A 461,373-nucleotide genomic window follows, 5' to 3' on the forward strand; every position below is an offset into this window, starting at 1 on the left:
AGTTCTTAAAAACGTTATCTAATCCTCCTAAGATCATTGTTACAACAGCATATAAAGAGTTTGCTATCGAAGGTTACGAACTAGATATCACAGATTACTTATTAAAACCTTTTCCTTTTGAACGATTTGTAAAAGCTATCAATAAGACTATTAATACGGCTGTAAAAAATAATACAACCACAGCACAACTATCTCCTGTTGTAAAACAAACTCGTTTCTTTATAAAAGGAGATAAAAAATATCATCAAATAGCTACAGAAACAATTTTGTTTATTGAAGCTTACGGAAATTACACCAAACTCTATCTTAATGAAGGGATGATCGTTAGTCATGAAAAAATATCATCTCTAGAAGAGGTTTTGTCAAAAGATAACTTTATACGAGTTCATAAATCTTTTATTGTTGCTATCGATAAAATAGAAACTATTGAGGGTAATAGAATTTTGATCGATACTCACAAAATCCCTATAGGTCAAACATATAAGAGTAGCATTTATAAGCTATATAGTTCTAATGGGTAGAAGTGTATTAATTTTAAGGAGAAAGAAAATATAATTTATCTTAGAAATAAAGTTAGGTTGTAATTGGTGTAGATCTGTACTGCACTAAAAAAATTAATGGTATTTAGTTTTTGCAATTATAAATAAATGCTGGTGGAATATTTTTAATACAAAGCGTTGTGCTTGTATCTGCAAAGTTGTTTTTTAAGAACTCTAAGTCTTTTTTAGAATATTGATACTGAATCAGACTTCCGTTATCTTTGAGTATAAATTTCACATCTTCGATTAGTTGTTTTTTAAAAGTATGTTCAATATTCGCTAAAGGCAAACAAGACACTACAAAATCTACTTTGTTTTCAGAAAAAATAGTGGCCAAATTAGATACACATGTATTATGTATCGTTAAACGTTCATCATTTATATTTTCCAATATAGGTACAAATGAAAGGTTTATTTCAAAGGAATGTAAATAAGAATTCCCTCCTATTTTGCTTAAAATTTGCTTCGTAATAATTCCATCACCAGCACCTAACTCAATTACTACCAAATCTTTATTATTATCCAAAGGTTCAACAAGTTTATTTGCTAATGTTCTAGAACTTCGAAATAAGCTTCCTGTTTGTTTTAGGTTTTTTAAAGCAGTAATTGTGAAAAAGTTTGACATGATTTTTTGATTATGATTGTTTTCTAATTGATGATGAATGCGCTACCAAAGATATAAATTGAACATAAAACCAATTCTCCTAATAAAATAGAAGTTATAAATACAGGGATTTTGATTTTAATAGCACCGGATAGGTAGCAAATTAAATCCGTAGGTACTATCGGAATAAAAGACCAGAGGATAATATATAAATAACCATTTTTACCCAATAGTCTATTTTCTATAAGATTAAATTTAGTATTATCTCTTTTAAATACCTTTGAAAAACCCAGTGTATTCGAAAAAAAATAGATTAATAATGATGATGCAAGAATCCCTATTAAAGAGATAATTAGCACCCAAACTAAATCATTGGGGAACAATAATACGCCAGCAAAAATTAAAGGTGTACTGGGTAATAAAATGAAACCTCTTATAATATGTATTAAAAAATAAGCCATCCAAGCATATTTATGAAACTGTCCTACAAAAGAAGCGATTTTTTCTTTTGTAAACAGGTCTGGATAAATAAAATATATCAACAAACATATAGCAACAAGGCCTATCCAGGTGTACTTTATTATGTATTGAAGCTTTGATGACATTTTGGTCGTTTAAAATATGACGAATATGTTCAAAAATAGTTACACATTAAACCACTTCATTATAAAAAAATCCTTGTTACGTACCACTTTATAAATATCTCGTTTGATTCATAAAAAAAGAAGCCACACAATGTGGCTTCTTTTTTTATTAAAATAGGTAAGTTCAGGGGTTACTGATTAATTCTTAATCACCTGCTAATAGTACATAAGAACTGGTTACAGGAGATATATTGTATTCTTTTACGTTTTTTATATTTTTTAAATGCTTCTCCGCTTCTTCAAAAGCAGTTTGTAATGCACTTAGACGTGAATTTTTACTTACAACAATCGTCTTCGATATCGTATTACCATTAACATATTCAATCGTCATTTTCCATTTTTTAAGAGAGTGAACATTTTTGTTTAACGATGTTTTCTTTTCAACTTCTTTCTTACGTTCTGTTTTCTTTTTTTTATCAGTATAAGGTTCTGTTTTAGAAGGAGTTGCATTTCCTATAGACATGCAAAATAGTACTGTTGCAAATAAAAGTTTCATAGTTCGATGATTTGAATTTGTATGCTACGAATATACAAACATTTTTTTAATATTCAAATATTTCTTTAATAAAAATTTATTTGATTAATCAAATGTTATATGTATATTTGTTTTTATGATTAATAAGAAATTAAAAAGGCTCCTTAAAAAAAGTAAAGGAGCTAAAACGGTATACGGTATATCTAAAGCTTTAGGAGTTAGTCCACAGGCAGGAGATTATGTGGTTAAGCGAAAAGATCTGGTAAAAGATTTTGAACGGCTAAAGAAAATTGCCGATTATATGGGAGTAGAAATAAGAGATATTATTGATCATAAAGAGAAATAATTTTACTTCTTCTCTTCTATTTGGACCAATCCATAGTTAGATTTAATTATTGGATACAAGGTTTGGTATAGGTATAAAACAAAACGTCAGGTTAATTCTATAAAAATTAGAATTAACCTGACGTTTTGTTTTGTGATTTTAATAGTACACCTAATAATCACATATGTATTACTTTATCTAACTATTGTGACTTAATCCTTTTTAGCATTCCTCTTGCATTTTCTCCTACTCCACCTTTGGGATCCATTTTAATTGCTTTCTCATAATATTCAATTGCTTTTTCTTTATTTTCTAATCCCAAATGACTTTCGGCAAGACTATCCCAGGCGTTTGCAGAATCGGGAAATAACTGAGTATTAGATTCAAAAATCATTAAAGCTGTTTGTGGTTTATTATTTTGAAGATAATAATACCCCATTGCATTAATTTCACTTTCATTTATCATACCTGTTTTGGTCAATAAAATAAGTTGCTTGTATATATCAGTTTTAGATTCTTGGTTCGTTGTTTTACTTTTTTCTATAGTTGCAAGAGTTTTTTCTAAAGGCTCAAAAAAAGAATCTCTATAGGTCACAGCTTTTACTGATGCCAATTCTTTTGCTTTTTCTAAAGCCTTATTTGCAGACATTTTTATATCTGGTTGTACTCCAACACCTTCCCAATTGGTTTTGGTGACCGGGTTTATTGTTCTTGCAAAAGGTATAGCAATCCTAAATCCATTTGGTAAAGAAAAGCCTCTCGTTGGGTGTGCTCCTCCTCCTGTAACTTCCCCTATTATAGTAGCTCTACCTCTACTTTGCATAGTATATGAAAAATCTTCTGCACCAGAAAATGTATAATCGCTTGTTAGAATATAAACAGGTACTTTAGATCTTTTAACACCTTTTACATCTGCAACCCATAATTCTTCGGTGTGATCAGTAGCCCGCGAATAAATAGTGTTTAATAGTAACTTCTCATTAAAGAAGTAACTCGACAAATAATTTACTGTAGTTGGGCTTCCTCCTCCATTTCTTCTCATATCTATAATTATAGCATCTGCTATAAGCATATCATTCATAACCTGATCTATTTTTGCCAAATGCTCCTCAGAACCACCAAAATAAGCAAGGTCGATATAACCGATATTTGCTTTCATAAGTTTAAACCCTCTTAACATAGGAGGTCTATATCTAGATAGGTTTTGTACAAAAGACGCTTTTGTATCTTCCTGGGATTGTTCTGGTGGTCTTGGAGATAAAAAGCGTAGATGCTTATCTTTTGTGATTTTTCGTAACTCCTTGGTAAGTGCTTTAGCAAAATCTACTGGTGACTTATCATCAAAAAAACCTTTTTTCATCAATGCATCCAAATGAGCATTGGTTTCTTTTGCTTTATCTAAGAAGATATAATTTTCTTCTAATAGCTTTTGCGCTTCTTTAATGATGTCATTATTAGATTGAGCAAAAAGAAATGTTGTGATGAAAAGAAATGCGATTACCATTTTACTTTTCTGTAATACTGTTTGTTTCATGAAAGTTGAAATTATTAATTATTGGCAAATGATCTTTTTGCCATATGTAAATTAACAAATAAAAAATCGTGAAAAATAGGATGAAATTAACCTCGGGAACACACTCCTCTATATTCTTCTAAATTCATTCGGTTTAAACCCGGTACAGAGTTTAAAAGTTTTAGAAAAATGACTTTGATCAGAAAAACCACATAGAAATGTAATTTCGGTAAGAGGCTTATTAGTGTGTTTCAAAAACAAAATTGCTTTTTCAATTTTAATCCTGCGCATATACTCTCCTAGTGTACAATTAAAATATTTTGAAAAGTATCTGGAAATTGTAACTGGGTGTATCTGTAGTTTTTGTGATAACTCTGTTAGTGTAATAAATTCGTCCCATCGATCACATAACAGTTCTCGAATAGTATCAACCCAAAGAGGTTTATAATCAATGACCTTGGTATACCCCGAAAACAATGTAAGTAATGATGAGTGAATAGAATCTGAAGAAGATATATCATCTACTTTTAATTCCTTATATATTTTTAGTAGTTGAAATTGAACAGCAGTATTTTTAAGAATAGAAATCCTAAAATCAGAGGTTGACAGCTCATTTTTTACAAAAAAAGAATCATCAATTTCTATATTTAAATTCTCAGACGGAAATGCGGTATGCCTATTGCGATGTACTTCTAACTTATCATACAGTATGATACTTCCAGGAAGGACTTGAATATCTTTTCTTTTTCGTGATTCTAGATTACCTCCTTGCAAGACCAACGAAAGGTGATATTTTTCATGAGAATGCCAATCTTCTGAAACCGGTTTGTGATATTTTACCATAGAAATATCATAACTTCCAAAAGAAAACTGCTCTGTCGTTTTTCCTAAAAATTCTTTAGTTTTTAATGCAATCATAATATATATCACAAAAAAATAAATCTTTCTTTCTAAAAGATCAAATTCATGAATTGTATAGAAACAAATATAATGCCATTAAAATAGTTTGAAAAATTAGAATTCATATTGGCAATTCTTTAACTGTGGGCGTAGCTCTTTTTTCCTACATTTAAGAACTTTGATCATTCTATAAATCAAACATTATGAAAACATTAATAACGTTCGTTCTTTTATTGATCCTTTCTTTTTTAGAAAACCCTATTCTGGCAAATTCTTCTTTAAAAGCAAATTTTAAAACTGGTGACCCCGGTATTACTTCTATCAATTCGATGACCTTTGGACCAGAAGGTATTTTGTTTATTGGTGATAGCAAATCTGCACAAATTGTCGCAATAGATCTAAGTACTCATCCAAAAGTTGATAATAGTACGGTGAAGATTAATTTTCTTGATATATTAATTGCTGATATGTTGGGCACTCCTATCGATCAGATACAAATCACAGATATGGTAGTAAATCCAGAAAATAATAATATTTACCTCTCTGTTCATCATAGTTCGGGTAATGCTCTATTGTTTCGCGTTGAGAATAATAAGTTAAAAAAAGTTTCCCTCGATAATATATCTCATAGCAAAACTTCATTAATAGATCCAGTTCATAAAGAAGCGAAGGATAAACGAGGTCGGAAACTTCGTAAATGGGCAGTTGCAGATATCAAATATACTTCTGGTAAAGTAATGCTTTCTGGCTTAAGTAATAAAGAATTTGCTTCTACTTTTAGATCGGTCGATTTTCCTTTCACTGATAAACAAGATTATGGTTCTTTAGAGATTTATCATGCTGCGCATGGTCAATATGAGACTCATGCTCCTATAAAAGCATTTATACCAACTACGATAAAAGGTAGTTCTCATATCATTGCTGGCTATACCTGTACTCCTCTTGTTATTTTTCCTATGGATAACATTAAACCTGGGGAGCATAATAAAGGTAGAACTATTGCAGAATTAGGAAGTGGTAACAGCCCGGTAGATATGGTAGAAATCAAAAATGGTGGTCAACGATACTTACTTATTGCCAATAGTAACAGACCATTAATGAAAATGGAGTTTACCGATCTGGAATCCTATAACGGCTCTCTTACTTCTCCGGTTATTAAAAAAGGTGCAGCTGAAGGAGTTGATTATGTAAACCTGCCTTATGTTAATGTACAGCAATTAGATAAATTTGGAGAGGCTGGTTTTCTTATCGTTCAAAGAGAATCCAGTGGAAATCTTGCTCTAAAAAAAGGAAATAGTTGGTGGCTTGAGAAATAGCAACTTTAAATAAAGAAGTATCATTTATTAGTAATGTGAAAAACCTTATACTTTTCGTTATAATAGTATTCTTTTCTATTCTGGAGATGTATGCTCAAAAATCTCCAGAATTCACCTTTAATAAAAAGTTTATTACTATAAAAAACGACACGAAAACTTCGGGGAATCTCTATATCTATAGAGGTGAAATTCCTAAAGAAGAGCTTTCTAATGTAAATCCAATATTAGGTAAGTTGATTCAGGAAAAAACGGTACTACGTTTTATTCCGTTAATACCATTTGGATGGAATCAAAAATACACATTAGTATATCGTGATACAGTAGAATATTTCGAACTTGATACTCCAGAAGAATACAAACACCTTTCTGTAAAATCAATTTATCCTTCGGCAAAAATTCTTCCTTCTAATCTCTTAAAATGGTACATTCAATTCTCTCATCCAATCAGTGAAACCTATGTTTATGACCACATACGGTTTATAAATGCTGTGGGAGATACATTATCCAATGCTACTTTATCCTTAGAAAATGCTCTCATTAGTGATAATGGGAAGCTTTTAACCATTTGGGTAGAACCTGGACGTCAAAAACGTGATTTAATACCTAATACGTTATTAGGTCCGGTTTTTGAAAATGAAAAGACATATAAACTTGTTGTTTTAAAAAAATTGAAGGATGCAAATGGTATATCTATGCAGCAAGATTTTATACACTCATTTAGAATCACTATTGCCGATCGTGTAAAACCAGATATAAATTCATGGAAAATACAGTTCCCTATAGTGAATTCTAAATCACGTTTATTGATTTCATGCTATGAGTCTCTAGATTATGGTAGTACACTAAATAGTGTTGCTATTATAAATGCAAAAGAAGAAAAAATTGATGGAAACTGGCAATATACCGATCACGAATCAACTTTATCCTTTACACCATTAAATCCTTGGAAAAAAGGGGATTACAAAATCTTGTTTGACACTTACATTGAAGATTTAGCTGGAAATAATTTAGATAGATTATTTGATAGTGAAATTACTGATGTCAAAAACACTAACCACCTGTCTAAAGAGCATAAACTAAAGTTTAGTATCAAGTAAATAACCTACATCCCGTCTATTTTATCTAAAACCAGTTTTCGATAGGATTTCCCAATAGGTAAAGTAGTAGTATTATTAAGTATTAACTGGTTACCTTCTATTAGTTTTAATTCATTAAAATTAATAACAAATGATTTATGAATTCTTATAAAATCTTCTTTAGGCAATTTATCAAAAAAATCTGATAACGTATTGGGAGTTAAAATCATAGTATCGGTAAAAATCTTAATATAATTACCATAAGCTTCTATGTATTGAATATCTTTAAAAGGGACTTTAATCAATTTCTTATCACTTTTTACAAAAACTGAAGTGGTTATTTCTTCCTTTTCTGAAAGGTGTACTACAGTAGTATCAGTTACATTTTTTTTCTGAATTTTTATAACTGCCTGGATAAAACGTTCTAGTGAAAAAGGTTTTAATAAATAATCAGTTACCGACAATTCAAATCCTTCTATAGCATACTCTGGATATGCGGTTGTAATAATAACATCTGGCCGTTTCTGCATTGTTTTCAATAAACTTAATCCTGATAATTTTGGCATATTTATATCCAAAAAAAGAACATCTACAGATTGATTTTGAAGAATTTTCATAACTTCAAAAGCATCTTTACAAGATGCTAATACTTCTAAATTAGGGATTTGCTCAATATAATTTTCTAATATCTGACGAGCAATCGGCTCATCATCTGCAATAATGCATTTTAAAATCTCCATTTATAGTTTTAAGGTTAATTGAACTTCAAACTCTTCTTCTTTTTTACTGATACTCAGGTTGTGTCTGTCTGGATATATCAGAGTCAACCGTTTTTTTGCATTTTCTAAACCGATACCACTTTTCCCCTTTTCCAGATCAGATTCATCACCTCCTCTATAATCAGCGGTATTTACACAAGTAAACAATAATTCGCCTTCGACTATCTGAATAGTAATCGCTACTCTACTTTCTCCTTTTTTAGATACTCCCAAATGTTTAAATGCATTTTCTACAAACACAATCAAAAGCATTGGAGCTATATCTAAAGTAATCATTTCACCAGAAGTATTTAGCTCTATCTCTGTTTTATCTTCTAAACGTATACGTTCTAAAGACACATAATTTTGTAAGTATTGAATTTCTTTTTGTAAAGGAACTAATTGCTCTTTGGTATCATATAAGCTATATCGTAGTAAATCTGAAAGCTTTAACATTAAATCTGGTAATTTATCAGAATTTACAACAGATAAGCCGTATAAATTATTTAACGTATTAAACAGAAAATGTGGATTCAACTGTGCTTTCAATAGTTTTAGTTCGGCATCTTTTATTTCTTGTCTACGAGTAAAACTATCTTTTGCAATCTTTATCGCTGAACTAAACAATAATGCCAAAACCATTACAGAGAAAAGATTGTATAGCATTGCCCATTCGAATTTTTGAAACTGTTTACTCATAAAAAAAACTGCAATACAACTAAACAAAAAAGCATTTAGGCAGAAAAGTCCAATTCCTAAAAGCTTATTTTTCCTGTTAAATAGCGGTAGTACTTTTAGGTTGTTTATATACACAGGAACAATAAGATATAACGTTACCCATACAGCAGTAAGAAGCCTGTTTTCTGACTGAATTGACATTGTGAGAATTAATGTGGTAAAAAGCCATACTACAATATTCTGCACAAAACGATTATCTATCCATTGATCTAATTTGGACATACTTTTTCTTTAAATGTTCTCAAAAATACTAGAAAATGCTTCTAAAACACAGATATTAATGATCAAAGGAGTTCTTTTGACTGTAAACGTCTTTAATATACTGATGTAGGGAACAAACTCATCTTTAGCACTATTGATCACTAAATCTAGTACATTGATCATTCTTTCTTTTTAGTGTACTGGTTTACCCTCACTTTTGAAGTGTTAATTCAAAAATCAATCAACGTGGAATCAATCGTAAACTTATGCCTTCTTATTGTACTATTTATTATTAGCATGATAAAAACTTTTGTCGTAATCTAAAAAGGTAAATCATAAAAAATATATCAAAACCACTAAAACAATAATCAAATGAAACTAGATATACAAAATGTATCCAAAAAATACAACAGCAATAAATATGGTCTAAAAGAATATACCTTAAATATCGAGAATGGTATTTTGGGATTACTTGGTCCTAATGGTGCAGGAAAATCTACACTATTAAAAATGATCGCTACAATTAGTAAACCGTCAAATGGAAGTATTTTATTAAACAAAAACAATGTTGTAAAAGATCCAAATTATATGCGGAAACAACTAGGATATCTACCACAAGATTTTGGAGTATATCCTAACTTGAATGCTTACGAATTTTTAGAATACATGGCTGCGCTAAAAGGTATCGGAGGAACACAATTAAAACAAAGAATTGCATTTCTCCTTGAAGGATTAAACTTAACCGAAGTAGCCAAAAAACCTATAGGAAACTATTCTGGAGGAATGAAACAACGTATTGGGATCGCTCAGGCATTACTTAATCACCCAAAAATTTTATTATTTGATGAACCAACTGTTGGTTTGGATCCTGAAGAACGTGTACGTTTTAGAAATCTAATTTCAGAATTAGCAAATGATTGTATTGTTATTTTGTCTTCACATATCGTTTCTGATATTGATACGATAGCAGATCAGGTAGCTATAATGAAAGAAGGTCAACTATTATGCCAGGGAAATCAGAAAACTATTATCGATACAGTAAAAAACAAAGTGTTTGAAATGACTATGAATAAAGAAGATGTGCCCAATTTTATAAACCATCATATTACTCTTAATACCATTCGGAAAAAAGAGGCCGTTACTGTACGATATATCTCTGAAGCACATATAGAATCAGCAATACCATGTAAAGCAACCTTAGAGGATGCTTATCTGTATACTACTAAAAAATAATACAACAACTTATGAAAAATTTTATAACTATAATAAAATCGGATTATTTACAACGTACTCGTAGCTATGCTTTTTTGATCACCTTATGTATTAGTCTTGCTGTGGCATATTCATTTATCCCTGCCCCTGGTGCAAGTTATTCTACCATTCGGATCGGAGATTATCTAGGTTTTTATAATTCCTCGTGGATAGGTTATGTAACAGCACTTATGACTAGTATTTTTCTTTCTTTAGTTGGTTTTTATCTAGTTAATGGTACGATCAAAAATGATATAAGCAGTAAAATAGGTCAAATCATAGCCACGACAAGGGTTTCAAATTTTGGATATCTCATATCAAAAACGATTAGTAACTTTTTGTTATTGTGTACCATAGCATTTATCGTTTTTATAATGAGCATCATACTATTCTTCTTATATAATGACGGGTTTTCTTTTGAAATACTTCAATTTATTATCCCATACAGTGTCATTGCTATTCCTTCTTTGTTTTTCATTTCGGTACTAGCGGTATTGTTTGAAGTCTTTTTGGGTCAAAAATCTATACTTCAGAATATTCTTTTTTTCTTTCTTTTCTCGATAATGGCTTTATATAAACCTGGTGATACGTCAAAGAATTTTTATCTAGATGCATTTGGCACTAAGATTATTACATTTCAAATGGAAGAAACAGTAAGAAATATAGTGGGGCATAAAGATTTAGGTGGAATAAACATTGGGTTTGTATTAGGAAATGTATCTGAAGCTAATTATTTTGTTTTTGATGGAGTAGATTTTCCTATAGGCTATATTTTAAGTCGTTTGGGATGGATTATCTTTGGAATTCTTTTACTAGGTCTTGCTTCCCTGTTTTTTCATAGGTTTAGGGTTAAAGAACGTTTTCAATTAAAAAATAAGAAAACACTCTTAAAAACTAAAAATGATAATGATATCGATATTTCTAAACTTCCAAAAGTCTCTCTCTCATTCAAAATATTACCTCTTATAAAAACTGAATTTATATTACTCATACGAAGTGGGCATAAATGGTTATGGATACTAAATATTGCAGGTATGTTGGCGTTATGTTTTGCTCCTCTATCTATTGCTCATCAAATGATATTGCCTATAGTATGGTTCTTACAAGTAGGCAGATGGTCTTCATTAGTGACCAAAGAGAGAATATTTAGCACACATTTCTTCACTTTTGCCTCGTATCAACCACTCAAAAGACTCTTGTTATCTCAAGTACTATCCGGAATTCTATTGGCTCTTTTGCTTGCTTTACCATTAGTATTAAGATATATGATACAGCTTGATTTCATGCATGTTATTTCGATTATACTTGGCGGTTTTTTTATTGTTTCACTTGCTGTTCTAACTGGGATTTTGACTAAAGGAAAGAAATTATTCGAAATCTTATTCTTCATGATCACCTATGCCAATATTAATGCAGTACCATTTACCGATTATTTTGGCGGATTACACCATCAATATAGCTACCTCATCAGTACTGCTATTTTGGTAATACTATCACTAACCATTAGCTATAGTATTAGAAATATAGAATTAAAAAGAATATAAATTCAATCAGTACTTCAATCTAAAAACCGAACAGGTTAATCAAAAAAGCTTCCGGAAGATAAATTTTCCGGAAGCTTTTATTATATATAAATTACTTAGTTATAATAAACTTTTTGGTAATAGTTTTATTGCCTGTATTAACCTCTAAAAAATACATCCCATTAGATAAACGTGCTACGTTGATTTTATCTTCTGATAATTGGTTTTGCATTACCGTTTGCCCCATATAATTGACAATTCTATAGGATACATTTTTTTGATTCATATTTTTTATAAATAACACTCCGTCTTTTATTGGATTTGGATACAGTACCAAATCATTTACCAAAGAAGGTTCATTTCTTTTAGAAAGTAAAGCTGTGCTAATATTTACAGTATAATCTTCTACTTCTCCGTAGGTAAAAGTATCACATGGTCCAGATGCTGTACTGTATTTCATAGACACACGCATTCTTGTATTACCTGCTACAGCTGTAGTAGGGACATCAAAATTAAAGGATTGATTAGCACTACTATTGGATAAGTTTGATACAATCTGCTCAGCACTATCAAAGGTACCATTCTGATTATAATCAATCCAAATACTCCAATATTCTCTGTATGCTGTATTTGCAAAACCAGCACTTACTACAATTGTATTTGTTCCTGTTCCGATATTCGCAATTAAATTGGTAAAATCTCCATACCCAGCATTTGCAGCTGTCGTATTTGCAATACCACCTAACCCCACATAATCGATATATTCATAACTTACATTACTCCCTTTAGAATCACAATATGTAGTTGAAGTATCCGACGTTGTTTCACTAGCTGTATTACTAGATGAAGAAGTATTTCCTGCGGCATCTTTAGCTTTTACAGAAAATGTATAGGTAGTATTAGGAGTCAATCCAGTAACGGTATAACTAGTACTTGTTGCTGTAGTAACCAAAGTAGCTCCTTGATATATTTCATATCCCGACACTCCTATATTATCTGTCGAGGCATTCCAGGATAACCCAATAGTGCTCGAAGTAACCGATGATGTTGTAAGTCCAGTTGGTACAGAAGGCGCTTCTGTATCAGGAGCAGAAGATTTTATGCTAATATTATCTATTGCCATATCACTTCTAAAACTTGTTCCTGTAGTGCCTTTAAATTGTAGTTTTATAACCGATCCCGCATATGCAGTAAGATCAATTGTAGCTTGGTTCCAGCTATTTCCAAGATCTCCACTTTTTGTCCATAATGATGTAAAATTAGCTCCGTCATTTGTACTGACTAAAACTTCCATAGCTCCCATATTGGATCCATACATATGATATCCAAATTCTAAAGAAATACCAGAAAGAGTTGCTAAATCAATACAAGGGCTATTAAGAAGTGCTGTTTTATTTGGACTTCCTGGTGGTGTAACATTTGTAGATGCCTCGGTATATAAGTAAAAAGTCCCATCTTGAGCCGATGAAGGTCCTGTTGAAGATGAAGAAGTTCCTCCAGAATCTCGTGTCCAATTAATATCATCTCCGGTAGCATTAATCCAAAGCCCTAAACCAGTCTCAAAGCTTTCTGTATAAGGAAAACTATTTATCCCTGTACAAGCTTGAGTATCTGTAGTTGTAAAGTTTATTAAAGTACCATAAGGAGAACTTGCTCCTCCTGCACAATTACTTCTTACCTGAGCTTCATATTGAGTTGTAGCGGTTAGCCCGGTTATGTTAATCGTATTTGTATTTGAAGCTAAGGTTGTCCAATTCGAACTTCCTGTCACACGATATCTTACATCATATGTAGCTCCAGAATTAGCATTCCAGCTCAATGTTGCCGTTGTAGGCTGTATATTTGATGCTGTTAATCCTGTTGGCGCTACTCCTCCTATAGGAGTTAATTGAACATTTTTAACCACTGCAGCATAGTCTGCTACCGTTACCCCGGTTAAAGTAAGTGATTCATAACATTCTGCTTCATATAAAATATTGTAAGTTCCTGCTTTTATTGGTCTGTAATAATCTCCTTCTGGTAATTCTGTGGGTGTCCAGGAGTCATAACTCTCACGACCTACAACGGTTACTTTAGCTTGTATCGGTTGGTTGGTTGCTGCATCAGTTACTACTCCGCGGATACCATAATTTATTTGTTTCAAAAATGCCAGAAGGGCTTCTCTATTATAGTTCCAATAATTTACTAATTGATTAGCAGCGGGTGTTTTATTATTAGAGAGTTCAACGGTTACTTCTCTTCCTTTTTGATTGTATATCTGGTAATCTTGTCTCCCTCCTTGTACCTCATACCAGGCATACCCGTTTGTAATACCATTATTTTGTCCGGTAAAATATCCTGAAGGACTATTGGCCTGACAGTGATCTCTGTATTCTTTAGATACATAAATAAAGTAATCCTCATCGGGATGTGCTCCTGCATATGTATCCCATGGGTAATTGATTAATTCTATTCCTCCATGAAAATTAGCAGACAATACAAAATGTTTAGTATCAGCAAAATTCATAAAAGCGACGGTCTCTGTTTGATAAGTATTTCCATCAGGGTGAGCCCCATCATCAGGATCGGGATAATTTCTGTTTAAATCTACATTATTAGCATTTCCTCGGGTAGCATTAGCAACAGATGTGTTATTAGCACTATTGCGATATGTACCATCAGGATTTGCCAGTGGATTAATCCAAACCTCATTATTATCCAAAAGATTTTTAATCTCGGCATGTTTTGGATGACTTGTATTACTATAAGCTCCTAGTAAATAGTCAATAAGATTAAGCATCATAGGATATCCTGCGATCTCATCACCATGCATAGAAGAAGTATACATTACTCGAGGTTCTTGCTCGTTTTGGTTTACATTATCTGATAATTTCACAAACAGTAATGATTTATCTCCTTCACCCGTAGCTCCGATATTTTCTACCTTACATAAAGACGGATTATTAGTAGCAAAATCATTCATCATTGTTACATAATCAGCATATGTTGGATATGCAGTAAGTGGAAATGTAGCAGCTTTTATAGCTAAATCAGAAGTCATAGTTCTATATCCAATGATATTATCTTCTGAAGTGAGAGTAAAAGGAACATTCTTTTGTAAGAAAGAAGAAAACTGGCTTTTATTCGCCATTACTTTAACACTATTGGTATTTTCATCAAAATGAACAATAGCTAATTCTTTGGTAATAGTACTTAATTCTGCTTTGTTGTTGATTGTGAAGCTAAAAATTACTTCACCTTTTAGGTTCAGGTATTCATTGGCGAGCTCTTTATTACTTTTTTGCGCAAAAAGAGAAATGCTCATGGTGCAATACACCAACAGCATTAACATGATGTTGTTTTTCATTGGTTTTAAGAGTAGTTTAAATTGAGTTAATATTTAGGTTTTAATGATATTGTGTAATAAATATCAAACCTAAAGGTACTAAATTCGTAAGAATTAATTAGAAACGTTTTTTCTTTGTTTTTAGAGAGAGCTTCACCTAATCTTTTATTATAGAAAATGTTACGAAAAAGCAACACAAAATAATTACTACAAAAGTACTATATAACCATCCAGTTCGTTGTTGAAGCCTCGGGAGTAATTTCGACTTCATAATCTCCCAAATCTCCTATTTTTTCTGGTAGTTTTCCTTGAGAAAGGGCGTTAAACATTGGTGTAGGATCAGCATCAAAAGTAACTACTCTAAGAGTTTCATCCATTAGAGTATCGAGTACAGCAACTTCATAATTAAGTAATTTATCTAACCAAGGAAGTTTATAGTCCTTATGTATTAGATAAGTTGCAAAATTTTTAGCTTCTTTATAACTTAGTTGTTCTGGTGGATAATGTTTCCAAAAATCATTAAGAATGACAGCAAATACTTCCATCCCTAATACCAACATCATATATCGTGTTGTGAGTTTAAATATTCGAGCTACCATAGAAGCTCTAAATTCTTTTATTAGCTTTTGATATATTTTAATTCTTTCTTCATTCTTCAATATATCATGTTCGTCTACTCGGCCAATAACATGATTACCTAATATATTTTCCCATGCTATGGGGTCAAACTCCTGGTTAAGTTTTTGAATATTGCATACCGTTTTTGGGAGTTTTTCTTCCTTAGGAATGCGATATTGCTCTTTTCTATTTTCCCAAAGTTCTCTTACTTTTTCCATTTCAGAAATAATAAGAGCATCACCAACTACAGGAATATAAGAATCGAATATTTCATAAGTAACAGCTTTCAAATTAGTAAGATCTGGTAAAATTTCTTTTGTTATAGCAAGTAACCTTTTATCTATAGGTCCAGAATGAGAATCCATCCATAAATTATTCAATTCTGTTCCTCCTGCGATATGCATTTCTACCACATGTACTAACGGTATTTCTTTTAAGAAATCTGTAATGCTTTGACGACCATTTAATTGATTAGCAAAAATATTATGGATATCTAGTAATATTCCACAACCCGTTTCCTTACATAATTCTGCCACAAAACTTCCATCGTTCATCTCATGACTATTGGGTTTTAGATAATTCACTCCAGTCTCAATAGCAATAGGTTTTCCTATTTTATCTTGAAGATACTTTATATTTCGTATGGCTAACTCCAATCCTTTTTTTGTCTGGCAAGGCGGAAGAAAGAAACCAGTATTAAATTCGGTAGTGGCATTAAAACTAAGGTGCTCTGTTACCCAGGGACTATCAAAAAGAGTCGTAGTATACTTAATTAATTCTAACTGATCATTTTTTGGTAGTAAACTCCCTCCTACAGGTGCTCCTATACTATGCACCAATTTATGATATGGTAATTTATTTATTTCTTCAAAAACTTCTGTTGGCACCTTCAAATTGTCATTTTCATCTCTGATGCATAATGTTTGAGGTTCTACTTCGAACGTATCAATTAACCCATTAGGAAAATTGATATTGGCCACTGTAGGCGAGTAAATAATGCCTACCCCTAATTGCGGTAGGCATTCTAACTCTAGCGTTTTTTCAATTACACCCATGATTTGTTTTAAAAATTAAAATCAAACTGGTTTTGGAAAAATATGTCATTCCCCGAACAGCATGCCAGGCATCCTATTTCTTCAAAAATGCTTTTTATAGCATTATCAATCTTACCAATATCATAAGATACAGCAGGAGATACACCAACATTTAGAGTCTTTGTTGCTATTAGTTTACTAGGTTGTGGTGAAGGATCTCTAAAAGCCAGTGATCGTGAAACTACATTTTCTCTCGGGTCTAAAACATAATCTCTAATCGTTTGAAAATAGCAGTCTACACCAGAGAAACATTTTGGACATCCCAATTCATCTAATAGCTCATAAATACTATTTTGAAAAGCTTTTGCATCATATGCTACTTTTGCAGGGATCGATAATCTTACTGCCCCTCTTCCCATTTTTTGATTAATTTTCATCTTATTTTGTGTTTTAATTATTAATTACATAAAAATACTCACTCAAGCATTTGTAAAACAGAGTTTTACCACTATAAAACACAAGGTAAACACCCCCTAAATATATGGGTGTTATACTCCTCAAAAATCTAAGTAATAATTAACAATGTTCACTAAAAAAATATGATCAAAATGCCGTATATTTAAGGATAGATCCCTTCTTGTCAATACATTACACATGTAGACAATAAAACACACATTTTATTACTTAAAAACCTTTAAATCTAAAATTATGAGTATCTCACAAGCATCTCCTAAAAGTAAAATGGAAAGACCAAGCTTTAAGGACCAATATGATAATTATATTGGAGGAAAATGGACCTCACCTGTAAAAGGCCTGTATTTTGAAAACATCTCTCCGGTTGATGGAGTTAGTTTTACCAAAGTAGCTCGTTCTACAAGTGAGGATATAGAACTTGCAATTGACGCTGCATGGGCAGCTGCACCAGAGTGGAACAATTCTTCTGCCACATATCGTAGTAACTGTTTATTGAAAATCGCAACAGTACTAGAAGAAAACCTCGAAGTATTAGCACGAGCGGAAACCTGGGATAATGGAAAAGCATTACGCGAAACTCTTGCTGCAGATCTCCCTCTGGCGATTGATCATTTTAGATACTTTGCTGGCGTAATTCGTGCAGAAGAAGGATCTGTTAGTGAACTAGACGCCAATACAGTATCTCTAAATATACTAGAACCTCTGGGGGTTGTTGGGCAAATTATCCCATGGAATTTTCCATTATTAATGGCTACCTGGAAAATTGCCCCGGCACTGGCTGCGGGAAACTGTGTTGTTTTAAAACCAGCAGAACAAACCCCTGTAGGGATTATGATTTTAATGGAACTTATCGAAGGTATACTTCCTGCTGGCGTTCTAAATGTAGTAAATGGTTTTGGAGTTGAAGCAGGTAAACCATTAGCATCAAGCCCACGTATTAATAAAGTAGCTTTTACCGGAGAAACTACTACAGGACAACTCATCATGCAATACGCTTCAAAAAATATAACTCCGGTAACTCTGGAACTTGGAGGAAAATCGCCAAATATCTTTTTTGAAAGCATTATGGAAGCCGATGATGAGTTTTTTGATAAGTCTTTAGAAGGAGCAGTAATGTTCGCACTCAATCAGGGAGAGGTATGTACTTGCCCATCTAGAATTCTGATTCAGGAAAGCATTTATGATCAATTTATTGAACGTGTTATCGAGCGCACAGAGGCTATTAAATTAGGACATCCTTTAGATCCCGAAACTATGATGGGTGCTCAAGCTTCTAATGATCAGTATGAAAAAATCTTAAATTATCTTTCTATAGGAAAAGAAGAAGGGTGCGAAGTATTAACAGGAGGAGAATCTGCATATATCGAAGGCCTCGAAAATGGGTATTATATAAAACCAACACTTCTAAAAGGAAATAACAAAATGCGTGTATTTCAGGAAGAAATCTTTGGTCCTGTAGCATGCGTTACTACTTTCAAAGACCAGTCAGAAGCTATTGAGATAGCAAACGATACCCTTTATGGCTTAGGTGCCGGAGTATGGACTCGTGATACTCACCAGGCTTATCAGGTTTCAAGAGCGGTACAGGCAGGTCGTGTTTGGGTAAATTGCTATCATACCTACCCTGCACATGCTCCTTTTGGAGGGTATAAAAAATCTGGTATTGGTAGAGAAACGCATAAAATGATGCTTAATCACTATCGCCAGACTAAAAATATGCTCATATCATATGATAAAAAAGCAATGGGTTTTTTCTAAAAAATAAATAAAATGATATCACGTATTAAGATAACCGATGCAGCAAAAACTGTAATCGATACCCTTACTGCAAAACACGGGGAGTTGATGTTTCATCAAAGCGGAGGATGCTGCGATGGCTCCTCCCCGATGTGTTTTCCAAAAGGAGAATTAATGATTAACGAAACAGACATCTGGCTGGGTAATATCCATGGGTGTAACTTTTATATGTCTGGGGACCAATTTGAATATTGGAAACATACACAATTAACCATAGATGTTGTACAAGGCAGAGGGTCTAGTTTTTCACTTGAAATCCCTATGGGAATTCGTTTTGTAATCAAATCACGAATATATACCGAACAAGAAATGGGAGAATTAAGTTCTATTCATATTGGTGAAGTATGAATTTACAACTGATAGAAAGATTACAAGCATTATAAATCCATAATGAATGTTTTAGATAAATATGAACGTCTCCTAGCACAAGGATCAAAAACATAACTGATAAAATTAGCTATTTTTGGTTCCTACCAGAATCCAAATCGTTTTATCAGTTTCATTCTTCCATTTTCCAAAATCCTTAATTTCTTTAGAGATCGAAAATCCCGCTTTTTGTAATTCTTTCTTTACATATTTTAAAGACAATGTATGCGCTTCGGTTTGCTCTGCTCTTGATGTATTAAGCATATGTTTTTTAAATTTCTCAATGATTACAACCCTTCCTCCTGGTTTAAGAGCGTTTTTTATATGATCAAGAATTTTCATATAATCATTCATTTCATGATATGTATCCATTACTACAACTACATCAAGTATTTCATTTGGTAATTTAGGATTATCATAGTCTCCAACTATAGTTTTTATATTTTGAAGCTTACGATCTTTAATATATTCATCTAATTTCTCAAGTCTATCTTCTCTTACATCTACAGCATACACTTTTCCTGATTCTCCAACTTTTTGAGCCAGATGCATAGTAAGATACCCCTCATGACAACCAACATCAGCAACTGCATTACCTTTCTCTATTTCTGCAAGTTTAAAGATTTTAGGTACATTCATCCATGTATCTCTTTCCTCCCAATCCGTTTTTTTATATTGGGCATAACCGATCTCTACAATCAAAACTAATAAAACCAAAAACTGACCTCGTTGTCGCATATCAAATATTTTTTACAACTGCTTTAGTTTTCAAAATACTTTTTAATTGAATACAGTAGGGTTATTTTATGAAAATTTTGTGTTTTAACCGTACTTAGCATTACTCTATAAACACTCGATCTTCTCCTTTAAATTCGGGAGTTTGAATAGAAATTACTTTCAACGGAATTTTTGATAAGACTTTTACTGCATGTATAGTTTGTTCTGGTATAGTAACCCAGTCTCCTTTTTGTACTATAATTTCTTTATCATTTAATTGAACACTGGCTTTACCCTCCAACACTAATACCTGTTCGGTGTGTTTTATATGCTTATGCGGTTTTACATCTTTTTTAATCCATATTACAAAAGTTGAAGTATGTGTATCGGTATATACTTTCTTAACTAATATATTGTCATAGTCCTGATCAGGTTTAAAATCCGGAATAGTACTTTTAGTTTGTGCCCAAAGCCCAGTTGAAACGATAACATAACAAATAAAGGATATAATTTTCATGAGTTTATATTTTAGCAAATTAAACTAAGATTTTTCGGATTCAAACTTTGCTCCTGTTGGTGCACGATATCCTGAAAAAGGAAGCTTTAATAATTTACTCACATTTGCATTTGAATCTACATCTGGATATGTATCAACTCCATATATCAAATCTTTATTTTCTATCTTGGAAAAAGTACCAAAAATCCTATCCCAGATAGAAAAAATATTACCATAATTTGTATCTGTATATGGCAACACATAATGGTGATGTACTTTATGCATATCTGGAGAAACTATAATCCAACTTATCATATCATCTACTCTTTTTGGTAAAGAGATGTTGGCATGATTAAATTGAGATAATACCACAGATAGAGATTGATACAACATGATTATACCTATAGGTGCTCCTACAATAAATACAGCAAGAGTCGTAAACAAAAATCGGATAATACTCTCTCCTGGATGATGTCTATTTGCTGTTGTGGTATCTACGTGATTATCGGTATGATGAATAAGATGAAACATCCATAATGGTTTTATGATATGTTGAACATAATGTGCCAACCATGCTCCTATAAGGTCCAGTAATGCAATACCAAGTATTATTGTAGCCCATAGAGGTAATGCCAACCATTGCAATACGCCAAATTGATTAACTACCGTCCAATCACTAGTTTTTAGCAAAATAAATGCTAATACAAAATTAATAACTATCGTTGTTAGCGTAAAAAATATGTTGGGCCATGCATGCCTAAACTTTTTATAATCAAATTTAAACAAGGGCACCGCATATTCTATAAGCCAGAAAAAAGTAATCCCTCCTACCAAAATTAGACTACGATGAGATGATGGTATCGTTTCAAAATAATTAATTATACTTTCCATACACACAAAATATTCTATTTTTAATAATTAGACAATTGTTTTTCTATAAATGTGAGTGATACAACAGAGGATTTTACTTTTAAGCAACCAAAAAGTTGCGTATTAAATATATATACGTATATTTGCAACCATATAGTTGCGTATTAATAATAAAAACATAATAAATATGAAAGATGTAATAATCAAAGAGAAGATACTTAATCACCCAATTGATAAAGTATGGAACGCGATAACAGATTCTAAGGAGATTTCTACCTGGTTTTTGGATGCTGATTTTAAAGCCGAAAAAGGGTATCAATACATATTTAATTCTTCTGGAGAAAACTGCTCTCCTATAAAAGGTGAAGTAAAACAAGCAAATCCGTATACTTTAGTATATTCGTGGATTGTAACAGAAACTCCAATAGAAACAACTGTTAAATGGGTATTAGAAGAAACCGAAGAAGGAACTAAATTATATCTAGAACACTCTGGTATTTCTAGTTACAAAGGAAAAACTGCTGTTGAAATGTTTAATAGTTTTAATGGCGGATGGGATAATTGTATTTCGGGATTAACCGATTACCTTAAACAAATGGTTCATGCAGGATAGAATCACCACAATATTAAAAGCTGTTGCAGATCCCACAAGGCGTGAAATTTTTCACGCTTTGGTGGTAGCAACTACTGCCCTACCTATAACTCAGATATCAAATCAATTTGATATTAGCCGTCAGGGCATTACTAAACATCTAAAAACTCTAGAGGGAGCTGGTTTGATCCATATAGATACCAAAGGAAGGGAGCGTTTTTGCCATGCCAATGCTAATCCATTAAAAGAAGTAAATCAATGGTTAAAGTTTTACGAACAATTCTGGGATGGAGCTCTAGGTGATTTAAGTGATTATTTAGATAATATGTCTTAATATTTTACTGTAATTAAATACTTGAGTCTTTTTTTATTTCCTCTCTAAAAACCTATCAATTCTATATACTTCAACCTACAAAACCAAGTAAACCACCTATACTAAAAGCACTAATTATTATCTATATTTTAATGGTTATAAGAATTATATCATTTTATGTTTCATTAACAATTATGCAAGTATTTAATCCATGTATAATATTAGAAAAATAGCGCTCATAAAACTCCTAGATTTGTATTTTGTTGAGTTTCTAACTACATTGTTACAGCAAAACAACTTAATATCAATAGATTATGGAAACAACAACAAAAACACCCTTATGGTTTTGGATTATTAGTGTCTTAGCACTTTTATGGAATATCATGGGTGTAATGGCTTATATTGGTCAAGCTTTTATGACAGATGAAGTAATAGCAACTTTACCAGAAGGAGAACAAAACTTTTATAATAATACACCGGCTTGGGTAACTGCTGCTTTTGCTATTGCTGTATTTGCAGGAACTATAGGTTGTATAGCATTACTCCTTAGAAAAAAATGGGCTTCTCCTCTACTTCTTCTTTCACTCATTGCTGTTCTTGCACAAGCTACATATAATTTCTTTTTACAGGATTTTGTAGAATTATCAGGTAACCGAGTTATAATGCCAATCATAGTTATAATCGTTGCTATCTTTTTAGTTTGGTTTTCAAGAAACTCTAAGGCAAAAGGATTGATTTCATAATAAGAAATCTTCATTTTACAATATTATATTATAACCTGAATCAATAATCTTGATTCGGGTTTTTTATGGATTTATTTTATATAAAAGTAAAATCATATCATATCGATTTCATTAAACATTTGAGTGGCATCCCCTATTTTAAGAAAGTTTAACGGTTTTTTTAACTTCATCTTAAAGACTAATTCGATATGTCACCAGTTTAAACAATGTGCACAGATTAAACTAAAATCGTAAACTCAAAAATTAAACTTAATGAAAACGAAAACCGTATTAAACCGATTTAAAATCGGAGCCCTGGCAGTTGCATTATCTTTTGCATCTTGTCAAAAAAATGAAGATTTTGATCAAAATCCAGATTCTATTGAAGGACAAGATCAATTTATCGAAAAGTATTTCTTAGGGGATCGCGTCCTTGTAAAAAAAGAAGATGATGGAACCTATAGTCTACAAGGAACTGATGCCAGGTTATTTGAAGATCAGTTAACTGATACAAAAGTTGCTCTTTCTGATAAACTAGAGCCAGATACTGGAATAAATGCAAAGTTAGGACTTGGTGGAGGTGTTCGTAAATGGACAAATAACACTATAGTTTATGTAATTAATGGGCTGAGTCAATCTGTGAGAAGTGAACTTCAAAAATCGATGGATGAATGGACTAGTAAAACTAATGTTCGTTTTAAAGAACGTACCAATGAATCAAATTATGTTACCATTAGTAGCAATGGAGATAACTGTAATTGTGGAGTTGCAACTCTAGGGATGAATGGGTCGAGAGGATTTATTCGTTTAGGTACCCGTACAACGGCTGTTGTGATTATTCATGAAATCGGACATACTTTAGGATATATTCACGAGCAAAATCGTTCGGATAGAGATAATCATATTATCATCAATTTTGACAATATCCAGAATGGAGCTGCTAGTCAGTTTTACAAAAGTAATTCTGCTACTTTGGTAACCAGAGATTTTGATATTAAATCTACAATGATGTATGGTAGCTATACATTTAGTAAAAATGGACAACCAACCATCACAGATCTTAATGGGAATGTTTTACCAAGAAGACAAGCTGCAATTTCTGCTCTTGATATTGAAGGGACTAATAAAGCATATCCTAAAGATGGTGATAATCCTCCGGTAGGAACAAACCCATGTGATGGTGTTGCAGAATGGGTAAGCGGTCAAAGCTATTCTGTTGGAGATAAAGTAACATACCGTGGATTCTTATACGAAAGAGATTTTACAAGATGGAATCGAATCGCAGAATGTAAAGACTCAACTCCAAGTGCGGATATTTGCGAAGGAGTTAACGAATATAACAGAAATAATAGTTATACAGCTGGAGATAAAGTAACCTATAACGGATTTTTATACACCTTAGGTACCAATGGAAGATGGAGTAATGGCGGACGTTGTGGTTCGTAAACATTTTTTGCCTTAAATTATTTGCCTTAAATTAAAAGTGAAAAAGGGTTGTCTAACGACAACCCTTTTTATATTAATAACACTTCTATACGGACTTTTTTATGATACATCAACATCTTCAAGATCCTTAAATAATGCCTCTGCAGAATTTATGTTATTATTATAACATCTACCCACCCAACGCACAAAAACAATAAAAAATATGATTGCAACCGGTATAGCAATTGCAAATGGCCAAAGAGATTTGGTTTCAGAAAATAAATCTTTGTTATTAAGGATCTTTGATGTAACAGGCATAATAACAAACATTAAAATAAATCCTAGGTAAAACCCCATTTTGGTAACAGTTTGAAAGCGTTTCTTACCTTTACTATATTCAAGTAATGTTTCCTTATAATTATTTGCTGCAATATTTACTTTTTTCATTTGATAAATCGATTTTAACGATAAAACCGGTAAAACTAGTAGTATAATTATTGATATTATTCCTGATGATAAGGTATACCAATTATCAAGCTTATTAAGATTGATTAATATCAATAGCACAACACCATAGCATATGATTGCCCCTATCATCTCTGGGTATGCTATTTTGTTTAATTTTTTCCTGTATTGTTCTTGTGTCATCATAATAATCATTTTATCAGTTAGCTTCTTTTGTTTCTCTATCTGGTCACTCATCTGAGACCAAACTGTTTGCATTTCTTCCAATTCCATCTTCTCTTATTTTTTTACAATTTGTGTTTTCAATTTTTGTTTAATCCTAGAAATTCTGGTTCCAACATTACTTGGAGACAGACCAGTTATCAAAGCTATTTCTTCATATTTCTTACCTTCCAAAAGCAGTAAAATCAATCCTTTATCTAATTCATTAAGGTCATGTATATGTGCATATAGTTTTTTCAATCGTTCTTCAAATTCTGTGTCATATTGTTCGGTTTGACGCATTATCACATCATACATTTCTATTTGATTCCCTCTTCGTTTTTCTTTTTTTAACCTTGTAATAGCAGTATTAAGGCCTACACGATACATCCAGGTACTAATTTTAGAATCTCCTTTGAAACTATCGTATGATTTCCATAACTGGTAAACAATTTCCTGATAGAGATCTTTTTGATCCTCGTAATTATTGGTATAAATGGTGGTTATTTTAAAAATAACTCCTTCATTCTCTTTAATAATTCGAGTAAACTCGTATTCTTTACTCATATAGGCCTACTTTTTCCTAATTAGTATAGGGTACATTAAAAAAATCACAAAATATTCTATAAATATTTTATGAAATACTGATTATACTTTTAAAATTTACTAAAAATAAGCTATCATAAATACAATGAGTAGCTCTTAAAAAGGTAAGTACTTTAATCTTTTACTACTATCAATGTAGCTTTAACGCCAGTGGTAAGATTCCATTCACTACTTGTAAGTAAGTTGCCCTTATCATCATAAAGATGAAACTCTGCGGTATTAGGGCCTGATTCTCCTTGATTTAGGGCTTGTATATCTATTTTATTAAATCCCTTAGCAAGATCAACCGAGATTCCTTTAAAATCTCCGGAGAGGAATATTTTTGAGACAATAACAGCATCATTAAGGTAGATCCTTACCACATCGCCATCTACAAACTGATGATCTCTATACATCAATCTTACAAATTCTCCATTGCTCTTAAAATCACCTAGATACTGATCACTTTTATACTCTTCTTTGATTTCATTATCTTTTTTAAACCACTTTGGAACAGCGTCTGTTTTGGGTTTAAAAAAACCATCATTACCAGTCATATCAAAAGTTGGCTTACTACGAGCATACTCAGTTAGTGCATCTGGAGTTTTATATAAAGACGAATCACTATTAAAATTAGGATCTAAACCCTTAGAGAGGCTATACTTATTTGTACTAAGATCACTTTTAGCATCAATTCGCAAAGAAGTAGAATTTTCTATTTGAGCATGCATTACCATTCCCATACATAACAAAAAAACTATAAAAAAATTAGCTTTCATTTCTTTTATGCTGCTCATTAATTTTAAGTAAAGATAAATATTATAGCCCTTTAAGACTGTTAATTCATTATAAAATCTTACATTTTATCAATCGATAACATTAATAAAGACGTTAACAATCTGTAATAATTACAAGTGTTTACACTATTAGTTCTGTCTGTTAACAATCAATTGATCTTATTTGAGATGTTTTTGTATCAATTTTCAAGAACCAAACATTTTAAAATACTATACAATTTAACTAGTAAACAATTGAATTTAAGCTTCTCACTCCAATAATTTTACGGTAAACCATAAATTATTGGAAATATGTAAAAAAATACACCAACAAACTTGTAAGATAAACCTTATATTTATTATTTTGTTGTTAAAAATAGGTATGATCTATTATGTTATTGGGGGAGTACTTCTGACCATGCTCCTTTTTTTGTATCTACAATACAGAAAAGTTTCCAAAAAACTTGATGAAAAGAATATAGAATTAAAGTCTTTAAACAAGAAAACAGTAAAACAGTTTCAATTGCAACAAAATCTTATTTCTATTCTTAGTCAGGAACTCAGAACACCCTTGTATGGAATAATGGGATTGACTAATCTTCTTGAAGAAGAACACCCTGATCTCAAAAATGATAAAAACCTGAAATCATTAAAATTTTCTGGAGATTATCTTTTTACCCTTATCAATAATGTATTACATGTTAATTTTTTGGATTCTGAAGAGATAACTGTACAAAATATATTATTTGATATAAAAGAAGTTACTCAAAACCTTATACACTCATTTAGTTATGCTACAGAGAATAGCGATAACGTATTACACTTTGAGTTTGATTCTGAAATAGATCATAAGATTTATGGAGATCCTGCCATTCTTTCTCAAATACTTATGAATTTGGTAAGTAATGCATTACGTTTTACTAAAAACGGTAATGTATATTTCTCTGTAATTTTAATTAAGAAAAAAGAAAACATATCTACTATTTCTTTTAAAATTAATCATGATGGGGATGAACTTTCAAAAGAAGACAAAAAATCTATCTACCAAGAGTTTATTAATGTAGGAAATGCGAAAAAAACATACTTGGGAACAGGAATTAATTCAAAAATAATAAACAGACTTGCTCTGGCATTAAATGCCGAAATTATTATCCAAAATGATTCTCATTTAGGATCTGAGTATGCATTGGTTATTGACTTTAAATCACAAGTTAGTAAAGAGACCATAAATCATAATAGCGCTTCTCTTAATAATCCCATAGCTTCAAAATTTAGAGTATTAATTGTAGATGATAATAAATTAAATCTCCTGGTTGCAGATAAAATATTATCAAAAGAAAACTTTGATTGCACCACTATAGATAATGGTTTTGACGCTATAGAATTGGTTAGAAAAAATGAATATGATGTAATTCTTATGGACATTAATATGCCAAAGTTAAATGGAATTGGCACAACAAAAAGAATACGCGAGTTTGATACAAAAACACCAATTATTGCTCTAACAGCAGTAGATGTTACCCAATTAAACAAACAGATTATACAAGCTGGACTAAATGATTATATATTAAAACCGTATAACAAAAATCATTTATTAGAAATGATTCACAGGCATATAGACAACCCAATACATACTCACTAATTAATTGATAATTATTTGCTGTCCAATCTTTAGCACCGAGTTATATTTTAGCGAATTGGTTTTACATATTTCAGAAACTGCCAATCCATGTTTATTGGCTATTCGATGAAGAGTATCTCCTTTACGTACCGTATAAATCTTTTTTTGCTCTTCTTTAATCTGCGCGATATCCTCCATAGTTTTATGAATAACTATTTTACTCATACGAGTAGATCTATGATATCTGGGTGTCATCCATTTCTTAGTCACAAAAAGAGTATCTGACCTAATTTTTGTATCACTAGCAAATTCGAATAAATACTCTGGATTAATACTTTTACCATGATATCGTACTTCTAAATGTAAATGACTACCTCTTGCATTCCCTGTTACACCACCTGTACCTATTGTTTGCCCTTTTTTAACCTCTTCGTTCTCTTTGATCAGCGATTTTGAAAGATGAGCATACACTGTCTCTAATCCATTATGATGCCTAACCACTACAGTATTCCCGTGTCCACCGTGATATCCGACATATCTAATTTTACCGTCTAATATTGACCTTACACTATCTCCAACCTGAAGATCAATATCTATACCTTGATGTGGTCGCCCTCTTCTCCATCCATAACGAGAGGTAACTACCATTTTACGGTCAACCGGAGGTGAAAAATCTTCATCCTGAAATGCTAACTGAAAAGGAAATGTAAGATCCTCATTCCAATATGGATTAAACTGTTGATTGTCCCATTTTGTAGTATATGCTACCAGATTTTCTTGTAAAATATCTTCTTCAGGAAGATAGCTACTATTCTTTTTGGGATAAATTGGTAAGCAGATGATCTCACCTTGTACGACTAACTTTTTATGATCAACTGGAATATTTTCTGTTTGCACAAAATTTTCCTGTGCAACTAACATTAGGAATGGTGAAAATATCAGGAAGTAAAATACAAGTCTCTTTTTAATTAAAAACATCAATTATCGTTATACTTTTTTAGTAATTAAAGTAGACCTGGGTGTTAGGATTTATTTTCTACAATATAACTGTAAAAATAATACGTTATTACAATAAGTTAATAATTTATTTTTTAACAAATACTGTTTTTTTTTCGACAATCGCTATAGAATTTTGATAATCAACCTGTTATTGAATATATGTTATACAGGGTTTCCGTACGTATTTTACGGGATACAATTTATTCTAAAAACCATTAACACTTTTTAAGAAATTGATATGAAAACATTAATAATTATTAAAACAATAAATGGTCGTAGTAGTAGTTAGAATAACACTAATTATTAATTAAATAACCATGAAAAGATCGTTCACATTTATTGCTTTATCAGGGGCATTAATCATGACATCGTGTGTGTCAAAGAAGAAGTATGTTGCATTAGAGCAAGAATTACAAGACACTCGTAGTACATTACAAAAAACAGCAGTTGAAAAAGATGAATTGGAAGGCAAGTTTGCTAAAATCGAATCCCGAGTAGCAGATTATAATGCTAAGATCAATTCTCTAAAAGATTCTAATGATGAAAAAATGGTAATGGTAGAAGATGTTGCAGCAATATCTAACAACACCAAAGAGAAGATGAAAGAAACATTAGCCAAAGTTGATCAACAAAAACTTCAGGGAGCTACGTCTCTAAAAGATTCAATGAATTTAGCGGTTTCACATAACTTAAAAAATTCTTTATCCGATGATTTAAAACAAGATGAAGACATCTCTATAGATATTGATAATACTGTAGTAATGATATCTATTTCTGATAAAATGTTATTCAATAGCGGTAGTTATAGAATAAGTAATAAAGCTGATGATATATTAAAAAAATTAGCTGATGTAATTAATTCTGAGCCAAGCATAGAAGTAATGGTAGAAGGTCATACTGATCCAAGAACGATTAGCAATGCAGTTGTGCAAGACAACTGGGACTTAAGTGTAAAAAGAGCAACATCTATTATTAGAAAACTACAATCTAGCTATAATGTTGATCCGGCAAAATTAATTGCTTCTGGGAGAAGTAGCTATAAGCCTCTTGTAGAGAATGATACTGAAGAAAATATGGCAATCAACAGACGTACAAGAATCGTATTACTACCAAATATGGATAAGTTTTTTGCGATGCTGTCTTCTAACTAATTATAATATTTAAATAACAGCCATGTTATTTATTAAAAACGAGATGGATCAACGTATTCATCTCGTTTTTTATTTTTATCTTATAAAGAATATAGATTAAACCTTTTTATTGTTAGAGTGTCTTAGTAACAAATCAAAACATTTTGAAACTATGAAAAATATAACACTACAAAAAATTCCTGCTTCTTTATTCTTATTAATAACTCTGCTAGTAACTAGTAGTTTTACCTCTAATGTATATAATTGGGAACACCTTGGTTCTAGAACAGTAAATTACAGATTAGATAAAGATGTTATTAAGGTAACTGCAAGAGAAGGAGGGTTTAAAAAACTTAAAATTAAGGTTACAGGAGGCTCTTTAAACATGCACAAAATGGTTGTTCAATATGGTAATGGAAAAAAAGATGTAATCCAATTAAGACATAATTTTTCTCGTAAAAGCGAAACCAGAATAATAGATCTTAAAGGTGGAAAACGTATAATTAGAGATATCACCTTTTTTTATGATACTAAAAACTTATCTCGAAAAAAAGCAAAGGTTCACGTCTTTGGAAAGCATTAAAGAAAAATAGTACCAGGTTTGTTTTACAAAACAAACCTGGTACTATTTTTAATCAAGTCTATAATATCCACATTTAAGATATGCTCCTTCAGGAAAGGAAATGGGATGATCAATATCATGATCAGTTTTTTCTAATAAACTAAAGTTTCTTCCCGATTTAAGAATACTCTCTTCAGAAATTTTAAAAAAGTCCTCGGCCAAAACCCTTGAAGAGCAAGAAGCCAAAATCAAAATTCCATTAGAAGATACCAAATGTGATCCTAGTTCTGCTAATCGAGCATAACTAATCATAGCTTTATGAATTTCACTTGCTCTTTTTGCAAATGATGGAGGGTCTATAACTACAATATCAAATACAGTTTTATGATCTATTAATTTCTGTAATCCCTCAAATGCATCTGCTACTATAACACTATGTTTTCCCTGGTGCATATTTAAGGCAACATTCTCTTTGGCCATACCTAAAGCTTGTTTACTAATATCTAAACTTATTACTTCCTTTGCGCCACCGTTTAATGCATGAACCGAAAATCCACCTGCATAAGAAAACACATCCAAAACGGTCTTATCGTAAGCTAGCTCCCCTACTCTTTTTCTATTATGGCGGTGATCAAGAAAATATCCAGTTTTATGACCTTTAATTACATTTGCAGAAAACAGGACTCCATGCTCTCTAAAAACAACAACTTCATTTTCTAGGACCCCATAGATTACCTGACCATCCTTAAGGTCATACACTTCCCCTTTGGACTGCAACAATCTGCTTAACCTAAGTACAACGCAGTTACATCCTGATATAGCAACCAAATGCTCTACTATCCAGTTTAAATAAGGAAACCAAATATGTGAGTATAGCTTAATAACAAGAACCTGATCATATACATCTGCAATACACCCAGGAAGATGATCATTCTCTCCAAATAACAATCTATAGCTATTTGTATCTGTCTCTAATAAAGGTGTTCGTTTTTTGTAAGCCTCAGAAATTTTTTCGATAAACCACTCTTCATTAATCTGAGCAGTTTTCCTAAATTGAATCAATTTAATGCGTATTGGAGAATATGGGTCATATAAACCACAAGCCAAAAAAACATTCTTTCTGGTATCATAAACGATCACCAGATCGCCTGCTTCTCCTTCTGTATTTTGCTTTATAATGCTATCTTCAAAAACCCAGGGGTGCCCTTGTTTTATTACCTTTTCTGCAGCTGGTTTTACCTTAACAGCAAGTCTTTTTGTTTTTATTTCAGGAACAATATTCATCGTATGCAAGGATAGTGATTATTTTGTTTCCCTAAAATGATTACATTAAATGAATTAAGGTTTTGTTAAATAAAAACCATGAAAATATTGATATGTCTAAATTGTGGTAATAAAAACTAATCAATATGAAACGCATACTCACACTTATCACAATTGCAATGTATCTTTCTTGTTTTGTAGCATCGGCTCAGGATAAAGATCCATTAATCGAAAAAATTATTAAAGAAGCAACAGAAAGTTCTCAATTAAAAGAATTGGCACATGAACTAATGGATGGTATTGGCCCTAGATTAGTCGGTACACCACAAATGCAACAAGCTCATGACTGGGCTGTTGCCAAATATAAAACCTGGGGAATTGATGCCAGAAATGAAAAATGGGGAGAATGGCGTGGATGGGAACGAGGAATCACTCACATAGATATGGTATCCCCTTGGATAAAATCTCTTGAAGCCACACAATTAGCTTGGAGTCCCGGTACTGCTAGTACTGGTGTTGTTGCCGAGTTAATTGTTATTCCTGAGGTAAAAGATTCGATTGCTTTTCAGAAATGGTTACCTAATGTAAAAGGTAAAATTGTAATGACATCTATGAATCAACCCACAGGAAGACCTGATTATAATTGGGAAGAATTTGCTACAGAAGAGTCGTTCAAAAAAATGAAAGAACAAAGAAATCAGCAAACAAAAGCATGGAGAGAAAACATTAAAAAAACTGGATACAATCGTCGAACTCTTGCCCCAGCTTTAGAACAAGCCGGCGCTGTAGGAATAGCACAAAGTAATTGGTCCAGAGGGTTTGGAGTTAACAAAATATTTAGTGCCCGAACAAAAAAAATACCCACAGTAGATCTATCATTGGAAGATTACGGAATGTTATATCGCCTCGTAGAACATGGTTCTAAACCAAAAATAAAGATCGTATCAGAATCCAAAGAACTAGGAATGATGCCTACATTCAATACGATTGCAGAAATAAAAGGAACCGAAAAACCTGATGAGTATATTATTCTTTCTGCACATTTCGATTCATGGGATGGAGGTACTGGAGCTACAGATAATGGAACAGGAACCATAACCATGATGGAAACTGCACGTATCCTTAAAAAAATATATCCAAACCCTAAACGTACCATACTTATAGGGCTTTGGGGAAGTGAAGAACAAGGTTTGAACGGGTCACGAGCTTTTGTTGAAGATCATCCAAAAATTGTTTCAGGTGTGCAAGCCTTATTTAACCAGGATAACGGTACAGGGCGTGTAGTTCGCTTATCGGGACAAGGATTCCTGCATTCTTATGATTATTTAGGAAAATGGCTAGAAGCAGTTCCCGAAAACATTACTAAGCATATAGAAACTACTTTCCCAGGAACTCCTGGTGGTGGAGGTTCTGATTACGCTTCTTTTGTATCAGCCGGAGCTCCTGCGTTTTCATTAAGTTCACTTAATTGGTCGTACTGGAATTATACTTGGCATACAAATCGTGATACATACGATAAAATTATATTTGATGATGTACTTAATAATGTAATTCTAACTGCAATTCTGGCGTATAAAGCCAGTGAAGATCCTAAAAAAACTTCGAGAGAAAAAAGTATATTACCTACAAATAAACGTACCCAAAAACAACGTACCTGGCCAGAATTAAGAAGTCCAAACAGAAAAGGAGGGCAAAACTAATTAGTATCAAATTAGGAATGTTCAATTACAATTAATACAAAAAAAACGAGACTGTATAATTACAGTCTCGTTTTTAAAATTGTTTCTTGAGTAATGATCAATACCAAAGGCAGCCTCCAGATCCGCCAATACCAATACAGATACCAGCTTCACAGAATGGACCTCCAGGAGCATGTTCACAGCACATTCTACCTCTTTGTGTACATGCGTAACGTCTTGCACCAGAGATTTTGCTTTGCTCCTCTTTACTTAGAGCTTTTACGCCATCCAGATTTAAGATAATTTTCATTTGTGTAAATATTTGTGGTTAATGAGTTTCAATATTAATTGATTAATTTACAGAATATTAATCTTAGTAAAAGTAACACAATTACGCAATATCCGGATACAGAAAAAACTCAAAAAAAGTACTGTTTAATATCAGAATGGTCATAAAAAAAGCATCCATCCCAAGATGTATCAGGATAAACGCTCTTATTTATATTGTTTGAATCAAGAGTTCTTTTTAAATATAAAAAACTCAATTATATGATTGGTTTAAAGCAAATAAAACCTTTTTTTAAAGCACCTATCTCAAGAAATATCAAGATATGCGCCCTATAGGTATCGTTAAAACTAATTTGCTTGTCTTCAAGAAATTATCCATTTCTTTACTGCCTACACTTACTAGACGAACATTGCTTTGTTTTGTTACACAATAAAATTGCATTGTTTCTCAAAATACTGATTATCAAATATATAAATAATAAAAAAATGACTGTTTAATATAAAACGGTCTATAAAATAGATTCACAACATATTTATAAAATTAAATATGTATATTTGTTGTATGAATAATGAAAGAATACTTGAAATAAATAAAGCCTTATCTAATGCCACTCGTTTAGATATATTAAAATGGTTAAAAGATCCGGAGGCCAATTTCCCTCCTCATAAAGATCTTGGACATTTTAATGATGGTGTATGTGGTCAGCATATTAAAGATAAATCGGGTTTGTCACAACCTACTATATCTCATTATTTAACCGGTATGTATAAAGCTGGTCTATTGATTACCACAAGACATGGAAAATGGACATATTTTAAAAGGAATGAACTTGTAATCAAAGAATTTTTAGAAGCCATAAACAAAGAGTTATAAAAAATTTAGATATACATATTTATAAAATTAAATATATAATAATATAAAAATGAAAATAGAAAAAATAAACATCGACGACAAATTATCTCTCTTTTCTGATCATTGGAATCCTCGAATTGTTGGGGAACTTAATGGACAACATGTAAAATTAGTGAAGTTTAAAGGTGAGTTTGTATGGCATAAACATGATAACGAAGATGAAATGTTTTATGTTATAAATGGTGAATTCAAAATGGAATTTCGTGATCGAACGGTACATTTAAAACCTAATGAATTTTTGATCATTCCAAAAGGAACAGAACACAGACCTGTAGCAGATAAAGAAGTTTCTGTAATGCTCTTCGAGCCAAATACCACAATCAATACAGGTAATACTCCTGGAAAGTTAACACAAGATAAATTAGAAACTATTTAAAAGGAAAGCTTATGAAAATCTTAGTTATTGGTGCTACCGGAACAATAGGTAGTGCGATTTATAACACTCTCAAAAATGAGTATAGTGATGTATTTGGTGCTCATCGAAATAGCAAGTCCTACCCTATTGATATTACAGATAAAACATCTATAAAAACGCTATTTGAAAAACTACCAAAAATAGATGCAGTAATTAATGCTGCGGGTACAGCTTCGTGGAAACCATTATCAGAATTAACAGAAGATGATTATTATATCGGGATACATAGTAAATTAATGGGACAAGTTAACCTTGTACATGTAGCAAAAGATTATATAAATGACAATGCTTCAATAACTTTAACAACTGGCATTCTGGCAGAACATTATGAACCCAATGCTGTAGGATTATCACTAGTAAATGGTGCTTTGCATAGTTTTGTTAATGCCGCATCAAAAGAATTAGATCGTGGAATTCGGTTAAATGTTGTTGCTCCTGGTGCTATCGCAGGAGATTTTCCAGAAGATCAAAAATTTGCAGGATACTATCCGGTTCATATTAAAGATGTAGTGGATAGCTACAAACAAATATTTAATAACAATAACACAGGTACTATTTATAAAAAATATTAAAAATAAAACATTTAGGCTCATGAAAATTTCAATGTACCAAATCGATGCTTTTACCAAAACCTTATTTGGGGGTAATCCAGCTGCAATATGTCATTTATCACATTGGCTAGACGATAAAACTCTACAGAATATTGCAGTAGAAAACAATTTAGCAGAAACAGGATATTTTGTAAAAAAGGACAACATCTATGAAATAAGATGGTTTATGCCTCATGCCGAAATTGACTTATGTGGCCATGCTACACTTGCATCGGCATATGTAATCTTTAACTATATTGATTCTTCTATCGACGAAATTACATTTTCTTCAAAAAGCGGGATTCTAAAAGCCAAAAAAGAAGACAATGGAGCAATTACATTAGATTTTCCTTCCAGACCACCTGAACCTATTGAAATTCCTTCTGAAATACACCAGGCTCTTAATGCAAAACCTATTGCTACTTTTGCTGCTCGTGATTTGGTAATCACACTTTCATCTGAAGAAGAAGTATTAAATGAAAATCCTAAACTCGATTTACTAAAGGACCTCCCCTATTTATGTATCATTATCACTGCCGAAGGAAAACATGCTGATTTTGTTTCTCGTGTATTTGATGCAAATGGTATTATTCAGCCCGAAGATCCTGTTACAGGTTCTGCTCATGCTTCTCTGGTACCGTTTTGGGCTAAAAAACTAGGAAAAAACAAGCTTAAAGCTCAACAATTATCTGCTCGTAGAGGAGAATTAGATTGCAAACTAGATGGAAACCGTGTTTTCCTTAGTGGGCACTCGGTTCCCTACTTGATCGGAGAAATTGAAATATAATCCAAGAATTGTTATTGAAATAAAATATGGGAAAACTAATTGTGAAAGTATAATTACCATTAATCATCCATAAATAGCTGATTAATTTTAGATCTCAATTTTCGTTTATAGTCTTCCTCTAACCAATCTCTATAGTTTTTGGTACTTTTACTAATACAATAAGAATATCTACGTACCCGAAATTCTATATCTTGATCTAAAAGTTTACTTAAAATTCGTGCATCAAAAACATCTTCGCTATTTTGTACACACATTATAGCATGTTGTTCTATAGATTTTTCGAGAACTGTTAAGCTTCTATGTCCGTAGCGTTTTGTTTTTGCATATTCTTCTTCGATATCAAACTCAACATTTTCAGATTTTAGAAATTCTTTTCTTAATTCCTCTGGCAATACATATTTAAAATTGCGTTCTATCTCCTCATCCCCTACCAGATTATCATAATAGAAATCTGGTGATCTAAAAATAGATTGCCAATCAATATCAGAATTCCACAACCCAAATCTTGCAGTATTATTTCCTAAATCGATTATTGAAAATTCTGGTTTAACAGGTAGTATACGAGATCCCCTACCGATCATCTGAAAATATAAAGTAAGTGATTTTGTTGCTCTGTTAAGAATAATACTTTCTACCGTAGGTTCATCAAATCCCGTAGTAAGAATACTAACAGAAGTAAGTATAGCATCATTTGTTTTTTTAAACCATGCTAATATATCTTCTCTTTCTTGCTTACTATTTGTATTATCGAGGTGACGAATCGGGTGTCCTGCCTTTTTAAAAGCCTCATATACATAAATAGAGGTATTAATCCCATTGTTAAAAATCAATGTCTTTTTACCTTTTGATCTTTCTTCATAAGCATGCAATAACTTATCCTGCATTAACATATTGGTATACAGGTCTTCTGAAGATTTTACAGTATAGTCACCATTCATTCCTATTTTTAGAGATCCTAATCCAACATCATAGGTATAAATTACAGGCTTAGCCAGGAATCCGCTATTAATTAATGAACTGATTGTATCGCCTACAATTAATTCATTATAATTATCCTTCATCGGGAGTTTCATATTTGAACTAAGCGGTGTAGCCGTTACTCCAAGGATAAAACAATTTTTAAAAAATCTAAAAAGCTTCCTAAATGAATTATAATGAGCTTCATCAATAATCACCATTCCTATATTGTGCAGTTCTAAATGATCATCATTAAGCCTGTTGTTAAGGGTCTCCACCATCGCAACAAAACACATATATTCATTTTGGTCATCGAGTTCCTTAACAGAGCTGTTTATGATTTTATTCTTTACTCCAAACTCGGTTAGCATTTTCGAAGTTTGGCCACAGAGTTCAATTCGATGCGTAAGGACAACCACTTTTTTTCTAGTGGATTCTATATACCTCCTTACAATTTCAGAAAAAATAACCGTCTTTCCTCCTCCGGTAGGAAGTTGATACAACAGATTATATTTTTGGGAAAACTCTTTTAGACGACTAAATATCTTATCTATATCCCGCTTCTGATAATCGTAAAGTACTTTTTGTTCTTTTTTATCTACCCCTTTGGGTTGTAATCCCATGTATCTCCTATTAAAAAAATAAACTACAAAATTAAACACTTTTAAAGGTTATATGAAAGAATTAAGGAGATATATTTGATCTATTTATATTTTATTCTTTACTATCTTATTAGAATTCACATAAGTTCTATACATATATAAAAAGTAAACATTTTTTGTTTCTTTACATTTTTCAAAAAATGTTAATTTATCATAATTATATATTTCAAGAACAGTTGTTATTTTAATTTTACCCTTTCAATTAAATATTTATTTAATGGCTAAAGCAGACAAAGACCTAATTCCTGTACAGGCACTTTTAATTCCCAAATCTATAGTATACACTGCAAAAATACTGAATTGGATATCTCCTTTTCTTGCATCTAGATTTGCTGCCAGAATATTTTTAACGCCCTTCGGTTATAAAATGCCAGATAGAGAAAAGGTGATGTATGAGAAAAGCAAAAAAGAAAGAATTCTAATAAAAAAAATTAATAGAGAGGTTATCATTTACAATTATGGAAATTCTAATAAAAAAATTCTTCTGGCTCATGGTTGGTCTGGAAGCGGTACACAGCTTTCAAAAATTGCAGATCAATTATTAGAAAACGGATATAGCACTGTAAGCTTTGATGCTCCGGCACATGGTCATGCTCCTGGAAAAAGAAGTATGTTACCCTTTTTTATCGAAACAATAAACCAATTAGAAAAAACTCATGGCCCATTTGAAGCTGCAATAGGACATTCATTAGGAGGAATGTCATTATTAAGGACTACCCGATTTGGATTACAAATCAAATCTCTGGTTATCATTGGCACGGCCAACAGCATCACAGCAATCACTAAAAATTTTGCAAAAAACCTACAATTAGATCAAAAGGTGGGGCGTTTATTAAAAACATACTTTGATAAAAGGTATGGAGAAGATCTTGATAACTACTCTGGAGCGACTTCTGCCGCAGGAGTTAAAATACCTACTCTAGTAGTACATGATAAAAATGATGTTGATGTACATTACAGTGCAGCACATGAAATCGTTAATAATTTAGAGAATGGACAACTACTAATAACAGAACAACTAGGTCATCGAAAAATTTTAGGCGACCAAGAAGTAATATCCAAAATTATAGAATTTATTTTGGAATAGTTATTGATTAGTTATTGTTAGCCAGTTTATACGACTACTTAGGTATAACTTTAATTAAAAATTAGAAAAAACTATGAAACGTTTTATTTTATTATGTATTAGTGTTCTGGCTATAAGTTGTACAGGTACAGCACAAAAAGAAGGTAAAAAGGAAGGTAAAGTTTATGCAGTCTCTAAAACCAATGCAGAATGGAAAAAGGTTTTGACCTCAGAACAATACTATATTCTTAGGCAAGCAGGAACAGAAAGACCATTCTCTAGCCCTCTAAACAAATTGTATACTCATGGCACATTTCATTGTGCTGCATGTAATACACCGTTATACGAAAGTAAATACAAATTTGATAGCGGAACAGGTTGGCCAAGTTTTGATCGTGCAATAGAAGGAAGTATCGATAACGATATAGATCATAAATTAGGATATGCTAGATCCGAACTACTGTGTGGAACATGTGGTGGACACTTGGGCCATGTATTTAGTGACGGCCCCAGAGAAACAACAGGAATGAGACATTGCATTAATGGTGATGCTCTAGTGTTTAAATCTAATGAATCAAAAAATGAGTAAATATCCAATAGAAAAATCTGAAGCCGAATGGAAAGAGAAGCTTACAGAAGAGCAATATAAAATATTAAGGCAAAAAGGAACCGAAAGGCCATTTACCGGAGAATATAACATGCATTTTGAAGATGGAGCATATACCTGCATGGCTTGTGATGTACCTCTATTTAAAAGTGTTTCTAAATTTGATTCGGGATGTGGCTGGCCAAGTTTTGATGAATCAATAGAAGGAAGTGTAGAATATATAAAAGATACATCCCACGGTATGATACGCACAGAAATATTATGTGCTAATTGCGGTAGTCATTTAGGCCATGTATTTAATGATGGTCCAACAACTACAGGTCAACGCTATTGTGTAAACTCTATTAGTATAGACTTTAATAAAAAATAAATCGATAATAAATAAAATTTAGAATTCATGAGAAAAATTTTCGCACTACTATGTCTAGCCACATTTATATTTACATCTTGTTCTAGCGATGATGATACAGATTTTGATACTATTGCAAATACCTTTGAAGTAACAGGAACGTTTAATACTGCTAATAATTTTCGGATTGAAGCTGTAGTACCTGATAATGTTAATGTATTAGACTCAGATGTTGCGTTAGTTTATATATTAGATCCTGAACAATCTACAGCTCAAGTTGATGTATGGGAACCATTACCAAGGACTTTTTTCTTTGCTCCTGGGGAATTTGCTCAGTTTCAATTCAATTTTATTTTTAACGAAGCACAAAATATTGCAAGTATTGATATATTTATAGAAAGTGATGATTTAAATGCATTGGCTGCTGATATTACAGATAATCAATCTTTCAGGATTGTAGTTATACCTTCAACTTTTGCAAAAAATTCAAAAATAGATTTTTCTGATTTTAATACGGTAAAAAAAGCACTTAAACTGAAATTTTAAAGAAGTACATAATTCAATTATATTTCATATTAAGTACTGATTATAATAAAAAACATTAAAAATTAACACCACGCTTATATAACGTGGTGTTTTTTTGTCCCTTTTAATGAAAATCTTATTCTTAGGGAATACTTAAATCCTTTTTTGGTTAGCCGAATTATCCTTAAATTCGTGACTTCAAAAAATCGACATTTATGAACACATATGATATCATCGTTTTAGGAAGTGGTCCTGGAGGTTATGTAACTGCAATTAGAGCCTCGCAATTAGGGTTTAAAACCGCAGTAATTGAAAAAGAAAGTTTAGGCGGAGTATGCTTAAACTGGGGATGTATTCCTACAAAAGCACTTTTAAAAAGTGCTCAGGTATTCGAATACTTAAAACATGCTTCTGATTATGGACTTACTGTAGATAAATTTGACAAAGATTTTGATGCAGTTGTAAAACGTAGTCGTGGTGTAGCAGAAGGAATGAGCAAAGGAGTTCAGTTTCTTATGAAGAAAAATAAAATCGATGTTCTTGAAGGTTTTGGGAAATTAAAAGCCAGTAATAAAATAACAGTAACAGATGCTGATGGAAAAGCTACTGATTATGAGGCAAAACATATCATTGTTGCTACAGGAGCAAGGTCTAGAGAATTACCTAATTTGCCGCAAGATGGTAAAAAAGTAATTGGGTATAGAAAAGCAATGACATTAGAATCTCAACCAAAGAAGATGATTGTGGTTGGATCAGGAGCAATTGGGGTTGAGTTTGCACATTTCTATAATGCAATGGGTACAGAAGTTACTATCGTAGAATTTTTACCTAACCTTGTCCCTCTCGAGGATGTAGAAGTATCAAAGCAGTTTGAACGTAACTTCAAAAAAGCAGGAATTAAAGTAATGACTAATTCTTCTGTTGAAAGTGTAGATACAAGTGGTGATGGAGTAAAAGCAACAGTAAAAACTAAAAAAGGAGAAGAAATTCTCGAAGCAGATATTGTGTTATCTGCTGTTGGTATTAAAACCAATATAGAAAATATAGGCTTAGAAGAATTAGGTATAGCTACAGATAGAGATAAAATTGTAGTAAATGATTGGTACCAAACCAATATCCCTGGAGTTTATGCAATTGGTGATGTTGTTCCTGGTCCTGCCCTAGCCCATGTTGCTTCTGCAGAAGGAATTACATGTGTAGAAAAAATTGCAGGAATGAATGTAGAACCTATCGATTATGGAAATATCCCAGGATGTACATATGCATCTCCAGAAATTGCTAGTGTCGGAATGACAGAAAAGCAAGCCAAAGAAGCTGGTTACGAATTAAAAGTTGGAAAATTCCCTTTTTCTGCCTCAGGAAAAGCCAGTGCAGCAGGAACTAAAGATGGTTTTGTAAAAGTGATTTTTGATGCAAAATACGGTGAGTGGTTAGGCTGTCATATGATTGGAGCCGGAGTTACCGATATGATTGCAGAAGCTGTATTAGGTAGAAAATTAGAAACTACTGGTCACGAAGTATTAAAAGCAATCCACCCTCACCCAACAATGAGTGAGGCTGTAATGGAAGCTGTAGCAGATGCATATGATGAAGTAATTCATTTATAAGACAACAATACATATATATTAAAAATGCCTTACTATCTTAATAGTAAGGCGTTTTTATATCAACAATTTTAGTTAAAATTGATAGTATGTATTTGTCTTATTTTGTAGAAAAGCTTTGTATTGCCAATATATAACTTTGTAAACCAAAGCCCAGAATAACACCAGCTGCATTAGGTGATATATAAGATTGATGCCTAAACTCTTCCCTACCAAAAGTATTTGATATATGAACTTCTACAACAGGAATTGATATTGCCTTTATAGCATCTCCAATACCAATAGAAGTGTGAGTATAAGCTCCCGCGTTAAGGATAACTCCATCGCATTGATCATCTGCTTCCTGTAGTTTAGTAATCAATTCGCCTTCTATATTAGATTGATAATAAGACAACTCTAGTGTAGAAAAATCAGATTGTAATTGAGCAAAGAACTCATCAAAAGTTTGATTTCCATACACATCTGGTTCTCTTTTTCCAAGGAGGTTTAGATTGGGACCATTTATGATTAGTAATTTCACACGTTTATTTTTTTTAGTAATTAACTTATAATAAATCAATTATATATTATATTCTTATTACTCAATATTAGGTTCCTGTCTTCTGTTATTCTTAGTCTTGAACAAATATCCGACGGATAATTGCGCTACAGAATGCTTAAAATCTATATCCAATGTATCAATATCATTAATATTAGTTAACCCCAGATTATATCGTAATTGAAAAAATAAACCAGTCTCTGTCTTATATCCAGCTCCGAATCCCCAGCTAAAATCAAAATTATTAAAAGAATCAAAGAACTCATCAGGAGTATCTTCTGCAGATTCTGTTGCATTTGCTAATATAGCAAGTTGCGGCCCTGTCTCTAAGCTAAATTTATTTGTAAAATAAAACTTAGCAATAATAGGCAGTGTCAAATAATTTAAACTAATCTTATTTTCTTCTCCCCCATTATCAACTTTATACCCTTGTGCTGTATACAACACTTCTGCCTGTACAAAAAACCGTTGAGATATAGGAAACTCTACGACAGCCCCCAAATGCATTCGCACTCTTGCATCTGTGTTTTTTATATCTCCTGTTATATTCGCATAATTAGCTCCAAATTTAAATCCTGCACGAGTATACAATTCTTCACTCTCTTGTTGAGCATATAAAGACGTGATCATCATCATTAGAACCGAAACAGTAAGAAAAAACTTATTCATCATATATAAATACTATTACTATTCAAAAGTAGTTTTATTTTTTAAAAAACCTGAATCTGTAAACAAAAAAAGCATTATAACATTTCTAAATACCCCTAAGCAATATTATCTATAAGGCTATAAAACTCATGTTCTATTAAAAATCGATGTATTTTATTCTCTAATTATAATCAAAAATACGCTCAAAAAATATTAAGAACTAATTAACTTTTTGTTCTGGTAAATTAAATAGTTTAGCGGCAAACTTTAAACCAACAGTGATTATGAAAAAAATTGCATTAACTACTTTAGCAGTAGTAAGTTTTGTCTTTGCAAGTGCTCAAAACAATGATCAAACTACTAAAGGAAAATGGTTAATCGAAGCTAATACTAATTTCGGCGCAGCAAGTGCTTCTAATACGAGTATTCAATTTACAAGTTTTTCTGATGATGGAGGATCAGTAATTAATATTGGTGCAGAAGTAGGCTATTTTATGATGGATGATTTAGCTCTAAAAATTGGTTTGGGATATGGATCAATAGACAAGGGTGGTGATTCAGAATCTTTAGATTCCTTTTCTTATAAAATAGGGGCCAAATATTATATTATTGGGAGGATTCCTGTGCAGATCGATTATAATGGTGCAAGTACAGATCAAAACCAAGATCCATCCTATTTTGGTGTTCAGGGAGGTTATGCTTTTTTTCTAGGAGATAAAGTAAGTATTGAACCTGGATTGCGATACAATTTTAGCTTGGATGATCGGTTTTATGCCGATGCCTTCCAATTAAACATAGGGTTTGTATTACATCTATAAAAATATCTATTTATTATTTTAAAACCATCCCAAAGTAAATTGGGATGGTTTTCTTTTATATCATATCTTAGTATTAATGAAATGGGATCACGCTATAAAAGACTACAAACATTATTTAAAAATCGAAAGAGGGTTATCTGAAAATTCAATTGTTAATTATACTCTTGATATTCAGAGGTTATTAAAATTTCTAGAACATCAAGATATAACAACTACTCCCCTTTCTATTGAAAAAGATATACTTCAGCAATTTATTTTTGAAACAGCAAAATTGGTTAATCCCCGTTCACAATCAAGAATTATTTCTGGATTAAAAAGTTTCTTTAATTACCTTGTATTTGAAGACTATAGAGAAACCAACCCTATGGAACTCATAGAATCACCAAAAATAGGAAGAAAACTACCCGATACGTTATCTGTAGAAGAAATAGATCTCATTATTGCTCAAATCGATCTTGGCAAACCAGAAGGAGAACGTAATCGGGCAATTATTGAAACTCTCTATGGATGCGGTTTAAGGGTAAGTGAACTTATAACCTTAAAAAAATCCAGTCTTTTTTTTGATGAAGGGTATATTAGTGTTACCGGGAAAGGTGATAAACAACGTTTTGTACCTATAGGAGAAACTACTCAAAAATATATTGATATTTATACCACCGAAATTCGTAATCATATTGATATCAAAAAAGGACATGAAGATACCTTGTTTTTAAACAGAAGAGGGAGACAACTTACCCGAGCAATGATTTTTACTATCATAAAGCGACTGGTAGAAAAAGCAGGAATCCACAAACAGGTTAGTCCTCACACTTTCAGGCATTCTTTTGCTACTCATCTTTTAGAGAATGGTGCCGATTTAAGAGCTATTCAATTAATGCTAGGTCATGAAAGTATTACAACTACAGAAATATATATGCATATAGATCGAAGCCACTTAAGCGAGGTTATACATAGTTTTCATCCAAGGAGATAATATATACAACTCGTTTAGATTCATAACCAAAAAAAGCTGCTGATAAATTTATCAGACAGCTTTTTATAATACCATATCTATTTAAAAATACTAATTCGGTCTCTTCACAATTCCTGAAGGAACAACAGTATTGGACAACATCGTTACAGGGTTTCCAGATCCAGTTGTAATTCCTGCATTTGCGCTAAGTGGTGATATAAAAAATGGTTTAGGATCACCATCTGCTATAGGCTCAACCGTAATAAACACTCTCTTGCTTGTTACAGCAGCAGGAAGTGTAATTCCTGTAATAGGAACTTGGGTAGGTAAAACCAGAAAATCTTCTCCAGGAAATGCAGGAACAGTTCCTCCTGAACCTTTAAAGAAATTTCCGTCATCAACACCACTAACATCAGAAAAAGTACCTGTAGATAAAATTTGAGTACCAAAATCTACCCAACCTTCATATTTCCATCCTGCAGATAAAGCAGGAAGAGATAAACCAGGAGCAGTATCACCATTCATAAACCATACACCAAATTCATCATTACCGTTATCCACGCCTCCAACATTGTCTGTAGGAGTTGCTAAAAAAAACTGACCTGATGTACTAGAAAGATCAGCAACTACTGGCGGAAAAGTAAGTTGTGCAGAATTACCATTAAAATTACCTGTCAAAATTTTTGTATCAGAAGGTCCATTATCGATATCTCCCACTGGCTCTACAGTCACTATAAACTGAGTTGCACTTGCAAGATCAGATGCAAATACGTCTAAGCGAACCACTCCTTCAGGGTTAGTAAATTTTACAGTACTAACAGGTTGTCCATTAACAATAATCCATCCTTGATAAGCAGTTCCTCCTGTAAGAGGCTTTAATCCGATCGTCTCTAATTCTATTGTGGCAACTGCTGGACCGTCATCATCATTAGAGCACGAATTGAATAGCGCTCCAAAAAATAGAACCGCTATAAATAATTTTGTTTTTGTCATCACTTTGCTTTTTAATTATCTTTCAAATGTAATTAGATTACAATAAAATTAACTCCAAAATGCTTACAAAATTGTATGTAAAAACATATTCCTCCTATGTTAAAATGTATTCGTTATTTCCCTTGTTGCCCTTCAACATTAGGTGTTTTAAATAATTCTATAAAAGCTGGACCTATATGAGATATGATTTCACCCGCAATCAATCCTTCAAAACCTGTTTTTTGAACGGCTATATCTCCAGAACTTCCATGTAAATAGACTCCAAAAACTGCAGCATGCAGAGGATCATAACTTTGAGATAGCAAACCGGTAATCATCCCTGTAAGCACATCACCGCTTCCTGCTGTGGCCATTCCCGGATTTCCTGTATTATTTACATATAATTGATCTTCATATACAGTGATAGAGTTTGCTCCTTTAATAATTACAATACAATCATATTGTTTTGAAAATGCTTTGGTTTTTTTAATTTTATCAAAATCACCTTTCCATTTACCCACTAATCGTTCTAACTCCTTTGGGTGAGGCGTCAAAATAGTTTTCTTTGGTAATTTCTCAAGAAGCTCAGGGTTTTTTGCCAAAATATTGATCCCATCAGCGTCTATCACAAGAGGAGATTCATTTTCCTTTAAAAACTCTCTAAATGCATTAACTGTTTTTTCGTCGGTGCCAAGACCAATCCCAATTCCTATGGCTGCAGGCTTAAAATCCAAAGCGATTTCTTCTAATTCGTCATCACTATCCGCAATAACCATTGCTTCTGGAACAGCCGTTTGCAGTACTTCATATCCGCATTCGGGAATATATGCAGTAACTAAGCCTGCTCCTGTCTTTAAGGTAGCTTTAGTTGCCAAGACCATACTTCCCATCTTACCATAACTCCCTCCTATCATTACACAATGCCCATAAGTACCTTTGTGACTAAACTTATGCCTTGGTCGATATAATGGTAATACTTCATTTTTATTAATCAAGACTCCGATACCCGGGTTTTGCATTAAAAAACTTCGATCCAATCCAATATCAATCACCTGCAGGTCTTGTGTATACATACCCGTTTCTGGTAAAAAGAAAACAAGCTTTGGTAATTGAAATGTAACTGTAACGTTAGCAAAAATCACTCCTTCAGGATTATCTGGTGATTTATCAGAATATAAACCCGAAGGAATATCTATAGAAAGAGTAAAGCATCTCGAAGTATTAAGGTGTTTGATTAAAGAAACCACCCAAGGCACTAATGGTCTGTTAAGCCCAATACCAAAAATGGCATCGATAACTATATCCTCTCGTTTAAGTTGAGGAAAATCCTCTTCGCATTTAAGCTGGATAGGCCAATCTTTAGCAATTTCTTTTAATCGATCATAGTTAGATAGAAATTCCTTAGATCTATTATCACTAAAATTTACGATGTAAGTTTTTACATTATACCCATGTTCTAACAATAACCTCGAAACTACTAGTCCGTCTCCTCCATTATTCCCAATACCACAAAAAACATGGATCATAATTGGAGATCCTTGTAATCGACTATGAATCAAATTAAAAATCTGTGTTGCAGCACGCTCCATCAATTCTAATGATGTAATCTTAGCAGTTACCATTGTAGCTTCATCTGCCATACGCATTTGTTGCGCAGAAAATATTTTCATCTATCTATATGTATTAATATTTATTCATGTTTTTATTCTAGAAGTTCCATTAAGAACTTTTAATAAATTAGGTAATCCTTCTTCAAAGACACTAAATATAATTTTAATCATGCCAGTTTCATATATTTTCTAAGAATTACATAATGAAACAAGTTATTAATTATTGAATTAGTAAAAATTTAAGGATGCAGTTAATTTAATTTTCTTTAAAAGTAAAAAATTATACATTTGAACACGCAAAGTAAAGCAAACAAATGTTTAGTACCATTTTCTTATTGGCTTTATTATTTACCTTAGGAACGATTATCGTATCTGAGGCTTCTTCTATTACAACAGGCACTATTACTACTATTATTACTATTATTACCCTTAGGGGTTAGTTCATTTATATATTACCACCGCACCACATACGTAATTCACAAAAAAAGAATTACCAGCAAAGCTTTTATTAATAATTTCAACTTAAAAAATACAATATATCATGAACGTTCTAAAATTTGGAGGTTCTTCTGTCGCCAATGCATCGGCCATAGAAAGTGTAATAGAAATCATAAAACAACAATCTCAAAAGCAATCTTTATATGTAGTAGTTTCTGCAATGGGCGGAATTACCGACTTACTGTTACAAGCAGGAGAAGAAGCTTCTGCTAACAATGAAGACTATAAAAACACACTGGCAGAAATTGAGAAAAGGCATTTTGAAGCTGTAAAAACTCTTATCCCTGTAGTATCCCAAAGTGCAATAATAAGTAAGGTGAAAGCCGAACTTAACACTTTGGAATCATTGTGTGAAGGCGTGTACTTATTAAGTGAATTATCTCTTAAGACAGCTGCCGTAATTGCAGGTTTTGGAGAGATGCTCTCTTCTTATATTATCACCGAAGCTGCCAAAATAAAAGGCTTAGACATCGTTTTAAAAGATTCTAGAGAGCTAATCGTTAGAACAATTAACTCTAAAGTCGTAATTGATTATAAAGAAACCAATACCAGAATCAAAGAATTTACAAATAGTAGTACACATAAAGTAAGTCTTTTTCCCGGTTTTGTTGCAAGAACACAAGATGGCGAACCTACCACACTAGGAAGAGGAGGATCTGATTTTACAGCAGCTATTCTGGCAGCAGCTATTGATGCAAATGAATTGCAAATCTGGACAGATGTAAGTGGTCTATATACTGCTAACCCAAAATTAGTAAAACAAGCTAAACCTGTACATCATATTTCATATCAGGAAGCTATGGAACTTTCTCATTTTGGAGCTAAAGTAATCTACCCTCCTACCATACATCCTGTATTAGAAAAGAATATTCCGATAGTTATTAAAAATACTTTTAAACCCAAAGATCAAGGAACTCTTATTACTCGAAAGGTAGATGAAAGAAAAAAACCAGTAACCGGGATCAGTCATATTGATAGTATCGCGATCATTTCTCTGGAAGGTAGTGGCATGGTTGGCATTCCTGGATTTTCTAAACGCCTATTCGAAGCGTTATTTCTAGAAAATATAAATGTTATCCTTATTACACAAGCTTCCTCTGAGCATTCTATATGTCTTGCCGTTGAAGCTTCTGAAGCAGAGAAAGCCAAAACCATTTTGGATACTACATTCGAATTCGAGATCTCTAAGTACAAACTAGATCCTGTAAAAATAGAAAATGATGTAGCTATCGTTGCATTGGTTGGTGATAACATGTATCACCATCAGGGATTAAGTGGCAAAATGTTTAGTACACTGGGTAAAAACAATGTAAATATTAGAGCTATCGCCCAAGGGGCTTCAGAAAAGAATATTTCTGTAGTCATAGCTAAAAAAGATATTAAAAAAGCTCTTAATATATTACATGAACGATTTTTTGAAGTAAAAACTAAACAGTTAAATCTATTTATAACTGGTGTAGGAAATGTAGGTAGTAAACTAATCGAACAACTTCAACAGCAAAATAAATACCTTAAAGATAAACTACGCCTTAAAATTCGAGTAGTTGGTATGTCAAATTCCAGAAACATGATCTTTAATGAAGGGGGAATTGACCTTGACTCCTGGCAAGAAATACTTCCAAAAGGAGAAAAGGCTAATGCAGAATCATTTTTCGCCAAGGCAAAAGAAATGAATCTACGTAATTCTATCTTTGTAGACAATACTGCAAATCCCAATATTGCTAAGATTTATAAACATTACCTGGCAGAAAGTATGGCTGTAGTAACTTGTAATAAAATTGCATGTGCTGATGAATATTCGAATTATGAAGAATTACAAGATCTCTCCAGAAAATTTAATGCTCCGTTTTTATATGAAACCAATGTTGGAGCAGGTTTACCTATAATCGATACTCTTAATAATTTAATTGCCTCTGGAGATAATATTCATAAAATACAAGCTGTATTATCAGGCAGTCTTAATTTTGTATTTAATAATTATACAGAAGAAGCTACTTTTCATGATATCGTAAAACAGGCTCAGCAAGAAGGATACACAGAACCAGATCCAAAGATTGATTTAAGTGGTGTTGATGTGGCTCGAAAAATCCTGATCCTCGCTCGTGAAAGTGAAAAAATTATGGAGCTGGAAAATATAGAGAATGAAGCATTTCTTCCTCAGGAAAGCTTAGAAACCAAAAGTGTAGATGAATTTTTTAATTCACTAGCTCGAAATGAGGAACATTTTAAGGAAATTCTGGCAGAGGCTAACAAAAAAGAATGTCGATTAAAATATGTCGCGCAATACGAAGCAGAAAATGCCAAAGTAGGATTGCAGTATATACCAGCTGATCATCCTTTTTATAATCTAGAAGGAAGTGATAATATTGTACTTTTTTATACAGATCGATATCCAAAACAACCTTTGATTGTTAAAGGAGCTGGAGCTGGAGCCGAAGTCACTGCTTCTGGTATCTTTGCAGATATCATAAGAATCGGCAAAAGTAAATAATATGAAATCAGTCTGACAATTAAAACGTACTAAAAAAAGAACAGATGAAAAGTGTTAAAATATTTGCTCCCGCAACGGTTGCTAATCTTTCTTGTGGATTTGATGTATTAGGATGTTGCTTGGATAATGTTGGCGATGAAATGATAATTTCGATCACGGCAGATCCTGGTGTAAAAATAACAAAAATTGAAGGAGCGAATCTTCCTATGGAAACTCACAAAAATGTTGCTGGTGTTGCTGTTGAAGCATTTCTTGAAGCATATGGAAAAAACATAGGAGTGGCTATAGAAATTTATAAAAAGATAAAAGCAGGTAGCGGAATTGGAAGTAGTGCTGCCAGTAGCTCTGGTGCTGTTTGGGCGGTAAATTATTTATTGGGCAACCCATTTACCACGCACGAATTGGTAAAATTTGCGATGGAAGGTGAAAAATTAGCTAGCGGTAATGCACATGCAGATAATGTTGCTCCTGCCCTTCTTGGTGGATTTACTTTGGTACGTAGCTATGCCCCATTGGATATCATAAAATTACATTCTCCAAAAGACCTGGTGATGACAGTTATTCATCCACAAATTGAAGTAAAAACATCAGATTCCAGATCTGTAATCAAACATAAGGTAACTTTAAAAAAAGCAATTCATCAATGGGGAAATGTTGGTGGATTTGTTGCCGGATTGTTTACAGAAGACTATGATTTAATTGGTAGAAGTTTAGACGATGTGATTATCGAGCCGTTGCGATCCATTTTAATTCCTGAATTTAACAATGTTAAAAATGCAGCTATTGCAAAGGGTGCTTTGGGTTCGGGAATATCTGGTTCAGGGCCTTCTATTTTTGCGTTGAGTAAAGGTATGAAGGTTGCAAACGACGTAGCAGATGTAATAAAAGATATTTATAACAAAACAGGAATTGATTTTGATATACACATCTCAAAAATTAATAGCAAAGGAATTAAGATAATAGAAGAAACTGAATACAGAAAATAAAAAACAATGCAATACTATAGTTTAAATAATAATGCTCCTAAAGTATCTTTTTCTGAAGCTGTCATAAAAGGTTTAGCTCCAGATCGAGGATTATACTTTCCAGAAAACATAACACCATTACCTAGTTCGTTTTTTGAAAACATCGAACATCTGGATAACATTGAAATTGCCTATCAGGCTATACATCAATTTGTTGGGGATGAAATACCAGAGCCAGAGTTACGAGACATTCTGGCAGATGTTTTGAGTTTTGATTTTCCAGTAATAGAAGTTGAAAATAATATAGGAACATTAGAACTATTTCATGGTCCTACAATGGCTTTTAAAGATGTAGGAGCTCGTTTTATGGCGCGATGCTTAGGGTATTTTAATAGAAATAACGAAAATCAGGTTACTGTTTTGGTTGCTACTTCTGGGGATACTGGTGGTGCAGTTGCAAATGGTTTTTTAGGAGTAAAAGGTGTAAATGTGGTTATTCTCTATCCAAGTGGAAAAGTAAGTGAAATACAAGAAAAGCAACTAACCACACTTGGGCAAAACATAACAGCATTAGAAATCGACGGAGTTTTTGATGACTGCCAGGAAATGGTAAAAACTGCATTTCTAGATGCGAGCATTACTGATCATAAACAATTAACCTCAGCAAATTCTATCAATGTGGCTCGGTGGCTCCCACAATTATTTTATTTCTTGTTTGCCTACAAACAGGTTAAACATAAGAAAAAAGATATCGTGTTTTCTGTCCCAAGTGGTAATTTTGGTAATATTTGCGCAGGAATTGTTGCTCATAAATTAGGGCTTCCTGTTAAACAATTTGTGGCTTCGACCAATATAAATGATACCGTTGTTAGGTATTTAGAAACTTCAGAATACCAACCAAAACCATCAAAAGCTACTATTTCTAATGCAATGGATGTAGGTAATCCAAGTAATTTTATCAGAATACAACAGCTTTTTAATCATAATTTTGCTGACCTTAAGAATAACTTCTCTGCTTATAGTTTTAATGATAATCAAACCAGAGAGGCTATGAAGATGATATATAACCAAACAGGGTATATTTCTGATCCGCATGGTGCTGTTGGGTATTTAGGCCTTAAAAAACAAGAACTTACTAATAATGAATATGGTATATTTCTAGAAACTGCACACCCTGTGAAATTTCTAAATATAGTCGAGGAAACTTTGGACACAACTATAGAAATCCCTAGTCAAATCCAAAAAGTAATGCATAAGGAAAAACATAGTATAACAGTAAATAGTTATGAAAAACTAAAAGAGTTCTTACTTAAGTAAGAACTCTTTTAAAAATATAGTTTTTATTTTTTAATCTGTAGCTAAAGATTTCATCACTCCATGAACGATATCAGTAGTAGATGCCAGGTATTTAAAATTTACCGTTGTATACTTATCTTCACTCTGACGTACAAACGGTGAATTATCTGCATTTTTTAATTCTGCAGTAAGTGTCACAGTTTCGAAACCAAAATTGGCAAAAAATCTACTTTCTGGTGTAGCCACTTCTCTCTTATATATAGGCACGGGAGATTCAAGACGATATAATGACTCTAGGCTAAGGCTAGATGCTAGCATTTCTATAGCTCTATCTTCATCATTATCCCACCCCATATAATCAGATCGGTGCATGGAATGAATATTATATTCTTCATCTTTCAATTTTTTGGTAAACATTCTTGTACCTACCATATTACTTTTCCAGTGGTCAAAAAATACAACCATGAAATTTATTTTGCGTTCCTCTAATTTTGCTAATTTCATTGCAACATAATATGCAATCGCAACACCTGTAGCATTATGAACCGCACCAGGGCTGTCCTTAACAGTGTCATAATGTGCTGCTATCACAACATATTCATCACTACCATTGGTAGCCGGAATCTCTGCAAAGATATTTGCGCCATTAAATAAATTTCCTTTCTTATCCTTTACATTATAAGTATGTCTTTCAGGTTTAAGTCCTATATCTTTTAAAGAACTAAACAAAAAATCGGCAGTAGTTTTCCTCTCGGAGGAGGTTGATCTACTTTTTAATTTTTTTCTTCCTCTAATAGGTTCATGGCCAGTGAGCTTGGCAACAATTCCTTTTTGGACATTAATAATCTCTGCTTCTTTTCGATCTTGTTCAGTCTGAGCTGGGGCCATCTGAATTGCGAAAATAAATAATAGTAAAAATTCTCTATAATAATTCATTTTGTAGGTTTTGTATTCTTTTTCCCTTTAACACAAATTTATGAAAAATCTGTAATTAAACAATTTTGTATTTTTATTGCATAAAATAACACTTTAATATGTCTTTTGCAAAAACCATACCTTTTATTATAATAACGTTATTATTTGTTCAATGTGGCAATGATTCCAATACTAAAAATTTATTAAGTGCTTCTGAAAATTGGAGGGGCGAAGTTATTGAATTTCCTTTAGAATTTGCTACTTCCTTACAATATTCGGGTATTGAACATGTGCGTTTTGCTCCAGGATGGGGAAAAGAAGGCGCTTCTGACTATTTTTCATATGCATTTTTGTGGGATTTAAGTGAAAACCCACAGTTGTCTGCTAAAAAACTTGAGTCTGAAATGGAAACATATTTTGATGGCTTAATGCGTTTGGTATCCAAAATGGATTCAGAGCAAAAGAATAAAATACCTAAGTCTAAGGCTTTTTTTGAAAAAGTAAATGGTTCTGTATATGTAGGAAAAATACTTACTTATGATGCTTTTACTACAAAAAAAGAAGTGAATCTAAATATCACAGTGAAGTATAGTATGTGTGAGTTACAAGATAAGCACCTAGTATTATTTAATATATCTCCGCAATCCCTCGAACATCAAATCTGGAAGAAATTAAAAAAAGTGACCGTTACTATGAATTGCAAATAACAAGTTCTTTTTTAATTCATAAAGATTCTTTTTGTTTTACTGCCTATTATTAAGCAGTCATTTCGTATACGATATAAGTATCCTGAAAATAGTTTAAAGCCAGGTTGTTTTAAACCACTGGAGTGCTATAATGGTTTTTGCATCACATATTCTTCCTGATTCTAATAGATCATCAATTTCTGAAATATGGTGCTTACATAGCTCAATATCTTCATCCTCTTCCTGTAATCCTCCCCCAACATATATTTTATCTTTTTCAGAAACTTCTCCATAATATAGATACATACGCTCAGAAGAGCCCCCTGGAGTAGCATAAAATGTAGTTATATGCTCTAAACTATCAACTAGATATCCTGTTTCTTCTTTAGCTTCACGAATTGCACATGTAACAGGATCTTCATTTTCTTCTAAACCTCCGGCAGGAATCTCTAAAAGCCAGCCATTACCATTTTTTGTAGTAGGATAACGAAATTGGTTAATCAATATCAGGTGATCAGTATTTTTTTCATACAATAAAATTGCGACAGAATCTCCCCGATCTACCATTTCTCGAGAATACGTTATGGGAGTATCTTTATGAAAACGATCGTGAGTAACTACTGCCTTTTTTACTTTTAAAAAACCATCGTAGACCAGGTTCTCATTAAGAATTTTATAATCCATCCAGTTATAATTAGGCGCACAAAACATCGTGTTTTACTGCTAACAAGATATGGATTTAAATGGAAATATAATATCAGTCACTGGTCAGAGTTTGATTAATAAAAATGGGCTCGACTAATTTTAATATCAATCGAACCCATTATCAATAACTAACTCAAATCCCTTTACTTTTTTCTATAAAATTCCTTTTATCGATATAGAATCTAAAATAATCATTTCTGTACCTGCACCATTTCTAAATGTTACTACTAATTTCCCTGTAGCTAATTTGTTATCTGGTATTGGTATTCTCAATTCTTGCCATGTTCCTTCTACAGCTTCAACATCATCATCAAAAATAGAAAGAATGGGGTCTCCTAAACCATCTGCTGTTTCAAAGTAAACTACTACTCCATCTTCTGTTTCCCACGAAGTGGTTCTAAAAAACAATTTTATATCTAGCACGGCATTAGTCACATCTGGATTTAAGCCCGTAATTTCATCAAAGGTTAGTGTTACAAAGCCATCGAGATCGGATGTTACATATCCTTGGTTTCCATCAATAGAATTAGTTTCGAAACTATCAGGGTTTGCAGAAGTAACCGTAGTATTATAGACTCCCATTATTTCCTGTTCAATCGCACTAACGCTAGCAGCCAAAAAGGACGCTGTAAAACCCAGCTCATCACCTGTACTTACATAACTTACATATGGTACTTCTGATGCCGGGTCTGTATCCTGAATATTTGGTAACGGATCTTGTGTTGCAGCTGGACGCGGATATCTGGTTAAGGTTCCAAAAGTTGGTACTTCTTCAAAACTGGTATATCCAAATTCAAAAAGATCATCTTCTCCAATATTCACCGTTACACTTTTATTTTCTCTTTTGTCTGGTTCCCCTAAGATATAGCCTTGTATAGATTGAAGATTAAATGTCACTGCTCTTGATCCTTTAGAAAGATCATCATTAACCAAAGATTCTAGTAGTATCACATCTACTGTTGATTGCCCGGCAGGTAAGATAAAGCTTCCCGAACTTGCTGGAAGCATAAAATCAATTCCTTCTTGAGCAGCATCCTCATCTGGAAATGCCACGGTATAGTTCACCGTTAGGTCTTCAGAAAGAAGTTCACCCGAATATGTAAAAGTAGTAGTAACAGCTCCCATATCAGATTCAAGAACATTAATTTCATTAGTTTTAAAAGAAATATAATTAAATTCAGAGGGTAATAGTACGTCGTTTTCAGTATCACAACCTAGGATACTTACTAAACCTATGAGGTATATAAATTTTATACTTTTCATGTTTGTTTCGTTTTTAATATCCTGGATTTTGTTGATTAGCGATATTTGGATTTACATTGATTTCATCAATAGGTACAGGTAAGATTGTTCTATTGGCTGGGGCATTAATCTCGATTGGATCCCCATCTTGTCTGTATTTATTAAAAGTGATACCATGTCTGGTAAGATCAAAGAGCCTAAATCCTTCAAAAGCTAATTCTTTTCTTCTTTCTAGTAAAATTTTATCCTGTAGTGCTTGTCCTGTTTCTGTTGATACTGGTAATGTATCTGGAGGAACAGGTATTTCTAATGCACGATGGATAATTACATCTAAAGCTTGCTGAGCATCAGTATCTTCATTTAATTGCGCATGTGCTTCTGCTTTTATCAAATACATCTCTGAAAGTCGTAAAACATGTACATTATCATCCTGAGTATCGTTGCGAGGAAATTTTTGTATTAGATTTACTGCCCCATCTGCTGGGTACAACTCTTTTCTAATATCTGTATCAGATAAATTACTCTTAAAATTATCAGTTGCAAATGCATCTTTATAATTAAGGTAAAAATGACTAATTGAATTTGAACCCGAATTATCAGTTTCATTATTAGCTACAACAAATAAACTTTCTGAGTTAAAGTCCTCTGCCCAACCTGCAATATAATTATCCCTTGTTAGCAAACTTTTACCGCTAGTATTAATAACATCGGTAGCCATATCTCTGGCTCCAGCCCAATTCTCTTGATGTAAGTACACTCTTGCCAATAGTCCTTTGGCAGCATTGATATCCAATCTTGTAGGTCTGGATTCTGTACGCATCAGATTAATAGCTTCCATCAAATCACTAATTATTTGCTGATAAACGACAGCTGTTGTACTCCGCGGAGGTTCTTGAATATCTGCTCCATCACCTAATAGTTCAAAATCTGGTATTGGAACACCTAAATGAGAAGCATCTATAGTAAAATTATAAGGTTGAGCAAATAACAGCTGAAAATTATGAAAAGCCAACGCTCTCAACGCATACATTTCTCCTATATACTGATCTGCATCTTCTTGTACTGTTTCGGGAAAAGATAATTTCTTACCTTCACGTATTACAATTGAAGTAGTAGCGATTATTCGAGATATAATATTCCATGCCTCGTTAGTTCTAGCATCATTTGATGTAACTATATAATCGTCAAATTCTAAATACCTTCCTGTATTATCAAAAGCATCTATAAATGCATTATCCGACATAATCTCTGGCAATAGCGTAAAAGTTCTGTTGTATACCGCTGGATTTGCAAGGAAACTATATGCTCCACTAGTAGCGAGTTTCAAAGAGTTGATATCTGTAATTGCATCTTCTACTTCAACAGCATCAGAAAAACGTTGCTCTAAAGTATCCTCACACGATGATAATGTGAGTAGTATGGTAATAAATATATAAGTGTATTTTTTCATGATAATTCGTTTAAAATGTGATGTCTAAACCTAAAAACAATGTACTTGAAATAGGTATTTCCTGATTCAATCTACCGTCTGATCCTGCTTCGGGATCTCTTTCTAATCGATCATCTTTTATAAAAGTGTATAGATTAGTTCCTTTAACATACACTCGGGCATTAGAAAGCCCTATTCTTTCTATTGAAGCTAATGGAAGATCATAAGAAAGTGTTACTTCTCTTAATCTCACATAGCTTCCATCATACACAAATCTACTTGACCGTAGCGCAGAACTACCTGATTGCCCATTTCCATATACAAAGGCTGGAATATCTGTAACATCTCCTGGCTTTTGCCATCTTCTGTTATAAGTACCACGACTCACATTTCCGGTAGAAGATAAACGTCGAGAACCATCACTATTAGTAAACCTGTTCCATGTATCATATACCAAACCTCCCCAGGCAGTATATATTTGAAAATCCAGAGTAATTCCTTTGTATGAAAAAGAATTTCTTAGACCTGCATAAAAATCGGGAGTTGCATTTCCTATAATTACCTGGTCTGCATTATTATAATTTGAAGTTACTTCTGTTCTGGTATCATCAACATACCAAAGAGCATTACCATTTGCGGGATCTACTCCTGCATATCGTGGTAAATAAAAAGTTTCTATGTCCTCTCCAATTGCCACAATACTAGTACCGCCTATTATTGGGTCGCCTCCCCTACTTAATTTAGTAACTTCATTTTTATTTGCTGTAAAATTGAAATTTGTAGTCCATGTAAATCCTTCGGTATTCGAAACAATATTACGAGAAGTAATATCGAATTCTACCCCGGTGTTTTCCATTGATCCAATATTTTCTGCGATATTATTTCCTTCACTACCATCCTCTCCTCCATCTCCATTAGCAGCAGAAATAGGTCTTTGTCTTAGTAGATCAGTTGTTTCTCTGGTGTACCAATCAACACTACCTTGTATTCTATTATTTAAAAAAGAATAGTCTAATCCTACATTAAAAGCTTTGTTTAACTCCCATTTAATATCAGGATTTCCCACAGATGTAAAAATCAAACCAGGGTTACCATCACTATCATTAACTCTAAATAGGTTAAATATTCCCGTCTCTGGGTCATTACCATTTACACCGTAACTCGATCTTAGTTTCAGATCATTTACAAAACCTACAGAGTTCATAAATGATTCATTAGCTATATTCCATCCCAGTCCAACAGACCAAAATATTGCAAATTGATTATTTTCGCCAAAACTTGAAGATCCATCACGTCGTACAGAGCCACTTATCAAATATTTATCATTTTGTGAATATTCTGCATTAAGAAATACAGAGTTTAAACCACTTTGCGCTTTATTCGTAGAAGCCAAGGTTGGAGTACTACCATTATTCAGATCTTCAAACCCATCTGGAATATTTTCTACAGTAAGATCACTGAATTTATTTCTGGTTTTTTGTAATTCGTACCCTCCAAACGCAGTTAAACTATTGTTTTTCCAATTCAGGTTATAACGTAGTAAATTTCTAAACAGCCAGGAAAATAAGAAGTTAGAATCCTGTTCTCCCCTACCTAAAGGTCTTCCATCTCCATAACCCGCAGGGAGTCTTACAAACTCATCCTGAAATGTTTGATTCATATTAATTAAAGACTCAAAAGAGAGGCTTTTTACAATTTCATATGATAATCCTGCTCCGGCTAATATTCTATGATCAATATCTTTTCGTATCTCATCTTGCGCTTGGGCAATTGGATTATGAGTACTATTAAACCCAAAATTAAATGTTCCATCCTCATTATAAGGAGATATATCTGGTCGAATTCTGTATATCGAACGAACTGGATTGGCAAACTGTCCTCCTCTTGGTCTTTCTTTAGAAATTGATTTGTTATAAGAGATATTAACGTCCAGTTTTAAACGATCTGTAAATTTATGATCGACTTTTAACCTCGTATTCATCCGTTCTAATTGAGAATTTAGAATAATTCCTTCTTGATTAAAATACCCTCCAGAAAGATAAAATTTTGTGTTTTCTGCTCCTCCTCTTACAGAGAGATTATGCTGTTGATATAATCCATCTCTAGTAAGTTCATCATACCAATCTGTATTCACATCTGGATTAAATCCATTATCAGTCAAAAAAGTTAATGCATCAGCATCGTTATCGCGTATTCCTGCATTTTGAACTCCTTCTACCAATAATTCTTGCAATTCTGAAGTATTTAATGGTTTAAACCGTTCTGCAACAGTTGCTGATGACAAACCAGATTGAACGCTATATGAAACCTGAGTTTTACCTGATACACCTGATTTGGTTTTTATAACGATTACCCCATTAGCTCCTCTTACTCCATAAATAGAAGTAGCAGCAGCATCTTTTAGAATAGAAATTGCTTCAATATCATTTGGGTTAAGTGATGTTACCACTGCAGAATTTGTGGTTTGAAAACCATCAATAACATATAGAGGAAATGCAGATTCAAATGATCCAACTCCCCGTATTCTTACATTGGGAGACGCTCCTGGTTGCCCACTACTTGCAGTTACTTGTACACCTGCAATATTACCTTGAATACTCTCCTGTAAGGCTGCTCTTGGGGTAGCAGTAATTGATTTTACATCTACATTTAGTGCCGAGCCTGTAAGTCTGGATTTTCGTTGAACACCATACCCGGTTACAATAACTTCTTCTAGATTACTAATATCTTCTTTTAGGGCTACATCAATAGTATTCTTATTTACTATAACCTCCTGGGTTTCAAAACCTACATAAGAAAATACCAGAGCATCACCTTGATTTGCTTCTAATTTATAATTCCCATCAAAGTCGGTTAATGTCCCTTTATTTGTACCCTTAATAACCACATTTACCCCAGGTAAAGGGTAACCTTCTTCACTTAGTACATTACCGCTTACAAAATTTTGCTGTGTTTTAGTTTTATCGCTAATGGTACTTTTATTGGTTTGCTCTATCGATTTTTCTTCCATGTAATCTAATAGATTCTTAAGCGCTAAATCTGATGTTTTTACATTTCTTGGAAATAAAACTATTTGATTTTTATAAATCTTAAAATTTATATTAGTATCATCAAATAGTCCGTACAATACTTTTTTTACCCGCTCATTAGTGGCTGTAAGAGATACTTTTCTTGAAATATCAACCAAATTGTTATTATAAAAGAAGCGGAATTCACTTTTTTGTTCAATCTCTTCAATGGCCATCTGCAATGTAACTTCCTCCAGGGAGATCGATATATTTTGAGAATATGTATTAAATGAAAATAGCTTTGAAATAGTAATACAAATAAGTAAAGAATAAATTTTCATAATTCTTATAAGATGTTTTCTGGATAAGAAAACTCCGGAAAGGTTTTTTTTCATAATTTTGTGTGATTTTAATTATTCTAATTCTGAGTCTAATTAAATGATTAATAGAGGAGGATGTTGCCGCATCCTCTTCTCTATTTATTATTCTGAATTTAGCATGACTTTGTTGTTTACATTTTTATAATTAATAGGTGAAGACATTTTAAGGAGTTCTAAAACCTCTTTTAGGGTAAGGTTATCAAACTCTCCTGTATACTTATACTGTAGAAGTGAATCAGATTTAATTACAAACTCTACATTATATTTTCTGTTTAGATCTAATACAACTTGTTTTAATGGGGTTTTATCAAAAATTAATTTACCTTCTTGCCAGGCAACTATATTTTTAGAATCTACTCTATCCACTTTGATATTACTTTTTTCTTTATCAAAAACTGCCCTCTGGGACGGTTCTAAAACGATGGGTTTTTCTATTTGTTGTTGAAAAACTTCAACTTTTCCTGTCACCAATGTAGTTTCAATTTTTTCGTCTTTTGGATAGGATTTTACATTAAATGATGTACCCAAAACTCTAATATTGATATGGTCGGTAGTAACTATAAAAGGTTTGGTAACATCTCTCTTTATATCAAAAAATGCTTCTCCTATTAAAGTAACTTTTCTTATACTATCTGTAAATGTATTAGGATAAGTAAGACTACTATTTGCATTTAATACAATAGTAGAACCATCAGGTAAGACTACTGTTTTGTACCCACCATGGCTTGTAGTTACATGCTTGGTGGTGGTGCTAAAAATTTCTGTAGTATCAACAATCAAATCGTTATCAGGAAAAGATGTGAACATATACCACGACATAAAAGGGACTATTATCGATGCTGCAATAGCTGCATAGTAATATCTTCTTTTCTTAGATTTCTTTGAAGAAAAGCGTTGGTATTGAACATTAACGTCCATATCACTTAACGAATCCAAAGTAGAAGCAACATATTCTGCTTTTAATAAATTGAATTGTTTTTGATGCTCGTTATCTTTCTTGATCCATTCAATTACTAATTTCTTTTCATCAGGACTGGTATCTCCCTTTATATACTTTATAAGGTCTTTTTCTTGCATTAATTACAGTCTTATATTTATACAGACGTACAAATACGTATTACCCCCCCAATTATTTTTGGTTTTTTTTTAAAAAAAAGATAAAAATTCGCGTAGATGTAGCCTCATATGCTTTATAGCTTTAGACATATGATTCTCTACAGTTTTAATTGAAATATCTAATTCATCAGATATTTCTCTATTCTTTAAACCTTCAATCCGGCTTTTTACAAAAACTTTTTTGCATTTTTTGGGAAGTAATTCAATACCCGTCTGTATTCTTTGTTCTAATTCTTTCTCTAGTATAGAAGAAGCATCTTTATCTGCAAGTGCACTATGATTTATAAATGCTTCAAGTTGCACTATATTATTCGAGCGATTAAGCTTATATTTTTTGGATCGTAAATAATCCAGGCAGGAATTTTTAGTGCTCCTAAATAGGTATCCATTAATATTAGTGGTAATATTCTTCTTGTTTTTCCAGATTTTCACAAATACGTCCTGTACTATCTCTTCTGCTTCTTCTTTATTAGAAACATAGCTTTGAGCTACATATAATAACTTACTATAATAAAGTTCAAAAAGAATTTTGAAGGCTTCTTCATTTCCTTCATTTATATTCTTAATGAAAAAGCTTTGTGATATTTGCGATTCCTTTTTCACTAGTACAATAATTCATGATAAAGGTAAATATTTTTTTTTAACGATACTACAACAAATAATTAACATTAAAAATTTCATTTTCACAAAACCATCAACTTTCTTCTGACATATACATATATATGCAGGGTTTTTATTGATTTTTTGTTTTTTTCTAAAGGCATTAAAAAGAAGTATAACAAGAAAGTTTTATTCCATTAATTTCTATCCTTGATTCTGTATACAAATTTTAATCCACTCCAATCTTCATCTATTGCTGCCACTTTTACATCAACTAACCCTATACTAATTAGGTAATTTCTTATAGGATCTCTTTTAAGGTCTGTAGGGATGGATGAGCTTCCTTTAGGCCAACTAACCCATAGCATTCCCTTCTTTTTTAAAGCAATTTTATAAATAACCGCTACTTCCTGTAATTCCTTAAAAGTGGTACAAAAAATATGAATAAAATCTACACTTTCATTTTTAGGCTGTTTCACCTCTTCAATCCCTTTTGGTAAATCTGAAAAAAGAGTGTAATAATGATTTGGTTGTTTATATAGCATTAGTATATTATCCTCTTTAATTCCTAGTTTTTTTGCTAGAGGTGTACCCGAATATCCTGTTGACATAATTAAAATGCATTTACAATAAATTAATAACACTCTTTAAAGTTACTAAATGCTGTGAAATAGAAGAGCTCTTAAAATTATTTTGTACCTTTTATATAATTAAATTTTTAACCATCAATATGATGTCAAACCGATGATTTATTAGGATTATACCAAAAAAGCATTGGATACCTACACAAAGTTTTTTACATTCGGCGTCAATTTGATAACACTAAATCATCTTATTATGCAAAATACTGCTTTGACAGAAATTCATACTGCTTTGGGAGCTAAAATGGTTCCTTTTGCTGGTTATAATATGCCCGTATCTTACGAAGGTGTAAATATAGAACACGAGACAGTACGTAAAAGTGTTGGGGTTTTTGATGTATCTCATATGGGAGAGTTTCTTATTACCGGTCCTAACGCATTAGATCTTATCCAGAAAGTAACTTCTAATGATGCTTCTAAGTTAGTAGACGGAAAAGCACAATACAGTTATTTACCAAATGATAAAGGTGGGGTTGTTGATGATTTAATTGTATATAGAATTGCTGATCAAAAATATCTTATGGTTGTCAATGCATCTAATATCAAAAAAGATTGGGATTGGATAAGCAGCCACAATACAATGAACGCTGATATGCGTGATCTATCTGATGAATATTCTTTATTAGCTATACAAGGGCCAAAAGCTGCAGCTGCTATGCAATCTTTAACCTCTGTTGATCTTGAAGCAATGAAGTTTTACACTTTTGAAGTATCTGATTTTGCAGGCATAGAACATGTTATTATTTCTGCTACAGGATATACCGGTAGTGGTGGTTTTGAAATCTATTGCAAAAATTCTGAAGTAGAACAAATCTGGAGTAAGGTATTAGAAGCTGGAGCGGATTATGATATTAAGCCAATTGGTCTTGCTGCCAGAGATACATTGAGATTAGAAATGGGGTATTGTCTTTATGGCAATGATATTAATGACACTACCTCTCCTATTGAAGCTGGATTAGGGTGGGTTACTAAATTCTCAAAAGATTTTATTAATGCAGAAGCCTTAGCCAAAGAAAAAGAGCATGGTGCAGAGCGTAAATTAATTGGTTTTGAGCTGGACGAACGCGGTATTCCTCGTCATGATTATGATATTGTAGACGGAAACGGAAACAGTATTGGAATAGTAACTTCTGGTACTATGTCGCCTTCTTTAGGAAAAGGAATCGGTCTTGGGTACGTTCCATCGGTTTTTGCTAAACCGGGAAGCAAAATAAATATTCAGGTACGTAAAAACGCAATTCCTGCAACAGTGGTAAAATTGCCTTTCTATAAAGGATAGTTTTACAATAAAAATAGTATAGTTAAGTTTCAAAGTTACAGTAGTAATATTTGGAACTTAATTTTTTTTACACAATTAACATTGAAAAGAATTTTAATCATAGGAGCCAGTGGTTTTATAGGAAATGCGCTATATAAAGAGCTTAATTCTTATTTTGATACCTATGGTACATATCATACGGATAATACTTTTTTTGAAAAAAATCAAAAGTTCTTTCAGTATGATATGGAAATGGAAGATATCTCTATTTTACTGGATAATCTTAAGCCTACCATTATTATTACTACCCTTAGAGGTAACTTTAATTCACAATTGGATGCACACCAACGTATAATACAATGGATTCAAAAACATAAATGCCGACTTGTTTTTATATCCAGTGCTAATGTATTTGACTCTTTTAGTAACTATCCATCATACGAATATGACAAAACGCTTAGTGATAGCGTTTTTGGAAGATTTAAGATCAAAATTGAAAATGCACTATTACGATTGCCTGCTCATAAATACGTAATAGCTCGTGTACCTATGATTTTTGGCTCTACAACTCCAAGAGTACAAGAGCTTAAAACTCTTCACGACCTTAGAGCACCAATAGAAGTTTTTCCTAATGTAATTATTAATGCAACTTCTATATCAAAATTAACACTGCAAATACATTATATCATTAATCGCAATAAGAAAGGAATCTTTCATCTTGGGAGTACTGATCTTATTTATCATCTAGATCTAGTTAAAGAAATTTGTGATGCCTTACAATTAGATGATCCTGTTTTCAAGCAGGTTTATGATTCAAATAATGATCGTTATCTTGCTGTTTTACCAAAAGACAATAAACTTCCTAAAAACCTTCAGATTACTACACAACAAGTTATTAATTCTGTAATTGCGAAATGACTCTTAATGTATTGATAATTGATTATTAATAATATATATTCTCATTATCTTTGTAGTATGGTTGAAGATGGAAAAAAAATTATATTATTTGATGGTGTTTGTAACTTATGCAACACTGCTGTCTTATTTACTATTAAACGAGATAAAAATGATGTATTTCGCTATGCTCCATTACAAAGCAAAATTGGAAAAAGATTAATTGCAGAGAGAAATATTGATCCTACAAAACTAGATTCTATACTATTAATTGATCCAAATATTGCTTACTATTATAAATCAACAGCTGCTTTACATATTGCAAGACAGCTGTCTGGTATATATCCCTTACTTTCGGTTTTTCTTATTTTACCGAGATTCCTTAGAGATTGGATCTATGACATTATTGCCAAAAACAGATATAAATGGTTTGGCAAAAAAGAAAGTTGTATGATTCCAACCCCAGAGCTCAATGCTCTTTTTATAGATCAATAGTAATTGAATCATTATCTACATTCCTTCATTTAGTCTCCGGTGTAATAACCGAAGAACCATTCGTTCTATGCTTTACCGTATGTTCAGTTTGATATTTTTTTCTGAGCTCATTTGATTGAGCATCTAACTTATTAATATTATCAATATGCACAATACTGAGACATATTACTGCAAAGGTAATAAGCACTATGGGTAGTAAAAGCCGTTTCATCTTTATGAGTGTTTATGTGATACTTCAAATGTATAGATAAGAACGATACAGCGTAAGGGGATTTTAACTAAGAATGCTCAGGGGGTTTTTCCCCTGCTAAAAACACAAACGAACAACTTTAAAAAGAAGCGTTACCTAAATCAAAAGGGTAATTCACTCAATTCTGGTTTTTATAAGAAAGACAAGACTATACATTCGCCTTGTAATTAAAACCATACTACTATGAAAACCTATACATTACTATTTTTGTTTTTTTCATTTATAATAGCATCCGGTGCTGAAAAAAAAGCCGAAACTACAATAGAAGAGGTAACCGTGTATCTTGAAGGAGCACAAATAAAACGAATAGCCTCTGTGAATCTAACTTCAGGTACGAATGAGATTATATTATCAGACTTATCTCCCAATATCGATGAAAACAGTATTCAAATATCTGGATTAAAGAATACATCTATTCTTGCCATAAATTTCGCAATTAATTATCTCGAAAAGAAAAAAGATTCTGAAGAGTTAGCATCTTTTAAAAAACAACTAAAGTCAATATTACAGCAAAAAAATAATTTTAATAATAATGTATCGGGTCTTCAACAAGAACAAAAACTTTTAAATAACAATCAACGTATTGGAAGTGATGCTACTCCTATTTCCTTAGAAAAAGTAAAAGAAATTTCTGCTTATTATCGAGAAAGATCAACAGCAATAGAAAACGAAATATACACGCTCAATCAAAAGGTAAATGATCTAAATAATCAAATTCAAGATCTTAAAAATGAGATCAATAAACTTGAAGACCATACCAAAGAAGAACGAGGTGAGATCAAATTAAAACTAGACTCCCCTATTGCCTCTAATTTAATCTTAGAAATACGATATAACGTTGCTAATGCTGGATGGTTTCCTCTATATGATATTAAATCAAATAGCACAGAGTCGCCACTTAACATAACCTATAAAGCAAATGTATATCAACAAACGGGTACAGATTGGAAAAATGCAAATATCATTTTATCTACAGGAGACCCTAATACTAATAATTTGAAACCCGATCTAAGTCCAAAATATTTAAATTTTACATATCGAGGATATAGAAAAGCTAATACAGTTAATAAATATTCCTATAAATACAATCCAACCATAAGAAGAGTATCTGGGATCATTACAGATGAACAGGGAATGCCTCTACCCGGGGTCAATATCATAGAAAAAGGAACAACTAATGGCACACAAACAGATTTTGATGGTAGATACACCATTAATATACAGGGTGGTCGAGAACTTTCTTTTTCCTCTCTCGGGTTTACCAACAAAACAATTCCTATCCACTCGTCATCAATAAATATAGCTCTAGAAATGGATTCTAATCAATTAGATGAAGTAGTTGTTACTTCTAAATTACGAGGAAAAGTTCTAGGTCTTTCTTCTACCAAAAGAAAGGAAGAAAAAAAAGAGTACAACCAAATCGTCGAAACCAAAGAGTCGGGAATAACCAGTACCCGATTTAAGATCAAAAAGAAATACACTATTAATTCTAATGCCGATATTACCGTAATTGCTATTGATGAATTTGATATGAATGCTGATTATCAATACTATACTGCACCAGAACTCAATGAAAACGTATTTCTTACCGCAAAATTAGGGAATTGGGAACAATTTAATCTCTTAGCAGGAGAAGCAAATATCTATTTTGAAGGTAGTTTTGCCGGTAAAACAAATATTGATCCTCTGGCCACAACAGATAGTTTAACCATTTCTCTAGGTGTCGACCCTAATATTGTCGTAAAAAGAGAACTACTCGATAATTTTAAAAGCAAATCCTTTATAGGAAATAATAAAATCATAAATCGTGGATACAAAATAAGCATCAAGAATAACAAACAAAACAAAATCTTTATTACTCTAGAAGATCGCATGCCTGTTTCACAAAATAAAGAAATCAAATTGGATAATATAAATTCTGGTAATGCTAAGTATGATACCAAAACCGGTATTATGATCTGGAAACTAAATATTTCTTCTAACCAAAAAGCAGAAAAACAATTCTCTTACCAGATTAAATACCCAAAAAACAAGCAGATTAATCTTTAACGTTGAAATGTATACCGAAAACCATCTTTAAACTGCTCGTCAATGATAAACTCATCAGTCGTAATCTCAAAATTGCCTAAGTTTCTGTCATTGACGATCAGTTCTTTATTACCATCTATAGTAACAATCGAAAAAGTATAGGTTCCCGTTGGAAATAAATCTTCGATAGAAGAACTAGCAGCATTATTATTTGTTACTTCAACTCTTTTTTTAGTATCATCAAAATCCCAAACAATAATTCCTTTTTCAAAATTCTCATTTACACCTGCAAACCCTCCTGTAATGTTTACTAAATTCCAAATTCCTGTCAAACCAGATGGATTAGGAGCCGGATCAACCGGGTTACCATCATCATCTCCACTACAACCTATCATTGCAAATAAGAACACTATATAAATAAAATGTTTCATCTCAACTATTTTTGGTTACTATCTATATAACAGTAGATGAATTACATTTAGTATCCGTTGCGTTAACAAATGTTAAATATCAAAATATATAACCATATCATTTTATCAGAATCTAACTAAATCAAAGTTTCTGCAATGTGCTCTATTTCGTCTAAAAGAGCTACCAGGTCATCTTTCTGGGTCAATGGATTCATAATTGTAGTTCTTAAATAACGATGCTCTCCTATTGTTGTTTGAACAATATAAAATTTACCAGATTTCACTAACATTTGACGAATAGCATTGTTAAGGGTATTAAGATCTTTATTATCGGTTTTGATATATCTGAAATTAATAATATTTGCTTCTGGCTCTAGTGCTAACTCGAAAGAAGGTCGCTCACTTACCATTTTTGCAAAGATCGAACCCAGGTCATAAAGTCTATCAATATTCTTCTCGAATATTTCTTCTCCATAAGTTTTAAGGATTGTATACACCTTAATAGACATCATTAATTTTGTGCATTCAAAAGTTCGTTTCCCCGAATTGTACCATTCTCTGGTATGCTGAGAATCCCAAAGATATTGAGCTTTTTGAGCAAATGTTTGATATGCATTTTCTCCTTTCTTAAAAATTAACGCTGTGTTTAAAGCTGGAGTCATTAACATTTTATGAAAATCTATAACTACAGAATCGGCACGAGATATTCCATTGGTCAGATGTTGATATTTTTTTGAGAATACCACTCCTCCTCCATGTGCTCCATCTATATGAAACCACAAGTTATTTAGTTCGGCAAAATCAGCTAATGCTTCCAAATCATCATATGATCCGGTAGCAGTAGAAGAAGCACAACCAATTAGTGCAATCACATGAAACCCATCACATTTAGCTTTATCCAGATACTTATTTAATACACTTGTATCTATTTTAAAATCTTTATCCACTGGTACTTTGATAATCCCTTCGCTTCCTAAACCAAGAATTCTAGCCGCTCTATCAATGCAATAATGCGCTTCTTCAGAAACCAGAATTGCCAACTTTTCCTGATGCCCTCGTTCCCAAACGGCAGATGGGGCTTTGGCTTTACGCGCAGCCAATAATGCAGTGAGATTAGCCAAAGTGCCTCCCGAAGTAAGAAAACCAGAAGTTTCTGCAGTGTATCCAATTTTTTTTGCTACAAAATCAGTAACAATTTTTTCAATAGCATTAGCCGCCATTCCCATTTCATATACACCAGTACCATTACTTAATAAATCGGACATCAGTCCAGCCAAAGTTGAAACCAATGCAGGGACTGCTACTTGATGACCAATATATCTTGGATGATGTACCTGTATTGAGTGATCTAAAATGTTTTTAAATACATCTAGTGTTCCCGAATCTGATGCAAAATCTTGTTTCCAATAGGATAATTCTTCATCTGGATTACGAAAAGGTAGTACAGGATGTCCTCGATCAGTCTGGACTTTCTCTAAATGATCAGCTAGTAAATCAATAACTTGATGCCCCATCTTTCTAAAATCTGAAGGATCATAAGCTTTCTCTAATATATCTGTTTTTGGTATTGTATTCTGCATATTGTGTATTAGAATTATATCTTATGGATTAAACAAACATTTAAACATTTCAAAATTAGCTATCTACATTTATAATAAAAAATACTTAATTTTGATAGATTAATAACAAAAAGTTATAAATGACTCTTCAGCAAATAAAAAGTGTAGTTATATTATCAGAAAAGCTAAATTTTACAAGAGCGGCAGAAGAACTAAACATTGTTCAACCAGCCTTAAGTAGGCAAATTAAGCAGCTAGAAGAACAGATTGGGGCTATTCTATTTACAAGAGACAAACGTAACGTAAAACTTACTCCTGCCGGGCAATATTTTGTAAAAGAAGTAAAAAAACAACTTGCTCAATTAGAAAGGATAAAAAAACAAACTGTGAATATTCACAATGGGCATGCCGGAGAGATTAACATAGGCTTTACTCATTCTATAATGCAAACGATTTTGCCCGAAATTTTAAAAACAATTAATTATCAAATACCTGGTATAAAAGCGGTTTTAAAAGAAATGAATAACCGTGATCAATATTTGGCATTACAACAAAACGAATTAGATATTGGCTTTGCTACAAACCCAATGGTTCCTTTTAACTTAAAAAGTAAAGTACTTCGTATTGATAATTTTTTAATATTACTACCAGAAAATCATCCTATCGATAAACATAATTATACAGATTTCTCTGTCTTTTCTAATGAGGAGTTCATATTTCCATCGGTAGCAGATGGCCCTAATTATGTTCATATCCTGGAGTCTATCTGTATTGACGCTGGTTTTGCACCAAAAATTGTTCACGAAACTGATTCTGCAAGTACCAGTTTCAGGCTTGTCGAAGCTGGATTAGGAATCTCCTTCGAACCAGTATCTTCACTACAGGGACATGAGTTTCCTATAAAAATAATTGAATTAAAAAATATAAAACAAAAGGCACAACTGACTATGATGTGGAATCCCGAAAGAGAAACGGAATATCCATTATTATTTGAATTACTTAAAAACTGGGCCGTTAGCTAAATAGAAATAATTTTTTAATTCAAACCTATCCCTGATAATCATCATCCCATTCTTTTACATGGGGTTCACCCAATTTTCCAACTGATTTTGCTACAATCATAGATACAGTAGCATCTCCAGTAACATTAACTGTCGTTCTTAACATATCTAATGGTCTGTCTACTGCAAAGATTAGTGCCAAACCAATTGGTAATTTATCCGACGGGAAACCAATTGCTTCCAATACAATAACCAGCATTACCATCCCTGCTCCGGGAACAGCTGCTGATCCTATTGAAGCCAATAAAGCGGTTAATACAATAGTAATTTGATTGCTAAACGTTAATCCTTCTGGCCAAAGCACTTGCATAATAAATACAGAAGCTACTGCCTGATACAAACTGGTGCCATCCATATTGATAGTCGCACCAACGGGTAATACAAAACTAGATACTTCTTTATCTACACCAATATGCTCTTCTACTCTTTCCATAGTAACAGGAAGTGTAGCTGCGCTAGAACTAGTTGAAAACGCTAATAATTGTGCCGGACTGATTTCTTTTAAAAACCATAATGGTGATTTTTTGGTAATAACAGCTACCAGCATACAATAAAATACAATCATTAAACCTAATCCAAATACGACAACACCGGCATATTTTAATAATGCCAACAATATATCAGGATCATCAGAAGTAACTACTACATTGGCTAATAATGCAAAAACAGCATATGGTGCCGTAAGCATAATTAAATCAACCATTTTTAATACTACATCATTAAGACTATCAAAGAATTTTTTGAGAGGTTCTGATTGTGAAGGCTTTATTAATAACATACTGATACCAAGAAAAATCGCAAAGAATATCACTTGCAACATCATCTTATTATTGCTCATTGCTTTAAAAGCATTTTCAGGTACCATATCAACAATAAATTGTAAAGGACCGCTTTGTTTTTGCTTACCTGCCTCAGCTATACGCTCAGATATTTTAGCGTTACCAGCATATTCTGTAGTTAGTTTTTCTATTGTTTCAGTAGTAATCCCATTTCCTGGTTTAAAAGTATTTACCAATAGTAAACCAATGGTTATTGCAATTACTGTAGTTAAGATATAAATAACGATAGTTCTTCCTCCTATCAGTTTAAATTTTGAAATATCTTTTAGATCAGAGATTCCTTTGATCAAAGAAGCCAAAATTAATGGAACTGCAATTAGCTTTAATAGATTTACAAATATGGTTCCTAAAGGTGCAATCCAATCTCCTGTAAATCCCTTTCCCCATGAAAGTGTTGTCATTAAAAATCCGAATAAGATACCAAGTATCATTCCGATCATAATTTTCCAATGCAGTGCGATTTTTTTCATGTGAAGAATTTATTTTTTAAGCCAAAACAGCGTCCAAGATATAAATTTAAAATAATAAAAAGGGATAGAAATTACGAAATACGAAATAAAAGGTCTGTTTTTTTAGTATATCAGTGTTTTACAGACCTGTAATTTTAATTTATCATCTTGTATTAAAACCAGATTACCTGGTATTAATTTATTTCTTAATTGTTCTATTCATTAACCAATAATCAACAAGTACCAGGGCAGCCATAGCTTCAACAATAGGCACAGCTCTAGGCACAACACAAGGGTCATGTCGTCCTTTTCCCTGCATAGTAACGATATTACCATCTTTATCAATAGTCTCCTGATCCTGCATAATTGTAGCTACTGGTTTAAAGGCTACATTAAAATAGATATCCATCCCATTAGAAATTCCTCCTTGTATACCACCAGATAGATTAGTTTGTGTAGTTCCATCGGTATTAAAAAGATCATTATGCTGACTTCCTTTTAGCTCTGATCCAGCAAAACCACTTCCATACTCAAACCCTTTAACTGCATTAATTGATAACATTGCCTTCCCTAATTCGGCATGTAACTTATCAAAAGCCGGTTCTCCTAATCCCACAGGTGCACCAGAAATAACACAGCTTACAATTCCGCCAACGGTATCTCCTTCTTTTCTAATTTCCTTGATGTAGTGTTCCATTTCCGAAGCCAACTCAGGATCCGGGCATCTTACAATATTACTTTCTGTTAATGACAAATCAAGTTCGGTATGGCTTTTCTCTAATTTAATAGCACCAACACCACTTACATAAGCATTAAATTTTATATCAGACAATACTTGTTTAGCGATTGCTCCTGCTACTACTCTACTTGCTGTTTCACGAGCAGAAGAACGTCCTCCTCCTCTATAATCTCTAATACCATATTTCTGATCATAGGTATAATCTGCATGAGACGGGCGGTAAGAATCTTTAATATGAGAATAATCTTTAGATTTTTGATTTGCATTTTTAATCGCAAAACCAATTGGAGTTCCTGTCGTAACGCCTTCAAAAATGCCAGAATAAAACTCCACACTATCGGGTTCTTTACGTTGTGTAACAATAGCCGACTGGCCAGGTTTACGACGATCCAGTTCTTGTTGGATAGCTTCTAAGTCAAGTGTTACACCAGCGGGGCAACCATCAATGACTCCGCCAATTGCTACTCCGTGTGATTCTCCAAAAGTAGTTACCTTAAATAGGTTACCAAATGTATTTCCTGCCATGCATACAATTTTTAGCAAATGTAATTTTTAATCTTCAAAAATACAGTAGTATTATGATATAAAAAATCGGGTTTCATTTACAAAAATTGAATCAAAATTCATTTTTTACTAAAAGTTAAAAATTGCATCAATTTATACCCTTACTGAAAACAGGATATTTCCATCTAAGAAAACCCTATCAATTGTCGTTCTGATTTATAATATTTGCTGATTTACTGATCAAAGACGATGGTAGAAATTCTGTCATGGTCTTATTCATAATAAATTAATTAGGTGTTTGAATATTACGACTAAAATATATACCACAATAACAAGGACATCACTAAGCCTGTGCACGCAATCAAAGTGGTCATTACTGTCCATGAGTGAAATGTTTGTTTTTCGGTTAAACCGAGGTATTGTCCTACTAACCAAAACCCACTATCATTAACATGTGATAAAATAGTCGCTCCAGAAGCTATTGATATAACAAATAGTGCAATTTGAGCAGCACTAAAATCACCAGCTAAAATAATTGGAGATGCTATTCCAGCAGCAGCAATCATTGCTGTTGTGGCTGATCCTTGAAGTATACGTATCAAAGCCGCTACTATAAAAGCAAATAGTAAAGGGTGTATAAACGATCCTTGTAGCGAAGAAGCTAATATCTCCCCTGCTTTAGTGTCTACCAAGATTTGCTTAAAAGCTCCTCCTGCCCCAGTAAGCAATATTATAGCTCCCGCGGGTTGAAAAGATTTCATAGACAATTTTAATAATTCGTCTCTTCCTGTTCCTCTTTTAATTCCTAAAATATACCATGCAAGGAGGTTTGCTATAATTAAAGCAGTAAATGGATGCCCCAGTAATGCAATACTATATGTTACTGATTCTGGCAAAAAATTCTCACCCATCCAATCTCCAAGAAAAACAGTTTTTAAAACGATTAAAAGAATTGGTAATGCTATAATTGCTATAATAGTGATTGGACTAGGATATTCTTTATCTTCTAGGATATTTACGCCTTGTTTTGGTATCGAAACGCTTATTTTCTTAGAAATATATTTTGCAAAAACGGGTCCACTAATTATCGCGGCAGGGATACCAGTAATAAACCCTAAGATAATTACCCAGCCTAAATTAGCCCCAAGAATATCTGCAACCGCAACTGGCCCGGGAGTTGGTGGAATAAAACTATGTGTAATAGCTAACCCTGCTAGTAAAGGAATCGCATATAATAATACCGATTTTTTGGTATTTCTCGCAATAGCATACACTACAGGAACTAAAATGATAAATGCCACATCAAAGAATACCGGAATAGCGATAATAAAACCAGTAATCATCATCGCCCAGGATGCATTTTTTTCACCTGCGAGTTTTAATATATATCTTGCTAAGCCTTGAGCTCCGCCAGAATGTTCTAATAATCCTCCAAATAAGGCTCCTAACCCAACTACTGTAGCCACAAAACCTAGAGTTCCTCCCATTCCATTTTTTATACTATCCAGAATCATTTCTGGTGACAACCCAGCAATGATACCGACAAGTATACATACAATAAGAAGCGCAATAAAAGCCTGTATTTTTAATTTTAGAATCATGAAAAGTAGAGCAAAAATACCTACTCCTACTGCAATTAGTAATTGATACTCCATATATATTAGCTTTTCCAGTTTGTGTGAAAGTATTCGGTTATTGGAGCATCAACTCGTTGGTATGTATGTGCTCCAAAATAATCTCGTTGTGCCTGTATCATATTTGCAGAAGATTGCGCTGATGTATAGGTCAAAAAATAGTTTGTAGCAGCAGACATTACTGGCAAAGGATACCCAGCTTTCATCGCAATAGCGACCGTATCTGTCAATTTGGTGATATTAATTTTCATCACCTCTACAATTTCTGGAAACAAAAGCAATGAAATTGGATTAGTATCTTTAAATAAGGTAGATATTTTCTCCATTACATCACTACGAATAATACATCCATTGGTCCATATTCTTGCTATCTCTGATAAATTAAGATTCCATTGGTATTCTTGAGATGCCTGTGATATAAGGTCAAATCCTATTGCATGATTGATAATACTTGTAGCGTAAAAAGCTTTTTCTAAAGTAGCTAATAATTCTTCATTATTAAAGCCTGTAGAAGGCTCCAATTTATAAATTTCTGAGGCATGAACACGTTCTGATTTCATTCCTGAAAGATTTCTTGCCATTACGGCTTCTGAAATGGTTGATATTGGCATTCCTATTTCTAAGGCTGATACTGCTGACCATCCTCCAGTTCCTTTTTGTCCCGCTTTATCTAGAATTTTATCAATCAAAAACTCTTCTCCTTCCATTTTTCTTAGAATATCTACTGTAATTTCTAAAAGGAAACTATCTTTTTTATTCATTCTCCATGATTCAAAAACATCACTAATCTGCTTAGGTGTTTTATTTTCATAAAATCTCAAAAAATGATATATTTCTGATAATAACTGCATTTCTGCATATTCTATCCCATTGTGAATCATTTTCACATAGTGCCCTGATCCCTCAGGACCAATATAAGTACAACATGGATTATTATTTTTATCTCTAGCTGCAATAGCCTCTAAGAATTTTCCCGAACGCATATATGCTTCTTTCGACCCTCCTGGCATAATAGATGGTCCTTTTAATGCTCCTTCTGCACCACCAGAAACTCCAGTTCCAAGAAAATGTATTCCAGATTTGGATACTAATCGTTCTCTTTCTAAAGTTTTTTTATAATGAGAATTCCCTCCATCAATCAAACAATCTTCTCTTGATAACAATGGTAATATTGATTCTATTACCATGTCTATAGGTTTTCCTGCATTGACCATGATCATGATTGTGCGAGGTTGTTCTAATGAATTCACAAAAGATGATAGGTTATCAAATCCAAGAACATTTGTATCATTTGATTGCTCATTCACAAAGTGTTTGGCGATATCAACTTCTCTATTGTCAACCTGTCGATTATAGACCGACAAACTAAAGCCTCGGGATAGCATATTTTTAGCAAGGCTTTTCCCCATAACGCCAAGCCCTATAAGTCCTAATTGTGATTTTGAAATATTCAATTCTAATTTTATTTGAGTAATACTATTTATAATACTTTGTTCTGCATCTATAAAAATTCCATGTTCGGGTTTTTCTAAAGTTTCAAATTGGGATACTAATAATTCTTTTTTAAAAAAATGTCCCTGCCTTGCTTCTAAACGATTTAAAATCAATTCGTATGAGGCTTCTAAAAAAATCCAGTTTATATAACTATGACCAACAGGTTGTAATGCATCTCTATATTTTTGTTTTAACGCAGAACAAGCTAATACAGCTCCTTTGTCATTACTCCAATCTACAATATGATCTGCCAAGATTTGTAACCACGGAGCTCTATCATTATCATTTAGAGGAATACCATCAGACATTTTTTTTATGTTTTCTTCTGGATGAAAATCATCTGCATCATAAAAAGGAATTCCTAATGTTGTTGCTAGCTCTTTACCTAAGGTTGTTTTTCCACATCCTGAAACCCCAAAAACGATGTATATATTTTTTAAACCCACTTCAATAATTATTCTATAACAAATTCTAACTCATGTGTTCGATCTAAAGCGTGTTTGGCAACCCATAATTTGAATTTCCCCGGTTCTACAACCCACTTTTTATCTAGTCCATAAAACGAAATATCATCCTTACTAAATACAAAATCAACGATTTTTGAGGCTCCAGGTTCGAGTTCTATTTTCTTAAAACGTAGTAATTCTTTTACAGGCCTAGTAATACTACCAACCATATCTCTAAAGTATAATTGTACTACTTCTTCAGCTGTTGCATTTCCTGTATTTGTGATTTTTGCACTTACTATAATTGGAACATTTTCTTTAATCTTATTTGATAAAATTTTAACGTCAGAGTATTCAAAATTACTATATGTAAGACCGTACCCAAAAGGGTATTGCGGTAAATATCCCAGATCTAAATAATGTGATGTATTTCCTAGAGAACTTTGCCATGCTCCTATAGGTATAGAGTCAATTTGAACAAATTCTTCAGGAATTGTAGGGCGGCCTGTATTTTTATGATTATAATATATTGGTATTTGACCTACTTCTTTGGGCCATGTAATTGGTAATCGCCCTGACGGTGAAGCTTTACCTGTAAGTATATCTAATATTGCAGGGCCTCCCATCGTTCCTGGATGCCATGCAAATAATACCGCATCTACTTTATCAATAATATTACCTAATGTAATAGGCCTACCTGCCATTAGCACTAACACTATTGGTTTTTCAGTTTTATGAAGTTCATTAATAAGATGCTCTTGTTTACCGGGAAGGTTTAGGTTTGCTCTACTATGAGCTTCCCCAGACAAAATAGCCTCTTCACCTCCAAAGAATACGATGATATCAGAGTTTTTAGCTATTTTGATCGCATCATTGAACCCTTTATTAGATTTATCTCTACTGTATGATAAACCTTCACTATATAAAATAGGGTGTTCATCGTCCTCCCTAAAAGATGCTAATGGGGTAATCGTATGTGCTTTTTCTCCATCAAAAGTCCACGTGCCTAATTGATCATGTGGTGCGTCTGCTAAAGGACCAATTATAGCTAAGCTTTTTTTAGCACTTAGAGGTAATATTTGATTTTCATTTTTAAGTAATACCATACTTTTTTTTGCAGCTTCTTGGGCTGTTTCCAGATGTTCTTTGGCATACAGTACATCAAGTTCTGATTCGAAGTATGGATTATCAAATAATCCTAATTTAAATTTGATTCTAAGAATATTCCTAACCATTTCATCCAATTGATTTTCAGAAAATTTTCCTTCTTCTATTAAATTCTTCAAATTATTCTGATATGAAATACTTGTCATTTCCATATCCAACATTGCATTTGCTGCTTTTTCTGCTGCAGCCGCTTCATCTTCTGCAAATCCGTGAGGAATCATTTCAATAATAGAGTTCCAATCACTTACCACAAACCCATCAAAACCCCACTGATTACGCAATACTTCTTTTAAAAGATATTCATTTCCTGAAACCGGAACTCCATTAAGATCATTAAAGCCAGTCATCAAGGTTGCAACGTTAGCTTCCACTGCTTTTTTAAACGGTTTGAGGTATGTATTGTGTAAAGAAAATTCATTGATGTTTGCTGTGTTATAATCTCTTCCTCCTTCAGCCGCTCCATAGCCTACAAAATGTTTTGCACAAGCAGCTATACTTGTAGAAGATGACAGATCATCTCCTTGAAAACCTTTAATATAAGCTTCTCCCATAATACTTGTTAGATATGGATCTTCTCCTGCAGATTCTGCAATACGTCCCCATCTGGGATCCCTGGATATATCCAGCATTGGTGCAAATGTCCAACGTATACCATATGTAGAAGCTTCGATTGCAGATATTCTGGCTCCTTTTTGCACCAGACTTGGGTCAAATGAAGCAGCTTGACCTAATGGAATTGGAAAAATAGTTTTAAAACCATGAATAACATCTCTTGCAAATATTAATGGTATTTTATTAGGGCTCTCCTCCATTGCGATACGCTGCAATTCTTTGGCTTCATCCTTATTCATAATGTTAAGAAAAGAACCGATTTCTCCTTTTTTTACAGCCTCCTTGAGTTCTACAGGTAACTCTTTTACCCTACTTGATTTTCCACGTTGGGCAGTTTGACCTATCTTTTCTTCTAATGTCATTTTTGATAGGATGCTATCAATCTTAGATTCAATGGTATCCTCTTTTGACACCAAAGCATTAGTCATTGATTCTTTAGGAGTACAATTTGATAATAAACAACAAACAATAAGGGCCAATACTAGATAATTTCTCATATATAAATTTGATTCTATAATTAATACATCTACATATATCATCGGTCATACACAACCAATACTATTCTGTTTAATAGAGTGTGTTAAGTAGGATATATAGACTAAATTCTTAGAGAAATTATGACAACTCTGGAGTTTTACTATCAATTCTTATCAAAACTTGTAAGCAATAATCAAATTTTAATGTTTTGATAACAAATCATTAAAATGATTAAATTCAGATAACAATAAACTCATCATAAGATAATTATCTTTGAAAACAGATTCATTTAATTTGTGATATTATCATATTTTATATGAAAAAACGTATTGTAGAGCTTGTTGTGATTTCGGATATCCATCTTGGTACTTATGGATGTCAGGCAAAAGAGCTTCTCAACTATCTAAATAGTATCAAACCAAAAACTCTTATTCTTAACGGTGATATTATAGATATCTGGCAATTTAGAAAACGATATTTTCCAAAATCTCATCTTAAGGTTATTAAAAAGATCATTTCGTTTGCATCAAAAGGAACAGAGGTTATCTATATCACAGGTAATCACGACGAGATGCTTCGCAAATTTAGTGATGCCCAAATGGGAAATTTTAAATTAGTTGATAAACTCGTTTTGGAATTAGATGGTAAAAAAGCATGGTTTTTTCATGGAGATGTTTTTGATGCTTCAATTCAAAACGCAAAATGGTTAGCTAAATTAGGTAGTTGGGGATATGATATGCTAATTCTTTTTAATCAAGCTATTAATTGGTTTTTGCTACGTATAGGAAAAGAAAAATTTTCGCTTTCTAAAAAAATCAAAAATAGCGTAAAAAAAGCAGTGAAATATATTAATAATTTTGAAGATGTTGCTGCAGAGTTAGCTGTTAAAAACAAGTACAGCTATGTAGTATGTGGTCATATTCATCAACCCCAAATGCGAAATTATGAGGATAAAAACGGGTCCTGTCTTTATTTAAATTCTGGAGACTGGATAGAAAATCTAACCTCATTAGAATACCATGATGCAACATGGAAATTAGTTCACTATGAAAATGAATCGATGAAAGTTTATGAAGAATCAAATGAAGAGGCAGAAAGCTTAGAAATTGATCCCGAGACCCTGCAAGCCTCTTTTATGGTAAATGAGGTAATTACATCTCTCAAGAAATCATAATTTCTTTTTACTCATACTTTGTTCTTACTCCTTTTTAGTTAATACCCGCAATTGATATGTGAACATAAATATTTTGGAAAATGGTATATTAATAAGTTGTTAGAATCATTGAAATAAAAATCGCAAAACGTATCTTTGACAATATTATTTATCTCTTAAAACAGAACAAATATGCTTGGTTTAAAACTAGCTACAGATCCACGTTGGGCAGCTCTCGCTGAAACAAATATCGAAGAAATCTTAACAGACCACGCATGGTGCGAGCAAAAAGCAGCCACAAATGCCATTACCATCATTACGTTAAATTCTGAACATACCGATTTGGTTACCGATTTATTAACCTTAGCACAAGAAGAATTACAGCATTTTGAAATGGTTCATGAGATTATTAAAAAGCGTGGTTATAAATTAGGTCGAGAACGAAAGGATAGTTATGTAAACGAATTGTTTAAATTTGGTATTACAGGTGGTAGCCGTAAGCAAAGCCTAGTTAATCGGTTGTTATTTTCAGCAATGATCGAAGCCAGAAGTTGCGAACGATTTAAGCTTCTTTCAAAAAAAATAAAAGATCCTGAGTTATCAAAATTCTATCACGATTTAATGATTAGTGAAGCTGGTCATTACACCACATTTATTGGTTTTGCACGTAAATACGGAAAAGGTATTGATGTAGATAAACAATGGGAAGATTTATTAAAATTTGAAGGAGAACTTATTCAAAACTACGGTACTTCTGAAACCATACATGGATAATATTTTAGTATAATTTCGAACCCTACATTTATTTGAAACTTCTAATTTTAAAATCGTATTTATAATAAAGCATTTTTTAAAATACTAATGGGATGTAACGCTTCTCGCTGTGTACCATCTTTTATTTGATGTCTGCAGCTAGTACCTACTGCAACAATAATAGTATCTTCGGGTGTTTTTCTAACCGACGGAAATAAGGTCTGCTCTCCTATTTGCATACTAATATCATAATGCTCTTTCTCATACCCAAAAGACCCTGCCATACCGCAACATCCAGATGGAATTATAGTAACATTAAAGTTTTTGGGTAAATTTAGAATCGAAAATGTATCATGTATACCAGATAAAGCCTTTTGATGGCAGTGCCCATGCATTTTGATTGTTTTGGTATCTGCAGTAAACAAATCAGCGGTTATATTTCCTTTTTCTATCTCTGTATGCAAGAATTCATCAATCAAGAACGTATGTGCTGCAACTGATGTTGCTTTTTCTTTATCATCGGCTAATCGTAAATATTCATCTCTGAAGGTAAGTATCGCAGAGGGTTCTAATCCGACCAAAGGAATTTCTTCAGTAATATGATTGCTAAACGTTTCAATATTAAGATTTGCGAGAATTTTAGCTTGTTTCAACAATCCTTTTGATATAAAAGTCCGCCCGCTTTCTTTATGGTCAATTATCTTTACCTCATAATTTAATTTAACGAGTAGCTCGATAGCATCTATCCCAATTTCGGCATCCAGATGATTTGTAAATTCATCTATAAAAAAGCACACCGTTTTTATAGGTCTCTCTGGTTGTATTTTTGTTATATTTTGCCTGCACCAATCTCTTAAAGATTGTTTGCTTAACAAAGGTAAATTTCGTTGTTTGGCAATACCCAAAGTAGATTTTAAAATACTAGATGTGAATGTATTGGAAAAGAAAAAATTTGTTAAACCAGGAGCGATTCTCCCTATATCATTTAATCTGTTACTATAAGCAAAAAGCTTTGTACGTAACGATACTCCATTTTCTTTTTGATATTGATATTCGAATTCTGCTTTCAGCGCAGCTACATCAACATTAGAAGGACATTCACTAGCACATCCTTTACAACTTAGACAGAGGTCAAAAACTTCTTTTAATTCTCTATTATCAAATTTATTAACCTTTTCACTATTGGTTAAAAACTCTCTCAGTGTATTTGCTCTACCTCTAGTAGTATCTTTTTCGTTTTTTGTAGCCCGATAACTGGGGCACATGGTCCCTCCTGCTTCTACAGATTTACGGCAATCACCGCTACCATTACATTTTTCTGCAGCTCTTAGAATTCCCATCGAGTCGGTAAAGTCAAAAATGGTATCTATTTCTGGTTCTTTTCGATCTATTTCATATCGTAGTTTTTGATCCATGGGATAGGCATCTATAATCTTGCCTGGGTTAAAAATAGAATCAGGATCAAATGTATTTTTAATACGTTCTAATATTTTATAGTTGCCCTCACCAATCATAAAGGGTATATATCCAGCCCTTACAATACCATCACCATGTTCTCCACTCATAGAACCTTGGTATTTCTTTACCAAAGATGCTACGTCATCTGTTATTTTTTTAAATAGAACTACATCATTACTCTTTTTTAAGTCCAGAATAGGCCGAAGATGAATTTCTCCTGCTCCTGCATGTGCATAATACACAGCTTCTTGATCATAAGACTTCATTAAATCTGTAAATTCTGATATGTAATCTGCTAAATCAGGAATAGCAACCGCCGTATCTTCTATACAAGCAACTGCTTTTTTATCGCCAACAATATTACCTAGTAATCCTAATCCCGCCTTTCTTAGTTCTAAAGCCTTATCTATTTCTTCTTTACGCAAAATTGGATTGGCATAGCTTAGCTTTGAATCATCAAGAGTTTTTAATAGGCTATCCTTTTGCTGTTCTAAATGATCAGCATCGTCTGCTCTAAGCTCCAGCATGAGGATTGCTTCTGGGTCATCAACAATAAAAAAACGATTCTTTAATTGCTCGATATTATTTTTTGTACAATCCAAAATGGTTTTATCCATCATTTCGCAAGTGAATAACGAATGTTGCATTACGGGCTCTACCGCTCTCATACAATCATCGATAGTTCTAAAATGTGCAGCAATCATCAACGTTTCTTCTGGCGGAAGTTCATCTAACTGTAATGTTATTTGTGTAGTAAAAGCCAATGTACCTTCACTTCCAGCAAGAAGTTTACACATATTAAAATGTGTATTCGTGGTAGAAAAAACCTCAGAATCAATCAACTCATCAATAGCAAAACCCGTATTGCGACGATGAATTTCTCGTTTTGGAAAATGAGCAGCAATTTGTTGTTGAATTTCTTTAGAAGAAAGTTCGGTATAAATCTGGTTGTAGATTTCTCCTTCAAGAGTATCTAAATTTCGTTTTTCTTCAAAGTCATTTGATGATATTTCAGAAAAAATGACTTCACTACCATCAGACAATATCGTTTGTAATTCTAATACTTTATCTCTTGTAACACCATATTGAATAGATGTAGTACCACTACTATTATTACCTACCATTCCTCCAATCATACAACGATTGGATGTTGATGTATTGGGCCCAAAAAATAATCCATGTGGTTTCAAAAAACGATTAAGATCATCTCGTATTACTCCTGGTTGAACGGTTACCGTTTTTCTTATTTTATCTATTGCGATTATTTTAGTAAAATATTTAGAAACATCTACCACAATACCGTCTCCTACACATTGCCCTGCAAGTGATGTTCCTGCTGTTCTGGGAATAATACCAACACCATACTGAGATGCAAAAGCAACTATTTTTTTTACATCTTGTATTGATTTTGGAAATGCTACTGCCAAAGGAATTCTACGATATACTGAAGCATCTGTAGCATATAAAGAAGTAATTAGAGTATCAAATTGTAATTGACCGTCTAGTTGATTTTGTAAAGATGTCAATATACTTTTATCAATCATATGAAATATTCTTTCCTAAAGAATTTAAAGAAACCTGTCTCCTGAAATTGGTATCAAAACAAATAAAACTATCCGTTCCCGCGACTCCATCGATCTGATGTACTTTTTCATACAGAATCTTACGTAAATGATGATTATCAAATGCAAAAATAAGAATGAAAATAGCATAATGTCCTGAAACATAATTACATTCTAATATTTCTGGAATTTCTTTTAAACCATCAACTACTTCTTTTGCATATCTAGCCTCTCTTAAACGAATACCAACATAAGATTTCGTTTTATAACCAATCTGTTTTTCATCTACTACAAACTCGGCTTTCTTTATTACACCACGTTGCTTAAGTTTTTTAATTCTCTGATGTACTAAAGAATTAGAAATTTTTAAATTCTCTGCTATTTGAGAAAAAGGCTTCCTTGCATCTTCGCGTATCTGTAATAATATCTGCTGATCTATATAATCAAAATGATTCATACCAATAAAAAATTTAAAACATACACAGTCAAAATTGATAATAAAAACAAAACATTACCTTTAATTTGACACAAAATCTATATAATTGAAACTAAAACTAATATATATACACGCAATAATAGTCAAAAATAATAATTTTGTATCAAATAAAAACATAATTAAAATGAATTTGACTCATTTTTTTGAAGAACTTTGGAAACAATACACTGCAAAAACTCCTTCTGCGCAAAAAATTAAATCTTTGTTTGAAGCAGAAGATAATACTGTTTTCAATGATCATATTGCAATACGCACTTTTAATGATCCGAGAGTAAATATCGATGTTCTGGCAAAACCCTTTATCGCAATGGGTTATGAACCCAAAGGAGAATATCATTTTAAGACCAAAAAATTATACGCCAAACATTTTGAGCACAAGAGTGATCTTAACGCTCCAAAAATCTTTATTAGTGAATTACTTCTCGAAGAGTTTTCTGTAGAATTAAATAGCATAATCCAAAACACCATAAATCAAACAGATCATACGGTTTTACAACAAGAAGATCTTATTCTAAAAGGCAGGATTTGGGCCAAACCATCCTTTGAGATATATAAAAGACTCCTTTCTACATCAGAATATGCAGCCTGGGTATATGTTAATGGCTTTTGCTCTAATCACTTCACAGTAGATGTTAATAAGCTTCAATCGTTTAAAGATTTATCTCAAGTTAATGAATTTTTAAAAGAGAATGGTTTCAAAATGAATACTTCTGGAGGTGAAATAAAAGGCTCTCCATCCCAATTACTAGAGCAATCCAGTATTTTGGCTGATGTGGTCAAGGTAGAATTCGAAGAAAACGTTAAAGAAATCACATCATGCTATTATGAATTCTCATACCGTTACAAAAATAATCAAGATGTTATTTTTAATGGATTTATAGCTGATTCTGCAGATAAGATTTTTGAGAGCACCGACATGCAGTTACAAAGTAGTTAGTTTAATCTTAACAAAGATTTAAGATTTATCCTTACAGAATAGAAGATTTATGACGTTATAGTCGGGAATAGGAAATTACTATTTACGATTATGACGAAGTATATATTTTTTATAATTCCCTTTCTATTTCTTTGTATTTATAATATACAATCTCAGGAAATTTCTAAACATACTATTGGTTTACGTATTAGTGAAGGAGACGGTTTTTGGGCCGAAGCTTCATATCAAAATGCTTTAAGTTCTAAAACACGAATAGAATTAGGACTTGGAGCGCAAGGCAAAAGAAACTACAATGCTCTAAAGCTAACCGGGATATACCAATGGGTTTTTAATATAGACGGTGGTCTAAATTGGTATGTTGGTCCAGGGATTGGAGGCGGATTAGTTGATTTTGACTCTAATATAGTGCGTGACGATGATTTAACCATCTTTGGTTTTGTAACAGGAGATGTAGGTATTGAATATAATTTTGATTTCCCACTATTAATCTCACTAGACTTCAGACCAGAGATATACTTCGATAGTTATACTAATGATGATATCATTTTTAATTTTGGCTTAAGCGCCAGATACAAATTTGATTAACACTCTTAATACACTAGTTTTGCAAAGAAGACTTTAAAACACGCTAACCATTTCTATTATAATAATCAATTAAAAATTTTAAAAATTAAAATCATGAAAAAACTTTTTTTTGTACTATCAATCATTATTTCGGCTTCACAACTGCAGGCACAAGATATTCCTGAAAATGCTATAGGAATTCGGTTATCAGAAGGAGTTGTTGGAGATGAAGGGTTTGGTCCCGAAATTACATATCAACGACAAATAATAAGTGAACACAACAGAATTGACGCCAATTTAGGTTTTAAAACAAATTCTTTCATCTCTACTTATCGTGGTGGAGTATTTTTTCATTGGACATATAATATCTGGGATAAATTAAATTGGTTTGCTGGTCCAGGTTTAGGTGCAGGGTATATAGATTTTAAAACCCGATACCTTGGTGTAATTATTGGTGATGTAGATAGAGATGCTGAATTTTTTCCTTACATAGGAGCAGATTTTGGAGTTGATTATCGTTTTGATTTTCCACTTCAAGTAGCATTTAGTATTCGTCCAACATTTGATATTCATGATATAGATCAATCAAATGGATTTAGAGATGTAGACAATACTGGAGTCAATGTTGGTATTTCTGCCAGATATACATTTTAGACATACCATTATAATAAAGTAATAACTAAAACACCGTTGTCATGTACATGACAACGGTGTTTTTAATTTTATAAATAAATGATATTATACTGCTGCCAAAGCACTCTCATACATTTTTATATATAGAGGAATAATACTACTAATATCAAATTTCATTGCTTCTTTATACGCATTTTCTTTAAAAACTTCTAATCTGCTATCATTTTCCAGAATTCTAATCGAATTTTCTGACATCCCTTTTACATCTCCTACGTCACTCATATATCCTGAAACACCATGACTATTAACTTCTGGGATTCCTCCTGCATTACTTGATATTACAGGAACCTTATTTACCATCGCTTCTAATGCAGCTAAACCAAAACTTTCTCGTTCTGATGGAAGTAAAAACAGATCAGAAAAACACAATATCTTATCTATTTCATTACTATTACCGAAGAACACAACTTTATCTTTTATACCAAGTTCTTTACATCTTTGTTCGGCTGGTTTACGTTCTGGCCCTTCTCCTACCATCAATAACTTTGCTGGCATTTTTTTCTGAATATTATAAAAAATATCTACAACATCTGTAATACGTTTTACAGCTCTAAAATTACTAATATGAGTAACAATACGCTCTTCTGGAGTTGCCATAAGTTCTCGTTGACAATCTGTAAAACTGGTTTTTCTTTGACTTGCATCAATAAAATTAGGAACTACCTCAATATCGTTTTTGATATCAAATAAACGTAATGTGTCGTCTTTAAGACTTTGAGATACAGAAGTAACAATATCACTTTTATTGATACTAAATGTTACTGCTGGTTTATAAAAAGGATGATTTCCTACTAAGGTAATATCTGTACCATGTAATGTAGTCACCATAGGTATATAAATTCCTTCTTCTTCAAGCATTTTTTTTGCCATATATCCAGCATATGCATGCGGAATAGCATAATGAACATGAAGTACGTCAATTTTATACTTTTTAATCGTATCAACTAATTTACTAGACAATGCTAATTCGTATGGTTGATAATGAAAAAGAGGATATGTAGGTACGTTTACCTCATGAAAATGAATATTCGGATTCAATAGATTAAGCCTAACAGGTTGTTTGTAGGTAATAAAATGTACTTCGTGGTTTAGTTTTGCCAAAGCAATTCCTAATTCTGTGGCCACCACCCCACTACCTCCAAAGGTAGGATAACAGACTATAGCAATTTTCATTCAAATAATTTTTCTTGTGGTACAAGGTACAAGAAAATTGATATTGGGTATTGTTAAAAGAGTTGTAAAAAAAAGCAGATCATAAGCCGGATTCTGTTTCCCGATACATCAGGATCCTTATCATTTATCTAGACTGATAATTACTTACCAGTTCAAACCGCCTACCCTCCAACATTGGGCGCACAACCCTCAAAAGCTGGTTTACATGGCGTTGCACCGTATAGAGTTTACCTGGTTTCACTACAGCATTACCTGTACATACTTTCTGCTGCACTTGTCCTCGCCTTACGACGGACGGGCGTTACCCGCTATACTGTGCTATGGTGTCCGGACTTTCCTCTCCCGAATAATCAGGAGCGATAAGGTGATCTGCTTTGTGCAAAAGTATTATAATTCTGAACTTAGAATTCAGAATTCAGAATTATTTTTTGGGTGTTAATAACTAAAGATAAAAACCGATAGCTATAATTTATTTTTTGTAAGCAATTTTTAACTTTGTAACGATGGAGCATTTTATAGTATCAGCACGTAAATACAGACCCCAGACATTTAAAGATGTTGTAGGGCAACAAGCAATTACAAATACACTGCTTAATGCTATAGAAAACAATCATCTTGCACAAGCATTATTATTTACCGGACCAAGAGGAGTAGGAAAAACTTCATGTGCCAGGATTCTGGCAAAAACAATTAATCAGGATGGAAATGAGCATCCAGATGAAGATTTTGCCTTTAATATTTTTGAACTCGATGCTGCTTCAAACAACTCTGTAGATGATATTAGAAGCCTTATCGATCAGGTACGGATTCCACCACAAGTAGGAAAATATAAAGTATATATTATTGATGAGGTACATATGCTTTCTCAAGCAGCTTTTAATGCCTTTTTAAAGACATTGGAGGAGCCTCCTAAACATGCTATTTTTATTCTGGCAACAACAGAAAAGCATAAAATTATACCAACAATCTTATCACGTTGTCAAATATTTGATTTTAAACGCATTACAGTAACCGATGCTAAAAATCATTTAATGCAGGTAGCTGTACAGGAAGGGATTACTGCAGATGAAGATGCTTTGCAGATTATCGCTCAAAAGGCAGATGGCGCAATGCGAGATGCTTTATCAATCTTTGATAGAGTTGTTAGTTTCAGTGGAAAAAATTTAACCAGACAGGCGGTAACCGAAAACCTAAATGTGTTAGATTATGAAACTTATTTTAAAACTACCGATTTAATACTTGAGAATAATATTCCACAACTCCTTATAGAATATAATGAAATTCTTGCCCAAGGTTTTGATGGACATCATTTTATATCCGGCCTTGCGTCGCACTTTAGAGATTTATTGGTCTGTAAAAATCAAGCTACTATCAATCTTCTAGAAGTAGGTCAACAAACAAAAGCTAAATATTTAGAGCAATCACAAAAAGCTCCGCATGGTTTTCTTATTAAAGGCATTGAGCTTGCAAATGATTGTGATCTAAAATACAAAACCAGTCGCAATCAAAGACTGCTGGTTGAGTTATGCCTAATGCAGCTTGCCTCTATCCTTGTGGATGGAGAAAAAAAAAATGACAAACCCTACATAATTCCTCCTTCTTATTTTAAGGAAAAAGGAATTAAGCCAGTTAAAATTTCATCTGAAATAAAAGAAAAGGCTTTAGAAAAAACTGAAACCGAAAAACAAAATAGTACACCTCCTCAAGCAGAAGAAAAACCAGAACCTTCAACTACTCCAGTTTCTGAGGTTTCACTAGACAAAGATACAGAACCTCATATTCAAGAAGATAATTCTGAGGATACAATTACCGCTGAAGCTCCTGTAATAGAGAAAAAACCAGTTTTAATAAATAAGAAACGCAAAACTTCTGGATTATCGCTAAGTAGTATTAAGAGGAAGAAAGAACATGAAGAAAGTAAAGAAGAACAGGTAATTGACCCTGAAAATTTACCAAAAGAAGAATTTACAGAATCACAAATGCAGGAAGGATGGATAGAATATGGTAAAATGCAAGATAAAAAAGGAGAACGTATTATCGGATCTATGTTTGCTATGAATATTCCCACCCTTGATAAAGGTTATATTTCATTAGAATTACCTAACCAATCGATGAAGATTGATATGGAAGCTGCTCAATCTGGATTATTGCAGTTTTTATTCAAAAAATTAAAAAATTACAGTATTGAAATGAAGATTACTGTAAACGAAGAAGCTTCTAAAAAATATGCCTTCACCCCCCAGGATAAGTATGAAAAATTAAAAGAAAAAAACCCTCTTATTGATAAGTTACGTTCCTCTTTTGATTTAGATATCTAGTTTTATCTTGTCTTTAAAATTATTTGACTTTTTTAATATTCATAAAGTATTTGATCATCTGAGTTCTTTATATTGAGCAGCACCTTATTACCATTTACTTTTAACCCAAGAATATTAAACGATATTTCTTTAGTAATAAATGCATTACATAATTCTTCATTTTTTAGAGACAACCTCAAATTTCTTTGTGGCGGGTTGGTTTCCAAAATTTCTTCAGAATCAATAAGTTTTAACTCCCAACTATCCCCACTGCATCCACTAGAACCAAAATTGATTTTCAAACAATTTTCATTTATTTTCATGCTGTTTATCGTCAAATCATGATTTGGTTCATCAATATATTGTTTTGAACTAATTACGGTTAATTGATCGCAACTACTTGGATTATTATTGTCATCATCACTACTACAAGCTAAGAATCCCAATACTACAATTAGAGCAACCAGACTACTTTTATTCATAATATGTATTTTTTAATAAGATGAATAAAAATCTTTAAGGTTGCTTCAAACAAATAAAAATGAAAAAATTAATATTTTCTTTCGAATCTTAGTTCAATCAATGAGTTACTTCATAAATTTGTAATTATTATAAAAAACTACCAGAACCATGTTAGGCTTAAAACTTCCCACAGACCCAAGATGGGTAAATATTGTAGAAAAAAATATTGAAGAGATTCTTACAGATCATGCATACTGCGAACAAAAAGCTACTTCTACAGCAATATCGCTTATTGTGAGTTTTCCAGAATACACAGAATTAGTGCAAGAGATGATAAAACTGGTAAAAGAAGAAATGAGTCATTTTAAAATGGTTCATGATAAAATTCTTGAACGGGGCTGGATTCTCGGTAGAGATCGAAAGGATGACTATGTGATTCAATTGATTACTTTTTTCCCAAAAGGAGGAAGTAGAACAACCCAACTTGTACATCGTTTATTGTATGCAGCTTTGATCGAAGCCAGAAGTTGTGAGCGTTTTAAATTACTATCCGAAGAACTAGAAGATCAAGAACTAGCTGAATTTTATAGAAGCCTAATGGTAAGTGAAGCTAATCATTATACTATGTTTTTAAATTTTGCACGCCAATATGGAAATCGTGAAGAAGTTGACAAAAAATGGCAAGAATTACTAATTTTTGAAGCAGAAATAATGAAATCTCTGGGAAATAAAGAGACAATTCACGGATAAATAAGATTAGTTAATTTAGTTACATCTAAATGATTGATAATCGTATTGACTATACAAACGGGATAATTCTTGAGAAGTAAATCATCATAACTTGGAAGCAAAAAACTAGATTGGCATTGACGTTAAGTCTTGAAAACAACTTTATGGCTTATATAGCCTAAGGATAAAAACCATACTCAAATAATAAAAAAGAGACTGCCTTTTTAAACAGTCTCTTTATAAATGAGGTCGAACTTTATTATTATTTAAAAATTTATTTTACAAAAAACTTTTGAGTAAGAGTTGTACCACTATTGGTAACTTTTACAAAATAGATACCAGTAGATAACTTACTAATATCTACTGTTTTTCTTACTACATTTCCTCCCGGAGGTGTTTTAAGATCTATGATCTCTAATGTTCTTCCATTCATATCTTTGATACTGATTTGAGAAGAAGATTTTGCATTACTAATTTCCAGGTTTAAAAGATCTTTTGCTGGATTAGGGAATGCTTTAAATTGTAATCCTCCTGTTGGCCCATCCCCACCAAAAGCAGAGAATGCTCCTCCACAAGGTCCTAGGTTAGTCCATCCGTTAGAAGTTAGTTCATATAAAGAACCATTATAAGTTACTCTATCTCCTACATTATAAATCGTACCTTGAGAATATGGTGCTACTCCAGAACAAGGATCAGTTGTTGTAGTACATGGTCCTAAATTGGTCCATCCGTTAAAAGTTAGTTCGTATAAAGAACCATTATAGGTTACCCTATCTCCTACATTATAAACTGTACCTGAAGAATATGGTGCTACACCATCACAGTTACCGCCACCACTACTACAATTTCCTGAAGAGTTATAGGTTGTTTGGCCACAAGCAATAGTAAAATTATCTACAGTATCTCCCGAAGCTTTTTTGGCTTGCCATGCGCTTCCTATAGTAGTATTTGCATTATATGAGCCTCCTGCATTGGCAGATCCCTGTAAAGAATTGTTCTGGAAATACTCTAAAGTACAATCTGTATTATTGCTAAATGTTACAGATATAGCATCTCCTGTATTACACCCTCCACCGTCACAAGTCTGTATACAATTTGATCTCGAAATGTGATTACGGATCACATTAGCAGGTTGAGAGCCGAACCCTAGGCTAAAATCCACCCCAACACTAGTTTGCGGACAATAGCTCATAATGGTTCCTCCTCCTGCAGGATTCCCTGGTAATCTACAGTTTCCTTCTACACGGCCAGCACAACCATCTATAGCTGTATTATTACCGTTCCACACACATGCATGTGTATGACGTGATCCTACATTATGTCCTGTTTCATGAGAAATTAAGAATACATCGAAAGAATAAGTAGGTACATTACTAAAACTACCTTTAATACCAGAAACTGCATAATTCTTAGAACCACACAAACCTCCAATAGAAGCAGCTAATCCTCCATTAAATGAATAATTAACCAGATGTGCTAAATCTGCTCCATTAAGACCATTATTTCTCCTATATCTACCATAGCTATCAAGATTAGAATTCTGAAATGGTTCATTAGAACTCCAAGCTTTGGTACCAGATAATTTAAGAGTTATCTGATCATTGGCATACAGGGCAGCAACCTGATTAAATAAAGTTTCCATATAATTAGTAGCCTGTTGTTCTCCTCCTTTATCCCTAACAATATCTGCGGCTATATCGAAGAACATTTTTACACACTTTGCTGCTGATTTACTCTGTGGATTATAAGACAATTCTTCGAGAGTGTATCCTTTTTCCATGTTGTCTTCTACATGGCAAGAAAAATCATTTATATGACTAAGTTCCTTGTCCTTATAGATAATATGGTTCTTGCTATTACTTAAAGCACCCAATACTATACTTCCTTGACCATTCGGACTAATAAAACCAGATACATTATCTTTATAAAAACTGATAGCTACCAGAGAATTAGACTGTCCGCTTACCACACCTCTATAATGTGCTATACCAGAAGAAGGCAATACTTTATCCAAAGTACCTTTAGCCAAAAAATCATCTGTTTTAATATTCACTTTTACAAGATCAACCGACATTGCTGATTTCTGCCCAGGAATACTCAAATTCATAGTATTTGGGTAACTCCCTTGCAAAGATTTCATCTTATTTTGATCTAATGAGAATAACACATAATCATGAAGTCCTTTAGGAAGTTTTAGGTTATTTTTTTGTTTATTTATTATTTTGAAAAGTTGAATTTTTTCAAAAGCCGAACCAGAATTTTTTTGTTGAGATACTAGATCTCTAGCCTTTTGTGGTTGAGTTTGCGCAAAGCTCATTACTGTAAAAAGAGCAATTGCGATTGTTAATATACGTTTCATTTTTTTGATTTTAAGATTTGAATATTTAATTAATAATGGCTGACCCCCAAACCATTAACTCTAAAAATTTCATATTAATTAGTTCTAAATAAAACTATAAAGTTGACATACCACATTAATGTGTTAAATTCTAAAATAACACACTAATTATGTAACATAAGTAGAGTTTATCTAAATAGAAAATGATGCTACACATTAAAACTTTAAGAGTTTTAATAGTAATTTGTATTAGTTAAAAAATTTAGTTTAAATGCAAAAGAAGTGATCGTAGAATTATTGAAGAATAATTTACGAGACCATTTATATCTCACTGTTAGAAAAATCATACCCAATAATAGTAATTGAATGAATGAGCTCACAGATTGAGGTAACTTTGCACCGATTATTGGGAAATAACTAAATCGCAGTTATTCTAACAGTGAATACTGCCAAAAGCCTTGTGGATTGTAATAGTAACATTTTAGTCAAATTTGTGTTAATTAAAGTTACTGCTAAATTGATAAAAAAAATAAATATAATCAATTAACACATGTCCCAAAACATGTAATAAGACATCTTAATTCATGTTTTAAGTCAACGCAAATAACTTAAAATCATAGCACTAACCTTTTTTACATCATTCAAACCAAAGACTTCGTAAAACCTGTTTTGGAGCTCTCTTTGGTTTGATTCTTTCTACTAATTTGCTACTTCGCTTACCTTTACTATATCCAAAATATTTGTCTCTAAATTTTAATATTTTGAAACATATCGCTTATTATACTATGGTTTTAAATTTTGCACGCCAATATGGAAATCGTGAAGAAGTTGACAAAAAGTGGCAGGAATTGCTAATTTTTGAAGCAGAAATAATGAAATCTTGGGGGAATAAAGAGGCAATTCACGGATAAGCAAAATGGATGAAAATAGAATAAAGCTACCTTTCGATAGCTTTATTCATTACATCACAAGTAAAGATAATATAACAATCTGAACTGTGAAAACGGACTTTTAGCCCTTACCGCATAGATTGGTATACGGATTAACACTTATCTCCTTAAAATGGTATAAAAGCAGATACTTTATAAAACTCGTCCGATGCACCTACATCTGTAACCAGGTTAGCTCCCGCAGAAAATCTAAATGCCATACCGTTATCAAGTTTTAGTTTTACAGAACCTCCCAAATAACGATATATCTGTATATTCTTATTAACATCGTCATTTTCTAGGTTCATAAAGGCTAATTCTTCAAAAAAACCACCTAACACTAAACGATCGCTTACATTAATTCCGGGTGCAGCCCAAAAAAGAAGTAGATCTTTGGTCGAGATATCTTCTCTATCTCTTAATGATTTATAATAAGCTAAATACGCTTCGATATCAAAAATGGAGTTATGAAACGCCACAAAAGTATTAGGGATTACAGCCTCTCCTATCTTAGTCCCTGCAACATCCGAAAAGAATTTACCATGGGCAAACCCAACTCCTGGATTAAGAAATAATTTTCCGTCCATTAGTTTAAATCCTAATCCAATACCTGTTTCTAATAATTGATCACTACCAGATTCTGGAGTTCCGAAGGAAGGATTTGTCCAGAACATACTATAAAAAGTAATATCAAAATTTTTATTAGTTTCAAAACCTCCTAAAAATAGGGTTGAAAACCCTGCAACACTGTTTTGAATCACTTTTACCGCTAATGTTGCTTTTTTCTTTTTCTCTTCTTGTCCTTGTATCGTTGAATACTGAAAACTTATTGCAATTAATAATATTATGAATTTTTTCATGATTTAGTTTCTTTAAAATGTGTTTAATGATTAGTGAGCTTGAATGGTCTGTTTTTTATTAGGTATAGAAAAATCAGCTTTTCTTTTTTCTACAAAAGCCTGCATACCTTCTTTTTGATGTTCTGTGGCGAATAGTGCATGAAAGGCTCTTCTTTCATAAAGTACCCCTTCGCGAAGACTTAACTCCATAGCTCTATCTATAGTTTCTCTGGCAACCATAGCTGTTGTCTTACTATAAGAAGCAATAATTGCTGCTGCTTCTACAGATTCTTCTAGTAAGGTTTCTACTGGTATTATGCGAGACACCAGACCTGATCGTTCTGCTTCTTCTGCATTCATTAAACGTCCGGTAAGAATCAAATCCATAGCTTTTGTTTTTCCTACCATTTTTGTTAAGCGTTGGGTCCCACCAATCCCTGGAATCACTCCCAGTTTTATTTCTGGTTGACCAAATTTTGCTGTATTAGATGCATAGATAATATCACACATCATAGCTAATTCACATCCCCCACCTAAGGCATACCCAGATACGGCTGCGATTTTAGGGGTTCTAATTGCTGTAAAAGCTTCCCAGGCGGCAAAATAATCTTCATGAAACATATCCATATAGGATTTATTTTCCATTTCTTTTATATCTGCTCCTGCTGCAAACGCTTTTTTAGATCCTGTGATTACAAAACAACCTACACTTGGATCTTTATCTAATTTCTGCATAACAGAAACCATTTCCAGCATCAATGCACTATTTAGTGCATTTAGTGCTTTTGGGCGATTTAAGGTTATAATCACTACCCGTTTTCTTTGTTCGATTTTTATATTCATAGTTTTAATTTTTACATAGCATCCCCTATAGACTGTCTACTGTTTTTTAAGACGTCTGTATTAAAATTGTTAGTTTCCGCTATATGTTGTTGTATAAAAAAGTTGAGTTTGTGTTAGTACGTATTTAAGTTTAAGAATCCCAAATTGCGCCATACGCAGGTATTCCCCTACTTTCCATTCCGTAAACTACTTTCCAGGTAAGTTTTTTATTAGAAATACATATTACTGCTTCTGCATCAAAATCTTTATATGCTTTGTATGCGAGTTTCACCATATCGGGTTTTCCATGGGCATCTGTATCCCATATGATAGCTTCTGGTTGTGATTCGAGAATCTCTTCTACCAATTCATCTCCATATGTTTTTCTTGGATTTCGTGTTGCCCATATTAAACGAGCGGGAGTTTCTTGAGAAAAAAGGTGAGGTAAACAGGGGCCAATACCACTACCTGTTGCTACCCAAATGACTTTTTTAAATAGCTTATCAACATTTCCTACTCCTGCAGTAGTGATTCCTTTAACCCACAAGTGTTTTGGCATATCATCAATAAGATCACCTGTCCAATCCCCAGCTCTGGAGATAGTTAATCGAAATCCATCTCTACCAGGCTCTGGTACATTTGCAAAAGAATGCCACTCCATTAAAGGATCTCTACTAATTGCTGTAGAGGAACCGGCAAAAGGAGTTTCTCCATAATTGAATCTTGCGAGAATAACATGATTTGATGGTCTTGTAATATCGACTTCTACTTTTTTTAATCTTAGCCATGGTAATACAATACTAATCGTTATTAATGTTAATGCCCAAAAATTAAAAGAATTGAATAAATTGCTTAAAAAGGGTTGTTCTGAACCATTATCACTTAATATAAGCATCGTTTGTATCCAAAATAGTACTAGTGCTGTCCATCCACCAAATCGATGAGTTTTTTCAAAACTATTATGAAATTTTGCTCTTAATTTTGGTAGAGCCATTATAATCATAAAAACTAAAATCCCTGTAAGCATAGTAGTTACCCATAACAACATAATATCCTTAGAAGTTTCGTTTTGGGGATTAAAGAAATCATAGTACAAGGATCCCATAAATACTATAAACCAAAGGGTTCCGCTTATAGTTCCTCCTATATGAATTCCTCCAAAATGATATATTTTCCCCGCCCTTCTTCTTATTGACAAAGGCCAACTGGTAGGGATACTGGTAGCTACCCAAAACAGAAAATTAATAATATATTGTTGCCTGATAAGGATTCCTATTGTGAAATTAATTAGTGTAATTTTAGCTATTATGTCTAAGCGCATTTCTTGCTGAGACCACCAATTTCCTTCTGTTACCCCATAGATCATAACTCCAATATTTGCTATTAAAAGCAATGCAAATAAGCGATAATAGTGCATTAGCTTTTCTCCTTTCCATATCCTGCTAAATGATTTTTTCTGAGGAGGTAGCTGTACCACTTCTAAATTGGGAATTTCTTCATTCCCTGTAGGTTTTTGATCTATTTTTATGTTTGTTGCTTTTTTTTCTTGTTCTTCTTTCAGAGGGATCAAATTCATTAATTTTTTTTTATCGATTTTACCACGATCTGTCATTGGAAGTTCTGGCATAGCGACCACTATTGCCGGAACACAGTAATATGGTAGTACTTCTTCTACTTGTTTTTTAACCTTTTCCTGATCAATATCCTCTGGACTTACAAAGGATATTAATGTTCTATTATCTATTTTTAAGGTTGCTGCTCTTTTACTATCTGGCATTTTTTCTATAATAGAGGATACAGAATCTAATTCTACTCTAAAGCCACATATTTTTACCTGATCATCGGTTCTTCCTAAATGTTCTAATTCACCGTCTAAAGTCCATCTCCCTAAGTCTCGTGTTCTGAACATTTTTTTACCTTGACCAAGAAATGGGTCATCCACATATCTTTCATTTGTTAATTCTGGGTTATTGATATATCCATGAGTTACACAAAGACCTCCAGCCCACATTTCTCCTGCTTCACCTATGCCACAAGGTTTTAGGTTTTCATCTAAAACATATACTGTATTATTGGGTGTAGGTTTTCCTATGGTAAGTAATTCATCTGTTGGGAAAAACCGCTTTACGGTATTGATAATTGTAATTTCGGTAGGTCCACAAGAATTATGAAAGGCACAAAATGAAGACCAGTTTTCTGCCAAAACCCTTGGACAAGGTTCTCCTGCAACTATAGCCACACGAACATTCTGACAACGTGTAACATCCAATGAACTAAGAATCGTTGGTGTAGAAATCACTACATCTACCTCACTTACCGTTTCTTGAATATTTTTTCCCCGTATAACTAAAGTAGCTCCATTTGCGAGGCTCCCCAAAATTTCCCATACAGACATATCAAAAGCAATACTTAAAATTTGTCCTACTTTTAACCCGGGTCTCATCCCCAAATTACCAGGTGATGTGAGGAGTATATTACATGTATTTCCATGGCTAACCTGTACTCCGTTGGGTTCTCCGGTTGTACCTGATGTAAAAATTATATAGCAAATATCATTTTCAGTAACAGGTATACGTGGTAATGTTATTTCCTCACTGCTATTTGCATTTGATTTCAAAAAATCGTCTATTACGATAAGTTTACTATCATCTACTACTGGTACTAAATCTTCAAATTCTGATAAAGTGAGTATTAAATTTATACTTGCCGATTTGATAACATACCTTAGCTGTTCATCTTTGGCTAATCCAATATGTTGAGGAACATAAGCTCCTCCTGCTTTTAAGATGGCTAATATCCCTACTAACATTGGTATTGATCGTTGAACGAACAATCCAACATTATCGCCTTTTTGAACTCCATTTTTTATAAGTTCTAAAGCCAGTAAATTTGCTTGATAGTTTAATTCTTTATACGTGATTATTTTATCTAAATGACTAGCAGCAATGGTATTAGGGCTTACCTTAGCATGGGCTTCAAATGCATGATGTATGCATCTATATGGAACTCTGGTTATTGGCCCCTGACCAAATCTTTGAAAAAGATATTGATCTGGTAATGATAAGTTTGCTATTGTAGATTTTATAAAAGTATCGCCTGGTACTATGGGTATATACCCAAAAGTGTCACGTACTTCTGCTTCAGAAGTAGCATGAGAAACTGTAGTTTCCATAACAAAAATACCTTTCTAGTTTAATCTACTAAATGAAATTATCTGATATAGTCTTCTGGGAATACTATTTTTATAGAGATGATGTATACCTCTACACGTTGAGTTTGTGCGCTTCATAAGTTTGTGCAAATTAAGAGTTAATATTTGTTGCATCGAAATTAGAAACGTTTAAAAATTATGGGTATAAAAATTCTAACACTAAATCATTTTTATTTTAGTTATGATTAGTATAATATTACATTTTTAACGTAAAAAAAATATGTGTAAATCACATGAAAAAACCTAACAATATGTTAATAATGTAATTTTTTAACATTTATTTTACGAAAATCATTAAGTAATTCAATTTCTAAAAATACCCCTATGTACTTTGAATTATTAAAGATTCTAGTAGAAAACAATCAATATAAGTGTAATATTTATTATCAAAATGAGATTATAAAAAGTACAGGAACATGCTCAAAGAAGATCTATCTTATTAAGAATGGTGTAATGAAAATTGGTTGTTTTACTAACCATGGAGAAGAAGAAGTTCTTATTATATTGACAAAAAATCAAGTTTTTGGTGCAAGTACGATTTTTATAGACTTTTGCTCATATTGTATTTATGAATCTCTTAGTGAAGAAACAAAAGTGTATGAATTTGATAAAAACATCATACAAAAGGCTATAAAAAAAAATCCAGATCTATATAAAGATTTTTTATCAATACTTGGAAAGGAATATCAAGAATATGAAAATAGAATAAAAACACTTCAAATTCAATCCGCAGAATTGCGGCTAATAAAAGTGCTTTTTGAATTTAAAGAGAAATTTGGATGTCCTTACAATTCGGAAAAAATTATTATACATTCTCCTCTTAATCAAAATGAGCTGTCCAACTATATTAGAGTTTCTAGAGTGACAATCAATAAAATCATTAATAAACTGAACAGTAATCTTGTGTTAGAATACAGCAATAAAAGTATTATTATAAAGAAGTCCTTCTTTGATAATTATAAGCAATATAATACATAGTGTATTTTTTACACTATATATTATAATTTGTAACCAAAAGAAAGTTGAATATTCCTATTACTTCCCTTTGCTCCTCCAGGAATATCTTCATCATCTATAACATTAGACACACCAAAACCATATCGTAAATCCGCAAAGAAATTCTCTGTAATACGTACACCAATGCCTGCAACAGCAGATAGGTTAAATGTATTAAAATTTGTTTCGACTGTTGAGTTATCTTCCCATTCCCATATCTTAAGTCCTACCTGAGGGCCGATATGAACATTAAACAATTCTGTAAAATTATATTTAAGTAATATTGGTAATTGAAGATAGTCTATTCTTAGAGATTCATCATCATTACCCAAAGAGGAGTACTGAAATTCTGGCTGTATACTCCATTTTTGGTTAATAGGAACTTCTGCTAAGAAACCTGCTACTATACCAAATCTGCTATCTTTAAGATCTTCAGGAATATCATCAGAACTAATAGAACTTAGATTAGCTCCAAGTCTTACTCCATATGTAATCTCCTGGGATTGAGACTTTAAAGCAACAAATATTAATAAAATCACAGTGAATAGTACTGTTTTTCTCATAGTACAAGATATTAGGTTACGGTTCAATTTAACACAAAATAATGGATTTTTATTGACTTTTCAGGGCTCAATGAAGATTATTACTCTTTAAAAATCGATAAAATGTACTACTTATGAATTTCAACGATTATTTAGTTTTTCATTATACAATGATTTTATAATCCCGTCAGATAGACCAATTTTTGGAACAAAGATTTCTCTAGAACCACTCCATTTCATTGCCGAAAGATATATTCGAGTTGCCGGAGTAATCACATCTGCTCTATCTTGATTTAAATTAAGTTGCCATATCCTTTCTTCATAAGTTAAAGAATTAAGCAATTTATAATAAGAACTTAGGTATAAAAAAGATAGTGGTTTCCCCATTCTTTTGCCACTATTTTTAAAAATATTATTAATGTTTCCTCCAGATCCAATTAATGAGACTTTACCATAGCCTCTAGTACTTTCTTTAATCCAATCTTCTACATCTTTCCAAACTTTATCAGAAACCAAATTGTTAAGAAGTCTTACAGTTCCTAATTTAAAAGATCGGGATATAATAGTATTTCCATTATGGTATAATGTAAACTCTGTACTACCTCCTCCTACATCTACGTATAAGTATGTTGCATCTGTATTTATCAATTCGTGTAGATCAGTCATGGCAATTATAGCAGCTTCATCTTTACCATCTATAATATCTATTTGAATACCTGTTTTCTCTTTTATAAGGCGTGCTACTTCTTCTCCATTCTCAGCTTCACGCATAGCAGATGTTGCACAGGCTTTATACCTAATCACTTTATGCGTTTTCATCAATAATTGATATGCTTGCATGGCATCTATCATTCTAGTAATATTTTCCTGAGAAACCCGCCCTGACTTAAAAACATCTTCTCCTAATCGGATTGGTACCCTAACAAGGCTTGTTTTTTTAAATCTAGTAGTTTTTCCTTTCTCTTCGTGAATACTACTTATTAATAATCGTACCGCATTGGAACCAATATCAATGGCTCCATATTTTTCTATAGTTAACAAAATATCTAATTTCCTAGTTTTTTTAAATAATAGTCGTATGTTGCTTTTTGTGATCTTACTTTCTCATTATCGTTTTTAATGTACACATTATCTTGCTCTTTAGAAAGTCTTCTGGCTTTAACATTATCTTTCCAGCAAATATCAAAAGTATCCATTAATTCTAATTTGATATCTTCATCATAGATAGGGCAAGAAACCTCTACTCTTCTATCTAAATTACGCGTCATCCAATCTGCTGACGATATGTACACTTTGGGATCTCCCCCATTTTGAAATATGTATAATCGAGTGTGTTCTAAAAATTTATCTATTACACTTATTGCTCTTATATTTTCACTCATTCCTGGGATACCAGGGATTAAACAACAAATACCTCTAATAATTAGATCTATTTTCACTCCTGCTCTACTGGCTTCATATAGCCTATCTATCATATCATAATCACTCAAGCTATTCAATTTCAGTTTAATTCCTGCTGGCTTACCTTCTTTTACATTTCTAATCTCTTTTTCTATTAATTTCACCAGAGATGATCTTGTGTAATGTGGAGAAACTAACAAGTGCTTGTAGCGGTTTATTTTATAATTTATTTCAAAGAATTTAAAAACTCTATTTGTTTCTTTTAAAATAGATTCATTGGTGGTAAATAAAGTATAATCGGTATATATTTTTGCTGTAGATTCATTAAAATTACCTGTACTTATAAAGCCATACCTTTTAAGTTTTCCTTTTTCCTCACGCTCAATTATACATGCTTTACAGTGTACTTTAAGTCCGGTAACCCCAAAAATCAGATGGATGCCTTCTCTTTGCATTTGCTCGGCATAACGAATATTTGCGGCTTCATCAAAACGAGCTTGTAACTCTATTTGTACAGTAACATTTTTACCATTTTTGGCTGCGTTTATAAGAGAACTGGCAATGTGAGATATATTTGCCAATCTATATATCGTAATTTTAATACTTTTTACTTTTGGATCAATTGCAGATTCTCGTAAAAATTTTACCGTATATGAAAAAGTATGGTAAGGTGTGTATTGCAGAAAATCTTTTTTAGCAATCTTATTTAATAAGCTTCCTTGTAAAACAAGGCCTGGTATTGCTAAGGGTTTAATTGGTTGATATACCAAATCGGTAGCACCCAGGTCTGGAAAATTCATATAATCTCTTCGATTATGGTACCTTCCGCCAGGAATAATACTATCAGTATTATCAACTCCCATTTTTTCCATTAAAAAATCAAGGGTATCTCTTTCTATCGTTTTGTCATAGACAAATCGAACTGGTTCTCCGTCACGACGAGACCTCACACTACTTGATATTTTTTGAATAAAACTTTTACTTAGATCATTATCAAAATCCAACTGTGCATCACGTGTAATTTTAATCATATGGGCCGATGCCTGTACATAATCAAAAATACTAAAATTAATATGCATGCAATATCGGATCAAATCATCTAGAATTATAATAAATTGTTTTCCGTCTTTTTCGGGAAGTACAACAAATCGATCTGTATTTTTTGGTATCTCGATCAGTGCATATATTTTTTCTTTGGTAGTTTGTTGTAATATTTTGGAGATTCGTCCTTCTTTAGGAATTTTATCCTTTAGAACAAGTTTTACTGCTAAATAAGCTACACTATCTTTTAAATGTGGAAATTTTTCTAGGTCATTCAGTATATAAGTAACTAAAGCAGGGCTAACTTTACTTACAAAATAATTACGAATAAAAGCATCTTGATCTGGTGTAACCTGATTTTCATCGATAATAAAGATATTATGATTTTCAAGTTCATATTTAATGTTATCAATAGTTTTAAGGCTTTCTGCCTGTTGCTTGATAACTATATTTGTAATCTTTTCTAATAGTTCGTTTGCTGTGGTGCCTTTAAGTACATTCTTTCCATCTTTTCCTGCTTGGTCAATTCGTTTAATGGTAGCATATCTTACTTTAAAAAACTCATCCAGATTATTAGAAAATATCCCTATAAAACGTAACCTTTCTAACAATGGAACTGTATCATCTGCTGCTTCTTGTAATACTCTTGCATTAAATTGAAGCCAACTTAATTCCCTATTAACATATTGATTTTTAATGTTTTCTGTCATTATCTCAAAGATTTAGGAAAAATCATTAATAAGTTTTTTCCTACAGAAATATTTTTCCATTCATCTACTTCAAATTCTATAGCAACTACTCCTGCTGTCGGTAAGTTATCTATATGTTGATCTCCATAAAGATTAGCGATTGAAGTAAAAGCATGGTTATGTCCAAATATCATTAAAGTATTAATATCGTCCTGGCAATTTTTTATCACATCAATAACTTGACTTCCTTCAAAATCATAAAGATTTGGTTCTAAAGAAAATATGCTTTCAGAAACATCTAAATGACTTACGATGATTTCTGCAGTACTATACGCTCTTTTGGCTGGGCTACATAAAATTTTATCAATCGGCCCTACCAGTGTTTTCAGATGTTCACCCACCAATCCTGCATCTCTTATACCTCTACTATTAAGAGGTCTTTTATCGTCTGACACATCAAACTCCCAAGAAGATTTTGCGTGTCTTATTATATATAAAGTTTTCATGAATCTGATACTATTTTAGCAAAAATGAAGTTATTTAATACAAGTTTAAGGATTCGTTTTTACAAATCTTAATATAAGAATATAAAAAATCAATTTTTATATAATTATAGGCAAGATCAATTTTCTTATTTATGTCACTTATACGTATCAAATAATTAATGTAAAAATAATAAGCAAAACGGCTAAAATAATGAAAATGAACATAATAAACACTTGATTTTAATCGATAAAAATGGTATTTACATCGAAAACATGTTTTTTTTCGTATAAAATTAAATGTTAAAATATAAATTTACATACGGTTTTCCCTTAAATCAGAGTGTTTCCCCCAAACATTATGAGCACAAATTTATCATAATATCAGTAGGGTAATAAAAAACAAGAAAGGTGGAAAAAGTGATTACTATAAAAAGAGATCTTAAATGGTTTCAGAATATGTACCTGCTTATATTCATATGTTGTATTGGTTCTACAATTACATATGGACAGGTAGAGGTACCCCTTAAGAAGCGTACAGAATTAACTCTTAAAGGGGATTTCAAGTTTGTATCCAATACTGTTCTGGGAAAAGTTAGTAATGATGACGGCTCTGGTGTATTTGACCCTAATAAAAGCTATAACGATGGTGGATTAAACAATCTATTTAAGATGGGCTTTATCGATATTGATAATGATCCAACTACTTTTAATTCCAGTAGCGCAGATTTAGATATTGATTCTAACTGTAATGCTATTAAACATGTTGGCTTATATTGGACAGCTGCTTATGCAGATGAAAATAGACAACATGATATTACTTCTATAAAAATAAAATACCCCGGGCAAAAGTTGTATTCGACTATTAATGGTGGTCAAATAATCCATGATTATTATAATGACAGCGAATCTTTATTCAAACAATACTCTTGCTATAAAGATATTACAACGGATATTTTAAAGTTAGAAAATCCCTTGGGGACATATACTGTTGCAAATATCCCCGCTACTACTACTGCAGTAAATGATGATGAGATTTTAGGTAATGGCCTTGCCGGTGGGTGGACAATGGTTGTTATTTATGAAGATGACACCAAACCTAGAAAAAGATTTTATGTATATGATGGTTTTGTAAATATTGATTCTAAAGCAAAACCTGTAGCCTTTTCTTTTAACAATTTCCAAACTATTCCTAATGGTGCAGTTCACGGAAAAATTGGCGTAATTGCTTATGAAGGAGATAAAGGAATTATTGGAGATCGTTTTCAGGCAATGTCTAATGAGACTAATAAATATAAAAGTCTTGCAGATGGGATTAACCCTATGAATAACTTCTTCAATGCCAATATTACCGAAAATGGTAAAAATGTAAAATCCAGAGTACCTGCAAGTCAAAACACACTAGGATATGATGCTGATTTATTTGATATAAAAAACGTAAGAAATAGAATCATAGGTAATAATCAAACGGAAGCCAAATTTAGATTATCAACTAATAATGATGGATATTCTGTTATGGCAGTTGCGTTTAGTGTAGAAATATATGAACCTGCAATCCACATTGTAAAAAGATCAAAATATACAGCTAACGATCAATATATTCATCCAAATGATGTTTTAGCTCCAAAACAAGAAATAACGTATCATCTTACGGTATATAATGATGGTAATGATGATGCGAAGAATACTATAATTAAAGATGTTCTGCCAAAAAACGTAATATTTTCTGAAAAGACTATGATTTTACCTACCAAAAGAATAAAGGTAAAATACGATAAAGCTTCTCGAACATTAAATTTCATTGTACCAAATAAAATGGTAAAAACAGATAGTGAGCCATTTAAAATTAGCTATAATGTGATTGTAGATACCGAATGTGAATCAATTAATACAATTGATGATATTCTTGTAGTGGATCAACCGGTTATGGCCGAGTTTAATGGAACGCTAAACGAAACTATAAAATACTCTAAAGGGTACAACCATATTAACTCTTGCGAATTACCAGATTATTATCAATTTAAATTAGCTATAGACATTAGTGAATTAAATTGTCCTAATGCGAGTCGTCTTGTTTCTATTCCTAAAAAGAAAATGAATAGCCAATTTACTGCGGTAATACCAGGAGAGATGGACGAAGTAACCAAATCTAATAATACAAAAAGCGGAGGTCTTGCCTCGGGAGATATCGTACAATCTAGTGGTACACCAGAATCACCTTTACAATCAGAAATGAAATTGACTAAAACAATCAATGATCTGATAAATCTAAATGAAATTTATTTTGATTTTGATAAATGGGATATCACCGAAAAGGCAGAAATTGAGCTTGATAAAGTGGTAGAAATTATGAATAATGATTATCCTAATATGGTAATCAAAATAGAAACACATTCTGACAGTCGTGGTGGAGAAAATTACAATCTAACTCTTTCACAAAAAAGAGCAGAATCCATTTATAATTACTTGTTAAGTAAAAATATTTCTAAAAACAGAATCCTCTCCTATGTTGGATTTGGGGAAACCAGACCTGTTAATAATTGTAAAGATGGAGAAGACTGTTCTGAAGATCAATACCAAAAGAATAGACGTTCTAGTTTTGTAATTATGTAATCTTTTTTTATGGAGATAACCTTTCTATCTTCCAATTCTTTTTTTGATTAGAAAAACGAATGCGGTCATGTAACCTATTAGCTCTACCTTGCCAAAACTCAAACTCGATTGGCATTATACAATACCCTCCCCAAGATTTAGGCTTAGGTATTTCTTTATCTTTATATTCTTTTTCTAAAGATTGTAATCGGTTTTCTAATGTTTCTCTTGATTTGATTACTTCGCTTTGATCCGATGCCAAAGCCCCTAATTGACTCCCTCTTGGGCGAGATAAAAAATAACGAGTACTCTCTTCTTCTTCTACCTTTTGTGCAATGCCTTTAACAATAACTTGTCGCTCCAAATTAGGCCAAAAAAAAGAAATACACACTTTATTATTAGTAGTTATAGCTTTTCCCTTTTCTGAAGAATAATTAGTATAAAACACAAAACCATTTTCATCAAAATGTTTTAACAATACTATTCTTGCTTTTGGAAACCCGTCTAGACCTGTAGTCGTAATTGTCATCGCATTAGTCTCATCAACTCCCCCTACCTCTTCTACTTCTGCAAACCAATCAGAAAAAAGTTTAAATGGAGAATCCGGAAGATTCTCTTCTTCTAAAAAACTTTTTTCATATGACTTTCTATATGCTGTAAGATCTCTATTCATTATCTCAAATTATTATGCAATTTACCTATTTTTAAAATACAGAAAACAATAATAAACAGATAATTTTTATCACATCAATACTCAAACACTTTACCATCATCAGCTATTTCTACATCATCAAAAACAGTCTGCGCTTCTTCTCTAAAAAGCTCAATATTTTCATACCTGGTAGAATAATGTCCCAGAATCAAGGATCCAACATTTGCTTTTTTTGCAATAGTAGCCGCTTCAATAGCCGAACTATGCCCTGTTTTTGCACACAAATGTTTATGACTTTCTAAAAAGGTAGATTCATGGTATAATACAGTAACATCCTTAATTAAAGGAATTTTCTCCTCGTTATACTTAGTATCACTACAAAATGCATAACTCTTAACAGGTTTAGGAGGGTCGGTAAGCTCTTCATTAGAAATCACAGTACCATTATCCAAAACAACATCTTTTCCTTTTTTTATCGCACGATAATACGCTTTATCAATATTGTAATCAGATACCTTATTGACCAATAACGTTCGATCTCCTGGTTTTTCCTGAAATAAAAACCCATTACAATATACCCTATGCTGTAAGGGTATTGTACGCACTATTACTTTTTCATCTTCAAAAACAATTTCTGATTCTGTATTGGTAAGTTCATGAAAGTGCAAAGGATAATCTGTCCACGAATTAGAAAGTTTTAATTGTAATGTGATAGCCTCTTTTATTCCCTTTGGGCCATGGATGTGTAATGGTATATCCCTGCTAAGCAATCTAAACGTAGATACTAGTCCAATCAATCCAAAAAAATGATCTCCATGAAGATGTGAAATAAAAATATGTTTTATTCTTGAAAACTTGATTTTATTTCGTCGTAATTCTACCTGGGTTCCTTCTCCACAATCAATCAAAAAAATATGATTGTTCATTTCTAAGACCTGAGAAGTTGGATTTGTAAATGTTCGGGGAGTTGCAGAATAGCAACCTAAAATCGTAAGTTTCAAAATTATTTTTCCTATTTATTAAACAGGCTGTGAATATAATCTAATCTTATTTATAAATCAATCTAACGACCAAAAGAATCAAACGATGTTAATAATGATATATATCCTTTTGCATCAAGATTTCTTCTATAACCTGTTACTCCTAATACGTTTCCCTCTTTATCCAGAACTAAAATAACAGGAAAAACCCATTTTCTGTTATATTTTTGGGCAAGCTCTTTATTTTTTTTTTGCTGAACCAAAGAAAGTTTATTTTTTTTACGTTTAGGAAAATCAGCTTTTACCCATACAAATTTTTGATCAGCAAATTCCATAAATTCTTCATTAGAGAAAACTTTTCTTTCTAATCTAATACAAGGAGGACACCAATCTGATCCGGTAAAAAATAATACAATATTTTGGTCTTTTTCTTTTGCTAATAATTTTGCTTCATCAAAATCATATTTCCAGTCCTGACCTATAACGTCATGACCAAAAAACATAAAAAAAAGTATACTTACAAATGGGGCGAATCTGTTCATAGCATATCAGACGAAAAGCAAAACAAATAATTACAAAAAAGTTGAATTTTCTAAAAACCCAGATCTCTCTCTATTTCTTCCATTTCAACCAAATCATATGCTTCCTGTAATGTAGGAACAATTGTAATTTCGTTTAAGACCTCATCATAGGATATCTTGTTTGTAACAATCACGAATGAATGCTTTGCAGCCTTATGCTGATTAGAAATCCTTAAAAACTCATTGATATCATCTACTGAGATTTGTTCTAGTGAAAACAAGTTAACAATTATATTCTCATTTTCAAGAGAAGTATACTTGTCTTCAAGGCCTTTAACAAATTCTATAATTGTAGTTTTTTCCTGTGTAATTATAGTTGTAGAACCTTCTTTATTAAAAATCATAAATCATCGTTTAATTTTTGAAGCTAAAAGATATATCACAGCCATTCGCACTGCAACTCCATTCTGTACCTGATCCAATATTATGGCTTGGTTAGAATCAGCAACATCACTCGTGATTTCTACTCCACGATTGATTGGTCCTGGGTGCATGATTACAATTTCCTTATTCAGACTATCCAATAACTTTTTATTTACTCCAAATTGTTGAGTATATTCTCGTGTTGATGGAAAATAACTAATCTCCATTCTTTCATTCTGCACACGCAACATATTGGCGACATCGCACCATTCTAGTGCTTTTTTTAGATCTGTTTCTACCTGAACTCCTAATTTCTCAATATATTTAGGAATTAGAGTTTTAGGGCCACAAACTTTTACTTCTGCTCCTTGTAGTTTTAAGGCAAAGATATTAGACAATGCAACTCTAGAGTGCAAAATATCCCCTACAATTACAACCTTTTTCCCTCCTACTTCTCCTAATCGTTCGCGTATAGAATACGAATCTAACAAAGCTTGTGTAGGATGTTCATGGGCTCCATCTCCTGCATTAACAATACTTGCATCGACATGTTTAGAAAGAAAAACTCCCGCCCCGGGGTTAGGGTGCCTCATGACTACCATATCTACTTTCATAGAAAGGATATTATTTACGGTATCAATAAGGGTTTCTCCTTTCTTTACAGAAGAAGATGCTGCAGAAAAATTAATTACATCTGCAGAGAGTCGTTTTTCTGCTAATTCAAAAGATAATCTTGTTCTTGTACTATTCTCAAAAAAAAGATTAGCTATCGTTATGTCTCTAAGCGAAGGAACTTTCTTAATTGGTCTATTAATAACTTCTTTAAAGTGATCAGCAGTCTCAAAGATTAAATTAATATCTTCTTTATTTAGATATTTTATTCCCAATAAGTGATGTACACTTAATTCGCTCATTCGTCTTAATTTATAATTTTAAATAAAACAATCTTATTCAGAGATCTTAATTTCCTATCAAATACACGGCATCTTTACCATCATTTTCTTCCCAATCTACTTTCACCTTTTCTTGATTTATAGCATCTACCTGGCGACCTCTATAATTAGGTTGTATCGGTAAATGTCTACTAAAACGTCTGTCAATTAGTGTTAGTAGTTCAATTTCTTGTGGTCTTCCAAAGGACTGTACAGCTGTCAAAGCTGCCCTAATACTTCGCCCTGTATATAATACATCATCAATAAATACAATTCGCTTATCTTCTACTACAAAATCAATATGGGTTTTATTAGCCTCAAGAATTTTTTCTCCTCTCCTAAAATCATCTCTATAAAATGTAATATCAAGGTAACCTAATTTGATATCTGTTACCATATAATGATCTACCAAAATTTTCTTGATACGATCAGCTAAAAAGGCTCCTCTGGGTTGAATCCCAATTAAAACAGTATCTCTAAAATGCGTGTGATTTTCAATTAATTGACAAGCCAAACGGTGCAGAATTATATCAATCTCTTTCGCACTAAGTAGTAATTTTTGACTCATAATCTCCAAATGGATATCTGGAATACAAAAGTAGTGAAATTTTGGAACTATACAATTCAATTTCTAAATAACATACTATAGAAAATCTACTTTACAGAAAACATATTACCGTAAATTAATAGTTCTAAATTTATAGTATATAAAAAAGAGATCTCTTCTACATTATAAGCTACAAAAAAAGACGTAATTATTAAATTACGCCTTTTTAAAATAATTATTTACGTTACATTCCCCCAGCTAATAGTACAAACGAGTTTTTAGACACTGGAGATACTTCATAATTCTTAATATCTTCAATAGTCTTTACATATTTTTCAGCTTCCAAGAATGCCGTTTCCAAAGCACTCAAATTAGAGTTTTCTTTTACAACAATAGTTTTAGACATAATACCGCCATCTGTATACTCTATCGTTATTTTCCATTTTTTGATAGAGTGAAAACTTTTATTCTTAGCTGTTTTTTTATTTTTTTTATTTTTTGGCTCTGTATCTAAATTCTTTTCTACAGATGTTATAATTGGTTTATCATTTACTACAACTGCCAGTCTATTTGTTTCTTTGGCATTTGCGTGAATGATTATTAAGAAATTTAATACAAATATGATTGCCCTGTTTATATTTTTCATTTTAAAAAACGTTTATGATTTTGTACAATGCAAATATCAGGAAGCTTCACTCTGTATACTATACTACTATTAGTGAAAATAGCCTCCCATTTTTCAGGGATGTAAAACTTTACAATTCAGTCAAGCCAACACATTATCACATAGTTATATCATTGTATTATGATTACAAATCAAGTCATTTTTCATCAGAGAACATGTCAAAAAACCCAGTTATAATCATGGTCACGAGGTATGCTAATAAAATAGAGTTCTAATTTTGAGCAGAATAAACTCAAAGTAGGGGAAAGTAAAAACAACACTGTATCCAGTGTATTTATAAAAACAAAAGGCCGTTCATAAGAACGGCCTTTGCTATATTAAAAAATGTTGAGAAACTAGTTCCCTCCTTTTTCCATTTTAGCTTTAAGATCTGCTAAAGCATCGATATCACCAAGCGTTGTTTTTTCTGCTGAACCTGTAGCAGCTTTCTTCGCAGCTTGTTTAACGATCTTAGCTTCTTCTTCTTTGAATAAAGCTGTATGAGAAGCAACCACTCTCTTGAATTCTTTATTGAACTCAATAATTTGGAATTCTGCTTCATCACCTTTCTTAAGTTTGCTTCCATCTTCTTTTTCAAGATGACGAGATGGTACAAAAGCAACTACATCTTCATTGAAATCTATAGTAGCACCTTTGTCTACGATTTCACCGATTGTTGCAGTATGCTTAGTTCCTAAAGCAAATTCACCTTCATATTTATCCCAAGGATTATCTTCTGTTTGCTTATGACCAAGACTTAACTTACGTCCTTCTACATCTAGTTCAAGAACAATCACATCAAGTTTATCACTTACATTAGTAAAGTCTGATGGGTGTTTGATTTTCTTAGTCCATGAAAGATCTGAGATATAAATTAAACCATCAATACCTTCTTCTAATTCTACGAATACACCAAAATTAGTGAAGTTACGAACAATACCATTATGCTTAGATCCAACAGGATATTTAGTTGTAATATCAGTCCATGGATCTGGAGTCAATTGCTTGATACCAAGAGACATCTTACGTTCTTCTCTATCCAAGGTAAGAATTACTGCTTCTACCTGATCACCTACTTTTACGAAATCTTGTGCAGAACGTAAATGTGTAGACCAAGACATTTCAGATACGTGAATTAATCCTTCTACTCCTTCTTCAACTTCAATAAAAGCACCGTAATCAGCAATTACAACAACTTTACCTTTAACTTTATCACCTACTTTAAGTTCTTTATCAAGAGCTTCCCATGGGTGTGGTTTTAATTGCTTAAGACCTAATTGAATACGAGTCTTAGCCTCATCAAAGTCTAAGATAACTACATTCAACTTCTGATCAAGTTCAACGATCTCATTTGGATGGTTGATTCTAGACCAAGAAAGATCTGTAATATGAACTAATCCATCAACTCCTCCAAGATCAACAAATACACCATAAGAAGTAACATTCTTAACAGTACCTTCTAATACTTGACCTTTTTCTAATTGACCAATAATTTCTTTTTTCTGCTCTTCGATATCTGCTTCGATAAGCGCTTTATGAGATACAACAACGTTTTTGAATTCGTGGTTTATTTTCACCACTTTAAATTCCATTGTTTTTCCTACATACGCATCATAATCACGAATTGGTTTCACATCGATTTGAGAACCTGGTAAGAAAGCTTCAATACCAAATACATCTACGATCATACCTCCTTTGGTTCTACATTTCACAAAACCATTTACGATTTCACCTGTATCATGAGCACTATTTACTCTATCCCATGCTTTAATCACACGAGCTTTACGGTGAGATAAGATTAATTGACCTGTTGCATCTTCACGCACATCAATTAAAACCTCTACCTTGTCTCCTACTTTAAGATCTGGGTTATAACGAAATTCATTTAGTGAGATAACACCTTCACTTTTGGCATTGATATCAATAATAGCATCACGATCAGTGATGTTAATTACTGTTCCGTCTACTACCTCATCGTTTAGGGTATCCACAAAATTCTCGGCAACTAACTTTTCAAACTCTTCAAGTTTTGAATCAGCGATAGGATCTATCCCTTCTTCGTAGTTATGCCAGTTAAAATCTTTTAGGAATTGTTCAGGGTTTGCTTGTTGTGGAGTTTCAGCTACTGCTTTCTTCTCTACTTCCTGAACGTCTGTGTTTTTTGTTTCTTCAGACATTGAAGATAAAATTTGTATCCTGTATATTATTGAGAATCAAGACGAAAATTATACAGAAGTATTAATTAAATTAAACTATGTCCTTTTTAATCCTCTTATTCGCTAAAAAGGAGTGCAAAAGTACAATTTAATTTATTAGAAAACAAAAGATTATAATACGTTTCAATAAATTATTAATACTTAATAATTTCGAATTCACTCCTCCTATTGGTTTGATGATCTTCTTCTGTACATACTTTACTATCACAGTCAATTAGAGGTTGTGATTCACCAAATCCAACAAACTGCATTCTCCTTGCATTAACATACCCTACCAAAGCGAGGTAATTACGTGTAGATTCAGCTCTTTTTGCTGATAAAACCTGATTATATGATTCTGTACCCCTACTATCTGTATGGGAACTTATATTAATATAAACCGTCTTATATCGTTCTAATTTTGCGGCAAGTTTATCCAGCACTTTTTTAGAATCAGCTCTAATATTCCATTTATCATAATCAAAATAAATTGGCGGCATATCAAAATAGAGTTTTCCATTCTTTTCTATAACCGGCGGACCATCTTTATCGGCTAGAAGGATTTCTCTTAGTCTTGTTTTGGTTATTTCTTCTTTTTTACGCTCTGTATTAGATTCACTAGTTCTAGTACGCTCATTGATATTAGTACTGTCACTGGATTGTATTCTGTTTTCATCATCTGTTACTGCAATATCCTTTTCTCTATCCAAATAAATAACGTAGGTTTCTTCATCTCTCTCCTTAACCATCAATGGTTGGGTTCTGGTTTTATACTTATTTGCAGAAGCTTTAAAGTTATATCTCCCAGGAAATACCTTTAGATCAAAAGCTGCAATAGAATCTAATTGACTCTCATACACCTTTACGTTATCGTTATTATACAAAACAACATCTGAATTGGCAATATAATTATCGGTTGCAAAATCCCGGACTTCAAAACGTGTTCTATATTCGCGCGGAAAAATATCTCCAATCTGAGAAAAGGTATAAATATCATCTCCTGCTTTTTTTCGGTTTGATGCAAAAAAACCATCTGTCTCGTTATAATAAGTTATAGAAAAATCATCGTAGCTAGAGTTAATTGGTGCTCCTAGATTAACGGGTCTGATTAGTTTTTCTCTTCGTAGTTCTGAAACAAATATATCCATCATACCCAACCCTAAATGTCCATTTGAAGAAAAAAACAAATGACCCTTTTCTGAAATAAATGGAAACTGCTCTCGATTTTCGGTGTTAATCGTTGGTCCCAAATTAGTTGGTTTCCCATATGTACCATCTTGATTTACAGCAACAAAATAAATATCAAAATCTCCATATCCTCCAGGCATATTTGAACTAAAATATAACATATCTCCATTTGCATTTAATGATGGATGCTCAACAGAGTAGTTTACATCATTAAATTCTAATTTCTCAGGTTTACCCCACTTACCATCAATCTTAATGGCCTTATATAAATGAATAGCGTTATTATTAATACTATCAAATTTCTTTTTTCCTTTTTCAGAATTACTTTTAGACAAGTAGATTGTATTGCCGTCGGCAGTAAAACAAAAATTCCCTTCATGAAGTTTTGAATTAATTTCTTTTGAAATAGTTTCAATTTCAGAAACAGGTTTATTATTCTGATCCACTTTTACTTTATAAATATCCAAAAACGGGCGATGTGTCCATCTATAGTTTTTATCCAAAGGACTATAAGGGCGTCTATCCGTAGTGAAATAAAGAATACTATCTCTTTTAATAGCTCCAAACTCAGAAGCTTCTGAGTTAAAATCAGCACTTGCTATAGCATAATCATCATCTTTTAATTTAAAATCCTCTATTGTAGAAATCGCATCAGAGGCACTAAAATCTCTCACGGTATTGTTTGACTTGTATATAGAAAGGTATTCTACAGATTTTTCATATTCTCCTAATGCAGAAAGCACCTGATACATCATAAAATTATACTGATTGTGATACGTTTTATCTTTATCATAAAATTTACCCGAAGTTAATATCTTTAGATATCGATAAGCTTTTCTAAATTGAAAAGTATTATAGTATGATGTGGTAATATTTTTAAGGATATGTTTTGTATATCCTTCCTGATTTAACTCTTCTTCATATTGCAGTGCAGCATTTATATAATCTCCTTTTTCAAAAAAACGATCTGCTCTGTTTTTTTGTTGTGAAAAGGCAAACTGAGCAATCAGTACAGTTATTATCAATAATATCTTAGCTTTTATCATCTAGAAAAATCTTGGAGAGGAATATTTATTACTAAACTTAAGAAGATCAAAATTGAATAGTATTACAATTTCATGACTTCCATTATTATAACCACTTAAATCACTAACACTAAAATCATAGGAATATCCAACTTTTAGGTTTTTTGTAATATTAAACCCCGCCAAAGCAATAAAAGAGTCCGTATATCGATAAGATACCCCTAATTCGAATTTATCATAAATCAATGAGTTTAGAGAAAGGTCAAAGGTTAAAGGAGAATCTACAACCTGTTTGATAACCATTGAAGGTTTTAATTTTACTTCATCTATAAAATCAAAAACATAACCTGCTATACCATATATATGCGTTTTTGTTTGTGCAACACCTATACCATCAATATCTATATCGCTAGGAAGTAAATTTGGCGAAGATATACCTGCGTAAAAATTATTAGTAAATAAATACAAGCCTGCTCCAATATTTAATTGTGTAGTAGATGTATTATCTGCAAACGCAGGATCATTAGCTACATCAGAACCAGAAGGGTCAATTTTAAAATTATTGATACCTGCTTTTAGTCCGTATGACAATCGGGTCTGATCAGAAATTCTTGTGATATACGCAAAATCAACATTTATATAATCATTATTAACCGGGATAGCATCTCCTATCCTATCGTTTACATAATTTACACTAAGCTCAATTTTTTCACTCATAGGGATATTAGCAAATATATTGGCTGTTTGTGGGGCTCCTTCAATACCTGTCCATTGTCTCCTGTATAACAACCCGGTCGAAATTAATCCATTTTGACCTGTAGCATATGCGGGATTAACCGTACTCATATTATACATATATTGAGAATATTGTGGTTCCTGCTGAGCATAGATCATCGAGCAGAAAATTATTGACATTACAAAAACTAACTTCAATTTCATTGGTTTATCTGCTTAGGTAAAAACTTCCTTGTATAGGTAAATTATTTTCAAAGTTTGGAACAAAAACAAAAAAGTATGTTCCCGAAGGAAGATCATCTCCTAGCTGTACTGACACATTGCTTTCTCCTCTAAATTCTTCTGTATTAATATTTCCTTCATAGACAAGGCTACCGTATCTATTGTATATTTTTAAATCAAAATCCGGAAATGCTTCTGGGATATTATATACCTCTTCTATCAACAAATCAAAAGTATCATTCTGACTATCACCGTTTGGTGATACTCCATCCTGAAAATCAAGAGTACATAATTCTCCATTTGCAAACCTCTCCCCGGTATTTAATATATTTATCAAAACTTCAAGACGTTCGGATTCACAATTATTTGCATCAATCGCAGCAATATAATATACCTGGTTATCAAAAAGTAAAGGATTATCAATAATAGGAATTTCACTTTCTAATGTGGCATACCAGTTATAGTTTAGAACATCAACTTCAATATCTTCTAATCTGGAGGCATCAAGAATACAAAATTCCTGAGGGGGTACGTTAGGAATTGGTAAATCTATGATTTGTATTGCTACATTTAAAGAAGATTGATCACAGGGTAACGTATTTGCTATTACATATCTAAAATTATAAATATTGTTTGTTAATGTCTCGAACTCTACTACTCCATCTGCACTTAACGCACCCGTATTATCGGTATCTTCAAAAACTCCAGTACGTGGGGTATCTCTGTCTAAAAGTGAATACAAACTTACCCTACCATCTATTTTACAGAACGTTTCACTTCGATCATTACCAATTTCTACCGGTTCGACAATGGTAATAGTTACTGTAGATTGATCTGGTGTAGAACACCCTGGATTACCAGGTACCACATATATATAATCTCCTGCTCCCAAAACCGGCAGCAAAACATTACTAGAATCAAAAACACCTAAATGATCTGGTGAAGTATATCCAAAAGGCCCCGCCCAAGTTCCCGTTGTAGCTGGGTTTCCTCCTAAAAGATCAAAAAGTGTGATCGTTAAATCGTCTGAGCAGAGTGTTCTACTTGCATCCTCTCCTGCATTAGGTAATTTGTTAACTGTAAATGTTAAATCTGCACTATCAACACATCCATTTATAGTATTTGTTGTGTATGTAAATGCAAATGTTTGTGAGCTATTACTATTTGGAAAAACAAATGTGTTATCAATTACATCTCCAGCTGTATTTGTCCAAACGCCTGTAGTTACGACTGTATTACCGTTAGTTCTTAATAAGCTTCTAAGATTTACTTGCCTTTGAGATTCACACAAACTAATATCTTTTGTATCTTCTCCGGCATAGTCAAATCCAAATATTTGAATTTCTACTCTGGCAGTCATAACATCACAAGGGTGTTCACAATAAAAGCTGGCTAATGGATTAGTCTCATAGGGATCACAAATAGAATCAGGATCACTATTAATATTTGGGCTCACTGCATATTCAAAAATATAAGTCCCAGGTTCTGCTCCAAAAGTACTTACAGTTCCTCTATGTGTATAAGGGTTTGCTGGGTTTGTAGGTGATAAAACAGCTAGCCCTAAATCGGAGGAGCCTGAAACCAAACGCCAATTTGTATTTTTATCACTAGGATATTCGAATGGTATACCATTTTCTGTAGTGAATTCTAGCAAATTATATAAATCTATTTCTCCTGGAATATTATTACATATTTGAAAAGGAGGATTACGTTGGTTAAATGGCCTAAGTTGTTCATAAAACGCAAAAGTAACTTTCGTAGTTTTATCACTACACACCGCAGAACGTTGCTCTACACTATAAACGAAATCAAACTTTTCTACTCCAAAACGTAAATTATTACCATTATCAATAAGGTTATCATAAATCGCTCTCAAATTAACCATCGAATCCTGCGAATTACTAATTTGTCCAGTAGGTTCTGGCAACCATATTCCTTCAATATCTTCATCAGATAAATATAGATCATTTGTTAAATCTATATCGGCATCATATACTCCTGCTAACAAATCATCTTCGCAAATATTTATTCGATCCGAGGATCCCGAATCCACCTGTCTTACCATTGCTACTCGAACGGTAGTTTGCTGTGGTGGAGAACATCCTGCAATACCAGAAACAGTATATGTCAATTCGAAAACTTCCTGATCCACTAAAGGCACTCCAGCCTGGTAAGGTATTTCAACCATAAGAAAACCATCATTATTAACACTTATAAAACTACTACTGGAACCATTGTAAGTCCATTCCCCATTCAAATGTGGAGATGGTGTATTCTTATCTAATGCAAACGCACTAAATAAATCAAAACCAATAAGATCACAACCTTGAGCATTTACATTAAGTGGTCCTGATGGAGGAAGTGCTACGCCAGAATATGGACCCAAAACTAATTTTGCTGTCCTAACAGGAACATCTCCGCAAGTTCCATTCTTCAATTCGAAAAAATAATCATCTTGTGTAACTATTGTGGTCGCTCTTTTTAATTCCCACATAAATAAATTACCCGTTGCAGCATCGAATGCTGAAACAAATTTTGGATCTATAGTCCATGTTCCATCTGCAGGAGTTGTGCCTGTCTCTGTATATATATTGATAATCCCATCAGGTCCATCAACTCCATCGAAGTCTATATTTTCCATATCGCACTTTTCAATGGTGATTAGACCTAGATCACATTGCGAATGTATTCTCTGCGTAATTAGGGATATGGTAAATAATAGAAATAGTAACTTGCTAGTATATTTCAAAATTGGTTTTTATTTAATAAATATTCAACATATAAAATATTTTACTAAAAATATTGATGTAAATCATACAACAAAAAATGCAGATTTCACGAGGGTAGGAAAAATTTAGTTGCAAATATATATATAATTTTTTTGCTTTAAAATCACAATATAAAATAGTTTTGCTACTTCAATTATCTTAAAAATTAAGATCTTGATTTTAAAACTCCTACAATATCTTTTAACTCATACCCTTTTGCCTGTAACAGTATCAAATAGTGAAATAACAGGTCTGCACTTTCGTTTAAAAACAATTCTTCATTATCATCTTTTGCCTCTATAACTACTTCAACAGCTTCTTCCCCTACTTTTTGTGCTACTTTATTAATTCCTTTCCTAAATAACGATGACACATATGATTTCTCATCCTCCTGATTTTCTTTTCGAGTTCTAATTACATCTTCAAGATCAGACAAAAAACCATACGATTGTTTATTATCTTCGTTCCAACAGGTATCTGATCCTTTATGACAAGTTGGACCTATAGGATTCACTGTAATCAAAAGGGTATCATTATCGCAATCATTCTTTATGTCTACAACATTCAAAATGTTACCACTTTCTTCTCCTTTTGTCCATAATCTATTTTTGGTGCGACTAAAAAAAGTGGCTTTTTTTGTTTCTACTGTTGCATTATATGCTTCTTGATTCATATATCCGAGCATTAATACATTCTTAGTCATTGCATCCTGAATGATAGCCGGAATAAGTCCGTTGCTATTTTTATTGAAGTTTATTTCCATAATCTAAAACACTTCGATGAGTTTAACACGATATTAAAATTTTGATATCGTTAGTTTTGATCTATCAAAGATTCTTTTTTTATAACCTTACAGGGATATTATTATCCTGTAATTTCTTTTTTAAATTTTTGATTTCTATTTCCTTAAAATGAAAAACACTTGCTGCTAATGCTGCATCTGCTCTACCCTCTTTAAATGTATCCACAAAATGTTGAACGTTTCCTGCTCCACCAGAAGCAATTATAGGAATATTTAACTCTTTTGATAGTATAGATAATGCTTCATTTGCAAATCCATCTTTGGTGCCATCATTATCCATAGATGTAAATAGTATCTCTCCTGCTCCTCGTTTTTCTACTTCTTTTGCCCAATCAAACAAATCCAATTCTGTTGGCACTTTACCTCCTACTAAGTGTACTATCCATTTACCATCGATTTGTTTTGCATCTATAGCCACAGTAATGCATTGTGATCCGAATTTTCCCGCCAGATCGTTAATCAATTGTGGATTCTTTACCGCAGATGAATTTATAGATACTTTATCGGCTCCATTTTGCAATAAAACATTTACATCTTCGACAGATGAAATCCCTCCCCCTACGGTAAAAGGAATATTTACTTTTTCTGCTACTTTAAGTACTAATTCTGCTAATGTTTTACGACGTTCTTCTGTTGCAGAGATGTCCAAAAACACTAATTCATCGGCACCTGCTTTTGAATATGCATCAGCAAGTTCTACAGGATCACCCGCATCTCGCAGATCTACAAAATTGACTCCTTTTACGGTTCGGCCGTTTTTGATATCTAAACATGGTATAATTCTCTTTGTTAACATAATCATTCTTTTTTTACTCAAATACGAGTTCTGTACGCTACTATCCCTTATTTACTATAGACTTTAATTTTTCAAAAAGTTGCTTTTAAGTACGCTCTTTAGCCATCTCTTGATTCATTTTTTTATGCTTTTGATAAGATGTATTCTTCTAATTGTTTCAGACTAATTCTGTTTTCATAAATCGCTTTTCCAATGATAGTTCCTTCACAACCAAGTTCTGCCAGTTTTGGTAATTCATCAAAGGTAGATATTCCTCCTGATGCTATTAATTTAAGGTTATCTGCTTGAGATAGAATCCTATGATACAGCTCAAATGAAGGCCCTTGGAGCATTCCGTCTTTACTAATATCAGTACAAATCACATAGGTTATCCCTTCTTTCTGATACTCCTGGATAAATGGAATCAACTCTTTATCACTTTCTTCCTGCCACCCACTTACTGCTATCTTTTCATTATTTGCATCTGCTCCTAAAATAATCTTATCTGTTCCGAATTTTTGTAACCAGGATGTAAAAATGCTGGGGTCCTTTACTGCAATACTTCCTCCTGTAATTTGATTTGCTCCACTCTCAAAAGCAATTCTAAGATCATCATCGGTCTTAAGGCCACCTCCAAAATCAATTTTCAAGCTTGTTCTTGAGGCTATTTGTTCTAAAACTTTATGATTGACTATATGTTTAGATTTTGCTCCATCAAGGTCAACTAAGTGTAAGTATTCGATTCCATGAGCTTCAAACTCCTTAGCTACTTCTAATGGGTTTTCATTATATATTTTTTTTGTGTTATAATCTCCCTTAGAAAGACGAACACATTTTCCTTCGATAATATCTATTGCTGGTATTATTCTCATAGTTTTTGTTATCATAAGTAATGCTACTTTACTTTTTTTTACAAGGTTCCTTGTTAGTTACAGTTTCAGAAAATTCTCTAATATCTTCTCTCCTACAACACTACTTTTCTCTGGGTGAAACTGAGTTGCATAAAAGTTATCTTTCTGCAGAGCTGTACTATACGTTACCCCATAATGAGTTTGTGCAACTGTATCTTCTGTAACTGGTGCATAATAACTGTGTACTAAATAGATATATTCTTTTTCTAAGATCCCTTCAAACAAAGGTGAATCGAGAGATTCTATCTGGTTCCAACCTATCTGAGGTACTTTTACTTCATTGTTGAATCGTACGACATCGACATCAAAAATCTGTAATCCTCTAGTATTTCCTTCTTCTGTATAATTACACATTAATTGCATCCCCAGACAAATTCCTAAAACCGGTTGTTCTAGTTCTGGAATCAAGCCATCTAATCCAGAATCTCTAAGTTTTTGCATTGCACTACTAGCTTCTCCTACTCCAGGGAAGATAATTTTATCTGCTGCTTTGATTTCTTCAGGATCATTACTTAATATCGCTTCATACCCTAATCGTTGTATTGCGAACTTTATAGATTGGATATTCCCTGCTCCGTAATTGATAATTACAATTTTCACTTTATATTTTAGATTTATGATTTCAGATGTACAATTTTAAATTGATAATTCTTCAATCTTAATTCGCAATTAACTATAACACTCCTTTAGTACTAGGTAAGACCATTTTATCAGGATCACGTTTTACTGCAACTTTAATAGCTTTGGCAAAAGCTTTAAAAATAGCTTCAATTTTATGATGCTCATTAGTACCTTCTGCTTTTACATTGAGATTTGCTTTAGCTCCATCGGTAAACGATTTAAAAAAGTGAAAAAACATTTCTGTTGGCATTTTACCTATCATTTCACGGTTAAATTCTGCTTCCCATACCAGCCAATTACGACCTCCAAAATCAATAGCTACTTGCGCCAAACAATCATCCATTGGTAAACAAAAGCCATAACGTTCGATTCCCAATTTGTTATCCAGAGCTTTACTAAATACTTCTCCTAATGCTATCGCTGTATCCTCGATAGTATGGTGTTCATCAACTTCTAAGTCTCCTTTTACTTTTATATCCAAATCCATTTGACCATGGCGAGCAATTTGGTCCAACATATGATCAAAAAAATCTAATCCTGTACTAATATTGCTTTTACCGGTACCATCAAGATTTAATTTGATGTAAATATCGGTTTCATTGGTTTTTCGGGAAATTTCGGCAACTCGATCTTTTAGTTTAAGAAATTCATATATTTTTTGCCAGTCATTGCTCTCCAGAGCAATATGAGTATCTAACTCCTCTCTTTTTATTGTAATCTCTCCTGTTCCCAGGTTGGTATTATCATTAATAAAAACTCCTTTCGCTCCCAGATTTTTAGCCAATTCCATATCAGTTAGACGATCTCCAATTACAAACGAATTTATCAGATCATATTCATCAGAAAAATATTCGGTTAATAAGCCTGTTCCTGGTTTTCTGGTATCAGCATTTTCATGAGGAAAGGTTCTATCAAGAAATACTTTATCGAATACAACCCCTTCATTTTCAAAAGATTTCATAATAAAATTATGCACAGGCCAAAATGTATCTTCAGGAAAGACATCGGTACCCAAACCATCTTGATTGGTAATCATTACCAATTCATAGTTTAACTCCTGAGCAATTTTACCTAAGTACGTAAATGCTTTTGGGTAGAATATCATTTTCTCGAATGCGTCTATCTGCTCATCTGCAGTTTCTTTAATAATCGTACCATCACGATCTATAAATAATACTTTCTTTTTCATAATGTATTAGTGTCTCTAAGTTTAGTTTAGAGTATTTTATTTAATTACTAATATGTTATTTGACTACTTTAATTTTACTTTTATTTAAAAATTTCTGAAATGAGTTCACGATTTCGAAATTGACATAAGTACCTGTATTAGTTTTTCATTTTCTTCTTTGGTACCAACTGTAAACCGGAGTGTATTTTCGCACAAAGGTTGTGTACTTCTATTGCGAACCACAATACCTTCCTTAATTAACTGATCGTATCGTTTATTGGCATCATCTACTCTTACCAAAATAAAATTAGCGTCACTTTTAAATATTTTCTCTACAAAATTTATGGTAGATAAAGCTTCTTCTAATTGAATGCGCCCCTTTATTATAGCAGACACTTCATCTTTAATTTGATCTTCTTCAATAACCCTTTGCAGTGCTCGCTGTTGTGTTAGTTCGTTCACATTATAAGGAGGTTTTATTTTGTTTAAAACATCTATTATTTCTTCCGAAGCATAACAAATCCCTAATCGTATACCTGCCAAGCCGTAAGCTTTGGATAGAGTCTGTGTCACTATAAGGTTTGGGTATCTGAGTATCCCATCCACCCAACTTTTTCTATCGGTAAAATCGATATAAGCTTCATCAATAATTACCAATCCACTAAAACGATCAAGAAGTTCCTCTATTCGTTTTTGTTCAATTAAATTTCCCGAAGGATTATTAGGAGAACAAATAAAAAGTAATTTAGAATCACTATTCTCAGCTGCGAGTATCGCTTCAACATCAGGTTGAAAATTTTCTCCTAACCATACTTGCTGTTCTTCTACATTATTGATATTTGCCAATACTTTATACATCCCATATGTAGGGGGCATTGTAATAATATTGTCGATACCTGGTTCGCAAAATGCTCTAAATATTAGATCTAATACTTCATCGCTACCATTACCCAGAAGTATATTAGTTTCTGAAACTTTTCTTTGGCTTGCTATTATCTTTTTTAAACTTTTCTGTTGTGGATCAGGATATCTATTAACTCCGTTTTCATAAGGATTTTCATTGGCGTCCAAAAAAACCATATCCTGATCAAAATCTGTAAACTCATCTCTTGCCGAACTATACGGTTTTAGATGTAGTATATTCTTGCGAACTAATTGCTTTATATTAAATTGTGTTTTCTTCATTTTTAGTTTATTGTTGTTGGTTAAAGCATCATTGATGATTTCTGACTACTGGTAGCGACCAACTATTTTAAACTCTCTAGTCGTAATGTTACTGCATTTTTATGTGCGTGTAAGCCTTCTGCTTCAGCCATAAGTTCAATTGCTTTGCCTATGTTCTGGATACCTTGTTTTGATATTTTCTGAAATGTCATTGATTTCATAAAGCTGTCCAGATTTACACCACTATATTGTTTTGCATACCCGTTGGTAGGTAATGTATGATTTGTTCCCGAAGCATAATCACCTGCACTTTCTGGTGTATAATTACCAATAAACACAGAACCTGCATTAGTTATATTATCAATATAAAATTCTTCATTTTTCACACATACTATAAAATGTTCTGGGCCATACTCATTGATTAATTCTATAGCTTCCTGATCATCTTCGACACAAATTAATTTAGAATTGGATATTGCTCCTTCTGCAATTTCTTTTCTAGGTAAAATTGCTAATTGTTTGATAACCTCTTCTTCTACTTTATCCATTATTTCTTTGGAAGTAGACACCAAAATTACCTGGCTGTCTTTGCCATGTTCTGCCTGGCTTAACAAATCAGAAGCAACAAACGATGCATTAGCAGTATTATCTGCAACCACGAGTAATTCACTTGGTCCAGCCGGCATATCTATAGCGACATCAAACTTCGTTGCCAGTTGTTTTGCTACTGTTACAAATTGATTACCCGGGCCGAATATTTTATATACAGATGGAATAGTTTCTGTACCAAAAGTCATTCCTGCAATAGCTTGAATTCCTCCTACTTTACATATTTTCGTTACTCCGCAAAGATCGGCTGCATACAAAATAGCTGGATGTATTTTCCCTTCCTTATTTGGAGGTGAGCACAATACTATTTCTTTGCATCCCGCAAGATTAGCGGGAACAGTTAGCATTAAAATCGTAGAAAACAAAGGAGCTGTTCCTCCTGGAATATATAGTCCTACTTTTTGGATTGGTCTTTTCTCTTGCCAGCATTTAACTCCGCTTGTTGTTTCTATAGAAACTTTATCCGTTTTCTGTGCCGCATGAAACTTTTCTATATTAGATTTAGCTAATCGAATTGCATCTTTTAAATCCCGATTTACTTGCCTTTTTGCTTCTTTTATCTCTTCAGAATCCACAAGGATAGTATCAATATCTACCTTATCAAATTTCTTAGTATATCGTTGTATCGCCTGATCACCCTCTGCTTTGACTTCTTTAAAAACAGTAATTACTTTTTCTTCAATATCAGCCACAGTTTGCGTTGGTCTTTTCAATATTTCTGGCCAATTATTTTTATTTGGATTGTATATTTTTTGCATCTCTTCTTAATTTCTGTCTTTACAGAAACACATTAAGTTATTTATAAAACCATTTTTTCAATTGGGCAAACCAAAATTCCTTCTGCTCCTTCTGCTTTTAACTCATCAAGAATATCCCAAAATTTATTTTTCTCTACAACGGTATGAATAGAACTCCATCCTTTTTCTGCCAATGGTAATACTGTAGGACTTCGCATACCAGGTAGTATCTTAACGATATCTTTAATTTTGTGGTTGGGAGCATTAAGTAAGACATATTTAGAATTCCTGGCTTTTAAAACAGCTTTGATTCTAAATTGTAATTTCTCAAGAAGTCTTTTATTATCGTTTGAAATTTTTGGAGACACTGCCAGTACAGCTTCAGAAGTGAGCATTACTTCTACTTCCTTAAGATTATTTTTAAATAATGTACTACCGCTGGATACAATATCACAAATTGCATCTGCCAAACCAATATTCGGTGCGATCTCTACAGATCCCGATATTTGGTGTAATTCTGCAGAAATCCCTTGTTTATCCAAATATTCGCTAACTGTATTTGGGTATGATGTAGCAATTCTTTTTCCATCAAGATCTTTAATGGAATTATATTCAAAATCTTTTGGAACCGCCAGAGAAACTTTACATTTAGAAAAATTGAGTCGTTCTGTAATCGAAATATCTTTTCCTTTTTCTATAAGTACATTCTCTCCTATAATAGCAATATCAACAATACCATCTCTAAGGTATTGAGGTATATCTCCATTTCGTAAAAACATAACTTCCATAGGAAAATTACGAGTTTGAGCTTTTAGTTGATCTTTACCATTATCAATAGAGATACCACAGTCTTTCAGTATTTTTACTGAATCTTCGTTAAGACGCCCACTTTTTTGAATTGCAATTTTAATTTTTGACATTTTTTTGTTGTTGTGCTTGAGCCATTCAAAAACGAGTTTTGCAGAAACAAAAAACCCGTTTGAATTACTCAAACGGGTTTTCATATTATTGTGTTATACACATATCATACCTACCACGCCTGAGCGAAAATGTAAGAATGATGATGATGTACAAATATATTATTCATTGTTTTTTTCTAAATACTCTGCGAATTTATAAAAAATATTTTTACTCAAACGCATTTCAACTTATTTTTTTGCGATTCATCTTTTTTCTATGATTAAATCCATAGAATTTAAAGTCTGCAATAGGTTGATTATAAACATTTTTATAACTTTAAGAAACCAATACTAATCAACAACACATGAAAAATCTTTCCTCTTTTCTTATTTTTCTACTTTTTGCCTGGCTGGCAATATGGTGGTATTACTCTTGTGATTGGTGTACAAAAAGCACTAATAAAAGTATACCTGTGGTAGAACAAAAACCTGATCCAGAATCAGAAGCATTAGCTAAAAAAGCATATGAAGATAGCATTGCAGCAGCAAATAGAACTGTTGGATTATTTGCCAAAGGCCCTCATGGGCAAGATGTATTTAGATATGTTGAAAATTTAAAAATTAATAATACTAACGGAGATGTATTTATTCCTGATCCTCTAAAAGGGTTTAGTCAACAAGTAGCTGATTATTTGGGACAACATCAAGATCAGGAACTCATCGTTTATGGTTATGAGAATTCTTCTGAAAATAGTGATAGTACGCAATTGGGTATCTCTAGAGCTAACTTTATTAAAGATATTTTGGTTAAGACTGGAATTAATACAGATCGTATTGTTACCAAAACGCAATTGAATAATTACACTTATTCTGATGATGGTAACTATACAGGTGGAATACTATTGAATTTTATGACATTAAATGAAGCCAGATTGGCTGAAGTAGAAAAAAGTATAGCCACCAGAACATTACATTCTAATTTTGCTCAAAAAACATTTCAACCAGATGCTACTTTATCTAATTATGCACTAGAGCTCAAAAATTACATCAATAAATATCCCGACAAGTCAGTTGTAATTACCGGACATACAGATAATGTTGGTGAGGAAGAAGCAAACCTCTGGTTTGGACAACAAAGGGCAGATAATGTAAGGGAATATCTTATTTCGCAAGGTATAGCCAAAGATAAAATCATAGCCATATCCAAAGGAGAATCAAGTCCTATCGTTCCAAATGATAGCGAGGAAAACAGAGCAAAAAACAGAAGAATAGAAATAACCGTAAACTAAAAATATTACAACTATGTTAGATTTTTTAAACGAAGCAAATTGGTGGTGCTTATTATTGCTATTGTTCCTGGCATTTTTACTAGGAAGGTTTTTAGCAAAAAGAGCGCTCAAAAAAAAATATAAAAAAGCATTGGATGAGTGTGAAAGAGAAAATGCCATGCTTAAAAATGCAACTAACGAAAAGGCAAATTCGACATTTTCTAATCCCGAAAATGGGATTAAAGCAGTTAAGACACGGGATCATGGAGGAGTAGCTGTTACAAATGGCGGAGAAATGCCTACATTAAATTTTGAAAGTTTTGGTAAAGCAGATGCCTCTCAAAAGGATGATTTAAAGCTAATTAGCGGTGTCGGTCCTTTTATTGAAGAAAAATTAAACAGTATTGGTATCTATACTTTTGATCAAATTAGTAAATTTACCGCAGAAGATATAGATACAGTAACAGCACTTATTCAATTCTTTCCTGGTAGGATTGAAAGAGATAAATGGACAAAACAAGCTGAAAAACTTAAAAATAAGTAGTAACCACTAACCATTTTACTATTTACGTAAGGCCTTCATAATGTATATTATGGAGGCTTTTTTTTACATATAAAATTAAAGTCAAGATATACAACTTATTCAAAAAAAGGAGACTGCCTTTTCAGACAGCCTCCTAAACAAATCACTGTTATAAAAATTATTATTTTTTTATAAATTGTTTGATCGTCTTATTTTTTTCTGACTTTAACTCCAGAATATATACTCCTTTGGTTAAGTTCTGTAGATCAATACTATTATTTTGAATAACTCCCTGATTAACAATTTGACCAGTGATATTCATTATTCTATAATTGACTAAAGATGTCGTCTTAGTTGCATTAATATACATAATACCTTCTACCGGATTAGGATAAAAACTTACATCAAAAACTTTACTCTCCTGGTTATTAAGTGTCAAATCAGTTAAGCCTCCTGTCGATCTATCAGCAACAGCTCCTGCGTTTGAGGTAGTTAATGAGATATTATCTACTGCCATATCTCCTTGCCAAGAATTTCCTGAGGTACCCACAAAACGTATTTTTATTGATCTTCCAACATAAGTATTTAAATCAACATTAGCATTATTCCATACATTACCTTGAGCACCTGTTTTACTCCAAATCGATGCCCAGTTTGCTCCGTCATCATCACTTATTTCTAATTTAAGTTCTCCTACTGCATTTCCTAGCATATGATATCTAAATGCAAAACTTGGTGAATTTACTCCATTCAAGTTAAAACATGGAGAGTTAAGGATTGTTGTTTTATTAGGACTGTTTGGAACAGAAGTTTCAACATACACATACTGACTACCTTCTTGTGCTCCAGATGGTCCTGTATCTCTAGAACGTGTTCCTCCTGATTGACGAGTCCAATCAAAATCATCCCCAGCACCTTGAGTCCAACCTCCTAAACTTGCTTCAAATCCTTCGTTATAAGGAAAAGCACTAATACCGTTTGCACAACCAGGGTCTACAACATTACAAGGTGCGCAATCTCCTCCACAATCTACTCCGGTTTCATTTCCGTTTTGAATACCATCATTACAAGTTGGTACTCCCTGAACTGTAGAAGTATATCTAGCTGCCCATCCAGTTGCAGTAACTGATCCATCGGATGTAAATCGAACAAACATTGCATTACCTGTAGAAACTATTTGATTTGGTACTGCTGCTCCAGAGAATCTACCTAATTGCGTTGCGTTAGCATTTTCTCCATCATATACGGTAACAAAATCATAATTAGATTCTGTATTGTAACTATCAAAGTTTAGTGTTACTGTACCTCCATTTCCTGGTTTTATTAACCATGTACAATTTCGGTTATTCGCATAATTTTGTGCACCACTACCATCTTCAAAATTGCCTGAATTTGCTGTTAATGTTGCTCCTCCATTACAAGGATCGGCCGCAGCAGCACTTGTTGTAGTATTAATTATATTACTATCGGCAGATACATTGCCTGCAGCATCTTTAGCTCTTACTTTAAACGCATAAGAAGTATTTGCTGTTAAACCGGTGACTGTTCTATTTGTAGCATTTATAGTTGCTATAACAACTCCATCCTGATATACATCATATTCTGTAACTCCAACATTATCATTAGATGCTGTCCATCCCAAATCTATAGTTGTCTGTGTAATATTTGAGGCAACAAGGTTTGTTGGTGCAGTTGGTGCTTCGTTATCCTGTGCTCCATTTGCTGTGAATGAACCTGTAAACACTCCTCGTCCATAGGTAGAAGCTATAATTTTATTATTATTTTGATCTCCATTTACTTCCCAATAATCAAAAGAAGTTACACTAGCATCACTCATTCCGTTTTGTGATCGAATCCAATTTGGATTTGCTGCATCAAAATTAGTAGTAACCCATACTCCAAGTTGTGTTCCTACAATAACTTCTGTTCTATCTAATGGGTTTTGTAAAATATCTCTAACGGGGATATCAGGAAGATCTCCTTCTTTACTTGACCAATTCACTCCAGCATCAGACGAGTACCATATACTTGTAACTCCATAATTATGAATAGTTACCATGATATCATTTGCTGTTGCTCCTAATCTAACAGAGGAAACAGATCCAACAAAAGGTGTATTTATTTCTGCCCAATTAGCTGCTCCTAAACCAACATTTGTTAATCTTAATAAGCCTCCAGAAGCTGTACCTACATACCATGTATTGTTAGCAAAAGAAGAAGCTATAAAAGCAGTAGGTTTACTAGTCAATAATGCATTTGTAATATCTGCATTTCTATCTCTTGCAACATCTATTGTTTTTATAGAGTAAACTGTATTATTATTAACTCTATGTGTGTTATTTGACAAAAGGAAATTTGCATCACTATCATATCCCATTTGATTTACAAAATCTCCTGAAGAATCATCATCTACAAGAGTAGTTGCTCCTCCTTGGATTCTACTACGTCCATCCCACGGTAAATTAAATCTATAAATAACATTACGAACATAGGTGGCTATCATATATTGACCATCCTTATCAACAAAAGTATAAAATCCATCTCCACCTGTTAATGGTTCGGATCCATTTATCCCTGGCGCTACATTTCTAAATGCCTGAGATCCATTATCCTGAGCTCCAGCAGAGAAAATTCCATTAATATCACCTACTCCATTCGGACCTATACCAGCTTTTACGTATTGTGTTACATTATAATTATTATTTCTTGCTCCAAACACATTATTATTAGCTGCAGTAGATAAACTATTTGCATAGAATATCCCTCCATCATTACCAAAAATTGCTTGGTTTGAATTTCCTGGTCTGAATGCCATTGCATGTTGATCTGCATGCACAATAGAAGCTCCTAATCCAGCTAAATTATTATTGTTAGACCATTTAGAAATCTGGCTCCATGCATTACCACTATTTGTAGATCGAAAAAGATCAATTCCTCCGACGTATACGATATCATCGTTATTAGGATCTGATTCTATCATTAAATCATAAAAAGCCTGTCCTCTGGTAAAATCTTTTGCAGGAATGCCATTATCTACATCATTAGGTAATGCAGTAGCAGTTGGAGCTGTTGCAAAACCATCCAAACTACGATAAACATGAACAGGGTCTATAACTTTATCATTTGCATCTCTTGCAACTCCCTGTGTTAATGCATATATTTTATTTGCATTGGTTTCTGATGCTTCTAACTCTACTCTATTAGAATCATTAAGAGGTGAAGCTGCAGCTTCTGTCCATGTCGCACCATCATCAGAACTATATACTCGTCCTCCTCCATTTCCTAATGGAGAGTTGATTGTACCAACCCATAATCTGTTGTTTGCTCCAACTTCAAAATCATTAGGGACATAGTAATAATTTACATTATTTCTTTGATACTGCATATTAGCAGATTCTACTCTATTCCAGTTAGCTCCACCGTCTATTGATCGGTAAATTCCCGCAGACTGGATTCCTAACCAATTTGCCGGTCCAGAAGAATCCCCATATACATGTGCTCCTACTCCAACAAATAATTCAGTACGATTCTGTGCTGTATTATTCCAGGCTACAATATCATTCACATAATAAATTCCTGAAAGGAAAAGATTTGATGCATTAAAATTAATATTACCTCCTCCAGCTGGTGGAATATTTACCGCCTGCCAGGTGGTTCCTCCATCTGTTGATTGGTATACACCGCTACCCACAACATCTCCTGCTGTATATTGCTCTCCTGTACCTACATACCATGTGTTTGAGTTTCTAGGATCTACAGTTATTGAAGTTACCGAAAGGTTTCCCGGAACATTCTGTACTCGACTCCATTGTGAAGCGGCAGATGTGATATCATTATTAACCCATAGTCCACCACTAACTCCACCAGCATAAACTCTTCTATTGTTTGCATCATTAGGATCAAACAAAATAGCTCGTGTACGTCCTCCAATATCATTGGGACCTCTCTCTACCCAAGGATTATTCTGAGCATCTCCCGGAGCTCTTTTTGATGTATTTGCTAATTGTTTTTGAACTGCGTAGATTTTCTCAGGTTCTGTTTTACCTGTTGCAGGGTTTATAGTTAACTCCCACATTTGTTCAAAATATTTATTTGGTGGAAGTCCTTTGGCTTTTCTCTCAGACTTTGTTAATTTTAAAGTCTCTTTATAGGGGCTGTTTTTTAAATACGAAGCATGTTGTTTTCGTAAATTGGTAATTTCAGTCTCATTTGTACTTTGTTCTAAATTGTCTTTCTTTACAGAGTTTACGACAAGTACTGATAGGGTGACTAATCCTAGGCCCAGTAGAACCGGGCGGATCATTCTTTTTTTCATGTTAGCATTAGTTGAGTTTGAGGAATAAAAGTAGTATAATTATGGTTTTTTACCTAATTTAACATAAAGAAAAGTTAAATTTAACATTTATCATATCACTTTCTTATCCTTAATAAACTCAATACTAATTACATCCTATTTTTCATCACTCCAAGCAACAGAAGACATTTTCCAATTAAGACCTACTTTGATAAATTGAATCGTTTTCATTCCCCTAGATTCAAAATATGAACCGTTTAATTTTCCTGATTTTTTGTAGAGGCAAAATCGTTGTGCAATATTTCCATATATTTCTGTTTTATGTAAAATTTCACTTTCACTAAAATCTGTAAGTGTTCCATCACTCAACATTTTTTTTCTTGGAGTTATAAACTCATTAATATTATAGATTTCTGGAACACCATGGGTATTACTTATTATAATACCATTAGAAATAAATATGTCTTCTATATCTTCAACATTAGGAATCTTCCCTCCTACATTAGTAAACAGACTAAAAAACCTCGTTGTAAGTTTACTTATTTCGGTTTCTTCTTTAGTGTCTGTAGGGGTAGAAAAAAATAAAACCGTATCCTTTTCTGATAATTCTATGGTTTTCTCAAAACGTAATCCTATTTTATTTAACAATTTAATTGAAGCTATATTATTTGGGTTTGTTATTCCAACAATTTTGTCGAGATCTAAGGTGTTTTTAGCATAGCTCATTGTTGCATTGCTTATTTCGTAGCCATAACCCATCCCTAAATATTCTGGAAGCATTGCAAATCCGATATCGATATCTTCTAGTGTTTCTCTATTTACTAATCCACACATCCCTATAGAAACATCAGTTTCTTTTAATGCAACTACCCATAAACCAAAACCATTTTCTTTATAACTTTTTATTAAGTTGTTTTTTAAATATTCCTTTGCATCAGCATCTGTCCTAACATTTCTGTCTCCAATAAATTCTATAAACTTTGGAGAATTCATTAATTTTAAAACAAAGTCAGAATCTTCTAAATTAAATTCGCGCAGAGACAATCTTTCGGTTTCTAGTATTTTTCTCATTTACATCTTAATTTTCTATGTTCTATTAATTATTCCTCACTTATAATTCTATTAAACATATCTATATCTGTTGCACCTTCGGTACTTATAAAAAGAATATTAGTGGTTTCATTTATATTTAGTTCTTCTTTTATAGGTTTACATTCTTGCTCTGTCATGATTGCAACAAAACCTGCTAAACCGCTAGCACCGGATTCTCCAGAAATTATTTTCGCATCTGATCCATTAGAAAAATAAAGTTCCCGAATTGCTTCTCTTGAATATTTATCATCAATTTTGATGGATACATCACTTCCATTTTTTAGTAAGTCCCAGGCTCCTAATGAAGGCGTTCCGCAATTAAGCCCCGCCATTATTGTTTTACTATTCCCTAGTGAAGTAGTAATTTTTCCTTTTTTAAACGAAGCTAGAATAGCATCTGCTTCTGTTGGTTCTACAATAATAATCTTAGGACGGTTTATACCGTATCTTTCTAAGTAATACCTAATTCCTGTTCCTGCAAAACTCCCAACACCAGCCTGTAGAAAAACAAGATCTATTTTTGGATTTGGTATAAGATGAAGACTATCTTCCATTTCCTGAAAAAGCGTTAAATATCCACCCATAATATAGGCTGGTATTTCTTCATAATTCTCCCAGGCAGTATCCTGTACTAGCTCCCATCCATTTTTTTCACTTACTTCTTTGGCATAAACGCAGGTTTTATCATAATTACCATCTACTTGTTCAACTATTGCTCCTTCTTTCTCAATAGCTTTTATGCGTTGATTTGTCGTGCCTTTTGGGACAAAAACTACTGCTTTTTTATTAAAAAACTTCGCAGACCATGCTACAGCTCTTCCATGATTACCATCTGTAGCAGTACAGAAAGTTTCTATCTGTGATTTCTTTTTAAGAATCTGATATATAGCGTATGAAGCTCCTAACCCTTTAAATGCATTTAAACCAAACCGAAATGATTCATCTTTGATATAAATATTACCAACATTATACTTTTTGGAAAGGTTAGGTAAATGAACTAAAGGCGTTGGTTTATATCCTGGTAAAGAAGAATGAAATGCCTTTGTATCATCACATTTATCCAGAATAGAAGTAGTTGTATTATCTACAAACGTATTATCTGGATTATTGATGTAAAACGAAGAATCCTTCTTATTTTTTATCTTCATTTAAATATTTTTTATGTTTACCAAAAATGTTTTAAACGTATTTCAACTCATAAAAAGAACAGGCACCCTAGAGTGCCTGTATATATAATCATGTGATCCAGTTTTTTTACTGATTACCAAGAATTATTGGCATTCCGTTTTTTCCTGATCCAACAACTACAACCTTAGCATTAGGTGATTTTGCCAATTGTAATGTTGCTTCAATTCCTTTTTCTGTAAGAATTTTATCTGTTAATGAAGCACTCAAAATCTGGTTAGCTACTGCTTTACCTTCTGCGTCAATTTTTTGTCTTTCAGCTTCTTTTTTGGCTTTTTCTAATCTAAACTCATATTCCAGAGCTTCTTGCTCTTGCTTTAGTTTACGTTCGATTGCTTCTTTGATTGTAGGTGGCAATGTTACATCACGTACCAATACTTCATTAAGCTGAATGTATTGATTTCCTACTATTTTTTTTGTCTCTTCAAAAATTTCTTTTTGAATTGCATCTCGTTTACTAGAATACAATTGTTCTGGAGTATATCTTCCTACTACACTACGAGCTGCAGATCGTATTGTTGGCAACAAAACTCGTGCAACATAGTTTTCTCCTTTTTGCTGGTGTAATAGCCCTAATTTATCATAATCTGGTTGAAACCATGCAGAAGCATCTAATTTAATTTCTAATCCGTTAGAAGAAAGTACTTGCATTTTTTCAAAAACTTCTTGCTGTCGTACTTCATAAACGATTACTTTATTCCAGGGAGCAACTAGATGAAAACCTTCTCCCAGAGGTGGACCATCTGTAACCACACCTCCTCCAAATGTTTTATAAAGCACACCGGCTTCTCCAGAACCAATAGTTTCTGTTGATTTTGAAATAAAGACGATTGCTAATACTAATAGAATTAGAATAGGCAATCCTATTTTTGGTAATTTTTCCATAATAATTTTGAGTTTTTAATTTTAAATAAGTCCGTTATATTTTCGTGCAAACCACTCTATAGTAAGTAACAAAATAACTATTGCCAAAAGATATTTCCAGTCTATTAAAGATACTACATTTTCCTTATTTTTCTGTATGGTTTGATATCTTTGATCTTCTAGCAGTTCTTTTATAAGCGTGTCTTTTTGGTTTAAATAATATGACTTCCCATTAGTATTAGTAGCTACTTGCTTTAGTTTTGTTACATCTGCATTAAGAAATTGTTGTTCTACATCATATTCTAGAATTGCAAAACTTCCAGAACGTGCTATATTCTCACCTAATACTGTTACTGTATATTCATAATTTCCTGCTTCAAGATTACTCAAATCTACTTCATATGAATTATTTTTCAATAACATAGGAATAGTCTGGGTAGCTTCTGTTTCTTTATTTTTAATCGAAATCCTTAAATTTCCTCTCCTGTCAAATTCATAATTCTTTGTAAAATACTCTGCTTTAATAACAACACTGGCATTACCATAATAAAATGACTCTGAGATGGTATTTAATCTACTCTTTCTTTTATTAGAAGCCAGATACTGGATTAGTTTACCAAAAAACTCGTCAAAATCTTCAAATTTTTGAGTATCTAAATAATTTTGAGCTCTCCATCTCCATATTCCTTCTCCAAACAAAACTGCTTCTCTTATCCCTCCCCGTTCTATAGTAGCAAGTAATATTTCTTCAGTATCAATATTACTTACCGTTCTGTATAATAAAGGGTCGTGATTGGAATTCATTCTAATTTCGCCAAAAGTTCCTATTAAAGGAGGGTAACTTTGAAAACCAATATCTTCTTGAAGAAATGCTCCATAATTATTATTATATCTGGGAACATAATATTCATTTTGCCGTGTAATTTCCTGGGTATACTTATTTTGGATCCTATTAAGAAAAACCCAATCTGTTTTTGGGCCGGTAATCGTAAAATAATTTTTTTTCAGAGTATTTAATTTTTCATAAACTCCTCTATATCTGGTGTTGGGTTGATATAGTATAACTAACTGATAATCGTTTAAATCCCTCTTCTCATTAGGTTTACTAATCGTAATACTTCGTCTTTCATTGCTTTCAACACTTTTCTTTATAGCTCCAAGATCTGGGTGTACTATATCACTTATCAATAAGACATTGGTTTTTTGATCAATTACCTCTACTGCAAAAGTTTTTGAATTATTTATTGTATTTTTTTCTATATCCAAAGGTGTCAATACGGCAACATATTGATTTACACCTACTCTATTAGCCGGAAGCGTAAAATTAACCACTGTAGAGTTATTTGCTCCTGAGAAAGAAACAGGTTGAGAAAAAATTGTATTACTTCCTGATTTTACTTGAAATATAGTTGTAATCTCCTCATTACCAGAATATGTAAGAATTACCTCTACGGGAAATTTATTTTTTAAATATGCATAACGATTAACATTAAGTTGTTGAATTTTTGTATCCAATACCTTAATTGTATCTCCAGAAATAATTGGATACACAGCTTGCTTATACCCTAAACTACTAAACTGATAATCTTTACCATAAGTTTGATTTCCATCTGTGATCACAATTGTGGGTGCAATTGTATTTTTATGAATTTGCTCAAGTTCTTCTAACGCTTTTGAAATATTGGTCTGTTTTTGATCAAAAGAAAAACGTAAAGAATCATTTAATTTATCAGAAAACGAATAATAAGTAATGTCAAACCTTTCATTGAGTTCTTCATGCTCTGTAATTTGATTTGCAAACTGAGTAACATCCTGATCTTGCTTAAGATATTTTATTGAAGAAGAATTATCCACTGCAACCACCAAAACCGGTTTCTCTATATAGTATGTATTCTTCTTGAAGGTAGGATTAATTAACAACAATAATAGCGCAAAAACGCTAAGGAAACGTAAAAAAGCAAAAAACAGGATATTTTTTTTCCTGTTTTTTGTCTTATACCAATATTGAAACAATGCAACAATTAGTGCTGTTATAAAAGCGGCTATGATCAATAAGATTGTTTGTGTTTGCATTCTATAAATTACAATATACGATGGTCGAGTTACGAATTACGGTTCGTCTTAGAGCGTTAAGTGCAACTCTTTTCATACAAGTTGAAATTTAATAACTTTAGAATCAAAAAATATTAAAATATTCAAAAAAAAATGATTCTGAAACCGCTCATCGTAATTCTAAAATCAGGTAAGCATTCCTCCATCCACATTAAGTACTTGTCCTGTAATATATGCACTTAAATCACTTGCCAGAAACAAACATGTATTTGCAATATCTTCTGGACTACCACCTCGTTTTAGCGGAATAGCATTACGCCATCCTTCGACAACTTTTTCGTCAAGTTTTTCTGTCATTTCAGTTTCAATAAAACCGGGTGCAACTACATTACTTCTAATATTTCTAGATCCAAGCTCTAACGCAACAGATTTTGAAAAGCCAATAATTCCTGCTTTTGAAGCTGCATAATTAGCTTGACCTGCATTACCTTTTACTCCAACAACAGAACTCATGTTTATTATACTTCCTTTACGTTGTTTAAGCATAGTTCTTTGAACAGCCTTAGTCATATTAAATACGCTTTTCAGGTTTACTTCGATAACTTTATCAAAATCTTCCTCACTCATACGCATTAAAAGGTTATCCTTTGTAATACCTGCATTATTCACTAAAACATCAATACTACCAAATGTTTCTAAGACATCTGCAGCTAATTCCTGTGCCTGATCGTAACTTGCAGCATTACTTTGATACCCTTTAGCTTTTATTCCTAATCCATTTAATTCTTTTTCTAATGTCTTAGCTGCTTCAACAGAAGAACTATAAGTGAAAGCAATATTAGCTCCTTGCTGTGCAAAAATTTCTGCTATTCCTTTGCCAATACCACGAGTAGCTCCAGTGATAATAGCTGTTTTACCTTGTAAAAGATTCATTCGTTATGTTTATAATTTTTGTGGTATCTAAACCCGTTATAATTTGCAATGTGAATTCAAATATAAGAATTACAAACAGGTCAACAGCAATAAACCCTGTGATTTCTCACAGGGTTTATAAATTAATAATCGTTTATCTGATTTTACAGTTTTATATCTTCATTTTTCTTCTCGTAATTAAAAAGATAATCAACATCCATTTCTTTAACTACACCTAATTTAGATAACGCATCCATATTTACATCTTTTTTATTACCAACTACAAGTACGTTATAGGTTTCTCCTTTTATATTTTCATTAAAGAAAGACTTAAGATCTTCCAGAGTCATATCTTTAATGGTATTATACATTTCTTCTCGGTTATCATTATCGATTCCTCTTTTCTTCAATCCTTCATAAGTCCAGAAAATTTTAGATTTAGTTATACGCTGAGCAGCAATTTTCTTTAATGTTGCTTCTTTTGCAGCGTTAAACTGTTCTTCTGCTTCTGGCATATTAGTCATTAAATCCATCATTGCATCTACTGCCTGAGGCATTTTATTTGCCTGGGTACCTATATATGCATATACATAATTAGAATCTCCTTTTTCTGATGCTGTTGAATATGCAGAAAATGCAGAGTATGCTAATGATTTTGACTCTCTAATTTCTTGAAACACTATAGACGATAATCCACTACCAAAGTATGTATTAAACAATCTTGAAGCTGCCATTTTACCAGAATCAAACTCTGATCCTTTTGCCAAAAATATCATTTCACTCTGTACCATATCATAATCAACAAAGTACACATTACCTCCGGTTTCTTTTTGGACGTATTTAACTTCTTCTGGATAGTCTAACAATTCACCCTGAACCTTATGATTTTTGTTTATAGAAGCTATTGCTGCATCTACATCTTTACCATAATAAAATATACGTTGTTTAAAATTACGAAGCTCTTTAATTTTATCTACTAATTCCTGTGGATTAACAGCCTGCAACTCTCCTATTGTATAGATATTACGTAAAGGAGAATTATCACCATACATACCATAGCTCATCAACCCATTCCATAAAATATTTCCTTTTTGCGTTTTTGAATCCTGACGTCCTTTTGCTATCTGATCTACATATTTTGCATATGTTTCCTGGTTAGGAACTGCATTAGTCCATAAATGCTCTAATAAAGCCAAGCCTGCATCAAGGTTTTCTTTTAATCCAGAAATACCGACATAAGTTTTATCAGAACCTGCATTTACAAAATAATCAATCCCTAGTTTATAGAATTCCTTTTTCAGTTCTTCTGGAGAGTATTTATCTGTACCTAAATAATCTAAATATCCTGTTGCCAGAGAAACTTTACGATCATTATCTCTTCCCATATCAAAAATGATACTCAGACTAAATAAGTCATTATTAGGATTATCAATATAAGATACTTTTAATTCACTAGTTGTCTTAGTTTCTTTAATTGCTGATTTATAATCAATATACTTAGGTGTTAAAGCAGGAGTTTCTTGCTGAGCAAATGCCTTGATAAATTCTGATTGTTTATCTCTGTTTAACTCTACAGGAGTAATACCGGGATTTTCTACTTTAGTAATATTTTTATCTTCTCCTTTACGCTTGTATATCACCACATAATTATCCTTATAAAAAGAATTTGCAAAATCTACTAATTCTTGTTTTGAAACTTTCTTAAGCTCATTTAAAAATTCGACTTTATCTTTCCAATCTTCTCTATGAATAAATGCATTGTAATATGCCGAAGCTAATGCAGTATTATTTTCATATTCTCTTGTTTGGCTAAGTTTTAGGTCATTAACCACTGCAGAAATCATCCACTCGTCAAACTCTCCTTTTTTTAACTTATCGATTTGAGAGAGCAATAAATCTTTCACTTCATCCAGAGTCTGATCTGCTTTTGGTGATCCATAAAATTGATGGTACCCATAATCATTTAAAAATGTAGGTGAACAACCTGCATTTTGAACTACTTGCTTTTGATTTAAGTTCAAATCAATTAGACCAGCATTACCATTAGCCAATAACATATCTGCTAGTGTTAGCAATTTTTCTTCTTTTGTACCAATAGCACCAGAACGAAATGCTACAGAGACAGATTCTGCAGTAGGTCCAAATACTTCTTTAATAACCGGACTGGTTATTGGGTCTTCTTTTGGTAATACGGGGTGAACAACTTCTTTCTTCTCAAAACTACCAAAAGCTTTGTTTACTTTCTGTATAGTTTGATCAAAATCAATATCTCCAACCAATACCATAGCCATATTATTAGGAACATAATACTTGTCAAAATAATTATGTATCGCTACCATTGAAGGATTCTTAAGATGCTCAGAGGTTCCTATTGTTTTTTGTTGCCCATATGGGTGATTGGGGAACAACCCTTCTAGCATTGCAGCGTATGATTTCCATCCATCGCTATCCTGTCCTCTATTAAATTCTTCATAAACAGCTTCTAACTCTGTATGAAACAAACGCAATACCAGTTGGCTAAATCGCTCACTTTCTACATTAAGCCATTTATCTAGTTCATTAGCCGGGATTTTGTTTTTATATACAGTCTCTTCAAACCACGTATGTGCATTGGTTCCTTCTGCTCCTAAAGAACTAATCATTTTATCATATTCATTAGATATAGATATTTTTGAGGCTTCGAAAGAAACTTCATCAATCTTCTTATATATCTCCTTCTTTTTATCTGCATCTGTTTCTGCTTTATGTTGTTCATATAAATCAGAAATCTGTTGTAGTAATACTTTTTCTTTTTCAAAATCCTGAGTACCTATCTCATCAGTACCTTTAAAAACCATATGCTCTAAATAATGAGCAAGCCCCGTAGCTTCTTTAGGGTCATAATTTGAACCAGCTCGTACGGCTATAAAAGTTTGAATTTTTGGTTCTTCTTCATTTTTAGCTAAATATACTTTTAAGCCATTCTCCAAGGTATATAGTCTTAACCCTGTTGGATCGTTAGTAACAGTTTCATAGTTGAAACCTGCTGTGTCGGTATGTTGTTCGACTTTAATTTCTTGCGAAACACTCGTTTCTGATGATGATTTTTTACAATTGCTAAGACAAATGACTGACAGCAATAACAAAACCGTTTTAATTAATTTCATATGTTATTTTAATTATTTTATGGTGCCTTGTAACACACCAGAGTTGATTATATGAGTTAGTTTATAATTAATGTACTATAATACGTGTAGTAATTATCAATGTTACAAATATTAAGGTTTTTTTAACAGTATTTGCCGTAATTGAAAGAAAAGAAGTAATGCATATTATATCAAGGGCAACGGTATCCCTTTAAAAAAATAGCCATCTCCCTATAAAGTTTAAAAAGGAAGATGGCTAACTATTAAAGATTTGTTACCATTAGAAATTTTCTAATGATTATGGAGTATAAAATACGACCGTAGGTGTACCTCCTCCGTCATAACAGTGCTGAGTCATATTAAGTCCTGCAGGGCCTGTAGAAGAAGCATTTCCTTCCCAACCTGGACCTTCTGGAAAATCACATGTTACCTGTACATGCGTACCTATATTCCTTCGACCTCCTTTGATGTTTTTTAACTCGCTTTTATTTAGAGTTAACCCTAAACTTGAAATGTTTTTTAACATATGTTTCATTTTTTTAATTTTAATTATTGTGAATCGTTTATTCTTTCTTTTGATGGTTGATATACACTTCAATCTTGAATAACAGTCAACCATTTGCGCATTCATTTTGACAACAAGCTCCATAGCTGGTATAGAACCTAATTAATTAATCAGTGTATATTATTCTACTTCCTTTCCAGGTGTTTCCTTTTCTTGAAGCTCCTACAAAATCCATTTTTACATCATCATAGTCATATAAGTGAGGTATTATAATGTTACCTAAGGCATCTCCAACATTAGAAATATCTGTAGAATAATTTCCTTGAGCATCAACATTGACATTAAACTTAAAACCTAATCCAAAATTATAATCTAAGCGATTAACAATTTTCTTCGTATTTGCTACTCTTTTTTCTAAATCTACATAGTTCATATAAACAACCGTAGGAGTATAAATAATATGTGTTACATTTTTTGGTTGTCTATTCTTATATGATTGAACTATACTTTTTGCTCCCTGCCATACGCCTTGATAAAATAACTCTCTCATTTTATTTACAGACAAATCATAACCTGGAGTATCTGAAAGAAATTCTGTAACAACAACTTCGCTTATAAACGGAATATCTGGGAATGGTGGTTTTTGATATTGATTTTGGTAGTTAATAATTTGTGATTGACTATCGAAAACTTTGTCCTCAAAGAAATATAATTTTTGAGGAGCATACGATTGAGGGAAATTAGGAATATCTATCGTGTATTTAAAAGAAGCCTGACTAATAGACAAGGCTACTTCATCCGTTTTTTTAGCATGCCATCCCCATCCTTTTTTTTGATGCTTAACTTTTACACCTATAGAATTCCAAATTAAATAATTTTCTTTCCAATATTTTGTTTTGGTTCTATACTTTGAATCAAAATTAGCAAAACATTTTTTAGTCACACCAAACAAACCAAAACCATTATTAAGAAATCCATTTAATGTATCACAACCACCTAAATTATCTATCAAGTTTACTAAATTTTGTGTGTGATCAACTGGTGGAGTATAACCTCCGCCACCTCCGCCTCCATAGTCGCAGTCATCATTAAAGAATTCTTCCATACCAGAATTAAAAAAACCACATACTTCTTCCTGTGGATACATTAACTTATGGGTCGTTGGTAAGGATTTTGTTATTTGAGAAGTTAGTTTAATATTACCTCTCCTTAGAGATTTAGGCTCAGGTGTCAAGTATTCAATATCATTAACTCGAATATAATTGTCTAAAAGTTGTTTTTCATTTTTATGAACAGAAAACAGACCACTATATGTGTATTTGTACAACGTGTCGTTTACAATTATCTCTCTTTCATCATTAAGAATAGAGGCAAATTCGTCATCTGCAATCAATTCATCATCAAACTCTATAACCAACTCTCCTTCTTTATCAATCTCTATTGGAATAATAAGTGTAGCACGTGGATTGATAGAAAGTAACTTCTGTATTTTAGCCTTTTTCTTTTCTGAAAACTCCATAATTCTTTTCTGGTCGTTTTCTTTAAAGTGTGGGTATAAAGGTTTAAAGCCTTTTTGATAGAATAAGTCTAATTTAACTTCTTTATCTTCATCACTTAATTCTTTCAAATCTTTGATTGTACTTTCTAATACGTCTTTATTAGAAAAAGATAGAATTCCATTTTGAACTTCGATTTTACCTCCAATTTTACTTTCAATTGATTGGTTGTCTATCAATTCGATAGTATCATCTTTTTGACAAGAAACTAATAATAGAATACTAACTATTAATAAATATTTGATTTTTTTCATTTCATTATTTTTAAAAAATTTGTTTAGGATTTAACATTTTTATTTGATTTGTATCCGGAAAGGAACTTACAGTATATTATTCTGATTGTTTAATCATCAAGGCATATCTATTTCAGTAGAAAAATATGAGCTTTAAACGATGTACTGTTTGTTTACCTAATCCTCTAGTTTGATTTTTAGATTATAGACAATGACGACCTGCCGGGTATCTACCAGTTTGTTTTTCAAACGTGGCACATACTCCACTACTACAATCAGAATTCTTACTACAAGTATCAGGAGCAGCTATGTAAAGACCTCCAAAAATTGTTTTTTGCTCTTTTTTTGGTAAAACTTTACCTAAATTATTTAAGTTCTTCATAAAATTAAAAATTTGATAATCATACTTAATGTGAACATTTCCAGACACTCACAGTATATGTCTATTCTTCGCGAAAGAATTTTTATGATATAATTAGAAAAGAAAAAAAAGATTCTCTTTTAATAATTATGCTGTCCTGTGACCATAATCAGTATTTTGTTACCCAAAAAAATTATCTTTTTTTGACAAAAAACAGTAAAACACTGATTATCAATACTAAAGAAAGAAATAAAACAACTCCATAGAAGAGATTATTGAATGGAAATAATTTGGTTTCTGAATCACCGATTAACACAAATGTTGCCCAATAATGTGGAGAAGCGTCTGATAAAGAAGTGGAGTTTATATATTTAATTTTTGCATTATGCAAAGCTTTAGATTTAGTTTGCCCCTTATCTAAATTACTATAAAAGCTTTCCATTATTTGAGCTGTAGATTTATCATTAGCATTCCATAGAGATGAAATCACCGTATTAGTCCCTGCATAGAAAAATCCTCTAGCCAAACTCATAACACCCTCACCTTTAGCCATTTTTCCTAAAGACGTATTACAAGCACTTAATACCACTAATTCTGCTTGATTTCTGGACGTGTATAACTCGTGATATTCTAAACTAGTATCATTAAATGCTATTTGAAGGTTATCCGAAAAATTAGCATGTGTAGCCAGATGGATTATTTTATGGTTCTCTATTTTGGATAAAAAGTTTTGCTTAGATGCTTCCTTTTCTATGTAACTATTTAAGGATATATAATCATCTATAGCACTAATTTCATTGATACTGTTGGTAATATCATCTAAATCACTATGTGCAAAAGTTACTGGAGCAAAGGCTACTAAATCCATAGATGGTTTTCTCTTTACTGTAGCATTATGCTGTAAAAAAGACATAGAATATGCATAACTTATTTCATTGTCTTCTATAAGATATCGATTTGTATTCTTATCAACTACTAAAGATTCAAAAGGAATATATTGTAGCGTACCATCAGGAATTATAATGAGGTGTTTTTGATTTAAAGACATTGAGATTTTGCCTTTTGGAATCAATAAAGTATATAATTCGGAAGCTATTTCCTGAAATCTTAATCTATCTTCTTCTGTCTCAAAAGGTTTCGATAATTGATTTCTGTATGTTCTGATCAGTTTTTCTACAGCTTTTAATTCGCTTATTCTTATTATTTCTGTTTTGGTATTAGAAACCAAAACAGCATACAATTCACTAAAAGAATCATCATCAACATCCATATTACTAACATAAGATATGATAACACTGTCTTTATCTAAAGTTTCTTGAATTTTCTTTAAATCAATTATGCTAGTCGTTTCTTTTTCTTTGTAATAATCTGGAAATACTATTTGTAAGGAGTCTTCTTGTTTCTGATATTGTTGTTTTAATTCAAAACGTTTATATTCTAACCTCTTAATACTGTCTCTATTTTTCTGAGAAGAAATTAAATTTTCTAAACCTAGAATCTGTTTTTTAAGCTCATTTTCTCGTTCTAATACTTCATCTGGTAATTGCCATTTATCAGTATTCTTAAGGATGTCCTCTGTTAAAAGTAATGCTTTCTTTTTTTCTGAAAAGTAAAAGGCTTTTTCTTCTTTATCTAGAATTTCACAAACCAGTATTCCCTTTAGATAAATTTCTGAAGCTTTTTTTCGCCAGTTTAATCTTGATTCTTCTTCCTTGCTAACATCGAGTAAAATATCAACTAATTTATCTGCTGATAATAAATTAGAAAGCGCAAGTTCAATATGCTTAGTATTATTTTCTTTCTCATATAATTTTATAAGAATAGTTGCTTTCTGAATCAAGGCTAATAAAACATAGTACTGATTATCCGAAATTATTAAATCATTCTGCCTGGGTAAAGCCGAAATATTCTGATCCAGACGAGTACTCTCAATTAGAGATTTTTGAATATTAACAAGTGCATCTTGATACTCATTCTTTTCTAAATAATAATTACTCAATTGATGGTATACAATAGACTTCTCTTCTCTTCTTCGAGAATATTTCAATCCATTATTCAAAAAAAAGAGAACGCTGTCTTTTTGTGCTTCATCTTTAGCATCTATATACAATCTTCCAAGGTTGGTATAAGATGTACACATAAAAGTAGAATCATTATCCTGTATGGCTTTATTTAGATTTCGATAACTATAATATCTAGCTTTATGAAAATCTAATCTTTCTTCTGTAGTATAATAATTTGCATAGTCATTATTCAAAGTACGATAATCGTTTAATGAATAATCTTGAACAAGAAGAAAAAGCTGATTAGTTTTATTCATCACTTCAAACATTTGGTCTAGACTTGTTTTAGTATCTATACCAAATAAAACATGATAATAATCTATATATTTTTTTATTAAAAGTTTCTTTTTATCAAATTTTTCTAAACCAGTAATCCCACGAGAATAGTAATCCTTTGATCTAAAAAAATCCCCTCTTTTATAATAATACTTTCCTAATTCACAAAATGCCTTGGCGGTACTATATTCATCGGTATTAATATCAACTACTTCTTGATAACAAGTTATAGATTTTTCAAAATTCTTTACAAGGGAATAAAAAAGCCCTAAATTATATAGAGCTTTTGCATACATATCATTTCTTAAATTTAACTTTCGATATACTGATATTTCGTATTCTACATAGTTAATTCCCTTTGTATATAAATCTTCTCGATAGAGTTTTCTAGAAAATTCATGAGCGATTTTAATACTATGTAAATACTGTTCTTTTTTCTCATAAAGATCTATAATACTATCAACTTCTTTTTCAATACTAGAAATAGTGATATCCTTACGATCCCATAAAGATTCGTAATATTCATACAGATCCTGAGCATTTCCATTTATTGTTATGCACAAGAAGCCTATCCATAGAAATTTATACGATTTCAATATTAATCTTAATTATAGTCTTTACAGTTAGCATTCAACGTCACTTTATCCATATCTTCTTTGTCAGGATTGGTAAGTGGTGCAGGATCTTTTGCATAATAAATTTCTGCATTTATTACCCAAACTTCAACATCGTCATTATCCTTAATTTCACATTCTTCCCAACTTAACAACAGACCGGTGCGGATGTAATTGCCTCTAACTTTTTCTTTATTATATTCCGAAGTTCCTTTTCTATATTCAATTAAAACTTCCATAGTTCTAACTGCACGTGTCTGCTTAACATCTGTTTCTTTAGTAACATCATAAGATATATCAGTATCATAAGTACAACTTACCACAGACAAAAATGCACATATAATCAATACTATATTTAAAAAAAAACTTCTTTTCATCACTATAATTTTATAAATTAATTTACTTTCACCTTATCAGTTACCAAAACATCAATTTTGTTACCCAAACGAAGATAAAAAAATTATTTTCGCATATTAGATTCACTATTTTTTGATGACGGAAAAAACACAACACCTTACCAGCTTACTTAATAATGACTCTAAAGGAATCATGAACATCTATAATCTGGTATTTCCTAGAGTTAGAAAATTTATTCTACAAAATAAAGGACAACAACAGGATGCCGAAGATATTTTTCAAAAGGCTTTGTTACAGATTACCGTTCGATACCGTAAAGAAAGATTCGAAATCAAAAGTAGTTTTGAAGCCTATTTATTTACCTCTTGTAAAAATTTATGGCGTAGAGAATTAAAAATTTCAAAAAACAGGGTAACAAATAGTGAGATTATTGAACTAGTACCTGCTAAGCATAATCTAGCATTATCAATTCTAGAACAAAAAAGATGGGAATTGTTTACAGAAAAATTGAGTTTAATCTCAGATAATTGTAAAAAAATATTAACCCTATTTTTTAATAATACTTCTTATGAAGATATTGTAAAAACAATGGGGTATAATTCTGAAACCGTTGCCAGACAGCGTGTTTTTAAATGTAAAGCAAAATTATCTGAAGTAATCAAAAACGATGAGCGTTATAATTCTCTAAAAAAACTATGAGTATAGATGAACATATATTAATTCAGGATTTTCTAAATAACAAACTCACAGAAAAAGAAAGAGATTTGGTTTTGTCAAGAATGGAAAGTGATAAAGATTTTCTTGAAAAAGTTAATTTTGAGAAACAACTCATTCTTAATTTAAATGATTCTGAATGGAGTATTAGTAGTAATACTCACCACCCTGAAATTGATGAGTATGAGAAAATACTTAGAAGTGAATCAACTCAAACACTAAAAGACACATTGTATGCTGTAAATTCCAAATATCAGCTAAAACAAAAGAAAAAAAGCCAGTCTTGGCTTCTATATACTGGTATCGCAGTTATTTTGGTTATCATTGGTCTTAGCCTTTTTTCACCTTTTAAAACTTCTCCTAATGAACTATATGCATATTATTTAGATTTATCAGAACTACCTTCTTTAGTAGATCGAGGGAATAGTGAACAAAAATTATTAATCAAAGCGCAAAAATTATTTGAAGCTAAAGAATATGAGCAATCATTGGGTATTTTAGAGAAGGAGCTTTCTACTGCTCAAGAGAATAGAGCAACCATATATCTTTATACAGGAATTTCTCAAATGGAACTAGGGCAATTCGATAAAGCAGAAACCAGTTTTAATACATTAATTGAAAACAAATTTATAGACAGTCCTAAAGGAAAATGGTATAAAGCTTTATTATTTCTCAAAAAGAATGACTTGTCAAAAGCAAAAAACATATTACTTCAAATCACAGAATCTTCAAGTAATTACAAATTTAAAGAAGCATCAGAACTTCTAAGTAAGTTATAAAAAAAACTTATAATGAAAATTCATTATAAGTTTTTTTATAAGCAATAAACTAATCTCATTTTTTGAGATTAATCGTATAATTTCTAACCGAGTACTTCGGCTACTTTCTTACCTATTTCTGCAGGAGAGTTTACTACATGAATTCCGCATTCTCTCATAATTTCTTTTTTTGCTGCTGCAGTATCTTCACTACCTCCAACAATAGCTCCGGCGTGTCCCATGGTACGTCCAGCAGGGGCAGTTTCACCAGCAATAAAACCTACGACAGGCTTAGAGGTTCCACTTTCTTTTATCCATTTTGCAGCATCTGCTTCTAATTGACCTCCTATTTCACCGATCATAACCACACAGTCTGTTTCTGGATCATTGATCAGTAATTCAACTGCTTCTTTTGTAGTGGTACCAATAATTGGATCACCACCTATTCCTATTGCAGTAGTTATCCCAAGTCCTTGTTTTACTACTTGATCTGCTGCTTCATATGTTAGTGTACCTGATTTTGATACAATACCGACATTACCCTTTTTAAATACAAACCCTGGCATAATACCAACTTTTGCTTCTCCCGGTGTAATTACTCCTGGGCAATTTGGGCCAATAAGTCTACATCCTTTATCACTAATATAGTTTGATGCTGTAATCATATCCGCAACGGGAATACCTTCTGTAATTGTAATAATTACTTTTATTCCTGCATCTGCAGCTTCCATAATTGCATCTGCGGCGAAAGCTGGTGGTACAAAAATAATTGTAGTATCTGCATCTACTTCTCTAACTGCATCTTCAACGGTATTAAAAACTGGTCTATCCAAATGAGTTTGCCCTCCTTTTCCGGGAGTCACTCCTCCTACAACATTTGTTCCATACTCGATCATTTGACCAGCATGAAAAGTACCTTCACTACCTGTAAATCCTTGTACAATAATTTTTGAATCTTTATTAACTAAAACACTCATTGCGTTATGATTTTTTATTTTTTTTAGAGCTCCAAAAGTAAGCTTTTGAAAATTATGGTTGAAATGAAAAACTAATTATTTTGAAATAAATGACATTATACTTTCTGGAGCATTATCTACTTGTTGACTTATTTGATATCCTTTATATAATTTATCATTCTTAAGTTCCCAAATTGTAATAAAATGAGCTATCGGATCTTCTTTATCTGGTGCTTCGATAGTTTGAACATAATATGTATATCGTATAGTCACTGTATTCTCTTCGGCTATAAGGTGACTAATTTCGCATCTCAAAGTTTCAAAAGACAGGGCCATTTCATTAAACATGGCTTTAATATCATTAAAATCTTTCTTGTTGAACCCAAAACTACTATTCCAATATAATTCAATTTCGGGATGTAAATACTCAGAAAAGGCTTCAGTATTATGAATAAGATCTGTTTCATAAAAAGACCGTACTATATCCTTAACTGTTTTACTCATTTTTTTTCAATTTATCTATTAAATCAGGGATTTGTCGTATTGCAGCAATCTCCTTATATTTTTTTCTAAAATCATCTGCAGGAGTACCAAAATAACTCTTATTGGCTTCTAAAGATTTACTCACTCCTGATTGCGCAGAAATAATAGCTTTACTACCAATAGTAATAGCACTGGTAATACCAACTTGCCCCCAGATCGTTACTTCATCTTCAATAACAACACAACCTGAAATGCCTACTTGAGAAGCAATTAAACATTTTTTTCCTATTACAGTATCGTGGCCAACATGTACTTGGTTATCTATTTTGGTTCCTTCTTTTATAATAGTATCTCCGGTAACTCCTTTATCTATAGTACATGACGATCCCAAATCTACATTATCCTCTATGATCACACGACCCCCAGAAATTAATTTATCAAATCCATGAGGTCTTTTCTGATAATAAAAAGCATCTGTCCCTAAAACAGTGCCTGCATGTATCGTAACATTATTACCAATAATAGTGTTATCATAAATGCTTACATTGGCATGAATAAGGCAATTATCACCAATTTTTACATTATTCCCAACAAAACTACCGGGTTGTATAATTGTGTTTTCACCAATTTTGGCTGTTTCTGAAATCAAAGAATCAGCTTTTTTGAAGGGTTTAAAATATGTTGTAAGTATATTAAAATCTCTAAAAGGATCATCAGAGATTAGGAGTGCCTTGCCTTCTGGGCATTCTACTTCTTTATTAATCAAAATTACTGTTGCTGCACTTTGCAATGCTTTATCGTAATATTTGGGGTGATCAACAAAAACTATATCTCCTGGAGAAACTACATGTATTTCATTCATCCCTAAAATCGGGAAATTAGAGTCCCCTACATACTCTGACGATATAATAGTGGCTATTTGTTGTAAGGTATGCGCTTGCGGAAATTTCATTCTAAAAATTCGAAATATAAAATGTTATTCTTTTATTCTTTCTTTATATGTTCCTTTTTCTGTTTCAACCCTAATTTTATCTCCTTCATTAATAAAAAGAGGTACCATTACTTCTGCTCCCGTTTCTACAGTAGCTGGTTTGGTAGCATTGGTTGCTGTATTTCCTTTAACACCTGGCTCTGTACCTGTTATTTCAAGAATAACACTAGCAGGCATTTCTACAGAAAGAGGCATTTGATCTTCAGAATTGATAATAACAGTTACCACTTCTCCTTCTTTTAATAACCCAGGAGCATCCAAAGTAGATTTCTCTAATGTAATTTGGTTATAATCCTCGGTATTCATGAAATGAAAAGTATCTCCCTCTGCATATAAGTACTGAAACTTGTGTGTCTCTACTCGTACATCATCTATCTTATGTCCTGCAGAAAATGTATTATCAATTACCTTTCCTGTAGTAACGCTTTTTAGTTTTGTACGTACAAATGCTGGTCCTTTACCAGGTTTCACATGTAAAAATTCAATAACTTTATAGATGTCGTGATTGTATTTGATACACAATCCATTTCTGATATCACTAGTACTTGCCATTATTCCTTAATTTCTTATGATTATTATCTAGTATCGAATTATTTAATTAGAGAAATATCCTTTCATAATTCCTCTCTGAGAATTTTTAATAAACTCTAAAACCTCATCTCGTTCTGGAGTTGCTTCCATTTCGGCTTCAATAATCGCTACTGCTTGAGTATTATTATAATTCTGTTGGTATAATATTCGATAAATATTCTGTACTTCTCTTATTTTCTCTGTTGTAAATCCTCTTCGGCGTAGACCTATAGAATTAATACCTACATATGATAAAGGTTCTCTGGCAGCCTTAACAAATGGAGGGACATCTTTACGAACCAATGATCCTCCTGTTACAAATGCATGATTACCAATACTACAAAACTGCTGTACTGCAGCCATACCAGCCAAAACAACATAATCACCAACATTGATATGACCTGCTAATGTGCTGTTATTAGAAAATATACAGTTGTCACCAACAATACAATCGTGGGCTATATGGCAATATGCCATAATCCAGCAATTTTTTCCTATTTTGGTTTTCATTCTATCGGTCGTCCCTCTATTGATGGTAACACACTCTCGAATCGTAGTATTATCTCCAATTTCGGTTATGGTATCTTCATCATTAAATTTTTTATCCTGAGGAGTAGCAGAAATAACAGCTCCTGGAAAAATACTACAGTTTTTTCCTATGCGTGCTCCTTCCATAATAGTAACATTAGAACCTATCCAGGTTCCTTCTCCTATCACCACATTATTATGTATGGTTGTAAAAGGTTCTATTACAACATTTTTTGCAATTTTTGCTCCTGGATGAACGTATGCTAATGGTTGATTCATCTATTTTATTGATTATTTTGATTTTACAATTTGCGCCATAAGTTCTGCTTCGGTAACTAATTTGCCATTAGCATAGGCAAAAGCCTGCATATGACAAATACCACGACGAATGGGTGTGATAAGTTCTAATTTAAATATCAAGGTATCGCCTGGTAATACTTGCTGTTTGAATTTCACTTTATCTATTTTCATAAAATAGGTAAGGTAATTTTCTGGATCAGGTACAGTACTCAATGCTAAAATACCACCTGTCTGAGCCATCGCTTCAATCTGAAGTACTCCTGGCATTACTGGTGCACCCGGAAAATGTCCTACAAAAAAAGGCTCATTCATAGTTACATTTTTAAGGCCAACCACATGTTTATCAGACATTTCTAAAATCCTATCTATTAACAAGAAAGGAGGTCTATGCGGAAGCATACCCATTATCTTATTAATATCCATTAAAGGTTCTTTGGAAAGATCAAATTGAGGAACTTTATTACGTTTTTCAATTTTTATAATCTTCGAAAGCTTTTTAGCAAACTGAGTATTCACATAATGCCCAGGCTTATTAGCAATGATTTTTCCTCTAATCCTTGTTCCTATTAATGCTATATCTCCTATAACATCCAATAGTTTATGGCGTGCAGCTTCATTTGGGTAATGTAATGTTAAATTATCCAAAATACCATTAGGCTTTATAGCAATAGATTCTTTTCCAAATGCTACTTTAAGTTTTTCCATAGTACTTGGACTTAATTCTTTATCCACATACACGATAGCATTATTTAAATCTCCTCCTTTAATCAAACCATGTTCTAGTAGCATTTCTAACTCATGTAGAAAACTAAAGGTTCTAGCATCTGCAATTTCTTTTTTAAAATCCGACAGACGCTTTAAAGAAGCATTTTGAGTCCCTAAAACTTTGGTCCCAAAATCAACCATTGTAGTCACCTGATATTCATCAGATGGCATTACAATAATCTCACTTCCAGACTCTTCGTCAATATAAGATATTACATCTTTTACGATATATTCTTCTCTTTCTGATTCTTGCTCTACAATACCAGCTTGCTCCAGGGCCTCAATAAAAAACTTACTAGAACCATCCATAATTGGAGGTTCTGATGCGTCTAATTCTATCAAAAGATTATCAATCTCTAATCCTACACAAGCTGCAAGTACGTGTTCTGATGTCTGAATACTGACTCCGTTTTTCTCTAAATTCGTCCCTCGTTGTGTATTTACAACATAATTAGCATCAGCTTCAATAATAGGATTGCCTTCAAGATCGATTCTGCAAAATGCATAACCATGATTCTCGGGTGCCGGTTTAAAAGTTAAATTCACTTCTTTTCCGGTATGTAGGCCTACACCTGTAAGCTTTATCTCCTTTTTAATGGTTCTTTGTTTTCCTACGACAATATCACTCATTATTGTTTATCTTTTTCTCTAGTTTGTATATTCTATCCTCTATTTTGGGAAGATTTTTAAAATGTACATAAGATTTATTAAAGTCAGAATATCCTAAAGCAGGGGAACCCTGAATAGCTTCTCCGTCTTTTATATTTCTTCCTATACCTGATTGCGCCTGAATTTTCACATTATTACCAATAACAAGGTGTCCCGCAATACCTACTTGTCCACCAATCAAGCAATGCTTGCCTATTTTGGTAGATCCTGCAATTCCTGTCTGAGCAGCAATTGCTGTATGTTCTCCTATTTCTACATTATGAGCAATTTGTATTTGATTGTCTAGTTTTACTCCTGTATGTATGATTGTAGATCCAAGAGTAGCTCTATCAATTGTTGTACCCGCTCCTACATCAACATTATTTTCTATTACAACATTACCAGTTTGGGGTACTTTACTATATTCTCCTTTTTCATTAGGTGTAAATCCAAAACCATCAGCTCCTACTATAGCTCCACTATGAATTACACAATCATTTCCGATTATAGTCTCTGAATATATTTTTGCTCCGGCAAAAACAATTACATTATCACCTATAGTTACATTGTCTCCTATATATACATTAGGAAAAATCTTAGCGTTTTCGCCAATTTTAACATTGTCTCCTATATATGAAAATGCTCCAAAATAAATATTTTCTCCAAAAGATGCTGTTTCAGAAATAAAACTCGGTTGTTCTATTCCTGCTTTATTCATCTTTACCATATTATAGTACTCCAGCAGTTGAGAAAAAGCTTTATATGCATCATCTACCCTAATAAGAGTTGTTTTAATTTCGGACTCTGCCTCAAAGTTTTTATCTACAATAGTTATTGACGCATCAGTAGAATAGATATATTGGGTATATTTAGGATTTGACAAAAAGGTTAATGAACCTTTAGTTCCTTCTTCAATTTTAGCTAGTTTAGATACTTCAACAGTTTCATCTCCTTCAATTTCCCCGTTTAAAATACCCGCAATTTGTGTGGCTGTAAAAATCATTCTAGCAAAAGTATAAAAAATGTGTTAATGTTTGTGCTTTGGATAGCACATAAAATATTTGGTTACCGGTTTTGATAGGGCTTCAAGATTAAACTCATCTGTAGCTTTAACTACATCTACAATTTTTCTTGACTTATATAAAATATTTATATTCTGCTTGTTAAGGTGGTAAGCCTGGTTAGAAATAGTCCCTTCAAAAATAAAATAACGAGCTTCTTCATCAGAAATTTTATATTGTTTCTTAAATTTTTCGATATGATTTTCTTTTTTATGATTCCGAAAAGGCTTCTTTTTAATTTTTATTTTCAAAAGATCTCTATCAATAATCATCGAAGACAACATACTTAAAACAAAATCTTCTGAACGTGACCATTCTTTCATTGCCGAAATAATATCATAATCATCTAATCTAGAAAATGTTTCCAAAACTTCAGAAGTGAAGTTTTCTGCTGTTATCTTGTTTTTGAGAAAAAACGTTAGTGCTTCACTTGCTTTTAGTGTCACCCCAGTATCTACCAATTCTTTGGCTCTTTTTAGTACTCTAATCAATAAATTCTCTGCTACTAAGCTTGTTTTATGAAGATATACCTGCCAATACATCAAACGCCTGGCTAGTAAAAACTTCTCAACAGAATAAATCCCCTTTTCCTCTACTACCAATTCATCATTAACAACAGTAAGCATGGTAATCAAACGCTCACTATTAATATTTCCTTCGGCTACACCGGTATAAAAACTATCTCGTTTCAGATAGTCTAGACGATCCATGTCTAATTGGCTCGAAATTAACTGGTGTAAAAAGTTACGATGGTATTCTCCCTTAAAAATCTGAATTGCCAGCGTTAAACTACCGTTAAATTCTTCATTAATCTTCTCCATAAACATGAGAGAAATGGATTCATGATTCACCTCATTTACAATGCTATGTTCCATCGCATGAGAAAAAGGACCATGACCAATATCATGTAATAAGATCGCTGCACAAAGGGCTTCCTCCTCTTCTTCAGAAATGGTAACTCCCTTAAAACTAAGAACTCTCACAGCTTTTTGCATAAGATGCATACATCCTAAAGCATGGTGAAATCTAGTATGATGTGCTCCCGGATATACCAAATATGAGAGCCCCATCTGGGATATACGACGTAACCTCTGAAAATACTTATGTTCGATCAGATCAAAAATTAGTTCATTCGGTATCGTAATAAAACCGTAAATTGGGTCGTTTAATATTTTAAGCTTATTTCTTTTTTTCAAGTTCATCTTGCATTTACGGGAGCAAATATACATATATGCTAGGCATATAAAACATTTCAAAATGAAATTAAATTATTAAAGTTTTCTTAGTAAAGCGAATAAATAGGCTATATATTAAGTTTATAAACAAAAAAATAAAATTTGATGAGTAAAATAAAGATACTTTGGGTAGATGATGAGATTGATTTGCTTAAACCACATATATTATTTTTGGAACAGAAAAACTATGACGTAACCAAGTGTCAAAGTGGTACTGAAGCATTAGATATAATAGACGATAATAATTTTGACATCATTTTTCTGGATGAAAACATGCCTGGCCTTTCTGGGATAGAAACATTATCAGAAATTAAAGAAAAAGAAGATAGTATTCCTGTAGTAATGATTACTAAAAGTGAAGAGGAATATATCATGGAAGAAGCAATTGGTAGTAAGATTGCTGATTATCTAATTAAGCCCGTTAATCCTAATCAAATACTTTTAAGTTTAAAGAAAAACCTGGATAACTCTCGTTTAGTTTCAGAAAAAACTACAGCCAACTATCAACAAGAGTTTAGAAAGATAGCTATGGATATGGCTATGGTAAATTCATATGAAGAGTGGTCTGATTTATATCAAAGACTAATTTACTGGGAACTACAACTGGAGAATATTGAAGATACCGGGATGTTCGAAATTTTAGAATCACAAAAAGTAGAGGCTAATTCTCAATTCTGCAAATTTATCGATAAAAATTATCCCGATTGGTTTGATAAAAAAAATGAGGCACCAATAATGTCTCACACTTTATTTAGAGAAAAAGTAGTACCCGAAATTAGTAAAAATCAACCTACTCTTTTGGTAGTGATTGATAATCTACGATATGACCAATGGAAAGCTTTTGAACCTACGATAAATAATTATTATAAAAAGGAGCAGGAAATTTCATATTGTAGTATTTTACCAACAGCAACTCAATATGCCAGAAATTCAATTTTTTCTGGTCTTATGCCCTCTGAAATGAAAAAAATGCATCCTGATCTCTGGTTAGATGATACAGATGAAGGAGGAAAAAATATGCATGAGAATGATTTTCTAACTGCACAATTAAAACGATTGGGCATGGATATCAAACATGAATATTATAAAATCACTAATGAAAGATCGGGAAAAACTTTGGCCGCAAATTTCAAAGGATTAAAAGACAACGATTTAACAGTAGTAGTATACAATTTTGTGGATATGCTTTCTCATAGCAAGACAGAAATGGAGGTAATTAAAGAACTCGCTTCAAACGACAAATCGTATAGATCTTTGACTCAAAGTTGGTTTAGAAATTCTCCTTTACTGGAAATGATCCAACAAGCACAGCAACTAGGATTCAAATTATTGATAACCACAGATCATGGTACAATAAATGTAAAAAACCCTTCTAAGGTAATAGGTGATAAAAACACAAGCCTTAACCTACGATACAAGACAGGAAAAAGCCTTACCTATGAAAGAAAGGAAGTTTTGGAAGCTACAAACCCAAAAGAAGTACATTTGCCATCAATAAATATGAGTAGTTCTTTTATTTTTGCAAAAGGAGATTATTTCTTTGCATATCCCAATAACTATAATCATTATGTTAGTTATTATAGGAATACATATCAACATGGTGGAGTATCTTTAGAAGAAATGATCATTCCTTTTATAGTATTAAATCCTAGATAATTTCAAGATTTTTGTAGTATTCTGGATTTAGAATATCGAATTATTAAAATGACAATAGAATATACCTTGCAGGATCTTCCTGATGTGGCAGAAAAAATAATCTCAAATGCAGCGAGTAAAATAATTCTCTTTGATGGTGAGATGGGGGTTGGTAAAACTACTTTAATAAAAGAAATATGTAAACATCTGGAGATAAAAGACATTATCTCCAGTCCTACCTACTCTTTGGTCAATGAATATGAAAGTAATAAGGGTTTAGTATATCATTTCGATTTTTATAGAATAAAAGAAGAAGAAGAAGCCTATCAAATAGGATTTGAAGAATATTTGGATTCTGATGCATGGATATTTATAGAATGGCCACAAAAAGTTTCTAGGTTATTGCCAGAAAACTGTGTTACTATTACTATCCATTTACTTGATGATAAAAAGCGTATTCTTTCGTTTTAGACGTATTGATTATTATGTTTATACTATCAAATAAACGATCCTATTTGTTTTCTTGGCATTTTTATTCGTAATTTGAGTTACAGAATTTCACACAAATGAGTACACCAAAATCTCCTTTTACCAAAGAGCAGCTGCTACCGCAGGAAGAAATGATCGAAGTAGCCCGCAAAAAAGGAAAACTTTTTATTGGAATCCCAAAAGAAACCCATTATCAAGAAAAACGAGTATGTCTTACACCAGATGCTGTGGCTGCACTAACAGCACATGGTCATCGGGTTTTATTAGAAACCAATGCTGGTATTGGAGCTAGTTTTACCGATAGAGATTATAGTGAAGCTGGTGCAGAAATCACTAATGATAAAAGAAAAGTCTTTGGATGTCCGATTATTCTGAAAGTAGAGCCGCCTTCTATAGAGGAACTTGAATTTATAAACCCACAAACTGTATTAATTTCTGCTCTACAGCTTAAAACACAATCCAAAGAATATTTTCAGGGACTTGCTAAAAAAAGAATTACAGCGCTTGGTTTTGAGTTTATTCGAGATATCGATGGTGCCTATCCCGCTGTAAGAGCACTTAGCGAGATTGCCGGAACAGCAGCAGTTCTCATTGCTTCAGAATTAATGAGTAGTGTTACAACTCTGGGGTCAGGATTAATGATGGGTAATATTAGCGGTGTACCTCCTGTAGAAGTCGTTATTCTTGGTGCAGGCACTGTTGGTGAGTTTGCCGCACGTTCTGCTATTGGATTAGGTGCAAATGTGAAGATCTTTGACAACTCTATTACCAAACTTCGTTGCATACAAACTAATGTAGGCAGGCCATTATACACATCTACTATTCAACCAAAAAACCTATTAAAAGCTCTACGCCGTTGTGATGTGGTAATTGGAGCTATAAGAGGAAAAAACCGCGCTCCGATTATAGTTACAGAAACTATGGTAGAAGCTATGAAACCAGGAGCAGTAATCATTGATGTAAGCATAGATATGGGCGGATGTTTTGAAACAAGTGAAGTAACTTCTCACGACCACCCTACTTTTGAAAAACATGGGGTTATACATTATTGTGTACCCAATATCCCTTCTCGATATGCCAGAACATCTTCATTATCGATAAGCAATATCTTTACACCTTATTTATTACAAATTGGTGATGAAGGAGGAATAGAAAATGCCGTACGCTTTGATCGAGGACTTAAGAATGGATTATATTTTTATCATGGAATTTTGACCAGCAAACCTATTGCTGATTGGTTTGACCTTTCTTATAGAGATATAAACCTATTAATTTTATAGCATTTATGTTTTACTTTTTTTACAGTAAACTTTGCAACTCATAAGAGTATGATTCTTTAAAACTTTACTTACTTTTGGCGTCATAATATTGCATTCTGTTTTATGAAATTAGCACAACGATTATTTTATTACTTAGGTGGATTTGCCATCGGTCTTATTCTTTTATTTTTCTTTTTGGGTGGAAAAAAAGCTTCTTGTGATTATGGTCCTTCGGCCAGGGTTCTTAAAAACATCAGAATAAAGAAAAAAACTTTTTCTGAACAAGCATCAGACAACATGCTGAAATATCAAATAGACACTGCAGATATTGCTTTATTATTAAAAAATGGAGATGTAAGTTTTTCTAAAAGTAATACCAAACTAGATTCTTGCAAAATCTATTTCATTGAAGGTTCTGTTAAAGAAAAAAATGTTAACATGCTTATTGAAAATTGTGATTCTATTGCCAGAGTTAATCTTCTAAATATTATACCCTAAATTTATTTTTACATCATTTCATTCAACTAATTTGAGAGTTGTATTTTATACATATAAAGGCATATCAATATAAAAAAGGCCATTATACTTACTATATAATGACCATATTTTTTATTATTTTGGAGTATTTCAACAACTACCTACTTCCGACTATTACCAACTTCGATGCATCTTCTTCTTCTTCTGAACATGTATCTTCCGTTCCAGAACCTCCATGTATTTTAAGCAATAATTTTCTATTTAATGAGTTCTTCTTATTTTCTTTTTCAAAAGTACAGATATCTATTTTTTTTGTCATCTTAATATTATTAAATTTCTTTATCTTAATTATAAATTATTAGCAAAATTGTATCATAAACTTAATAATTTTCTGACAAATTATTATAGTTATACAATAATATTTTTTCTAATTCTTTTTTGAATAAAATCATAAAAATATAGAAAGTAAAAAATGCAAAAAATAAGTTATCTAGAATAAAGAAAAACTTACAAGTCCTCAATACTTTTGTGCCCTTAGGTTGGCTGCATAGTTTTATCTTTAATTCCCGTATTTTTATATTTAATTAAGCAATTAGGGGTAACCTCATAGTATACACCCAATATTTTTTTCCTAATCGTTCAATTTCTTTTATTCTTTTAAATCCTTTTTTCTCATACATGATCCGAGCAGCATTCATAAACTCTGATGTATGCAGCGCAATGATTTTTTCTTCACTCTTTTTTGCATACCTTATACAGAAATCAACTAGTTCTTTTCCTATTCCAAGGCCTCGATATTTTGGATCAACACCCAAGAATCGTATATAACACCAATCAGATTCATACAACTCTGTAGGGTTTCCATTTGGAATGAAATAAATCATCCCAGCTATATCTGAATCTATTTCACAAATAAAAATTTTACTAATTTCTATCAGATTTAATACATTTTCTTCGCTTTCTAAAATAGCACTCAACGTGTTCCAATTCTCTGTGCTTAATATATTTGAAAACTCTGCATATGAAATTTTCCCTAATTGTCGTAATCCTTCCAGGTCATTTATATCAGCTACTCTATACTTCAAATCTTTACTCATTTAGAACTATTTGAGCTTAGTTTTCATTGCCCAAAACTCAAAAGTTTCGTCGCCAATAGTAAAGTTATGTTCTCCCGTAATTTGGTAGCCTTTCTTTTTATAAAAAGCAACAGCTTGTTTTTTAAGTTTCAGATTAGATAACCATAGGTAATTGTGTTTACTATCAACAGCAGCTTGCACAATATACTGATGTAACTTCCCTCCTATACCTCTTGCCTCATATCCTTGTAATAAATATATACGCTGAAGCTTACAAATATTCTTTTCATCAATAAATTCTGAAGGGGAGTCTAATTTTAATTTGGCATAGCCAATTGGTAATGAGTTATAAGTAACCAACCAATATAGGTTTTCGGGTTTCATCAAACTATTCTTGATTTTATCAATAGAAAAGGCCCAATCCAAATAACTTATCAGGTTATTCTTATCATTAAAAAATTCTCCATAGGATTCGTCAAAAGTTTTTCTTCCTAAAGATGAAATCTTTTCTGCATCTTCTATAGTTGCTCTTCTTATATCAACCATTATATTATTTATCTTTTTCTCGGTTCTATATTGGCAAATTCTTTCAAAATCTCTTTAAAAGCATTTTCATCAATTGGTTTGTATACTATTCTTGAACCTACAGGGTGTTTTTCAACGCAATTACCCGTTAGGCAATTTACTGGTCGAGTTGGTCTTTTTTCAAAACCACCTCCGCAATTAGGACATACATTATGTAGAATAGTATCTACACAGTTAGTACAAAAAGTACATTCATAAGAACAAATCATTGCCTCATCACTATCATTAGGTAAAGCTTTATTACAATGCTCACAATTAGATCTTATTTCTAACATATCCTTTGTTTTTTTATGGTTTGTATTGCTTTAATGCACTTTGTATTTGCTGCTCTTCAGTAGTTTCTGGATACAAAATATATTTTGGTGCTAGTATTCGCTTTACATCTTTAACAACAATATTTGTAATAGTCGCAAATGGAAACTTACCACCTGTTATCTGTAACAAAGGAGCTTGGATAGCAGCATAATCAGTATCATCCTTTCCTACAATATTAGCCACTCCTTTTAACTGAAATCCTTTTTGAATAAAGACATCTATAAAACTAACACATACATTATTATTTTCTCTAATATTTTTCACGGTTTGTGGAGAAGCAATATTGGCAACAATAATATTAGTATTATCATAATACGTAAAAACTTCTTTGGGTGATACATTAGGAATATTATCTAATGAAGATGTAGCTAGCCAGCATAAAACACTTTTATCAACATATTCTTTTATTTCGGCAGTAAGCATTTCTATTATTATTTTTTATTGTTCGTCACATAGTTTAATACTGCTTTTGGCACTTCTATATCTTTTGGTAGATCATTATCAGAAATCGCATCAAAAGCTACTTGTTTTACAGGAACTACTCCCGCCCATATTGGTAAATCAAGATCACTAGGTTCGTCATTTACCCCTTCTGCTCTTACTTTTGCTGAAGCCGTTTCTATACTAACTTCCAAAACTAAAGTTCCCTTAAATTCTTTTTCGTTTGGTTGCCTCACATTATCCCAATGACCAGGAACCATATGATTAAGTATGTACTCCAGAGCATCCATTTTTTCTTGTGGATCTTCTACCTTTTTCACTTTACCAAATACATTCACCGATCTATAATTTGCAGAATGATGAAAAGCAGACCTTGCTAATACCAACCCATCAAGATGAGTTACTGATATACTAGCTTCTCCTGCATCCAACAAACTCAACATCATGCGGTTCTTTAGTGATCCATGCAAATAGATCTTATCATCCTTTCTTGCATATGCCATAGGAATCACAATAGCTTGATTTTTAAAAACATACCCCACATGGCATAAAAATGCATCATCCAATATGGTATTAATAGTATCTACATCGTAATCCGCTCTTTTTGGTCCGCGAACTACTTTATTAAGTTCTGAAATTGAATATTCTGCCATAATTTGTTTTATTTCTTATTCAAAAATAATAGTTTTATGGTACGTTAAAGCAATCCAGTTTATAAATAATTAGTAGTCCAGTTTTGTTTCCATTTAAAAATAACATAGTTCTTGTCAGAAATAGTAATCGCAATCTATACCTTCAATTATGCGATCAGATTATTGGATTCATAAAATCTGGAAAGCTACCGCCTTCTACAAAATTACCAGGATCACGAAAACTAGCTAACGATCTTAACATTCATCGCAAAACAGTAATTTCGGCATATGAAGAACTTATCTCCCAAGGATGGGTTGAAACTATTCCAACAAAAGGTACCTTTGTTACCAGCTCTCTACCTATAGTTAATCCTAAAAATTTTGTCCAACCAGCCTCAAAAAACAACAGAAAAGAGAAAAGCGGTTTCTCATTCCTGACTCGACCCCATTTAATACGTAAATCTAAGAATAAAATCAATCAAAAAACGCTGGTTGTTGATGACGGGTGTCCTGATCATAGATTAGCCCCTATAGAGGAAATTGCAAAAATATATCGAAATATCACTAAAAAAAGTTACCATGAAAATTTACTTACCTATGGTTCTACATATGGGAATTTAGAACTTAGAAAAACTTTGGTTACTTATCTTAATCAAACCAGAGGATTGCATATTACTATTGATAATATTTTAATTACTCGTGGAAGCCAGATGGGAATCTATTTAAATGGCCAATTACTACTTTCTGCAAAAAATAAGATTATTGTTGTTGGCAATACTAATTATATGACTGCTGATAATACATTTAGAGAAGCAGGTGCACATATAGAACAAGTACCTGTAGACAAACAAGGATTGGACACTAATGCTATCGAAAAGCTTTGTAAAACCAAACAAATTAGTGCTGTTTATGCTACTTCTCACCACCATCACCCAACTACCGTAACGCTTTCTGCAGAACGACGCATGCATTTATTACAATTAGCTCAATATCATGATTTTGCAATTATCGAAGATGATTATGATTATGATTTTCATTATAGCAATGCTCCAATTTTACCCTTAGCCAGTAATGATGACCACGGAAATGTAATCTACATTGGAGGGTTCACCAAGATCATTGCTCCCTCTATTCGGATTGGATATTTAGTTGCTCCAAAAGATTTTGTTGACGAAGCTGCCAGGTTAAGACGGATTATCGATCGGCAAGGTGATGCTCTGCTAGAACAGACCCTTGCACAAATGATTAGCACTGGAGATGTACAAAGACATTGTAACAAGGTCCTTAAAATTTATAAAACGCGAAGAGATCTGTTTTGTTCTTTATTGAAAGAAAAGTTAGGTGATTATTTTGATTTTGAAATTCCTAAAGGCGGAATGGCGATATGGGTAAAACTAAACAAAGCATACCATTGGGATGCAATATGTACCGAAGCCGAAAAACTAGACATGGAGCTTAATCCGGATTGGCGTCGTTATGATAATGATAACTCAAGACATAATGGAATTAGAATGGGGTTTGCTTCATTAAATGAAGAAGAGATTCGTGAAGTTATTGAGCGATTGGTGACAATTTTTACATCAATTAATGTCACACCCAATCCTAATTGATATAATAATCATCTATATATTCTTTTGGATATCGTTCATAAACAATTTTAAGATATTGATTTTCAACTTCTTTACCTTTAAAATCTTAAAAAATCACCCAATATCCAAATCATATTTTGTTAACAACCCTATAAGTCCTGATGCACTAAATCTGGCTTTCTTTAACTTGTTGATTTCTGGATCAATTGTAAAGTTTTTGGCAGTTCTAAAATCGGCTTTCTCTGCAATAGTTCTTTCAAAAATTGCTCCTGATAAATTACAATTAGACAATATTGAACCAGTAAGGTTGGTATCTGTAAAATCTGCTTCTTTTAAGCTACAATCGTTAAACATAGTATTTTTCATAGAAAAGCCATAAAAAGATACATAATCGAGGTTGCAGTGATCAAATTTCACTTCAAATAGAAAATCATTACATTTACTAAAGTCTAATCCCAGCATTTTACAAGCCTCGAAAGCAACTTCCTGAAAAGAAGTCTCTTTCATCATTACAGTATTAAAATTACAGGTATCAAATCTACATTCTAAAAAAGTAACCACAGACATGTCTGTCTTAGAAAAATTACAATTTATAAATATGCAATTATCATATTCTCTTGATGGTAATTTTTGATTAGAAAAATCCTGATTTTCAAAGGTTTGATCAATGATTGGATGACTCATAAAAATAGATATCAATACGTTAGTTTATTCTCCAGGGTGGATTTTTTCTATTATCCCCAGCAAAATACAAAATGATTAGGTTACCATCAGGATCTTTAAGTCTTGCTTCTCGCCATAACCATCGTTGATCTGTTGGCAGTAGGTCGAATTGCAGTCCTTCGCTGGTAAGGCGTTCTACTTCTTTATCTAATTTTTCAGTTTCAAAATATATATGTACTCCATCATTTTCGGGCAATGCATCAACTAGGTGGATAGAAAAAGTAGCATCACCTTCTACACATTCAAAACGCGCATACTGCGGTAATGATTCAACAATAAGATGTAAACCTAGTTTCTTATAAAAAGAAATAGATATTTCAACATCGAGGGATGGGATGGTAACTTGGTTTAGGTTCATTTTTATATTCTTTTAACCTATAAAAACAGTACTATATACCTCATTCTATCCCATATACATCTTTTAAAATCTGTAAATACGAGAAATTCTGAAGTTTCGTTTTCAAAATTTCTAAGGTATACCTATAGTCTTCTTCTTTTCTTCTCTTGAGAAAGTAAATTTAATTCTCTACTGGTTTGTCCAGCAACTGAAGTATTTTCTTCTGCTCTTCGAATTAGATATGGCATTACATCGCGTACAGGGCCGAAAGGCAGGTATTTTGCCACATTATACCCTTTTGCTGCCTGATTAAAACTAATATGATCACTCATACCATATAATTGACCAAACCAAACTCTAAAGTCATCTTTAGCAATATTAAGTTCTGTCATTAATTTCATTGCCAAGTAACTACTATCTTCATTATGCGTTCCTATAAAAACAGAGATATCCTCTATGTTTTTAAGAATATATTTCATTGTAGTATCAAAGTTCTGATCTGTATGTTCTTTATCTTTACAAATAGGTGTAGGATATCCTTTTTCTTTAGCGCGTTCGTTTTCTTTTTCCATATACGCACCACGTACAATCTTTACACCGATCTTAAAATCATATACTCTTGCTTCTTCATGTAGTCTTTGTAAATACTCCAGGCGATCATGTCTATAAAGTTGCAATGTATTATATACAATAGCTTTTTCTTTATTATACTTTCTCATCATTTTGCCCACCAATTCATCTGCAGCACCCTGCATCCAGCTTTCTTCTCCATCGATTAGTAAAGCTACATCGCAATCATGGGCTTTTTTACACACCATATCAAAACGTTCTTCGATACGCTCCCACTCTTTTTCTTCTTCTGCATTTAAAGGAGTTCCTTCGGTTTTCTTTTGCCAAATTAAAAAACGACCAAATCCTGTAGGTTTAAATACCCCAAAAGGCATTGCATCTTTTTGATCTGCAAACTCCAGAAGTGTTATCGTTTTTTCTAATACGGCATCAAATTGTGCCTCCTCTTCTTTTCCTTCTACCGAATAATCTAATACAGAACACACCTTTTTGCCATACATGTTATCTACTACCGATAAACAATCTTCTTCACTAACTCCTCCACAGAAATGATCAAAAACAGTTGCTCTTATCAACCCTTGAACTGGTAAATGTGCTTTTATGGCAAAATTTGTAACCGCAGTTCCTATTCTAACCAAGGGTTCATTAGAAATCATTTTAAACAGAAAGTACGCTCTTTCTAGCTCTGAGTCGCTTTTTAAGGTAAATGCAGTCTCAGTATTATCAAACAAATTGTTTTGGTTCATCAAAAGTTAATTTTAAAAATATGCACGTAGAAATATGATTATTTCTATGCATACATTGCATTTATTTTAAGATATCTGCAAATATAGAACTTGCGAGTTTATTTTATTATAAATTCTGCTTAATTTCGCTCCTCATAATTTAATACTATATGAAGCCCATAGTTTCAAAAGATTCAATCGTTTATTTTGGTCAGGAATGCTATACTGCATTAAACACTTACCTTTCAACAGCCAACCATTCAAAAATATGTATCCTGGTGGATGATAACACCCATGAACATTGTTTGTCTTTATTGATGAGTAAGATTGAAAAAGAATATGATATCGAGGTTATTGAAATAGAGAATGGTGAAATTCATAAGAATATTGAAACGTGCAGTGGTATCTGGAATGCTCTTTCTGAATTAGGTATGGATCGAAAAAGTTTAATGATCAATCTGGGTGGCGGTGTTATTACAGATCTAGGTGGTTTTATAGCTTGTACTTACAAAAGAGGAATTAGTTATATCAATATCCCAACTTCACTACTAGCAATGGTAGATGCTTCTGTAGGAGGAAAAACAGGTGTCGATCTGGGTAACTTAAAAAATATGGTAGGTGTAATTAGTGAATCCGAAATGGTTCTTGTTGATACAGAATACTTGGGAACCCTACCAGTAAATCAAATGTGTAGCGGGTTTGCAGAAATGCTAAAACACGGCCTCATTCAAGATCGAAGTTATTGGGAAAAGATAAGTGATCTTTCTCAACTTAATTTTGAAGATCTGGATCAAATGATTTATGATTCTGTGGTGATTAAAAACAAAATTGTTTCTGAAGACCCAACTGAGCAAAATGTTCGTAAGTATCTTAACTTTGGTCATACACTAGGTCATGCTATCGAATCTTTCTATCTAACTCATCCAGAAAAACCTACACTACTACATGGTGAGGCAATTGCTATAGGAATGATCATGGAAGCTTATATATCTACAGAATTACTATCCTTAACAAAAGAAGATTTACAATATATTGGATCGGTAATTTTGGCTACGTTTCCAAAAATAGATATTGACGCAGGAGATTATAAAAGTATTATGGAACTTCTTATTCATGATAAAAAGAATGAAAAAGGAAATATTTATTTTGTTTTATTAAATACAATTGGTGAAGCAAAATATAACTGTATCGTATCTGATGAATTGATTCTTAAATCCTTTGAGTATTATGCTTCTTCATAATATGAAAGATAACAGTGTGCTTATTTCATGATTAACTAGTGCTACGGTATAGGTTTCACCATCACATTCATTTTCTTTAAGCAGGGATATCGATTTCTATAATGGTACCTCTATCAATCATAGTATCTATATGCATGTTACCGCTTAACGCCTTAGTACGAGACAATATATTATTCAGCCCTATTCCTTTTGAAATGCTTTCTGTATCAAATCCTACTCCATTATCTTCGATAATAAACTTAATTCGTTTATCTAGTATAGTAAACTGTAAATTCACCTGATCTGCATGGGCGTGTTTAATAATGTTATTCATTAATTCCTGAGTAATTCTATATAGCTCAATTTTTATCTTATCTGTTAGCAGTTGATTAAACCTTGATGATGGATAAAAATCATTATTTATAATGAATGAGCAGGTTTTGGATAGATTGCTCAAATAATCTTTTATTAATTTCTCGAATGAACTTTTTAGGATTTTTGGCGGTATTAAATCATGAGAAAGTGCACGGACCTCATTATACGTTCCATCAACATTTTGAATTACTTTTTGAAGCTCATGATTAGAATTATTTGACAACTTAGACAAATCAAGTTTTATTGCAGCAAGATTACCTCCGATACCATCATGTAATTCTTTTGCTATTCTTTCTCTTTCTTTTTCTCGACCATCATAACTTGCATTTATTGCTTCTATCTCCTTTTTCAATAAAATCTTTTGTGTTTTTAACCTTTGACGATAATATGCAAGTATAAAAAAAGAAACCACCAGAGCAAGAATACCTCCTCCTATTGCTATATTTCTAAGTAATAATTCTCGAGCTAACTGAGATTTCTGAATATCTAATTGATTACTCTTAATTTCTTTTTCCGCTATCTGTAAGCTATTCTCCATATTCAATTGATCAATTTTGCTTTTCCTTCTAGCAGCTTCTAATTGAATAATATCTCGTTCTTTTCGTTCTGTTTCTAAGTCCTTTTCCAAACTTACCCTATACAACTCTTCTTTTTGACTATTAAACAAAACAGCTTGGTACTTCTTTTCCTTATGGAGTAATAATATCTCTTTTTCTTTCTTATCAGTATCGTACTTTATTTGTATGTCGGCTATTTGTTTAACCTTATTAATATTAAAAATACTATCATTAATTATTGCATACTTTTTATAATATACCAGCCCTTTATTATATTCATTTAATTCTTCATAGCATTTTGATAACCAAAAGTAGTTATTCTTAATTTCCATACGTGACTGCATCTTAATAGATGGCTCCAAACTTTTCTGAAAAAAGATTACTGCCTTTTCATACTCTTCCAACTTAAAATAGATTGTACCCAATCTCGTATATGATTCTATAGCTATTTTTTGAAATTTTTCTAACTCATTTTCTTTTTTCATTACCTTATTCATCCAGTCAACAGCTTCTTCAAACTTCTCTTGACTTTGCATGCACTCAGCCATAGCATTATAATACTGTATCATCTCTCGAGAAAGACCCAATTTATCAAAACCATCATGAGCTTGATTTAAATAAGACACAGCTTGATGATATTTTTTTTCTTTAATCAAAATTCTTCCAAGATTCAAATATGATACTGCAATCCCTTTTTGTAACTTCAGATCTTTAAAAATTTTCAAAGCTTTCTTATAACTTTCTTCTGATTTTTTAAGATCGTTTAATAGATAAAAGGCTTCTCCCATATTATTATAAATCCCTGACAATGAAGATTTATCTTTTATACCTTCATAAAAATTAAGGCTCTTATACAAAAATTCAATACTTTTTTGATAATCACCTTGTTCTATATATACAATTCCAAGATATTCATTGATTCTAGCTTCTCGTTCTTTATTATTTGTTCTATTTGCAACTTTCAGGGCTTTATTAAAATAATTTAAAGCCAATTTATAATTACCTCTCATAAGGGATGTTATCCCAAAATTGCTATATATCAATATAATTCTATAATGATACCCTTGCTCTTCGCATATCTTCAAAGCTTCTAAGTAATACTTTTTGGCTTCTTTATATTTTTCTTTTTGACTTAGAAATACAGCTTTCTGTATATTAATACCACTAATAGCTCTTAGATTGTTAATGCTTTCGGCTATTTCAAGAGCTTTATCATAATGTAAATTTATTTTATCAACGCTGCCATTCTCATAAATTATCAAATCTGCAACTTTTACATGTAGATTAATCTGTAAATTATTATCATTAAGTAATTCTGCAAATTGCAAGGCTTCAAAAGCCAAGTTTTTAGCTTTTTCTATTTCTCCTTTCATAGAATAAGCGGCAATAAGGTTATTCATCGCCCAGGTAATTGCCTTATCATCCTTTATTTTCTTGCTTAGATGTAATCCTTTAAGATAATATTTTTCTGCTTTATCATACCTATTTGTTTTTAGATACAACTCCCCCATATACCCATATAGTCTAACTTCATCTTTTTTGCTTTTAACTACAGAAAATATATCATAAGCCATTTCAAGATGCTCTGCAGATTTATCAAATATTCCTGAGATACTATAAGCATCTCCAAGCAAAATATGTGCTCTTCCTTCATTTAACAAATCACCAACTTTCTTGCTTATTGACAATGATTCACTAGCATATTTTATTGTTTTTTTTTGATCTCTATTTTGATGAGATTTTGCTAACTCTAGTAGCGTAGAAATACGTTTTTTTTCTTTAGAATTAACTAGTGGAATAGTGAGATTATCTACAACATCATTTTTTTGCGCGTGAATTTCAAGAAACGATAAAACAAATACAAGAAAAAATTTAACGAAGAACTTTGATTTTAGAATATTTTTCAAAATACAAGGGGCATTTTTTGGTGATTAAGCTAAAATAAATAATTTTTACTAATTAAATCCTATAAAATTAACTTCACATACATTATAGTTACTTAATTGACCAGAAGTAGTTTGTGCCCCTTCTATAACTTAATATTGAAAAGTTATATTCTTAGTATTTTATTACATTCGTAAAAGACAAAACACACTAAAATCATAACCTCTTGAGAAAAAAACTTATAAAGCTTCTTAAAATACTATTGCTAAGCATACTTACATTGGTGATTATTACCGTTACAACTTTGTATTTTTCTTTACATGAAAAACTTCCTGAAGGGAAATCTGGCCCAGAAGCTGATGAATTTGCATTAAAAATACTAGATGCCGTTAAGCATGATAACTACCTGAATACTGGTTATTTGCAATGGACTTTTAGAAGTAAAAACCACTATCTATGGGATAAAAAGTCAAATACGGTAACTGTAAAAAAAGAGGATAACGCAGTACTTCTACATTTGGATTCTCCAGAAAAAAACCGGGTACTAAGTACAATGTATTTTAATGATCAGGAAAAGAAAAAAATGATAGAAAAAGCATTGATAAATTTTAACAATGACTCTTTTTGGTTGATTGCTCCTCATAAACTTTTTGACAAAGGAGCTATTCGTAAATTAGTAACCTTAGAAAATAATACTAAAGGATTATTAGTTACTTATCAGTCAGGAGGAACTACCCCCGGAGATTCTTATCTCTGGAAAGTAGATGCAAACTACAGGCCAACAAGTTACAAAATGTGGGTATCTATCATCCCAATTGGAGGTCTCGAAGCTTCTTGGGAAAACTGGATAACTACAAAAACAGGAGTCCACCTTTCTCAACAGCATAGATTACTTGGTTTCGGAATCCCTATAAGTAATCTTAAAACCTGGAATGACTAAAACATAAAAAAAAGGGTGAAACATATAGTTTCACCCTAATAGCCCAAATGTTACATTATACTTATTTTATAGACACTTTCTGGGTAACTGTCTTTTTAGAATCTGTTACCTGAATAAAGTACATTCCCGGAGAGAGCGTACTAACATCTATTGTATGACGATCTTTTCCTCCTGGAGGAGTATCTAAACCAACAACTTTTAGCACTCTACCATTAATATCTTTAATAGATAATGTAGAAGAAGTATTTAATACATTACTAACTTCAATAGTAAGAACTTCATCAGCAGGATTAGGATACGCTTTGATACTTAACTCTCCCGAAATCTCACCTCTTTGCAGAGAAACTCGAGTAGCAGAGCCACAAGATCCAAGATTTTTCCATCCAGTAGATGTTCTTTCATATAAACTTCCTTGATATGTCACCTTATCTCCTACAGAATATGTTGTACCACTAGAATAGGGTTGAACTCCTGCACATGGATCATTTGGATTAGTTGGGCACACTCCCAAGTTTTTCCAACCTGTAGATGTTCTTTCATACAAACTTCCTTGATATGTTACTCGATCTCCTACAGAGTATGTTGTACCACTAGAATATGGCTGCACTCCCTCGCAGTTGATTCCTCCACCATCATTACAGTTACCGGTAGAAGCATAACTATCTTGACTACATTGAATCGTAAAAGAATCCACAGTAGCATTAGACGAATTTTTAGCCTCCCAACTTGCCCCTCTAGTAGTTGAAACCTGTCTGGTTTGACCAGAATTAACTGAAAACTGAGAACTATTGTTTGTAAAATACTCTAAAGTACAATCTGTATTATTGTTAAACGTTACAGTTGCAGAATCACCAGTATTACACCCAGTAGTACCACATGTCTGAAGACAACTTGAAGAACTGATCTTGTTACGAATTACATTACCCGGTTGTGGGCCAAATCCTTTGGTGAAGTTAATTCCTGCACTAGTAAGGTGACAGTAACTCATAATAGTCCCTCCATCTGATGGGATTGCTGGTTTAGAACAACTACCTTCTACATTATAACAACCATCAATCGCAGTATTATTACCATTCCAAACACAAGCCTGAGTATGATTTGAACCTAAGTTATGTCCCATCTCATGTGCAATTACCATTACAGAAAATGAGTATGTAGGTACGTTATTAAAAGTTTTATTAATACCAGAAACTGCAAATCTGTAATTAGATTGACAAACACCACTTAAATATGCCACTCCACCAGAGAAATCATAAGTTACAAAATGCCCCAGATCTGCTCCATTAAGACCATTTTGCCTTCTATAACTTGAATAATCAGATAATCCGCTAAAAGGGTTTTGAGACGTCCACGCATTTATTTGTGATATTTTTACAGTCACATTGTCATTAGAATACAATATAGCAACCTGATTAAATATAGATTGTAAATAATCAGAAGCCTGCTGGCTTCCTCCCTTATCTCTTACAACATCATTTCCTATATCAAAGTATACTTTAACACATTTTTCTGCTGCTTTACTGGTAGAAGGATTGTCTGAAAGTTCTTCTTCTGTATAGCCTTCATAATTCGCTTCGGTATTACAAGTAAAGTCTTGTAAATGAAGTAAATTATTATCCTCATACATAATGTGTTCTGAACTGTTTTCTAACCGTCCCATGACAAGGTTCCCGTTACCACCATCAATACTAATAATACCCGAAACTTCGCCATCTAATAAACTAACGGCCGCAATAGAGTTTGTTTTACCCCTTACTACTCCTCTGTAATGAGAAACAGCTTTGGCCGATTTAATAACTTTACCAGAGGGCATTTCTACAACTTTAAAATCATCTGTAGCGATATCTACTTTAACTAATTCTAGTACCATCGAAGATTTTTGCCCTGGGATTTCCAAATTCATAGTTTTGGGAGCATTAGACTTGATAGATACTAGTTTTTTAGTGTCTAAAGAAAATAAAGTATAATCTTTAACTTCTTTTGGTAATTGAACATTTGCTTTTTGTTTAGCAGTCATTAAACTAAACAAATTAACCTCTTGAAAATCGGAACCCTGTGTTTTTTGTTGTTTTACCAACTCATCAGGTGTATGCTGCCGCTGTTGAGCGTGCATAAAATTTATTACCATAAAAAAGGTAATTGCAATTTTGAACATGTTTTTCATCGTGATTAGTTTTAATTTTGAAGAATTACTCTATTGACTTTATTGGGCTATTTATACTATCAATAGTAAAAACTTCAAAGAGTTTGTGAATAATTAAGTTACTAATTCTACATACCGTTTAAAAAAAGTTCATGGGTAGTTTATAAAAATAGAAATCATTCAATATTTTAGTTAAAAAACTAAAGTATTCTCACTACATGAATCATTTGAATAAAAAAAAATCTCAAAAAAGAACATAGTATTAGATATATATACTTCCAAAATTTGATCATAAAATCAAATAAATATCAAATAATTGACAATAAAAAAATTTGAGAATACAGTCATTCAAAATTTTACAAAACTTCTTACTTGTTAAAAAAAAATTCTTACATGCACTTTATAATGAAAGAAAAATAATACGTTCAAATTATGTTTTTTCCATATATAAGATATTGTTTTTCAGTTGTTTGAAATATTTTTTAAAAAACAAATAACTAATATATCTAATAAAAATGTTGATTTAACATAACTGAAACTTATCCAATTTCACAAAACGCTGCCAAATAACTACATTTGCAATCTTGGTTTAAAATTTATGGTAGCATCAGAAGAAAATATTGAGGTTTTAGGAGCACGGGTTCACAACTTGAAAAACATAGACGTTACCATACCTCGTGAAAAGTTAGTAGTGATTACAGGTTTATCAGGATCCGGTAAATCCTCCTTAGCCTTTGATACCATCTATGCAGAAGGACAACGACGTTATATAGAAACTTTTTCTGCCTATGCCAGGCAATTTTTGGGAGGATTAGAACGACCAGATGTGGATAAAATTGATGGTCTTTCTCCCGTTATTGCAATCGAGCAAAAAACAACCAGCAAAAGCCCACGTAGTACTGTTGGAACCATCACAGAAATCTATGACTTTCTTAGGTTATTATTTTCTAGAGGAAGTGATGCCTATAGCTATAATACCGGGGAAAAAATGGTAAGCTATAGTGATGAGCAGATCAAGAATCTAATTTTAAAAGATTTTTCTGAAAAAAAAATCAGCATCCTGGCTCCTATTATTCGTTCTAGAAAAGGACATTATAGAGAGTTATTTGAACAAATTGCAAAACAAGGTTTTGTAAAAGTGCGTACCAATGGTGAGATCAAAGATATCACCAAAGGCATGAAACTTGATCGCTATAAAACTCACGATATTGAAATCGTTATAGATCGATTAATGGTTACCAAAGATCAGGAGAATTCAAAACGCCTGATGGAAACAATCAATACTGCGATGTACCACGGTAATGACGTATTGATGGTAATCGAACAAGAATCTCAAGAAGTACGTTTCTTCAGTCGAAATTTAATGTGCCCATCTAGTGGTATTTCATATCCTAACCCAGAACCCAATAATTTTTCATTTAACTCTCCAAAAGGAGCTTGCCCTAAATGTAATGGTATTGGTAACTTATACGAAGTAAACTTAAAAAAGATCATCCCAGATGATTCTATATCTATAAAAAATGGAGGGTTAGCTCCACAAGGACCTCAAAAAAACAATTGGATTTTTAAGCAATTAGAATTAATTGCACAACGCTATGATTTTAAGTTAAGTGATCCTATAAAAAAAATTCCCAAAGAAGCCATGCAAATTATCCTTCATGGTGGAAAAGAAAAGTTTACTGTAAACAGTAAATCTCTTGGGGTTACCAGGGACTATAAAATTGATTTTGAAGGGGTAGCTTCGTTTATTGATACTACATATAGAAATAATGACTCGACTTCATTACGAAGATGGGCCAAAGATTTTATGGATAATATTCAATGCCCGTCTTGTGAAGGATCAAGATTGCGTAAAGAGTCCTTATATTTCAAAGTAAATACAAAGAATATAGCAGAATTATCTGCAATGGATATTAATGAACTTTCTGATTGGTTTAAATCTCTTCCCGAGCATTTAAGCGAGAAGCAAAACAAGATTTCGGGAGAAATATTAAAAGAAATTAACGTCAGACTTCAATTTTTGGTAGATGTAGGGCTCACCTATTTATCTTTAAACCGAAGTAGTAAATCACTCTCTGGTGGTGAAGCACAACGTATACGACTAGCAACTCAAATTGGATCGCAACTCGTAGGAGTTTTATATATTCTGGATGAACCCAGTATTGGTTTACACCAGAGAGATAATCAGAAACTAATTAACTCACTAATTCAGTTACGGGATATTGGTAATTCTGTTATCGTTGTAGAGCATGATAAAGATATGATTGAGCGTGCTGATCATGTTATCGATATAGGTCCTTTGGCAGGAAAACACGGCGGAGAAATTATTAGCGAAGGTACTCCCGAAGAATTACAAAAACACAATACACTTACAGCAGATTATTTAAGTGGCAAAAAGCAAATCGAAACCCCTACTAAACGTAGAAAAGGAAATGGAAAGACCATTTCTCTAAAAGGAGCTACAGGAAATAATTTAAAGAATGTATCTATCGATATTCCTTTAGGCAAAATGGTTGCCGTTACAGGAGTTTCGGGTAGCGGAAAATCTACACTCATTAACGAGACACTCTACCCTATCTTAAATGCGTATTATTTTAATGGTGTAAAAAAACCAATGCCATATAAAAGTATCAAAGGTCTCGAGCACTCTGATAAAGTAATTGACATTAATCAATCTCCTATAGGTCGCACACCAAGATCTAATCCTGCAACATATACAGGTGTTTTTTCTGAAATAAGAAGCTTATTTGCCAAAACTCCCGAAGCCATGATTCGCGGATATAAACCAGGACGTTTTAGCTTTAATGTTCAAGGAGGAAGATGTGAAACCTGTAAAGGTGGTGGGTTAAGAGTGATAGAAATGAACTTCTTACCCGATGTATATGTAGAATGTGAAACCTGCCAGGGAAAACGATTTAATAGAGAAACTTTAGAGATTAGATATAAAGGAAAATCCATTTCTGATGTCTTAGAAATGACCATTAATGAATCCTGCTTATTCTTTGAACATATCCCTAAGATTTCAAGAAAATTGAAAACCATCCAAAATGTTGGTTTAGGATATATTACCCTAGGACAACAATCAACTACATTATCTGGTGGTGAAGCACAGCGTATCAAACTAGCAACAGAATTATCAAAAAGAGATACCGGTAACACTTTTTATATTCTTGATGAACCAACAACGGGTCTTCATTTTGAAGATATTCGTGTTTTGATGGACGTGTTAAATGAATTAGTAAATAAAGGAAATACAGTTTTAATTATTGAACACAATCTGGATGTAATCAAAATGGCTGATTATATTGTTGATATCGGATACGAAGGAGGAAGAAATGGAGGGAAAATCGTAGCTAAAGGAACGCCAGAAGAAATTATAAAAGATAAAAAAAGTTATACTGCGCAGTTTTTAAAGAAAGAACTGTAAGTAACAATATAAAAAAATAAATTTATGAGAAAAGAGCAACACCATAAAGGCTGGAATGAAATAAAAACAAATGATTCATGGGCAATCTTCAAGATTATGGGAGAATTTGTTAATGGATTTGAAAAAATGAGTAAAATAGGACCTTGTGTATCTATTTTTGGATCTGCTCGTACAAAAACAGATGATAAATACTATCAATTAGCTGTAGATGTCGCCAAAGAAATTGTAGATCAAGGCTATGGAGTTATTACTGGTGGTGGTCCCGGTATAATGGAAGCGGGAAATAAAGGAGCACATTTAGGAGGAGGAACTTCTGTTGGGCTCAATATAGATTTACCTTTTGAGCAACATGACAATCCATATATCGATAGCGATAAAAGCTTAGATTTTGACTATTTTTTTGTACGTAAAGTGATGTTTGTAAAATATTCTCAAGGATTTGTAGTTATGCCAGGAGGGTTTGGAACTTTGGATGAATTATTCGAAGCAATAACATTAATACAAACCAAAAAAATTGGGAAATTCCCTATTATATTGGTAAGTACCGAATTTTGGGGAGGACTCATCGATTGGGTAAAAAGCACATTGCTACAAAAATTCGGGAATATAAGCCCAGGAGATTTAGATTTAATACACATTGTAGATACCCCAGGTGAAGTATTAGGAATTTTAGATGATTTTTATGGGGAGTATAATTTAAGTCCGAATTTCTAATTCATTTTATTATCAATCAATCATTAATATAAAATCGATTTTGAAGAGTATCATAGTAAGGCATTGCTATACGTAATAAAGTTTTGATAAATAAATCCAGATGGGTAACATTATTTCTTTTTAATTTATATCATAAAAATGCCTTTAATTAAATATAAAAATTGAATATTTTAAAAGTATATAGTTTTATAATTATCTTTTTTGCGCTAACCACAGGGTTTGCTCAGCATAATATCATTATAAATGCTAATCTGGATACCCAAAAAAAGGTAGTAACTATAGAACAAGAAGTTACATACACCAATTTATCAAAAGATACACTTACACAAATATTCTTTCATGATTGGGCCAATAGCTTCTCTGATAAGACCACTCCTCTTGGTAAAAGGTTTGCTGAAGATTTTATAAAACGTTTTTACTTTGCCAAAGATGAAGAACGAGGGGGAACTATAATCCAACATGTTAGCAATAAAGAATCACAACCCTTGCAATGGGGTCGACACAATGGAATCCAGGATATTATATGGATAAAATCTAATAGGCCTATTTATCCAGGAGAAAATCAAACTTTTCTATTAAAATATCAAATCAAAATTCCCAGTAACAAATTTACCAGATATGGATATCACGCAAACGGGAATTTTAGTTTAAAATACTGGTATATCCTTCCTGCTGTATACGATACAAAATGGAATATTTATAGTCATAAAAATTTGAATGACTTATATGCACCTATAGCAGATTACCGACTTAACTTTACTTTACCATCCGCATATGAAATCGTTAGTGATCTAAAACAAAAAAATACTGTTTTATCAGAGGACGAAACAACCAAAACTATACAATTTGAAGGTAACAAAAGAAATGAAGTAAACTTATACATAGAAAAGGTATCATCTTTCTACAGCTTCCCATCTGATGGTGTTCAGTTTATAAGTAATATAGATGACAATGATTTAATGCCAGAAATGAAATCGGTAGCGACCGATAGGATTATTGGTTTTTTACAAAAAAAATTAGGCCCATATCCTTTTGATAAAATTGTTATTTCTGAAAATGATTACAAAAGCAATCCTGTATATGGACTAAATCAACTACCAGATATATTAAGACCTTTTCCCGATGGTTTTCAATTTGAAATCAAACAACTTAAGACAATTACCGAAAATTATCTGGAAAGAACTCTTATCATAAATCCCAGATACGATGCCTGGATAAAAGATGCAATACACATCTATTTAATGATGGCGTATACAGAGCAATATTATCCCGAAATGAAAATTATCGGTAAACTTAGTAAAGTGATTGGTCTACGATGGTTTCATGCTGCAGACCTGGATTTTAACGACCAATACTTTTTAGCTTATAAAAATATGGCTCGATTGTTTTTAGATCAGCCTTTACTGCAGCCACAAGATGAGTTGGTAAAGTTTAATAAAAATATAGCAAATGCATATAAAGCAGGAGTTGGATTTAAATATCTTGAAGATTACTTAGGTGATGATAATATTGTCGATCAGAGTATTAAAAAATTTTATACTCAAAATGTATTAAAATATACAAATTCTGGAAAATACAAAAAGGTACTTATCGATATAGCTCCCAAGGACATAGAATGGTTTTTTGAGGATTATGTACAAACCAATGAAAAACTTGATTTTAAAATAAAGTCTGTAAAAAAAGAAAAAGATTCGATTGAAGTTACAATCAAAAATAATGGCAATAACACAATGCCAATTTCTTTATCTGGATTTAGAAAAAAGGATATGGTTTCTAAAACCTGGGTTACAGGTATCACCGGTACCAAAAAAGTAAAAATTGCTAATGAAAATATTAGTAAACTGGTATTGGATTATGATCAGAACATCCCAGAAGTAAATAGGCGTAATAATTATAGAAACCTAAAATGGATATTTAACAAACCTATACAGTTTAGGTTTTTACAGGATATAGAAGATCCAAGGTATACTCAAGTATTTTTTATTCCCGAAGTAGAGTTTAATGTATACGATGGTTTTTTGTTAGCTTCAAAATTTTATAACAAGACTTTCATAAAAAGAAATTTTCAGTACAACCTATCCCCTGCTTATGGTTTCAAATCCAATAAATTGTTGGGATCAGCATCTATCTCCTATAGACAACAACTGTCTGATTATGGATTATATAAAGTACAATATGGGGTAAATGGTAGTATGTTTAGTTATGCTCCCGATTTATTATTTAAACGATTTTCATCATCTATAAGTTTTTATTTTAGGCCCGAAGATCTTAGATCCAATAAAAAACAGAGGCTTCTCCTTAGAAATATTAATGTTTTTAGAGATCGAGATAAAGAAAATCCTGTTGTTACTCCTGATTATAATGTTTTTAATATAAGATATCGATATTCTGATTTTAACCTTATCGATTTTCTAGGATATACTATTGATTATCAGATATCAAAAAACTTTAGTAAGCTATCAGCTACTGTAAATTACAGGAAACTGTTTCTTAATAATCGACAATTAAATTTGCGTCTATTTGCAGGGTCTTTTCTTTTTAATGATACAGAAAAAGATGGTGATTTCTTTAGCTTTGCTCTAGACAGACCCACAGATTATTTATTTGATTATAATTATCTGGGACGTAGTGAAGATACCGGTTTGGTAAGCCAGCAAATTATTTTGGCAGAAGGAGGGTTTAAATCTCAACTCGAATACCCTTTTGCTAATCAATGGATTACCACCTTTAATGCTAATACCAATATATGGAACTGGATTTATGCATATGGAGACGTAGGGTTGGTGAAAAATAAAAATATCTCTCCAAAATTTGTCTATGACGCAGGAGTACGACTCAGTTTAGTAGCCGATTACTTCGAAGTTTTTTTCCCTGTAGTATCTAACAAAGGATGGGAAATATCACAACCAAATTACGAACAGCAAATTCGATTTATCATAACATTAAGTCCAGAAACATTAATCGGTCTTTTTACCAGAGAGTGGTATTAATTTCTTTCTGAAAAATCATATCAAAAAATAAATGTGAAAATTTTGAACATTTGTTAACCAATCCTTAAAATACTGTCCAAAAACTATAATTTATCAATAAAAACACAGTTTTAATGAATTATACTCAAAAAAATTAAGAGTTTCAGCCTTGCAAATGGTCAGGATTTTAGCTAAATTTGCAAAACATTAAAACACCGTTCACATGCAGCCTGAAACCATTACTTCATCTAATATTTCATTCGAAGAATATAGAGATCAAATACTTAGAGACTACAAAATAGCATTAATTAGTAGAGAATGTAGTTTATTAGGAAGACGAGAAGTATTGACAGGTAAATCTAAGTTTGGAATTTTTGGAGGAGGAAAAGAGTTACCGCAACTTGCGATGGCTAGAGTTTTTCGTAATGGTGATTTTAGATCAGGATACTACAGAGATCAAACATTTATGATGGCTATTGATCAATATACTGTAGAGCAGTTCTTTGCTGGCTTATATGCTCATACAGATATTAATAAAGAACCTTTTGCTGCAGGAAGACAAATGGGAGGGCATTTTGCAACTCACAGTCTTAATGAGGATGGCACATGGAAAAACCTGATGCAGCAAAAAAATTCAAGCGCAGATATCTCCCCTACCGCTGGTCAAATGCCTAGGCTATTAGGTCTAGCTCAAGCATCAAAAGTATACCGTAACGAAAAAAGTGTTTCTAATCATTCTAATTTCTCTATCCAAGGAAATGAAGTAGCTTGGGGAACTATTGGTAATGCAAGTACCAGTGAAGGTTTATTTTGGGAAACTATTAATGCAGGAGGTGTTTTACAAGTACCAATGGTTGTTAGTGTCTGGGATGATGAATACGGCATCTCTGTTCATGCAAAGCATCAAACCACCAAAGAAGATATTTCTCTTATTCTGGAAGGTTTTAGACGGGATGAACATCATGAAGGCTATGAAATATTAAAAGTTAATGGCTGGGACTACCCTGCTCTCATGGATACCTATGAAAAAGCCGAAAAATTAGCACGTGAAAAACATATTCCTGTTATTATTCATGTTAAAGAATTAACACAGCCACAAGGACACTCCACTTCCGGATCTCACGAAAGATACAAAAGTGAAGAACGATTAAATTGGGAACGTGAATTTGATTGTAATAAAAAGTTTAAAGAATGGATCATTGAACACAATATTGCAACAGCAGAAGAGCTTCTGGATTTTGAAAAGACTGCAAAAAAGAAAGTAAGAAAAGGAAAAGCCGAGGCTTGGAATGCATATTTATCAGAAATCAAATCAGAACAAAAAGAAGCATTAGATATCCTTAAATCTGTAGAGAATAAAAGTGCAAATAAAAATTTCATTTCTCCTCTGGTTAATCTATTAGCTTCTAAAGAAGAACCTATACGTAGAGATATTCTTGAGGCTACAAGAAAAACATTACAATATATCACCAAAGAAAATTTTACAGAGAAATCTACACTTCAGGAATGGATAAATAATTACATTTCTCTTATTCAACCAAAATACAGTAGCCATTTACATAACGAAAGTGATTCTAATGCTATCCACGTTAAAGAAGTAAAAGCTCAATACGATACCAATACACAACAAGTTGATGGTAGAGTTATTATAAGAGATAACTTTGAAGAATTATTTAGCAGAATTCCTGAAGCACTTATTTTTGGAGAAGATAGCGGTAAAATCGGTGATGTAAATCAAGGCCTTGAGGGACTTCAGGAAAAATTTGGAGAAACCAGGGTATCCGATGCTGGGATTAGAGAAGCTACTATAATAGGACAAGGAATTGGGATGGCCATGCGAGGACTAAGACCCATTGCCGAAATTCAATATTTAGATTATATTTTATATTGCATACAAGGACTAAGTGATGATCTTGCTACGTTGCGATATAGAACTTTTGCAAAACAAAAGGCCCCATTAATTATAAGAACACGAGGACATAGACTAGAAGGAATATGGCATTCTGGTTCTCAAATGGGCGGTCTTGTTCACCTACTAAGAGGTATCCATATTCTTGTACCTCGAAATATGACCAAAGCTGCAGGTTTTTATAATACATTAATGGATAGTGATGAACCAGCTTTAGTTATAGAATGTCTTAATGGATATCGTCTAAAAGAAAAGATGCCTACTAATTTATCCGAAATCAGAACACCAATTGGTATTGTTGAAACAGTTAAAGAAGGAACAGATATCACCTTGGTATCCTATGGCTCTACATTGCGATTAGTTGAACAAGCTGCAAAAGAATTACTATCGGTAGGAATTAATGCTGAAGTAATTGATGTACAATCCTTACTCCCTTTTGATCTAAATCATGATATTGTAAAAAGTGTTGCTAAAACCAACCGATTATTGATCATTGACGAAGATGTACCAGGTGGTGGTACTGGATATATTTTACACAAATTGATTGATGAGCAAAATGTGTATCAATACTTAGATAGTAAACCACAAACCCTAAGTGCTCAACCACACAGGCCAGCTTTTGGAACGGATGGAGATTATTTCAGCAAACCTTCGATAGAGGATATTTTCGAAAATGTGTATGCTATTATAAATGAAACAGATCCGGTTAATTTTCCTAAATTAAGATAATTAGCTACTGAAAGTCTTCAATTTTTAATCGTTTTCCATCTTTATAGGATATTACAAATATTCTCTTATCAAACCCTGATGCTATTAGTGTTTTTCTAAAATCCTGAGCTTCGGCCAAGGTTTCAAAAATACCTAAACTCATTTTATAGAATGAAGTATCACTATAAATAAGTGTATTTGTAAATTTCTCAGAAATAGCAGGGGTGTTTTTTGCATTAAATGCTTTTAACTGCACTGAATACACAGTATCTTTTTTAATCAAACTTCTATACAGATATAGGTTTTTGATTTCTTTAAGGTTAATTTTTTCTTTTTTTAATGCTTTTAATTCTTCCTTAGCGGAAGCCAGCTCTTGTTTTACTACAGAAAGCTCACTAATCCCTGCTTTGCCATTTTTTGATGGTGGTTTGCTAAAATAAAAAGCATTAGCTACAAGAAAAATAGTTAATAGAAATAGGACTAGCGAGAATGATCCAAATAGCCTATTAGATTTCTTACTTTTTTTTAGCCTATCCGACTCTTCATCCAGAAGGTCTTCGAGCTTTTTCTGTTTAATTTCGGCTTTTTCTATCTGATAATGTAGAGATAGAAGATCCTCATCTTTCATAACTTTCATTGTGGTGGGGGGTAGCTTCAAAAGTTTTGTTAGTTATTCTAAAGATATATTTTTAAACAATGCTTAAGGGAGTTTCTGTTCGGTTATTTTATATACTATTCCATTATTAATTTCCAAAATTAAAACAGGCTTATCTGTAATTACTTTCTGGAAAGCCTTTAATGGAAAACCGGAAGAAATCTGATTAATATTTTCAATCTTCACCCTCGCCTTATCGTCAAGTTCTAATATTTTAGACCTAGAACTCTGGTTATGAATATAATAATTATTATATAAAAAATACAATGTATCTCCATTTTTATCCAAATCATATTCGGCTTCCCCTAATTCTTTAGCTTTTTTAACTGCTTTTCTACCCTGATAATACTCTATAATATCTGCTTCTATAAAAACAACATCGTTGCTTTTATAAACTCTATTTATGTAACAATATTTCCTTTCAAATTTTAGTTTAGATTTTCCATCCGCTTCTTCTTCTTTTCCACTTCCAGTATTACCAGAAAGAGAAGTTATAGTATCTGCTTTATTTGATAATTCTTCATTTTGATATTTAGAAATATCTGTTTTAAGTTTATCCACTTCCTTTTGTAAAGAATCATTTTCAAATATAAGTCGCTGTACATCTACATCTCCTTCTAAAGACTCAGTTTTGGTAATATTTTCTTTTTCACCAAGGATCACATAAAGACTTCCCGCGGTTAGCAACAACATCAAAATAAGAATAAAAATAAAGTAAAAATTACGTCTTCTTTTACTTCTCTTTAAATCTTCAGAAATAGAGATAAGGCGATCCTCCAGCCGTTGCTGTTTGATATCAGTTTTTTCCATCTGATAGTGCATCGATATAAGCTCTTCTTCTTTTTTATCCATTGTATACTAAAGCAATTCTAATTTTAAAAAAGATCGGTAATTATAAAATTAAGGCATCCATTTAATGTTCTTGAAATCTGGCTTTCGCTTTTCAAGAAATGCGTCTCTTCCTTCTTTGGCTTCCTCTGTCATATACGCTAGTCGTGTTGCCTCCCCTGCAAACACCTGTTGCCCTACCATACCATCATCTGTAAGATTCATTGCAAATTTTAACATTTTGATAGATGTAGGTGATTTCTCAAGGATTTCTTTTGCCCATTCATATGCTGTATCTTCAAGATCATCATGAGGAATCACAGCATTTACCATTCCCATTTCATAAGCATCTTGCGCAGAGTAATTTCTTCCTAAAAAGAAAATTTCACGTGCTTTTTTTTGTCCAACCATCTTTGCTAAATAAGCAGAACCATATCCTCCATCAAAACTTGTTACGTCTGCATCGGTTTGTTTAAAAATAGCATGTTCTTTACTTGCAAGAGTAAGATCGCAAACAACATGAAGACTATGCCCTCCTCCTACAGCCCATCCAGGTACTACTGCAATAACGACTTTTGGCATAAACCTAATAAGCCTTTGAACTTCTAAAATATTTAACCTGTGTCTACCATCATCTCCAACATACCCTTGATGACCTCTAGCCTTTTGATCTCCTCCGCTACAAAAACTATATACTCCGTCTTTTGTCGAAGGCCCTTCTGCAGAAAGCAGAACCACACCTATAGATGTATCTTCTTGTGCATCATAAAAAGCATCATAAAGTTCACTTGTTGTATTTGGCCTAAAAGCATTACGTACATTTGGTCTGTTAAATGCTATTCGTGCAACACCTCCCGATTTTTTATAGGTGATATCTTCGTATTCTTTTACAGTTTTCCAATCTATTGAACTCATTAATCTATTTTTTTGTATCCTCAAAAATACTACAATATACTATATCTCACTGCATCAATTATGGGGTAAATCCCCTTATTTTTGATTTTATTTTAAATAAAAAACAGATTTTAGTATAGTTTTTGATGGTTTTATCTGAATTGATAATATATTTACCATTATGAAAGTTTTTTTAGCAATACTTATTGGAGGCATTAGCTTTTTATCATACGGACAAGAAGATGTACCAAATACAATATCTATAGAATGGGAGCAATTAAGCGCCCCATTAGTAATGAATAAAAAAGAGCTTAAAACTAAAAAGTATCAATTACTGGAAGTAGATCTAACTGTAGACTTAAGACAGCAAGCATTTAAGAAAAGCTATACAATGTACATTGATACTCCGAAGTATAAAGATATTTCGTCAAAATATAATGTTGCAATCCCTCAACCAAAAACATCTGGTTTTAGATTATCTGGTAATGGTTACAACCCCAATACAAATATTGGGGGTATAAAAAATACAGCTTATAAAGATGCCAGTTTATATAGTGGTGCTTTCTGCCCTATTACCGGTTTAGCTTATTAATCCAAATTATACAAAAAAACATCTTAGATTAAAATTTACTATATAGGTTATTTACCAACAGGGATTCTTTCATCAATGTATTGAAGTGGCATATCTCCTGACAAATCAAACATATCTAAAATATCTTTAATAGTCTCTTCCTCCTCAAGCTGCTCTTCTACAAACCACATTAAGAAGTTTTCTGAACCAAAATCATTTACTTTCCTACATTTTGCAACAATTTTATAAATAGATTGTGTGATGGATATCTCATGGTTTAATGCAGTTTCAAAAATTTCTCTAAGAGAAGAAAATTCATGGGTTATATTAGAAACATCAGGAGAATATGCTGATCCACCTGTATCATTAATAAACTTAAAAATTTTCATCATATGCTCTCTTTCTTCTGCCGCCTGCTTATAAAAAAAAGAAGCACTATTTACAAGAGTTTTTTGATCACACCATGAGGCCATTGCTAAATACAATGACGAAGCTCTTTGTTCTTTCTCAATTTGCTTATTAAGCATATCCATTACCTCTAGATTAATGCTTATTTCTTGTCGTGTTAGATTTTCCATTTTTCTAATATTTTTAATAAAAGTATAGAAAATCTAGATGTAAAACTTAATTGATACCCTATTTATAGTAAGTCTAAATCTAATAATAAAACATCATGATACTAGCATAGCATTTAATTCTATCATTGCAAATGTTCCTTTCATAAAATCTACAAAATCCAACACCATTAATGTATCTAATAAAATCAAATGTTCTTTATCACATAAAGACAATAATACGGTATCATTATGATTAAGTAAATCATCTATATACTCAAATGAGGACATCTGTTTTGCCTTATACCTTAAGCTAAGCAATTGACAAAAAGAAATTTTAACCATTTTATGGCCAAAGTCAATATAATAACATCGCTCTGTTGATGATTGATATGAGGAGTAGTATGTTGAAGAAAAAATTAATTCCATATTTAAAGGCCGCTAAAATACTTTTTATTTAGATTTAATCCAAATAAAACAAGCAAAAAGTAACTTCTCCTTTAAATATTGGTACTGATTTTATTTTGGTCTACTCTACCAAGCGTATTCCCTCTTTCTCAATAATAATTTTTCTTTCTTTGTACAGTGATCCGATAGCTTTTTTAAAACTTTTCTTACTCAATTGAAAAACCTCTTTAATATCTTCGGGATCTGATTTATCATTCAGATCAATAAAACCACCGCTAGATTTTAACTCTTTTAAAACCTGCTCTGCATTTGGCTCTATCCCTCTAAATCCGTGTCGCTGTAATGTAAGATCTATCTTGCCATCAGGGCGAACTTTTTTCACAAACCCTTTAAGTTGATCTCCTGGTGTTATCTTTTGAAAAATTTCATCACCATATACTAATCCTAAATGTTTTTGATTTACAATCATATTCCAACCATGTGGTGAAGGATGAGAAGCGATAAGATCGACTTCATCATATGAAGACAGTAAAACTAAAGAATTATCTAAAAAAGCATTAGTCTTACTTGACGCAACAAGTCGATTGGTTTCTCCATCAAGGTACACATAAACAAGATACCAACTACCTGCTCTCATTTTTGAGGATTGTTCTCTAAAAGGAACAAAAAGATCTTTTTCTAATCCCCAATCCAGAAAAGCACCAATTTCTGACACATTTGTACATTTTAAATAAGCAAAAGATTTTACAGTTGTAAAAGGCTCTAAGGTAGTAGCAACAATACGCTCTGAACTATCCAAATACACAAAAACCTTTAAAACATCTCTTATTTGAAATTGTTCTGGCACATACTTATTAGGCAATAAAACCTCATCCCCTTCTTCGTCACAAAGATAAATTCCTTGATCTCTTTCTCTAACGACCTCTAACATATTATATTCCCCAAGCTTAAGCATGTCTCTTTTTTTTGCGCAAAGATAATTCTTTAATCCTCCTATTTATCTAAATTCAACAAAAAAAGGTGTTCATTACAATGAACACCTTTTTTTGTTGTAGAAAATCGTATACTATTTATAAACAGATTCTTTTCCAAAATGTTTTGTCAAAAGATAATAAACCACCGCTCTATACTTATTACGGTTTGATTTACCATAAGCCTCAACTACAGAAGCAATACCTTCATCTAGTTTTGGTCCATCAGAAAGACCAAGTTTCTTGATTAAAAAGTTTTTCTTTACGGTATCTAATTCACTTTGATCCGAACCAGATACTGTGGCAGCATCTGCATTGTAAATTGAAGGACCACATCCAATTGTAACTTTGGTTAAAAGATCCATATCTGGAGTCTGGCCAATTTTATCTTTGATATCTGCGGCGTATTTTGTGATTAACTCGTCTCTTTTACTCATAGGATAATTGCGTTTTTAGGTTTTTAGTTCACTTTTTTTCCAGATCAAATATAGATGAATTATTCATTAATAATTCATCTGCAAAGTATATTAAAACACGGATATTAGACAAAATACCTAAAATAATCGACTAAAGTACTATCGTTTTCTTTTCTGGGAGTAAAAATTTCAAGCAATTGAGGTGTTTTATCATTTTCATACATCTTTTTAGATTCATGAACTAATTCTTCCAGCGTATGTGCAGTACGATATTCAAAACCAAACATTTTGCACAAATGCATTGCCGTAAGATGATGTGTTGTTTCAAAATATTTTTCAAAATTAACACTCTCCTCTTTTCCTGGCAGAATTCTAAATATCCCGCCCCCTTCATTATTAATAACAATAATTTTAAAATTTGAAGGGATATAATCATTCCATAATCCATTACTATCATAGAAGAAACTTAAATCTCCCGTTATCAAGGTTGTAGGTACTCCCGAAGCCAGAGCTGCACCAATAGCAGTAGATGTACTTCCATCGATACCACTTGTTCCTCTATTACAAAACACCTGAAAAGTTGGATTTAACGTAAATAATTGCGCATACCGCACAGTAGAGCTATTACTTAATTGTATCATTTGCCCATCTGAAATAACATTAAAAATAGCTTCGAATGCTTTGAGATCGCTAAAAGAAATTTTATCAAGATATGATGCATGCCGTACTCTACGATGATCTCTTATAGAAACCCAAAAAGGTTTATAGGTACTATCGACGCTCTTTATGTTTTGAAAAAAACGTGAGAAGAACACATTGGTCTGCAATTTTATATGTTCTGTGAGACAGAAATAGGTATCATATGCTTTTTTTGAATCAATATGCCAATGTGATTTTGGCTGATATTGTCGCAAAAATGCTTTAATCCTTTTAGAGACAACCATACCTCCAATAGTTAAAAGAATATCTGGCTGTAATGCTTTAAGTTCATCTTCATTTAAAGTAGAAATTAATTGATCGATACAATTAATATGTGATGCATGATGAATATTAGATGTCGTTTCTGTTAATACCAAAACCGAAGGATCATCGGCAAAATACTCTATCCACTTTTGCTCAACTGTTCCTGGTGAATTGACACCTATTAATACCATTTTACGTTTTGCCTGATTCCACTCTTCATGCATTTCTGATTGTAAATCTTCAGAAAACTGATGATGGGGTTTTTCTACAGGAATATTTCTGGAAATAATAGTAGGTTGATCCAGTTTATCGTATAAAGGTTCGTAAAAAGGGACATTAATATGTACTGGTCCTTTTTGCTCTATTGCTTTATTTAACGCCAGATTGATTTCTCTTTCATTATGCTTTTGAGCTTCATGTTGCTTTTGGCGTACTTTAGGATCATCAATTTTTGTTTCGGCAACAACTTCAGAATATAAATTAGCCGAATACAAAATGTGGTTTTCAAATACATTTTTTTGACGAATCGTTTGCCCGTCTCCAATATCAATTCTTTCAATAGGGCGATCTGCACTTAAAACTACTAATGGTATATCACTATAAAATGCTTCTGAAATTGCAGGATAATAGTTTAATAATGCACTACCCGAAGAACAAACCAAGGCAACTGGTTTTTGGATCTGTTGTGCAATACCTAATGCAAAAAAAGCAGCACATCGTTCATCTACGATACTATAACACTGCATACCAGGATGTTCACTAAACCCAATTGTTAGTGGTGCGTTACGAGATCCTGGTGAAATAACAATATGAGTGATTCCTTTTGCTTCGCATAAGGTAACAATAGATTGTGCTAAAGGAATTTTTGAATATAAGCGTTTCTTCATTCGAATCGCTAAATTACAATATCGAACTAATTTACACCAGAATTTTAAGTAATTTAACCCTGGCTAAAACAAAACTCTTTTCATTGTCTCTGTTTTCTTTACAGTTTCCTCCCACTCTTTCTCTGGATCAGAATCTTTTGTGATCCCTCCTCCTACATAAAGAATTGCTTTTTCATTACTTAACTCCATACAACGAAGGTTCACAAATAAATCAGATTTAACAGCACCTTCTTTATTCATATTGAGTTCCCCCAGAAAACCTGTATAATACTTACGATTGTATCTTTCTGTAGTAAGAATAAAAGATTTAGCTTCGTCTTTAGGAAGTCCGCAAACAGCTGGGGTTGGATGCAACACCTTAATTATTTTTTCTATGCTTGAATTTTCATGATCCAAAACCCCGCTAATATCGGTACGTAGATGTAAAAGTGTACCTGCTTTATGTGTGTAAGTTTTAGAATATTGTACATCATTAATAATTGAAGATAATTCATTAGTAACAAAAGAAGTAACCATTTCCTGCTCTACTAATTCTTTAGTTCCCCAATCAACATCTATAGTATTTATATATGGCTGTGTTCCTGCTAGGGCCATTGTAAAAAAATCGTTGTTTTTTACCCGGATTAAGGTCTCTGGAGTCGCTCCCATCCATGTACCGATTTTGGGATGAAACCACAGATATACAAAGGCCTTTGGATAATAGTCTATCAGGTTTTTAAATATATGCAGATTACTAAAAGAATTTGGTATTAAAACCTCTTCTTTTCTTGACAATACTACTTTTTTAAAACGATCAGATTGTATTGCTTTAATTCCTTTTTTTACAAGCTCAACATGTTTTTTTTTAGCTTCAGATTTCACCAAAAAAGAATCTGCTGATTTCTCTGAAGTTCTTTTTTCCTTATTTATAGTTTGTGATGAAATAGTAGCATTGCAATAATTACTTTTTTCTGAAGGAATAATAACAGCTTTATCAGAAGTATCAAAAGGAGCAAAAACAAACCCCGAAACAGTATAATCCTCTACTTCATATATTTGATCATTTTCTTGAAAAATAGCATGTAATGTCATAGAATCTGCTTTCCTATACACTACAAAAGGCAGATGTTGATCTAACTGCTCTTCAATTTTAGCATAAACATCTTCTATGCTCATACTATTTGGTTTTAGGAAGTGCAATAGTAGTCAACTTAACTATTGAAACCAGACTACCTTCTTCATCCTTTATCTTTATATCCCATAACTGAGTAGTACGCCCCTGGTGTAAAATTTCCGCTTTAGCAAATACATAACCTTGCTTAACACTTTTTACATGATTTGCAGAAATCTCTATTCCTCTTATATAAAAATCTTTAGCATTAAGAAAAATAAATGATGCTGCACTACCCACACTCTCTGCAAGTGCTACCATAGCTCCACCATGCAAAACACCATCTGGCTGATGAACTCTGGGAGTCACAGGCATTTTAGCAACCAGATAATCTTCACCAACTTCACAGAAAGAAATCTCCAAAGTTTCCATTAAAGTGTTTTTACACATCTTAGCACATTGTTCTAGCACTTCTTCCTGTGTCAAATTCATAAGCTTTATAATTTAAACCAAAAATATACAATGCTATCTAATAATTCTAACTATATTTGATTATTATTTTAACGAACGTTCAATAAAATGCCAAAGGTAAAAACATCCAAAGAAGAAGTTCTAAAAAAGATAATCCCTATCCTGCGCTCTCGAGGAGTTCAAAACAGTAGTATGAGTGAGCTCTCTAAAGCCTGTGGTATACAGAAGTCTCATTTTTATTATTATTTCAGCAATAAAGAAGATCTAATTAGAGAAGTTCTTGCAACTGTTCACAGCTATTTTAATTACAATCTATTTAGGATTATTGAAAGTAGCACTTTAACTCTTAATGAAAAAGTGTTAAAAATGAAGCTACTTCTGGACAAATTATTCAAAGCTTCAGATGGTGGGTGTATTATGGCAAACACAGCATTAGAAACCATTCACCTCGACCCCATATATAAAAAAGAAATACAATCATTTTTCAGAGATTTTATTTTAGGGCTACAACAATTGCTTGAAGTGAATCACTCAACAGAAAAAGCATTACTACTGGCAGAACAAATGGTACAGGATATCGAGGGTGGTATTTTATTGATGCAGATTTATGACGATCCAAAATATCTTAACAATGCCATTGAAAGAACAGAAATAGCAATATTAAATCAGTAAAATATGGAATCATACACTATTCATTCTTCTGACGGCTACCCCATTTCGGTAAATGAGTTTGTTCCTAAATCTCCTAATCACAAAACAATAGTTTTTGCTCCTGCAGTAGCAGTTCCTCAAAAAATTTATTTCCCACTTGCAGAATACCTCGTTGCCAGGGGGTGTAATGTATTTACTTTTGATTATCGAGGAATAGGAGATTCTCTTTCTCAAAGCATTCAATCTTTAAAAGAACATGGTTTTTTATTCTGGGCACAGGATTTTAAATCAGTTTCTAAACATGCAAAAGAAGAATTTCCTAAAAACGAACAATATATGATTGGTCATAGTTATGGTGGTAATAGTGTTGGTTTTAGTGATGCGTACCAATATTATGACAAATACTTTACTGTAGCTTCGCAATTTGGGTTTTATAAGCATTTTACCTTAAAAATGAGAATACTCATCTATCTTAATTTTAAGTTTTTTGTACCACTTACCACCTCCCTTTTAGAATACTACCCATCTGGTTGGTTTGGATTAGGAAAACCCTTAACCACCAGGGTAGCCAAAGATTGGGCTATTTTTTTATTACACCCAGATTCGATGTTATATTTTACCCAAAAAGACACTAGTACGTATTACAAAGAAATTAAAGAGCCTATGCTTTTATTAAGTATTGATGATGATTCGTTTGCTCCCAAAAAATCAGTCGATATTTTAGGTGAGCTTGTATATAAAAATGCAAAAGTGACCAGAAAACATCTAAAACCTAGTGATTTTAATCTAAAAACTATTGGCCATTTTGATTTTTTTAGAACAAAAAATCGAGATATCTTGTGGCCAATTATTGACGATTGGTTTCATCTTAATTAAATACAAAAGATCTATTATCATATATCATATGAGTGCTACCGAAAAAGAAATCTCTTACACTGCTACAAACACATATTCTACACTTAATAATCTGCATCCAGGCACTAAAAATGTTTGGTTAGTTTTTCATGGAATTGGATATTTGAGTAGATACTTCATACGGTTATTTGAAAGTCTTAATAAAGAAGATAATTATTTTATTGCACCTCAGGCTCCATCAAAATATTATAAAGGTGATAACTACAGAAGGGTTGGTTCTAGTTGGCTAACCAAAGAAAACACCCAGGCAGAAACCAAAAATGTATTACAATATGTTGATGCAATACTATCATCTGAAGAAATTCCTGAGCATACAAGGCTAATCGTATTAGGATATTCTCAAGGAGTAAGTATTGCCAGTAGATGGATTGCCAGTCGTAAAATAAATTGTGATGCTTTGGTCATGATCTCTGGCGGCTTTCCTAAAGAACTGTCTAGAGAAGATTTCTCTTTTCTTACTGATCAAACAAAAATCACTCATATTCTGGGGGAAAAAGATCCTTTTTTTGAAATAGAAAAAGTTGAAGCTGAGAAAATACGGGTACAGCAAATATTGCCACAAATTGAGTTTAGAACTCACCCAGGTGGACATGAGCTAGAACCAAAAACTTTGATTGATTTACTATAAATCTACCTACCCTATTACTTTTTTAACTCTTCTATTGCTGATCTGCTATGAACAGTATCATAAATAATAGTAAGTTTTTGAATCTTATTTTCAGAATTTAGTACTATAATATCTACTACCTTAAACACGACTCTTTTTCCATCTTTTAATTCCCAATCAAAATCAAAAAGCAGTGAAATTCTATTTGAGTCTTTTTCAGAAAATAAACCATCAAATTTTAATTTTGAAGTAGTGGTATCTTCTGCCAAAGCTTTATAAAACTTACTAGCTGGCATTGTTCCGTACAATGGAGATTCTACAATCCCGTCGTCGGCAAATAAACTAACAACTTTATTCACTTCATTTTTTTCTAAAAATGATAAGTAATTCTGAGCAACTTCTTCTTTTGTCATACCTTATAAATATCTTTCTTTTATAACCTCAAAATGATGTTTCTGATGTCCGATTAATATATACCCTGCAGCTCTTGAACTCATAGGGCTACCACTCGCCTCTCCTATCCTGGTTAACATTTCACCAGTGAAGCTTTTGAATAATGAAATAGAGTTACTTCTTGCAGACTGAAAATCTGAAATTAATTCTTCTTTACTATAATTATTCGCATTTGAATACGGAACATAATCATCCTGTTCAAACCCCATAATTGGTGTTTTATCATTCCTTGCAAAACGCAAAGCACGGTATGCAAAAATACGTTCACCATCAATTACATGTTGCAATACTTCTGCTACAGTCCATTTACCCTCTGCATAGGCATGAGTAAGTTTTTCTTCAGGAATGGATTGCACAAAATCAACAAATTCTTTTTGGCCGTTTTCTAGTCCCTTTACAATATCAGGCGACTCCGCTTTAGCAATATATGTTTCATAATACAGGTTAAATTCTCCTTCTTTTAACTGTGATACCATAGTGTATTAGATATAGATTAAATTCCAATTTATTTGTAATAGTATATAAACTCACATTACACTATAAAACTTTGTCACGAAGTATAATATGAGTTAAAAAATGAAGCTGAAATTTAATCATTCCAGCTTCATAATATAATATCCTTAACAGTACTTTATTAAAAAATTATGCCGAATTACGACTTGCATTAATATTTCCAAACAAAGAACGAGTTACCATCTTCTCATAAATTGCAATATCTTCAGGATTTGCATCTTTATCCCTACTTAAATCCTGAATTTTCTTCAATGCATATTGTTGTATAGTAAGCAGAGGTAATACGATATTTTCTCTAATATCGATAGATGCTTTTCCTGCAGGTTCGTTTTGCATTAACTCAGAATATCCTGTTAACTTAAATAACAATCTTTTTGTTAACAAGTATTCATCATGAATGATGTCCCAAAACGCACCATATTCCTCATCTTCTTTCATATAAGAAGTCAATTCAAAAAAGGATTTAGTAAGACTCATCATACTATTACCAATCAACGTTCTAAAGAATGGTGAATCTTTATAAAGTGACATTATTTTATCAAATTCTCCTTTTTCTTCAAATGCCTTTAAGGCGGTTCCTACTCCATAAAAACCAGGGACATTCTGCTTTAACTGACTCCAACTTCCTACAAAAGGTATCGCTCTTAAATCACCAAAATCTAAGGTTGCACTTTTACTTCTTTTAGAAGGTCGGCTACCAATGTTTGCTTTCCCATAGTACTTTAATGTACTCATATGCTCAAGATATGGTAGAAATTTAGGGTGGTTTTTGAAATCAACATATGTTTGATAGCTTATATCTGCAAGCTCTTGCATGGTTTGCTTATTCTTTACAGAGAAAAGATTACCCTCATTACTAGTTAATTCATTTTCTACCCCAGCTCCTAGCAGTTGTTCTAAATTATATTGACAAGAATCCAGTGTACCAAAATTAGAACTAATTGTTTGTCCTTGAACGGTTAATTGTATTTCCTCGTCTTCAATTGTTGGACCAAGAGAAGCATAAAATTGATTTGTATTTCCTCCTCCTCTTGCAGGTGGTCCTCCTCTACCATCAAAGAACACTACTTTTACATCGTATTTTCTAGACACTTCAGTTAATGCCTCTTTTGCTTTAAAGATTCCCCAATTTGCCATAAGGTATCCTCCATCCTTGGTGCCATCAGAGAAACCAAGCATAATAGTTTGTTTCATTCCGCGGCGTTTCAGATGTTCCATATATTCTGGATTGTTATACAAAGACTCCATAACCTGATGTGAAACCTGTAAATCTGGCACCGTTTCAAAGAGAGGAATTACATCTACCGTAGGAAACTCCCAATCACAAAGTCTTATCAGTGCAAATGTTTCTAATACATTCAGTTCATTTCCATTATTACTAATAATGTAACGATTAGCTGCTCTTTCTCCATTATTTTGCTGTATTGTTTTGATAGCATAAATGGATTCTATTGTTGCTCTTGTTATATCATCATCAAAAATAGAGGGATCTATTTTTCCTTTAATGTTAGAAAGCACCCTGATCTGTTCGTTTTCAGAAAGAGATTCATATTCCTTAGGAAAAAGATCAAATTCCAGTTCATTAGTCTTCTGTACAACTTCTGTAAGTACTTTATGATGAATTCTTGAATCTTGACGAACATCTAGTGTCCCGAAATGAAAACCAAAAATTTTCACTTTATTAATTAAATCTTGCAGATCTTCAAGAAATAAAGATTGATGCTCTTCTATTAACTCTTCTCTAATTTCAAGCAATCCATTCATTAATGTTTCTACCGATAATGGTTCTGCTGTTTTTGCATAATAAAAGTTATCATACAATGCATTTTCTAAAACTGCTATTTTATCCTGAAGATTACCAAAAGTGATTCTTCGTTTTAATACTCGAATATCTCGATAATAATTTATCAAAATTGTTTTTCGCAATCGTTTTGCTACTTTTAGTGTAATCTCTGTGGTTACAAACGGGTTTCCATCTCTATCTCCTCCGGGCCAGAATCCTAAATTGATTAAATCATTTTCAAGATCTTCTCCTTCAAATATATTTTGTTGGATGTAATTATATATGGTTCCTGCAGAATGGTAAAATACATTTTCTAAATACCAAATCAAACTTACTGCTTCATCATAAGGTGTTGGTTTTTCTTTCTTGAAGAAAGCTGTTTTACCTAACTGAGCTAATAGCTTTTTTATTTTAGGGGAATCATTATCACGAATTGCCGCATCCAAATCATGAATAATCCCAAGTACTGTTCCTGGGTAAAACTGTGTAGGGTGCGCTGTTAAGGTTGGGCGAATTTTAAATCTCCTTAGATAATCTTTCAATTCTTCTAATTTACCTTTTGCCTGGGCTTCTTCTTTAATACTTCTTAAAGTCCCGCGACCATCCATATTATTAACTACAGGAAAGGCAGCATCTTCTATAGCATCGAATAATACAACTTGACGCTCGATATACTGGATAAACCTAAACAGTAAATCATGCTTTTCTTTTGGCACAGGGTTATCTTGATACAATGAAAAAAAATCTTCTACAATTTCTGTAGGATTTTTATGTTGATCATAACCTTTTTCACATACTTCTTTAAAAAGTGGTAACAAAACTCCTGTATTACTTATAGTATCAAAAGGTAATGTTATAAATATACTATTGTATATCTGGTACTTAGCGAGAACATTTTCATTAAAACGTTCGATTTTTGGTTTTCTAGCCATTGGTGTGGTGGTACTTGTTTATGGTTAATATGCTTTTTTGTTACATACAGCAGAGATTTTTTTAAAACATCTCATGCCTGGTTATAAAAAGCTTTTTTAATTAATAAGCCCTTTAAGATTTTCTTAAAGGGCTTATTCTATATTTGTTTAGTATATCCCTTTATAAATCCTGGAAAATAGAATGCATTAATCGTTTCTTATCATTAATACTTTCTTCTAATGAAATCATAGTCTCTGTACGATATACACCATCAATGTCATCTAGTTTAAAAATAATCTCCTTAGCATGATTAGTATCTTTAGCTCTAAGCTTACAGAAAATATTAAACTTTCCTGTTGTTATATGAGCAACTGTTACAAATGGTATTTCATTAATCCTTTCTAAAACGAATTTGGTTTGTGAAGTATTTTGAAGATAAATACCAACATATGCTATAAATGAATATCCTAATTTCTTATAGTCTAATGTTAATGAAGATCCTTCAATAATACCTGCTTCTTCCATTTTTTTAACTCGCACATGTACTGTACCAGCAGAAATCAACAATTTTTTTGCGATATCTGTAAATGGTGTACGTGTATTCTCGATCAACATGTCTAGAATCTGGTGGTCAACTTCGTCTAATTTAAACTTTGCCATATTGTTTTTTTATTATTTTTCCCGATTATTTACATTGCAAATTTAGCAGAAAAATACAGTTTCCATACATTTTATTTTAACTTTTTGCTGATTCTATTAAGAATAATTCAGAGTTTAGGTGAAATTTTAACAGCTTAGCCTCTGGAACTATCTCTACTGTAACGTTTTCGTTATGTATTGTTCTTTTTTCGCCAATAATTTCCCTATGTCCGTAAAATTTTTGGAGATTATCAATTTTAACAATTTTTGGTATAAATTTCACACTATTTTTGATTAATTCTTCGCTGTATTGAACGGCTATATCTACGTTTTTATCCTCTAACATCACATCTCTAATAATAATATCATAGAAGCATTTTCCATTTTCTGGTATTAAAAAATAATCTTTATATCTATCTCCAATAATTTTAGTAGTCGTTATATATTGTATTGAAGTTATAAGAGAATAAAATATGTATTCTCTGGTTATTTCACGATCATAATCATTTGGATAATGCCCAGCTTCAAAAAGTATGGTCGGCACTCCCATATTAGCCAAAGTATCTCCTACACAATTTAAATTAAAACCATCATCATACCTTCCTACTTGATTTGGAATGCACTGTTGGAGTACTGTATTCATTTTTGCTATGATTTCCATAGCTATTTTACGACTTGGAGTTATAGATCGTTCTAAATCACTTGCTGGAGATAAAAAAGATACTGTAGCGGGATATTTAGTTTCTCCTGCACTAAAAATAGTACGTTGTCCATGAAGGTTAAACGCAAAATCTGGTTGGATACGTTGAACCAGTGTACTAAACACTACACTTTCCTTTTGTGTTTTTTGCTGCGCATCTCTATTAAGATCTACATCGTTATAATTAAGTCTTGTATATGCTTTTGCACCATCTGGACTCAAAATAGGTACTATATATATTGTACACTCTTCTAAAATAGCTTTTGCCGAATCATTTGAGATGTCTGTAACGAAGTTTAAGAAATCAAATACAGCTTTTGTCGTTGTACTTTCATTACCATGCATCTGGGACCAAAACAAAAGTTTTTTGGATCCATTCCCTAATTTAATAAGATGTATAGGAGCATTATTCTCTGAGAGTCCTATTTGTTCAATTTCGGTCTTCAAAGACAAAAGATTCAATAACGGAGAAATATGATCTAGAGTAATATAACGTCCAAATAAAGAAGGCTCTTTATAAGTATTAAACCAGTTATGTAGTATACGAGTATCCATTAATTCATTTTAGAAAACTACGAAATTACTATAGTTTACTGAAGATTCATAACAAATCAGATTAATATTTACACTTGTAAACTAAAGGGGTGTTTACAAGTGTAACAACATCTTATTTACATTTGTAAACATTCAAAATTCATTCATTTGTTTACATAGTTAAACAACAACGTTTACTATGTTTCTAAATGTATTCTAGTTATTAACAAAAAAAATAATCTAATCAAGTAATATAGAATATATATCTACAAATCAAGTGTTTAACTACATTAATCTAAATAAAGAGTTTAATATTAAATATCGTTAGTTTACAATTGTAAACCATTGTTTTCAACAAATTTGTTTACCTTTGTAACCAATATTTACTTCTAAACTAGTTTACAATGGTAAACAATAAGGATTTCGGTAAAAGAATCCAAAAAATAATGGATTATCACGCTGTATCTGCCTCATCTTTTGCAGATTACATGGGTGTAGGTCGTTCTTCTATTTCTCATATTCTTAGTGGGCGAAACAAACCTAGCCTTGATTTTGTAATGAAGATTGTTGATGCATATACAGATGTAGATTTACAATGGTTATTATATGGAAAAGGAACATTTCCTAAATCTGAACATGTTTCTGTTGAGAAAAAAATTCCTTTATCAGATGCCTCTACTATTTCTCAATCTACATCTGCTCCAACCACAATTTCTAAACAAGATTTATTTTCGCAGTCGTCACCAGAAGAAAATATAGCTGCACCAAATACTCCTCCACTTGAAAAAATTTCAAGAGTAATTTCTTCCGAAAATGAAATAGACAGAATTGTTATTTTTTATACAGATGGAACCTTTAGTTCATATCACATGAAAAAATCTTAACAACTTTTTTCTTCCTTTCTATTAACTTTCTGGAAATAGAATTATTTTCGTTTTTCATTTATAACTATTATGAAGCGATTTGCTTTACTATTTTTCTGTACTCTATTTATTAGTAGTTGTTACCAACAAGAACGTAACTGTATAGATTTTCATACAGGTACTTTTGAATTTGAAACTTTTCTGGATGGCGAGTTAATTACAACTACCTTTATTCGTAATGATACTATAGAAATTGATTATTTCAGAGGTAAGATTGACACAGCCAGTATTCGATGGATTAATGACTGTGAATATATTGTACAGAAATTGTCTCCCAAAAATATGGCTGAGAAAAAAGCTATACATATGAAAATCTTAACTACTGATAAAAACATCTATACCTTTGAATATGGATTGGTAGATGCAACAAACAAACAACGTGGAACCGCAAAAAAAATAAAATAATGTTCGAAATTTTTACATCTGCAGATGCCTGGGTCGCTTTATTAACACTTACATTTTTAGAAATTGTTCTTGGTATTGATAATATCATTTTTATTTCATTGGCTTCTAGTAAATTACCCGATCAACAACAAAAAAAAGCAACCAATATTGGACTATTCTTAGCCATGATCATGCGTGTTGTTTTATTATTTGGTATATCACTATTAGTTGCTATGGAAGCTCCTTTCTGGCATATCAATCTTCCCTGGATAGAAGCTGGTATTAGCGGTCAAGCCTTAATTCTATTTGGCGGAGGGATGTTTCTATTATATAAGAGTGTTCATGAAATCCATGAAAAAGTCGATGAAAAAGGTGAGGAAGAAAAAGAGATTCAAGCCAAAAGTTCTTCTTCTCTTTCTAATGCGATTGTACAGATTACCCTAATCAATGTTGTCTTTTCTTTTGATTCTATCCTTACAGCTGTAGGGATGACAAATGGATTAAGTGATGATCCTAATGACGCATTATTATTAATGATTATTGCTGTGGTAGTATCTGTTTTAATTATGATGCTGTTTGCAACTCCTGTAGGGCGCTTTGTAAACAAACACCCATCAATCCAGATATTGGGGCTCTCGTTTTTAATCCTTATTGGGTTTATGCTTATTGCAGAAGCTGCACATTTAGCCCACCTTCAGATATTTCAAAGCGAAGTTGGTACCATACCAAAAGGATACCTTTATTTTACAATTGCATTCTCACTACTAGTCGAGTTTTTAAATTTTAAGCTACGAAAAAAGCAAAAAACTTCTAAACAAAAAGGATAAGATATAATTGTGACATTATAAACCGGTTCAAAAAATATATAGTTTGAACTTATCAAAAATAAAATATGAATAATTTTTTTTCTATTGTATCTCTCTTCTTTATTTCTATATCAATTTATGGGCAAGAGTATAAAGAGAAACTTAGTAATGATGTTTGTAAATGTTTTACAGAAAACAATAAAAAAGGGATTAATACGCTAGAAAACTGTTTTACTCAAAATATTGGTAATTATCGAAATGAATTCGATAAGCTCATTGACAAAAACTCTTCTATTTCTGAGTATGAACAAGGAGAGATTATTGGGAAAAAAATATTCTTTGAAATGCAGCAAAATTTAATTCAAAAATGCGATGCCTATTTTCTTTTCTTTGAAAATTTAAGAGAACAATCAATTCTCGCTATGAAAAAGAAATACAGTCAATCAAAAATGGATTCTATTACTACTCTCATTTCAAAAAACAAAACAACTGATCTAATTTGGGAAAGAGCAAATTTATATTTTGCTAATAGCGAATTAAAAAACGCAGAAGCTGATTACCAGGAATGTTTAAAAATGGATCCAAACCATATTCCAAGTATGTTCTTCTTAGGTTGGCTACATGAAAGAAATAAAAACTATAATAAAGCAATTGAACTTTATAAGATTATCTTAAATGCAACCAAAAAACAAGAAATAGTCTTGTTTATAGAAATTGCTACAAGAAAATCAAAAGAATGAACATTTGATACTAGTCATAAAACTATATAGTTCATGAAGAGAATATGATAAGCTGTAACAACTTACCCATTGATTCGTCTTCAGAGAAATGTATAGATAATGAGTCAATTAATAGTCAAAACAGAAAAGCTTAACTTCTCATATTCGAAATCGAAAAAAGATATTGACAGTTTAGATTTAGAAGTCCCTAAAGGAAGCATATATGGTTTTTTAGGTCCAAATGGTTCAGGAAAAACAACTACAATAAGACTTCTCTTAGGTTTACTCAATAAAAACTCGGGAAATGTTAAGCTCTTTGAGAAACCTTTTGCAAACAATAGAATTGATACACTATCAAAAATAGGAGCACTAATAGAAAACCCTTCTCTTTACAATCATTTAAGTGCAAGGCAAAATTTACTCATTGCCTCTAATTATCGAGGAAACATCAAGAAAGATCGAATAGATGAAGTTTTAGAAACGGTTAACCTTTTACGTGTGAAAAACAAAAAGGTCAAAACTTTTTCTTTAGGAATGAAGCAACGTTTAGGTTTAGCAATAGCATTACTTTCAAAACCAGAGTTATTGATATTAGATGAGCCAACTAACGGATTGGACCCTAAGGGAATTATCGAAATGAGAGAATTAATAAAAAAACTTAACAAAGAAGACGGTATTACCATTTTTATATCCAGTCATTTATTAAGTGAAATTGAAAAAACATGTACACATGTTGGTATTATTAGAGAAGGAAAAATGCTTTTTCAAGATACGGTTAAGGCTTTAACTACATCGCAATCAGATCAATTACAAATCGAACTTGAAACAGATGATAAACATCGTACATATGATCAACTGATTCAAATGGGATTCGAAATAAAAAATATAGAACATGAAGAACACCTTCTTTCGGTTTCTGTAAAAGAAAAATCCCAAATCCCTGTACTGGTAGATTCCCTTCGAAAAAATGATATTAATATTTACCAGGTAATGATCAAGAATAATCTTGAAGAATTGTTTCTAAACCTCACCGAAAATTAATCCAAATGACAGTCATCACATTCTATTTCAGTAGTTTAAAAAATGAAATACTTAAGTTGAAACACACTTTTGCCTTATGGTTAACTGCCATTTGTGCACTACTTATTCCTCTATTATTTTTTATAGTATATACCATAAAATGGGAAGGTTTGATTCCTGAAGATGGAGTTAATCCCTGGAATCAATACGCAAATGAACAAATTGTGAATAGCCTTCCTGCATTGGTTCCTCTATTTATTGTTCTCATCACAAGTTTAATTATCCAAATAGAACATAAAGCAACAGCCATTAAACATTTGTTTGCTTTACCTATCCCAAAATCGAGCGTTTATTTTGGTAAACTAAGTATAATCATTGCTACTGTATTTGCTACATATGCTATGTATTACGGATTGATTTTATTAAATGGAAATTTATTAGGTAGTATGCGCCCACAATTGAACTTTTCAGAATTTTCTCCAGAATACGTATTTCATATAAAAATACTATTTCGGTCATTTATCTCTGTTTTAGGCATTCTAGCTATTCAATTTTGGCTAAGTTTTCGATTTAAAAATTTTATTATTCCATTAGGAATCGGTATGGTATTGGTAATTATTGGTTTAATAGCCGCTAGAGCGCCAGAATCAATTTATTTTCCATATTCCTATTCTGTGATAAGTATGAATCCATTAGACGAAAAAACTTCAGATCTTAGTCTCTTTTGGTGGCTTCCTACTGTATCGATATATAGCCTAATATACTTTTTGGTGTTTTCTATTGCAGGTTTCTTTGATATCAAAAGAATAAATGTAAAATAAAAAGAATATTCACTATAAAAACAATCGTATTTACCAGTAATCAATATTCAAAAATAATTCTGGATCAGATCCCACTCTGCTCCTTAATTATAATCAACACAAATTATTAATATTTGAAGATGTTTTTCACAAGTATAATATTAGAATCAAAATAATTTGGTTAATATTATACTCCTAAAAAATATTTTTCACATGAATGATTTAGAAATAGCAAAACAGATACAGCTTAAGCACATAAGTACTATTGCCGAAAAACTAGGATTAAATTCTGACAATATCGAAATGTATGGTAAGTATAAAGCCAAATTACCACATTCGGTTATTGATAAAAATAAGGTAAACAAAAGTAACTTAATTCTTGTTACTGCTATTTCTCCAACACCTGCCGGTGAAGGAAAAACCACAATGTCTATAGGTCTGTCTGAAGGTCTAAACCAATTAGGAAAACAAACCACAGTGGTTTTAAGAGAACCTTCATTAGGTCCTGTTTTTGGGATTAAAGGTGGAGCTACAGGTGGTGGTTACTCACAAGTACTTCCTATGGAGGATATTAACCTGCATTTTACTGGTGATTTTTCTGCTATTGAAAAAGCTCATAATTTACTATCAGCCGTTATTGATAATAATATACAAAGTAAAACAAATTCATTGGGTATAGATGCCAGAACTGTTACCTGGAAAAGGGTAATGGATATGAATGACAGAGCCCTTCGACATATTGTTGTAGGCCTGGGAGGGACAACTTCTGGTGTCCCAAGAGAAACAGGCTTTGATATTACGGCAGCATCAGAAATAATGGCAATCTTATGCCTGGCAGATGATTTAGAAAACCTAAAAGAACGATTAGGGAATATCTTTATTGGGTATACTTTTGGTAAAAAACCAGTATATGCCAAAGATCTAAAAGTCGAAGGAGCTATGGCAGCACTTCTTAAAGATGCAGTTAAACCCAATCTGGTACAAACTATAGAAGGTAACCCGGCAATTATTCATGGCGGACCTTTTGCTAATATAGCCCAAGGTACCAACTCTGTAATTGCAACACGTATGGGAATGTCGCTTTCTGATTATACCGTAACAGAAGCAGGTTTTGGTGCGGATTTGGGCGCAGAGAAATTTTTGGATATAAAATGCCAAAGCGCTGGGATTTCACCAAAAGCAATCGTGATCACTACTACAATACGAGCATTAAAATATCATGGAGGAGCAGATTTAAAGTCATTGACAGATCCAAATGTCGAAGCTCTTAAAAACGGAATACCAAATCTTGAAAAACACTTAGAAAATGTAAAGCAGTTCGGAATCACTCCTGTTATTGCTATCAATAGATTTGTGTCTGATAGCGATGAAGAAATTGCTGCTATTCAAGAGTTTGCAAAAAATAATAATGTAAGAGTTGCTTTAGCCGAAGTTTGGGCCAAAGGAGGAAAAGGGGCCATAGAGCTTGCAAAACACGTAGTAGAGATTGTAGAATCTGGTGATTCAAACTTTTCTCCACTATACAATTGGGAAGCAGATGTAACCGAAAAGATTGAAACTATTGCTACCAAAATATATGGTGCAAATCGAGTGGATTATACTGCAAAAGCAAAGAAAAACCTAAGAACAATTGCAGCATTAGGATTAGAGAATCTTCCGGTTTGTATTGCCAAAACTCAAAAATCATTATCTGATAATCCAAAATTAATAGGTCGCCCTAAAGATTTTACCATAACTATTAGAGAAATAGAAATAGCTGCAGGTGCAGGGTTTTTGGTACCAATTACCGGAGATATGATGAGAATGCCAGGTCTTCCTGCGCATCCGGCATCAGAAAACATCAATATTGATAATGACGGAAATATTACAGGCTTATTTTAGAAGTCAATATCAATAAATATGCTCGTTTGCATTATAGTTAATGTTTAACATAATACAATTATTTCTATTAACTTTGTGTAAATGGCTCTTTATTAATTAATAGTTCTTATGGCAATTAGAAATTATGAAGGCAAGAAATATGAAGTAGATTCAGTGAATAAAACATTAGATTCACTTACTATTGAAGAAGCATTGCAAATAAATATCAACAATAAACCCTTTACGGTGTCTATGAGGACTCCGGGAGAAGATATTAGCCTAATTCGAGGGATGCTTCATTCTGAAGATATCGTTAAAAACATAAATTTCCTGCCCGATATCGTCTTAAAAAAAGAGAATGATGATGGCATTGTAACCATAGTAAATCTTACTATTCCTGAAGAAGAATTAGGTGATGGATATTCTAACAGCAGAAGTTTATTATCTGTCTCTTCTTGTGGCATTTGTGGCCGAACAGAACTTGGAGATCTATCATTTCTTGGAAAAACTATCGATGATACCGAAATAATTGATGTCAATATTATTCATCAATTATTTACAAAAATGAGTGCTTTACAGCATAATTTTAACCAATCTGGTGGTGCGCATGCTGCTGCTGCATTTACCAATACAGGAGAACTACTATGTTCTATGGAAGATATTGGTCGTCATAATGCCGTAGATAAAGTTATTGGTAAACTAATTTTATTGAACAAACTGGATCAAGCAAAAATAATTACTGTGAGCGGACGTGTTTCTTATGAAATCGTTGTTAAATGTTTTAAAGCAAAAATTCCGTTTTTAGCGGCGGTTTCTGCACCATCTTCTTTAGCTGTTGATTACTCTAAAGAACTAGGGATTACATTATTAGCATTTTGCCGTAATCAGAGAGCAACCTGTTACTCTCATCCTTATCGTACTAAAACAACTAAACAATTTCGAGACACCGATACAAAAGCAAGTTAAAAAGAATATATGTCAGATAACTTAAGTGAATTATTAGGTAGAAAAAAAGTAGATCAAAGCCTCTTCAATAAAATGGGAGAGCTGGCAAAACCCGCAGGTACACCAAGTGATGAAGAGTTAGCAAAATTAGCTGATGATTTTTTAATTGGAAAAGCCAATGCCTATGGTACAGCTAGCTTCTATGATTTTTTAAAGCCCGAAAACAAAGGTAAGAAAGTATATGTATGTAATGGGACCGCATGTGTTTGTGCCGGTACGCAAGATACTGTAGGCAATTCACTTAAAGATCATTTCAAGGAAGATGAAATTGGGCATATGACATGTCTTGGGAGGTGTCATGAGAATAACGCATTTCATTATAATGGAAAAAATTATTCTGGTGATGCACTTCATAATCTTGATCAAATTATTAATTCAAAAAATGAGTTAAATCAAGATAACTATACTATAAAAGCTAGTGGAAAAGCAATACTTACCCAATCATTCACTACCATTTCTGATTTTTATAAGCCGCTTATAAATGCACTCAAAAAAGATTCTGCAGAAATACTAGAGGAAATTAAAACTTCGAATGTTCGAGGTCGTGGTGGTGCTGGGTTCCCAATGGGATTAAAATTAGAGTTTTGCAGAAATGTAGAAAATACTACAAAATTTATTATTTGTAATGCCGATGAAGGAGATCCTGGTGCTTTTTCTGATCGATATTTATTAGAACATCAACCCCATTCGGTATTATTTGGGATGCTTATTTCAGGATATGTTACACATGCAAGTTACGGGATTGTGTATATACGTGCAGAATATCCTGAAGCTGTAAAAATTGTACAAGATGCGATCGATGATCTTCGAAATGAAGGGTTAATCGGAGATAATATTCAGGGCAGTGGGTTTAATTTTGATTTCAAAATCATACAGGCGCAAGGATCATACATTTGCGGAGAAGAAACGGCGCTTATAAACTCTATAGAAGGGCAACGACCAGAAGTTCGTGTTCGCCCGCCCTATCCTGCGCAAAAAGGCTTATTTAATAAGCCAACTGTAGTCAATAATGTGGAAACATTAGCCGCTTTACATTACATTATAAGTAATGGAGGAAATGCTTGGAAACAAATTGGAACTGAACGCTCTTCTGGAACAAAACTAGTTTCTTTAGATAGCTTTTTTAATCGACCTGGCCTCTATGAAGTAGAAATGGGAACTCTTCTTTCTGTAGTTATTAACGATTTGGGTGGTGGATTTAAATCTGATGTAAAGGCACTGCAGATTGGCGGGCCTCTTGGAGGAGTAGTCCCTATCTCAAAAATTAATGATTTAACAATAGATTTTGAATCTTTTTCAAAAGAAGGTTTCTTACTGGGTCATGCATCAATTATTTGCATTCCTTCAAGTTTTCCAATGATGAAATTTATAGAACATCTTTTTGATTTTGCTTCTTATGAAAGCTGTGGAAAATGTTTTCCTTGCAGATTAGGGACAAAACGTGGACATGAGCTTTCTACCAAAGCATTACATTCAGATTATAAAATAGATCAAAAATTGTTCTCAGACCTTTTAACTACCCTCGAGCAAGGATCATTATGTGCGCACGGAGGTGGTATCCCACTACCTATCCGAAATACGTTACACTATTTTGAAGATGAATTGAAAACGTACTTCAACTAAACATTTAATATCATGAAAACAGCTTATATAGATAACCAGGCTTTCGAAATAGTTGAAGGAGAAACTATGCTCTCTTTTATAAGAAGGTATAAAGAAAGAAATCTTGTTCCAACCTTATGTGATGCACCAAACTTAGATCCTTTCGGTTCTTGCCGTGTGTGTAGCGTAGAAGTGGCCTTAGAAGAAAACGGAGCTGTTAAGACCTTGGCTTCTTGCCATACACCAGTTTCAGAAGGGCAATATATATATACAAATTCTGAATCGGTTAAAGAATTACGAAAAAATATCGTAGAGTTGGTATTAACAGACCATCCTCTTGATTGTTTAACCTGTGAGGTAAATGGAAATTGTGAGCTACAAACAGTTGCTGCCCAGGTAGGAATCAGAGAAGTACGCTATCCAGAGGGAGATAATCATCTTCATAAAACAAAAGATTTAAGTCATCCCTATATGACTTCAGATTTATCCAAATGCATTAATTGTTATCGATGTGTACGTGCATGTGATGAAGTACAAGGGCAATTTGTATTAAGTATGTCTGGTCGAGGCTTTGATTCTTCTATCATTAAAGGATTAGATCAATCTTTTATGGATTCTGATTGTGTAAGTTGCGGTGCCTGTTCTCAAGCATGCCCTACTTCTGCTATTTCAGATGTTTTTCAGTCAAAAGCTATTAAAGCAACCGATACAACAAGAACTATTTGTACCTATTGTGGTGTAGGTTGTAATCTTGAAGTCGCTACCAGTAATGGAGAAATATTAAGTATTCAAGCTCCTTATGATGCCGAGGTAAACCAGGGGCATACCTGCTTAAAAGGTCGTTATGCATTTAAGTTTTACGATCACCCAGAGCGTTTAAATTCTCCTATGATCAAAAGAAATGGGGCATTTGAAAAGGTTAGCTGGGATGAAGTATATGAATATATCGCTTCAAAATTAACTTCTTATAAAAATGAATTTGGCTCGGATTCTATGGCAGGGATTTCGTCTTCACGATGTACCAATGAAGAGAATTATTTAATGCAAAAATTTTTTAGAGCTGTAATCCAGACTAACAATATAGATGGTTGTGCACGAGTATGCCACTCGCCTACTGCTTTAGGAATGCAACGCACATACGGTACCGGAGCAGCTACAAACTCTATTGATGATTTAAAAGATACAAACTGCATTATGGTTATTGGGGCTAATCCAACCGATGCACACCCCGTAACAGGAGCCAAATTAAAGCAGTTTGCTATGAAGAGTGATAATGTGTCTATTGTTATTGATCCAAGACGTACCGAATTGGCTAAATATGCAACACACCACTTAGCATTAAGACCAGGAACTAATGTGGCTGTTCTTAATATGATGATGTATTACATTATAACCGAAAAACTGGCAGATGCTTCTTTTATCGAAAGTAGAACAGAAGGGTTTGAAGAGTATAAAAAAGAGATTCTTTCAATAAATATAGACAAGTTAGAAGCCGTTTCTGGTGTGGATCGCAATCAAGTACGCGAAGCTGCCATTGCCTATGCTTCTGCTCCAAATGCGATGTCTTTTCATGGATTAGGAGTAACTGAGCATTCTCAAGGTACATTTACAGTAATGCAAATTGCCGATTTGGCTTTGCTTACAGGTAATATTGGAAGACGTGGTGTTGGTGTAAATCCGCTACGCGGGCAAAATAATGTACAAGGTTCTGCTGACATGGGAGTACAACCGCATCAGGGAGCAGGATATTTGGATATTACTAACGATCAGGTAAATAAACAGTATAATGAATTTTACGGTGTAAACGTACCTATGAACATAGGATACAAAATACCTGAAATGTTTGATGCTGCCCTGGCGGGAGATCTAAAAGCTATTTGGATTATAGGAGAAGATGTAGTGCAAACCGATCCCAACACACAAAAAGTTATTAAAGCACTTCAGTCAACCGATCTTGTAATTGTTCAAGAATTATTCATGACCGAAACCGCAAAATATGCAGACGTTATTTTACCAGGTGCATCGTTTCTGGAGAAAAACGGAACGTTTACCAATGGAGAGAGACGTGTGCAAGCAGTTCATAAAGTTGTTGAACCTATTGAAGGATCTAAACCAGACGGACAAATTATTGTAGATATTATGAATAAAATGGGATATGCTCAACCAGATTATACTCCCGATGGGATGTTGGAAGAAATATCTCAAATCGTTCCTTTCTTTGCTGGAATTAAATGGGATAGATTAGGTGTAAATGGATTACAATGGCCCGTTGCAAAAGATGGTACAGATACGCAAATCCTTCATAAAACAGATTTTAAACGAGGAAAAGGATTATTTGAGTTTAATTCTTGGGAAGAAACTAAAGAATTAACTTCACATGCCAAAGACTATCCATATATTTTAACAACAAACAGGGAATTAGAGCATTATAATTGTGGGGCTATGACTCGTAGAACGGCTAATGAACAAATACTATCTGATGATTATCTAATGATTCATCCAGAGGATGCTCAGGAAAACTTGGTAAATGAAGGTGATTATGTTTGTCTAGAATCTCCAAGAGGGAAAGTAGATGTAAAAGCCAGGATTACTGATGAAGTTAAAAAAGGTGTATTGAGTACTACTTTTCATTTCCCAGAAATTATGATTAATAATTTAACCGGGGATATTCATGATTCTGAAGCAATGTGTCCAGAATATAAAGTTGTCGCTGTTCGAATACGAAAAAGTAAAGGAAAATTTAAACCACAGTTAAGTTAACCTATACACCTATAATCATTCAGGTAGTTTTAAGGTAGGTTTTTAACTTTATTAGAGAATAAGTGATTAGCTATTCTAAAAGTATATTTCCGCAATACCGATCAAAAAATAGTCGAGTTTTAGATGTACTATTGTAGTGTTCAAAAAGCAAATTATGCCCGAAAGCACAAAAGATTCATACCAATATAGGATTTCTAATGCAATTACTTTTATAGAAGAGAACCTAAAAAACGTACTTACATTGGATCGTATTGCACAGGAAGCTTGTTACTCTAAATATCATTTTATTCGTCTTTTTGCAGCTGTCACAGGAGAAACAGTAGTAGACTATGTAAGAAAACGAAGAGTTTCTGAGTCTGCTCATGAGTTAATTCTTACCCAAGAACCTATTGTAGCTATTGCAGAACGTTATCAATTTGATTCTCAACAAGCATATACACGTGCTTTTCAATCTGTTTTTAATACAAGCCCGGGAAAGTATAGAAAAAAAGGGCATCGACTTGTAACTTTTGAACGATATACCTTATCACCAGCCGATATCAATAAATTACAAAACGATTTTGTTTCTATGGAGCCAAAAATTATTACGATCACAGACAGAAAATTAGTAGGAATGCGAATAAAAACTTCGCTAGCTAATGATGCAACTTCACAAATGTGGCAACAATTTATGCCTAGAAGATTTGAAATCAAAAATAACAAAAACACAGGGTATTATTCTGTACAGACTTTTGATGAAGACATCACTTTTGACACTTTTACAGAAGATGTAATATTCGAAAAATGGGCCGCAGTTGAAGTCTCTGATTTTGATCATATTCCAGAAGGTATGACTCCTTATGAACTACCAGGCGGTAAATATGCTATATTTATTCATAAAGGACCTGTTGATACTTTCAAAAAAACAATGGATTATATACACGGGAAATGGCTTCCTAATTCGGGTTATGAATTGGATCAAAGAAATCATTTTGCAATTATGGGAGACAAGTACCATGGCCCACATCATCCAAAATCTGAAGAAGAAATCTGGGTTCCTATTCAATAATACATGTAACCAGAAATTTTAATATGTGAATGAAGAGGGTATTTATATTTTCTCCAGGAAAGGAAATACCCTATCTCTGTAACTAACGCCTATAGGAATCTCTACAGTATCAATATCAATATCGTTTGTTGTAAAAGCCGTTACTTTTTTTAGATTAATAATATAAGATCTATGTGTTCTTAAAAATTCTTTATCCGATAATTCTAACTCTATATCCCCAATTTTATACTTCGCTACAATACATTTCTTATCGGTATGTATTTTTATATAATCTTTTAGGCTTTCAATGTATAAAATGGTATTTAAATGTATTTTGTGATGTTTGTTTCCTGATTTGATAAGAATATAGGGATCTTCTCCTGTTAATGCATTAATAGGCGCTTCTGTATCTCTCTGAATTCCATTTTTTATTCTGAAATAACGCTCTACTGCTTTAAAAAATCTATCAAAAGTAACAGGTTTCAAAATGTAATCTACGATATCCAGCTCATACCCTTCTAGAGCATAATCTCTATAAGCAGTTGTTAGGATAGTACTAGGAGGATGTTTTATTGTTTTTAAAAGGTCTATCCCAGTCACCGAAGGCATTTTTACATCCAAAAACAATAAATCAATAGCTTCATTATTTAGAATGTCAAAAGCTTTTAGTGCATTATTACAGGAAGCAACCACTTCTAAAGACTCTATTTGAGAAATGTGCTTTTCTATAAGTCGTACAGCCAAAGGCTCATCATCAACAATCAAACATCTTGTCTTTGTAGTAAATGTGTTCATACTGTAAGTTCTAGAGTTACTGTAAATAAATTTTCTTTTTCATCGATATTAAGGATATAACCATTGGGGTAAATTAAATCCAATTGTTGCTTGATGTTATTAAGTCCGATAGATTCCTTAACTCCCTCTTGTGTAGAGTTAGCGACAGAATTAGTTACTACAAAGGTAAAAATAGTGTTTTGATAACTAATAGAAATATCAATTTTTGGGGATCCACTATCCTCTCCTGCTCCATGCTTAAATGCATTTTCTACTAATGGAAGCAAAATAAGCGGGGCTATTTCAATATCCTTTTCTAGTGATGTATTAAATGTCACTTGCAAACGATCGTCATATCTTAGTTTTTCAAGGGCGATATAATTTTCCAGGAAAGAAATTTCGTTTGTAACAGAAACAAATTTAGTGTTACATCTATACAGCACATAATCCAGTATCTCTGATAACTTACTTATTGATTCTGGGGTTTTTGGAGAATTATCCAAAGACAACATATAAATATTATTAAGTGTATTAAATAAAAAATGAGGGTGTAATTGAGTCTTTAGCATTTTTAATTCTGCCCCTACTTTCTCTTTTTCTAATAACAAATTTTGTTGTTTCACCTTAGAAATATCTACTATAAACTGGACTGCCAGAAAAATTAATGCTGCTATATAAATACTAGGGAAATAATGAGCCATCAAAAATTTCACATCTAGAAAAATTTCAGCAACTGTTTCTTGAGTAAACGGAGGTATTCGTACCAATGGTTCTGCTACATGAACTATCAACACTCTACTTAATGCACTAAATATGTAAGCACTAAGAAGCATTAAGATCGTAAAATGTACATATTTTTTGGTGTAAATAAATTTGGGAACCAAAATGTATGTCAAAGAATAAGATGCCAATATTTGAGGAATCATAATGCAAATCTTATATACCAAAGAAGCGACCATTGTATGATTTTCTTCAAAATCATCTCTAACCATAAAAAACAATAACACAACCAACCAAAATATAATATGAAAAGATAATCTTGACTGTCTAAAATCTTTTTTAAATTTTTCAAAATTCATAATCTAAATATGCTGTTATATACGATTTATTCTCTAAAAAAATCAATCAATAATTTCACTCCAAATTACCGCTTTTTTGAAGAGATATTTTACTGTAGGCCAACTACTTTTTATAAAGAAACTCGGCAGCAGATGCTCCCATTTTTCGATGATTATGACCAATATTGGGTACTATTTTTAATTCCCAATTAAAATCAAGATTCATCTTCTTCGCTTTTGCTTTTGCCTCGTTAAAAAAGAATTTCCCTCTTTCTAATCTATGTTTTCCTTGTTTATCCGCAGACATTGATCTCAACAAAGTACCACCTATTTCATCTTCATTATCTAATTCTCCTATAAATAAAATTAATTTTTTTCTAAACGAAGACTTCAAATCTTGCTCTGTAAGTTTTGTGTTTTTTATTCCAAAAGGGAGTTCTGATTCAAAATCTGGCAAAGTATAAAAACCAGAATTAGATGCTAAAATCCTGTTGGCTTTAGAATGGTGCTGGAAGATTGCCATACGATGTAAAATTTGACCACCTGCAGAATGCCCAAAAAGATCATATTGTGTTTGGGTAGTATGTAGAGTATCAACAACAAGATCAAATAACCTGTCAAAATCATTAAAAATCCATTTTTCGGGATTAGAATTCACTTTAAAAGTAAACCCATCCTCTTTTAGCTTTACAATATTAGAATTCTTAACATATTCTATATTGTTTTTTAAATTCAAATCATACATCAATCCGCACATATGATAGGCTTCAAATCCATATTGTTTTTCAGAATACATTGGAGAAAGAATAAGCACGCCATATTTTTCTGAAGCAGAAACCCAGGCATCTCTATAACTATCTCCATTTCTTCCTGCTCCAGGAACAACAATCAATATTTTTGATTCTGGTTCGTAATTTTTTGGCTTATGATAAAATACTTTTATGGTTTTGTTTTTATTTTCATTTCCTCCATCAATAAGGAACTCTCCTGAGCCATTTTGAATGTCAATTTCATTTAAAACCAACTTTTTCCCCAAATCACTTTTCTTTATGAGTTTCATTTTACAATGTGAGCAAGTTCCGGGTTTAGAAAAAGTAAATTCATCACAGGACAACCCACAAGGTTCGCAGACATAGCCCTCTATTTGATTTTCAAAAGAAGTAAAAATTAGAATTATAATAAGTAGAAAGGTCGTTTTTGTTTTCATCTTAGTTTTCGTTTGTAAAAGAGCCAGAAAATCTAAATAATGGTAAATCCTGTGACGGTTTTACTAGTCCTGGACTCCTATAATACATGGTCTTTCCAGAAATAGTATTGTTATTAAAATCAATTGCTGTATTTAAAATTCCATGAGGATGTATCAGTGCATATTTATTTTTTATTTGTAAATAAATAAGAGGATAAATTTTCATGTTGTCTGTATTTGGCTCAATAATGAGTCTGTCATTTTCACCATCAAGAATGAGAATGCCTTTTTTATCAATTTCTTTTCCTTTATTTTTGACTTTAAGAATAACTTCTGCTTTTCCTTTAGGTTGAATAATTGGAGTGGTTGGCGCCAAAAAAAGTAAAGCAATCATATGCGCAGTTTCTTCAATAGCCCATATTCTTTGGGCATTTGCCATGATAGAAATTGTAAGTTTTTCATCTGGAAAAATACTAATTACACTTCGGGTTCCTCCCATCGCGCCTGCATGTTCATGAATTCGTCGTCCATCTATATCCCAATTTTCACGCCATCCTATCCCCACTCCTGTTTTTTTCCCCGAGCTTAGTTTTTGACTTTCAAACATTGTTTTAACAATACTTGGTTTTATAAATCCATTTATATAGGAATCGCCCATTTTGGTTAAATCAGTTGGAGTAGAAACCATCCCTCCTCCTGCCCACTTGTAACTAGGATCTTCGGGATTACTGATCTTTACTGGAAGCCCTTTATTTATTCCTTCTTTATAAAATTCATATAGCTCTGTCATTTCGATAGATGGATTAGATCGAAAATCGGGCTGAGTTGCTTGCATAGATAAAGGTTTCAATACTTTATCATTTAGATAATCAAGAAAGCTTTGATTTGATGCTCCTTCAATTACCTTAGATAATAAAGTGTATCCATGTGTACTGTATTGATATTTTAAACCTGGTTCATGCAAAAGTTCTATATGTGCAAATACTCCTAATGCTTCTTCTACAGATGTATAAAAACGTTGTTCAATTTTATCTTTATGCGAATAATGGGGAATACCAGCAATATGTCCGGCAAGTTGTCTTGTGTTAAACGAATATTTTTTCTTAGGAAACATAGGTACATAGGAATGTACAGATTTATCCAGATCTAATTTATTTTCTTGAATTAATTTGGCTAGAGCAGTTGCTGCTATAACTTTAGATACTGATGCTGCTCTAAATTGAGTGTTTGGTGTTACTTGTTTTTTTGTTTTCAGATTCGCATACCCAAATCCTTCAGCAAAAATAATTTTTCCTTTATGACGTATTGCAATTGACATCCCTGGAGGAGTATTTGGTAAATCCATCAATTTTTCTATCATCACTTTAGCAAGGTTTTTGGGTTGCTTAAAGGAATCTTGTGCATAAGTATTATTCCAAATTAAAAACAAAAAACTTAAAACAATTAATCGCTTATCAAACATATCGTTACTATTTATTTTGATTATTCTATATAATCATAAGGGTTTAAAAAATTCATTTAATTCCTTATTCAGAAAATATATTTAAACAAAAATATGTTTTGTTACGAGTCTAAAATACTGAAGTAGACCAATCCTCAAAAAAAACACCCAAATACAGTAAAAAAACCCATGAATAAAGCATGTGTATTATTCTTTATCATCCGACGATTTTTTGCCGGTATTGGTCGATAACTCAAAATCTGTATCAACAAAACAAGCATTTTTGGCAAGAATCAAAAAACGAATCAGAATGAAAAAAATAGCGTTTATATTCTTGTTAAGCTGTATTATGTCTTTACAAGCACAAATATCAAAACAACTAACTCTTAGTGGTAAAGTAATAGAAAAAGCATACAAACAACCGTTAGAGTTTGCTACAATAGCAATCATAAACTCGGTTAATCAAAAAACTATTACGGGTGGAATTACCAATGCAGAAGGAAATTTTGTAATTGAAGTTCCCCCTGGAAAATATACTATTAAAATAGAATATATCTCTTTTAAAACATACATAGTAAATGATATAACTATCGATGCTGATATGACTCTTGATACTATAATACTTGAGGAAGATAATGAGCAATTAGCAGAAGTAACAATAGTATCAGAAAAAACTACTGTAGAGTATAAATTAGATAAAAAAGTATTTAATGTAGGAAAAGATCTTATTCATAAAGGAGGAACAATAAGTGATGTATTAGACAATGTTCCTTCGGTAAGTGTAGACGCAGCAGGAGCTGTTAGTCTTAGAGGAAATACAAGTGTTAGAATACTAATTAATGGAAAACCTTCTGTACTTACTGCAAACAATGGGCTTGAGCAGATTCCGGCAGAAAACATCGAAAAAGTAGAAGTAATTACCAATCCTTCAGCCAGATACGAATCTGAAGGTGCTGCAGGTATTATAAACATTATTCTTAAAAAAAATAAACGTTCTGGTTTTGGGGGTTCTTTACAACTTACTTCAGGAATTCCTGCAAATCACAATACAAATATTAATCTAAATTATAAAACAGAAAAAATTAATGTATTTGCTAATCTAGGGTACAGATATGCTATTTTTTTTGGAGAAGAAAAACAAACACAAACTACCCAAATAAACGCTATAACCAATAGTGTAAACCTTAATGCAGATACCAAAAGAAACGATGATCATTATAATATCTATTTTGGTGGGGATTATTACGTTAATGATAAAAACACACTTACCGCAAGCTTTTATCATAACAAATTAAAGAATACTGATGAAACTGATTTCACTTATACCTATCTAAATACCAATAAAGAAACAGATAGTGTTATATCACGAAAAGAGGATTATAAAGAACCACAAAATTTTAATCAGTTAGAAATCAATTATGTAAAAACATTTGATAAAAAGGGACAAAAATTTACAGCTAATGTTCAGTACGATTTTTGGAATGATGATGAAAATGAAATGATCACGCAACAACGTATTCTACCAACTGAAGGAGGTCTAACAAGAATCAGAACCCGGGATGTAGAAAGTAGTAAAGATCTTCTTATACTATCTGACTTCATATCTCCTTTGACCGAAAAATCCAGATTAGAAACAGGTGTTAGAGCAGAAATCAGGAGAATTACCAGTGATTATACCGCATGGGTAGACGATCAAATATTAGAAGATTTTGATAATCGTCTGGATTATGACGAGCGTATTTATGGAGCATATATACAATATGGTAACAATAGAAAAAAGTTTAATTATCTTCTGGGAGTTAGGCTAGAACATTCTGATATCGGTATTAGTGATCGCAAAGCTCTTTTTAGTAATAAGAAAAAATACACAGACATATTTCCTACCACTCATTTTACTTATAATTTTACAGAAAGAACCAATCTTCAATTAAGTTATAGCAGAAGAATTAATAGACCACGATTTTGGCAACTAAATCCTTTTGGAGGGCTTTCGGATCCTAGAGATCTCTTTGCAGGAAATCCTGATTTAAACCCTGCATATGCCAATGTTCTTGAACTTGCATTATTAAAAAGATGGACAAAAATAACGCTCAATCCATCAGTTTACTATCAATATCATACTGATTTCTTCCAGTTTATTACCTCTCCTACTGCCGAAGGAGGTTTTATAACAACACCCGTAAATTTATCTCATGAAGAACGTCTTGGATTTGAGTTAGCAACAACATATAACCCGTTTAAATGGTGGCGTTTATCTGGTGAGTTTAATTATTATACTTTTACACAAGAAGGAACTTATGAAAATATCAATTATGATACAGAAGATACAAAATGGTCTACAAGAGTAAATTCTAGAATGAAGTTTTCAAAAGGGTTTTCTATACAAACAAATTTTACCTATCAGGGAAAAAGTAATAGTGGGCAAAGACTTATCAAATCACAATATTGGGCAAACTTTGGGATTAGTAAAGACCTATTTAAAGACAAAGTTTCTCTAACACTTAATGCGAATAACATTTTTGATTCGAGAATTAATAAATCCACAGTTACAGGTCAAAACTACAGTTTGGTTTCCTCTACTACCAGAAGTGGCAGAAGAGTTAGTGCGACTCTTACATATCGATTTAATCGTAAAAAATCTGACCGTGACCGTTTACCAGACTAATCAATATACTTGTACTAAAACTTCAATTAATAAAAACCCTTTAGATTTTCTAATTCTAAAGGGCTTTATTATTATTTTCCGTTATCAATAAATAATTTACTTGGTATTTTATAATTATAAATTTTAATGCACTTTTGCAGTACTAAACAATCTATATATTAAACGTATCATTATAATGAGTCTAGAAAGAGAATTACACAAGCGTAGCGGATCTGTATGTGAATTATCAGGAGAAACTGAAAATTTAAAAGTCTATGAAGTTCCTAAGTCTCCGGGAACAGGCCTGGATTCGCATATTCTTATTTCTCAAGTGTGTTTAGAACAAATAGAAGATCCTGAGAAAGTAGATGCAAATCACTGGCGCTGCCTTAATGATAGTATGTGGAGTGAAGTTCCTGCTGTACAAGTAATGGCATGGAGAATGTTACATAGATTAAAATCTGAAGGTTGGCCTCAAGATTTATTAGATATGCTATATCTGGATGAAGATATGACAGCATGGGCAAATGCCACTGGAGATGGTGATGATAAAGAGGATGCTATTAAACATTTAGATGCCAATGGTGCACTATTACAAGCTGGAGATTCTGTTGTTTTGATTAAAGATCTCGATGTAAAAGGCGCTAATTTTACTGCCAAACGAGGTACTCCTGTTCGAAATATTTCATTGGTTCATGATAATGCCGAACACATAGAAGGTCGAGCTAATGGGCAACATATTGTGATTCTTACCAAGTTTGTAAAAAAGACATAAAGAACTAAAAAGTAATAGAACGAACTCTAAATGAGTTGTAAAAAACTGTGATCCTTTAATATAAGTTCACAGTTTTTTATCTATAAAAATTTCTATAGTACATACATATATTTTAATCGCGGCTGTTCACAGTGATAACCTCTCGCTAAGAAAGCTTTAACCTGTGAATGTTTAGATACAAATGCACTGCCTTTTATATCAGTCATCGAACAAACCCAACTTTCTCCTTTAATATCTTTGAGTTTTGACTTTTCTATTTCAAATTTTTTAAACTTTTCTAGTTTACTTTTCATTATAATATCTTTTTTAAATTAAATATAATATTAAAAGTACTGAGGTTTTAAATTTTAAAAACCTGTATTATATAACCGCTCTGGTTTAAGCAATAATTGATTGTACAAAATTGATATACGTAACAAAACAGATCTTGAAAAGTATTTTACATTAAAAAAGAGATCAGTTTCTGATGGCAGAAACTGATCTCTTTTTAAATTTTTGATCACAATCTAGAATAAACTCGCCTGTTCCCCTTCTTCACCGGCATCGGCATCATTGTCTGAAGATTTTGCTGAAGTTTGATTGTTGGTTGCTTCAGGAGATACATTTTCTTCTTCAATCACTTCAATTTCTTCAGCAGGAAGTGATTCTTGTTCTTCATATGGTAATGGATCCAGTAGATTGATCTGTTTCACTTTATGTGTCGTTAATTGATTTCCTAAAGCTTTTGATCCTTTGATCGATATAAATTCTTCGAGGTTTATTTCTTCGTTCGGTCGTTGATCTTTGCCTCTAAGCTTCGTAAATATTATTTCTGCTATCGGTCTATAATCTGTAGAAACAACTTCTAAGAAAGATTTTTGATGTTCTGTAATAAAAGTTTCTTCACGCTCTGGGTGTTCAATCAGAAAACGTTTAATATAGTATCGCTCTTTCTCTCCATCCCAATATATTGCAGATATTGGTTTTTTAGGTTTCCATTTTTCTAAAACAATCATATCCGAACTAAAATGCAATGTCATTTCGGGAATTATTGTTTTTGCATTACCTTTTTGGGTAATAACCAGAAGGCGATCCTCTCCTCTAAATTCACCTAATAATTCACCTCTTCCATCGACATTAAGGCGCTGTACCGAATCATCAAACCAAATTCTTCGTGGTTTTAGAGTAGATACTCCTTGTTCTTTCAATTCAACGCGTTTAATATTATATTTGGTAACAATATTTCCTTTTACCCCTCTGCCTTTGATTAACAAATCTGCAAAATCAAGGTCGAATTTTAATTTTTTAATACTTCCTGCTTGTCGTAAGAATATAGTAATTACTTCGGCCTCGCCATTTGGATTAGCAGAGAAATACGTGACTTTTGATCCTTTTTTTCCTTGTGCAAGATCATATTCTTTATCTCTTGTTACTCCTGTAACTGCAAAACGCTTAACATATGATGCTCCTCCTCTACCATCTTGATAAATCATATTATAAATCGTACGCTTATCTTTTTTCTTAAAGACAGCTATATGAATTATATTTTTGCCAATAAAAGTTTTTGATCCAACTTTGGTAATCATCAATTTTCCTTCTTCTGTAAAACAGATAATATCATCAATATCAGAACAATCTGCTACATATTCATCCTTACGCAGCGAAGTACCGATAAATCCTTCTTCACGATTTACGTATAATTTTGTATTTCGAATTACAACTTTGGTCGCTTCAATATCATCAAAAATCTTGATTTCGGTCTTACGTTCTTTTCCTTTACCATATGTAGTTTTTAGCCTTTTAAAGTAATCTATAGCAAACTCTATAAGGTGCTCAAGATTATGTTTTACCTGTGCTATATCTTCTTCAAGTGCATCTATTTTTTGTTGTGCTTTATCTATATCAAATTTAGAAATACGTTTAATTCGAATTTCTGTTAGACGTACAATATCTTCCTCGGTAATCGCTCGTTTTAGATGTTTAATATGAGGTTGTAATCCTTTATCAATAGCTTCAATCACCCCCGGCCATGTTTCTACTTCTTCTATATCCCGGTAGATTCGGTTTTCGATAAAAATTCTTTCTAATGATGCAAAATGCCATTGTTCCTGTAATTCTTCTAACTGAATCTCGAGCTCTTTCTTTAGTAATTCTACTGTATTATCGGTAGAACGGCGTAACATTTCTGAAACACCAATAAAGTTTGGCTTATTATCTTCTATAACACATCCTAATGGGGATATAGACACTTCGCAATTCGTAAATGCATAAAGTGCATCGATCGTTTTATCAGGGGAGATACCAGAAGGAAGATGTATTAATATCTCTACTTTTGCTGCGGTATTATCCTCTATTTTCTTAATCTTTATCTTTCCTTTTTCATTAGCTTTAAGAATAGAATCTATTAAAGATGTGGTCGTAGTAGAAAATGGTATTTCATTTATAACCAAAGTGTTCTTCTCATATTGAGATATCTCGGCACGCACCCTAACTTTACCGCCACGGTTACCATCATTATAGTTTGTAAAATCTGCTATTCCTGACGTAGGAAAATCTGGAAAAATAGTAAATCGTTTGCCTTGTAAATGTTTAATGGATGCATCGATCAATTCGATGAAATTGTGTGGTAAAATCTTAGTACTTAATCCAACGGCTATTCCTTCTGCTCCTTGTGCCAGTAATAAAGGAAATTTTACCGGAAGATTAATAGGTTCTTTCTTTCTACCATCATAGGATAATTGCCAGTCGGTAACTTTGGGATTGTATACTACATCTAATGCAAACTTAGACAGGCGGGCTTCTATATATCTCGATGCGGCTGCTCTATCACCGGTAAGGATATTACCCCAGTTACCTTGCATATCAATCAGCAATTCTTTTTGCCCAACTTGTACCATTGCATCAGCAATACTGGCATCACCATGAGGGTGATACTGCATCGTATGCCCTACAATATTGGCCACTTTATTATATCGACCATCATCGAGATCCTTCATAGAATGAAGAATACGACGTTGTACTGGTTTTAAACCATCTTCAATTGCTGGTACTGCTCGCTCTAAGATTACATAAGATGCATAATCCAAAAACCAGTCTTTATACATTCCTGTAACCTTAGTGATCACCTCTTGTGGTTGATGATCTTCGGGGGTAGAATCGTGATGTAGTTCTTCGTTTTCGTTTTCCAAATCCATATATAATTTCTGGGGCTTCTAAATAATTATAATTCTTCCTCTATTGTATCCAGTTCTACTTTTAGATTATCTATGATAAATTCTTGTCGTTGTGGCGTATTTTTTCCCATATAAAAAGACAATAATTCTTCAATCGATTTTTCTTTATCCAGCATTACAGGATCTAAACGTATATCATCCCCTATAAAATGCACAAATTCATCTGGAGAAATCTCACCTAATCCCTTAAATCGTGTGATTTCTGGTTTACCCGATAATTTTGCGATAGCATCTCTTCTTTCCTGCTCAGAATAACAATAGATTGTTTCTTTTTTGTTCCGAACTCTAAACAACGGAGTCTGCAATATATATAAATGCCCTTCTTTTATTACTTCGGGAAAGAACTGTAAGAAAAAGGTGATTAACAACAATCGGATGTGCATTCCATCTACATCGGCATCTGTTGCGATTACAATATTGTTATATCTTAAATCTTCTAATGATTCTTCTATATTTAATGCTGCTTGTAACAGATTGAATTCTTCATTTTCATAGACAATCTTTTTACTCATGTTATAGCTATTCAACGGTTTTCCGCGTAAGCTAAAAACAGCTTGAGTATTCACATCTCTGGATTTGGTTATAGATCCACTTGCAGAATCTCCCTCGGTAATAAACAGAGTACTTTCGAGATTACGATCTTTCTTACTATCGGTAAGATGAACACGGCAATCTCTTAATTTTTTATTATGTAGACTGGCTTTTTTTGCCCTTTCTTTTGCTAGTTTCCGAATTCCGGATAAATCTTTACGTTCGCGCTCTGCCTGTAATATTTTACGTTGTAGACTTTCTGCTGTATTAGGGTTCTTATGAAGAAAGTTGTCTAATTTAGTTTTTACAAAATCATTAATATAGGTTCGAACTGTTGGTAAGTCTCCTCCCATTTCTGTGGATCCCAATTTGGTCTTGGTCTGACTTTCGAAAACAGGTTCCATCACTTTTATGCTTATCGCAGACACAATTGATTTACGAATATCACTGGCCTCATAGTTTTTACCATAATATTCTCTAATGGTCTTTACTACTGCTTCTCGAAATGCAGCCTGATGTGTTCCTCCTTGTGTAGTATGCTGCCCATTTACAAAAGAATGGTACTCCTCACTATATTGTGTTTTACTATGAGTAATCGCTATTTCTATATCATCACCTTGAAGATGAATAATATCATACAATCGATCCTCTTTATTTATAGTATCAGAAAGTAAATCTTTTAATCCATTTTCTGAAAAATATTTCTCTCCATTAAAAATAATGGTCAAACCTGGATTAAGGTACACATAGTTTTTTAGCATTTTGGCTACATACTCTGCGCGGTACTTATAATGTTTAAATATAGTACCATCTGGTACAAAAGATACTTTAGTTCCTCTTCTACGAGAAGTTTCTTCTAATGTTTCCTGATTCGTGAGATTTCCTTTTTCGAATTCTGCCGAAGCTGATTTACCGTCTCTAGTAGATTCTACTTTAAAGAATGCAGATAACGCATTAACCGCTTTGGTACCCACTCCATTAAGTCCTACTGATTTTTTAAATGCCCGGGAATCATATTTACCTCCAGTATTCATTTTAGAAACTACGTCTACCACTTTGCCTAGCGGAATCCCACGACCATAATCTCTAACCACTACTTTTTCTCCTTGTATAGAAATCTCGATCGTCTTACCGGCTCCCATTACATATTCATCAATCGAATTGTCGAGTACCTCTTTTACTAAAATATAAATTCCATCATCTGCAGAAGAACCATCACCTAGTTTCCCGATATACATTCCGGGTCGCATACGTATATGTTCTTTCCAGTCGAGGGATCGTATATTATCTTCGGTATATTTGGTTTCTTTGCTCATAAATTTTGGGTAGAATGCCTGCTAATATAAGGTTTCACTTACAAAATTAAAATAGCCTTTCTACAAAGTAATTAACAAATCGATAGTGAATTTTGTTGATTATTTGGTATGCAGCCATTTGATCCATCTAATTAGACCGTTTTTAAATAAAAAACGGAAATCAAAAGATCATTATTTTAAAATAATTCAAAAAATTTGTGCACAGATTAAACCATTTCTATAAAATGTGGTCATAGTACGTACAACTAAAGATCTCGATACTATGAAAAAAATCCTGCTACTATCAATTTTATTAACTACTTATGCTTGTTCTAATGATGATATATCCAATCAGGAAATTGATATTAATACTGAAACCACTACAGGTACCAACCCGATAACTTCTTCTTTTGATTTCTCCTCGTATTTTAATATTGATTTCGACAATTTATCCAATTATGTAGCAATACCTCCTGCCTACATTACAAAAGATAATACAAATGGTAATGAAATCACTAATGAAGGAGCTACTCTAGGTAGAATCTTATTTTATGATAAAAATTTATCTTCTAACAACACTATTTCATGTTCTAGCTGTCACATTCAATCCACTGCTTTTAGTGATAATGCATTGGTAAGTCAAGGTGTAAATGGAACCACAGCCAGGCATTCTATGCGGCTAATTAATTCTAGGTTTGCAGATGAAACAAATTTCTTCTGGGATGAAAGAGCTTCATCATTAGAAGAACAAACAACAATGCCAATCCAGGATCATGCAGAAATGGGATTTAGCGGTACTAATGGAGATTTAAATTTTGAGGATTTATTAAATAAACTAAATGAAACCGATTATTATCCAGAATTATTTAATTGGGTTTATGGTGAATCGGAAATTACAGAAAATAAAATACAGTTAGTACTAGCTCAGTTCATTAGAAGTATTCAATCTTTTGATTCTAGATATGATACAGGAAGAGCTTCCTCCCCAAATGACAGGGCACCATTTACTAATTTTTCGCAAAATGAAAACAATGGAAAACAGTTGTTTTTAGATCGCCCAAACTTTGATGCTAACGGAAATAGGACTTCGGGTGGAGTTGGTTGTGCCGCATGTCATAGACCACCAGAATTTGATATTGACCCACAAAGTTTAAATAACGGCTTTATTCATCGCATTGCAACAGTCATAACAGATACTGATTTTACCGTTACCAGAGCTCCCTCTCTACGTGATGTTTTTAATCCAGAAGGAGAACTTAATGGTCCTTTAATGCACTTTGCTGTTGACTTAGATCAGGTTATTGATCATTATAACGATATTCCTAATACATCAGACAATCCTCAGTTGGACCGAAGATTAAAGCCCGGAGGGAATCTACAAAACCTACAAATGACAGCTCAGGAAATAAGTGATTTGAAAGAGTTTTTATTAACACTCTCAGGAAATAATGTTTACACTAATGAAAAATGGGCTAATCCATTCTTATAATATAAAGGATTGTTAATAAAAAGCAGTGATTCCTAAGTCTAGAAATCTTATCACATTTAAAACACATTTAAGGTTTAACATCTCATCTTAAGTGTGTTTTAGATTGTGTATTTTTTGAAATCATATACTCAAAAATCCCTCTTCAAAGCTTGAAACAAAATCGTTAATATATTTTTTATTAATGTCTTCTTTTCTAATAACCAGATAATGAGTTCTTTTCACACCATACTTTCCAATGCTTTTAAAAATCAAATCTTTAGGTATTTTTAGTAATTTTAATGCCCATTTTGGCATGCATATAACTCCCATATTTGCATTCACCATTTCTAAAGAAACTTCGGTAAGGGGAATGGCAGAAATTTTTATAGGTGTTATTTTATTAGGTTTTAAGAATTGCTCATAAACCGATACTGTTTCTAATGGAAAAGAATGAATAATCAAATGAATATCCTCAAAATTATCGGCACTTAAATATTCTACTTCGCTATATCTATGTTCTTTGTGCATAATAGCATAGGTTTCATCCTCAAACAGTGCAATACTAGATAATTGATCATTTGCTGGTTCTGAAGTAACCAAAGCGATATCAATTTCGTTTGATAATAGTTTTGAAATCGGTTGATGCGTGGCTTCAAGAATAAGGTCAACATCAATTTGAGGATATAGCATTCCCATTTTTTGAATGAACCCAGGTAATCCCTGATAAAAAGAATAACACTCTGTACTCACTTTAATACTTCCTTTGGATCCATTTTTTATTTGTTGAATACTATTAAATCCCTGCGCTATAGTTTCCAACACTTCATTAGCCATCTTATATAATTCCAAACCTTCTTCAGTTAGTTTCCATTTGTTTCTTGTTCTATGAAATACTTTAAAGCCTAACCTTCCTTCTAATTCTTTTAATTGATGACTTAATGCCGATTGAGTTAAAAATAATCGCTCTGATGAGTTAGCGATATTACCTTCTTCTGTAATCGTTTTTATTAATCTAAAATACTTAATATCCATACCTGCAAAGCTACAATAATACTAGTGTAACGAATATGAAAATATTTCAGCTACAACATCAAATCATTCATCTAATTTATGAGAAACGGGCTCTAAATTGATGTTACATTTGACAAAACAAAAACACAGAGTTATGGAAAATCAAATTAAATTTTACGAAAATAAATTAGCTTATGAAATGGATCCATCTGACTTATTTGATGCTCTTGAAAAGGAAGAAAACATCGTAGTAGTTGATACAAGACAATCTTTTGGATACGAAAAGGAACATATCCCGACTGCTATTAACTTACCTCATCAAGAAATGACATTAGAAAACACAGCCCATCTTGACAAAACAAAAACTTATATTTGTTATTGTGACGGTATCGGTTGTAACGCTTCTACCAAGGGAGCATTACACATGACCAGGCTTGGATTTAAAGTAAAAGAATTAATGGGTGGTATTGAATGGTGGAAATTTGATGGATATGTCACCCAGGGAATCAAACCAACCGAAGGTTCCTTAATTCAATGTGCATGCTAAAAACGAAATCATGACCATTAGATTTGCAAAAGAAGAAGATATTAAACAAATTGTTTTACTATGTAAAGCTCACGCAATATATGAAAAAGCAAAGTTTGATTCTAAAGAGAAAGCAGCATCACTTTTACACTATATTTTTGAGTCAGAGAGTGCTCTAAAATGCGTTGTTGTAGAGCGAAATAATGAGCTTTTGGGGTATGCAACTTTTATGAAACAGTTCTCGACCTGGGATGCTGATTTTTATATCTATCTTGATTGTTTGTATCTTAAAGAAGAAACACGAGGAAAAGGAATTGGCACAAAAATAATGGCTATGGTAAGAGAATATGCTGTATCACAAAATTGTAGTATTATTCAATGGCAAACTCCAGATTTTAATATCGTTGCGATTACATTTTATAAAAAAATAGGTGCAAAATCAAAAGCCAAAGAAAGGTTCTTCTGGAAAGTATAGCTGAAAAAATAATCTAAATGTATTCTTCCGGTTATTTTATGCTAAAGAATTGTTACTATAGTTCGATAAAATTCATTTTATTTTTACCTTTAATCGCTACTTATAGAATAACAAATTATAAACTTTATGTTTACACTTGAAGAACTAAATCAAGTCAAAAAACGGAAACATTTGATCAATATTGCTGATCAAAAAAACATCAACATCAAAAAAATATTACAGAAACTTCGATACGAAGAAGAGCTTCGTTCTCTACAAGGAGAACTGGTTAACCTTCAGCAATGGATAGCAAAAAAGAAGTTACGTGTTGCAATAATTTTTGAAGGGAGAGATGCTGCAGGTAAAGGAGGATCTATAAAACGATTTACAGAGCACCTTAATCCTCGTTCTATGCGTATTGTTGCATTATCAAAACCTACCGAGGTCGAAAAAGGGCAATGGTATTTTAGAAGATATATTAAAGAATTGCCTAATCCGGGAGAGATTGTTTTTTTTGACCGTAGCTGGTATAACCGTGCTGTTGTAGAACCTGTTATGGGATTTTGCACCAATAAACAATATAAAAATTTTATGGTTCAGGTTCCCGAATTTGAGCATATGCTATATGAAGATGGGATTATAGTAATCAAGTTTTGGTTCTCTATATCAAAAGAAGAGCAGAAAAAACGTTTTGATGCAAGACTACAGAATCCTCTAAAAGTATGGAAATTTAGCCCTGTAGATATGAAAGGACAACAGTTATGGACTAAATACACAAAATACAAGGAGCAAATGTTCTCAAAAACCCATACTACATTTAGCCCCTGGGTTATTGTAAAAACCAATAGTAAGAAAACTGCTCGTTTAGAAAGTATGAGGTATGTATTATCGAGATTTGACTATACTGGTAAATCGAAAGCAAAAACTACATTACTTCCTGATCCTAATGTGATCCTAAGATACTATAGATATATTGAACAAATAGATATTTGATTTATGACGGCAACTCAAAAAACAAAAAATATTAATCTTTCTAAAGAAGATCTGGAAATCCTAAACTCTCCTATTGGTTTAAAATATCTGTTTATGGATAAAAAAACTGATGTTGAAAAGGTTTTGAGAATGGTTAAATATGAGATACAATTAAAAGAACTCCAGGTCGAACTTATCAAATTGCAAAACTGGACCATTAAAAATGAGAAGAAAATAGTAATTATTTTTGAAGGTCGTGATGCTGCAGGAAAAGGCGGGGCAATACGCCGTATTACTTCTCATATAAACCCTAGGCATTTTCGCATTGTAGCATTACCAAAACCTACAAGTGAAGAAGAAGGACAATGGTATTTTCAACGTTATGTTAATCAACTGCCTACACCAGGAGAAATGGTTCTTTTTGATCGTAGTTGGTATAATCGGGCGGTTGTAGAACCTGTTAACGGATTCTGCACCGAAAACCAGTATACTACATTCATGGGACAGGTAAATGATTTTGAAAGAATGATACTAGAATCTGATACTTATCTCATTAAATTTTATTTTTCAATCACCAAAGAAGAACAAGCTACTCGCTTTAAAGATATCAAATCAAGTCCTTTAAAAAAATGGAAAATGACCCCTGTAGATGAAAAGGCTCAAGGACTATGGGATGAATATACAAAGTATAAGGTTAAAATGTTTGAAAAAACAAATACCGAGCTTTCTCCCTGGGTTATTATTGAAGCAGATCGCAAAACTGAAGCACGAATTAAAGCAATACAATATGTCTTAAATACGATTCCTTATGAAGAAGATGTTATTTAAAACTAAAAAAGGCCCTTATAACAGGGCCTTTTTTAGTTTTGTTTTGTAAACCTACCCTTTTAACCAAGCTTTTCTAAGCTCTGATTGCTCTTTTGTAGAATTATCAATTACTTTAAGTTTTTTCCCTTTGGTAAAAGATTTAGTTACTTTAGTTTTAATAACAACTTCCTCTCCTGCTCTATTAAGTTTAACTTCAATATCATCTCCTTCTTGCCATTGAAAAGTCGCACCTAGTATATTATTAGCATTCTGCAATGTCAATTTAGTACCATTTACTTCTACAATATCATCGTTTGGTTTCGCTCCATTTTCTGCCCAAAAGCTATTATCAGAAACTAAATCTGTAAAAAAGATAGTTCCTTTTTCCTGATTTCCAGCTACAATTAAAACTCCAGAATTTTGGATATAATTTGTTTCCACTCTTTCTGATTCTATTGATAACCCTACTTTTTTAAAGAATTCTTCATAGTTAATAGGAGTTTTTCCTACAACATGAGTTTTCAAAAATTCACCAATAGCCGGATAAGTCATTGCCGTAATCTCTTCTATAATTTTATCATCGTTAAAAGGTTTGTTTTTACCATATTTAAGAGATAACTCTTTCATTAAAGATAGGATTCCTCGATTCCCATTACTTTCTTCACGCATTAGAATATCAATACACATACCTATTAATGCTCCTTTTTCATATACATTAACATAGTTAGCTGCATAAGGTTGATCCAATATATTTTCACTCATTACCGTAAAACTCATTGTATCATCAAATCCGCTTGCACTCTGAATTTTACCCATGATTTTATCATAAAACTCCTGCTCTTCTACCAATCCCTGGTTAACCTGAAATAAGGTCGCAAAATATTCGGTTACTCCTTCATACATCCATAAATGCTTTGAAAAAGTGGGTTTGTCATAATCGAAGTAATGTACATCTTCAGAATGAACACTAAGAGGAGTTACAATATGGAAAAACTCATGAGAAACTACATCAATCATTGCAGATGCCAACGCTTCATCGGGCATTTGTTCTGGTAATACTACTACGGTAGACGTATGATGCTCTAGTGCTCCAAATCCCGTAGGGGCATTTTCAGTGCTAGGTGCTAAATATAAATATATATCATAACGAGGAGTACTATTGATATCTCCAAGATATGCCTTTTGCCCTTTCATCATTTTAAATACAGTTTCTTTTATCTTAGCTGCTGTATGCACTTTATTTGGTGAATATATACTTAACACAATTTTGATATCTCCTACCATAAATTCTTCGACATCAAGATCTCCATACATCATTGGATTGTCTGTAATTTCGAAATACCGTGTTGCCAAATATTTATCTACGGTAATTACTTTATCATCACTAACTTCTGATCCTACTTTTTGTAACGCAGAAGTTCTCTTCATTTCAGATGGAGCTTTTACCTCTAATGCATACTGGTTATTTTTCAGTACATCAAAATATCCAATAAATCCGTGAAGGTTCAATACATAATTTTCTGGTTCTATATTAGTTCCAGAAGGAGAGAAAGGCGTACCGATGTCTGTGTTCTCTATATCATAGGTGTCATTTACCAGGTAACTAATTCTATCAAGCTGCTTGGCATTCGGAATCAACCATGTATTAGTATCTTTTTTTTCAGTTTTAATTTCATTTCCCTGATAATCAAAAGCCTTAAAATCATCTACAAATTTCCCAAAATCACTTACTGCATAAGTACCTTGAACCACTTTGGGAATACGATATTTTACGGTATCCTGAATAAAGCGTCCTGGGTTTATAGTAACCGGAACTTTATCGTCTTTTACCTGAGTTAAATCTATAGCTGTTGCTATAGGTACATTTGTTGCTATATCATTTGTAAGGTTACTGGTTCCACAACCAATTAATAATACACCAATGGAAATCTTGGCTAATGTTTTTTTCATTGTATTGGATTAACTATTTACTATAGCTAGACTTAAAAAAATGTCTAGTGTTTCAACTTTAATGGCGCAAATTATACAATTTGCATAGACTTTAGCTTATTTTTAGCACTTTTTATAACAAAACCACTATTTTGGATTTAATAATTGATAAACAGCGATTACAATTCTCTAAAAGCCCTGAGTTACTAGCACCAGAAAAGGCAACCGTTATTTTCTTACATGATTCTTTAGGGTGTGTTGAATTATGGAAAGATTTTCCCAAACAAATAGCATTAAAAACAGGGTGTAATATTATTTCTTATGATCGCCAAGGCTATGGTAAATCTGCTCCTTTTATTACTTCAAAAAGAAATAATGATTACTTAAAAGAAGAAGCTTATATTTTAGCAAAAATAATACAGAATCTAGAATTAAAAAACGTTATACTATTTGGTCATAGTGATGGTGGAAGTATTGCTTTATTAACTGCAGCTTTGTTTCCAGAAAAAGTTATTGGTATTATTACCGAAGGAGCCCATGTATTTGTAGAACAAGAAACCATTAATGGTATTAAAGCAACAGTCCTTGCGTACCAAAATACTTCTCTTAAAGAGAAATTATATAAATACCACGGAGATAAGACGGATACAGTTTTTAGATTGTGGGCAGAGACATGGCTTTCTGAAACTTATCAATCTTGGAATATCGAAGAATATTTACCTAAGATTGAATGTCCTTCACTAATAATTCAGGGTGAAAAAGATGAATATGGAACACTGGATCAGGTAAACTCTATTGTAAAAAACACATCGGGGTACTCAAAAGCTTTACTAATACCAGATATTGGACATACGCCACACAAAGAGAATTCGGAAATTGTGATTAAGAATGTCATTTCATTTATTAATGAGATATTCCCTTCTCACTAATAAATTAGGGCAGCAAATGCTTTGTTATAATATTTTTAAGATCATTCTTATTTAATGGTTTATTAATAATATCATTCATTCCTATTTCCATACATTCTTCTTGCACTTCACTTAACTCAGAAGCCGTAAGAGCAATAATAGGTGTGATCTGATTAAATTCTCGTATACGTCTGGTGGCTTCTGTTCCATTAAGATAGGGCATATTTAGATCCATCAAAATAAGATCAAAATCCTCTTTTTTAACCATTTGCAGTGCATTAAAGCCGTTCTCTACAATAGTACAGTCATATCCAATTATATTTAAAAGGTTTTTGGTAACGATTTGATTTATTTTGTTGTCCTCTGCGACTAATATTCGTCTATAAATAGTATTCATACTACTACTATTCAAATCTATTTCTTTCTCTTCCTTTTCGTCTATGATTTCTAATTGTAAATCAAAATGAAATTTGGTTCCCCTACCTTCTTTACTATCCAGATAAATTTCGCTATCCATCATTTCTAAAAGGTTTTTAACAATAGATAAACCTAATCCAGTTCCTTCAGATTTATTAAACTCTCTACCAACCTGAGAAAACTTCTCGAATACAAACTCTTTTTTATCTTCTGGGATTCCTACACCATTATCTTCTACTTCATATCTAATTGTAATCATTTCATTCTCTAAAGAGAGGATTTTTATTCTAAGCCATATCTTTCCATTTTCGGTAAATTTTGATGAATTTCCGATCAGATTAATTAGAACTTCGGATATTTTAAGAGAATCAACATCTAATACATCAGGTAATTCGTTAGGTATTTCTAAAACAAGTTCATTGTTTTTGTTTTTTGCCTGATACTCAAAAGAATATAATAAGTTCTGAGAAAGCTTAAGTAGATTTGTAGGAGTCTTTGTAAGTTTCTCATTATTAGACTCAATCTTACTTATTTTCAATACTTTATTTATTAAATCCAGAAGGTAGTCACCAGAAAATTTTAATGAATTAAGCAATTTTTTATGCTTTGGTAAAATATCTTTTTCTTCTAATAATAATGTCGTAATTCCTACCACACCATAAAGAGGAGTTCTTAGTTCATGACTTACAGTAGAAATAAATTGAGATTTTGTATTGGTAAGTTTCTCTGCTTCTGCCTTTGCTTCAATGAGTTCTTTATTTTTTTCTTTTAAGACATCACTACTTTTTTTTCTTACTCTATATTTCCAATAAAAGAAAAACAAAGCTATTAGCAGTAGAACAAGGCCAACCAATAGTATATTAATAATAGTATCTTTTCTGGCTATTTCTGCCAAATACGCTTCTTTCTCATTGTATTCAGGATCTCTTTGATATCTATCTTCATCAAAGTTCACCTTTTTAACTTCTAACGGTTCCGATTTTTCTTTACCTGATTTCTCTAGTGATGACACTTTGTTGCCATCAGTACTATAGTTTATTTGTCCGTAACTGACAATACCCATATATACAAAACAGTACAATACTATTATTCTTAAACCCCCTTTACCCATAAAAATTACAAATCTAATTTACATTTCCAATATTTTCTTTGGAAAGTAATCCCCATCAACGTAAGTAAACACTTACTAATTAGAGTGTTAAATTACTGAAAAAACATTAAAAAACGTTTAAAAATAACATTGAAACTTTTTATAGGTGAATAGATTTTACTTTCTTTCATTTTTTCTTTGAGATCACATATACTCCGAAAATCACTATTGCTGCTCCGATTACCTGGACTGTTGACAAATTTTCTCCCAAAACGAAATAAGCCAAAAGGATAGTAGATACAGGACCCAAACTTGCTATAATCGAAAAATTAGATGCCCCAAGTTTAGCAATAGCTGCAGATACCAAATAAGAAGGTATAATTGTAGAAAAAACAGCCATGATTATACAAATAAGATATACTTCTAACGGATAATTCATTATGTTTTGTCTATCAAAAATCAGATATTGAATAATTATACATAAAGATGAAACTATCATAGCATATGAGGTAAAAGTTACTACTCCAAACTTAGGAATTAACCACCCACTCCCCACCAGATAAATTGCATAGGTTAGTGCACTCAAGAAAATCAAAGATCCTCCTAAAACGATATGACTAGTTTCGATTTGAAGCTCTCCCCAAAACGTAACGATCACTCCTATATATGTTAGTAAAATAGCTAACAATTGTTGCTTTGTAATTATACTCTTCAAAAAAATCCGGGAAATAATAATAACTAGTGTTGGATAAATAAAAAGAATTATTCGTTCTAATCCTGCCTTAATGTATTTCAATCCAAGGAAATCAAAATAACTTGCCAAGTAATACCCAACAAACCCAAAAAACAAAATCCACAAGTAATCTATTCTTCTAATTTTATCTTTTTCTACGGGCTTTTTATACAAGGCTAATACGATGTATATGGGTAAAGAAAATAACATTCTAAACAGTAATAGATGTTCTGAGCTTATCTCAAATTTATATGCTAATTTGACTAATACTGCTTTTGCAGAGAATAAAACGATACCAATAATTGCCAGTGCAATTCCGTACGAGGATAACTTACTATTTTGCATCTTTCAAAAATAGTAGTATTGTTATTTTTGAAAAATCTAAAAACTTTCTAATTACGATACCCAACAAAAAACCTTTCTGGTATTCCCAGAAAGGTTTTATAAATAAATAAAGTGTTTTTTATACATTAAATAAGAAATGCATTACATCTCCATCATTCACAATATATGCCTTTCCTTCTACTCCTAGCTTTCCTGCTTCTCTTGCTTTGGATTCACTGCCATATTTTACAAAATCATCATATTTGATAACTTCTGCTCGTATAAAACCTTTCTCAAAATCGGTATGAATCACTCCTGCTGCTTGTGGTGCAGTAGCCCCCACATTAACTGTCCATGCTCTTACTTCCTTAACACCAGCTGTAAAATAAGTTTGCTGGTTTAACAATTTATATGCTGCGCGAATTAGTATTGACGCACCTGCTTCTTCTAATCCCATATCCTGCAAAAATAATTGACGCTCTTCATAATCATCCAATTCAGTAATATCAGCCTCAGTTCCAACAGCTAACACTATTACTTCTGCTTTTTCTGAAGCTACAGTTTCTTTTACCTTTTTCACATAATCGTTTCCGTCTACCGCAGATCCTTCATCAACATTACAAACATAAAGTACAGGCTTATCTGTTATAAACTGAGATGGTTTCACATATGCCGTATGGTCGTCTTCAGAAACATCAATTGCTCTAACCGATACCCCAGCTTCTAATCCTTCTTTAAGTTTTAGTAAAATTGCTTCTTCTTTCTGGGCTTCTTTATTACCAGTTTTTGCAGCTCTTTTTACTTTATCCAGTTTTTTTTCTATGCTCTCCAGATCTTTAAGCTGTAATTCGATATCAATCGTTTCTTTATCTCTAATTGGGTCTATCGATCCATCTACATGAACAATATTATCATTATCAAAACAACGCAATACATGTATTATAGCATCTGTTTCTCTAATATTACCTAAAAACTGATTTCCTAATCCTTCTCCTTTACTCGCTCCTTTTACTAAACCTGCAATATCAACAATTTCGACCGTTGCGGGGATTACCCGTTCGGGCACTACTAATTCCTCTAGCTTCTCCAACCTATGGTCTGGTACATTCACCACACCAATATTTGGTTCTATGGTACAAAAAGGAAAATTAGCACTCTGTGCTTTTGCATTAGATAAACAATTAAACAATGTTGATTTTCCAACATTTGGCAACCCTACGATTCCTGCTTTCATGGTACGTATATTAATAATGGTTGGGATATTTTCTATAGTTCACTCCCAATTTTTAAGAGTGCAAAGATAATGCTATTCATATATAGTAAACAAGTACAGATTCATAAGATTATTTAATAAATAGTTTGCAGCAAAAATTACCAGTCTAAACATTTATTCTCTTGATGCTGGTACTTAGATTTTAGCATATTTCTGTTTTTTTGTAAATTTATACCTAACAAACACACAAATGAAAACTTTAAAGACTCTAATCACAGCATTATTTATGATTTGTACTGCTGTTAATCACGCGCAATCTGACGAAAAAAAAGACAAACAAAATTCTTCACAAGAAACAGTGACTAAAACGATTCGTATCAAAGGGCCTAATGGTGAAGAAAAAGTTATTAAAAAACAGGAAGTTATTACTAAAAAAAGCAAAATAAGATTTAGCCCTGACGGTGAGGATCAAATTAATCAATCTGCTATTTATGAAGATGATGAAGTAGTAGTACAAAAGTTTGAAACTACTTCGGATATGGTGGGTTACACTAAAGTTGCTGATGAGAAAGGTTTTACAGTAACTTTTTTAAATAAATCCGGAGATAAAGTTGCTAAAGTAAGGCCACTAAAGAACGGGTATTATATTGTAAACTCAGGAGGTAATGATAATTGTCTTGGGCATTTTGATACAGATAAAAATTTTATTCTAGAAATGTATGATTCTAAAATAGACAAGGTAACTACAATTGTCTATAAATATCAAGCAAACTAAATATTTACTAATACTAATTAATAGTTAAAGCCGAGTCAATAGGACTCGGCTTTTTTTATAATATATATAACATAAATTTTTCTGCATAAATCTCTATTTACAAATAATTTATGATGAATAATAGACTCCACTTTATTTGAAAAACCTAAATTTAAGTAATTATTCAAAAACATAGTATAAATCTTAAAACCAAAAATCATGTTACAAACCATTTTAAATTTTAAAGGAGTTCAGAAACTAAACAGAAAACAACTTCAGATTATTAAGGGTTCTGGATGGCCTAGAAATGAACAAGATTGTCTTGCCTGTGGTGGTGAATGGAGCGCCCCATTATGTGCATTACCATGGAATTCTCCGTGTGTATAACAAATGAAAGTAACTGAATATTTCGAGAATTAAGGGTGTAAAAATATTAAAGTAAATCTTTACACCCTTAATTTATGAATAATGACTATGTTTTTTGGCTTTATAGGCAATTTTGCTATTTCTTCTTTTTAACTGAAATCATCAATAAAACCAAGGATCTAATTAAAAAACACCTAACAGTTTATGCTAAATACCAACCTTTTAGATATATTTAAGGACACAATCACCTTAATAAACATTTTTTATGAAAAAAATCACACTCATTTTATTTTGCTTATTCACCAGTTGGTGTTTTAGTCAACAAGTAGTAACAGGAACAGTTACTGACTCTTCAGGATCTCCAATACCTTATGTAAATATTATAGAAAAAGGATCTGCAAAAGGTACAACAACAGATAGTCAAGGTAACTACTCAATTGCCATAGATGCAAATGCTATCCTTGTATATAGCTATATCGGTTTTGAGACACAAGAAATAGAAGTAGGAACACAAGAAAAAATTGATGTCACCCTCCTCGAAGGAGAAGCATTAAGTACTATTATTGTGGTTGGATCCAGAAGTCCAAAAAGAACTGCAACCGATACTCCTGTAGCAATTGACATTATCGATATGCAAGATGTTATTACCAAAAGTGGTAAAATAGAAATTAATGAACTCTTGCAGTATGCGGCTCCTTCTTTTAATGCTAATAAGCAATCTGGATCAGATGGTGCAGATCATATCGACCCAGCAACTTTACGTGGTCTTGGACCCGATCAAACTTTGGTTTTAATAAACGGAAAAAGAAGGCATTCTTCTTCTTTGATTAATGTTTTTGGAACTCGTGGAAGAGGGAACTCTGGAACAGATCTCAATGCTATTCCTGCGTCTGCTATAAAAAGAATTGAAGTTTTAAGAGATGGCGCTGCAGCACAGTATGGATCTGATGCTATTGCTGGTGTTATTAATATTGTTCTAAAAGATAATGTAAATAAATTAACAGGAAGTATCAGTTATGGTGCTTATAATACGAATGCAAAAGGAGATTTTCCTGCGGGAACTCCTAATACCGATGGAAATCGACTCGATACCGAAAATGATGGAAACATTATTGCTGATGATAAAAGTCTTGATGGAGGATCAGTAAAAATAACCGCTAATTATGGAGTAGAAATCGGAGAAGAAGGTTACGCAAACTTTACTACAGAATATATTAGTAAAAACAAAACACTACGTCCTGGTTTTGATTTCAGGAGAGGTTTTGGAGAGGCTGCTATAGACGGTTTTAATTTCTTTGCTAATGCTGCAATTCCTGTATCCAAAAAAACTGAAATATACGCTTTTGGAGGTAGAAATTATCGTGATACTGATGCTTTTGCATTTACTCGTAATGATGGAGAACGTGTTGTACCTTCTATTTATTCAAACGGTTTTACTCCAAGGATAACATCAAATATTATCGATAATTCTGTTTCTGCTGGTGTTAGAACCGAAACTGAAGGCGGTTGGAAAATTGATATTAATAATACCTGGGGTAAAAATAATTTTCATTATTTCATAAAAGGAACTTTAAACGCCTCGTTACAGGACTCTTCACCAACAGATTTTGATGCTGGTGGACATAGCCTAAGTCAAAACACAACCAGTCTTGACCTTTCTAAATATTATCCAAACATTCTTAAAGGATTAAACATCGCTTTTGGTACAGAATACAGAATTGAAAATTTCGAAATTTTTGCTGGCGAGGAAGGGTCTTATGCAACATATGATGTTAATGGCTTACCTATTACAGATCCAGGAAGTCAAACACAGCCTACCGATCCACTTTCTGGAGAATTGAGACCTGGTGGATCACAAGGGTTTCCCGGATATAGTCCTGCAAACGAAGTAGATCGTTCAAGATCTAACCTTTCAATATATGCAGATGCAGAATTAGATATTTCTGATAGTTTTTTATTAGGCGTTGCAGGAAGATTTGAAGAATATAGTGATTTTGGAAGTACTACTAATGGTAAATTAGCTTTTAGAATTAAAGCTACAGAAGGTGTTAATATTCGTGGATCTGTAAGTACAGGTTTTAGAGCTCCTTCTCTGGCTCAGATATACTACAACCTTAGATTTACTGATTTCCAGGGTGGAGTCGCAACAGAAACCCTATTATCTGCTAATAACAGTCCTGTAACTGCTTCTTTTGGGATTCAACAACTCGACGAAGAAACAGCATTAAACGGAGCCTTAGGAGCAACAGCCACTTTTGGTGGTTTTACAGCTACAGTAGATGGGTATTATATTAATGTTAAAGATAGAATTGTATTAACAGGAACATTTGCTGCTCCTCAAATACCAAATGTGGCAGAAGCACAATTCTTTGCCAATGGTGTAGATACAGAAACTATTGGGCTAGATTTAATACTATCCTGGAAAGGAAACTTTGATTTTGGTAATATATCAGCAACACTAGCCGGAAACATTAATAATATGACTATTGAGGATATAAATAATGGAAGTTTAGACCAAGCTACCTTCTTTGGAGAAAGAGAAAAAGCATTTTTATTGGCTTCTGCTCCAGAAAGTAAGTTTTCTTTTAATGCCAATTACAGCAAAAATAAATTTAATGCCGGGGTTGGTTTAACACATTTTAGTGAGATTGTTCTTATCGATTTCACGGATGCAGAAGATGTATACGGTGCTAAAATTACTGCAGACCTAAATGTAGGATACAAGCTAACCGATAACCTAAAGTTTACTATCGGAGGAAACAATATTTTTAATGAATATCCCGATCAACAAAATGATGGTGAAACAGAAGCTGGTGGATACTGGGATGCTGTTCAAATGGGATTTGGTGGAGCTTATTACTATGCTAGATTAGATTTTAATTTCTAAAAAACACCAAAACATATATTAGAAGACCGCCTAAATATTTAGGCGGTCTTTTTATTTTTCAAATATTCGGAAATCAGAAATATTGATATTTCTTATTCCATATTTATAATTTTCATCTTCTTCATAACGATCATGTACTATTTTCTTACCTCGATTCATCGTTTTGGTGTCCAAAATACAATAACAAAACTTGGTTACTATCCCTCGAAAACAGCCACTATTTACTAAATATTATAAATACAAATTCACAACACTTCCGGAGTGAAAGAAATACATTTTTTTATGATTTTTTCACATATATTTTGAAAAATTCATAATACTTTATGTTAAATACTAGCATTTTTAAATATATTTAACCGACAATCATTTTAAACCAACATCATTTAAACACAAATTATTACATGAAAAAACTCGCATTTATTTTAATCGTACTATCCACAAGTCTGTGCTTTTCGCAACAGATAGTAACAGGAGTCGTCTCGGATGCAGATGGTTCTCCTTTACCTGGAGTAAATATTATTGAAAAAGGAACCAGTAATGGTTCTACAACTGATTTTGATGGTAAATACAGCATCGAAGTTAACCCCGAAGGTATTCTGGTTTTTAGTTATGTAGGCTTTAATTCTAAAGAAGTACCTGTAAATTCTCAAACAACCATCAATATCTCATTAAGTGGTGGAGCAGAACTTGATGAGATTATTTTAGTTGGATCCAGAGCACTACCAAGAAGTAATACTACTTCTTCGCTTCCTGTTGATGTATTGCCGGCAAAAGAATTAACTTCTACTGGTCAAATTACATTCGATAAAGCATTGCAATATAAAATACCATCATTTAATACTGTGCAGACACCAGTTAATGATGCTACTTCATTATTAGATCCTTATGAAATTAGAAATATGGGACCTAGTAGAACCTTAATTCTTATTAATGGAAAACGTAAAAACCTAAGTGCTTTATTGTATACTCAAACCTCTCCGGGAAGAGGTGAAACTGGTTCTGATATTTCTGCAATACCAACAGATGCCATAAAACGAGTAGAAATATTAAGAGATGGCGCATCTGCACAATATGGTTCTGATGCCATTGCAGGTGTAATGAATATTATTTTAAAAGACAATCCCGAAGAAGGCTCTGTGACTATTAGATCAGGAATTACATCTGAAGGAGACGGAGAAACGATTGGAATTAGTTTAAATAATGGTAGTTCTATAGGAGAAGATAAAGGGTTCTTTAACTATACCGTAGATTTCTCTAAGGTAAGTCTTGCTAACAGACCAGGAACTGTAGATGCACAGGGAGAATTTGATGATTTTGTTTTCACAAATCCTGATAGCTATAGTAGCTATTTAGATGCTGGAGGGCAGGCTTTAAACGGAGGAGCTACTCTAACAGGTCTTACAGCCGAACAAGCTCAGCAAGAATTTATTGATAACTACGTAGGTACTCCTAATCATACTACCAGACTTGCAGAAATCAATGCTGCAAATACACAAGGAAGAGCAGATGTTGATCAATTTTTGGCTCTCAAACCTGATGCGGGAAATATCAATGGGTCACCAGAAACAGCAGCAGCAAAATTTTTGGTAAATGGTGGATATGATATAAATAAACATACACAGATCTATCTAAACGCAGCATATGTCTATAAAAAAATAAATAGCTTCGCTAATTACAGAACCCCATATTGGAGAACGGAAGCTGCTTTTCCTTACTTAGCTGATTTTTTCCCTGATGGACCAAATGGTCAGTATATTGGATATGTACCTACTTTTGAAGGAGATCTAAATGATTATAATGCTACTATTGGTTTTAAAACTATAAAGAATGGTTGGAATTATGACCTAAGTTATACTACTGGTGGAAACACACAAACCTATAAAGTAAATAATTCGCACAATCGTAATACGGTATATTCTCCGTCTACATGGATTGACTCAAATGACAATGGTACTGTAGATCCTGGTGAACTCACACAAGGTTCTGAATTGTATAGAGAAAATAGCCCTATATCATTTGATCCCGGAGGAACAGGATTCAGACATAGTGTAGGAAATATTGATATTGCAAAATTAGTTACCGATAAAATCAGTATTGGTTTTGGTGCAGAATTTAGAACAGAAACTTTTGAAATTATTGAAGGAGATCTTGCCTCGTATGATGGTGGTGGAGCCGATTCATTTGCTGGTAATAGTCCTGAAAATTCCGGAACTTTTAACCGTTATAATTTTGGTGGATATTTGGATATAGCGTATGATATTACAGAAGATTTCCTGGTTAACGGTACGGTTAGACTAGAAGACTATAGTGATTTTGGTGATGCTTTTGTGTGGAAACTGAGTTCGCGCTATAAATTCTTAGAAGATAGATTAACATTAAGAGCCTCTATCTCTACAGGGTTTAGAGCACCAACACTTCATCAAATTTATACTCAAAAAGCGCAGTATAGTTTTGTTCCAGGAGCAGGAATTCAAGTTGGTGGATTAATAAATAATGTTTCTCCTCAAGCAAAATTATTAGATATCCCACAATTAGATGCAGAAGAATCCACAAATATAACTGTAGGTATCGGAGCTAAGGTTAACAGTAATATAAACTTCACTATTGATTATTATAATATTCAGGTTGAAGACAGGATTGTATTAAGTACCGAAATTGGAAAAACCGCTACCGATGCTGTTGGTAATAGTATTGGTAATACAAGCCTAGATCAATTGCTAAATGACAATAACTTAAATGATTTAAGCTTTTTTGTTAACGCACTAGATACCAGAACTTCTGGTATAGATGTAGTTGCTAATTATAAAAATATAAATCTTGCTGGTGGTAATCTTGGATTTAGTTTATCTGGTAATTATACAATAGAAAACGAAAGAGATGGAGATGTTAAAAACCCGGCAATTGTTGCAAGTGCTGGACAATCTGTAGTTAACCTAACTCAGGAAGCTTTATTCTTTACCTCTAGGCCTAAGACCAAATGGATTTTAGGAGCAAATTATGAAATAGGTAAATTCGATTTCTCTATAAATAACACTTATTTCGGAAAAACAGAATTCAGACAACAAGGTCTGGGCCCTAATTTAAAAACTGAGTTTATCCCAAAAATTGTTACCGATTTAGGGATTAACTTTAATGCAACAGATAAATTTACTGTTGCTGTAAATGTAAATAACCTATTAAACGTTTTACCAGAATGGGAGTTTAAATCTCTTAACGCTGCTGGTGATGTACTTATGAATGATCCTGCAGAATTAAAAACCCGTTCTAATTTAATCACTTTCAACCAAAGGTATTCTCAAATGACTTATAATGGTTTTCATTTTAGTCAATTAGGAACTATGTTTAATATATCGTTAAACTATAAATTATAGTAACAACTTAGATCTAATTATATTAGAATGGATTGTTTTGAATATTATCCAAAAAAACATCCATTCTGTCATATTGAGCAGAGTCGAAATATACCAATAGTAAAAGATGATTGTCCATCGACTCTGCTTTAAATGGCAGAAAAATAAACTTTTCACGTTTCCTTACTTCTTCTATAACCTTAAAAAAAACAAAATCTTTCGTTTTTATTTACTTTATCAAAAGCTAGAATCATATTTTTGCATGAATTTTAGTGCCAGACATTCATGAAAGATTTAACCCGTTACTTCTACAACCTTTTGGTTTCAAAAGGTATTTCAGAAAATACAGCAGAATACTTAAACCTTCTTATAGGGATATGCATTCTGGTAGTTGTACTTTTTGTATTAGATTTTGTAATGAAAAAAGTTATTGTAGCCATCTTTAAAAGCTATGCTTCAAAATCTAAAAATACTTTCGACGATTATTTAGTTAAAAATAAAACTTTTGATTACCTGGCACATATAGTACCATTATCACTAACAGTATGGATTGTTCCTATGCTATTTATTGCTTTTCCTACAGCAGAAAAATACTTAGAAATCCTGTTTAACATCATGGTTATTGTATTGACAATATGGATTTTAAGAAGTATCCTTAGAACGTTTAGAGATTTTTTAAAATCTTTAGATTCTTTTAGAGATAAACCCATCGATAGCTACGTACAGGTATTTATGATATTTGTATGGTTTATAGGGGCTATTCTGGTATTCTCGTCAATGACAGGAAAATCAATATGGACATTCTTAACAGCTCTTGGAGCAATGTCGGCAGTTATTCTTCTAATTTTTAAAGACACAATTCTGGGGTTTGTTGCAAGTATACAAGTAGCAGTAAATGATACCGTTAGAATTGGGGATTGGATCACTATGCAAAAATATGGAGCCGATGGAGACGTGATCGAGATTAATCTATCTTCAGTAAAAGTTCAGAATTTTGACAAAACTATCACTACAATCCCAACATATTACCTTACATCACAGTCATTTAAAAACTGGCGAGGTATGATGAATTCTGGCGGAAGAAGAATTAAAAGAGCATTGTTAATCAAAACATCCAGCATTTCATTTTTATCTGAAGACGATCTCAATAAATTAAAAAAAATTGAACTTATCGAATCTTACCTTACTAGAATTCAACAAGATATAGACTCTTATAACCAGGAATCTAAGATTGATAAAAGTGTATTGATGAATGGAAGAAACCTGACTAATATGGGGGTTTTTAGAATGTATGTAGAATTATATCTAGAAAATCATCCGTTTATCAATAAAGAAATGACTATTATGAGTCGTCAACTACCTCCTTCTGCACAAGGAACACCTTTAGAAATATATGCTTTTAGTAATAATAAAGTTTGGAAAAACTATGAGCAAATAATGGCCGATATTTTTGACCATTTACTATCTGCTATACCGTATTTTAATCTAGAGGTATTCGAATTAAATTATACTTCAGAAAAATAACTTAACACCAATAATTTTATGATTACCAGTTTCAGACTAATAAGCTACCTTGAGGGTATTTCATACCTACTCATTCTCTTTGTAACCATGCCTTTAAAATATATTTTTGAATCTCCAGAACCTAATCAAATTATAGGAATGGCTCATGGGTTTCTTTTCCTAATTTATATTGTATTTGCATTTCTTGTGAAACCAGAAAAAAAATGGAACATCAAAACGCTTATGATCGTTTTGGCTTGCTCTATTATCCCCTTTGGAACTTTTTGGATGGATCGAAAGTATTTACGCTAAAAGTTTATTGTGCCATTAAAATCACCATGGTAAATACTATGTAAATTAATAACACTATGGAATTTTCCATTATTCCTTGGTTGTAAAGATAAACTTCCATCTCGTAAAGGAACCTCCTTTCCATTGAAGAGTATTGCTAAGATAGTATTATTATGTTGAAAACAATTACAATCAGGCTTATAGTAATGATAATTATAATCATTAGAATGGGCGGTAACAATAATTATCTCAAGTACCTCGCCTGTATCTAGGTTATATATTATACGCTCTTCCACATTTTCGGAAGGTAATAAAGAAGCATTGATCACTTGATATACATATCTTCCGTTAGGACCATTTTGATTATTTATCGACCCAAAACTATGGTTACATGGATTACAAGTAGAGACAATTACAGGAGGTTTACGTCTTTGCCTTGGTACAGGGCGTTTTGATCTTCTTTTTACAATCACAACTTCTGGAACAGGAAGATTTATATTTACAGATACTTTTCCTACAACCCTAATTTGAGCAGAAACCGGAAATATTACTATTAATATTAAAAATATGAAAGGAATATAATACTTTTTCATGTTGATAGAAATTGTCTTTATTATTACTTAACAATTTTATCAAACGTTATGCCATAAATAAAAACAATTAAATTCTAACTATTTACTCAACCATTACTCTGGATACTCTATTCTAAGATGATAAATATTGGTTAATTTACGTTTAAAGACTTTTTTTATCTGTTGGATTTCTTTAAAAGTAATATTGGCATTTAGAAACTGATTATCTTCCATTTGTTTACTTACTATTTTTTCTACAAAAGAATCAATTAAACTACTTGTTGGATTTTTAAGACTTTTTGAAGCTGCTTCTACACTATCACTCATCATCAAAATGGCAGTTTCTTTAGAAAATGGTCTTGGCCCGGGATACCTGAAATCTTCAATATTTACATTTTCATTAGTTTCTTTTTCTTTACTATAAAAATAGTAAACAGTACTAGTCCCATGGTGAGTTCTAATAAAATCGATGACACGATCAGGTAAGTTATTTTTTTTGGCTATCTCTATACCTCTTATCACGTGATCAATAATAATTTTTGCACTCTCTTTTGGAGATAATACATCATGTGCATTACCAGAGGCAGATTGATTTTCGGTAAAATATGTAGGATTTGCCATCTTACCAATATCATGATACAATGCTCCTACCCTTACCAGCATTGCATTAGCTCCTATTTCATTAGCTGCAGCTTCTGCAATATTAGCCACATTAAGAGAATGGTGAAATGTCCCTGGTGCTTTATTAGACAATTCCTTAAGTAAAACAGAATTTGTATCACTAAGCTCTAATAGTGAAACATCAGAAATCAATCCAAAAACCTTTTCATAAGCATAGATTAAAGGATGTACTATAAGAGTTGCAAACCCACTTATCACAAACAATCCAACTGTAATCCAGTCGATATTGCTTATACTACCTTCATGAATAATATGAAACGCGATATATGCCAGAATATAAATTAATGTGATCTGCCCTACAGAAATAAATAAATTAGCCCTCTTAAAAGATTCTGAAATTGTTAGTATTGTTACAATTCCAGCTATAATTTGTAAAAAAGTATATTCATAGCTATTAGGGACAACAAACCCTAATATAAGCACCGTAATTACATGAGTAAACAATCCTAATCTCGAATCAAAAAATGCTTTAAGAACCAAAGGAAGAATACACAAAGGAACAACATAGATATAATCTGATCGATATTTAACCACCAACGTGGTTATCAATACCAAGAAAAGAACATTAAAGAAAATAAAAGTTACCTGAGTATTGTTTTCATATATATCTGATCGATATTTTTTAATAAACAATAGAAGCATCATAAGTGCTAATGAAACCAATAAGCAATACCCTAATACGATCCAATAGAAGTTTTTATCACTCCAAACCTGGGATTCATATTCTGCTTTTAATGAATTTAATATTTGCAGCTCATCTCCTTCTACTACCTCTCCTTTGGCTATAATCCTACTCCCTCTGGATACTCCTCCTCTTGTAGTAAGAACTTTCTCTAATTCGATCTCTAAAGTACTCTCCGTTAGCTTATTATTTAGTCTAACATTTGGTTTTACCAAGTCATAAAAAAGAGCTACATAATCACTTTTAAACTTTGTATATTCACTCTTATCAATACGAGAATTAATTGTTTTGGTTAAAACATCAGAGGTTAGAATTTGGCCATATGTTATTGCTTCTGCCGTATTTCCTTTATTTAAAAAAATTTGCCTGTCATCATCATAAGAGTATTTTTCCTGTAAAACTCCATGTCTATATATATCATTTAGCAATATTCTACCAAAAAGTTTTGCCTGATCTCTACTGCCGCTTTGATCAAGTACTTTTAAGTAATTAGAAAATGCATTATCATAAGATTCTTTAGCGGTATTGGCAATTATAGTATCATATTCAAAATAAGGAATTACATCATCATTAATTCGTTTTTTCTCTGCTTCAATTTCTGCTTCGGTTTTTGCAATGGCAAAATCAAAAGGAGCATATAAATTCTCATATTGCCAAGGTTTACCTTTTGTAAATTCGTATTTAAATATCCCTCCTTTAGGGAATAAATATACAATGAGTGCTGTAGTACATAGAAAAAGAAAAATCCTATATATAGAGGATTGCCTTTTATATAATCTATTTAAAAATCTTTTCATGATATTGTCTTTTTTAATCAATTATAGTTCATTGATTAAAAATTTAATATTACTTGTAAAGTCTTCATAGCGTTGTTCTCCTATCAAACATTTTAGTTTATAATTCATAAAATGCAATGGCAAAACTTTATTCTTGTTCGTTTCACAAGTATTATTATATAAAATTACTCAAAAGTAATAAAAAATAAGTCAGTACCATATTTGTATTCTTGTTAGTAACTTCGCTATGCATATCCTTTAAAAATCACTAAATTCGCAAAAATCAATACACACATTTTTAAAACATAAATAATGAGTAAAGAAGTAGTAATCGTATCTGCAGTACGTACACCAATTGGAAGTTTTATGGGTAGCCTGTCTACCGTTCCAGCTACTCAATTGGGAGCCACTGCAATCAAAGGTGCATTAGATAAAATAAATCTGGATCCTTCATTAGTTCAGGAGGTATTTATGGGTAATGCAGTTCAGGCCGGAAACGGTCAAGCTCCAGCCAGACAAGCTGCATTAGGAGCAGGTATCAAAGATACTGTTCCTTGTACAACTGTAAATAAAGTATGTTCTAGCGGTATGAAAGCTGTTATGCACGCTGCACAAACTATTGCTTTGGGTGATGCAGATATTGTGGTTGCCGGAGGAATGGAAAACATGAGTTTAATACCTCATTATGTGCGATTAAGAGCAGGTCATAAATTTGGACCTCAGACTATGCAGGATGGGATGCAGAAAGATGGATTAGTAGATGCTTATGACCATAATGCAATGGGAGTTTGTGCAGATCTTTGTGCAACAGAACATAATTTTAGTAGAGAAGATCAGGATGCATTTGCTATCCAATCCTATGAACGTTCTGCAAAAGCTTGGGCAGATGGTAAATTTAATAATGAAGTAGTTCCTGTAGCAGTACCACAGCGTCGTGGAGAACCGGTTATGATTACTGAAGATGAGGAATATAAAAACGTAAAAATGGAAAAGATACCTACTTTACGTCCTGCTTTTTCTAAAGAAGGAACAGTTACTGCTGCAAATGCTTCTACAATTAATGACGGAGCCGGAGCGGTTGTTGTTATGAGTGCCGAAAAAGCTAAAGAACTTGGATTAGAACCTCTTGTAAAAATAAAAAGTTATGCTGATGCTGCGCAAGAACCAAAGTGGTTTACTACCGCTCCTGCAAAAGCATTACCAAAAGCAATAGAAAAAGCAGGAATCGCTCTTGGTGATGTAGATTTCTTTGAATTTAACGAAGCATTCTCTGTTGTTGGGTTAGCTAATCAAAAAATCCTAGGACTTGATGATACTAATACCAATGTAAATGGTGGTGCCGTTTCCCTGGGACATCCACTAGGGTGTTCTGGAGTACGAATATTGATTACTCTAATCAATGTATTAGAACAAAATAACGCCAAGATAGGTGCTGCAGCTATCTGTAATGGTGGTGGTGGTGCATCGGCTATGGTAATCGAAAGAGTATAATTGTAAATCAGGAAATCAAAGTTAAGGGGAAGAATCTTCTACTCTTAACTTTGTTCTTCTGAATCTCAATATAATTGTCTAATATCTGACGTTTATTCGTCTATTTTCTATAAAAATTCATGCAATACGGTATTTGTAATCTAAGTATTGTCCCATTACGTTTCGAGCCTCAGGATCCCAGTGAAATGGTTTCCCAAATATTATATGGCGAGCATTTTAAGGTGTTGGAAAAACGTAAAAAATGGAGTAAAATTCGTTTGGCTTTTGATCATTACGAAGGCTGGGTCGATAACAAACAATACATAGAAATCACCGAAGAAGAGTATAACAAATTCGATAAACACCCCCTTTGCATGGTGGGAGATATGGTCGAATTTGTGAGTTGTGATGATAATCAACTAATGCCTATCCCTCTCGGAGCTTCTCTAAAAGCATTAGATTTTTTTAGACATCAATATGAAGGGACTACAATTGTAGAAAAACAATCCAAAGAAAATATAGTGGATACCGCTTTCCTATTTCTTAATGCTCCATACCTCTGGGGTGGAAAAACAAATTTTGGTATTGATTGTAGTGGGTTTTCTCAAATGGTATATAAACTTAATGGCTATAAGTTGTTAAGAGATGCATCTCAACAAGCAACGCAAGGGGATCCACTAAGTTTTATTGAAGAAAGTGAACCTGGAGATCTGGCATTTTTTGATAATGAAGAAGGTGCAATTACCCACGTGGGTATTATAATGAAAGATAATTACATCATCCATGCTCATGGTAAAGTACGTGTAGATCGTATAGATCACACTGGGATTTATAACCCCGAAAAACGCACACATACTCATAAATTAAGAGTGATCAAACGAATTATCTAGTTAAAAATCGGAATGATACATTCACTTTGGTCTTTCATGCTTATTAATTAACCGTTGCAATCACAATTTTTATTTTCTAAGTTTCCAAAATTTGGTAATTGTAAATGTCGTGATGATATTGTATAGATTTAAAAAAAATTAGTGTTCAATTAATTCAGTATCAAAATGAGATTACCAGAAGTTCTAATCAAACCAGTACAACCCAAGGATAGCCATAAATTATTGGATATCGGGCGTCAGACATTTTATGATGCTTTTGGACCTCCTCATAACACAGAAGAAAATATTAGTAGTTACCTTGATGAAAAATTCACTTTAGATAACATTACACAAGAGCTTCATAATCCAAAATCCAAATTTTACTTTGCATGGATTAATAGCCAAATTGCAGGATATATTAAAATAAACTCTGGTAACGCCCAGACAGAACCAGTAGAAGGTAGTGCCCTGGAAATAGAACGAATATATGTTGTAAAAGAATATCAGGGAAAAAAAATTGGACAATTACTCTTTCAAAAAGTCTTACAAATAGCAAAAGAAAAATCTATTGAGTTTATCTGGTTAGGTGTCTGGGAGAAAAACCCCGGAGCAATAAAATTTTATAAAAGAAATGGTTTTAAAATCTTTGATACCCACCAATTTATGCTGGGAACAGATCTCCAAACGGATATGATGATGAAACTGGTTTTATAAATTTTATGATTTTTATAACAATACGCATTGCAAATTTTAATTATTTTTGAAACGATCATTTCAATTAAAGTATGCCAAAAGTAGAAACATTTGATAGAAACACAGTTTTGCAAAAAGCTACCGAAGTATTTCATAAAAAGGGATATAATGGCACTTCTATGCAAGATTTGGTAGATGCAACTTCTTTAAATCGATCAAGTATTTATAATTCTTTTGGTAGTAAATTGAATATGTTCATGGAAGTTCTTTCGCATTACCAATCTTTGTATGGAAACAATTTTAGCCAAAAATTAGCACAATCTTATAATGCTACTGAAGCTGTAGAAGCAATTTTTAATTTATACGTTCATGAAATTATTAATGACAATGATCGTAAAGGTTGTTTGGTTATCAATTGTAAATCTGAAATGACAAACCAGGAGCCTTTGATCAAATCTTTTATGGAAAAAAACCAAGATCGGATGATTGCGATGCTAGAAGATATCGTGACCAAAGGACAAATGGAAAAGATTTTTAACCAGAACCAAACAGCCAGCCAATACGCACTTTACCTCTTTTCATCTATACAAGGACTTAGAATGACGGGAATACTAAACAAAAATGAAGAAGATTTAAGAAATCTCATTCGCACCATACTTAAAGTACTATACTAAATTTTTTTAATCTATTTTGAAACGATTGTTTCAAATAAACTATTTATAAACACAAAAATAATACAATGAAAAAGTTACAAAACAAAGTGGCAGTAATAACGGGAGCCAACAGCGGAATAGGATTGGCAACAGCAAAACTGTATTTACAGGAAGGAGCCAAAGTGGTACTTTCGGGAAGACGCCAAGAGGCATTGGATCAAGTTGCAGAAGCTCTTGAAGGTGATTTTATTACCATAAAAGCCGATGTAGCCAACGCAGAGGATAACAAAAGATTAATTGAAGAAGCGACTACTAAGTACGGAAAAATTGATATTCTCTTCCTAAACGCAGGAATTGCACCAGTAGCACCTGCACATGAAATAACAGAAGAGCATTACGATACTCTATTTAATACTAATGTAAAAGGGCCAATATTAGCTACCAAAGAAGCTTTACCACATATAAATGATGGTGGAACTATATTATTCACTAATTCTATTGTTACTCAAAAGGGGTTTGATGGATTAGGCGTCTATTCTGCAACCAAAGGAGCATTACGAGCTTACCAGCGTGTTTTAACCTCTGAAGTAAAGTCTAGAGGTATTCGCGTTAATTCTATTGCACCAGGGCCTATAGAAACACCTCTTTATGGTAAAATGGGATTGCCAGAAGATGTTGTAGAAGAAATGGGTAAAGGTTTTGCTCAACAAGTACCATTAGGTCGTTTCGGAACTTCTGAAGAAGTTGCAAAATCAGCATTATTTCTAGCTTCAGAAGATGCATCTTTTATTAATGGTGTGGATTTAGAAATTGATGGTGGACTAAGCCAAATATAAAATACCACTCAGTAAAAAAAGGCTGATTTTTATCAAAATCAGCCTTTTTAAATTTGCTTTAATTCTTTTTATAATTTTCTTAATATCACGAATCCACAAAGACTCTCAATATCAGTTTTTGCATAACATTTTGATTATTTGTATATTATCACCTCAAAACCAATTAAATATATAAAAAACATCTGTTTTTTTTGCACAATCTCCAGACAAATCCCATCTGGTATATACTTCTTAAAACTACTATACTATGGGAGAAAAAAATGATACCCACAAATGGCCCTATCTAACAGAATTATATAGGAATTTCTTCAAAAAAAAATTACCTGTTAAAACAAACAGGTATAACTATGCTCATCATAAAACAATAATATTTCAGAATAGTAAGCCAACCTCAGGTTTATTCATTTGGATATATCACTTATTCTTCAATTCCAAGAATTTCTTAACACACAAACTTAATTCTAACAGTATACATCATTTACATAATTACAATGATGGTTTCCATTCGATAAAATAGTTCTAGTTCTACTTCCCTCGGTAGAAATCCTATAAAGAAGTTATCGGATTGTCATATTTATGTTTAACATATTTAAATAATTGCCTCAGGTAAAATTTATTAACAAAAAACAATTAGAATGAAAAAACTGCACAACAAAGTAGCCGTTATTACAGGAGCGAATAGCGGAATCGGATTAGCAACGGCCAAGCTGTATTTACAAGAAGGTGCCAAAGTGGTACTCTCAGGAAGACGCCAGGAAGCATTGGATGAAGTTTCAGAAACACTTGTAGGGGATTTTATAACCGTTACTGCAGATGTAGCCAAACCAGAGGATAATAAAAGATTAATCAAGGAAGCTATCGATAAGTATGGTAAAATTGATATCCTATTTCTTAATGCGGGTGTCGTTTTACACCCTACTCCAACACATGAGATCACAGAAGAACATTATGAAGAGATCTTTAACATTAATGTGAAAGGGCCAATATTAGCCATTAAAGAAGCATTACCACACATTAATGATGAAGGTACAATCCTTTTTAATAACTCTGTAGTAACACATCGAGCCTTTGATGGCCTGGCTATATATTCTGCTACCAAGGGTGCATTACGCGCTTATCAACGGGTTTTAACATCAGAAGTGAAATCCAGAAGTATTCGCGTTAATTCTATTTCTCCAGGGCCTATTAATACTCCTATTTTTAGTAAAATGGGACTACCGAAAGATGTTTCAGAAGAAATGGGAAAAGGTTTTGCTAATCAAGTACCATTAGGTCGTTTTGGAACTCCTGAAGAAATTGCTAAATCTGCATTATTTCTGGCATCAGATGATGCATCTTATATCAATGGTGTAGAATTGGAAGTCGATGGAGGAATGAGTCAGGTTTAGTTCCTGTTATATTTTTATTATAACATAAGTTAAAACGACAACATCAAATCAAGATCGAATAGCTCGTTGTTCACTGACAGTTATATCTGTGAGGTTTTTAAATCATTTTAAGATCAAAAAAACCTCACAGAATTTTCCAATATTAATGGTAAAACTATTTTTAAAATATCAAACTTAGACTATCTTGATCATATAATTGTTTCTATTATTCTTTAATCAATTAAAGAAACACCATTAAGGTCAGTAGTAAGCACATCACTCATGTAGTCAAAAAATGGCCTTAGTAGTTCATAATGATATACTACTTTATCCAAAAAATCAGGTGCAAAAACCTCAGCATCTGTAAAATTATGAGCAACAAAAAATGATTTATTTTTGATCAAATCAATATTAGGATGATCTTTACTAAATCCTTTAGGAGCTGTTTTTACCTGGTTTGAAGAGTCAAAACCATTAAATGCTTTCTTAAAATCTGCATTTGATAATATTTCGCGAATCTCTTGATCATCCATTTCGAATTCTTTCCTAACACGCAATAAATCTGCCGATTCTGGGCTAAAAAAACCTCCTGCCATAAGCGAATTACCAGGCTCTAACCGTAGATAATAGCCTCCTCGCCTATGTGCTCCTGCCCTGCTAAAACTTACACTGCGATGTACATTATATGGCGTTTTATTTTTACTAAAACGAACATCTCTGTTAATTCTAAATACTTTAGTTTTTTCGATCTCATCTTTCTCACTTAATCGTTCAACTACAGATGCATAAAACGTTTTGAGTATTTTTTCATTACTCTGATATTGTTTCTTATTTTCTGTCATCCAATCTCGATGATTGTTCTCTTTTAAATCTTTTAAAAATTCAAATATTGTTTTTGGTATGGTACTCATAAAATATACTTTGATCTTAAAAATACTAAAATCTGTTTTCTCTATAGAAGTTTAACTAAATTTTATGGTATAAGATAGATCAAGACCTTGAGTTATTTTAACAAAAATGGGAAGCTTATTACTTCCCATTCTTTACATTCCTAAAAACCGAGTTACTAGAATTGGTCTATTAAATAATTTATCAAATCTGTCGTGGTTACTATACCTACTAGCTTATCATTGTCTACTACTGGCAGTGCATGAAATTCTTTTTTCGATAATATTTCTGCAACTTCCTTGATTGTAGTATTAGAGTTTACGCTAATTAGGTTTTTTGCCATTACCTGTTCTATAGTAAACATTTCATAAACTACAGTATCAACATCATGTTCTTCTACATCTACTGCATCTGCAAAACTTATACGTAGTAAATCTGTATAACTTAACATACCAATAATAGCATCACCACTAACTACAGGAATATGACGGATATTATTTTCTTTAAATAGCATTTCCGCTGTTTCTAAACCATTGGTGTGATTTAAGGTAATTACATCGGAAGTCATAATTTTGGAAACAGGTGTTCTTTTTTTCATTCTATTAGGTTTAAATTCTATACTAAAGATAGAATCTAACTCATAAAATAATTATGATAAATATCAGTTAATGTATCCAAAATTTGTTTTGAATTTCCAAAGTATTATTTATGCATATTCTGGTTCAATTCACAGTAGTTATACAGCAACACTATCATATCATTAAAACAATGATAATCAATGCTATTACATAACCTATTATAATAGATTTCCAAAAGGTATGCGCTTTTTTTAAGTCCATAAAATAAAACGATACACCGATAAATTTTAATGCAGATAATAGTAAAATTATAAAAGAGATATTTTTATTTATCACTCCAGAAATTATTCCCGAAACAACGGTTAGTAGTATTAAAAATATGTAAGTAATAGTTATGCTTTTTTTCATGGGGATATCTTTTTAAATTATTGTATAGCTCTTAAAATAGAAATGCCGTTTTTTATCAAAAAAACAAATAGATGACAGGAAAAATTAATAACCATATTAGATCACACATATGCCAAAACGTAGCACTTGCCTCAACATCTTCTATATTTGTTTTCTCTTTTCTTAGTCCAAAGTAAACAGAGCCTAATATCACCAAGCCAACAATAACATGTATGACATGAAATAACGTAAGTAACCAATAAAAGGTAAAAAACAAATCATGATTAATGTCAAGGCCTAGGTTTATTTTTTCGTTGTATTCAAAGGTTTTTACTATTAAAAATAACATCCCAAACAGCATTGTTGCTAACAATAGTACTTTGGATTTTTGAAGGGTATTGATTTTTAAATAATGAACAGAAATAGCCATGCAAAAACCACTGGTAATTAAAAGAATAGTATTGATAATTCCGTAGACCGGATTTAACAATAATCTTGATTCATGAAAAATTTCAGGTTCTTGTTTGCCACAGTATACCATTGCTACTACAGCCATTCCAAAAGTTATTAATTCTAAAAAAACAATGATCCACATAAGGATTCCTCCTGGTGGATAGTATATATTTCTATAGTTAATAGGTTCTTGTTTCATTTATCTTTTTTATACTTCCTTCACTAAATTGTTTACGATTCTATCTAAGGATTGTTTATATCTATGTTTTTCAATCCCAATCTAACAGTCGTTTTTCTCCTTTCAATTTTTGAATTTCGGTTACATCCTGAGACATTTCGATAACTCCTTTATAATTTTTGTGATTGTCTCTAATTGCAAAATATCGGATATGAATTATCTGGCCTCTGTAATTAAACCAGAATTCTGCCACATCTTTTGTTCCTGCTCTAAATTCATCTACAATACGTAATACCATGTCTACACTTTTTGGAGGATGACAAAAACGAACTTCTCTTCCTATAATTCCTTTGCTTCGGGGAAAAACACGATCCTCTCCCCGGTTATAAAAAATAACTTTGTCGTTTTCATCTACATAAGTAATATCAACAGGTAAATAACGAAGCAATAAGTTTACCTGATTTGGAGTCATATAGCCCTCATCATAGTGAAAAGTGTCTTCTAGAGAAAATGGTAAATCACGTTCGGTAAAATCCTTGCTTGGATGAATATATTCTGATTCTATTGCGGGATATGGTTTTGGTTTTTGAGGTAACATCCATCCCATTTCTTCATCTCCTTCATAAAATTCTTTCCAGTCTTCTTCACTAAGTATTTGCATAGCAATAGGAAATAATCGCATATCTTCAATACTTAAAAGGTGTTTTATTCCTTCAATCAAATACGGAAGATTTTCTGTAATTTTAGAAGTATTTTTCTCAGTATTATGTGTATTTAGCAATCTAATTTGATCTCTTAAATTGTCATGAAAAGACCACATACCACGGCTCGGGCCGTTCCAACCATGTTTTTCTAAATACGGAAATAGCTGGTTCTCTTTTCGAGCAAATCGTTTTTCTATAGTTGTTAACTGGTTAAACATATTGAAGTACTTTTGAAAATCTACTACAGCATCTACTTCATACAATTCTAATAGTAATTCCTGTATTAGTTCACTTTCCTGATAATACACTTTTACCGGGTGTCCCTCTGGTAATTTTTCTACTTCTGGCAAAAAAGAGTTCATTTAATTTTGGTGTTTAATCTTCTCGTAGAGTTTTACTAATGATTGTAATAGCTCTACTGGTGTTGTTAAAATTTGATAATGGTTTTGTCCAAACATTTGCGGTAAATAATATTTTGCCTGTGCTTCAATTGCCAGGGCATACGAATTTATTTGACGTTCATTGAGTTCTCGTAAGGCTTGTTTTATATCATTGATACCATATTTTCCTTCATATCTATCATAATCATTTGGTTTTCCATCAGAAATAAGAATAATCCATTTATTCTTAGTATTTCTTTTATCCAACAATGCCCCCGAATGTCGAAGTGCGGGTCCAATACGAGTATATCCTCCAGGTTCTACGGCTCCTATTTTAAATTTTGCTTTACTCCAGTGATCATCAAAACCTTTAATCGTTATGTAACTAGAATGATTTCTGGTTTTAGAATAGAAACAATTGATCGAGAAATCGATATTAAATTCATTTAATATTTCACCGAAAAGAATGGAAACTTGTTTTTCTACATCGATAACTCGATTACCGGCAGCATAACCATCGCTAGATAAGCTAATGTCTAACAACAGTAAAATAGATAGATCTTTTTCTTTTTTTTGTTTTGATAAATATATTTTCTCTGATGGAGTTATACCAGAATGTACATCGACAAACAAATCGGTTATGGCATCTAAATCAAACTCCTCTCCTTGTGTCTGTCTTCGTTGTTGTTGATATTTATTATTAACTGTGGTCAACATTTTTCTTAGACCAAGCAGTGTAGATCCATTTTTCGATATTGTTTTTTTATAATATCCAACATCTGTTTTTAGTATGGTTTTGGGATATACTTTACAAAAATTGTCTTTATAAGTACGCTTTGCATAATTCCATTCATCATAAGGGATAAAATACCCTTTTTCATTTCTTTCTGCACTTTCTGCTATAGTTGTATTTTCAATGAAATCTGCCTGATAAACAGAATGTGCTGTGTCATCAACTCGCACAGTGTACTTCATATTTAAATCTTCTAAAGCATTAGCATGATCATCTAACTCATCATCCCCATCCATGTTTTTGAAATTCCCTCCAAATTCATCTGCCGTTTCCACCTTTTCAAACTGATGTTGCAAAACAGCATCTTCTACTTGTTTTTCATCTACTTGAATCGAAATTATTTCTTCTACAGCATTAGCTTTCAAAGTTGTTTTTGGCTGCTCTGGGTTGGCAGTTTTTATTTTTTCAGTAAAATTATTCAAAGTTTCATTAAGCATTCCTTCAGGAATATTGCGCATCCACTTTCCATAAATAAATGAATAATCTATTTGTGTGTCTTTTTTAGTTTTTCCAGCATAATACGCTATGAATTTTTGGAAATAATTCTCGGTGATCGGGAATTCTTCAAATAAATGTTTTAACACTTTTGATGAAGTATCTGAGGCTAGTATTCGGGATTCTTCTACTGAATGTTCTAAAGTATCATTCCAGTTCAAATCCAAGTTTTTTTGAGTAGCCAGGTATAATACTCTAAACAGATAAAAAGAAATATTTTCTTCGATCGTTAAAAATTCAGCATATTTTGAAGGTAGAAAGAAGTTATTATTTTTATAACCACCTTCTCTTTCTGCTTCATAAATTTCTATAGACTTACCCGTAATAGCTCTTGCAAAAATGGTCAAACGAGGTTTTACATCGTTTAACTTTACTGCGTAAGTTAAATTTGCTTCTTTTTTCTTTCTGCGACGCTTGAAATAATGGGCAAATTTGGTAAAAATATATTCATCTGGTTCAAACTCAAACATGATTTTAGTATTGATATGTTACATTTTGGTTTAGAGTAGCTAAACACTCATTACCAAACATTCTGCATTTTAAATTATATCATCAAATCACACAGATCTTTTAAAGCACTTATCACCTCTAGATCATCTGTGAGAGGCTCTACAATAGCTACATGTACTGCAAGACGTTTTGGTAATCCAGAATGGATTAATTTTGCTGCATCAACCAGCAATCGTGTCGAAACGGTTTCGGTTAGACCTAACTCGGTTAAGTTTCTTATTTTGTTTGCAATGTTTACCAATTTCTTAGCATCTGCCGGAAGAATATCTGTTTCATTTATCAAAATATCAGTTTCAATTTTGGACTCTGGGTAATCAAAAGATACCGCTACAAAACGTTGCCTCGTTGAAGGTTTTAATTCTTTAAATCCTCTTTGATATCCGGGATTAAAAGAAGCGACTAACATAAAATCGGGATGTGCTTTTATGGTTTCTCCTAACTTATCAATGAACAACTCTCTTCTATGATCTGTAAGTGAGTGAATGGCAACAATTACATCTGGTCTTGCTTCTGCAATTTCGTCCAAATAAAGAATCGCTCCTTTTTTAACTGCTGTGGTTAGTGGTCCATCCAGCCAGATGGTCTCGGCTCCTTTGATAATGTACCTTCCGATTAAATCGGTAGAAGAAGTTTCTTCATGACAACTAACTGTAATTAGAGGCTTACCCAATTGATATGTCATATATTCGATAAATCTTGATTTACCGGTACCTGTAGGCCCTTTTAATAAAAATGGGATTTTGCTTTTATAAGAATGTTCAAAAACTTCTATCTCTTTGGCAATGGGTTTATAAAAAGGGGGACTAATTGGTGCTTCAGTAGTCATTTTGGATAGTGCTGTTTTGTTTCCGTTGGGAGCAATATGGTCCATAATTTTATTGTTTTTAAATTGAAAAAGGCCTAAAAAGTTATGAGTAGTGACAAATGAAGTCTATCAAACCATTTTATCACTTTAACATCAATAGTACATCTACATTATATGGGGGAAAGGTAGATACATAAACACAACATGTTCTTTTTAGGCCTTATTCTGAATAAAGAAAACTATATTTTAATATCAATTAGATTTCATCAACTTCCATAGCTTCATCAGTAGGGCGACCATGTTTTATAAAATCAATTATATATAATATGATTCCAGTAGTGAATAGTGTTGCGCAAAGAATTAATACGACGAAGTGAATGCTTATTTCTTCTTGTACTGCCATGAATTCCATTTTAAACTTACGTTCTAAATATACTTGAGCAACGCCAGCCACACCAAATGCAACTGTCATACCAATCATTCCTATATTTGATGTCCAGAATGAAGCTCTTCCTCTTATGCTATTGTATAATTTCCTTCCTGTTAGATTTGGCAAAGAATAACTTATAATCGCAAGTACGATCATTGCATATGCTCCCCAAAAAGCAAGGTGACCATGCATAGCAGTAACTAGAGTTCCGTGAGTATATAAATTAGTTTGTGGTAATGTATGAGCGAAACCTAATAGTCCTGCTCCTACAAAAGATACAATTGCTGATCCTATAGTCCAGAATAATGCTATGGTATTAGGGTGTTTTTTCTCTCCTTTTCGATACATATTTACTGCAAAAAGTGCCATTGCCAAAAAGGCCAGAGGCTCTAAAGCAGAAAATATACCTCCTACAATTAACCATATTTTATTAACCCCTATATAGTAGTAATGATGACCGGTACCTAAAACTCCTGATAAGAAAGTTAGCCCCACAATAACATATAACCATTTTTCTATAACCTCTCTATCAACTCCTGTAAGCTTAATTAATAAGAAAGAAAGTATACCTCCCATAATAAGTTCCCAAACTCCTTCTACCCATAAATGTACAACCCACCAACGAAAGAACGAATCAGTCACCTGGCTATCGAATGGTAACATCCCAGGCAGATACAATAGAGCAGCAAACAGTAATCCCATAGATAGTACTAATGATGTAGTAGTTCTGCGTTTTCCTTTAAAGAGAGTCATGAGTATCAATCCTAAAAAGAGTAGAACATTAATAACAACCAAAAAATCTAATTGTCTTGGTATTTCTAAAAACTTACGTCCCTCCCACCAATTAAAGTGGTATCCAACGATAGCGGTAACACCAACCAACGCAAGTGAAATTAATTGTACATAAGCCAATTTTACATTTACAAGTTCACGTTGGGCTTCTTCGGGAATAATATAATATGCTGCCCCCATGAAACCGGATAATAACCAGACTACTAATAAATTTGTATGTACAGCTCTAGCTGTATTAAAGGGAATAAAATCATGTAATCCATCCAGGCCAATACGGGCAAAACCCATAATAAATCCATAGGTAATTTGTAAGACCAGTAGTAACATGGATAAAGCAAAGAACCAATATGCTACTTTTTGCGATTTGTATTTCATCTATCTATATTTTTAAGTTATTTAGTTTTCATCTTTTGCTAATGGCGACACAACTCTATCAAAACCATTTAGATCAATGTCATCAATCCAATCAAAAAAGGCGATAAGATCTTTTGCTTCTTCTTCAGAGAAACCGTAGGCAACCATCTTTCTACCATTTGGTGCCCAGGGAACAGGAGTCATTAATACTGCTTTTACATACCCTTCTCCTCTTCTATCGAGGACCTTGGTTAGTTCTGGAGCATAATATCCTCCCTCTCCTAGAAGAGTATGACATCCCATACAATTGTTGGTTTCCCATAAGTGTTTTCCTCGCACCACCTGTTCTGTTATTTCAGAGTAATTTGATTGATCCTGATCCTCACTAAAAGAGTATATTGTCAATCCTATAAATGCTAAAAAAGTGACCAATGTTCCTCCCAGAAAGAAATTTCGCGCTTGTTTTTTAGATAACATAGTTGTTATTGATTTAAATTAGTACAAAAAGACCTTTTTATCTTTTATCGATGTAAAAATATATAAACACAAAGCTTTCAAATATGATTTAAATCATAAATCTATCGATAATGATTCATTAGTTGCATGTTATATGATTATAAAAATTTAACCAAAAATTATAGAATACAAGTGATTATGACCTTCTAATGTTATTATTATTTTAAAAATGTAAGGATTTACAATTTATAAAGACTTTTATACCTTTTATTCTATATATTTACTAGAGTTTTCAAATAAACTGTAATGACTAAAGAAAGAGATCAAATTATAGCTAAGATAAAAGAGCAGAAAAAGAATCCAAATCTTAAACTTGAGCTAAAAGAAAAAACCGAATATTTTACGAAATTACTTTTCTATACATTATTCGATACAGATACAGAAGTAGCCAAAAATATAGATCGTCTTGAAAAAACTTTTGAACAGCTTGTAGATTTAGCTTGTTGGGAAACCGAGAAACCATGTAGTAAACTTTGGCAATCATATCTAGAGAAGCTACCTGGCATACTAGAAAAACTAAACCTGGATGCGCAGGCCTTTATGAAAAGTGATCCGGCAGCAAACTCTATAGAAGAAATATATATGGCCTACCCTGGGTTTTATGCCATAGCAATCTATAGATTAAGCCATGAGCTTCTTCTATTTGGTTTACCTCTTGTCCCTCGTTTAATGACAGAATATTCACATCGATTAACAGGTACCGACATTAACCCGGGAGCAGAAATCGGAGAATCGTTTTTTATTGATCATGCAACAGGTATTGTTATCGGAGAAACAGTAATTATAAAAGATAATGTTAAGATATATCAAGGAGTAACTCTAGGTGGATTATATGTAGACAGAAAACTTCGTAATGTAAAACGTCACCCAACTGTAGAGAACAATGTAACCATCTATGCTAACGCGACTATATTAGGTGGAAGTACCATTATTGGAGCTAATAGTACTATTGGGGGTAATGCATGGATTACTTCTTCGGTTCCCGAAAATTCGATTATTTCAAATACATCAGAAATTAAGATCAAAAAAGTTATTTAATGTCACATACTATTTTAGACCTGATAGGAAATACACCTTTGGTAAAGGCTTCTTCCCTAATCGACAACCCAAATATTACATTATATCTAAAATTAGAAGGCCATAATCCAGGAGGAAGTGTTAAAGATCGTGCCGCTTATAATATGATTCAATCTGCCTTGGATCGTGGCGATATTGATCAAAACACTAGACTTATCGAAGCAACAAGTGGTAACACAGGAATTGCTTTGGCAATGATCGCAGGAATTTTTAAACTGGATATTGAATTGGTAATGCCCGAGAATTCTACCAAAGAACGAGTGCAGACCATGCGTGCATTTGGCGCAAAAGTAACACTTACCTCTGCAGATATAGGGATAGAAGGCTCAAGAGATTATGCAGAAAATAAAGTTAATAAAGAAGGGTATGTAATGCTTAATCAATTTGCTAATGATGATAATTGGCGCGCCCATTACAAAACTACCGGACCAGAAATCTGGAAAGATACTCAAGGTAAAATCACACATTTTGTATCCTCTATGGGGACCACAGGAACGATTATGGGAACATCTACTTACCTCAAAGAACAATCAAAAGATATACAAATTGTCGGAGTACAACCTACCGACGAATCCAGAATTCCCGGAATACGTAAATGGCCAAAAGAATACCTTCCTAAGATTTTTAATCCAAATAAAGTAGATCAGGTTATCGAAGTAAGCCAGGAAGAAGCCACTGATATGGCAAAACGATTAGCAAAAGAAGAAGGCGTTTTCTCTGGTATGAGTAGTGGTGGTTCTGTTACCGCTGCTTTAAAACTAGCAAAAACTCTAAAAAGTGGCGTGCTGGTTGCTATTATTTGTGATCGCGGAGACCGATACCTAAGTTCTGATTTGTTTGAGTAACGTCTATTTTTTCTCTCTTTAGTATACTTTGTAATTCTTCTTTTTTTATTTAAATTTTTCTGATTCAGATGTATAACACTTCTGGTTTCTTTAGATTTCAAAAATGAGTAATCTGGCTCAAAAAAATGAAATTTGGCATAATATTATATATACTTCTCTTTATTATTTTATAATGCTTACTGGATACAAAATAAAAATTGATAATTTTGATATATGCTCTGTTTCAAAAGTTTAAATAATTTATGGATAATTCACTAATCATAAATGTAATAAAATTAAAAAATGAAGATTGATTTAAATAACAAAAAATTCAAGACTCAATCTAATACAAATAATGGAGAAGTATCAGATGAAACCATTTTCAGATATAGCCAAAATGAAAATATCATTTGGGCTAATTATGATGGTGGACAAATTATAAAGGGAAATTTGATAGGGAAATTGGTTAATGATCATCTCGAATTTGTGTATCAACATATAAATAAAGAATATGAGTTAATGACTGGAAAGTGTAAATCATACCCAGAATATATTGAAGATGGAAAAATAAAATTGAACGAATTTTGGCAATGGACTTGTAAAGATTGTAGTTCTGGAGAATCTACTATAATCGAAATTTAATATAAAAGTACTCATTATATATACTCTCCCAAATAAAGAATCATATAACATTTGAAGTTTTTCAGCAATTAATAGAAGTGCTTAAAAACGAAAATTACTAAATTATATCATAAATCATTCTCTATATACTTCTTAAAGAAGCAAAAAATGGATAGGTACCAGGAAACATTTAAAACTTGGGATAAAATAGCTCAAATTTATGAAGATAAGTTTATGGGTTTGGATTTGTATAATGACACCTATGACATATTCTGTAATTTAATCTCTAAGAATAATCCCTACATTCTTGAAATCGGTTGTGGCCCAGGGAACATAACCCAATATCTTCTCGCCAAAAATCCTAATTTTAGGATAACAGCCATAGATAATTCGGAGAATATGATTAAACTGGCTAGAAAAAACAATCCCACCGCCGAAGTACTGGTGATGGATAGTCGGGAAATACATACTATCCCTAATAAATTTGATGCTATTATTTGCGGATTTTGTATCCCCTACTTATCACAATCAGATTGTTTAAAAATGATAATAGATTGCAATAAATTGCTCAATGATTCCGGAATACTTTATATAAGTTTTGTTGCTGGAAACCAAGACGACTCGGGATATCTATCAGGAAGTAGTGGAGATAGGGTATATTTTTACTATCATGAGCTAAAAAGTATTGAAAAAAGTCTAATGATTACATCTTTCAAAATAAAAGAATCACTTCAAAAAAAGTATAAAAAAGCAGATGATATCGAAGAAATTCATACCATACTTATTGCAGAAAAAATAAACGAATAACAGTATAGAATACTAGTACATATAAAATTAGATGGAAATAAAAATTTCAGAAACAAAGAATATAGAACTAGAACAAATAATTGATTTATATAAAGCTAATGAATGGAGCTCGGCAGATAAACCTAAAGAATTACATAGTGCATTACTGAATTCTCATTCATTAGTTTCTGCCTGGAATGGAGATCACCTGATTGGATTGGGTAATGCAATATCTGATGGGTATTTAGTCGTGTATTATCCCCATTTACTTATTTATCCTGATTATCAGGGAAAAGGTATTGGAAAAATGATAGTGGATAAAATGCAGGAAAAATATAGCCATTTTCATATGCAAATGTTAACTGCAGATGGCAAAGCAATTGATTTTTATCAAAAAGTCGGATTCGTTAGAGCTGGTGAAACCGAACCCATGTGGATTTATAAAGGCAACGAGCATTAACTAATTTATTTCTCAAGCTATTTTTCTTTTCTTTGTAATTATGCCAGATCAACAACACGTTTTACATACCTTAAAAGAATATTTTGGGTATGATAGCTTTCGCCCATTACAACAGGATATTATTAACTCTGTTTTTTCAGGAAATGATAATCTTGTTATTATGCCCACAGGAGGTGGTAAATCAATATGTTACCAGCTACCTGCTTTATTGTTACCTGGAGTAACTCTGGTTATTTCTCCTTTAATTGCTTTAATGAAAGATCAAGTTGATGGTTTATTGGCAAATGGTATCAAAGCAGCTTTTATCAATAGTAGCCAAACTGAAACCGAGCAACAGGAAATTTATCAAAAACTATCAGATAAAGAAATCAAGTTACTATACATCGCTCCAGAGAGTTTATCGTTTTTAGAAGTAATATTCTCACAAATAGAAATTAGTTTAATCGCAATAGATGAAGCTCATTGTATTTCTGCCTGGGGTCATGATTTTAGGCCAGCATATACACAACTGGGATATCTCAAAAACAGGTTTCCTAAAACACCGGTTATTGCACTAACCGCTACAGCAGATAAAGCGACACGCCAAGATATTTGTGATCAGTTAAACATTTCGAATGCCAAACAACATCTTGCGTCTTTTGATCGTAAAAATCTTAGCTTAGAAGTACGTCCAGGAAACAAAAGAATTGAGCAAATCACTGATTTCCTTAAAGATAAACCTAATGATAGTGGGATTATCTACTGCTTAAGTAGAAAAACTACTGAAATGCTATCTGAAAAATTGCAAAATCAGGGATTTAATGCAGAAGCATATCATGCAGGAATCGATCATCAAAAACGATCTTCTGTTCAGGAAGGTTTTATTAATGATACCGTTCAGATTGTTTGTGCTACCATCGCTTTTGGTATGGGTATCGATAAATCTAATGTGCGTTGGGTAATTCATTACAATTTGCCAAAAAATATCGAAGGGTATTATCAGGAAATCGGACGTGCCGGTCGGGATAGTTTACCATCTTCTACTCTACTCTTTCATAGCTATGCAGATGTAGTACAATTACAAAAGTTTGCTAACATGTCTGGTAATCAAGAAGTACAATTAGCTAAACTGGATCGCATGAAGCAATATGCTGATTCTCTGAGTTGTCGACGTAAAATTTTACTTAGCTATTTCGGAGAATTAATCGAAGAAGATTGCGGTAATTGCGATGTATGTAAGAACCCTCCAACTTTTATCGATGGGACTATTATTGCTCAAAAAGCATTATCTACAGTAACCCGAATCAAAGAACAAGAGCCTATTGGTACTGTGATTGATATATTACGAGGCGCACAAAATGCAGCAGTATATGATAAAGAATATCAAAACTTAAAAACGTATGGTATTGGTGGTGATATGGCATGGAGAGATTGGCAACAATACATCATTCAACTAATCAATCAAGGATATCTGGAGATTGCTTTTCATCAGAACAACAAAATAAAACTCACTTCGCTTTCGCAAAAAGTACTATTTGAAGGAGAAAAAGTGAGTCTTGCACATTTGCAAGAGTTTGAAAAAGCAAAACAAGCAAATGTTATAAAACAAGTGGATCAAGGAGCGGCACCTAATCTATTTGAGAAACTACGTCAGCTACGACTAGAATTAGCAAAAGAAGCTGGTATTCCTGCTTATCAGATTTTTAGTGATGCGACCCTAAAAGAAATGGAGAAGTTTCGTCCAATGAGTGATGAAGAATTTATGCAGATTAATGGGGTTGGACGACAAAAAATGCAAAACTACGGATACCAATTTATTAAAGCTATTATTGATTTTTCTGCCGAAAAAACAAAAAAGAAAAAAAAGAAAAGTACTAAAAAAGGGAATACACATTTAGAAACTTTAGCCTTGTACCAGCAAGGGCTCTCTATAGAAGAAATAGCGCTGCAACGCCGACTGGCACAATCTACCATCTTCTCACATATCATGAAACTATATGAAAATGGTGAAAATATTGATTTAAAGCAATTTGTAAATAAAGAAGACCTTAATACCGTAAAAAAGGCTAAAAAGGAATTGGACAATCCAGAAACCTTAAAACCATATTTTGAACATTTTGAAGGAGCTATAGATTACAATACTATTAAATTGGTATTAACAATTTTGGAAGAAGAAAACTCAGAATCCTAGTAGTATTATTCTATAGATTTAATAGTATTATGAAATAAATCTGCTAATCGTATTTCTAAATAGTGAATTACTTCTTTTTGAGAAGTTTTATTTTTGTACATCTCGAATGTCTCTGCAATATTGCGATCTTTTAATATCTTAAAATCATCTGTAGAATTTTGAAAATCTTTTAATTTCAAATTCCAATCCAAGAGTGTTTTTAATAGTTCTTTATGAGATGTATATTTTTTTTCTAAAACAGCTAATCTTTCTACATCTACAGAATCTTTAACGGTACTGCTATTTATTTTCCCATATACAGTATTGTATTCTTCTTCTATAGAACGATCAAGTTGTTTTGCTTCTATTACTAATTTCAAATAAGCATCGTACAATCTTTCATTATAAAACTCTATAAATTTCAAATGATTGTCAATTTGTGCAAGGTAATCAATCGCTATATCCTTATACACTTTACCACCAATATCTTCTCTGCTTATTAGCTTTTCTTCTAATATTTCTAGTGTAGCTTCTTGCTGTTGTATCAGCCTGTCAAAACCTTCTCTTTTGGGGAGTGTTATTATTTGATTCGTAATTTCTTCTGGTAGCCCAATAAAATGATACCTTCTATATTTAATTTCAATAGAATCACTTTCTATTTCTCTCTTTATTTTTTTATTTTTTTCTTTTGGCTTTTTCCCAGGAGGTTTTTCTTTCTTTACCGTTATAGAATCTTCTTTTTTTGAGATATCTGGCTTTATTTTAACTTTATGTACTCCTGTGATTATATAATCATCATTAAGTATATACCTTAAGAAGGTATCATCATTTGTTTTTTCTGCATAATTATTTGTTAGCCGAACACCACGAACATATTTATCGTCTAAAAGTTTATCATCATTACTACAAGATAGAAAAATAGTATAGACTAAAATTAGTATGTAAAAGCCCCTTTTCAAAAGTACTGAGTTTGTGTTATTACTTTTTATAGTCTACCATATAATCATTACAACAAATGAAGCTTTGTAATGTATCATAATTAAGACCTATGAAATAGCTAAATTAAAATATTAACAATATAGAGTAACCTCTATTACAAGATTTTGGAGCGTTAATAAAACTTATTTTTTTAAGAATCAACCTTATAGTAACTACAATTTTATGAATTAATTGTGTTTTACTATCCAAAAATCACATATCACATTTTTCACAATATTTTTAAAACTAAAAGCAAAAATAATACGACTAATCGTAGGAAGGAGAAATGATAACCTCGAATTTTTCATACCCCGAACTATAATCAAACCCTGTATGTAGTTCATGCACAGGAACACTTGAGGGATAAAATGTAATTGGTTCTATACAAACCATATTTGTCACTTCACTCCATAGCATTATATGTTTGAAACCATTTGTTTTTAAATTAACAGCAAGGCTACCATTATTTGTGAAAGATATCTCCCTACAATCTTTTAATAAGAAGGCAGAGGCTCCAGCTTCTAAAATAGCATCTAAAGAAATATTCTGACCTGCAGTTTTCATTATGATATTCTGGCTATAAATTTTAAATGCCGGATGAAAACCTAACATCAATGGCATATCCTTTTCTGATTTTATCTCAAAGATAATTTTTAAAGCCTCATTCGATAATTCAAAAGTTTTTATAAACTCAAAATCATATGGCCAATTAAGCCATTGTTGCGAGGATTTATTAGGATATTTATGATTAGACAATTGCGTATTCGCAGCGTATTTTTTATGAAAGGAAGCACTACTCTTCTCAATTCTTACAGGAAGATAATCCATAACTCTTAAAATCCCGTGCTGATCCAGTTTTGCGTCTCCTTTTGGAGTTTGCACAGAAAACTGATTTTCTTTAGTCGAACCAATCGTAGGAAACATTTCGATTTCTGTGTTTCCCCATCCTGCATCTCCTTTTTGATGCATTACTTCTATACTATCTACCTGATAACTTATTAATTCACCATGATCAATTGTAGCTATAGTTTTTTTATCAGGACTATACAACCTTGTCTTATCTGGCATATACTAGTAGGCTTTTATTTTCTTTCTAAAATATTTTTTATCGCTATCAGAAACCAAAGTGTCCATAAGGGCTTTTTTTGCAAGCTCTAGATGTGTGTTTTCATCATAATGAAATAGCAATGTATTTAATTCGGCAACGGATATTCCATCATCGTTTTCTTTTATTAATTGTAACTTATCACCAACAGAAACAGGTCCCGGGTCGATTATTCTTACATACACTCCAGAAAGTAACGAATCTATCATCTGTTTTAATATTGCATGATTGCCAAAACGAATACCTAGTTTGTAGCAAGGTTGTCTTGGGCGTGAAATCTGTATTGTAGCTTCTCCAAGTTTATAAACAGATCCAATTTTTATGTTTTTTTCATCAAATCCTTCTACCGTAATATTCTCACCAAACATTCCATAATTCCATTCTAAATCAGGATATTTTGTTTTCCAATAGGGATAATGATCTGCCGAATATAAATAACAAGCTTTGTCAACTCCACCATGATATCTTCTATCTATAACATGATCATTTCGAACATCTTCTTTCTCTAAATATATAGGATCTTCTACCGGAAGTTTATAGATCCCTGTTTTTTCTTCTCTTCCTTTCCAATGTATACTGCGAGGAGTTGCAATATTAGTAGATAAAACTTTCATGATTTATGTTTTAAATTCAACCGAGTTTAATATTAATCCAGAACCGGGAACTATATGTTCTAATACAATTTCTTCTGCCTTAGGATCAAGAGTTTTCCTGATAAAATCAAGGCTTATTTTTCCTTTTCCTAAATCCAATAATACTCCCATCATTAAGCGAATTTGGTTTCTTTTAAACCCTTCACCTTTTACTCGTAAAAGATAGCTTTCTTTTGGAAAAAAACTAGCAGTATACACTTCATTTTTTTTAATTTCACAATGTGTTATTTCGCCTTCCAAAATTGTATTTTCCGTGGGTCTGTGACAATACGATCTAAAATTATGTTTTCCTACAAATAGCATAGCCGCTTCTTGCATTAGATTTATATTAAGTTCTTCTGTGATATTGTACATAAACGGAGCACAAAAAGGATGAAATTTCTCTCCAAAGGAGAATAAATATAAATATTCTTTGCTCTTCGGAGATTGAATAATATTAAACTGCTCGTTAGTTTCTTCAATGCCTAAAGCCTTAATATCCTGGGGAAGATTTTGATTAAATAAAGGATAAAAAACTTCGATATCCAAAGGTTGGTGATCTACAAATAACTCAATATAGGTTTGATTAACCGATACCTTAGCATCCGTTCTTCCTGTTGCCAGAACTTTAAAATCTTTATGTTCCAGAACATAAGCGATTGTTCGCTCTACCATTCGCTGAAGAGTATTTACTGTAGGTTGTTTCTGCCAACCATGATATCTAAAACCAAGGTATTGCAACTGAATGATATAATAATAACGTTTACGGAACATTGAATATAGTATTAAAAAGTGTCCGAATATAGATAAATTATGCATTTCAACGATAATTGATCGATTTTTAATCCTAAAATTATGTGAACACCATTCTATTATTTGTTATATTTGGGTAAAGCTAATTAATAATTTAAAATCAACTTAGTTATGGTGAAGTCAAAATATCAAAGTGTTCTGGATTTAGGACAAGAATTAAAAATCCAGGACGGTGATGTATCTGAAGAAAATGGAACTCTTAAGATAAAAGGTACTGCAAATACGCAGTATGAAAAAAATCAACTTTGGGATAAAATAAAAGAAATAGGTGGTAGTTCTCCTTCTGATATTATGGCGGATATCAAAGTTGCTGATACTTCTGTATATCATAGACATACAGTAAAAAGTGGTGAATCATTAAGCAAAATTGCGAAGCATTATTATGGTGATGCAATGAAATACAAGGCTATTTTTGAAGCAAATACAAATATTCTTAAAAACCCTGACGTAATTCACCCAGATCAGGAACTTGTTATTCCTAATTTATAATATCATATATTTAAAAATAAAAAAAAGACCACATAATATAGTGGTCTTTTTTTTATTCCAATATATAGCTTACCTACCTCTTTTGAGAATTCTCCTTTCAAAAAACAAACTTTTCTAAGTTTTGTATATCAAAAGTCATTTATGAAATCAAATTTATCATAAAAACCTCCCTTAAAACCGTTGTTCAATTACGCAAAAACCACAAATAATAACAAAATATTAACAAATCTTCAAACATTTAGTAAAAAATTAGATAATATTTCTACTTTTGCCGCCTAACTCAAACTCAACTTATATGAAAACGCGATTATTTTTATTCGTGAGCTTATTCATTGTAGGCCACGTATTCGCACAAGGTAATAACCCTTGGCAAAGAACTAATTCTTCAAAAAGTCTTAATGTTATAAAGACAAAGACAGATTTACCATCAAGCACTCTTTTTGATCTTAATATTGAAGTTCTGAAAAAAGCACTTCAGGATTCTCAATTGCGAGGAAAATCATCAAATGGTTCTACTGTTATTATGCAGTTTCCAAATGAGCAAGGTAAAATGGAATCTTTTAGAATAGTAGAGGCTCCTGTAATGCATCCTGATCTTGCTGTCAAATATCCTGAAATTAAATCGTATGCTGGTCAGGGAATCGATGATCCAACAGCTACAATCAGATTTAGTGTTGCTCCTTCTGGATTACAAAGTATGCGTCTATCTGGTAATTCTAAAACTGTATTTATAGAGCCCTATACAACAAGTGGTTCTGTATATACTATTTATTCTAGGGATCAGAGATCAGGTACAATCGATAGATTGAATTGTTCTGTTAATGAGAATACTCCTAATTTTTCTAATAGTGGTGCAATCAATCAAAAAAATGCCGATGATGGTGTTTTAAGGACTTATAGATTAGCTGTTTCTACTACTGGAGAATACACTCAATTTCATGGTGGTACTAAGGCAGGTGCAATGGCTGCTATCAATACTACTATGACTCGTGTAAACGGAATATACGAAACCGATTTTGGAGTTACAATGGTACTTATTGCTAATAACGATGCTGTTGTTTATACAAATGCAAGTTCTGATCCTTATACAGGAAGTTATAACAGTCAACTACAATCTACACTAACCAGTGTAATTGGAGAAGCTAATTATGATATTGGTCATGTATTTGTTCTTGCTCCAAAAAATGGTAATGCCGGATGTATCGGATGTGTATGTGTAGATGGAAAAAAAGGAAGTGGTTTTTCTTCAAGAAATACGCCTCAGGGAGATATTTATGATGTAGATTATGTAGCACACGAAATGGGACATCAATTTGGCGGAAATCATACGTATACATTCCGTAGTGAAGGAACAAACGTACAAATGGAACCAGGAAGTGGTACTACTATAATGGGGTATGCAGGAATTACTGGTGCTACAGATGTACAACAGAATAGTGATCCTTATTTTCATGCAGCAACAATCCAGCAGATTACAAATTATGTAAAATCAACAAGCTGTCAAACCAATACAAATACAGGTAATGCTGTTCCTACTGCAAATGCAGGAGCTGATTATACCGTTCCAAAAGGAACTGCATTTGTATTAACAGGTCAGGGTACTGATGCTAATAGTGGAGATGCACTTACTTACTGCTGGGAACAAATGGATAATCGTGTAGGAACATATCCTGGACCAACTGTAACTTCTGGTGTTGCCTTCAGGTCTTATACTCCTACTGCATCTAATCAAAGATATTTTCCAAGATTAGAAACTATTAAAACTGGTGCTACCTCATGGAAATGGGAAGCTGTACCAGATGTAACGAGAGCCTTAAATTTTAGATTAACGGTTAGAGACAATAAAGCTGGCGGTGGTGCAAATAATAGTGATAACATGAAAGTTAATGTTACTGCTTCTGCAGGGCCTTTTGTTGTTAATGCTCCTAATACTAATGTTAGCTGGTCTGCAGGTTCTACGCAAACCGTAACCTGGAATGTTGCTGGTACAACTGGAAATGGAATTAATGCTGCCAATGTCGATATTTTATTATCTACAGATGGAGGAAATACCTATCCAACGGTTATCGCCACTGCAGTACCTAACGATGGTTCTCATAGCATAACAGTTCCAAATTCTCAGGGAACACAAAACAGAATCATGGTAAAAGGGTCAGGAAATATATTCTTTGATATTTCTAATGCCAACTTTGAAATTACCGGAGGAACCGGAGGAGACACGCAGGCACCTACAATTCCTGCAAGTTTAGCTACCTCTAATGCAACACAAACTACTATTGATCTATCTTGGAGTGCTTCTACAGATAATGTTGGAGTAACTGGATACGATGTATATCAAGGTAGTACAGTTATAGGGACAGCTACAACCACAACTTATCAAGCTACTGGATTATCTGCTAATACATCATATTCTTTTAGAGTAAAAGCTAAAGATGCAGCAGGAAATCAATCTGGTTTTAGTAATACAGCAACAGCAACTACCCTACCGGGAAATACTGGTGGAGGATGTACAGGAGAGATTTCTTCTTTCCCATATGCTGAAGGATTCGAAAATACGCTTGGAGCATGGTCTCAAGCTACTGGTGATGATATTAACTGGACTATAGATTCTAATGGAACTCCATCAAATAATACCGGACCATCTAGTGCTGCAGAAGGCACATATTATGTATATACAGAAGCTTCTGGAAATGGTGCAGGATTCCCTAACAAAAGAGCAATATTAAACTCTCCTTGTTTTGATCTTAGTGCTGCATCTCAAGCAACATTTACTTTTCAATATCATATGTATGGTACTAGTATAGGAACATTAACACTAGAAGCAAGTACAGATAATGGATCTAACTGGACCTCTTTATGGACTAAATCTGGTAATCAAGGTAACTCTTGGAAATCAGCTAGCGTAGATTTAGCATCATATACTGGAGCTACAGTTAAATTAAGATTTAATGGAATTACCAGTACATCTTGGAGTGGTGATATCACTTTTGACGATGTTAAACTAACTACAGGAACAGTTAATCCTTCTTGTACAGATGTAAACTTGTCTATTACATTTGATAACTACCCAGAAGAAACAAGCTGGCAAATTACTAATAGTAGTAATCAAGTTGTAGCCTCTGGAGGAACATATGGTTCTCAGGCAGATGGTTCTACACTAACTCTTACAGAGTGTTTGGCTGCTGGTTCTTATACATTTACAATAAGTGATGTATATGGTGATGGGATTTGCTGCCAATATGGTAATGGATCTTACTCACTAACAGCAGATAGTACAACACTAGCATCTGGTGGTTCTTTTGGTAGTTCAGAAAATACTACATTTACTGTAGGTGGTACTGCTAGAGGTGTAATTGTAGACAGTTTTAATACTACAAAAGCTTCTCAGGTTTCTATAACACCAAACCCAGTAATAAGTGGTGCTAATACAATCCTTAGAGTTACTTCTCCCACTGATAATATTTCAGTTACCATTTTTGATCTATTTGGAAGAAGTGTATACAAAAATGACAATGTAAGTAATAAATCATTTAATCCTGGAAATCTTGCCAATGGAGCATATTTGGTTAAGCTTAAAACTGATCACAAAACATCAGTTCATAAACTAATTATGAACTAGTTATGAATTAATTTTAGTAATCAAAGCATGAATAAAAAGCCATTAAAAAATATTTTTTAATGGCTTTTTTTCCATTTTAAGTAAGTTAAACGGTAAAAAACATGCATTTCATCGAAAAAACGACGATATGAGTACTATAAAACCTTGTCTTTCTACGGTTTTACCGTACTTTCGCTTTCCGAATCGATAGAATATTCATATGAAAAAATTATTACTTTTAGTTTTCTTATTTATTTCATTACAAAATTATGCACAATCTTTATCCAAAACCAGGATTATATATGAGCATAAAGATCAAATAGTTATGAATAATGGAAAACGATATAAAATTCTGGTTAATAAACCATTTTATTCAGTTTCTGACACTACGATAAAAAAATATAAACAATATGCTAATCACCATCTTTTGCGATTAAATCGTGTTCTTATTCTTAGTAATGATGAGGAGTATATAGAATTAATCGAATGGGTAAAAGAAGACATGAAATTATATGAATCTCGTGAGCTTTCTGATTTTAATCTAAAAGAAAACAATATTTCAGATTCTCTTGTTGCTCCAAAAAATTAATTTCTTACTATATCAGTTTAAATTAGGTGTAGTATTTACCCAAAAATTATTTTATTCATCAAAATATATGCAAGTATTCGTCAATCATATTGAATGTTTTTCCTTGTAAACAAAGAGATTAATTCATAAAACACTAATTAACAAACATGTAGCAAACCAAGAGTTATACCTGTTTTTATTCGTGTTATTTTACAATAATTAGATTCTTATTATATACACCAGCCATGTTATCACAAATAAAGTTTATGTCGTTTTTCTTTGATTTCTTACTTTAAAGCCGTAAATTAATTACGTAAAAACAATAAAATCAATGAGTTATGATAAAAATTTTATTTTTATTTTTTTTATTCTTCTCATTTAGTAACTACGCTCAATGTCTTTCTAAAGTACAATTAATCTTTGAAGACACAGATCTAATAGTTATGAATAATGGCGAGCAATATAAAATATCAACAATCAAACCTTTCTATAGGGTTAATGATCCTTCAATTCCTAAGTATATTTCGGCAAAAAATCAGGTATTAAGAATTAACCGTGTTTTATTACTTAAAAATAACGAGGATTATAGAAGGTTAGTAGAATGGACAGAAAGAGGTTACAAATATTATGAATACCGAGATGTAACTAATAATATAGCAGCAACAAAAAAAATTTCTGTTGAAATTATCAAAAGGAAAAAACTTAAAAACTAACTTTTAGTATCGTATTTTTTGCTAATTCCATAATCTGTTCAAACTGCTCTTTTAGGGTAAGGTTAGAATTATCAATCTTGATAGCATCTTCTGCTTTCTTAAGAGGAGAATCTTTTCTTGTACTATCTATATGATCTCTATTAACAACATTTTTTAGAACATCTTCATAGGTAACATTTTCTCCTCTTTCTCTAAGTTCCAGAAATCTACGTTCTGCACGATCTTTTGCAGTAGCAGTCATAAATAGTTTAAGTTCGGCATTTGGAAAAACAACAGTTCCTATATCTCTTCCATCCATGACAATCCCTTTATCCATTCCCATTTTTTGCTGTTGCTCTACTAATTTTTTACGAACACTAGAAATAGCAGCAATTTTACTCACATATCTAGAAACGGTAAGCGTCCTGATTTCTCTTTCCACATTTTCTCCATTAAGCAAGATTTCTGCCAGGCCAGTTTCTGGATTTATCTTAAACCTAAGATCTATTGCAGAAAGATCTTTTTCTAATGCTTCATGATCAAAATGAAGTTCATCAATAATTTTTTTTCTCATAGCATATAAGGAAACTGCCCGATACATTGCCCCCGTATCTACATAAATATATCCTAATGCTTTGGCCAATTGTTTTGCGACAGTACTTTTTCCTGTAGAAGAATGTCCATCTATAGCTATTATTATCTTATTGTCTTCCAATTTCTGAGAAATGCAATTTGTATTAAAAACCAAAAATAAACCAAACTATTTGGAAAATACAGGTTATATAAAAAAAGTTATTATAAATGAAATAATTACATCTAATAAACTACTTACCAAAATATAGAGATTACCGCACTATAACAAAGGCGTCCAATCATTTAACGTTACAAGAAATGATGCTAAAACTTGTATAGAAACACAATAATTACGTTTTATCGAAGTTATCTACCTTTAGACCCCTACTGCATGAATATAAGCTACTTTATTACACCTTAAATCAACACACATTAACCTAAGTACACACAAATCATGGGCTTTTTTGATTTTTTAAACGAAAAAATAGCAATAGATCTTGGCACCTCAAATACGCTTATTACCTATAAAGGAAAAATAGCAGTAAACAACTCTTCTATTATATCAATTCATCAAATTACCGGAAAAATTATTGCAGTAGGTAAAGAAGCAGGTATGATGCGTGGCAAAATTAACAAGAATATAAAAACAATATCTCCATTTAATAATGGTGTTATTTCTAATTTTGATGCAGCAGAGAAAATGCTAAAGACATTTATCAAAAAGTTATCAGTTTTTAATACTTCAGCTTTTGCAACTTCTTACAATATGATTATTGCTATCCCTTGCGGAAGTACCGAAGTTGAAATGCGAGCGGTACAAGAATCTGCAAAACGACTCAATGCAAAAAATATATTTCTAATACCAGAACCTATTGCAGCTGCAATAGGTGGTGGGATAGATGTTCTAGAACCTAAAGGAAATATGGTTGTAGATATAGGTGGAGGAACTACAGAAATTGCTGTAATCTCTTTGGGGAGAATAATTAGTGGCCAATCTGTAAAAATTGCCGGAAATGTTTTTAATGAGGATATTACTCAATATGTGAGAGAATCTCGAAATCTACATATAGGAGAGTCTATGGCAGAGAAAATAAAAATAAAAATTGGTTCTTCAATCGATACCTTAGCATCACCTCCAGAAAAAATGATGGTAGAAGGAAGAGATATTCTTACCGGGAAACCTAAACAAATACAATTATCATATAAAGAGATTAAAAAAAGTTTAGATAAGTCTATTATACAAATAGAAAATGCAATTATGGAAACACTTTCTGAAATTCCTCCAGAACTCTCTGCTGATATCTATAATTCTGGTATTTATTTAACAGGTGGTGGATCAATGCTAAGAGGGCTTGATGATCGATTATCTATAGCTACAGAACTTCCTGTACACCTAGGAGATCAACCTCTAGAAACTGTTGTAAAAGGAAGCGACATTGTTTTAAAAAACCTGGAATTATATAAAGATGTCTTGATTAAAAAGAGAAGATCATAAAACAAAAGACAGCGTTTAAAATCGCTGCCTTTTGTTTTTTTATCATGTTAAATTATATTCTTATAATTTCTTTGCATTCTTAACCTTGGTACTGGTAATGGCTAGTTTTAATACATCTTCCATATCCTTAACATAATGAAATTTAAGCCCTTTTAAATATTCTGATTTAATTTCATTAATATCTCTTCTGTTATCTTCGCAAAGTAATATCTCTTTTATATGTGCTCTTTTTGCAGCAAGGATTTTTTCTTTAATTCCACCAACAGGTAATACTTTTCCTCGTAATGTAATCTCTCCTGTCATGGCAAGACTTTTCTTAACCTTACGTTGTGTAAATAAAGAAACCAGAGATGTTAGCATTGTAACTCCTGCGCTAGGGCCATCTTTTGGGGTAGCTCCTTCGGGTACATGTATATGTACATTATAGGTTTCAAAAATATCTGGATTAATCCCTAATTCTGCAGCATTGGCCTTTATATATTCCATAGCAATGGTAGCAGATTCTTTCATCACTTTCCCTAAGTTCCCGGTAATAGTCAGACTACCTTTTCCTTTTGACAGAATAGATTCTATAAATAGAATATCTCCACCTACGCTTGTCCATGCAAGTCCTGTTACTACACCTGCGACATCATTATTTTCATACTTATCACGTTCTAACTTTGGTGCTCCAAGAACTTCAATGATATCTTCATTACTAATTTTTACATTGTACTCCTCTTCCATTGCTATATTCTTCGCAGCATAACGTACCATTTTAGCAATTTGTTTTTCTAGACCACGTACTCCGGATTCTCTGGTGTATCCTTCAACTATTTTTTCTAGTTGCGCCTTTCCCATTTTAATATGAGACTTATTCAATCCGTGTTCTTCTAACTGTTTTGGCAACAAATGTTGTTTGGCAATCTCAATTTTCTCTTCAATTGTATATCCGGTTACATTAATAATTTCCATACGATCTCTAAGCGCAGGCTGAATTGTTCCCAGGCTGTTAGAAGTAGCAATAAACATTACTTTAGAGAGATCAAATCCCATCTCAAGGAAATTATCATGAAATTCAGAATTCTGCTCAGGGTCTAAAACTTCTAATAAAGCAGATGATGGATCACCTTGATTACCTACTGATAATTTATCAATTTCGTCTAATACAAATACGGGATTACTGGTTCCTGCTTTTTTGAGACTTTGTATAATTCTACCCGGCATTGCTCCTATATACGTCTTTCGATGTCCTCTTATTTCTGCTTCATCACGCAATCCACCTAATGATATCCTTACATATTCTCTTCCCAGAGCTTCTGCTATAGATTTTCCCAATGAAGTTTTACCTACTCCAGGAGGGCCATATAGACATAATATCGGAGATTTCATATCATTACGCAGTTTTAATACTGCGAGGTATTCTATAATTCGACGTTTTACTTCATCTAAACCATAATGATCTCTATCCAAAATCTTCATAGCTCGTTTTAGATCAAACTTATCCGTACTAAATTCATTCCAGGGTAAATCTAGAAACAGGTCTAAATAATTACGTTGTATAGAATATTCTGCAACTTGAGGGTTCATACGTTGCATTTTGGACAACTCTTTATCAAAATGGTTTTTTACTTTTTCGTCCCATTTCTTATCCTTGCTACGCACACGCATTTCTTCGATTTCATCTTCATGCGAGACACCACCAAGTTCTTCTTGAATGGTTTTCATTTGTTGATGTAAGAAATACTCTCGCTGTTGCTGGCTCATGTCATGCTGAACCTTACTCTGAATGACATTTTTAAGTTCCAGTTTCTGAAACTCTACATTCATATATTTTAATGTAGCTAAAGCTCTTTTCTTAAGGTCATTGATCTCTAGCAATTTCTGTTTCTCCTCTACAGGAAGATTTAAATTAGAAGACACAAAATTGATAAGAAAAGAATTACTTTCTATATTTTTAATAGCAAATGAAGCTTCAGAAGGTATCGTCGGACTTTCCTTTATGATTTCTAAAGCCAAATCTTTAATCGAATCGATTATAGCACTAAATTCTTTATTCTCTTTTGCAGGTCTTGCCTCAGGAACTTCTTTAACCTTAGCTTTAATATAGGGTTCTTCTTCTACAACTTCATCTATATGAAATCGTTTTTTTCCTTGTAGTATTACCGTAGTGTTACCGTCAGGCATTTTTAAAACTCTTAAAATACGAGCTACTACACCTACTCTATTAATATCTTTTAAAGATGGATTTTCTATACCTTCTTCTTTCTGAGAAACTACCCCTATTGTTTTATTACCATTATTAGCTTCATTAAGAAGTTTAATAGATTTATCTCTTCCTGCAGTAATCGGAATAACAACTCCAGGAAATAGTACAGTATTTCTTAAAGGTAATATTGGTAATATTTCGGGTAAATCTTCTTTGTCTATTTCTTCTTCATCTTCTGGCGTCATTAAAGGAATTAATTCTGCATCTTCATCTATCCCCTGAAATGACAAACTGTCAAGTGTCGTAAATTTGGTTTTAGCCATAAGTATATATCAAAGTCATTTTGTCATCACGACAAAACAACATTTTTTTTTAGAATTTAATGAAATTGATTAAAAACCTTATAAAGCCCATTAAAACATGGTCTTTATTATAGATTCATTATTTACATTTCAATTGTTATGCCACAAGTTTTAAAAAAAAAATTAAAAAACTGTAACAAAGCAATGCAATATATATCTTTATGTTAAAGTAAATTATATTTTTTGTCACTAACCCAACTAAATACAGAGCAATTAATTGCGAAATGTCGCGAGCAAGATCAAAATGCGCAGCTCGAAACATACAATCGTTATTATAAGGCAATGTACAATACAGCATTGAGAATCATAAAGGACACAGCAGAAGCTGAAGATATTATGCAAGAAGCCTTTTTAACAGCTTTTACAAAACTATCAATGCTAGAAGATAATAATATGTTTGGGGCCTGGTTAAAAAGGATTGTTATTAATGCCAGTTTAACCGCAACACGTAAAAAAGATGTTCATCGTGAGGTAGCCCTAGAAACTGTTGAGTATGCTCTTACAGATAGCAACGGAATTGTAGAAGAAGATCTTGCTTCTGTAAAAGTAAATACAGTACTAAATACACTAACTCAACTTAAAGACAGCTATAGTACAGCATTATCATTACACCTTATAGAAGGTTACGATTATGAAGAAATCTGTCAGATTATGAATATATCATATTCTAATTGTCGTACGCTTATTTCGCGCGCAAAAGAAAGCTTACGAAAAAAATTACAATTTGTATGAATACCGATAAAATAGAAAAGTTATTTAAACGTATGCAAAATCAATTAGACATACACGAACCTTCTGCTAATCACCAAGTACGGTTTTTAGAAAAGTTGCAGCAACAAAACAAAGTTGTACAGCTGCAACCTAAAAAGGTAAATTGGTATAAACCGCTTGCAATAGCCGCTTCGATTGCTATAGTATTTGGGATGGCAGCAATGACTTTTATGTTTAATCCAAAAGAAGAAGTAGATCTGGCAAATGTTTCTCCTCAAATGAAAGAAACTCAAAGCTTTTTTACCTCTGCTATTCAATTGCAACTCGAAGAAATCGATAAAGTTTCTTCTATAGAAACCAAAGAATTGGTTTTGGATGCAATGAATCAATTAGAAAAACTGGAATCTGATTATGAAACACTTAAAAAAGATCTTTTTCATAGTGGAAACGATAAACGTGTAATTAGCGCTATGATTAAGAACTTTCAGAAACGTGCAAATTTATTAGACGAGGTACTTCAAAAAATTAACAGCATTAACGAATTTAAATTATCAGAAAATGAAAACTTTATACTATAATATAATCCTCTTATTGATGATTCCTGCCCTGGCATTGGCCAATAATGGAGATCTGAAAGGAAAATATACTAAAGAAAAAACACTAAAAAAGGACTTCTCGGTTAACGCAGATGCCTTATTAAAAATCAGTAACGATTATGGTAACCTGGACATTACTTCCTGGAACGAAAATCGAATCGTCATGGAAATCACTATCAAAGTAAGTGGAAATAGTGAAGAAAAAGTGATCAAAAAACTTGAATCTATTGATGTTGAGTTTGATTCTTCTTCTCAAATGGTTAGCGCCAAAACTACTTTTAATAAAAATAATAGTTCCTGGTGGGATAAATGGACTAGCGGATGGAATAACAATATGAATATGAAAATCAATTATACTGTAAAAGTTCCTATAACCAATAGTGTAGATTTTAATAATGATTACGGAAGCATTACTCTGGATAAAATAAAAGGTAGCGCTAAAATAAACTGTGATTACGGTCAAATTATTATTGGAGAGTTACTAGGTGATAACAATTATATCAACATAGATTATACTAACAACAGTACTATCTCTTATATGAAAAATGGAAAAATCAATGCAGACTATTCTGATTTTGAAGTTGGCAATGGTGATAGTATTGATCTTAATGCAGATTATACACAATCAAAGTTTAAATCTATAAAAAACCTGAACTACAACTGTGATTATGGTGGAATTCGAATAGAAAATGGAGGTAAAATAATAGGGTTTTCAGATTATGTTAACACAAAATTCGGAAGTATTTCTGAAGAACTAAGTATTAATTCTGATTATGGATCTATCGAAGTGCGTTCATTACAACCAACTTTCAAAAATGTAACAATTAAAACAGATTATACCAGCGTTAATATTGGGTACGAAGATGGATGTACTTTTGATTTTGCAATCAAGACATCGTATGGTGGTATTAAACTAGATGAAAGTATAAACGTACAAAAGAAATACGTTAAGGATTCTAAAAAAGATTATCAAGGATATAGTGGCCAAGCTAATAGTGGGAAAGCAATTAATATTACCTCTAGCTATGGTGGAATCAAATTAAGAAAAAACTAAACAAACAAAACACTAATACATCAATAAAATGAGAACAGCAGCATTTATTATAGGACTTACATTATGTAGTATAACTTCTTTGCAAGCACAATGGTGGGGAAATGGAAAAAAAATTAGCGGTAATGGTAATTCTGTTACCAAAAATAGAACTACATCAGATTATGATCAGGTAAAAGTAAAAGGAAGCCTTGATGTATCCTTAATATCGGGTACAGAAGGAAAAATCACAATCAAGGGAGAAAGCAACCTTATTGATTATATAGAAACTAAGGTCGAAGGAGATGCTCTAAAAGTTTATGTAAAAAAAGGATATTACCTAAAACCTTCTATAGGAAAAAAACTAATTATTACAGTTCCTTTTAAAGATCTAACTCAAGTTACACTCTCAGGGTCAGGGGATGTATATAGCTCTGACCCAATTAAGGCCTCTGATTTTAAAACTGGAGTATCTGGGTCTGGTGATGTTAAACTTGTTGTAGATGCAGAAAACATATGGGGGCAAGTATCTGGGTCTGGTGATCTGGCTTTAAAAGGAAGTACAGGCACTTTTAATGGAAATGTATCTGGATCTGGTGATCTTTCTGCATATGAGTTAAATGCAAAGAATGTAACAGCTACTGTATCTGGATCTGGCGATATCGAAGTAAGAGCTACTACCTATTTAAAGGCTCGTGTATCTGGATCTGGTGATATATTCTATAAAGGAGATCCGCAAAAAGAAGATAAAAAAGTATCTGGATCAGGAGATATTACAAAAAGATAGCATTAAGATAACTATCAAATAAAGTAAACTGTTTAAGAATAGAGCTTCTTAAACAGTTTTTTTATGTATAATAAATCTCTATTTTTACATTTTACTTGTTATAAAGCATTAATAATGTTATTATGATAGGTGTATTTTATTTTACGTTCACCCCAAAACAAAAATCAAATTGCGGTTCTTATCAAAAAAAGATATTCCTTTTAAAGAAATTGTACCCGATGGCTACATTGATATTCATTCACATTTGCTTCCGGGTATTGATGATGGTGTTAAGACAATTTATCAATCAGGCTATATTCTGGAACAATTTGAAAATTTTGGTTTTAAAAAAGCAATTACTACTCCTCATATAATGCAAGATATATGGCCAAATTCTTCGCAGGCTATAACTAGTAATTTAGAAAAACTTAAAAATGTTCTTCCTCCTCTTGGGATAACAAAAATAGAACTACAGGCAAGTGCAGAATATATGATGGACGATTTGTTTTATGAACGTATAAAAAACAATGACATTTTACCATTACACAAAAATTATATCCTGGTCGAAATGTCTACTTTTGCCCCTCCTATTAACCTAAGCGAAATCCTATTCGAAATTAAATTAGCCGGATACATCCCTATTTTGGCACATCCGGAACGGTATTCTTTTTATCAAGATGATCTAAAAAAATATGATGAACTAAAAGAATCCGGTTTTCTATTTCAGGTTAACCTATTATCAATATCAGGATATTATGGTGAACAAATAAAATCCTTTGCCAAAAAACTGATAGATCAAGAGTATATCGACTTCACCGGTACAGATGTACATAACTATCATCAATTAGAAGTTCTTGAAAAAGGATTTGATTATAAAGTCGCTAAAAAGATTACTTCGTTAATGAAAAACAATATCGAGTTTTCTTAATTCTTTTTACCATAACCGTATCCATAGTTATAACCAGTTTTATTACCAGCAGCATTAAGTAAAACTGCAATATTTGGCAAACGTTTTTCTCTATAGAAATTTTCTGGAACCTGTAATACTCTTTTATCAGAATAATTTTCTCTTACGATATAAATACTTAAATCAGCATGCTTCGCTATTAAAAGAGTATCGGTTACAAGGCTAACAGGAGCAGTATCCACAATAATATAGTCATAATGCTCTTCTAGGTACTTAAACATTACATTCACTCTTTCCTGCATTAGAAGCTCTGCTGGGTTGGGTGGTATTGCTCCAGATGGTATAATATCAAATGAATCTTCTTTCTTATATGTATATATAATATCTTCTGGAGTTAACTCATCATTCATTATAAAATTAGTAAGTCCTTTAGAATCTTTCCCATTAGGCAACTCAAAAAACTTATGAAATTTAGGGTCTCTTAAATCTGTACCTAAAAAAGCGACTTTCTTTCCTGAAATAGCTAAAGTTTTAGTCAAATTTGAAGAGATTAAAGTCTTTCCTTCTCCAGAAATAGTAGACGTAACAAAAATAACTTTCCCTTTAGCTTTATTAATCCCTGCCATTAGGAAGTCTAAATTAGTTCTTAAGATCCTAAATGCTTCTGCTATTCCTGATCTATCATTTTGCGAAATCATGATTTTATTTTTAGATTTCACCTTTGGTATAGATCCAATAATTGGCATAGAAAGTACTTTTTCAAGATCTTCTCTTGAACTTACTTTTACATTCAATAAATCTGAAGTATAAATAATAAGAAAAGGTAATATCAAACCAAGAAAGAAAGCTCCTGCATATATTGTTTTCTTATTTGGAGATACTGGATATGACCCCAATGTAGACGCTTTATCTATTACTCTGGCATTAGAAAGAGTAATATGGCTTTTTATCTCTGCTTCTTCTCTTTTTTGAAGTAGGTAAAGATACAATTGTTCTTTTATAGTCTGCTCCCGCTCAATAGCTCTAATATCTTTCTGGCGTGTAGGCGCACTATATATCTGACCTCCAAAATATTGATTTTGAGTATTTAAGCTTCGTAATTGACCATTAAGTGAGTTTTTCAAGCTATTTAAACTTCCTATCAAAACTTGTCTTAATCCACCAATTTGTTGATCTATATTTACAACAACAGGATTCCTTATACTCGAAGTTTTTAATAAGCGCTGTCTCTGAAGAATTAACCCATTATATCTTGATATTGTTGTAGCAACTGTTGGATCACTAAATCCAGAATTAGATTGTGGCACAAGATCAAACTTACCCTCTTGGCTAAGTACAAACTTTCGCATCGATTCTATAAAATAAAGCTGTGTATTTAATCGTGCTATTTCTTGAGAGTTTTTTGTGTCTAAATCAGAGAATTGCTGGGCTTGAACTGCCACATCACTACTAGTCAATCCTCTACTAGATTGATAAGTTGCCGCTTGATCGTCTACTTGAGTCAAATCTCCTGAAATAAGCTCTAAACGATCATTTATAAAATCTGCGGTCCTTGCAGAAGCCAGTTTTTTATTTTCTATGGTTGCCTTGTTGTATTCTTCTACAAGGTCGTTAATAATATCTTTTGCTTTTTCCTTTACCGGGTCATTTAAAGATAACCTAACAATTGATGAGCCTTTACCTGGTATAATAGACAACCTGTTTCTATACGATTCTGCAACAAATTTTACTGGTGTTATTATAATTTTTATGATCTTACCACTATTAGCATCCATAGTATCCACACTTGGTGTGATAATAATATCTCCAACACTAGTACTAATTGTTTTTCCAAAGGAGTGATCGCTTAGTTTTTGATCTTTTTCATCTAAAAAAGAAAACGTGGTACCAGAATCAATTCGTACATGAAAGACCTTTGATTTTTTATGTACTATAGAATCATCTGATAAAAAATTGATTTCAATAAGTGATTTTGGATAGTTCTCTACTTCCAAAATTCTTCCTTCACTAAAATATCGAACATTGAGTTTTAGATTATTAACGACATTAGTTAATAATGTTCTTGATTTAATAATCTGAATCTCATTCTCAATTTTATTCTGTCCATCATCTAATATCCCAAGATCTTTAAATGCCGACAACTCAGATTCACTCATACTTTCATCCTGAGAAATCGCGATGGTAGAAGAAACATTGTACTGAGGGATTGTATATCTTACTTTAACATACGCTAAAGCAACAAAAACAAAAACACTTAGTACAAACCAATACCAATGTCTAAGGTATTTTATAATCTGATCCCTAAGATTAAAACTAAATCCAGAAGACGAATCAAAATTAGTGCTCTTTGTAGGAGTATTATCGGTATTAGAAATCATATGTTTATTATCTTATGACCAGAGTAACTACAGATAAGACAACACCAACTATACTGATAATTATACCAAGGGTGTTGTTACGTGTTTTGGATTCTTTTATTCTTGAGTCATTTGGCTCAACATAAAGAACATCGTTTTGTGCTAAATAGTATACAGGAGATTCAAAAATTGATTTAGAAGTAAGGTCAACACGATGATATGTATTTACTCCTTCATTTTCTCTAATGATTATTACATTTTCTCTTCTTCCTTTAATCGTCATATCTCCTGCCAAACCAAGAGCTTCTATTATAGTAACTCTTTCATTAGGAATTGTATAAGACCCTGGTTTTGAAACTTCTCCCATAACAGTAATTTTAAAGTTTTTTAACCTTACACTTACTATAGGATCATTAATATATATTTTTAGTTTTTCTTTAATCACTTTTTTAGCTTCAATTCGAGTTAAGCCAGCAATCTTTAGCTCCCCTAAAACAGGAAAATCAATATTTCCCTCTTCATTTATCAAGTAAGTAGGTTCTCCTGTCCCTGCAGAACTGGTATCTCCTCCACTACTTTCTCCTAATGAAGAAGAGCCTTGCATTAAATTAAATGGTCTTACCGCATCCATATCTGCTGCTGAAACCATTATCCCAACGATATCATCAACTTTAAAAACAGAAGTAAAAGAATTTGTTGAAGAAATCTTCTCCAAATTTGCAGAATTTTGAAAATAAACCACATTCTCGGGTACTTTACAGGAAAAAACTGATATTAATACCGTAAATAATAACAAAAATCTACATCGCATATTTTAATACTTTATAAGTAAGCCTTTTAATAAGTTACAAAAATATAACTTTATTTAATTTAGCAATGAGATTTTGCTTTATCTATACTATTTTCCTTTTATGTATCTTAAAAGAACACCATAAAACATATAGGCAAGTCTATTCCCCTAGACAAGCCAATCTCTTCTTACTAAAAATGTTTTGAAGGTATTTTTTCCCTTACTATTATAATACCTCTATATTGTTGTATCAAGTACTATGCAAGAACTTTTTGCTTACCTCGAATACTTTTTTTGTTAATTTTATCGATACTCTCAAAAGTAGAATTGTTAGAAATAAATTCTGGAACAATCTCTTTTAATTTCCCTACAATTTGATGATCCTGACTCAATAAATTCATAATACAAAGGTCATCAATTTTATCTTTTATCAACATACAATCATCATCATCAAATCTACTTATCATTATTTTCTTATGATATGTTGGTAATGTATTTTCTGTATCAGCCAAAAGTTCTTCATATAATTTCTCTCCTGGTCTAAGTCCAGTTATTTTTATATCTATATCTTCTGGATACCTAAGACCCGATAATCGTATCATTTTCTTTGCCAAGCCAAAAATCTTTACAGATTCTCCCATGTCAAAAATAAATATTTCACCTCCGTTACCCATTGTTCCGGCTTCTATGACTAATTGAGAAGCTTCTGGTATGGTCATAAAGAAACGAGTCACATCTTTATGAGTAACTGTTAATGGTCCTCCTTTTTGGATTTGTTTTTTAAATAATGGAATAACAGATCCATTCGATCCCAGTACATTTCCGAATCTAGTGGTAATAAATTTAGTTTTACTCGTACTGTTAATACATTTTATATACATTTCGGCAACTCTCTTAGTTGCTCCCATTACGTTTGTAGGATTAACTGCTTTATCTGTAGATACAAAAACAAACTTATCTACACCAAACTCAGATGACAAATCTGCTAGCTTTCTGGTTCCAAGCACATTAATTTTAATTGCTTCGCAAGGATTATTTTCCATAAGAGGAACATGCTTATATGCTGCAGCATGAAAAACCATATTAGGTCTATATTTTTCGAATATAGTTTCTACTCTCTGATGATCTCTTATATCAGCAACAATAGGTGTAAAATTAGTCACTCCTTTACTTAACAACTCTTGTTGTAAATCATATAAAGGAGATTCTGCCTGATCAACCAAAACAAGATGTCTATAGTTATAATATGAAGCTTGTCTTACTATTTCGCTTCCTATTGATCCGGCGGCTCCCGTTATCAAAATCACCTTATCATTAAGCTCTTGCGTAATATTTTGATTATCCATACTAATAGGAGCTCTTTCTAACAAGTCTTCTATTTGAATTTCTTTAATCTGAGAAACCTTTAATTTACCATCAATCCAATCATTTACTGCTGGTATTATTTTAACTGTAACTTGCAGTTTAAGTAAATTATCAGAAATTTCTGAGAGTCTTTTTTTACTTATATGTGGAATAGATACAACGATCTCTTTAATATTATTCTTTGTAATAAAACTTTGATCGATCATTCCCGAAGGATATACCTTAATCCCATTAATTGTCTTACCAATTTTTTGAGAATTATCATCAACAAAACCAACTACAGATAATGATCTATTAGAATCATTAGTAACAGCTGCAAGGGTTATTAATCCAGAATCTCCTGCTCCATAAATCAATATTCTAGAAGTTTCTCCTATTTTTGACTTCACATAGTAGTAGCAATATTTAAATACCAAACGACTCGTAGTAAGTGTTATAATATTTAATAAATAGTGCACACAAATTATAGATACAGGAATATTCAACAATTCTGGCAATAGTGCTAATCTACTGGATGCCATAAAAAATCCCATTAAACTAATTAAGATAGTTACGGCAACAAACAGGTTATAAGCATCTCTCATTCCTGTATGTCTAACCACTCCTTTATAGGATCCTATCATTAAGAAGCTTAAGGTAGATAAACCTGCTATAATTGGTAATTGGTATATTAAATTAGTGGTATCAAAATTTAATGTGATTCCAAATCTAATTACGTACGCCAAAAAGAAATTAAAGATCGTAATTAACACATCAATAGATAAAACTAGCCATTTAGATGCGTGTTTATGCGAGTTATTTATAAGGTAGTTCTTTATCATCTCAATACATTTTTAATTACTGATACAATTCTATATAAATCATCTTCTTCAAGATTAGACCCGCTGGGTAAGCAAAGGCCTCGATCAAATAGGTCATCAGAAATTCCATTGAGGTAAGCATCACAATCTGCAAATACAGCTTGTTGATGCATGGGCTTCCATAACGGTCTTGATTCTATATTTTCTTCTGCTAGTGATAACCGTATTCCTTCTCTTAACTTATAAGAGCTGGTTTCTACACAGGTTAACCATCTATTAGAATGATATCCAGAAGGTTCTTCCAAAAATTTTATTTCAGAGGAATCTTCAAGATTCTTTTTGTAAAATTCAAAATTACTACGTCTATTATCAACATGGGCATCTAAAACTTCCATCTGTCCTCTTCCTATGCCCGCAGTAATATTGCTCATTCTGTAATTATATCCTATTTCAGAATGTTCATAATGAGGTGCATTGTCTCTGGCTTGAGTTGCCAAAAAAATGGCTTTATCTTTATGTTCTTGTTTTTTAGAAACAAGTGATCCACCTCCAGAGGTAGTAATAATCTTATTCCCATTAAAAGAAAGGATAGCAATATCTCCAAAAGTCCCACAGTTAATTCCTTGATAAGAACTTCCTAAGGCTTCTGCACTATCTTCTAATATCGGGATTCTGTATTCTGAGGCAATGTTATGAATAGCCTCTACATTATATGGCATTCCATATAAATGAACGGCAATAATTGCTTTGGGCTTTTTACCTTTTGCAATTCTATCTTTTATTGCTATCTCTAATTGGTCTGGACATAGATTCCAGGTGCTTCTCTCGCTATCTACGAATACGGGTTTAGCTCCAAGATATACTATTGGATTTGCAGAAGCAGCAAATGTCATACTTTGGCATAACACCTCATCACCTACTGTAACACCAAGTAGTTTTAACCCAAGGTGTAATGCAGCTGTACCAGAGCTTAATGCTGCGGCATAAACATCTTCTCCAAGATAACTTTCAATATCACTTTCAAATCCATTAACGTTTGGACCCAAAGGTGCTACCCAGTTTGTGTCGAATGCTTCTTTTACAAATTTTTGCTCTGATCCACCCATATGCGGTGAAGAAAGCCATATTTTTTTTGAATCAATTATATTCATAATTTTCCCATTAATAATGAACAATAATTTCCTATTGACTTAATAATTATATAACGCATATAATCACTAGTCAAATCTTTTTGATGACAATCTAAAAAACGCTGGAAGAAGGGGGGTAGAACTTCCTTTTTTGAACTTACTTTACATTTGTTTTCCAAGGCTAAAATAGTCTAGTTAAATCAATTAACAATTCAAAATCTAATTTTTTAGACAGAATACTTAAAAAAAACGTTCAATGACTCACGTTTGCCTAAATATTGTCTCATAATACGGAAATCCCGTAAGAAAAGTATGATAGACATACTCTAAAATTACTTGTAATAAAAAACGAATTTCCATTCAAAATCCTATTTTATCACAAAATTAAACATAACACATCGTCAAAATTCATTTTTCATATTACTTTTTCGTAAACTATTTTGGGTAGTACAAGTATAGCTTAATAATTAATTAATTTTATGGGTGTAACACCTATTTATGAATAGGGGTATTCTCCCCTACTCATCATCTGTTTTTCATCGAAAAACCTATTATTCTACATGAAACAAAAAAAATAAACTAATAAATATTTGATTTATAGAATTAAATACACAAAATTTATACCCTTCAAAAGCAATGAGATTTTTTCATAAAATTTATTTGCATAATCCCTCCCCGAATTTTATAATTATATAAAGTATAGATGTTATTTAATTCTTTAGATTTTTTCATATTTCTGCCAGTCGTTTTTGTTCTCTACTGGTTTATTTTCTATAAAAAAATTCAAATCCAGAATTTGTTTATACTTCTTGCCAGTTATATCTTTTATGGATTATGGGATTGGAGATTTCTATTTCTTATTCTTGCAAGTACCCTTGTTGACTTTTTTATTGGTCAAACTATTTATGCAAATGATTCTACTGTAAAAAGAAAAGCTTGGCTATGGGTAAGTGTTATTTTCAACATCGGTCTTTTAGGTTTCTTTAAATATTACAATTTCTTTATAGGATCCTGGGTAGATTTTCTTTCTGTTTTCGGGTACGAACTTAAAAGCACATGGACATTACAGATTATTTTACCTGTAGGGATATCTTTTTATACGTTTCAAACAATGTCGTATTCATTAGATATCTATTATAAAAGATTAACACCTACCAAGAATTTTATTGCATTTGCCACATTTGTTAGTTTTTTCCCTCAATTGGTTGCCGGCCCTATAGAAAGGGCTTCTAATCTCTTATCACAAATCACTACTAAAAGAATTTTTAATTACGCACAATGTACTGAAGGTCTAAGACTTATACTTTGGGGATTATTTAAAAAAGTGGTTATTGCAGATTCTATTGCTCCTATTGTAGATGATATCTTTCTTAATTATAGTGATTATTCTGCTTCTACTTTAATCCTTGGTGTATCTCTTTTTAGTTTTCAGGTTTATGGAGATTTTAGCGGGTATTCTGATATCGCTATAGGAACAGCCAAACTATTTGGAATAGAATTAATGTCTAACTTTAAATTTCCTACATTTTCTAGAAATGTTGCAGAATACTGGCAGCGATGGCACGTTTCTTTATCCACCTGGTTTAGGCACTATGTATACATTCCTCTTGGCGGAAGCAGAGTGAGTAAACTTAAATCGGTGAGAAATATTATTATTATTTTCTTGGTGAGTGGTTTTTGGCATGGTGCAAACTGGACTTTTATCGTATGGGGAGCAATTCATGCAGCTTTATACATTCCTGTTTTTTTAATGGGGAGAAATCGCATTTACATGAATACAGTTGTGGCAGAAAATCGTTGGTTCCCCTCTTTAACAGAAATCTTACAAATTTTACTCACTTTTTCATTAGTTACATTCTCTAGAGTATTCTTTAGATCTGAGTCAATTACTGATGCTTTTGGTTTTTTAGAACAGATGTATTCTAACTTTTCATATGAAACCTATCAACATCCATTAGGGTATCGTATGATAGATTATTTTATCTTGTTAGGTCTTTTTATTCTATATGAATTTAGAATCAGGAGAGATGAGCGCTCACCATTTAAATTTAAGTCAAGAATTGTGAGATTTGTCGCATATACTTTAGTAATTTTAGGAATGTTACTATTCTTTGATGACAATATAGACAGATCATTTATTTATTTCCAGTTCTAAATAAAAATAGATAATGACATCAAAAATAGCATTACGGCATAACTTTAAAGTCACATGAAAAAACTTATAATCAAAAGCATCTTATATGTTTTTCTAATACTAATTGTATTAGAAGGATTGGTGCGTGTTTTTCATTTAGGAAAAGATACTCCTACTCGATTTCTCGATGAACACAAAGTCGAAAAATGGAAGCCTAATCAAAATGGTTTTTCGGTTACCGGAAACAGAAGACAAAATTTCTCAGAATATCATATTAATACGACAGGATATAACTCCTATAGAGAATTTACTCCAACAAAAGATAAAATAGAAATAGCACTGGTTGGAGATTCATTTATAGAGGGATTTCACCAAAATTACTACAACTCTATTGGTAAAAAGATTGAGAATGCTCTCCCAGAGATCGAAGTGTATGAATATGGATATGCCGGGTATGACTTTGCAGATCAACTGCACCTGGTGCATTCGTATGCATCTCAATTCGATCTCATTGACCACATTATTTTAGGTATAAAATTCTCTAACGATTTAACTCGTGCAGAGTACCAGGTCGTTAATAGTCGATTGGCTTTAGAATCACCTGTAAACAGAATGCTTAAAAAAAGTAAACTAATAGTATACTGCAAAAGTATTGGGATTTTGGATCCTCCTCAGGAACTAATGTATCGATTGATTAATACTCTTAAACCTAAAAAAAAGACGGTTCCTAAAGATGATGCTGAAATTTTAAAAATCAAAAATGAAAATGAAAGAAAGTATCTGGCAAATTTTAAAAGCTTGGTTTCCAAATATGGATATGATAAAAAACGATTTACACTTCTTTTAGATTCCAGAATAACAAGTCCTTTATTTTTATCATATTTAGAAGAAAATCAATATAATTATATTGATTTCTCTACTTCTTTTGAAGCTTCTGATCGTTCTACTACTTTAATCTATGACAGGCACTGGAACAATCACGGTAGAGATGTCATAGCAAAGAATATCACTCAATACTTAAGAGATATTAATTTCATAAAAAATTAATATTTTTCTGATGCTTTTATTGATTTATCATAAAAATGATGATCATAATTCTTTGTTATAAAATAATCTGTAGGTTTTTCTCCGGCAAAAAATTGAAATTCATTAATAAAATGGCTTTGATCATAATAACCATGGTCTAATGCAGTAGATAAATACCCAGGATTTCTGTTTAATAGTATTTTTTTTACGGTTGCTTCAAACCGTATGATTCGTTGGATTTTTTTTGGTGTAATCCCAAATTGGGATTTAAAATTTCTTTCAAACTGGCGATAACCCAAATTGGTATACGCAGCTAATTCTTTTAAAGAAATTAAATTATACTGCTTATACAAAGAATACATGATAGTATCCCATTTATCATTTTGTTTATCATGGAAATCACACAAACACTCTAGCAAAAAGGATTCTATACATTTAATTTTATCGTTAATAGTACGGCACTCATCTAACTTCTCCAAAAAATCCTTACCACTAAGCTCCCCAAATATCCTCGACAGAAGCAAACTGATTATTTAACTCCAGATATGGAATTGGAGAAAAGTGACGAAAAGCTCCACTTTTAAATCGAACTGATATAAAAGAAACTTCACTGGACTCATCTATATGTAATATTGAATTTCTAGGACAAATAATATGTGCATTATCACATTTATGATTGTTCATTAGAAATGGTTCATGAGTATGAAACAACAATTCTAACCCAGCACCGGGTAAAATCGCAGGTAATTTAAATTCTCCAGAATGCTTTAACACATAAATTCGGTCGACATATTTTGTCAAACTTTTATTGGGTCTATATGACGTTTTATTGATTAACAATTAGAAGACTTCTATTACTGGCTCTGATGTAAGTTGTGAAGACACAAGTGAAATAAACTCATTAAAATGAGTAGAAGAATTATGCACATCAACTGCATCCATATTCGTATATTCTTCATAAAAAACGAACTCTGTAGCCACGCCTATTTCTTGATACAAACGATAGGTCATACAACCTTCTTCTAAATTACTTTCCTGAACCATTTTTTTTGCATAAATCAAAAATTGTTCAACACTTTCTTTCTGTACACTTAATCGTGCTATAATTGTTTTTTTCATATCACAAATATATACCGACTTAACATGCCTGGATTGTAAAAAAACGACATCATTTAAGAAATATGTGAACCGGTTTCAAAAACTATTTTTTGCATCTTCGATTTCCCAATAATCAAATACGTGTTTTCTTCTTCCAGAACTTTTAATACACTAACATTTGATACATGTTCTATACTGGTATATAAAAAGTCAAACACAATTTTTCTTAAAAAACTATACTCGGCACTATTATAATCTACTGTAGGATATTGCTCATCATACTGTACTTCTATTATAGGTAATGCTTTATACTCTAACTCCTGTGTGACAACAGTATTTTTTTTACGTTTTGCTTTATATTTTTTATACCGAACATAAGCTATTTTAAAAACAAACTCTTTAAAACTCACCTTTAGATATTCTACAAAAGCACTAATAGCAGCAGAAATAGATTTTTTGGGATAGATAATTTGATGTTCAAAATTATAGATATGGTTGCACCACTCGCGCTTATAAGTAAGATCTCCCATCCCCATCTCATAAGACTTATGATTATTTGCAATACACCAATCTAGTTTCTTATAGATTTCTACACTTCCTAAACTAAATTTCCCATAGTCAATATCATATGATGATATTGCACTAAATAATCGTCCAAAAAAATGATGATTAAGTGATATCACTATTGGATTATCATGATCATAAACCACAAATAGTGATGCCTTTTTTTGATTGATTAAAGAAAAATACATGCTTTTATAATGATCCCATCGAATAAGACTCTGGCTCACATCATTGCGTTGTTTAAATCTTCTGATCAGCATTTTTTCTAAACAATCCATTAACACATCATACTCTTCCTTTTCTATTGAGCCATAATATGTTTTATATGAAATCTGAAAACACGATTCGAGTCTTTTTACTCTTCTTCTTATTCCTTTTGCATTACTTCTGAAACGATATTTTATATAGGCATCTGCACTAGCAAAACCATCCAAGAAAATAGCATAACCTTTAAAAAACTGATCAACTTTTTTTAAATTAAATACTTCTTTATTAAGCTCTGGTTTTAAGTAATCTGCTATAAAGAAAACTGAGTAAACTGTATCGGGATTATTTACTAGCTCATCATCATAATCCGGATTAATTAACTGCTCTTCACTTTCTAAATAGTTAATCCTCGGAAATACTTTTGGTATCAATCCTTTTTCAAAAAGTTCAAAAAAATAATCTATCTGGACCTTTTTCATATACTTAATCTATAAAAAGGAAAAAAATAATCTTTTACATTTTCTTTATGAGTCTGAGAATATTCTGCATTAGCAGATAAACATAACTCATCATAAACTTTTTCATTAATTATTTTTCTACCCGTGTGAAAAATCACATCTTCATCCTTTGGAAAAAGTGATTTTTTATGCTTATACAACCCGTCACCATCTTTCATACCTCCTCCTAAGACATAGCATTTGATCTTATTTTTGATCGCCCACTCTATAATTTTTACTCTAAGAAAATCATTAGGTCTATAACTAAAATACTCTGCATTAGTTCCTCCAAGAAATGCAAAAATAGTATCCTTGTATCCAATGATAAGTTCAATCGAAATTGGAATATCCTCATAATATGCAATGGCGATAGAGAAATTATCTAAATTTGATAATATTAGATTTTCAAAATAAGCATTGGAGAAAAAATAAATACGATCAGCATTATTACGATTCATCGTATTTACATAGATATCATTAAAGATTTTAATAATATCTTTTGTTATTTCATTCTGATGAAATATTTTAAATTCTAAATTATGATTTACTGCCTTTCTGTAATTGTTTCTAACTTTAGGTAAAAATGCCACCCATTGATCGTCAAAATTCTCTAAAAGATGTCCTCTTACATTTGACAACGTATTAGTTAAGCATCCCGAATATTTTTTATGATTTCCATTTAGGCTAAATCGAATGAACTCTGTTATTACATTATGATCCTTATACCATTGGTCAACATTATTCCAAAATTGGGCAATATCTTCTTCTTCTACAGTATCATTAAACAAAGGGCCACTATAGCCATATGGGCTTATAACATCAAAATACGGATGTTTCTGATCTTTGACTTTTATTTCTCTAAAAACAAAAGGCATTAGAATAACAGGCTTGTTATTTTTTTCGAATAAAAAATATTTCAGCTTATCAGGATCCTTCTCAAAATGTAACAAGTGCTCTGGAGAATAGTACACATTATTGTTCCATTTTTTCTGAAGGAGCGTCTTATATTCTATGATGTCTGAATTTTCATCAAGGTTTTTAATTAACAGTTTGTAATTTTGCTCCAATTTTAAAAATATTAGTTAGGTATGGTTGTTTATTAGCTATTATATCGGTTTTTCTTTTAACTCTGCATTTTTTAAAAAATAATCATTAATTTTTTCGGATAATACTTGTGACAGCCATATAATTCTACCACAATGCTCTACGTGCCATACGGCCTTACCATCAAATACATTTCCTGCCAGTAATGGTCCCATAATATGTAAATTATCAGAAGCTTCTAATTCCTCATTAACCTCAAATCCTATCTTAGAATCATTAGGTTTGCAATATCCTTTTTCCATTACATTTTTTAGTAATTCTGGGATGTTTTGTTTAGCTAGATTTGTACTACCTACACAGTTAATCACTATACTAACAGAATCTTCATAGATTTTGTTTTTCCCAGATTGTGTATCCAAATACTCTAAGGAATATTCACCCGTTTTAGTTTTTTTAATATCACTAAATCGTCCAGCAATATGGTCAAAACGATTTTCTTCTTTTAGTTCATCTACAGTTTTAGAATAATGAAAACCTGCACATCGTTGTCTTCTTCCTATTTCATTACCATAATAGCAAGCAAATTTTTTCAATTCTTCTGGATTCAACTTATTTAATAAAGCTCCAAAAGCTTTTGATATGATATCTACCGTAGATGCTGCTCCAAGATGAATTTGATCTGCATAATCCAGATCTTTAAAAGTTGCTTCTGCGATAATTTTTGCAGTTAAAGTCTTTTCATTTGCTAATGCCTGTAAATTAAAAGGGGTGTATTCTTTTTTTCGTTCTTCATCAATAACAGCATCTGGTAATAACCCTTGAGTTGAAAGAATTATAAACTTATCTATACCAGATTTTATTTTTTCGATATCATTTAGCTTATACAGTAATTCCAGACCACTTGCATTCGCTCCTACAATAAGAACATTAACTTTTTTGTTCGATTTTTGTTCTAGAAAAGCATCTATCTTTCCTAAAACCCCCTCTAATTCAGAACTATAAGGATCATTAATAAAAAGTAAGTTATCTTCTTCGATAATGTTTTCATTTTTCCAAAGGTGATTAACTGGTAAAGAACCAACAGATAGGATAACTTTTTCAGAAAAAACAGTCTCTTTATTATCTAAAAATAACTCATACTCTTTTTCTTTCTTTTCTATATCTACTACTTCTGCGTTGATATAATTTACATCTACTACTCCTTTGATCTTAAATTCCTCTAATCTATTCTTTACTTTTTCATTAATATACCATCCAAAAAAACGACGAGGAATAAAGAGATCTTCCCATTCATTATTTTCTATTCTATCTGCATGTTTGACAATCCATTCTGCAGATAAAGTTCCTCCATCTTTTTTCAACTCATCTAATAGCCAATTCTTATTATTATTAAGCCATTTAATAAATTTTCCCAATTCTGGTTCTGGCAAAAAGTTTTTTAACGATGTTATAAGGTGTACCGAAAAACCAGACCTTGAACCGTATGGTATCCCAGAGTGAAATTCTCGATATTTATCAATTATATTAATATTGATTTTTCTTTTTATTTTATGATTTTCTATAAGATCTAAAAAATGTAAAATAGTAAAGGATGATGAAATTCCTGAACCAATAAAAGTGATCTCAGACGATTTTGGTTTGTTATTAAGCTTCAAGTCGGTGAGTTTTGTTTTTATTATTTTACCTGGATTACCAACGACTGTAGAATAGTCTGGGACGTCTTTTAAAACTACAGCTCCTGCACCAATGGTACACCATTTTCCTATTTTTACTTTTGGTATCACAACTGCACCAACTCCTACATGTGATCCCTCTCCTACCTCTACATGACCACATAAAGCGGCTTTTGGTGAAATATGCGCAAAATTTCCTATAATATTATCGTGATCTATACTTGCTGCTGTATTTATAATTACATGCTCTCCAATAACCGTATTAGGTTGAATTATCGCTCCAGCAAAAATAACAGTACCTTCTCCTATTTTTGCTGTTGAGGCTATAATCGCCGAATGATGTATTGCCTTTTCAAAATCACTTTTTAGAAAACCTGCAATCTCTGCTCTTTCTGCATTTATACCTACAGCCACAATTACAGGATATCCCTTATGCGGAAATTCTTTTAGATTTTTTCTTGCTCCAGAAGTTACATTCTTAGACGCATAATGACGTCCAGATGGTTTATCATCAAAAGTCTCGGTCACTTCATAACCGTTCTCTTCTAGTACTTCTCGTATGACTTGAGAATGCCCGCCAGCTCCATAAATCCTTATTTTTTTAGGGTCGTCAGTTATTTTCATTTTACTCATTACTAAATTTAAGTTGATTTGTTGGTTGTGTGAATTATAGTGTTCTATAAGAACTTTTATAAAAGTTTTTTTAAATTAGTTATTTCCTTTCCAAGCAGGCATAATGGTATTTTGATCTATGTTTACGCCTTCTTTCTTAATTACTTTCTTTATGGTTAAAAATAAAATTTTTATATCTAACATAAAACTTAGGTTTTCTACGTACCATACATCATATTCAAATTTCTGACTCCAGGATATTGTATTCCTACCTTTTACCTGTGCCCACCCAGTTATACCAGGTCTTACGTTATGTCTTTTCTTTTGCGTCTCATTATACAAAGGTAAGTATTCAACCAAAAGAGGCCTTGGCCCCATTAAACTCATATCTCCTTTTAAAACATTAATAAGCTGCAAAATCTCATCTAACGAGTACTTTCTAATAAATGCTCCTGCTTTGGTTATACGAGAAACATTATGTACATCATCTTTATCCTCTGATCTTAAATCAGCCATTGTTTTAAATTTGATGATTTTAAAAAGTTGGCCATTTTTTCCCGGTCTTAACTGAAAAAAAAACGGTTTACCTCTATTAACTATAATTAATATTAGAACCAACACGGTAATAATGGGCGATAGCAATACTATACCAAAAAAAGAAAGCACAAAGTCTAATAATCGTTTTACATATGGGTTGTACATCTACTTTTTATACCTTTTATCAATTTAATTAACAATGCTTTATATCTTCAAGTTTACCACTATTTCTATACTTATAGTTTCTGTTCTTAGGACTTAGACAAATAGTTTTCTCCTTTTGCGACGGTCCTTATTTCTTTCCCCGGAACACCATAAACCAGTTTAAAATCGTCTATATCGTTTAAAATTAAAGAACCTGCTCCAATAATACTATGTTTTCCAATGGTAATACCTTGAATAATATTTGCTCCTAAGGATATTGCGGTACATGTTCCTATACTAACATTTCCTCCGATAGTAACTCCTGGCGCTAAGCTAGAAAAGTCCTGTATATAGCTATCATGATCAAAATTAGCATCAGTATTCATAATACAAAAATCCCCAATCCTTGCATGTGCATTAATGGTAACAGAAGCTAATATTATACTTCCCTTACCTACTATGGCACTTGGACTAATTATTGCCGACGGATGAATTACTGTAATAAACTCAAAATCCGGAGATAGTTTTTTTATTCTCGTCTGTACTAAAAACCTGGTCCAGTTATCTCCTATCGCTATAATCCCTTTATTAACACCTTGTTCTACAAGGTCCTGAATATAATTTTCAGTACCCAGAACTTCATAACCAAGTAGCTTTTTACCTTTTGGTTTAAACGTATCTATAAGGCCATGAATTTGATAATTTGCATTCAATTCTATGGTTTCTATAATCACCTTAGCATGACCCGACGCACCAATTATCAAGATTTTATCCATCCATGTTTCTTTTACAAATTATTTCTCGGTATACCTACAAGAGTCTTTTATATACTTATAGTTCGGATTCTATGGTTCTGATTAGATCTCCAACATTATTCATATTCATCAAATCCATTAGTTTGAATTTAATACCAAAAGATTTTTCGACTTCTGAAATGATCATCATATGCGTTACAGATTCCCATCCATCAACATCATCTGCTGTGGTTTCATCAGCAAGCTGAAAATTATCATGCTCTAATACAGATACAAAAGCTTCTTTTACTTTTGATAAAATCTCTTCTTTACTCATTATTGATTATTTAATTTATGTCAAAATATGTTCTTAATTCTTTTCTATTAATTTTTCCGTTAATACTGTGCGGAAACTCTTTTATAAATTTCACATGACCCGGAATCATATAATCCGGCATTTTTGTTTTCATATAATCGAATATTTCTTCAGTATCAAATTCTTCAGATTCTATGGCTAAACCTAGCTCTGCATTACCTAATGCATTGGTAATATCCAGAGCAACCATATTGACTTTTCTATCTGATTTTGTTTTTGCATGAAATTCAACTTCTGCCAGTTCTACCCGATATCCTCTAATTTTCACTTGAAAATCTGCTCGGCCAACATATAAAAAATCCCCTTCTTCATCTTTAAAGCAAAGATCTCCAGTTTTATAGTAACGTATTTTTCTTCCGTTTTCTTCTCTCACAAAAAAACTTTGGGCATTTCGTTCTTCATTTTTCCAATACCCGGGAGTTATCTGCGGACCTCCAAGAGATAGTTCTCCTGTTACATTTACAGGTACCTCTTCATTATCTTTATTTACAACAAGATATAACGTATCTTCTTGTGGTGTTCCTATGGCTACTATTCCATTATGGGCTTTTTGATGAGTTTCTTTATGATATGGATAAAAGCCACTATAAACGGTAAATTCTGTGGGGCCATAGTAATTAAATATTTTACAATTAGGAAGACATTCGCTCCATTCTTTGGCAATATCACTATGCAATGCTCCTCCACCAAAACTACAATATCGTACATCTGGTGCATTAATTTCTGGAAAATATGGTCTCAGATAATTTATGATCGATGGTACCATGGTAAGAACCGTAAGTTTCTGCTCCTTAATAAGTTTAAAAATATAAAAATATTTAATTGCTCCTTTTGGTATTGTATAGACACAAGAACCTGACAAAAAAGGAAATAAGTAGGTTACTACAGAAAAATCAAAAGTAAGCTCAAACATTTGCAAGCATCGATCCGAAGGAACCAGATTAAACTCTGGTTCAACATCAACTGCATTTACCAGCGCATTAACGTTATCAAAAGTAATAGGAACTCCTTTAGGAAGCCCTGTAGTACCCGAGGTAAATAATATATATGCTATTTGATCACCAGAAACATGTTTAGGCTTCAGGTTTATATCGGTATCATCCAATGCACCAGAGGCAATAACTTTATAATCCTTATAAATTGAAGTCTTAGAAGAATCAATGACATATCGTGTCTCTGTTAATTCAAAAACTTTATGATTACGCTCAATTGGCGTTGATGGATTTACAGGAACATATGCCTTCCCTTCGAGCCAAAGTGCAAGAATACTTGCATAAGTCTGAAGATCATCATTGGTTACTAAACCAATTAGTTTTTCAGAATCTTCTACAGTATTTGCTATAGCATCTCTTATCTTAGATATTTCAATAGCAAAATCATGATATGTATAAAACGTATTGTTTATACATAAAGCATTACAATCAGAATAGCTTTCTATCGAATCTTGTAGTTTTTTTACAAATTTCACATGTTTAAATTTTAATAATTACCTGACAAAAAATTAATTACAAACTTAATATCGTTTGTAATCACCTTACTCTTCTTTTTGATTTAATAAAAATGTCCATCTCTATTCAACATATTTGAGTTTTCAAAATCGAGTTTAGTTTCATCATGAGCCAATCCCTTTTTTGTCACCTTATGTGTAAAAACAGTACTATATCGTTTTGTTATACAATCTGATAATCGAGTATCATCTGTAAAAATAAACTTAGTTCTCTTTTGGATAAAATTCTCCATCATAGCATCTACACACAAATTATAATTTTCTTCTTCTTTTACCAAAAAGTATTTAACATTAAACTCATTATAATTTATCACATAAGATAAAAAACCAATAATTTTATTTTCTTTCATAATTTTCAGATTATGAATATAGATATTATTGCTGGTTCCCGTTTGCAATGACTTATAAGGATGCTTTGTTGGTATTGGTGTCTGAGTATATTGATTAGCATTAATCTGCCAATTTATATACTCTTTTGTCTTATATATCAAATCGTTTTCACAAAGTGGTTCGGCAAACTGCCATGTTATATCATCCAATTGATTGATATAATCATAAGAAAGCATTTTTGTTCTACTCTTAGCTTTTGGCTTATTCATAAGTCTTATTACCCCTGCTGCCATAGCATCAATCCTATCTAAAATAAACTTGAATGATTTTAAAAATCGAAACCTTCCTATGAGCATAGATGCATCTAAACTAAAAAATATCGTATGCCTTAATCTTGATGTAATTACTGTAAAAGGTTGTTTCTCATAAAAAGTAGTGACATTTTCTGCATACGACTTGATAAGAATTTGTTTACCCGTAAGGTTTACAGCTTCATTATAGATGTATGTTCCTAGCACAGTATCTTTATATTGTTTATCTACCCACCATGATATCATCCAATATACTTTGGTTTTCTCATCGGTATTGGTATTGAGTAGATCAGGAAACATAAAAACGAAAGAAATCATTTTTTCATCTTCATAACCAATAACGCCACAATAGTCATCCTCTTTTATTCTCGAATTCGAAACTAACCATAATGCTTTACTTTTTGGTAATGGTGTAAGGTTTCCTTTCCAATAGGTATTTTGATCTATACCTTCCCTTAGCATTTTTTTGGTTAAGGCTACTATTTTTAAATTTTTACTCATCTATTTTTCCCTAAAATAAAACTAGTTTTTACCGTTGAAATATTCTGATGTTTCTTCTTCAGACAGATTCACATCTTTTTTTTGTATTACCTTTTTAAGTGTTAATCCTATTATTTTAGCATCCAACACTAAATTATAATGCTCTACATACCATACATCATACTCGAACTTTTTTTTCCAGGTAATTGAATTTCTTCCATTAACCTGTGCCCACCCCGTAATACCCGGTCTTACATCATGTCTCTTTTTTTGAACATCATTATACACAGGTAAATATTCTATTATTAATGGACGAGGTCCTATCAATGACATTTCTCCTATTAACACATTAATTAATTGTGGAATTTCATCTAAAGAAGTTTTTCTAACAAATGCTCCTACTTTGGTTATTCTATCCTTATCTGGTAATAAATTTCCTTGAGCATCTTTTCTATCGTTCATGGTTTTAAACTTTATGATGCTAAAAATCTTTTCATTTTTACCTGGTCTTCTTTGAACGAAAAAAGGTTTTCCCTGATTAGCGATAGCTAGAAAAAGAATCAATACTATAAAGACAGGTGAAATAAAGATCAGTAAAATTAGTGATGCACTAAAATCAAGACTTCTTTTTATAAAAAACTTATACACCTTTTTAAAGTTTAGATGGTCATAAAAGGGACTCCATTATTTAATCCAACAAATGTATAAACCATTTGTTAAAAAGTGAAATAAAAGAATTACTATCTCCTTTACAATCATTAATATTAACAACCAAATGATATGATCCTAAGACATATCCAGGACTTATCATACAACACTAAAAATTGGGGGAATAAACAAACAATTATTATTTATACTACCAGGGAATGAAGCTAATAATTTGTCTGTGATTTTATATCTAAAATCGCGAGTAAATATACAATCAATATTTTAGTTTTCACCTCATTAAATTAACTTTTTTCAACAAGGTATTGTTATCAAAAACTCTGTATAAAAACAGATATAAGTCTATGCTTAAAATGCACCTGTTAATCATAATTATAACGCACGATACTCTTCTAATAGCGCTTCCCATACTACTTTTCGTTCATATCGGCTGGTGATAGATTCTCGTGCATTGGCGGCTAAAGTGTCTCGTTGAGCCTTATCCTCTACCAGCATTTTTAGATTCTTAAATAATAGTTCTGTATCTTTTACTGGGATGATCTTACCATTAACCCCATCTGTTACAATCTCATTACAACCATTAATATCGGTAACAACACTAGCTAACCCCATAGATGCTGCTTGCATCACTACATTAGGAAACCCTTCGCGATAACTGGGAAATGCCAATACATCAGAAATTGCAAAATAGGGTCGTACATCATTCTGCCACCCTACCATAATAATATCAGGGTTGGTATTTATCTCTTCTTCTGTTTCTGGTAATAATGGATCCAAATCCTTTTCATAGGTACCAACCAATAATAATTTGGCAGTAGCAGATGCAGTATTCAACTTTTTAAACGCATCAATAAGTTCATGTATCCCTTTATCTTTTACCAGTCTACCAACATATATAATTACAGTATCTGTAGATTTAATACCAAGACTCTCAGATAATTTTAGGTTTTCTTCTTCAGCATAAAGTCCTGGATCAAAGAACGAAGTATCTATTCCGTTAGAACTTCCATTTGCAATAACTTTAAGTTTTTTTGGAGAGGTATATTTATTAGTTATAATAATATCATTAAGCCCTGATGAATTTGGATAAATTTTGGTAGCACAGGCATAGGTTGCTTTTTCTACTGTATCCAATAGTATTCTTTTTGCTCCTGTAGCTTCAAGCAATGGTAATCCGGCAATGGTATGTAAACGATGCGGAACTCCTGCCAATTTTGCTGCCAACATGGATAATGTTCCTGCCTTAGGCGTATGACTGTGAACTATCTGTGGTTTTTCTTTTTTAAAAACTTTATATAGCCTGTATACTGCTTTTAAATCCTTGATAGGAGTAATCTTACGGGTCATCTCTACAGGAATAACACGTACTTCTTCATTTTTTGACACCACATCTAATTGCCCCTCTCCTTTTCCTGATATTCCAATCATATCATAATATTGGGACATAAACTTTAGTTGTCCTTGTAATAATTTCCCTAATGATATAGGTACAGTAGTAACCCTAATTATTTTTTGCATTTTTTCCCCAGACTTAAAAGTAAAACTAGTAAACTCATTACCAATTTTGATATTAAAAATAATGATGAGTTGATTCTAAAATATTTTCGGATACAAATATAGTTATATGCTAGTGTTTGAAAACTTTAAATTATGGTTTCTTTTATTTTTTAAACCCCAGGCAAAATGACTAGTAAAAATGCTGTTGTTTTCTACGGGAAATCAACAAAAAAGCTAAGGTTTAGGCTAGTAAACTCAAGTATTTACGCATTTTGAATAAAATTTAACATTTCCAAATAAAATTTACACAATTAATTTACCAATCTTACGTTAATGCAGATAATAACTAACTCAAGAAAATAACAGCAAACTCAAAAAAATGGTAAATAACTTAAAAATAGAATAATAATTAACCTAAATAATCCCCCCAAAATGAAAAAGTTGCCTTATTACCTACTTATTTTTATGAGCTGTATTGCTATTTCCTGTAGCAAAGAAAGTGTTGATGATGTTGCTCCAGTTGTTGGAGTCGAAACTCCCGATGAAGAAACTCCTACACCAGATACAATACCAAATGTGGTTACAACGCCATGTGATTTTGATTTATCTACTGTTGCTGCTAATTCTACAATTATATTTAATTGTGTTTTAGATCTTAAAGGAGAAACAGTCACATTACCTGCAAATGTTAAGTTTGAATTTGACGGCGGTGATGTTAAAAATGGAAAACTAATTTTTGCTGGTGGTACTATTGCTGGTGAACTTTTAAGTTCTAGTATAGAAATCGAAGGAGATGTAAAACTTAAAGAACCTACCTTTAAATTTTTCGCTTCACGATGGGAAGGTATTGTTGAAGGACGTACTACTGCTGAAAAGGCCTTAAAAAACACTGGTGAATTAGAACGATTACTAAATTTTACTAAAGCATTAGGTGCTACGACTTTTGAGATCGGAAAATTTGATGCGTATTTTGATATTACTTCGGTAACCAGTACGACTACCAATCAAAATTTTTATCCTTCACGAGAAGCTATAAATATTCCATCTGATTTCCATTTAAAAATGTTACCCAATACTGATGATCCAAATAGCCCAAAAACGATTTTAAGAGTTTTTCCTACTGATAGATTAAAAGGTGGTTTCATTTTAGCTTTTAGAGAAGTATCAAATGCTAAAGTAAGTGGAGGTATTTTAGATGGCAAACGTGATGAACAAATCTATAGTAATGGCTTTGACACAAAAGAAGCCGGAACACACTTAATGGCTTTTCATTCTTCAGATAATATTATTGCAGACGGAGTAAAATTTATTGATGGCTCTTTTGGAGCTGTAAACATTGCCTCTATAGGATTTACTTTTCAACCTCACTATGATCCTACACATGATATCACTATCAAGAACTGTACTTTTGATAATAACCGAAGAATGAGTATGTCTATTACAGATGGATATAACATTTATGTTGAAAATAACACCTTCTTAAATACAGGTTTAGATTCTGAACATATAAATGGTGGTGTTGTTGGATATGCAGTTAATATTGAAGCAACCCGAACAAGAGATGCTAGTGGCAATCTTATTCTCTATGAAAAAGCGCATAAAATTTTTATCCGCAATAATACAGAACGAGGAAGCAGAGTTGGTGGATTTACAATTTCTATTGGCGAAGAAGTTACAATAGAAGGTAACGACATGGAAAATAAGATTGTATATTCTGCAACTTCTGATTCTAAAATTAGAAATAATACTTTTGTAGCTACCGAAAAATCAAAAACCACTCCAGCAATACTTGCTGCTGGTACAGGAGAAACAGTATTTAACAACGAGATTTCTGGAAATAACATATCTGGTTATGGTGTTGCTATTGCTGCATACTATGGTGAGGTTGATATATTTGGTAATCAAATTATTAATAACAGTAGTGGTGTACAGCTAAAGCAAATTGAGAAAAAGACTAATATCTACGGAAACCTTATTAAAAGCTCATCGGCTTCTAGTAGAGGTATAAGTATACAATCTACATTTGCAAATAATGTTTCAATTCACTCACATAACACTGCGACCAGTTATATAGATGTAAAAGCAAATCACTTATATTTTGTTGCTGTTAATCAAGAAGCAGGTCAAGAAAATTATGGTGTTGATATACGTGATAATACTTTCAAGTCTTCTGCTTCTGTAGTCTTTTCAAAAAGTAAAGGTGTTACCTACAATAACAATACAACCAATGGGCCTGTATTGCTAGTAGATGCATCTAAGGTTGATTTGTCATCAAATGAGATTTCTTCTGCCGATTATCATGGTATTGCATTGAGCGGTGTTAATACTGCCATAAATACTAGTTTAAATAAAATTAGTTTTCCAGCAGGTACACGTTTTGAATGTATAAATATTGGTGCTACGACAAGTCCAAGTGAGGTTACTTTAGATAGAAACGATTGTAATTAATACTCTGGATAAAATAACATAAAAAAAAACCACCTTGATAGGTGGTTTTTTATGTTTAGTTCTTAAATATTGGTTTTAAAATCCTGGCCAATACTTTGTTTCCCTTCTCACTTAAATGACCATTGGCGACAAAATAGTTACTTAATTCATCAGGGAATTGAACAACATGAAAACGTATGTTGTTAGAATTATTTTGATAATCTGTAATCTTATTAAGATGCATTCTCCCCAAGTTATTAATGACAACAATATCTATAACCTGGTCAAATTTTTGCTCTTCTATTTTCTTTACGATCCAGTCCAGTTTTCTTTCATCAAAATCCAGTTCTTTCCTTTTCCCTTTGGCCGCCCCATAATACTTAAACGTATTAAAAATTTTAAACATCAAAAGGCTCTTACAAAACCTTTTAACTTTACTTGGCAAGGATAAATTATTTCCGAAACTATTATACTTAGCTTTATGAAATACAATTGAGTCCCCTTCTCTATATGGATAATTTCTACCTGAGTCGTTTTTAGGATTTCTTTTTCCAATATTTACTACTTCTCCAGGAGTCATTATAAAAACTATCTTTTTACAATCTAGTTTTTCGCTTTTCAGCAAATGTTCTAACAGAACTACTCCTTGTATAGGTGTCCATACTCCTCCTGATCCAGCATTATTAATAGTGATATCCAGTTCTTGTTCTATGATTTCAGAAAACCGGTCTTCTTTATTCATACCAAAGCCTTCTACAAAAGAATTACCAACAACAAGAACACCATCATCATTAAATTCATCGTCTCTAAAACCATGTGAATTAATTTCGTTTACAATACCTCCCCAGGGGTAATGCATCATTTGTTTAGCATTTTTTTGCCTCGTAACTCCATATAACGAATCCATATCATAATAAAGAGGAGGATCATTAAATCCTGTAAAAGACAAAAATGTATCTGTTCCATTATAAAACAATCCTATGACCAGATTAAAAGCCTCTAAGATTATAATGTATATCACTATTTTCTTTATGTATTTCATCCTTAAAATTGAAAATAAATAAACTCTGCTTGTACTTCTCTATTTAATGACCCAACAATTGCCAGTGCCATAAGAATCCACATGATAAAATGAATTTTCATTTGCTTATATCTCATAAAATCTAATATCAATAATATGACAATAAGTATGATATCAGAAAACATGATAAAACTCAATGCATCCATCTTAAACGAGTCGATTCTCATGATATAACTAATTGCATCCTGAATAGAATCTGCTCTAAAAAAAATCCAGGCAAGTGTAACTACAGCAAAGGTGAACACTACCTGTCCAAAAATCTTAGCATATGATAAAATTGTCATTTGTGTAGTACCACTTTCTAAATGTCTTCTATTTGTTCCTAATACAAATGAAGGTATAAATAGAAGTGCATGAATTCCTCCCCAGGCAATAAAAGTCCAGTTTGCTCCGTGCCAAAATCCACTTACCAAAAAGATGGCAAAAACATTCCTAATTCCTTTTAACTTACCCACCTTAGATCCACCTAGTGGAATATAGAGATAATCTCTAAACCAAGTAGATAATGAGATATGCCACTTTCGCCAAAACTCGCCAATACTTCTCGAAAAATACGGGAAATTAAAATTTGTCATTAAATCAAACCCAAACAACCTTGCCGTACCAATAGCAATATCAGAATATCCACTAAAATCACAATAGATCTGAAATGCAAAGAGCAGAGCCCCCATAATCAATGTACCACCAGAGAAGTCTGTATAATTAGAAAAAATATCATTTACTATAGGCGCAAAAGAATCGGCTATAACTACCTTTTTAAACATCCCCCATACGATAAGTTCTATTCCTTTTATACTCTGAAGTTTATCGAATTTTCGTTTTTTCAGCATCTGAGGCAGTAAATTAGATGCTCTTTCTATTGGCCCTGCAACCAATTGAGGAAAAAATGATACAAAAGCTGCAAAGGCAACAAAATCCTTTGTTGGTTTCAATTTTTTGCGATAGATATCAATAGAATATGACATCGTTTGAAATGTATAAAAAGAAATACCAACTGGTAATATTACTTTTAGCGTCCACGTATTTTCAATTTGATATCCAACAGAAGCTAAAAGATCTACCCAGGATTCAATGAAAAAATTATAGTACTTAAAGAAACCAAGGAGGCCTAAATTAAACAACATACTCACCAGGAGCCATCTTTTTCTAGTTGATTTTTTATCAGAGTTATCAATAGTAAGTCCAATAAAATAATCTACCACTGTACTTAATGCAATCAACGATAAAAATCGATAATCCCACCATCCATAAAACACATAACTGGCAATCAATATTAGGAAATTCTGTAGTTTTAGTTTTTTATGTACTACAAACCAGTATAAAACAAATACAAGGGGTAAGAACAAGAAAAATTCTAAAGAGTTAAAAAGCATATCTTATATCTATCGATTCTTAGTTTTATTTATACAGAGCATTGTTTAATATTTCTGAGAACACCTGCGCTCCTTTATCTGACAAGTGAACATCATCTTTCCAATATTCTATTTGATTATCATCATTAAATAGATTAGAAAAATCATGATATTCGATATCCATAGTTTTGAATATCTCAATCATCTTTTTATTATCATTTTTACACTCATCGCTATAAAAAGGAGAGGTAATCAATACTAGTCTTTTATTATTATTTTCACAAAACGTCTTTATTTCATTAAGGTAAGCCTCATACAAAGGGTTTAATGTATACGAGTCTAGACATTTTTTTCTTTTTGGTTTTTTTAAAAAATTCTTAAAGATTTCTCTTTGAGTTTCATTTACATAAATCGGATCATAACCGTGATACTTTGTATGATCATATTTTGGTATAAAGAAATTCTTAAAAAGGCCTAATACTTTTCCATTATAAGCTTTGCTCCAATAAAAGTTTTGTATGGGATCGTAACTAAATACTTTATCAATCTCATGTCTTATAATATCACTCCTGTGATATCGTATTCGTAACGGACTTATATCATCTCCAGAATAATTAGCTTTAAATATGTTTTTTGAATCTACATTAACGACAACAAGTTGTTTTTTATCCTTAGGCAACATCTTGATTAAGGTTGCACAAAAAGCTATTGACCTAGCATCGGCTCCCATATTAAAACCAGAATGGGATAGTTTTTCTGGATTAATATGATGATTTGTTCTAGAGTTCCCAAATGTCAAAATATCTACAGAATCTTTAACAATTAAAAAATGATTTAGTTTGCCCACTGCCTGTCCTGATAAAATTTTATCACTTACAGTATTGAGAGCATAGTAAACTATTTTATCTGTTATATAAGAAATCACTAATATATATACGATAAGTTTTAATGCAGATCTAAAATTAATTTTATCCATATCGTTAGAATTGAAAGTATATAAAATTATTTGACGTTGAATAAAACAGATTAAGCAACATTATAATTACCGTAGCTAAAGTTACTAATCTAAATGTGCTTAATTTTCCTCCTAAGACCTCTAAATCTACTTTTTTAAGACGAATATAAAGGTCAAAACCAATCCCCAGTAATAGCATTAAAACAGATATGGTTACATTATTAAAATCGCCAATAAATGGCATCAAAAAGTTAAAACTCATTATCTTTTTGATAATTGTTAACGAAGAATCCAGATCTGGTGCTCTAAAAAACACCCATGATAATAAAACCACAATGAACGTGTATATGTACCCTAAGAATCCGAAATTTTGATTTTTCTTCAATGAGAAAACGAACTTTTCTAACCCTAACGCAAGTCCATGAATACCACCCCAAATCACAAAATTCCAGGAACTACCATGCCATAGCCCTCCTAGTAGCATGGTTAACATCAAATTTCTATACGTGATTTTAATGCCTTTTCTGTTTCCGCCAAGTGATATGTAGAGATAATCTCTTAGCCAAAATGATAATGACATATGCCATTTTCGCCAAAACTCGGTAATACTTTTAGAGAAATACGGTAAATTAAAATTCTGATTAAATTTAAATCCTAATAATTTTGCGCTTCCGATAGCAATATCAGAATACCCAGCAAAATCATAATATATCTGAAAAGCATAAAAAAACGTAGCAAGTACGAGTGTACTTGAATTATGAATCTCTGGATTATAATAAACAGCATCTACATAAGTCCCTAGATTATCAGCTATAACGATTTTCCTAAATAGACCAACCAAAATTTGAAAAACCCCTTCATTAAACCATTTATGTTTAAATTCTCTTTTGGTTTCTATCTGTGGAAGTAAATTTGAAGCTCTCTCGATTGGGCCTGCAACTAATTGGGGGAAAAAACTTATATAAGTTAAGAAAGAGATAATGTCTTTTGTTGGTTTAAATTGATCCCGATATATATCAATAGTATAACTTAATGTCTGAAAAGTATAAAAGCTAATCCCAACCGGAAGAATAATATTTAATGTCAAATCATCTACTTCCCACCCAAAACCAAGCATCAAATTAGAAAAAGAATCAGCAAAAAAGTTATAATACTTAAATACTCCCAAAAGCCCCAGGTTAGAACAAAGACTTACAAGAAGCCATTTTTTTCTCCCTGCATTAGTTTTTGAAGCCTCAATCTTTAATCCCGAAAAATAGTCTACAAATGAGCTAAATAAAATTAGTGACAAAAACCTCCAGTCCCACCACGCATAAAATATGTAACTAGATACTAGCAGTAAGATATTTTGATACTTATAGTTATTCTTCATTATCCAATACAGGATAAATACAACTGGAAAAAACAGAAGAAATTCTAATGAGTTAAAAAGCATATGTAATAATTCTTATATTCATGAATAAACTGTGTATTTAAACGTGTTTTCGGTTATAAACTTTAATTATTAATCCATTTCATTCTTTTAATTTTATCGGCTAAAAGTTTTGTAAATAGTTCCGCTCCATCATTATTTAAATGTGAGGTGTCATGAAATAATTTGTATTGAGACACAAATTGCTTTGAATTAAAAAAATCAACAAGAGGAATATTTTCTTTTTTAGCAATTTCCTGTATCGTAGTAAAAGAAATATTTTTTGAGTTATCTACATGTTGTAACGTTGGTGAAGTAACAAAAACCAGATTCACCTTTTTATTTTTTGCCGTAGCTATCAAATCTCGAAGTACTTTCACAAAATTTTGATCTATTTTTTTATCTTCTTCATTCAGTAATATTTCATCTGTACTATCAGAAGGTTTTACTTTCCCAAATAATGGGCGATAGCCTTTATAATCTATTTGAGGTGACGCATAATACCTTATTGCATGAACAATCGTAGAGTTGGTTTGATATGATCTAAAAAACAATTTAAAACCAATGAGCTTAGATTTCAAACCTAATATTGGTTTAAGTTCCCTTCTATGATTGGCATAATAAGGATGTAAATCACTAAGCCTGTCATATGCTTCTTTTGATGTATACAAAAAGTCCTCATCAATATTTAGGATGATCAAATCTGGTGTGGTTCTTTTCAATATCATTTTTTGTAGTGCCGCGTGATACAATAATTGTTGTCCTTCGGCACCTGCATTATAACTTGATGTATTTAATTCCTCTTCAAAAACTTTAGGCACATAATGTCTATGCGCATGTGAACTTCCTAATACTAAAACTTTGGCATTTGTCTCGTTTATTGCATGTGTAGATCTAGCATATTTGCCCGTTTCCTGACTAAAAAACACTTGTTTTGAGATAGCTCCCAATACAAAGTCTGTAATCAGTAAAATGACAATAAACTTTACTAGTTTTATTAACGCTAATTTATATTCTTTTTTAATCATCTCTTAAAATTGAAAATAAATAAATTGACTCTTACCAAATACTCCGAAATATAAAATCATAAATACTACAACTGCATACCCTGTAAGTCTTACTACTTCATACTTATTTTTAGAAATAGAGAGAAGCGCATTAAAATATTCTTTTTTGGTTTCAACAAAAAGAAGAATCCCAATGGCCAGGATAGCATATAAAAGAGCTGCAATATCATCTCCACTACCGATATACAATCTCCCAGGAGTAGTAAAAATTGTTTTTATAATATAAAAAGCATTATCTATAGAATTAGCTCTGAAAAATATCCATGCAAAATTAATCAAGATAAATGTTAGCAGCACATTAATGATCCCTCTTCTATTTTTTCGGTTCACCAAAACTTCTGCTATTAAATACAAACCATTTAATGCTCCCCATGCAATAAAAGTCCAATTTGCACCATGCCATAAACCACTAATTAAAAAAGTAACAAAGAGGTTATAAAGCCAACGCATCTTCCCTACTCTATTCCCTCCTAGAGGAATATATAAATAATCTCTAAACCATGTAGATAACGATATATGCCATCTCGTCCAAAATTCACTTACAGAAGCTGCAAAATAAGGACGCCTAAAATTTGTCATTAGATCAAAACCAAAAAGTTTTGAGGTTCCTATTGCTATTAATGAGTATCCTGCAAAATCACCGTATATCTGAAATGCAAATAAAACAGTTGCGACAACAAAGCTTAAACCATCATGATTTTCGATATTATTATATACTGCATCTACATAAATAGCTGCCCTATCTGCAACTACTAATTTTAGGAAAAATCCCCAAATCATTAGCTTAATACCAGTAGAAAAATTCTGATAAGTAAACTTTCTTTTCTTCAAAAACTGTGGAACCAAATTGGTTGCCCTTTCTATTGGTCCGGCGACCAACTGAGGAAAAAACGATACAAAAGCCGCAAAAGCAATAAAATCATTGGTAGGCTTTAGCTTTTTTCTATAGATATCTATAGAATATGATAAGGTTTGAAAAGTATAAAACGAAATCCCAACGGGTAAAATCACTTTTAGTGTCCAGGTGTTTTGAAATTCATATCCAACAGAAGCGGAAAGGTCGATCCATGATTCTATAAAAAAATTATAGTATTTAAAAAAACCAAGCAACCCCAAATTAAATAACACACTTACCCAGAGCCATCTCTTTTGCGTTAATTTATCTTTAGATTGATATATTCGAAATCCTACAAAATAATCTGTTAAAGTACTTAGTGCTATTAAAGACAAAAATCGCCAATCCCACCATCCATAGAAAACATAACTTGCGATTAGTAGTAAAACGTTCTGAAACTTATGATTTTTATATACGACAAACCAATAGAGTACAAACACAATACATAGAAAAAGAAAAAACTCTAAAGAATTAAAAAGCATAGTTTCTACTAATTTTGAATTTTATCTTTGATATTGTTTTTAATCAGTCTAAACTTACCGCTTTTCTCTACAGGAATTGCGTCAACATACCTTAGTTCTATTTCAATTTTGGTCCCGACTCGATCTCTTAAGTTTTTTAAAAATACTTCTTCATATTTAGTCTCAAATACCGTTTCATCTTTTTCTATCAGAACTAAAAGGTCATCAATTGCATCTTGTTGGATTTGAAATTTTATAATCCCTTTTACTCCTTTAAGGGCATTTGATATATTTCCCAGGTTGATTTTTCCTATTTCTTCAGAATAAATATAATCCGAAATACGACCAAGAACTTCTTTAACCAACGGATTGTTATTTCCGCAGGTGCATGTTCCCGTGCCAAGTTCAATCTGGTCCCCTATATCATATCGAATAAGCGGTGTACCATGAGTATTAAAAGAAGTTACTATTAATCTCCCCTTTTTACTTGGGTTATTTTCTTCATCTAGTACTTCAAAAACACCACTCTGTAATTCTAAGTGTAATTTTTTATTCTTGCATTCAAAAATAAATGGTGCTCCCTCTGACGAAGCGTACTGATTGTATAAGTTTGTTTTAAAATAACCTTCTAAAACCTCTCGAATATCATCTGTTATAGTCTCTGCGGTAGGAAATATTGCTTTAATAGTATTTTCGGGAAAATCAATGTTTTTAGCTAATCCATATTTTGCAATTTCATACATTGTAGAAGGAAACCCAACCATGTATAAAGGCTTATATTGCATCAAATTCTTAAGGTAATATTCTAAATATTTACCGTGAATATGGAAAGTTGAATAATATCTTACATTATAAATATGATCCGTTTTCCAGAACCTTTTTTTATTAATATCCTTTTCGCTCAAAAGATTTTTACCACTAAACCACGCTGTTTTTTTTCCTAATTTATATCCGAAACTACTTCTAAAGTCATCTAACAAAGCAAATCGTTCCTGAACATCATCATGGGTATAGAGTACTTCTAGGGATTTTCCTGTAGTTCCTCCTGTTTTAGATACAATTCCTTCACTTTTTTGAATTGTATAAATACCAGAATAATTACTCCGTAATGTTTCTTTATTAATTATAGGAAGTTTAGCTATATTGGTGATATCCTCTGAGGCGGTAATCTCTCCTAATGTCTTGTTATAATATTCAGAATGTTTTTTTGCATATGTAACAAACTCACTATATCTATTTGCCTGTATACTATTAAGTTGATCAACGGATAGGTTTCTGTTTTTAAAATAGTAGTTTACAAAATGTTTGTATTTACCAGAATATCTTTTTCTGTATGCTAAAACATTATATAATGATACAATCCAATTTTGCATAAAATGGGGAGACTTTGCATAGATCTTTTCTTGTAAATTCCCCATATCACTTATGTGTTTGTTTCAGATAAAAATCCTGAAATATTTCAGTATTTTTTTGAATATCGTACCCTTTATTTTTTACCATATCAAAGTTATTAGCCTTCTCTTCTGATATCTTTTCTAAAATTTTATCTGCCCAGACCTCTGGTGAGATCGCGATCGATAAAAACTCTATATCCTTGGTTAGATGTACTTCTCTTGTAATTCTATCAGAAGCAAAAACTTTGAGCCCTGCAGCCTGAGCTTCTATCAGAGTAACGGGAAGGCCTTCATAAAAAGAAGGGAAAACAAATACATCCAACATTTGATATAACTGGGGTATATCTGTTCTTACACCTAAAAAACGTATTTTATCATCAATAGATAAACTTTTAGCTTCTTCTTCGATCTTAGTACGTAAAGGTCCGTCGCCAATAAAAACCAATACACTATCTTCTTTCTTTTGAACTAATTGATTGAAAATCTTCAAAATGTATGAATGATTTTTTTGACTCGTAAATCTTCCTACATGGCCAATAACCAATTTATTTTCTAGATCATGCTCCTTTTTATAAGTATCACTTACAATTAAATCATAGGCAAATGCTTTAGCATCGATTGCATTATTCATTATTGTAAAAGCTGTTTTTTCTTTGAAAAGCCATTTTCCGGCTTTTTCACCACAAGAGAAACTATGAGTAGAATACTTATGTATTTTTTTCTTTAATTGAAACTTGACGAGCTTTTTAAATGTTTCCTTAAGGCTTTCGCTATTTGATAGTACATCTTTTAGTTTAATGGGTTCAATAGCAATATGAGCATGAGCAATTCTACAGGGTATATTGAATTCTTTTGCTATTTTAAGAGGAAAGCAACTAAATGTATTTAAATGCGAATGTACAATTGTATATTCTTTATGCTCTTCAAAAAATTTTCGTAGTTCATTATAATATGCGCCAGGAAAAAAAGGACTTATAGGATTCATCCTATATATTTTTCCTCCCAGGCTTTCTATTTCATCATCAAAAGCAGCTCTTTCCTTTCTGTGTACCAAAAAATCAAACTGAACTTTATTTTTATCTATACTACGATAATAGTTCATGATCATAGATTCTGCTCCTCCACGATTCATAACAGTAAAGACTTGTAAAACTCTGGTGGTAGCCATCAAAATTCGTTTTTGGTTTTATATCTTATATAAAGGTTAAGCAAAACCCCAAACGGAATTGCTAAAAATGTGATTAGTTTTTTTGGAGATTCTTTTAAAAAACCTCCATTTTTTATAAACATAGAACTTGAAACGTAGTGAATTGCATTTTTAAATTTGTCCTTAAAATTTTTTGCCAATTGCATTCTACTTTTTCTTGAAAAAGCAAAACCTCTGGGATGTCGTCGATATTGTTTTAGCATATTCATACTAGAACCATCAGCCATATATTCTACAACACAAAAAACCTCATTTACCGGTAGTAATTTATAATCCTGATCAATGAGTTGATATAGATATCCCAGCGGCACAAAACGTTCACCTTCAAAAATAGGATATGATGGGTACTTTTTTACTACTTCGGTTCTATATACTAACTTTTTGTCTCCCTTTACTCCATGAACATTATATATATCATACAATGTAGTTTGCTTTATATTTTGAGGTATTTTGGTTCCTATAATAGCACCACTTTCATCTGCATCTAACCCTACCAAACCAGCATATTCTGGTTTATCCTTAATGGTTTCCCATGAGTTAAGGATTTTTTCAATAGCATCCTCTCCCATACAATCATCACTATCGATACAAAGATTAAGAGTAGTTTCGATAAGTCGATATGCAGCATTATGTCCTCCATGCATTCCCAGGTTCTCCTGATAATGATATACAATATCTATTTTATTTTCTTTAATCCAGGATGCAACCAGTTCTTCTGTAGTATCTGTAGAGCCATCATCTATAATGAGCCATACAAAATCTTGATTTGATTGTTTAATCAAGCTTTCATAACATTTGTGCAAGCAATATGCTCGATTATACGTTGGTGTAAATACTGTAATAGTTTTCATGTGTGGTTAAAATTAGTTTTTGTTATCCCCAATATAAATAGTACATAAAATAAGTAAACGAAAAATACACCAACATTACCTTACCTAACATAAAATGATGATCCTTAAAAAAGTTTTGTTTAAGAAAAGGATAGATAATAATCACGGCCATCATAAACCATGATAAATAGGCAAATCTATTGGAGTAATTAGCTTTAATAACCAAAACCCAAAATCCATTGCAAATCAAATAGGTATTTAAGAGTTGATAATAGAGTTTATCTTCAAATTGTTTTTTATAAATAAAATACCATCCGGCTGCTATTGGAAATGCGCTATGAAACAAAAAGTCCCAGCGAAAACCTGTACTGGCAAAAGTGCCCTCTGCTGCCTGAGAATTTAAATATCCAGATAGTCTGTCGTCTGCAAACCCTATACTACTAAAAAGCGATATCCATACTCCTCCCATTGCTAATGATAATGGAATGCACATTAGCCATCCTTTGAGATACACTTTCGGGTCATTATAAAAATATGTAGCTACAAATGCTAATACTGGTAAAAATAAAGTTTTATGAAAAGCAACAGCACAAAGAAAAAACACAGCCATCACCACTTTGTTTCTATGATAACTTACTCCCCATAAAAAAAGAGAACAAGCCGCTCCATTTCTCATACCATTTACCCCATAGGTCCAAAATGAATAGGAAACGATAAACATCATAAAAGCATAGTACCAATATTGATTAAAAAGTTGTTTAGAAATTCTATATAAAGGAAATATGTATATAAAAGCGCATATAGTAAAAAAAGTATGAGCCGAAACCACATAAGCTAAGGTTTTCATGAAAATATGCCATGAATAATCCGCTCCAAACATAATCTCTCCCCCATTTTGATAATGCTGAAATGATCGCATATAATTAATCATATCACCAAACAAGTATGTAATAGGTCTTTGTCCTATATATAGGATGATATAAGTAAGTAGAACATATCCCGTGATATTAATAAAAATCAAATTCTTTTTATCGTCCATTTTCAAAACTCTGGTATGGAGTAGTGTAAATAGCACTAGAAAGAGTGATAGATTAATATAAATCTTGTAATATATCCCTATTGGAATCCAATCAAACATTGTACATCAATTCTTTTTGTTTAAGAATATTAACTTACATAAATTCTCTGTAAACTTTTTCCCAGCAAATTTATCTATATGGTGACCATCATAAGTTTCATAAACCATATCCATTTTATTAAAATCAAAATATGGAATCTGATTAGTTTTTGATAAAGAATCTATCGTAGTATCAAATTTTGGATAATACTTTTCTTCATACCCTAAATATTCTTTACTTATAGGCATTCTTACCAAATAAACATCTCCATAACGGTCTAATTTTTTTATTAAAGTCACTAAACTTTGTATTCGTATATCAGACACTTCAAAGTCCCCTTGATCTTTTAAATACAAAGCGATTTGATTCTTTTTCCAATCTTCAAAAACCTGCTTATTCTTTGGTAGATTTGTTTCTTCTAGCCAACCATCTTTATGTAAAGTAGAGCTTTTTCTGAACATTCCTTTGAAATGAAAAAACGAAAAATTCTTTACCAAATATTCATAATTTGGATTCATATTCACAAAGTTCATATTATGAGGAGGCTGATCAATCTCTCTAAACTCTCCTTCCTCATTGCTATAATCCTTGTGTGAGGTTAACATATCCGGAGTAATAGAAATAATAAAAATACCATTAGTTGATGTGGTATCTAATTTTTTAAAAATGCTTTTGTTGTATGGTGGTCCGATAAGAGCTTGAGCAATTGTAAAGCTATAGTTCAAAATCGGAAGATCGTATCCTTTATCCTTAAAATATGTATTTATAACACTTGGTTGGATTCCCTGTAAGCTTCGAGAATCCCCTATAATCATCGATTTGGCATTTGGTGTAGTAAACTTTTCATAAAAATAATCTACATTACCTCCAGAATTAACCAGAACAATAGTAACTATCCCCAAACATATGATAAAGAAAAGACCTAACTTAAGTAAAAGTAATTTCATGATTATTTAAAATTGAAAATATATAAATGTATCCGAACTTCTCCCGAAAAACAAGATAAGTAAAAAGATGAATATGTATGATGACCATCGAAGGTAAACATTATAATTGCTTATTTCGAAATCATGTTTCTTCTCACGGTTTGCCCATTCTATGAGCATAAAAAAACCAATCAAAGCGACTATCATTAAAGTATTAGCAGTAACATAGCTCGCAGGATACTTCATAATACTTGACGAAAAAATACCTTTGTAGTAATCCAATGCCACCGCAACACTATCTACCCTAAAAATCACATCTGTCATCATTACCAAAACAAATAGGCCTATCATTTTATAGATTTCTTTAAAAGACGGAAACCATTTTCCTTTTGCCATAATATCTGATGCATTCATGCTACCCGAATATACCAAAGGAACAAAATAAATTCCATGAAGTAATCCAAAAACGATAAATGTCCAATTAGCTCCATGCCAGAATCCTACCAAAATAAAAGTAGCTATAATCGAAATCACCAATCCTTTTTTCTGAAGTCTTCTAAGCGTAAATGATAATGGTGTAAAAACATAATCCATCATCCATGTAGTCAAAGAAATATGCCATTTTTTCCAAAAACCACTAATATTGGTTGAAAAAAACGGAGTTGCAAAATTACGTGTTAGTTGTAATCCAAATAATTTAGATATTCCTATTGCCATATTTGAATACCCTGAAAAATCTGCATATATCTGTATTGCATAGAAAAATGCACCTATTACCAATACACTTCCTGGTTTATCTTCATAATTATTAAAAATAGGATTTGCAATAGCAGCACAATTTTCTGCTACTACCACTTTGGTGAATAATCCCCATAATATCTGTCTAAGTCCATCAACAGAGGTAGCATAGGAAAGCTCTCTTTTCTTTTTAATTTGCGGAATAAGACTTCCTGCTCTTTCTATAGGTCCCGATAATATTTTTGGAAAAAATGCTATAAAAACAGAAAAATCCAGCAGATCGTTACTTGGTTCGACCTCTTCATTATACACATCTAACAGATATCCTAATGTTTGAAAAGTAAAAAAACTAATCCCTAAGGGTAATAGGATAGAAAGCGTATTATAGTCTAAATCAGTACCAAAAACATTTACTATTTTATAAAATCCTTCGTAGAAAAAATTAAAATACTTAAAATATACCAGGAGACCAATATTAAATACCAATCCCAAATTTAAAAGCATTTTTTGTTTGCTTTCTTTTAAAGTATTATGAATTTTTAATCCTAAATAGTAATTAATAAGAATACTTGCTATTAGCAAAAATAAAAACCTCCAATCTGCCCAGGCATAAAAAAATATGCTGGCCATCAGTAAAAGTATATTTTGAGATACTGCTGATCGTTTAAAAAGCAGCCAGTATAACACTAGCACTGGAATTAAAAAAACGACGAAATCGAATGAGTTAAAAATCACGTTTTCTAAATTAAATTTTACCTTGAATTACTGAGACAAGAGACCCCAAATTCTTTAATTTATTTAAATCTCTAAGTTTGAATTTAATATCAAATTGTTCTTCAATTTTTGTAATGATCATCATATGAGATAGTGAATCCCAACCATCAACATCTTGCGCCGTCAATTCATCATTAGTCTCAAAATTACTGTGTCCTAATACAGATACAAGTGCATCACTTATTTTTTCTTTAATCTCTGTAGTTTCCATAAATATGGCTTTATGTATTTAGAATTATGTTTAGTTAAAATATTGTTGTTAATTCTTTTCTGTCGATTTTTCCGTTAACATTAAGAGGAAAAGTTTCCATAAATTTTATCTGCGAAGGTATCATATAAGATGGCATTTTTGCTTTCATATATTCAGAAAGTTCTGTTAGGTCAAATTTTTCTGACTCTATTACCAATCCAATTTCGGTACCTCCCACTTTATTAGTGTAAGCAACAGCTACTGCATTGATTTTATGTAATCCTTCTTTTGCGTAGAGTTCGACTTCAGAAAGCTCTACACGATATCCTCCTTGTACTTTTGCCTGAAAATCTATTCTTCCCAAAAACATGATATCTCCATCAGCATCTATATATGACAAATCTCCGGTTTTATAAAATCTAGTTTTTTCACCATTATATTCGGTATAGAAAAATGCTTCTTCATTTTTCTCAGGATTCATCCAGTATCCAGGTGTTAATAAAGTCCCTGCCAGGCATAGCTCTCCTTTTTTGCCCGTTTCAAGAATTTCATTAGATTCATTTATGATTATGGTTTCAACGCCCTTCCATGGTTTTCCTATAGATACTACTCCATTATGTATTTTTTTAGAATTAGTATCATAAGTATACCCTGTACAAAGCATTGTGCTTTCTGTGGGACCATATACATTCATTATTTTAGTATTTGGTAAACGTTGCGCCCATTCTTCTGTGACATCTGCCGGTAAACCTTCTCCACAAAACAAACTATACTTTAAATAAGGTGAATCTATCTCATCAAAATATGGCCTTAAATAATGCAATATTGAAGGAACCATTAATGCATATGATAATCTTTCGTCTTGTATTAATTCAAAAATATAACTGAATTTTATTTCATCTTTTGGGATCGTGTATACTCTGGCTCCTTTAAGTACTGGAAGCATAAACGACATTACTGATACATCAAATGTTAAACCGAACATCTGTAAGCATCTATCATTTTCATCTAATTGAATACCAAAATCAAAAAAGGCATCACAAAAGGCAACAAGATTAGCAAATGCTATGGGAACACCTTTTGGAACTCCCGTAGTACCAGAAGTAAATAAGATATACGCTATTGATTCATCTGACACTAATTTTGGTTCTAAATCATCAGCATTTCCTGTTGCTAACGCCGAAGAAATAATATTGTATTCTGGATATACAACTACATCAGAAGAATCTACTATTGATCTTATGTTAGTCTGTTTGATGATATTATTGTTTCGTTCTTCGGGGCTTTCTGGATCAAGAGGAACATATGATTTTCCTTCAAACCATATTGCAAAAATTGCTGCATAAGTTTGTATATCATCATTTGCAATTAATCCAATATTTACTTCATCATCAGAGATTTTTTCCTGTATTATTTTTCTTATACCTGAAATTGACTCAGCTAAATCCTTATACGTATATTCTTTCTCATTAATGACAAAAGCTATACGGTCTGGATTTTTAGTAATTGATTGGCTAAGCGCTTGCTGCAAATTCATTTTTTTATTATTTGTTAACTAAATAATTCTTTTAATTTTTTCCTGTCTGTTTTTCCATTAGTGTTTAACGGAAAACTATCTATAAATCTAATTTGAGTTGGGATCATATACTGAGGTAATTTCGTTTTTAGCTCATCTAATAATTGATCTGTTTCAAATTTTTGAGATTCAATAACCAACCCAATTTCTGTAGTATTCATGTTATTAGCAAATGCTATTGCAACAACATTCATTTTATCCAGGCTTGTTTTTGAGTGAAATTCAATTTCAGATAATTCGACTCTAAATCCTTGGATTTTTGCTTGAAAATCTACTCTCCCCAAATATAAAATATCGCCCTCTTCATCTACAGTACATAAATCTCCTGTTCGATAGAATCTTGTTTCTTTTCCATTATAATCTTTAAAGAAAAAAGCTTCTTTGTTTTTTTCTTCATTTTTCCAATACCCAGAAGTAAGCTGAACACCACTTAAACACAATTCTCCTTTTTCACCAGTCTTTACTTCATTATTATCACCGTCTACAATAATCGTTGTAGTGTTAAACATATCTTTCCCAATAGTCAAAACGCCATTATGCGTTTTATTGGTTTCTTCTCGTTTATATGTATAATCTGTACAAAATATGGTGCACTCTGTGGGTCCATATACATTGGCTATCGTTGCATTTGGTAAACATTTACTCCATTCTTCGGTAACATCAAGAGGTAAAGCCTCACCACAAAACAAACTGTATTTCATATCCGGACAATCTATTTCATCAAAATATGGTCTTAGATAATGTAATATTGAAGGAACCATTAAAGCAAAGGTTAACTTATAATCTTCCATGAGTTCAAAAATATAACTATACTTAATCTCATCTTTAGGAATAGTATAGGTACATGCACCTTTAAGTATTGGAGCCAAATATGATAACACTGATAAATCAAATGTCAATTCAAACATTTGCAAGCATCTGTCTGCATTGGTCAATTCATAATCAAGTTTCCAAAATGCTTCTGTAAAACCCGATAAATTGCTAAATGTTATAGGAACACCTTTTGGAGTACCCGTTGTTCCTGATGTGAAAAATATATATGCAAGATCTTCTCCTGATATATGATCTACAGGACATAAGTTAATTTCTGAAGTAGGTAGTTTTTTTATTAATATCGTATTATAATCATTAAAAACCTTGTCTATTGAAGAATCTAAAATGGTTTTTATACCGGCCTGTTCAATCACAGTATGATTTCTATTAACCGGAAATTCTGGATTTAACGGAACATATGCTTTTCCTTCCATCCACAATGCAATTATAGATGCATACGTCTCAATATCATCGTTGGTTACTAATCCGATAATAACCTCTGTTTTTTCTACCGAAGTATGAATTGCCTGTCGGATATCAGAAACTACCTGAGCAAAATTCTTATAGTTATAATATTCGTTTCTAATACAGAAAGCATTACGATCATAATTATCTTCAATAGATTTTTGTATGTTAGAAATTAGGTTCATTCGGTTTTGTCTTTAAATTCTTCTAATATTTAGCATTACTATAGTTATACTCGTTTCCCATCTTTTTTTATAATTCGTGCTGGGTTTCCTACAACAACACAATTTTCAGGGACATCTTTCACTACTACAGCTCCGGCTCCAATTATGCTATTATTTCCGATTGTAATATCTCCAATAATAATTGCTCCTGTATTCACAGAAACATTATCTCCAATAGTTGGTCTTTTTCCTTCTACTTCTCCTACCGTCACCAAATGATTTACATAAAAATTTTCTCCTATAGAATCGGCATTTAGAATTGTACAGTAAGGATGTCCTGTTAGTACTCCACCACCTAATTTGGTGGTAATATCAATTGTGAAATTAGATTGTTTTCTACAATAGATATTAAGCAAATGAGAAAAAACACTTCGGTTTCTAAAGTAAAACAATGTTCTAAAATCTGGAGAGTTTGTTAAAAACGTAAGTAATAGAGAATATTTTCCTTTTTGTATTCCTTTTGCTTCGGCCCATCTTTTTATATCTTGATCAATAACACTTTGATTCTTACTAAATTTATACATTGCTAAATGTGGTAAGAGTAGTATTTTATATAAAAAAGAAAATAAAGATCTCATCTTAGTTGTACTTAAGTTAAATAATTCTTCTATTAATTTACCGATAAAATGGAGTCCGCAAGCGCCTTGGTAAACAACTCTCCTCCTTTTTTATCAATATGGTGCCCATCATAATTACTAAATTCCTTTAGTTTTGGATGTCTTGTAAAATTGAAATACCTAATATTATTTGATGTAGCAACCGAGTCTATGAAGCTATCAAATTCTGGGTAGAACTTATTTTCTATTTCTAAAATGTCTACATCTATCGGGCTTCTTACAAAAAAAACATCTCCATGTTCTTTTAAATCTTTTATTAAATCGTAGAAACTTTGCTTTCTAACGTTAGAAAGTTTGTAGTAATCCAAAAACTCTGTAATCATATCTTTTTGAACCTTTTTCCTGGAGTTAAAAGAGAATTCATCCTTGCTTAGTTCTTTTCTTTCCATCCACCCATCTTTATGAAGTAGGTAATTTGTTTTGAACACGTGCCTAAAGCTAAAAAGATTAAGGTTACGAAGTATATACTCATAATTAGGATTTACATCAACATAGACCATATTATGAGGAGGTTGATCTTGTTCTCTAAACTCACCTATATCATCATTATAATCATCTCCAGAACAGAACATCCATGGAGTTAGACTAAGTATATATACTCCATTCTTAGTCTCTTTATCTAATTTACGTAAAATACTCTTCCTGTATGGAGGTCCCATAGGGGTTTGAGCAATGGTGAATGCATAATTATACATTGGCAATTCATAATCTTTATCACTTGATTTTATAGCTTCGTTAAGGATTTCTGGTTGTATCCCTTGCATTGCTCTACTATCACCCAAAATCATAGATTTAGCCTTTGGTGTTGTAAACTTGTTATAAAAGTGATCTATATTTCCTCCATATTTTAGAAGTATTGCCGTTAGCACCACAAAACAAACAAACAAAAACAAACTTACTTTTTTTATATACTTTTTCATAGCGACTAAAATTGGAAGTAAATAAATGAAGTTGAAGACTTACCAAAGAACAAGATGATTAAAAATACAGCCATATATGAGCCCCATCTTACATAAACTGGTCTATTACCGATAGCCAATCCATGTTGTTCCTTTCTATTGATCCATTCGACTACTAATAAAATAACAATAACTGCTATCGAAATTTTATCTAAATTACCCCACGTATTTCCTTGAAAACTAAAAATTCTTTTGATATATAAAAATGCATCTTCTATAGAATCTGCTCTAAAAAACACTCTAATAAAACAAGTCACAATAAAAGTTTCAAACATGGCATAGCCTTGTCGAAATGAAGGTAAAAAATTATTAGCCGCTACAATCTCCAGGTTACGCCGGTTCTTCTTGGATAACATTAAAGGGACATAATATAATGCATTAAGAAATCCCCAAAATATAAATGTCCAATTAGCACCATGCCAAAACCCGCTAATAAGGTAAATGATAAAAACGTTACGGATCTTTTTATTGAGTCCTACTCTACTTCCTCCCAACGGAAAATACACATAGTCTTTAAACCAATTGGTAAGAGACATATGCCATCTTCTGTAAAACTCTGCTATATCCCTTGCAAAATATGGAAAAGCAAAATTTTGTTTCAAATCAAAACCAAATAATCTTGCACTTCCGATAGCTATATCAGAATATCCTGAAAAATCACCATACAACTGAAAAGCAAAGAAAATCATGCCTACAAATAATTCTCCGGAAGAACTCATTGAAGGGTCTGCAAAAGCCTGATCTACAAAAACCGCACAGTTATCAGCAACAACAACCTTTTTAAAAAACCCCCAAAGCATTTGTCGCATTCCATCTGCTGCTTTATCATACTCAAAAGTTCTTTTCTTTTGAAACTGTGGCAGCAAGTTAGTTGCTCGCTCTATTGGACCGGCGACTAATTGAGGGAAGAAACTTACATAGGCAAAAAATTGAATAATTGAATTTGAAGGTTCTATTTTATCCCTATATACATCTATGGTATAACTAAGCGTTTGAAAGGTATAAAAACTAATACCAACCGGTAAGATAATGTGTAGTGTTGTGTAATCTGCATGAAATCCAACAACATTAAAAAGATCAACCAGAGAATCTGCAAAAAAGTTAAAGTACTTAAAAAAGCCTAGCAACCCAATATTCATAACAAGGCTAATCCCAACAAAAATCTTTTTTGTATTCTTTTCCCGAGAAGCCTTTATTTTTTTTGCTACCCAAAAATCTATTAATGAACTAGCCGCAATTAAAAACAGAAAACGCCAATCCCAGCAACCGTAAAAGAAATAGCTTATTGCTAATAAATAAGTATTCTGAATTTTTAATGACTTTTTTGAAAGAAGCCAGTATATCGAAAAAACGATCGGTAAGAAAATTAGAAATATAACCGAGTTAAATATCATTTTTAAAAATTAATTATTTTGTTTTTTAAAATTTTTATTACGTTAATTGGGGTATAATTTTCTTTTTATTATTTATTAGCTTAATAATTCATTAAACATGTTATTCCATAATTTCATTACATTTTCGACACTATAATTTGAAGCATTTTGTCGTGCATTTTTGCCCATCTCTTCTAACTTCATTTTATTTTTCATAAGCTCAATTAATTGATTTGCAAATTCTATATTATCATATACAGGAATCAATACTCCGTTCTGAGTATTCACTATATTTCTAGGTCCATTAGGGCAATCAAAAGAAATAATAGGTAAACCACAAGCTTGAGCTTCTAATAAAACCAAAGGAAAACATTCATTATGTGATGACATTGCAAAAATAGAGGATGCCAGCATTTTACCTTTTACATCATTTGTTACTCCTTTTAGAATCAAATGATTTTGTAAATTTTTAGTATTAATTTTGTCTTGTAACATTTTTACATAACCTGGTTCTCCATCACCGTAAATATGAAGCTCCCATCCAGGGTGTTTCTTACTAACAATTTCCCATATATCAATTAGCATATCATAACCTTTTACTGATGCTATTCTACCAGCAGTAATTACAATATTATTGGATATGGTCGAAACTTTTTCTGGATAAAAAGTAAGAGGGTTAGGAATAACAACCGTATTATTTGAAGTATAATAAGTAGCCTCATCTTGATTAAGAATAACCAGTCTATCATATTTAGTCTCTACATAATCTGCAAATTTCAGAAAATACTTTTTTTGAAGATTTCTGGGGTTTCTTCTATTCTCGAGTTCAATAAATTTAGAATAATGAAACTCTTTTACTTTAGGAATATCCTTATTAATAAAAGGTATAAAATAGGTATCTGTACTATGGCTACAGACTACGACAATATCTGGGTTTATTTTTTTAATTACAGATTTTGTTCTTTTAATATGCTTAGGTAGCTTTCTTAAATTAACCGGATGGAAATAGGACTTGTTTCTTTGATAATTAATTCCCAGGTCTTTAAAAATAATTTTATCATTAAACTCATAACAAGGTTTTTTATCCTTTTGCTCTGTAGTAATGATATAAATTTCATTATCTGGTATTGAAGCAAGGTAGTTTGCTTTGATAGAAAGCACTCTTTCAATACCACCGTGTAAATACACCTGATCAATAATAAATATTATTTTCATTTAGATGTATTATTAGTTAAACTTGTAAATAACACATCCCATTCTGCTGTAATTTTTTCAGGTAAATATCGTTTTACAGCTTTTCGTGCACTTTTTCCCATCAAAGTTCTGGACTCAGGGTTCTCTACAAGAGATAAAATGCTTTTTGATAAACCATCAATATCGCCATTCTCAACCAATAGTCCATTTTCTTTATCAGAAATAATATCAGATGGACCATATGGACAATCAAAAGAAACACAAGGAACGCCATACGCCATAGCTTCTGTTAATACCATTCCAAAACCTTCATATCTAGACGACATCACATATACAGAAGCTTCTTGATATTTCTCAGCTATATTTCGTACCGGAGCATAAAAATTAACTGTTTCTAATATTCCTAAATCACGCGCAAGCTCATCTAATCCTTCTTCTTTACTTATAGTTCCGTAAATATCAAGAGTCCAATCCGGGTATTTTTCTACTATTGGTTTCCAGCTTTTTAACAGTCGGTCATATCCTTTTTGAAAACTTTGTTTTCCTACGGCAATAGCTTTTTTATTTTGTAAAGTACTTTGTTCATTTGGATAGAATGATAATGGATTAGGAATTACCTTAAGATTTTTAAGGTTCCATTCTTTGAGGTTGCCTTTTGTTAAAACAATAAAATGGTCATAGAATTTACCTCCAAAATTCATCAATCCAAACTTCATCGAAGCTTTTATTTTGTGAAACAAGGATGGGCTACCTTTTTGTATTTCTACATTTTTGGAAACATGTCTTTCATATATCATCGGACAAGGTCTACCAAGAACAATAGGCACTAAAAACCCTTTAAGTCCATCATCACATACTGCTATAACGTCTGGGTTTAGTTTTTTAATTATACTCCTTAACTTAGAAACATACTTATAGATATAAACCAATGGATTACCACTAACCGTTATATTATGATACGTTAGTTTTGAACTAAAATCATAGAAGAGTTTGTCTTCATCCTGATTTAAAGTCACAATATGTATATCATAGTTATATCGATCAGCTAGCATACTGGCTTTTATAGAAAGTACTCTTTCTAATCCTCCAGGGCCATCTACTCGGTTAACAATATATATAAGTTTCATATACAGTTAAATAATTTATTGGTTTAACTGATTTTTCACCTTTTCTTTTAAGGCATTGGCTAAATCATGATGTTTTTCAAGATTCTTCACCAAAGTATTTTTATCTATTTTTCCTTCTAAAGGAAAATTTGCCGTGTACTCACCTGTTTTACTATCGATATCAATTCTATTAAATAGCTCTAAAATACCATCAAATCGACAAGAATCTACAAAACTGTCAAATCCATTGACAAAGATTACAGGAGTTCCCATAGCAAGACAAGGCAAGGCACAATGAATCCTTGAAGTGATCACTAGTTTTGCTTTGGCATATTTATTTAAAAGTTCTTCTGCCATACCAAATTTCTCTTCATCAGAATATGTATTCGATGGAGGTTCTTGATTGATAAATTCTGCAGAAGCCAGTACTTCTTCGCTAATAAAATTCTTTAAATGTTTATTCTTTTTCCCTAATTGAAATGCAGTCCCATTAAGGATATTTTTTACTGTAATTTTAGCATTATAGAATATTTTCTCAGGTCTTGGATAGCTATAAAGAGGATCTACAATATAAATAGTATCATCTCTTTCTGAATCATCAACTTTGTATGAATCCAAGGTTAGCGTTAGGCAACCAGTAAAATGAGCATCTATACCTTTTGCCTTTAATGTATCTGCAGTAAATTGATCTCTACATCCAATAGGTTCGTGTTTTTTTAAATACGCAATCCCTTTTTCGCTTAACATATGTGGAGCTGCAGTATTATTCATATGAAAAGAGACAAATACCGGATCAATATTTTCTGATGGAACCCAATTATGAATATTATGAGTAAACCAACCATTCATAACAAGTTTAACTGGGTCTCCCTTGTAATCGGCTAATCTTTCTCTATTCAAAAAAACATCAACTTGTGGTAAAAACTGTTTAGCAGCAAGACTTTGAATATTGTCTCCAACATTAAAAAACCGCTTATTTTCATCATATTTAAGTAGTCCGTATTTCATTAGTCAATATTTTTTAGTGCATTATTTTTTTATACAATCTTCTTAACCAGGGAAATTTATTTCGTATAATAAACTTGATCCTATGCTTTATTTTGTTGGGATTATTAATTTTTTGTTCTAAGAGGTCGTCTATTTTCCCTTCTCTTATTTTATCAATTTGTATTGTTTCTTCTTTCTTATCATTAAAGACGTAAAAGTCATCTACTTTTTTTGCTTTTTCCATTAGTTCCCACCAGAAGTACTGAACTCCTTTGCTGGCAGAACCTATTTTTAATACTGTATAAAACTCATCATATATTTTTTCATCTACATTAAAACCATAATCATTAGGGTTTTTTCCATTTAAAATAAGGCCTAAGATTGTTCTAAAGCATTTCTCACAATTACTACAATTAAACTCTGTTCTTAACTCGGAGTAGCATACTCTTAATTTAAACTTAGCATTAGTTTTAGTAGCAAATTCTGCTATCGAATCAACTTTGTCTTGCCTTTTGAGTTCGTATCCATCATGAAATACTTCAATACCTCCTCCCCATGTAATTTTATGATCAATTTCTGGTGTAGAGCCCCAATCAATATCAATATGGTCTGTATATGAAGATGCGATATAAATCGCGTTATACTTTTTTACAAAAGAAATGGGGGCTACAGATCCTACAAGTGCCAAACCATGTTGTACTTTTCCCCACCACCCTATATCTTTTAATAATAGCTCTACCTGATATGTATAAAAGTCACGTAGATTTGTCTCTATAAATTCTTTACTGTTATTATTTAATAACGCTTCACTTTCTATAAAACTAGTGAAATCGTTCCACTGTGTTTTATCATCAATAGTAATATCTGCACCATGAATAGTTACCAAATCTGGTTTTTTATCATAGATTCTTATATAGGTTGCATATGCATCTACTCCTCCACTAAATAACATTGCAGGTGTAGTTCCTTCAATATTATTTTTTATTAGTTTCCCTGCTATTAATTTTCCATTAAGAGTATATGACGAATCTCTCTTTGCAAATTCTTTTTTTATTATTTCCTGGGCATGATAAAAATCTTCATCTACCTCATCTACTTCAATCGTAAATCCGGCAAACCATGCTATAGGAAGTATGTTTGATAAAAACGGAATTACTGCAATACTATCAGGAATATCACTTACATCTATTTGATAGCTTACATATAATGATTGATCTTCTACAAAAAACTTCTGAACCTGAGAATCAGCAACATAATCATAAACGATTTTCTTTCCTTCATCTGAATAGGATATATTATGAAGTTTTACTTTTTCCATCGTAGTTTATTTTCGTTTTAATATTGAAGCAATCGGTTTGGTAAATAATTGTTTCTCATATTCTAATAATCCAAAAAAGTACATTATCACTACAAATACCATAGTATACACACTTCCTTTTAATATAAAATTCCCCCATCCATTACCTTGGATATAGTTTATAAAATACCCTATTAACACCACTACCAGTACAACTATGAGTGTTTTATTCAACAATTCTCTAAAAAACCGAAAGATATTTAAGCCAATTTTTTTCTGATAATAAAAATTCATCACATTTTGTACTATCAACCATCCTGCAACTAACCCAGAGATCATTCCTAATGCACTATATTTTACTGCTAGAAACCCACCCAGTACTGTACCCAAAATCATAAATATAAGATATAGAATTGCTTTAAAGGATAATTTATTCTTAGCTTCTAGAATAGAATTCCCAAATGCTTGCAGCAACGGTAACGTATATCCTATCATAATTATCAATGCAATACTATATATCTCTCTGCATTCTTCTGAATTATACTTACCATCTGTTTCTAATTCTCCGCCTCCTACCCATAAATTGATAAATTGTTCTCCATACAGTATAAAAGCTCCTAATACATACATTAATATAATAAAGGATAACCTACCTAATTTGATCATCATATCGGTTAACTCTTCTCCTGTTGCATTCGCTACTGTCATTTGCGTTGCTCTGGGCAAAAAAACGCTGGATATTGCAGTAGAAAAAGCTCCATAATATGTTCCCAGGGCGATTCCTATTCCATAAATTCCTAAAACCTTCGGTACACTCATAGCTCCCAGCACCCAACTACCTGATTTCCACTGTAACATTCCTACAATAGAAAACACAAAAATCCAACTAGAATATTTTAAAATTTGTTTGATAAATACTTTAGAGAGCTGATGTAATTTAAATCGTACCTTAAGTTTTTTAAGCACATAATATGCAGATACTGATATAGTAAGGATATTAAATACAGAATCTACAATTACCAAAGCTATTGCGCGACCTCCTAATAGAAGTACGGCTACTACCGTTATTGATCTTAAAAGATATCTAATAACACTAACAGATTCTGGAAACACGAAGGCTTCATATCCTTTACAGATTCCTGTAAAAATCATTCCTGGGAGTTGAATTGCTAAATTAAAAATCAAAATAACAAACATCACTTTGGCTATTTTGAGTTCTTCGACACTAAACTTTGTAAAATATGAGTCTATAAAGAAATAGAAAACAATCCCTAGAATAATAACGAGTAGAGAAATAACAAAATATAGAATTCCGATTGTTGCCAAAAAATTCTCTTCTCCTTTCCTATCTTTTTCTGCTCTATATTTAGCTATAAAGCGAACAACTGTATTGGTAAGACCAAAATCCAAAAGAGCAATGGTACCAATTAATGCTCCAATTGCATTAAATATACCGTATTCATCTTTCCCCAAATAACTAACAATCAAAGGTGTAATCACAATACCTATAATATTAGTAAGGAAAATCTTTAAATACGTTAGGAATGCCCCTTTTTTTAGTTGGCTCAAAATGATTAGTCTTAAGTTGTTATTTTGTTATACTACCGTTTGGATTCCCCAATTATAATCTTCCGTGTACGTTTTCTTTCAGTATTCCCTTAACATCATATAGAACACCATTTGGTGAAAGCATAGATTTTAAATTTATATCTAAAAATTCTTTATGTGCAACTGTTAATACCACTGCGTCGTATTTTTCTTTTGGTAAATCGATTGTAGTTTCCAGGTTATATTCATGCATGACTTCGGCGGGGTTTGCCCATGGGTCATATACAGTAACTTTGGTTCCAAAGTCACCTAGTTGCCTAATAACATCAACTGCTCGTGTATTACGTACATCGGGGCAATTTTCTTTAAATGTCACACCGAGCACCAATACTTTTGCTCCTTTTATATGAATATCGTGTTTCACCATAAGCTTAATTACTTCTGATGATACATATTGCCCCATACTATCATTTAATCTACGTCCAGCCAAGATTATTTCTGGATGATACCCAAATTCTTGTGCACGTTGAGCCAGGTAATATGGATCAACACCAATACAATGGCCACCTACAAGTCCTGGTTTAAAAGGAAGAAAATTCCATTTGGTTCCAGCTGCTTCCAGCACATCATTGGTATCTATATCCATTAAGTTAAAGATTTTAGCCAACTCATTAACAAAAGCGATATTAATATCTCTTTGCGAGTTTTCGATAACTTTTGCTGCTTCTGCCACTTTTATTGTTGGAGCAAGGTGAGTTCCTGCTGTAATAATCGAAGCGTATAAATCATCAACTTTTTTCCCAATTTCGGGGGTAGATCCTGCTGTAACTTTCAGAATTTTCTCGACTGTATGTTTTTTATCTCCTGGATTGATTCGCTCTGGTGAGTATCCTGCAAAAAAATCTTCATTAAATTTCAGTCCACTTATTTGTTCCAGTACAGGAACACATTCTTCTTCGGTAACTCCTGGATATACGGTAGATTCATAAATAACGATATCTCCTTTTTTTAATACCTTACCAACGGCTTCACTAGACTTATACAAAGGAGTAAGATCTGGTCTGTTATTTTTATCTACCGGAGTAGGCACCGTGATCACATAATAATTACAACCTTTTATATCTTCTATATTAGAAGAACAATAGAGTCCGTTTTCATCTAAATCGCTATTATCCTTCAATACTGATTTTAATAACTCATCTTCTACTTCTAAAGTAGAATCGGTTCCTGAACATAATTCTTTGATTCTTTTTTCATTGATATCAAAACCTATTACAGGATATTTGGTTGCAAATAATCTGGCTAAAGGTAATCCTACATATCCCAATCCAATGATGGCAATCTTAATATTTTGCATAGTTATTCTTTATTTACTAAAAATTTAAAGTCTATTTTAGATGTTTCCAGTACCACTTTACTGCTTCTTTTAATCCCGATTTAATATCAAATTTTGGAGCGTACCCCAAAAGTGTTTTTGCTTTATCAACAGACGCTAAAGAATGTGGTATATCCCCCTTACGTTCTGGTCCATACACAATATCTACATCTGCAATAGCAGCATCATATGTAGATAAGTATTCTTTTAATAAAACCGTTAATTCGTTTAGTGTTGTTCTCTCTCCGTAAGCTGTATTATAGACGTTATTTATTGCTTCTTGATTATCAGAAACGATTGCCAATAAGTTCATTTGGATTACATTATCAATATAAGTAAAATCTCTTGAGAATAAGCCATCTCCATTAATCACCGGGGATTCATATTTCATAAACTGCATTACAAATTTTGGAATAACAGCGGCATATGCCCCATTAGGATCTTGCTTGCGACCAAATACATTAAAGTATCGTAACCCTACTGTATCTAAATCATATGTCCTTTTAAAATTATCAGCATACAGTTCGTTAACGTATTTGGTTATAGCGTATGGTGATAATGGTTTCCCTATATTTTCTTCTACTTTTGGTAAAGCTTCAGAATCGCCATATGTCGAAGAGCTTGCAGCATATATAAAACGTTTTACTCCTGCATCTCTAGAAGCCACCAGCATATTAAGAAACCCTCCAACATTAACGTCATTAGTTGTAATAGGATCATTGATTGACCGTGGTACTGAGCCTAATGCAGCTTGATGTAATACAAAATCAACAGCATTACATGCTTTATGGCAATCATCAAGATTTCTAATATCTGCTTCAATAAAAGTAAAGTTAGAATTCTTTAGAAGTGGATCGATATTTTTTTGGTGTCCCGTTGCAAAATTGTCCAATCCAATTACAGTACTTCCAATTTCTAAAAGTGTTTCGCAAAGATTAGACCCTATAAATCCTGCTGCACCAGTCACTAGTATTTTTGAAGAACGAAGATGTTCTAGTTGTTTCGCGTTCATGAATTATATTTTAACCCCCTGTTTTTTAGTCCAAAAGACCATGCTTTTGCTTAGTCAGCGCGAAATTAAGATTTACTTATAGAACATACAACATATGTTAAAGGGGATTTTGCCCCTATTTAAAATTTATAATATTTTGTTAACCTAAAAAGTATTTAATCAACACAATATTCATTTACAACTACCTTAAAAACAGATAATTAAAAACAAAACACATTGTAAAATTTTAGTTACTAAAATTTTACAATGTGTTAAAAAAAATAAACGTAAGGTTATATATTGTATTTATTGACAAATACAACTTGTATTAAAACTAGAATTCTAATAGCAATAACAATTCTTCTTCAAATCTGTTTTTACCTAAATATTGAGTTTCAAGATTAGTATCAAATGGAATCGGAGTTTGCAAACTTGCTACTCGTTTTACTGGTGCATCAAGAAATGTGAAGCAATTTTCCATAATTAATGCCGAAATATCCGAGGCTATACCTCCAAAAAGTGAGTCTTCTTGCAAAATAATTACTTTGCCGGTTTTTTTCACTGATTTATATATAGCATCTGTATCCAAAGGTTGCAGTGTTCTTAGATCAATAAGATCTGCATTGATCTGTGTATGTTTTTCTAACACATCCAATGCCCAATGCACACCCGCTCCATAACTTATGACAGTAATATCTTTTCCTTCTTTTAACATAGAAGCTTTACCTAATGGCAAATTATAATATCCTTCTGGCACCTCTTGACGAATACTTCTATACAGTGCTTTATGTTCAAAAAACAACACTGGATTTGGGTCTTCTATTGCAGTAGTTAACAAGCCTTTTGCATCATACGGAAACGCTGGATATACAACTTTAAGTCCCGGTGTTTTGGTAAACCATGCTTCATTAGTCTGGCTATGAAACGGCCCTGCTGCAACACCAGCACCACATGGCATTCTAATCACAACATCTGCCGATTGGCTCCATCGATAATTTGATTTTGCTAACAGATTAACAATTGGATTAAATCCTGAAGACACAAAATCAGCAAATTGCATTTCGACAACAGCTTTATAATTATTAATAGACAGACCATATCCAGCCGAGACAATTCCTGATTCACAAATTGGAGTATTGCGTACTCGTTCTTTTCCAAAAGCTTCTAAAAAACCTTCGGTTATTTTAAAAACCCCGCCGTATTCTGCTATATCCTGCCCCATAATCACAAGATTATCATATCGGCGCATACTTTCTTTTAAACCATCAGAGATTGCATCAATCAACCTTAGTTCTTTTGTATCGGTACCAGATTTTATTTCCTGATAATCAAATGATGTGTACACATCATTTAGCTCTTTATCCAAATTAACATCAATAGCTTCTTCGGTATTTGCACGCTCCCAATTGGTTTCTATTTCAGTTTTTATAGTGGATTTTTTTTCAAGATCATCTTTTACAGAAATTATTCCCTCATCAATCAGGTAGTTCTTATAATTTTCTATAGGATCTTTAACACTCCATTGCTCCATTAATTCCTTAGGCACATATTTGGTTCCACTTGCTTCTTCATGCCCTCGCATTCTGAAGGTTTTAAATTCTAATAAAACCGGTCGTGGATTATTCCTTATACTATTGGCTAAATTACTAACCTTCTCATATACTTCTAATATATTATTTCCATCAATAATATGAGATTCCATACCATATCCCAAACCACGATCTGCCAGATGTTTACAATTATATTGCTCGCTGGTTGGAGTAGATAATCCATAACCATTATTTTCTATACAGAATAATACGGGTAAGTTCCATACCGAAGCTACATTAAGTGCTTCATGAAAATCTCCTTCGCTGGTTCCTCCTTCTCCTGTAAATACTGCAGTGACTTTATTGTTCTCTTTTAAGAGATTTCCCATAGCAATACCACATGCTATTCCCATCTGTGGACCCAAGTGAGAAATCATACCAACAATATTATAATCCTGCGTTCCGAAGTGAAAAGAACGATCTCGTCCTTTGGTAAACCCATTTGCTTTGCCTTGCCATTGACTAAACAATCGATATAAAGGAATATCCCGCGTTGTAAATACTCCTAAATTGCGATGCATTGGCAATATATATTCTTCGCTTTCTAAAGCAGCTGTTATACCTACAGATATTGCTTCCTGCCCTATACCACTAAACCATTTAGATATTTTTCCTTGTCTTAACAACACAAGCATTTTCTCTTCAATAAGCCTGGGTTTAAGCATTTTGAGATATAATGAGATCAGCTGATCATCTTTGTAATTTTTTCGGTCAAAATGTAGTTCTATTTTTTCCTTTGAAATGTGCTCCATAGCAGAAAATTTGTTAGGTAAAAATACTTATTTTTACTTCACAACTCGCATCGCAATTATAATATTATTAAGTAGTTGTTAATTTACCCTAAACAATTCTACGAATTAGTTAAATTTACCATGAATTAAGGTTTATACGTTCTTAATTAACAAATTTGACCGATATTTTACAACAATAAATAAATTTGAAGTGCTATTAGGAGTTTTTGGTCAAATACACCTATTTTAGTGCTACTAATACACAAAGAATAGACTAATGAATAATATACCAAGCGTAGATTTGGCTGATTTTTTATCAAATGACCCTTCGCGGAAACAAAAATTTGTCAACGAAATAGGAAAAGCCTATGAAGAAATAGGTTTTGTCGCATTGAAAAATCATTTTTTGAGTGACAAACTTGTAGAGAACTTATACCAGGAAATTAAAGATTTTTTCGCGTTACCAACAGATACTAAAGAAAAATATGAAATTGACGGATTAGGTGGACAAAGAGGGTATACCTCTTTTGGGAAAGAACATGCCAAAGGGAAAAAAGAAGGAGATCTTAAAGAGTTTTGGCATTTTGGACAAGAACCAGATGCAGATGCTAAATTAATTGAAGAATATCCTGATAATGTTATTGTCAATGAATTGAAAGATTTTAATGCTACAGGAATGGAAGCATATAAAATGCTAGAAAAAACAGGGATATATGTCCTTAGAGCATTAGCCATATACATAGGTCTTGATGAACATTATTTTGATCATTGGGCAAGCAATGGTAATAGTATCTTGCGCCCTATTCACTATCCACCTATTCAAGAAGAACCTAAAGGTGCTGTTAGAGCTGGTGCACATGGGGATATCAATCTAATTACATTATTAATGGGAGCTTCTACAGGAGGGCTACAAGTACAGCATAGAGAGGGACAATGGATTGATGCTCTCCCAAAAGAGGACGAACTAGTTATTAATGTTGGAGATATGCTAGAACGACATACCAATAATAAACTTCGATCTACGATACATCGAGTAGTAAACCCTCCTAAAGATCAATGGGGAAAACCAAGATATTCTATTCCTTTCTTTATGCATCCAAGAAGTGATATGAAGTTAAATTGCTTAGAAGAGTGTGTTACCAAGGATAATCCAAAACACTATGAGGATATTACGGCTGGTGAATTCTTGCATCAAAGACTTGTAGAAATTGGATTAATAAAAAAATAGATTTCTTTATGGATTTACAAGATCAATTAAAAAATTTATTTCCTGATCACCAACCAGAAGAGGAAGAAAATGTGCAAGATCATCAAGATCAAATATGGATGCAGGATGATCCTATACTTTGCAAGTATGAAAAAAGAAAAGGAAAACCCATCACTATACTAGAGGGATACACTGGTGCCGATGAAGATTTTAAAAAACTCGCTAAGGAACTAAAAACTCGTTTAAGTGTAGGTGGAAGTTTTAAAAATGATGCTATAATCATACAAGGTGATTATAGAAATCAAATTATGGAAATTCTTAAAGAAAAAGGATTTAAAGTAAAACGTGTTGGAGGATAATAATCTATAGCTATTTTGGGGAAAAACATATTACATATTACGAATGGGGATAGTCTAACTCAAAGAATGAAAGAGTTAGATCTTGTTACCGGAGAATTTATGACCTGGCGTGAAATGCTTTGCGAAGGGCCTACAGAAATTGAAGTCGAGGCAGAAGATTCTATTAAAAAGCGAGAAGCTTTTCTAAAAAAATACTACAGAATCGATTCTTCTGATTATGAAGAAAAATTTGTTTCACAACTCAAGAAAATAGATAACCTTACTAACTATACCGAAATCATATTATGGTTCGAATATGATTTATTCTGTCATATTAATATGATTGCAGCTATTAGTTTATTACTTCGTAAAGGTATTAAAGACATCCCCGTTTATTTGGTTTGTAGCGGTAGAATTGAGCACGAGAAAAAGTTATTTGGGCTTTGTGAATTATCTGATAATCAATTAAAAGAACATTATAAAAACAAAATTTTATTAACAACAGATGATCTTGAATTTGCTTCTCATATCTGGACTTTATACTGCGAATCAAAGCCGCAGAAAATGGCAGGGCAAATTAAGAGAGATTCTTCTTTTGAATATATGTCTATATGCATAAGAGCACATTTACAACGTTTTCCTAATATGCTAACGGGGCTTAATATTTTAGAACATAATATTCTGGAAATGGTAGATAATTACCACATCAAGAATATTAAACAACTCATGGGATATGCTTTGGAGTATCAAGGATATTATGGATATGGCGACATGCAAATGAAACGTGTTCTTGCTAGACTTTTTCAATTTTTGGATCAAACAAAAGATAGGCTTTTATTGTCCGAAAGAGGAAAACTAGCATTACAACACAAAAAAAACTTTTATAATACACAAATATTAGATTGGTATTATGGAGGTGTTAAAAAATACGATTACTTGTATAATAATGAAACACATACACTGTTAAAATTATAATATGGCTATAGCCGAATCAGAACTTATTCTTAATGAAGATGGTAGTATTTACCACCTAAACCTTAAACCAGAACATCTCTCCCAGAACATAATAACTGTTGGAGATCCTGATCGTGTTGAACAGATAACACAATATTTTAATACTATCGAATATAAAATTCGTAAACGAGAGTTCCATACACAAACAGGAACCTATAAAGGACACAGAATCACTGTAATTTCTACAGGTATTGGTACCGATAATATAGATATCGTATTTAACGAACTAGACGCCTTAGTAAATATTGATCTTATTACTCGTGAAAACAAAACAGAACACACTACGCTACAAATTGTTCGTATAGGAACTTCTGGATCAATACAACCAGATATTCCTATTGACAGTTTTGTGGTTTCAGAAATTGCGACTGGTTTTGATAGCCTTTTACATTTCTATAAAAGTGATCATGTACAATTACCCAAAATTTCAATAGCCCTGGCAAAACATTTAGACCTAGATCAAAATAAATCAATGCCCTATACAGTAACCTATGATAAAAACCTGGGAGAACATATGTTAAGCAGTATTGTAACAAAAGGACATACACTGACCAATGTTGGTTTTTATGGTCCACAAGGAAGAATTTTAAGATTACCACTACAAGATAATGAGCTCAATACAAAAATAGCCTCTTTTACATATGAGAATAAAAAAATAACAAATTTAGAAATGGAAACTGCCGGTATGTACGGAATGGCAAAACTATTAGGACACAAAGCCGTATCTATGAATGCAATTGTGGCTAATCGTGCTACTGGAGAGTTTAGTCAAAACCCAAAAGAAACTGTAGATAAACTTATTAAATATACTTTAGATAAAATAGCAAGTTATCGTCTATGAATAGTTTGTTTGTAAAATAAAAAAGAATGAGTAGTAGGTCCTCATTCTTTTTTTATTATTTGGTTAATAATTAGATACTTCTAAAATGTATTAACCAAATAATATTTTAAGACTAATTAATAAATTAGTAAGCAACAATACTGCAATAAAGACTACGATGCCATTCTCAAGAGAATTATTTTTTAACTTCGCAACCTTTACATATGTATTTTTATTTTTTAAAAAATTCTTTTTCATAGCAATATTGTTTTTATTTGGGGTTAAAACTTTTTAAATATAAATTTCTTTAAAATAGTAATAGTTCAAATATATAAAAACCATTTGTTTTTATCGTTAAAAAACATAAATAATCGATGAAATACACATTTATTAATTTCAGATAGCATGCATACTATAAAAATAGGTGGTGTTCCTGAGCACTTCAATCTACCCTGGCATTTAACTATTGAAGACGGAAGCTATCTAAAAAACAATATACAATTAGAATGGACAGAATATCCTGGTGGTACAGGAGCCATGTGTGAAGCCCTAAGAAACAAGGATATCGATATGGCAATAATCCTTACCGAGGGTATTGTAAAAGATATTATAGCTGGTAATCCTAGTAAAATTGTACAAACATATATCCAAACACCTCTTATATGGGGAATTCATGTAAGTGTTCATTCCAAATACACTGATCTTTCTGAACTTCAGAATACAAAAGCTGCTATTAGCAGGTATGGATCAGGTTCGCATTTAATGGCTTATATAAATGCTCAAAACCAAAAGTGGGATACCTCCCATTTACAATTTGAAGTTGTAAAAAATCTGGATGGAGCAGTTGAAGCATTAACTAATGGAAAAGCTGATTATTTTATGTGGGAACATTTTACAACAAAACCACTGGTTGATAATGGGACTTTTAGACGAGTTATAGATTGCCCTACCCCCTGGCCTTGTTTTGTGATAGCCGTTAGAGAAGACATACTCAATACCAAAAAAGAAGAAATAAAGGCAATTCTGGATATTATAAATACTACCACTACAGATTTTAAACATATCCCAAGTATAGACAGAACTCTATCGTATAGGTATGATCAACAATTAGAAGATATACAGAAATGGTTACAACATACAGAATGGAGCCAATCTCTTATCGAAAAGAAAACACTTGTTGAGGTTCAGGATTACTTATTTAATTTACAAATCATTAACAAAAAAATAGCTCCCGAAAAATTAATTTATGACATCTAAGGTCTACATATATTCATATCTAAATAAAAAAAGTAAAAATAAAGGGTAGGGATATCTTAAAATAAAACGTTACTACATAAAGGATATTTTAAAAATTAAGATTAAAAATATCATATACAAAATGCAAAGAATAAACCCTTAGCAAATAATTAATTCTTAAATACCTATAAAGCAAGCATCTATACAAATAAAAAAAATTGTACATTTGCCGGGCCTACCCCCAATGAAATGAACTAATTATTAGCGCATACGCAACCTTATAAGGTTAATTGCATCTAATAATTAACTAACAAATCAATTATGGTAACTTTTTTAATAATACTCGCAAGTCTTATTATCTTCAACTTTATTCTGCTTAAATTAAGTACGCAATCTGTTGATACAGATAAAAAGAAATCAAGAACACAAAAAGTTCAGATTAACTCGGTATCTAACCAGTCTTCAGATGATAAGTCGAAATCTTCTGAAATACCTAACGCGGCATAAGTATATTTACCAACTTATTTCAGTTTGATTGGTTTCATGCAAATATGAATTGGTCTTACTAAAATGCTTATTTCCAAACCAGTATCCTCTATTAGCACTTAATGGAGAAGGATGTCCACTAGTTAAAACATGGTGTTTTGATCTGTCTATCTTAGCTCCTTTTTTCTTAGCATAACCACCCCATAACAAGAAAACAACATTCTTTTTTTTATCAGATATAGTTTGAATAACAGCATCGGTAAATTGCTCCCAACCTTTATTTTGATGAGATCCAGCCTGATGTGCTCTAACGGTTAAGGTAGCATTCAATAATAAAACTCCCTGTTTTGCCCAACGTTCTAAATTTCCGTTTGACGGATATGGTAGTTCTAAATCTGTTTCAATCTCTTTAAAAATATTAATCAGTGAAGGAGGCATACTAATACCATCATTAACAGAGAAGCACAAACCGTTCGCCTGCCCTACTCCATGATAAGGATCCTGACCAATCACAACCACTTTAACATTATCAAAACTACAATGATCAAAAGCAGAAAATATCTCACTTCCATTTGGGTAACATGTATTATTTTTATATTCTGTTTTCACAAAACCCGCTAATGAACCAAAATATGGCTTGTCAAATTCTTCCTCAAGTTGCTGATTCCAAGAGGGTTCAATATTTACATTCATATAGATGTCAAAAAATTATAGCAATTGTGTACTTTTGCCCTGTTCTAAAACTGATCGAATATAACCCAAAAATAGGGTAAAAAAAAGTATGATTCGTATTTCTAAAAAAACACTAGACGACCTAGAATTTGATACTGTGCAGAAACATGTTGCAGAACAGTGTAGTACAGATTTTGGTAAGTTGAAAGCATTACAAATTGTTCCCTTCGATACTGAAGAGCAACTTCATATTGCCCTACAAGAAGTATTCGAATATAAATCTTCATTATTAAATGATACTCGTATACCCAATCATGGATTCGATAGTATTAATAAAGAAATTCAATTATTAAATATTGAAAATACATTTTTAGAAGCTTTAAATTTAAAACGATTGGTTTCTATTAGTACTACTGCTAATGATTTGCTATATTTTTTCAGGAAAAATGCAGAGCTATACCCCACGCTCTATCAAACATCTTCGAGAGTAGTATTTACTAAAGAAATTATTAATCTAATCGAAATCGTGATTGATAAGTTCGGAGAGGTTAAAGACAATGCTTCTCCTGTATTACAACGTCTTCGAAAAGATATTCATAGTGTGCAAGGGAAACTAAATGGAAGCTTTGGAAAAGACTTATCTCGATATAATAGCCTGGGATATCTAGATGAAATTAAAGAAAGTGTAGTAGATAACCGAAGAGTTCTAGCGGTAACTGCCATGTATCGGCGTAAAGTAAAAGGTGCCATCATGGGGAATTCTAAAACTGGAAGTATTGTTTATATAGAACCCGAAGCTACTTTACAATATAGTCGTGAACTTAGTAATCTTCAATATGAAGAACGAGAAGAAATCGTAAAAATACTGAAAGAATTAACTAATAAATTACGACCATTTACTGAGCTATTAGAACACTATCAAGAATACTTAAGTGATGTAGATGTTGTTTCTGCTAAATCAAAATATGCAGGCCAACTTAACGCAGTATTACCAAAAATCACTACAGATAGAGAGCTAACACTTAAAGATGCATATCACCCATTACTATATCATACCAATAGAATAAAAGGAGAGAAAACCTTCCCTCAAACCATTACATTAAATGAGAATAATCAAATCATTGTTATTTCTGGCCCCAATGCCGGAGGGAAAAGTATTACTTTAAAAACTATAGGTCTACTACAAATAATGTTACAAAGCGGGATGCTCATTCCTGTACACGAATACAGTAGAATGTGTTTATTTGATGTTATTCTTACTGATATTGGGGACAATCAATCTATAGAAAATCATCTAAGTACATACAGTTATCGTTTGAAGAACATGAATTATTTCTTGCGAAAATGTAATAACAAAACGCTATTTCTAATTGATGAGTTTGGAACAGGTAGTGATCCAGAACTTGGTGGAGCACTAGCCGAAGCTTTTCTGGAGGTTTTCTATGAAAGAGGATCTTTCGGGATTATCACGACACATTATGCCAATTTAAAAATGCTGGCTAATGAGTTACCGGATATGAGTAATGCAAATATGTTATTCGATTCAAAAACATTAGAACCTCTATTTAAATTACACTTAGGTGAAGCAGGAAGCTCTTTTACTTTTGAAGTAGCTCAAAAAAATGGAATCCCTTATAGTCTTATCAATAAAGCAAAGAAAAAGGTAGAACGAGGGAAGATTCGTTTTGATAAAAGTATTGCCAATCTTCAAAAAGAGAGATCCAAATTACAAAAAACTACGGCTGGACTCAAAACCAAAGAACAAAAAGCAGAGGAAGAAAAAGATCGCCTAGAGAAGACCAACCAGCGTATTCAACGTAAGTTGGAAAGCTATCAGGAGTTATATGATGGTAATCAAAGAATGATCTATCTGGGGCAAAAAATCGATGATCTTAGTGAAAAATACTTTAACAATAAGAAAAAAAGAGAGTTAATCAATGAATTTATAAAAATCGTTGAAGTAGAAAACTCTAAACGAAAAAAACAGAGTGTAAAGCAACGAAAAGTAGAAAAAGCCAAAGAAGAAAAAGTCGTAAAAGAAGTTATCGAAAAAGTGCAGGTTATTCGTAAAAAGAAAAAGGAGGAAAAAAAGAAAGAAGAAAAAATCGAAGCAGCAAAACCAAAAATGACTTTAAAAATTGGTGATCGAGTACGAATGATTGATGGAAGATCTATAGGCACTATAGATACTTTAGAAAAAGGAAAAGCTATTGTTAATTATGGGATTTTTACTACTAATGTAAGCATTGATCAATTAGAATTTGTAGAAAGAAAAAAATAAGCTCCGAATGGAAATCTATCTTTACTTAAGTACTTATATTATCTTAATTATTGGTTTATCGATATATATATCCAGATCATCATCAAGTGAAGATTTCCTTATCGGAGGGAGAAATAAAAGTGCTTATGCCATTTTATTCTCTAAATTCGCAGGTGCAATTGGAGTGAGTACTCTAATTACGTATACGGGTTATGCATATAAATTTGGCTGGGGACTTTTTGCTATGTCTATAGGATCAGTAGTTGGTTATTTTTTATTTGCATTTTGGGCTGCACCAAAAATAAAAAGATTATCCACACAAGGTAAATTCTATACGCAGGGAGATCTGCCCGCTTTTGTTACGAGTAACAAAAATACTGGTATCATTACCAATGTTATAACTATAGTAGTTCAGTTTTTCTGGATATTACTATCCCTGGCAGGTGGTGCAAAGATCATTGCATTTTTCGAAATTCTGCCTTATGAAACCGCATTACTAATTACAGCAATGGTAGTTATGGTGTATGTATTATTTTCTGGTTTTAAAGCTGTAATCGTTACCGATGTTTTTCAGGCAGTAATTATAATCGTATTTCTCTGTATATTAATTTACGGAATGTTTGATGTTAAGGATTTTGGTACTATTCTTAGCAGTTCTACAGGTCAAAATGTAACTATAGGTAGCATTATAGGTTTAGTTCTTTACGGAGGGTTATCTGTTTTTGGGTTAGCAGATCGATACCAGCTTTGTTATGCCGCTAAAGATGAAAAATCCTTAAAGAGAGGATTGAGTCTTGCCATTATTCCTGTCTTAGGTATCGTTTTCCTATTGCTTTTAATCGGACTATACACCTATATTCAAAATCCCAATTTAGATCCCGATACTGTATTCGTTTATGCCATGCAAAACTTTATAACACAATCATGGCTACCACTTTTACTTGTACTTTTTTTTGCTGGTTTAATGAGTACTGCAGATACTTCTATTTTTGCAGTGGCTTCTCATATTGTATCAAATACTAAAAAAGAACAAAAAGTAAAATCTTTACGATATGCTACTATTATGACTGTTATTGTTGCTTTTATAGTTGCCTTATTTTGGAGAAGTATTGTAGATATTACCATTGTAGGGGCTGCATTGCGAATGACACTTTCAGTAGCGATGATCTATGCTATCCAGCAAAAAAGAAATAGCGGGCGATTTATCGCAAGTGCATTAGGAGGTATTTTAGGGTTAATAACCGGTATACTAGCCTTTGGCCCTACTCCTACCATTGCCATTACCGTACTTTTAGGATCATTACTAGGGTTAGTTTATAAATCCAAAAGTCAAAAAGAAATATAACTTTATAAAGTTATGTGTCCGAAAGATAATTGATACAGGACTTCCTGTTAAAGTATCCTTAAACCACAATTCTGAGAATTTTATCTTTTTATATTTGGAGAAATTCAACTAAAAATTGCACCAAGAAATTATGCGAAAATTATTTTTTATAGCCTGTATTGGTATACTATTCCCATATATTATACAAGGACAACAACCTAATAAACCCAATGCAGCAGAAATTCATCAAGCTATAAAAAAACTTAATTTTTTAGGATCTGTATTATATGTTGCAGCACATCCTGATGATGAAAATACACGACTTATATCTTATATGTCTAATCAGGTAAAAGCAAGAACAGCATATTTATCTCTTACCCGAGGAGATGGTGGGCAAAATTTGATAGGCCCAGAGATTAGAGAATTATTAGGGGTAATTAGAACTCAAGAGTTATTAGCGGCTCGTAGAACAGATGGAGGAGAACAATTATTTACACGTGCTAATGATTTTGGATATTCTAAGCATCCCGACGAAACCCTTTCTATCTGGGATAAAAAAGAAGTATTAAGTGATGTAGTTTGGGCAATAAGAAAATTTAAACCAGATGTAATTATTAACCGCTTTAATCACAGAACTCCAGGTAGTACTCATGGCCATCATACTTCTTCGGCTATGCTAAGTGTAGAAGCTTTTGATTTAACGGGAGATAAAACTGTTTATCCCGATCAGCTTAATTATACAGAAACCTGGCAACCAAAAAGATTATTCTTCAATACTTCATGGTGGTTTTATGGTAGTCGAGAAAATTTCGAAAAAGCAGATAAAAGTAAATTATTAGAGTTTGACACGGGAATATATTATCCTTCTCTAGGACTTTCTAATAGTGAGATAGCTTCGTTAAGTCGTAGCCAACACAAATCTCAAGGATTTGGTAGTACTGGTAGTCGTGGACAGCAAAGCGAATATATAGAACTCATCAAAGGGGAATTACCAAAAGATAAAACGAATATTTTTGAAGGAATTGACACTTCATGGAATCGTGTTAAAGGAGGTAAAGCTATTGGTGATATTTTATATCAGGTAGAAAAAGATTTTGACTTTAAAAACCCCTCTGCTATTATTCCACAATTGGTAAAAGCATATCAACTAATTCAACAATTAGAAAATAACCATTGGAAAACGATTAAGACCAAAGAGATCCAGGGGATTATTGCTGCAGCTTCGGGCTTGTATTTAGAAGCTGTTGCAACAGAAGCAAATACTACTAAAGGGAGCGAAATTACGCTAAAAGTAGAAGCAATTAACAGAAGTGCAAATACTATGACTTTGCAATCTATCAAAATTGCTGCCGTTAATATTAATGATATTTCTGAAAAAGTATTAAAAAATAATATCCGAAATAACTTCGAATTTAAAGGTAATATTCCAACTAATTTTGATTTTACCAATCCTTATTGGCTTACCAATAAAGGAACATTGGGAATGTATAATGTTAGTGACCAAAAACTAATAGGAAAACCAGAAACAGATCATAAAATCAAAGCTTTGTTCACAGTAACGATCAATGGAGTATCAATTCCTTTTTCTAAAGATGTTGTATACAAAACAAATGATCCTGTTAAAGGAGAAGTATATAAACCATTTGAGGTCATCCCTACTATTTCTGCAAGTATCAAGGATAAAGTAATTATCTACGCTAATGGTGCATCAAAACAAATTCCTGTTACTATAAAAGCAGGAAAAGCAAACTTAAATGGAAAAGTTACGCTTGCACATCCAGAAGGTTGGCAGGTGACTCCAGCAGCAATTAATTTTAATCTCTCTCAAAAAGGAGAAGAAAAAACAATCACTTTTACTCTTACATCACCCCAGACTCAAAGTGAAGGTTACATTTCACCAAAAATAGAAATTAATGGAACCCTATATTCTAAAGAGGTTGTTACTATTGATTATGACCATATCCCATACCAAACTGTAGTAGTACCGTCTGAGACCAAAGTTGTGCGCCTGGATATTAAAAAGAAAGGGCAAAATATAGGGTACATAGAAGGAGCTGGAGATGTAGTACCAGAAAGCCTACAACAAATAGGTTACCAAGTAACTACAATTGATCCAGAATCTATTTCTACAGAAAGTTTACAATCTTTTGATGCCATTGTAGTAGGAATCAGAGCATATAACACTGTAGAGCAGTTAAAATTTAAACAACAGTATTTATTAGAGTATGTAAAAAATGGAGGGAACCTTATCATTCAATATAATACCAGTCATAGGTTAAAAGTAACTGATAACTTAGGCCCTTATCCTCTTAAATTATCTAGAGATCGGGTAACCGATGAAAATGCAAAAATCACCTTTTTAGCACCAGAACATCAGGTATTAAATTCACCCAATAAAATCACTGCCAATGATTTTAAAGGATGGGTACAGGAAAGAGGATTATATTTTCCCAAAGAATGGTCAAAAGAGTATATCCCTATTTTAGCGGCTAATGATAAAGGAGAGTCTGAAAAAAAGGGGCCTTTACTAATAGCTAAATATGGTAAAGGACATTATATATATACCGGACTTAGTTTTTTTAGAGAGTTTCCGGCGGGAGTATCAGGTGCATATCGCCTTTTTGCCAATATGCTATCATTAGGAAAATAAATATCCAGAATATACTACAAAATATAATCTAACAATTTTTAATATGGAAGAGAAAAACGAAAAAAGAGAGTGGAAAAAATTATATAGTGCAGTATTAATCGCTAATGCAGTTTACATACTACTGTTCTATTTTATCACTAATTCTTATTCATAATTCTTTTAAAAAGAACAACCTCAATCATCAATCAATAAACTAATTTAATCAATCAACTTATGCAAACCATAGATTGGATCGTATTACTAGGAACCTTACTATTCATAGTACTATATGGTGCCTGGAAAACCAAAGGCAGTAAAAATGTTAAAGATTATATCCGAGGAGGTAATGATGCACATTGGTGGACCATTGGTCTATCGGTAATGGCAACTCAAGCAAGTGCTATTACTTTTCTTTCTGCACCGGGTCAAGCTTTTCATGACGGAATGGGATTTGTACAATTCTATTTTGGAGTTCCTATTGCCATGGTTGTCATTTGTATGGTTTTTATACCAATGTATCATAAGCTAAATGTCTACACAGCATATGAATATCTCGAAAGCCGATTCGATCTCAAAACCAGAAGCTTAACAGCTATCCTATTTTTGGTTCAAAGAGGGTTAGCTGCAGGTATAACTATTTTTGCACCAGCAATAATATTATCATCTGTACTAGGTTGGGATTTAGTAACCTTAAATATCATCATAGGTATACTTGTGATCATATATACTGTTTCTGGAGGAACAAAAGCTGTTAATATTACCCAGAAGCAACAGATGGGTATTATTTTTATCGGTATGTTGGTAGCCTTTTTTATTATAATAAGCTACCTTCCAGAAGGCATTACATTTTCTAAAGCATTAGATATCGCAGGCGCTAGTGGAAAGATGGAAGTCCTAGATTTTTCATTTGATTTTGATAACCGTTATACATTTTGGAGTGGAATTATCGGAGGAACATTTCTGGCCCTCTCCTACTTTGGTACAGATCAAAGTCAGGTACAACGATATTTAACTGGTAAATCTATAAAAGAAAGTCAGCTAGGGCTTTTGTTTAATGGATTGCTCAAAGTACCTATGCAGTTTTTTATTCTCTTAGTTGGGGTTATGGTATTTGTTTTTTACCAATTTAATGCGTCTCCCTTAAATTTCAATCCAAAAGGAAAAGAAGCTATACTTAACACAGAATATGCAGAACAATATACAGAACTAGAAAACAAACTTGCCGAAATTCACAGCTCAAAAGATGCTGTAATTAAAGGATATCTGGCAGATCAAGAATCAGGTAATAAAAATCAAATTCAGGAGCTAAACAAAAAAGAAAAAGAAACCCGTGAAGCTGCCAAAGCATTAATTAAAAAAGCAGATACTACAGTAGAGACAAATGATAAAGATTATGTGTTTATCCATTTTATTTTAAACAATCTGCCAAGGGGGCTTATCGGCCTGCTTCTTGCTGTTATCCTATCTGCTGCCATGTCTTCTACAGCTTCAGAATTAAATGCCTTAGCTTCTACTACCGCTATTGATTTATACAAACGAAATGTGGCCGAAGAAAAAAGTGATCAACATTATGTATCCGCTTCCAAATTTTTTACTCTTGGCTGGGGTATTTTAGCTATTATAGTAGCATGCTTTGCTAATTTATTCGATAATCTTATTCAATTAGTAAATATTATTGGTTCAATATTTTACGGAAATGTACTAGGGATATTCTTATTAGCTTTCTTTATAAAATTTGTGCATAGTAATGCCACCTTTGTTGCAGCACTTATCACCCAGGTAATTGTGATTATTGGCTGGTATTATGATTGGATGCCTTACTTATGGCTCAACCTATTCGGGTGTGCATTAGTAATGACAATTGCAATTATCATACAACCATTTATGGGATCAAAGCCTAAAATTACTGCCTAATGCATCTTGAAAGAAGTATAAAATGGGGAATTATTGGTTGTGGTAAAATAGCACATAAGTTTGCTAATGATTTAAAATCGGTTCCAAATGCAATACTTTATGCCGTTGCAAGTAGAGATCTAAAAAAGGCTCAGGGTTTTGGGAAGGAGCATCAAGCCTCGACCTGTTATGATAATTATGAAGCCTTAAGTCTGGATCCCGATATTGATGTTATATATATTGCAACACCACATGTGTTTCATTATGAAAATACTATGATGTGTCTCTCTAATAAAAAAGCGGTTTTATGTGAAAAACCGTTTGCCATGAATACTGCCCAGGTAGAAGAAATGATTGCGCTGGCAAAAAAGAATAACGTATTTTTAATGGAAGCACTTTGGACTTATTTTCTTCCGCATTATTCCTATGTTTTAGATGTTGTAGCATCTAATGCGCTTGGGAAAGTAAAAACACTAAAAGCCGATTTTGGCTTCACAACCATTTTTGATCCCGACGGAAGAGTGTTTAACAAAAAACTTGGAGGAGGAAGTCTGCTCGATGTAGGAATATATCCATTATTTGCTGCATTAAGTATTTTAGGGTACCCAGAAGAAATTAATGCCCAGGCTACCATAGGAAAAACAGGAGTTGATGAAGATTGTAGTATTCAGCTTCAGTATAAAAATGGAGCTACAGCCACACTATTTAGTGCTGTTACTAAAGAAACCGATACAACAGCTACCCTCGAGTTCGAAAAAGGGTCTATCATTATCAATAGTCGTTTTCACGAACCATCTTCTGTAACTATTCTAAAAGAAGAAAAACCAGAACGTATAGAATTTAAGGTTACTACCAACGGTTATAATTATGAAGCCATTCATGTACAGGAAATGTTGTTACAAAACCGTAAAGAAAGTACAATCATGAGTTTCGAAAAAAGCCTTCAGTTAATCAACTTATTAGATACGGTTAGAGAAAAAATAGGCTTGCACTACGATTGATCTGAATTTCTTGCTCATTTCTATTTTTCAAAACCAAAAACACAGCGGTAGACTTCTATTATATCATACTTTTAAGCTAACAAAAGTAATACAATAGTAAATCTTACATTACAAAAAGTAAAGTAAACTTGACTTTTTGTAAATTTTAGTTTACTTTTATCATATCAATCAAAAATCGAACAAGATGAAATACTTACTATCAAACAAATTCAAAAAGCCTGGATGGGTTTTATTTATTATCGGAATTATTCTAGGAATATTACATGCTATTAATGATTATGAATCTGATGCATTTATGGTTAACGTAATTTCTCTATTTCATAATGATCACATTTTTTCTGAAAATAATGGGATTGTTAGCATTATCAAAAATAGCATTGTAGATGAGTTAATTTCTATCATGATAATTGTTGGAGGTTTACTTGTTGGTTTCTCTAAAGAAAAAATTGAAGACGAATTTATTTCTAGGATTAGATTAAACTCATTAAAGTGGGCTATTTTGGTTAACTATGGGGTACTATTATTCGCAAACATATTTTTATATCATAACAATTTCCTGAATATAATGATCTATAACATGTATACTCCTTTACTAATTTTTATTCTTCGTTTTAATTATGTAGTATATAAAAAAGCTGGTCATGAAGAATAATATAAAAGTCGAAAGAGCCATTCATAATTTAACTCAGGCTGATCTAGCTTTAAAAATTGGTGTTAGCAGACAAACTATTAATGCCATGGAAAAGGATAAATATGTCCCATCAACAGTTCTGGCGTTAAAAATTGCCAGACTATTCAAAAAACCTGTAGAAGATATTTTCTTTTTAGAAGAAGAGGATTAGAAAACAAAAAAGCGTTCCAAATGGAACGCTTTTATGATTTGTGTGTGAAAAAGAGTGTTTATTTGGCTCCCCACTCTGCAAGGGAATCTTTATTCATTTTAACGTAGTCGGCATTTTTTGCCTTCTCTGCTAACTCTAACGAAGTTTTTGCTGCTTTTATTGCCCCATCTTTATCTCCAGCTAAAGAATAGATCAAAGATTGTTGTCTATGGTACCAAAAAGCTGGCTCTTTACGTAGTGAAATTGCTTTATCAATATGCTCTTTCGCTTTAGCAAATTCTCCAGAATCTTTATAAAAAGTAGCTGCCAGATAGTGATCTCTATCCGTTGGACCAGCCATAGTTTTTTCGATACTGGCAACAGTTTGTGCTTTTGCAGGAGTTTCTATAGTAACTGCTGCTTCTGTATTTGCCCAAATAAAATTCATAACTGCAGAATCCATTTTAAAATCACTAAACATGATTGTAAATGTTTCTACATTCATAGGGATAGTACTTGATTTTACAGTTGCTGTAGCAGCTACTTTAGAATCATCCCATTTTTGTGGAGTCCCCCAATTGTTTGCATCACTATAAAAAATTACTTCCCAATTTTCTTTACCTGGTTTTGTGAAAATTGCATAAGTTCCTTTTTTCAACTCTTTACCTGCAATTTTTACATCATCACTAAATGTGATTTGAGTATTCTTATTAGCCCCTGTTCTCCATAGTTTGTCATAAGGCACTAAATTTCCAAAAATAGCTCTTCCTCGCATACTAGGACGTGAATATTCAACAGAAACATCTGTCAATCCAATAACCTGCTCAATTTTAGAACTAGGACTTGGTTGTGGTGCTTTTACCTGAGCTTCAATCCCTAAAGAGAATAAAGCCATAGAAAGAAATAAGATGATCTTTTTCATTGTAGTTAGTTTAGTTTGTTTTGATTTACTTAATGACGAAAATAAGGATTACAACATACATTAAAGGTTAACAAAAACTTAAAATAACTAATAGTATATTTGCCATCATTATAAAAAGGCAATGAGAAAATATATATCCGAAATTATAGGGACTTTTAGCATGGTATTTTGCGGTACCGGTGCTATGACCATTAATGAAGTAACTGGTGGGGATGTCACTCATGTAGGAGTTGCAATTACTTGGGGACTTATTGTAATGGCAATGATTTATGCTTTTGGAGAAATATCCGGAGCTCACTTTAACCCTGCGGTTACCATTGCATTTGCTTATGCCAAAAAATTTGAATGGAAAGAAGTACCTAAATATATAATCGCTCAATGTATTGGGGCAATAGTAGCCAGTAGTATTCTACTCTTTTTATTTCCGGAAAGCGAATTTCTTGGTGGGACTCTACCTGCCTTAGATGATCTAAGAGCGTTCGTTCTAGAAACATTGCTTACTTATTTTCTTATGGTAGTCATTATAAACGTTTCTACAGGCTCTAAAGAAACTGGTACTATGGCCGGGATAGCAGTTGGAGGAGTTGTGCTACTCGAAGCAATGTTTGCTGGCCCAATGACTAATGCGTCAATGAACCCCGCCAGATCCTTAGGTCCTGCTTTATTATCTGGTCACTGGGAACACCAGTGGCTTTATTTTATTGCTCCTGTTCTAGGTGCTCTATTGGCTGTATTAACCTGTAAACTAGTAAAGCCAAATAACTGTTGTACAGACTGTTAAAATATATTTTGTTTAAAATTGTTATATTTAGCGCGAAATATTAGCGCACCAACATGCTTTGGATATACATAGATATTATAATTCTTCTTTTACTATTTTATATAAATTATAGAAAATATAAATTCTCGACAGAATTTAATATTAAACAAAATACTGGGTTTCCAACAATCTTCTTTGTAGTAGTCTTTTTTGGGATTACAATACCCGCAATCACTTTTATGATCATCAAATTTTCTGATTCCGAAGTTAAGTTTTTTGATATCTACAAAATAAGATATCAATTATATTGGGTATTAGGTTTAGTGCAATTGATTTATTTATTCTGGATTAATACCAAAATTAGATCTAAGAACATTTAAATTTTTATTATCAGTTACTTCACCACCACAAATTGTATTTTTTGGTGTGATACTATACATAAGTCACTCTTTTTAACATATATTTACAATTTATAACAATACCCATATCCCCCAATGGAGCATTTTTCTAATGAATTTTGTAAAATAGATCTTTACGACCAATATGCCATACTTACTATCAATGAAAATGTAAACTTTACACTTAATAAAGCTTCAATACTAAGAGACAAACTTAGAGAACATTATGAAACAAAAGATTTTATAATGATTAGTCATCGTAAGTTTGAACATAAAGTCTCTCCAGAGATATATAAACAAGGCTTATTAAACAATATGAAGGGGTTGGCAATTGTGTCTAGTAATGATAAAGAAAGAGACAAAGCTACCATAGAACAGCCATTATATGGTAAATCCTTTGCGTTCTTTAACACACTCGAAGAAGCAAAATCTTGGGCAAAAAGTTTTTTTTGATAGAGTTATTATTTTGTTTAACAAAAATCATTTTATGTTAAACAAAAAATACCTTACTTTTGGTAGTATAATTTCGTATCCTATGAAAATATATACCTTAAAAGCGAAACAAAACCTTCCTATATCTATAGAAAAAGCCTGGGAGTTTCTTTCTGATCCAAAAAATCTAAAGACAATAACACCAGAATATATGAAATTTGAGGTGTTATCAGGTGCTGATCGTAAAATGTATCCCGGTCAGATTATACAATATATTGTTACTCCAATTGCTGGTATCAAAAATAAATGGGTAACCGAAATAACGCATGTCAAGGATAAAGAATATTTTGTAGACGAACAACGATTTGGCCCTTACTCATTATGGCATCATAAGCACTTTATCAAAGAAATCCCTGGCGGTATTGAAATGGAAGACATTATTGATTATAAAATACCCTTAGGGATACTAGGCCAATTGATTCACCCTATTGTTGTAAAACCAAGATTAAAAGAAGTGTTTGAATATCGCAAAAAAAAATTAATAGAATTATTCGGACCATTTGAAACCAAAGCAAATAATGAAATTATATTTGTTTAAAATTTAAATAATGAGAAAAAATATTCTACTCATAGGGGGAAGTCATGGAATTGGTTTTGAAATTGCTCTAAAACTATATAATGAGCATAATGTTTTTATCGCCTCAAGAACTTCAGAAAACCTAGGTAATTTAGAAGTAACCCATATTCCTTATGATGCATCGAAGGATGAAATCGATACTTCTACCCTTCCCGAAAGAATTGATGGTTTTGTATATTGCCCTGGCAGCATCAATCTCAAGCCCTTCAAAATGTTAACTCCAAAAGTATTTGAAGACGATATGCAGATCAATTTTATGTTTCTGATCAAAATCATACACACCTTACTTCCAAAATTAAAAAATTCGGAGCAAGCAAGTTTAGTGTTTTTTAGTACAGTAGCTGTAAAAGTCGGAATGCCTTTTCATACGAGTATTGCGGCAGCAAAAGGCGCAATAGAAGGATTTGCAAAAGCATTAGCTGCAGAATATGCACCAAAATTTAGAGTTAATGTTATTGCCCCATCATTAACAAATACTCCCCTTACAAAAGGATTACTGAGTAATGAAAAAAAGAAACAACTCATGGATAATCGTCACCCTATGAAACGCGTCGGGCAAGCAGAAGATGTCGCAAATATTGCACGATTTTTGTTAAGTGATGATAGCAGCTGGATTACGGGTCAGGTTATTGGAGTAGATGGCGGTATGTCGACTCTTAATGTAAATTAATTTATGAGAAAGAAAGTCACTGTATTCTGGTTTAGAAGAGATCTTAGATTAGATGATAATACAGGATTTCTTGAAGCACTAAAAGGAAAGTATCCTGTCTTACCAGTTTTTATTTTTGACAAACATATTATAGAACATCTGCCAAAAAATGATGCTCGGGTAACCTTTATTTTTGAAACACTGCAAAAAATAAGGTTGGAGCTTCAAAATAAATACAAAAGTTCTTTATCGCTACATTACAATACTCCTGAAAAAGTTTTTGAAACTCTAATTTCTCAATACGAAATACAACAAGTATACACCAATCATGATTATGAACCCTATGCAAAAGAGAGAGATACTCTAATCAAAAACACCTTACAAAATCATAACATTCAGCTACATACATATAAAGATCAGGTTATATTTGAAAAAGATGAAATTGTAAAAAAAGATGGAAATCCCTATGTAGTATACACTCCTTATAAAAATAAATGGAAAGAAATATTTGACTCCATTCAATTAAAAATTCATTCTACAGAGTCATATCTAGATAATTTGGTTAAGAATACTAATCTTCCTAATGTAACATTACAGGAAATGGGATTCGTAGCATCATCCATCAAAGTTCCAGATTATGATATCTCACCTCATCTTATTCAAAATTATGAGGCTACCAGAAATTTTCCATCAAAAGAAAATGGAACTTCAAAAATAGGGCCTCATCTACGTTTTGGGACAGTAGGAATTCGGTCGGTTATCAAAAAAGCTATTGCCGAGGATAATCAGGTTTTTTGGTCAGAACTAATCTGGAGAGAGTTTTTTATGCAAATCCTATGGCATTATCCACATACTAAGAACTCTTCTTTTAAGCCTAAATATGATAGAATAGAATGGAGAAATAACGAGTACGAATTCAAAAAATGGATGGATGGTCAAACGGGGTATCCATTGGTAGATGCAGGAATGCGTCAACTCAATCAAACAGGGTATATGCATAATCGTGTACGAATGGTAGTTGCCAGTTTTCTCTGTAAACATTTATTGATCGACTGGCGATGGGGCGAGGCATATTTTGCAGAAAAACTATTAGACTATGATATGTCTGCTAATGTAGGTAACTGGCAATGGGCAGCAGGTTCTGGTGTTGATGCAGCTCCATATTTTAGAATCTTTAACCCTACTACACAAATCACTAAATTCGACAAACAACTTTCCTATATCCATACCTGGGTAAAAGATAGTAACGAGTTTACCTATCCACAACCTATGGTAGAACATAAAATGGCACGTGAGCGTTGTCTTACAATTTATAAGAAAGCCGTTGGTTAGGTTAAAAAATTATAACATTTTTTTAAAATTACCAACCCTATTTTTTTTGTATTTTACACATATCACAAGTCATTTATAAACCAATAATTTTAACACCATGAACACACAAGAAGTGGCCACACGTTTAGTAGAACTCTGCCGTCAGGGAGAAAATATGCAAGCTCTTAAGGAATTGTATGATCAAAATATAGTAAGTAAAGAAATGCCAGGAATGCCTAATGAAGTGACCTCGGGTATAGATGCTGTGATTAAAAAAAGTGAAGATTGGCAAGCTTCTGTCGAAGAGTATCATGGTGGAGAAATATCTGAACCTGTGGTTGCAGAAAATCATTTTAGCTGTGCCATGAAAATGGATTGCACCTTCAAAGAGCAAGGCCGTATGCAAATAGAAGAAGTTTGTGTGTATCAAGTAAATGATGGTAAAATTACCGAAGAACAGTTTTTCTATTCTATGCCAAACGAATAAGTATATATAAACTACAGAAAGGTCAGGCGCATATTGCATCTGACCTTTTATTATAAAAACTTCAAGATTTGCTGTAGCGCAGGGTTTCTATTGTCTTTTTTCCAAATAACAGAAAGTATTGCCTTTTGAGATATTTTCGGAATCTCTAAAAACTTAACCCCCAGATCAAAACCCTGTTGTAATGATGTGGGAACAATTGCAACTCCTAACCCACTCTCTACCAGTTTAAAAATGGTTTGTGCATGCACCGATTTATGAGAAACGATAGGAGAAAATCCTTTATCCTCACAAATACTCATTATCTTATCATAATATACCGAACTATAATCAGACGAGAACAAAATAAAATGCTCATCGGCAACCTGTTTTACGCTCTTAAACGTCTTCTCATTTAGATGATGGTTCATAGGTAAGACCAAAGAAAATGTATCGGTATGTACCGTTTTTATTTCTATTCCATCTGGTACTCTGGCTAATCTCACAAAACCAAGATCCAGTTGATCCTTAACGATCCCCTCTACCTGAAGATAATTAGACATCTCTTCTAAACTAAATTGAATGTTAGGATATTCTTCATTAGCTTGTACTAATAATGCAGGAATTATAGTCTGTATTGCCGAACCTAAAAACCCTATTCGAATTTCTCCATCACTTCCTTTATCAATCAAACGAGTTTGTCTTATCGTAAAATCAATATGATTAAAAATATAATCCAACTCTTTTTTAAGATACACTCCTGCAGCAGTTAGCGTCACCTTTCTTTTGCTACGTACAAAAAGAGCAACACCAATTATTTCTTCCATCTGTTTGATCTGTCTGCTTAATCCTGGTTGAGAAATAAACAATCGATCTGCAGCTTTTCTGAAATGTAGCTCCTCGGCTACTGCCATGAAATAAGTAAAATGACGAAGTTCTATTTGATAACCCATAGTTATTAATTAATGATCAAATTAGTATTTCTAATTATCAAAAATAGGTATTATTTTAGTGAAAAAATAGAAATACGTATATGTCAACAACAACACACCAATTTTCATTTGGAGAAGACTACCTAACCGCAGGTATGGCAATACAAATTGCTCGTGGAGAAACCATCGGAATTATCTCTGAAACTTCTCGCAAGAAAGTAAAAAAAAGCCAACAGGTAGTAGAAAATATTGTAGAAAAAGGAGAACCTGTATATGGTATCAATACTGGATTTGGGCCACTTTGTACTACAAAAATATCTAAAGAAGAAACTAATATTCTGCAAAGTAACATATTGCAAAGTCATAGTGTAGGTGTAGGAGATCCAATAGATACCGAAATTGCTAAGCTTATGCTAATTCTTAAAATACAGTCTCTGGCAAAAGGGTATTCTGGTATTGCAGAGAAAACATTAGATAGAATTCTATGGCATATTAATACCGATGCAATCCCTATTGTTCCTTGTCAGGGGTCTGTTGGAGCATCTGGAGACTTAGCTCCGCTCTCTCATCTATTTTTACCTTTACTTGGATTGGGAAAAGTCGAATATCAAAATAAAGTAATTACTACACAAGAGTTATTCGACATCACGGGATTAAAACCTCTTGATTTAGGGCCAAAAGAAGGATTAGCTTTAATAAACGGAACTCAATTTATTGCAGCACATGCAGTACAGGTAGTAGCAAAATTACATAGCTGCCTTACGCAAGCTGATATTATTGGCGCAATGATGATCGAAGGATTGCAAGGCTCTGTAAAACCCTTTTTTAAAGAATTACACCAATTACGACCTTATAAAGGAAATATCCATGTCGCTTCCAGAATAAAATCTTTACTAAAAGGTTCTGAAATTATGGAAGATCATATCGATTGCGATCGAGTTCAGGATCCTTATTCTTTACGTTGCATGCCACAGGTACACGGTGCATCAAGAAATGCATGGCTACATTTAAAAGAACTTCTGGAAGTAGAATTAAACTCGGTAACCGATAATCCTATAATTATAAATGAAGAGCTAACCATTAGTGGAGGTAGTTTTCATGGGCAACCCCTGGCAATGGCTATTGATTATGCTTGTTTAGCAGCTTCAGAACTCGGTAATATCTCTGATAGAAGAATTTACCTTTCATTAGAAGGTAATTCTCCCGGTGTTCCTAAATTATTGATGAAAGATACAGGTATCAATTCTGGTTATATGATACTACAATATACTACTGCCGCATTGGCAAGTGAAAACAAAGGATTATGTTTTCCATCAAGTGCAGATAGTATTCCTACCTCTCTGGGGCAGGAAGATCATGTAAGTATGGGATCGATTGGTGGTAGAAAAGCACTAAGAGTAATTGAAAATCTGGAAAAAATATTAGCTATAGAATTATTAACTGCAGCCCAGGCTTTCGAATTTAGAAAACCTTTAAAATCAGGAATCATCCTAGATGAAATCCATAAAAAGGTACGAGAAGCCGTATCTTTTGCAGATAAAGACAGGGTATTTGCAGATGATATAGAGAAAGGAATCAAAATCATCCAAAACAAAACTATAATTACTACTGCTAATCAAGTATCCTTAAAAGAACAGGTATCTCTAGAAACACAGTTTTCTAGTGAATTTGAAAAATATTAGTCAAAAAATTAAATAGTTCCCTTAACTCGATTCAAAGGAAAAAAATATAATATGACAACATATACATTAATAGGTCCGATCACGCAACTTATACCTATGCAAAAATCAGGTATTAAAGGTGCTATAAAGGATCATAACCTCAACATCATAGAAGATGCAGGTATTCTTATCGAAGGTGAAAAAATACACACCATTGGTACTTTTTCAGATTTGAAAGAAAAGGCCAATGCACTACATGCAGAAATCATAGAATTACATACTGATCATGTATGTACTCCTGGATTTATAGATGCCCATACACATATCTGTTTTTCTGGATCCAGAGCTAATGATTATGCCATGCGAAATGCAGGAAGGTCCTATCTAGAAATTGCTGAAGCCGGAGGCGGTATCTGGGATACCGTTACCCAAACCAGAAAAGCAGAACAGCAAACACTTGTTTCTGGTGTTATAGAAAGAGCAAATACATTACTAAAAAGAGGAATTACTACAATCGAAGTAAAAAGTGGATATGGTCTTTCGGTTACAGAAGAACTTAAAATGCTACGTGCTATAAAAACTGCAAATAGTAGTACAACAGCAGATTTAGTTTCAACCTGTCTTGCTGGGCATATATTGCCTAAAGATTTTGATGGAGATCATAAAGCATACCTCGAAGAAATTAGTACTACTCTATTTCCTTTGCTAAAAGAAGAGCAACTTACAAATCGAATAGATGCTTTTGTTGAGCAAGGAGCATTTCTTCCTTCTGATATCTACCCCTATTTTGAAAAAGCAAAACAAATGGGATTTGATATTACCGTTCATGCAGATCAGTTTAATACAGGAGGTAGCGAAGTAGCTGTAAAAGTAGGAGCAATTAGTGCAGATCATTTGGAAGCCAGTACCGAGAATGAAATACAAATGTTAGCCCAAAGTAATGTGATTTCGGTTGCTTTACCTGGTGCTTCCATTGGATTAGGATGTGATTTTACACCAGCCAGAAAAATTTTAGACGCAGGAGGAGCATTAGCTATCGCCAGTGACTGGAATCCTGGTTCGGCTCCTATGGGTGATTTGCTAACACAAGCTTGTATTCTGGGTACATTTCAAAAATTAAGTAATGCCGAAATTCTGGCAGGAATTACCTGTAGAGCGGCGGCTGCACTTAATCTAGACGACAGAGGAAGATTAGCTCCTGGGATGATAGCAGATTTTAACCTGTTTCCGACAGAACATATCAATGAGGTCTTTTACCACCAGGGAAAACTTGTTCCTTCTCAGGTTTGGAAACGAGGACAGTTAATATAACGCCAATAAAACAAACGTCACAGGCTTGCACTCAATTCGATACAGCACAGTCATGAGGTAAAAAAATATGAATATGAGTTTCAAAGAACAAATACTTCAAGGGATTCCTAAAACAATGCCTCCAAAGAAATCTTTGGATTCTAAAATTAGTCGTGCTCCTAAACGAAAGCAAATCCTTTCTAACGAAGAAAAAAAATTAGCACTTAAAAATGCATTACGATATTTCCCAAAAGACTGGCATAAAGAACTTGCCAGTGAGTTTTTAGATGAATTAAATACATTCGGACGTATTTATATGTATCGCTTTATGCCAGAATATGCGATGTATGCGCGTCCTATTGATGAATATCCTGCAGAGACAAAACAAGCAGCAGGAATCATGCTCATGATTCAGAATAACCTGGATCATGCAGTCGCACAGCATCCATACGAGTTAATAACGTATGGAGGCAACGGAGCTGTATTTCAAAATTGGGCACAATATGTATTAACGATGCAATATTTGGCTACGATGACCGAAGCACAAACTTTACATATGTACTCAGGGCATCCCATGGGATTATTTCCTTCTTCAAAAGATGCTCCAAGAGTTGTTGTAACCAACGGAATGATGATTCCTAACTATTCAAAACCTGATGATTGGGAAAAATACAATGCTCTGGGTGTAACGCAATATGGGCAAATGACCGCAGGAAGTTATATGTATATTGGGCCTCAAGGTATTGTGCATGGTACAACCATTACCGTAATGAATGCTTTTAGAAAAACATTGAAATCTGAAGAAACTCCTGCTGGTAAAATCTTTTTAACTTCTGGATTAGGAGGAATGAGTGGTGCGCAACCTAAAGCTGGAAACATTGCAGGATGTATTACTATTTGTGCCGAAGTAAATTCAAAAGCCGCCCAAAAACGTCATGAGCAAGGTTGGGTAGATGAAATCCTTGATAATTTAAATGATTTGGTAACCAGGGTTCAAAAAGCCATGGATCAAAAAGAAATCGTTTCTATTGCATATCAAGGTAATGTTGTTGATATCTGGGAACGATTCTATGAAGAAAACATCTATATTCAGTTAGGATCTGATCAAACATCATTACACAACCCGTGGTCTGGAGGATATTACCCTGCAGGGCTAAGTTATGAAGAAGCCAATACTCTGATCAGTAATGATCCAGAAGCGTTTAAAAACAAAGTTCAGGAATCGCTTCGCAGACATGCCAATGCAATTAATAAACATACTGCAAGAGGCACCTATTTCTTTGATTACGGAAATGCATTCTTACTAGAAGCTTCTCGTGCAGGAGCAAATATCATGGCAGAAAATGGTATTGATTTTAAATATCCATCCTATGTACAGGATATTCTGGGCCCTATGTGTTTTGATTATGGTTTTGGACCTTTTAGATGGGTATGTACCTCTGGGAAACCAGAAGACCTGGACACAACAGATCAGATTGCCTTAGAAGTAATGGAATCTATCAAGAAAGTTTCTCCAAAAGAAATTCAACAGCAGATGCAGGATAATATTACCTGGATTAGAGAAGCCAAACAAAACAAACTTGTTGTTGGTTCTCAAGCTCGTATTTTATATGCCGATGCCGAAGGTAGAATCAAAATCGCTGAAGCATTTAATAAAGCAATTGAAAGTGGAAAAATTTCGGCTCCGGTTGTTCTGGGGAGAGATCATCATGATGTGAGCGGTACTGATTCTCCTTATCGGGAAACCAGTAACATTTATGATGGTAGTAAATTTACTGCAGATATGGCTATTCATAATGTGATCGGAGATAGTTTTAGAGGAGCTACCTGGGTGTCTATCCACAATGGTGGTGGTGTTGGCTGGGGAGAAGTAATCAATGGTGGATTCGGGATGTTACTCGATGGCTCTGCAGAAGCTTCAGAAAAACTAGAACGTATGTTATTTTATGATGTAAATAATGGAATTTCAAGAAGAAGTTGGGCTCGTAATGAAGAAGCATTATTTGCGATAAAAAGAGAAATGGAGAGGACTCCGCAACTTAAAGTAACATTACCAAATCTGGTAGATGAAGAATTCTTAGAAGGCTTTATTTAAACATACCGTATTATGGAGGTTACCATCATTACATCAGATACATTTAAAATCAATACCTGGTCTGGGGGAACAACTACTCAATTTTTTATGTATCCCCAAACTGCAAATTATCTGGATTTAAATTTTGATTTCAGATTAAGCATGGCCACGGTTTCAATAGAAGAGTCTGTTTTTACTTCACTTCCAGGCGTGTCGAGAACACTACTGGTTTTAGATGGAGAAATAACATTACAACACGAAAACAGATACACAAAAAAACTTTCTAAATTTGATAGTGATGGATTTGAAGGAGGTTGGAAAACATCCTCTATAGGAATGTGTACAGATTTTAACCTAATGACAACGGGTAATACGGTTGGTACACTAGGTGTATTTACTCCTAAAAAAAACGAAAACATCCTATCTCCTATTAAAAACAAATGGGATTGGGTGTTTATATATAACTATTCTGGAGAAGTTACTATTGACATCAATAATCAAGACTATACGATACACCAATCCGATGTATTGGTTATACGTCAACCAATTGCAACTACTATACGTATTAATGCAATTAAAGATAGTACCTTAGTTTTCTCTGAAATAGTAACTAATTAATAAAATCTAAACGTGTGAATCTATTTAAGATTACAGAAGCCAAAGCACCTATAGTTCCTATAATTATAAGTGTACCTCATTCGGGAACAAAGTTTCCTTCAGCGATAAAAAAACAGTATAAAAAAAGAATGCGTACCCATCTTGATGACACTGATTGGTTTGTACATCGACTGTATGAATTCGCGCCATCTCTGGGGATCACTGTAGTTAAGGCAAATCTAAGTCGATGGGTAATCGATCTTAATAGAGATCCTAAAAGTGTACCCTTGTATACTGATAACAGACTTATTACAAGTAATACACCAATAACAGATTTTTACGGAAATAAAATTTATAAGTCTCAAGAATTCGAACCTGATCAAAACGAAATTAAGAGAAGATTAGATACCTATTACTGGCCCTACTACGAGCAACTTAAAACGCTAATAGAAGATAGAAAAAAGCAGTTTGGTAAGGTATTACTTTGGGATGCACATTCTATTCGTCATAAAGTAAGTACGATTCAAAAAGATCCTTTTCCCGATATGATTTTAGGAAATAATGATGAAAAAACGGCGTCTCCAGAACTCATTACATCTGCTTTGCATGGGTTAAAATCAGGAACTTTTGAAATTAATCATAACTCCCCTTTTAAAGGAGGACATATTACCCGTTACTTCGGAAATCCAAAGAATAATATTCATACGCTTCAGCTGGAAATGAATAAAATTTTATACATGGATGACAATGAAGTTACTTATAATGAGGAAAGAGCAAAAAAAGTGCAGAACGTATTACAACATACCATGGAGCGTTTAGTTGAAACTCTACAAAAATAAAATTCTGAAACATACTATGAAAACCTATTGTTTTAAGGGAATACTACAAAATACCGGCTGGAAAGAAAATACCGGGTTTACTGTAAATAATGAAGGTATCATTACAGATATCTCTTCTTTTGACCCACAAAATACATCTAAAGAAATTATTGATGGTTTTGCTATTCCCGGGTTTCAGAATGCGCACTCTCATGCGTTTCAATATGCTATGGCTGGTTTGGCAGAAAGGCATGAAAGCACTACTTCTACCCCGGATGACTTTTGGGGATGGAGAGAAGCTATGTACCAATTAGCATTAACGATGAATCCAGAGCAAATGGAAGCCATAGCAACAATGCTCTATGCAGAAATGGCTCGTCATGGATATACTAATGTAGCCGAATTTCATTATGTACATCACGATAAAAATGGAGTCCCCTACTCTAATCTTTCAGAAATGGGGAATAGTCTTATTTCCGCAGCAAAAAATGTAGGTATTGGAATTACGCTGGTTCCTATTTTTTATCAAAAAGGTGGTTTTGGACAAGAACCAAATGACAGGCAGCGAAGGTTTATCTCTCCTACTATTGATGAATATCTAAAATTATTAGAATCAAGTAAAGAAGCTTGTAAACACTACCAGCATGCCAATATTGCTATTGGTATACACTCTATGAGAGGAGTTGAACCGTCTGATATTGCCGAGATCGCAAAATCCGGACCTCAGGATATTCCATTTCATATTCATGTTTCAGAACAACTAAAAGAGATAGAAGATTCTGTTAAATATCTAGGGAAACGCCCTGTAGAATGGTTATTAGATCATGTAGATATGAATGATAGATTTCATTTGGTACACGCAACACACTTAACAGATGATGAAATCGAGGGAATTGCAAAAAGTAAAGCTAATGTAGTGCTTTGCCCAAGTACAGAAGGTAATTTGGGTGATGGATTATTTCCTTTAAGAAAATACCAGGAAAGTGGAGGAAAATGGAGTATTGGTACCGATAGTCATATAGGGCTTAATCCCTTAGAAGAACTACGTATTTTGGATTATGGGCAACGTTTAATTTCTCATAAAAGAAACACCTACTCCTCTAATCAACAAGGAGATTCTGGAATGTATGCAATAGAAATGGCTACAAAAACAGGAAGAAAAGCGATGAATAATTTTACTGCAGATTTCTTTAAAGTCGGAGAACCACTAAATGCCTGCATTATTGATGCTTCATCACCATTATTAGCTACCGCCTCTACAAAAAATCTTACATCGACTATTGTATATGCTACAGATTCAAACATGCAACTAGGAACTATTGCTAATGGAGAAATGATTGTTAATAACCAAAATCATACAAAGTATCAGGAGATAAAAGAAAAGTTTGCAAAAACCATCGATGCACTAAAAAACAGGTGATAATAGTAACATATATACTTCACATATAAAACCCTCTAGGATTTTCACTAGAGGGTTTTACACATTTAACCACTTAAATTACAATCATATAAACTCAACTTAGTATAAAGATACTGTACTATATAATACGATTATTACGGGTTTCCGCAGTAGGTATAATTATTTTTTATAAATACGGATTTCTGTTAAAAAATCATCTAAGTACACAACTAGATTACTGATTATCAAACCATGAGTATTCCTATATAACTCACATCAAAATCATAGGTTATAAATACATGGTTTGGTGATTTTGTGTTGATCAAAAATAAGTTAGATTTGCGAAGGACATAAGAGAAATATACCCAATCAAGTACATGCAATTCTTGTACGCTACTAAAAAAACAAAAACATTAATGAACTTAATTAAAAACGAGACCATCGAATCAAAAATACTTGCTCTTATTCAGTTAATTTTGGTTTATAGTTTTATTTTCAACCCCTGGACTTCTTTTCCTTACACATTTATAATAATCATTATTACTATACTTTTATTCACCTATTGGAATGACAAAAGTTTAACCAGAATTGGGCTACAACCCAACGTTAATTTTTTAAAAACGATTGGGATAGCATTGCTTCTTTTTGTTGTAACAGAGCCTATTTTAGATTTTGTAATTCAACCACTGGTAAACAAAATCACTGGAGAAATAGCTGATTACTCTGCATTCAGATCAATTGCAGGTAATTTTCCTAAATACACTAAGTATTTTCTTTTTATTTTAATAAGTGCAGGAATTGGGGAGGAAATATTATTTCGTGGTTTTTTGTTCAGGCAATTGAAAATAATCCTACCAGAATTTAAATTTAAAACTGTAGTAATTGTTATTCTATCTGCCATACTTTTTAGCCTACCACATCTATATCAAGGCCCTAGCGGTTTGATTATGACATTTATATTTGGGATCGTCTTTGCGACGGTATATGTAAAATCAAATTATAATTTGTGGATTACAATAGTACTTCATGGACTTATTGATAGTATGTTCATTACATTGGCATATTTTGACAAATTAGGCTATTACAACTTATCAAACGACTTATTTTTTGGGTATTAGAAAGGAAAAATCATGTGTTATAATTATTCTAATCTTAGGGTAAGAATATGTATTTAGTACTTCTAAATGGATTAAAAATCATTTAGATTTATTAAAAATATATAAGAAATATACCCAATTAGGTATATTTGATTGTTAGACAACATTCCAGAATGAAGAAATCTTTATTGTTAATTATTACTCTTTTATTCCTTAATTGTTCGTCTGAATCAGCAATAATAGGGATTTAACCTTATGGAAAAATCAATCAACCTGTTCTTGACTCTATTACAAGCATTCTAAAAAGGACATATCATACTGAAATTGTAGTTTTGAATGGAAAAAAACTACCGGAAAAAGCTTTTGTAAATATAAAAAGTCCAAGATATCGAGCGGATTCATTACTCATTGAATTATCCAAAAATCGTCCAGACTCAATTGGGTTTATTTTAGGAATCACATCAAAAGACATCTCCACAACTAAAAGGGGTTTGGATGGAAATATTAAAAAACCTAAATCAAAATATACAGATTGGGGAGTTTTTGGTTTAGGCTATAAATCTGGCACGAGTTGTATTATTTCTACATTTAGATTAAAGAATGTAAAAACAGATTTGTTCATTAGTCGTGTTCAAAAGATATCTGTTCACGAAATCGGACATAACTTGGGACTTGATCATTGTGAAACTGAAAAATGTGTTATGCAAGATGCTGTTGAAACTATTAGCACGGTGGACTCTGAAGGGTTTAAACTTTGTGAAAAATGTTATCGGAAAATATAAAAAACGTTGTCTAACATTATATATATGATCATAGCTACTTAGTAATTAATCGAATGGTTCTTGTATATTTATGATGGCGCAGTGATTTTAAAGCTGAATAATATATAAAATCTGCGCAGCAATGTCGATAGTTTGGTAACATTTTGCACAGATACAACACATATATTAAACGTTGGCAACAATTTGAGTAAAATATATCTTTTTAAAAATGTGTTGAAAAATATATAGAAAGGAAATATCTTGCAACCCAATTACAAGAAGTTTGATTGATTTTTATTTCTTCATAAAACAAAAATATGGTTTTAGACTAACTTATATTAAAAATTTGAATACACTTAATTTTCAAAAAAATTGAATGAAACCATATTACAATTTGTAATTCTTACCAGTGGGGCTTTAGGATGTTTTTTATGCCTAGCATTGATAACTACGTCTTTTTATAAGAGTCTCGCAAACAACTATCTCTCTCTATCATTATTTTTATTAATAAGCTTAACCTTTTTAGGTAGTTGGTATCATAAAGAAAATCCTATTTTGGATTTTTTAGGTCTTATAATGTTGGAATATCTGGTTGCTGTCACTTTGTTCATGTACTTTCTTGTTCAAATTGAACATAAGTATCTAAAAGAAAAATGGCGTAAGTGGCTTTACGCTCCATTCATTTGCTCTATTATTATAGAAACTATTCTTCATCTAGATTCTATTTTTCACCTTTACCATTCAGATTTTGCCCTTTTTGTAGATTACACTAAACTCATTACTGTGTTTGGTTACAATTTCTTTTTAATCTTTTGGGGAAGGCATCTAGTAAAAAAATCTAACACGATTTCAAAAGAGAAAAAACGTTGGTTACTAAGATTAAACTTTTTCATTATATGTATTATCGTATGTTGGCTTTTGGCCAATATAGAGATAGGTATTTCTGATTCAGAATATGGTGTAAATTTCTTGAGAATTCTCTTATCGACTTTATCTTGGTGGATATTATATTTCGGAGTATTCAAATTGCAAATAATAGTTCAAAAAGATGAAATACACCAATATTTAGCTTCTAAAAAGGCAAGCAACCCTAAGACCAAAAGGAAAATAAATGAAACCACCGTTTATAACATTGTTATCCAGCTCTATGCGTTAATGGAAGAGGAAGAATTATTCAAAGATCCTTTATTAAGTAGGTCAGATTTGGCAATTCGACTAGGAACAAATGAAAGCTACTTATCGCAGATTATAAATCAGGAAACCAATAAAAGTGTTATTCAGTTTGTAAATGAATACCGAGTTAAAGCGGCTCAAAATTTATTACATAACCCGGTATTTAATAAATATTCTGTCGAAGCTATTGGAATGGAAGTAGGTTTCACTTCTAAAAGCACTTTTTATAAAACATTTAATTCCAGTCTGGGAATGTCTCCAGGAGCCTTTAGAAAGCTTGAGAAACGTCCTAATTCGTAAAACTCGGTTGTTTCAATACTTCTCTAATCTCAAAATTAACTTTTTGTTTTCTTTTGAAATCTACTTTTACACGAATAAATCAAAAAACATAAATTTATGAAAAAAGTAGTATTAATAACTGTTATAGCAGCTTTAGGATTATCGAATGTTAATGCACAAAAAATTAGACTTGGTGCAAAAGGTGGTTTAAATCTTGCATTTATTACAGGAGACAATACAAAAAATCTTGATCCTATTACAGATTTTCATTTTGGAGCCATGGCCGAAATTAAGGTTTCAAACAAATTCTCTTTGCAACCCGAATTAATATATTCCGGACAAGGATATGATACAAGCATTGATTCTGAGGGCATTATTGCACTAAACTATTTGAATATCCCATTAATTGCAAAGTATTATGTTACAGAAAGATTGAGTCTAGAAGCAGGACCTCAAATTGGTTTTTTACTTTCTACTAAAGGAGGTACCAAAGACTATAAAGATCTTTTTAAAACAACAGATTTTGGAATGAATTTTGGTTTAGGTTATAAACTTGATAACGGGCTCTATTTTAGTGCAAGATATAATCTTGGACTAACTGATATTAATAATATAGATGGTATTTCAGATAAAAATAAAAATGGAGTATTTCAGTTATCAATTGGTTATTTCATTTTCTGAAACTTGATAACACTATTAAAAAAAATCCAAGTTAGTTCGCTTGGTTTTTTTTTATCTGGTGTAAAGATCCTGCAAACTCAGAAAAGTAGTGGATAAAGATGTTAGTAATAATTCAACCAATGAGCAATTGAACGTTTTTTTAATTTTTAATCACGAATTATGATTACAAAATAAAATATCTAGGAGTAACACAAATTAATGATTAGCTCATTAATTTGTGTTACTACATGACTCATAAAACGTCCTAATTCGTAAAACTCCTTTGTTTCAGCACTTCTCCATTCTTAAAATTAACTTTTAGTTTTCTTTTGAAATCTACATTTGCATCTGTAAATCAAAAAATATAAAATCATGAAAAAAGCAAACGCAATCTTATTACTTCTAATACTATCATTAATATTAGTAAGCTTTAGTTATACAAATAGTAACAAACATGACTTAATGATAACCAGACACGATAAAGATGACGCCGAGTTTCTCAAAATTGCCGAGCGATTTGAAAAGTATATGTGCCATTTAAACCTACCTGACTGTGAAGGTACAATTATAGCAGATCAGTGGGTTATATCAGCTGCTCATTGCGCCGTAGGAATTATGGAGAAATTTAAAGATGGAAGGAAACATTTTGTTATCATAAACGATGTCGAAATTGAAGTAGACAAAGTTATAATGTATAAGGAATGGGATAAACCACAAGCAGATATCTCATCATTAAATGATATTGCATTATTACATTTAAAAACAAAACCCATTAATGCAATGCAAGCAAAATTATATGTTGATGAAGACGAAGTAGATAAGCTAATATACATGGTAGGTAAAGGAAAAAAAGGTGATGGATTAGTTGGAATAAACGGTAGCGATGGAAAACAAAGAGGAGCTACCAACAGGATTGAAACAGCTACCGAAAAATGGCTGTCTTGGACATTTGATCATCCAGACACCCAAACAAAATACCTCACAGAATATGAAGGAATTAGTGGGCCTGGTGATAGCGGAGGACCCGCTTTCATTCTCAAAAACGATATAGTATACTTAGCGGGAATTAGCTCATGGCAAGACACAAAAGACGGAGACGAAGGGCTTTATGGAGTAATAGAAAATTACACAAGAGTATCACAACATATCAAGTGGATTAATGAAGAAATGACAGGAAATGGTGATGTTTCTAAAGCGATGCTAAGAGTAGAACCGAAACCTGATGCTACTGTTTATCTAAAAGCCATAGATGTAAGTGCTAGTACTTTAAAACAATATGTTGGTGAGTATGAAATACAAGGAATTACAATAAAGATTTACACAAAAGAGAATAATACGAAGCTTTATTCTTTCGTACCCGGACAACCATCATATGAATTAATTCCAACTGGAAAACATAAATTTTCTTTTGAAATATTACACGGATTTAAATTAGAATTTAAAAATGCAAAAAATGGCGTTTTTACAGAATTAATTGCAACACAACCTGACGGAACATATAAAGCGGTTCGTAAATAAAAAAAAGGAACTAAAATAGCTGCAATATCTAATAGACACCATAATTAGTCTATTAGATATTGATTCTTCTAAAACATACAACAACTCGAGCAAAGCGAACAAGTGAAGCCAACTATTAAAACTAGTAGATTTTTGATCGACATTTTAAAAAAAATGACGTTAGCAAAAACGAACTAGAGAAAATAATCACCGAAGGTAAATCGTACACAAAAACATTTAGTAATAAATTTAAAAAAATGAATCAATCACAATTATCCTTAATATTTATCTTGACTTTAGTATTAATATCAAATGTTTGCTTTTCCCAGAATTTAAATTTAAAACCATATTAATTGTTATTCTATCTGCCATACTTTTTAGCCTACCACATCTATATCAAGGCCCTAGTGGTTTGATTATGACATTTATATTTGGGATCGTCTTTGCAACGGTATATGTAAAATCAAATTATAATTTGTGGATTACAATAGTATTTCATGGACTTATTGATAGTATGTTCATTACATTAGCATATTTTGACAAATTAGGCTATTATAACTTATCAAATGACTTATTTTTTGGGTATTAGAAAGGAAAAACAACACACTACAATCACTTGATTTCTAGATAAATAATTCAATATTTTATATTTCTGAATTGATTAACCAAAAATCATTTAGATTTGTTAAAAATATATAAGAAATATACCCAATTGGGTATATTTGATTGTTACCTACAACATGAAAAAGCTAATTCCAATAGAAGAAAGAGAATCCGAATTAATAAGGTTTGGAGCCAATAAAGATTTCGTTGACAATATTGGAAAAATAGACGAACTAAAATATCGTATTGAGAACGTGGACGGAGCTTATTTCTATTTCCCTACAATTTCTAATTACAAAATATTGAATGGATTAAACATTATTCCTATTTACGACGAAGGGGAATCTTTCCGAGTATTTGGATACAATGATTCTATTCAAAAAATCTTTCATTTTGAATTAGAAAACGACGAAGTATATGACGATTATGGAACTAACTGGAACTTACTTTTTTTAGATATTATGTTTGAGTATTTTAATGATGATATTGAGGACGAACTTGACATTACAAAATTTAAAGAAGTTGGAGGGAAATTAGGTTTTGAAAAATCTGAAATTTTATATAAGCTATTAGATATTCCAGTAGACGAGTACAACGAAAAATATAATGGCCTTGAAAAATGGAAAAAAGAATTGGCTAAAAAACTAAAAATACTGTAGGTAACATTATATATAAAATCAGAGCAATATTTGGTTCCAATCGAAAGGTCATTTCTTTTTTGCAGTGGCTCCAAATTTTTATAAATTTAATAAGAAATAAAAATGCACCAATAGATCAATTGGTTCAGGTATACTTGCCTTGCTCCAATTCATATATTTAGCGTTGTACAACATTATAAAATGAGGATTTTAATACTAATTATACTTTGTTTATTATCTGTAAAAGGGGTTTCTCAAAAAAAAATTATTTTTGAGAAACAAGAACTTATTATTTACAAAAAAAGTGCCTACCATAAGGGCAAAGAAATATATAATGCAGAAAGGGAATTAAAAATTTTAACTGAAAAAGAAAAAACAGATGAATGTGATGTTGATTATGAATTTTATTACAATCCACTTTCTTTAGTTGGCAATTATTATAGTTATGAATCTGGTGAAGGAGGCGTTTTAGCTTGTGGAGTTCCTGGGAGTTCGTTAAACATTCAAACTATAAATCTTGACAACAATAAAAAGACTTCTCTGTCTGATATGTTTTTGGAAGAGAGTATTCTTAAAGCCCTGAAAAAAGATAGTTGGATAAAGAAAAATATGGAAAACAGTAAAATTGATTTTCAATCAATAAATTCTTTTGAAGTTTTTTTAGACATTATTAATAGTTTAGGCTATGTAAAATTTAATTCAAATAGTTTCGCGATTTTGGAATACGATGAAAAATATGGAAACGTATCGGTTAGATTAGTGGGAAAGAAAAATATGGGATTTAATCATACTGAGCATTTGCAATTAGGATTATCGATAGAACCAAAGGAATCTTACAAGCATTTATTTCAAAACAATATTCACTTTAAAATAGGTGACTACAAAAGTGGATTGAAAAAGTAACGTTGTACAACAAAAGCTACAATTAATACGGATTTTCGTGCTTAACCCAAAGTTTATAGCTTTAAACTAAGTCCGCCAAATCTTTTGATTTGACTTTACCATTAAAAATAAAACAACATAAAAAGTTTTGGCTTAGTGTTTAATCGAAAGTTTATCACTTTTAATTCTCGTACTAATTATAGCCGAGATGTTCCCCAACATTTAAAACTTGTACTTCTCTGAAATATCCTGACTCAAAAACATTCCTTTTATCAATACACCTAGAGAACAAAAAATGTTAATAGCATAAGAAATAGCTTATAGTTATGTAATCTATTTGTGAACTGATAAAGTTTAATCAGTTCACAAATAGTAATCCCTAAAAATCAAATCTATAATTCATTTTAAAAGCTACACCCCAATTTTTGCGTATAACATCCTGATTATAATTATCCGAAATTACCAAATAGATATAAGACAAGGGTTTGTACTCCCATTGCAAACGGCTATTGATATTAAAATTATCAAACTGAGTATTGTACTGTATATAGGTAGTCCAGTTTAACCGATTAGAAAAGAAAATTTCACCTGTAAAGCGTGCTAAATGAAATGTCTCTGTTCCTAATGCTTTTAAATCTATACCATTTCGTTCATATCGCATTTGTAAACGCGCTAAAGGCATTAATCTATATTGGGCATTAACACTAACTTGGTTTTTATAGCCACTATAATAGCTCCCGTAACTAACATTACCTCCATATTGAAACTTTTTATTGTCGGCAGAAGCATATCCCAAACCAGCATCTAGATACCTATATTTATCTGCTATAATAGCATTTCCATTATTCAATGGGTCAAACGCATATTTCAAGTTTACATATTCGTATCGCAATCCGCCATATAACAATGACTGGTTTTTAAATACTAAATCATTATTTACCCCTATGGTCGCTTGCGTAACATCGCCCTGATCATCCCAATAGGTTTGATTATACATATTTAAATAGCGGTGATTATCAATGGTTTTAGAATCTTTATAGAATTTAGTTAAAGTAATACGGCCACTAGCTTGTGTATACCCTTCTCGTATGGTGCTTTCTAAAATTGCATCATAATTATATAACCGTGGCACAAAACCAACATCTGTAATATAGTTTTTTTCTACTTTTCTAATCCCTGCATAACCAGATACATTTATAGTATTGTACCAAACTCCCAAATTATAAAAATTAGTATCTCCCGAAATATCATTGGTATTACTACCAGCAAAATTTGCAAGCCCTGTCCATTTATTATTTTTTGATTGATAATTTAAGTTAACTCCAGCTACTCTATTATAATCATTTGTAAAAGAAAAATCATCTGTTTCCTGTCTATTGATAAGAAACCCTGTTGTTGTAAAAGATTTGGATAATTGTTGTTGTACCACCAAGGCTCCATAATTCTGGGCAGGATTATCATCTTTGGCTTTTGTTGCTACATTAAGTACCCCCAATCGTGTTTTTTTAGCAATGTTTCCAGATAATTTTAATCCGAAGGATATTTCGTTATCTGCCCCTATTCGTCTAGAATAAAAAGGATTTACTCCACTTACTCCCAAACCCGTAAAAAGGTCGCTATTCTCTAAAAAGAAATTACGCCGTTCGGGAAAAAACACTGAAAACCGACTTAAATTAGTTACTTGTCTATCTACATCTATCTGTGAGAAATCGGGGTTTATAGTGGCATCTAATTTTAAAGAAGAACTTACATTAAATTGTACATCTACACTTGGTTTTATCTTGGTATCTTTGATATCGTTAGCAACATCTTCTGAATAATTCATAGTAACCGATGGCGTTACAGCAAATCGAGAAGATTTATTCTCTGACAAATTTTCTACCTCAAAAGTTTTAGCAAATCGTAAATCAAATTGTCTATAATTACGATCTATTGGCGTGCTGGTTGTCCACTCATTTAATTTAATATTTCTTGTATGAAACATAACTCCCCATTCTGGAGTATCTGTCTTATAGCCCAGTGCCTTTAACGGAATTTCTATTTCGTATATTTTTAAATTCCCTTTTGCAGAAGTCTTGGCATTCCACACCGTATTCCAACTCGTACTTATTCTAAAACCATCTCTACGCCTGGCCACTAATGCGTCTATTAATGCTCCTCCCATATTAACAATAAAGAAATAACCAGATTGTTGTTGGTTATAGGTATCTATAATGATAGCAAATGAATCACTTTCTGCTCCAGAAGTTCCGATATCATCTCGTTTTAAAGATCCTATTTGAACATCGGGAATTGTATCATGATACACAGCACTTATATACAATTTTTTTCCGTTATGAAACATTTTTACTTCAGTTGTATTAGACGCCAAATCTCCATTGTTTGGTATATAATTAAGGAATCCTCCTTCAGGAACCAGAGTATTCCATACAGATTCGTTTAGCTCTCCATCTAATTGAATACTGCTGTTGTTAAAAACTATTTTTCCCTTCCCTAACCCAGACTGAGCCTGAACATGAAATATCACAAAAACTGATACTAAAAGAATTCCAATTCTCTTCATTTACTTAAATTAAAAAGTTTAACATGGTGTTTATTTTTCAAAACACATTTAGGAAGTAAAGCTATCCGAAGTATGTATTCCTATTTAAAAAAATAGACTAAGAGGTAATTTTCACATCTGGAAAGTTGTATTTGAAAGAAACAAAGTTTAGTCTATTATATTTCTACTTTTAGCTACAAAAAACCTGTTTTAAGCTACTTTTAATTCTCATCCTCATTAAAATTGTACTTTAGTGCGTATATGAGTAGCTTAAAAAAAACATCGACATTTTTTAATATTCCAATAGTCAAACATTTTTTGTTTTGGCTTGGTATTTACACCTATTTTGTCGGCACTGTAAACATGGATTATTACAGTGGTTATAAAGAAGTTATAGAGCATTTCGCTATTTATATTGTGTGTCAGGTTATTGTGGCTTACACATGCCTGTACTTTTTAATACCACGTTTCTTAATACCGAAAAAGAATATTCGGTTAGCGATGAGTTTATTGCTGTTATTAGCTGGTGTATTTATCATTTTTGTAGGGTTTCACGAATATTATCATATCCCAAAATATTTCAAGTCAGGTGATAATTCTATCTATGATTCTAATACAATATTTTGGGAGAAATTATTAAATCCTAGTGTGTTTTTCGGTAAGTCTACAATAATTTTAACGCCAACAATATTATTAGTTGCAGCAAATTTTTATAAAGAAAAGCAAGCCTATTTGCAACTCAAAGAGCAAAAAATAGCTACAGAATTATCGGTATTAAAACATCAATTAAATCCACACTTCTTGTTTAACACGCTAAACAATTTGTATGCTTTATCTATAGATAAATCTGACAAAGCTCCTGAGGTAATTGCAAAACTTTCGGAGATCTTAGATTATATCCTGTATGGTTGCAATGACAAATATGTGTCGTTGAAAAAAGAAATTGAACTCATAGAAAACTATCTCGATTTAGAAAAAGTGAGATATGACGACCGTGTAGATATTAGTTTTAATAATAATATAGAAACCGATGTTAGAATTGCACCATTAATTTTGTTAACCTTTATAGAAAACACTTTTAAACATGGGGTTTCTCAAGAACTTAAGAAAGCATATATCCAGATAACGATATCCATAGAAGGAAAGTTTATTCGGTTTGATATTACAAACTCTATAGCAAAAAATGTGGTCTCTGGGAATAAAGAAACCATTGGATTAACCAATGTAAAAAAACAATTGGAATTATTATATTTTGATGATTATTCATTAGATATTAACGAAGAAAACAATTGCTTTAACGTACGTTTAAAATTGCCCGTAAAATGACTTACAAATGTTTAATAATTGATGATGAAAAGTTGGCTAGAGGGCTTATAAAAACACATTTATCTCAATTAGATGATTTCGAACTGGTTGCTTCTTGTGGTAGTGCTATTGAGGCTAGTATGATACTCCAAAAAGAAGCAATAGATTTATTGTTTTTAGATATTGAGATGCCTGTTTTAAAGGGCACTGATTTTTTTAAAAACCTAGTGCACAAACCCAAAGTCATTTTTACTACTGCCTATAGAGATTATGCCGTTGAAGGGTTTGAGTTAAATGCGGTTGATTATATTCTAAAGCCTATAACCTTTCAGCGTTTCTTTAATGCTATAGAGAAATTTAGAACTTTACAAAGAGTAAGTATTTCTGACTCCATCCCTACTCCAGAAAGCAAAGATGTTTTTATCTATATACGAAAAGATAGAAAACAGGTAAAAGTGTACTTAGATTCTATTTTATATATAGAAAGTTTAAAAGATTATGTCAAAATACATTTAGAGAAAGAAAATCACATTACTAAATCTAGTATATCGGCTTTTGAAGAAAAGTTAGATGAACGGTTTATAAGAGTGCATCGTTCATATATTATCAATAAGGATAAAATTATGGCCTACACAAAAAATGATATTGAAATTGGTAACATTGAAATCCCCATTGGTGAAAATTTCCGGAACAATCTTGCTTCTTTTTTAACATGACAAGAGTTAATAAAGTAACAGTTTTTGGTAACAACACGCCCTATGTAAACCTCTTTCCCGGATCTTAGGGCAAGAGTCTATAGTTAGTTATTCTGAATTGATCAAAAATCACTTAGATTTGTACATGTTCATATCGATTACAAGGGATATAATAACAATTGCTGTTATAGCTTTGTTATGGTGCATTCCTACCACTACGAAAAATTAAGATTAAATAAATGACATTTGAAGATTTAAAAGGTAAAATCATCCAAATGGATGAAAATAAAGGTTGGTCAGATGGACAACCAGGAGATTTAGCAAAATCTATAATGCTTGAGAGTGCTGAATTACTGGAGTATTTTCAATGGGATGACACAATTAGATTTAGAGGTCAGAAGATTCTAAGTAAGAATAAAAATGAGATAGGTAAAGAAATGGCAGATATACTTATCTATCTTATAAAGATGAGTAATAAAATGGATATTGATTTAATAAATGTAACGATCAACAAAATAGACGAGATACAAAAAAGATAAATATCACACCGCAACATAGTGTATAAGTAATAGCGGTTACGGAGGGTTCTTCTATGATGTGGAAGCAAAAAAGTTTTACTCATTTAGTGATAAACAACGAAATGTCTGGAAAGAATTTTATCGGACATATACCAAAGCACTTTACGAAAAAAGAAAAAGAAGTACATAGCTACAACAACATATATGTGATCATAGCAGCTAAGTGATGAATCGAATGGTTTGCGTATTTTTGATAAGGTGCGATACTTGCAAAAGTAAAAGCTAGCAACCAATGCACAGAAAAATCAAAAAGCAAGGTAACATTTTGCCCTACTACGACACATATATTAAACGTTGGCAACAACTAAATAAACACTCTATATGAAAAAACACTTTCTTTTGATTATTAGCATTTTCATCATATGTCACAGTTACTCCCAAGAATATTTTGAAGGGGAAGTCCACTACAAAATGGAAATTACTCCCACAATGAAAAATTTAACTCAAGAAATGCTCAAAAAAGAGATTGGAGATACCATTATAGGTTATGTACAGGAAAGAAAATATGCCATGACAAACAATGCCAAAGGTGATTTAGGAGCAATGAAAATGATTTTTTTATTAGATGAAAACATAATGTATATAGAATATGAAAAATCGGATACTATCCAAATGTCCAGAATCGATAAAATACCTGGTGAGTTATTGAAAATGGAAGAAAATAATGACGATGTGAAGAGTGTTTTGGGTGATAAATGCTCATCAATACGTCTTGAATATAAAGATTCTCAGTATGGATTAGAAACTCGTAGTACTCATTATTTTAATCCCAAGTATCGTTTAAATAAAGAAGCATACCAAAACCACAAATACGGCTATTGGAATCTATTCGTAGACAAATCCGGATCAATATCGGTAAGAAATGAAGATAATCTATACCCAATATATAAATCAGTAATGGAAGCTTTTAGTATAGAAGAAAAGAAAGTATCAGATGAATTATTTAAAATTAGTGAAGGCAAAGTGATTAAATCAATGGATTAAAGCAGTCGCCAACAACGTATATAAAACATAGCTAATAAGTACTAAATCGAAAGGTTCGCTACTATTTACTAAGTTCGCCAAATTTTTAAAGCCTGTACTGAGCTTGTCGAAGTATGGCTTTTAAGAACGATAAATTAAAAACAAAATAAAAAGTTTTGGCTAAGTGCTTAATCAGAAATTCAGTAATTTTAATCCCCTTACTAACCATAGCTGAGACGTTGTGCGTCATTGAGCCAAACTCCTGAAATATTTAATGAAATTATTGAACACCATAGAAATTGAACCTTGGGATTATACCGAAAATGAATATGAATCCCCAGATGTTTCGCGAGATAAAAACCCTCAGAAATGGAGTGAATTCTGGTACAAGTGTATTTCGGATAGTAATCTACAAAATTTAAAACCTATTGAACTTGGTTCATATTTGGTTGACATAAAAAATATTGGTGATTCTGAATTAAAAATTATTCTTCAAAAAGAATTAAGAGGTATTGATATATCAAATGTAAAGGAGTATATCGAGCCATTATTTGGTGGAATTGTAATTATAGAAAATGACGACATAATTATTGAACCTACTTGCTGCGGTGACATATCTAACATTCAACATTGGGAAGAAATCGAAAATTCGAAATTAAATCACTGGGAGCAATTATGGATTGGTCATCCTTGGGTATATTGTAAACAGAATGTTGATAGTGTTGCTCTTTCAGATTATACCGAAGACTGTCTAGAAGATTTCAAGAAGTTATCCGAAAAATATAAATTCTCAAAGCAGATACTAATTACCGAAATTAAATCAAGTCGGAAATACCTTTACGATTTTGAAAATCGAATAACAAAAGTTTTAATAGAACTCGGGATTGATAATGCAAATAAAATTGCAAAACTAATGACAGGAAATAAATAACGCACGCCCAACTATATATTACCTCATTTCCTTAAATAAGAAAATAAATGGCAAAAGAACAGAAAGTAAATGCCGGAATAAGAATTGTTTCGATGCTTTTTGACCACATCGTAATGACATTTATCGCGATGTTCTTTTTTATTCCGGGGATGATTGCAGGGTTTTCGACAGCTTTTGAAATAAGTCATGAACCAAGCACTCCTGACCTTTTTGGTTTTAATTACATTACACTTATTGGCCTTGCTCTTTATTTCTGTAAAGATTGCATACAAGGACGAAGCATTGCAAAAAGAGTGCTAAAACTTCAAGTCGTCGAAAACTCAAGCGGTAAAGTGGCTTCGCCAATTCGATGTTTTATTAGAAATATATTTTGTATCTTTTGGTTTATAGAAGTAATTGTTACCCTGGTAAACTCTAATAGGAGAATCGGTGATCTGGTAGCAGGAACAAAAGTAGTTCCGTTTAATCCTGAACATAAACAACCCAAAATTAATATCATGCAAATAGCATTTTCAATGCTTCTTGCCTATGGAATAATGATGCTTATGATGCTACCTCTTGAAGCCTGGAAATCAAGAATAAAAAGTAACCAGGTAACCTATGTCGCCAGTTCGTTAAATGAACAAGTAGCAAATGAAACCAAACAACTTTTTGCTGATAGCCTGGGTACACACTTAACTTCTGATGTACGTGTTTATGACCAACTCGAACAAGATAACGATTTGAAATATGTTTCTGTTATACTTAGGCTTAACGAAAACTACTTAGAGAATGATAATAATTACGAAAAAATCAAATCGGTAACTGTTCCTCTAATTTTGGCAAAGTTTCCCGAAGGAACTTTTGTGGGGCAGGTGCAATATGTCTATCAACAATCCCATAGTATACATACACGTACATTGACACTGGATTGGAGAAAAAAGGAATAAAAAATCTATTACATGGAAACTGTTCAAAAAAAACACGAATACCAACTCGATAAATATACGTTTCAACAACCGTATGAAACCATAACAGTTGTGGATAGCGCCGTTTTAGATATTCTATCCTACAATTATGAGACTGATATTAATACTAACAGTAGTTATCTGGAAAAAGTACAGCTAATTCTAAGTTTCTTAAAAATCAAAAACATATTTGAAACCGTTTTGATACACCAAAATACTCGTGAAAATACATTTACCGAACTTCGGGGAAAAAGTGGTTATGCTGTATTGGATAAATTTTTACGAATTGAGTTAGTCTCTGATCATACTGATAAACACCAGATTTACGAGGGGTACAAGAAATTTGACGAGTATGTTTCTAGTTTTGATAAAGACCTTAAAACAAGATATGAATCACAAAATAAAGAGGTAGCCAGAAAATGGAAAAAGAAACAAGAACAAGAAGCTGAAGAAGAGTATAAAGGCGGTATGGCCTTTCTTATAATTATTACTATCGTGTTTTTTGCTTCAATATATGGGATCATTAGCTATATAAATGGTTAGCATTTCATCCTTTTTTAAAAACTGTACAGGAAGCCATATCTATCTATTGAAGAAAAAAAATATCTTAAAAAATACATTTAGCAAAGATATTAGCAACGATAACTTGATATGTATTTCGATAGTAATAGCAAAAAAAGCGTTATTTTGAGTGATTTTACAGTTTTATCATAACCATCATATCGGTTATTTTAGTAATTTCAGTTACAAACTAATTTATAATGGATATGTATGTCCCGGTACACATATATCTTTGTTATTTACAATAAAATGAAGTTCAGAAATAAACGCAGATTACAAATCCTGAAACAATATATTATTGGATGGACTATTGCGTTCATTTTTTTAAGTATTGTTCGGGGTGAAGGCACAAAAGAGTTAGGGTCTGTTCAAATGGAAGTTTGGAAAGCGGTTCTTGCTTCTTTTTTTATGGGACCCATTCTCGGAAGTGTCTCAGGTATTGCTCAAATATTGACCGAAGAACACGGATATAAACAGATAGCATTTCAAAAGCTGTTGATTCTTCGGTTTCTATTTGCTATTCTATTTGTTGCATCTATTGTACTATTAGCATATTTCATTTTCAGTGAAGATATTGGGCTTCTTCAGTTTGCATTTGAACCTGGTAGTTTCGCTATCTATTTATACATAATATCTGTCGATATTTTCATGTTCGGTCTAAGGCAAGTAAATCTCTTTTTAGGAAGTGATAATTTATGGAAACTTTTTCGCGGCAAATTCTATACACCCCGAGAAGAAAAGAGGATTTTTATGTTTCTTGACCTTCAGTCCTCAACAATGCATGCCGAAAATTTAGGTCATGTTGAATACAGCAAAATGATTCAAGACTGCTTTATTGATTTAGGAATTTCTGTCGAAAACGAAGCGGAAATCTACCAATATGTTGGCGATGAAGTAATATTGACATGGAAGCTTCAGGATGGAATACGAGGGCAGAACTGTCTTAATGTCTATTTCAATTTTAAACAGCGATTAGATAAGCGAAAGGAGCATTACCTACAGAATTATAATTGTATCCCACATTTTAAAGCAGGAATGAATTCGGGTATTGTTACTGTGGCCGAGGTAGGTAAATACAAAAAAGAAATTGCATATCATGGAGACACTATAAACACAGCTGCGAGGATTCAAGGTCAATGCAATGAACTTAAGCAAGAGTTTTTGATTTCTGAGAGTTTAAAAAACGATTTGAATAATTTGGGTTTTGTTTTTTCTGAACTTGGCAGTGTAGAACTCAAAGGAAAAGGAAGCCAAACACGTCTTTATGCAGTTAATCAAACAAATAGTAAATAACACTATGTGAAAAGCATTAAAACGCTTTTTATATTTAATGTTAGCAGTAATGTAAGAAAACGAAATAATGACATTTTACGAAAAAGAACTTTATAGAATTCGTAGCATTGTTTATTCAAATGAAGGACAAATTAACACCGTAATTGGAATTCGAAACTATATCGAAAATAATTATGATGTCAATTTAAATTTGGAATTATTATCCCATATTCAGTTTGTTTCCAAGTACCACCTGTTACGCTTGTTCAAAAAATATTATGGAATAACTCCAAGGCAATACTTAATTGACAAACGAATTGAGAAATCTAAAGATTATCTAACAAGTGGGATGTCTGTAACTGAAACCTGTTTTGCTGTTGGTTTTGAAAGTTTAGGTTCGTTCAGTACTTTATTTAAAACAAAAACAGGAAAATCACCTTCAGAATTTCAAAAAGAGCAACTTTCAAGAAGTAAAATAGATTTGAAGTTCGGAACTTTGGAACATAAATAAATCAAAGATGAAAGTAACACTAATTAGTATTCCAGTACGAGATCAAGAAAAAGCTTTAAAATTTTACACAGAAAAACTGGGTTTCATAAAAAAGAAGGATTTACCATTAGAAGGTGGAAATAGATGGCTGACCTTAGTTTCAAAAGAAGCACAGGATGGGCCAGAATTGTTATTAGAACCCGCCCCTAATCATTTTGAACCGTCTAAAGTTTATCAAGATGCATTGATGGAAGCAGGAATTCCATACACACAATTTGATGTTCAAAATGTTGATGCAGAATATGAACGATTGGCAAAATTTGATGTAGAATTTAGTATGAAACCAACCAAAATGGGAACTGTAAAAGTTGCAGTTTTTAATGATACCTGTGGAAATAATATTCAACTAGTGGAGGAATTATAAAAACACTACTGCCAACAGTGCGCATAATTCATTGCTAGTAATTGCGAAACCGAAAGGTTTGTGAGTATTTACAAGAACCCCCAAAATGTAGTAACATTCTGCAATGCTACGATACATATATTATGCATTAGTGGCAATTAAAACCAACGTTAAAAATGATTTCACAAAATCAAATAGACAAGGCTTCAAACTTTTTGAAACTTCACAAAGAAGAAAAGATACTTACTCTATTAAATTCTTGGGATCCAGGAAGTTCTAAACTAATAGAAGCTAGTGGTTTTAAAGCAATTGGAACAACAAGTATGGGCATTTCTGCTTCATTAGGGTATCCAGATTGTCAAGCAATTCCGTTTCAAGAAATGGTCGATGCCGTTAAAAGAATAGTAGAAAAAGTAACCTTACCTGTTACGGCAGATATTGAAGGTGGATATGGTAAAAATATAAATGAAATTGTAAATAGCAGTAGGCAAATTCTTTTAACAGGAATAGTAGGGATTAATATTGAAGATAGTTATGACTTGAATCCCAAATTGGTTGATTCAATCGAATTTTGTGAGCGAATATCTGCTATTCGAGAAATGGCAAAATCTCTTGGAATACATTTAGTTATCAATGCAAGAACGGATGTTTTCATTACCTCTTCAGGTTCAGAAAATAACAGGTTGAAAGAATCTATTGATCGGGGTAATAAATATCAAGAAGCGGGAGCAGATTGTATCTTTATTCCAGATGTTTGGCAAAAGGAGAAAATAAGAACTTTAGTACAAGAAATTGATGCACCAATTAATATTCTTTCAAACCCCACAAACGGAACAGGGTTTCCTCCTTCAATAAAAGAATTAGAAGAAATTGGTGTTGCCAGAGTAAGTTTAGGTTCTTCCCTAATGAAATCAACCTTGGCTTCAATAAGGAAAATTGGACAAGAAGTAATTGAAGAGGGAACATATAAAAGATTATCTGAGCATCTCGAACCAATCCCTGAAACATTAATGGCATATAAAATGGCAACCGAAAAAAATAAAAAGCACTAAAATATAAACATAAAGAATACAAAATCGATATATGTGTACTAGTACATATATTCTTTTGTTGTGCATAAGCTAAATAAAGAGCATTCTAACTGACTTTCAAAAAAGAGAATGAAAATATAAATAGTTCAGAATTCAGTACTGTACTAAGAGTCCTCAACTATTTGAAGCAATACATACTTTACGTACAAAATAACTATAGTCAAGACTGAGACATAAAATACGATTACATGATGCAATATAAAAGTCACGCTGGAAAACTTGGATGGTTTTTTTATAGACGGATTTTCACAACTTCTTATTTCGTTTACGTGAAAAATTGACCATATTTGACATCGAATTAAAATACACTTTCGTTGTTAAAAACAGATAGCATCTTGAAAAAACAACTTCGCCGTAGAGGGAAACAGCTATTGATCTTACTCATTGTTGCGCTGGTGGGTAATCATCTTACAAATGCAAAGCATTTTCCTTTACACGAGTCGTATCGCTTCCCACTCTATGGCATTCTTACTTCTATGTTCTTAGGAACTGTAATACTTGTCATCACAGAGCTGACTTATAGTTATTTTTTACGCTATATATTTAAAGAGAACATTACTCTTAGACTCGCCTTACGCTTTTTATTTACCAGCCTAGGAATCATTACGCTACTTTATATCCCAATATTTTATGTTTTCGGCAAGATAGAAGATGCAGATTTTGATCTATACGCGCTCTCTATAGGCTTACTAATTACCTTAGCTATATGTGCCATTCTTATTACAGCGGTGTACGCTTTAGAAATCTATACCCTGTATAAAAACCAGCTCGAACAAGGAACCCTTCTCATCAAGAACGGAAACCGTAAAAAGGTGTTACGCATAAAAGAGATTTCCTATGGGTATACAGTTCATAAAATAGTATACCTCGTTGAAGAAAATGGTACTATAAACCCCACAGATTTTACACTAAAGATACTTGAGTCAACATTGGAAGCCTATGGGTTTTTCAGAGCATCCCGAAATGTATTACTACATCCTCGTGCGGTGAAAGAAATGAAGGCCATAGAAAATGGAAAGTTATCTGTAGTACTCCAACCCGTTTTTCTCGAGCAAGAGCAATTAAAAATCGTGGTGAGTAGATATAAGAAGAAAGGCTTTATGTTATGGTTTGAAAATGGCGACTCAATGCTACCTACCATTGAGGGATAAAAACACGACCACTGAGTCAAGTTGCCTGCTATTACTGACATTTCATGAAAAGAAAGCAGTTATTTCGTTGTTATAATCATAATCAAAAAACAATGAAAACATCCTTTTTAAAAACCACAATCATCCCTCTTATTACTGCTATTATAGTAGGCATTTTATTTACCGTACCCATGGGCTTAGGGGATTTTACAAATATTGTAGCGACGCTCTTAATCATTCTGTCTAGTGTTATCATATTTGGTAAAGATGCATTCAAATCGCTAGGACTATTTAATTTTAAAGATCAGAAGCGCCATTTTTTCACCTACGCACCACTACTAGCCATTGCATTATTTGCGTTCTATGCTTTTGTACTCTTGCCTGGAGTCACTTTCCTTACGGGACAAGCCATTGATTACTCAGAGTTTAAGGTCTTTGAAGGCAACTTACCTGCTTGTGCGGTCCTGTTCATATTTATATGGGTTTCTGCCGCTTTTGGAGAAGAAATTGTTTGGAAAGGTTTTTTTATGCGCCACTTCACACGGTTTTTTGGTGATGGTAAGCTAGCGCTTGTTATAAATATCATCCTTTTCGGAGTACTATTTGGATACGTACACGCCTATCAAGGGATTACTGGGCAAATTGTCGCTGCAATCACAGGGATGATACTCGGTTTTATATTTTACAAAAGGAAGTACAATCTGTGGTTTAATATTGCCGTACACGGCTTCTTTGATACCATTGCTGTACTCTGTATGTATTATGGGATTTTATAATTTAAAAAGCGTAAAGCCTATGCACAACACCGTGTATAATTAATTGCTTCAGAATTTACTAATTGGAAATTCACGCGCAATAGTTATCTTTAATTCTTAATCGGAAAATCATAACTGATTTCCCGCAACTAATTATACACAAGACCGTTGTGCTTAATATACAAAAATGCGAATAATCGAGATTAACGGAAATAAATTTTCAAATATGAAAGGATTCTATCGCGAGGTGGAATCAAAAATGACTTCCGGATTGAATTGGAAAATTGGGCAGAACCTTAACGCATTTAACGATGTTTTATATGGCGGATTTGGAGTTCATGATGTTGATGAAAAATATATCATAAAATGGCATCGAAGTGAAAAAAGTAAATCGGAATTAAAATATTATGACCGAATAATTGAAATTATTAAAGAACACGAGAATATCGAATTACAACTGACCTAAATGCTATTCTGGAAAACTGAAAATAAAATCGAATCTAAAAAGGACTTTAACTCTAAAATTAGAGAGTATTATGTTGGACTTTCGGGCAATCAAATCCCAACTGAATTACTCAAGGAAATAATTTCAAAAGTAACAGAACAAATTTATAGCAATTACAAAAGGTTTTGGAAACAGTACCCGAAATCAAGAAAAAGATATTCGACTTTGAGAATGAATGATATTGAACATCCATCTATTCATTTTATGATTACTGATTTTTTAAATCAAAAAGAGGTTTTAAAATCAAGAGAATACTCAAAGATTCTATTCAAAATGAATGATGAGGAATTTGATAAGCATTTGGACTATAAAGATTGGTACGAAACGAAATAAAAAACTAAGCACAACAACATAAATGTGATCATAGCAGCTAAGTGATGAATCGAATGGTTTCTTGTATTTTTGATAAGGCGCAATGCTTGCAAAACGAAAAATATAGCAATCAATGCGCAGAAATAGTCCAAAGTTAGGTAACATTTTGCCCTGCTACGATACATATATTAAACGTTAATGCTGAAAATAACGGACGAAAACAAAAAATGACAAAAAAACGAATCGATACTAATTTGCATTATGCTCAATATATACTCGCTCGAATTATTCTTGTTGGCGGAATTGGATTTCTGATTTACAGTATTTGGACAAAAAAATCGGAGCAATTATTTTCTGTTCTTTATTCGTTACTTATGCGCTAATTCTGATAATAAGGATTTTTGACAAACCGACAGAAATAGAATTTGACGAAAATTATATCTATCTCGAAAACGGAAATGAACGGATTGAATTAAATAAAATTATCGGAATAAAAAAGAATCGGATTTTATACGAATCAAACGGAGTTGAATCGAAATTAAAACTGCCGAATTTCCTTTTTATGGACAAAAAGTGGGCTGAATTAAAGAAATTGATTAATAATAAAAAGCACTAAAACACAACAATGGCTATAGTTCATTGCAGCTGAATTCCTAATCGGAATTCATTGCAATTCAACTAGTTTTAGGTTACAGCGAAAAAGTCCGCTGGACATTTTCCGCAACGAAACCATAGCCGAGACGTTGTATACAATTGAGTAAGTTAGTTCTTAATGTATTCAGTGATAATCCCCTAACATTTATCCCAGGTTTGTCCTTCTATATTAAATACCTTTTTTCGATGTTCTACTCCCCAACGATACAATTCACTCATTACAGATTTACACGTTTTTCCGTATTCTGTAATGCTGTAAGTAACGGTAATCGGACGGGTATCTTCTACCTTTCTGATGATCAACAAATTCTCCTCGAGAAACTTTAATTCTTTCGACAACATTTTTGGTGTTATCCCTTCTACAATACGCTCCAACTCTTTAAAACCACAAGTCTCATAAAAGGTAAGTGCCGAAATAATTGGGATCTTCCACTTACCACTAAAAACCTCAAGTGCGTCTCGAACTGGCACCATGTAATTACCAAAATGCTCCTTCATCGGAATCTTTATATCCTTCACTTCTTTGTTTTTCATATCACTATACTTTTGGATACCACTATATTTTATATAGTTACTTTCCAAATTAAAGCAATCGAGTTAAATTTGCCAAACAAAATCATAAATAAATTTTAAGATGAAAAAAAGAGATTTAATAATCTATAGAGTGGTAACTGGATTATTTAGTTTAATGCTTCTAGCCGGAGCTATCACTTATTTCCTTCAATACGAGATGGTAAACAAAATGTTCATCAGTTTAGGTGTTCCCACCGAAATAATATATCCTCTGGCTATAGTAAAAATACTGGGTATATTGGCGATTTGGCTGATCAAAAACCCGATAATCAAAACGTTAGCCTACCTGGGTTTTGCACTTGACCTCGTCTTTGCTATAATTGCCCATTTAAATGCTGGTGATGGCAGAGCCATTGGTCCTGCTATTCCGCTTGTATTGTTGATTATATCTTATGTGTTTTATAGGAAAAAAGGGCAGGTACTTAACTAAAATATTGATGTGTACTCGTTGGGTATAAAAGTTAACAATCAATGCACAAAAAACACCAAAAAGTGGGGTAATAGTTACCCATTTATGACACAAATATTAAACGTTTAGCAGTAATTAAAACCGACTACTACAAAAATTTAATTCAGAATTAATATCTTTATAGCCTGTTATACTAATTCAACATATTACCTGAGTCTTACTAAAGAGACATTCTCTATAAAACGAGAAATTAATACATAAAAATCCTCGGATTTTACAATGTACAGGTAATCGTATCCAATTATTTTATCAAATTTTAACAATAGTAATCGATTAAAAATCAATTGCTTCATCACTTTGTAATGCATTTTGCATTTCGAAACGTGGTGATAATACAGCGATTAAAAATGAATAGTAAACAGCTAATAAGTAGAAATAAAGAAAAATATCATAAAGCATTAATTGCAGATAATGGTAAGTTGAATGAAATTGACCTTGGAGAAAAACTCGGGCTTGATGAAAAGGAAACCAGAGAAATAATTGTTCGACTTCTATCTGAACATAAAATTGAATATTTAGAGAATGGAGCTTGTGATTATAGTTGTATGAAAATAGTGAAAAGGAAAAGGAAAAATAAAAGCAGGTAACATTATATTCTATGTAAAGCACTTTTCAAAACCTTAGGCTAAAATATGTGGTTTTCTATAATGAATATAAAGATAAACTTAGTAATTTGGATTGTTAAATAAACATAAAGAATATAAAAAGGATATATGTGTATTGCACATATATTCTTTTGTTGTGTGTCATATCGAAAAAACAATGCAGAGAAAAATAATTATCGTATTACTTCTGACTATACCCTTTAAAGGATTCAGTACGAAATTGGATACTTTGGACTACTGGCACGTTTATCATAACGACAAAGTAATCGCAAAATTCAATTCTGTTTCTAAAGATTTGAATATTAAAATTGACAAATCTAAAATCAAAAAATCTGATACAATTTCAATTAGATATGGAAAAGATACTCGATGTTCGAATTGTAAGTACATTTTATTTGTTCGTGATGAAAAAAAGAGAAAATTAAGAATAACGGAATCTAACGAGTTTTGGAGTAAATTATCTTTCGGACTTTCTGACTTGACCGAATCTGGGCGAAAAAATAAGAGTAAACGTTATGATTTTTATTATTGGGAAAGAGATAGTGATGGAGAGAATAAACCAATGAAATTAGTATTACAAATGACGTTGGAATAATGATGACAATTGTAATGACAAGAACTATTGAATAAATGGATATAAGTTTTGACCTTGACAGTACATTAATTCCAAACGGAAAGGAATTTGAAACAGAAAAGAAAAACCGAATTGCTAAACTGTTCGGAATTGAGGAAGTGCGAAAAGGAACTCATGGATTGATTTCGGACTTGCAGAATCAAGGACACAAAATCCATATTTATACAACATCATTTAGATCTAAAGAAAAAATAAGACTGACTTTAAGATATTATGGAATAAAAGTCAATCGAATTGTAAACCAAACAGAAAATCAACGAGTTTTAAAATCTCGGAATATTAACTCTTCTAAATTTCCTCCAGCATTTGATTTTGATTTGCACATTGATGATTTAAAAGGTGTCGGAATTGAAAGTGAGAGATTTAATTTCAAAGCAATTATTGTTGTACCTACCGACAAAAATTGGATTGAAAAGATAAAAAGTGGAATAAAAAACGCTGGGTAACACTATATATGTGATCATAGCAGCTTAGAGTTAGATCGAATGATTTCTATATTTTTGATAAGGCACAATTGCATGCTCCAAAGAAAAGTTAATAATCAGTGCCCAGAAAAATCATAAAGCGTGGTAACATTTCGCCCTGTTAGAACACATATATTTAATGTTGTAGCATACCATATAAAACAAAATACGAATGAATAAAATTATAGTTCTATCATTGTTATTGGCAATTGGATTTATATCCTGTAAAACTTCTGAAAAAGAAATTGACAAACTTGAAATTGCAAAACGGTACTACAAGGCTCTTGACAATTCTGATGATTCTAGAATAGTAACCCTATTAACCGATAGTCTTTTGACCAAAGAAAAAGAATATGACTATGAGCAGACATTTTCTCTGAAAGAATATGTTGAATGGTTGAAATGGGATTCTGTCTTTGATCCGACATACGAAATCCTTCAAATTGAACAAGAAAACGGAATTGTTAAAGCAAAGATTTCAAAAATGGACAAAAGAATCTTTTTTCTTCACGAAGAACCAATTGTCACTACTCAAACTATTCGATTTAACAATGATAAAATAACCAGCGTTGAAACAACAAAATATGTGATTTTTAATGATACGACGTTTGTTAAAAACAGAAGTGAATTTTTAAATTGGATAGACAAAAATCACCCTGAGTTAAATGGGTTTATACACGACCAAACTGAGACAGGCGGGTTAAGATATCTAAAAGCCATTGAACTATATAAAAACAGAAAATAACGTGTTACAACACTATCATATAACAAATAAGGCTACTAATAAAAAAAGCTAAGTGCTTAATCAAAAGTTCACTACTTTTAATTCCCATACTAACCATAACCCAGATATTAGCTATTATGTACAAAGCACATGATTAAAAATGAAAAAATGCTAAATACTAAATCAATTTTTATGTGCTTGGTTTTACTTGGGCTCATATCATGTATAAGTAAAAAATCAGAATTGATTGAGCTGAATTTTGAGAAGGATTTAATGCCCGAAGGTATCGCCGTCGACGGCAGCACAAAAAAGCTATATCTAAACAGTCTAAAAAATAATAAAATAGTAAGTAGTTCACTTGATGGTAGTAATCCTACAATTTTTCTAAAAACCAACAAACATAACTATTTAGCAGGTTTTGGAATGACAATTAAAGGAGACACTTTATATGCTCTTGGTAATAGTCTAACAGGAGATAAAAACAAATCAATCCTTTTACTTTTACAACTTTCCTCTGGAGATCTAATTGATTCGTATTCAATTAACGACTCCAATTTTCACTACTTGAATGATTTAGCTATTAGTTCGAATAATGAAATTTTCATTACTGATTCAGAAAGCAACAAAATCTATAAGATTCAAAGACCAAATAAAACCATCGAAATTTATTTGGATTCTGAAGAGGTTTCCAACTCTAATGGAATCACCATCTCCGATAATGATGAATATTTATATTTGGCATCAAACAACGGAATTTGTATTATCGAAACAATATCAAAAAAAATAATAAATGAACCCAAAGAAAGTTATTCGGGTATAGATGGTATAAAATATCACAAAAATAATCTGTATGGAATAGTAAACGGCTGGAGTGACAAATCACAAAATGGATTGTTCAAATTTGAACTTAACAAAATTGGAACGGAAATTCTAGAAAGCAAAAAAATAGTCGAATTCACCGAAAGTTTTAAAATCCCAACCACTTTTGACATTTTCGACGGAAACATTTATTTCGTAATCAACACCCAAATAGACAATTTTGACGAGAATACAAATGAGATTCTTGACTTAAAAAAGTTAGAATCGTATACAATGATGAAAACCAAAGCTGAATAAAACAATGCTAACTGTACCTATAACAAATAAGACGGTAATTACAGATATAGTCACTCTGACCCAATTTGATATACAAAAAACTTTTCTAACAAGATACATAGCAAATGAAGAGAACAGGTAAAATTGCAATCATAGGAGGAGGAATTGGAGGTTTAACAATGGCATTGACCTTAAAAAGAAATAATCAAGGGTTTAAACTTTTTGAAAAATCTAATGAATTTAAAGAAGTTGGAGCTGGAATTGGAATCGCTTCTAATGCCTTAAAAATATTTGATAAACTTAACATAGGTAATGCACTAAGAGAAAAAGGGCATTTACTCAAAAAGACAGTACTTGCTACCGAAAAATTAAAAATTCTAAAAACAGTTCCTTTTCCAGAAGAGGTCTATTGTATTCATAGAGCTTCAATTATAGATGTAATTTCTAATGAGCTGGACAAAAACTCTTACGAGTTAAACAAAGAAGTAGAAAGCATTGAGAATCAAGAAAACGTAAAGATTAAATTTAAGGATAATACAGTTTCAGAATTTGACACCTTAATTGCTTCTGATGGTATTAATTCAACAGTGAGAAAATCAGTTTTTCCTGAAATAAGGACAAGACATACACATCAAGTCATTTGGAGAGGAATTACAAAATTTGATATCAACGCTGATTTAAAACATACCTATTACGAGCTTTTTGAAGGTAGTTTACGATTCTTATTTTTACCATTGAATGATACCGAAATGTTTTGGCTTGCTGTTCAAGAAAAAAAGAATTTCAGTAAAGATTCATCTGCTTCTCTAAAATCCTATTTATTAAAAACATACAGCGAATTTCATCCCATAGTACTGGATTTGCTCAATAGAACAATGGAAAGCAATATCCTACAAAATGAATTGGCCGATATTGAACCCAATTATAAGAATTGGTTTAAAAATAATACTGTTTTTATTGGTGACTCTATTCACGCTACTACTCCTAATCTAGGACAAGGAGCCTGTCAGGCAATTGAGGATGCCTATACTTTAGGGCTTTGTATAAAAAATGATATGAATACTTCTTTTTCTGATTATCAAAACGTAAGATTAAAAAAAGTCGAATACATTGTAAAACAATCTTGGAAAATTGGAAAAATGTCACTGACCAGTGGTGGTTTACAAAAAAAGCTACTCCATTTATTATTGAGATTCTTTCCCGAAAAACAATATCAAAAAAGATTTAAGCGGATAATCGATATTGAATATTTAAATAAATTAGAAAATACTACCACTAACAACGTGTTATAAAACATAGCTAGTAAATGGTATACTCAAAAGTTCTCCCCTATTTATTGAGACCGCCAAGCCTTTTTAGATTACCCCTTAGGGGAATGTGAAATAAATTTGACCAAGTACAGAATCGAAAGTTTGTCGCTTTCTACTGCCCTACTTATACTAAACGTTAGCAAACATTCTATGAAATTCAAACTCCAGAGTATACTTTACATTTTGATTTTAGGAACATTCTTTGGCTGCCAAAATGACCAAAATATTCAGGGTAATTATTCTGTTTGTGAAAATGGGGAATATACAGAAGTTTACTTTAAAAAGGACTCAATGAGAATTGCCGCGGACAACGATTGGGTCAAATTGTCTAAATGGAGAAAAATCGAAATTAAAAACGATACTCTTTACTTCGAGACCTTCGGAGAATGGAGAGATTCTTTGAAAGCAGAAATAAAATATGCTGGAATGAATACAATCGAATTGCGTATTTTGAAAAGTGGTGAAAACCTTAACCTAATACACATTGACGAAAATATAAACTTTGAAAAACCAAAAGAGTTCTGGAGCGGATTTCATAATCGACAGCATCTCAAAAATTGTAAATGAGATTAATAAAAATGTTGGCTAACACCGAGTATATACCATAGCAGGCTTTGGTGTTTGATCGAGTGGTTCCTATAATGTGCATAAATATTGATGTTACGGTTTTCACAACAAACGTTTATGAATTTACTACTTACGTTTATCCCTAAATTAATTACAATTATAAATCAAACAAGATAGTATGAGTAAAATCAATTAATATAGATCTACATAACTTAAAAATATAACATGAAAACATTACAACAAAAATTCAGCAATTTCGAAATTGAAAAAAAGAAATTGAAAACTATTAATGGAGGAGATATACAAACTATTTCTGCAACAAAAATTACATACAAATGTTGGCATTCAAGTTCTTCATTACATCCTACCACATTTCATCATATAAAAGATGTCCAAAGATGGGAGTCCCTCGTACCAAAAGGAAAATGTGTTACTGTTAAGGGTTAAACTAATAATTTTGATAAAAGCTACCTATTTATGGGTAGCTTTTATTATTCAATCTTTTTTTTAATAAATGTATTAGAAAAGAACCACGTATCTCTGCTCCTAATTTATTAATCCAAGAACAAAAAACATAACCGTTTGTATCAACTCCATTAACAGTCATTTTTGGACTATCTATTTCTAGTTGAACAGTATCGTCTTTTATTAACTCATTCATTTATCGAAATTTATTTTTATTTCTTCTATTTCTTATGTACTCAATATACCATAAGCATAATAGCCATAGGTGAACCATAATGATTAAATGCCACCATTCAAACTTATATTCCATTCTATTTCTCTTTCTTAATAATAGATTGAAAATATCTAACACCTAATTGCCCTCCGTAAAATAAAGCAGATATTCCTCCAGTAGGTTCCCATTCATCATCTAAATAAATATTAACCTTTTTTTCCAGTTTTTCTTCAGATGAATCAGAGAGTATTTTATATATCATTTACTGTTAATTTATCAATTAACAAATCTATAATTACCCTATATTTTATCTTTACGGTAATCCGTAATCAAGCTAAAATTCTTTATCAATAGATTTCCCCAAACAAACTTATACTGAATTACAATAGGGTTATTTCATCTCCTTGTGGTTTTCCACAACTATATCTAATTACTTTTTCTACCTAGTTTTTGAGATTATTATATTCCTCTTTTTCATTGAAAGGATCTTCAATCTCTTCACCATTCATCCTAAAAATACGCCTTTCGTCTATTTTTTATGGTTTTATTATCGTTTTACTATGGTAAAACCATAAATAATTAGTAAATTAATTTCACCATAATAGGATAGAAAAGGGGAATGAGATCATTGGGGGTAAAGCATTTTTTTCCCCTTTTCTTAATCTTTAATGTTTGTAATAATTCCACTTACTACTTATTCTCTTCTCATTTTTTGTAATACTTGCATTTCTACCTCATAAAGTGCCATTTCAAATCCTTCTTTTATCAAAGCATTAATTACCTGTGGTTTTGCTTCTTGCAGATACAGCACAGAACCATGTTATATAATCAACACTACAGAAATCACGAATCTAGAAGGAAAAAATCTTCACTTAATATCTGATGGAAAGTGTCGATATAGTAGAAATTGTATGATTTTCAAACCTAAAGAAAGGAAATCTTTCATCTTTTATATCGGAGCACTTATTGAATCCGATATTTTCAAAACATTAGACTCTTTGAGTAATCATCAAAAAAAATTGAATTGTGAATATATGGCAATGACATTAGGGAAATCAGGAAAGGACATATGGAATAATTCTATTAAGTATGCTAGGTATCATGACGGAGGTTACATAATTTCCTCTAACGATAAGCCTATATCTCCAGAATTTGAATTACATAGTACAACCTTAATGGGGAATATTATAACATCAAACTTTTCCAGGTACAATAAATAGTGACAAGTCATCTATTGATGGTGTTTAAAAACATAACTAATACGTAAATCAAAAACATTAATTATAAATAACCATACAGGAAATATAAAGGACATATGTCCTTTATATCTTTATTATGTAGCATTTAAAAATTTATGTAGTTAACTACATAGTTAGCTACTATTCTATTATATTTGCCCACATAATAATTTAAATATGGACAATGACTTTATAAAAGAACTTGGCTACAAATCCTTAGATAGCCGATTGAAAAGAGTAAGTGACAGAATGTCTCGTGATATAAGGAAGCTATATAAAGAATTAGATGTTGATATCGAACCAAATTGGTATCTAATATTTATGTTTTTACAAAAAAAAGAAAAATGTTCAATATCCTATATCGCTGAACATTTGGGATATGCACATCCATCTATAGTCGTTATCGTGAAAAAAATGTCAGAAAAGGGTTATTTAAAAACTGAACAAGATCACTTAGACAAAAGAAAGCAGATAATCTCATTATCTGATAAAGCTAATAAATTGATACCCAAACTTGAAATACTTTGGAATAGTTGTGAAAAGGCAATCCTAGATATCCTAGATAACGATTTAAGTATTCTAACATATTTAGACAATATAGACCTAAAATTAGAAGAAACTTCATTTCACTTTAGATTTAAACAAGAATATTTAAACTCAAAAAATAAATTATGAAAAAGAACTTATTATTTATAGCATTAATTCTTTTAAGCTTAACTTCATTTGCAACAGAAACTAAAATCATAGTTAGAGCAAAAGCTAAAGACGCAAAATTTGTTGGTAGCTCACTTGGAGGTGCTTATGTTATCATTAGAAACAAAACTAATAATAGAATCTTAGCCGAAGGCAAAACAGTCGGCAATACCGGTAACACAGATTTAATAATGAAAACCCCAAAAGAAAGAGGGAATTTAATTTCAGATGAACAAGCAGCAAAATTCTTAGCAACTATTGATATTAATGAACCCACTTTTATTAATATAGAAATCATTTCACCTTTTAATAACAAACAAGCACAAAGCACGGTTAGTACCGAGTTGTGGTTAATTCCTGGGAAGGACATTTTGGGTGATGGAATAATTCTTGAGATTCCAGGATTCATTATTGATATATTAAAACCTAGAACTCACCATTATATCTCTTTAAATTCTATAAAAGAAAAGCCCTTTCTTGTTAAGGCAAATATTGTAATGATGTGCGGTTGCACAATAAGAAAAGGAGGAATATGGAACTCTGATGAAATCGAAGTAAAAGGTATTCTTAAAAAAGACGGAGAGTATTTTGAAGACATTGATATGTCACTCGTTGAGACAAACCTATTTGAAGGAAACGTAAACCTAAATTCGGCAGGAAACTATGAATTGATAATCTATGCGTACGATTCAAAAAGTGGAAATACTGGAGTGGATAAAGTAAATTATGTGATTTACAACTAATCATAAAAAAACGCTACATAACAAAGTATAAAAATAATAAAGGCTGTATACCAAACCCAAAATTAGTGCATACTAACAGAGTTTGCCAAATTTACAATTTGACAGCTTAAAGAAAATTAACGGTAAAATCGTAAATTTGGCTAAGTATTAAATCGAAAAACAAGTACATTTTTAACCCCTTACTATTCTTATACAAACCGTTAGCATACATTAAATAAAATGATGAAAAAAATTAAAAACGAAAACAGAAGTATTTGGAATAGCAATAGATATAAATAAAGGTGAACTTCGTAATTTTGGCTACCGAATGAATTTAAAAAATGAATAGAACAATCCACATATTAATAACTTTTTTGGTTTTTATTTCTTGTAAAAAAGATGATATGAATGCGCCTATTTCAGAGAATGAAAATTCGGAATTTATTTCTGCTGTTGACATCTCAAGGTATCCTGAAATATCAAATTTAGATCCTATATTCTATGATTTTGATGGAAATCAAAATGATTTCTTAACAATACTTAAAGAAAACGGAATAAATACTATTAGATTAAGACTTTGGGTACATCCTAGTAATGAACACTCGAGCTTTAATGAGGTAAAACAGTTTTCCCAAAACCTAAAAACTAATGGGTTCAAAACATGGTTAACTCTCCATTATTCTGATACTTGGGCAGATCCTAGTCAACAAAAAGTTCCATCACAATGGCAAAGAATTAGTTTCTCTTCTTTGAAAGACAGTGTTTATAATTATACTGAAAAAGTAATAAATGAAATAAGTCCAAGTTACATTCAAATTGGCAATGAAATTAATACTGGATTTCTTCATCCATATGGACATATAACAAATAATTATCAGCAATTTAGCGAATTAATGCAATCAGGAATTACGGCAGTACGAGAAAATTCAAACGATTCTAAAATTATCATACATTTTGCCGGCATCGAAAATTCAGATTGGTTTTTTAACCAGGTGAATACATTGGATTATGACATTATAGGATTATCTTATTATCCAATATGGCACGGAAAATCTTTAAATAACCTCAAAACTAAAATGCAGCATTTAAGTGAAACTCATAATAAGAAAATCTTAATTGCAGAAACGGCTTATCCTTTTACAATTAAATGGAATGATTGGACAAATAATATTGTTGGTTTGGATGATCATTTGATTTTACCTGATTATCCAGCGTCAGTGGAAGGTCAGAGTCAATTCATCAAAAAAATCAAAACCCTAACTAAAGAAGTAAAAAATGGAATCGGATTTTGTTATTGGGGAGCCGAATTAATTGCCTGGAAAGGTACTCAAGCTACAGATGCTTCGCCCTGGGAAAATCAAACATTATTTGACTTTCAGAATAAAGCCTTACCTGTATTGAGAGAATTTAAAATTGAATAAAAAACTACACGATTACTTAACATTAATAACCTCCTAATTTTAATTTCGATTATAACCTATGAGGTATTCTGGTTAATTCAAAAAAGGAAATCGAATTATAACGTTACCTAACAAGATCTATAAAGTTATAATATTACTAAGGTGTTAATTGAAAGTAATAATCTTCTCATACACCTCAACTCTAATTATGAAAAAGGAATTTATTTTTATAGATATATTTCCGTTTTAAGCATAAAAAAAAGGGATTACCAAAAAATAATCCCTCTCATAGATTTAAAAAACAAATGCCCAAAATTTGTTATATCTCTATTACTTACGAATTGCATAACTAGAAGCCTTAGGAAGTTCTCTTAAAAAATTTACAATAGTCTTAAAATTCAACCCAAAAGTGGAATAAAAATGATTCATGATTGTGTGATTTAAGGTTAATTAACTCTAATATAACAAGTTATTAACAATAAACCAAATTATTTGTTCATTTAGTGTTAATAATTTGTTGAAAACAATATAAAATCTGTTATATTACACAGTTTATCCATATTTATAAATAATTAACACGTAAAAACCTACTTTTATTGTTAATAACTATGTTAATAACTCTATCAAGCCCTATTTATCAACAACTTAGACATCAAACAGTTATCTAAAAAAAGTACAAAAACACAAGGCCATCTAAACACCAAGGGATCAAAAAACCGATACGCTATGATTGTAAGTTAAAAGTGAGTTCACTGTTTGTAACTATTGTTTTATTTAAATTGCACACATGAAATATCCCATAGTTATTTGGTGACAATACCAAATGACTATTGTGATTTTATATTGATCTACATGTACCCATGTATGATCCTAAACAACTTAATACCAATAGATGAAAACCGCCACTGTAAAAGAGCTAAAAACCGAATTAACAGATCGTTCGCATCAGGAGCTTATAGAATTATGCCTTCGTCTATCACGATTTAAAAAAGAAAATAAAGAACTACTTACCTATTTATTATTCGAATCAACCCATGAAGAAGATTATATCATAAGCATACAGAGAGAAATTGATGAACAATTCGAAATGATTAACACCACATCATATTATTATATTAAAAAAAGTATTCGAAAAATTCTACGAACCATAAAGAAGTACATTCGATACTCGAAAAACAAAGAAACCGAAATAGAATTGCTTCTCTATTTTTGCGAAAAATTAAAAAATTTCACCCCTTCTATACAAAACAATACTGTTATCAAAAACATGTATCATCGCGAAACATCGGCTATTAAAAAAAAGATTGCTGTATTACACGAAGATTTACAATACGATTACAAATTAGAATTACAAAAACTATATTTTTAAGTAATTATGTAATATACAACCGTTTATACAACCTAATTATGATCACCTAAGAATAATCCAGAATTAACAAATTAATTATTTTATACCTATATTAGCAATAAACACTTAAAAATCATGTTAACAAGTAAAGTAAAAAAACATCTTGATGATGATCATTTAGATATTTGGCGTTATCTTTGATTTTTATTAACTAATTTAAATTTCAACAATGAACAAAGGAACAGTAAAATTTTTCAACGATGCCAAAGGATTTGGATTCATCACTGAAGAAGATTCTAACAAAGAACATTTCGTACACATCTCTGGACTAATCGATGAAATTCGAGAAGGTGATGCTGTAGAATTTGATTTACAAGAAGGCAAAAAAGGATTAAACGCAGTAAATGTAAAAGTAATTTAATATATACTACTTAATTTTTTAAAGCACTACAACCTGTCAAAAATGACAGGTTTTTTTTATTTATATCAAAACCTAAGTTCTGGTTTAAACACTTGCACCAGTTATAAGCTTATCTTCTCATTTTAAAAAAAATCAAAACAAACATAACTAAAGCAAAAACAAACTGTAAATCAATATAATATATATCCAAATCCCTTTTTTTTGCTTAACCTTAAGTAATAATTCCTAATTAAAAATCGTTTTTTCGGGCTTTATATATCTAATGTTTTAACAATTGTTCGTAGCTTTAAGGGGCTTAAAACATAAACGCTATGCACAAATAGGTTAACCAAAGAATCTAAAAACGCCTATTAAATGTAGCATTAGACTCTTATGGACACACTAATTTTCTATCAAATCTTAATTTTTCTTTTTCAAGGATTTGTTGTTGCCTTCCTAATATTATTACTGTTTCGTTTACGAACGATAATAGGCTTGGGAGTGCTATTCGCTTCTTTGGGATTGTTTCAGTTTGTACAGGTCTTTATGGCCAGTACACTCTATTTTAAAATATCTGATGCCATTGTAGTTTCTCCCGGTTCTTCTGTTTTATTTTCTGCTACACTTTTTGCAATACTTTTAATATACATCAAAGAGGATGCAATTACTGCTCGAAAACTAATCTATGCATTAGTTATAGCCAATATTATATTATGCTTTCTTCTACTTGCCTTTAGAATGAACATGGAAGGAGCCTATAGCTATAATCCTTTTGAAATTTCTACAGATTTCTTCTACACCAATGTATTGGTATTATTTGTCGGAACAGGAGTACTTTATCTAGATGCAATATTGATCATATTTTTATACGAGTTTATCTCAAAACACACCTCTAGCCTACTCCTTAGAGTAATGTTTACCATGGTATTAGTCCTTAGTTTTGATGCAATCTTTTTTACATTAGGTTCATTTTGGTATTTTGAAAATATACCAAAACTCCTGTTTTCAGGTTTGTTATCAAAGGGGTTTATGGCAATTTTCTATAGTATTATATTTACTATATATCTAAAATATTTTGAAAAAGAAGTCTACCACGTGAATTACCATGCTTTTAAAGATATTTTTCACTCCTTAACATACAAGCAAAAATACGAAGTAGCCGAAAAAGCTGTTCAATTCACCAAAGGTAGGTACCAAACTTTGACGAACCTGATACCGGTAGGCGTATTCATGACCCAAAGTGATGGAAAAACCATATTTGTCAATCCTAAATGGTGCTCCATCTCAGGGCTATCACAAGAAGAAGCTTTAAATGACGGTTGGCTTAATGCAGTACACCCAGAGGATAGAAAAAGACTAAAACAAGGATGGTATGCAGCTACAGATAAAAGAAAAACCTCTGATGCCGAGTACAGATTTCTTAAACCCGATGGCTCTGTAACCTGGGTATTAGGTCGAGCTATACCAGAGTATAATGATAAAAACCAAATTATTGGGTATGTTGGCACTCTTACAGATATTACAGATATCAAACTATATGAAATTGAATTAAGTAGATTAAAAGAAAAAGCTGAAGAGAGCGATCGACTTAAATCTGCTTTTCTTGCAAATATGAGCCATGAAATAAGAACGCCAATGAATGGTATTCTTGGTCTTGCAGAACTCTTAAACGAACCAAAACTTACTGGTGACGAACAACAACTTTATTTGGATCTTATTAAAGAAAGTGGAGCACGTATGCTTAATATAATCAGAGATATTATCGACATCTCTAGAATAGCTGCAGATCAAGTTAAGGTTTACATCGAAGAAGTTGATATCAACAAACAAACTAAGCATCTATTTAACCTCTTTAAACCACTAACAGATAAAAAAAATATTGTACTATCGCTATCAAATGATTTACCAACAGAAGATGCAATCATAAAAACCGATAAAGAAAAATTTAATGCCATTCTTTCTAACTTGATAAAAAATGCTATTAAGTATACAAATGAAGGAGGAATCGAATTTGGATATCTAAAAGATGAAGAGGTTCTTCAATTTTATGTAAAAGATACAGGTATGGGAATCGCTAAAGATCGTCAAAAAGCTATTTTCGAACGATTTGTTCAGGCAGACCTTGAAGATCGCTATGCTCTTGAAGGTGCTGGCATTGGGTTATCAATTGCCAAAGCTTATGTTGAAATGCTAACAGGAAAAATTTGGTTAGAAAGTAAAAAAGGTAAAGGATCTACATTCTATTTTACTATTCCGTACATCAAAGCATCTCAAACAACGGTTTAATTAATAGAATTCAAAAACAATATATTTCTGAATATATATTTTAAAGAAATAAAGAGCACTGAAACTCTTTTATTTGGCTTTATAGAACCGTTTTAAGCGGTAAAAGATGAATATGAATTGAAGATTAAACAAAAGCTTTACAGCTAATTATTAAATCTTGTATCACAAATATTCATACATCACATCTCAACTCTAGTAATTTTAGCTCCTATTGCTCTAAGGCGTTCATCAATATTCTCATATCCACGATCAATTTGTTCGATATTATGAATAGTCGACGTTCCTTTGGCGCTTAATGCAGCAATTAATAATGATATTCCTGCTCTAATATCAGGAGATACCATTGTAGTCGCTTTTAATGTAGATTGAAAATCATGACCTATAATTGTAGCTCTATGTGGGTCGCATAATATAATCTTAGCTCCCATATCAATAAGTTTATCAACAAAAAACAAACGACTCTCAAACATCTTTTGATGAACCATTACTTCTCCTCTGGCTTGAGTAGCTATAACCAAAACTATACTCAATAAATCGGGTGTAAATCCAGGCCAAGGCGCATCGGCAATAGTCATAAATGAACCATCAATATAACTTTCAATCTGATATCCATTAGTATGTGCAGGAATATAAATATCATCCCCTACCCGCTCTAGCGTAATACCTAATTTTCTAAACGTGTTTGGAATCAACCCCAGGTTATCCCAGCTTACATTCTTAATAGTGATCTCACTTTTCGTCATTGCAGCCAGCCCTATCCATGATCCAATCTCAATCATATCGGGCAGTACACGGTGTTCACATCCTCCTAGATTTTTAACGCCATCAATTACCAACAAATTAGAGCCAACACCAGAGATTTTTGCTCCCATGGCATTAAGCATCTTACATAATTGTTGTAAATAAGGCTCACAAGCCGCATTGTAGATTGTAGTTGTGCCTTTAGCAAGTACAGCTGCCATCACAATATTTGCAGTACCGGTTACCGAAGCTTCGTCAAGCAACATATACGTACCAGTTAAACCTTCTGGTGCCTCGACACCATAAAAACGTTCTTCTTTATTATATCTAAACTCTGCACCAAGATTAATAAATCCTTCAAAATGGGTATCCAAACGTCTTCTTCCAATTTTATCACCTCCCGGACGCGGAATATACCCTTTACCAAACCTTGCTAATAAGGGTCCAACAATCATAATAGATCCCCTAAGACCACTTCCTTCTTTCTTAAACTGTTCACTCTCCATATATTCTAAATTGAGTTCATCACTCTTAAAAGAATATTTTCCTTTTCCTAATTTTTGGATTTTCACACCCAAATTCCTAAGAATATCTATTAGTTTATTTACATCTCGTATATCAGGAATATTAGAAATTATAACTTCTTCTGGTGTCAATAATACTGCGCAAAGAATTTGTAAGGCTTCATTTTTGGCGCCCTGAGGCGTGATTTCCCCTTTGAGCTGATGCCCTCCTTCTATCTGAAAAGTACCCATGTAATCGTTAGTTCGTTAGCGGTTAGTAATTTGGTAGTTGATTAATTTTAATAGCGTTTTTTACCACGGTTGTTTCGGTAATTCTTTTTACCACTATTATTACTATTTGTTGTCGTATGTTTTTTCTTTTTTCCTCTCATCAAGTTTGAAGAATCTGTAAGATTTTCATTACTCCCTTTAAGATCTATTTTACCATCACTTAGTTCATAAAGATGATTAAATATCGCACTATCCTCTACTGTATCTTTATTCCAGTTGAGATAGCACTTTTTCATATGATTTGCAATTGTTAAAGTAAGTGCATTTTTTAAATCGCCATCTTCCCAACTATTTGCAACATCAATCATTCGTTTAATATTGTTTCCATAAAAACGATATTTCGGAAAATTCTGAGGATATTCAAGAGGTTCTGGCCTTTCCTGTAATTTTTCTTTAGTCAACACAGGAAAAGGAGTATCTACATCTAATTTAAAATCACTCATTATAAATAACTGATCCCATAACTTATGCTGAAACTCTGGCACATCTCGTAAATGCGGCTGTAAATTACCCATTACTGCTATAATAGACTTGGCAACCTTATTACGTTCTTCACGATCTTCGATAGCAACCGTATGGTTTATCATTTTCTGCATATGACGACCATATTCTGGAATGATGAGCTTTTCGCGCTCAGTATTGTATTCTATATTATATATATCCATAAAATGTATGTGAAAATTGTGTAGAGATAGCCTAAAAAATCAATATGTAAAGTGTTGTGAATATAAGTCTTTGAAAACTATTTATAAGTAATTATGTATAACCTCTTTAGATTCAGTTTGACAATTGATTACTTTTCGGACTATTCTATAATTCGTTTCGCAAAATACTAAAATAAAATAAGTAAGCTACTGTCATTACTATATTTTATTTATTGATCAATGGTATTTAACAAAGAAAAACAGGTATTAAACGCATCTCGAGTTTTATACTTCCCCGCGAATTTGTCATTTTAACACGTTATACTATCTTTTTTTTAGGTGGTTACTATAATGAAATTACCCCCTCTACTTTTTCAGCAACTTCTTTATATTTATTAATTACCTGATCAGGGTTTTTCATTCTAACATTGATAGATACACTGGTATACTTACCATTTTTGGATTGTTTTGTATGAATTACAGCACCCAGGTTATCAAAAATTGCTTCGATTTGCTCAATCTTTTCAGTATTTGTAGGTACAATAAACTTATATAAATATGAAGTTGGCCAAAGTGATGTATTTGCCAGTTGTTCTTTTAATTTTTTATAAAACTCTTCAGGGTCTTTCATAGTATCATTTATCAAATCAAAATTTGGACCAAAGATACATCTTATGATTTATAAAAACGAAGTTACATATAAACTCCTTTTGCTTTTTTAAGAAGAAAAATTGCTTTTTACCATAGCAGTATATTGTGCTATCGTATCAATATCTACTCCTTTACCAATAGCATCAACTGTATTTATATTATCTATATGTTTTTTAATAAGGTATCGTGCACCAAAATCTGCTTGTAATTGAGATAATTCGTAGAAATACTTAGAAGGAATAATTGCAGGAACACCAATACCAGAACCCAAATCTGTGGCGATAATGGCACTTGATTCTTCGCTAAACTTAGTAATTAACGAATTAAAATGAATTGTATCTAATAATGGTTGATCTACTAATGAAATCAAAATTCCATCATACGGTAATTTGTCCTGTTGTATTGCCATAACTCCAGAACGTATTGTAGATCCCATTCCTGATTGCCATTTTGTATTTCTGAGTATTGTAACAGGAAAATGACAAATCTCTTTATATATAGTGTCATAATGTGCTCCCAAAACCACATAGATTGCTGTTTCTTGTACTAATAGTGCCTTTTGTATTGCATGACCAATTAATGTAGTGTTATGCCATGGTAATACTTGTTTTGGTTCTCCCATTCGACTAGAGGAACCTGCTGCAAGGATAAGTTGTGCTATTTTAGGTTTTGGTAGAAATGACATTTATTTTTTTCCTTTTAGGATCATCGTGAATCGCTCCTTTCTTCTCCTGTAACGGTATTGGGTTTTGGCCTCTAATCACAGATAATATTTCGGCAATTATAGAAATTGCAATTTCCTGAGGAGTTTCTGCTCCCAGGTTTAAACCTGCAGGGCCATGAACAGTATCCAAAAATCTATCTGTAACCTCTGGAAAATACTCTATAAAAGCAGATAATAATTTTTCTCTGCGTTGTGCTGGTCCCAATAATCCAATATACGTCGGTTTGGTTTCTTTTAACGCTTGGAGATATAATAAATCTTTAGCAAAATTATGAGACATTAAAACGATAGCTGTCTGATCATCTATATGTTCCATACTTAAATCTTCTGGAGCACTATGTATCACTTCTTTGGCTCCGGGAAAATCTTCTAACCTCTTAAGATGTTGTGGAGAGCCAACAATAGCTACTTCCCATCCAGTAGCCGATGCCAACTGACATAATTGTACAGCATCATGTTCTGTACCTATAATTATCAACCTGAAACAAGGTTGTATTTCTCTCATAAAATCATCTAAGCTATTATCTGGTTCTATTTCTTGCGAAAAAGAGAGTGCCTGGCCTCCTTTAAATTGAACAATCGATCCCATTGTAGAAGTTACCTCATCTCTTTTAGAATACCAGGAGGTAATCTCAAATGGTACTCGGGATTTTAAATGTTTCTGTATGATCTCGATCCCTATAAAGCTAATATCAAAGGTCTCAATCAAAATATATAATAACCCTTCACAACCTAATCTATATTTACCATCATAAGTCATCATTTTTGATTCTCCAGATGCAAATACAGATTGTGATTGTCGTAGCACTTCTTTTTCAACACATCCTCCACTTACAGCACCTGTCATTTTTCCATTTTGAAGAATTAGCATACCAACCCCTGGTCTTCTATAAGAAGATCCTTCTACATCTACTACAGTAGCCATAACAGCAGGTATTCCCTGCTGTTTGGCTTTATGATAAGACTCTATTATTTCTTTGAATTCGTGTGTCATAAGCGTACTATCCCAATGGCGCTTTGGAGTTCATATGTTTAATAAAAGGTTGCTTATACAATCGTATTCCTTTTGCTGCCTTAATTGCATTTGCTACAGCAGCTCCTGCAGGAGGTAATGTAGGTTCTCCTAGTCCTGTTGGAGCAATATCACTTTCTACAAAATGTGTTTCAACCACAGGAGTTTCATTAATACGAATTAAACGATACGTATTAAAATTCTTGTCTTGCGGCACTCCATCCTTAAATGAAAAATCACCATACATCGCGTGGCCTACACCATCAATAACTCCTCCTTCGATCTGGTTTTTAGCTCCTAGCGGGTTCACAACGATTCCGCAATCTACCACGCAAGTAACTTTTTTAACTACAGGAATATCATTCTCCAGCACTACATCTGCTACCTCTGCAACATGGGTATTATGGCAATAATATGCACTAAACCCCTGATAAGTTCCTTCTTTTGCTTTTCCCCATCCTGATTTATCTACAGCTACTTGTATTACTTTCTCTAATCGTTCTGGTGAATACTGGATTCTATCGTCTGTAGTTCCTTTTACTTTCTGTAGTAAATCCAATCGAAGTTGAATACGATCAATTTCTAATAGTTCGGCCAATTCATCAAAGAAGCTTTGTTCTGCAAAAGACAAGAAATTAGTATACGGGGCTCTCCACGCTCCTGTTGTAATTTCACTATTGTAATTAGCAACATCTACCTGATAATTTTCAATAGCTCCAGCTGGGAAAAAATTAGGAATCAACCCATACATATTCGAATTTACAGAAGCTTCCTTAAGATGATATCCACTAATTTTACCATCTTTAATTGACGCACTGATTTTATATTTTATTGCCGGACGATATATCCCTGCAGACATATCATCTTCTCTAGAGTATACTACTTTGACAGGTTTTTGGGCAATTTTTGATATTTCTGCTGCTTCCAAAGCAAAATCCCCATAGAGTCGTCTTCCAAAACCACCTCCCATTCTGGTCATTTCTACAGAGACGTCTTCTGGGTCGCGTTCTAATAAACTGGCAACCCTACGCGCTGTACCTGCTGGTGTTTGTATAGGTCCAACCAAACGAATTTTTTCTGGAGTAACATCTGCAAAGAAATTCATGGGCTCCATACAATTATGAGGTAAGAACGGAGACTCATAAGTTCTCTCGATCACCTGGTCTGCCTGAGCAAATGCTTTTTTAACATCCCCATCGGCGCGCAGTGTATTAAACTCTTTACCATTAAGGAGGTCCTTCAATATTTTATCATGATCTTCTGTGTTTTCTAATTTTGAATCTGAAGTCCAATTCGCTTTCAATGCTTTTTTTCCTTTCATTGCTGTCCAGGTATCCTTTGCTAAGACTGCAATTTTATCTCCAAACTTAACCACATCATGTACTCCCGAAATTGCTCTAACAGCAGTATCATCAAAATCAATCAGTTTTTTACCAAAAGCAGGAGGTCTTAATACCGAAACATATGCCATTCCGTCTTCTTTATAATCCATTCCGTAAAGAGACTTTCCGGTAATGATCTTATCCACATCTACATTAGGAATATCTTTTCCTATGATTTTAAAATCTTTAGGATCTTTTAATGTTATATTTTCTGGTACTTCAAGGGCTGCCGCTTCTTTAACGACTTCTCCATATCCAAGTTTATCGCCATTGGCATTTATAATTACTCCATTTTCCGTTTTACATTCTGAAGCATCTACTCCCCATTTGGCTGCTGCTGCATTAACTAACATCTGTCTAGCTGTAGCTCCCGTTTGGCGTAGTGGTTCCCACCCTTGTCTAAGAGATTGGCTTCCTCCAGCCACTTGTCTTGTAAAGTTTTTGGTATCCAATGCTCCTTGAGCTACATGAACATTATCCCATGACACATCAAGTTCTTCTGCAATAAGCATAGGCATAGAAGTCTTAACCCCCTGGCCTATTTCTGGATTTGGAGAGAAGATAGTTACCATTCCATTATCAGCTATCTTGATAAAAGCATTAAAATCATTAAAGTTTAATTGAGAAATATCAATAGGTATATCAACGGGTGGTGTTGCTTCAGGTTTACATGCCTGAAATAAATTAAACCCAATTAACATTCCGCCACCAGCCAATGCCGATGTTTTTATAAATGACCTTCTACCGAATGAAGGTGATGCATTATTTTTCATACGTTTAAAATTTAAATGGGTTAACTCATTTTACTGGCAGCAACTTCTACAGCTTCTTCTATTCTGTTGTAAGATGCACACCTACATATATTACCACTCATTGCATCCCTGATCTCTGATTTATTTGGGTTTGCATTTTGTTTTAAGAAAGCAGCGGCAGACATCATTTGTCCCGCCTGGCAATACCCACATTGTGGTACATCTACTTCTTTCCAAGCTTGTTGAACAGGATGTGAGGCATCTTCAGACAGGCCTTCGATCGTAGTAATTTCCATGTTTTCTACCATAGAAACCTGAAGTAAGCAACTTCTGGTAGCAGAGCCGTCTAGATGTATCGTACATGCACCGCATTGACCTATACCACAGCCAAATTTGGTACCTACCATATCAAGATGATCTCTTAACACCCATAAAAGAGGGGTATCCTGGTCTGCCTCAACATTATGAGATTGACCGTTAATTTTTAAATTATAAACAGGCATGAGTTTTAGTTTTTAAAATTCGTGTTTAACTAGTCTAAATAAAGCAAATGCATATCAATTGCTATTGAAGTTACTAAAAATTCACTTTGTTGATTCAACTTTAACAGATCATTACAAATAATTATGATTCCTGAAAATCAATTTATATACATAATATTCGCTTCTTATTAATACGGCATATATACTATATCATTCTATATATAAAATTTAGTCTATTAAAATCCATCAATTTTCGATTTAGCATTTACTAACTGTATTTTATAACACGATATGGAGCGTCCTAATTAATTTTATTTTCTACACTTCTCGTTTTTCTTATTTTAAAAACTAATAAATAATATAACAAAGCAAATACTGCTGTCCAGAAAATAACGATTACACAATGAGCCAAAATAGTAGCTTCGTATCTTGTCTGTAATCGTTTTAGCATAAAGTAAAACAAACAGCTAGTAATTATCGTATTTATAGCGTTTACAGATATCTTTTCAATCATACCATTCTGTTTTAACCGAGCCTTTCTTTTTAAAGAAATATAGATACCAGAAAGTATTAAAATCGAAATAAAAAGCCCAAAAATGAACCAAATTATTTTAGTTGTTATCCCGCCCCAATACCCGAAGTGCAAAGGATCTACAATATCATTAATCCACATAATAGTAGTACTAGTTGCTGCGCTTTGTATATGTTCTACTTTATAATTATACGGATTGATATACACACGGTTTGCTCTTTGCCTAACTAATGGAATATTACTATTTCCCATTAAATATATTGTTTCGGTAGAATCAATAGCAGGAGAAATATTTTTTACTTTAAGATGAGGAATAGCCTCTTCTGCAATCTTAACTGCCTTATCATAATCTATAGTAAAGGGAAACGAACTCTTCTCCTCTTTTTGATAATTAAGAATATCTAATTTTATATGTTTAGGGTTTACCATTGGTTTCATTCCCGCAATATTTGCACGTTCAGCAAAATACCAGCTACTAATGATCACAATAAGAAAAATAAAAGGAATAGTCCATAAACCAACTAACCGATGTAAACTTCTACTAAATTTATTTGACCCTTTTTTTATATCAAGTGTAAAAAGTTTTTTCCACCAGGATTTATAAAAATAAAGAGCAGAAATTACCGAAACAAGTATGAGAAATCCAAAAAGTAAGACAATGTAATTTCCTATTTGAAAAGGTATAAAGAGATAATAATGTAAATCCCTTAGATAAAGTTGAGCCGTAAGACTAGTCTCTCCCTGAATCTCTCCTGTATAAGGGTTTGCAAATACAAACGAAAGCTTATTATTCTCTTCTTTATACAACAAATCGCATAGGTAAGGTTCATCATGTCGTATCCAATAGGTGATTTTGGCTTTTGGAAATGTCATTGCAAAATTATTTAAAATAACATTTCTTGAGACAAAAGTTGATTGTGGTGTAGCTCTATAATTTGATTGAATTAACCAATCTAACTCATGACTAATAGTAGAGATTGTTCCAGAAAAACAAATTATAAAAAAGAGTATACCTAATTGATTACCAATCCACCTATGTATCAAAAACAACTTCTTTTTCACTTCTTTTAAATTCTTAAATACATACTGTATTACACGTTCTAATGCCTTTTATCGTTAAAGTAAAACAATCATGCTCTCTACATAAAATCTTTTTGCTGAATGACTTGATTACTCCTTCAAATTGAATATCCATTTCGATATCCTGTTAAAAACTCAATATTTGCATTTCATCGGGGTGTAGATGTTATTGAGAGAAAATAACGATCGGTTTTATCCCAATACATGTAAAATATAATTTTATCTATTTGATTTTAGCAATTACCATACATACACCAAATTGTTTCTGTTTGTTAGAATATAAAAACTTTAAACAACTTCTTTTCAAAATCCTTTTATAATTACGAAATTTGCACCAAAATTATTCCTTTGACAAAGAAAAGAATTGTAATTACCGGAGCACCAGGAACAGGAAAAACCTCAGTTATCCATAAACTTGAAGAAGCAAAATTTTTCTGTTTTCATGAGATTATACGAAGTATGACTCAAGAAGCTTTAAAAAGTGATGATTCTAAAGCTATTGTTTCTAATCCCATAATTTCTGTTTCTGATCCTTATCAATTTAACACACAAATACTTAACGGAAGAGTCGATCAATTTAAAGATGCCATATCCCAGAAAGAAGATCTCACATTTTATGATAGAGGCATACCAGATGTTTTGGCCTATATGAACTATTTTGACCAGTCCTATAGTGATGATTTTATAAATGCTTGTAAAAAGCATATGTATGATCAGGTGTTTCTACTACCTCCATGGGAAGATATTTATGTATCCGACAATGAACGCTATGAGAGTTTCGAACAAGCAAAGGAAATTCATCATCATCTGTTAGAAATTTATAATCAATTAGGTTATGATTGTTTTGAAGTACCTTTCGGAACTGTACAGGAACGTTATGATTTTATCCTCAAAAACATAAAATAATTTGCTAAAGTCTCCTCTTAAAATATTACAGCAGTATTGGAAACACGATAGCTTTAAGCCATTACAAGAAGAGATTATAGCTTCGGTATTGGAAGGAGAAGATACTTTTGCATTGCTACCTACAGGTGGAGGAAAATCAATTTGTTTTCAGGTGCCTGCTCTAATAATGGAAGGTATCTGCATTGTTATTTCGCCATTAATTGCATTAATGCAAGATCAGGTATTACATCTTCAGCAAAAAAATATAAAAGCAATTGCTCTGCCTAGTGGTATTAAATATTCAGAATTAGATACTTTGCTTGATAATTGTATTTATGGCAATTATAAGTTCCTTTATCTTTCGCCAGAACGTCTTCAACAAGACATTGTGCAAGAGCGATTAAAGCAAATGAATATTAATCTTATTGCAGTAGACGAGGCTCATTGTATTTCACAATGGGGAAATGATTTTAGGCCATCTTACAAAAAAATAGAAGTACTAAGAAAAATACATCCTTCTGTACCTGTAATTGCATTAACCGCTTCTGCCACCAAAGAAGTAGTAGATGATATTGTAGTAGAACTGGATCTTTTTCAACCCAAAATATTTAAGCAATCATTTTTTAGGCCTAATCTGGGATACAGGGTAGAAAATGTAATCGATAAAAATTATAAACTCACTCAGATTTTAGATAAATACCCGGGAACATCGATCGTTTATGTACGAAATAGAAAATCTGCGGTTGAATTAAGTGATTTTCTTAATGCAAGTGGATATTTGGCAACATATTATCATGGTGGTGTGGATGCACAAGAAAAAACTAAACGATTTAACCAATGGTTAAAAGAAGAAATTAGAGTAATGGTTGCCACAAACGCCTTTGGAATGGGAATTGATAAACCCAATGTGCGGACAGTGATTCATTATACAACCCCAGAAAGTATAGAAAGTTATTTTCAGGAAGCAGGAAGAGCGGGTCGTGACGGCAAGCAATCTTTTGCCTATCTTTTAAAAAACACAAATGATAATCAAAGATTACACAATCAATTTATAAAAGTATTACCCGATGTAGATGAAGTAAAACTAGTGTATCGAAGACTGTGTAATTATTTTCAAATATCATATGGTGAAGGTGAGCAAACTGTTCATAATTTTGAATTCAATACGTTTTGTAAAACTTATGAGTTAAATACGCTTATTGCCTACAATACGCTGCAATTTTTGGACCGCTGCGGTGTAATTAGGTTTACACAACGATTTACCAAAAAAAGTAGTGTTTATATTCTTACAACAGGAAATCATCTTTTAGAATTTCTAGAAAATAATATAGAATATCAACTAATTACCAAAGCTATTCTTAGAACTTACGGCGGTATCTTTGATGAAAAGGTAACAATTAACCTGCCTTTGATTGCTTCAAAAGTAGGGAAACCCGAAGCAGAAATAGTTAATGTATTAAATAAACTACAAGAAGCCGAATTACTGGAGTTTATATACAAAATTTCTGATGCAGAAATTATCTTCTTATTACCACGGGAAGATGACCATACAATCAATCGCATTAAACACCATCTAATAAAACAAAATACTTCAAAAATAAAGAAGGTAGAATCGATATTAAGATTTACAGGAAATAATACTGAATGTAAAAGCAGGCAACTACTTCATTATTTTGGAGAAAAAGATACTACAGATTGTGGTATCTGTAGTTTTTGTATCACTAAAAAGAGTAATTCTACTTCAGCAGATCTCTATAAAATACAAGAAGATATTATAAGGCTTTTAGAAAGAAAAAACTTATCTTCAAGAGATTTACTGACACAGTTAGCATATCCCGAAAAATTAGCATTACAAGTATTGCGGGAAATGAACGAGCACCAAATTATAAGGATCAATCACGATAACCACTATCAATTAGTACAAAAATAATGAGAGACTTACGAATCCTGTTTATGGGGACACCGGATTTTGCCGTTGAGACCTTAAAAACAATAATAGAAAACAAGTATACTGTAGTTGGTGTTATTACTGCACCCGATAAACCGGCGGGAAGAGGTAGAAAACTTAAAGCATCTGCTGTTAAAGAATATGCGTTATCCAAAAATCTAAATGTTCTTCAGCCAACAAACCTAAAAGATGAGCATTTTATTGAAGAGTTAAAAGCTTTGGATGCTAATCTTAATATCGTCGTTGCATTTAGAATGCTTCCGGAAATAGTTTGGAGTATGCCCGAATATGGAACTTTTAATTTACACGCATCTCTTCTTCCTGATTATAGAGGTGCAGCACCAATTAACTGGGCTGTTATTAATGGAGAGCAAAAAACAGGAATTACTACTTTTTTTATTGATGAAAAAATAGATACCGGTCATCTTATTTTTCAGAAAGAAGTTGAAATAAAAAATGCTGATACTGCAGGAGTACTACATGATAAATTAATGGAGAAAGGTGCTGATCTGGTATTAGAGACTATACAAGCAATAGAAAATGATTCGGTAACGGTAAGCCCGCAACCAAAAGACAGTGCTTTTAAAACAGCATATAAATTAAATCGAGAGAACACCAGAATTAATTGGGAAGAGGATATATATACTATTCATAATCTGATTAGAGGACTAAGCCCCTATCCTGCTGCCTGGTGTGAATTGTACAATAAAGGAGTGTCTGAAAAAATAAAAATATACAATGCTCAACCTATTGAAGAAGCTCATACATATGATATAGGTAAAATTATTATTGAAGATTCGACAATCAAGATTGCAGTAAAAAAAGGATACATTATATTGAAAAAACTTCAACTCCCTGGTAAAAAAGCAATGGAGTCAAAAGCATTATTGAATGGTTATGTTTTTTATAGAGATGCAAAAATGTGTTAACCCCTATGTAATATAGGGTTTAAAAATCTATCTAAAACAACATTGGTTATTAACAATCGCATTGAGTTATCAACAAATCCCTGTATTTACTGGGCCAATCCTTGCATGAATCATAAATCCGTATAAATTTGTAAAGCGTTTAACATAAAAGATTGGTTTAACCAACAATTAATTTAAAAACAGAATTATGAACAAAACAGAATTAATCGATGCAATGGCAGCTGACGCTGGAATTACTAAAGCAGCGGCTAAAAAAGCCTTAGAATCTTTCTTAGGAAACGTTGAAGGTACTCTTAAAAAAGGAGGACGTGTTTCTTTAGTAGGGTTTGGATCTTGGTCAGTTTCTAGAAGAGCTGCAAGAGAAGGTAGAAATCCACAAACTGGTAAGACTATTAAAATCGCTGCTAAAAACGTTGTTAAGTTTAAGGCTGGTGCTGATTTATCAAGTTCGGTAAACTAATCAGTTCGTTTTCGATATTATTTAAAAGCTCCCAAATTTGGGAGTTTTTTTTATGATTTTTCGGCAAAAAACTCCTAACTACTTTGATTATTAGAAATAATTATTTAGATTTAAGATAAGTTAAATTGTTAGTATGATATCACTACAACCTTCAAAAGGACATTTATTAATCGCTGAGCCGTCTATTATAGGAGATGTGTCTTTTAACCGTTCGGTGGTCCTTTTGGCTGATCATAGTGAACAAGGGTCTATTGGCTTTATAATGAACAAACCACTTGAGTATTTTCTTGCTGATCTGGTTCCAGAAATTGAAATAGAATTTAAGATTTATAATGGTGGACCAGTTGAACAAGATAACCTGTACTTTATACATAAAGTACCTGATTTAATTCCTAACAGTGTAGAAATATCTGGCGGTATTTATTGGGGAGGAGATTTCTCTATTGTCTCCCAGCTTATTGTTGAAGATAAAATCACTCCAAATGAAATCAGGTTTTTCTTAGGATATTCTGGTTGGGATTCTAAGCAACTTAATCAAGAACTTGAAGCCAACTCATGGGTAATTGTAGAAAACAATTACAAAAAGAATATTTTCGGAAAGTCATGTGATACTTTTTGGAAAGAAAAAATGATAGAACTAGGAGGAGAATATGTCCTTTGGTCTAATGCTCCAGAGAATCCCACATACAATTAATCCCCTAATCTTATTCTGGTATTTAATATTCCTAATAATCTCTTACTTGTTTTAGAAGTATACTCCTTTTTCCTAAACTTGGTAATTGGTAAAATTCCTGTAATTACATTAGTAATAAATAATTCATCTGCTTTTTGTAACTCAAAAGGAGAAATAGAAGCTTCTTCTATTTGATATTCTGGTAATTTCTCAAGAATTCTTATCAACTGAGTTCTTAGTATCCCTTTTAGACACCCATCTACTATTGGAGGTGTCTTTATTGTATTGCCTTTTACAAGAAATAAGTTTCCATTTAAAGCTTCAATAATCATTTTATCAGAGTTGATTAACAAACAATTATCAAAGCCATTTTCTTTAGCAAAAATTCCACCAACAACATTAACCAGTTTATTCGTTGATTTTAAAGTAGATAGGATATCTTTATTGACATAATGATCTTTAAAAAGAGTAACTTCATACTTCTGATCAGGAATCGTATAAAAACTGGATTCTAACTTAGAAACCAATATAGTATATTCGATATCGTTAGAAGTGGGCGTATATAGCCCACCAGACACTCTATTTACCATTAATTTTATCCTTACCGAAGAATTTGTTAACCCATTCGCAGTGACAAGATCAATGATTTCTTTTTCTAAGAACTCTGGAGTAAATGACATAGGAATTTGCATTCTAAGAATACGCATTGAAGCCATTAATCGAAAATAATGATCTTCCCAAAATAGAATAGATCCAGAATTAACTCTGATCGTTTCAAATAAAGCGTCTCCATATGCATATCCTCTATTATCAATAGCCAATACTGCTTTATGATCTTCTAGTAAATTTCCGTTGATATTAACCATAAAAAATTCCCATAAATTTTAATGTTTATGGGGTATAGATTTTTATTATAAAAAGAAGAATTATGCTGAGCCTAATACCTGTTTTAGATTCCCTATCATATTATCCCATAACATTTTATTTTCGTCCATTTCATCATCTTCAGAGTAATCAGTAACCATAAGAGAAACGTCTTTGGTTATTTCATCAACCTGAATACGCATTTCAAAGAAATAATCATTTCCATCATTTTCATCTTCTACCCATCTAAATTTTATTCGCTCACCACTTTTTTTGCTTAAAAGTTTTGCTTCCTCTTCAGAATCATCCCAGATAAATGTAAATAACTCCCCTCTTGAGTTTACATTATCAGAAAACCACTCTGAGAGACCAGAAGGAGTAGATATATATTGATATAATAGTTGCGGCGACGACTGTACCACAAATTCAAGTTCATATTTTATTTTTTCAGACATATCATTAATTGTTGGTAAGCCAATATATAGATTAATTATCGACTTTAAAAGTACATTGAAAAAAAAATTAATTATGCATTATTGTTTGCGTCAATCCATTTTGTTTTTATATTTGCACCCTCCTTAGGAGTACTACAAAAAGTGTTCTATAAAAATAAGCTGTTTTAAATGGTTTTTTTATACTAAAATAAGGAATATGGCGAGGTAGCTCAGTTGGTTAGAGCATCGGATTCATAACCCGGAGGTCGGGGGATCGTGCCCCCCTCTCGCTACAAGAATTAAATAAAAAAAAGCTGACTTATATAAGTCAGCTTTTTTTTATTTAATTCAGAAAATGTATTTTTATGTTGTGGGGATATTTACCGATCATAATGCAGATATTGTTCAGATCATAAGCCTTCCTTTGGAACTTATTGGGTTTGCTCTGGCATTTATTGAAGTGCGTAAGCCATCCCTAGCAGACCGTATTGAGAAAGGGATCGATATTTTAATTGATCGATTATTCAACATCATTAAAAAGCGTAGCCCCAAAGATGGTACATCGTTGCCTCTTGCTGTTTTAATGCATCTTTCTATTACGATAGCATTTTTAGGATGTTTTTGGGTTTGCTGGAAGTATGTGCCCATCCTATATGAACGTCCTAAAGATAATTTCTTTAATTACTTTGACTATTTTGCTTGGTTTGTTGGATGGTTGGGCATCGTGTTTTCGAGTATAGGTGTTTTAATGTTTGCTGCTTTTATAGTGATAACAATTCTATTGATTATTTTAAAAATCATTACCCGTATTTTGAATTATTTGGATCGATATGCTCATGGCAGAGCTTTGGGAGCATTCGGTTTAATATTAGCTTTGTTCGGGGTTATCGGTGAAATCTTTCAGGTTACTGTGATGATAGTTAGTTGATAGCATATACGGTAACTAATTTCTTCTTCTTGTCAATCTAATTTTTATTTACTCATTTCAGAAAACACATCCCATTAATAATTAATGTTTTTCTCTAAAAGATTTTGGAGAAATTGATACATATTTCTTGAAAAACTTCCAGAAATAGGCAGAATCTTCGAAGTGTAACTCAAAAGCAATCTCGGATATACTTTGTTTACTAAAAATCAGAAGCCGCTTAGCCTCTAAAACAACGCGTTCTCTAATCAATTCTCCTGCTGTTTTTCCTGTTGATTTCTTTACTATATCGTTTAGATAGGTTGGTGTAATATGTAATAATGAGGCATAATAGCTAACGCTTCTTTCTTTTTTATACTCTTGTTCGATTAACTTCTTAAAAGACTTCACAATCATATTACCCGATGTACCATCTCCAAAACTCTGATCATTATGCATCTGTCGATGGATTTGGATCATCAAAATATTAAGATGATTTTTAATGATCTGATCTTTCTCAACATAATCATTAGTATATTCTTTCCATAGATCTGAAATGCTATTGCTAATCGTTTTTTCCCTCTCATCGGTTCGCACGACTAAAGATGTATTATGTATTGTCCTATTTATAATTTCAAAACTGGTATTCGCTCTGGTATGTGATAACAAAACATCTGGAGAGAAATGCAATACAAACCCTTTAAAATCATTAGAATTTTCGCATGCATGAACTACCCCAGGATGAATATAAAATAGTGTTCCTTTCTCCATTTTATACATTTTTTCATCTATCAAAATGCTTCCACACCCATGGGTTACCCAAATGATCTGAAAGAGATTAAAATGTCGATGAGGATGATGCGCTGTAGTATTAAGATCATTAGATAATTCTTCCAGGCGTCTCATATTAAAAAATGAGGCAACCTCACCTTCTTTACTACCATACAAATGATAATTTGGTATCTTATCCATTGCTTTTACAGATATCATATATCTTGATTCATTGCTTTATATTCTCATCAATATAAACATAAAATCATAAACTTAAATTTCTTCACCTATACTATTAAAAGTCTTTTTAAAATTAAAAGCATCAGAAGTCGGTCCATATTCTTCAAGATATTTCAATTTAGACAACGCTTCTTCTGTTGTTGGTACATGATCGCGATCTACCCACCATAGCACCATATGAGGGCTTTTCATTCTTTCAAACCATTTTCTACCATCCCTCACAAAATAGCTATGTACAGTACCATAGGCAAAGTTTTTAAGAGATTTAAGATCTTCCCAAACAGACATATTAATAAGCATCATATCATCTTCTAAAGGGGATTCTATATTTGCGGCAGAACTGCCATCATCATCTTTTAATCTCCATACAAACCCTGGGCTTTCATCGGCCAGCTTATTAATTGGCTCTAAAAAATCAACAAATTCTTTTAGCAGAGGTGAATCCAGCGGAGCTTTCATTTTGGCAATATTAATTTCTGCAATGTACTTTTTACTCATAATTTTAATTTTTCACTGCATTGTTACAGTTTCAATATTCAAAATTAGAGATAGACAGTTTATATATTTATATAAGGATCACGGTTGTTTCTGTACTTTTCACAGAATTCTATCTTTGAGTTATAAAAATGAGAACCAAATATCAGCATAAACTAGTTTTCTTCTTTTAATAGTTTATGAAATACATCTGCCAATCGTATTTCGATAAATTTCACAATATCCTTTTCTGATTTATCATTTTGATACATAGAGAAAACTTTTGATGCATTACGCCTTTTTAATGTTTTTATATCTCCTTCTGGATATTCAATATCTCCTGGTTTCAAATTCCATTTTAATAAAGATTGTAAAAGTTCGGTATGTGATTTATATCGTTTCTCTAATACCTTCTGTCTATCCAGATCTTCCTGGTTTTTTTCTTCTGCACTATTGATCCTTCCACTTAGTACTGTAAACTCATCCCGTATCTGGCGGTCAATCTCCTGTGCTTCCCCAACTAGTTTTAAATAGGATTCATATATTTTTTCATTGTAAAACTCTGCAAAGTCAAAATAAAGATTCATTGCTTTAAGGTAACTTAGGGCGACCTCCTTGTATACTCTTTTATCCTTCTGTTCGGTTTCTACAAGTTGTTCTCCAAGATCACTTAACTTACCTCTTTTGTCTTTGATAAGATGAGCAAAACCTTCTTTCTCTGGTAGTGCTAATAACTCTGGAGTGATATCTGTAGGGAGTCCTTCATAACGATATTTTCTATACTGAATTTTAATAGAGTCATTGACTTCTTTCGGCTTTTTAGGTTTCTTATTGAAATTGATTTTGGGTTTCTTAAGTCCAAATGCATAGTTATAACTAAAAGTAGCTGTAAATTCACTTAAACCACCTGTATTGCCACCATTTCTAAATAATTGTACAGCATTAAGATTGAAATTGTGTCTTTCTTTTAAAGTATAGGTCAACGCCCCTCGTAGGTTCGTAACATTTGTTTTAGATGTGAGACTACTAGAACTATTATATCCAGCAGAAAGTCGGGTGTTCAATGTTTTTTTAAAATATCGCTTACCGACACTTACCGTAGGACCCCAGGTCGTTGCTTCTTCTCTTCCAATTGTATTATAAGTCCCATTAATTGATGTGCTTATATTTAGGCTTCTTTCTGAAAAATCTATGGTATGACCAAGGTTCATATTATGAAAAGTAGAAGCATCTCCCAATCTAACCACACCGCCTTGTTCATTTGAGACATCATTGAGTGCATAATTCATCGTTAGATTCTGGCGAGAGGTCTTTTTTCCTGAAAGCACATAGTTAATCGTTAAAGTAGCTGTTTGCGATAATTGCTTGTAATCCAGTTCCTCTATCTGTTCATCTAAAAGATCGGCATCATTAATCTCATCAAACTGATTAGGCTTGATATTAGTAAACGTACTAAAGTTAGAGTACATACCAGAAATATTCAACCTATCTGATACAGAAAGAGTTGCATTTAATGATCCGACCGTACGGTTGGTGTTATTGGCTTTTAAGTTATCCAGATCATCTCTTTGATACCCAATATTAAGAACTAAGCTTAATTTGTCCTTAAAAAACGTATTAGAAGCATCTAAGGTTATGTTTTCAAAATCATTATTGAAATAATACGCTCCAAGGGTTTCATAACCAGGTTCAATACGTTCGTATCCCAAACCAAGGTTTACTCGTCCTACGCCATAACCTAAACGTGTTTTGATAGCTGTATAATATTCTGTAGAAGCTCGATTATTAAAAAAATTAGCTATCGGAGAGATATCCGAATTATCAGCCTCTTCGGCTCGGGTATCTTTGGTAATCGCTGTAGAGGCATATTCGGCCTGAAGGCTAAAACTTTTACCTAATTTAACTTCTCCTTCTATACTTACTACCAGGTTTTCCTGGGGTAATACACCTTTGGCTTCGGGGATAGAATCAATAGAAGTTGGGTTATCCTTGGCATAAAAACCAATAACACCTATTCTATAACGCTCTTTTTCAAAACTCGTTTTTAGTCCATATCCCATACGACTGTATGAAGGGATAGTTCTTGCATCTTCATTATCCTCTACTGCTTTTAGCAAACGACCACCCATAGCACTTATTTTTAAAGCTCCCGGAGGAGTAAGGTCTATGCCTCCACCCGTAAACTGATGACCACTTAAAGTATAGGGAGAAAAGGTCATACTTATATTACCGATATGTCCAGTAACCCATTTATATTTGGGATGTAAACTAATACGGTTAAAATCAAAGGGAAGCTGATATCCCAGATTCTCTCCCTGATTCGAAAAACTATAGGATATTGGTAATGAAAAGCTATAAATATTAATGTTAAGCGCTCCTTGCAAAAAATAGGTAAAGGGTTCTCTGTTATTATTTTGATTAGAGCTATAATACACACCGCTGGCAGAGACCTGACCACTAACTTTTAAAGGTTTACTTTGAGTAATTGTTTCATAATCGAGTGTTTGTGCAATAGAGAAAAAAGGAAATACCAAAAACACTAATAATAGCTTATTCAAAAACTTTATTTTAGTTGGTATACTCAAAAATGATTTTATATTAAATTTCCCCACAATTCTCTTATAACATGAATAAGATTATTTTTCTCTCCTTTTTAAGTACACTATTTTATATTTTATTCATCTGTCAAAAACCAGAATTTGATCCATACTACTTGACTTCTATTTGGTTTTGATTGTAGTCTTAGGTCGAATTATCACACTACAATATTACTCCTAAAAAAAGAAAAATAGTTCACGGTTTTCAGGGATTTACGTTTTTACCTCGTCTAAGAATCAGCATATTGGTTTCCAAATAATTTTCTCCTTTTCTATATCAGATGGCATTGGCACATCATATTTCGATTTTGTTCTTACTTCCCAAACTTTTTCTATTTCAGAGAGTTTAATTTCACCAGAATAATATTCCATTCCTTTAGAATCTATAAGCTTTACAAACGGTAACTCTTTACCAATTTTTTTATCATAAGTTTTTAAGCTAATACTTCTTATATCCTCGAAATAATGATAAGCCTCAAATACAATTCCTCTATAAAGAGCTTTGGTTATAATCCCGAACGCATTCTTTAATACGTCCTTTTTGATAATTTTTATAAATCCCCCATGAATACTTTTCTCAAATTCATCAATTGGGCATTCTTTTTCATTTTCATAGATTAATATGAAATGAGTAAAAGGAATTGGAGCTTCATGTCTTACTTCATGAAACCTTATTTCATGTCCATGATAATTTGTATATTCTCCGTGTCTTATTATCATTCTACAGAAACAAACTTGTTTTTATCTTTATCAAATTTTGCTATTAATTTCTCAGAACCATCTGACATTAATATAAGCATAGGGTCGCCATGTTGAGGTGTGTAACGCGGAGACTCCAATTCGGGAACTCCTAGCCTACCATGGTTTCCAGATGTAAACCCGTTCCCTGTGTATGGATAAGGTAATCCCGATCCTTGAGGTATCGTCAAATTTGGGTTTTTAACTTTGTATCTAATTATACCGCAACTACCGTCAGACAACTTAAAAACTGGACCTTTTTCACTCTCATAATCAAGTCTCATTCCATAGAAAACATCCTCATACGTTTTTAAGTGTTTCGCATCTTTTGCAGCCGTAATAAATCCACCAACTGTATTATAAGTTCCATCCAAATATTTTTCTATATCAGATTTGGAGATCACTTTTTGAAGTATTGTATTCCCATCTGGTATGGGAATCGAATTCCTAATAGCACTTATTATAGCTTTATCATCTTGTTTTAGTTGATGATATTTCATTTTCTGGTAGATTTTCTTAAAATTTTCTACACTTATTCCATGCTTACCAACAATTGAAGCTACATTATCAGAAAAGCCATTAATTGAATTAATAGTAGATCTGCCATATTTCGCATTATCCATTTTCTTAAACCCAATCTCTTTTCCTTTTCTTAAAATTACATGCTCTTTATATTTGCCTGCAACTTCTGCTCCATCTGCTTCATCCAGGAATTTTTTCTTGATTAGGTTTCCTTCCGTATCTATACGCGCTATTTCTGTATTTTCGCTATCTACTACTTTTACTTCTCCCTTTTTAATGCCAGAAAACTTAATTGGTAACTCTAATTTAGAATCAAATATCTTATCTGCTTCTTCGAGCCCATCAATTAATTTTTGTTTATTAGCAGTAGATCCTTCTATCATAAGAGCCTTTAACCCTTCAAATGATTCTTTTTTATTATAAACAAAGCGACTATGCGTCTTGACGAGAATCTCTAAGTTTTTACCATCGTTTGCAAAACGTATATTTCTAAAAGGTTCTAATATTTCCCATGATTTCTCAAGACTGGCCTTTTTAGCCAGTGATGCATTGTCATACAGTCGTTTAATATTTTGATGTTTATTCTCGGGTAAATCAGATAAAACAGTTTTAAGCTTAGGAATTCTAGTACCTTCTGCAACCTCAAGTCCTTCAACTAATCTCTTCTTTTCTACTGGCTTATCTTGAAGAAATTTTGGATCACTTTTTATTTTACCTAATAAAACACTTGTTTGCTGCTTTAGTTTTGATCCCAGGTCTTTTGCTTTTATTCCTTGTTGAATAAAGCCTAAATATAATTTTATCGCTTTACATGTTTCATCCGTATCGCATTTTTCCGAATGTTTTAGCAAAACATCAATCGTAGATAATCCCAGTTTTACATTCTCAAAATCATAAAGTATCGTTCTTAGTGTGCCATTATTATAAATCTTCTTAAGTACACTTAAATCTACAGTATCACCAAGCTCACTAATAATTTGCTTTAGTCCTTTAAGGATTGTTGCTCTATCTGCTCCATCTTTGATTAGCTTAGGGTTTTCTACTATTTTCTTTTCTAGTTTACGGGATAACTCAGCTATTTGGGTACTTCTCGTTGCTAAATCGCCTAATCCGGTTCCTAATCCTAATACATCACCAAGAGCCCCCAACATCTCACAATATGTCATTTCTTTTTTCTCTCCCGGCTGATTGACTGTAGTTGGGTTGGGTTTAGGACAAGCATCAGAATATTTAAGTATTAGATTGGTTGTACTTAATATGGCTTCTACTCCTTTTAATCCATCCAAAAGGTTTTTAAGCTTACCAAGATCTTTAAGATGTCTTAGCTTCGCAATATTACCAATACCAGAAGCTGTTAATGCTATTTCAAAAGCGAGGTTTGCTCCTTGATCAATGTTATTAGTACTATAGTTTTCATCAATCGCTTTAAGTATAAACATTGGTACTGCTACCGATTTAATATTAAAACCAGGTTTTGCTATTTTATCATATTTTATCAATCGTATAGGAGTATATATATGATGCGTTCCTATATGAACAATTTTAGGCTTATCTCTTGGATCACCACTATAATATGGTCCATAGACCTCTTTAGTTAATTTAACCGAGTTTTTTTCTACAAAATCAACATCATAGGGACTGCTGAAAAACACCCCTACTTTATCACTTGTATATGGTATATCATGTACAGGTTGCGAAGTAAATTCTGATTTTTTCCATATGTTATAAAAAACATTAATCAGCTTTGTGAAATTATCTTCTCCACCCCAGTTATCGAGTTTACTATACAATTTTCTAAATACATTCTCTTTATCAAACTCTTGGGTATCTATATTTTTAAGAAAGGTAGTTTCATCTCCTTCACCAAGAGCTTCTATAATATTGATTACAGCATCCTCTTCAGAAACTCCTTTATCATTAACCGAACAACTTAACAGTATTTTTAATGCTACCCATAACTTATCTTTATCAAGAGATGTAACATCGTGTTTATAGGACAAATAAGTCGTTGGTATTTCAGAAAAAAACGTATCTATTTTATTGCAATCGGTATTTTCAGAAATTCCGCTAGAAGGAAAATATTCTTCAATGAGATAATCTATTATTTGTATAGAATACTTTGATTCATAAGGTAAGGAGTGGCTTTTTTCTCTTTCAATTTTTAAGGCATTGCAAAAATTTTCTACCTCATCGTGATGTTCAAACTTAAAAATATGATCCTCTTCTTTTGTCTTTAAGTTTAATTCATAACGCACCCCTCCTGTAATGTTCTTTTTTATTTCAAAACCTACATTTATATCATTTTCTATTTGGGATTTATCTTTTGGAAATAAGTATTCTTTTAGCTTTTTTAACTCTACCGGATCAACTACAGCTGTAGGTCTATATGTGGGAATAATCGTAAAAATTTCTACATTTTTATACTGTAGACTATTACGTTCGCTTTTTCTATTTTTACTATCCAATTCTTTAACATACTTTGGAATCGAAGTAGAAGTTCCTTCAAATTGTCCCTTATCTATTGATACATTTAGATCATGACCTTTCCAAGTTCCTTTGAAGGTTCCGGTTTTTCCAAAAACAGATGTATCTATATTTAGGTAATCTCCATCCGAATTCATATACGCATATCGTATAATTTGGAATATCTTATTTACATATTCATCATCCGAAAAAAATAACTCGCCCTCGTCATCATCCTGAAATGGATATAATTTAAAATCAGGATTATGAATTTGTACCCAATCCAAATGTGATAATTCTACTCCATGACCATAGTCCATAAGCCAATTGGTAGCTTCTTTTGATGTATTCAGCTCTGTAAACGGGTGTTCTAATCCAAAAACACCATGGCCAAGTTCATGAGAAATTGTTCCCGCCAAATTATCTTTACCTTCCTCTTCTTTTGAAAGATTACCATTAAATATAAATCCAAATTGTCGTTTAATCGGCATAAAACCAGCAACGTCACTTCTGCTAGGTTGTATATTGCTGCCAAACACAAAAAGATAATAGGATTTACGAGAAGTAGTTTTGCTTGATTTATACGCCTTAATAATAGCATTTTGATCTTCTGTATAGTTGGTAAAGAAACCACTATCTCCCATCTGTACTGTATCCCCTCCGTAAAGAGATTTATCTACCTTAAAATTACTAGCAATTGTAAAGTCAATATTAACCGATGCTTTACCAAAGATTGTATTGATTTTTGATGTAAGTTCTGACTCACTAGGCAATGACACTCCATCAACCGGTATAATAGTTACATTAATGTCTTTTTTGGATAAATGCCAAAGAGAAAATACGCCTGCTATAGTTTGTTGTTTTGTATCATCTTTTGACTGTATGGTAGCGTATATATTTTCATGCTCAAATACATAATATCCCTTAAGCTCTAACGTAATCTCATTACTTCCGGATACTTCATACTTAACATTTTCACCATTAGCTGTTTTAATAACAAGATCATTAATAGATAAATTACTATCGGTAATAGTTACTTTTCCTTTTACCTTATCTGAGGCTCCATTTCCTACTGCCTTATTGATAATAACATATGGCCTACCTTTTACATCCTTTATTTGATCATAATACTTTCCTAATTGTTTTTCCTGCCCATCTGGTATTGCATCAAACCCATAAGCATAACCGTTATCAGCTATAAACTCTACTTTGATACCCTCTGCAGAAAGTTGAGAAACATCCCCATTTTCATCAACTCCAGGAGTGTTTTCTGAATCAACACCTCCACCATCTGCCAATGGTTCTCCCTGTCTAATGTTACCATCTTCGTCAACATGGTATACATCCCCATTACTATCAATAATAACCACATCATCTCCACCAGGATACTTAGAAATTGCTCCTGTTACCGGATCTGTAACTGTTATGGTGCCATCATCATTTACCCGAATATCATTAATCGTTATATCATAATCAAGCTGTACAGCTTCTAGATCATTATCTCCTTCAAAGACCTCTGTCACATCATTACCAGACTCAATTCCTTCCCAGTTTTCATCATAGTCTGTTACTACAATCCCATCTAAAAGTTGGTAGTCTGTATTGATACTAATATTATCAAAACTCACTTTTAACTTGGTATCCTGTAAATACGGAACCACAATATATCCCCATCCCGAAAAAGAGCCATTATCTCCTTTGACTTCTTTTACCGTTACCGGAAAATCTCCCGCAGTAAATACTTCATTTGTAACCAATCTTTCTAAAGGGTCCTGGTTGGTAATAATAATCTCGGGAGTAATACCACAGTTATAAGTTGACTCTTTGTCATCTGCCAGTATGGTAGTAAACTCATAGATTTGAGAATAAGTAAACGGTTCATTATCCAGGCATTGTCCTCCAACTCTAAACTCATACGTCGTTCCCGGTTCTAGGTTATAAATAGTTGTATACTCATTAATAGTCCCTCCTTCAAACCAAATCGCATTTTCTGTATCCTTCTTACGGTATTGTACATTATATCTCAAGTGATCTACACCTTGCCATAAAATCTTTTCGCTGGTTGTATTCTTTGCCTCTGCCAATATATATTCTGGCTCAGCACATTTACCGGTATAGGTAAAGTAATAGATCTCACTATATCCGTCATTTTTAAACACAGAGGTTTCACTGATCCCGTCACTTATCATGGCTCGTACTCTCCATCCATATGTTTTATCTGGCAGTAAAGAAGTTTCTGCAGGTCCGTATAATAAAGTAGTAGCAAAAGTATTGGTTTGATACAATGGTCGACTAGCCAAAAATGCAGCTTGCGGATCCATTTGATTATCCCAAAGCTCAGCCAATGTAAACTCATATTCTACATTTGTAGCATTAAGATGCCTAGGAGTCCACTGAAAAATAATGTTTTGTGGATCTCGCATCAATACTTGTTCTCCTCGATTAGGTAGATTTAAAAATGGTGGATCATTAAGAACTAGATAAACTGTAGCACAGCTTTTCCGAGAAATCTGTTGTCCCGATTGCGCATCAAATACTTCAAAACAAAAACGATACAAGCCTTCTGGTAAAGGCACACTATATTGCTGCGGGTTAATTCCTCTTAAATTCTGAAGGGCAAAATAAGGTTGTAAATCTAAATTCGTTAATCGTAATGGTATCCCTCCATCCAGAAAAATCGGATTAGCTCCGATCACTACATCATTACTTTGGATAGACAAACCTGCATTATTTTCTACAAAGAATTTTAAACGCACTTGCCTATTCGATTCTGTTATATCGGTTAGTAGTAAATTAAGTATTAATTTATCTGATGAGGCTGTATTATACTCTGATAGTTTTAAACTATATGGGGGTACTATTTGAGGAGTAACATTTACCGGAAAAACCTGTGCTTGTAATGCACAAGAAAACAGGAACATCACTAGTAAAATATAATATCTGTGTTTTTTAAGCATAGCTGAATCCTTTATCCTATTTATTATACTTATACTCATTTTAATTACTCTTTTTGAACCTTAATATCCACCAGTATGTAAGAATTCTGTCCATCCTCTACAAAGTTCTTAATCTTAATAGCTCCTTTCTTCCCTTCCTTAGTTTGAAAAAGAACAATTCTTGGTACCGTCGTATTATCAAAATCTTGTAATCCTCCCGGAGTTTCAGTTATCACCAGGTTCTTTAACAATGTATCATCCTGCATAGTATCAAACTGTGATGGTGTTAATGAAGCAGAACAATTGCACAGTTCTTGAGAATTAATAAAAATGGTGTTTTTAGGCCCCTCTAATTCATCAAAAGTAGTTCCTGATAATTGATCAGGGCTCACAAATCGATTACGATTAAAAGTGTTACTTAAACCAAAGAAAACCAAATCAATATCTTGTTCAACACCGGGTGTTATCTCATTAGCTGTAAATAGTATACGCTTTGCTATGGTATAAAAACTCCCTCTTGTATTCGCAGTATGAGCTGTATTGATACCAAACCTTATATCATTTAATTCTCTAAGGTTTGTGTTTTTAAAAAATTCAATCTGTTTGGTGATAGTTTTTGTATCTTTTCCGTTAAGGGCTGTTAGTCTTATTGTTTGAATTCCTTCTTGAGTAAATGTTATCTCTGGATTTTCTACTACGGAAGAAGAAGAAACAGTTCCTTCAAAAGTCCATTGATATGAGGTAGCACTAATTGAATTATTCTGAAATTGTACACGAGCCGGTATTTGATAATCATCGTCATCAAAAGCTATCTGATACTCAAAGTCTGAAACTAAAAATGGAGCAACAGTAATCGTTTTTTGTAAATCATATGTTTCTCGCCCGTTACCAATTTCTAATCTAATCACATGATCTCCGGGTTCTGTGAATACTATTTCTCCCGGATTACGGTTGGTAGAGTTTGCCGGAGTTCCTCCTTCAAAAGTCCAGGAAAAGCTATCTGCTCCAGAAGAGTTATTTTGTATTGTATAACTAGCCGGAGAGAAATTATCTACGAGATTTGTGATTTCAAAATCAACAACCACCGGATCATCAATTTGTATTTCTAAAGTTTTTGTGCCCTGGGATCCATCTTGATTAGTTGCTGTAAGCTCAATAGTATACACTCCTTTTGCATCATACTGTATGACTCCCGGATTACGATTTACAGACCTAGAAGGCACTCCTCCTTCAAAAGTCCATTCATAATCTTCTCCTCCTTTTGTTCTATTAAAAAAAACAACCTGAACTGGTATTGAAAAATCATCATTAAAAACTTCAAATTCGAAATCAGCAATAACAGGTATTGCCTCTTCTTTGGCACAACCAAAAAGGCAAAATATAGATAATATGTATATTATTTTATTCATAGTATAAAAGCACTTCTAGAGACTCTTCTTGACAAAAATGTTCTACTCAAACACTAGTTTACGAGTTTCTGACCCTTTTGGAGTTTCTAATAACATCAAATACACTCCTGTGGGTAGTGTAAGAGAATAGTCTAGTAAAAAATCAAGATTATTTTTTTCTACACGTTCGTGCATTGTTGCGCCCGACATTAGGTTTACTATTTTTAATGTGATATTGGACTCTTCTGCCAAACTGATCTTTGTTTTAAAAGAGCCTCCATTAGGGTTAGGGTAAACAATAAATTCTTCTATAAATTCTCCTTGAGAAGCAAATTGTTCCGGAGCTTCTATAGCCGGTTGAACCAAAATAGTTTTTGTAAAATCCTGATAGCAATCTATTTGATACGATCTTAAATTAATATCATAAGGCCCTTCTTTCTCAAACTTGAGTATTAATTTTTCTTTACTTTCTAAAACAACTTCTACTCCTTCGGGAATTGTCCACTCTACAGTTTCCCCTATAGGTTCACTCACATTAACCAATATTACCTCTTCATCGGTATACGCTTGTGTTGTAATTAAAAAATCAGAATCTATTGGGGTATCAAAAACCTCAACTTCTATATCCCCGATTCCTATACATCCAAGACTGCTGGTAATTGTAGCAACATATCTTCCTGCTTCTGTAATCTCGACAGTACTTTCTGAACTTGCAAATCCATTTTCGCTAAGCCATGAATAGGTTGCTCCCGGGTCATTGATCGCAATATCAAGAACAAGGGATTGATCCTTACAAAGTGAACGTTTTTCTTCTAAATTCACTATAATAGGATCAGGATCTATTAGCTTTCCTTCATAAAATGCTTTACATCCTTTATTATCTGTTACTTCTATTCTATATGTTCCTGAGGATAATCCATTAATAAATGTAGAAGTACTACCTGTACTCCATGTATAATTATATGGTGGGTTTCCCCCTTTAATTTCTACCTCGATTTGCCCATCATTACCTTCAAAACATGTTGGAGACATTACTGATATAGGGTTTATTTCAAGTCCGCCAGGCTGATCGATTTTTACACTTCCTTCTATTTGACAGCCTTTAGCGTCTGTAACAAAAATCAAATATGTTCCAGCAATAAGATTTGATATGGTTTTAGTAGTTTCTCCATTACTCCACTCATATGTATATGGCGGTGTTCCTCCAACAACAAAAGTCGTTGCTTCTGCGTCGTCTCCATTAGCACATGTGACAACCGTATTTGTAAAAGAAATTCCTAGTTTATCCGGCTGTGATAAATATTTTGTACTATCAATAGCCTGAACTAATCTATATTGTCTGGTACCATCTACATCTGTATATGCCTCATAGGTTCCTAGTACAATACCATTTTTATCTTCTACATTTAGTGCATACATACCTACACTCTGATTCTCTATAATACTATCATTCACAGCAATATTTTGCCAAATACCTCCTATATTCTTTTTCCATCGGTAACAATAGGGCATAAAATTGGCTCTACATTCACCTGGACTAGCAATGGTATTATCAAATTTCACACCTCCCTTTGCGTGCACTACCAGTGCTCCATCCTGAAATTGATCTGGAATTCCCAGAGGAGTATTAAAATCAATGCCATCACTATATTCGTTATTGATATTACACGAAATTGGGTTATATATTTCTATAGTTACTTCAAGTGGTTCGGGTTGTTCCAGATTATATTCAATATTGGTAAAGAAACATCCATCTTTGTAAGTGGCATCATTATAGTTGGCATCTCTTGCACTTAAATTATAGACTCCTTCGCCTATCGAATGCAATATTACCTGATATCCCTGGTTTCCTGGCAATACACTTGTTATCGTTGTAGTTAGTATATTTCCAGATTCATTTTTCCATTCAAAAGTATAGCTATCATCATTTAAGGCGGTTCCTCCAAAAATGCGAACTTTAAAAAACCCATCTAAAAAACCGTAGGCAGTTGGCTCTTTATATTCTAATAATTCTACCTGTAATGGTTCATCTGGCTCTTCTATGATTTCAGACTCTACGATATCGTCTCCCAGTCTAATTTCCCCTGCTACATTTATTTGTTCTCGAGCAACACAATATACACTTCCTCCTCTAACCCTTTTACGCACCTGCACTTCATAAGTAACGGATTTTAAACCTATTATATCATGAGTACTAGTATTTGCAAAAGGAAGCCACGTTAAAGAGGACGTTCCTGCTTCTTTTATAGCAAATTCATAATTACCGGTACCACCTCCTGCTGCACTTAGATGTATTTCTCCATCGGTATTATTATTAATGTCTGTATCACCGTCATTACACCATACATCTACGATTTCTGTAACTTCAAAAGAAACCGGGGTAGGTTTACCTATATTTACAACAGCCGTATGGCTTGCATCTCCTGTGTAATATACAAATCCGTTATACCCTCCTATCATATCTAATTTAAAACCGGCAGTACTGGGTGGAAGCCCGGTTAAAGTGTAGCTGTTAGATCCATCAAGTGAAATATTAGAATATGATTCTACAGCAGCATAAATTGTATTACCATCTGGATCAGTTCCTATTGGTCTTGACATATCGCTTACAGCTATTCCCAAATTATCTCCTGGTTCTAATGCTCTGTCAAAAGTTACTCTTACTTCGCCATCAATACTATCATAACAACTAACATCTGTAGTTGTTGGAGGAGAAACAATATGAGGAGCAGATCTTCGCAATCTAAAACTAATGATATTCTCTGATGGCTTATCTGCACAAGGTAAAATCCTAAAATAAATATTTTGCCCTATTGCTGATTTTGGCAAAAAATCCTGCGGTATTGCTCTAAATATATTAGGTGTTGCCGGTAAAGGAATATTTTGCCATGAGCCATTAGGGTTAACAGCTCCAGGTGATAACTGGTATTGCCATTTATAAACTCCGGTATTAAATCCTGCAGTTGCAGTTACTTCAAACGAGTCTTCATATCCAATAATATCAGACACAGCAGAAGTATTTAATGTAATAATCGGTCGTACATTTATGATAGCATTCCCGGGTACAGCAGATGGAGTTGGTGAAAACTCGCTAAAATTATAATCTCTATAATAACATCCCGTAATATTAATATTACCATCTCTTCGTTTAGATTTACAATTACCTATTGAATTTCTTCTTCGTTTATTTGTATGAAAACGTAAGTGTACAATTTTATTGTTTTCATTAAAGGTAACCGGAGTCATTACTAAAGGTTTATTCTCATACACCCCTGGGTCAAAAATTCTTGTTTTCGTCCCATTTGCATATGTTGCTTCTATATATTGCAACCCTTTGGAGCCAGAACCACAACTTGTTCCAGGGCTACCATCACCAACATATCCTCCTATTGTAAGCTCATAACTTTGAGCAATACCAGAGGTTCCTATTAATAAGAAAAAAGTCGTAAAAAGTAAATAAACTATCTTTTTCATCTCTTAATATTTTATTTTAATCGTTTCCATAGTAGCATAGCCTCCTGCTTTTAGGAAAGGTTTTATATGGTATACATAAGTATTGTTAGGAGAAATATTAGTGTCTATCAAATTTGTTTTTGATGACAAAAGTTGTTTCCACAATACAGGTGTCTCATTTTCTTTTGATTTATATATCAATACCTCATGTACTTCTTTGGTTGTTACACGCCACGATAAGTTAATTTTCTTACTTACCCTATCTACCGTTCCCGAAAATCCTTTAATTACCTTATCTAAATCAACATTCTTAATCACAACGGTAATTGGTACAGAAGGTGCCGATACTAATCCACTATCATCCTGAGCGAAAATAGCATATCGATATCTTTGATTTGATTCTAACTCTTTGTCGATATATGAACTTATGGTATCTGTTTCGAATAATAACTGCCATCCTTTATCCGCTTCATTTGTGTTTTGGCGATACAATTGATGATGACTAACATCATCGCTTGAGCTATTAATCCATTTTAGAAATACCCCTTTATCAATTACTTTATATTCTTCAAATACTGGAGAAGAAGGTGGTACAACATCTGGTTTTTTTAAGGTAAGTTTTTCAGAATACTCAGACATATTAAAGCGCTGATCTACAGCAACAATCTGGTAATACACTTTTTTATTTAAAGATTTTACTTGAACCGTATCCTGAAACGAAGTACTTTCTATAGGAGAAATGGTTATTTGTGTCACTTCTTCATTTTTCAAGTTTCCTCTAAATATACGATACCCCAACATGTCCTTTTCTGTATTTGCCTGCCACTTTATTTGCACTACTCCCAAACTATCTACTGTACCTACTAATCCAATAGGTGCTGATGGAGGAATACTATCTATAGTTTGAACAAATGCACTTAATGAGGTACTTTTTTGATTATTTTGTCCATGAGCTGTAATCTTAAAATAATTAGAGGGTTCTGGTTTTCTAAATGTTGTTTTACGAGTATTTGGACTAATATTAGATATTACAGGTTTATATGGACCAGCTTCTTGAGCTGCCCAATTTAATTCGAAGCCAGTAATCTCTTGCTCTGCTTCTTTTAAAAAATCCCATGTAATAATTACATTTCCTTCTGTATCAAACTCATGTTTAGAAATATGCGGTGTTGCTGTTAATTTTTTAACTCCCTTAGCAGAAGCACTTTTAGAAGCTGGACTTTCTTCTCCAAATGGCGAAATCCCAATTACCCGATAGTGATATGTTTTATTATTTTGTGATATGGTATCTACATAAAACATTCGTTTTGCAGGATGGCCAGGTTTATCATTAAGGTTGACTAAAGGTATATCTCCAAGCCTATTAAAATCTGAGCCGTTTTCTGAGCGTTCTACAAAATAAGAAGTAAAAACACTCTTAAACATCTCATATTCCCAGGTTAACAAAATACTTTTATCATCGGGAACAGCAATAAGATCGATAGGAGAAGGTAAAGGTTCTGAGTGTACTGTATTAACAATAACCGAACTTGATATCTCTTTTATACTTTTTGTTTCAGGAATTCTGCTTTTTATACGGTACAAATATTCTTCTCCTGCGGTTATTGACTCATCAACGTATCCTAAAGCAGCCATTTGAGCGCCTTCAAAATTCATATCTGCCGCATATAATGAAAATGAATATCGCTGCTCTATCTCTGCAGATTTATTAATGATCTGGGCAACTCCTCCTTCTTGCATGTCTTCTACTTGAAAACCTTCACCGTATATAGCTTGAGCAATAATAGCTGCGTAATCATTTTTATGAACTATATCTTCCCATTCTTCTACAGGTCTGGGGCGAATAGAATCTTGCAAAACAACTCTTTCATATGGTGGTATTAAGAGTTTTCCTTGTTTTTTGACTGTAAATCTCTCTAAAAGATATCCATATTTATTACCTTTTAACCATACTCCAGCAGCAGTTGGTGCCCATCGTAATAGAACTTTACCATTTTGAAACCTGGCAATGATCTGAACTTCATTTTGAGAAGTATCTCCATTACCCTGGCCATAACCCAAATTAGTTATTCCAAAAAATACTATTATGTACAAAAGTCTTTTCATTAACGTATTTTCATTGGGTTTTTAAATTTGTAATATGCACTACTTCCTGTTATTCCGCCAGGAAGCTTATAGGTAAGTTTCACATTATAGTTTCCATATCTAATAAATAGATATTCGCTATCCAATATTTGTAAAGCAGGATCATTAGCAGGAATAGCGCCATCTACATAATCATTCATCACCTTATTTCTTACATCCAAATAATCAACCTTATACACTTCTGGTAAATTGTATCGATACGGAAAATTAATCGCTCTCCAATTTAGATCCACCCCGTGTTCCAGGCTAGTAAGATAATTTGAACTAATGGGGAGAGCTCTTTTGGGTATAAACCCTAAGATTGAAGGGTCTCTGCTAATCGTATACTTTTTACTTATTCCATAATATCGATATAATATAGGGTCTATATCTTCTATCAAATAATCATCTTTTAATGTAGATTCTACTACTACCAAAGATTTCTTTTCTGAATATTTATTTCCTCTAAGTTCTACAATATCAAAACCTTCATGATTTTTTATCTTAGACGTTAGATATACTACATCAGAAGTAATTTTACCCCAATCATTACCCGTAACACTTATATCTTTAACTTTTGCAGCAAAAGTTTTATATTCACTTGATTTAAATTCATAACTCAGTCTTTCTATTTCTCCTTCTTTTATTACATCTTGAGCATTGTTTTTCCGAATTTCGAGTGTATTATTTTCTCCTAGGTTTTTAGTCTCTGTACTGGTATTATCCTGATTCGAATCTTTTGAAGATTTGGTAGTACTTACTATAGTCATTAAATACTTAGTCTCTTTATCTGTTTTGGGTATAGTATAACTTACTTTATTTCCCGAATTATTATAGTTAAAAGCAGATTCCTCTATTCTTCCATTATCATCTACATATTTTACTATACTTTGCCATTGTGCATTATCAAAAAGATAATCTTGTCCTCGTTGTAATTGTATATACCCGGTATTATGTTCTCCAGAATAAAATAATTGTTGATCTACTACGGGATAGGAATATTGTATATTATGTAAAGGGATATGATCGGGGGCTGTTCCTGTGGTAAAATTTCTCTCTTCGATCTCAATAACCTTTTGTCCATCTTCCAAAATAGTTTTGAAGACACCATCTATTTTTTCCTGAAAGCTTACTTCTACAGTAGCTTTTAGTTTAGTTGCTGGAGGTAAAATATCATCAGAGATAAATGTGGCTCTATCATTCATATACCCCCACTCTAATTCTCCTATAATCTCTTTTTCGGTTTCGTCAACAACGGTAAACCTTTCTAGAATAACTTTATATGTTTTATCGCCATCATCTTCTGGAATTACAATAGGTTGATTTACTTTCATTGCAAATGTTGCTTGCGGAGCTGCAAAGACATCTACATCATTATCATTATCTTTAGGAGTAAGATCAGTAATCATTTTTATACCCCCTAATGGCGCGGCATCTTCAAACTCACATTCTTTACCTAATGTGATCTTAAATCGATAACTTCCCTTTACCAGACCTCCCAGTAAATCAAAATATCCTCCTGCATACCCTCGCATCCAAAACGGATTTGGTCCTTTGGCTTGCATTAGTATTGCTGTTCCTCCTTTTATAATCGGAATCTTTTTCTTTATAAAAAATAATTTGATTCGAATCCCTAACTCTCCCTGCAAATATGCATATGCTTGTCCGTTAGCATACCATCCATTAATCCCAACTTCATCACCTGTATTTACACAGCGAGCGTCTCCATAATCTTTAAGCATGATATCGAATCCTAAACCAGCCTGAAAACGTGCATAAAAAATAAGGAATCGTAAATCTCCTGTATCGAGTTTAAAATCACTTCCAAAGGCAAAACCTCTACCATCTCCCAATGCATTTTCGTCTCGCATATAGTCCAAAACTTCTGCTTCTACTCCAAGTATCTGAGCTACCTCGGGTGGTGGTGGTGGGCTACCGGGTATTCGATCCCCAGTCATAAAATACCCTCCCGTTTCCATAGAAAGAGGGCCTATTCCCATTTTTAAACCTAGCCTATCCGTTGGTGTTCCCATATGAACATACCATTCATCTGGAGATATATGTACAACACCCCATCCCGCACGACCTCTGGATGCTCTTCCTACGATAACACTACCTACATTAACATATAGATCCAGTGTAGCATGAAATGACTTGTTAACAAAATCAAGTTCCATAGCTAATTTTGCACTAATTGCAGCTTCTCCTACAATTTCTTCAGGATATTCTTCTGTTGCTTTATCCATGAATGTTTTGCCTGCTTTAGTGTCCATAATGCCATTTACCATTTCATTATCTACCATTCCGCTAAGCTTTTCTGAAAGTTTTGCTACAGGATTTTCAAAACTAAATGCTTTCATGGCTTGTGCTTCTCCATAAAACCCAAGTCGATTTACACCTCCACTTTTATTAAACTCTATTTCAAAACCGGCACTTACTGCAATTGCGCTTTCATCTCCGATTGCAGCAAAAACGGCTGCTTTGACCCCCAACCGTGTAGATTCATCGGGAATATAGGAAAGCCCTGAAGGTGAGAAATCAGGTCCTGCATTAGGTCTTCTACTCATTCTATAGAATGCACCACCGGCAAACCCATTTATTTGAAACGGTCCGGCTTGTATTTTTAAACCTTTTATCGCAGCATCAACATACCAGTATCTAAATTCATTTTTTCCAAAAATCGCTTTACAGCTCAGTGGTCCAAAACTACCAAACGTACCTGTGATTTCTGCAGAAAAACCATCTCCATACACAGGGTCATTATCCATTAACAATAAAGAACCTTCTAATTGTATGGCTCCCATGTCTGCTATAAGATGAATTTCAGAAATATCTAATCTGTCATATTTCCATCGTTGCTTATACTCTTTTTCTTCAAACTTTCCGAAAATTCCTAAACGAGCATCTGCAGCAAATCCTTTTCCCATCAGGTTTACCTTTAGGTCAAATTCAATTCCCGCTTCATGCTCATTTGAAGTAAAAGCAATATCGGCTATAGATACAGGGAAACTGCTTAGTTTTACTTCATCTTTATATCCGAAATAATCAACTTTCATAATCGGTGAAGTCGTTTGAAGTACCAAATTTTGAAATTCGATCCCTTTAAATTGAACCGTTTTGTCTTTATCAATTTTATTCCCTTCGTTAGCCAATGATTCTTTTTGACTTGCAGAAATAGCCATTCTTCCGTTAAGGATAGCTTTGGGTTGAAAAGAACCATCCTTTACCATTAATTCTACAGCAGAATTAGGTAATAATTCTGCTTTGGCCTGAAATACATCAAATTGTAGTGTGTCTAAAGTAGAAACAACAAGGCCATATTCTTCTTCTGATATGATTCCTTTATATCCCAGTCCCATTTCCTTATCATCGTCCTGTTCTTTTCCATTATCAGAAATCGGAAGTAAGATACGGCCACTAAAATCTGCTCCTATTAATCTATTTGAAGCCAATTCGATACCAATCTTATCAACAGAGAAAGCCCATGCCTTAGATTCTGATGTTCTTCCTGATTCTAAAGGGATTATATTTTCGGCAGCAAATTGCCCTGAAACTCCATAACTATCAATGAGTAAATTAGCAGCTTCAAAACGTACTCTATCATTTTTAGAAATGCTTTCTTTTGTTTTAAATTCTTTTGGAAGTACTACTTCTAGCGACTCAACAAATACTCCTCGCCATGATTCTTCACTGGGTAACAAAAGTCCTTTTTCGTAATAGTGCTTTGGAAAAGTAACATTTTCTGTTCTTAGGTCACTAAAATCAAATACTGCTTTGTTTAGCGAAAACATAAATTTGTCTTTCTGATTGGTCAGAACAAATGGTGTAATTCCGATCTCTACGATCAGATCATTCCAATTTGATGCTACTGCTTTAAAATTTCCGCGTACTCTATTCGGTATCTGCCTAATTTTATTATCTGCACCAGTATATGATCTCGTTTCTTCTAAAAGTTTTCCTTTCTCATCAACCGGAAGTAGCATATTACGAGAAAACTGAACTTCTCCATCCAATCTCATTTCTTTTACCCCGTCGCAATTAATTGTTACAAATGTTTTGTTTTGGGTATCACCGGTTTTAAAATCAAACCCTCCTTTTAAAGACAGTAGCCAATTTCCACCATTAAAAGGTATAAACACATCTCCAAGCAATACTAAATTAGCATCACCCATTAATCCACCCTGGTGTGAAAGTTTTACATTATTAGCTCCAAAAAATATCTCTAGAGGATCTCCTTTTTCATCTGTTTGCGGAAGAATAACTCTAACAAAAACAGTGAGTTCTGTATATTCTTTATTAAATCTGGCTTTAGTAAAACCAAGTTGATATTCGACTTCGTTTGCTATGTATTTTACTCCAACAGGTAATGTTTGTATATCTTCATTACTAAATGATGTAACCCATTTTCCTTCCTTATCTATTTCTTCAAAACCAACTTTAGCATCTTCCTTTCCTTTATTAACTAATTCTCCTGATGCATTGTATTCTTTCCGAATATTACTAAATGTAAATTCTGGAGCATAGGAGACATCTAAAACATTTTTTTTTAGAGGAAATTCTTTATCGAGTTCGGGAAATTTAACAAACTTAGAAATCGCTGTATTCTCTCTTACTACTTTTTCTCCTTTATCTGTTTTAACAGTAAGTGAATCTTTACCATTACTAAAAGGGTACAATAGTGCAGGGATTATCCAAGATAAGATTAGAAGTACTTTTATTTTCATAAAAAATAATTAAAAGTGATGGTACAATAATTATATACTTAAAATCTCTAAAACTGCTATAGCATTATTATTTATATAGGTATCTAAAAGTTTTAAAGAGTTAACATTCTGTGCAAATATATACATATGAATAGCAAATATATCCCCCTGAATCCAGTGAAAAAAGCTTGTTATTCAGTATAATTAGTGATTTTTAGGAATTATAATCAAATGCACCCAACATATGCTATGTTGTTAAAATTGAATATGAAAATCGATTACAAAAGCAGGTGTAAAGAATTAAACAATAATCAATACACCTTGCCTGTTTTGGTGTTTCAAATAGGTTATATTACTTACCAAAAGAGAAATTAGTAGTTATTTATTCCCTTTTAAAATATTGAATTAAAAAGATTACATTTTAGAAGATAGCTCTGCAAGTTGTTCGGATTTAACTTGCATATATTCACTTAATTTTTCTATTTCTTCCCCAGGAAGTATATTCATAAGGCGGTTATATTGCTTGCTAAGATCGCTACTTGCATCACTTAATTTAAGAAAAGAATCCATATCGTTTGCTTCTACAGCTTTCTTATAATTTGTCACATATCGTTCATAATCCTTTATATACTTTTTAGAATACGTATTATCTGTAGTATCAAAGGTTCCTGGTATATGTAATGTTTTATCATCAGTAGTACTTTCCTTCTTGGCAGGTTTTTTCTTTTTGGTTGATTTTTTCTTCTTTTTTGCTTCGGATTCCTCATCAACTTCTTCAATAAAATCAGATGTATCTCCTCTAGCAACTTCTACCGGCTCCAAGGTATCTGTTTTAACCTCTTTTTTGCAAGAAACTACAGATAATAATGCTAGACAAAGGAAAATAGTAAAAATAGGGGTTTTCATAATTTTAGTTTTAAGACAATATATAGTTAAATTAATGTTATAAGTAGTAACGTTAATTTAGTATTTTATTTCTTAAAAGTAACAAAAAAATTATCGTAAAAGCTCTTTTAAGCCCTTTAAATCCATTTCTTTTTGAGTTCCGGATTCCATATCCTTGACCGTAAATGTATTATTATTCATTTCAGAAGTCCCTGCAAGTACTACAAATGGTATTGCTCTTTTATTTGCATACCCCATTTGTTTCTTCATTTTGGCATTATCGGGATATAGCTCTGCTATTACTTCATCATTTCTAAGTGCATTAACTGCTTTCAGGCAATAAAACGCTTCTTCTTCTCCAAAATTTATGAATAGTACTTTTGTCGAAGGTGCAACGGTTTCTGGGAACAACCCTAATTCATCAAGAACAAGATAAATTCTATCCAAACCAAAAGAAATTCCTACTCCACTAATATCTTTTAATCCAAAAATCCCTGTTAGATCATCATATCGACCGCCACCACCTATAGATCCCATTTTTACAGTATCTGGTGCTGATACTTCAAAAATAGCTCCTGTATAATAGTTTAATCCTCTCGCAAGTGTAACATCAAGATCCAAAATTGCTGTTTCTAATGGAATCTCTTTAATAGCATTAACTATAAATTGTAATTCTTCTACTCCTTGCATTCCTTCTTCAGAAGAAGCCAACATATCTCTTAATTTATCTAACTTTTCTGATGTCGTTCCTGTAAAGTTAAAAAGTGGTTTTACACTTTCTATAGCAGTTTCAGAAATCCCTTTATTCAACATCTCCTTCTTCACTCCATCTTCACCAATTTTATCTAATTTATCCAGTGCCACCGTAAAATCAATTAGTTTATCGCTTGCTCCTATTACTTCTGCAATACCTGAAAGGATTTTACGATTATTAATTTTAATGGTTACTCCCTGAAGTTTTAGTTTGGTAAAAACAGAATCATATAGTTTGATAAAATCTACCTCTTGCCATAAAGAAGCACTTCCTACCACATCTGCGTCGCATTGATAAAACTCTCTAAAACGTCCCTTTTGTGGTCTATCTGCCCTCCATACGGGTTGCATTTGATATCTCTTAAACGGAAAATCAATTTCATTCTGGTGTTGCACAACATAACGCGCAAATGGTACCGTAAGATCATAACGAAGTGCTTTTTCGCTAATCTTCGCAGTCATTTTAATGCTATTCTTAGATGAATATAATGCTTCATCCACCTTATTTAAATAATCGCCACTATTTAATATCTTAAAAATCAATCGATCTCCTTCTTCTCCATATTTACCCATCAAGGTTTCACTATTCTCAAAACTAGGGGTTTCGATAGGATGAAAACCGAATAATTGAAACTGTGATTTAATAACATTCATAATATAACTTCTCTTAGCCACTTCTATGGGTGAAAAGTCACGTGTTCCTTTTGGTATTGATGGTTTTTGTGCCATTATCTAGTTTTTAGTAAGTATCGAATAGAATATAGATATAGTACAATACCTACCTATCTTTGTAAGCGTGCAAATATAATATTCTATTAGTACTTATAAATCATTTTAATCTGTACATAAGCAGCAATTAGTTTACTGGCAGTCAATACTATAACTACAAATCATTAACTAACCTTTACTAACTACCTGTTATTTCAAGCTGCAAATATCTAAAAAAAGTATAAAGACCTTGATCAATACTTATAAAAAATCTGGTTTTTTGAGTAACTTTAAACACGTTTTGTAGTCCTATATAAAGAACTCACTATTAAAAACTATTATGTTTTCACTTTTTAGAGAAAATATCCGAATTGCAATGGACTCTATAAAAGGGCAAGTTCTACGAACTGTTCTTACTATATTAATTATTGCAATTGGTATTACATCATTGGTTGGAATACTTACTTTGGTTGGCGCTTTAGAAAATACAATTTCTGGAGATTTTGCCTCAATGGGTGCTAATACTTTTAATATCCAACGCTACGAATTTAGTACAAGAAACAATAGAGATCGAGACAAAATCAATCCTATTATCAGCTATCGTAATGTAAAAGAATTTAAAGATAAGTATAGTTACCCTTTTTCAAAAACATCTATTCATTTTACTGGCACTCGTAATGCCGAAGTAAAATATGAAAGCGAAAAAACTGATCCAGAAGTATCTGTAGTAGGAATTAATGAAAATTACCTTGAAAATACCGGAACTGAAATAGATAATGGTAGAAATTTCACTTTTTTTGATGTAGAAAACAATAACCACGTATGTCTTATTGGATCTGATTTCAAAAAAAATATATTTAAGGATACTAATCCTTTGGGTAAAACAATAAGTATTAGAGGAGTAAAATTTAAGGTAATCGGGCTCCTGGAGAGCAAAGGAGCTACATTTAGAAATAATCAGGATTTACGAGTCCTTATTCCTTTACAGATAGCGAGATCCATCTTTACACTCCCTAATATTAATTATGGCATTAGTGTAAAAGTAGATGATAAACAATTTCTAGAAGGTGCTCAGGATGAAGCTATTCTGACTTTTAGAAACATAAGAGGACTAAATCCAATCGAGGAAAGTAATTTTGGACTTGAGCGTAGTGATGACTTATTAAATCGAATAGCTAGCATTACTGTTTATCTGTACTATGCTGCCTGGATTATTAGTATTATTACCATATTTGGTTCTTCAATTGCTTTAATGAATATCATGTTGGTTTCTGTTACCGAACGAACCCGAGAAATTGGGGTAAGAAAAGCCTTGGGAGCCAAAAAACATACCATCGCAGGTCAGTTTTTTATGGAAACTATTATTATCGGTCAAATTGGTGGCCTTGTAGGGATTATTCTAGGAATCCTGATTGGTGGAGGAATTTCGGCCGCAGCAAATTTCTCTTTTAGCACTCCTTGGCTTGCTATATTTGCTGCTACTACTATTTCTTTTGTAATTGCAGTTGTTTCTGGATTATATCCTGCCGTAAAAGCAGCAAAACAAGATCCTATAGAATCTTTGAGATACGAATAATAATTAACTACATATTACCTTTCACAGTATCATAAGATATTTCTTATCATACTATGATCATTAACTATTGTTTTAAAACAGTTGCTATTATTCTCTGTTTTCGATCATATTAGCAAAATAGCGATATAACTCTCCTTTAGTGATATTTGCTCCTTTCTGAATTAATGTAAACTTATCCAGATTTTTATCATCACTATACTCCTTAGATGCATTATAAAATACTACTTCGTCGTTAAGTAAATTATCCTGTAACCATTGGTACCCTTCTTTCGTAGTGACATCAATAGCATCGTTGTTGACCTTTACTGCAATAAGACACATCTCATCATCCTGCAATTCGAACAAATGTATCTGATCTTTCGAAAAATGTTCTAGATATTGCGCATTGGCAAGTACTTTTTCCCATACCAAATCACTAAAAATATCAATTTCCTCTTCGGCGACCTGAGGTTTATTTTCTTTAATGTCACTCCACTCCTCTGCTGTAATGGATTGTGTTGCCAAAAAGTTGATAAACTCTACATGTAATTCTTCTAATTGTTCCTTGCTTAATCTTTGATATTTCATTGTAAAAAAATTGACTGCAAAAGTAATTATAAAAAGATGATTTTAAAACAATAAATACTGTCTTCTAACCTCTATTTTCCCTTTACCTCAAAATATAAAATCTATAACTCCTAAAGTTCTTATATTTATCATTCAACAAATAACATCACACAAAATGAATACCTTTTTCACTACATGTACTTCACATTTCTTTTTATTTCTCTTCATAACACTTACTATGAATGCTCAAGAACTTTCTAAAACAGAAAAAAAAATCATTAAATCGATAGAAGCTAATCATGAATCAGCTATTCAATTTTTAGAGAAAGTAGTAAATATCAATAGTGGAACAATGCATCATGCTGGTGTAAAAGAGGTAGGAATGGTGTTTAAAGAACAATTTGATGCAATCGATTTTAATACCCGCTGGATTGATATGCCTACAGAAGTAAATCGAGCCGGACATTTGTTTGCAGAAACTTCTGGAAGTAAAGGAAAAAAAATATTACTGATTGGGCATTTGGACACAGTATTTGAAAAAGACAGTCCTTTTCAAAAGTTTAAGAAAGATGGTGATATTGCATATGGCCCCGGGACGAATGATATGAAAGGCGGAGATGTTGTTGTATTATATGCTTTAAAAGCATTACATGAAAATAAACTACTTAATGATGCACAAATTATAGTTGCCTTTACAGGAGATGAAGAAAGTACAGGACAACCATTAGATATTAGTAGAAAAGATTTGATCGATGCTGCTAAAAAAAGTGAAATAGCATTGGGGTTTGAGACATCTACAGGATTTAATTATGCTACTGTTGCCCGTAGAGGGTCTTCTGGATGGAAATTAGAGGTTAAAGGAAAAAGAGCACATTCATCTGGCGTTTTTAATGAACGTGTGGGTGCAGGTGCTATTTTTGAAGCTTCCAGAATTTTAAACGCCTTTTACACCGATGTTAAAGGAGAAGAATTTTTAACTTTTAATCCTGGAGTAATTCTGGGAGGAACAGAAGTTAAATTTGATAGCTCAATAAGTGAAGGAGAAGCCTTCGGAAAAAGTAACGTCGTACCACAAACCGTTATGGTAAAAGGAGGGTTACGTTTTATTTCTGAAGAACAAAAAGAAAGAGCGCGATCAAAAATGAAAAAAATCATTACAGAAAACTTACCACAAACCAGTGCGACCATCACTTTTACTGATAGTTATCCTGCTATGCAACCCACAGAAGGCAACCACAAACTATTAGCATTGCTAAATAAAGTAAGTAAAGCTCTGGATCAAGGGGTGGTTGAAGCATATGACCCTGGTAAACGAGGAGCAGCAGATACTTCTTTTGTGGCAGATTATGTAGACTGTCTGGATGGTTTAGGAACAATGGGAAGTGGAGCACATACTCCAAAAGAAACATTAGACCTAACTACTTTTGAAGCTCTAACCAAACGTACAGCAATACTCATCTATCGATTAATCAATCAATAGTTTTAATAAAACAATAAAAAAAGCCTTCACAATATGAAGGCTTTTTTTTGTTATTTAAAATAGAAATAAATTCTCTTTTAGAATATATATCGTAATCCTACCTGAGCCTGCCATCTTGATAGAAGGCTCGAATCATATCCAAAAGTATCAACCAAATTTGAATCAAAAGAATAGGTAGGTGTATTTGTAGCTGTATCTACATTAACTCCTAAAACCTGTACATTATTTGGTTGTTGTACTAATCCCCAATCCGAATTAATTAAATTACCAACATTTAAAACATCTAAGCTAACCTGGATCGTATTCGTTCTTTCCCCTACATTAATATTAAAATCCTGTAGCAGCTTAACATCTACCTTATTTCTCCATGGTGCTATAGCTCCATATCGTTTTGCATAGCTTCCTCTATTATCCCTAAGATAATCATCTTGCTGAACGTACGCTTCAAAAGCTGCTCTCTGTGCTTCTCTTTCATTAAAAGAAGCTCCGCTAAATGAATATGTAGCTAATTCGGTCTGAGTAGGAATATAAATCAAATCATTTAAAGAAGATCCATCTCCATTAATATCGCCTGCATAGGTGTAATTAAATCGACCACCTTGAGCAAATTCAGCAAAACCAGAAATGGTAGTTGCAAATTTCTCGTTACCATATGTCCATTTTTTAGAAGCGATAGCTATGATTCTATGTCTATCTCCATATTTAGAGTACGATAGAACATCATTATTTACATTTCCCAAAGCAGGATTACCTGCAAATGCATCTCCGGTAATTTCTGCTTCAATAGAATTTACATCCTTAGAATCCAAATAACTATAGGCTATACTAGCATACAGGTTATTGTCAAAATTCTTAGCTGCCTTAAAAGAGGCATTTACAATTCTTCCTTTGTTAGAATTAGTTAGCACAAAAGCATTATTAGCACCTCTATCTGTAGCTCCATATATTTGTCTATTATCAACTCCTGATAATGTTTGAGTTGGTTCACGTAATCCCCAATTCTGAACATGAATTCCATTTATATCTTCTGTATACGCAAAATCCCCAGTAAGGATCACACCATTATTCAATCTATAATCAACTCCTAAGCTAGATCTCCATACCTGCGGAAACTGAAAATCAGGGTCTACAATCTGGAAAAAACCATCATCTGCCCCACTTACCTGGTTTCCTATCCATACAAATGGTAGCCTACCTGTAAATATACCTGTACCTCCACGGAGTTGGAAAGTTTTATCTCCTTTAACATCATAGTTAAATCCAAGTCTTGGCGATATCAAAAGTCTATCTGTAGGTAAAGTAGTTGAGTTTAAAGACACCTCCCCTTCATTAGGGTTAAAATATACAATACTTTCATCTCTGCTAGCTCCATTATCAGTATCTATATACTCCTGAATACGTTCGTCGGTATCAAAATATAATGGTTTATCAAATCTAATCCCGTAACTAAACTTAAATCGTTCTGTAATATTCCATTCTTCCTGAACATAGAAAGCCAATTGCCCCACATTTAACTCTGCTAATTTCCAACCTCCATCATTACCATCTCCTGCAGCATTTAGTGCTGCAAAACGATCTTGAGCAAATTGTAGATTAGCAGCAACTACACCATTATTTGCATCATCCAAAAAGGAACTTACCGAACCATAAGGTGAAAACAACCCACGATATGTAGATCCAAAATTAGCAAAATCTTCATATGCCGTTAAATTAAATGAGTTCTTAAATCTAAACATCTCGAAAGAAGCTCCAACTGTAACGGTATGATCTCCAAGAAAAATATTAAGATTATTAGTTGCCTGAATTACTTTTTGATCTAATTTATTGTTGATAGAAAATGGTTCATGACCAGCAATGATATAATTTGATCCAGCTCCATCCTGAATTGTTATTACAGGTGCAGGTGCTGATAATGGATTTCTAAAATCATCAAAATGCGTGTAACCTGCCTGGAATTTATTAGCAAACTTACTTGAGAATGTAGAATTGACTTCTAACTGAAAAGAGTTTATATTATTATTAATCTCATAACCCGAATTTTCAAACTGCAATGTAGAAGCGCTAGGTCCTCGGATTCCTAATGCCGTTGGGTGTGCAGGTTTTTCTTTAGAAGCTCTTAAAAAATTATAAATAATAGCTGCTCGATGTTTATCATTGATATTCCAATCTAGCTTAAGGATTCCTTTGGTAGATTCAGAATCATAAGTAAATCCTTGATATGCACCTGTAGTATACCCCAAATTTGCCAGTGCATTGCTAACCGCAATCATATCCGACTCTAATACACGAGATTCATTAATACCGCCACTTCCCGTATTTGGTAACCAAGATGAACCTAAATCAGTACGTTGGTCTCTTTCTGCATTAGCAAAAAAGAACAGTTTATTCTCGATGATAGGTCCACCAATACTAAATCCGTATTGTGTTTGTTCCAAATCAGACTTAAATACATCCTCTCCCTTTACTTTACCACCGGTAAGATCTTCATTTCTAAAAAATCCATAAACAGTTCCTTTAAATGTATTGGTTCCACTTTTTGTAACTGCATTAACAGATGCTCCTGTAAACCCTGATAATGTTACATCATAAGGAGCTGTAGACACTTGAATCTGTTCGATAGCATCCAACGAAATTGGTTGTGAATCCGTCTGACCTCCCGGAGTTGCAGCATCTAATCCAAAAGGGTTATTAAATACAGCTCCATCTAAACTGAAATTATTAAATTGATCATTTCTTCCACCAAAAGAGTTTCCGCTTGCTGTAGGTTCTAATCTTGTAAAATCAGCAGCAGAACGTGATATTGTGGGTAATGTTCGTAATTCTCTTCTACCAACACTAGTTTCTGCACCAGTGCGATCACTACTGAATGTAGAATTTTTATTAGTGGTAATTATAACTTCTTCTAATTGAT

407 protein-coding genes, 1 tRNA gene and 1 other RNA gene (2 of these 409 cut by a window edge) are annotated in these 461,373 nt (G+C 32.4%); 189 read left to right on the forward strand and 220 right to left on the reverse strand.

Going from position 1 to position 461,373, the window contains the following annotated elements; translation table 11 throughout:
* Positions 1-521, forward strand: partial view of a LytTR family DNA-binding domain-containing protein gene (locus DG435_RS02175; protein ID WP_106791362.1) — the 3' portion only. It extends 190 nt beyond the left edge of the window; only the last 521 of its 711 coding nucleotides appear in the window; its start codon lies off the left edge, out of view; its stop codon occupies positions 519-521.
* A gap of 103 nt (positions 522-624) precedes the next feature.
* Here the strand turns inward: DG435_RS02175 and DG435_RS02180 are convergent, their stop codons facing one another.
* The 3 genes from DG435_RS02180 to DG435_RS02190 form a co-directional block, all read right to left on the reverse strand.
* Positions 625-1,164 carry a class I SAM-dependent methyltransferase gene (locus DG435_RS02180; protein ID WP_106791361.1) on the reverse strand — a complete coding sequence of 180 codons (540 nt, stop codon included), beginning with the start codon at positions 1,162-1,164 and terminating at the stop codon, positions 625-627.
* Between the two features lie 23 nt (positions 1,165-1,187).
* On the reverse strand, positions 1,188-1,748 hold the full coding sequence (locus tag DG435_RS02185) for a TVP38/TMEM64 family protein (protein WP_106791360.1): 561 nt from the start codon (positions 1,746-1,748) through the stop codon (positions 1,188-1,190).
* Between the two features lie 184 nt (positions 1,749-1,932).
* Positions 1,933-2,283 (reverse strand): hypothetical protein, encoded by a 351-nt coding sequence (locus tag DG435_RS02190; RefSeq protein WP_159025460.1) that lies wholly within the window; start codon positions 2,281-2,283, stop codon positions 1,933-1,935.
* 115 nt (positions 2,284-2,398) lie between these two features.
* On the opposite strand from DG435_RS02190, the gene DG435_RS02195 reads away from it, so the two are divergent.
* Positions 2,399-2,608, forward strand: coding sequence for a hypothetical protein (locus tag DG435_RS02195; RefSeq protein WP_106791358.1), 210 nt, complete (start codon positions 2,399-2,401; stop codon positions 2,606-2,608).
* Between the two features lie 181 nt (positions 2,609-2,789).
* Here the strand turns inward: DG435_RS02195 and DG435_RS02200 are convergent, their stop codons facing one another.
* Together DG435_RS02200 and DG435_RS02205 are read right to left on the reverse strand one after the other, a co-directional pair.
* A complete protein-coding gene (locus tag DG435_RS02200) occupies positions 2,790-4,121 on the reverse strand; it encodes a S41 family peptidase (protein WP_106791357.1) in 1,332 nt (443 codons plus the stop codon).
* Between the two features lie 108 nt (positions 4,122-4,229).
* Entirely contained in the window at positions 4,230-5,018 is a 789-nt protein-coding gene (locus DG435_RS02205; protein WP_106791356.1) for a helix-turn-helix transcriptional regulator, read from the reverse strand.
* 185 nt (positions 5,019-5,203) lie between these two features.
* On the opposite strand from DG435_RS02205, the gene DG435_RS02210 reads away from it, so the two are divergent.
* Together DG435_RS02210 and DG435_RS02215 are read left to right on the forward strand one after the other, a co-directional pair.
* Complete coding sequence (locus DG435_RS02210; RefSeq protein ID WP_106791355.1) at positions 5,204-6,316, forward strand: hypothetical protein; 1,113 nt, start codon at positions 5,204-5,206, stop codon at positions 6,314-6,316.
* 35 nt (positions 6,317-6,351) lie between these two features.
* Entirely contained in the window at positions 6,352-7,413 is a 1,062-nt protein-coding gene (locus tag DG435_RS02215; protein ID WP_159025459.1) for an Ig-like domain-containing protein, read from the forward strand.
* Between the two features lie 5 nt (positions 7,414-7,418).
* On the opposite strand, the gene DG435_RS02220 is transcribed toward DG435_RS02215, so the two are convergent.
* From DG435_RS02220 to DG435_RS25410, 3 genes are read right to left on the reverse strand one after another with little or no spacing between them, the layout of a single operon-like run.
* Positions 7,419-8,132: a LytTR family DNA-binding domain-containing protein gene (locus DG435_RS02220; protein WP_106791353.1), complete on the reverse strand. Its 714-nt coding sequence runs from the start codon at positions 8,130-8,132 to the stop codon at positions 7,419-7,421.
* Complete coding sequence (locus DG435_RS02225; protein WP_106791352.1) at positions 8,133-9,110, reverse strand: sensor histidine kinase; 978 nt, start codon at positions 9,108-9,110, stop codon at positions 8,133-8,135.
* Between the two features lie 9 nt (positions 9,111-9,119).
* The gene (locus DG435_RS25410) at positions 9,120-9,272 is read right to left on the reverse strand and encodes a hypothetical protein (RefSeq protein ID WP_159025458.1); all 153 of its coding nucleotides are present in this window, start codon (positions 9,270-9,272) and stop codon (positions 9,120-9,122) included.
* A 189-nt stretch (positions 9,273-9,461) separates the two neighbouring features.
* On the opposite strand from DG435_RS25410, the gene DG435_RS02230 reads away from it, so the two are divergent.
* Positions 9,462-10,322, forward strand: coding sequence for an ABC transporter ATP-binding protein (locus DG435_RS02230; protein WP_106791351.1), 861 nt, complete (start codon positions 9,462-9,464; stop codon positions 10,320-10,322).
* 11 nt (positions 10,323-10,333) lie between these two features.
* A complete protein-coding gene (locus DG435_RS02235) occupies positions 10,334-11,884 on the forward strand; it encodes a hypothetical protein (RefSeq protein ID WP_106791350.1) in 1,551 nt (516 codons plus the stop codon).
* Between the two features lie 91 nt (positions 11,885-11,975).
* Here DG435_RS02235 and DG435_RS02240 read toward each other — a convergent pair whose 3' ends face one another.
* From DG435_RS02240 to DG435_RS02250, 3 genes are all read right to left on the reverse strand, one after another.
* Positions 11,976-15,209 (reverse strand): M14 family zinc carboxypeptidase, encoded by a 3,234-nt coding sequence (locus tag DG435_RS02240; RefSeq protein WP_106791349.1) that lies wholly within the window; start codon positions 15,207-15,209, stop codon positions 11,976-11,978.
* A 197-nt stretch (positions 15,210-15,406) separates the two neighbouring features.
* A complete protein-coding gene (locus DG435_RS02245; protein ID WP_106791348.1) occupies positions 15,407-16,861 on the reverse strand; it encodes a DUF692 family multinuclear iron-containing protein in 1,455 nt (484 codons plus the stop codon).
* 8 nt (positions 16,862-16,869) lie between these two features.
* Positions 16,870-17,277 carry a hypothetical protein gene (locus DG435_RS02250; protein ID WP_106791347.1) on the reverse strand — a complete coding sequence of 136 codons (408 nt, stop codon included), beginning with the start codon at positions 17,275-17,277 and terminating at the stop codon, positions 16,870-16,872.
* A 271-nt stretch (positions 17,278-17,548) separates the two neighbouring features.
* Between DG435_RS02250 and DG435_RS02255 the strand changes: the two genes are divergently transcribed.
* Positions 17,549-19,072, forward strand: a complete 1,524-nt coding sequence (locus DG435_RS02255; RefSeq protein WP_106791346.1) for an aldehyde dehydrogenase family protein — start codon at positions 17,549-17,551, stop codon at positions 19,070-19,072.
* Between the two features lie 12 nt (positions 19,073-19,084).
* Entirely contained in the window at positions 19,085-19,459 is a 375-nt protein-coding gene (locus DG435_RS02260; protein WP_106791345.1) for a DUF779 domain-containing protein, read from the forward strand.
* A 105-nt stretch (positions 19,460-19,564) separates the two neighbouring features.
* Here the strand turns inward: DG435_RS02260 and DG435_RS02265 are convergent, their stop codons facing one another.
* The 3 genes from DG435_RS02265 to DG435_RS02275 form a co-directional block, all read right to left on the reverse strand.
* Positions 19,565-20,215, reverse strand: a complete 651-nt coding sequence (locus DG435_RS02265) for a class I SAM-dependent methyltransferase (RefSeq protein ID WP_106791344.1) — start codon at positions 20,213-20,215, stop codon at positions 19,565-19,567.
* Positions 20,216-20,315: 100 nt separating this feature from the next.
* Positions 20,316-20,711 carry a cupin domain-containing protein gene (locus DG435_RS02270; RefSeq protein WP_106791343.1) on the reverse strand — a complete coding sequence of 132 codons (396 nt, stop codon included), beginning with the start codon at positions 20,709-20,711 and terminating at the stop codon, positions 20,316-20,318.
* A 24-nt stretch (positions 20,712-20,735) separates the two neighbouring features.
* The gene (locus tag DG435_RS02275; protein ID WP_106791342.1) at positions 20,736-21,581 is read right to left on the reverse strand and encodes a sterol desaturase family protein; all 846 of its coding nucleotides are present in this window, start codon (positions 21,579-21,581) and stop codon (positions 20,736-20,738) included.
* A 166-nt stretch (positions 21,582-21,747) separates the two neighbouring features.
* Here DG435_RS02275 and DG435_RS02280 point away from each other — a divergent pair, with 166 nt between their 5' ends.
* The 4 genes from DG435_RS02280 (at position 21,748) to DG435_RS02295 (ending at position 24,633) form a co-directional block, all read left to right on the forward strand.
* Positions 21,748-22,173: an SRPBCC domain-containing protein gene (locus DG435_RS02280; RefSeq protein ID WP_106791341.1), complete on the forward strand. Its 426-nt coding sequence runs from the start codon at positions 21,748-21,750 to the stop codon at positions 22,171-22,173.
* Entirely contained in the window at positions 22,163-22,486 is a 324-nt protein-coding gene (locus DG435_RS02285; RefSeq protein ID WP_024770101.1) for a helix-turn-helix transcriptional regulator, read from the forward strand. Before DG435_RS02280 ends, DG435_RS02285 begins: the two co-directional genes overlap by 11 nt.
* Positions 22,487-22,779: 293 nt before the next feature.
* The gene (locus tag DG435_RS02290; protein WP_106791340.1) at positions 22,780-23,208 is read left to right on the forward strand and encodes a hypothetical protein; all 429 of its coding nucleotides are present in this window, start codon (positions 22,780-22,782) and stop codon (positions 23,206-23,208) included.
* A 252-nt stretch (positions 23,209-23,460) separates the two neighbouring features.
* Positions 23,461-24,633 (forward strand): M12 family metallopeptidase, encoded by a 1,173-nt coding sequence (locus DG435_RS02295; protein ID WP_106791339.1) that lies wholly within the window; start codon positions 23,461-23,463, stop codon positions 24,631-24,633.
* A gap of 99 nt (positions 24,634-24,732) precedes the next feature.
* Here the strand turns inward: DG435_RS02295 and DG435_RS02300 are convergent, their stop codons facing one another.
* The 3 genes from DG435_RS02300 to DG435_RS02310 form a co-directional block, all read right to left on the reverse strand.
* Positions 24,733-25,350 (reverse strand): hypothetical protein, encoded by a 618-nt coding sequence (locus DG435_RS02300; RefSeq protein WP_106791338.1) that lies wholly within the window; start codon positions 25,348-25,350, stop codon positions 24,733-24,735.
* A 6-nt stretch (positions 25,351-25,356) separates the two neighbouring features.
* Positions 25,357-25,845, reverse strand: coding sequence for an RNA polymerase sigma factor (locus DG435_RS02305; protein ID WP_106791337.1), 489 nt, complete (start codon positions 25,843-25,845; stop codon positions 25,357-25,359).
* Positions 25,846-25,997: 152 nt separating this feature from the next.
* Positions 25,998-26,660 carry a hypothetical protein gene (locus DG435_RS02310; RefSeq protein ID WP_159025457.1) on the reverse strand — a complete coding sequence of 221 codons (663 nt, stop codon included), beginning with the start codon at positions 26,658-26,660 and terminating at the stop codon, positions 25,998-26,000.
* A 361-nt stretch (positions 26,661-27,021) separates the two neighbouring features.
* Between DG435_RS02310 and DG435_RS02315 the strand changes: the two genes are divergently transcribed.
* On the forward strand, positions 27,022-28,281 hold the full coding sequence (locus tag DG435_RS02315) for a response regulator (RefSeq protein WP_106791335.1): 1,260 nt from the start codon (positions 27,022-27,024) through the stop codon (positions 28,279-28,281).
* Here DG435_RS02315 and DG435_RS02320 read toward each other — a convergent pair whose 3' ends face one another.
* Entirely contained in the window at positions 28,282-29,181 is a 900-nt protein-coding gene (locus DG435_RS02320; RefSeq protein ID WP_159025456.1) for a M23 family metallopeptidase, read from the reverse strand.
* Positions 29,182-29,576: 395 nt separating this feature from the next.
* On the opposite strand from DG435_RS02320, the gene DG435_RS02325 reads away from it, so the two are divergent.
* Positions 29,577-30,410, forward strand: coding sequence for an OmpA family protein (locus tag DG435_RS02325; protein ID WP_106791333.1), 834 nt, complete (start codon positions 29,577-29,579; stop codon positions 30,408-30,410).
* Between the two features lie 151 nt (positions 30,411-30,561).
* Entirely contained in the window at positions 30,562-30,972 is a 411-nt protein-coding gene (locus DG435_RS02330) for a DUF2541 family protein (protein ID WP_106791332.1), read from the forward strand.
* Positions 30,973-31,020: 48 nt separating this feature from the next.
* On the opposite strand, the gene DG435_RS02335 is transcribed toward DG435_RS02330, so the two are convergent.
* Positions 31,021-32,235 (reverse strand): class I SAM-dependent rRNA methyltransferase, encoded by a 1,215-nt coding sequence (locus DG435_RS02335; protein ID WP_106791331.1) that lies wholly within the window; start codon positions 32,233-32,235, stop codon positions 31,021-31,023.
* Between the two features lie 158 nt (positions 32,236-32,393).
* On the opposite strand from DG435_RS02335, the gene DG435_RS02340 reads away from it, so the two are divergent.
* On the forward strand, positions 32,394-33,914 hold the full coding sequence (locus tag DG435_RS02340) for a M20/M25/M40 family metallo-hydrolase (RefSeq protein WP_369871663.1): 1,521 nt from the start codon (positions 32,394-32,396) through the stop codon (positions 33,912-33,914).
* Between the two features lie 97 nt (positions 33,915-34,011).
* Here DG435_RS02340 and DG435_RS02345 read toward each other — a convergent pair whose 3' ends face one another.
* Positions 34,012-34,203 carry a hypothetical protein gene (locus tag DG435_RS02345; RefSeq protein WP_106791329.1) on the reverse strand — a complete coding sequence of 64 codons (192 nt, stop codon included), beginning with the start codon at positions 34,201-34,203 and terminating at the stop codon, positions 34,012-34,014.
* Between the two features lie 540 nt (positions 34,204-34,743).
* Here DG435_RS02345 and DG435_RS02350 point away from each other — a divergent pair.
* Genes DG435_RS02350 through DG435_RS02365 form a run of 4 tightly spaced genes read left to right on the forward strand, consistent with a single transcriptional unit; the run spans position 34,744 to position 36,886 of the window.
* Positions 34,744-35,055: a helix-turn-helix transcriptional regulator gene (locus DG435_RS02350; protein WP_106791328.1), complete on the forward strand. Its 312-nt coding sequence runs from the start codon at positions 34,744-34,746 to the stop codon at positions 35,053-35,055.
* A gap of 49 nt (positions 35,056-35,104) precedes the next feature.
* Positions 35,105-35,470, forward strand: coding sequence for a cupin domain-containing protein (locus DG435_RS02355; RefSeq protein WP_106791327.1), 366 nt, complete (start codon positions 35,105-35,107; stop codon positions 35,468-35,470).
* 11 nt (positions 35,471-35,481) lie between these two features.
* Positions 35,482-36,081: a short chain dehydrogenase gene (locus tag DG435_RS02360; protein ID WP_106791326.1), complete on the forward strand. Its 600-nt coding sequence runs from the start codon at positions 35,482-35,484 to the stop codon at positions 36,079-36,081.
* Between the two features lie 19 nt (positions 36,082-36,100).
* Positions 36,101-36,886, forward strand: a complete 786-nt coding sequence (locus DG435_RS02365) for a PhzF family phenazine biosynthesis protein (protein WP_106791325.1) — start codon at positions 36,101-36,103, stop codon at positions 36,884-36,886.
* 59 nt (positions 36,887-36,945) lie between these two features.
* On the opposite strand, the gene DG435_RS02370 is transcribed toward DG435_RS02365, so the two are convergent.
* Positions 36,946-38,466, reverse strand: a complete 1,521-nt coding sequence (locus DG435_RS02370) for a DEAD/DEAH box helicase (RefSeq protein ID WP_106791324.1) — start codon at positions 38,464-38,466, stop codon at positions 36,946-36,948.
* A 256-nt stretch (positions 38,467-38,722) separates the two neighbouring features.
* Here DG435_RS02370 and DG435_RS02375 point away from each other — a divergent pair, with 256 nt between their 5' ends.
* From DG435_RS02375 to lpdA, 5 genes are all read left to right on the forward strand, one after another.
* Positions 38,723-39,592 (forward strand): alpha/beta hydrolase, encoded by an 870-nt coding sequence (locus DG435_RS02375; RefSeq protein ID WP_106791323.1) that lies wholly within the window; start codon positions 38,723-38,725, stop codon positions 39,590-39,592.
* Positions 39,593-39,665: 73 nt separating this feature from the next.
* The gene (msrB, locus tag DG435_RS02380) at positions 39,666-40,160 is read left to right on the forward strand and encodes a peptide-methionine (R)-S-oxide reductase MsrB (RefSeq protein WP_106791322.1); all 495 of its coding nucleotides are present in this window, start codon (positions 39,666-39,668) and stop codon (positions 40,158-40,160) included.
* Positions 40,153-40,548 carry a peptide-methionine (R)-S-oxide reductase MsrB gene (msrB, locus tag DG435_RS02385; RefSeq protein WP_024770078.1) on the forward strand — a complete coding sequence of 132 codons (396 nt, stop codon included), beginning with the start codon at positions 40,153-40,155 and terminating at the stop codon, positions 40,546-40,548. The genes msrB (DG435_RS02380) and msrB (DG435_RS02385) overlap by 8 nt, the downstream gene beginning before the upstream one ends.
* 27 nt (positions 40,549-40,575) lie before the next feature.
* The gene (locus tag DG435_RS02390; protein ID WP_106791321.1) at positions 40,576-41,073 is read left to right on the forward strand and encodes a hypothetical protein; all 498 of its coding nucleotides are present in this window, start codon (positions 40,576-40,578) and stop codon (positions 41,071-41,073) included.
* A gap of 194 nt (positions 41,074-41,267) precedes the next feature.
* Positions 41,268-42,659, forward strand: coding sequence for a dihydrolipoyl dehydrogenase (lpdA, locus tag DG435_RS02395; protein ID WP_106791320.1), 1,392 nt, complete (start codon positions 41,268-41,270; stop codon positions 42,657-42,659).
* Between the two features lie 97 nt (positions 42,660-42,756).
* Here lpdA and aroQ read toward each other — a convergent pair whose 3' ends face one another.
* Both aroQ and DG435_RS02405 read right to left on the reverse strand, forming a co-directional pair.
* Positions 42,757-43,176 (reverse strand): type II 3-dehydroquinate dehydratase, encoded by a 420-nt coding sequence (aroQ, locus tag DG435_RS02400; RefSeq protein WP_106791401.1) that lies wholly within the window; start codon positions 43,174-43,176, stop codon positions 42,757-42,759.
* Positions 43,177-43,233: 57 nt separating this feature from the next.
* Positions 43,234-43,866, reverse strand: coding sequence for a porin family protein (locus DG435_RS02405; RefSeq protein WP_106791319.1), 633 nt, complete (start codon positions 43,864-43,866; stop codon positions 43,234-43,236).
* A gap of 260 nt (positions 43,867-44,126) precedes the next feature.
* Between DG435_RS02405 and DG435_RS02410 the strand changes: the two genes are divergently transcribed.
* Together DG435_RS02410 and xerD are read left to right on the forward strand one after the other, a co-directional pair.
* The gene (locus DG435_RS02410) at positions 44,127-44,660 is read left to right on the forward strand and encodes a porin (RefSeq protein WP_106791318.1); all 534 of its coding nucleotides are present in this window, start codon (positions 44,127-44,129) and stop codon (positions 44,658-44,660) included.
* Positions 44,661-44,736: 76 nt separating this feature from the next.
* Positions 44,737-45,633: a site-specific tyrosine recombinase XerD gene (gene xerD / locus DG435_RS02415; RefSeq protein ID WP_106791317.1), complete on the forward strand. Its 897-nt coding sequence runs from the start codon at positions 44,737-44,739 to the stop codon at positions 45,631-45,633.
* Between the two features lie 90 nt (positions 45,634-45,723).
* Here xerD and DG435_RS02420 read toward each other — a convergent pair whose 3' ends face one another.
* A complete protein-coding gene (locus DG435_RS02420; RefSeq protein WP_106791316.1) occupies positions 45,724-46,605 on the reverse strand; it encodes an anti-sigma factor in 882 nt (293 codons plus the stop codon).
* Between the two features lie 113 nt (positions 46,606-46,718).
* Complete coding sequence (locus DG435_RS02425) at positions 46,719-48,254, reverse strand: NAD(P)H-hydrate dehydratase (RefSeq protein WP_106791315.1); 1,536 nt, start codon at positions 48,252-48,254, stop codon at positions 46,719-46,721.
* Positions 48,255-48,508: 254 nt separating this feature from the next.
* Between DG435_RS02425 and DG435_RS26010 the strand changes: the two genes are divergently transcribed.
* The 4 genes from DG435_RS26010 (at position 48,509) to thrC (ending at position 53,465) form a co-directional block, all read left to right on the forward strand.
* Positions 48,509-48,634 carry a hypothetical protein gene (locus DG435_RS26010; RefSeq protein WP_255409710.1) on the forward strand — a complete coding sequence of 42 codons (126 nt, stop codon included), beginning with the start codon at positions 48,509-48,511 and terminating at the stop codon, positions 48,632-48,634.
* A gap of 101 nt (positions 48,635-48,735) precedes the next feature.
* The gene (gene thrA / locus DG435_RS02430) at positions 48,736-51,183 is read left to right on the forward strand and encodes a bifunctional aspartate kinase/homoserine dehydrogenase I (RefSeq protein WP_106791314.1); all 2,448 of its coding nucleotides are present in this window, start codon (positions 48,736-48,738) and stop codon (positions 51,181-51,183) included.
* A gap of 44 nt (positions 51,184-51,227) precedes the next feature.
* On the forward strand, positions 51,228-52,169 hold the full coding sequence (locus DG435_RS02435) for a homoserine kinase (protein ID WP_106791313.1): 942 nt from the start codon (positions 51,228-51,230) through the stop codon (positions 52,167-52,169).
* A 6-nt stretch (positions 52,170-52,175) separates the two neighbouring features.
* A complete protein-coding gene (gene thrC / locus DG435_RS02440) occupies positions 52,176-53,465 on the forward strand; it encodes a threonine synthase (protein WP_106791312.1) in 1,290 nt (429 codons plus the stop codon).
* 30 nt (positions 53,466-53,495) lie between these two features.
* Here thrC and DG435_RS02445 read toward each other — a convergent pair whose 3' ends face one another.
* The gene (locus DG435_RS02445) at positions 53,496-54,380 is read right to left on the reverse strand and encodes a M28 family metallopeptidase (protein ID WP_106791311.1); all 885 of its coding nucleotides are present in this window, start codon (positions 54,378-54,380) and stop codon (positions 53,496-53,498) included.
* 98 nt (positions 54,381-54,478) lie between these two features.
* On the opposite strand from DG435_RS02445, the gene DG435_RS02450 reads away from it, so the two are divergent.
* On the forward strand, positions 54,479-55,066 hold the full coding sequence (locus tag DG435_RS02450) for a hypothetical protein (protein ID WP_106791310.1): 588 nt from the start codon (positions 54,479-54,481) through the stop codon (positions 55,064-55,066).
* Positions 55,067-55,159: 93 nt separating this feature from the next.
* On the opposite strand, the gene DG435_RS02455 is transcribed toward DG435_RS02450, so the two are convergent.
* From DG435_RS02455 to DG435_RS02485, 7 genes are all read right to left on the reverse strand, one after another.
* Positions 55,160-55,729 (reverse strand): NUDIX domain-containing protein, encoded by a 570-nt coding sequence (locus tag DG435_RS02455; protein ID WP_106791309.1) that lies wholly within the window; start codon positions 55,727-55,729, stop codon positions 55,160-55,162.
* Between the two features lie 174 nt (positions 55,730-55,903).
* The gene (locus tag DG435_RS02460) at positions 55,904-57,013 is read right to left on the reverse strand and encodes a hypothetical protein (RefSeq protein ID WP_106791308.1); all 1,110 of its coding nucleotides are present in this window, start codon (positions 57,011-57,013) and stop codon (positions 55,904-55,906) included.
* A gap of 13 nt (positions 57,014-57,026) precedes the next feature.
* On the reverse strand, positions 57,027-58,442 hold the full coding sequence (locus DG435_RS02465) for a RagB/SusD family nutrient uptake outer membrane protein (RefSeq protein ID WP_106791307.1): 1,416 nt from the start codon (positions 58,440-58,442) through the stop codon (positions 57,027-57,029).
* Positions 58,443-58,452: 10 nt separating this feature from the next.
* Positions 58,453-61,824: a TonB-dependent receptor gene (locus tag DG435_RS02470; protein WP_106791306.1), complete on the reverse strand. Its 3,372-nt coding sequence runs from the start codon at positions 61,822-61,824 to the stop codon at positions 58,453-58,455.
* Between the two features lie 87 nt (positions 61,825-61,911).
* Positions 61,912-62,886, reverse strand: coding sequence for a FecR family protein (locus DG435_RS02475; protein ID WP_106791305.1), 975 nt, complete (start codon positions 62,884-62,886; stop codon positions 61,912-61,914).
* A 69-nt stretch (positions 62,887-62,955) separates the two neighbouring features.
* Positions 62,956-63,528: an RNA polymerase sigma-70 factor gene (locus DG435_RS02480; RefSeq protein ID WP_159025455.1), complete on the reverse strand. Its 573-nt coding sequence runs from the start codon at positions 63,526-63,528 to the stop codon at positions 62,956-62,958.
* Positions 63,529-63,722: 194 nt separating this feature from the next.
* Positions 63,723-64,136: a DUF3052 domain-containing protein gene (locus tag DG435_RS02485; RefSeq protein WP_106791303.1), complete on the reverse strand. Its 414-nt coding sequence runs from the start codon at positions 64,134-64,136 to the stop codon at positions 63,723-63,725.
* Between the two features lie 226 nt (positions 64,137-64,362).
* On the opposite strand from DG435_RS02485, the gene gcvT reads away from it, so the two are divergent.
* The 4 genes from gcvT to DG435_RS02510 all read left to right on the forward strand — a co-directional run bounded on the left by gcvT (position 64,363) and on the right by DG435_RS02510 (position 69,112).
* Positions 64,363-65,445, forward strand: a complete 1,083-nt coding sequence (gene gcvT, locus DG435_RS02490; RefSeq protein ID WP_106791302.1) for a glycine cleavage system aminomethyltransferase GcvT — start codon at positions 64,363-64,365, stop codon at positions 65,443-65,445.
* Between the two features lie 81 nt (positions 65,446-65,526).
* On the forward strand, positions 65,527-66,342 hold the full coding sequence (locus DG435_RS02495; protein ID WP_106791301.1) for a sugar nucleotide-binding protein: 816 nt from the start codon (positions 65,527-65,529) through the stop codon (positions 66,340-66,342).
* A gap of 57 nt (positions 66,343-66,399) precedes the next feature.
* Positions 66,400-66,813, forward strand: a complete 414-nt coding sequence (locus DG435_RS02500) for a thiol-disulfide oxidoreductase DCC family protein (protein ID WP_106791300.1) — start codon at positions 66,400-66,402, stop codon at positions 66,811-66,813.
* 433 nt (positions 66,814-67,246) lie between these two features.
* Positions 67,247-69,112 (forward strand): DUF4139 domain-containing protein, encoded by a 1,866-nt coding sequence (locus tag DG435_RS02510; protein ID WP_106791298.1) that lies wholly within the window; start codon positions 67,247-67,249, stop codon positions 69,110-69,112.
* On the opposite strand, the gene DG435_RS02515 is transcribed toward DG435_RS02510, so the two are convergent.
* On the reverse strand, positions 69,109-69,522 hold the full coding sequence (locus DG435_RS02515) for a hypothetical protein (protein WP_159025454.1): 414 nt from the start codon (positions 69,520-69,522) through the stop codon (positions 69,109-69,111). The genes DG435_RS02510 and DG435_RS02515 overlap by 4 nt on opposite strands.
* Before the next feature lie 116 nt (positions 69,523-69,638).
* Entirely contained in the window at positions 69,639-71,081 is a 1,443-nt protein-coding gene (locus tag DG435_RS02520; RefSeq protein ID WP_106791296.1) for an aminotransferase class I/II-fold pyridoxal phosphate-dependent enzyme, read from the reverse strand.
* Positions 71,082-71,200: 119 nt separating this feature from the next.
* Here DG435_RS02520 and DG435_RS02525 point away from each other — a divergent pair, with 119 nt between their 5' ends.
* On the forward strand, positions 71,201-72,082 hold the full coding sequence (locus tag DG435_RS02525) for a LysR family transcriptional regulator (protein ID WP_106791295.1): 882 nt from the start codon (positions 71,201-71,203) through the stop codon (positions 72,080-72,082).
* A gap of 25 nt (positions 72,083-72,107) precedes the next feature.
* Here DG435_RS02525 and DG435_RS02530 read toward each other — a convergent pair whose 3' ends face one another.
* From DG435_RS02530 to bglX, 5 genes are all read right to left on the reverse strand, one after another.
* On the reverse strand, positions 72,108-73,430 hold the full coding sequence (locus DG435_RS02530; RefSeq protein ID WP_106791294.1) for a dicarboxylate/amino acid:cation symporter: 1,323 nt from the start codon (positions 73,428-73,430) through the stop codon (positions 72,108-72,110).
* Between the two features lie 178 nt (positions 73,431-73,608).
* Entirely contained in the window at positions 73,609-74,673 is a 1,065-nt protein-coding gene (gene aroC / locus DG435_RS02535) for a chorismate synthase (protein ID WP_106791293.1), read from the reverse strand.
* 290 nt (positions 74,674-74,963) lie between these two features.
* Positions 74,964-76,307 (reverse strand): GntP family permease, encoded by a 1,344-nt coding sequence (locus tag DG435_RS02540; protein WP_106791292.1) that lies wholly within the window; start codon positions 76,305-76,307, stop codon positions 74,964-74,966.
* Positions 76,308-76,312: 5 nt separating this feature from the next.
* Positions 76,313-78,226: an NADP-dependent phosphogluconate dehydrogenase gene (gndA, locus tag DG435_RS02545; RefSeq protein WP_199852638.1), complete on the reverse strand. Its 1,914-nt coding sequence runs from the start codon at positions 78,224-78,226 to the stop codon at positions 76,313-76,315.
* An 8-nt stretch (positions 78,227-78,234) separates the two neighbouring features.
* Positions 78,235-80,502 carry a beta-glucosidase BglX gene (bglX, locus tag DG435_RS02550; protein ID WP_106791399.1) on the reverse strand — a complete coding sequence of 756 codons (2,268 nt, stop codon included), beginning with the start codon at positions 80,500-80,502 and terminating at the stop codon, positions 78,235-78,237.
* A 296-nt stretch (positions 80,503-80,798) separates the two neighbouring features.
* Here bglX and DG435_RS02555 point away from each other — a divergent pair, with 296 nt between their 5' ends.
* The gene (locus DG435_RS02555; protein WP_106791291.1) at positions 80,799-81,656 is read left to right on the forward strand and encodes a UDP-2,3-diacylglucosamine diphosphatase; all 858 of its coding nucleotides are present in this window, start codon (positions 80,799-80,801) and stop codon (positions 81,654-81,656) included.
* 171 nt (positions 81,657-81,827) lie between these two features.
* Positions 81,828-82,409 (forward strand): tRNA-(ms[2]io[6]A)-hydroxylase, encoded by a 582-nt coding sequence (locus DG435_RS02560; protein ID WP_074406334.1) that lies wholly within the window; start codon positions 81,828-81,830, stop codon positions 82,407-82,409.
* Positions 82,410-82,468: 59 nt separating this feature from the next.
* Here DG435_RS02560 and DG435_RS02565 read toward each other — a convergent pair whose 3' ends face one another.
* Both DG435_RS02565 and DG435_RS02570 read right to left on the reverse strand, forming a co-directional pair.
* On the reverse strand, positions 82,469-85,390 hold the full coding sequence (locus tag DG435_RS02565) for an FAD-binding and (Fe-S)-binding domain-containing protein (RefSeq protein ID WP_106791290.1): 2,922 nt from the start codon (positions 85,388-85,390) through the stop codon (positions 82,469-82,471).
* Positions 85,383-85,865: an Lrp/AsnC family transcriptional regulator gene (locus tag DG435_RS02570; RefSeq protein WP_106791289.1), complete on the reverse strand. Its 483-nt coding sequence runs from the start codon at positions 85,863-85,865 to the stop codon at positions 85,383-85,385. The genes DG435_RS02565 and DG435_RS02570 overlap by 8 nt, the downstream gene beginning before the upstream one ends.
* Positions 85,866-86,028: 163 nt before the next feature.
* Here DG435_RS02570 and DG435_RS02575 point away from each other — a divergent pair, with 163 nt between their 5' ends.
* From DG435_RS02575 to DG435_RS02585, 3 genes are all read left to right on the forward strand, one after another.
* Positions 86,029-86,841 carry a DUF1338 domain-containing protein gene (locus tag DG435_RS02575; protein WP_106791288.1) on the forward strand — a complete coding sequence of 271 codons (813 nt, stop codon included), beginning with the start codon at positions 86,029-86,031 and terminating at the stop codon, positions 86,839-86,841.
* A 90-nt stretch (positions 86,842-86,931) separates the two neighbouring features.
* Positions 86,932-87,426: a hypothetical protein gene (locus DG435_RS02580; protein WP_024770033.1), complete on the forward strand. Its 495-nt coding sequence runs from the start codon at positions 86,932-86,934 to the stop codon at positions 87,424-87,426.
* A gap of 93 nt (positions 87,427-87,519) precedes the next feature.
* Positions 87,520-88,059, forward strand: coding sequence for a hypothetical protein (locus tag DG435_RS02585; protein ID WP_106791287.1), 540 nt, complete (start codon positions 87,520-87,522; stop codon positions 88,057-88,059).
* A gap of 84 nt (positions 88,060-88,143) precedes the next feature.
* Here DG435_RS02585 and bshA read toward each other — a convergent pair whose 3' ends face one another.
* Together bshA and rnpB are read right to left on the reverse strand one after the other, a co-directional pair.
* Positions 88,144-89,271, reverse strand: coding sequence for an N-acetyl-alpha-D-glucosaminyl L-malate synthase BshA (gene bshA / locus DG435_RS02590; RefSeq protein WP_106791286.1), 1,128 nt, complete (start codon positions 89,269-89,271; stop codon positions 88,144-88,146).
* A 67-nt stretch (positions 89,272-89,338) separates the two neighbouring features.
* Positions 89,339-89,647: RNase P RNA component class A (gene rnpB, locus DG435_RS02595), an RNA gene on the reverse strand.
* A gap of 127 nt (positions 89,648-89,774) precedes the next feature.
* Here rnpB and DG435_RS02600 point away from each other — a divergent pair.
* Positions 89,775-91,589, forward strand: a complete 1,815-nt coding sequence (locus tag DG435_RS02600; RefSeq protein WP_106791285.1) for a DNA polymerase III subunit gamma/tau — start codon at positions 89,775-89,777, stop codon at positions 91,587-91,589.
* 32 nt (positions 91,590-91,621) lie between these two features.
* Here DG435_RS02600 and DG435_RS02605 read toward each other — a convergent pair whose 3' ends face one another.
* Entirely contained in the window at positions 91,622-92,050 is a 429-nt protein-coding gene (locus DG435_RS02605; RefSeq protein ID WP_106791284.1) for a hypothetical protein, read from the reverse strand.
* Positions 92,051-92,198: 148 nt separating this feature from the next.
* Here DG435_RS02605 and DG435_RS02610 point away from each other — a divergent pair, with 148 nt between their 5' ends.
* Positions 92,199-92,780 carry a tRNA-(ms[2]io[6]A)-hydroxylase gene (locus tag DG435_RS02610; RefSeq protein WP_106791283.1) on the forward strand — a complete coding sequence of 194 codons (582 nt, stop codon included), beginning with the start codon at positions 92,199-92,201 and terminating at the stop codon, positions 92,778-92,780.
* A 253-nt stretch (positions 92,781-93,033) separates the two neighbouring features.
* Here the strand turns inward: DG435_RS02610 and DG435_RS02615 are convergent, their stop codons facing one another.
* Positions 93,034-95,118, reverse strand: a complete 2,085-nt coding sequence (locus DG435_RS02615; protein WP_106791282.1) for a M12 family metallo-peptidase — start codon at positions 95,116-95,118, stop codon at positions 93,034-93,036.
* Between the two features lie 740 nt (positions 95,119-95,858).
* Between DG435_RS02615 and DG435_RS02620 the strand changes: the two genes are divergently transcribed.
* Positions 95,859-96,008, forward strand: a complete 150-nt coding sequence (locus DG435_RS02620) for a hypothetical protein (RefSeq protein WP_369871595.1) — start codon at positions 95,859-95,861, stop codon at positions 96,006-96,008.
* Positions 96,009-96,154: 146 nt separating this feature from the next.
* Here the strand turns inward: DG435_RS02620 and DG435_RS02625 are convergent, their stop codons facing one another.
* From DG435_RS02625 to DG435_RS25815, 3 genes are all read right to left on the reverse strand, one after another.
* Positions 96,155-96,886 carry a DUF6733 family protein gene (locus DG435_RS02625; RefSeq protein ID WP_106791281.1) on the reverse strand — a complete coding sequence of 244 codons (732 nt, stop codon included), beginning with the start codon at positions 96,884-96,886 and terminating at the stop codon, positions 96,155-96,157.
* A gap of 30 nt (positions 96,887-96,916) precedes the next feature.
* Positions 96,917-97,708 carry an enoyl-CoA hydratase gene (locus DG435_RS02630; RefSeq protein ID WP_106791280.1) on the reverse strand — a complete coding sequence of 264 codons (792 nt, stop codon included), beginning with the start codon at positions 97,706-97,708 and terminating at the stop codon, positions 96,917-96,919.
* Between the two features lie 130 nt (positions 97,709-97,838).
* Complete coding sequence (locus DG435_RS25815; protein ID WP_199852636.1) at positions 97,839-100,859, reverse strand: amino acid adenylation domain-containing protein; 3,021 nt, start codon at positions 100,857-100,859, stop codon at positions 97,839-97,841.
* Positions 100,860-101,222: 363 nt separating this feature from the next.
* Here DG435_RS25815 and DG435_RS02645 point away from each other — a divergent pair, with 363 nt between their 5' ends.
* Positions 101,223-101,876, forward strand: coding sequence for a Crp/Fnr family transcriptional regulator (locus DG435_RS02645; protein ID WP_106791279.1), 654 nt, complete (start codon positions 101,223-101,225; stop codon positions 101,874-101,876).
* Between the two features lie 20 nt (positions 101,877-101,896).
* Here DG435_RS02645 and DG435_RS02650 read toward each other — a convergent pair whose 3' ends face one another.
* From DG435_RS02650 to DG435_RS02665, 4 genes are all read right to left on the reverse strand, one after another.
* Complete coding sequence (locus tag DG435_RS02650) at positions 101,897-102,457, reverse strand: porin family protein (protein ID WP_106791278.1); 561 nt, start codon at positions 102,455-102,457, stop codon at positions 101,897-101,899.
* Between the two features lie 120 nt (positions 102,458-102,577).
* On the reverse strand, positions 102,578-103,477 hold the full coding sequence (locus DG435_RS02655; protein ID WP_106791277.1) for a Ppx/GppA phosphatase family protein: 900 nt from the start codon (positions 103,475-103,477) through the stop codon (positions 102,578-102,580).
* A gap of 5 nt (positions 103,478-103,482) precedes the next feature.
* Positions 103,483-105,588: a polyphosphate kinase 1 gene (gene ppk1 / locus DG435_RS02660; RefSeq protein WP_106791276.1), complete on the reverse strand. Its 2,106-nt coding sequence runs from the start codon at positions 105,586-105,588 to the stop codon at positions 103,483-103,485.
* A complete protein-coding gene (locus DG435_RS02665; protein ID WP_106791275.1) occupies positions 105,588-106,073 on the reverse strand; it encodes a histidine phosphatase family protein in 486 nt (161 codons plus the stop codon). Before DG435_RS02665 ends, ppk1 begins: the two co-directional genes overlap by 1 nt.
* A gap of 387 nt (positions 106,074-106,460) precedes the next feature.
* Here DG435_RS02665 and DG435_RS02670 point away from each other — a divergent pair, with 387 nt between their 5' ends.
* Complete coding sequence (locus DG435_RS02670; protein WP_106791274.1) at positions 106,461-108,662, forward strand: OmpA family protein; 2,202 nt, start codon at positions 106,461-106,463, stop codon at positions 108,660-108,662.
* Between the two features lie 7 nt (positions 108,663-108,669).
* On the opposite strand, the gene pdxH is transcribed toward DG435_RS02670, so the two are convergent.
* The 19 genes from pdxH to hisG form a co-directional block, all read right to left on the reverse strand.
* On the reverse strand, positions 108,670-109,314 hold the full coding sequence (pdxH, locus tag DG435_RS02675) for a pyridoxamine 5'-phosphate oxidase (protein ID WP_106791273.1): 645 nt from the start codon (positions 109,312-109,314) through the stop codon (positions 108,670-108,672).
* 74 nt (positions 109,315-109,388) lie between these two features.
* Positions 109,389-110,294, reverse strand: a complete 906-nt coding sequence (locus tag DG435_RS02680) for a ribonuclease Z (protein WP_106791272.1) — start codon at positions 110,292-110,294, stop codon at positions 109,389-109,391.
* Positions 110,295-110,356: 62 nt separating this feature from the next.
* Positions 110,357-110,815, reverse strand: a complete 459-nt coding sequence (locus tag DG435_RS02685; protein ID WP_234387042.1) for a thioredoxin family protein — start codon at positions 110,813-110,815, stop codon at positions 110,357-110,359.
* A 50-nt stretch (positions 110,816-110,865) separates the two neighbouring features.
* Entirely contained in the window at positions 110,866-111,198 is a 333-nt protein-coding gene (locus DG435_RS02690; RefSeq protein ID WP_106795204.1) for a ribonuclease Z, read from the reverse strand.
* A 3-nt stretch (positions 111,199-111,201) separates the two neighbouring features.
* Positions 111,202-112,131, reverse strand: a complete 930-nt coding sequence (locus tag DG435_RS02695; RefSeq protein ID WP_101448871.1) for an aspartate carbamoyltransferase catalytic subunit — start codon at positions 112,129-112,131, stop codon at positions 111,202-111,204.
* 46 nt (positions 112,132-112,177) lie between these two features.
* The gene (gene pyrR / locus DG435_RS02700) at positions 112,178-112,717 is read right to left on the reverse strand and encodes a bifunctional pyr operon transcriptional regulator/uracil phosphoribosyltransferase PyrR (protein WP_024769330.1); all 540 of its coding nucleotides are present in this window, start codon (positions 112,715-112,717) and stop codon (positions 112,178-112,180) included.
* A gap of 223 nt (positions 112,718-112,940) precedes the next feature.
* Positions 112,941-113,342: a hypothetical protein gene (locus DG435_RS02705; RefSeq protein ID WP_108840554.1), complete on the reverse strand. Its 402-nt coding sequence runs from the start codon at positions 113,340-113,342 to the stop codon at positions 112,941-112,943.
* 374 nt (positions 113,343-113,716) lie between these two features.
* Positions 113,717-115,537 (reverse strand): 30S ribosomal protein S1, encoded by a 1,821-nt coding sequence (gene rpsA / locus DG435_RS02710; protein WP_024769328.1) that lies wholly within the window; start codon positions 115,535-115,537, stop codon positions 113,717-113,719.
* A gap of 173 nt (positions 115,538-115,710) precedes the next feature.
* Positions 115,711-117,789 (reverse strand): OmpA family protein, encoded by a 2,079-nt coding sequence (locus DG435_RS02715; RefSeq protein WP_106794607.1) that lies wholly within the window; start codon positions 117,787-117,789, stop codon positions 115,711-115,713.
* Positions 117,790-118,707: a type IX secretion system membrane protein PorP/SprF gene (locus tag DG435_RS02720; protein WP_106794606.1), complete on the reverse strand. Its 918-nt coding sequence runs from the start codon at positions 118,705-118,707 to the stop codon at positions 117,790-117,792.
* Positions 118,708-118,711: 4 nt separating this feature from the next.
* Positions 118,712-121,366: a gliding motility-associated C-terminal domain-containing protein gene (locus tag DG435_RS02725; RefSeq protein ID WP_106794605.1), complete on the reverse strand. Its 2,655-nt coding sequence runs from the start codon at positions 121,364-121,366 to the stop codon at positions 118,712-118,714.
* Between the two features lie 293 nt (positions 121,367-121,659).
* A complete protein-coding gene (gene hisIE, locus DG435_RS02730) occupies positions 121,660-122,256 on the reverse strand; it encodes a bifunctional phosphoribosyl-AMP cyclohydrolase/phosphoribosyl-ATP diphosphatase HisIE (RefSeq protein ID WP_106794604.1) in 597 nt (198 codons plus the stop codon).
* A gap of 79 nt (positions 122,257-122,335) precedes the next feature.
* A complete protein-coding gene (hisF, locus tag DG435_RS02735; RefSeq protein ID WP_106794603.1) occupies positions 122,336-123,091 on the reverse strand; it encodes an imidazole glycerol phosphate synthase subunit HisF in 756 nt (251 codons plus the stop codon).
* 122 nt (positions 123,092-123,213) lie between these two features.
* Complete coding sequence (gene hisA / locus DG435_RS02740) at positions 123,214-123,942, reverse strand: 1-(5-phosphoribosyl)-5-[(5-phosphoribosylamino)methylideneamino]imidazole-4-carboxamide isomerase (RefSeq protein ID WP_106794602.1); 729 nt, start codon at positions 123,940-123,942, stop codon at positions 123,214-123,216.
* A gap of 57 nt (positions 123,943-123,999) precedes the next feature.
* Entirely contained in the window at positions 124,000-124,581 is a 582-nt protein-coding gene (gene hisH, locus DG435_RS02745) for an imidazole glycerol phosphate synthase subunit HisH (RefSeq protein ID WP_106794601.1), read from the reverse strand.
* Between the two features lie 73 nt (positions 124,582-124,654).
* Positions 124,655-125,791 carry a bifunctional histidinol-phosphatase/imidazoleglycerol-phosphate dehydratase HisB gene (gene hisB / locus DG435_RS02750; RefSeq protein ID WP_106794600.1) on the reverse strand — a complete coding sequence of 379 codons (1,137 nt, stop codon included), beginning with the start codon at positions 125,789-125,791 and terminating at the stop codon, positions 124,655-124,657.
* 105 nt (positions 125,792-125,896) lie between these two features.
* Positions 125,897-126,955, reverse strand: coding sequence for a histidinol-phosphate transaminase (hisC, locus tag DG435_RS02755; protein WP_106794599.1), 1,059 nt, complete (start codon positions 126,953-126,955; stop codon positions 125,897-125,899).
* 62 nt (positions 126,956-127,017) lie between these two features.
* Positions 127,018-128,301: a histidinol dehydrogenase gene (hisD, locus tag DG435_RS02760; RefSeq protein ID WP_106794598.1), complete on the reverse strand. Its 1,284-nt coding sequence runs from the start codon at positions 128,299-128,301 to the stop codon at positions 127,018-127,020.
* 41 nt (positions 128,302-128,342) lie between these two features.
* Positions 128,343-129,200 carry an ATP phosphoribosyltransferase gene (gene hisG, locus DG435_RS02765; RefSeq protein ID WP_106794597.1) on the reverse strand — a complete coding sequence of 286 codons (858 nt, stop codon included), beginning with the start codon at positions 129,198-129,200 and terminating at the stop codon, positions 128,343-128,345.
* Positions 129,201-129,544: 344 nt separating this feature from the next.
* Between hisG and DG435_RS02770 the strand changes: the two genes are divergently transcribed.
* Positions 129,545-130,468: an OmpA family protein gene (locus DG435_RS02770; RefSeq protein ID WP_106794596.1), complete on the forward strand. Its 924-nt coding sequence runs from the start codon at positions 129,545-129,547 to the stop codon at positions 130,466-130,468.
* A 13-nt stretch (positions 130,469-130,481) separates the two neighbouring features.
* Complete coding sequence (locus tag DG435_RS02775; RefSeq protein ID WP_106794595.1) at positions 130,482-130,991, forward strand: hypothetical protein; 510 nt, start codon at positions 130,482-130,484, stop codon at positions 130,989-130,991.
* 160 nt (positions 130,992-131,151) lie between these two features.
* Here DG435_RS02775 and DG435_RS02780 read toward each other — a convergent pair whose 3' ends face one another.
* The 12 genes from DG435_RS02780 to DG435_RS02835 all read right to left on the reverse strand — a co-directional run bounded on the left by DG435_RS02780 (position 131,152) and on the right by DG435_RS02835 (position 150,479).
* Entirely contained in the window at positions 131,152-135,285 is a 4,134-nt protein-coding gene (locus tag DG435_RS02780) for a CUB domain-containing protein (RefSeq protein WP_106794594.1), read from the reverse strand.
* A 135-nt stretch (positions 135,286-135,420) separates the two neighbouring features.
* Entirely contained in the window at positions 135,421-136,335 is a 915-nt protein-coding gene (locus DG435_RS02785) for a GNAT family N-acetyltransferase (protein WP_106794593.1), read from the reverse strand.
* A gap of 29 nt (positions 136,336-136,364) precedes the next feature.
* On the reverse strand, positions 136,365-137,504 hold the full coding sequence (locus DG435_RS02790; protein ID WP_106794592.1) for a diaminopropionate ammonia-lyase: 1,140 nt from the start codon (positions 137,502-137,504) through the stop codon (positions 136,365-136,367).
* Between the two features lie 106 nt (positions 137,505-137,610).
* The gene (locus tag DG435_RS02795; protein WP_106794591.1) at positions 137,611-138,426 is read right to left on the reverse strand and encodes a prohibitin family protein; all 816 of its coding nucleotides are present in this window, start codon (positions 138,424-138,426) and stop codon (positions 137,611-137,613) included.
* Positions 138,427-138,447: 21 nt separating this feature from the next.
* Positions 138,448-140,478: a hypothetical protein gene (locus DG435_RS02800; RefSeq protein WP_106794590.1), complete on the reverse strand. Its 2,031-nt coding sequence runs from the start codon at positions 140,476-140,478 to the stop codon at positions 138,448-138,450.
* Positions 140,479-140,643: 165 nt separating this feature from the next.
* The gene (gene fabG / locus DG435_RS02805; protein WP_106794589.1) at positions 140,644-141,390 is read right to left on the reverse strand and encodes a 3-oxoacyl-[acyl-carrier-protein] reductase; all 747 of its coding nucleotides are present in this window, start codon (positions 141,388-141,390) and stop codon (positions 140,644-140,646) included.
* 143 nt (positions 141,391-141,533) lie between these two features.
* Positions 141,534-144,515, reverse strand: coding sequence for a pitrilysin family protein (locus DG435_RS02810; RefSeq protein ID WP_106794588.1), 2,982 nt, complete (start codon positions 144,513-144,515; stop codon positions 141,534-141,536).
* Between the two features lie 277 nt (positions 144,516-144,792).
* Positions 144,793-145,020, reverse strand: coding sequence for a hypothetical protein (locus tag DG435_RS02815; protein WP_159025756.1), 228 nt, complete (start codon positions 145,018-145,020; stop codon positions 144,793-144,795).
* 145 nt (positions 145,021-145,165) lie between these two features.
* Positions 145,166-146,809 carry a hypothetical protein gene (locus tag DG435_RS02820; RefSeq protein ID WP_108840555.1) on the reverse strand — a complete coding sequence of 548 codons (1,644 nt, stop codon included), beginning with the start codon at positions 146,807-146,809 and terminating at the stop codon, positions 145,166-145,168.
* 181 nt (positions 146,810-146,990) lie between these two features.
* Positions 146,991-147,170, reverse strand: a complete 180-nt coding sequence (locus DG435_RS02825; protein WP_106793964.1) for a hypothetical protein — start codon at positions 147,168-147,170, stop codon at positions 146,991-146,993.
* A gap of 172 nt (positions 147,171-147,342) precedes the next feature.
* The gene (locus tag DG435_RS02830; protein ID WP_159025685.1) at positions 147,343-150,084 is read right to left on the reverse strand and encodes a CHAT domain-containing tetratricopeptide repeat protein; all 2,742 of its coding nucleotides are present in this window, start codon (positions 150,082-150,084) and stop codon (positions 147,343-147,345) included.
* A gap of 8 nt (positions 150,085-150,092) precedes the next feature.
* Complete coding sequence (locus DG435_RS02835) at positions 150,093-150,479, reverse strand: hypothetical protein (protein WP_106793962.1); 387 nt, start codon at positions 150,477-150,479, stop codon at positions 150,093-150,095.
* A gap of 115 nt (positions 150,480-150,594) precedes the next feature.
* On the opposite strand from DG435_RS02835, the gene DG435_RS02840 reads away from it, so the two are divergent.
* Positions 150,595-151,158, forward strand: coding sequence for an RNA polymerase sigma factor (locus DG435_RS02840; RefSeq protein WP_106793961.1), 564 nt, complete (start codon positions 150,595-150,597; stop codon positions 151,156-151,158).
* A complete protein-coding gene (locus DG435_RS02845) occupies positions 151,155-151,952 on the forward strand; it encodes a hypothetical protein (protein WP_106793960.1) in 798 nt (265 codons plus the stop codon). Before DG435_RS02840 ends, DG435_RS02845 begins: the two co-directional genes overlap by 4 nt.
* Positions 151,953-152,035: 83 nt before the next feature.
* Here DG435_RS02845 and sucD read toward each other — a convergent pair whose 3' ends face one another.
* The 8 genes from sucD to DG435_RS02885 form a co-directional block, all read right to left on the reverse strand.
* On the reverse strand, positions 152,036-152,908 hold the full coding sequence (gene sucD, locus DG435_RS02850) for a succinate--CoA ligase subunit alpha (protein WP_106793959.1): 873 nt from the start codon (positions 152,906-152,908) through the stop codon (positions 152,036-152,038).
* A 75-nt stretch (positions 152,909-152,983) separates the two neighbouring features.
* Positions 152,984-153,391 carry a nuclear transport factor 2 family protein gene (locus tag DG435_RS02855; RefSeq protein ID WP_106793958.1) on the reverse strand — a complete coding sequence of 136 codons (408 nt, stop codon included), beginning with the start codon at positions 153,389-153,391 and terminating at the stop codon, positions 152,984-152,986.
* Complete coding sequence (gene lpxD, locus DG435_RS02860) at positions 153,384-154,322, reverse strand: UDP-3-O-(3-hydroxymyristoyl)glucosamine N-acyltransferase (RefSeq protein ID WP_106793957.1); 939 nt, start codon at positions 154,320-154,322, stop codon at positions 153,384-153,386. Before lpxD (DG435_RS02860) ends, DG435_RS02855 begins: the two co-directional genes overlap by 8 nt.
* A gap of 24 nt (positions 154,323-154,346) precedes the next feature.
* Positions 154,347-154,913 (reverse strand): elongation factor P, encoded by a 567-nt coding sequence (efp, locus tag DG435_RS02865; protein ID WP_106793956.1) that lies wholly within the window; start codon positions 154,911-154,913, stop codon positions 154,347-154,349.
* Between the two features lie 42 nt (positions 154,914-154,955).
* Positions 154,956-155,738, reverse strand: coding sequence for an acyl-ACP--UDP-N-acetylglucosamine O-acyltransferase (gene lpxA / locus DG435_RS02870; RefSeq protein ID WP_024769297.1), 783 nt, complete (start codon positions 155,736-155,738; stop codon positions 154,956-154,958).
* A 12-nt stretch (positions 155,739-155,750) separates the two neighbouring features.
* Positions 155,751-157,154: a bifunctional UDP-3-O-[3-hydroxymyristoyl] N-acetylglucosamine deacetylase/3-hydroxyacyl-ACP dehydratase gene (locus DG435_RS02875; protein ID WP_024769296.1), complete on the reverse strand. Its 1,404-nt coding sequence runs from the start codon at positions 157,152-157,154 to the stop codon at positions 155,751-155,753.
* Complete coding sequence (gene lpxD, locus DG435_RS02880) at positions 157,147-158,175, reverse strand: UDP-3-O-(3-hydroxymyristoyl)glucosamine N-acyltransferase (protein WP_106793955.1); 1,029 nt, start codon at positions 158,173-158,175, stop codon at positions 157,147-157,149. Before lpxD (DG435_RS02880) ends, DG435_RS02875 begins: the two co-directional genes overlap by 8 nt.
* A gap of 24 nt (positions 158,176-158,199) precedes the next feature.
* The gene (locus DG435_RS02885; protein ID WP_106793966.1) at positions 158,200-159,429 is read right to left on the reverse strand and encodes an HD domain-containing protein; all 1,230 of its coding nucleotides are present in this window, start codon (positions 159,427-159,429) and stop codon (positions 158,200-158,202) included.
* Positions 159,430-159,573: 144 nt separating this feature from the next.
* On the opposite strand from DG435_RS02885, the gene DG435_RS02890 reads away from it, so the two are divergent.
* The 4 genes from DG435_RS02890 (at position 159,574) to DG435_RS02905 (ending at position 163,349) form a co-directional block, all read left to right on the forward strand.
* Positions 159,574-161,124 carry a bifunctional response regulator/alkaline phosphatase family protein gene (locus tag DG435_RS02890; protein WP_106793954.1) on the forward strand — a complete coding sequence of 517 codons (1,551 nt, stop codon included), beginning with the start codon at positions 159,574-159,576 and terminating at the stop codon, positions 161,122-161,124.
* 48 nt (positions 161,125-161,172) lie between these two features.
* Positions 161,173-161,574, forward strand: a complete 402-nt coding sequence (tsaE, locus tag DG435_RS02895; protein WP_106793953.1) for a tRNA (adenosine(37)-N6)-threonylcarbamoyltransferase complex ATPase subunit type 1 TsaE — start codon at positions 161,173-161,175, stop codon at positions 161,572-161,574.
* A gap of 95 nt (positions 161,575-161,669) precedes the next feature.
* Complete coding sequence (locus DG435_RS02900; RefSeq protein WP_106793952.1) at positions 161,670-162,872, forward strand: alanine dehydrogenase; 1,203 nt, start codon at positions 161,670-161,672, stop codon at positions 162,870-162,872.
* A 102-nt stretch (positions 162,873-162,974) separates the two neighbouring features.
* A complete protein-coding gene (locus DG435_RS02905; protein WP_106793951.1) occupies positions 162,975-163,349 on the forward strand; it encodes a DUF4258 domain-containing protein in 375 nt (124 codons plus the stop codon).
* Between the two features lie 136 nt (positions 163,350-163,485).
* Here DG435_RS02905 and DG435_RS25415 read toward each other — a convergent pair whose 3' ends face one another.
* The 6 genes from DG435_RS25415 to DG435_RS02930 all read right to left on the reverse strand — a co-directional run bounded on the left by DG435_RS25415 (position 163,486) and on the right by DG435_RS02930 (position 166,398).
* Positions 163,486-163,647 (reverse strand): hypothetical protein, encoded by a 162-nt coding sequence (locus tag DG435_RS25415; protein WP_159025684.1) that lies wholly within the window; start codon positions 163,645-163,647, stop codon positions 163,486-163,488.
* Between the two features lie 265 nt (positions 163,648-163,912).
* Positions 163,913-164,425 carry a GNAT family N-acetyltransferase gene (locus DG435_RS02910; protein ID WP_106793950.1) on the reverse strand — a complete coding sequence of 171 codons (513 nt, stop codon included), beginning with the start codon at positions 164,423-164,425 and terminating at the stop codon, positions 163,913-163,915.
* Between the two features lie 6 nt (positions 164,426-164,431).
* Positions 164,432-164,950, reverse strand: a complete 519-nt coding sequence (locus DG435_RS02915) for a GNAT family N-acetyltransferase (RefSeq protein ID WP_106793949.1) — start codon at positions 164,948-164,950, stop codon at positions 164,432-164,434.
* Positions 164,951-164,958: 8 nt separating this feature from the next.
* Positions 164,959-165,264 carry a DUF1272 domain-containing protein gene (locus DG435_RS02920; RefSeq protein ID WP_106793948.1) on the reverse strand — a complete coding sequence of 102 codons (306 nt, stop codon included), beginning with the start codon at positions 165,262-165,264 and terminating at the stop codon, positions 164,959-164,961.
* Positions 165,265-165,277: 13 nt separating this feature from the next.
* Complete coding sequence (locus DG435_RS02925; protein ID WP_106793947.1) at positions 165,278-165,727, reverse strand: pyridoxamine 5'-phosphate oxidase family protein; 450 nt, start codon at positions 165,725-165,727, stop codon at positions 165,278-165,280.
* An 8-nt stretch (positions 165,728-165,735) separates the two neighbouring features.
* Positions 165,736-166,398 carry a pyridoxamine 5'-phosphate oxidase family protein gene (locus tag DG435_RS02930; protein ID WP_106793946.1) on the reverse strand — a complete coding sequence of 221 codons (663 nt, stop codon included), beginning with the start codon at positions 166,396-166,398 and terminating at the stop codon, positions 165,736-165,738.
* Between the two features lie 83 nt (positions 166,399-166,481).
* On the opposite strand from DG435_RS02930, the gene DG435_RS02935 reads away from it, so the two are divergent.
* On the forward strand, positions 166,482-167,987 hold the full coding sequence (locus DG435_RS02935; protein ID WP_106793945.1) for a PLP-dependent aminotransferase family protein: 1,506 nt from the start codon (positions 166,482-166,484) through the stop codon (positions 167,985-167,987).
* A 93-nt stretch (positions 167,988-168,080) separates the two neighbouring features.
* On the opposite strand, the gene DG435_RS02940 is transcribed toward DG435_RS02935, so the two are convergent.
* The 3 genes from DG435_RS02940 to DG435_RS02950 form a co-directional block, all read right to left on the reverse strand.
* Positions 168,081-168,650 carry a pentapeptide repeat-containing protein gene (locus DG435_RS02940; protein WP_106793944.1) on the reverse strand — a complete coding sequence of 190 codons (570 nt, stop codon included), beginning with the start codon at positions 168,648-168,650 and terminating at the stop codon, positions 168,081-168,083.
* Positions 168,651-168,669: 19 nt separating this feature from the next.
* Positions 168,670-169,047, reverse strand: a complete 378-nt coding sequence (locus DG435_RS02945; RefSeq protein WP_106793943.1) for a VOC family protein — start codon at positions 169,045-169,047, stop codon at positions 168,670-168,672.
* Between the two features lie 122 nt (positions 169,048-169,169).
* Positions 169,170-170,342, reverse strand: coding sequence for a proline dehydrogenase family protein (locus DG435_RS02950; RefSeq protein ID WP_106793942.1), 1,173 nt, complete (start codon positions 170,340-170,342; stop codon positions 169,170-169,172).
* Positions 170,343-170,491: 149 nt separating this feature from the next.
* On the opposite strand from DG435_RS02950, the gene aroB reads away from it, so the two are divergent.
* Positions 170,492-171,562: a 3-dehydroquinate synthase gene (aroB, locus tag DG435_RS02955; RefSeq protein WP_106793941.1), complete on the forward strand. Its 1,071-nt coding sequence runs from the start codon at positions 170,492-170,494 to the stop codon at positions 171,560-171,562.
* 76 nt (positions 171,563-171,638) lie between these two features.
* On the opposite strand, the gene DG435_RS02960 is transcribed toward aroB, so the two are convergent.
* Entirely contained in the window at positions 171,639-174,380 is a 2,742-nt protein-coding gene (locus DG435_RS02960; RefSeq protein ID WP_106793940.1) for a tetratricopeptide repeat protein, read from the reverse strand.
* 203 nt (positions 174,381-174,583) lie between these two features.
* Here DG435_RS02960 and DG435_RS02965 point away from each other — a divergent pair, with 203 nt between their 5' ends.
* Positions 174,584-175,297: a hypothetical protein gene (locus DG435_RS02965; protein ID WP_159025683.1), complete on the forward strand. Its 714-nt coding sequence runs from the start codon at positions 174,584-174,586 to the stop codon at positions 175,295-175,297.
* A gap of 61 nt (positions 175,298-175,358) precedes the next feature.
* On the opposite strand, the gene DG435_RS02970 is transcribed toward DG435_RS02965, so the two are convergent.
* The gene (locus DG435_RS02970) at positions 175,359-177,461 is read right to left on the reverse strand and encodes a M12 family metallo-peptidase (protein ID WP_106793938.1); all 2,103 of its coding nucleotides are present in this window, start codon (positions 177,459-177,461) and stop codon (positions 175,359-175,361) included.
* 577 nt (positions 177,462-178,038) lie between these two features.
* Between DG435_RS02970 and uvrA the strand changes: the two genes are divergently transcribed.
* The 4 genes from uvrA to DG435_RS02990 all read left to right on the forward strand — a co-directional run bounded on the left by uvrA (position 178,039) and on the right by DG435_RS02990 (position 187,188).
* Positions 178,039-180,867: an excinuclease ABC subunit UvrA gene (gene uvrA, locus DG435_RS02975; protein WP_106793937.1), complete on the forward strand. Its 2,829-nt coding sequence runs from the start codon at positions 178,039-178,041 to the stop codon at positions 180,865-180,867.
* Between the two features lie 24 nt (positions 180,868-180,891).
* The gene (locus tag DG435_RS02980; protein WP_024769273.1) at positions 180,892-181,581 is read left to right on the forward strand and encodes a TIGR00730 family Rossman fold protein; all 690 of its coding nucleotides are present in this window, start codon (positions 180,892-180,894) and stop codon (positions 181,579-181,581) included.
* Positions 181,582-181,742: 161 nt separating this feature from the next.
* Positions 181,743-184,571: a metalloprotease gene (locus DG435_RS02985; protein WP_106793936.1), complete on the forward strand. Its 2,829-nt coding sequence runs from the start codon at positions 181,743-181,745 to the stop codon at positions 184,569-184,571.
* Positions 184,572-184,773: 202 nt separating this feature from the next.
* Complete coding sequence (locus tag DG435_RS02990) at positions 184,774-187,188, forward strand: thiamine pyrophosphate-dependent enzyme (protein WP_106793935.1); 2,415 nt, start codon at positions 184,774-184,776, stop codon at positions 187,186-187,188.
* 4 nt (positions 187,189-187,192) lie between these two features.
* On the opposite strand, the gene DG435_RS02995 is transcribed toward DG435_RS02990, so the two are convergent.
* The 3 genes from DG435_RS02995 to DG435_RS03005 form a co-directional block, all read right to left on the reverse strand.
* Entirely contained in the window at positions 187,193-187,804 is a 612-nt protein-coding gene (locus DG435_RS02995) for a hypothetical protein (protein ID WP_106793934.1), read from the reverse strand.
* 63 nt (positions 187,805-187,867) lie between these two features.
* Positions 187,868-188,674 carry a hypothetical protein gene (locus DG435_RS03000; protein WP_106793933.1) on the reverse strand — a complete coding sequence of 269 codons (807 nt, stop codon included), beginning with the start codon at positions 188,672-188,674 and terminating at the stop codon, positions 187,868-187,870.
* 48 nt (positions 188,675-188,722) lie between these two features.
* Positions 188,723-189,565 (reverse strand): 1,4-dihydroxy-2-naphthoyl-CoA synthase, encoded by an 843-nt coding sequence (locus tag DG435_RS03005; RefSeq protein ID WP_199852715.1) that lies wholly within the window; start codon positions 189,563-189,565, stop codon positions 188,723-188,725.
* 160 nt (positions 189,566-189,725) lie between these two features.
* On the opposite strand from DG435_RS03005, the gene DG435_RS03010 reads away from it, so the two are divergent.
* Positions 189,726-190,136, forward strand: coding sequence for a hypothetical protein (locus DG435_RS03010; RefSeq protein ID WP_106793932.1), 411 nt, complete (start codon positions 189,726-189,728; stop codon positions 190,134-190,136).
* Positions 190,137-190,183: 47 nt separating this feature from the next.
* Here the strand turns inward: DG435_RS03010 and DG435_RS03015 are convergent, their stop codons facing one another.
* The 7 genes from DG435_RS03015 to DG435_RS03040 all read right to left on the reverse strand — a co-directional run bounded on the left by DG435_RS03015 (position 190,184) and on the right by DG435_RS03040 (position 195,896).
* The gene (locus DG435_RS03015) at positions 190,184-190,693 is read right to left on the reverse strand and encodes a ferritin (protein ID WP_106793931.1); all 510 of its coding nucleotides are present in this window, start codon (positions 190,691-190,693) and stop codon (positions 190,184-190,186) included.
* A gap of 93 nt (positions 190,694-190,786) precedes the next feature.
* The gene (locus DG435_RS25420; protein WP_159025682.1) at positions 190,787-191,098 is read right to left on the reverse strand and encodes a hypothetical protein; all 312 of its coding nucleotides are present in this window, start codon (positions 191,096-191,098) and stop codon (positions 190,787-190,789) included.
* Positions 191,099-191,198: 100 nt separating this feature from the next.
* Positions 191,199-192,032: a S1 RNA-binding domain-containing protein gene (locus DG435_RS03020; protein ID WP_106793929.1), complete on the reverse strand. Its 834-nt coding sequence runs from the start codon at positions 192,030-192,032 to the stop codon at positions 191,199-191,201.
* 111 nt (positions 192,033-192,143) lie between these two features.
* Positions 192,144-192,485 (reverse strand): DUF2853 family protein, encoded by a 342-nt coding sequence (locus DG435_RS03025; RefSeq protein ID WP_024769263.1) that lies wholly within the window; start codon positions 192,483-192,485, stop codon positions 192,144-192,146.
* A 104-nt stretch (positions 192,486-192,589) separates the two neighbouring features.
* Positions 192,590-194,314, reverse strand: a complete 1,725-nt coding sequence (gene menD / locus DG435_RS03030) for a 2-succinyl-5-enolpyruvyl-6-hydroxy-3-cyclohexene-1-carboxylic-acid synthase (RefSeq protein ID WP_106793928.1) — start codon at positions 194,312-194,314, stop codon at positions 192,590-192,592.
* Positions 194,315-194,377: 63 nt separating this feature from the next.
* Positions 194,378-195,469 (reverse strand): chorismate-binding protein, encoded by a 1,092-nt coding sequence (locus DG435_RS03035; protein ID WP_106793927.1) that lies wholly within the window; start codon positions 195,467-195,469, stop codon positions 194,378-194,380.
* Position 195,470: 1 nt separating this feature from the next.
* Positions 195,471-195,896 (reverse strand): PaaI family thioesterase, encoded by a 426-nt coding sequence (locus DG435_RS03040; RefSeq protein ID WP_106793926.1) that lies wholly within the window; start codon positions 195,894-195,896, stop codon positions 195,471-195,473.
* 87 nt (positions 195,897-195,983) lie between these two features.
* Here DG435_RS03040 and DG435_RS03045 point away from each other — a divergent pair, with 87 nt between their 5' ends.
* The 3 genes from DG435_RS03045 to DG435_RS03055 are packed head-to-tail and all read left to right on the forward strand — an operon-like array spanning position 195,984 to position 198,069.
* Positions 195,984-196,547 (forward strand): TetR/AcrR family transcriptional regulator, encoded by a 564-nt coding sequence (locus DG435_RS03045; RefSeq protein ID WP_106793925.1) that lies wholly within the window; start codon positions 195,984-195,986, stop codon positions 196,545-196,547.
* Positions 196,548-196,550: 3 nt separating this feature from the next.
* Entirely contained in the window at positions 196,551-197,402 is an 852-nt protein-coding gene (locus DG435_RS03050) for a serine aminopeptidase domain-containing protein (RefSeq protein WP_106793924.1), read from the forward strand.
* 28 nt (positions 197,403-197,430) lie between these two features.
* Positions 197,431-198,069: an alpha/beta hydrolase gene (locus tag DG435_RS03055; protein WP_106793923.1), complete on the forward strand. Its 639-nt coding sequence runs from the start codon at positions 197,431-197,433 to the stop codon at positions 198,067-198,069.
* Positions 198,070-198,083: 14 nt separating this feature from the next.
* Here DG435_RS03055 and DG435_RS03060 read toward each other — a convergent pair whose 3' ends face one another.
* From DG435_RS03060 to DG435_RS03080, 5 genes are all read right to left on the reverse strand, one after another.
* Entirely contained in the window at positions 198,084-198,461 is a 378-nt protein-coding gene (locus tag DG435_RS03060; protein ID WP_106793922.1) for a nuclear transport factor 2 family protein, read from the reverse strand.
* 3 nt (positions 198,462-198,464) lie between these two features.
* On the reverse strand, positions 198,465-198,977 hold the full coding sequence (locus tag DG435_RS03065; protein WP_106793921.1) for a DinB family protein: 513 nt from the start codon (positions 198,975-198,977) through the stop codon (positions 198,465-198,467).
* Between the two features lie 166 nt (positions 198,978-199,143).
* Complete coding sequence (locus DG435_RS03070) at positions 199,144-201,729, reverse strand: phosphoenolpyruvate carboxylase (protein WP_106793920.1); 2,586 nt, start codon at positions 201,727-201,729, stop codon at positions 199,144-199,146.
* 160 nt (positions 201,730-201,889) lie between these two features.
* Positions 201,890-202,369, reverse strand: coding sequence for an Lrp/AsnC family transcriptional regulator (locus tag DG435_RS03075; protein ID WP_024769253.1), 480 nt, complete (start codon positions 202,367-202,369; stop codon positions 201,890-201,892).
* A 76-nt stretch (positions 202,370-202,445) separates the two neighbouring features.
* A complete protein-coding gene (locus tag DG435_RS03080) occupies positions 202,446-203,603 on the reverse strand; it encodes a M14 family zinc carboxypeptidase (protein WP_106794608.1) in 1,158 nt (385 codons plus the stop codon).
* A 383-nt stretch (positions 203,604-203,986) separates the two neighbouring features.
* Here DG435_RS03080 and DG435_RS03085 point away from each other — a divergent pair, with 383 nt between their 5' ends.
* From DG435_RS03085 to DG435_RS03135, 11 genes are all read left to right on the forward strand, one after another.
* On the forward strand, positions 203,987-204,466 hold the full coding sequence (locus DG435_RS03085) for a helix-turn-helix domain-containing protein (protein WP_106794609.1): 480 nt from the start codon (positions 203,987-203,989) through the stop codon (positions 204,464-204,466).
* A gap of 69 nt (positions 204,467-204,535) precedes the next feature.
* Positions 204,536-204,910, forward strand: coding sequence for a hypothetical protein (locus DG435_RS03090; protein ID WP_024769250.1), 375 nt, complete (start codon positions 204,536-204,538; stop codon positions 204,908-204,910).
* Complete coding sequence (locus tag DG435_RS03095) at positions 204,910-205,716, forward strand: TerC family protein (RefSeq protein ID WP_106794610.1); 807 nt, start codon at positions 204,910-204,912, stop codon at positions 205,714-205,716. Before DG435_RS03090 ends, DG435_RS03095 begins: the two co-directional genes overlap by 1 nt.
* Before the next feature lie 65 nt (positions 205,717-205,781).
* On the forward strand, positions 205,782-206,435 hold the full coding sequence (locus tag DG435_RS03100; RefSeq protein WP_106794611.1) for a tetratricopeptide repeat protein: 654 nt from the start codon (positions 205,782-205,784) through the stop codon (positions 206,433-206,435).
* 99 nt (positions 206,436-206,534) lie between these two features.
* Positions 206,535-207,455 carry an ABC transporter ATP-binding protein gene (locus DG435_RS03105; RefSeq protein ID WP_106794612.1) on the forward strand — a complete coding sequence of 307 codons (921 nt, stop codon included), beginning with the start codon at positions 206,535-206,537 and terminating at the stop codon, positions 207,453-207,455.
* A gap of 5 nt (positions 207,456-207,460) precedes the next feature.
* Positions 207,461-208,255 carry an ABC transporter permease gene (locus DG435_RS03110; protein ID WP_106794613.1) on the forward strand — a complete coding sequence of 265 codons (795 nt, stop codon included), beginning with the start codon at positions 207,461-207,463 and terminating at the stop codon, positions 208,253-208,255.
* A 192-nt stretch (positions 208,256-208,447) separates the two neighbouring features.
* Entirely contained in the window at positions 208,448-210,115 is a 1,668-nt protein-coding gene (locus DG435_RS03115) for a formate--tetrahydrofolate ligase (protein WP_074406430.1), read from the forward strand.
* A 108-nt stretch (positions 210,116-210,223) separates the two neighbouring features.
* Positions 210,224-211,060: a formate dehydrogenase accessory sulfurtransferase FdhD gene (gene fdhD / locus DG435_RS03120; protein ID WP_106794614.1), complete on the forward strand. Its 837-nt coding sequence runs from the start codon at positions 210,224-210,226 to the stop codon at positions 211,058-211,060.
* A gap of 9 nt (positions 211,061-211,069) precedes the next feature.
* Positions 211,070-212,722, forward strand: coding sequence for an NADH-ubiquinone oxidoreductase-F iron-sulfur binding region domain-containing protein (locus tag DG435_RS03125; protein WP_106794615.1), 1,653 nt, complete (start codon positions 211,070-211,072; stop codon positions 212,720-212,722).
* A gap of 12 nt (positions 212,723-212,734) precedes the next feature.
* The gene (fdhF, locus tag DG435_RS03130) at positions 212,735-215,461 is read left to right on the forward strand and encodes a formate dehydrogenase subunit alpha (protein ID WP_106794616.1); all 2,727 of its coding nucleotides are present in this window, start codon (positions 212,735-212,737) and stop codon (positions 215,459-215,461) included.
* Between the two features lie 154 nt (positions 215,462-215,615).
* Complete coding sequence (locus tag DG435_RS03135; RefSeq protein ID WP_106794617.1) at positions 215,616-216,509, forward strand: GyrI-like domain-containing protein; 894 nt, start codon at positions 215,616-215,618, stop codon at positions 216,507-216,509.
* A 42-nt stretch (positions 216,510-216,551) separates the two neighbouring features.
* Here DG435_RS03135 and DG435_RS03140 read toward each other — a convergent pair whose 3' ends face one another.
* From DG435_RS03140 to DG435_RS03155, 4 genes are all read right to left on the reverse strand, one after another.
* Positions 216,552-217,283, reverse strand: a complete 732-nt coding sequence (locus tag DG435_RS03140) for a LytTR family DNA-binding domain-containing protein (RefSeq protein ID WP_106794618.1) — start codon at positions 217,281-217,283, stop codon at positions 216,552-216,554.
* Positions 217,280-218,341: a sensor histidine kinase gene (locus DG435_RS03145; RefSeq protein ID WP_234387175.1), complete on the reverse strand. Its 1,062-nt coding sequence runs from the start codon at positions 218,339-218,341 to the stop codon at positions 217,280-217,282. Before DG435_RS03145 ends, DG435_RS03140 begins: the two co-directional genes overlap by 4 nt.
* Before the next feature lie 103 nt (positions 218,342-218,444).
* Positions 218,445-219,527 carry a hypothetical protein gene (locus DG435_RS03150; protein ID WP_234387176.1) on the reverse strand — a complete coding sequence of 361 codons (1,083 nt, stop codon included), beginning with the start codon at positions 219,525-219,527 and terminating at the stop codon, positions 218,445-218,447.
* 1 nt (position 219,528) lies between these two features.
* The gene (locus DG435_RS03155) at positions 219,529-220,968 is read right to left on the reverse strand and encodes a serine hydrolase (protein ID WP_106794619.1); all 1,440 of its coding nucleotides are present in this window, start codon (positions 220,966-220,968) and stop codon (positions 219,529-219,531) included.
* Positions 220,969-221,257: 289 nt separating this feature from the next.
* Between DG435_RS03155 and DG435_RS03160 the strand changes: the two genes are divergently transcribed.
* Positions 221,258-223,612 carry a TonB-dependent receptor domain-containing protein gene (locus DG435_RS03160; protein ID WP_106794631.1) on the forward strand — a complete coding sequence of 785 codons (2,355 nt, stop codon included), beginning with the start codon at positions 221,258-221,260 and terminating at the stop codon, positions 223,610-223,612.
* Between the two features lie 175 nt (positions 223,613-223,787).
* Positions 223,788-224,366, forward strand: a complete 579-nt coding sequence (locus DG435_RS03165) for an alkylphosphonate utilization protein (protein WP_106794620.1) — start codon at positions 223,788-223,790, stop codon at positions 224,364-224,366.
* Between the two features lie 92 nt (positions 224,367-224,458).
* On the opposite strand, the gene DG435_RS03170 is transcribed toward DG435_RS03165, so the two are convergent.
* The 3 genes from DG435_RS03170 to DG435_RS03180 form a co-directional block, all read right to left on the reverse strand.
* A complete protein-coding gene (locus tag DG435_RS03170) occupies positions 224,459-224,659 on the reverse strand; it encodes a hypothetical protein (RefSeq protein ID WP_106794621.1) in 201 nt (66 codons plus the stop codon).
* Positions 224,660-224,872: 213 nt separating this feature from the next.
* Complete coding sequence (locus tag DG435_RS03175) at positions 224,873-227,539, reverse strand: DNA gyrase/topoisomerase IV subunit A (protein ID WP_106794622.1); 2,667 nt, start codon at positions 227,537-227,539, stop codon at positions 224,873-224,875.
* A 26-nt stretch (positions 227,540-227,565) separates the two neighbouring features.
* A complete protein-coding gene (locus DG435_RS03180; protein ID WP_106794623.1) occupies positions 227,566-229,425 on the reverse strand; it encodes a DNA topoisomerase IV subunit B in 1,860 nt (619 codons plus the stop codon).
* A 262-nt stretch (positions 229,426-229,687) separates the two neighbouring features.
* On the opposite strand from DG435_RS03180, the gene DG435_RS03185 reads away from it, so the two are divergent.
* Entirely contained in the window at positions 229,688-230,893 is a 1,206-nt protein-coding gene (locus DG435_RS03185; RefSeq protein ID WP_106794624.1) for a cytochrome-c peroxidase, read from the forward strand.
* A 120-nt stretch (positions 230,894-231,013) separates the two neighbouring features.
* Here the strand turns inward: DG435_RS03185 and DG435_RS03190 are convergent, their stop codons facing one another.
* Positions 231,014-231,904 (reverse strand): LysR family transcriptional regulator, encoded by an 891-nt coding sequence (locus tag DG435_RS03190; protein ID WP_106794625.1) that lies wholly within the window; start codon positions 231,902-231,904, stop codon positions 231,014-231,016.
* 178 nt (positions 231,905-232,082) lie between these two features.
* Between DG435_RS03190 and DG435_RS03195 the strand changes: the two genes are divergently transcribed.
* The 4 genes from DG435_RS03195 (at position 232,083) to ppk2 (DG435_RS03210) (ending at position 234,663) form a co-directional block, all read left to right on the forward strand.
* Positions 232,083-232,430 (forward strand): rhodanese-like domain-containing protein, encoded by a 348-nt coding sequence (locus tag DG435_RS03195; protein ID WP_369871615.1) that lies wholly within the window; start codon positions 232,083-232,085, stop codon positions 232,428-232,430.
* 10 nt (positions 232,431-232,440) lie between these two features.
* Positions 232,441-232,884 (forward strand): GNAT family N-acetyltransferase, encoded by a 444-nt coding sequence (locus DG435_RS03200; RefSeq protein WP_106794626.1) that lies wholly within the window; start codon positions 232,441-232,443, stop codon positions 232,882-232,884.
* 126 nt (positions 232,885-233,010) lie between these two features.
* Positions 233,011-233,856, forward strand: coding sequence for a polyphosphate kinase 2 (ppk2, locus tag DG435_RS03205; protein ID WP_106794627.1), 846 nt, complete (start codon positions 233,011-233,013; stop codon positions 233,854-233,856).
* Between the two features lie 3 nt (positions 233,857-233,859).
* Positions 233,860-234,663 (forward strand): polyphosphate kinase 2, encoded by an 804-nt coding sequence (gene ppk2 / locus DG435_RS03210; RefSeq protein ID WP_106794628.1) that lies wholly within the window; start codon positions 233,860-233,862, stop codon positions 234,661-234,663.
* Positions 234,664-234,714: 51 nt separating this feature from the next.
* Here ppk2 (DG435_RS03210) and DG435_RS03215 read toward each other — a convergent pair whose 3' ends face one another.
* Positions 234,715-236,592 (reverse strand): peptidase M61, encoded by a 1,878-nt coding sequence (locus DG435_RS03215; protein ID WP_108840557.1) that lies wholly within the window; start codon positions 236,590-236,592, stop codon positions 234,715-234,717.
* 131 nt (positions 236,593-236,723) lie between these two features.
* On the opposite strand from DG435_RS03215, the gene DG435_RS03220 reads away from it, so the two are divergent.
* Positions 236,724-237,500, forward strand: coding sequence for an alpha/beta fold hydrolase (locus DG435_RS03220; protein ID WP_234387142.1), 777 nt, complete (start codon positions 236,724-236,726; stop codon positions 237,498-237,500).
* Positions 237,501-237,504: 4 nt separating this feature from the next.
* Here the strand turns inward: DG435_RS03220 and DG435_RS03225 are convergent, their stop codons facing one another.
* The 3 genes from DG435_RS03225 to ychF all read right to left on the reverse strand — a co-directional run bounded on the left by DG435_RS03225 (position 237,505) and on the right by ychF (position 241,277).
* Positions 237,505-238,959: a response regulator gene (locus DG435_RS03225; protein WP_159025663.1), complete on the reverse strand. Its 1,455-nt coding sequence runs from the start codon at positions 238,957-238,959 to the stop codon at positions 237,505-237,507.
* Positions 238,960-239,173: 214 nt separating this feature from the next.
* Complete coding sequence (locus tag DG435_RS03230; protein ID WP_106793757.1) at positions 239,174-240,064, reverse strand: DMT family transporter; 891 nt, start codon at positions 240,062-240,064, stop codon at positions 239,174-239,176.
* 118 nt (positions 240,065-240,182) lie between these two features.
* Positions 240,183-241,277, reverse strand: coding sequence for a redox-regulated ATPase YchF (gene ychF, locus DG435_RS03235; protein ID WP_106793756.1), 1,095 nt, complete (start codon positions 241,275-241,277; stop codon positions 240,183-240,185).
* Between the two features lie 229 nt (positions 241,278-241,506).
* Here ychF and DG435_RS03240 point away from each other — a divergent pair, with 229 nt between their 5' ends.
* The 6 genes from DG435_RS03240 (at position 241,507) to DG435_RS03260 (ending at position 250,428) form a co-directional block, all read left to right on the forward strand.
* Positions 241,507-242,031: a hypothetical protein gene (locus DG435_RS03240; protein WP_106793755.1), complete on the forward strand. Its 525-nt coding sequence runs from the start codon at positions 241,507-241,509 to the stop codon at positions 242,029-242,031.
* 198 nt (positions 242,032-242,229) lie between these two features.
* Positions 242,230-242,397, forward strand: a complete 168-nt coding sequence (locus tag DG435_RS25820) for a hypothetical protein (protein WP_167549783.1) — start codon at positions 242,230-242,232, stop codon at positions 242,395-242,397.
* A 244-nt stretch (positions 242,398-242,641) separates the two neighbouring features.
* Positions 242,642-245,263, forward strand: coding sequence for a TonB-dependent receptor (locus DG435_RS03245; RefSeq protein ID WP_106793754.1), 2,622 nt, complete (start codon positions 242,642-242,644; stop codon positions 245,261-245,263).
* A gap of 401 nt (positions 245,264-245,664) precedes the next feature.
* The gene (locus tag DG435_RS03250; protein WP_106793753.1) at positions 245,665-248,634 is read left to right on the forward strand and encodes a TonB-dependent receptor domain-containing protein; all 2,970 of its coding nucleotides are present in this window, start codon (positions 245,665-245,667) and stop codon (positions 248,632-248,634) included.
* Between the two features lie 264 nt (positions 248,635-248,898).
* On the forward strand, positions 248,899-250,137 hold the full coding sequence (locus DG435_RS03255; RefSeq protein ID WP_106793752.1) for a mechanosensitive ion channel family protein: 1,239 nt from the start codon (positions 248,899-248,901) through the stop codon (positions 250,135-250,137).
* A gap of 18 nt (positions 250,138-250,155) precedes the next feature.
* Entirely contained in the window at positions 250,156-250,428 is a 273-nt protein-coding gene (locus DG435_RS03260; RefSeq protein ID WP_106793751.1) for a DUF3817 domain-containing protein, read from the forward strand.
* Here the strand turns inward: DG435_RS03260 and DG435_RS03265 are convergent.
* The gene (locus tag DG435_RS03265) at positions 250,425-251,000 is read right to left on the reverse strand and encodes a hypothetical protein (RefSeq protein ID WP_106793750.1); all 576 of its coding nucleotides are present in this window, start codon (positions 250,998-251,000) and stop codon (positions 250,425-250,427) included. The genes DG435_RS03260 and DG435_RS03265 overlap by 4 nt on opposite strands.
* 93 nt (positions 251,001-251,093) lie before the next feature.
* On the reverse strand, positions 251,094-253,139 hold the full coding sequence (locus tag DG435_RS03270) for an HD family phosphohydrolase (protein ID WP_106793761.1): 2,046 nt from the start codon (positions 253,137-253,139) through the stop codon (positions 251,094-251,096).
* 291 nt (positions 253,140-253,430) lie between these two features.
* Between DG435_RS03270 and DG435_RS03275 the strand changes: the two genes are divergently transcribed.
* From DG435_RS03275 to DG435_RS03300, 6 genes are all read left to right on the forward strand, one after another.
* Entirely contained in the window at positions 253,431-254,609 is a 1,179-nt protein-coding gene (locus DG435_RS03275) for an acetyl-CoA C-acyltransferase (protein WP_106793749.1), read from the forward strand.
* A gap of 119 nt (positions 254,610-254,728) precedes the next feature.
* Positions 254,729-255,478, forward strand: coding sequence for a C40 family peptidase (locus DG435_RS03280; protein ID WP_106793748.1), 750 nt, complete (start codon positions 254,729-254,731; stop codon positions 255,476-255,478).
* 165 nt (positions 255,479-255,643) lie between these two features.
* Positions 255,644-256,171: a GNAT family N-acetyltransferase gene (locus DG435_RS03285; RefSeq protein WP_106793747.1), complete on the forward strand. Its 528-nt coding sequence runs from the start codon at positions 255,644-255,646 to the stop codon at positions 256,169-256,171.
* 71 nt (positions 256,172-256,242) lie between these two features.
* Positions 256,243-256,824 carry a TetR/AcrR family transcriptional regulator gene (locus DG435_RS03290; RefSeq protein WP_106793746.1) on the forward strand — a complete coding sequence of 194 codons (582 nt, stop codon included), beginning with the start codon at positions 256,243-256,245 and terminating at the stop codon, positions 256,822-256,824.
* Between the two features lie 65 nt (positions 256,825-256,889).
* Entirely contained in the window at positions 256,890-257,639 is a 750-nt protein-coding gene (locus DG435_RS03295; protein ID WP_106793745.1) for an SDR family NAD(P)-dependent oxidoreductase, read from the forward strand.
* 635 nt (positions 257,640-258,274) lie between these two features.
* Positions 258,275-259,027 carry an SDR family NAD(P)-dependent oxidoreductase gene (locus tag DG435_RS03300; RefSeq protein WP_106793744.1) on the forward strand — a complete coding sequence of 251 codons (753 nt, stop codon included), beginning with the start codon at positions 258,275-258,277 and terminating at the stop codon, positions 259,025-259,027.
* Between the two features lie 212 nt (positions 259,028-259,239).
* Here DG435_RS03300 and DG435_RS03305 read toward each other — a convergent pair whose 3' ends face one another.
* The 9 genes from DG435_RS03305 to DG435_RS03345 all read right to left on the reverse strand — a co-directional run bounded on the left by DG435_RS03305 (position 259,240) and on the right by DG435_RS03345 (position 267,230).
* Positions 259,240-259,917, reverse strand: coding sequence for a DUF2461 domain-containing protein (locus tag DG435_RS03305; protein ID WP_106793743.1), 678 nt, complete (start codon positions 259,915-259,917; stop codon positions 259,240-259,242).
* Positions 259,918-260,072: 155 nt separating this feature from the next.
* Complete coding sequence (locus DG435_RS03310) at positions 260,073-260,492, reverse strand: CBS domain-containing protein (RefSeq protein WP_024769208.1); 420 nt, start codon at positions 260,490-260,492, stop codon at positions 260,073-260,075.
* 154 nt (positions 260,493-260,646) lie between these two features.
* Positions 260,647-260,880 carry a cytochrome C oxidase subunit IV family protein gene (locus DG435_RS03315; RefSeq protein ID WP_106793742.1) on the reverse strand — a complete coding sequence of 78 codons (234 nt, stop codon included), beginning with the start codon at positions 260,878-260,880 and terminating at the stop codon, positions 260,647-260,649.
* A gap of 55 nt (positions 260,881-260,935) precedes the next feature.
* The gene (locus tag DG435_RS03320; protein ID WP_106793741.1) at positions 260,936-261,511 is read right to left on the reverse strand and encodes a cytochrome c oxidase subunit 3; all 576 of its coding nucleotides are present in this window, start codon (positions 261,509-261,511) and stop codon (positions 260,936-260,938) included.
* Between the two features lie 70 nt (positions 261,512-261,581).
* The gene (locus DG435_RS03325) at positions 261,582-262,556 is read right to left on the reverse strand and encodes a DUF438 domain-containing protein (protein ID WP_106793740.1); all 975 of its coding nucleotides are present in this window, start codon (positions 262,554-262,556) and stop codon (positions 261,582-261,584) included.
* On the reverse strand, positions 262,557-264,332 hold the full coding sequence (locus DG435_RS03330) for a nitric oxide reductase activation protein NorD (RefSeq protein ID WP_106793739.1): 1,776 nt from the start codon (positions 264,330-264,332) through the stop codon (positions 262,557-262,559). It lies immediately after the preceding gene.
* A 74-nt stretch (positions 264,333-264,406) separates the two neighbouring features.
* Positions 264,407-265,243, reverse strand: coding sequence for a CbbQ/NirQ/NorQ/GpvN family protein (locus tag DG435_RS03335; protein ID WP_304529328.1), 837 nt, complete (start codon positions 265,241-265,243; stop codon positions 264,407-264,409).
* Between the two features lie 190 nt (positions 265,244-265,433).
* Positions 265,434-266,774, reverse strand: coding sequence for a cbb3-type cytochrome c oxidase subunit I (locus DG435_RS03340; protein ID WP_106793738.1), 1,341 nt, complete (start codon positions 266,772-266,774; stop codon positions 265,434-265,436).
* Between the two features lie 21 nt (positions 266,775-266,795).
* Positions 266,796-267,230 (reverse strand): cytochrome c, encoded by a 435-nt coding sequence (locus DG435_RS03345; protein ID WP_024769201.1) that lies wholly within the window; start codon positions 267,228-267,230, stop codon positions 266,796-266,798.
* A gap of 285 nt (positions 267,231-267,515) precedes the next feature.
* Between DG435_RS03345 and epsC the strand changes: the two genes are divergently transcribed.
* The 6 genes from epsC (at position 267,516) to recQ (ending at position 273,207) form a co-directional block, all read left to right on the forward strand.
* On the forward strand, positions 267,516-268,307 hold the full coding sequence (gene epsC, locus DG435_RS03350; protein WP_106793737.1) for a serine O-acetyltransferase EpsC: 792 nt from the start codon (positions 267,516-267,518) through the stop codon (positions 268,305-268,307).
* Positions 268,307-269,191 carry a cysteine synthase CysM gene (gene cysM, locus DG435_RS03355; RefSeq protein ID WP_106793736.1) on the forward strand — a complete coding sequence of 295 codons (885 nt, stop codon included), beginning with the start codon at positions 268,307-268,309 and terminating at the stop codon, positions 269,189-269,191. The genes epsC and cysM overlap by 1 nt, the downstream gene beginning before the upstream one ends.
* A 282-nt stretch (positions 269,192-269,473) precedes the next feature.
* Complete coding sequence (locus tag DG435_RS03360; RefSeq protein WP_106793735.1) at positions 269,474-269,812, forward strand: n-acetylglutamate synthase; 339 nt, start codon at positions 269,474-269,476, stop codon at positions 269,810-269,812.
* Positions 269,813-269,959: 147 nt separating this feature from the next.
* Positions 269,960-270,598 carry a trans-aconitate 2-methyltransferase gene (locus tag DG435_RS03365; RefSeq protein ID WP_106793734.1) on the forward strand — a complete coding sequence of 213 codons (639 nt, stop codon included), beginning with the start codon at positions 269,960-269,962 and terminating at the stop codon, positions 270,596-270,598.
* Between the two features lie 31 nt (positions 270,599-270,629).
* Positions 270,630-271,037, forward strand: a complete 408-nt coding sequence (locus DG435_RS03370; protein WP_106793733.1) for a GNAT family N-acetyltransferase — start codon at positions 270,630-270,632, stop codon at positions 271,035-271,037.
* A gap of 40 nt (positions 271,038-271,077) precedes the next feature.
* Positions 271,078-273,207: a DNA helicase RecQ gene (gene recQ, locus DG435_RS03375; RefSeq protein ID WP_106793732.1), complete on the forward strand. Its 2,130-nt coding sequence runs from the start codon at positions 271,078-271,080 to the stop codon at positions 273,205-273,207.
* Positions 273,208-273,212: 5 nt separating this feature from the next.
* Here the strand turns inward: recQ and DG435_RS03380 are convergent, their stop codons facing one another.
* The 4 genes from DG435_RS03380 to DG435_RS03395 form a co-directional block, all read right to left on the reverse strand.
* Positions 273,213-274,145, reverse strand: a complete 933-nt coding sequence (locus DG435_RS03380) for a hypothetical protein (RefSeq protein ID WP_106793731.1) — start codon at positions 274,143-274,145, stop codon at positions 273,213-273,215.
* A gap of 286 nt (positions 274,146-274,431) precedes the next feature.
* A complete protein-coding gene (locus DG435_RS03385; protein ID WP_106793730.1) occupies positions 274,432-275,232 on the reverse strand; it encodes an aldose epimerase in 801 nt (266 codons plus the stop codon).
* Between the two features lie 3 nt (positions 275,233-275,235).
* On the reverse strand, positions 275,236-275,883 hold the full coding sequence (locus DG435_RS03390) for an MOSC domain-containing protein (protein WP_106793729.1): 648 nt from the start codon (positions 275,881-275,883) through the stop codon (positions 275,236-275,238).
* Positions 275,884-275,886: 3 nt separating this feature from the next.
* Complete coding sequence (locus DG435_RS03395; protein WP_106793728.1) at positions 275,887-276,675, reverse strand: tRNA pseudouridine(38-40) synthase TruA; 789 nt, start codon at positions 276,673-276,675, stop codon at positions 275,887-275,889.
* Positions 276,676-276,825: 150 nt separating this feature from the next.
* On the opposite strand from DG435_RS03395, the gene DG435_RS03400 reads away from it, so the two are divergent.
* The 4 genes from DG435_RS03400 to DG435_RS03415 all read left to right on the forward strand — a co-directional run bounded on the left by DG435_RS03400 (position 276,826) and on the right by DG435_RS03415 (position 282,082).
* Positions 276,826-277,203: a LysM peptidoglycan-binding domain-containing protein gene (locus tag DG435_RS03400; protein WP_024769190.1), complete on the forward strand. Its 378-nt coding sequence runs from the start codon at positions 276,826-276,828 to the stop codon at positions 277,201-277,203.
* A 295-nt stretch (positions 277,204-277,498) separates the two neighbouring features.
* The gene (locus tag DG435_RS03405) at positions 277,499-280,822 is read left to right on the forward strand and encodes a reprolysin-like metallopeptidase (protein ID WP_106793727.1); all 3,324 of its coding nucleotides are present in this window, start codon (positions 277,499-277,501) and stop codon (positions 280,820-280,822) included.
* A 199-nt stretch (positions 280,823-281,021) separates the two neighbouring features.
* Positions 281,022-281,390, forward strand: coding sequence for a hypothetical protein (locus tag DG435_RS03410; protein ID WP_106793726.1), 369 nt, complete (start codon positions 281,022-281,024; stop codon positions 281,388-281,390).
* A gap of 317 nt (positions 281,391-281,707) precedes the next feature.
* Complete coding sequence (locus DG435_RS03415; protein WP_159025662.1) at positions 281,708-282,082, forward strand: hypothetical protein; 375 nt, start codon at positions 281,708-281,710, stop codon at positions 282,080-282,082.
* Here the strand turns inward: DG435_RS03415 and cmk are convergent.
* Entirely contained in the window at positions 282,072-282,776 is a 705-nt protein-coding gene (gene cmk, locus DG435_RS03420; RefSeq protein WP_106793724.1) for a (d)CMP kinase, read from the reverse strand. The two genes, DG435_RS03415 and cmk, sit on opposite strands and share 11 nt — an antisense overlap.
* 312 nt (positions 282,777-283,088) lie before the next feature.
* Between cmk and DG435_RS03425 the strand changes: the two genes are divergently transcribed.
* Positions 283,089-284,129 (forward strand): rod shape-determining protein, encoded by a 1,041-nt coding sequence (locus DG435_RS03425; RefSeq protein WP_106793723.1) that lies wholly within the window; start codon positions 283,089-283,091, stop codon positions 284,127-284,129.
* Between the two features lie 60 nt (positions 284,130-284,189).
* On the opposite strand, the gene lon is transcribed toward DG435_RS03425, so the two are convergent.
* Positions 284,190-286,640: an endopeptidase La gene (gene lon, locus DG435_RS03430; protein ID WP_106793722.1), complete on the reverse strand. Its 2,451-nt coding sequence runs from the start codon at positions 286,638-286,640 to the stop codon at positions 284,190-284,192.
* Between the two features lie 222 nt (positions 286,641-286,862).
* On the opposite strand from lon, the gene DG435_RS03435 reads away from it, so the two are divergent.
* The 5 genes from DG435_RS03435 to DG435_RS03455 all read left to right on the forward strand — a co-directional run bounded on the left by DG435_RS03435 (position 286,863) and on the right by DG435_RS03455 (position 290,710).
* Entirely contained in the window at positions 286,863-287,411 is a 549-nt protein-coding gene (locus DG435_RS03435) for an RNA polymerase sigma factor (RefSeq protein ID WP_074406498.1), read from the forward strand.
* Positions 287,408-287,968, forward strand: coding sequence for a hypothetical protein (locus tag DG435_RS03440; RefSeq protein WP_106793721.1), 561 nt, complete (start codon positions 287,408-287,410; stop codon positions 287,966-287,968). The genes DG435_RS03435 and DG435_RS03440 overlap by 4 nt, the downstream gene beginning before the upstream one ends.
* A complete protein-coding gene (locus DG435_RS03445) occupies positions 287,949-289,040 on the forward strand; it encodes a hypothetical protein (RefSeq protein ID WP_106793720.1) in 1,092 nt (363 codons plus the stop codon). The genes DG435_RS03440 and DG435_RS03445 overlap by 20 nt, the downstream gene beginning before the upstream one ends.
* Positions 289,041-289,068: 28 nt before the next feature.
* Positions 289,069-289,803 (forward strand): head GIN domain-containing protein, encoded by a 735-nt coding sequence (locus tag DG435_RS03450; protein ID WP_106793719.1) that lies wholly within the window; start codon positions 289,069-289,071, stop codon positions 289,801-289,803.
* Positions 289,804-289,972: 169 nt separating this feature from the next.
* Positions 289,973-290,710 carry a tyrosine-protein phosphatase gene (locus DG435_RS03455; RefSeq protein WP_106793718.1) on the forward strand — a complete coding sequence of 246 codons (738 nt, stop codon included), beginning with the start codon at positions 289,973-289,975 and terminating at the stop codon, positions 290,708-290,710.
* On the opposite strand, the gene DG435_RS03460 is transcribed toward DG435_RS03455, so the two are convergent.
* From DG435_RS03460 to DG435_RS03475, 4 genes are all read right to left on the reverse strand, one after another.
* The gene (locus DG435_RS03460) at positions 290,707-293,067 is read right to left on the reverse strand and encodes a tyrosine-protein kinase family protein (RefSeq protein WP_106793717.1); all 2,361 of its coding nucleotides are present in this window, start codon (positions 293,065-293,067) and stop codon (positions 290,707-290,709) included. The genes DG435_RS03455 and DG435_RS03460 overlap by 4 nt on opposite strands.
* Before the next feature lie 7 nt (positions 293,068-293,074).
* Positions 293,075-293,761, reverse strand: coding sequence for a polysaccharide biosynthesis/export family protein (locus DG435_RS03465; RefSeq protein WP_234387141.1), 687 nt, complete (start codon positions 293,759-293,761; stop codon positions 293,075-293,077).
* Between the two features lie 332 nt (positions 293,762-294,093).
* Positions 294,094-296,022, reverse strand: a complete 1,929-nt coding sequence (locus DG435_RS03470; RefSeq protein WP_106793715.1) for a nucleoside-diphosphate sugar epimerase/dehydratase — start codon at positions 296,020-296,022, stop codon at positions 294,094-294,096.
* On the reverse strand, positions 296,019-297,152 hold the full coding sequence (locus DG435_RS03475) for a DegT/DnrJ/EryC1/StrS aminotransferase family protein (RefSeq protein WP_106793714.1): 1,134 nt from the start codon (positions 297,150-297,152) through the stop codon (positions 296,019-296,021). The genes DG435_RS03470 and DG435_RS03475 overlap by 4 nt, the downstream gene beginning before the upstream one ends.
* A gap of 775 nt (positions 297,153-297,927) precedes the next feature.
* Between DG435_RS03475 and DG435_RS03480 the strand changes: the two genes are divergently transcribed.
* Positions 297,928-299,286, forward strand: coding sequence for an MBOAT family protein (locus DG435_RS03480; protein ID WP_369871623.1), 1,359 nt, complete (start codon positions 297,928-297,930; stop codon positions 299,284-299,286).
* A 54-nt stretch (positions 299,287-299,340) separates the two neighbouring features.
* Positions 299,341-300,312 carry a hypothetical protein gene (locus DG435_RS03485; protein WP_106794985.1) on the forward strand — a complete coding sequence of 324 codons (972 nt, stop codon included), beginning with the start codon at positions 299,341-299,343 and terminating at the stop codon, positions 300,310-300,312.
* Here the strand turns inward: DG435_RS03485 and DG435_RS03490 are convergent.
* The 13 genes from DG435_RS03490 to DG435_RS03550 all read right to left on the reverse strand — a co-directional run bounded on the left by DG435_RS03490 (position 300,309) and on the right by DG435_RS03550 (position 312,589).
* A complete protein-coding gene (locus DG435_RS03490) occupies positions 300,309-300,653 on the reverse strand; it encodes an AraC family transcriptional regulator (protein ID WP_159025788.1) in 345 nt (114 codons plus the stop codon). The genes DG435_RS03485 and DG435_RS03490 overlap by 4 nt on opposite strands.
* Before the next feature lie 130 nt (positions 300,654-300,783).
* Positions 300,784-301,131 (reverse strand): DUF6597 domain-containing transcriptional factor, encoded by a 348-nt coding sequence (locus DG435_RS03495; protein WP_369871624.1) that lies wholly within the window; start codon positions 301,129-301,131, stop codon positions 300,784-300,786.
* Positions 301,132-301,410: a putative quinol monooxygenase gene (locus DG435_RS03500; RefSeq protein ID WP_106794988.1), complete on the reverse strand. Its 279-nt coding sequence runs from the start codon at positions 301,408-301,410 to the stop codon at positions 301,132-301,134. It abuts the gene before it with no gap.
* 53 nt (positions 301,411-301,463) lie between these two features.
* The gene (locus DG435_RS03505) at positions 301,464-302,639 is read right to left on the reverse strand and encodes a GNAT family N-acetyltransferase (protein ID WP_106794989.1); all 1,176 of its coding nucleotides are present in this window, start codon (positions 302,637-302,639) and stop codon (positions 301,464-301,466) included.
* Positions 302,636-303,724 (reverse strand): GNAT family N-acetyltransferase, encoded by a 1,089-nt coding sequence (locus tag DG435_RS03510; protein WP_106794990.1) that lies wholly within the window; start codon positions 303,722-303,724, stop codon positions 302,636-302,638. Before DG435_RS03510 ends, DG435_RS03505 begins: the two co-directional genes overlap by 4 nt.
* A gap of 39 nt (positions 303,725-303,763) precedes the next feature.
* On the reverse strand, positions 303,764-305,998 hold the full coding sequence (locus DG435_RS03515) for a NeuD/PglB/VioB family sugar acetyltransferase (RefSeq protein WP_159025790.1): 2,235 nt from the start codon (positions 305,996-305,998) through the stop codon (positions 303,764-303,766).
* Between the two features lie 84 nt (positions 305,999-306,082).
* Entirely contained in the window at positions 306,083-306,688 is a 606-nt protein-coding gene (locus DG435_RS03520) for a sugar transferase (protein ID WP_106794992.1), read from the reverse strand.
* Between the two features lie 86 nt (positions 306,689-306,774).
* The gene (locus DG435_RS03525; RefSeq protein WP_106794993.1) at positions 306,775-307,443 is read right to left on the reverse strand and encodes an acetyltransferase; all 669 of its coding nucleotides are present in this window, start codon (positions 307,441-307,443) and stop codon (positions 306,775-306,777) included.
* A 55-nt stretch (positions 307,444-307,498) separates the two neighbouring features.
* The gene (locus tag DG435_RS03530; RefSeq protein WP_074406514.1) at positions 307,499-307,738 is read right to left on the reverse strand and encodes an acyl carrier protein; all 240 of its coding nucleotides are present in this window, start codon (positions 307,736-307,738) and stop codon (positions 307,499-307,501) included.
* 10 nt (positions 307,739-307,748) lie between these two features.
* The gene (locus tag DG435_RS03535; protein WP_106794994.1) at positions 307,749-309,245 is read right to left on the reverse strand and encodes an AMP-binding protein; all 1,497 of its coding nucleotides are present in this window, start codon (positions 309,243-309,245) and stop codon (positions 307,749-307,751) included.
* An 83-nt stretch (positions 309,246-309,328) separates the two neighbouring features.
* Positions 309,329-310,426, reverse strand: a complete 1,098-nt coding sequence (locus DG435_RS03540; RefSeq protein ID WP_106794554.1) for a hypothetical protein — start codon at positions 310,424-310,426, stop codon at positions 309,329-309,331.
* Between the two features lie 21 nt (positions 310,427-310,447).
* Positions 310,448-311,053: a sugar transferase gene (locus tag DG435_RS03545; protein WP_106794555.1), complete on the reverse strand. Its 606-nt coding sequence runs from the start codon at positions 311,051-311,053 to the stop codon at positions 310,448-310,450.
* 390 nt (positions 311,054-311,443) lie between these two features.
* Complete coding sequence (locus DG435_RS03550) at positions 311,444-312,589, reverse strand: glycosyltransferase family 4 protein (RefSeq protein WP_106794556.1); 1,146 nt, start codon at positions 312,587-312,589, stop codon at positions 311,444-311,446.
* 411 nt (positions 312,590-313,000) lie between these two features.
* Here DG435_RS03550 and DG435_RS03555 point away from each other — a divergent pair, with 411 nt between their 5' ends.
* Positions 313,001-315,016, forward strand: coding sequence for a right-handed parallel beta-helix repeat-containing protein (locus tag DG435_RS03555; RefSeq protein WP_106794557.1), 2,016 nt, complete (start codon positions 313,001-313,003; stop codon positions 315,014-315,016).
* 55 nt (positions 315,017-315,071) lie between these two features.
* Here the strand turns inward: DG435_RS03555 and DG435_RS03560 are convergent, their stop codons facing one another.
* The 26 genes from DG435_RS03560 to DG435_RS03685 form a co-directional block, all read right to left on the reverse strand.
* Positions 315,072-316,037, reverse strand: coding sequence for a hypothetical protein (locus tag DG435_RS03560; RefSeq protein WP_106794558.1), 966 nt, complete (start codon positions 316,035-316,037; stop codon positions 315,072-315,074).
* A 2-nt stretch (positions 316,038-316,039) separates the two neighbouring features.
* Positions 316,040-317,449 carry an MBOAT family protein gene (locus DG435_RS03565; protein ID WP_106794559.1) on the reverse strand — a complete coding sequence of 470 codons (1,410 nt, stop codon included), beginning with the start codon at positions 317,447-317,449 and terminating at the stop codon, positions 316,040-316,042.
* A gap of 25 nt (positions 317,450-317,474) precedes the next feature.
* Positions 317,475-318,404, reverse strand: a complete 930-nt coding sequence (locus DG435_RS03570) for an SGNH/GDSL hydrolase family protein (protein WP_106794560.1) — start codon at positions 318,402-318,404, stop codon at positions 317,475-317,477.
* 4 nt (positions 318,405-318,408) lie between these two features.
* On the reverse strand, positions 318,409-319,755 hold the full coding sequence (locus DG435_RS03575) for an MBOAT family protein (protein ID WP_234387172.1): 1,347 nt from the start codon (positions 319,753-319,755) through the stop codon (positions 318,409-318,411).
* Positions 319,756-319,880: 125 nt separating this feature from the next.
* Positions 319,881-320,822, reverse strand: coding sequence for a hypothetical protein (locus tag DG435_RS03580; RefSeq protein WP_106794562.1), 942 nt, complete (start codon positions 320,820-320,822; stop codon positions 319,881-319,883).
* Positions 320,823-320,825: 3 nt separating this feature from the next.
* Positions 320,826-322,238, reverse strand: a complete 1,413-nt coding sequence (locus DG435_RS03585; RefSeq protein ID WP_106794563.1) for an MBOAT family protein — start codon at positions 322,236-322,238, stop codon at positions 320,826-320,828.
* 8 nt (positions 322,239-322,246) lie between these two features.
* Positions 322,247-323,635, reverse strand: a complete 1,389-nt coding sequence (locus DG435_RS03590; RefSeq protein WP_106794564.1) for a phenylacetate--CoA ligase family protein — start codon at positions 323,633-323,635, stop codon at positions 322,247-322,249.
* Position 323,636: 1 nt separating this feature from the next.
* Entirely contained in the window at positions 323,637-324,779 is a 1,143-nt protein-coding gene (locus tag DG435_RS03595) for a glycosyltransferase family 1 protein (RefSeq protein ID WP_106794565.1), read from the reverse strand.
* Positions 324,779-325,669, reverse strand: coding sequence for a glycosyltransferase family 2 protein (locus DG435_RS03600; protein ID WP_106794566.1), 891 nt, complete (start codon positions 325,667-325,669; stop codon positions 324,779-324,781). Before DG435_RS03600 ends, DG435_RS03595 begins: the two co-directional genes overlap by 1 nt.
* A gap of 22 nt (positions 325,670-325,691) precedes the next feature.
* The gene (locus tag DG435_RS03605; protein WP_234387173.1) at positions 325,692-326,687 is read right to left on the reverse strand and encodes an EpsG family protein; all 996 of its coding nucleotides are present in this window, start codon (positions 326,685-326,687) and stop codon (positions 325,692-325,694) included.
* Between the two features lie 105 nt (positions 326,688-326,792).
* Positions 326,793-327,713 carry a hypothetical protein gene (locus DG435_RS03610; protein WP_106794568.1) on the reverse strand — a complete coding sequence of 307 codons (921 nt, stop codon included), beginning with the start codon at positions 327,711-327,713 and terminating at the stop codon, positions 326,793-326,795.
* Positions 327,714-327,719: 6 nt separating this feature from the next.
* Positions 327,720-329,060, reverse strand: a complete 1,341-nt coding sequence (locus DG435_RS03615; RefSeq protein ID WP_106794569.1) for an MBOAT family protein — start codon at positions 329,058-329,060, stop codon at positions 327,720-327,722.
* 115 nt (positions 329,061-329,175) lie between these two features.
* Positions 329,176-329,415 (reverse strand): acyl carrier protein, encoded by a 240-nt coding sequence (locus DG435_RS03620; RefSeq protein ID WP_106794570.1) that lies wholly within the window; start codon positions 329,413-329,415, stop codon positions 329,176-329,178.
* Positions 329,416-329,449: 34 nt separating this feature from the next.
* Positions 329,450-330,931 carry an AMP-binding protein gene (locus tag DG435_RS03625; RefSeq protein WP_106794571.1) on the reverse strand — a complete coding sequence of 494 codons (1,482 nt, stop codon included), beginning with the start codon at positions 330,929-330,931 and terminating at the stop codon, positions 329,450-329,452.
* A 14-nt stretch (positions 330,932-330,945) separates the two neighbouring features.
* Entirely contained in the window at positions 330,946-332,433 is a 1,488-nt protein-coding gene (locus tag DG435_RS03630; RefSeq protein WP_106794572.1) for an amino acid adenylation domain-containing protein, read from the reverse strand.
* Between the two features lie 44 nt (positions 332,434-332,477).
* Complete coding sequence (locus DG435_RS26040) at positions 332,478-333,050, reverse strand: serine O-acetyltransferase (RefSeq protein ID WP_106794573.1); 573 nt, start codon at positions 333,048-333,050, stop codon at positions 332,478-332,480.
* Positions 333,051-333,082: 32 nt separating this feature from the next.
* Positions 333,083-334,009, reverse strand: a complete 927-nt coding sequence (locus tag DG435_RS03640) for a hypothetical protein (RefSeq protein WP_106794574.1) — start codon at positions 334,007-334,009, stop codon at positions 333,083-333,085.
* 5 nt (positions 334,010-334,014) lie between these two features.
* Complete coding sequence (locus tag DG435_RS03645) at positions 334,015-335,442, reverse strand: MBOAT family protein (protein ID WP_106794575.1); 1,428 nt, start codon at positions 335,440-335,442, stop codon at positions 334,015-334,017.
* 75 nt (positions 335,443-335,517) lie between these two features.
* The gene (locus tag DG435_RS03650) at positions 335,518-336,636 is read right to left on the reverse strand and encodes a glycosyltransferase family 4 protein (protein WP_106794576.1); all 1,119 of its coding nucleotides are present in this window, start codon (positions 336,634-336,636) and stop codon (positions 335,518-335,520) included.
* Positions 336,633-337,742, reverse strand: a complete 1,110-nt coding sequence (locus DG435_RS03655) for a glycosyltransferase family 4 protein (RefSeq protein WP_106794577.1) — start codon at positions 337,740-337,742, stop codon at positions 336,633-336,635. Before DG435_RS03655 ends, DG435_RS03650 begins: the two co-directional genes overlap by 4 nt.
* 15 nt (positions 337,743-337,757) lie before the next feature.
* A complete protein-coding gene (locus tag DG435_RS03660) occupies positions 337,758-338,729 on the reverse strand; it encodes a polysaccharide pyruvyl transferase family protein (protein ID WP_106794578.1) in 972 nt (323 codons plus the stop codon).
* Between the two features lie 13 nt (positions 338,730-338,742).
* Complete coding sequence (locus DG435_RS03665; protein WP_106794579.1) at positions 338,743-340,026, reverse strand: hypothetical protein; 1,284 nt, start codon at positions 340,024-340,026, stop codon at positions 338,743-338,745.
* Positions 340,027-340,032: 6 nt separating this feature from the next.
* Positions 340,033-341,574, reverse strand: a complete 1,542-nt coding sequence (locus DG435_RS03670) for an oligosaccharide flippase family protein (protein WP_159025754.1) — start codon at positions 341,572-341,574, stop codon at positions 340,033-340,035.
* 52 nt (positions 341,575-341,626) lie between these two features.
* Positions 341,627-342,910 carry a nucleotide sugar dehydrogenase gene (locus DG435_RS03675; protein ID WP_106794581.1) on the reverse strand — a complete coding sequence of 428 codons (1,284 nt, stop codon included), beginning with the start codon at positions 342,908-342,910 and terminating at the stop codon, positions 341,627-341,629.
* Between the two features lie 31 nt (positions 342,911-342,941).
* The gene (locus DG435_RS03680) at positions 342,942-343,940 is read right to left on the reverse strand and encodes an SDR family oxidoreductase (protein ID WP_106794582.1); all 999 of its coding nucleotides are present in this window, start codon (positions 343,938-343,940) and stop codon (positions 342,942-342,944) included.
* A gap of 313 nt (positions 343,941-344,253) precedes the next feature.
* Positions 344,254-346,260, reverse strand: a complete 2,007-nt coding sequence (locus DG435_RS03685; RefSeq protein ID WP_106794583.1) for a thiamine pyrophosphate-dependent enzyme — start codon at positions 346,258-346,260, stop codon at positions 344,254-344,256.
* A 256-nt stretch (positions 346,261-346,516) separates the two neighbouring features.
* On the opposite strand from DG435_RS03685, the gene DG435_RS03690 reads away from it, so the two are divergent.
* The 6 genes from DG435_RS03690 (at position 346,517) to DG435_RS03715 (ending at position 351,361) form a co-directional block, all read left to right on the forward strand.
* The gene (locus tag DG435_RS03690; RefSeq protein ID WP_106794584.1) at positions 346,517-347,467 is read left to right on the forward strand and encodes an isopenicillin N synthase family oxygenase; all 951 of its coding nucleotides are present in this window, start codon (positions 346,517-346,519) and stop codon (positions 347,465-347,467) included.
* 8 nt (positions 347,468-347,475) lie between these two features.
* Entirely contained in the window at positions 347,476-347,805 is a 330-nt protein-coding gene (locus DG435_RS03695) for a translation initiation factor (protein ID WP_024769140.1), read from the forward strand.
* A 15-nt stretch (positions 347,806-347,820) separates the two neighbouring features.
* Complete coding sequence (locus tag DG435_RS03700; RefSeq protein WP_106794585.1) at positions 347,821-348,759, forward strand: DUF1835 domain-containing protein; 939 nt, start codon at positions 347,821-347,823, stop codon at positions 348,757-348,759.
* 1 nt (position 348,760) lies between these two features.
* Positions 348,761-349,639, forward strand: coding sequence for a nucleoside phosphorylase (locus DG435_RS03705; RefSeq protein WP_106794586.1), 879 nt, complete (start codon positions 348,761-348,763; stop codon positions 349,637-349,639).
* 384 nt (positions 349,640-350,023) lie between these two features.
* The gene (locus DG435_RS03710; protein ID WP_106793916.1) at positions 350,024-350,875 is read left to right on the forward strand and encodes a substrate-binding domain-containing protein; all 852 of its coding nucleotides are present in this window, start codon (positions 350,024-350,026) and stop codon (positions 350,873-350,875) included.
* 300 nt (positions 350,876-351,175) lie between these two features.
* Entirely contained in the window at positions 351,176-351,361 is a 186-nt protein-coding gene (locus DG435_RS03715) for a hypothetical protein (protein ID WP_024769136.1), read from the forward strand.
* A gap of 6 nt (positions 351,362-351,367) precedes the next feature.
* On the opposite strand, the gene DG435_RS03720 is transcribed toward DG435_RS03715, so the two are convergent.
* Positions 351,368-352,033 (reverse strand): uracil-DNA glycosylase, encoded by a 666-nt coding sequence (locus tag DG435_RS03720; protein WP_106793915.1) that lies wholly within the window; start codon positions 352,031-352,033, stop codon positions 351,368-351,370.
* Positions 352,034-352,121: 88 nt separating this feature from the next.
* On the opposite strand from DG435_RS03720, the gene DG435_RS03725 reads away from it, so the two are divergent.
* From DG435_RS03725 to DG435_RS03755, 7 genes are all read left to right on the forward strand, one after another.
* The gene (locus DG435_RS03725) at positions 352,122-354,293 is read left to right on the forward strand and encodes a DNA mismatch repair protein MutS (protein ID WP_106793914.1); all 2,172 of its coding nucleotides are present in this window, start codon (positions 352,122-352,124) and stop codon (positions 354,291-354,293) included.
* A gap of 7 nt (positions 354,294-354,300) precedes the next feature.
* Entirely contained in the window at positions 354,301-355,617 is a 1,317-nt protein-coding gene (locus DG435_RS03730) for a sodium:solute symporter (RefSeq protein WP_106793913.1), read from the forward strand.
* Between the two features lie 130 nt (positions 355,618-355,747).
* Positions 355,748-358,246 (forward strand): PIG-L family deacetylase, encoded by a 2,499-nt coding sequence (locus DG435_RS03735; RefSeq protein ID WP_106793912.1) that lies wholly within the window; start codon positions 355,748-355,750, stop codon positions 358,244-358,246.
* A gap of 213 nt (positions 358,247-358,459) precedes the next feature.
* A complete protein-coding gene (locus DG435_RS03740; protein ID WP_106793911.1) occupies positions 358,460-360,139 on the forward strand; it encodes a sodium:solute symporter in 1,680 nt (559 codons plus the stop codon).
* Entirely contained in the window at positions 360,139-361,119 is a 981-nt protein-coding gene (locus DG435_RS03745) for a Gfo/Idh/MocA family protein (RefSeq protein ID WP_106793910.1), read from the forward strand. The genes DG435_RS03740 and DG435_RS03745 overlap by 1 nt, the downstream gene beginning before the upstream one ends.
* Positions 361,120-361,303: 184 nt before the next feature.
* The gene (locus tag DG435_RS03750) at positions 361,304-361,771 is read left to right on the forward strand and encodes a hypothetical protein (protein WP_106793909.1); all 468 of its coding nucleotides are present in this window, start codon (positions 361,304-361,306) and stop codon (positions 361,769-361,771) included.
* Complete coding sequence (locus tag DG435_RS03755) at positions 361,761-361,961, forward strand: helix-turn-helix transcriptional regulator (protein WP_106793908.1); 201 nt, start codon at positions 361,761-361,763, stop codon at positions 361,959-361,961. The genes DG435_RS03750 and DG435_RS03755 overlap by 11 nt, the downstream gene beginning before the upstream one ends.
* A 58-nt stretch (positions 361,962-362,019) precedes the next feature.
* Here DG435_RS03755 and DG435_RS03760 read toward each other — a convergent pair whose 3' ends face one another.
* On the reverse strand, positions 362,020-362,862 hold the full coding sequence (locus DG435_RS03760; RefSeq protein ID WP_106793907.1) for a DUF2911 domain-containing protein: 843 nt from the start codon (positions 362,860-362,862) through the stop codon (positions 362,020-362,022).
* Between the two features lie 121 nt (positions 362,863-362,983).
* Between DG435_RS03760 and DG435_RS03765 the strand changes: the two genes are divergently transcribed.
* The 6 genes from DG435_RS03765 (at position 362,984) to DG435_RS03795 (ending at position 367,536) form a co-directional block, all read left to right on the forward strand.
* Complete coding sequence (locus DG435_RS03765; protein ID WP_106793906.1) at positions 362,984-363,643, forward strand: MIP/aquaporin family protein; 660 nt, start codon at positions 362,984-362,986, stop codon at positions 363,641-363,643.
* A gap of 473 nt (positions 363,644-364,116) precedes the next feature.
* Complete coding sequence (locus tag DG435_RS03775; protein ID WP_106793904.1) at positions 364,117-364,473, forward strand: hypothetical protein; 357 nt, start codon at positions 364,117-364,119, stop codon at positions 364,471-364,473.
* A gap of 82 nt (positions 364,474-364,555) precedes the next feature.
* Positions 364,556-365,050 carry an SRPBCC family protein gene (locus DG435_RS03780; RefSeq protein ID WP_106793919.1) on the forward strand — a complete coding sequence of 165 codons (495 nt, stop codon included), beginning with the start codon at positions 364,556-364,558 and terminating at the stop codon, positions 365,048-365,050.
* A gap of 10 nt (positions 365,051-365,060) precedes the next feature.
* The gene (locus DG435_RS03785; protein ID WP_106793903.1) at positions 365,061-365,759 is read left to right on the forward strand and encodes an SDR family NAD(P)-dependent oxidoreductase; all 699 of its coding nucleotides are present in this window, start codon (positions 365,061-365,063) and stop codon (positions 365,757-365,759) included.
* Between the two features lie 3 nt (positions 365,760-365,762).
* Entirely contained in the window at positions 365,763-367,070 is a 1,308-nt protein-coding gene (locus DG435_RS03790) for a deoxyribodipyrimidine photo-lyase (RefSeq protein WP_106793902.1), read from the forward strand.
* A gap of 97 nt (positions 367,071-367,167) precedes the next feature.
* A complete protein-coding gene (locus tag DG435_RS03795; RefSeq protein WP_106793901.1) occupies positions 367,168-367,536 on the forward strand; it encodes a nuclear transport factor 2 family protein in 369 nt (122 codons plus the stop codon).
* Positions 367,537-367,586: 50 nt separating this feature from the next.
* Here the strand turns inward: DG435_RS03795 and DG435_RS03800 are convergent, their stop codons facing one another.
* On the reverse strand, positions 367,587-368,465 hold the full coding sequence (locus tag DG435_RS03800; protein WP_106793900.1) for a LysR family transcriptional regulator: 879 nt from the start codon (positions 368,463-368,465) through the stop codon (positions 367,587-367,589).
* Positions 368,466-368,545: 80 nt separating this feature from the next.
* On the opposite strand from DG435_RS03800, the gene hutH reads away from it, so the two are divergent.
* The 14 genes from hutH to DG435_RS03870 all read left to right on the forward strand — a co-directional run bounded on the left by hutH (position 368,546) and on the right by DG435_RS03870 (position 383,894).
* Positions 368,546-370,126 carry a histidine ammonia-lyase gene (gene hutH / locus DG435_RS03805; RefSeq protein WP_106793899.1) on the forward strand — a complete coding sequence of 527 codons (1,581 nt, stop codon included), beginning with the start codon at positions 368,546-368,548 and terminating at the stop codon, positions 370,124-370,126.
* Positions 370,127-370,177: 51 nt separating this feature from the next.
* A complete protein-coding gene (gene hutI, locus DG435_RS03810; RefSeq protein ID WP_106793898.1) occupies positions 370,178-371,416 on the forward strand; it encodes an imidazolonepropionase in 1,239 nt (412 codons plus the stop codon).
* A 73-nt stretch (positions 371,417-371,489) separates the two neighbouring features.
* Complete coding sequence (locus DG435_RS03815) at positions 371,490-373,490, forward strand: urocanate hydratase (protein WP_106793897.1); 2,001 nt, start codon at positions 371,490-371,492, stop codon at positions 373,488-373,490.
* A gap of 12 nt (positions 373,491-373,502) precedes the next feature.
* On the forward strand, positions 373,503-374,087 hold the full coding sequence (locus tag DG435_RS03820; protein WP_106793896.1) for a HutD family protein: 585 nt from the start codon (positions 373,503-373,505) through the stop codon (positions 374,085-374,087).
* Between the two features lie 14 nt (positions 374,088-374,101).
* The gene (locus DG435_RS03825; RefSeq protein WP_106793895.1) at positions 374,102-374,905 is read left to right on the forward strand and encodes an N-formylglutamate amidohydrolase; all 804 of its coding nucleotides are present in this window, start codon (positions 374,102-374,104) and stop codon (positions 374,903-374,905) included.
* Positions 374,906-374,921: 16 nt separating this feature from the next.
* Positions 374,922-376,304, forward strand: a complete 1,383-nt coding sequence (gene hutF / locus DG435_RS03830; protein ID WP_106793918.1) for a formimidoylglutamate deiminase — start codon at positions 374,922-374,924, stop codon at positions 376,302-376,304.
* 395 nt (positions 376,305-376,699) lie between these two features.
* Positions 376,700-377,401, forward strand: a complete 702-nt coding sequence (locus tag DG435_RS03835) for a CPBP family intramembrane glutamic endopeptidase (protein WP_159025681.1) — start codon at positions 376,700-376,702, stop codon at positions 377,399-377,401.
* A gap of 242 nt (positions 377,402-377,643) precedes the next feature.
* The gene (locus DG435_RS03840) at positions 377,644-378,162 is read left to right on the forward strand and encodes a matrixin family metalloprotease (protein WP_106793893.1); all 519 of its coding nucleotides are present in this window, start codon (positions 377,644-377,646) and stop codon (positions 378,160-378,162) included.
* A gap of 351 nt (positions 378,163-378,513) precedes the next feature.
* Positions 378,514-379,614, forward strand: coding sequence for an AraC family transcriptional regulator (locus tag DG435_RS03845; protein ID WP_106793892.1), 1,101 nt, complete (start codon positions 378,514-378,516; stop codon positions 379,612-379,614).
* A gap of 96 nt (positions 379,615-379,710) precedes the next feature.
* A complete protein-coding gene (locus DG435_RS03850) occupies positions 379,711-380,274 on the forward strand; it encodes a porin family protein (protein ID WP_106793891.1) in 564 nt (187 codons plus the stop codon).
* Positions 380,275-380,625: 351 nt separating this feature from the next.
* Positions 380,626-381,771, forward strand: coding sequence for a trypsin-like serine protease (locus DG435_RS03855; RefSeq protein WP_106793890.1), 1,146 nt, complete (start codon positions 380,626-380,628; stop codon positions 381,769-381,771).
* 295 nt (positions 381,772-382,066) lie between these two features.
* Positions 382,067-382,339: a CPBP family intramembrane glutamic endopeptidase gene (locus DG435_RS26060; RefSeq protein WP_159025680.1), complete on the forward strand. Its 273-nt coding sequence runs from the start codon at positions 382,067-382,069 to the stop codon at positions 382,337-382,339.
* Between the two features lie 151 nt (positions 382,340-382,490).
* On the forward strand, positions 382,491-383,012 hold the full coding sequence (locus DG435_RS03865) for a hypothetical protein (RefSeq protein ID WP_106793888.1): 522 nt from the start codon (positions 382,491-382,493) through the stop codon (positions 383,010-383,012).
* A gap of 180 nt (positions 383,013-383,192) precedes the next feature.
* The gene (locus DG435_RS03870) at positions 383,193-383,894 is read left to right on the forward strand and encodes a hypothetical protein (RefSeq protein WP_106793887.1); all 702 of its coding nucleotides are present in this window, start codon (positions 383,193-383,195) and stop codon (positions 383,892-383,894) included.
* 358 nt (positions 383,895-384,252) lie between these two features.
* On the opposite strand, the gene DG435_RS03875 is transcribed toward DG435_RS03870, so the two are convergent.
* Positions 384,253-386,436 (reverse strand): DUF5916 domain-containing protein, encoded by a 2,184-nt coding sequence (locus DG435_RS03875; protein WP_106793886.1) that lies wholly within the window; start codon positions 386,434-386,436, stop codon positions 384,253-384,255.
* Positions 386,437-386,916: 480 nt separating this feature from the next.
* Here DG435_RS03875 and DG435_RS03880 point away from each other — a divergent pair, with 480 nt between their 5' ends.
* The 15 genes from DG435_RS03880 to DG435_RS03950 all read left to right on the forward strand — a co-directional run bounded on the left by DG435_RS03880 (position 386,917) and on the right by DG435_RS03950 (position 398,374).
* The gene (locus tag DG435_RS03880) at positions 386,917-387,741 is read left to right on the forward strand and encodes a sensor histidine kinase (protein ID WP_159025679.1); all 825 of its coding nucleotides are present in this window, start codon (positions 386,917-386,919) and stop codon (positions 387,739-387,741) included.
* Positions 387,738-388,436, forward strand: a complete 699-nt coding sequence (locus DG435_RS03885; RefSeq protein ID WP_106793884.1) for a LytTR family DNA-binding domain-containing protein — start codon at positions 387,738-387,740, stop codon at positions 388,434-388,436. Before DG435_RS03880 ends, DG435_RS03885 begins: the two co-directional genes overlap by 4 nt.
* Before the next feature lie 218 nt (positions 388,437-388,654).
* Positions 388,655-388,954: a MazG-like family protein gene (locus DG435_RS03890; RefSeq protein ID WP_106793883.1), complete on the forward strand. Its 300-nt coding sequence runs from the start codon at positions 388,655-388,657 to the stop codon at positions 388,952-388,954.
* A 468-nt stretch (positions 388,955-389,422) separates the two neighbouring features.
* Positions 389,423-389,977, forward strand: a complete 555-nt coding sequence (locus tag DG435_RS03895) for a hypothetical protein (RefSeq protein ID WP_159025678.1) — start codon at positions 389,423-389,425, stop codon at positions 389,975-389,977.
* Positions 389,978-390,230: 253 nt separating this feature from the next.
* Entirely contained in the window at positions 390,231-390,887 is a 657-nt protein-coding gene (locus DG435_RS03900; protein ID WP_106793881.1) for a hypothetical protein, read from the forward strand.
* A gap of 47 nt (positions 390,888-390,934) precedes the next feature.
* On the forward strand, positions 390,935-391,816 hold the full coding sequence (locus DG435_RS03905; protein WP_106793880.1) for an RDD family protein: 882 nt from the start codon (positions 390,935-390,937) through the stop codon (positions 391,814-391,816).
* Positions 391,817-391,828: 12 nt separating this feature from the next.
* Positions 391,829-392,377: a hypothetical protein gene (locus DG435_RS03910; RefSeq protein ID WP_106793879.1), complete on the forward strand. Its 549-nt coding sequence runs from the start codon at positions 391,829-391,831 to the stop codon at positions 392,375-392,377.
* A 267-nt stretch (positions 392,378-392,644) separates the two neighbouring features.
* Complete coding sequence (locus tag DG435_RS03915; protein ID WP_159025677.1) at positions 392,645-393,688, forward strand: adenylate/guanylate cyclase domain-containing protein; 1,044 nt, start codon at positions 392,645-392,647, stop codon at positions 393,686-393,688.
* A gap of 67 nt (positions 393,689-393,755) precedes the next feature.
* Positions 393,756-394,178: an AraC family transcriptional regulator gene (locus DG435_RS03920; RefSeq protein ID WP_106793877.1), complete on the forward strand. Its 423-nt coding sequence runs from the start codon at positions 393,756-393,758 to the stop codon at positions 394,176-394,178.
* A gap of 7 nt (positions 394,179-394,185) precedes the next feature.
* Positions 394,186-394,581, forward strand: a complete 396-nt coding sequence (locus DG435_RS03925) for a VOC family protein (protein ID WP_106793876.1) — start codon at positions 394,186-394,188, stop codon at positions 394,579-394,581.
* A 155-nt stretch (positions 394,582-394,736) separates the two neighbouring features.
* Positions 394,737-395,612: an isocitrate lyase/phosphoenolpyruvate mutase family protein gene (locus tag DG435_RS03930; RefSeq protein WP_106793875.1), complete on the forward strand. Its 876-nt coding sequence runs from the start codon at positions 394,737-394,739 to the stop codon at positions 395,610-395,612.
* Positions 395,613-396,022: 410 nt separating this feature from the next.
* The gene (locus tag DG435_RS03935) at positions 396,023-396,802 is read left to right on the forward strand and encodes a LytTR family DNA-binding domain-containing protein (RefSeq protein WP_159025676.1); all 780 of its coding nucleotides are present in this window, start codon (positions 396,023-396,025) and stop codon (positions 396,800-396,802) included.
* A gap of 92 nt (positions 396,803-396,894) precedes the next feature.
* The gene (locus DG435_RS03940) at positions 396,895-397,557 is read left to right on the forward strand and encodes a CPBP family intramembrane glutamic endopeptidase (RefSeq protein ID WP_159025675.1); all 663 of its coding nucleotides are present in this window, start codon (positions 396,895-396,897) and stop codon (positions 397,555-397,557) included.
* Positions 397,558-397,723: 166 nt separating this feature from the next.
* Positions 397,724-398,002, forward strand: coding sequence for a barstar family protein (locus tag DG435_RS03945; RefSeq protein WP_106793872.1), 279 nt, complete (start codon positions 397,724-397,726; stop codon positions 398,000-398,002).
* On the forward strand, positions 398,003-398,374 hold the full coding sequence (locus DG435_RS03950; protein WP_106793871.1) for a hypothetical protein: 372 nt from the start codon (positions 398,003-398,005) through the stop codon (positions 398,372-398,374).
* A gap of 771 nt (positions 398,375-399,145) precedes the next feature.
* Here DG435_RS03950 and DG435_RS03960 read toward each other — a convergent pair.
* Complete coding sequence (locus DG435_RS03960; protein WP_234387145.1) at positions 399,146-399,541, reverse strand: helix-turn-helix domain-containing protein; 396 nt, start codon at positions 399,539-399,541, stop codon at positions 399,146-399,148.
* A gap of 100 nt (positions 399,542-399,641) precedes the next feature.
* Between DG435_RS03960 and DG435_RS03965 the strand changes: the two genes are divergently transcribed.
* From DG435_RS03965 to DG435_RS04005, 9 genes are all read left to right on the forward strand, one after another.
* Entirely contained in the window at positions 399,642-400,010 is a 369-nt protein-coding gene (locus DG435_RS03965) for a DoxX family protein (protein WP_106793869.1), read from the forward strand.
* A 386-nt stretch (positions 400,011-400,396) separates the two neighbouring features.
* Positions 400,397-400,636, forward strand: a complete 240-nt coding sequence (locus DG435_RS03970) for a hypothetical protein (RefSeq protein ID WP_106793917.1) — start codon at positions 400,397-400,399, stop codon at positions 400,634-400,636.
* A gap of 175 nt (positions 400,637-400,811) precedes the next feature.
* Positions 400,812-401,249 carry a hypothetical protein gene (locus tag DG435_RS03975; protein ID WP_106793868.1) on the forward strand — a complete coding sequence of 146 codons (438 nt, stop codon included), beginning with the start codon at positions 400,812-400,814 and terminating at the stop codon, positions 401,247-401,249.
* 35 nt (positions 401,250-401,284) lie between these two features.
* A complete protein-coding gene (locus tag DG435_RS03980) occupies positions 401,285-401,734 on the forward strand; it encodes a hypothetical protein (protein ID WP_106793867.1) in 450 nt (149 codons plus the stop codon).
* A 190-nt stretch (positions 401,735-401,924) separates the two neighbouring features.
* Entirely contained in the window at positions 401,925-402,497 is a 573-nt protein-coding gene (locus tag DG435_RS03985; RefSeq protein WP_106793866.1) for a hypothetical protein, read from the forward strand.
* A 147-nt stretch (positions 402,498-402,644) separates the two neighbouring features.
* Positions 402,645-403,592 (forward strand): SMP-30/gluconolactonase/LRE family protein, encoded by a 948-nt coding sequence (locus tag DG435_RS03990; protein ID WP_159025674.1) that lies wholly within the window; start codon positions 402,645-402,647, stop codon positions 403,590-403,592.
* Between the two features lie 104 nt (positions 403,593-403,696).
* A complete protein-coding gene (locus tag DG435_RS03995) occupies positions 403,697-404,863 on the forward strand; it encodes an FAD-dependent monooxygenase (protein ID WP_106793864.1) in 1,167 nt (388 codons plus the stop codon).
* 168 nt (positions 404,864-405,031) lie between these two features.
* The gene (locus DG435_RS04000) at positions 405,032-405,448 is read left to right on the forward strand and encodes a hypothetical protein (protein ID WP_106793863.1); all 417 of its coding nucleotides are present in this window, start codon (positions 405,032-405,034) and stop codon (positions 405,446-405,448) included.
* A gap of 225 nt (positions 405,449-405,673) precedes the next feature.
* Complete coding sequence (locus DG435_RS04005; protein WP_106793862.1) at positions 405,674-405,895, forward strand: hypothetical protein; 222 nt, start codon at positions 405,674-405,676, stop codon at positions 405,893-405,895.
* Between the two features lie 28 nt (positions 405,896-405,923).
* Here DG435_RS04005 and DG435_RS04010 read toward each other — a convergent pair whose 3' ends face one another.
* Together DG435_RS04010 and DG435_RS04015 are read right to left on the reverse strand one after the other, a co-directional pair.
* Positions 405,924-406,109: a hypothetical protein gene (locus DG435_RS04010; RefSeq protein WP_106793861.1), complete on the reverse strand. Its 186-nt coding sequence runs from the start codon at positions 406,107-406,109 to the stop codon at positions 405,924-405,926.
* Between the two features lie 115 nt (positions 406,110-406,224).
* On the reverse strand, positions 406,225-406,389 hold the full coding sequence (locus DG435_RS04015) for a DUF1737 domain-containing protein (protein WP_106793860.1): 165 nt from the start codon (positions 406,387-406,389) through the stop codon (positions 406,225-406,227).
* Positions 406,390-407,038: 649 nt separating this feature from the next.
* Here DG435_RS04015 and DG435_RS04020 point away from each other — a divergent pair.
* The 7 genes from DG435_RS04020 to DG435_RS04050 all read left to right on the forward strand — a co-directional run bounded on the left by DG435_RS04020 (position 407,039) and on the right by DG435_RS04050 (position 414,214).
* Positions 407,039-407,347, forward strand: coding sequence for a hypothetical protein (locus tag DG435_RS04020; protein ID WP_108840558.1), 309 nt, complete (start codon positions 407,039-407,041; stop codon positions 407,345-407,347).
* Between the two features lie 195 nt (positions 407,348-407,542).
* Positions 407,543-408,040, forward strand: coding sequence for a MarR family winged helix-turn-helix transcriptional regulator (locus DG435_RS04025; RefSeq protein WP_106795217.1), 498 nt, complete (start codon positions 407,543-407,545; stop codon positions 408,038-408,040).
* The gene (locus DG435_RS04030) at positions 408,037-408,801 is read left to right on the forward strand and encodes a hypothetical protein (RefSeq protein WP_108840559.1); all 765 of its coding nucleotides are present in this window, start codon (positions 408,037-408,039) and stop codon (positions 408,799-408,801) included. Before DG435_RS04025 ends, DG435_RS04030 begins: the two co-directional genes overlap by 4 nt.
* 320 nt (positions 408,802-409,121) lie before the next feature.
* Positions 409,122-410,201 (forward strand): glycosyl hydrolase 53 family protein, encoded by a 1,080-nt coding sequence (locus tag DG435_RS04035; protein WP_106792160.1) that lies wholly within the window; start codon positions 409,122-409,124, stop codon positions 410,199-410,201.
* Positions 410,202-411,072: 871 nt separating this feature from the next.
* A complete protein-coding gene (locus DG435_RS04040; RefSeq protein ID WP_106792159.1) occupies positions 411,073-411,549 on the forward strand; it encodes a hypothetical protein in 477 nt (158 codons plus the stop codon).
* A 208-nt stretch (positions 411,550-411,757) separates the two neighbouring features.
* Positions 411,758-411,949, forward strand: a complete 192-nt coding sequence (locus tag DG435_RS04045) for a cold-shock protein (protein WP_024769089.1) — start codon at positions 411,758-411,760, stop codon at positions 411,947-411,949.
* A gap of 372 nt (positions 411,950-412,321) precedes the next feature.
* Entirely contained in the window at positions 412,322-414,214 is a 1,893-nt protein-coding gene (locus tag DG435_RS04050; RefSeq protein ID WP_106792158.1) for an ATP-binding protein, read from the forward strand.
* A gap of 179 nt (positions 414,215-414,393) precedes the next feature.
* Here DG435_RS04050 and murA read toward each other — a convergent pair whose 3' ends face one another.
* From murA to DG435_RS04090, 8 genes are all read right to left on the reverse strand, one after another.
* Positions 414,394-415,710 (reverse strand): UDP-N-acetylglucosamine 1-carboxyvinyltransferase, encoded by a 1,317-nt coding sequence (murA, locus tag DG435_RS04055; protein ID WP_106792157.1) that lies wholly within the window; start codon positions 415,708-415,710, stop codon positions 414,394-414,396.
* Positions 415,711-415,757: 47 nt separating this feature from the next.
* Positions 415,758-416,414, reverse strand: a complete 657-nt coding sequence (locus tag DG435_RS04060; protein WP_106792156.1) for a DUF4290 domain-containing protein — start codon at positions 416,412-416,414, stop codon at positions 415,758-415,760.
* Positions 416,415-416,739: 325 nt separating this feature from the next.
* Positions 416,740-417,024, reverse strand: a complete 285-nt coding sequence (locus DG435_RS04065) for a DUF493 family protein (protein ID WP_106792155.1) — start codon at positions 417,022-417,024, stop codon at positions 416,740-416,742.
* A gap of 87 nt (positions 417,025-417,111) precedes the next feature.
* Positions 417,112-417,729 (reverse strand): NTP transferase domain-containing protein, encoded by a 618-nt coding sequence (locus DG435_RS04070; protein ID WP_106792154.1) that lies wholly within the window; start codon positions 417,727-417,729, stop codon positions 417,112-417,114.
* Positions 417,707-418,762, reverse strand: a complete 1,056-nt coding sequence (locus DG435_RS04075) for an XdhC family protein (RefSeq protein ID WP_106792153.1) — start codon at positions 418,760-418,762, stop codon at positions 417,707-417,709. The genes DG435_RS04070 and DG435_RS04075 overlap by 23 nt, the downstream gene beginning before the upstream one ends.
* A 7-nt stretch (positions 418,763-418,769) precedes the next feature.
* On the reverse strand, positions 418,770-420,935 hold the full coding sequence (locus tag DG435_RS04080; protein ID WP_106792152.1) for a xanthine dehydrogenase family protein molybdopterin-binding subunit: 2,166 nt from the start codon (positions 420,933-420,935) through the stop codon (positions 418,770-418,772).
* A gap of 20 nt (positions 420,936-420,955) precedes the next feature.
* On the reverse strand, positions 420,956-421,417 hold the full coding sequence (locus DG435_RS04085; protein ID WP_106792151.1) for a (2Fe-2S)-binding protein: 462 nt from the start codon (positions 421,415-421,417) through the stop codon (positions 420,956-420,958).
* 280 nt (positions 421,418-421,697) lie between these two features.
* Entirely contained in the window at positions 421,698-422,990 is a 1,293-nt protein-coding gene (locus tag DG435_RS04090) for a PepSY domain-containing protein (protein WP_159025530.1), read from the reverse strand.
* A 366-nt stretch (positions 422,991-423,356) separates the two neighbouring features.
* Here DG435_RS04090 and DG435_RS04095 point away from each other — a divergent pair, with 366 nt between their 5' ends.
* From DG435_RS04095 to DG435_RS04115, 5 genes are all read left to right on the forward strand, one after another.
* The gene (locus tag DG435_RS04095; RefSeq protein ID WP_106792149.1) at positions 423,357-423,914 is read left to right on the forward strand and encodes an AAA family ATPase; all 558 of its coding nucleotides are present in this window, start codon (positions 423,357-423,359) and stop codon (positions 423,912-423,914) included.
* Position 423,915: 1 nt separating this feature from the next.
* A complete protein-coding gene (locus DG435_RS04100; protein ID WP_106792148.1) occupies positions 423,916-425,823 on the forward strand; it encodes an ATP-dependent DNA helicase RecQ in 1,908 nt (635 codons plus the stop codon).
* Complete coding sequence (gene fmt / locus DG435_RS04105; RefSeq protein WP_106792147.1) at positions 425,823-426,770, forward strand: methionyl-tRNA formyltransferase; 948 nt, start codon at positions 425,823-425,825, stop codon at positions 426,768-426,770. The genes DG435_RS04100 and fmt overlap by 1 nt, the downstream gene beginning before the upstream one ends.
* A 187-nt stretch (positions 426,771-426,957) precedes the next feature.
* Positions 426,958-427,230 carry an HU family DNA-binding protein gene (locus DG435_RS04110; RefSeq protein WP_024769076.1) on the forward strand — a complete coding sequence of 91 codons (273 nt, stop codon included), beginning with the start codon at positions 426,958-426,960 and terminating at the stop codon, positions 427,228-427,230.
* 133 nt (positions 427,231-427,363) lie between these two features.
* A complete protein-coding gene (locus DG435_RS04115) occupies positions 427,364-427,924 on the forward strand; it encodes a YqgE/AlgH family protein (RefSeq protein WP_024769075.1) in 561 nt (186 codons plus the stop codon).
* Here the strand turns inward: DG435_RS04115 and DG435_RS04120 are convergent.
* The gene (locus DG435_RS04120) at positions 427,921-428,769 is read right to left on the reverse strand and encodes an aminotransferase class IV (RefSeq protein WP_106792146.1); all 849 of its coding nucleotides are present in this window, start codon (positions 428,767-428,769) and stop codon (positions 427,921-427,923) included. The two genes, DG435_RS04115 and DG435_RS04120, sit on opposite strands and share 4 nt — an antisense overlap.
* 60 nt (positions 428,770-428,829) lie before the next feature.
* Positions 428,830-429,222, reverse strand: a complete 393-nt coding sequence (locus DG435_RS04125) for an START-like domain-containing protein (RefSeq protein ID WP_106792145.1) — start codon at positions 429,220-429,222, stop codon at positions 428,830-428,832.
* Positions 429,223-429,420: 198 nt separating this feature from the next.
* On the opposite strand from DG435_RS04125, the gene DG435_RS04130 reads away from it, so the two are divergent.
* Positions 429,421-429,494, forward strand: a tRNA-Met gene (locus DG435_RS04130).
* 62 nt (positions 429,495-429,556) lie between these two features.
* The gene (locus tag DG435_RS04135; protein WP_106792144.1) at positions 429,557-430,129 is read left to right on the forward strand and encodes a hypothetical protein; all 573 of its coding nucleotides are present in this window, start codon (positions 429,557-429,559) and stop codon (positions 430,127-430,129) included.
* A gap of 81 nt (positions 430,130-430,210) precedes the next feature.
* Here the strand turns inward: DG435_RS04135 and DG435_RS04140 are convergent, their stop codons facing one another.
* The 11 genes from DG435_RS04140 to hisS all read right to left on the reverse strand — a co-directional run bounded on the left by DG435_RS04140 (position 430,211) and on the right by hisS (position 454,881).
* Positions 430,211-431,095 (reverse strand): AraC family transcriptional regulator, encoded by an 885-nt coding sequence (locus tag DG435_RS04140; protein WP_106792143.1) that lies wholly within the window; start codon positions 431,093-431,095, stop codon positions 430,211-430,213.
* A 54-nt stretch (positions 431,096-431,149) separates the two neighbouring features.
* Positions 431,150-431,614, reverse strand: coding sequence for a DUF3291 domain-containing protein (locus DG435_RS04145; RefSeq protein ID WP_106792142.1), 465 nt, complete (start codon positions 431,612-431,614; stop codon positions 431,150-431,152).
* Positions 431,615-431,766: 152 nt separating this feature from the next.
* On the reverse strand, positions 431,767-434,148 hold the full coding sequence (locus DG435_RS04150) for a hypothetical protein (RefSeq protein ID WP_234387075.1): 2,382 nt from the start codon (positions 434,146-434,148) through the stop codon (positions 431,767-431,769).
* 276 nt (positions 434,149-434,424) lie between these two features.
* Complete coding sequence (locus DG435_RS04155; RefSeq protein ID WP_106792141.1) at positions 434,425-434,907, reverse strand: hypothetical protein; 483 nt, start codon at positions 434,905-434,907, stop codon at positions 434,425-434,427.
* Complete coding sequence (locus DG435_RS04160) at positions 434,904-440,906, reverse strand: hypothetical protein (RefSeq protein WP_159025529.1); 6,003 nt, start codon at positions 440,904-440,906, stop codon at positions 434,904-434,906. Before DG435_RS04160 ends, DG435_RS04155 begins: the two co-directional genes overlap by 4 nt.
* A gap of 5 nt (positions 440,907-440,911) precedes the next feature.
* Positions 440,912-442,255, reverse strand: a complete 1,344-nt coding sequence (locus DG435_RS04165) for a PKD domain-containing protein (RefSeq protein ID WP_106792139.1) — start codon at positions 442,253-442,255, stop codon at positions 440,912-440,914.
* Between the two features lie 42 nt (positions 442,256-442,297).
* Positions 442,298-445,708: a T9SS type A sorting domain-containing protein gene (locus DG435_RS04170; protein ID WP_106792138.1), complete on the reverse strand. Its 3,411-nt coding sequence runs from the start codon at positions 445,706-445,708 to the stop codon at positions 442,298-442,300.
* Positions 445,709-445,711: 3 nt separating this feature from the next.
* Positions 445,712-447,793 (reverse strand): hypothetical protein, encoded by a 2,082-nt coding sequence (locus DG435_RS04175; protein ID WP_106792137.1) that lies wholly within the window; start codon positions 447,791-447,793, stop codon positions 445,712-445,714.
* Positions 447,793-452,535 (reverse strand): hypothetical protein, encoded by a 4,743-nt coding sequence (locus DG435_RS04180; RefSeq protein WP_106792136.1) that lies wholly within the window; start codon positions 452,533-452,535, stop codon positions 447,793-447,795. The genes DG435_RS04175 and DG435_RS04180 overlap by 1 nt, the downstream gene beginning before the upstream one ends.
* A gap of 393 nt (positions 452,536-452,928) precedes the next feature.
* Entirely contained in the window at positions 452,929-453,420 is a 492-nt protein-coding gene (locus DG435_RS04185; RefSeq protein WP_106792135.1) for a hypothetical protein, read from the reverse strand.
* Between the two features lie 90 nt (positions 453,421-453,510).
* Positions 453,511-454,881: a histidine--tRNA ligase gene (gene hisS, locus DG435_RS04190; RefSeq protein WP_106792134.1), complete on the reverse strand. Its 1,371-nt coding sequence runs from the start codon at positions 454,879-454,881 to the stop codon at positions 453,511-453,513.
* 319 nt (positions 454,882-455,200) lie between these two features.
* On the opposite strand from hisS, the gene DG435_RS04195 reads away from it, so the two are divergent.
* Positions 455,201-456,436: an ABC transporter permease gene (locus DG435_RS04195; RefSeq protein ID WP_106792133.1), complete on the forward strand. Its 1,236-nt coding sequence runs from the start codon at positions 455,201-455,203 to the stop codon at positions 456,434-456,436.
* An 87-nt stretch (positions 456,437-456,523) separates the two neighbouring features.
* On the opposite strand, the gene DG435_RS04200 is transcribed toward DG435_RS04195, so the two are convergent.
* Positions 456,524-457,003: a DUF6495 family protein gene (locus tag DG435_RS04200; protein WP_106792132.1), complete on the reverse strand. Its 480-nt coding sequence runs from the start codon at positions 457,001-457,003 to the stop codon at positions 456,524-456,526.
* A gap of 217 nt (positions 457,004-457,220) precedes the next feature.
* Between DG435_RS04200 and DG435_RS04205 the strand changes: the two genes are divergently transcribed.
* Positions 457,221-458,462 carry a M20/M25/M40 family metallo-hydrolase gene (locus tag DG435_RS04205; RefSeq protein WP_234387074.1) on the forward strand — a complete coding sequence of 414 codons (1,242 nt, stop codon included), beginning with the start codon at positions 457,221-457,223 and terminating at the stop codon, positions 458,460-458,462.
* Between the two features lie 77 nt (positions 458,463-458,539).
* Here DG435_RS04205 and DG435_RS04210 read toward each other — a convergent pair whose 3' ends face one another.
* A protein-coding gene (locus DG435_RS04210) for a carboxypeptidase regulatory-like domain-containing protein (protein WP_106792130.1) crosses the window boundary here: on the reverse strand, positions 458,540-461,373 show its 3' portion. It continues 328 nt past the right edge of the window; only the last 2,834 of its 3,162 coding nucleotides appear in the window; its start codon lies beyond the right edge, outside the window — the gene reads right to left on this strand; it ends in the stop codon at positions 458,540-458,542.

The organism is Aquimarina sp. Aq78 (assembly GCF_900299525.1).
Classification (GTDB): domain Bacteria; phylum Bacteroidota; class Bacteroidia; order Flavobacteriales; family Flavobacteriaceae; genus Aquimarina.

Bases quoted from the DNA above. Each gene is read 5' to 3' on its own strand.
- DG435_RS02460 (WP_106791308.1), bottom strand. From the start codon at position 57,013: ATGAAAAGTATAAAATTTATATACCTCATAGGTTTAGTAAGTATCCTA.
- DG435_RS03675 (WP_106794581.1), bottom strand. From the start codon at position 342,910: ATGCAAAATATTAAGATTGCCATCATTGGATTGGGATATGTAGGATTA.
- DG435_RS04060 (WP_106792156.1), bottom strand. From the start codon at position 416,414: ATGGATATATATAATATAGAATACAATACTGAGCGCGAAAAGCTCATC.
- DG435_RS03740 (WP_106793911.1), top strand. From the start codon at position 358,460: ATGCAAACCATAGATTGGATCGTATTACTAGGAACCTTACTATTCATA.
- DG435_RS03025 (WP_024769263.1), bottom strand. From the start codon at position 192,485: ATGAGTAAAAGAGACGAGTTAATCACAAAATACGCCGCAGATATCAAA.
- hisB (WP_106794600.1), bottom strand. From the start codon at position 125,791: ATGAAAAAGAAAGTATTATTTATAGATCGTGATGGTACGATTATTAAA.
- DG435_RS02360 (WP_106791326.1), top strand. From the start codon at position 35,482: ATGAAAATCTTAGTTATTGGTGCTACCGGAACAATAGGTAGTGCGATT.
- DG435_RS02615 (WP_106791282.1), bottom strand. From the start codon at position 95,118: ATGAAACGTATATTAACAATCGCAATTGCTCTTTTTACAGTAATGAGC.
- DG435_RS03090 (WP_024769250.1), top strand. From the start codon at position 204,536: ATGAAGCGATTTGCTTTACTATTTTTCTGTACTCTATTTATTAGTAGT.
- DG435_RS03155 (WP_106794619.1), bottom strand. From the start codon at position 220,968: ATGTTTGATAAGCGATTAATTGTTTTAAGTTTTTTGTTTTTAATTTGG.
- DG435_RS03335 (WP_304529328.1), bottom strand. From the start codon at position 265,243: ATGGACCATATTGCTCCCAACGGAAACAAAACAGCACTATCCAAAATG.
- DG435_RS03305 (WP_106793743.1), bottom strand. From the start codon at position 259,917: ATGAGTACCATACCAAAAACAATATTTGAATTTTTAAAAGATTTAAAA.
- DG435_RS02835 (WP_106793962.1), bottom strand. From the start codon at position 150,479: ATGAAAAGAAGTTTTTTTTTAAATATAGTATTGATTATATGTGCATTT.
- DG435_RS03800 (WP_106793900.1), bottom strand. From the start codon at position 368,465: ATGGGTTATCAAATAGAACTTCGTCATTTTACTTATTTCATGGCAGTA.
- DG435_RS04030 (WP_108840559.1), top strand. From the start codon at position 408,037: ATGAAAAAGAACTTATTATTTATAGCATTAATTCTTTTAAGCTTAACT.
- DG435_RS04045 (WP_024769089.1), top strand. From the start codon at position 411,758: ATGAACAAAGGAACAGTAAAATTTTTCAACGATGCCAAAGGATTTGGA.
- DG435_RS03065 (WP_106793921.1), bottom strand. From the start codon at position 198,977: ATGGTATCACAGTTAAAAGAAGGAGAATTTAACCTGTATTATGAAACA.
- DG435_RS03775 (WP_106793904.1), top strand. From the start codon at position 364,117: ATGGAGCATTTTTCTAATGAATTTTGTAAAATAGATCTTTACGACCAA.
- DG435_RS26010 (WP_255409710.1), top strand. From the start codon at position 48,509: ATGTTTAGTACCATTTTCTTATTGGCTTTATTATTTACCTTAGGAACG.
- DG435_RS03630 (WP_106794572.1), bottom strand. From the start codon at position 332,433: ATGAACCTAATTTCTAACATACAAAAATCTATTGAAGATAATTATGAT.
- DG435_RS03910 (WP_106793879.1), top strand. From the start codon at position 391,829: ATGGAAACTGTTCAAAAAAAACACGAATACCAACTCGATAAATATACG.
- DG435_RS02900 (WP_106793952.1), top strand. From the start codon at position 161,670: ATGAGTACACCAAAATCTCCTTTTACCAAAGAGCAGCTGCTACCGCAG.
- DG435_RS02350 (WP_106791328.1), top strand. From the start codon at position 34,744: ATGAATAATGAAAGAATACTTGAAATAAATAAAGCCTTATCTAATGCC.
- DG435_RS03920 (WP_106793877.1), top strand. From the start codon at position 393,756: ATGACATTTTACGAAAAAGAACTTTATAGAATTCGTAGCATTGTTTAT.
- DG435_RS02650 (WP_106791278.1), bottom strand. From the start codon at position 102,457: ATGAGAAAAACAGTACTATTCACTGTGATTTTATTAATATTTGTTGCT.
- DG435_RS03980 (WP_106793867.1), top strand. From the start codon at position 401,285: ATGGATATAAGTTTTGACCTTGACAGTACATTAATTCCAAACGGAAAG.
- DG435_RS03580 (WP_106794562.1), bottom strand. From the start codon at position 320,822: ATGATTAAAAAAGAATATAAATTAGCGTTAATAAAACTAGTAAAGTTT.
- DG435_RS02355 (WP_106791327.1), top strand. From the start codon at position 35,105: ATGAAAATAGAAAAAATAAACATCGACGACAAATTATCTCTCTTTTCT.
- DG435_RS02345 (WP_106791329.1), bottom strand. From the start codon at position 34,203: ATGAAAATTATCTTAAATCTGGATGGCGTAAAAGCTCTAAGTAAAGAG.
- DG435_RS03385 (WP_106793730.1), bottom strand. From the start codon at position 275,232: ATGCCAGATAAGACAAGGTTGTATAGTCCTGATAAAAAAACTATAGCT.
- DG435_RS03295 (WP_106793745.1), top strand. From the start codon at position 256,890: ATGAAAAAGTTACAAAACAAAGTGGCAGTAATAACGGGAGCCAACAGC.
- DG435_RS03730 (WP_106793913.1), top strand. From the start codon at position 354,301: ATGGAAATCTATCTTTACTTAAGTACTTATATTATCTTAATTATTGGT.
- DG435_RS03190 (WP_106794625.1), bottom strand. From the start codon at position 231,904: ATGGATATTAAGTATTTTAGATTAATAAAAACGATTACAGAAGAAGGT.
- lon (WP_106793722.1), bottom strand. From the start codon at position 286,640: ATGGCTAAAACCAAATTTACGACACTTGACAGTTTGTCATTTCAGGGG.
- DG435_RS03280 (WP_106793748.1), top strand. From the start codon at position 254,729: ATGCAATACGGTATTTGTAATCTAAGTATTGTCCCATTACGTTTCGAG.
- DG435_RS03640 (WP_106794574.1), bottom strand. From the start codon at position 334,009: ATGAAAAAGTATATAAAAAAAGTAAGTTTGTTTTTGTTTGTTTGTTTT.
- DG435_RS02570 (WP_106791289.1), bottom strand. From the start codon at position 85,865: ATGAATCATTTTGATTATATAGATCAGCAGATATTATTACAGATACGC.
- DG435_RS02425 (WP_106791315.1), bottom strand. From the start codon at position 48,254: ATGAAAATATTTTCTGCGCAACAAATGCGTATGGCAGATGAAGCTACA.
- DG435_RS03485 (WP_106794985.1), top strand. From the start codon at position 299,341: ATGAAAAAACTTATAATCAAAAGCATCTTATATGTTTTTCTAATACTA.
- DG435_RS02555 (WP_106791291.1), top strand. From the start codon at position 80,799: ATGAAAAAACGTATTGTAGAGCTTGTTGTGATTTCGGATATCCATCTT.
- DG435_RS03765 (WP_106793906.1), top strand. From the start codon at position 362,984: ATGAGAAAATATATATCCGAAATTATAGGGACTTTTAGCATGGTATTT.
- DG435_RS03565 (WP_106794559.1), bottom strand. From the start codon at position 317,449: ATGCTTTTTAACTCTTTAGAATTTTTCTTGTTCTTACCCCTTGTATTT.
- DG435_RS02540 (WP_106791292.1), bottom strand. From the start codon at position 76,307: ATGGAGTATCAATTACTAATTGCAGTAGGAGTAGGTATTTTTGCTCTA.
- DG435_RS02250 (WP_106791347.1), bottom strand. From the start codon at position 17,277: ATGAAAATTAATCAAAAAATGGGAAGAGGGGCAGTAAGATTATCGATC.
- DG435_RS02375 (WP_106791323.1), top strand. From the start codon at position 38,723: ATGGCTAAAGCAGACAAAGACCTAATTCCTGTACAGGCACTTTTAATT.
- DG435_RS03390 (WP_106793729.1), bottom strand. From the start codon at position 275,883: ATGAAAGTTTTATCTACTAATATTGCAACTCCTCGCAGTATACATTGG.
- DG435_RS02210 (WP_106791355.1), top strand. From the start codon at position 5,204: ATGAAAACATTAATAACGTTCGTTCTTTTATTGATCCTTTCTTTTTTA.
- DG435_RS03695 (WP_024769140.1), top strand. From the start codon at position 347,476: ATGGATTTACAAGATCAATTAAAAAATTTATTTCCTGATCACCAACCA.
- DG435_RS03425 (WP_106793723.1), top strand. From the start codon at position 283,089: ATGGGCTTTTTTGATTTTTTAAACGAAAAAATAGCAATAGATCTTGGC.
- DG435_RS03720 (WP_106793915.1), bottom strand. From the start codon at position 352,033: ATGAATGTAAATATTGAACCCTCTTGGAATCAGCAACTTGAGGAAGAA.
- DG435_RS02245 (WP_106791348.1), bottom strand. From the start codon at position 16,861: ATGGGTGTAATTGAAAAAACGCTAGAGTTAGAATGCCTACCGCAATTA.
- DG435_RS02520 (WP_106791296.1), bottom strand. From the start codon at position 71,081: ATGCAGAATACAATACCAAAAACAGATATATTAGAGAAAGCTTATGAT.
- DG435_RS03100 (WP_106794611.1), top strand. From the start codon at position 205,782: ATGAATAATTTTTTTTCTATTGTATCTCTCTTCTTTATTTCTATATCA.
- DG435_RS04170 (WP_106792138.1), bottom strand. From the start codon at position 445,708: ATGAAAAAGATAGTTTATTTACTTTTTACGACTTTTTTCTTATTAATA.
- DG435_RS03755 (WP_106793908.1), top strand. From the start codon at position 361,761: ATGAAGAATAATATAAAAGTCGAAAGAGCCATTCATAATTTAACTCAG.
- sucD (WP_106793959.1), bottom strand. From the start codon at position 152,908: ATGAGTGTTTTAGTTAATAAAGATTCAAAAATTATTGTACAAGGATTT.
- DG435_RS03530 (WP_074406514.1), bottom strand. From the start codon at position 307,738: ATGAGTAAAGAAGAGATTTTATCAAAAGTAAAAGAAGCTTTTGTATCT.
- hutF (WP_106793918.1), top strand. From the start codon at position 374,922: ATGAAAACCTATTGTTTTAAGGGAATACTACAAAATACCGGCTGGAAA.
- DG435_RS04200 (WP_106792132.1), bottom strand. From the start codon at position 457,003: ATGAAATATCAAAGATTAAGCAAGGAACAATTAGAAGAATTACATGTA.
- DG435_RS02840 (WP_106793961.1), top strand. From the start codon at position 150,595: ATGACGGAAAAAACACAACACCTTACCAGCTTACTTAATAATGACTCT.
- DG435_RS02320 (WP_159025456.1), bottom strand. From the start codon at position 29,181: ATGTTAGTTGCACAGGAAAATTTTGTGCAAACAGAAAATATTCCAGTT.
- DG435_RS02800 (WP_106794590.1), bottom strand. From the start codon at position 140,478: ATGCAAACACAAACAATCTTATTGATCATAGCCGCTTTTATAACAGCA.
- DG435_RS02470 (WP_106791306.1), bottom strand. From the start codon at position 61,824: ATGAAAAAAAACCTTTCCGGAGTTTTCTTATCCAGAAAACATCTTATA.
- DG435_RS02325 (WP_106791333.1), top strand. From the start codon at position 29,577: ATGAAAAGATCGTTCACATTTATTGCTTTATCAGGGGCATTAATCATG.
- msrB (WP_106791322.1), top strand. From the start codon at position 39,666: ATGAAACGTTTTATTTTATTATGTATTAGTGTTCTGGCTATAAGTTGT.
- msrB (WP_024770078.1), top strand. From the start codon at position 40,153: ATGAGTAAATATCCAATAGAAAAATCTGAAGCCGAATGGAAAGAGAAG.
- DG435_RS02705 (WP_108840554.1), bottom strand. From the start codon at position 113,342: ATGAAAAATATAAACAGGGCAATCATATTTGTATTAAATTTCTTAATA.
- DG435_RS04050 (WP_106792158.1), top strand. From the start codon at position 412,322: ATGGACACACTAATTTTCTATCAAATCTTAATTTTTCTTTTTCAAGGA.
- DG435_RS03370 (WP_106793733.1), top strand. From the start codon at position 270,630: ATGGAAATAAAAATTTCAGAAACAAAGAATATAGAACTAGAACAAATA.
- DG435_RS04075 (WP_106792153.1), bottom strand. From the start codon at position 418,762: ATGACACACGAATTCAAAGAAATAATAGAGTCTTATCATAAAGCCAAA.
- DG435_RS04020 (WP_108840558.1), top strand. From the start codon at position 407,039: ATGATTTTCAAACCTAAAGAAAGGAAATCTTTCATCTTTTATATCGGA.
- DG435_RS02665 (WP_106791275.1), bottom strand. From the start codon at position 106,073: ATGAAAACTTTATATATAATAAGACACGCAAAATCTTCTTGGGAGTTT.
- DG435_RS02810 (WP_106794588.1), bottom strand. From the start codon at position 144,515: ATGAAATTAATTAAAACGGTTTTGTTATTGCTGTCAGTCATTTGTCTT.
- DG435_RS02775 (WP_106794595.1), top strand. From the start codon at position 130,482: ATGTTAGATTTTTTAAACGAAGCAAATTGGTGGTGCTTATTATTGCTA.
- DG435_RS02330 (WP_106791332.1), top strand. From the start codon at position 30,562: ATGAAAAATATAACACTACAAAAAATTCCTGCTTCTTTATTCTTATTA.
- DG435_RS02990 (WP_106793935.1), top strand. From the start codon at position 184,774: ATGCAGCCTGAAACCATTACTTCATCTAATATTTCATTCGAAGAATAT.
- DG435_RS03265 (WP_106793750.1), bottom strand. From the start codon at position 251,000: ATGAAAAAGTATTATATTCCTTTCATATTTTTAATATTAATAGTAATA.
- DG435_RS03585 (WP_106794563.1), bottom strand. From the start codon at position 322,238: ATGCTTTTTAATTCTTTAGAGTTTTTTCTTTTTCTATGTATTGTGTTT.
- DG435_RS02950 (WP_106793942.1), bottom strand. From the start codon at position 170,342: ATGAACCAAAACAATTTGTTTGATAATACTGAGACTGCATTTACCTTA.
- DG435_RS03450 (WP_106793719.1), top strand. From the start codon at position 289,069: ATGAGAACAGCAGCATTTATTATAGGACTTACATTATGTAGTATAACT.
- DG435_RS02525 (WP_106791295.1), top strand. From the start codon at position 71,201: ATGACTCTTCAGCAAATAAAAAGTGTAGTTATATTATCAGAAAAGCTA.
- ychF (WP_106793756.1), bottom strand. From the start codon at position 241,277: ATGAAAGCAGGAATCGTAGGGTTGCCAAATGTTGGAAAATCAACATTG.
- DG435_RS03575 (WP_234387172.1), bottom strand. From the start codon at position 319,755: ATGAAGAATAACTATAAGTATCAAAATATCTTACTGCTAGTATCTAGT.
- DG435_RS03440 (WP_106793721.1), top strand. From the start codon at position 287,408: ATGAATACCGATAAAATAGAAAAGTTATTTAAACGTATGCAAAATCAA.
- DG435_RS02370 (WP_106791324.1), bottom strand. From the start codon at position 38,466: ATGGGATTACAACCCAAAGGGGTAGATAAAAAAGAACAAAAAGTACTT.
- DG435_RS03690 (WP_106794584.1), top strand. From the start codon at position 346,517: ATGAATAATATACCAAGCGTAGATTTGGCTGATTTTTTATCAAATGAC.
- DG435_RS02780 (WP_106794594.1), bottom strand. From the start codon at position 135,285: ATGAAAAAAAGAATGATCCGCCCGGTTCTACTGGGCCTAGGATTAGTC.
- DG435_RS03225 (WP_159025663.1), bottom strand. From the start codon at position 238,959: ATGGGTATTGTCAGTTACGGACAAATAAACTATAGTACTGATGGCAAC.
- epsC (WP_106793737.1), top strand. From the start codon at position 267,516: ATGACTAAAGAAAGAGATCAAATTATAGCTAAGATAAAAGAGCAGAAA.
- DG435_RS03345 (WP_024769201.1), bottom strand. From the start codon at position 267,230: ATGTTATCTAAAAAACAAGCGCGAAATTTCTTTCTGGGAGGAACATTG.
- DG435_RS02925 (WP_106793947.1), bottom strand. From the start codon at position 165,727: ATGCTTACTGCCGAAATAAAAGAATATGTTGATAAAAGTGTTTTATGC.
- DG435_RS02715 (WP_106794607.1), bottom strand. From the start codon at position 117,789: ATGATAAAAGCTAAGATATTATTGATAATAACTGTACTGATTGCTCAG.
- DG435_RS02785 (WP_106794593.1), bottom strand. From the start codon at position 136,335: ATGAGAAAAATACTAGAAACCGAAAGATTGTCTCTGCGCGAATTTAAT.
- DG435_RS03660 (WP_106794578.1), bottom strand. From the start codon at position 338,729: ATGAAATACGGACTACTTAAATATGATGAAAATAAGCGGTTTTTTAAT.
- DG435_RS03985 (WP_106793866.1), top strand. From the start codon at position 401,925: ATGAATAAAATTATAGTTCTATCATTGTTATTGGCAATTGGATTTATA.
- DG435_RS03460 (WP_106793717.1), bottom strand. From the start codon at position 293,067: ATGATTTCTAATACCGATAATACTCCTACAAAGAGCACTAATTTTGAT.
- DG435_RS03170 (WP_106794621.1), bottom strand. From the start codon at position 224,659: ATGAAAAGTAAACTAGAAAAGTTTAAAAAATTTGAAATAGAAAAGTCA.
- DG435_RS03555 (WP_106794557.1), top strand. From the start codon at position 313,001: ATGAAAAAGTTGCCTTATTACCTACTTATTTTTATGAGCTGTATTGCT.
- DG435_RS03820 (WP_106793896.1), top strand. From the start codon at position 373,503: ATGGAGGTTACCATCATTACATCAGATACATTTAAAATCAATACCTGG.
- DG435_RS03505 (WP_106794989.1), bottom strand. From the start codon at position 302,639: ATGAAAAAGGTCCAGATAGATTATTTTTTTGAACTTTTTGAAAAAGGA.
- DG435_RS04125 (WP_106792145.1), bottom strand. From the start codon at position 429,222: ATGTCTGAAAAAATAAAATATGAACTTGAATTTGTGGTACAGTCGTCG.
- DG435_RS02630 (WP_106791280.1), bottom strand. From the start codon at position 97,708: ATGAATATAAAAATCGAACAAAGAAAACGGGTAGTGATTATAACCTTA.
- DG435_RS03625 (WP_106794571.1), bottom strand. From the start codon at position 330,931: ATGAATTTGCAGCAAGCGCTTAGCCAATCAATTACTAAAAATCCAGAC.
- DG435_RS03005 (WP_199852715.1), bottom strand. From the start codon at position 189,565: ATGAGTTCAATAGATTGGAAAACTGTAAAAGAATACGAAGATATCACC.
- DG435_RS03075 (WP_024769253.1), bottom strand. From the start codon at position 202,369: ATGGCAAAGTTTAAATTAGACGAAGTTGACCACCAGATTCTAGACATG.
- DG435_RS02970 (WP_106793938.1), bottom strand. From the start codon at position 177,461: ATGAAAAACATGTTCAAAATTGCAATTACCTTTTTTATGGTAATAAAT.
- DG435_RS02230 (WP_106791351.1), top strand. From the start codon at position 9,462: ATGAAACTAGATATACAAAATGTATCCAAAAAATACAACAGCAATAAA.
- DG435_RS03110 (WP_106794613.1), top strand. From the start codon at position 207,461: ATGACAGTCATCACATTCTATTTCAGTAGTTTAAAAAATGAAATACTT.
- DG435_RS03655 (WP_106794577.1), bottom strand. From the start codon at position 337,742: ATGAAACTTATATATATTGTTAACCGAGTAGATGGCCCTGGAGGATTA.
- DG435_RS03890 (WP_106793883.1), top strand. From the start codon at position 388,655: ATGACATTTGAAGATTTAAAAGGTAAAATCATCCAAATGGATGAAAAT.
- DG435_RS03785 (WP_106793903.1), top strand. From the start codon at position 365,061: ATGAGAAAAAATATTCTACTCATAGGGGGAAGTCATGGAATTGGTTTT.
- DG435_RS03105 (WP_106794612.1), top strand. From the start codon at position 206,535: ATGAGTCAATTAATAGTCAAAACAGAAAAGCTTAACTTCTCATATTCG.
- DG435_RS02855 (WP_106793958.1), bottom strand. From the start codon at position 153,391: ATGAGTAAAACAGTTAAGGATATAGTACGGTCTTTTTATGAAACAGAT.
- DG435_RS03060 (WP_106793922.1), bottom strand. From the start codon at position 198,461: ATGACAAAAGAAGAAGTTGCTCAGAATTACTTATCATTTTTAGAAAAA.
- pyrR (WP_024769330.1), bottom strand. From the start codon at position 112,717: ATGAGTCAAAAATTACTACTTAGTGCGAAAGAGATTGATATAATTCTG.
- DG435_RS04015 (WP_106793860.1), bottom strand. From the start codon at position 406,389: ATGATATATAAAATACTCTCTGATTCATCTGAAGAAAAACTGGAAAAA.
- DG435_RS03290 (WP_106793746.1), top strand. From the start codon at position 256,243: ATGCCAAAAGTAGAAACATTTGATAGAAACACAGTTTTGCAAAAAGCT.
- hisD (WP_106794598.1), bottom strand. From the start codon at position 128,301: ATGCAAAAAATATACAATCCAAATAAAAATAATTGGCCAGAAATATTG.
- DG435_RS02185 (WP_106791360.1), bottom strand. From the start codon at position 1,748: ATGTCATCAAAGCTTCAATACATAATAAAGTACACCTGGATAGGCCTT.
- DG435_RS02565 (WP_106791290.1), bottom strand. From the start codon at position 85,390: ATGATTGATAAAAGTATATTGACATCTTTACAAAATCAACTAGACGGT.
- DG435_RS02795 (WP_106794591.1), bottom strand. From the start codon at position 138,426: ATGGAAAAATTACCAAAAATAGGATTGCCTATTCTAATTCTATTAGTA.
- hisA (WP_106794602.1), bottom strand. From the start codon at position 123,942: ATGAGAATAATACCAGCAATAGATATTATCGAAGGAAAATGTGTTCGT.
- DG435_RS03795 (WP_106793901.1), top strand. From the start codon at position 367,168: ATGAACACACAAGAAGTGGCCACACGTTTAGTAGAACTCTGCCGTCAG.
- DG435_RS02530 (WP_106791294.1), bottom strand. From the start codon at position 73,430: ATGAAAAAAATCGCACTGCATTGGAAAATTATGATCGGAATGATACTT.
- DG435_RS02365 (WP_106791325.1), top strand. From the start codon at position 36,101: ATGAAAATTTCAATGTACCAAATCGATGCTTTTACCAAAACCTTATTT.
- DG435_RS03960 (WP_234387145.1), bottom strand. From the start codon at position 399,541: ATGAAAAACAAAGAAGTGAAGGATATAAAGATTCCGATGAAGGAGCAT.
- DG435_RS03705 (WP_106794586.1), top strand. From the start codon at position 348,761: ATGGCTATAGCCGAATCAGAACTTATTCTTAATGAAGATGGTAGTATT.
- pdxH (WP_106791273.1), bottom strand. From the start codon at position 109,314: ATGAATAGAGATCTTACAGCATATAGAAAGTCATATGAAAAAAGTTTT.
- DG435_RS02435 (WP_106791313.1), top strand. From the start codon at position 51,228: ATGAAAAGTGTTAAAATATTTGCTCCCGCAACGGTTGCTAATCTTTCT.
- DG435_RS02475 (WP_106791305.1), bottom strand. From the start codon at position 62,886: ATGCAAGAAAAAGACCTTATAAAGTATATAAAGGGAGATACCAGTCCT.
- DG435_RS03150 (WP_234387176.1), bottom strand. From the start codon at position 219,527: ATGAAAACAAAAACGACCTTTCTACTTATTATAATTCTAATTTTTACT.
- DG435_RS02915 (WP_106793949.1), bottom strand. From the start codon at position 164,950: ATGGTTGATATAAGAAGAGCAACTATAGAAGATGCAGAAAAGATTTCA.
- DG435_RS04135 (WP_106792144.1), top strand. From the start codon at position 429,557: ATGTATTTTTATGTTGTGGGGATATTTACCGATCATAATGCAGATATT.
- thrA (WP_106791314.1), top strand. From the start codon at position 48,736: ATGAACGTTCTAAAATTTGGAGGTTCTTCTGTCGCCAATGCATCGGCC.
- DG435_RS03490 (WP_159025788.1), bottom strand. From the start codon at position 300,653: ATGTATTCTTTGTATAAGCAGTATAATTTAATTTCTTTAAAAGAATTA.
- DG435_RS03590 (WP_106794564.1), bottom strand. From the start codon at position 323,635: ATGGGGAATTTACAAGAAAAGATCTATGCAAAGTCTCCCCATTTTATG.
- DG435_RS03260 (WP_106793751.1), top strand. From the start codon at position 250,156: ATGATTACCAGTTTCAGACTAATAAGCTACCTTGAGGGTATTTCATAC.
- DG435_RS03645 (WP_106794575.1), bottom strand. From the start codon at position 335,442: ATGATATTTAACTCGGTTATATTTCTAATTTTCTTACCGATCGTTTTT.
- DG435_RS03040 (WP_106793926.1), bottom strand. From the start codon at position 195,896: ATGAATTTGACACAGGAAGAAGTGCTAGAACAATGTGCTAAGATGTGT.
- fmt (WP_106792147.1), top strand. From the start codon at position 425,823: ATGAGAGACTTACGAATCCTGTTTATGGGGACACCGGATTTTGCCGTT.
- DG435_RS02280 (WP_106791341.1), top strand. From the start codon at position 21,748: ATGAAAGATGTAATAATCAAAGAGAAGATACTTAATCACCCAATTGAT.
- DG435_RS03550 (WP_106794556.1), bottom strand. From the start codon at position 312,589: ATGCAAAAAATAATTAGGGTTACTACTGTACCTATATCATTAGGGAAA.
- DG435_RS03950 (WP_106793871.1), top strand. From the start codon at position 398,003: ATGCTATTCTGGAAAACTGAAAATAAAATCGAATCTAAAAAGGACTTT.
- DG435_RS03010 (WP_106793932.1), top strand. From the start codon at position 189,726: ATGAAAGTTTTTTTAGCAATACTTATTGGAGGCATTAGCTTTTTATCA.
- DG435_RS03405 (WP_106793727.1), top strand. From the start codon at position 277,499: ATGAAAACGCGATTATTTTTATTCGTGAGCTTATTCATTGTAGGCCAC.
- DG435_RS03605 (WP_234387173.1), bottom strand. From the start codon at position 326,687: ATGGACGATAAAAAGAATTTGATTTTTATTAATATCACGGGATATGTT.
- DG435_RS03990 (WP_159025674.1), top strand. From the start codon at position 402,645: ATGCTAAATACTAAATCAATTTTTATGTGCTTGGTTTTACTTGGGCTC.
- DG435_RS03850 (WP_106793891.1), top strand. From the start codon at position 379,711: ATGAAAAAAGTAGTATTAATAACTGTTATAGCAGCTTTAGGATTATCG.
- DG435_RS02240 (WP_106791349.1), bottom strand. From the start codon at position 15,209: ATGAAAAACAACATCATGTTAATGCTGTTGGTGTATTGCACCATGAGC.
- DG435_RS04110 (WP_024769076.1), top strand. From the start codon at position 426,958: ATGAACAAAACAGAATTAATCGATGCAATGGCAGCTGACGCTGGAATT.
- DG435_RS03200 (WP_106794626.1), top strand. From the start codon at position 232,441: ATGACCATTAGATTTGCAAAAGAAGAAGATATTAAACAAATTGTTTTA.
- DG435_RS03520 (WP_106794992.1), bottom strand. From the start codon at position 306,688: ATGTACAACCCATATGTAAAACGATTATTAGACTTTGTGCTTTCTTTT.
- DG435_RS03215 (WP_108840557.1), bottom strand. From the start codon at position 236,592: ATGAAAAAAACATTAGCCAAGATTTCCATTGGTGTATTATTAATTGGT.
- DG435_RS02500 (WP_106791300.1), top strand. From the start codon at position 66,400: ATGGTTGAAGATGGAAAAAAAATTATATTATTTGATGGTGTTTGTAAC.
- DG435_RS02820 (WP_108840555.1), bottom strand. From the start codon at position 146,809: ATGAAAAAAATCAAATATTTATTAATAGTTAGTATTCTATTATTAGTT.
- DG435_RS03240 (WP_106793755.1), top strand. From the start codon at position 241,507: ATGAAAACTTTAAAGACTCTAATCACAGCATTATTTATGATTTGTACT.
- DG435_RS03945 (WP_106793872.1), top strand. From the start codon at position 397,724: ATGCGAATAATCGAGATTAACGGAAATAAATTTTCAAATATGAAAGGA.
- DG435_RS03815 (WP_106793897.1), top strand. From the start codon at position 371,490: ATGAGTTTCAAAGAACAAATACTTCAAGGGATTCCTAAAACAATGCCT.
- DG435_RS02300 (WP_106791338.1), bottom strand. From the start codon at position 25,350: ATGGAATTGGAAGAAATGCAAACAGTTTGGTCTCAGATGAGTGACCAG.
- DG435_RS03320 (WP_106793741.1), bottom strand. From the start codon at position 261,511: ATGAAACAAGAACCTATTAACTATAGAAATATATACTATCCACCAGGA.
- DG435_RS02255 (WP_106791346.1), top strand. From the start codon at position 17,549: ATGAGTATCTCACAAGCATCTCCTAAAAGTAAAATGGAAAGACCAAGC.
- DG435_RS03570 (WP_106794560.1), bottom strand. From the start codon at position 318,404: ATGGATAAAATTAATTTTAGATCTGCATTAAAACTTATCGTATATATA.
- DG435_RS03595 (WP_106794565.1), bottom strand. From the start codon at position 324,779: ATGGCTACCACCAGAGTTTTACAAGTCTTTACTGTTATGAATCGTGGA.
- DG435_RS04160 (WP_159025529.1), bottom strand. From the start codon at position 440,906: ATGAGTATAAGTATAATAAATAGGATAAAGGATTCAGCTATGCTTAAA.
- DG435_RS04205 (WP_234387074.1), top strand. From the start codon at position 457,221: ATGAATGCTCAAGAACTTTCTAAAACAGAAAAAAAAATCATTAAATCG.
- DG435_RS02930 (WP_106793946.1), bottom strand. From the start codon at position 166,398: ATGGCAGAATATTCAATTTCAGAACTTAATAAAGTAGTTCGCGGACCA.
- DG435_RS03900 (WP_106793881.1), top strand. From the start codon at position 390,231: ATGAAATTATTGAACACCATAGAAATTGAACCTTGGGATTATACCGAA.
- DG435_RS03330 (WP_106793739.1), bottom strand. From the start codon at position 264,332: ATGTTTGAGTTTGAACCAGATGAATATATTTTTACCAAATTTGCCCAT.
- DG435_RS03160 (WP_106794631.1), top strand. From the start codon at position 221,258: ATGAAAAAAATAGCGTTTATATTCTTGTTAAGCTGTATTATGTCTTTA.
- DG435_RS03175 (WP_106794622.1), bottom strand. From the start codon at position 227,539: ATGGATTTGGAAAACGAAAACGAAGAACTACATCACGATTCTACCCCC.
- DG435_RS03715 (WP_024769136.1), top strand. From the start codon at position 351,176: ATGGTAACTTTTTTAATAATACTCGCAAGTCTTATTATCTTCAACTTT.
- DG435_RS03665 (WP_106794579.1), bottom strand. From the start codon at position 340,026: ATGGAAAAAGTAAAACTTCATAATATATCCTATTCAGATGAAGGAAAG.
- DG435_RS04000 (WP_106793863.1), top strand. From the start codon at position 405,032: ATGAAATTCAAACTCCAGAGTATACTTTACATTTTGATTTTAGGAACA.
- uvrA (WP_106793937.1), top strand. From the start codon at position 178,039: ATGGTAGCATCAGAAGAAAATATTGAGGTTTTAGGAGCACGGGTTCAC.
- DG435_RS03790 (WP_106793902.1), top strand. From the start codon at position 365,763: ATGAGAAAGAAAGTCACTGTATTCTGGTTTAGAAGAGATCTTAGATTA.
- DG435_RS03365 (WP_106793734.1), top strand. From the start codon at position 269,960: ATGGATAGGTACCAGGAAACATTTAAAACTTGGGATAAAATAGCTCAA.
- DG435_RS03710 (WP_106793916.1), top strand. From the start codon at position 350,024: ATGCATACTATAAAAATAGGTGGTGTTCCTGAGCACTTCAATCTACCC.
- DG435_RS03180 (WP_106794623.1), bottom strand. From the start codon at position 229,425: ATGAGCAAAGAAACCAAATATACCGAAGATAATATACGATCCCTCGAC.
- DG435_RS03070 (WP_106793920.1), bottom strand. From the start codon at position 201,729: ATGGCTAGAAAACCAAAAATCGAACGTTTTAATGAAAATGTTCTCGCT.
- rpsA (WP_024769328.1), bottom strand. From the start codon at position 115,537: ATGTCTGAAGAAACAAAAAACACAGACGTTCAGGAAGTAGAGAAGAAA.
- DG435_RS03905 (WP_106793880.1), top strand. From the start codon at position 390,935: ATGGCAAAAGAACAGAAAGTAAATGCCGGAATAAGAATTGTTTCGATG.
- fabG (WP_106794589.1), bottom strand. From the start codon at position 141,390: ATGAATCTTTTACAAGGTAAAACAGCTATTATCACTGGAGCTACTCGT.
- DG435_RS02585 (WP_106791287.1), top strand. From the start codon at position 87,520: ATGAAAAAACTTTTTTTTGTACTATCAATCATTATTTCGGCTTCACAA.
- DG435_RS03855 (WP_106793890.1), top strand. From the start codon at position 380,626: ATGAAAAAAGCAAACGCAATCTTATTACTTCTAATACTATCATTAATA.
- DG435_RS03300 (WP_106793744.1), top strand. From the start codon at position 258,275: ATGAAAAAACTGCACAACAAAGTAGCCGTTATTACAGGAGCGAATAGC.
- DG435_RS04155 (WP_106792141.1), bottom strand. From the start codon at position 434,907: ATGATAATAAGACACGGAGAATATACAAATTATCATGGACATGAAATA.
- DG435_RS02890 (WP_106793954.1), top strand. From the start codon at position 159,574: ATGAGTAAAATAAAGATACTTTGGGTAGATGATGAGATTGATTTGCTT.
- DG435_RS04195 (WP_106792133.1), top strand. From the start codon at position 455,201: ATGTTTTCACTTTTTAGAGAAAATATCCGAATTGCAATGGACTCTATA.
- DG435_RS03000 (WP_106793933.1), bottom strand. From the start codon at position 188,674: ATGGATAAAAAAGAAGAAGAGCTTATATCGATGCACTATCAGATGGAA.
- DG435_RS02790 (WP_106794592.1), bottom strand. From the start codon at position 137,504: ATGAAGATAAAAAATAAGAAGGATTCTTCGTTTTACATCAATAATCCA.
- bshA (WP_106791286.1), bottom strand. From the start codon at position 89,271: ATGAAAATTGCTATAGTCTGTTATCCTACCTTTGGAGGTAGTGGGGTG.
- DG435_RS25420 (WP_159025682.1), bottom strand. From the start codon at position 191,098: ATGGAATTAATTTTTTCTTCAACATACTACTCCTCATATCAATCATCA.
- DG435_RS03735 (WP_106793912.1), top strand. From the start codon at position 355,748: ATGCGAAAATTATTTTTTATAGCCTGTATTGGTATACTATTCCCATAT.
- DG435_RS03750 (WP_106793909.1), top strand. From the start codon at position 361,304: ATGAAATACTTACTATCAAACAAATTCAAAAAGCCTGGATGGGTTTTA.
- DG435_RS03680 (WP_106794582.1), bottom strand. From the start codon at position 343,940: ATGAACGCGAAACAACTAGAACATCTTCGTTCTTCAAAAATACTAGTG.
- DG435_RS02920 (WP_106793948.1), bottom strand. From the start codon at position 165,264: ATGTTAGAAATAAGATCTAATTGTGAGCATTGTAATAAAGCTTTACCT.
- DG435_RS02770 (WP_106794596.1), top strand. From the start codon at position 129,545: ATGAAAAATCTTTCCTCTTTTCTTATTTTTCTACTTTTTGCCTGGCTG.
- hisC (WP_106794599.1), bottom strand. From the start codon at position 126,955: ATGAAGAAAACACAATTTAATATAAAGCAATTAGTTCGCAAGAATATA.
- hisS (WP_106792134.1), bottom strand. From the start codon at position 454,881: ATGGCACAAAAACCATCAATACCAAAAGGAACACGTGACTTTTCACCC.
- DG435_RS02270 (WP_106791343.1), bottom strand. From the start codon at position 20,711: ATGAAAATTATATCCTTTATTTGTTATGTTATCGTTTCAACTGGGCTT.
- DG435_RS03445 (WP_106793720.1), top strand. From the start codon at position 287,949: ATGAAAACTTTATACTATAATATAATCCTCTTATTGATGATTCCTGCC.
- aroC (WP_106791293.1), bottom strand. From the start codon at position 74,673: ATGGCAGGAAATACATTTGGTAACCTATTTAAGGTAACTACTTTTGGA.
- DG435_RS03245 (WP_106793754.1), top strand. From the start codon at position 242,642: ATGAAAAAAATCACACTCATTTTATTTTGCTTATTCACCAGTTGGTGT.
- hisIE (WP_106794604.1), bottom strand. From the start codon at position 122,256: ATGGAAATAAACTTCAATAAAAATAGCAACGGACTTATTCCGGCTATC.
- lpdA (WP_106791320.1), top strand. From the start codon at position 41,268: ATGAACACATATGATATCATCGTTTTAGGAAGTGGTCCTGGAGGTTAT.
- ppk2 (WP_106794628.1), top strand. From the start codon at position 233,860: ATGACGGCAACTCAAAAAACAAAAAATATTAATCTTTCTAAAGAAGAT.
- DG435_RS02845 (WP_106793960.1), top strand. From the start codon at position 151,155: ATGAGTATAGATGAACATATATTAATTCAGGATTTTCTAAATAACAAA.
- hisG (WP_106794597.1), bottom strand. From the start codon at position 129,200: ATGTCAAAAATTAAAATTGCAATTCAAAAAAGTGGGCGTCTTAACGAA.
- fdhD (WP_106794614.1), top strand. From the start codon at position 210,224: ATGGCAATTAGAAATTATGAAGGCAAGAAATATGAAGTAGATTCAGTG.
- DG435_RS03615 (WP_106794569.1), bottom strand. From the start codon at position 329,060: ATGGCCAGCATATTTTTTTATGCCTGGGCAGATTGGAGGTTTTTATTT.
- DG435_RS02945 (WP_106793943.1), bottom strand. From the start codon at position 169,047: ATGAACCTAAACCAAGTTACCATCCCATCCCTCGATGTTGAAATATCT.
- DG435_RS02685 (WP_234387042.1), bottom strand. From the start codon at position 110,815: ATGAACAGATTCGCCCCATTTGTAAGTATACTTTTTTTTATGTTTTTT.
- DG435_RS02605 (WP_106791284.1), bottom strand. From the start codon at position 92,050: ATGAATAAAAGTAGTCTGGTTGCTCTAATTGTAGTATTGGGATTCTTA.
- DG435_RS03885 (WP_106793884.1), top strand. From the start codon at position 387,738: ATGACTTACAAATGTTTAATAATTGATGATGAAAAGTTGGCTAGAGGG.
- DG435_RS03310 (WP_024769208.1), bottom strand. From the start codon at position 260,492: ATGAAAAAAAGAACACCTGTTTCCAAAATTATGACTTCCGATGTAATT.
- DG435_RS03285 (WP_106793747.1), top strand. From the start codon at position 255,644: ATGAGATTACCAGAAGTTCTAATCAAACCAGTACAACCCAAGGATAGC.
- hisF (WP_106794603.1), bottom strand. From the start codon at position 123,091: ATGTTAACAAAGAGAATTATACCATGTTTAGATATCAAAAACGGCCGA.
- DG435_RS02825 (WP_106793964.1), bottom strand. From the start codon at position 147,170: ATGAAGAACTTAAATAATTTAGGTAAAGTTTTACCAAAAAAAGAGCAA.
- DG435_RS03255 (WP_106793752.1), top strand. From the start codon at position 248,899: ATGAAAGATTTAACCCGTTACTTCTACAACCTTTTGGTTTCAAAAGGT.
- aroB (WP_106793941.1), top strand. From the start codon at position 170,492: ATGAAGCCCATAGTTTCAAAAGATTCAATCGTTTATTTTGGTCAGGAA.
- DG435_RS25410 (WP_159025458.1), bottom strand. From the start codon at position 9,272: ATGATCAATGTACTAGATTTAGTGATCAATAGTGCTAAAGATGAGTTT.
- lpxD (WP_106793957.1), bottom strand. From the start codon at position 154,322: ATGAAATTTCCGCAAGCGCATACCTTACAACAAATAGCCACTATTATA.
- DG435_RS02645 (WP_106791279.1), top strand. From the start codon at position 101,223: ATGTACTTTGAATTATTAAAGATTCTAGTAGAAAACAATCAATATAAG.
- DG435_RS03725 (WP_106793914.1), top strand. From the start codon at position 352,122: ATGATTCGTATTTCTAAAAAAACACTAGACGACCTAGAATTTGATACT.
- DG435_RS03995 (WP_106793864.1), top strand. From the start codon at position 403,697: ATGAAGAGAACAGGTAAAATTGCAATCATAGGAGGAGGAATTGGAGGT.
- DG435_RS04025 (WP_106795217.1), top strand. From the start codon at position 407,543: ATGGACAATGACTTTATAAAAGAACTTGGCTACAAATCCTTAGATAGC.
- DG435_RS03940 (WP_159025675.1), top strand. From the start codon at position 396,895: ATGAAAACATCCTTTTTAAAAACCACAATCATCCCTCTTATTACTGCT.
- DG435_RS03745 (WP_106793910.1), top strand. From the start codon at position 360,139: ATGCATCTTGAAAGAAGTATAAAATGGGGAATTATTGGTTGTGGTAAA.
- DG435_RS02905 (WP_106793951.1), top strand. From the start codon at position 162,975: ATGAAATTAGCACAACGATTATTTTATTACTTAGGTGGATTTGCCATC.
- tsaE (WP_106793953.1), top strand. From the start codon at position 161,173: ATGACAATAGAATATACCTTGCAGGATCTTCCTGATGTGGCAGAAAAA.
- DG435_RS03865 (WP_106793888.1), top strand. From the start codon at position 382,491: ATGAAAAAGCTAATTCCAATAGAAGAAAGAGAATCCGAATTAATAAGG.
- DG435_RS02560 (WP_074406334.1), top strand. From the start codon at position 81,828: ATGCTTGGTTTAAAACTAGCTACAGATCCACGTTGGGCAGCTCTCGCT.
- DG435_RS03610 (WP_106794568.1), bottom strand. From the start codon at position 327,713: ATGAAATTACTTTTACTTAAGTTAGGTCTTTTCTTTATCATATGTTTG.
- DG435_RS02575 (WP_106791288.1), top strand. From the start codon at position 86,029: ATGAATTTGACTCATTTTTTTGAAGAACTTTGGAAACAATACACTGCA.
- DG435_RS03540 (WP_106794554.1), bottom strand. From the start codon at position 310,426: ATGAGTAAAAATTTAAAAATAGTAGCCTTAACCAAAAAAATGCTAAGG.
- DG435_RS02190 (WP_159025460.1), bottom strand. From the start codon at position 2,283: ATGAAACTTTTATTTGCAACAGTACTATTTTGCATGTCTATAGGAAAT.
- xerD (WP_106791317.1), top strand. From the start codon at position 44,737: ATGAAATGGGATCACGCTATAAAAGACTACAAACATTATTTAAAAATC.
- DG435_RS03325 (WP_106793740.1), bottom strand. From the start codon at position 262,556: ATGAACTCTTTTTTGCCAGAAGTAGAAAAATTACCAGAGGGACACCCG.
- DG435_RS02455 (WP_106791309.1), bottom strand. From the start codon at position 55,729: ATGGATTATAAAATTCTTAATGAGAACCTGGTCTACGATGGTTTTTTA.
- DG435_RS02290 (WP_106791340.1), top strand. From the start codon at position 22,780: ATGGAAACAACAACAAAAACACCCTTATGGTTTTGGATTATTAGTGTC.
- DG435_RS03415 (WP_159025662.1), top strand. From the start codon at position 281,708: ATGATAAAAATTTTATTTTTATTTTTTTTATTCTTCTCATTTAGTAAC.
- DG435_RS02315 (WP_106791335.1), top strand. From the start codon at position 27,022: ATGATCTATTATGTTATTGGGGGAGTACTTCTGACCATGCTCCTTTTT.
- DG435_RS03470 (WP_106793715.1), bottom strand. From the start codon at position 296,022: ATGATAAAGAACTACCTTATAAATAACTCGCATAAACACGCATCTAAA.
- DG435_RS02690 (WP_106795204.1), bottom strand. From the start codon at position 111,198: ATGATTTTTAATAAAGAAGGTTCTACAACTATAATTACACAGGAAAAA.
- DG435_RS02335 (WP_106791331.1), bottom strand. From the start codon at position 32,235: ATGAATATTGTTCCTGAAATAAAAACAAAAAGACTTGCTGTTAAGGTA.
- DG435_RS04120 (WP_106792146.1), bottom strand. From the start codon at position 428,769: ATGGTTAATATCAACGGAAATTTACTAGAAGATCATAAAGCAGTATTG.
- menD (WP_106793928.1), bottom strand. From the start codon at position 194,314: ATGAAGAAACGCTTATATTCAAAAATTCCTTTAGCACAATCTATTGTT.
- DG435_RS02285 (WP_024770101.1), top strand. From the start codon at position 22,163: ATGCAGGATAGAATCACCACAATATTAAAAGCTGTTGCAGATCCCACA.
- DG435_RS03045 (WP_106793925.1), top strand. From the start codon at position 195,984: ATGCCAAAGGTAAAAACATCCAAAGAAGAAGTTCTAAAAAAGATAATC.
- DG435_RS03275 (WP_106793749.1), top strand. From the start codon at position 253,431: ATGAGTAAAGAAGTAGTAATCGTATCTGCAGTACGTACACCAATTGGA.
- DG435_RS03835 (WP_159025681.1), top strand. From the start codon at position 376,700: ATGAACTTAATTAAAAACGAGACCATCGAATCAAAAATACTTGCTCTT.
- DG435_RS03650 (WP_106794576.1), bottom strand. From the start codon at position 336,636: ATGAAAATAATATTTATTATTGATCAGGTGTATTTACACGGTGGTATT.
- DG435_RS02310 (WP_159025457.1), bottom strand. From the start codon at position 26,660: ATGAGCAGCATAAAAGAAATGAAAGCTAATTTTTTTATAGTTTTTTTG.
- DG435_RS03525 (WP_106794993.1), bottom strand. From the start codon at position 307,443: ATGGATAAAATCTTGATAATTGGTGCGTCGGGTCATGCTAAGGTGATT.
- DG435_RS04180 (WP_106792136.1), bottom strand. From the start codon at position 452,535: ATGAAAATAAAAGTACTTCTAATCTTATCTTGGATAATCCCTGCACTA.
- DG435_RS04035 (WP_106792160.1), top strand. From the start codon at position 409,122: ATGAATAGAACAATCCACATATTAATAACTTTTTTGGTTTTTATTTCT.
- DG435_RS02390 (WP_106791321.1), top strand. From the start codon at position 40,576: ATGAGAAAAATTTTCGCACTACTATGTCTAGCCACATTTATATTTACA.
- hutH (WP_106793899.1), top strand. From the start codon at position 368,546: ATGTCAACAACAACACACCAATTTTCATTTGGAGAAGACTACCTAACC.
- DG435_RS03340 (WP_106793738.1), bottom strand. From the start codon at position 266,774: ATGAAATACAAATCGCAAAAAGTAGCATATTGGTTCTTTGCTTTATCC.
- DG435_RS03125 (WP_106794615.1), top strand. From the start codon at position 211,070: ATGTCAGATAACTTAAGTGAATTATTAGGTAGAAAAAAAGTAGATCAA.
- DG435_RS02510 (WP_106791298.1), top strand. From the start codon at position 67,247: ATGAAAACCTATACATTACTATTTTTGTTTTTTTCATTTATAATAGCA.
- DG435_RS03035 (WP_106793927.1), bottom strand. From the start codon at position 195,469: ATGAGCATAGAAGATGTTTATGCTAAAATTGAAGAGCAGTTAGATCAA.
- DG435_RS04175 (WP_106792137.1), bottom strand. From the start codon at position 447,793: ATGAAAAGACTTTTGTACATAATAGTATTTTTTGGAATAACTAATTTG.
- hutI (WP_106793898.1), top strand. From the start codon at position 370,178: ATGACAACATATACATTAATAGGTCCGATCACGCAACTTATACCTATG.
- DG435_RS04185 (WP_106792135.1), bottom strand. From the start codon at position 453,420: ATGAAAACCCCTATTTTTACTATTTTCCTTTGTCTAGCATTATTATCT.
- DG435_RS03315 (WP_106793742.1), bottom strand. From the start codon at position 260,880: ATGAAAAAAAGCATAACTATTACTTACATATTTTTAATACTACTAACC.
- DG435_RS04085 (WP_106792151.1), bottom strand. From the start codon at position 421,417: ATGCCTGTTTATAATTTAAAAATTAACGGTCAATCTCATAATGTTGAG.
- DG435_RS02235 (WP_106791350.1), top strand. From the start codon at position 10,334: ATGAAAAATTTTATAACTATAATAAAATCGGATTATTTACAACGTACT.
- DG435_RS02515 (WP_159025454.1), bottom strand. From the start codon at position 69,522: ATGAAACATTTTATTTATATAGTGTTCTTATTTGCAATGATAGGTTGT.
- DG435_RS26040 (WP_106794573.1), bottom strand. From the start codon at position 333,050: ATGAGATCTTTATTTTCTTTTTTATATAAAATACTACTCTTACCACAT.
- efp (WP_106793956.1), bottom strand. From the start codon at position 154,913: ATGGCAAGTACTAGTGATATCAGAAATGGATTGTGTATCAAATACAAT.
- DG435_RS02195 (WP_106791358.1), top strand. From the start codon at position 2,399: ATGATTAATAAGAAATTAAAAAGGCTCCTTAAAAAAAGTAAAGGAGCT.
- DG435_RS02875 (WP_024769296.1), bottom strand. From the start codon at position 157,154: ATGAGTGATATTGTCGTAGGAAAACAAAGAACCATTAAAAAGGAGATA.
- DG435_RS03600 (WP_106794566.1), bottom strand. From the start codon at position 325,669: ATGAAAACTATTACAGTATTTACACCAACGTATAATCGAGCATATTGC.
- DG435_RS03915 (WP_159025677.1), top strand. From the start codon at position 392,645: ATGAAGTTCAGAAATAAACGCAGATTACAAATCCTGAAACAATATATT.
- DG435_RS03925 (WP_106793876.1), top strand. From the start codon at position 394,186: ATGAAAGTAACACTAATTAGTATTCCAGTACGAGATCAAGAAAAAGCT.
- DG435_RS03140 (WP_106794618.1), bottom strand. From the start codon at position 217,283: ATGAACACATTTACTACAAAGACAAGATGTTTGATTGTTGATGATGAG.
- cysM (WP_106793736.1), top strand. From the start codon at position 268,307: ATGTCACATACTATTTTAGACCTGATAGGAAATACACCTTTGGTAAAG.
- gcvT (WP_106791302.1), top strand. From the start codon at position 64,363: ATGCAAAATACTGCTTTGACAGAAATTCATACTGCTTTGGGAGCTAAA.
- DG435_RS03880 (WP_159025679.1), top strand. From the start codon at position 386,917: ATGAGTTTATTGCTGTTATTAGCTGGTGTATTTATCATTTTTGTAGGG.
- DG435_RS03080 (WP_106794608.1), bottom strand. From the start codon at position 203,603: ATGGATACTCGTATACTACATAACTGGTTTAATACTTATAAAGAGCCT.
- DG435_RS03780 (WP_106793919.1), top strand. From the start codon at position 364,556: ATGAAAATATATACCTTAAAAGCGAAACAAAACCTTCCTATATCTATA.
- DG435_RS03250 (WP_106793753.1), top strand. From the start codon at position 245,665: ATGAAAAAACTCGCATTTATTTTAATCGTACTATCCACAAGTCTGTGC.
- DG435_RS04140 (WP_106792143.1), bottom strand. From the start codon at position 431,095: ATGATATCTGTAAAAGCAATGGATAAGATACCAAATTATCATTTGTAT.
- DG435_RS03145 (WP_234387175.1), bottom strand. From the start codon at position 218,341: ATGAATTTTGAAAAATTTAAAAAAGATTTTAGACAGTCAAGATTATCT.
- DG435_RS02980 (WP_024769273.1), top strand. From the start codon at position 180,892: ATGAGAAAAGAGCAACACCATAAAGGCTGGAATGAAATAAAAACAAAT.
- DG435_RS04040 (WP_106792159.1), top strand. From the start codon at position 411,073: ATGAAAACCGCCACTGTAAAAGAGCTAAAAACCGAATTAACAGATCGT.
- DG435_RS03360 (WP_106793735.1), top strand. From the start codon at position 269,474: ATGAAGATTGATTTAAATAACAAAAAATTCAAGACTCAATCTAATACA.
- DG435_RS02445 (WP_106791311.1), bottom strand. From the start codon at position 54,380: ATGAATTATTATAGAGAATTTTTACTATTATTTATTTTCGCAATTCAG.
- recQ (WP_106793732.1), top strand. From the start codon at position 271,078: ATGCCAGATCAACAACACGTTTTACATACCTTAAAAGAATATTTTGGG.
- DG435_RS03020 (WP_106793929.1), bottom strand. From the start codon at position 192,032: ATGCTTAAGCTTGGGGAATATAATATGTTAGAGGTCGTTAGAGAAAGA.
- DG435_RS03395 (WP_106793728.1), bottom strand. From the start codon at position 276,675: ATGTTCCGTAAACGTTATTATTATATCATTCAGTTGCAATACCTTGGT.
- lpxA (WP_024769297.1), bottom strand. From the start codon at position 155,738: ATGAATCAACCATTAGCATACGTTCATCCAGGAGCAAAAATTGCAAAA.
- DG435_RS03560 (WP_106794558.1), bottom strand. From the start codon at position 316,037: ATGAAATACATAAAGAAAATAGTGATATACATTATAATCTTAGAGGCT.
- DG435_RS03270 (WP_106793761.1), bottom strand. From the start codon at position 253,139: ATGAAAAGATTTTTAAATAGATTATATAAAAGGCAATCCTCTATATAT.
- ppk2 (WP_106794627.1), top strand. From the start codon at position 233,011: ATGTTTACACTTGAAGAACTAAATCAAGTCAAAAAACGGAAACATTTG.
- DG435_RS02725 (WP_106794605.1), bottom strand. From the start codon at position 121,366: ATGGAAAATATAGACTTCGATGGAGTTGATGGACCTGATGGGATTATC.
- DG435_RS02940 (WP_106793944.1), bottom strand. From the start codon at position 168,650: ATGAGTCATCCAATCATTGATCAAACCTTTGAAAATCAGGATTTTTCT.
- DG435_RS03115 (WP_074406430.1), top strand. From the start codon at position 208,448: ATGAATGATTTAGAAATAGCAAAACAGATACAGCTTAAGCACATAAGT.
- DG435_RS03185 (WP_106794624.1), top strand. From the start codon at position 229,688: ATGAAAAAAATCCTGCTACTATCAATTTTATTAACTACTTATGCTTGT.
- DG435_RS02220 (WP_106791353.1), bottom strand. From the start codon at position 8,132: ATGGAGATTTTAAAATGCATTATTGCAGATGATGAGCCGATTGCTCGT.
- fdhF (WP_106794616.1), top strand. From the start codon at position 212,735: ATGAAAACAGCTTATATAGATAACCAGGCTTTCGAAATAGTTGAAGGA.
- DG435_RS02260 (WP_106791345.1), top strand. From the start codon at position 19,085: ATGATATCACGTATTAAGATAACCGATGCAGCAAAAACTGTAATCGAT.
- DG435_RS03870 (WP_106793887.1), top strand. From the start codon at position 383,193: ATGAGGATTTTAATACTAATTATACTTTGTTTATTATCTGTAAAAGGG.
- DG435_RS03685 (WP_106794583.1), bottom strand. From the start codon at position 346,260: ATGGAGCACATTTCAAAGGAAAAAATAGAACTACATTTTGACCGAAAA.
- lpxD (WP_106793955.1), bottom strand. From the start codon at position 158,175: ATGATTTTTACAGCCACACAAATTGCGGGTATTTTAAACGGGGAAATT.
- DG435_RS02995 (WP_106793934.1), bottom strand. From the start codon at position 187,804: ATGAAAGTTATGAAAGATGAGGATCTTCTATCTCTACATTATCAGATA.
- DG435_RS04145 (WP_106792142.1), bottom strand. From the start codon at position 431,614: ATGAGTAAAAAGTACATTGCAGAAATTAATATTGCCAAAATGAAAGCT.
- DG435_RS02625 (WP_106791281.1), bottom strand. From the start codon at position 96,886: ATGAAAAAATTCATAATATTATTAATTGCAATAAGTTTTCAGTATTCA.
- murA (WP_106792157.1), bottom strand. From the start codon at position 415,710: ATGGGTACTTTTCAGATAGAAGGAGGGCATCAGCTCAAAGGGGAAATC.
- DG435_RS02200 (WP_106791357.1), bottom strand. From the start codon at position 4,121: ATGAAACAAACAGTATTACAGAAAAGTAAAATGGTAATCGCATTTCTT.
- DG435_RS03760 (WP_106793907.1), bottom strand. From the start codon at position 362,862: ATGAAAAAGATCATCTTATTTCTTTCTATGGCTTTATTCTCTTTAGGG.
- DG435_RS03400 (WP_024769190.1), top strand. From the start codon at position 276,826: ATGGTGAAGTCAAAATATCAAAGTGTTCTGGATTTAGGACAAGAATTA.
- DG435_RS02610 (WP_106791283.1), top strand. From the start codon at position 92,199: ATGTTAGGCTTAAAACTTCCCACAGACCCAAGATGGGTAAATATTGTA.
- DG435_RS04010 (WP_106793861.1), bottom strand. From the start codon at position 406,109: ATGAATGAGTTAATAAAAGACGATACTGTTCAACTAGAAATAGATAGT.
- DG435_RS02465 (WP_106791307.1), bottom strand. From the start codon at position 58,442: ATGAAAAAATACACTTATATATTTATTACCATACTACTCACATTATCA.
- DG435_RS03970 (WP_106793917.1), top strand. From the start codon at position 400,397: ATGAATAGTAAACAGCTAATAAGTAGAAATAAAGAAAAATATCATAAA.
- DG435_RS04065 (WP_106792155.1), bottom strand. From the start codon at position 417,024: ATGAAAGACCCTGAAGAGTTTTATAAAAAATTAAAAGAACAACTGGCA.
- DG435_RS03055 (WP_106793923.1), top strand. From the start codon at position 197,431: ATGAGTGCTACCGAAAAAGAAATCTCTTACACTGCTACAAACACATAT.
- DG435_RS25815 (WP_199852636.1), bottom strand. From the start codon at position 100,859: ATGGAAACTACAGTTTCTCATGCTACTTCTGAAGCAGAAGTACGTGAC.
- DG435_RS03515 (WP_159025790.1), bottom strand. From the start codon at position 305,998: ATGAAAATAACTGACGACCCTAAAAAAATAAGGATTTATGGAGCTGGC.
- DG435_RS03410 (WP_106793726.1), top strand. From the start codon at position 281,022: ATGAAAAAATTATTACTTTTAGTTTTCTTATTTATTTCATTACAAAAT.
- DG435_RS02815 (WP_159025756.1), bottom strand. From the start codon at position 145,020: ATGTTAAAAAACATTTCAAGTTTAGGGTTAACTCTAAATAAAAGCGAG.
- DG435_RS02420 (WP_106791316.1), bottom strand. From the start codon at position 46,605: ATGACAAAAACAAAATTATTTATAGCGGTTCTATTTTTTGGAGCGCTA.
- DG435_RS03500 (WP_106794988.1), bottom strand. From the start codon at position 301,410: ATGAAAAAAACAATTATAGCACGATTAAGTGTACAGAAAGAAAGTGTT.
- DG435_RS02410 (WP_106791318.1), top strand. From the start codon at position 44,127: ATGAAAAAAATTGCATTAACTACTTTAGCAGTAGTAAGTTTTGTCTTT.
- DG435_RS03930 (WP_106793875.1), top strand. From the start codon at position 394,737: ATGATTTCACAAAATCAAATAGACAAGGCTTCAAACTTTTTGAAACTT.
- thrC (WP_106791312.1), top strand. From the start codon at position 52,176: ATGCAATACTATAGTTTAAATAATAATGCTCCTAAAGTATCTTTTTCT.
- DG435_RS03975 (WP_106793868.1), top strand. From the start codon at position 400,812: ATGCAGAGAAAAATAATTATCGTATTACTTCTGACTATACCCTTTAAA.
- DG435_RS04080 (WP_106792152.1), bottom strand. From the start codon at position 420,935: ATGAAAAATAATGCATCACCTTCATTCGGTAGAAGGTCATTTATAAAA.
- DG435_RS03095 (WP_106794610.1), top strand. From the start codon at position 204,910: ATGTTCGAAATTTTTACATCTGCAGATGCCTGGGTCGCTTTATTAACA.
- DG435_RS02180 (WP_106791361.1), bottom strand. From the start codon at position 1,164: ATGTCAAACTTTTTCACAATTACTGCTTTAAAAAACCTAAAACAAACA.
- DG435_RS03230 (WP_106793757.1), bottom strand. From the start codon at position 240,064: ATGCAAAATAGTAAGTTATCCTCGTACGGAATTGCACTGGCAATTATT.
- DG435_RS03875 (WP_106793886.1), bottom strand. From the start codon at position 386,436: ATGAAGAGAATTGGAATTCTTTTAGTATCAGTTTTTGTGATATTTCAT.
- DG435_RS03015 (WP_106793931.1), bottom strand. From the start codon at position 190,693: ATGGAAAATCTAACACGACAAGAAATAAGCATTAATCTAGAGGTAATG.
- DG435_RS02720 (WP_106794606.1), bottom strand. From the start codon at position 118,707: ATGAAATTGAAGTTAGTTTTTGTAATGTCAATAATTTTCTGCTCGATG.
- ppk1 (WP_106791276.1), bottom strand. From the start codon at position 105,588: ATGACAGAAAACATTAAAAATCAATATGTTAATAGGGAATTAAGTTGG.
- DG435_RS02295 (WP_106791339.1), top strand. From the start codon at position 23,461: ATGAAAACGAAAACCGTATTAAACCGATTTAAAATCGGAGCCCTGGCA.
- DG435_RS03895 (WP_159025678.1), top strand. From the start codon at position 389,423: ATGAAAAATTTAACTCAAGAAATGCTCAAAAAAGAGATTGGAGATACC.
- DG435_RS03085 (WP_106794609.1), top strand. From the start codon at position 203,987: ATGGTAAACAATAAGGATTTCGGTAAAAGAATCCAAAAAATAATGGAT.
- DG435_RS03165 (WP_106794620.1), top strand. From the start codon at position 223,788: ATGAGTCTAGAAAGAGAATTACACAAGCGTAGCGGATCTGTATGTGAA.
- DG435_RS02485 (WP_106791303.1), bottom strand. From the start codon at position 64,136: ATGTCAACAGGATATTCGGGTACACCTCTAGCAAAAAAACTAGGAATT.
- DG435_RS04115 (WP_024769075.1), top strand. From the start codon at position 427,364: ATGATATCACTACAACCTTCAAAAGGACATTTATTAATCGCTGAGCCG.
- DG435_RS03195 (WP_369871615.1), top strand. From the start codon at position 232,083: ATGGATCCATCTGACTTATTTGATGCTCTTGAAAAGGAAGAAAACATC.
- DG435_RS02225 (WP_106791352.1), bottom strand. From the start codon at position 9,110: ATGTCCAAATTAGATCAATGGATAGATAATCGTTTTGTGCAGAATATT.
- DG435_RS02305 (WP_106791337.1), bottom strand. From the start codon at position 25,845: ATGAGTAAAGAATACGAGTTTACTCGAATTATTAAAGAGAATGAAGGA.
- DG435_RS03965 (WP_106793869.1), top strand. From the start codon at position 399,642: ATGAAAAAAAGAGATTTAATAATCTATAGAGTGGTAACTGGATTATTT.
- DG435_RS02265 (WP_106791344.1), bottom strand. From the start codon at position 20,215: ATGCGACAACGAGGTCAGTTTTTGGTTTTATTAGTTTTGATTGTAGAG.
- DG435_RS03050 (WP_106793924.1), top strand. From the start codon at position 196,551: ATGGAATCATACACTATTCATTCTTCTGACGGCTACCCCATTTCGGTA.
- DG435_RS02910 (WP_106793950.1), bottom strand. From the start codon at position 164,425: ATGAGTAAAGATTTGAAGTATAGAGTAGCTGATATAAATGACCTGGAA.
- DG435_RS04070 (WP_106792154.1), bottom strand. From the start codon at position 417,729: ATGTCATTTCTACCAAAACCTAAAATAGCACAACTTATCCTTGCAGCA.
- DG435_RS02275 (WP_106791342.1), bottom strand. From the start codon at position 21,581: ATGGAAAGTATAATTAATTATTTTGAAACGATACCATCATCTCATCGT.
- DG435_RS03135 (WP_106794617.1), top strand. From the start codon at position 215,616: ATGCCCGAAAGCACAAAAGATTCATACCAATATAGGATTTCTAATGCA.
- DG435_RS02340 (WP_369871663.1), top strand. From the start codon at position 32,394: ATGTATCTTTCTTGTTTTGTAGCATCGGCTCAGGATAAAGATCCATTA.
- bglX (WP_106791399.1), bottom strand. From the start codon at position 80,502: ATGAGAAATTATCTAGTATTGGCCCTTATTGTTTGTTGTTTATTATCA.
- DG435_RS02580 (WP_024770033.1), top strand. From the start codon at position 86,932: ATGACGAAGTATATATTTTTTATAATTCCCTTTCTATTTCTTTGTATT.
- DG435_RS04165 (WP_106792139.1), bottom strand. From the start codon at position 442,255: ATGAATAAAATAATATACATATTATCTATATTTTGCCTTTTTGGTTGT.
- DG435_RS04005 (WP_106793862.1), top strand. From the start codon at position 405,674: ATGAAAACATTACAACAAAAATTCAGCAATTTCGAAATTGAAAAAAAG.
- DG435_RS02600 (WP_106791285.1), top strand. From the start codon at position 89,775: ATGGAGCATTTTATAGTATCAGCACGTAAATACAGACCCCAGACATTT.
- DG435_RS03475 (WP_106793714.1), bottom strand. From the start codon at position 297,152: ATGAATATAATTGATTCAAAAAAAATATGGCTTTCTTCACCGCATATG.
- DG435_RS02405 (WP_106791319.1), bottom strand. From the start codon at position 43,866: ATGATGAATAAGTTTTTTCTTACTGTTTCGGTTCTAATGATGATGATC.
- DG435_RS03620 (WP_106794570.1), bottom strand. From the start codon at position 329,415: ATGGAAACTACAGAGATTAAAGAAAAAATAAGTGATGCACTTGTATCT.
- DG435_RS02205 (WP_106791356.1), bottom strand. From the start codon at position 5,018: ATGATTGCATTAAAAACTAAAGAATTTTTAGGAAAAACGACAGAGCAG.
- DG435_RS25820 (WP_167549783.1), top strand. From the start codon at position 242,230: ATGTTACAAACCATTTTAAATTTTAAAGGAGTTCAGAAACTAAACAGA.
- DG435_RS25415 (WP_159025684.1), bottom strand. From the start codon at position 163,647: ATGACAAAAAAAATAGATATCTGTACTTTTGAAAAAGAAAATAAGAAG.
- DG435_RS02695 (WP_101448871.1), bottom strand. From the start codon at position 112,131: ATGAGCGAATTAAGTGTACATCACTTATTGGGAATAAAATATCTAAAT.
- DG435_RS02450 (WP_106791310.1), top strand. From the start codon at position 54,479: ATGTCTTTTGCAAAAACCATACCTTTTATTATAATAACGTTATTATTT.